Source organism: Streptomyces violaceoruber (assembly GCF_033406955.1).
In the GTDB taxonomy this organism is placed as follows: Bacteria; Actinomycetota; Actinomycetes; order Streptomycetales; family Streptomycetaceae; genus Streptomyces; species Streptomyces violaceoruber.
In genome coordinates this window covers 4,376,160-4,828,086 of record NZ_CP137734.1, presented here as the reverse complement: position 1 = coordinate 4,828,086, position 451,927 = coordinate 4,376,160, and the positions used below count along the sequence as shown (strand labels likewise).

The 451,927-nt window shown below is 72.1% G+C and carries 421 protein-coding genes, 3 tRNA genes, 3 rRNA genes and 9 pseudogenes (2 of these 436 only partly in view); 169 read left to right on the top strand and 267 right to left on the bottom strand.

Annotated elements, in window-relative coordinates; translation table 11 throughout:
* Positions 1–1,884 carry the 3' portion of an ATP-binding SpoIIE family protein phosphatase gene (locus tag R2E43_RS21755; protein ID WP_332056490.1) on the top strand. 210 nt of this gene lie to the left of the window's left edge, so only the last 1,884 of its 2,094 coding nucleotides appear in the window; its start codon lies off the left edge, out of view; it ends in the stop codon at positions 1,882–1,884.
* Between the two features lie 36 nt (positions 1,885–1,920).
* Here the strand turns inward: R2E43_RS21755 and R2E43_RS21750 are convergent, their stop codons facing one another.
* Both R2E43_RS21750 and R2E43_RS21745 read right to left on the bottom strand, forming a co-directional pair.
* Positions 1,921–7,239, bottom strand: a complete 5,319-nt coding sequence (locus tag R2E43_RS21750; protein ID WP_332056489.1) for a DNA repair ATPase — start codon at positions 7,237–7,239, stop codon at positions 1,921–1,923.
* 85 nt (positions 7,240–7,324) lie between these two features.
* Complete coding sequence (locus R2E43_RS21745) at positions 7,325–9,358, bottom strand: flotillin family protein (protein ID WP_030871305.1); 2,034 nt, start codon at positions 9,356–9,358, stop codon at positions 7,325–7,327.
* Positions 9,359–9,971: 613 nt separating this feature from the next.
* Between R2E43_RS21745 and R2E43_RS21740 the strand changes: the two genes are divergently transcribed.
* The 4 genes from R2E43_RS21740 to R2E43_RS21725 all read left to right on the top strand — a co-directional run bounded on the left by R2E43_RS21740 (position 9,972) and on the right by R2E43_RS21725 (position 14,727).
* Entirely contained in the window at positions 9,972–10,703 is a 732-nt protein-coding gene (locus R2E43_RS21740; protein WP_093456369.1) for a hypothetical protein, read from the top strand.
* 6 nt (positions 10,704–10,709) lie between these two features.
* Positions 10,710–12,320, top strand: coding sequence for a hypothetical protein (locus R2E43_RS21735; RefSeq protein WP_319130052.1), 1,611 nt, complete (start codon positions 10,710–10,712; stop codon positions 12,318–12,320).
* Positions 12,317–13,066, top strand: a complete 750-nt coding sequence (locus tag R2E43_RS21730; RefSeq protein ID WP_332056488.1) for a nucleotide-binding protein — start codon at positions 12,317–12,319, stop codon at positions 13,064–13,066. Before R2E43_RS21735 ends, R2E43_RS21730 begins: the two co-directional genes overlap by 4 nt.
* 227 nt (positions 13,067–13,293) lie before the next feature.
* Complete coding sequence (locus R2E43_RS21725; protein WP_003975543.1) at positions 13,294–14,727, top strand: macro domain-containing protein; 1,434 nt, start codon at positions 13,294–13,296, stop codon at positions 14,725–14,727.
* Positions 14,728–14,866: 139 nt separating this feature from the next.
* Here R2E43_RS21725 and R2E43_RS21720 read toward each other — a convergent pair whose 3' ends face one another.
* The 5 genes from R2E43_RS21720 to R2E43_RS21700 form a co-directional block, all read right to left on the bottom strand.
* Positions 14,867–15,376, bottom strand: coding sequence for a hypothetical protein (locus R2E43_RS21720; RefSeq protein WP_210985317.1), 510 nt, complete (start codon positions 15,374–15,376; stop codon positions 14,867–14,869).
* 59 nt (positions 15,377–15,435) lie between these two features.
* The gene (locus R2E43_RS21715) at positions 15,436–15,948 is read right to left on the bottom strand and encodes a RipA family octameric membrane protein (RefSeq protein ID WP_016326503.1); all 513 of its coding nucleotides are present in this window, start codon (positions 15,946–15,948) and stop codon (positions 15,436–15,438) included.
* Positions 15,945–17,291 carry a transferase gene (locus tag R2E43_RS21710; RefSeq protein WP_332056487.1) on the bottom strand — a complete coding sequence of 449 codons (1,347 nt, stop codon included), beginning with the start codon at positions 17,289–17,291 and terminating at the stop codon, positions 15,945–15,947. The genes R2E43_RS21715 and R2E43_RS21710 overlap by 4 nt, the downstream gene beginning before the upstream one ends.
* Before the next feature lie 103 nt (positions 17,292–17,394).
* Positions 17,395–18,063 carry a CE1759 family FMN reductase gene (locus R2E43_RS21705; protein WP_003975539.1) on the bottom strand — a complete coding sequence of 223 codons (669 nt, stop codon included), beginning with the start codon at positions 18,061–18,063 and terminating at the stop codon, positions 17,395–17,397.
* Positions 18,060–19,163: an LLM class flavin-dependent oxidoreductase gene (locus R2E43_RS21700; RefSeq protein WP_003975538.1), complete on the bottom strand. Its 1,104-nt coding sequence runs from the start codon at positions 19,161–19,163 to the stop codon at positions 18,060–18,062. The genes R2E43_RS21705 and R2E43_RS21700 overlap by 4 nt, the downstream gene beginning before the upstream one ends.
* A 95-nt stretch (positions 19,164–19,258) precedes the next feature.
* On the opposite strand from R2E43_RS21700, the gene R2E43_RS21695 reads away from it, so the two are divergent.
* Both R2E43_RS21695 and R2E43_RS21690 read left to right on the top strand, forming a co-directional pair.
* On the top strand, positions 19,259–19,597 hold the full coding sequence (locus R2E43_RS21695) for a YnfA family protein (protein ID WP_030145264.1): 339 nt from the start codon (positions 19,259–19,261) through the stop codon (positions 19,595–19,597).
* Positions 19,598–19,666: 69 nt separating this feature from the next.
* Positions 19,667–20,449 (top strand): SDR family NAD(P)-dependent oxidoreductase, encoded by a 783-nt coding sequence (locus R2E43_RS21690; RefSeq protein ID WP_003975536.1) that lies wholly within the window; start codon positions 19,667–19,669, stop codon positions 20,447–20,449.
* 33 nt (positions 20,450–20,482) lie between these two features.
* Here R2E43_RS21690 and R2E43_RS21685 read toward each other — a convergent pair whose 3' ends face one another.
* Entirely contained in the window at positions 20,483–21,676 is a 1,194-nt protein-coding gene (locus R2E43_RS21685) for an RtcB family protein (protein WP_030871325.1), read from the bottom strand.
* A gap of 204 nt (positions 21,677–21,880) precedes the next feature.
* Here R2E43_RS21685 and R2E43_RS21680 point away from each other — a divergent pair, with 204 nt between their 5' ends.
* The 3 genes from R2E43_RS21680 (at position 21,881) to R2E43_RS21670 (ending at position 25,134) form a co-directional block, all read left to right on the top strand.
* A complete protein-coding gene (locus R2E43_RS21680) occupies positions 21,881–22,759 on the top strand; it encodes a hypothetical protein (RefSeq protein ID WP_030871329.1) in 879 nt (292 codons plus the stop codon).
* 117 nt (positions 22,760–22,876) lie between these two features.
* Positions 22,877–23,743 carry a DUF3558 family protein gene (locus R2E43_RS21675; RefSeq protein WP_319123628.1) on the top strand — a complete coding sequence of 289 codons (867 nt, stop codon included), beginning with the start codon at positions 22,877–22,879 and terminating at the stop codon, positions 23,741–23,743.
* 89 nt (positions 23,744–23,832) lie between these two features.
* Positions 23,833–25,134, top strand: coding sequence for a DUF2637 domain-containing protein (locus R2E43_RS21670; RefSeq protein WP_191849680.1), 1,302 nt, complete (start codon positions 23,833–23,835; stop codon positions 25,132–25,134).
* 252 nt (positions 25,135–25,386) lie between these two features.
* Here R2E43_RS21670 and lysS read toward each other — a convergent pair whose 3' ends face one another.
* Positions 25,387–27,129, bottom strand: a complete 1,743-nt coding sequence (gene lysS, locus R2E43_RS21665; protein WP_332056486.1) for a lysine--tRNA ligase — start codon at positions 27,127–27,129, stop codon at positions 25,387–25,389.
* A 173-nt stretch (positions 27,130–27,302) separates the two neighbouring features.
* Between lysS and argS the strand changes: the two genes are divergently transcribed.
* Together argS and R2E43_RS21655 are read left to right on the top strand one after the other, a co-directional pair.
* Positions 27,303–29,063, top strand: a complete 1,761-nt coding sequence (gene argS / locus R2E43_RS21660) for an arginine--tRNA ligase (protein ID WP_332056485.1) — start codon at positions 27,303–27,305, stop codon at positions 29,061–29,063.
* A gap of 135 nt (positions 29,064–29,198) precedes the next feature.
* A complete protein-coding gene (locus R2E43_RS21655) occupies positions 29,199–30,524 on the top strand; it encodes an acyltransferase family protein (protein ID WP_332056484.1) in 1,326 nt (441 codons plus the stop codon).
* Here the strand turns inward: R2E43_RS21655 and R2E43_RS21650 are convergent.
* The 3 genes from R2E43_RS21650 to R2E43_RS21640 all read right to left on the bottom strand — a co-directional run bounded on the left by R2E43_RS21650 (position 30,457) and on the right by R2E43_RS21640 (position 34,148).
* Positions 30,457–31,671, bottom strand: coding sequence for an aminotransferase-like domain-containing protein (locus R2E43_RS21650; protein WP_011028898.1), 1,215 nt, complete (start codon positions 31,669–31,671; stop codon positions 30,457–30,459). The two genes, R2E43_RS21655 and R2E43_RS21650, sit on opposite strands and share 68 nt — an antisense overlap.
* Positions 31,672–31,762: 91 nt before the next feature.
* Positions 31,763–32,665, bottom strand: coding sequence for an SAM-dependent methyltransferase (locus R2E43_RS21645; protein ID WP_003975528.1), 903 nt, complete (start codon positions 32,663–32,665; stop codon positions 31,763–31,765).
* 103 nt (positions 32,666–32,768) lie between these two features.
* On the bottom strand, positions 32,769–34,148 hold the full coding sequence (locus tag R2E43_RS21640; protein ID WP_332056483.1) for a helix-turn-helix domain-containing protein: 1,380 nt from the start codon (positions 34,146–34,148) through the stop codon (positions 32,769–32,771).
* A 212-nt stretch (positions 34,149–34,360) separates the two neighbouring features.
* Here R2E43_RS21640 and R2E43_RS21635 point away from each other — a divergent pair, with 212 nt between their 5' ends.
* On the top strand, positions 34,361–35,110 hold the full coding sequence (locus R2E43_RS21635; protein WP_030871350.1) for a DUF4232 domain-containing protein: 750 nt from the start codon (positions 34,361–34,363) through the stop codon (positions 35,108–35,110).
* A 58-nt stretch (positions 35,111–35,168) separates the two neighbouring features.
* On the opposite strand, the gene hemB is transcribed toward R2E43_RS21635, so the two are convergent.
* Positions 35,169–36,161 carry a porphobilinogen synthase gene (gene hemB, locus R2E43_RS21630; RefSeq protein WP_003975525.1) on the bottom strand — a complete coding sequence of 331 codons (993 nt, stop codon included), beginning with the start codon at positions 36,159–36,161 and terminating at the stop codon, positions 35,169–35,171.
* Between the two features lie 525 nt (positions 36,162–36,686).
* On the opposite strand from hemB, the gene R2E43_RS21625 reads away from it, so the two are divergent.
* Positions 36,687–37,097 (top strand): SRPBCC family protein, encoded by a 411-nt coding sequence (locus tag R2E43_RS21625; RefSeq protein ID WP_003975524.1) that lies wholly within the window; start codon positions 36,687–36,689, stop codon positions 37,095–37,097.
* Here R2E43_RS21625 and R2E43_RS21620 read toward each other — a convergent pair.
* Positions 37,094–38,011 carry a nitroreductase/quinone reductase family protein gene (locus tag R2E43_RS21620; RefSeq protein WP_003975523.1) on the bottom strand — a complete coding sequence of 306 codons (918 nt, stop codon included), beginning with the start codon at positions 38,009–38,011 and terminating at the stop codon, positions 37,094–37,096. The genes R2E43_RS21625 and R2E43_RS21620 overlap by 4 nt on opposite strands.
* A gap of 288 nt (positions 38,012–38,299) precedes the next feature.
* Positions 38,300–39,256 carry an NAD(P)-dependent alcohol dehydrogenase gene (locus R2E43_RS21615; RefSeq protein ID WP_332056482.1) on the bottom strand — a complete coding sequence of 319 codons (957 nt, stop codon included), beginning with the start codon at positions 39,254–39,256 and terminating at the stop codon, positions 38,300–38,302.
* 129 nt (positions 39,257–39,385) lie between these two features.
* Here R2E43_RS21615 and R2E43_RS21610 point away from each other — a divergent pair, with 129 nt between their 5' ends.
* Entirely contained in the window at positions 39,386–40,078 is a 693-nt protein-coding gene (locus R2E43_RS21610; RefSeq protein WP_003975521.1) for a TetR/AcrR family transcriptional regulator, read from the top strand.
* Between the two features lie 22 nt (positions 40,079–40,100).
* Here the strand turns inward: R2E43_RS21610 and R2E43_RS21605 are convergent, their stop codons facing one another.
* From R2E43_RS21605 to R2E43_RS21580, 6 genes are all read right to left on the bottom strand, one after another.
* Positions 40,101–40,877: an SDR family NAD(P)-dependent oxidoreductase gene (locus R2E43_RS21605; protein ID WP_003975520.1), complete on the bottom strand. Its 777-nt coding sequence runs from the start codon at positions 40,875–40,877 to the stop codon at positions 40,101–40,103.
* Positions 40,878–41,143: 266 nt separating this feature from the next.
* A complete protein-coding gene (locus R2E43_RS21600; RefSeq protein WP_003975519.1) occupies positions 41,144–42,841 on the bottom strand; it encodes a bifunctional uroporphyrinogen-III C-methyltransferase/uroporphyrinogen-III synthase in 1,698 nt (565 codons plus the stop codon).
* The gene (gene hemC, locus R2E43_RS21595; protein ID WP_003975518.1) at positions 42,838–43,797 is read right to left on the bottom strand and encodes a hydroxymethylbilane synthase; all 960 of its coding nucleotides are present in this window, start codon (positions 43,795–43,797) and stop codon (positions 42,838–42,840) included. The genes R2E43_RS21600 and hemC overlap by 4 nt, the downstream gene beginning before the upstream one ends.
* Positions 43,794–45,539, bottom strand: coding sequence for a glutamyl-tRNA reductase (locus R2E43_RS21590; protein WP_003975517.1), 1,746 nt, complete (start codon positions 45,537–45,539; stop codon positions 43,794–43,796). The genes hemC and R2E43_RS21590 overlap by 4 nt, the downstream gene beginning before the upstream one ends.
* Positions 45,536–46,312: a redox-sensing transcriptional repressor Rex gene (locus R2E43_RS21585; protein ID WP_003975516.1), complete on the bottom strand. Its 777-nt coding sequence runs from the start codon at positions 46,310–46,312 to the stop codon at positions 45,536–45,538. The genes R2E43_RS21590 and R2E43_RS21585 overlap by 4 nt, the downstream gene beginning before the upstream one ends.
* A 274-nt stretch (positions 46,313–46,586) precedes the next feature.
* The gene (locus tag R2E43_RS21580; RefSeq protein WP_003975515.1) at positions 46,587–46,883 is read right to left on the bottom strand and encodes a glutaredoxin family protein; all 297 of its coding nucleotides are present in this window, start codon (positions 46,881–46,883) and stop codon (positions 46,587–46,589) included.
* A 153-nt stretch (positions 46,884–47,036) separates the two neighbouring features.
* Between R2E43_RS21580 and R2E43_RS21575 the strand changes: the two genes are divergently transcribed.
* The 3 genes from R2E43_RS21575 to R2E43_RS21565 all read left to right on the top strand — a co-directional run bounded on the left by R2E43_RS21575 (position 47,037) and on the right by R2E43_RS21565 (position 50,606).
* Positions 47,037–47,987, top strand: coding sequence for an HAD family hydrolase (locus R2E43_RS21575; RefSeq protein ID WP_198653107.1), 951 nt, complete (start codon positions 47,037–47,039; stop codon positions 47,985–47,987).
* A gap of 326 nt (positions 47,988–48,313) precedes the next feature.
* Positions 48,314–49,108: an ECF subfamily RNA polymerase sigma factor, BldN family gene (locus tag R2E43_RS21570; protein WP_003975513.1), complete on the top strand. Its 795-nt coding sequence runs from the start codon at positions 48,314–48,316 to the stop codon at positions 49,106–49,108.
* Positions 49,109–49,355: 247 nt separating this feature from the next.
* Positions 49,356–50,606 carry a DUF5667 domain-containing protein gene (locus R2E43_RS21565; RefSeq protein WP_162495181.1) on the top strand — a complete coding sequence of 417 codons (1,251 nt, stop codon included), beginning with the start codon at positions 49,356–49,358 and terminating at the stop codon, positions 50,604–50,606.
* A 57-nt stretch (positions 50,607–50,663) separates the two neighbouring features.
* Here R2E43_RS21565 and R2E43_RS21560 read toward each other — a convergent pair whose 3' ends face one another.
* From R2E43_RS21560 to R2E43_RS21505, 12 genes are all read right to left on the bottom strand, one after another.
* The gene (locus R2E43_RS21560; protein WP_003975511.1) at positions 50,664–51,731 is read right to left on the bottom strand and encodes a lysophospholipid acyltransferase family protein; all 1,068 of its coding nucleotides are present in this window, start codon (positions 51,729–51,731) and stop codon (positions 50,664–50,666) included.
* A 14-nt stretch (positions 51,732–51,745) separates the two neighbouring features.
* On the bottom strand, positions 51,746–52,807 hold the full coding sequence (locus R2E43_RS21555) for an NAD-dependent epimerase/dehydratase family protein (RefSeq protein WP_003975510.1): 1,062 nt from the start codon (positions 52,805–52,807) through the stop codon (positions 51,746–51,748).
* A gap of 189 nt (positions 52,808–52,996) precedes the next feature.
* Positions 52,997–53,095, bottom strand: a complete 99-nt coding sequence (locus R2E43_RS21550; RefSeq protein ID WP_003948845.1) for a 30S ribosomal protein bS22 — start codon at positions 53,093–53,095, stop codon at positions 52,997–52,999.
* A 109-nt stretch (positions 53,096–53,204) separates the two neighbouring features.
* Positions 53,205–53,417: a helix-turn-helix domain-containing protein gene (locus R2E43_RS21545; RefSeq protein ID WP_004984898.1), complete on the bottom strand. Its 213-nt coding sequence runs from the start codon at positions 53,415–53,417 to the stop codon at positions 53,205–53,207.
* Positions 53,418–53,546: 129 nt separating this feature from the next.
* Positions 53,547–54,362, bottom strand: a complete 816-nt coding sequence (locus R2E43_RS21540) for a phosphatase (RefSeq protein ID WP_003975508.1) — start codon at positions 54,360–54,362, stop codon at positions 53,547–53,549.
* A 277-nt stretch (positions 54,363–54,639) separates the two neighbouring features.
* On the bottom strand, positions 54,640–55,812 hold the full coding sequence (locus R2E43_RS21535) for an acetoin utilization protein AcuC (protein WP_332056481.1): 1,173 nt from the start codon (positions 55,810–55,812) through the stop codon (positions 54,640–54,642).
* On the bottom strand, positions 55,763–57,028 hold the full coding sequence (locus tag R2E43_RS21530) for an MFS transporter (RefSeq protein ID WP_136208789.1): 1,266 nt from the start codon (positions 57,026–57,028) through the stop codon (positions 55,763–55,765). Before R2E43_RS21530 ends, R2E43_RS21535 begins: the two co-directional genes overlap by 50 nt.
* Positions 57,029–57,051: 23 nt before the next feature.
* Positions 57,052–57,768 (bottom strand): VC0807 family protein, encoded by a 717-nt coding sequence (locus R2E43_RS21525; protein WP_319123623.1) that lies wholly within the window; start codon positions 57,766–57,768, stop codon positions 57,052–57,054.
* A 76-nt stretch (positions 57,769–57,844) separates the two neighbouring features.
* A complete protein-coding gene (locus tag R2E43_RS21520) occupies positions 57,845–58,492 on the bottom strand; it encodes an HAD family hydrolase (protein WP_003975504.1) in 648 nt (215 codons plus the stop codon).
* 63 nt (positions 58,493–58,555) lie between these two features.
* Positions 58,556–58,672 (bottom strand): 5S ribosomal RNA (rrf, locus tag R2E43_RS21515).
* Positions 58,673–58,756: 84 nt separating this feature from the next.
* Positions 58,757–61,878: ribosomal RNA gene (locus R2E43_RS21510) — 23S ribosomal RNA — on the bottom strand.
* Between the two features lie 280 nt (positions 61,879–62,158).
* Positions 62,159–63,685: ribosomal RNA gene (locus R2E43_RS21505) — 16S ribosomal RNA — on the bottom strand.
* Together the 16S, 23S and 5S rRNA genes form the textbook arrangement of a ribosomal RNA operon.
* A gap of 835 nt (positions 63,686–64,520) precedes the next feature.
* Here R2E43_RS21505 and trpS point away from each other — a divergent pair.
* A complete protein-coding gene (gene trpS / locus R2E43_RS21500; protein WP_003975499.1) occupies positions 64,521–65,531 on the top strand; it encodes a tryptophan--tRNA ligase in 1,011 nt (336 codons plus the stop codon).
* On the opposite strand, the gene R2E43_RS21495 is transcribed toward trpS, so the two are convergent.
* Complete coding sequence (locus R2E43_RS21495) at positions 65,486–66,490, bottom strand: GlxA family transcriptional regulator (protein ID WP_003975498.1); 1,005 nt, start codon at positions 66,488–66,490, stop codon at positions 65,486–65,488. The genes trpS and R2E43_RS21495 overlap by 46 nt on opposite strands.
* 74 nt (positions 66,491–66,564) lie before the next feature.
* Between R2E43_RS21495 and R2E43_RS21490 the strand changes: the two genes are divergently transcribed.
* Positions 66,565–67,146, top strand: coding sequence for a cysteine hydrolase family protein (locus R2E43_RS21490; RefSeq protein ID WP_030873167.1), 582 nt, complete (start codon positions 66,565–66,567; stop codon positions 67,144–67,146).
* A gap of 63 nt (positions 67,147–67,209) precedes the next feature.
* On the opposite strand, the gene proC is transcribed toward R2E43_RS21490, so the two are convergent.
* The 7 genes from proC to R2E43_RS21455 all read right to left on the bottom strand — a co-directional run bounded on the left by proC (position 67,210) and on the right by R2E43_RS21455 (position 73,107).
* Entirely contained in the window at positions 67,210–68,022 is an 813-nt protein-coding gene (gene proC, locus R2E43_RS21485) for a pyrroline-5-carboxylate reductase (protein ID WP_003975496.1), read from the bottom strand.
* A 247-nt stretch (positions 68,023–68,269) separates the two neighbouring features.
* Positions 68,270–69,070 carry an ABC transporter permease gene (locus tag R2E43_RS21480; protein WP_011028918.1) on the bottom strand — a complete coding sequence of 267 codons (801 nt, stop codon included), beginning with the start codon at positions 69,068–69,070 and terminating at the stop codon, positions 68,270–68,272.
* Positions 69,067–69,897 (bottom strand): ABC transporter ATP-binding protein, encoded by an 831-nt coding sequence (locus tag R2E43_RS21475; protein ID WP_332056480.1) that lies wholly within the window; start codon positions 69,895–69,897, stop codon positions 69,067–69,069. The genes R2E43_RS21480 and R2E43_RS21475 overlap by 4 nt, the downstream gene beginning before the upstream one ends.
* Before the next feature lie 113 nt (positions 69,898–70,010).
* Positions 70,011–70,793 (bottom strand): class I SAM-dependent methyltransferase, encoded by a 783-nt coding sequence (locus R2E43_RS21470; RefSeq protein ID WP_136209341.1) that lies wholly within the window; start codon positions 70,791–70,793, stop codon positions 70,011–70,013.
* A 598-nt stretch (positions 70,794–71,391) separates the two neighbouring features.
* Positions 71,392–71,895 (bottom strand): membrane protein, encoded by a 504-nt coding sequence (locus tag R2E43_RS21465; RefSeq protein ID WP_011028921.1) that lies wholly within the window; start codon positions 71,893–71,895, stop codon positions 71,392–71,394.
* Between the two features lie 41 nt (positions 71,896–71,936).
* The gene (locus tag R2E43_RS21460; RefSeq protein WP_332056479.1) at positions 71,937–72,611 is read right to left on the bottom strand and encodes a DUF4232 domain-containing protein; all 675 of its coding nucleotides are present in this window, start codon (positions 72,609–72,611) and stop codon (positions 71,937–71,939) included.
* A 166-nt stretch (positions 72,612–72,777) separates the two neighbouring features.
* Positions 72,778–73,107 carry an SH3 domain-containing protein gene (locus R2E43_RS21455; RefSeq protein WP_016326518.1) on the bottom strand — a complete coding sequence of 110 codons (330 nt, stop codon included), beginning with the start codon at positions 73,105–73,107 and terminating at the stop codon, positions 72,778–72,780.
* A 185-nt stretch (positions 73,108–73,292) separates the two neighbouring features.
* Here R2E43_RS21455 and R2E43_RS21450 point away from each other — a divergent pair, with 185 nt between their 5' ends.
* A complete protein-coding gene (locus R2E43_RS21450) occupies positions 73,293–75,446 on the top strand; it encodes a serine/threonine-protein kinase (RefSeq protein WP_319130324.1) in 2,154 nt (717 codons plus the stop codon).
* Between the two features lie 25 nt (positions 75,447–75,471).
* Here the strand turns inward: R2E43_RS21450 and ilvD are convergent, their stop codons facing one another.
* The 4 genes from ilvD to R2E43_RS21430 all read right to left on the bottom strand — a co-directional run bounded on the left by ilvD (position 75,472) and on the right by R2E43_RS21430 (position 80,056).
* On the bottom strand, positions 75,472–77,325 hold the full coding sequence (ilvD, locus tag R2E43_RS21445; protein ID WP_011028925.1) for a dihydroxy-acid dehydratase: 1,854 nt from the start codon (positions 77,323–77,325) through the stop codon (positions 75,472–75,474).
* Positions 77,326–77,480: 155 nt separating this feature from the next.
* Complete coding sequence (locus R2E43_RS21440) at positions 77,481–78,095, bottom strand: TetR/AcrR family transcriptional regulator (protein WP_003975488.1); 615 nt, start codon at positions 78,093–78,095, stop codon at positions 77,481–77,483.
* Positions 78,092–78,949 (bottom strand): sugar phosphate isomerase/epimerase family protein, encoded by an 858-nt coding sequence (locus R2E43_RS21435; protein ID WP_003975487.1) that lies wholly within the window; start codon positions 78,947–78,949, stop codon positions 78,092–78,094. Before R2E43_RS21435 ends, R2E43_RS21440 begins: the two co-directional genes overlap by 4 nt.
* Positions 78,950–79,126: 177 nt before the next feature.
* On the bottom strand, positions 79,127–80,056 hold the full coding sequence (locus R2E43_RS21430) for a Ppx/GppA phosphatase family protein (protein ID WP_011028926.1): 930 nt from the start codon (positions 80,054–80,056) through the stop codon (positions 79,127–79,129).
* 71 nt (positions 80,057–80,127) lie between these two features.
* Here R2E43_RS21430 and R2E43_RS21425 point away from each other — a divergent pair, with 71 nt between their 5' ends.
* Positions 80,128–80,943 (top strand): hypothetical protein, encoded by an 816-nt coding sequence (locus R2E43_RS21425; protein ID WP_003975485.1) that lies wholly within the window; start codon positions 80,128–80,130, stop codon positions 80,941–80,943.
* A gap of 63 nt (positions 80,944–81,006) precedes the next feature.
* On the opposite strand, the gene R2E43_RS21420 is transcribed toward R2E43_RS21425, so the two are convergent.
* Entirely contained in the window at positions 81,007–82,803 is a 1,797-nt protein-coding gene (locus R2E43_RS21420) for a BACON domain-containing protein (RefSeq protein ID WP_332056478.1), read from the bottom strand.
* A 579-nt stretch (positions 82,804–83,382) separates the two neighbouring features.
* Here R2E43_RS21420 and radA point away from each other — a divergent pair.
* Both radA and disA read left to right on the top strand, forming a co-directional pair.
* The gene (radA, locus tag R2E43_RS21415; RefSeq protein WP_003975483.1) at positions 83,383–84,792 is read left to right on the top strand and encodes a DNA repair protein RadA; all 1,410 of its coding nucleotides are present in this window, start codon (positions 83,383–83,385) and stop codon (positions 84,790–84,792) included.
* Between the two features lie 81 nt (positions 84,793–84,873).
* Complete coding sequence (gene disA / locus R2E43_RS21410; RefSeq protein WP_003975482.1) at positions 84,874–85,998, top strand: DNA integrity scanning diadenylate cyclase DisA; 1,125 nt, start codon at positions 84,874–84,876, stop codon at positions 85,996–85,998.
* A 36-nt stretch (positions 85,999–86,034) separates the two neighbouring features.
* On the opposite strand, the gene R2E43_RS21405 is transcribed toward disA, so the two are convergent.
* Positions 86,035–86,874, bottom strand: a complete 840-nt coding sequence (locus tag R2E43_RS21405) for a hypothetical protein (protein WP_016326520.1) — start codon at positions 86,872–86,874, stop codon at positions 86,035–86,037.
* Between the two features lie 198 nt (positions 86,875–87,072).
* On the opposite strand from R2E43_RS21405, the gene R2E43_RS21400 reads away from it, so the two are divergent.
* The 5 genes from R2E43_RS21400 to cseC all read left to right on the top strand — a co-directional run bounded on the left by R2E43_RS21400 (position 87,073) and on the right by cseC (position 91,897).
* The gene (locus R2E43_RS21400) at positions 87,073–87,999 is read left to right on the top strand and encodes an HhH-GPD family protein (protein ID WP_003975480.1); all 927 of its coding nucleotides are present in this window, start codon (positions 87,073–87,075) and stop codon (positions 87,997–87,999) included.
* A 299-nt stretch (positions 88,000–88,298) separates the two neighbouring features.
* Entirely contained in the window at positions 88,299–88,832 is a 534-nt protein-coding gene (locus R2E43_RS21395) for a SigE family RNA polymerase sigma factor (protein ID WP_003975479.1), read from the top strand.
* Positions 88,820–89,497, top strand: coding sequence for a hypothetical protein (locus tag R2E43_RS21390; RefSeq protein ID WP_003975478.1), 678 nt, complete (start codon positions 88,820–88,822; stop codon positions 89,495–89,497). The genes R2E43_RS21395 and R2E43_RS21390 overlap by 13 nt, the downstream gene beginning before the upstream one ends.
* Before the next feature lie 137 nt (positions 89,498–89,634).
* On the top strand, positions 89,635–90,339 hold the full coding sequence (cseB, locus tag R2E43_RS21385; RefSeq protein WP_003975477.1) for a two-component system response regulator CseB: 705 nt from the start codon (positions 89,635–89,637) through the stop codon (positions 90,337–90,339).
* Between the two features lie 16 nt (positions 90,340–90,355).
* Complete coding sequence (cseC, locus tag R2E43_RS21380) at positions 90,356–91,897, top strand: two-component system sensor histidine kinase CseC (protein WP_136208743.1); 1,542 nt, start codon at positions 90,356–90,358, stop codon at positions 91,895–91,897.
* A gap of 29 nt (positions 91,898–91,926) precedes the next feature.
* On the opposite strand, the gene R2E43_RS21375 is transcribed toward cseC, so the two are convergent.
* Both R2E43_RS21375 and R2E43_RS21370 read right to left on the bottom strand, forming a co-directional pair.
* Positions 91,927–92,760, bottom strand: coding sequence for a phosphotransferase (locus R2E43_RS21375; protein WP_011028933.1), 834 nt, complete (start codon positions 92,758–92,760; stop codon positions 91,927–91,929).
* 91 nt (positions 92,761–92,851) lie between these two features.
* Entirely contained in the window at positions 92,852–93,304 is a 453-nt protein-coding gene (locus R2E43_RS21370) for an Lrp/AsnC family transcriptional regulator (protein WP_003975474.1), read from the bottom strand.
* Positions 93,305–93,422: 118 nt separating this feature from the next.
* Here R2E43_RS21370 and R2E43_RS21365 point away from each other — a divergent pair, with 118 nt between their 5' ends.
* Genes R2E43_RS21365 through R2E43_RS21355 form a run of 3 tightly spaced genes read left to right on the top strand, consistent with a single transcriptional unit; the run spans position 93,423 to position 94,971 of the window.
* Positions 93,423–94,058, top strand: a complete 636-nt coding sequence (locus R2E43_RS21365) for a LysE family translocator (RefSeq protein WP_136208752.1) — start codon at positions 93,423–93,425, stop codon at positions 94,056–94,058.
* 10 nt (positions 94,059–94,068) lie between these two features.
* On the top strand, positions 94,069–94,512 hold the full coding sequence (locus R2E43_RS21360) for a GNAT family N-acetyltransferase (RefSeq protein WP_136208744.1): 444 nt from the start codon (positions 94,069–94,071) through the stop codon (positions 94,510–94,512).
* 6 nt (positions 94,513–94,518) lie between these two features.
* On the top strand, positions 94,519–94,971 hold the full coding sequence (locus tag R2E43_RS21355; protein WP_003975471.1) for a hypothetical protein: 453 nt from the start codon (positions 94,519–94,521) through the stop codon (positions 94,969–94,971).
* 12 nt (positions 94,972–94,983) lie between these two features.
* On the opposite strand, the gene R2E43_RS21350 is transcribed toward R2E43_RS21355, so the two are convergent.
* Both R2E43_RS21350 and R2E43_RS21345 read right to left on the bottom strand, forming a co-directional pair.
* The gene (locus tag R2E43_RS21350) at positions 94,984–95,175 is read right to left on the bottom strand and encodes a DUF397 domain-containing protein (protein ID WP_037666584.1); all 192 of its coding nucleotides are present in this window, start codon (positions 95,173–95,175) and stop codon (positions 94,984–94,986) included.
* On the bottom strand, positions 95,141–95,983 hold the full coding sequence (locus tag R2E43_RS21345; RefSeq protein WP_003975470.1) for a helix-turn-helix domain-containing protein: 843 nt from the start codon (positions 95,981–95,983) through the stop codon (positions 95,141–95,143). Before R2E43_RS21345 ends, R2E43_RS21350 begins: the two co-directional genes overlap by 35 nt.
* Before the next feature lie 96 nt (positions 95,984–96,079).
* Between R2E43_RS21345 and R2E43_RS21340 the strand changes: the two are divergent.
* Positions 96,080–96,418, top strand: a pseudogene (locus R2E43_RS21340) (ATP-binding protein); the annotation flags it as partial.
* A 152-nt stretch (positions 96,419–96,570) separates the two neighbouring features.
* Here R2E43_RS21340 and R2E43_RS21335 read toward each other — a convergent pair.
* The gene (locus tag R2E43_RS21335) at positions 96,571–98,172 is read right to left on the bottom strand and encodes an MDR family MFS transporter (protein ID WP_332056477.1); all 1,602 of its coding nucleotides are present in this window, start codon (positions 98,170–98,172) and stop codon (positions 96,571–96,573) included.
* A 158-nt stretch (positions 98,173–98,330) separates the two neighbouring features.
* On the opposite strand from R2E43_RS21335, the gene R2E43_RS21330 reads away from it, so the two are divergent.
* On the top strand, positions 98,331–98,918 hold the full coding sequence (locus R2E43_RS21330; RefSeq protein WP_003975467.1) for a TetR/AcrR family transcriptional regulator: 588 nt from the start codon (positions 98,331–98,333) through the stop codon (positions 98,916–98,918).
* Positions 98,919–98,951: 33 nt separating this feature from the next.
* On the opposite strand, the gene R2E43_RS21325 is transcribed toward R2E43_RS21330, so the two are convergent.
* Positions 98,952–99,638, bottom strand: coding sequence for a M23 family metallopeptidase (locus R2E43_RS21325; protein WP_011028939.1), 687 nt, complete (start codon positions 99,636–99,638; stop codon positions 98,952–98,954).
* A gap of 398 nt (positions 99,639–100,036) precedes the next feature.
* Between R2E43_RS21325 and R2E43_RS21320 the strand changes: the two genes are divergently transcribed.
* From R2E43_RS21320 to R2E43_RS21305, 4 genes are all read left to right on the top strand, one after another.
* On the top strand, positions 100,037–102,625 hold the full coding sequence (locus tag R2E43_RS21320; RefSeq protein WP_003975465.1) for an NACHT domain-containing protein: 2,589 nt from the start codon (positions 100,037–100,039) through the stop codon (positions 102,623–102,625).
* Between the two features lie 9 nt (positions 102,626–102,634).
* Complete coding sequence (locus R2E43_RS21315; protein WP_003975464.1) at positions 102,635–105,220, top strand: NACHT domain-containing protein; 2,586 nt, start codon at positions 102,635–102,637, stop codon at positions 105,218–105,220.
* A 134-nt stretch (positions 105,221–105,354) separates the two neighbouring features.
* Positions 105,355–106,011, top strand: a complete 657-nt coding sequence (locus tag R2E43_RS21310) for an HAD family acid phosphatase (protein WP_210984391.1) — start codon at positions 105,355–105,357, stop codon at positions 106,009–106,011.
* A gap of 43 nt (positions 106,012–106,054) precedes the next feature.
* On the top strand, positions 106,055–109,087 hold the full coding sequence (locus R2E43_RS21305; RefSeq protein WP_210984392.1) for an NACHT domain-containing protein: 3,033 nt from the start codon (positions 106,055–106,057) through the stop codon (positions 109,085–109,087).
* A gap of 77 nt (positions 109,088–109,164) precedes the next feature.
* On the opposite strand, the gene R2E43_RS21300 is transcribed toward R2E43_RS21305, so the two are convergent.
* Positions 109,165–111,690: an ATP-dependent Clp protease ATP-binding subunit gene (locus R2E43_RS21300; RefSeq protein WP_003975461.1), complete on the bottom strand. Its 2,526-nt coding sequence runs from the start codon at positions 111,688–111,690 to the stop codon at positions 109,165–109,167.
* Between the two features lie 441 nt (positions 111,691–112,131).
* On the opposite strand from R2E43_RS21300, the gene R2E43_RS21295 reads away from it, so the two are divergent.
* Positions 112,132–112,833 (top strand): SCO3374 family protein, encoded by a 702-nt coding sequence (locus R2E43_RS21295; RefSeq protein WP_030873233.1) that lies wholly within the window; start codon positions 112,132–112,134, stop codon positions 112,831–112,833.
* Here R2E43_RS21295 and R2E43_RS21290 read toward each other — a convergent pair whose 3' ends face one another.
* The 10 genes from R2E43_RS21290 to R2E43_RS21245 form a co-directional block, all read right to left on the bottom strand.
* Complete coding sequence (locus R2E43_RS21290) at positions 112,834–113,169, bottom strand: histone-like nucleoid-structuring protein Lsr2 (RefSeq protein ID WP_003975458.1); 336 nt, start codon at positions 113,167–113,169, stop codon at positions 112,834–112,836.
* Between the two features lie 275 nt (positions 113,170–113,444).
* On the bottom strand, positions 113,445–113,954 hold the full coding sequence (locus R2E43_RS21285) for an amino-acid N-acetyltransferase (RefSeq protein WP_003975457.1): 510 nt from the start codon (positions 113,952–113,954) through the stop codon (positions 113,445–113,447).
* Positions 113,955–113,963: 9 nt separating this feature from the next.
* Complete coding sequence (locus R2E43_RS21280) at positions 113,964–114,362, bottom strand: BlaI/MecI/CopY family transcriptional regulator (protein ID WP_093456394.1); 399 nt, start codon at positions 114,360–114,362, stop codon at positions 113,964–113,966.
* Positions 114,363–114,496: 134 nt separating this feature from the next.
* Positions 114,497–114,676: a membrane protein gene (locus R2E43_RS21275; RefSeq protein ID WP_011028944.1), complete on the bottom strand. Its 180-nt coding sequence runs from the start codon at positions 114,674–114,676 to the stop codon at positions 114,497–114,499.
* A gap of 23 nt (positions 114,677–114,699) precedes the next feature.
* Positions 114,700–115,326, bottom strand: a complete 627-nt coding sequence (locus R2E43_RS21270; protein WP_093456395.1) for a hypothetical protein — start codon at positions 115,324–115,326, stop codon at positions 114,700–114,702.
* Between the two features lie 457 nt (positions 115,327–115,783).
* A complete protein-coding gene (locus R2E43_RS21265; protein ID WP_003975453.1) occupies positions 115,784–116,581 on the bottom strand; it encodes a type III pantothenate kinase in 798 nt (265 codons plus the stop codon).
* 5 nt (positions 116,582–116,586) lie between these two features.
* Positions 116,587–117,576, bottom strand: a complete 990-nt coding sequence (nadC, locus tag R2E43_RS21260) for a carboxylating nicotinate-nucleotide diphosphorylase (RefSeq protein ID WP_003975452.1) — start codon at positions 117,574–117,576, stop codon at positions 116,587–116,589.
* Between the two features lie 5 nt (positions 117,577–117,581).
* A complete protein-coding gene (locus R2E43_RS21255) occupies positions 117,582–119,324 on the bottom strand; it encodes an L-aspartate oxidase (protein WP_011028946.1) in 1,743 nt (580 codons plus the stop codon).
* Positions 119,321–120,334 (bottom strand): pantoate--beta-alanine ligase, encoded by a 1,014-nt coding sequence (gene panC / locus R2E43_RS21250; protein ID WP_003975450.1) that lies wholly within the window; start codon positions 120,332–120,334, stop codon positions 119,321–119,323. Before panC ends, R2E43_RS21255 begins: the two co-directional genes overlap by 4 nt.
* Positions 120,331–121,593, bottom strand: a complete 1,263-nt coding sequence (locus tag R2E43_RS21245; RefSeq protein WP_106518719.1) for a DUF2520 domain-containing protein — start codon at positions 121,591–121,593, stop codon at positions 120,331–120,333. The genes panC and R2E43_RS21245 overlap by 4 nt, the downstream gene beginning before the upstream one ends.
* Before the next feature lie 200 nt (positions 121,594–121,793).
* Between R2E43_RS21245 and R2E43_RS21240 the strand changes: the two genes are divergently transcribed.
* On the top strand, positions 121,794–123,005 hold the full coding sequence (locus R2E43_RS21240; RefSeq protein ID WP_332056476.1) for a threonine aldolase family protein: 1,212 nt from the start codon (positions 121,794–121,796) through the stop codon (positions 123,003–123,005).
* A gap of 6 nt (positions 123,006–123,011) precedes the next feature.
* Here the strand turns inward: R2E43_RS21240 and R2E43_RS21235 are convergent, their stop codons facing one another.
* Positions 123,012–123,287: a hypothetical protein gene (locus R2E43_RS21235; protein ID WP_332056475.1), complete on the bottom strand. Its 276-nt coding sequence runs from the start codon at positions 123,285–123,287 to the stop codon at positions 123,012–123,014.
* Positions 123,288–123,445: 158 nt separating this feature from the next.
* Between R2E43_RS21235 and R2E43_RS21230 the strand changes: the two genes are divergently transcribed.
* Positions 123,446–124,552, top strand: a complete 1,107-nt coding sequence (locus tag R2E43_RS21230; RefSeq protein ID WP_011028949.1) for a DUF5937 family protein — start codon at positions 123,446–123,448, stop codon at positions 124,550–124,552.
* Between the two features lie 44 nt (positions 124,553–124,596).
* Here the strand turns inward: R2E43_RS21230 and R2E43_RS21225 are convergent.
* The 3 genes and pseudogenes from R2E43_RS21225 to R2E43_RS21215 form a co-directional block, all read right to left on the bottom strand.
* Positions 124,597–125,246, bottom strand: a pseudogene (locus R2E43_RS21225) (ATP-binding protein).
* 52 nt (positions 125,247–125,298) lie between these two features.
* Positions 125,299–125,973, bottom strand: coding sequence for a response regulator (locus R2E43_RS21220; RefSeq protein ID WP_003975444.1), 675 nt, complete (start codon positions 125,971–125,973; stop codon positions 125,299–125,301).
* A gap of 65 nt (positions 125,974–126,038) precedes the next feature.
* Positions 126,039–127,244, bottom strand: a complete 1,206-nt coding sequence (locus tag R2E43_RS21215) for a sensor histidine kinase (RefSeq protein ID WP_003975443.1) — start codon at positions 127,242–127,244, stop codon at positions 126,039–126,041.
* Positions 127,245–127,362: 118 nt separating this feature from the next.
* Between R2E43_RS21215 and R2E43_RS21210 the strand changes: the two genes are divergently transcribed.
* A complete protein-coding gene (locus tag R2E43_RS21210) occupies positions 127,363–128,451 on the top strand; it encodes an SAM-dependent methyltransferase (protein ID WP_030867741.1) in 1,089 nt (362 codons plus the stop codon).
* On the opposite strand, the gene R2E43_RS21205 is transcribed toward R2E43_RS21210, so the two are convergent.
* Positions 128,416–129,567, bottom strand: coding sequence for an NADH-quinone oxidoreductase subunit D (locus tag R2E43_RS21205; protein WP_030867744.1), 1,152 nt, complete (start codon positions 129,565–129,567; stop codon positions 128,416–128,418). The genes R2E43_RS21210 and R2E43_RS21205 overlap by 36 nt on opposite strands.
* A gap of 31 nt (positions 129,568–129,598) precedes the next feature.
* Between R2E43_RS21205 and R2E43_RS21200 the strand changes: the two genes are divergently transcribed.
* Together R2E43_RS21200 and R2E43_RS21195 are read left to right on the top strand one after the other, a co-directional pair.
* On the top strand, positions 129,599–130,156 hold the full coding sequence (locus tag R2E43_RS21200; protein ID WP_030867748.1) for a PH domain-containing protein: 558 nt from the start codon (positions 129,599–129,601) through the stop codon (positions 130,154–130,156).
* A gap of 383 nt (positions 130,157–130,539) precedes the next feature.
* Positions 130,540–131,871 (top strand): PH domain-containing protein, encoded by a 1,332-nt coding sequence (locus R2E43_RS21195; RefSeq protein ID WP_037667342.1) that lies wholly within the window; start codon positions 130,540–130,542, stop codon positions 131,869–131,871.
* A gap of 29 nt (positions 131,872–131,900) precedes the next feature.
* Here the strand turns inward: R2E43_RS21195 and R2E43_RS21190 are convergent, their stop codons facing one another.
* The gene (locus tag R2E43_RS21190; protein WP_329431554.1) at positions 131,901–133,175 is read right to left on the bottom strand and encodes a hypothetical protein; all 1,275 of its coding nucleotides are present in this window, start codon (positions 133,173–133,175) and stop codon (positions 131,901–131,903) included.
* Positions 133,176–133,311: 136 nt separating this feature from the next.
* A complete protein-coding gene (locus R2E43_RS21185) occupies positions 133,312–134,445 on the bottom strand; it encodes an alpha/beta hydrolase (RefSeq protein WP_003975437.1) in 1,134 nt (377 codons plus the stop codon).
* 162 nt (positions 134,446–134,607) lie between these two features.
* Here R2E43_RS21185 and R2E43_RS21180 point away from each other — a divergent pair, with 162 nt between their 5' ends.
* The 6 genes from R2E43_RS21180 to R2E43_RS21155 all read left to right on the top strand — a co-directional run bounded on the left by R2E43_RS21180 (position 134,608) and on the right by R2E43_RS21155 (position 140,081).
* Complete coding sequence (locus R2E43_RS21180; protein WP_003975436.1) at positions 134,608–136,413, top strand: phosphatidylglycerol lysyltransferase domain-containing protein; 1,806 nt, start codon at positions 134,608–134,610, stop codon at positions 136,411–136,413.
* A gap of 465 nt (positions 136,414–136,878) precedes the next feature.
* Positions 136,879–137,745 (top strand): dihydropteroate synthase, encoded by an 867-nt coding sequence (gene folP, locus R2E43_RS21175; protein ID WP_003975435.1) that lies wholly within the window; start codon positions 136,879–136,881, stop codon positions 137,743–137,745.
* Positions 137,742–138,245 carry a nuclear transport factor 2 family protein gene (locus R2E43_RS21170; protein WP_003975434.1) on the top strand — a complete coding sequence of 168 codons (504 nt, stop codon included), beginning with the start codon at positions 137,742–137,744 and terminating at the stop codon, positions 138,243–138,245. The genes folP and R2E43_RS21170 overlap by 4 nt, the downstream gene beginning before the upstream one ends.
* A 309-nt stretch (positions 138,246–138,554) precedes the next feature.
* Positions 138,555–138,914 (top strand): dihydroneopterin aldolase, encoded by a 360-nt coding sequence (folB, locus tag R2E43_RS21165; RefSeq protein WP_011028954.1) that lies wholly within the window; start codon positions 138,555–138,557, stop codon positions 138,912–138,914.
* Positions 138,911–139,522, top strand: coding sequence for a 2-amino-4-hydroxy-6-hydroxymethyldihydropteridine diphosphokinase (gene folK / locus R2E43_RS21160; protein WP_003975432.1), 612 nt, complete (start codon positions 138,911–138,913; stop codon positions 139,520–139,522). Before folB ends, folK begins: the two co-directional genes overlap by 4 nt.
* Before the next feature lie 70 nt (positions 139,523–139,592).
* Positions 139,593–140,081 (top strand): DUF3180 domain-containing protein, encoded by a 489-nt coding sequence (locus R2E43_RS21155; protein WP_003975431.1) that lies wholly within the window; start codon positions 139,593–139,595, stop codon positions 140,079–140,081.
* Positions 140,082–140,096: 15 nt separating this feature from the next.
* Here the strand turns inward: R2E43_RS21155 and folE are convergent, their stop codons facing one another.
* From folE to dacB, 6 genes are all read right to left on the bottom strand, one after another.
* Complete coding sequence (folE, locus tag R2E43_RS21150) at positions 140,097–140,702, bottom strand: GTP cyclohydrolase I FolE (RefSeq protein ID WP_003975430.1); 606 nt, start codon at positions 140,700–140,702, stop codon at positions 140,097–140,099.
* A 131-nt stretch (positions 140,703–140,833) separates the two neighbouring features.
* Positions 140,834–142,873 carry an ATP-dependent zinc metalloprotease FtsH gene (ftsH, locus tag R2E43_RS21145; protein WP_030867756.1) on the bottom strand — a complete coding sequence of 680 codons (2,040 nt, stop codon included), beginning with the start codon at positions 142,871–142,873 and terminating at the stop codon, positions 140,834–140,836.
* 196 nt (positions 142,874–143,069) lie between these two features.
* A complete protein-coding gene (gene hpt / locus R2E43_RS21140; protein ID WP_007452004.1) occupies positions 143,070–143,630 on the bottom strand; it encodes a hypoxanthine phosphoribosyltransferase in 561 nt (186 codons plus the stop codon).
* 74 nt (positions 143,631–143,704) lie between these two features.
* Positions 143,705–144,763 carry a tRNA lysidine(34) synthetase TilS gene (gene tilS / locus R2E43_RS21135; RefSeq protein ID WP_003975427.1) on the bottom strand — a complete coding sequence of 353 codons (1,059 nt, stop codon included), beginning with the start codon at positions 144,761–144,763 and terminating at the stop codon, positions 143,705–143,707.
* 192 nt (positions 144,764–144,955) lie between these two features.
* Positions 144,956–146,083 (bottom strand): zinc-dependent metalloprotease, encoded by a 1,128-nt coding sequence (locus tag R2E43_RS21130; protein WP_003975426.1) that lies wholly within the window; start codon positions 146,081–146,083, stop codon positions 144,956–144,958.
* 121 nt (positions 146,084–146,204) lie between these two features.
* The gene (gene dacB, locus R2E43_RS21125; protein WP_206309225.1) at positions 146,205–147,806 is read right to left on the bottom strand and encodes a D-alanyl-D-alanine carboxypeptidase/D-alanyl-D-alanine endopeptidase; all 1,602 of its coding nucleotides are present in this window, start codon (positions 147,804–147,806) and stop codon (positions 146,205–146,207) included.
* Positions 147,807–147,885: 79 nt separating this feature from the next.
* On the opposite strand from dacB, the gene R2E43_RS21120 reads away from it, so the two are divergent.
* Positions 147,886–148,377, top strand: coding sequence for an inorganic diphosphatase (locus R2E43_RS21120; protein ID WP_003975424.1), 492 nt, complete (start codon positions 147,886–147,888; stop codon positions 148,375–148,377).
* Between the two features lie 113 nt (positions 148,378–148,490).
* On the top strand, positions 148,491–150,200 hold the full coding sequence (locus R2E43_RS21115) for a threonine/serine exporter family protein (protein ID WP_003975423.1): 1,710 nt from the start codon (positions 148,491–148,493) through the stop codon (positions 150,198–150,200).
* Here R2E43_RS21115 and R2E43_RS21110 read toward each other — a convergent pair.
* The gene (locus R2E43_RS21110; RefSeq protein WP_011028958.1) at positions 150,197–151,108 is read right to left on the bottom strand and encodes a DedA family protein; all 912 of its coding nucleotides are present in this window, start codon (positions 151,106–151,108) and stop codon (positions 150,197–150,199) included. The genes R2E43_RS21115 and R2E43_RS21110 overlap by 4 nt on opposite strands.
* A 135-nt stretch (positions 151,109–151,243) precedes the next feature.
* Here R2E43_RS21110 and R2E43_RS21105 point away from each other — a divergent pair, with 135 nt between their 5' ends.
* Positions 151,244–151,609 carry a YbjQ family protein gene (locus R2E43_RS21105; RefSeq protein WP_003975421.1) on the top strand — a complete coding sequence of 122 codons (366 nt, stop codon included), beginning with the start codon at positions 151,244–151,246 and terminating at the stop codon, positions 151,607–151,609.
* Between the two features lie 46 nt (positions 151,610–151,655).
* On the opposite strand, the gene R2E43_RS21100 is transcribed toward R2E43_RS21105, so the two are convergent.
* Both R2E43_RS21100 and R2E43_RS21095 read right to left on the bottom strand, forming a co-directional pair.
* Complete coding sequence (locus R2E43_RS21100; protein ID WP_003975420.1) at positions 151,656–152,417, bottom strand: MerR family transcriptional regulator; 762 nt, start codon at positions 152,415–152,417, stop codon at positions 151,656–151,658.
* A gap of 109 nt (positions 152,418–152,526) precedes the next feature.
* Entirely contained in the window at positions 152,527–152,973 is a 447-nt protein-coding gene (locus R2E43_RS21095) for a MarR family winged helix-turn-helix transcriptional regulator (protein ID WP_003975419.1), read from the bottom strand.
* Positions 152,974–153,080: 107 nt separating this feature from the next.
* Between R2E43_RS21095 and R2E43_RS21090 the strand changes: the two genes are divergently transcribed.
* Positions 153,081–154,010 carry an alpha/beta hydrolase gene (locus R2E43_RS21090; RefSeq protein ID WP_003975418.1) on the top strand — a complete coding sequence of 310 codons (930 nt, stop codon included), beginning with the start codon at positions 153,081–153,083 and terminating at the stop codon, positions 154,008–154,010.
* A 59-nt stretch (positions 154,011–154,069) separates the two neighbouring features.
* Positions 154,070–155,497 carry a glutamate decarboxylase gene (locus R2E43_RS21085; RefSeq protein ID WP_011028961.1) on the top strand — a complete coding sequence of 476 codons (1,428 nt, stop codon included), beginning with the start codon at positions 154,070–154,072 and terminating at the stop codon, positions 155,495–155,497.
* A gap of 143 nt (positions 155,498–155,640) precedes the next feature.
* Here R2E43_RS21085 and R2E43_RS21080 read toward each other — a convergent pair whose 3' ends face one another.
* The 5 genes from R2E43_RS21080 to R2E43_RS21060 all read right to left on the bottom strand — a co-directional run bounded on the left by R2E43_RS21080 (position 155,641) and on the right by R2E43_RS21060 (position 160,530).
* The gene (locus R2E43_RS21080; RefSeq protein WP_332057126.1) at positions 155,641–156,396 is read right to left on the bottom strand and encodes an ABC transporter permease; all 756 of its coding nucleotides are present in this window, start codon (positions 156,394–156,396) and stop codon (positions 155,641–155,643) included.
* Between the two features lie 23 nt (positions 156,397–156,419).
* A complete protein-coding gene (locus tag R2E43_RS21075; RefSeq protein ID WP_308428304.1) occupies positions 156,420–157,361 on the bottom strand; it encodes an ATP-binding cassette domain-containing protein in 942 nt (313 codons plus the stop codon).
* Positions 157,362–157,454: 93 nt separating this feature from the next.
* Complete coding sequence (locus R2E43_RS21070) at positions 157,455–158,096, bottom strand: PadR family transcriptional regulator (protein ID WP_003975414.1); 642 nt, start codon at positions 158,094–158,096, stop codon at positions 157,455–157,457.
* A 73-nt stretch (positions 158,097–158,169) separates the two neighbouring features.
* Positions 158,170–159,630 (bottom strand): aldehyde dehydrogenase family protein, encoded by a 1,461-nt coding sequence (locus tag R2E43_RS21065; RefSeq protein WP_003975413.1) that lies wholly within the window; start codon positions 159,628–159,630, stop codon positions 158,170–158,172.
* 75 nt (positions 159,631–159,705) lie between these two features.
* Positions 159,706–160,530 carry a helix-turn-helix domain-containing protein gene (locus R2E43_RS21060; protein WP_003975412.1) on the bottom strand — a complete coding sequence of 275 codons (825 nt, stop codon included), beginning with the start codon at positions 160,528–160,530 and terminating at the stop codon, positions 159,706–159,708.
* A gap of 377 nt (positions 160,531–160,907) precedes the next feature.
* Here R2E43_RS21060 and R2E43_RS21055 point away from each other — a divergent pair, with 377 nt between their 5' ends.
* Positions 160,908–161,372 carry an ATP-binding protein gene (locus R2E43_RS21055; protein ID WP_011028967.1) on the top strand — a complete coding sequence of 155 codons (465 nt, stop codon included), beginning with the start codon at positions 160,908–160,910 and terminating at the stop codon, positions 161,370–161,372.
* Between the two features lie 48 nt (positions 161,373–161,420).
* Here the strand turns inward: R2E43_RS21055 and R2E43_RS21050 are convergent, their stop codons facing one another.
* The 5 genes from R2E43_RS21050 to rpmG form a co-directional block, all read right to left on the bottom strand.
* On the bottom strand, positions 161,421–161,672 hold the full coding sequence (locus tag R2E43_RS21050; protein ID WP_011028968.1) for a DUF397 domain-containing protein: 252 nt from the start codon (positions 161,670–161,672) through the stop codon (positions 161,421–161,423).
* A gap of 304 nt (positions 161,673–161,976) precedes the next feature.
* Complete coding sequence (rpsR, locus tag R2E43_RS21045) at positions 161,977–162,216, bottom strand: 30S ribosomal protein S18 (protein WP_332056474.1); 240 nt, start codon at positions 162,214–162,216, stop codon at positions 161,977–161,979.
* A 4-nt stretch (positions 162,217–162,220) separates the two neighbouring features.
* Positions 162,221–163,411, bottom strand: coding sequence for a CobW family GTP-binding protein (locus R2E43_RS21040; RefSeq protein ID WP_106518186.1), 1,191 nt, complete (start codon positions 163,409–163,411; stop codon positions 162,221–162,223).
* The gene (locus R2E43_RS21035) at positions 163,408–163,662 is read right to left on the bottom strand and encodes a type B 50S ribosomal protein L31 (RefSeq protein ID WP_003975406.1); all 255 of its coding nucleotides are present in this window, start codon (positions 163,660–163,662) and stop codon (positions 163,408–163,410) included. The genes R2E43_RS21040 and R2E43_RS21035 overlap by 4 nt, the downstream gene beginning before the upstream one ends.
* A gap of 6 nt (positions 163,663–163,668) precedes the next feature.
* On the bottom strand, positions 163,669–163,833 hold the full coding sequence (gene rpmG / locus R2E43_RS21030; RefSeq protein WP_003975405.1) for a 50S ribosomal protein L33: 165 nt from the start codon (positions 163,831–163,833) through the stop codon (positions 163,669–163,671).
* A gap of 72 nt (positions 163,834–163,905) precedes the next feature.
* Between rpmG and rpmB the strand changes: the two genes are divergently transcribed.
* Both rpmB and rpsN read left to right on the top strand, forming a co-directional pair.
* A complete protein-coding gene (rpmB, locus tag R2E43_RS21025; protein WP_011028971.1) occupies positions 163,906–164,142 on the top strand; it encodes a 50S ribosomal protein L28 in 237 nt (78 codons plus the stop codon).
* Positions 164,142–164,447 (top strand): 30S ribosomal protein S14, encoded by a 306-nt coding sequence (gene rpsN / locus R2E43_RS21020; protein ID WP_332056473.1) that lies wholly within the window; start codon positions 164,142–164,144, stop codon positions 164,445–164,447. Before rpmB ends, rpsN begins: the two co-directional genes overlap by 1 nt.
* Before the next feature lie 33 nt (positions 164,448–164,480).
* On the opposite strand, the gene R2E43_RS21015 is transcribed toward rpsN, so the two are convergent.
* Entirely contained in the window at positions 164,481–164,621 is a 141-nt protein-coding gene (locus tag R2E43_RS21015; protein ID WP_166680948.1) for a hypothetical protein, read from the bottom strand.
* Positions 164,622–164,703: 82 nt separating this feature from the next.
* On the opposite strand from R2E43_RS21015, the gene R2E43_RS21010 reads away from it, so the two are divergent.
* Positions 164,704–165,183, top strand: coding sequence for a hypothetical protein (locus R2E43_RS21010; RefSeq protein WP_408649142.1), 480 nt, complete (start codon positions 164,704–164,706; stop codon positions 165,181–165,183).
* On the opposite strand, the gene R2E43_RS21005 is transcribed toward R2E43_RS21010, so the two are convergent.
* Positions 165,142–166,398 carry a DUF2786 domain-containing protein gene (locus R2E43_RS21005; RefSeq protein WP_093456409.1) on the bottom strand — a complete coding sequence of 419 codons (1,257 nt, stop codon included), beginning with the start codon at positions 166,396–166,398 and terminating at the stop codon, positions 165,142–165,144. The two genes, R2E43_RS21010 and R2E43_RS21005, sit on opposite strands and share 42 nt — an antisense overlap.
* An 86-nt stretch (positions 166,399–166,484) precedes the next feature.
* Between R2E43_RS21005 and R2E43_RS21000 the strand changes: the two genes are divergently transcribed.
* From R2E43_RS21000 to R2E43_RS20950, 11 genes are all read left to right on the top strand, one after another.
* Positions 166,485–167,273, top strand: coding sequence for a Clp protease N-terminal domain-containing protein (locus tag R2E43_RS21000; RefSeq protein WP_016326547.1), 789 nt, complete (start codon positions 166,485–166,487; stop codon positions 167,271–167,273).
* 200 nt (positions 167,274–167,473) lie between these two features.
* Positions 167,474–169,165 (top strand): bifunctional 3'-5' exonuclease/DNA polymerase, encoded by a 1,692-nt coding sequence (locus tag R2E43_RS20995; RefSeq protein WP_030867782.1) that lies wholly within the window; start codon positions 167,474–167,476, stop codon positions 169,163–169,165.
* A gap of 90 nt (positions 169,166–169,255) precedes the next feature.
* Positions 169,256–170,143 (top strand): LysR family transcriptional regulator, encoded by an 888-nt coding sequence (locus tag R2E43_RS20990; RefSeq protein WP_189283103.1) that lies wholly within the window; start codon positions 169,256–169,258, stop codon positions 170,141–170,143.
* Positions 170,144–170,230: 87 nt separating this feature from the next.
* On the top strand, positions 170,231–171,784 hold the full coding sequence (locus R2E43_RS20985; protein ID WP_106518188.1) for an AMP-binding protein: 1,554 nt from the start codon (positions 170,231–170,233) through the stop codon (positions 171,782–171,784).
* 382 nt (positions 171,785–172,166) lie between these two features.
* Positions 172,167–172,517, top strand: a complete 351-nt coding sequence (locus R2E43_RS20980) for a DUF6907 domain-containing protein (protein ID WP_332056471.1) — start codon at positions 172,167–172,169, stop codon at positions 172,515–172,517.
* The gene (locus R2E43_RS20975) at positions 172,514–172,765 is read left to right on the top strand and encodes a hypothetical protein (RefSeq protein WP_332056470.1); all 252 of its coding nucleotides are present in this window, start codon (positions 172,514–172,516) and stop codon (positions 172,763–172,765) included. Before R2E43_RS20980 ends, R2E43_RS20975 begins: the two co-directional genes overlap by 4 nt.
* The gene (locus tag R2E43_RS20970) at positions 172,762–173,118 is read left to right on the top strand and encodes a DUF6907 domain-containing protein (protein ID WP_332056469.1); all 357 of its coding nucleotides are present in this window, start codon (positions 172,762–172,764) and stop codon (positions 173,116–173,118) included. Before R2E43_RS20975 ends, R2E43_RS20970 begins: the two co-directional genes overlap by 4 nt.
* Positions 173,115–173,429: a hypothetical protein gene (locus R2E43_RS20965; RefSeq protein WP_332056468.1), complete on the top strand. Its 315-nt coding sequence runs from the start codon at positions 173,115–173,117 to the stop codon at positions 173,427–173,429. Before R2E43_RS20970 ends, R2E43_RS20965 begins: the two co-directional genes overlap by 4 nt.
* Positions 173,430–173,443: 14 nt before the next feature.
* Positions 173,444–173,797, top strand: coding sequence for a DUF6907 domain-containing protein (locus R2E43_RS20960; RefSeq protein ID WP_332056467.1), 354 nt, complete (start codon positions 173,444–173,446; stop codon positions 173,795–173,797).
* Positions 173,794–174,288 carry an HNH endonuclease gene (locus tag R2E43_RS20955; protein WP_332056466.1) on the top strand — a complete coding sequence of 165 codons (495 nt, stop codon included), beginning with the start codon at positions 173,794–173,796 and terminating at the stop codon, positions 174,286–174,288. The genes R2E43_RS20960 and R2E43_RS20955 overlap by 4 nt, the downstream gene beginning before the upstream one ends.
* On the top strand, positions 174,285–174,623 hold the full coding sequence (locus R2E43_RS20950) for a DeoR family transcriptional regulator (RefSeq protein ID WP_332056465.1): 339 nt from the start codon (positions 174,285–174,287) through the stop codon (positions 174,621–174,623). The genes R2E43_RS20955 and R2E43_RS20950 overlap by 4 nt, the downstream gene beginning before the upstream one ends.
* A gap of 353 nt (positions 174,624–174,976) precedes the next feature.
* On the opposite strand, the gene R2E43_RS20945 is transcribed toward R2E43_RS20950, so the two are convergent.
* A complete protein-coding gene (locus tag R2E43_RS20945; RefSeq protein ID WP_332056464.1) occupies positions 174,977–175,744 on the bottom strand; it encodes a helix-turn-helix domain-containing protein in 768 nt (255 codons plus the stop codon).
* Positions 175,745–175,926: 182 nt separating this feature from the next.
* On the opposite strand from R2E43_RS20945, the gene R2E43_RS20940 reads away from it, so the two are divergent.
* Positions 175,927–176,469, top strand: a complete 543-nt coding sequence (locus R2E43_RS20940; protein WP_332056463.1) for a DUF6415 family natural product biosynthesis protein — start codon at positions 175,927–175,929, stop codon at positions 176,467–176,469.
* A 1,077-nt stretch (positions 176,470–177,546) separates the two neighbouring features.
* Here the strand turns inward: R2E43_RS20940 and R2E43_RS20935 are convergent.
* The 8 genes from R2E43_RS20935 to R2E43_RS20900 all read right to left on the bottom strand — a co-directional run bounded on the left by R2E43_RS20935 (position 177,547) and on the right by R2E43_RS20900 (position 184,976).
* Positions 177,547–178,332, bottom strand: a complete 786-nt coding sequence (locus R2E43_RS20935; protein ID WP_332056462.1) for a hypothetical protein — start codon at positions 178,330–178,332, stop codon at positions 177,547–177,549.
* A 41-nt stretch (positions 178,333–178,373) separates the two neighbouring features.
* Positions 178,374–181,283 (bottom strand): hypothetical protein, encoded by a 2,910-nt coding sequence (locus R2E43_RS20930; RefSeq protein WP_332056461.1) that lies wholly within the window; start codon positions 181,281–181,283, stop codon positions 178,374–178,376.
* A complete protein-coding gene (locus tag R2E43_RS20925; RefSeq protein ID WP_332056460.1) occupies positions 181,276–181,596 on the bottom strand; it encodes a hypothetical protein in 321 nt (106 codons plus the stop codon). Before R2E43_RS20925 ends, R2E43_RS20930 begins: the two co-directional genes overlap by 8 nt.
* An 8-nt stretch (positions 181,597–181,604) precedes the next feature.
* Entirely contained in the window at positions 181,605–181,793 is a 189-nt protein-coding gene (locus R2E43_RS20920) for a hypothetical protein (RefSeq protein ID WP_332056459.1), read from the bottom strand.
* A gap of 9 nt (positions 181,794–181,802) precedes the next feature.
* Positions 181,803–183,626, bottom strand: coding sequence for an ATP-binding protein (locus R2E43_RS20915; protein ID WP_332056458.1), 1,824 nt, complete (start codon positions 183,624–183,626; stop codon positions 181,803–181,805).
* The gene (locus tag R2E43_RS20910; protein ID WP_332056457.1) at positions 183,623–184,510 is read right to left on the bottom strand and encodes a bifunctional DNA primase/polymerase; all 888 of its coding nucleotides are present in this window, start codon (positions 184,508–184,510) and stop codon (positions 183,623–183,625) included. The genes R2E43_RS20915 and R2E43_RS20910 overlap by 4 nt, the downstream gene beginning before the upstream one ends.
* Positions 184,507–184,692 (bottom strand): hypothetical protein, encoded by a 186-nt coding sequence (locus R2E43_RS20905; RefSeq protein ID WP_332056456.1) that lies wholly within the window; start codon positions 184,690–184,692, stop codon positions 184,507–184,509. Before R2E43_RS20905 ends, R2E43_RS20910 begins: the two co-directional genes overlap by 4 nt.
* A gap of 77 nt (positions 184,693–184,769) precedes the next feature.
* Positions 184,770–184,976: a helix-turn-helix domain-containing protein gene (locus R2E43_RS20900; RefSeq protein WP_332056455.1), complete on the bottom strand. Its 207-nt coding sequence runs from the start codon at positions 184,974–184,976 to the stop codon at positions 184,770–184,772.
* Positions 184,977–185,094: 118 nt separating this feature from the next.
* Here R2E43_RS20900 and R2E43_RS20895 point away from each other — a divergent pair, with 118 nt between their 5' ends.
* Positions 185,095–185,625 carry a helix-turn-helix domain-containing protein gene (locus R2E43_RS20895; protein WP_332056454.1) on the top strand — a complete coding sequence of 177 codons (531 nt, stop codon included), beginning with the start codon at positions 185,095–185,097 and terminating at the stop codon, positions 185,623–185,625.
* 34 nt (positions 185,626–185,659) lie between these two features.
* Positions 185,660–186,805 carry a tyrosine-type recombinase/integrase gene (locus R2E43_RS20890; RefSeq protein ID WP_332056453.1) on the top strand — a complete coding sequence of 382 codons (1,146 nt, stop codon included), beginning with the start codon at positions 185,660–185,662 and terminating at the stop codon, positions 186,803–186,805.
* Positions 186,806–186,902: 97 nt separating this feature from the next.
* Here the strand turns inward: R2E43_RS20890 and R2E43_RS20885 are convergent.
* From R2E43_RS20885 to bldG, 11 genes are all read right to left on the bottom strand, one after another.
* A tRNA-Thr gene (locus tag R2E43_RS20885) sits at positions 186,903–186,976 on the bottom strand.
* Positions 186,977–187,084: 108 nt separating this feature from the next.
* Positions 187,085–188,704 carry an alpha/beta hydrolase gene (locus R2E43_RS20880; protein ID WP_106518189.1) on the bottom strand — a complete coding sequence of 540 codons (1,620 nt, stop codon included), beginning with the start codon at positions 188,702–188,704 and terminating at the stop codon, positions 187,085–187,087.
* 112 nt (positions 188,705–188,816) lie between these two features.
* Positions 188,817–190,022, bottom strand: a complete 1,206-nt coding sequence (locus R2E43_RS20875) for a DNA polymerase III subunit delta' (protein WP_003975394.1) — start codon at positions 190,020–190,022, stop codon at positions 188,817–188,819.
* Between the two features lie 139 nt (positions 190,023–190,161).
* Positions 190,162–193,470: a dTMP kinase gene (gene tmk / locus R2E43_RS20870; protein ID WP_332056452.1), complete on the bottom strand. Its 3,309-nt coding sequence runs from the start codon at positions 193,468–193,470 to the stop codon at positions 190,162–190,164.
* A 147-nt stretch (positions 193,471–193,617) separates the two neighbouring features.
* Positions 193,618–196,476, bottom strand: coding sequence for a type I DNA topoisomerase (gene topA / locus R2E43_RS20865; protein ID WP_332056451.1), 2,859 nt, complete (start codon positions 196,474–196,476; stop codon positions 193,618–193,620).
* Positions 196,477–196,745: 269 nt separating this feature from the next.
* Positions 196,746–196,943, bottom strand: coding sequence for a hypothetical protein (locus R2E43_RS20860; protein ID WP_193485159.1), 198 nt, complete (start codon positions 196,941–196,943; stop codon positions 196,746–196,748).
* 220 nt (positions 196,944–197,163) lie between these two features.
* Entirely contained in the window at positions 197,164–198,681 is a 1,518-nt protein-coding gene (locus R2E43_RS20855) for a DUF7059 domain-containing protein (RefSeq protein ID WP_003975390.1), read from the bottom strand.
* A gap of 89 nt (positions 198,682–198,770) precedes the next feature.
* Positions 198,771–199,361 carry a hypothetical protein gene (locus R2E43_RS20850; protein ID WP_003975389.1) on the bottom strand — a complete coding sequence of 197 codons (591 nt, stop codon included), beginning with the start codon at positions 199,359–199,361 and terminating at the stop codon, positions 198,771–198,773.
* A gap of 218 nt (positions 199,362–199,579) precedes the next feature.
* Positions 199,580–201,964, bottom strand: a complete 2,385-nt coding sequence (locus tag R2E43_RS20845; RefSeq protein ID WP_003975388.1) for a sodium-translocating pyrophosphatase — start codon at positions 201,962–201,964, stop codon at positions 199,580–199,582.
* A 337-nt stretch (positions 201,965–202,301) separates the two neighbouring features.
* Positions 202,302–202,733, bottom strand: a complete 432-nt coding sequence (locus tag R2E43_RS20840; protein ID WP_003975387.1) for an ATP-binding protein — start codon at positions 202,731–202,733, stop codon at positions 202,302–202,304.
* A gap of 109 nt (positions 202,734–202,842) precedes the next feature.
* On the bottom strand, positions 202,843–203,184 hold the full coding sequence (gene bldG / locus R2E43_RS20835; protein ID WP_003975386.1) for an anti-sigma factor antagonist BldG: 342 nt from the start codon (positions 203,182–203,184) through the stop codon (positions 202,843–202,845).
* An 82-nt stretch (positions 203,185–203,266) separates the two neighbouring features.
* Here bldG and R2E43_RS20830 point away from each other — a divergent pair, with 82 nt between their 5' ends.
* Positions 203,267–205,741 (top strand): DEAD/DEAH box helicase, encoded by a 2,475-nt coding sequence (locus R2E43_RS20830; RefSeq protein ID WP_332056450.1) that lies wholly within the window; start codon positions 203,267–203,269, stop codon positions 205,739–205,741.
* Here the strand turns inward: R2E43_RS20830 and R2E43_RS20825 are convergent.
* The 7 genes from R2E43_RS20825 to ssd form a co-directional block, all read right to left on the bottom strand.
* Positions 205,686–206,123, bottom strand: coding sequence for an Rv3654c family TadE-like protein (locus R2E43_RS20825; protein WP_161270109.1), 438 nt, complete (start codon positions 206,121–206,123; stop codon positions 205,686–205,688). The two genes, R2E43_RS20830 and R2E43_RS20825, sit on opposite strands and share 56 nt — an antisense overlap.
* A 236-nt stretch (positions 206,124–206,359) precedes the next feature.
* Positions 206,360–206,812 (bottom strand): TadE family type IV pilus minor pilin, encoded by a 453-nt coding sequence (locus R2E43_RS20820; RefSeq protein ID WP_003975384.1) that lies wholly within the window; start codon positions 206,810–206,812, stop codon positions 206,360–206,362.
* Positions 206,813–206,819: 7 nt separating this feature from the next.
* A complete protein-coding gene (locus tag R2E43_RS20815) occupies positions 206,820–207,047 on the bottom strand; it encodes a DUF4244 domain-containing protein (RefSeq protein ID WP_003975383.1) in 228 nt (75 codons plus the stop codon).
* An 80-nt stretch (positions 207,048–207,127) separates the two neighbouring features.
* Positions 207,128–207,931, bottom strand: a complete 804-nt coding sequence (locus R2E43_RS20810; RefSeq protein ID WP_332056449.1) for a type II secretion system F family protein — start codon at positions 207,929–207,931, stop codon at positions 207,128–207,130.
* Positions 207,928–208,863 (bottom strand): type II secretion system F family protein, encoded by a 936-nt coding sequence (locus tag R2E43_RS20805; protein WP_030867821.1) that lies wholly within the window; start codon positions 208,861–208,863, stop codon positions 207,928–207,930. The genes R2E43_RS20810 and R2E43_RS20805 overlap by 4 nt, the downstream gene beginning before the upstream one ends.
* Positions 208,864–208,898: 35 nt before the next feature.
* Positions 208,899–210,071, bottom strand: coding sequence for a TadA family conjugal transfer-associated ATPase (locus R2E43_RS20800; RefSeq protein WP_037897599.1), 1,173 nt, complete (start codon positions 210,069–210,071; stop codon positions 208,899–208,901).
* Between the two features lie 404 nt (positions 210,072–210,475).
* Complete coding sequence (gene ssd / locus R2E43_RS20795; protein WP_003975379.1) at positions 210,476–211,666, bottom strand: septum site-determining protein Ssd; 1,191 nt, start codon at positions 211,664–211,666, stop codon at positions 210,476–210,478.
* A gap of 612 nt (positions 211,667–212,278) precedes the next feature.
* Between ssd and R2E43_RS20790 the strand changes: the two genes are divergently transcribed.
* Positions 212,279–213,136 (top strand): HAD family hydrolase, encoded by an 858-nt coding sequence (locus R2E43_RS20790; protein ID WP_161270110.1) that lies wholly within the window; start codon positions 212,279–212,281, stop codon positions 213,134–213,136.
* 419 nt (positions 213,137–213,555) lie between these two features.
* Here the strand turns inward: R2E43_RS20790 and R2E43_RS20785 are convergent, their stop codons facing one another.
* Positions 213,556–214,380, bottom strand: a complete 825-nt coding sequence (locus R2E43_RS20785) for a Fic family protein (protein WP_003975377.1) — start codon at positions 214,378–214,380, stop codon at positions 213,556–213,558.
* 111 nt (positions 214,381–214,491) lie between these two features.
* Between R2E43_RS20785 and R2E43_RS20780 the strand changes: the two genes are divergently transcribed.
* Complete coding sequence (locus R2E43_RS20780; protein WP_016326561.1) at positions 214,492–215,472, top strand: ATP-binding protein; 981 nt, start codon at positions 214,492–214,494, stop codon at positions 215,470–215,472.
* 51 nt (positions 215,473–215,523) lie between these two features.
* On the opposite strand, the gene R2E43_RS20775 is transcribed toward R2E43_RS20780, so the two are convergent.
* On the bottom strand, positions 215,524–216,819 hold the full coding sequence (locus R2E43_RS20775; protein WP_011029086.1) for a polysaccharide deacetylase family protein: 1,296 nt from the start codon (positions 216,817–216,819) through the stop codon (positions 215,524–215,526).
* Positions 216,820–217,074: 255 nt separating this feature from the next.
* Here R2E43_RS20775 and R2E43_RS20770 point away from each other — a divergent pair, with 255 nt between their 5' ends.
* The 6 genes from R2E43_RS20770 to R2E43_RS20745 all read left to right on the top strand — a co-directional run bounded on the left by R2E43_RS20770 (position 217,075) and on the right by R2E43_RS20745 (position 225,374).
* The gene (locus R2E43_RS20770; RefSeq protein ID WP_332056448.1) at positions 217,075–219,558 is read left to right on the top strand and encodes a SulP family inorganic anion transporter; all 2,484 of its coding nucleotides are present in this window, start codon (positions 217,075–217,077) and stop codon (positions 219,556–219,558) included.
* Between the two features lie 308 nt (positions 219,559–219,866).
* Entirely contained in the window at positions 219,867–221,825 is a 1,959-nt protein-coding gene (gene acs / locus R2E43_RS20765) for an acetate--CoA ligase (protein WP_121710314.1), read from the top strand.
* A 184-nt stretch (positions 221,826–222,009) separates the two neighbouring features.
* A complete protein-coding gene (gene nhaA, locus R2E43_RS20760) occupies positions 222,010–223,434 on the top strand; it encodes a Na+/H+ antiporter NhaA (RefSeq protein WP_332056447.1) in 1,425 nt (474 codons plus the stop codon).
* A 134-nt stretch (positions 223,435–223,568) separates the two neighbouring features.
* Positions 223,569–224,057, top strand: a complete 489-nt coding sequence (locus R2E43_RS20755) for a phage holin family protein (RefSeq protein WP_332056446.1) — start codon at positions 223,569–223,571, stop codon at positions 224,055–224,057.
* The gene (locus R2E43_RS20750) at positions 224,054–225,028 is read left to right on the top strand and encodes an alpha/beta fold hydrolase (RefSeq protein ID WP_106518002.1); all 975 of its coding nucleotides are present in this window, start codon (positions 224,054–224,056) and stop codon (positions 225,026–225,028) included. Before R2E43_RS20755 ends, R2E43_RS20750 begins: the two co-directional genes overlap by 4 nt.
* A gap of 160 nt (positions 225,029–225,188) precedes the next feature.
* On the top strand, positions 225,189–225,374 hold the full coding sequence (locus R2E43_RS20745) for a hypothetical protein (protein WP_078582024.1): 186 nt from the start codon (positions 225,189–225,191) through the stop codon (positions 225,372–225,374).
* Positions 225,375–225,422: 48 nt separating this feature from the next.
* Here the strand turns inward: R2E43_RS20745 and R2E43_RS20740 are convergent, their stop codons facing one another.
* From R2E43_RS20740 to nth, 3 genes are read right to left on the bottom strand one after another with little or no spacing between them, the layout of a single operon-like run.
* Positions 225,423–226,628: a MarP family serine protease gene (locus tag R2E43_RS20740; protein WP_332056445.1), complete on the bottom strand. Its 1,206-nt coding sequence runs from the start codon at positions 226,626–226,628 to the stop codon at positions 225,423–225,425.
* A 45-nt stretch (positions 226,629–226,673) separates the two neighbouring features.
* Positions 226,674–227,417, bottom strand: a complete 744-nt coding sequence (locus tag R2E43_RS20735; RefSeq protein WP_011029090.1) for an NUDIX hydrolase — start codon at positions 227,415–227,417, stop codon at positions 226,674–226,676.
* A 52-nt stretch (positions 227,418–227,469) separates the two neighbouring features.
* Positions 227,470–228,576 (bottom strand): endonuclease III, encoded by a 1,107-nt coding sequence (gene nth, locus R2E43_RS20730; protein WP_332056444.1) that lies wholly within the window; start codon positions 228,574–228,576, stop codon positions 227,470–227,472.
* Between the two features lie 369 nt (positions 228,577–228,945).
* On the opposite strand from nth, the gene R2E43_RS20725 reads away from it, so the two are divergent.
* The gene (locus R2E43_RS20725) at positions 228,946–229,620 is read left to right on the top strand and encodes a Crp/Fnr family transcriptional regulator (RefSeq protein ID WP_003975365.1); all 675 of its coding nucleotides are present in this window, start codon (positions 228,946–228,948) and stop codon (positions 229,618–229,620) included.
* A gap of 84 nt (positions 229,621–229,704) precedes the next feature.
* On the opposite strand, the gene R2E43_RS20720 is transcribed toward R2E43_RS20725, so the two are convergent.
* The 5 genes from R2E43_RS20720 to R2E43_RS20700 form a co-directional block, all read right to left on the bottom strand.
* Complete coding sequence (locus R2E43_RS20720; RefSeq protein ID WP_003975364.1) at positions 229,705–230,547, bottom strand: MBL fold metallo-hydrolase; 843 nt, start codon at positions 230,545–230,547, stop codon at positions 229,705–229,707.
* Positions 230,544–231,482, bottom strand: a complete 939-nt coding sequence (locus tag R2E43_RS20715; protein WP_003975363.1) for an NUDIX hydrolase — start codon at positions 231,480–231,482, stop codon at positions 230,544–230,546. The genes R2E43_RS20720 and R2E43_RS20715 overlap by 4 nt, the downstream gene beginning before the upstream one ends.
* A gap of 58 nt (positions 231,483–231,540) precedes the next feature.
* The gene (locus R2E43_RS20710; RefSeq protein ID WP_011029094.1) at positions 231,541–232,605 is read right to left on the bottom strand and encodes an alpha/beta fold hydrolase; all 1,065 of its coding nucleotides are present in this window, start codon (positions 232,603–232,605) and stop codon (positions 231,541–231,543) included.
* 233 nt (positions 232,606–232,838) lie between these two features.
* The gene (locus R2E43_RS20705) at positions 232,839–233,306 is read right to left on the bottom strand and encodes a RidA family protein (RefSeq protein WP_003975361.1); all 468 of its coding nucleotides are present in this window, start codon (positions 233,304–233,306) and stop codon (positions 232,839–232,841) included.
* Positions 233,303–233,464 (bottom strand): DUF4177 domain-containing protein, encoded by a 162-nt coding sequence (locus tag R2E43_RS20700; protein WP_003975360.1) that lies wholly within the window; start codon positions 233,462–233,464, stop codon positions 233,303–233,305. Before R2E43_RS20700 ends, R2E43_RS20705 begins: the two co-directional genes overlap by 4 nt.
* 152 nt (positions 233,465–233,616) lie before the next feature.
* Here R2E43_RS20700 and R2E43_RS20695 point away from each other — a divergent pair, with 152 nt between their 5' ends.
* Together R2E43_RS20695 and R2E43_RS20690 are read left to right on the top strand one after the other, a co-directional pair.
* Entirely contained in the window at positions 233,617–234,594 is a 978-nt protein-coding gene (locus R2E43_RS20695) for an ArsA-related P-loop ATPase (protein WP_011029095.1), read from the top strand.
* Positions 234,591–236,036 (top strand): ArsA family ATPase, encoded by a 1,446-nt coding sequence (locus tag R2E43_RS20690; protein ID WP_319122602.1) that lies wholly within the window; start codon positions 234,591–234,593, stop codon positions 236,034–236,036. Before R2E43_RS20695 ends, R2E43_RS20690 begins: the two co-directional genes overlap by 4 nt.
* A 14-nt stretch (positions 236,037–236,050) precedes the next feature.
* Here the strand turns inward: R2E43_RS20690 and wblA are convergent, their stop codons facing one another.
* Positions 236,051–236,389 (bottom strand): transcriptional regulator WblA, encoded by a 339-nt coding sequence (gene wblA / locus R2E43_RS20685; RefSeq protein WP_011029097.1) that lies wholly within the window; start codon positions 236,387–236,389, stop codon positions 236,051–236,053.
* Between the two features lie 460 nt (positions 236,390–236,849).
* Between wblA and R2E43_RS20680 the strand changes: the two genes are divergently transcribed.
* On the top strand, positions 236,850–239,114 hold the full coding sequence (locus R2E43_RS20680; protein ID WP_093456421.1) for a transglycosylase domain-containing protein: 2,265 nt from the start codon (positions 236,850–236,852) through the stop codon (positions 239,112–239,114).
* 127 nt (positions 239,115–239,241) lie between these two features.
* Here R2E43_RS20680 and R2E43_RS20675 read toward each other — a convergent pair whose 3' ends face one another.
* Positions 239,242–239,706, bottom strand: coding sequence for a GatB/YqeY domain-containing protein (locus R2E43_RS20675; protein ID WP_003975355.1), 465 nt, complete (start codon positions 239,704–239,706; stop codon positions 239,242–239,244).
* 120 nt (positions 239,707–239,826) lie between these two features.
* Here R2E43_RS20675 and R2E43_RS20670 point away from each other — a divergent pair, with 120 nt between their 5' ends.
* From R2E43_RS20670 to R2E43_RS20655, 4 genes and pseudogenes are all read left to right on the top strand, one after another.
* Entirely contained in the window at positions 239,827–240,756 is a 930-nt protein-coding gene (locus R2E43_RS20670; protein WP_136207541.1) for a metallophosphoesterase, read from the top strand.
* A gap of 122 nt (positions 240,757–240,878) precedes the next feature.
* Positions 240,879–241,673 carry a Pr6Pr family membrane protein gene (locus R2E43_RS20665; RefSeq protein ID WP_332056443.1) on the top strand — a complete coding sequence of 265 codons (795 nt, stop codon included), beginning with the start codon at positions 240,879–240,881 and terminating at the stop codon, positions 241,671–241,673.
* A gap of 67 nt (positions 241,674–241,740) precedes the next feature.
* Positions 241,741–241,814: transfer RNA gene (locus R2E43_RS20660), tRNA-Pro, on the top strand.
* A gap of 182 nt (positions 241,815–241,996) precedes the next feature.
* Positions 241,997–242,695 (top strand): annotated as a pseudogene (locus R2E43_RS20655) (nucleotidyltransferase domain-containing protein).
* Here R2E43_RS20655 and R2E43_RS39120 read toward each other — a convergent pair.
* The 3 genes and pseudogenes from R2E43_RS39120 to R2E43_RS20645 form a co-directional block, all read right to left on the bottom strand.
* A pseudogene (locus R2E43_RS39120) lies at positions 242,695–242,781 on the bottom strand (transposase); the annotation flags it as partial. The pseudogenes R2E43_RS20655 and R2E43_RS39120 overlap by 1 nt on opposite strands.
* Positions 242,781–243,587, bottom strand: a complete 807-nt coding sequence (locus R2E43_RS20650; RefSeq protein ID WP_332056442.1) for a hypothetical protein — start codon at positions 243,585–243,587, stop codon at positions 242,781–242,783. The gene R2E43_RS20650 and the pseudogene R2E43_RS39120, both read right to left, overlap by 1 nt.
* 187 nt (positions 243,588–243,774) lie before the next feature.
* Entirely contained in the window at positions 243,775–244,290 is a 516-nt protein-coding gene (locus R2E43_RS20645; protein ID WP_240804586.1) for a TetR family transcriptional regulator C-terminal domain-containing protein, read from the bottom strand.
* Between the two features lie 111 nt (positions 244,291–244,401).
* On the opposite strand from R2E43_RS20645, the gene R2E43_RS20640 reads away from it, so the two are divergent.
* Positions 244,402–245,442 carry an erythromycin esterase family protein gene (locus R2E43_RS20640; RefSeq protein ID WP_206309185.1) on the top strand — a complete coding sequence of 347 codons (1,041 nt, stop codon included), beginning with the start codon at positions 244,402–244,404 and terminating at the stop codon, positions 245,440–245,442.
* Positions 245,443–245,464: 22 nt separating this feature from the next.
* Here the strand turns inward: R2E43_RS20640 and vanS-Sc are convergent, their stop codons facing one another.
* Positions 245,465–246,559 (bottom strand): VanSc-type vancomycin resistance histidine kinase VanS, encoded by a 1,095-nt coding sequence (vanS-Sc, locus tag R2E43_RS20635; protein WP_332056441.1) that lies wholly within the window; start codon positions 246,557–246,559, stop codon positions 245,465–245,467.
* Positions 246,552–247,247 (bottom strand): VanSc-type vancomycin resistance response regulator transcription factor VanR, encoded by a 696-nt coding sequence (vanR-Sc, locus tag R2E43_RS20630; RefSeq protein ID WP_011029105.1) that lies wholly within the window; start codon positions 247,245–247,247, stop codon positions 246,552–246,554. The genes vanS-Sc and vanR-Sc overlap by 8 nt, the downstream gene beginning before the upstream one ends.
* A 195-nt stretch (positions 247,248–247,442) precedes the next feature.
* Between vanR-Sc and vanJ the strand changes: the two genes are divergently transcribed.
* The 5 genes from vanJ (at position 247,443) to R2E43_RS20605 (ending at position 252,553) form a co-directional block, all read left to right on the top strand.
* Positions 247,443–248,435 carry a teicoplanin resistance protein VanJ gene (gene vanJ / locus R2E43_RS20625; protein WP_332056440.1) on the top strand — a complete coding sequence of 331 codons (993 nt, stop codon included), beginning with the start codon at positions 247,443–247,445 and terminating at the stop codon, positions 248,433–248,435.
* A 160-nt stretch (positions 248,436–248,595) separates the two neighbouring features.
* On the top strand, positions 248,596–249,789 hold the full coding sequence (locus tag R2E43_RS20620; protein WP_332056439.1) for a lipid II:glycine glycyltransferase FemX: 1,194 nt from the start codon (positions 248,596–248,598) through the stop codon (positions 249,787–249,789).
* 94 nt (positions 249,790–249,883) lie between these two features.
* Positions 249,884–250,897 carry a D-lactate dehydrogenase VanH-Sc gene (vanH-Sc, locus tag R2E43_RS20615; RefSeq protein ID WP_011029109.1) on the top strand — a complete coding sequence of 338 codons (1,014 nt, stop codon included), beginning with the start codon at positions 249,884–249,886 and terminating at the stop codon, positions 250,895–250,897.
* Positions 250,898–250,907: 10 nt separating this feature from the next.
* Positions 250,908–251,948, top strand: a complete 1,041-nt coding sequence (vanA-Sc, locus tag R2E43_RS20610; RefSeq protein WP_011029110.1) for a D-alanine--(R)-lactate ligase VanA-Sc — start codon at positions 250,908–250,910, stop codon at positions 251,946–251,948.
* Complete coding sequence (locus R2E43_RS20605; RefSeq protein WP_011029111.1) at positions 251,945–252,553, top strand: D-Ala-D-Ala dipeptidase VanX-Sc; 609 nt, start codon at positions 251,945–251,947, stop codon at positions 252,551–252,553. The genes vanA-Sc and R2E43_RS20605 overlap by 4 nt, the downstream gene beginning before the upstream one ends.
* Positions 252,554–252,602: 49 nt before the next feature.
* Here the strand turns inward: R2E43_RS20605 and R2E43_RS20600 are convergent, their stop codons facing one another.
* The 3 genes from R2E43_RS20600 to R2E43_RS20590 form a co-directional block, all read right to left on the bottom strand.
* Positions 252,603–253,427 (bottom strand): MBL fold metallo-hydrolase, encoded by an 825-nt coding sequence (locus tag R2E43_RS20600; RefSeq protein WP_332056438.1) that lies wholly within the window; start codon positions 253,425–253,427, stop codon positions 252,603–252,605.
* An 11-nt stretch (positions 253,428–253,438) separates the two neighbouring features.
* Positions 253,439–254,308 carry a CPBP family intramembrane glutamic endopeptidase gene (locus R2E43_RS20595; protein ID WP_240804585.1) on the bottom strand — a complete coding sequence of 290 codons (870 nt, stop codon included), beginning with the start codon at positions 254,306–254,308 and terminating at the stop codon, positions 253,439–253,441.
* A 146-nt stretch (positions 254,309–254,454) separates the two neighbouring features.
* Positions 254,455–255,411 carry an alpha/beta hydrolase family protein gene (locus R2E43_RS20590; protein ID WP_136207536.1) on the bottom strand — a complete coding sequence of 319 codons (957 nt, stop codon included), beginning with the start codon at positions 255,409–255,411 and terminating at the stop codon, positions 254,455–254,457.
* A gap of 64 nt (positions 255,412–255,475) precedes the next feature.
* Between R2E43_RS20590 and R2E43_RS20585 the strand changes: the two genes are divergently transcribed.
* Together R2E43_RS20585 and R2E43_RS20580 are read left to right on the top strand one after the other, a co-directional pair.
* Positions 255,476–256,015, top strand: a complete 540-nt coding sequence (locus R2E43_RS20585; protein WP_003975339.1) for a helix-turn-helix domain-containing protein — start codon at positions 255,476–255,478, stop codon at positions 256,013–256,015.
* A gap of 116 nt (positions 256,016–256,131) precedes the next feature.
* Positions 256,132–256,617 (top strand): cation:proton antiporter regulatory subunit, encoded by a 486-nt coding sequence (locus tag R2E43_RS20580; RefSeq protein ID WP_003975338.1) that lies wholly within the window; start codon positions 256,132–256,134, stop codon positions 256,615–256,617.
* A 46-nt stretch (positions 256,618–256,663) separates the two neighbouring features.
* Here R2E43_RS20580 and R2E43_RS20575 read toward each other — a convergent pair whose 3' ends face one another.
* The 3 genes from R2E43_RS20575 to R2E43_RS20565 all read right to left on the bottom strand — a co-directional run bounded on the left by R2E43_RS20575 (position 256,664) and on the right by R2E43_RS20565 (position 260,442).
* Positions 256,664–257,875: a cation:proton antiporter gene (locus R2E43_RS20575; RefSeq protein ID WP_003975337.1), complete on the bottom strand. Its 1,212-nt coding sequence runs from the start codon at positions 257,873–257,875 to the stop codon at positions 256,664–256,666.
* A 533-nt stretch (positions 257,876–258,408) separates the two neighbouring features.
* Positions 258,409–259,953, bottom strand: coding sequence for a potassium/proton antiporter (locus R2E43_RS20570; protein ID WP_003975336.1), 1,545 nt, complete (start codon positions 259,951–259,953; stop codon positions 258,409–258,411).
* Positions 259,954–260,151: 198 nt separating this feature from the next.
* Complete coding sequence (locus tag R2E43_RS20565) at positions 260,152–260,442, bottom strand: DUF3040 domain-containing protein (protein WP_003975335.1); 291 nt, start codon at positions 260,440–260,442, stop codon at positions 260,152–260,154.
* 267 nt (positions 260,443–260,709) lie between these two features.
* Here R2E43_RS20565 and R2E43_RS20560 point away from each other — a divergent pair, with 267 nt between their 5' ends.
* A complete protein-coding gene (locus R2E43_RS20560; RefSeq protein ID WP_011029116.1) occupies positions 260,710–261,006 on the top strand; it encodes a zinc-ribbon domain-containing protein in 297 nt (98 codons plus the stop codon).
* Positions 261,007–261,128: 122 nt separating this feature from the next.
* Complete coding sequence (locus R2E43_RS20555) at positions 261,129–262,211, top strand: PucR family transcriptional regulator (protein WP_003975333.1); 1,083 nt, start codon at positions 261,129–261,131, stop codon at positions 262,209–262,211.
* Positions 262,212–262,325: 114 nt separating this feature from the next.
* Here R2E43_RS20555 and R2E43_RS20550 read toward each other — a convergent pair whose 3' ends face one another.
* Both R2E43_RS20550 and R2E43_RS20545 read right to left on the bottom strand, forming a co-directional pair.
* The gene (locus R2E43_RS20550; protein ID WP_332056437.1) at positions 262,326–263,849 is read right to left on the bottom strand and encodes a flotillin family protein; all 1,524 of its coding nucleotides are present in this window, start codon (positions 263,847–263,849) and stop codon (positions 262,326–262,328) included.
* A 103-nt stretch (positions 263,850–263,952) separates the two neighbouring features.
* Positions 263,953–264,462, bottom strand: a complete 510-nt coding sequence (locus tag R2E43_RS20545) for an NfeD family protein (RefSeq protein WP_003975331.1) — start codon at positions 264,460–264,462, stop codon at positions 263,953–263,955.
* A gap of 233 nt (positions 264,463–264,695) precedes the next feature.
* Between R2E43_RS20545 and R2E43_RS20540 the strand changes: the two genes are divergently transcribed.
* Complete coding sequence (locus tag R2E43_RS20540; RefSeq protein ID WP_332057125.1) at positions 264,696–266,585, top strand: NAD(P)-binding protein; 1,890 nt, start codon at positions 264,696–264,698, stop codon at positions 266,583–266,585.
* 252 nt (positions 266,586–266,837) lie between these two features.
* On the opposite strand, the gene R2E43_RS20535 is transcribed toward R2E43_RS20540, so the two are convergent.
* On the bottom strand, positions 266,838–268,658 hold the full coding sequence (locus tag R2E43_RS20535; RefSeq protein ID WP_332056436.1) for a S9 family peptidase: 1,821 nt from the start codon (positions 268,656–268,658) through the stop codon (positions 266,838–266,840).
* Between the two features lie 132 nt (positions 268,659–268,790).
* Between R2E43_RS20535 and R2E43_RS20530 the strand changes: the two genes are divergently transcribed.
* Positions 268,791–269,618 (top strand): SURF1 family protein, encoded by an 828-nt coding sequence (locus R2E43_RS20530; RefSeq protein WP_173943910.1) that lies wholly within the window; start codon positions 268,791–268,793, stop codon positions 269,616–269,618.
* A 95-nt stretch (positions 269,619–269,713) separates the two neighbouring features.
* On the opposite strand, the gene R2E43_RS20525 is transcribed toward R2E43_RS20530, so the two are convergent.
* The 4 genes from R2E43_RS20525 to R2E43_RS20510 all read right to left on the bottom strand — a co-directional run bounded on the left by R2E43_RS20525 (position 269,714) and on the right by R2E43_RS20510 (position 274,467).
* Complete coding sequence (locus R2E43_RS20525) at positions 269,714–271,048, bottom strand: hypothetical protein (protein ID WP_332056435.1); 1,335 nt, start codon at positions 271,046–271,048, stop codon at positions 269,714–269,716.
* On the bottom strand, positions 271,045–271,617 hold the full coding sequence (locus R2E43_RS20520; RefSeq protein ID WP_003975326.1) for a SigE family RNA polymerase sigma factor: 573 nt from the start codon (positions 271,615–271,617) through the stop codon (positions 271,045–271,047). Before R2E43_RS20520 ends, R2E43_RS20525 begins: the two co-directional genes overlap by 4 nt.
* 484 nt (positions 271,618–272,101) lie before the next feature.
* A complete protein-coding gene (locus tag R2E43_RS20515) occupies positions 272,102–273,190 on the bottom strand; it encodes an aspartate-semialdehyde dehydrogenase (protein ID WP_003975325.1) in 1,089 nt (362 codons plus the stop codon).
* Complete coding sequence (locus R2E43_RS20510; RefSeq protein WP_003975324.1) at positions 273,190–274,467, bottom strand: aspartate kinase; 1,278 nt, start codon at positions 274,465–274,467, stop codon at positions 273,190–273,192. Before R2E43_RS20510 ends, R2E43_RS20515 begins: the two co-directional genes overlap by 1 nt.
* Positions 274,468–274,744: 277 nt before the next feature.
* Here R2E43_RS20510 and R2E43_RS20505 point away from each other — a divergent pair, with 277 nt between their 5' ends.
* Positions 274,745–274,963 carry a LysR substrate-binding domain-containing protein gene (locus R2E43_RS20505; protein ID WP_030867875.1) on the top strand — a complete coding sequence of 73 codons (219 nt, stop codon included), beginning with the start codon at positions 274,745–274,747 and terminating at the stop codon, positions 274,961–274,963.
* 75 nt (positions 274,964–275,038) lie between these two features.
* On the opposite strand, the gene R2E43_RS20500 is transcribed toward R2E43_RS20505, so the two are convergent.
* From R2E43_RS20500 to R2E43_RS20490, 3 genes are all read right to left on the bottom strand, one after another.
* A complete protein-coding gene (locus R2E43_RS20500) occupies positions 275,039–275,698 on the bottom strand; it encodes a DUF5063 domain-containing protein (RefSeq protein WP_003975322.1) in 660 nt (219 codons plus the stop codon).
* On the bottom strand, positions 275,691–276,290 hold the full coding sequence (gene recR / locus R2E43_RS20495; protein WP_003975321.1) for a recombination mediator RecR: 600 nt from the start codon (positions 276,288–276,290) through the stop codon (positions 275,691–275,693). Before recR ends, R2E43_RS20500 begins: the two co-directional genes overlap by 8 nt.
* Before the next feature lie 98 nt (positions 276,291–276,388).
* Entirely contained in the window at positions 276,389–276,736 is a 348-nt protein-coding gene (locus tag R2E43_RS20490) for a YbaB/EbfC family nucleoid-associated protein (protein ID WP_319708020.1), read from the bottom strand.
* A gap of 281 nt (positions 276,737–277,017) precedes the next feature.
* Between R2E43_RS20490 and R2E43_RS20485 the strand changes: the two genes are divergently transcribed.
* Positions 277,018–277,782 (top strand): SLATT domain-containing protein, encoded by a 765-nt coding sequence (locus R2E43_RS20485; RefSeq protein WP_030867879.1) that lies wholly within the window; start codon positions 277,018–277,020, stop codon positions 277,780–277,782.
* Between the two features lie 116 nt (positions 277,783–277,898).
* On the opposite strand, the gene R2E43_RS20480 is transcribed toward R2E43_RS20485, so the two are convergent.
* Positions 277,899–280,130: a serine/threonine-protein kinase gene (locus R2E43_RS20480; RefSeq protein ID WP_332056434.1), complete on the bottom strand. Its 2,232-nt coding sequence runs from the start codon at positions 280,128–280,130 to the stop codon at positions 277,899–277,901.
* Positions 280,131–280,356: 226 nt separating this feature from the next.
* Here R2E43_RS20480 and R2E43_RS20475 point away from each other — a divergent pair, with 226 nt between their 5' ends.
* The 3 genes from R2E43_RS20475 (at position 280,357) to R2E43_RS20465 (ending at position 283,307) form a co-directional block, all read left to right on the top strand.
* A complete protein-coding gene (locus R2E43_RS20475; RefSeq protein WP_003975318.1) occupies positions 280,357–281,712 on the top strand; it encodes an aspartate aminotransferase family protein in 1,356 nt (451 codons plus the stop codon).
* 126 nt (positions 281,713–281,838) lie between these two features.
* On the top strand, positions 281,839–282,540 hold the full coding sequence (locus tag R2E43_RS20470; protein WP_003975316.1) for a GntR family transcriptional regulator: 702 nt from the start codon (positions 281,839–281,841) through the stop codon (positions 282,538–282,540).
* A 116-nt stretch (positions 282,541–282,656) separates the two neighbouring features.
* Entirely contained in the window at positions 282,657–283,307 is a 651-nt protein-coding gene (locus R2E43_RS20465; protein WP_003975315.1) for a hypothetical protein, read from the top strand.
* A gap of 15 nt (positions 283,308–283,322) precedes the next feature.
* On the opposite strand, the gene R2E43_RS20460 is transcribed toward R2E43_RS20465, so the two are convergent.
* The 5 genes from R2E43_RS20460 to R2E43_RS20440 form a co-directional block, all read right to left on the bottom strand.
* Positions 283,323–283,613 (bottom strand): hypothetical protein, encoded by a 291-nt coding sequence (locus tag R2E43_RS20460; RefSeq protein ID WP_003975314.1) that lies wholly within the window; start codon positions 283,611–283,613, stop codon positions 283,323–283,325.
* Between the two features lie 38 nt (positions 283,614–283,651).
* A complete protein-coding gene (locus R2E43_RS20455; protein WP_332056433.1) occupies positions 283,652–284,536 on the bottom strand; it encodes a sigma-70 family RNA polymerase sigma factor in 885 nt (294 codons plus the stop codon).
* 115 nt (positions 284,537–284,651) lie between these two features.
* Positions 284,652–284,852 (bottom strand): hypothetical protein, encoded by a 201-nt coding sequence (locus tag R2E43_RS20450; RefSeq protein WP_003975312.1) that lies wholly within the window; start codon positions 284,850–284,852, stop codon positions 284,652–284,654.
* Positions 284,853–284,928: 76 nt separating this feature from the next.
* On the bottom strand, positions 284,929–285,420 hold the full coding sequence (locus R2E43_RS20445; RefSeq protein WP_003975311.1) for a DUF3515 family protein: 492 nt from the start codon (positions 285,418–285,420) through the stop codon (positions 284,929–284,931).
* A gap of 159 nt (positions 285,421–285,579) precedes the next feature.
* Positions 285,580–286,863: an adenylosuccinate synthase gene (locus R2E43_RS20440; RefSeq protein ID WP_031043006.1), complete on the bottom strand. Its 1,284-nt coding sequence runs from the start codon at positions 286,861–286,863 to the stop codon at positions 285,580–285,582.
* 185 nt (positions 286,864–287,048) lie between these two features.
* Here R2E43_RS20440 and R2E43_RS20435 point away from each other — a divergent pair, with 185 nt between their 5' ends.
* Positions 287,049–287,954, top strand: coding sequence for a diacylglycerol kinase family protein (locus R2E43_RS20435; protein ID WP_332056432.1), 906 nt, complete (start codon positions 287,049–287,051; stop codon positions 287,952–287,954).
* Positions 287,955–288,031: 77 nt separating this feature from the next.
* Positions 288,032–288,460, top strand: coding sequence for a DUF6086 family protein (locus tag R2E43_RS20430; protein WP_030867892.1), 429 nt, complete (start codon positions 288,032–288,034; stop codon positions 288,458–288,460).
* A 12-nt stretch (positions 288,461–288,472) separates the two neighbouring features.
* Here R2E43_RS20430 and R2E43_RS20425 read toward each other — a convergent pair whose 3' ends face one another.
* Positions 288,473–288,982 (bottom strand): GbsR/MarR family transcriptional regulator, encoded by a 510-nt coding sequence (locus R2E43_RS20425; protein ID WP_030867895.1) that lies wholly within the window; start codon positions 288,980–288,982, stop codon positions 288,473–288,475.
* An 88-nt stretch (positions 288,983–289,070) separates the two neighbouring features.
* On the opposite strand from R2E43_RS20425, the gene R2E43_RS20420 reads away from it, so the two are divergent.
* The 4 genes from R2E43_RS20420 to R2E43_RS20405 all read left to right on the top strand — a co-directional run bounded on the left by R2E43_RS20420 (position 289,071) and on the right by R2E43_RS20405 (position 292,598).
* On the top strand, positions 289,071–290,006 hold the full coding sequence (locus R2E43_RS20420; protein WP_011029129.1) for an ABC transporter ATP-binding protein: 936 nt from the start codon (positions 289,071–289,073) through the stop codon (positions 290,004–290,006).
* Positions 290,003–291,622 carry an ABC transporter permease gene (locus tag R2E43_RS20415; protein ID WP_030867909.1) on the top strand — a complete coding sequence of 540 codons (1,620 nt, stop codon included), beginning with the start codon at positions 290,003–290,005 and terminating at the stop codon, positions 291,620–291,622. Before R2E43_RS20420 ends, R2E43_RS20415 begins: the two co-directional genes overlap by 4 nt.
* 130 nt (positions 291,623–291,752) lie before the next feature.
* Positions 291,753–292,217: a cupin domain-containing protein gene (locus R2E43_RS20410; protein WP_003975304.1), complete on the top strand. Its 465-nt coding sequence runs from the start codon at positions 291,753–291,755 to the stop codon at positions 292,215–292,217.
* Between the two features lie 57 nt (positions 292,218–292,274).
* Complete coding sequence (locus tag R2E43_RS20405; protein WP_093456441.1) at positions 292,275–292,598, top strand: hypothetical protein; 324 nt, start codon at positions 292,275–292,277, stop codon at positions 292,596–292,598.
* Here the strand turns inward: R2E43_RS20405 and R2E43_RS20400 are convergent.
* A complete protein-coding gene (locus R2E43_RS20400; protein WP_265695982.1) occupies positions 292,581–293,816 on the bottom strand; it encodes a cytochrome P450 in 1,236 nt (411 codons plus the stop codon). The two genes, R2E43_RS20405 and R2E43_RS20400, sit on opposite strands and share 18 nt — an antisense overlap.
* A gap of 46 nt (positions 293,817–293,862) precedes the next feature.
* On the opposite strand from R2E43_RS20400, the gene R2E43_RS20395 reads away from it, so the two are divergent.
* Positions 293,863–294,381: a hypothetical protein gene (locus tag R2E43_RS20395; RefSeq protein ID WP_240804584.1), complete on the top strand. Its 519-nt coding sequence runs from the start codon at positions 293,863–293,865 to the stop codon at positions 294,379–294,381.
* Between the two features lie 31 nt (positions 294,382–294,412).
* Here R2E43_RS20395 and R2E43_RS20390 read toward each other — a convergent pair whose 3' ends face one another.
* The 20 genes from R2E43_RS20390 to R2E43_RS20295 all read right to left on the bottom strand — a co-directional run bounded on the left by R2E43_RS20390 (position 294,413) and on the right by R2E43_RS20295 (position 315,232).
* Entirely contained in the window at positions 294,413–295,078 is a 666-nt protein-coding gene (locus tag R2E43_RS20390) for a response regulator (protein WP_003975300.1), read from the bottom strand.
* Positions 295,075–296,499: a sensor histidine kinase gene (locus R2E43_RS20385; protein ID WP_329431469.1), complete on the bottom strand. Its 1,425-nt coding sequence runs from the start codon at positions 296,497–296,499 to the stop codon at positions 295,075–295,077. Before R2E43_RS20385 ends, R2E43_RS20390 begins: the two co-directional genes overlap by 4 nt.
* A gap of 13 nt (positions 296,500–296,512) precedes the next feature.
* Positions 296,513–297,199, bottom strand: coding sequence for a response regulator (locus R2E43_RS20380; protein ID WP_003975298.1), 687 nt, complete (start codon positions 297,197–297,199; stop codon positions 296,513–296,515).
* Positions 297,196–298,575 (bottom strand): sensor histidine kinase, encoded by a 1,380-nt coding sequence (locus R2E43_RS20375; RefSeq protein ID WP_329431467.1) that lies wholly within the window; start codon positions 298,573–298,575, stop codon positions 297,196–297,198. The genes R2E43_RS20380 and R2E43_RS20375 overlap by 4 nt, the downstream gene beginning before the upstream one ends.
* Complete coding sequence (locus tag R2E43_RS20370) at positions 298,568–299,842, bottom strand: acyltransferase family protein (RefSeq protein ID WP_193485176.1); 1,275 nt, start codon at positions 299,840–299,842, stop codon at positions 298,568–298,570. Before R2E43_RS20370 ends, R2E43_RS20375 begins: the two co-directional genes overlap by 8 nt.
* A complete protein-coding gene (locus R2E43_RS20365) occupies positions 299,835–300,824 on the bottom strand; it encodes an alpha/beta hydrolase (RefSeq protein WP_193485178.1) in 990 nt (329 codons plus the stop codon). The genes R2E43_RS20370 and R2E43_RS20365 overlap by 8 nt, the downstream gene beginning before the upstream one ends.
* Positions 300,825–300,968: 144 nt before the next feature.
* Positions 300,969–301,874, bottom strand: coding sequence for an alpha/beta hydrolase (locus tag R2E43_RS20360; protein ID WP_193485180.1), 906 nt, complete (start codon positions 301,872–301,874; stop codon positions 300,969–300,971).
* A gap of 196 nt (positions 301,875–302,070) precedes the next feature.
* Positions 302,071–303,303: a kynureninase gene (gene kynU / locus R2E43_RS20355; protein ID WP_332056431.1), complete on the bottom strand. Its 1,233-nt coding sequence runs from the start codon at positions 303,301–303,303 to the stop codon at positions 302,071–302,073.
* On the bottom strand, positions 303,296–304,111 hold the full coding sequence (locus R2E43_RS20350) for a tryptophan 2,3-dioxygenase (protein WP_003975292.1): 816 nt from the start codon (positions 304,109–304,111) through the stop codon (positions 303,296–303,298). Before R2E43_RS20350 ends, kynU begins: the two co-directional genes overlap by 8 nt.
* A gap of 144 nt (positions 304,112–304,255) precedes the next feature.
* Entirely contained in the window at positions 304,256–304,669 is a 414-nt protein-coding gene (locus R2E43_RS20345) for a DUF3151 domain-containing protein (RefSeq protein WP_003975291.1), read from the bottom strand.
* A gap of 297 nt (positions 304,670–304,966) precedes the next feature.
* Complete coding sequence (locus R2E43_RS20340; protein WP_003975290.1) at positions 304,967–306,421, bottom strand: MFS transporter; 1,455 nt, start codon at positions 306,419–306,421, stop codon at positions 304,967–304,969.
* Between the two features lie 70 nt (positions 306,422–306,491).
* Positions 306,492–307,523, bottom strand: coding sequence for a class II fructose-bisphosphate aldolase (fbaA, locus tag R2E43_RS20335; protein ID WP_003975289.1), 1,032 nt, complete (start codon positions 307,521–307,523; stop codon positions 306,492–306,494).
* A gap of 172 nt (positions 307,524–307,695) precedes the next feature.
* Complete coding sequence (gene pyrE, locus R2E43_RS20330; RefSeq protein ID WP_003975288.1) at positions 307,696–308,244, bottom strand: orotate phosphoribosyltransferase; 549 nt, start codon at positions 308,242–308,244, stop codon at positions 307,696–307,698.
* A 10-nt stretch (positions 308,245–308,254) separates the two neighbouring features.
* Complete coding sequence (locus tag R2E43_RS20325) at positions 308,255–309,043, bottom strand: aldose epimerase family protein (protein ID WP_011029144.1); 789 nt, start codon at positions 309,041–309,043, stop codon at positions 308,255–308,257.
* Between the two features lie 68 nt (positions 309,044–309,111).
* Positions 309,112–309,984: an SRPBCC domain-containing protein gene (locus R2E43_RS20320; RefSeq protein ID WP_332056430.1), complete on the bottom strand. Its 873-nt coding sequence runs from the start codon at positions 309,982–309,984 to the stop codon at positions 309,112–309,114.
* A 52-nt stretch (positions 309,985–310,036) separates the two neighbouring features.
* Entirely contained in the window at positions 310,037–310,783 is a 747-nt protein-coding gene (locus R2E43_RS20315) for a response regulator transcription factor (RefSeq protein WP_093456445.1), read from the bottom strand.
* Positions 310,780–311,940: a sensor histidine kinase gene (locus R2E43_RS20310; RefSeq protein WP_003975284.1), complete on the bottom strand. Its 1,161-nt coding sequence runs from the start codon at positions 311,938–311,940 to the stop codon at positions 310,780–310,782. The genes R2E43_RS20315 and R2E43_RS20310 overlap by 4 nt, the downstream gene beginning before the upstream one ends.
* 253 nt (positions 311,941–312,193) lie before the next feature.
* Positions 312,194–313,870 (bottom strand): polyamine aminopropyltransferase, encoded by a 1,677-nt coding sequence (locus tag R2E43_RS20305; RefSeq protein WP_265696003.1) that lies wholly within the window; start codon positions 313,868–313,870, stop codon positions 312,194–312,196.
* A gap of 131 nt (positions 313,871–314,001) precedes the next feature.
* Positions 314,002–314,538 carry a DUF2617 family protein gene (locus R2E43_RS20300; protein ID WP_003975282.1) on the bottom strand — a complete coding sequence of 179 codons (537 nt, stop codon included), beginning with the start codon at positions 314,536–314,538 and terminating at the stop codon, positions 314,002–314,004.
* 400 nt (positions 314,539–314,938) lie between these two features.
* The gene (locus R2E43_RS20295) at positions 314,939–315,232 is read right to left on the bottom strand and encodes a hypothetical protein (protein WP_016326594.1); all 294 of its coding nucleotides are present in this window, start codon (positions 315,230–315,232) and stop codon (positions 314,939–314,941) included.
* Between the two features lie 206 nt (positions 315,233–315,438).
* On the opposite strand from R2E43_RS20295, the gene R2E43_RS20290 reads away from it, so the two are divergent.
* Positions 315,439–316,629, top strand: a complete 1,191-nt coding sequence (locus tag R2E43_RS20290; protein WP_003975280.1) for a pyridoxal phosphate-dependent aminotransferase — start codon at positions 315,439–315,441, stop codon at positions 316,627–316,629.
* A gap of 95 nt (positions 316,630–316,724) precedes the next feature.
* Here the strand turns inward: R2E43_RS20290 and R2E43_RS20285 are convergent, their stop codons facing one another.
* The 4 genes from R2E43_RS20285 to R2E43_RS20270 all read right to left on the bottom strand — a co-directional run bounded on the left by R2E43_RS20285 (position 316,725) and on the right by R2E43_RS20270 (position 322,416).
* Entirely contained in the window at positions 316,725–317,261 is a 537-nt protein-coding gene (locus R2E43_RS20285; RefSeq protein ID WP_003975279.1) for a YbjN domain-containing protein, read from the bottom strand.
* A 125-nt stretch (positions 317,262–317,386) separates the two neighbouring features.
* Positions 317,387–319,030 carry a recombinase family protein gene (locus R2E43_RS20280; protein WP_332056429.1) on the bottom strand — a complete coding sequence of 548 codons (1,644 nt, stop codon included), beginning with the start codon at positions 319,028–319,030 and terminating at the stop codon, positions 317,387–317,389.
* A gap of 169 nt (positions 319,031–319,199) precedes the next feature.
* Positions 319,200–321,797: an ATP-dependent chaperone ClpB gene (gene clpB, locus R2E43_RS20275; RefSeq protein ID WP_106518250.1), complete on the bottom strand. Its 2,598-nt coding sequence runs from the start codon at positions 321,795–321,797 to the stop codon at positions 319,200–319,202.
* Between the two features lie 283 nt (positions 321,798–322,080).
* Positions 322,081–322,416 carry a hypothetical protein gene (locus tag R2E43_RS20270; RefSeq protein WP_332056428.1) on the bottom strand — a complete coding sequence of 112 codons (336 nt, stop codon included), beginning with the start codon at positions 322,414–322,416 and terminating at the stop codon, positions 322,081–322,083.
* 298 nt (positions 322,417–322,714) lie between these two features.
* Here R2E43_RS20270 and R2E43_RS20265 point away from each other — a divergent pair, with 298 nt between their 5' ends.
* Together R2E43_RS20265 and R2E43_RS20260 are read left to right on the top strand one after the other, a co-directional pair.
* Positions 322,715–323,752, top strand: a complete 1,038-nt coding sequence (locus R2E43_RS20265; RefSeq protein ID WP_167541047.1) for a helix-turn-helix domain-containing protein — start codon at positions 322,715–322,717, stop codon at positions 323,750–323,752.
* Positions 323,749–324,732 (top strand): helix-turn-helix transcriptional regulator, encoded by a 984-nt coding sequence (locus tag R2E43_RS20260; RefSeq protein WP_030872051.1) that lies wholly within the window; start codon positions 323,749–323,751, stop codon positions 324,730–324,732. Before R2E43_RS20265 ends, R2E43_RS20260 begins: the two co-directional genes overlap by 4 nt.
* Here R2E43_RS20260 and R2E43_RS20255 read toward each other — a convergent pair.
* The 7 genes from R2E43_RS20255 to R2E43_RS20225 all read right to left on the bottom strand — a co-directional run bounded on the left by R2E43_RS20255 (position 324,695) and on the right by R2E43_RS20225 (position 332,775).
* Positions 324,695–325,732 carry a helix-turn-helix transcriptional regulator gene (locus R2E43_RS20255; RefSeq protein WP_030872048.1) on the bottom strand — a complete coding sequence of 346 codons (1,038 nt, stop codon included), beginning with the start codon at positions 325,730–325,732 and terminating at the stop codon, positions 324,695–324,697. The two genes, R2E43_RS20260 and R2E43_RS20255, sit on opposite strands and share 38 nt — an antisense overlap.
* 156 nt (positions 325,733–325,888) lie before the next feature.
* On the bottom strand, positions 325,889–327,007 hold the full coding sequence (locus R2E43_RS20250; RefSeq protein ID WP_003975272.1) for a sugar ABC transporter substrate-binding protein: 1,119 nt from the start codon (positions 327,005–327,007) through the stop codon (positions 325,889–325,891).
* Positions 327,008–327,210: 203 nt separating this feature from the next.
* The gene (locus R2E43_RS20245; RefSeq protein ID WP_003975271.1) at positions 327,211–327,666 is read right to left on the bottom strand and encodes a heat shock protein transcriptional repressor HspR; all 456 of its coding nucleotides are present in this window, start codon (positions 327,664–327,666) and stop codon (positions 327,211–327,213) included.
* Positions 327,667–327,671: 5 nt separating this feature from the next.
* Positions 327,672–328,871, bottom strand: coding sequence for a molecular chaperone DnaJ (dnaJ, locus tag R2E43_RS20240; protein WP_003975270.1), 1,200 nt, complete (start codon positions 328,869–328,871; stop codon positions 327,672–327,674).
* 42 nt (positions 328,872–328,913) lie between these two features.
* A complete protein-coding gene (grpE, locus tag R2E43_RS20235; protein ID WP_030872039.1) occupies positions 328,914–329,591 on the bottom strand; it encodes a nucleotide exchange factor GrpE in 678 nt (225 codons plus the stop codon).
* Positions 329,588–331,444: a molecular chaperone DnaK gene (dnaK, locus tag R2E43_RS20230; protein WP_003975268.1), complete on the bottom strand. Its 1,857-nt coding sequence runs from the start codon at positions 331,442–331,444 to the stop codon at positions 329,588–329,590. The genes grpE and dnaK overlap by 4 nt, the downstream gene beginning before the upstream one ends.
* A 95-nt stretch (positions 331,445–331,539) precedes the next feature.
* Positions 331,540–332,775, bottom strand: coding sequence for an MraY family glycosyltransferase (locus R2E43_RS20225; RefSeq protein ID WP_332056427.1), 1,236 nt, complete (start codon positions 332,773–332,775; stop codon positions 331,540–331,542).
* A 242-nt stretch (positions 332,776–333,017) separates the two neighbouring features.
* Here R2E43_RS20225 and R2E43_RS20220 point away from each other — a divergent pair, with 242 nt between their 5' ends.
* The 5 genes from R2E43_RS20220 to R2E43_RS20200 all read left to right on the top strand — a co-directional run bounded on the left by R2E43_RS20220 (position 333,018) and on the right by R2E43_RS20200 (position 340,841).
* Entirely contained in the window at positions 333,018–335,300 is a 2,283-nt protein-coding gene (locus R2E43_RS20220) for a (Fe-S)-binding protein (protein WP_011029156.1), read from the top strand.
* A 134-nt stretch (positions 335,301–335,434) separates the two neighbouring features.
* Entirely contained in the window at positions 335,435–336,736 is a 1,302-nt protein-coding gene (locus R2E43_RS20215) for an FG-GAP repeat domain-containing protein (protein ID WP_332056426.1), read from the top strand.
* A gap of 111 nt (positions 336,737–336,847) precedes the next feature.
* Positions 336,848–338,080 (top strand): FG-GAP-like repeat-containing protein, encoded by a 1,233-nt coding sequence (locus R2E43_RS20210; RefSeq protein WP_332056425.1) that lies wholly within the window; start codon positions 336,848–336,850, stop codon positions 338,078–338,080.
* Positions 338,081–338,157: 77 nt separating this feature from the next.
* Positions 338,158–339,210: a Yip1 family protein gene (locus tag R2E43_RS20205; RefSeq protein WP_011029158.1), complete on the top strand. Its 1,053-nt coding sequence runs from the start codon at positions 338,158–338,160 to the stop codon at positions 339,208–339,210.
* Positions 339,211–339,407: 197 nt separating this feature from the next.
* Positions 339,408–340,841, top strand: coding sequence for a recombinase family protein (locus R2E43_RS20200; protein WP_108933645.1), 1,434 nt, complete (start codon positions 339,408–339,410; stop codon positions 340,839–340,841).
* 139 nt (positions 340,842–340,980) lie between these two features.
* Here R2E43_RS20200 and repSA (R2E43_RS20195) read toward each other — a convergent pair whose 3' ends face one another.
* From repSA (R2E43_RS20195) to R2E43_RS20165, 7 genes are all read right to left on the bottom strand, one after another.
* Positions 340,981–342,369, bottom strand: a complete 1,389-nt coding sequence (gene repSA / locus R2E43_RS20195) for a replication initiator protein RepSA (RefSeq protein WP_332056424.1) — start codon at positions 342,367–342,369, stop codon at positions 340,981–340,983.
* Between the two features lie 4 nt (positions 342,370–342,373).
* Entirely contained in the window at positions 342,374–342,553 is a 180-nt protein-coding gene (locus tag R2E43_RS20190) for a hypothetical protein (protein WP_052836762.1), read from the bottom strand.
* Between the two features lie 92 nt (positions 342,554–342,645).
* Complete coding sequence (locus tag R2E43_RS20185; protein ID WP_052836760.1) at positions 342,646–342,942, bottom strand: hypothetical protein; 297 nt, start codon at positions 342,940–342,942, stop codon at positions 342,646–342,648.
* 15 nt (positions 342,943–342,957) lie between these two features.
* Positions 342,958–343,140, bottom strand: a complete 183-nt coding sequence (locus R2E43_RS20180; protein ID WP_052836926.1) for a mobile element transfer protein — start codon at positions 343,138–343,140, stop codon at positions 342,958–342,960.
* 14 nt (positions 343,141–343,154) lie between these two features.
* Positions 343,155–343,814: a DUF2637 domain-containing protein gene (locus R2E43_RS20175; RefSeq protein ID WP_052836758.1), complete on the bottom strand. Its 660-nt coding sequence runs from the start codon at positions 343,812–343,814 to the stop codon at positions 343,155–343,157.
* A gap of 20 nt (positions 343,815–343,834) precedes the next feature.
* Entirely contained in the window at positions 343,835–345,169 is a 1,335-nt protein-coding gene (locus R2E43_RS20170) for an FtsK/SpoIIIE domain-containing protein (RefSeq protein WP_332056423.1), read from the bottom strand.
* Positions 345,170–345,171: 2 nt separating this feature from the next.
* Positions 345,172–345,501, bottom strand: a complete 330-nt coding sequence (locus R2E43_RS20165) for an SCO3933 family regulatory protein (RefSeq protein ID WP_052836754.1) — start codon at positions 345,499–345,501, stop codon at positions 345,172–345,174.
* Positions 345,502–345,658: 157 nt separating this feature from the next.
* On the opposite strand from R2E43_RS20165, the gene R2E43_RS20160 reads away from it, so the two are divergent.
* Both R2E43_RS20160 and R2E43_RS20155 read left to right on the top strand, forming a co-directional pair.
* Complete coding sequence (locus R2E43_RS20160) at positions 345,659–346,453, top strand: GntR family transcriptional regulator (RefSeq protein ID WP_108933648.1); 795 nt, start codon at positions 345,659–345,661, stop codon at positions 346,451–346,453.
* A complete protein-coding gene (locus R2E43_RS20155; protein WP_108933649.1) occupies positions 346,450–347,115 on the top strand; it encodes a YdcF family protein in 666 nt (221 codons plus the stop codon). The genes R2E43_RS20160 and R2E43_RS20155 overlap by 4 nt, the downstream gene beginning before the upstream one ends.
* A gap of 486 nt (positions 347,116–347,601) precedes the next feature.
* On the opposite strand, the gene R2E43_RS20150 is transcribed toward R2E43_RS20155, so the two are convergent.
* Positions 347,602–348,366, bottom strand: coding sequence for a hypothetical protein (locus tag R2E43_RS20150; RefSeq protein WP_159107660.1), 765 nt, complete (start codon positions 348,364–348,366; stop codon positions 347,602–347,604).
* Between the two features lie 70 nt (positions 348,367–348,436).
* Between R2E43_RS20150 and R2E43_RS20145 the strand changes: the two genes are divergently transcribed.
* Positions 348,437–349,525, top strand: a complete 1,089-nt coding sequence (locus R2E43_RS20145; protein WP_332056422.1) for an IS630 family transposase — start codon at positions 348,437–348,439, stop codon at positions 349,523–349,525.
* Here the strand turns inward: R2E43_RS20145 and R2E43_RS20140 are convergent.
* Entirely contained in the window at positions 349,522–350,031 is a 510-nt protein-coding gene (locus R2E43_RS20140; protein ID WP_108933650.1) for a phosphoribosyltransferase, read from the bottom strand. The two genes, R2E43_RS20145 and R2E43_RS20140, sit on opposite strands and share 4 nt — an antisense overlap.
* A 34-nt stretch (positions 350,032–350,065) precedes the next feature.
* On the bottom strand, positions 350,066–350,641 hold the full coding sequence (gene dcd, locus R2E43_RS20135; RefSeq protein ID WP_003975261.1) for a dCTP deaminase: 576 nt from the start codon (positions 350,639–350,641) through the stop codon (positions 350,066–350,068).
* A 509-nt stretch (positions 350,642–351,150) separates the two neighbouring features.
* Between dcd and R2E43_RS20130 the strand changes: the two genes are divergently transcribed.
* Positions 351,151–351,224: transfer RNA gene (locus R2E43_RS20130), tRNA-Gly, on the top strand.
* A 79-nt stretch (positions 351,225–351,303) separates the two neighbouring features.
* Here the strand turns inward: R2E43_RS20130 and R2E43_RS20125 are convergent.
* The 11 genes from R2E43_RS20125 to R2E43_RS20075 form a co-directional block, all read right to left on the bottom strand.
* Positions 351,304–352,470 (bottom strand): tyrosine-type recombinase/integrase, encoded by a 1,167-nt coding sequence (locus tag R2E43_RS20125; protein ID WP_319352283.1) that lies wholly within the window; start codon positions 352,468–352,470, stop codon positions 351,304–351,306.
* A complete protein-coding gene (locus tag R2E43_RS20120; RefSeq protein WP_043371579.1) occupies positions 352,470–352,679 on the bottom strand; it encodes an excisionase family DNA-binding protein in 210 nt (69 codons plus the stop codon). Before R2E43_RS20120 ends, R2E43_RS20125 begins: the two co-directional genes overlap by 1 nt.
* Positions 352,680–352,681: 2 nt before the next feature.
* Complete coding sequence (repSA, locus tag R2E43_RS20115; protein ID WP_319352286.1) at positions 352,682–354,079, bottom strand: replication initiator protein RepSA; 1,398 nt, start codon at positions 354,077–354,079, stop codon at positions 352,682–352,684.
* 89 nt (positions 354,080–354,168) lie between these two features.
* The gene (locus R2E43_RS20110) at positions 354,169–354,489 is read right to left on the bottom strand and encodes a SpdD-like protein (protein WP_332056421.1); all 321 of its coding nucleotides are present in this window, start codon (positions 354,487–354,489) and stop codon (positions 354,169–354,171) included.
* A 12-nt stretch (positions 354,490–354,501) separates the two neighbouring features.
* Positions 354,502–354,657, bottom strand: coding sequence for a DUF4175 domain-containing protein (locus R2E43_RS20105; protein WP_215209544.1), 156 nt, complete (start codon positions 354,655–354,657; stop codon positions 354,502–354,504).
* Positions 354,658–354,669: 12 nt separating this feature from the next.
* Positions 354,670–354,861, bottom strand: a complete 192-nt coding sequence (locus R2E43_RS20100; RefSeq protein ID WP_319352291.1) for a mobile element transfer protein — start codon at positions 354,859–354,861, stop codon at positions 354,670–354,672.
* A gap of 1 nt (position 354,862) precedes the next feature.
* Positions 354,863–355,057: a hypothetical protein gene (locus R2E43_RS20095; protein WP_319352292.1), complete on the bottom strand. Its 195-nt coding sequence runs from the start codon at positions 355,055–355,057 to the stop codon at positions 354,863–354,865.
* A gap of 18 nt (positions 355,058–355,075) precedes the next feature.
* Positions 355,076–355,753, bottom strand: a complete 678-nt coding sequence (locus R2E43_RS20090) for a DUF2637 domain-containing protein (RefSeq protein WP_319352294.1) — start codon at positions 355,751–355,753, stop codon at positions 355,076–355,078.
* Positions 355,754–355,837: 84 nt separating this feature from the next.
* Positions 355,838–357,193, bottom strand: coding sequence for an FtsK/SpoIIIE domain-containing protein (locus tag R2E43_RS20085; RefSeq protein ID WP_319352296.1), 1,356 nt, complete (start codon positions 357,191–357,193; stop codon positions 355,838–355,840).
* A gap of 3 nt (positions 357,194–357,196) precedes the next feature.
* Positions 357,197–357,553, bottom strand: coding sequence for an SCO3933 family regulatory protein (locus tag R2E43_RS20080; RefSeq protein WP_085572269.1), 357 nt, complete (start codon positions 357,551–357,553; stop codon positions 357,197–357,199).
* A gap of 139 nt (positions 357,554–357,692) precedes the next feature.
* On the bottom strand, positions 357,693–358,472 hold the full coding sequence (locus R2E43_RS20075; RefSeq protein ID WP_150151064.1) for a GntR family transcriptional regulator: 780 nt from the start codon (positions 358,470–358,472) through the stop codon (positions 357,693–357,695).
* 18 nt (positions 358,473–358,490) lie between these two features.
* Between R2E43_RS20075 and R2E43_RS20070 the strand changes: the two genes are divergently transcribed.
* Both R2E43_RS20070 and R2E43_RS20065 read left to right on the top strand, forming a co-directional pair.
* Entirely contained in the window at positions 358,491–358,955 is a 465-nt protein-coding gene (locus R2E43_RS20070; RefSeq protein ID WP_319352300.1) for an NUDIX hydrolase, read from the top strand.
* A 473-nt stretch (positions 358,956–359,428) separates the two neighbouring features.
* On the top strand, positions 359,429–361,447 hold the full coding sequence (locus tag R2E43_RS20065) for a hypothetical protein (protein ID WP_332056420.1): 2,019 nt from the start codon (positions 359,429–359,431) through the stop codon (positions 361,445–361,447).
* Positions 361,448–361,501: 54 nt separating this feature from the next.
* Here the strand turns inward: R2E43_RS20065 and R2E43_RS20060 are convergent, their stop codons facing one another.
* The 5 genes and pseudogenes from R2E43_RS20060 to R2E43_RS20040 all read right to left on the bottom strand — a co-directional run bounded on the left by R2E43_RS20060 (position 361,502) and on the right by R2E43_RS20040 (position 364,879).
* Entirely contained in the window at positions 361,502–362,437 is a 936-nt protein-coding gene (locus R2E43_RS20060) for a HindIII family type II restriction endonuclease (protein WP_319352303.1), read from the bottom strand.
* A 384-nt stretch (positions 362,438–362,821) separates the two neighbouring features.
* Positions 362,822–363,127: a hypothetical protein gene (locus R2E43_RS20055; RefSeq protein WP_319352304.1), complete on the bottom strand. Its 306-nt coding sequence runs from the start codon at positions 363,125–363,127 to the stop codon at positions 362,822–362,824.
* Entirely contained in the window at positions 363,124–363,867 is a 744-nt protein-coding gene (locus tag R2E43_RS20050; protein WP_319352306.1) for a GntR family transcriptional regulator, read from the bottom strand. Before R2E43_RS20050 ends, R2E43_RS20055 begins: the two co-directional genes overlap by 4 nt.
* Positions 363,824–364,120 (bottom strand): hypothetical protein, encoded by a 297-nt coding sequence (locus tag R2E43_RS20045; RefSeq protein ID WP_408649114.1) that lies wholly within the window; start codon positions 364,118–364,120, stop codon positions 363,824–363,826. Before R2E43_RS20045 ends, R2E43_RS20050 begins: the two co-directional genes overlap by 44 nt.
* Positions 364,121–364,601: 481 nt before the next feature.
* Positions 364,602–364,879, bottom strand: a pseudogene (locus R2E43_RS20040) (hypothetical protein).
* Between the two features lie 80 nt (positions 364,880–364,959).
* Here R2E43_RS20040 and R2E43_RS20035 point away from each other — a divergent pair.
* The 4 genes from R2E43_RS20035 (at position 364,960) to R2E43_RS20020 (ending at position 370,137) form a co-directional block, all read left to right on the top strand.
* On the top strand, positions 364,960–365,769 hold the full coding sequence (locus tag R2E43_RS20035) for a GntR family transcriptional regulator (RefSeq protein WP_332056419.1): 810 nt from the start codon (positions 364,960–364,962) through the stop codon (positions 365,767–365,769).
* Between the two features lie 606 nt (positions 365,770–366,375).
* On the top strand, positions 366,376–368,103 hold the full coding sequence (locus R2E43_RS20030; protein ID WP_189283156.1) for a SpoIIE family protein phosphatase: 1,728 nt from the start codon (positions 366,376–366,378) through the stop codon (positions 368,101–368,103).
* 395 nt (positions 368,104–368,498) lie between these two features.
* Positions 368,499–368,999, top strand: coding sequence for a DUF5994 family protein (locus tag R2E43_RS20025; protein WP_011029161.1), 501 nt, complete (start codon positions 368,499–368,501; stop codon positions 368,997–368,999).
* A 100-nt stretch (positions 369,000–369,099) separates the two neighbouring features.
* A complete protein-coding gene (locus R2E43_RS20020; RefSeq protein ID WP_332056418.1) occupies positions 369,100–370,137 on the top strand; it encodes a fatty acid desaturase family protein in 1,038 nt (345 codons plus the stop codon).
* On the opposite strand, the gene R2E43_RS20015 is transcribed toward R2E43_RS20020, so the two are convergent.
* On the bottom strand, positions 370,134–370,418 hold the full coding sequence (locus R2E43_RS20015) for a hypothetical protein (RefSeq protein ID WP_016326603.1): 285 nt from the start codon (positions 370,416–370,418) through the stop codon (positions 370,134–370,136). The genes R2E43_RS20020 and R2E43_RS20015 overlap by 4 nt on opposite strands.
* Complete coding sequence (locus tag R2E43_RS20010; protein ID WP_332056417.1) at positions 370,415–371,005, bottom strand: DUF5994 family protein; 591 nt, start codon at positions 371,003–371,005, stop codon at positions 370,415–370,417. Before R2E43_RS20010 ends, R2E43_RS20015 begins: the two co-directional genes overlap by 4 nt.
* A 372-nt stretch (positions 371,006–371,377) precedes the next feature.
* On the opposite strand from R2E43_RS20010, the gene R2E43_RS20005 reads away from it, so the two are divergent.
* Entirely contained in the window at positions 371,378–371,779 is a 402-nt protein-coding gene (locus tag R2E43_RS20005; protein ID WP_003975253.1) for a DUF5994 family protein, read from the top strand.
* Here R2E43_RS20005 and R2E43_RS20000 read toward each other — a convergent pair.
* Positions 371,747–372,280 (bottom strand): DUF5994 family protein, encoded by a 534-nt coding sequence (locus tag R2E43_RS20000; RefSeq protein ID WP_003975252.1) that lies wholly within the window; start codon positions 372,278–372,280, stop codon positions 371,747–371,749. The two genes, R2E43_RS20005 and R2E43_RS20000, sit on opposite strands and share 33 nt — an antisense overlap.
* A gap of 418 nt (positions 372,281–372,698) precedes the next feature.
* Here R2E43_RS20000 and R2E43_RS19995 point away from each other — a divergent pair, with 418 nt between their 5' ends.
* The 7 genes from R2E43_RS19995 to R2E43_RS19965 all read left to right on the top strand — a co-directional run bounded on the left by R2E43_RS19995 (position 372,699) and on the right by R2E43_RS19965 (position 378,365).
* Positions 372,699–373,298, top strand: a complete 600-nt coding sequence (locus tag R2E43_RS19995) for a hypothetical protein (protein ID WP_011029164.1) — start codon at positions 372,699–372,701, stop codon at positions 373,296–373,298.
* Positions 373,299–373,301: 3 nt separating this feature from the next.
* Positions 373,302–374,264: an SRPBCC family protein gene (locus R2E43_RS19990; RefSeq protein ID WP_011029165.1), complete on the top strand. Its 963-nt coding sequence runs from the start codon at positions 373,302–373,304 to the stop codon at positions 374,262–374,264.
* 459 nt (positions 374,265–374,723) lie between these two features.
* Positions 374,724–375,041, top strand: coding sequence for a DUF5994 family protein (locus R2E43_RS19985; protein WP_309242303.1), 318 nt, complete (start codon positions 374,724–374,726; stop codon positions 375,039–375,041).
* A 144-nt stretch (positions 375,042–375,185) separates the two neighbouring features.
* Positions 375,186–375,995 (top strand): alpha/beta fold hydrolase, encoded by an 810-nt coding sequence (locus R2E43_RS19980; RefSeq protein ID WP_003975248.1) that lies wholly within the window; start codon positions 375,186–375,188, stop codon positions 375,993–375,995.
* Complete coding sequence (locus R2E43_RS19975) at positions 375,995–377,263, top strand: PP2C family protein-serine/threonine phosphatase (RefSeq protein ID WP_003975247.1); 1,269 nt, start codon at positions 375,995–375,997, stop codon at positions 377,261–377,263. Before R2E43_RS19980 ends, R2E43_RS19975 begins: the two co-directional genes overlap by 1 nt.
* Complete coding sequence (locus tag R2E43_RS19970) at positions 377,260–377,619, top strand: STAS domain-containing protein (protein ID WP_011029168.1); 360 nt, start codon at positions 377,260–377,262, stop codon at positions 377,617–377,619. The genes R2E43_RS19975 and R2E43_RS19970 overlap by 4 nt, the downstream gene beginning before the upstream one ends.
* A gap of 203 nt (positions 377,620–377,822) precedes the next feature.
* Positions 377,823–378,365, top strand: a complete 543-nt coding sequence (locus tag R2E43_RS19965; RefSeq protein ID WP_106518209.1) for a DUF1707 SHOCT-like domain-containing protein — start codon at positions 377,823–377,825, stop codon at positions 378,363–378,365.
* Between the two features lie 4 nt (positions 378,366–378,369).
* Here the strand turns inward: R2E43_RS19965 and R2E43_RS19960 are convergent, their stop codons facing one another.
* The gene (locus R2E43_RS19960) at positions 378,370–378,744 is read right to left on the bottom strand and encodes a MerR family transcriptional regulator (RefSeq protein ID WP_003975243.1); all 375 of its coding nucleotides are present in this window, start codon (positions 378,742–378,744) and stop codon (positions 378,370–378,372) included.
* 67 nt (positions 378,745–378,811) lie between these two features.
* On the opposite strand from R2E43_RS19960, the gene R2E43_RS19955 reads away from it, so the two are divergent.
* Entirely contained in the window at positions 378,812–379,147 is a 336-nt protein-coding gene (locus tag R2E43_RS19955; protein WP_136209060.1) for an EthD domain-containing protein, read from the top strand.
* A gap of 108 nt (positions 379,148–379,255) precedes the next feature.
* Here R2E43_RS19955 and R2E43_RS19950 read toward each other — a convergent pair whose 3' ends face one another.
* On the bottom strand, positions 379,256–380,611 hold the full coding sequence (locus R2E43_RS19950; RefSeq protein WP_030870597.1) for an NAD(P)-binding domain-containing protein: 1,356 nt from the start codon (positions 380,609–380,611) through the stop codon (positions 379,256–379,258).
* Between the two features lie 332 nt (positions 380,612–380,943).
* Here R2E43_RS19950 and R2E43_RS19945 point away from each other — a divergent pair, with 332 nt between their 5' ends.
* Positions 380,944–381,312: an ArsR/SmtB family transcription factor gene (locus R2E43_RS19945; protein WP_003975241.1), complete on the top strand. Its 369-nt coding sequence runs from the start codon at positions 380,944–380,946 to the stop codon at positions 381,310–381,312.
* 63 nt (positions 381,313–381,375) lie between these two features.
* Here the strand turns inward: R2E43_RS19945 and R2E43_RS19940 are convergent.
* The 3 genes and pseudogenes from R2E43_RS19940 to R2E43_RS19930 form a co-directional block, all read right to left on the bottom strand.
* Positions 381,376–382,475, bottom strand: a pseudogene (locus R2E43_RS19940) (ArsO family NAD(P)H-dependent flavin-containing monooxygenase).
* A 113-nt stretch (positions 382,476–382,588) separates the two neighbouring features.
* The gene (arsB, locus tag R2E43_RS19935; protein ID WP_332056416.1) at positions 382,589–383,698 is read right to left on the bottom strand and encodes an ACR3 family arsenite efflux transporter; all 1,110 of its coding nucleotides are present in this window, start codon (positions 383,696–383,698) and stop codon (positions 382,589–382,591) included.
* Positions 383,695–384,003: an ArsR/SmtB family transcription factor gene (locus tag R2E43_RS19930; RefSeq protein WP_121717174.1), complete on the bottom strand. Its 309-nt coding sequence runs from the start codon at positions 384,001–384,003 to the stop codon at positions 383,695–383,697. Before R2E43_RS19930 ends, arsB begins: the two co-directional genes overlap by 4 nt.
* A 91-nt stretch (positions 384,004–384,094) precedes the next feature.
* On the opposite strand from R2E43_RS19930, the gene R2E43_RS19925 reads away from it, so the two are divergent.
* The 6 genes from R2E43_RS19925 (at position 384,095) to R2E43_RS19900 (ending at position 389,061) form a co-directional block, all read left to right on the top strand.
* Positions 384,095–384,508, top strand: a complete 414-nt coding sequence (locus R2E43_RS19925) for an arsenate reductase ArsC (RefSeq protein ID WP_030870603.1) — start codon at positions 384,095–384,097, stop codon at positions 384,506–384,508.
* Positions 384,509–384,882: 374 nt separating this feature from the next.
* A complete protein-coding gene (locus R2E43_RS19920; RefSeq protein ID WP_030870607.1) occupies positions 384,883–385,530 on the top strand; it encodes a dihydrofolate reductase family protein in 648 nt (215 codons plus the stop codon).
* A 141-nt stretch (positions 385,531–385,671) separates the two neighbouring features.
* Positions 385,672–386,067, top strand: a complete 396-nt coding sequence (locus tag R2E43_RS19915; RefSeq protein WP_193485200.1) for a TOBE domain-containing protein — start codon at positions 385,672–385,674, stop codon at positions 386,065–386,067.
* Between the two features lie 176 nt (positions 386,068–386,243).
* Positions 386,244–387,053: a molybdate ABC transporter substrate-binding protein gene (gene modA, locus R2E43_RS19910; RefSeq protein ID WP_332056415.1), complete on the top strand. Its 810-nt coding sequence runs from the start codon at positions 386,244–386,246 to the stop codon at positions 387,051–387,053.
* Positions 387,050–387,928, top strand: a complete 879-nt coding sequence (locus R2E43_RS19905; RefSeq protein ID WP_003975233.1) for an ABC transporter permease — start codon at positions 387,050–387,052, stop codon at positions 387,926–387,928. The genes modA and R2E43_RS19905 overlap by 4 nt, the downstream gene beginning before the upstream one ends.
* On the top strand, positions 387,925–389,061 hold the full coding sequence (locus tag R2E43_RS19900; RefSeq protein WP_332056414.1) for an ABC transporter ATP-binding protein: 1,137 nt from the start codon (positions 387,925–387,927) through the stop codon (positions 389,059–389,061). Before R2E43_RS19905 ends, R2E43_RS19900 begins: the two co-directional genes overlap by 4 nt.
* Before the next feature lie 34 nt (positions 389,062–389,095).
* On the opposite strand, the gene R2E43_RS19895 is transcribed toward R2E43_RS19900, so the two are convergent.
* From R2E43_RS19895 to R2E43_RS19885, 3 genes are all read right to left on the bottom strand, one after another.
* Entirely contained in the window at positions 389,096–389,665 is a 570-nt protein-coding gene (locus R2E43_RS19895; protein ID WP_189283166.1) for a hypothetical protein, read from the bottom strand.
* Positions 389,666–389,764: 99 nt separating this feature from the next.
* A complete protein-coding gene (locus R2E43_RS19890; RefSeq protein ID WP_189283167.1) occupies positions 389,765–390,385 on the bottom strand; it encodes a hypothetical protein in 621 nt (206 codons plus the stop codon).
* Positions 390,378–390,932, bottom strand: coding sequence for a SigE family RNA polymerase sigma factor (locus tag R2E43_RS19885; RefSeq protein WP_003975229.1), 555 nt, complete (start codon positions 390,930–390,932; stop codon positions 390,378–390,380). The genes R2E43_RS19890 and R2E43_RS19885 overlap by 8 nt, the downstream gene beginning before the upstream one ends.
* Before the next feature lie 167 nt (positions 390,933–391,099).
* On the opposite strand from R2E43_RS19885, the gene R2E43_RS19880 reads away from it, so the two are divergent.
* The 3 genes from R2E43_RS19880 to R2E43_RS19870 all read left to right on the top strand — a co-directional run bounded on the left by R2E43_RS19880 (position 391,100) and on the right by R2E43_RS19870 (position 394,042).
* Positions 391,100–392,731, top strand: a complete 1,632-nt coding sequence (locus R2E43_RS19880) for a PH domain-containing protein (RefSeq protein ID WP_332056413.1) — start codon at positions 391,100–391,102, stop codon at positions 392,729–392,731.
* Positions 392,732–392,799: 68 nt separating this feature from the next.
* Positions 392,800–393,111 carry a hypothetical protein gene (locus tag R2E43_RS19875; protein ID WP_136209263.1) on the top strand — a complete coding sequence of 104 codons (312 nt, stop codon included), beginning with the start codon at positions 392,800–392,802 and terminating at the stop codon, positions 393,109–393,111.
* Between the two features lie 154 nt (positions 393,112–393,265).
* The gene (locus R2E43_RS19870; protein WP_319130398.1) at positions 393,266–394,042 is read left to right on the top strand and encodes a polysaccharide deacetylase family protein; all 777 of its coding nucleotides are present in this window, start codon (positions 393,266–393,268) and stop codon (positions 394,040–394,042) included.
* A 13-nt stretch (positions 394,043–394,055) separates the two neighbouring features.
* On the opposite strand, the pseudogene R2E43_RS19865 reads toward R2E43_RS19870, so the two are convergent.
* From R2E43_RS19865 to R2E43_RS19825, 9 genes and pseudogenes are all read right to left on the bottom strand, one after another.
* A pseudogene (locus R2E43_RS19865) lies at positions 394,056–394,262 on the bottom strand (oxidoreductase); the annotation flags it as partial.
* An 80-nt stretch (positions 394,263–394,342) separates the two neighbouring features.
* Complete coding sequence (locus R2E43_RS19860; RefSeq protein WP_011029184.1) at positions 394,343–395,566, bottom strand: RNA-guided endonuclease InsQ/TnpB family protein; 1,224 nt, start codon at positions 395,564–395,566, stop codon at positions 394,343–394,345.
* Positions 395,567–395,623: 57 nt separating this feature from the next.
* Positions 395,624–396,302: pseudogene (locus R2E43_RS19855) on the bottom strand (sigma-70 family RNA polymerase sigma factor); the annotation flags it as partial.
* Positions 396,303–396,323: 21 nt separating this feature from the next.
* Positions 396,324–397,001 (bottom strand): annotated as a pseudogene (locus R2E43_RS19850) (potassium-transporting ATPase subunit C).
* A 5-nt stretch (positions 397,002–397,006) separates the two neighbouring features.
* Positions 397,007–399,130 carry a potassium-transporting ATPase subunit KdpB gene (gene kdpB / locus R2E43_RS19845; protein WP_011029187.1) on the bottom strand — a complete coding sequence of 708 codons (2,124 nt, stop codon included), beginning with the start codon at positions 399,128–399,130 and terminating at the stop codon, positions 397,007–397,009.
* Positions 399,127–400,791, bottom strand: coding sequence for a potassium-transporting ATPase subunit KdpA (gene kdpA, locus R2E43_RS19840; protein WP_332056412.1), 1,665 nt, complete (start codon positions 400,789–400,791; stop codon positions 399,127–399,129). The genes kdpB and kdpA overlap by 4 nt, the downstream gene beginning before the upstream one ends.
* Positions 400,792–400,798: 7 nt before the next feature.
* The gene (kdpF, locus tag R2E43_RS19835; RefSeq protein ID WP_007451765.1) at positions 400,799–400,888 is read right to left on the bottom strand and encodes a K(+)-transporting ATPase subunit F; all 90 of its coding nucleotides are present in this window, start codon (positions 400,886–400,888) and stop codon (positions 400,799–400,801) included.
* Positions 400,889–401,213: 325 nt separating this feature from the next.
* On the bottom strand, positions 401,214–401,837 hold the full coding sequence (locus tag R2E43_RS19830) for a carbonic anhydrase (protein WP_003975219.1): 624 nt from the start codon (positions 401,835–401,837) through the stop codon (positions 401,214–401,216).
* Positions 401,838–401,901: 64 nt separating this feature from the next.
* Positions 401,902–402,255 (bottom strand): ArsR/SmtB family transcription factor, encoded by a 354-nt coding sequence (locus tag R2E43_RS19825; RefSeq protein WP_003975218.1) that lies wholly within the window; start codon positions 402,253–402,255, stop codon positions 401,902–401,904.
* Between the two features lie 258 nt (positions 402,256–402,513).
* Between R2E43_RS19825 and R2E43_RS19820 the strand changes: the two genes are divergently transcribed.
* On the top strand, positions 402,514–404,007 hold the full coding sequence (locus tag R2E43_RS19820) for a GAF domain-containing SpoIIE family protein phosphatase (RefSeq protein WP_189283172.1): 1,494 nt from the start codon (positions 402,514–402,516) through the stop codon (positions 404,005–404,007).
* Between the two features lie 35 nt (positions 404,008–404,042).
* Here the strand turns inward: R2E43_RS19820 and R2E43_RS19815 are convergent, their stop codons facing one another.
* From R2E43_RS19815 to R2E43_RS19805, 3 genes are all read right to left on the bottom strand, one after another.
* A complete protein-coding gene (locus R2E43_RS19815) occupies positions 404,043–404,468 on the bottom strand; it encodes an ATP-binding protein (protein ID WP_016326622.1) in 426 nt (141 codons plus the stop codon).
* 108 nt (positions 404,469–404,576) lie between these two features.
* Positions 404,577–405,866 (bottom strand): phosphatase PAP2 family protein, encoded by a 1,290-nt coding sequence (locus R2E43_RS19810; RefSeq protein WP_106518222.1) that lies wholly within the window; start codon positions 405,864–405,866, stop codon positions 404,577–404,579.
* A 78-nt stretch (positions 405,867–405,944) separates the two neighbouring features.
* On the bottom strand, positions 405,945–406,565 hold the full coding sequence (locus tag R2E43_RS19805; protein WP_003975214.1) for a VOC family protein: 621 nt from the start codon (positions 406,563–406,565) through the stop codon (positions 405,945–405,947).
* 130 nt (positions 406,566–406,695) lie between these two features.
* Between R2E43_RS19805 and R2E43_RS19800 the strand changes: the two genes are divergently transcribed.
* A complete protein-coding gene (locus R2E43_RS19800) occupies positions 406,696–407,280 on the top strand; it encodes a TerD family protein (RefSeq protein WP_003975213.1) in 585 nt (194 codons plus the stop codon).
* Positions 407,281–407,670: 390 nt separating this feature from the next.
* Here R2E43_RS19800 and R2E43_RS19795 read toward each other — a convergent pair whose 3' ends face one another.
* Positions 407,671–408,402, bottom strand: a complete 732-nt coding sequence (locus R2E43_RS19795) for a hypothetical protein (protein ID WP_011029192.1) — start codon at positions 408,400–408,402, stop codon at positions 407,671–407,673.
* A gap of 107 nt (positions 408,403–408,509) precedes the next feature.
* A complete protein-coding gene (locus R2E43_RS19790; RefSeq protein ID WP_030870650.1) occupies positions 408,510–409,163 on the bottom strand; it encodes a helix-turn-helix domain-containing protein in 654 nt (217 codons plus the stop codon).
* A 356-nt stretch (positions 409,164–409,519) separates the two neighbouring features.
* On the opposite strand from R2E43_RS19790, the gene R2E43_RS19785 reads away from it, so the two are divergent.
* From R2E43_RS19785 to R2E43_RS19770, 4 genes are all read left to right on the top strand, one after another.
* Positions 409,520–410,377: an aldo/keto reductase gene (locus tag R2E43_RS19785; RefSeq protein ID WP_093456483.1), complete on the top strand. Its 858-nt coding sequence runs from the start codon at positions 409,520–409,522 to the stop codon at positions 410,375–410,377.
* A gap of 284 nt (positions 410,378–410,661) precedes the next feature.
* Positions 410,662–410,865 carry a cold-shock protein gene (locus R2E43_RS19780; protein ID WP_003975209.1) on the top strand — a complete coding sequence of 68 codons (204 nt, stop codon included), beginning with the start codon at positions 410,662–410,664 and terminating at the stop codon, positions 410,863–410,865.
* Between the two features lie 275 nt (positions 410,866–411,140).
* The gene (locus R2E43_RS19775) at positions 411,141–412,727 is read left to right on the top strand and encodes a DEAD/DEAH box helicase (protein WP_011029195.1); all 1,587 of its coding nucleotides are present in this window, start codon (positions 411,141–411,143) and stop codon (positions 412,725–412,727) included.
* Positions 412,728–412,814: 87 nt separating this feature from the next.
* Complete coding sequence (locus R2E43_RS19770; protein WP_003975207.1) at positions 412,815–413,144, top strand: SCO5918 family protein; 330 nt, start codon at positions 412,815–412,817, stop codon at positions 413,142–413,144.
* Between the two features lie 7 nt (positions 413,145–413,151).
* Here R2E43_RS19770 and R2E43_RS19765 read toward each other — a convergent pair whose 3' ends face one another.
* Genes R2E43_RS19765 through R2E43_RS19745 form a run of 5 tightly spaced genes read right to left on the bottom strand, consistent with a single transcriptional unit; the run spans position 413,152 to position 415,613 of the window.
* Positions 413,152–413,505, bottom strand: coding sequence for a DUF952 domain-containing protein (locus R2E43_RS19765; protein WP_003975206.1), 354 nt, complete (start codon positions 413,503–413,505; stop codon positions 413,152–413,154).
* Positions 413,505–414,074 carry a hypothetical protein gene (locus tag R2E43_RS19760; protein ID WP_030870657.1) on the bottom strand — a complete coding sequence of 190 codons (570 nt, stop codon included), beginning with the start codon at positions 414,072–414,074 and terminating at the stop codon, positions 413,505–413,507. Before R2E43_RS19760 ends, R2E43_RS19765 begins: the two co-directional genes overlap by 1 nt.
* Complete coding sequence (locus R2E43_RS19755; protein ID WP_003975205.1) at positions 414,058–414,549, bottom strand: RNA polymerase sigma factor; 492 nt, start codon at positions 414,547–414,549, stop codon at positions 414,058–414,060. The genes R2E43_RS19760 and R2E43_RS19755 overlap by 17 nt, the downstream gene beginning before the upstream one ends.
* A 51-nt stretch (positions 414,550–414,600) precedes the next feature.
* Positions 414,601–415,227 carry a class F sortase gene (locus R2E43_RS19750; protein WP_030870660.1) on the bottom strand — a complete coding sequence of 209 codons (627 nt, stop codon included), beginning with the start codon at positions 415,225–415,227 and terminating at the stop codon, positions 414,601–414,603.
* Positions 415,224–415,613 (bottom strand): LPXTG cell wall anchor domain-containing protein, encoded by a 390-nt coding sequence (locus tag R2E43_RS19745; RefSeq protein ID WP_093456486.1) that lies wholly within the window; start codon positions 415,611–415,613, stop codon positions 415,224–415,226. The genes R2E43_RS19750 and R2E43_RS19745 overlap by 4 nt, the downstream gene beginning before the upstream one ends.
* Positions 415,614–415,830: 217 nt before the next feature.
* On the opposite strand from R2E43_RS19745, the gene R2E43_RS19740 reads away from it, so the two are divergent.
* The gene (locus R2E43_RS19740; RefSeq protein ID WP_030870662.1) at positions 415,831–416,835 is read left to right on the top strand and encodes an NAD-dependent epimerase/dehydratase family protein; all 1,005 of its coding nucleotides are present in this window, start codon (positions 415,831–415,833) and stop codon (positions 416,833–416,835) included.
* A gap of 20 nt (positions 416,836–416,855) precedes the next feature.
* Here R2E43_RS19740 and R2E43_RS19735 read toward each other — a convergent pair whose 3' ends face one another.
* The gene (locus R2E43_RS19735; protein WP_011029200.1) at positions 416,856–417,968 is read right to left on the bottom strand and encodes a sensor histidine kinase; all 1,113 of its coding nucleotides are present in this window, start codon (positions 417,966–417,968) and stop codon (positions 416,856–416,858) included.
* Between the two features lie 2 nt (positions 417,969–417,970).
* Complete coding sequence (locus R2E43_RS19730; protein WP_246549912.1) at positions 417,971–418,813, bottom strand: response regulator transcription factor; 843 nt, start codon at positions 418,811–418,813, stop codon at positions 417,971–417,973.
* Positions 418,814–418,927: 114 nt separating this feature from the next.
* Between R2E43_RS19730 and R2E43_RS19725 the strand changes: the two genes are divergently transcribed.
* The 3 genes from R2E43_RS19725 to R2E43_RS19715 are packed head-to-tail and all read left to right on the top strand — an operon-like array spanning position 418,928 to position 421,079.
* Entirely contained in the window at positions 418,928–419,656 is a 729-nt protein-coding gene (locus tag R2E43_RS19725; RefSeq protein ID WP_003975199.1) for a glycosyltransferase family 2 protein, read from the top strand.
* 5 nt (positions 419,657–419,661) lie between these two features.
* Positions 419,662–420,294 (top strand): TIGR04282 family arsenosugar biosynthesis glycosyltransferase, encoded by a 633-nt coding sequence (locus R2E43_RS19720; protein ID WP_332057124.1) that lies wholly within the window; start codon positions 419,662–419,664, stop codon positions 420,292–420,294.
* The gene (locus R2E43_RS19715) at positions 420,291–421,079 is read left to right on the top strand and encodes a class I SAM-dependent methyltransferase (RefSeq protein WP_093456489.1); all 789 of its coding nucleotides are present in this window, start codon (positions 420,291–420,293) and stop codon (positions 421,077–421,079) included. Before R2E43_RS19720 ends, R2E43_RS19715 begins: the two co-directional genes overlap by 4 nt.
* Positions 421,080–421,413: 334 nt before the next feature.
* Here R2E43_RS19715 and R2E43_RS19710 read toward each other — a convergent pair whose 3' ends face one another.
* Entirely contained in the window at positions 421,414–422,652 is a 1,239-nt protein-coding gene (locus R2E43_RS19710; protein ID WP_191849057.1) for a molybdopterin-dependent oxidoreductase, read from the bottom strand.
* 113 nt (positions 422,653–422,765) lie between these two features.
* Between R2E43_RS19710 and R2E43_RS19705 the strand changes: the two genes are divergently transcribed.
* Positions 422,766–424,136, top strand: coding sequence for a glycosyltransferase family 39 protein (locus tag R2E43_RS19705; RefSeq protein WP_030870679.1), 1,371 nt, complete (start codon positions 422,766–422,768; stop codon positions 424,134–424,136).
* An 80-nt stretch (positions 424,137–424,216) separates the two neighbouring features.
* Here R2E43_RS19705 and R2E43_RS19700 read toward each other — a convergent pair whose 3' ends face one another.
* The 3 genes from R2E43_RS19700 to R2E43_RS19690 form a co-directional block, all read right to left on the bottom strand.
* Positions 424,217–424,420: a cold-shock protein gene (locus R2E43_RS19700; RefSeq protein ID WP_003975194.1), complete on the bottom strand. Its 204-nt coding sequence runs from the start codon at positions 424,418–424,420 to the stop codon at positions 424,217–424,219.
* 256 nt (positions 424,421–424,676) lie between these two features.
* Positions 424,677–425,333 carry a hypothetical protein gene (locus R2E43_RS19695; RefSeq protein WP_332056411.1) on the bottom strand — a complete coding sequence of 219 codons (657 nt, stop codon included), beginning with the start codon at positions 425,331–425,333 and terminating at the stop codon, positions 424,677–424,679.
* A 139-nt stretch (positions 425,334–425,472) separates the two neighbouring features.
* On the bottom strand, positions 425,473–426,723 hold the full coding sequence (locus tag R2E43_RS19690; RefSeq protein WP_030870686.1) for a sensor histidine kinase: 1,251 nt from the start codon (positions 426,721–426,723) through the stop codon (positions 425,473–425,475).
* A 201-nt stretch (positions 426,724–426,924) separates the two neighbouring features.
* Between R2E43_RS19690 and R2E43_RS19685 the strand changes: the two genes are divergently transcribed.
* From R2E43_RS19685 to R2E43_RS19675, 3 genes are read left to right on the top strand one after another with little or no spacing between them, the layout of a single operon-like run.
* The gene (locus R2E43_RS19685; RefSeq protein ID WP_011029210.1) at positions 426,925–427,194 is read left to right on the top strand and encodes a hypothetical protein; all 270 of its coding nucleotides are present in this window, start codon (positions 426,925–426,927) and stop codon (positions 427,192–427,194) included.
* Positions 427,191–427,949: an ABC transporter ATP-binding protein gene (locus tag R2E43_RS19680; protein ID WP_003975190.1), complete on the top strand. Its 759-nt coding sequence runs from the start codon at positions 427,191–427,193 to the stop codon at positions 427,947–427,949. The genes R2E43_RS19685 and R2E43_RS19680 overlap by 4 nt, the downstream gene beginning before the upstream one ends.
* Before the next feature lie 2 nt (positions 427,950–427,951).
* Positions 427,952–430,504: an ABC transporter permease gene (locus R2E43_RS19675; protein ID WP_093456492.1), complete on the top strand. Its 2,553-nt coding sequence runs from the start codon at positions 427,952–427,954 to the stop codon at positions 430,502–430,504.
* Between the two features lie 183 nt (positions 430,505–430,687).
* Here the strand turns inward: R2E43_RS19675 and R2E43_RS19670 are convergent, their stop codons facing one another.
* The 11 genes from R2E43_RS19670 to R2E43_RS19620 all read right to left on the bottom strand — a co-directional run bounded on the left by R2E43_RS19670 (position 430,688) and on the right by R2E43_RS19620 (position 445,366).
* Entirely contained in the window at positions 430,688–433,201 is a 2,514-nt protein-coding gene (locus tag R2E43_RS19670) for an ABC transporter permease (protein ID WP_332056410.1), read from the bottom strand.
* Complete coding sequence (locus R2E43_RS19665; RefSeq protein ID WP_003975187.1) at positions 433,198–434,040, bottom strand: ABC transporter ATP-binding protein; 843 nt, start codon at positions 434,038–434,040, stop codon at positions 433,198–433,200. Before R2E43_RS19665 ends, R2E43_RS19670 begins: the two co-directional genes overlap by 4 nt.
* A gap of 160 nt (positions 434,041–434,200) precedes the next feature.
* Positions 434,201–434,875, bottom strand: coding sequence for a response regulator (locus R2E43_RS19660; RefSeq protein WP_003975186.1), 675 nt, complete (start codon positions 434,873–434,875; stop codon positions 434,201–434,203).
* Complete coding sequence (locus R2E43_RS19655; protein WP_030870700.1) at positions 434,872–436,173, bottom strand: sensor histidine kinase; 1,302 nt, start codon at positions 436,171–436,173, stop codon at positions 434,872–434,874. Before R2E43_RS19655 ends, R2E43_RS19660 begins: the two co-directional genes overlap by 4 nt.
* A gap of 81 nt (positions 436,174–436,254) precedes the next feature.
* Positions 436,255–437,307, bottom strand: coding sequence for a fatty acid desaturase family protein (locus tag R2E43_RS19650; RefSeq protein WP_003975184.1), 1,053 nt, complete (start codon positions 437,305–437,307; stop codon positions 436,255–436,257).
* A gap of 74 nt (positions 437,308–437,381) precedes the next feature.
* Positions 437,382–438,593: an acyltransferase family protein gene (locus R2E43_RS19645; protein ID WP_011029217.1), complete on the bottom strand. Its 1,212-nt coding sequence runs from the start codon at positions 438,591–438,593 to the stop codon at positions 437,382–437,384.
* Between the two features lie 8 nt (positions 438,594–438,601).
* On the bottom strand, positions 438,602–439,579 hold the full coding sequence (locus R2E43_RS19640) for an alpha/beta hydrolase (protein WP_003975182.1): 978 nt from the start codon (positions 439,577–439,579) through the stop codon (positions 438,602–438,604).
* Positions 439,580–439,730: 151 nt separating this feature from the next.
* Complete coding sequence (locus R2E43_RS19635) at positions 439,731–440,243, bottom strand: hypothetical protein (protein ID WP_003975181.1); 513 nt, start codon at positions 440,241–440,243, stop codon at positions 439,731–439,733.
* Positions 440,244–440,684: 441 nt separating this feature from the next.
* Positions 440,685–442,760, bottom strand: a complete 2,076-nt coding sequence (locus tag R2E43_RS19630) for a TerD family protein (protein ID WP_403274306.1) — start codon at positions 442,758–442,760, stop codon at positions 440,685–440,687.
* Between the two features lie 204 nt (positions 442,761–442,964).
* Complete coding sequence (locus R2E43_RS19625; RefSeq protein ID WP_003975178.1) at positions 442,965–443,990, bottom strand: hemolysin family protein; 1,026 nt, start codon at positions 443,988–443,990, stop codon at positions 442,965–442,967.
* On the bottom strand, positions 443,987–445,366 hold the full coding sequence (locus R2E43_RS19620) for a hemolysin family protein (RefSeq protein WP_011029220.1): 1,380 nt from the start codon (positions 445,364–445,366) through the stop codon (positions 443,987–443,989). The genes R2E43_RS19625 and R2E43_RS19620 overlap by 4 nt, the downstream gene beginning before the upstream one ends.
* 270 nt (positions 445,367–445,636) lie before the next feature.
* Between R2E43_RS19620 and R2E43_RS19615 the strand changes: the two genes are divergently transcribed.
* The 3 genes from R2E43_RS19615 to R2E43_RS19605 all read left to right on the top strand — a co-directional run bounded on the left by R2E43_RS19615 (position 445,637) and on the right by R2E43_RS19605 (position 447,502).
* Positions 445,637–446,581, top strand: coding sequence for a sporulation protein (locus tag R2E43_RS19615; RefSeq protein WP_003975176.1), 945 nt, complete (start codon positions 445,637–445,639; stop codon positions 446,579–446,581).
* 113 nt (positions 446,582–446,694) lie between these two features.
* Positions 446,695–447,150, top strand: coding sequence for a tellurite resistance TerB family protein (locus R2E43_RS19610; protein WP_003975175.1), 456 nt, complete (start codon positions 446,695–446,697; stop codon positions 447,148–447,150).
* 103 nt (positions 447,151–447,253) lie between these two features.
* Positions 447,254–447,502, top strand: a complete 249-nt coding sequence (locus tag R2E43_RS19605) for a twin-arginine translocase TatA/TatE family subunit (RefSeq protein ID WP_003975174.1) — start codon at positions 447,254–447,256, stop codon at positions 447,500–447,502.
* 12 nt (positions 447,503–447,514) lie between these two features.
* On the opposite strand, the gene R2E43_RS19600 is transcribed toward R2E43_RS19605, so the two are convergent.
* Positions 447,515–448,252, bottom strand: a complete 738-nt coding sequence (locus R2E43_RS19600; protein ID WP_011029222.1) for a TetR/AcrR family transcriptional regulator — start codon at positions 448,250–448,252, stop codon at positions 447,515–447,517.
* Between the two features lie 120 nt (positions 448,253–448,372).
* Here R2E43_RS19600 and R2E43_RS19595 point away from each other — a divergent pair, with 120 nt between their 5' ends.
* Complete coding sequence (locus R2E43_RS19595) at positions 448,373–449,512, top strand: cytochrome P450 family protein (protein WP_332056409.1); 1,140 nt, start codon at positions 448,373–448,375, stop codon at positions 449,510–449,512.
* A 17-nt stretch (positions 449,513–449,529) separates the two neighbouring features.
* Here R2E43_RS19595 and R2E43_RS19590 read toward each other — a convergent pair whose 3' ends face one another.
* On the bottom strand, positions 449,530–451,170 hold the full coding sequence (locus R2E43_RS19590) for a penicillin-binding transpeptidase domain-containing protein (protein ID WP_011029224.1): 1,641 nt from the start codon (positions 451,168–451,170) through the stop codon (positions 449,530–449,532).
* Between the two features lie 17 nt (positions 451,171–451,187).
* On the bottom strand, positions 451,188–451,927 hold the 3' portion of the coding sequence (locus R2E43_RS19585; protein WP_319129200.1) for an alpha/beta hydrolase family esterase. It continues 310 nt past the right edge of the window; 740 of the gene's 1,050 nt are visible here — the last part of the coding sequence; its start codon lies off the right edge, out of view; the stop codon is at positions 451,188–451,190.

Below are 451,927 nucleotides of genomic sequence, written 5' to 3'. Positions count from 1 at the left end.
ATCGACGAGGTCCTGGCGACCGGCGAGGCGCTGCGGGGGCGACTGGTCCGGGGCAGGGCGCCGTCCGGCCCGCACCGCACCCTCGCCGTCGAGGTGTCCCTCTTCCCGCTGCGCGACCTCGGCGACGGCAAGCCCGGTCTGGTGGGCGTGGTCGAGGACGTGACCGAGCGGCAGGCCGCGGCGGACCGGCTCGCCGTGCTCAGCGAGGTGCACGCGACCGTCGGCTCCACGCTGGACGTGCGGACCACCGGCGACGAACTGGTGGCGGCCCTGGTGCCCGCCTTCGCCGACGCGGCCACCGTCGACCTGCTGGACGACGGTGTCGTCGCGGCCGAGCGGGCGGCCGGTCCCCCGCCGACGGAGGTTCCGCTGCGCCGGGTGGCCTTCGCCCCGCCGGCCGCCGAGGTGAGCCGCAAGGAGGGCGACAGCCGTCCGCTCCCCTTCCCCACCCCGTACACGCAGGTCCTCAACGACATGCGGGCCCGGCTGGTCCGCGTCTCGTCCGACGACCCGTGGCTGTCCGCCGACCCGGAGGCCTTCGAGCCGCTGGTCCGGACGGGCGTGCACTCCATGATCGTCGCCCCGCTGCTGGCCCGGGACACCGTGCTCGGGCTGCTGACCCTGTACCGGCACCGGACCGACCCCTTCGAGGAGGCCGACCTGGACGTGGCCCGGCAGGCGGCGTTCACCGCGTCCGTGCACCTGGACAACGCGCACAGCTACCGGCGCGAGCACACCGTGGCGGCCGCCCTCCAGCGGCGGTTGCAGCCCGGCGCGATCCCGCTGCTCTCGGCGGTGGAGACCGCCCACGTGTACCTGCCCGAGAGCGCCGGCGGCGACTGGTTCGACGTCGTCCCCCTCTCCGGCACGCGCGTCGCGCTCGTCGTCGGCGACGTCACCGGCCACGGCATCGAGGCGGCGGCCACGATGGGGCAGCTGCGCCTCGCCGTGCGCACCCTCGCCCTGCGGGACCTGGAGACGGACGAGCTGCTGACCCACCTGGACGAGGTCGCCTCCCAGCTGGCGGACGCCTCCGGTCCGGGTGGCAACACCCCGGTGGCGACCTGCGCGGTCACCGTCTACAACCCCGTCTCCCGGCACTGCACCATGGTCCGCGCGGGACATCCCGCCCCCGTGGTCATCGACCCGGACGGAGTCCCCCGCGCCGTGGACGTCCCGCAGGGGCCGCCGCTCGGGACCGGCGGCGGACACGTCTTCACCCCGGCCGTGCTCGAACTGGCGCCCGGCACCCTGCTGGCCCTGCACACCAACGGCCTCACCCGGGGAAACGGCGACGAGGGCGAGGCCGCCCGGCGCCGTCTGGAACACATCCTCGCCTCCACGACCCGGCCGCTTCAGGAGCTGTGCGACACCGCCGTCTACCACATGGCGCCCTCACGCCACGACGACGCCGTCCTCCTGCTCGCGCGCACCCGCGCCCTGCCGCCGGAGCACGTCGCGGACTGGACGCTGCCCGCCGACGCCTCCGTGGTGGGCACCGCCCGGCGGCTCGTCGACCGGCAGCTCGCCTCCTGGGGTCTCGACGAGGCGGCCTACACCACCGGACTCGTCGTCAGCGAACTCGTCACCAACGCCATCCGCTACGGCAAGGGCCCGGTGCGGCTGCGGCTCATCCGCGACCGGGGCCGGCTGCTGACCGAGGTCACGGACGCCAACAGCGCCAGCCCCCATCTGCGCCGGGCCCGGGAGAACGACGAGGGCGGCAGGGGCCTGTTCATCGTGATGCGGCTCAGCACCCACTGGGGCGTCCGGCACAGCCGGCACGACAAGACCATCTGGTCCGAGCAGCGGCTCGACGCGGGACCGCCGGACACGTCCGGCCTGCTGGACGCCTTCGACGTGACGGACGCGGCGGGGCTGTGAGCGGGACCGTGACCGGGGCCGCGACCGGCCCCGCGCTCACCGCTCCGTTCCGCCGGCCGCGTGCCGCGCGTGCGGGTTGGCCAGGAGGTGGCGGGGGTCGGCGGCGCGGGTGATGGCGGACTCCACGGCGGCGACGCGGTCGGCGAGCAGGCCCAGGGCGGCGACGGCACGGGTGAGCGGGTCGTCGTCCGGACCGCCGAGGGTGCGGGCGCGGACGTGGGCGGTGCGCACCTCGGCCCAGCGGTCGGCCTGCTCGGGGGTGAGCGTGCCGCGCAGTTCGGCGAGCTTGAGGAGGTTGGCCTCGGCCCCGTGGGTCAGGGTCTGCGCCTCGGCGGTGTAGTGGTCGTCGAGGACGGCGGCGCGTTCGGCGTCGTTCATGACGGGGCGGACGCGCTGGGCGATCTTGTTCATGTTGCGGTAGGAGCCCTGGAGCCGGAAGGCGGGTTCGGTACGGGTCTCGTCCGACCGGGCCGCGGAGGCGATGTAGGCGGCGTTGACGGCCAGCACCGTCTCACGGGCGGCCACCAGGTGGCGCAGGACGGACAGGATCCGCTCCAGTTCGGCCGGCGGGTAGGCGTGGTCGAGGCGGTCGGCGCGGGCGGTGGGGTCGTCGGTGGCGAGGCGGACGAGCAGTTCCAGGTCGGCGCGGTCGCGGCCGGCGAGCGGGGCCAGGACCGGGTTGGCGGTGAGCGCGTTCTCCAGGAAGCTGAGCGCGAAGGCCTCCTCCTTGCCGGTGAGGACGTCGCCGAGGTTCCAGACGTCGGCCCGGTTGGCGAGCATGTCGGGGACCTGGAAGCGGGCGCCGGACTCGGTGTAGGGGTTGCCGGCCATGCAGACGGCGAAGCGCTTGCCGCGCAGGTCGTAGGTGCGGGGCGCGCCGTTCCACACACCGTCCACGCGGCGGGTGGCGTCGCACAGCGGGATGAACTTCTGGAGCAGCTCCGGGGAGGTGTGCTGGATGTCGTCCAGGTAGAGCAGCGTGTTGTTCGCGGACGCCAGCGCGAAGTTGATCTTCTCCACCTCCTGGCGTGCGGTGGCGTTCGGGGCGTCGGCCGGGTCGAGCGAGGTGACGCCGTGGCCGAGTGCGGGGCCGCCGACCTTCACCAGCATCAGGCCGAGGCGCTCGGCGACGTACTCGACCAGGGTCGTCTTGCCGTATCCCGGCGGGGAGAGCAGCAGCAGGAGGCCGCCGGTGTCGGTGCGCTTGCCGTCGCCGGTGGCGCCGAGCTGTTTGGCCAGGCTGTCGCCGACGAGCGGCAGGTAGACCTCGTCCACGAGCCGGTTGCGGACGAAGGCGGACATGACGCGCGGCCGGTGGTCGTCCAGGCGCAGGCGGGCCCGCTCGGCGCCCACGAGGGCGGTACGGCGCCGCTGGTAGGCGCGGAACTCGGGGACGTCGTGCGCGGCGAAGCGGGCGGTACGGGCGAGGAACTCGTCGAGGCGCAGCGGCAGCCGGCCTCCGGTGATGCGCGGGTGAGTGCCCAGCAGGCCCTCCGCCGTGGCCGTCGGCGGGACGTCGCCGTCGTAGCGGGGCAGGTCGGGACAGAGCTCGGCGGCCACCGCCTCGGCCAGGTCGCCGGGGGTGAGGCCGGTGCCGCCGGCGGCGGCGTACGAGGAGATCCACGCCTCGGCGAGCTGCCCGCGGGCGGCCAGGTCGTCCAGCGCGGCCAGGTCCTCGTCGTAGGCCGGGGTGCCCACCGTGCGGCGGAACTTCTCCAGCAGCGTGCGGGTACCCGCGCCGAGGACGAAGCCCTCGGGTTCGGTGGTCAGTTCGTGGAAGAGGTACGCGGCGGCCGCGCGGGCATGCTCCGCCCCGGAGCCCGGCGCCCCCGCGGGCGGGCCGGACGTGCCGGTCGCAGAACCGACGGCCCCGGCCGCCCCGGCGAAGCCTTCGGCCGAGCGGGCCGTCCCTCCTGCGGCCCGGGGCACGCCCGCCGCCCGGCCGGCGTCCCCCGCAGCGCCTGAAACGGCCGCCCCCACACCCGAACCGGGCGCCCCCGCGCCGGAACCGGCCGTCCCCGCAGCCGAACCAGCCGCCCCCAAAGGCGCACCGGCCCCGGAAGGCGGACCGGAAGCTCCCGGCAAGGAACCGACGGCCCCGCCGGTCGCAGCCGGCGGCACGCCCGCACGGCCGTCTTCCGCCGGGGCGCCGGCCGCCGCTCCCCCAGGGACAGGGCCGGCACCCGCCACCATCTCCCCCGGCCCCGGCCACGTGCCGACGGCCCCCGCCAGTTCCTCCTCCAGGGCCGCGATCGCGGCGGAGAGGCCGAAGGTGTCGCGGGCGCGGGCCAGGGAGCGGGCGCGCCGGGTCCACGCCTCGCGGGCTCGGGGCGTGGTGCCGTGCGCCCAGAAGAGCTGGGCGGCGGCGCGGGCGGCCGGCTCGTGGACGAGGGTCCCGGCCTTCTCGTACAGGGGCAGCAGCGCCGTCAGGACGAGGGTCGCGTCGTGGTCGTGCACGCCCCGCTCGTACCCCTCGTCGTACGCCTCCTGCGCGGCCTCGCGGACGAGGGCGGGCAGGTCGTCGGCGGCGGCGAGGGCGCTCGCGCCGTGCTGCCGCAGCAGGCGGGCGGCGAGGTGTTCGGCGCGGTAGACGCCGGGGGACTCCGAGGGGAGGGTGCGGTCCCAGTGGGCGCGGGTGGCCGCGAAGTCCGGGTCGGTCACCGGTGAGCGGTAGTCCGTGCCGGTCAGGGCGAAGGCGAGCCCGTCGCCGTCGGGGACCAGGGTGAGGTCCAGGGGCTGGGTGTTGACGGCGAAGCGGTGGGCGCCCAGGCGCAGGGTGCGGCCGTCGTCGGCGTACAGGTCGGTGCGGTCGCGCAGGGCGCGGGAGGCCTCCTGGCGGGCCGACTTGAGGCGCCCGTCCAGTTCCTCCGCGCGGACGCTGTCGCCGAGGGCGCGCAGTTCCTCGGCGGTGCGGCGGACCTTGGCCGGCATGGGGTCGGAGGCGAAGTACGTGCTGACCGCGTCGGCGTCGGCGAGCGTGGCGCAGCGCCGGGTGATCGTCTCCATGATCCGGGCGGCGGAGGCGGCGAGTTGCTCGGCGCGGCGGGCGCGGGTGTCGGAGAGGGCCTGCTTGCGGGCGGCGAGCGCGTCGTAGATCTCGGTCCGCTTGTCGGCGAGTTCGGCGAGGAAGCCGTCGAACTCCGCGAAGCGGGACTCCAGGTCCTCCAGGCGGGCCAGCAGCCGCGCCAGCTGGTCGTCGCAGCGCTCGGGGGTGTCGGCGGCGGCGAGCGCGGCGGTGACGGCCTGGCCGAGCAGGGCCGTCTCGGCGGTGAACTCGGCGCGGCCCTCGCGGTCGAGGAGGGCGCGGCGGCGGGCGTCGAGGGTGGCGCGGGCGCGGTTGACGCCGCCCAGGACGGCGGCGACGCGTTCCAGCAGGGCGGTGCGGACGGTGGCGTCGCCCACGTCGAGTTCGGCGACGACGTCGGTGACCGTGCGCAGCCCGTCGGCGAGTTCGTCGAGCCGGGCCGCGACCGGACCGGCCTCGGCGACGGTGGCGATGGCCTCCGCGTCGGCGACGAGCGCTTCCACGTCCGCGCGCTGGGCGTCGAAGGCGTCCTCGCGGGCGAGGAAGGCCACGGCCCGCCGGCCCAGCTCGGCGAGGGACGCCTCGGCCTCCCCGGCGAGGGCGTCGATGCCGGGGGCGTCGGCGTACCGCATCTCCTTGACGGTCAGCAGGTGCCCGTGGGCGTGCCGCAGCTCGGTCAGGCCCCGTACCCAGGCGGCGGCCTCCTTGGGCGCCTCGCCGCGCAGCCGCCGGACCACCGACGCGATCCGCTCGGCGGCCTCGTCGCGGGCCTCGGCCGCCCGCCGGGTCAGGTCGCGCACCGTCTCGAACTCGGCCAGCACCTGCTCGGCGGTCTCCCGGACCGCGGCCAGCGCGCCGGCCAGGTCGCCCAGGTCCGCCTCGCCCAGCCAGTGGTGGCCGTCGGCCGCGCGCACGCAGGAGGCGGCGAGCGCCCGGTAGCCCTCGGCGGTGGTGATGCCGTCGCCGACCGCCCCGGCGACGGACAGGCAGGCGGAGATGCCGCGCACCAGGTCGGCGTTGCCCACACGGGCCAGCGGTCCGCTCCCGGCGGGCGCGGCGGCGGCGTGGGTGTCGGAGACGTACGGCGAGCGCCACAGCTGCACGGGGTGCACCTGGGCGGGTTCGTCGCCGTCCGCGCGCAGCACGGTGAAGGTGCCGTCCTCCGCCAGGGCCCAGCCCCGGCAGGGCAGCGGGTTCGCGACCTCCTTGCGGATGGTGTTGTACGACAGCAGCAGGCCCCGGCTCTCGCCGCGCGCGTGGAAGGCGTACAGCACGTCCTCGCCGTTGGGCGAGCGCACCTCGCGCTCGAACTCCAGCCCGGCCGCGTCGAGTTCGTACGTCTTGTGGACGCCGGTGGCCAGGCAGTAGCCGCCGGGGAAGACGATGCCCTGGTCGTCGGGCAGGCGGCGGCAGGCGGCGCCGATGCCGTCCAGGCGGACCACCGACTTGGTGAGGGTGTTGAACACCAGGTGCCGGTCGGTGTCCTCCTTGTAGGGCCGGACCCGCAGCAGGATCAGGGCACCCACCCGGGCGTGCGCGATGTCGGCGTCGGCCAGGGACTGGAGGGGTTCGTCTACCGGCTCGGAGTAGACGCCCCCGGCCGTCTCGGTGTCGTCCTCCAGCTTGACGGTGAGGGCGCCGCCGACCGCGCTGACGTGGAACTCGCCGCGCACCGACACGTGCGGATGGCGGCCCAGGACGTGGTCCTCGCGGGTCGCGGCGGTCCACTCGAAGTCGTGGGACGGCGGGAACACGTCGTCGCGTTCGCCCCGCGCGTCCAGGAAGGCCGCCCGCCCGTCCTCGGTGAGTTCCCAGCGCAGGACGCGGATGTCGGCGGCCTTCTCGCCGGTGCGGAAGACGGCCAGCAGCCTGCCGCCGACGGGGCGCAGCCGCAGCAGCCGGGCCTGCCGGTAGTAGCGGTGCAGGTCCGCGAACTCCCGTACGAAGGCCGGGTCGTCGAGCAGGCCCGGCACGGCCGACTCGGGCAGCGGGTTCAGGTCGCGGTCGTACAGCGTGAAGACGTCCGCCACGGCCGCCGTCCCGGTGCGGTGGCCCGGCCGGCCGGTGGAGCCGAGGAGCAGGGCGTCGCCGACGGCGGCGAGGTCGCAGGGCACCCCCGGGTGCTCGGTGCGCAGCCGCTCGGTGGAGGCCAGTTCGAGGCGGGCCGAGCCGAACTCCTCCACCCGGCGGGCGTTGAGGAGTCCGGCGCGGCGGGCGAGGTCGGCGGTCTGCGCGGCGAGTCGGTCGCGCAGCACCTCGTACGCGCCGGCGTCGGCGGTGTCGCCGGTGTCGTGCGTGCCGGTCGCGGCCTTCTCCGGAGCGGTGGCCATGAGCGGTTCGTCCCTTCCTGCAAGCGGGGTGCCGGAACCGTCGACCCCCGTACGGCGGTCCCGGCACCCGGTCGGTGATGGCCGGTCAGACCCTGGCCGTGCCGTTCAGGGCGGTGAGCGGGGTGTCGGCGAGGCCCAGTTCGCCCGCCCGGTCCAGGAGGCGCTGCACCTGCCCGGCGTCCGGGCCGCCCGACTTCATCAGCTTCATCAGCAGCGCCGAGACCGTCAGGTTCTGCACGTCGGCCGTGGAGAACGAGCCGAGCACGCGGGTCAGGTCGTCGGTGAAGCTCGATGAGCCGTCCAGCCAGGGCCCCGCGAGGGCCTGCGCGGTCTCGGAGTGCTTGACGAACCCGTCGACGCCCTTGCCGAGCGCGACCGAGGACATCAGGCGGTCGAAGAAGACCGTGTCGCCGCCGACGATGTCGATGTCGGCGTTCTCCAGGCCGGTGGCGAGCACCGTGGCCTGTGCCTCGGCGACCTGCCGCTGCACGTCGAGCCCGGCCAGCCGGATGTCCTTCTCCGCCTCCAGGCGCAGCCGGTACTCCTCGTGGCCGCGCGAGGCGTCGTCCAGGGCGGCCATCGCCGCGGCCTTCTCGGTGAGCCCGGCGGCCTCCGCCTTCAGCCTGCTGCCGATGGCCTCCGCCTCGGCGAGGGCCTTGGCCCGCGCGCCCTCGGCCTCGGCGCGCATCCGGGCCCCGGTCGCCTCCGCCTCGGCGCGGCCGGCCTTCTCGATGACCTCGGCCTCCTTGTCACGGACCTGGACCGCCGCGAGGCCCGCCGCGGCCGCCTCGGCCTGGATGCCCTCGGCCATCCGCAGCTTGGCCTGCGCCTCCAGGTCGGCGCTCTTCAACCGGGCCTCGGCCATGGTGAGTTCCTCGGCGGCGCGGTGGGTGGCCGCCGCCTCCGCGGCCTCGGCGGCCTTGATGTCCTTGACCAGCCGCTCCTGCGCCTGGGCCTCGGCGGCGATGATCACCGTCTGCCGGTCCCGCTCCGCCTCCTCCACGGCGCGCAGCTTCTTGATGGACTCCTCCTGCTCGGCGACCGTGCGGTCCACGGCGACGCGCTCGCGGATGACCTCGGCGATGTCCCGCCGCTCGGCCTCGACCTCCTTCTCGGCGGCGATCCGGGTCAGCTCGGTCTCCCGCTCGCGGCCGATGGCCTCCAGCATGCGGTCCTTCTCGATGCGCTCGTTCTCCACGGCGATGACCCGCTCGCGGTTCTTCGCGGCGACCGCGACCTCACGGGCCTGGTTCTCGCGCTGCACGCCGAGCTGCTCCTCCGTGCGCAGGAACGCCGCCTGCGCGCGCAGCCGCTCCTCCTCCACCACCCGTGCCGTCTCGGCCTCCTCGCGGGCCCGGGTGGTGTCGATCTCGCGCTTCTGCTTGATCTCGGCGTCCGCCTGCCGGCGCTCCAGCTCCAGAACGGCCTCGCGCGCGTCGACGTTCTGCCGGGTGATCTCCTTCTCCTCGGTGCGCCGCGCCTCATTGGTGCGCACGTGCTCCACGGCCGTCAGCTCGGTGATCTTCCGGATGCCCTGGGCGTCCAGGACGTTGGCCGGGTCGAGCTGGGTCAGCGGCGTCTGCTCCAGGTAGTCGATCGCCGCGTCCTCGAGGTGGTACCCGCTGAGGTCGACGCCGATGACCTCGATGATCCGGTACCGCAGCTCCTCGCGCTTGGTGTAGAGGTCGGTGAAGTCCAGCTGCTTGCCGACGGTCTTCAGCGCCTCGGAGAACTTCGCGTGGAACAGCTCCTGCAACGTGTCCCGGTCGCTGGCGCGGGCCGTGCCGACCGCCTGGGCGACCTTGACGACGTCCTCGGCGGTCTTGTTGACCTTGACGAAGAACGAGATGCGGATGTCCGCGCGGATGTTGTCCCGGCAGATCAGCCCCTCCTTGCCGGCCCGCGTGATCTCGATCGTCTTCACCGAGATGTCCATCACCTCGGCCTTGTGCAGCACGGGCAGCACCACCTGACCCGTGAAGGTCACGTCCACCTTGCGCATCTTCGAGACGATCAGCGCCTTGCCCTGCTCCACCTTGCGGAAGAGCCGCGAGACGCCGAACAGCACAAGGACGACGAGGAGCAGACAGACGAGGGCGAGGACACCGATGACTTCCATGGCATACGTCCTTACGGCATGAGGCGGCTGTCGCGGCGGCCGGACGAGCGCGGCCGGCCGCCGCCGATGTTGGTGGGGTGACGCCCGTGCGGACAGGCGTGGTTCCGGGGGCGAGTCTTCGAACGGACCGCGCCCGCGCCGGGCCCCGGCAGCGGCGGAAGGCGGGTCTCAGACGGCGCGGCGGCCGTGTGCCGCGGCGCCGGCGGCGCGCGGGGCGCGGCCGGGATCGTCGGGACGGGGGCGGAGCCGGTGGAGGGGCCGGACGAACGGACTGTGCGTCGTCTTCGTCGTCATCGTCCGGCCCCCTCCGCGCAGTGCTCCCCGTGCGCCCCATGGTGCGTGACGGTGCCACCTATCCGCATTGCCGGTTTCCGGAAGCGTTCACCAGGGCTTGGGTGCCGGTGAACCGCCCCGGGGCGATCGGCGGGACGAGCAGCGGGACGATCAACGGGCCGGCCATACCGGAAGCCGATCGGAAGCGCATCGGAACCCCGGAAATCTGGTTCCGGAAGCGCCGCCACTGGTCGGATCGGTCGATGCACAAGGCACATCGGCCCACTCGGGGCGCGTGCCGTATCCGCCCGGCCGGATACCGGCGGCAATGAGGTGACAGATGAGCAGTACACGCGTCCCGCCCGGCGCCAGGGGTTCCTACCCCGCACCGGGGCTCGCACTCACGCCCGGCCCCGTACGCAACCAGGCCCTGACCGTGATCGCGGTCCCCTTCGTCCTCATAGTCGTGCTGGCCGTCGTGCTCGCCACGACCGGCCCGGACGACGGAGCACCCGCCACCGACGGGCTCTACGGCAGCGGAGCGCTGCCGGACTGGGGGTCCGGCACGACCGACGACGGCACGACCGACGACGGCACCTCCGGCGACGGCACCGACCCCGACGGCACGTACGGCAACGGCACGTACGAGGACGGCACTTACGGCGACGGCACGTACGACAACGACCCGTACGGCGACGGCACCGCGGACGAGACCCCCACGGACGACACCACGACCGACACCGCGACCGACGACACGGCCACCGAGGACACCACCGCCGACGGCAGCGGGCCGGAGGCGACCGTGACGGCGTACTTCGACGCCATCAACAACCGCGACTTCGCGGCCGCGTGGGAGCTGGGCGGCAAGAACCTCGACCAGGACTACGACTCCTTCGTCGCCGGCTTCGGGACGACGCAGCGGGACGACGTCACCGTGACCGGCACGTCCGGCGACGACGTCTCGGTCACGGTCGTGGCCTGGGAGACCGACGGCACGCAGACGACGTTCGAGGGCACCTACACCGTCAGCGGCGGCGTCATCACCTCGGCCGACATGCGGGAAGGGAACTGAACAGCCATGACCACCCACGCCGCCCCGCCGCCCCCGGACACCACGAGCAACGCCACCCGCCTGCTGTGCGCGGGCACCTACCTCGACCCCCACTACCGCAAGGCCGTCATCCGGGAGCTGCTCACCCACCGCTACCGGGTCGTGGCCCCCTCCTACGGCTACGACGCCGCGCCCGTCCTGGCGCACGCCCTGGCCGCCCACAACCTGCGCCGCAACCAGCTGATCGCCCTCGCCGCGGGCGCGGTCGTCATCGCGCTGCTCATGGCCGCGGGCGTACTGGGCGGCTGGACGGCCGCCCTGTTCGCGTTCTGGCTCGCCTGGGCCACGATGTTCCTGCGCAGGCTCGCCATCCTGCAGACCCTCGCCGAGCACCTCGCACCCCCGGCGGACGACCGCACCGGGTTCGACGGCTCGCACCCGGTCACCTCGCGCCTCACCCCGGAACTCGTCGGCAAGATCAACCGGGAGCAGGCCTCGGACACCGTGTACTACGGCGGCTACAAGCCCTTCATCGGCGCCGGCCACTCGGTCAAACGGTGGGCCAACGCGGAACTGCTGCTCGGCGCCCCGAAGTCCCGGGCCGGCGCGCTCGGCCAGAACCTGCTCAACGGGCACGTCCCCGCCCAGCACGGACCGGCGGACGGCACGAACGGCACGAACGGCACGAACGGCACGGACGGGGGCGGCCGGACGGAACGCAAGCCGATCATCCCGTTCACGGTCGACGACATCACCACCCGGGTCTGCGAGGAGCTGCTGGCGGAACTGCGCGACAAGCCCGCGCCGAGCCACCGCGTCGAACTGCTCTCCGTCGACCGGCGCCGGTTCACCAAGGCGGTGCGCACCGCCGAGGGCAGCGACTCCGTCGCCGTGCTCCTGGACACGCCCGACCCCGGCCACCCCGACCACACCGCCGCACACTGGCGGGAGGACTACGACGCCCGCCGCGAGTACCTGTGCGTCCGCATCGGGGCCTGGCAGCAGGAGCTGGTCACCTCGGTGTTCATCGGCTTCGACATCAAGGGCAGCACCCTGCACACCGAGTTCTACACCTACGTGCTCGGTCCCCTGCCGGAGAGCTTCCACCTCGCAGACCGGCTGCCGGCCGCGATCGACGGCAGGCTCATGTGCCGCATCGCCTGGGACGTGACCCGCAGCGCGCCCGGCGAGCTGCTGCGGCTGATCACCAACCCGCTGCGCGAACGGCTGCCCAGCCGCTTCTCCACCGACACCGTCCGCAAGCTGGTGGGCGAGCCCGCCGACACCAGCGAGTTCCGGCTCGGCCGCTACGCCCTGACCGCGGTGGACTGCGGCGCCCGCACCAGCGTCCGCGAGCTGGCGCCCGACCACGACTTCCACCACTTCTTCCAGGAGTCGGACGCGATCAAGTACATCCAGATCATCGAGCGCCATCTGCTCCAGATCGTGGGCGACTTCCTGCGCGACCACGACGTCGACACCCGGGAGCACGAGGCGAACCAGACCAACATCCTCCAGCAGAACTTCGGCGCCAACAGCACCAACAACTTCGGCGGCAACCAGAGCGTCGGCAACACCAACACCACCCAGACCTTCGGCAACAACTCCGGCGTCACCAGGGAGGCACGGCAGGCATGAGCGGGCAGCAGTTCCACGGCAACAGCTTCGGCCAGGGCAGCACCAACAACTTCGGGGGCAACCAGAGCGCCGGCAACACCGACACCACCCAGACCTTCGGCGACAACTCCCCCGTCCACGCCGCGCCGCCCGCGCCGTCCGCCCCGCCCGCACAGCCGTACGCCGACGGATGGCGGCGCCCGGCCGCCCCGGTGCCGGGGGACGCCGAGCGGGCCCGCAGCGTCTTCGTCGTGCACGGCCGCGACGACCAGGTGCGGCGCGAGATGTACGAGCTGCTGCGCCGGCTCGACCTGCGGCCCAAGGAGTGGGAGGACCTGGTCCGGGCGACCGGCCAGGCCTCCCCCTTCCTCGGCGACGTGGTCGCCGGGGCCCCCTCCCAGGCCCAGGCGGCGCTGGTCCTGCTCACCCCGGACGACGTCGTCACCCTCCACCCCGAGCTGCGCGGCCACAACGAACCCGACCACGAGACCCGGCCGGTGTGCCAGCCGCGCCCCAACGTCCTGATCGAGCTGGGCATGGTGCTGATGGCCTACCCGGAGCGCACGCTGATCGTCGAGGTCGGCGGGGTACGGCCGATCGCCGACATCGCAGGCCGCAACGTCATCCGCTTCGACGGCTCCGACACGGCGCTCGGCAAGGTCGTGGAGCGGCTGAAGCTGGCCGGCTGCACGGTCAACGACACCGGCTCCGACTGGCGCCAGACCTACCCCTTCCGCCATCTGTCGGCCTACCACCGCCGGCCGTAGGCCTCCTGCCACCGCCGGCGCAGTCGTCCGGCGGATCCGGCGCCGCTCGGGGGACCGGCGCAACCGGCCCCCGGGGCACGTCCCGTCACCGCGGTGCGTGCCCCGGGGGCCGGCCCCGCACGAACCGACCGAAACCACAACTCCCCCAAACGGACAATTGATACGCTGCCGACACCTCTCCCGCGACCACCGGTCGGGAGAGTGTGAAGCGAGTGGAGACCACTTGTATGGCGCGTATCCGTGTGAGCGTCCTGGGTCCGGCCAGGCTCGAAGTCGACGGCGTACCCGCCCGGTTGACCCCGTTGACGACACGGCTGCTGGTCCGGCTGGTGGCGGCGGACGGCGAGCCCGTCCCGGTACGCCGGCTGCACCGGGACGTGTGGGCACTCGACGGCGAGCAGCCGCACGCGGCGCAGCGCCACCGCAACGAAGTGCAAAAGCGCGTCCTCGAACTGCGCCGCGCCCTCGACCCCGCGCAGCGCGGTGACGGCGCCCGGGTGCTGCGCACCGAGCAACTGCTGGCCGGCCCGGCGCCCGAGACGGCGTACCGGCTGGTGCTCGCGCCCGGCGAACTGGACTGCGCGGAGTTCACCGACCTGGTCGACTCCGCGCTGCTCGCGGCGCCCGCGTCGGCCGCCGACCGGCTGGCCGCGGCGCTGGCCCTGGTGCGCGGCCGTCCGCTGGCGGAGGCGGGCGACGAGGACTTCGCCCGGCCGCTGGCGCGCCGGCTCACCGCGCTGTACGAGACGGCCCGCCGCCAGCTGATCCGCAGCCGGATGGACCTGGGCCGCCACGACCTCGCGCTGCCGGTCGCGGAACGGATGGCCCGGGAGCGGCCGGACGACCAGGACGTCGCCGAGCTGCTCGGCGCCCTGCGGGCCCGGCTGCGCGAGCGGCACGGACGGGAGCTGCTGCGGCAGCCGTTCCCCGGCGCCGGTGACCTCGTGGTGGTGCGCGGCGACCTGTTCGACCAGGACGACGCCAATCTCGTCGTCGGGTTCACCGACACCTTCGACACCGCCACTGAGCAGGACCTGGTGATCAGCCGGGACAGCGTCCAGGGCCAGCTGGTGGAGCGGCTGTTCGGCGGGGAGCGCAAGCTGCTGGACGACCGGATCCAGGCCGGGCTGAGGGCGTTCCGGCCGGTGCGCACCGAGCGGCCCCAGGACAAGCCGCGCGGCCGGCGGGTGCGCTACCCGCTGGGCACCACCGTCCCGCTGACGGTCGACGGCCGCCGGGTCTTCGCGGTGGCCTACTCCCGGCTCGGCAACGACCTCGTCGCCCGCTCCGGACCGGCCGACCTGCGGGCGAGCCTGGACACCCTGTGGCCGGCCGTCGCCCGGTACGGGATGTACCGGCCGCTCGCGATCCCCCTGATCGGCTCCGGGCTGGCCCGGATCGTGGAGCTGGACCGCACCCGGCTGCTGCTCATGATCGTGGAGAGCTTCGCCGACCACTGCCGCCGTGACCCGGCGACCGCCCCGGAGCTGCGCGTCGTGATCCGCCCGGCCGACCTGGAGCGGACCGACCTGTCGGTGCTCGGCACCTATCTGCGCACCACGCGGCTCCCCGGTGCCGGCGCCGACGTCGGCGCCGGCACCGGGAGTCAGGACACCGGTGCCGGCGCCGGCGACAGCGGTGGGGCGTACGGCCGCCGGTGACGTCGACATGCCCTTACGGCATCAGCGACCCCGCTTCCGGAACCAGCGGCGCACCGCTTCCGAACCGCTTCCGGTTCCGCTTCCGGTTCCGGCGCCGGTTCCGCTTCCGGCGCCGGTCCGCACCGGTCGGCGGCCCTTCCTACCGGGAGTCCGCCCGGCGTGCGGCCCCCGCGGGCCACACGACGTCGACGGGGATCCCCGCCGCCCGGGCCGCGAGCACCAGGTCGGCGGTGCCGCCGCCCCGGCCGCTGGGCGGTTCGCCGTTCCACACGGCCACCAGCCGGTCGGCACGTTCGAGGAGCAGGGCGTTGGCGGCCTCGTACGCCTGCCGGTCGGCCCTCTCGCGGGGCAGTACGACGACCTCGTCGGCGGCCGCGGCGAGGCGGTCGAAGAGGGGGGCGTCGTCGGGCTCGACCGTGCTGCGGCGGTAGTCCCGCGACGGGACGACGACGACCAGGCGACCGCCGACGGCCAGTACGGCTTCGGCGAACAGCGAGTCGGCCCCCCTGGCGATGCAGGAGATCCCGACCAGCGTCTTTCCCGGGCCCGAGTCCCGGTACCGGGCCAGCAGTCCGTCCAGGGCGGCGCGGACCGCGGGGACGCTCTCCTCCGTCAGGTCCATGTGCCCGGTCACCGCGAGGGCCGTCACGCTCTCCCCCTCGGTCGATGGCCTGGTGGCAGGCCCCGGATCCTATCGCGGCCCGTGGCTCACCGGGTGACGAGGGCGAAGAAGCCCGTCACGTAGGAGCCGGCGAAGACGACCGGGACCCACTGCTCGACGTAGGTCAGGGGCAGATACCGGCGCCAGTCCCGGCCCTCGCCCAGCGCGCCCCACTCCCCCCTGCTGTACGCGAACGCCGGCAGCCTCTCCTCGAAGGCGCCGATCACCGCGTACTTGGCGCGGTTGAGCTGTCGGTACGACCGCACCATGACGTACCAGGCGGCGCACTGGACCAGCAGGATGACCAGCCCGGCCAGCAGCAGCGGGACGGACGCGTCGGCCAGTGCGCCGCCCGACACCGCGGCCACCACGGCGACCACCGCGCTGTTGAGCGACAGGAAGAACGTGTTGGTCAGATTCCGCCGGGCACTGACCCGGTCGGCCATCTCCACGCAGAGCTTGTACTGGTCGAGCACCGCCTGCCGGTAGCGGTCGTCGGCCACCGAGTACTCGGCCGGGCCGACCTCCGTGTTCCACAGCGCGTCCCCCATGTCGCTCATGCCTCGCCCCGCCTCCCGTCCGCCCGCCGTTCGAGTTCGAGTTCGGTCAGGCGCACCATGGCGGGCCACATGGCACGGTCCAGAGAGCCCACGAGCGGGTCTTCGAGCGGCGGGGGCCGGCGCAGGGCGACGAACCGCGCCGTCCAGTCCGGCTCGAAGTGGATGATTCCCCGGACCCGGGACGACAAAGCACGGCTGCGCCGGTACGCGGGCAGCACGCCGGGCGCCAGGTCGCCCGCCAGCTCCCGGAACTCGTCGTACGCCTTCTCCTTCATCGGCACGAGCAGCAGCAGCCGCTCGGGAGGCAGGATCCGCATCGCCTCGCGGATCTCCCAGAGCGTCCCCGGTCCCTTCCCCAGCACGATCACGACGAGCGCGGCGCCGCGCATCATGGTGCTCACCGGCCTCTGCCAGTCGTCCGGCGGCAGGTACATCCGCCGGGCACCGGCCCGGGGCACGCGCTCCCCGGGCGCCCCCACCCCGACGAGGGGGCCGGCCCAGGACAGGGCGTCGGCGATGCGCTCCTCCTCGCCCTGGCCGAGGCTGACGGCGGCGGCCGGCCAGGCGCCCGCCAGGGGGACGCGGTGGGGGCGCGAGAGCCGGTGGTCGTCGCGGAAGGAGCGCAGGTAGAGGACGTACTGGCGGCCCGCGAGGTCGTCCGGGGAGGAGACGACCGTGTCGTAGTACTGCACTCCGGTGCGCAGGATCGTGTTGCCCAGGCCGATGAAGAGGACCGCCTGCGCACACAGGGCGGCGACGACCAGGGACGCCCACCACGGGTTGTCGCCGGTCGTCAGCAGGTCCCGCAGGGCGAGAAGGGTGAAGCAGAGGAACAGCGAGCCGAGCCCGGAGACGACCGCGCCGAAGACGCTCGTCATCGCGAACGGGACCCGGCGCGCCCCCGGCCGCCGCTCGCCGAGCGGCTCGGCGGCCCGGAGCAGCCCGTTCTCCTCGCGGTGCCGCCGCAGCGCCGACAAGGTGAGCTGCGCCGCGCGCCGCACCTTCCTGCCGTGCAGGAAGAACTGGAGGCCGAGGAGGAAGAGGACGGCCGCGCTCCCGTGCGGGCCGAGCGAACCGTCCCGCAGGATCAGGTAGTAGGCGAAGGCCTGCGCCAGCACACCCGCCGCGCACAGGCCGGTCCCGGCCGCCAGGTGCCACAGCTCGGGCTTCCTGGTCGTGGCGTACGCGACGGCCACGGCTGCCACGCCGCACAGCACCGCCGCGTACACCGGTCCCCACAGGACGGCCACCAGTACGGACACGGGGAGGGCCGCCGGAAACCACCGGGGCAACGGCTTCTCGGGTAACCGGTCGGGCGACTGTCCCGGCTGGGGTCTGCTCATCCTGGCCACACCGTAGTGAACCGCCGACCGGGCCGGGCGGGAACCCCGCGGCGTCACACGATGCGGTGATACGGCCGGTGCCCGGCCCCCGCCGGCGGCCGCCCTACGGCGCCGGGCTCGGGCCCGGGACGCTCAGCGCGGCGAGCCGCTCCGCGAAGGGCGTGACCTCCTCGAAGGAGTCCCGCTTCGGCAGCGGGCGGCCCGCCGAAGGACCGGACGCCCGCGCGGACCCCGACAGCCCCGACATCAGCGCCGCCAGCTCGGTCGCGGCCCGCTCGATCCGGGCGTCCAGCCCCTCCGCGCCCCAGTCCTCGGAGGCGGCGTACACGCCGGTGGGGACGATCACGGCCTTCAGGTAGGCGAAGAGCGGTCGCAGGGCGTGCTCCAGCACCAGGGAGTGCCGGCCGGTGCCGCCGGTCGCGGCGATCAGCACCGGCTTCCCGGTGAGGGCGTCCTCGTCGGTGACGCTCAGCGCGTCGAAGAACGACTTGAACAGCCCGCTGTACGACGCCGAGAACACCGGCGTGACGACGATCAGTCCGTCGGCCGCCGCGACCTCGGCGAACGCGTCCGCGAGCGCCGGTGCCGGGAAGCCGTTGGTGAAGGTGTGCGCGATCTCCACGGCGAGGTCGCGCAGCTCGATCACCCGGACGTCGGCCGGACCGGGCTCGGGCGCGGTGGCCGCCGGAGCGGCGACCGCGGCCAGCCGGTCGGCGAGCAGCCGCGTGGACGACGGGACGCTCAGCCCCGCGGAGACGACGACGAGCTTCATGCGCGCGCTCCTTCCTCGGTCGGGGCGCCCTTGCGGGAGGCCAGCAGGGACGCGTGGGTCGGCGCGTCCGGCACGTCGGCCGGGCGGTTCTTGGCGAACTCCTCGCGCAGCACCGGGACGACCTCCTCGCCGAGCAGGTCGAGCTGCTCCAGGACGGTCTTCAGGGGCAGCCCGGCGTGGTCCATCAGGAACAGCTGGCGCTGGTAGTCGCCGGCGTAGTCGCGGAAGGCGAGCGTCTTCTCGATCACCTGCTGCGGCGAGCCGACGGTGAGCGGTGTCTGCGCGGTGAAGTCCTCCAGCGACGGCCCGTGCCCGTAGACCGGGGCCTCGTCGAAGTAGGGCCGGAACTCACGGACCGCGTCCTGGCTGTTCTTCCGCATGAACACCTGGCCGCCGAGGCCGACGATCGCCTGCTCGGGCGTGCCGTGCCCGTAGTGGGCGTAGCGGGCCCGGTACAGCTCGATCATGCGCTTGGTGTGGTCGGCGGGCCAGAAGATGTTGTTGTGGAAGAAGCCGTCGCCGTAGTACGCGGCCTGCTCGGCGATCTCCGGGGAGCGGATGGAGCCGTGCCAGACGAAGGGCGCGACGCCGTCCAGCGGACGCGGAGTGGAGGTGAAGCCCTGGAGCGGGGTGCGGAACTTGCCCTCCCAGTTCACCACGTCCTCGCGCCACAGGCGGTGCAGCAGGTTGTAGTTCTCGACGGCGAGGTTGATGCCCTCGCGGATGTCCTTGCCGAACCAGGGGTAGACCGGGCCGGTGTTGCCGCGCCCCATCATCAGGTCCACCCGGCCGTCGGCCAGGTGCTGGAGCATCGCGAAGTCCTCGGCGATCTTCACCGGGTCGTTCGTGGTGATCAGGGTGGTGGAGGTGGAGAGCACCAGCCGCTCGGTGCGGGCCGCGACGTAGCCGAGCATGGTCGTCGGCGACGAGGGCACGAAGGGCGGGTTGTGGTGCTCGCCGGTCGCGAAGACGTCGAGCCCGACCTCCTCCGCCTTGAGCGCGATGGCGACCATCGCCTTGATGCGCTCACGCTCGGTCGGCGTACGGCCCGTGGTCGGGTCGGGCGTGACGTCGCCGACGGTGAAGATGCCGAACTGCATGATCGCTCAACCTCCGCTTTGTTGACTGTTCAACTATACCCGTCCAACGGCGACCCCCGACCCGTTATTCCGCAGGTCCGTGCGAAGCTGCCCGCATGCTCGTGCTCCGCTCCGCCGCCCTCTTCGTCGTCGCCGCCCTGTTCGAGATCGGCGGCGCCTGGCTGGTGTGGCAGGGCGTGCGCGAGCAGCGCGGCTGGCTCTGGGCGGCGGGCGGGGTCCTCGCCCTCGGCGCCTACGGCTTCGTCGCCACCTTCCAGCCCGACGCGCACTTCGGCCGCATCCTCGCCGCGTACGGCGGGATCTTCGTGGCCGGCTCGATCCTGTGGGGCGTGGTCGCCGACGGCTACCGCCCGGACCGCTGGGACATCGCCGGGGCGCTGGTCTGCCTGGCCGGGATGGCCCTGATCATGTGGGCCCCGCGCAACGGCGGCTGACCACGAGGGCCGCCCGGCGCGCTGACTACCCTGGTCGGCGACCCGCACCACCGACCGAGGAGCAGCACCATGGCCACCGCAGCAGCCGCCCCGTCCGCCGCCTCCCGCATCGCCGTCGTGACCGGCGCGAGCAGCGGCATCGGCGCCGCCACGGCGCGGCAGCTCGCCGCGGCCGGGTACCGCGTGGTCCTCACCGCCCGCCGCAAGGACCGCATCGAGGCGCTCGCCGGGGAGATCGAGGCGGCCGGCCACAAGGCGACGGCCTACCCCCTGGACGTCACCGACCGCGAGGCGGTCGACGAGTTCGCGACCGCGTTCAAGACGGTCGGCGTCCTGGTCAACAACGCGGGCGGCGCGCTCGGCGCCGACCCGGTGGCCACCGGCGACCCGGACGACTGGCGCCGCATGTACGAGACGAACGTCATCGGCACCCTCAACCTCACCCAGGCCCTGCTCCCCAAGCTGGAGGCGAGCGGCGACGGCACGGTCGTGGTCGTCTCCTCCACCGCGGGCCTGTCCACCTACGAGGGCGGCGCGGGCTACGTCGCCGCCAAGCACGGCGAGCACGTCCTCGCCGAGACCCTGCGCCTGGAGATCGTCGGCCGCCCGGTCCGCGTCGTCGAGATCGCGCCCGGCATGGTCAAGACCGACGAGTTCGCCCTGACCCGCTTCGCCGGCGACCAGGACAAGGCGGCCAAGGTCTACCAGGGCGTCGCCGCCCCCCTGACCGCCGACGACGTCGCCGACACCATCACCTGGGCGGTCACCCGCCCCGCCCACGTCAACATCGACCTCCTGGTCGTCCGCCCCCGCGCCCAGGCCTCGAACACGAAGGTGCACCGGGAGGCGTAGACCCGCCCCCGGTGCACCTGGCGCGTCCGGGCGTCAGCCCTTCACGCAGACGACCTGCTTCAGCTTCGCCACGACCTCCACCAGGTCGCGCTGCTGGTCGATGACCTGGTCGATCGGCTTGTAGGCGCCCGGGATCTCGTCCACGACGCCGGAGTCCTTGCGGCACTCCACACCCCGCGTCTGCTCCTCCAGGTCCTTGGTGGAGAAGCGGCGCTTGGCGGCGTTCCGGCTCATCCGCCGACCGGCGCCGTGGGAGGCGGAGTTGAAGGACTTGGCGTTGCCGAGTCCCTTCACGATGTACGAACCCGTGCCCATGGAACCGGGGATGATCCCGAAGTCCCCGGAACCCGCGCGGATCGCGCCCTTGCGGGTCACCAGCAGGTCCATCCCGTCGTATCGCTCCTCGGCCACGTAGTTGTGGTGGGCGCTGATCTCCTGCTCGAAGACCGGCTTGGCCTTCTTGAACTCCTTGCGGACCACGTCCTTGAGGAGCGCCATCATGAGCGTGCGGTTGTACTTCGCGTACTCCTGCGCCCAGAACAGGTCGTTGCGGTACGCGGCCATCTGCGGAGTGTCCGCGACGAACACCGCGAGGTCGCGGTCGACCAGACCCTGGTTGTGCGGGAGCTTCTGGGCGACGCCGATGTGATGCTCGGCCAGTTCCTTGCCGATGTTGCGGGAACCGGAGTGCAGCATCAGCCAGACAGAACCGGTCGTATCCGTGCACACTTCGACGAAATGATTTCCGCCTCCGAGCGTACCCATCTGCTTTCCGGCCCGTTCGTGACGGAACTTGACCGCTTCGGCGACTCCGTCGAACCGCCCCCAGAAGTCGTCCCAGCCGCCCGTCGCCAGCCCGTGGAAGCGCCCCGGCTCCAGCGGGCTGTCGTGCATCCCCCGCCCCACCGGAATCGCCTGCTCGATCTTCGAGCGCAGCCGGGACAGGTCCCCGGGCAGGTCGTTCGCCGTCAGGGAGGTCTTCACCGCCGACATGCCGCAGCCGATGTCGACGCCCACCGCGGCCGGGCACACCGCGCCGCGCATCGCGATCACGGAGCCGACCGTCGCGCCCTTGCCGTAGTGCACGTCCGGCATGACCGCGAGGCCCTTGATCCACGGCAGGGTCGCGACGTTGCGCAGCTGCTGGAGCGCACCCTCCTCGACCGTCGCCGGGTCGGCCCACATCCGGATCGGCACCTTCGCGCCCGGCATCTCCACGTACGACATATCGTCCTCATTCCCCCGGAAAACAAGCAGAAGTCTCGAAGCGCAAAACCGGCGCCAAGGGCAGCCAAAGGGACGGCTGACCGGCGTTCACGGCGGCGCGTGCGATACACATTGTCTCCAGGGGACGCCCCCGCGCGGCAAGCGAATAACCAGCGGGGACACTGGAGTACCGACCACAGCCACACCGGCGAGAGGAGCCGCACCGTGCAGCGGAAGGCCTACGTACCGGGCGTCGCCGCCCTCCTGGCGGCGTTGCTGGCCGGCTGCACCGGCGGTTCGGGCGGCGGCGCCACGGCGGACGACTCGAACCCGGGTCAGCCCGGGGTCGCGACCGAGGCGGCCGAGCCCGGCAAGTACCGCACCCTTCCGGAGCCGTGCGCCGTGGTCGGCCACAAGGCGCTGGACACCCTTCTGCCCGGCATCGAGGAGATCGCCGACGAGGAGCAGCGCGCGCGGGCGTACTCCGGCGAGCCGACGCTCGCGTACGACACGGACCGCAAGGTCGGCTGCCGCTGGAAGGTGGAGTCGGCCGAGGCCACGGACCATCTCTTCGTGGACTTCGAGCGGGTGGTGTCGTACGACGGCTCCGTGAGCGACGCGGGCGAGGCCGAGGAACTGTTCGCGCAGCAGGTGGAGGCGGCCGACCTGCCCGAGCCGGTGGTTTCGGAGTCCGGGTCCGCCGCCTCGGACTCCCCGTCCGGCAGCCCCTCCTCGTCCTCCGGAAAGTCCGGGGAGCCCGGGGAGTCCGGCGAACCGGCCGGCGGCGCGGGCGGGACGCCCTCGTCCTCGGCCTCCGCCCCCTCGTCCTCCCCCTCCTCCTCGTCGACCGCGTCCCCCGCCGAGGTCCAGCCCCGGCTCCTGGACGACCTGGGTGACGAGGCGTTCGTGGACGACGCGCTCAGCAGCTCCGGCTCGACGGCGAAGCGGCGCACCGTGACTGTGGCGTTCCGCACGTCGAACGTCATGGTGACCATCGAGTACGCGGAGCAGTCGGCGACGCTCGGAGTCGTCCCGGACAGCGAGGAAATGCAGGACATGGCGCGGAATCTGGCTTCCCAGCTGGCGGATTCACTGGGCGGCTGAGTCCCGCCGGGGCTCCCCCGCGCCCGCGCGCGCTGCCGCCGAAGCGGGGCCGCACGATTTCCTCACCGCGTACGGTGGCCCCTCGGACCCGTTCCGAACGCAGGAACCACGAGTGCCATGAGTGAAGGAACCATGCAGCTACGAGCCCAGCGTGACCAGCGAGACCCGCAAGCGAAGCGAGCGAAGCGACTCACCCGCGTCCTTGTCGGCGCGGCCGCCGTACCCGTGATGCTGGTGGCAGCCGGCTGCTCCTCGGACTCCGGCTCCGACGACGGCAAGGACAAGGCCGCGGAGGAGTCCGCCGCGTCGAAGTCCGCGAGCCCGTCCCCGACGGTGAAGGCCGCGGCGTACGGGAAGCTTCCGGAGCCGTGCTCGGTGGTGTCGAAGAAGACGCTGGACGACCTGGTGCCCAAGGCCGACTCCGGCAAGGAGGGTTCCTCCAACGACACCGCGATGCGGGCCGGTTGCTCCTGGGACAGCCTCGATGACAACGGCGTGAAGGGTTCTCAGTTCCGCTGGCTGAGCGTGTCGATGCTGCGCTTCGAGTCGGACGTGACGCGCGGCGAGGGCGAGAAGCTGGCGCACGACTACTACCTGAAGCAGCTGAAGGACGCGCAGGCCGCGGAGGGCGCGAAGAGCCTCAAGACCGCGCCGGTGAGCCGCACGGGCAACGAGGCCTCCGTGGTGAGCTACGACCTGAAGAAGAAGGAAGGCACCTTCAAGCAGCAGACGGTCGTGGCACGGGTCGAGAACGTCGTCGTGACCCTCGACTTCAACGGCGCGGGCCTGGCGGGCGACAAGACCCCGGACGCCGGCGACCTGGTGAAGGACGCGCAGAAGGCGGCCAAGGAGGCCGTGGCCGCGGTGATGAAGGCCAACGACACCTCGGCCGGCGGCACGCCGAGCGGCACGCCGCAGGGCTCCGGGTCCCCCTCGAAGCCGGCGTCCGAGACGTCCTCGAAGGCCCCTTCGAAGTCGAGCTGACGGCCCTCTTCGACCTACCGGCCACCCGTCCCCCGCACACATGTGCCACTCTGTTGCGCGCAACAACACGCAATGGGAGGGGAGTACGGGTGGCCGCGCCACTTCAGCTGACCCGGACGCATCGCGTCCTCATCGGCCTGGTCGTCTTCGGTGCCGTCATCATCGCCGGGATCGGCTTCGCGGGTTCGTACGCGGCAGTGCGGGAACTGGCCCTGAAGAAGGGGTTCGGGAATTTCTCGTACGTCTTCCCGATCGGCATCGACGCGGGCATCTGTGTGCTGCTCGCCCTGGACCTGCTGCTGACCTGGATCCGCATCCCCTTCCCGCTGCTGCGGCAGACGGCGTGGCTGCTGACGGCGGCGACGATCGCGTTCAACGGCGCCGCGGCCTGGCCCGATCCGCTGGGCGTGGGCATGCACGGCGTGATCCCGATCCTGTTCGTGGTGTCGGTGGAGGCCGCCCGGCACGCGATCGGCCGGATCGCCGACATCACCGCCGACAAGCACATGGAGGGCGTGCGCCTCACCCGGTGGCTGCTGTCGCCGGTGCCGACCTTCCTGCTGTGGCGGCGCATGAAGCTGTGGGAGCTGCGCTCCTACGAGCAGGTCATCAAGCTGGAGCAGGAGCGGCTGGTCTACCGGGCCCGGCTGCGGTCCCGCTTCGGCCGCGCCTGGCGCCGCAAGGCGCCCGTGGAGTCCCTGATGCCGCTGCGGCTGGCCCGCTACGGCGTCCCGCTGGCGCAGACCGGCCCCGCCGGGCTGGCGGCGGCGGGCATCGAACCGGCCCTGCTCCCGCCGGTGCCGCGGCAGCTCCAGGAGACGGACCCGCAGGCTCCCGCGGGCGAGCAGCGCGCCGAGCTGGTCAAGGGCCCCGAGGCGGACCGGCCCCGGCCCGCGGAGCCCTCCGGGCCCGAGGGGCCGTCGCCGCAGGGCGCCGGGGAGGAGGACGGCCCGGAGCAGAGCCCCTGGTTCAACACCCGCCAGGTCGCCTACCAGGGCGGTTACGACCCCAGCTACGACCCGGGCGAGCAGTACGCCCAGTGGTACGAGGAGCAGCAGCAGGCCGACGAGTACCGGGACCAGTACGAGGAGGAGCCCCCGCTGCTGGAGCCCTCGCCGGAGGAGACGGGCAGCTTCCCGATACCGGTCGTGCCGGGCCGCACCCGTGAGCTGGGCGAGGGTGCCGGTCCGGCCGAGCCGGCACCGACCGAGGAGGACTACTACACGGTCTTCCGGAAGTCGATCGACGGCAGCTACCCCACGGTCGCCCAGTTCCGGGGCGACGTGGAGGCGACCTTCGGGGTGCCGCTGGCTCCGCGTGAGGCCGATCGCATGGTGAAGGCGTTCAGCGAGCGCCACATGCGGGAGCTCCAGGAAGAGCACATCGCCTAGGTGTCGTTTGGATCAGGCCGGCCGCGGCCGACGGTGCCTTGTGGCCGATCCGAGCGGGGTCTGGCGCGTGCAGCTGCAAGGCGGAGGAGGGCGACAGGACGGAACCCTGGCAACCGACGACAACGCCGCAGATGTGCGTGCCGGACCTCGCGCCCCCGGCAAGATCCAAACGACACCCCCTAGGACCGCGAGTACGGCGAAGGGGGCGCCCGGTGTTCGCCGGGCGCCCCCTTCGCCGTGGTACCGCCGGTCCTACTCGCCGAGCAGGGTCCGCACCCGGTCCTGCCCCACCGCGAGCAGCAGCGTGGGCAGGCGCGGGCCGGTGTCGCGGCCGACGAGCAGGTGGTAGAGCAGCGCGAAGAACGTCCGCTGGGCGGTCTTGATCTCCGGCGGCAGCTCCTTGGGCGTGGCGTCGGCCGGGAAGCCCGCCTGGACCTTCGGGACGCCGTAGACGTGGTGGGTGAGCCCGTCCAGGGACCAGTGGTCGGCCAGCCCGTCGAGCAGTAGCCGCAGGGACTGCCGGCTCGGCTCGTCGAGGGACTTGAGCAGCTCGGCGTCGGGCTCCTGGCGCACGATGGTGCGCTGGTCGGCGGGGACGTGGGTGTTGATCCACGCCTCGGCCTTGTCGTAGCGCGGCCGGGCCTCGTCCAGCGACGCGATCGGGTTCGCCGGGTCCAGCTCGCCCAGGATGCGCAGCGCCTGGTCCTCGTGCCCGGCGGTGATGTCGGCCACGGAGGCGAGCGTGCGGTAGGGCAGCGGCCTGGGCGTGCGCGGCAGCTCACCGGCGGCGGTGCCGACGGCGCGCGCGTGGGCGGCGGCGTCGGCGGGGAGGGCCGAGCCGTCGGCAGCCTTGGCGTCGAGGCGGTCCCACTCGTCGTAGAGCCGCTGGATCTCCTGGTCGAAGGCGATCTTGAAGGACTGGTTGGGGCGGCGGCGGGCGTACAGCCAGCGCAGCAGCTGCGGCTCCATGATCTTCAGGGCGTCGGCCGGGGTGGGCACGCCGCCCTTGGACGAGGACATCTTGGCCATGCCGCTGATGCCGACGAAGGCGTACATCGGGCCGATCGGCTGCTCGCCGCCGAAGATGCCGACGATCTGCCCGCCGACCTGGAACGACGACCCGGGCGAGGAGTGGTCCACGCCGCTGGGCTCGAAGACGACGCCCTCGTAGGCCCAGCGCATGGGCCAGTCGACCTTCCAGACCAGCTTGCCGCGGTTGAACTCGCTCAGCCGCACGGTCTCGGAGAAACCGCAGGCGGTGCAGGCGTAGGTCAGCTCGGTCGAGTCGTCGTCGTAGGCGGTGACCGTGGTCAGGTCCTTCTCGCAGTTGCCGCAGTACGGCTTGTACGGGAAGTACCCGGCGGAGCCGGAGCTGCCGTCGTCCTCGGCGGCGGCGCCGGAGCCCTCGGCGGCCTCCAGCTCGGCCTCGTCGAGAGGCTTCTGCGACTTCTTCGCGGGCGCCTTCTTGGTGCGGTACTGGTCGAGGATGGCGTCGATGTCCCGACGGTGCTTCATGGCGTGCAGGATCTGCTCGCGGTAGACGCCGGAGGTGTACTGCGCGGTCTGGCTGATCCCGTCGAACTCGACGCCCATCTCGGCGAGCGAGTCGACCATCGCGGCCTTGAAGTGCTCCGCCCAGTTGGGGTGGGGGGAGCCCTTGGGGGCCGGGACGGAGGTGAGCGGCTTGCCGATGTGCTCGGCCCAGCTCTCGTCCACGCCGGGGACGCCGGCCGGGACCTTGCGGTAGCGGTCGTAGTCGTCCCAGGAGATCAGGTGCCGCACCTCGTGTCCCCGGCGGCGCACCTCGTCGGCGACCAGGTGCGGGGTCATGACCTCGCGCAGGTTGCCCAGGTGGATGGGGCCGGAGGGGGAGAGTCCGGAGGCGACGACGACACCTGGTTTGCCCGGGGCACGGCGCTCCGACTCGGCGATGACCTCGTCCGCGAAACGGGAGACCCAGTCGGTGGTCTCTGTGCTCTGAGCCACGATCGGCACGTCCTCTTTCCTGAAACTTCCCCGGAACCGCTCCGGGAACAGCCGGTACGGTCGCACGGCTGACCGCCCCATTCTCCCAGCCCGGCCCGCATCCGCGAAAACCGCTTTTCACCGCGTGGGATACTCGGTTTCTGTACCACTTCCAGGAACCCGAGCAGAACGGCAGCCACTCCATGGCCTCGGTCACGTCCCTCAGCGACTCCGTCCAGCAGCACCTCGCGTCCGCCCTCACGGCCACCCGGCCGGAGGCCGCCGGCGCGGACCCGCTGCTGCGACGAAGCGACCGGGCGGACTACCAGGCCAACGGCATCCTCGCGCTGGCCAAGAAGACGAAGGCCAACCCGCGGGAGCTGGCGGCCGAGGTCGTCGCGCGGATCACCACCGGTGACGAGCTGATCGAGGACGTCGAGGTCTCCGGCCCCGGCTTCCTCAACATCACCGTCGCCGACCGGGCGATCACCGCGAACCTGGCCGCGCGGCTCGCGGACGGCGAGCGCCTCGGCGTGCCGCTGAAGCAGGACGCGGGCACCACCGTCGTCGACTACGCCCAGCCGAACGTGGCGAAGGAGATGCACGTCGGCCACCTGCGTTCCGCGGTCATCGGCGACGCCCTGCGCTCCATGCTCGACTTCACCGGCGAGAAGACGATCGGCCGGCACCACATCGGCGACTGGGGCACCCAGTTCGGCATGCTCATCCAGTACCTGTTCGAGCACCCCGGCGAGCTGGCCCCGGCCGGGGACGTCGACGGCGAGCAGGCCATGTCGAACCTGAACCGGGTGTACAAGGCGTCGCGCGCGGTCTTCGACACGGACGAGGAGTTCAAGGAGCGGGCCCGGCGGCGGGTCGTCGCCCTCCAGTCCGGCGACAAGGAGACCCTCGAGCTGTGGCAGCAGTTCGTGGACGAGTCGAAGGTCTACTTCTACTCCGTCTTCGAGAAGCTCGACATGGAGATCCGCGACGACGAGATCGTCGGCGAGTCCGCGTACAACGACGGCATGCCCGAGACCGCCCGCCTGCTGGAGGAGACGGGCGTCGCGGTGCGCTCCGAGGGCGCGCTCGTGGTGTTCTTCGACGAGATCCGCGGCAAGGACGACCAGCCGGTGCCGCTGATCGTGCAGAAGGCCGACGGCGGCTTCGGCTACGCGGCCTCCGACCTGACCGCGATCCGCAACCGGGTCCAGGACCTGCACGCCACCACGCTGCTGTACGTCGTCGACGTACGCCAGTCCCTGCACTTCAGGATGGTCTTCGAGACGGCCCGCCGGGCCGGCTGGCTCGGCGACGAGGTCACCGCGCACAACATGGGCTACGGCACGGTGCTCGGCGCGGACGGCAAGCCCTTCAAGACGCGTGCGGGCGAGACCGTGCGCCTCGAGGACCTGCTGGACGAGGCGGTGCAGCGGGCCGCCGAGGTCGTCCGGGAGAAGGCGCGGGACCTCACCGAGGACGAGATCCAGGAGCGGGCGGCGCAGGTCGGCATCGGCGCCGTGAAGTACGCGGACCTGTCGACGTCGCCGAACCGCGACTACAAGTTCGACCTGGACCAGATGGTCTCGCTCAACGGCGACACCAGCGTCTACCTCCAGTACGCCTACGCCCGTATCCAGTCCATCCTGCGCAAGGCCGGCGAGGTCCGTGCCGCCGCCCACCCGGAGCTGGCGCTGCACGAGGCGGAGCGCGCGCTGGGCCTGCACCTGGACGCGTTCGGCACCACGGTCTTCGAGGCGGCCGCGGAGTACGCCCCGCACAAGCTGGCCGCGTACCTGTACCAGCTGGCGTCGCTGTACACGACGTTCTACGACAAGTGCCCCGTCCTGAAGGCCGAGACGCCGGAGCAGGTGGAGAACCGCCTCTTCCTGTGCGACCTCACGGCCCGTACTCTGCACCGGGGCATGGCCCTGCTGGGCATCCGGACGCCCGAGCGGCTCTGACGCCGCGCGTCGGGCGTACGATCTGCGGCCCGTCCTCTCCCCGCGAGGGAGGGGGCGGGCCGCATCGCGTACTGTGTCCCGTCGTCCGCATGCGGAGGGCGATATTCCGGTGTCCGACACCGACGGGAGAGCTTGGTGCGAATAGGAAAGGCGTCCGCCGGGAGCAAGCCGGCGGACGCGCCTCGAGGGAGCGTCGGCCGGCAGGCACCCCGCGGCCGGATCGGCACCCTGGACGGGCTGAGACTCTGTGCGGCCCTCATGGTCGTCCTCTACCACTACGTCGCCTTCGGCGGGGGCTGGGAAGGCTCCCAGGCACAGCTGTTCCCGGTGCTCTTCCGGCCGTCGGCCTACGGGTGGCTCGGTGTCGAGCTGTTCTTCATGATCAGCGGCTTCGTCATCTGCATGAGTTCGTGGGGGCGCAGCGTCTCCCACTTCTTCACCTCGCGCGTGATCCGGCTCTTCCCCGCCTACTGGCTGGCCATCGCCGTCACCACCGCCGTCGTGTTCTTCATGCCGGGCGGCATCACCCCGCTGCCCTGGCGCGACCTCCTGGTCAACCTGACCATGCTGCAACGGCCCATGGGGGTCGACGAGGTCGAGGGCGTGTACTGGACCCTCTGGGCGGAGATGCGCTTCTACCTGCTCTTCGCGCTGGTCGTGTGGCGGGGTGTGACGTACCGGCGCGTGGTCGTCTTCTGCTGCGTGTGGGCGACCGCCGCGGTGGTGGCGAAGCGGGGCGAGGCCAATCCGATCAGCGATCTGGTGATGGCGCAGGACTGCTGGTTCTTCATCGCCGGGCTGGCCTTCTACCTCATGTACCGCTTCGGGCAGAACCTGCTGCTGTGGGGCATGATCGCCTTCTGCTTCGCGATGGGCAATTACACGGCGATGGCGACCTGGCGGGCGACGCTGGACAACGTCGGAGACAACGTCCCCGGCTGGGGCGTGGCGGTCGTGCTCACGGTCTTCTTCGTGACGATGGCGGGCGTGGCCCTGGGCTGGTTCCGCCGGGTCGACTGGCGCTGGCTGCCCACCGCCGGGGCGCTCACCTATCCCCTGTACCTCCTGCACGAGTCCATCGGCTGGGAGGTGTTCCACCGCTACCAGTACACCGTCAACCAGTGGGTCCTGGTCGGCGGGACGCTGGCGGGGGTCCTGGTGCTCTCCTACCTGGTGCACCGGTTGGTGGAGAAGCCCATGTCCAAGCGCCTCAAGACCGGCCTGACCAAGGCCTTCGACCAGATCCGGGCCGAGGGGGCCACGCATCACGAGCGGCCCCCGACGCCCGTCGGGCCGGTGCGTCCGGAGCCCGGTCCGCCGGGCTCGGGACCGCCGGGCTCGGCACCGCTGCCACAAGGATCCGGACCTGACCTGGATTCCCCGACCCGGACACTCAGGCTGCCCGCAGCCCCTCCCCCAGCCTCCGCAGCCCCTCCGCGATCTCGTCCGGTGTCTGGGTGACGAAGCAGAGCCGCAGCGTGGCGCGGTCGGGCTCGCCGGCGTGGAAGGGGGCTCCGGGGACGTACGCCACGTCGTGCCGGACCACCTCGGGGAGCAGGGCGGTGGTGTCGTACCCCTGCGGCAGCCGCGCCCACAGGAACATGCCGCCCTCGGGACGGGTCCACACCGACCCGGCCGGGAGGGCGTCCGCGAGGCCCGCGAGCATGGCGTCCCGGCGCTCGCCGTAGACGGCGGCGACGCGGGCGACGTGGGCGTCCAGGTCACGGTCGGCCAGGTAGCGGGCGGCGGCGAGCTGGTTGACGGTCGGGGTGTGCAGGTCGGCGGCCTGCTTGGCGACCGCGCAGGCCCGGCGCAGCTCGGCGGGTGCCCGCAGCCAGCCCAGGCGCAGGCCGGGCGCCATGACCTTGGAGAAGGAGCCCAGCAGCACGGTCCGGTCCCGGGCGCCCTCGTAGGAGGCGATCCACGGCACCCGCTCGCCCTCGAAGCGCAGTTCGCCGTACGGGTCGTCCTCGACGATCCACAGGCCGCACCGCCCGGCGACCTCGGCGACGGCGGCGCGGCGGGCGGCGGGCACGGTGCGGCCGGTGGGGTTGGAGAAGGTGGGGACCGTGTAGAGCAGCTTGGGCCGCTCGCGCACCACCAGCTCCTCCAGCGCCCCGGGGTCTATCCCGTGCTCGTCCCCGGGCACGGCCACCACCCGGGCGCCCGCGAAGCCGAAGGCCTGGAGCGCGGCCAGGTAGCAGGGGCGTTCGACGAGGACGGTGTCGCCGGGTTCGAGCAGGGCGGTGGCGAGGAGCGAGAGTGCCTGCTGCGAGCCGGTGGTGACGAGGATGTCGTCGGCGTCGGTGGCCAGCCCGCGGGCCGAGGTGCGGGCGGCGAGGGCGGCCCGCAGGGCGGGTTCGCCCTCGGTCGTGGAGTACTGCAAAGCCCGCGCGGGCGTCTCGGCGAGGACGTCCCGGTACGCGGCGGCGATGCCCTCCGCGTCGAAGAGTTCGGGGGCCGGCAGCCCGCCCGCGAAGTTGATCACCTCGGGGCGGGCGGTGACGGCGAGGATGTCCCGTACGGGCGAACCGCCGATCGACCGGGCCCGCGCGGCGAGCGGCGGCAGGGAAGCGGTGGCGGCGGGCACGTTCTCAGTCACGGTCATGTGCGCAGCGTAAGGAAATAGGTGCCGCCTACAGGAGACTTTCCGCGATCCGGACACCCGTACGACTGGTGACCGCGCGGCCGCCGCACCGTCAGCCCTTGGCGCCCAGCCCGCCGTACACGTTGATGTCCGCGTCCGTGACGTCGTTGATGTCCCGGTAGCGGACCTTCTCGATGTCGTCCAGGCCGGCCAGGTACGACTCCTCCGGCTGCTCCGGCACCGGTGCCGCGTGGTCGGGCCGCCAGTGGTGCACCGGGACGACCCCGGGCTCGGCGAGCTCGAGACCGGCCTCGGTGAAGAAGCGCTCGACGTCCTTGCGGGAGCGCAGCACGAAGGTGAAACCCCGCTCCGTGTACGTCCGCTGGACGGCGCGGATGTTCTCCGGGTTGAGGTCCTCCGTGAGGTGGCTGAGGACGAGCCGGCTGCCGGCGGGCAGCGCGTCCATCAGCTCGCGGACGATCGGGTACGCCTCCTCGTCCTCGACGAAGTGCAGAATGGCGACGAGGCACAGGGCCACCGGCTGGTCGAAGTCGAGGGTCGCCGCGGCCTGTTCGAGGATCTGCGCCGGGCTCTTCAGGTCCGCGTCGATGTAGTCCGTACGCCCCTCGGGACCGCTGGTGAGCAGGGCGCGGGCGTGGGCCAGCACGACCGGGTCGTTGTCGACGTAGACGACCCTCGACTCGGGGGCGATGCGCTGGGCGATCTGGTGCACGTTCTCGGCGGTGGGCAGCCCGGTGCCGATGTCGAGGAACTGCCGGATGCCGTCCTCGCGGGCGAGCGCGGTCACCGCGCGCCGCAGGAAGTCGCGGTTGTGCCGTACGTCGAGGTAGCCGCGCGGGTTGGCGGCGAGCCCGGCGGCCGCGGCGGCGAGGTCGGCGGGGTAGTGGTCCTTGCCGCCCAGGAAGACGTCGTAGACCCGGGCCGGGTGCGCCTTGCTGCTGTCGATCCTCCTCCGCAGCTCCGCGGGGTCCTGGCTGAGCGCGTCACCGGGCATGGGCGTCCCACCTTTCGGATGTCGCCTGAGGAAGCGAACCGGTTAGATGGTCAACAACCTATCCCCCGGGCGGACTTGCCGCCGCCCCGCCGTGGCCGCCGCGTCAGCCGCCCTCGACCGGCTCCCAGTGGTCGCTGCCGAGGGGGTACGCGTAGTAGGAGTCGTCCCGGGAGGCGCTGGTGCGGAACGGCTTGCCGTGGTCGTCGACGCGTGTCATGCCGTGCCGGCCGCCGCTGGACCACTCCAGCTCCAGGTACCAGCTGACGTCCTGGCCACTGGTGTGCGCGGTGGCGTGGAAGACCTCCGTGTCGGACTCGGTGACGCTGTACGGAAAGTCCCGCTGGCCCCCGATCGGCACCGCCGTCGGTGTGCCCAGGTCGAGCGAGACGTCGAAGGACGCGGTGTCCACCTGGCCGCCGCAGCCGTTGCCCATCACGTACTGGTTCCAGTCCAGCGCCGGACCGCTGCTCACCACACGGACGTGCAGGTCCTCCAGGACCACCGTCTCCGGGCCGGTGCCCTGCACGGTGAGGACGACCTCCTGCCGGTTCGCGGAGACCGCCTTGAGGGGGGCGGCCCAGCCGACGGCGCCCTGCTGCGGCGGCGGCTTCGGCACGTTCTTCGGGCTGCGGTCGACCAGGAAGGCGTGGTCGCAGGGCACCTCCCAGTAGTACGGGGTGGTCGACACGGTGAGCGGGGGCCCGGCGGGTGCCCGGCGGCTCGGCGCGGCGGTGGCCGGACGGGACGGCGAGGCCGAGGAGGTCCCGGACACCGAGGCGGAGGCGGACGGGGCGGACGTGGACGCGCTCGGGCTCGGGCTCGTCGACCCCGGCCCGGTCGCAGTCCCGGACACCGACGCGGAGGTCTGCGCGACGGCCCCGGCCGGACCGTGCCGGCCGTCGTCGTCCGGGCTCGCCACGAGGTTGGCCACGAGCGCCACCGCGGCGCTGACGGCGACGACGCCGGTCGCGGCGTAGAGCGCGGCGCGCGGCACCCGGCGGCGGGCCGGACCGGAGGCGTCACGGGCGGGCGGGACGCTGCCCGGTGCGGGAGTGGCGTCCGGGGTGACCGGTACCGGGGTGGCCATTACGGGGGTAGCCGGTACAGGGGTGGTGTCCGGAACGGGCGGCGCTGCCGATGGTGCCCGGGCCGACGCGGTGCTGTCCGCGGCCGCGCCCTCGGCGCCCTCGGCGGTCTCGCCCCCGTCGCTCCCCTCCGCCCCCTCGGCCTCGTCCTTCTTCACGCCGCGCAGCGCGTCCGCGCGGATCCAGCGGCGGTGCAGTTCGAGCAGTTCGTCGGGTGTCGCCCGGCACACCCGGGCGAGGCGTTCGACGGGCGCGAACTCGACCGGAACCACCTCTCCGCTGACGTACCGGTGCAGGGTCGAGCCGCTCATGTGCAGCCGCTTGCCGAGTGCCCCGTAACTGAGCCCGGACCGCTCCTTCAGCTCCCGAAGCAGCGCCGCGAAGTCGTCCCCCGCCACCGTTCCTCCCTCTCCTCGCATCCCCGTACCGCATCCCAGAGGGACATCGTTCCCGCAGGTCAAGGCGTTCCTGGCGTCCCATTGTCCCGCATGATCGCCCACCGCTGGCGGCTGGGACGAACCCGGCCGCAGGCTGTGGTCATCAAAGCAGCCGCTCCCGGAGAACGGTCGACCGGCTCGCCTCAACTCCCCACTTACGAAGGAGAACTTCCATGTCCGCACGCCGCATCACCCGTACCCGCCTGTTCGCCGCCACCACGGTCGCGCTGGCCGCGCTCTCCCTCACGGCCTGCGAGGGCGACGAACTCACGGGCTCCCCGGCACCCGACTCCACCGCCTCCGCGTCGGCGGACGGGAACAGCGTCCAGCCGGCGGGCAGCGCGAAGGGTGTCGAGGGATCGACGGGCTCGAACGAATCCACCGGCTCCACCGGCTCGAACGGATCCACCGCCTCGAACGGCTCCGCCGGCAACGACAAGGCATCGGGCTCCGGCTCCGGCTCGGCCTCCGGTTCCAGCACCGGCGCCGGAGCCGACAAGGACTCCGACTCGGGCGTCCCCGGCGAGTGCTCCGCCTCCGACGTACGGATCACCGCGGCGAACGCCCCCCGCCCGATCAATCACCTGCTGCTGACCGCCACCAACACCGGCTCGAAGACGTGCGCGCTGCCGCAGTACCCGGCGACGCGGTTCGGCGAGGCCCAGGCCGTGCCGCCGGTCGCGAAGTCCAGCAAGCCGCAGTCGCTGACGACGCTGGCCCCGGGAGAGTCGGGCTACGCGGGCGTGCGCCTGTCGTCCGGCGACGGCAGCGGCGAGAACGGCTACGACGCGAACACCCTCACCATCCCGTTCGAGGACGGCTCCATCGCCACGGTCAAGCTGCCCTCCGGCGGCGTGTACGTCGACACCGCGCTGATGGTCACCTACTGGCAGACCGACGCTTCGAACGCGCTCGAGTACTGAAGGGGCCCGCGCCCCGGCGCGCCCCGCACCCCTTGCGTGAAGGGCCGGCACCGGTCGCTCAGCGCAGTGTGCGAGCGACCTCGGTCGCCCAGTACGTCAGGATGTTGCGCGCGCCCGCCCGCTTGATCCCGGTGAGGCTCTCCAGGATGGCCCGGTCGCGGTCGATCCAGCCCTTCTCGGCGGCGGCCTCGATCATCGAGTACTCGCCGGAGATCTGGTAGGCGGCGACGGGCACGTCCGAGGCCTCGGCGACCTTGGCGAGGATGTCGAGGTAGGGACCGGCCGGCTTGACCATCACCATGTCGGCCCCCTCCTCCAGGTCCAGCGCCAGCTCCCGCAGCGACTCCCGCGCGTTGGCGGAGTCCTGCTGGTAGGTCTTGCGGTCGCCCTTGAGCGAGGACCCGACGGCCTCGCGGAAGGGCCCGTAGAAGGCGGAGGCGTACTTGGCGGTGTACGCGAGGATCGCCACGTCCTCCCGCCCGATCTGGTCGAGGGCATCACGGATGACGCCGATCTGCCCGTCCATCATCCCGCTGGGCCCGACGACATGGGCGCCCGCGTCGGCCTGGACCTGCGCCATCTCGGCGTACCGCTCGAGCGTGGCGTCGTTGTCGACCCGCCCCTGGCCGTCCAGCACCCCGCAGTGCCCGTGATCGGTGAACTCGTCCAGACAGAGGTCGGACATGACAAGCAGCTCGTCCCCGACCTCGGCCCGCACGTCCCGCAGCGCGACCTGCAGAATCCCGTCCGGATCGGTCCCGGCGGTCCCCGCGGCGTCCTTCTTCCCGTCCTCCGGCACCCCGAAGATCATGATCCCGGAGACCCCGGCCTCGACCGCCTCCGCGGCCGCCTTCTTCAGCGTGTCCCGGGTGTGCTGCACGACACCGGGCATCGCCGCGATCGGCACCGGCTCGCTCACGCCCTCGCGGACGAAGGCCGGAAGGATGAAGTCGGCGGGGTGCAGCCGGGTCTCGGCGACCATCCGACGCATCACGGGGGTGGTCCGCAGCCGCCGGGGCCGGGCGCCGGGAAAGGATCCGTACGTCGTCATACCACCTACGCTACGCCCGCCCCACCCGTGCCTTTGCCGACGGGAAGTCGGCCCGGAGCGGTCCGGGCAACGCGGGGGGGGGGCCGCCCAGAAGTGCCCTCTTCGGTGGTGACCGGGCAAGCCGACCCGCTCAGGGCCGCCGCCGCTGGTCGGCCGGCCGTACGGCGTCGGCACGGCACACCCCCACACGCCGCGAGGTGCCTCCGGGCGGGCTCCAGCCGACGCCGACCACAGCCGGCGTCGAGCCGGGCCGGCGCCGCCCTTCCCTCGGCGAGGACGCCGCGCACCTCACCCGCGGGGGCGTCCTTGGCACGGTCGTAGGCGTCCAGCGCGAGTGAGTGGTCCGCCACCTCCGGGTACGCCACCCCCGGCAGGCTCGCGTCGAAGAGGTGGGCTCCGAGCAGCGCGCCGAACTCGGTGATCGCCTGTTCCTCCCGCGCGGCCGAGCCGAGGGGCCGACCGGCGGAACGGGCGCGTCCGATTCGTTCAAGAGACCGGGGCCGACGGCCCGTTACCGTCACTGCCATGAACAGCACCGGCAGGGCTTCACGCCACCTCGGCATCCACATCGACCGCACGGTCACCGACGTCTACGCGTACGCCTCGGACCCGGCCAACCTGCCCGCGTGGGCCCACGGCCTCGGCGGGACGATCGAGAGGGTCGCGGACGCATGGATCGCGGACTCCTCACCCCTCGGCCGGGTCAAGGTCACCTTCGTCCCCCGCAACGACCTGGGCGTACTCGACCACCACGTCACGCTCCCCTCCGGGGAGACCGTCTACAACCCGGTCCGCGTCATCGCCGACGGCACGGCGAGCGAGGTGGTGTTCACCCTCCGCCGGCAGCCGGGGACGACCGACGCGGACTTCGAGCGCGACGCGGGCATGGTGGCCGCCGACCTGGCCCGGCTCAAGGAGTTGCTGGAGTCCGCCTAACGTGCGGTCGGGGGCCCGGCCGAGGGCGCGACCGGCGGCCAGGGCACGTCGGCCAGCAGCGGAAGCAGCACCTCCTCCTCGTGGTCGAGGTGCGCGTTCAGCTCCGCGGACATCGCCGCGAGTTCGCGCCGGAAGCGCCCCGGCTCGGCTACGGAGACGCCCGCGAGCAGTGCCGCCAGTTCTCCCTGGACGCGGGCGACCGTGCGGTGCTCCTCGGCGAGCCGGTCGAAGACGGGGGCCAGTCGGGGGTGGTGCCGGGCCGTTCCGGGAAACAGGTGCCCGTCCTCGCTGTCGTGATGGAACTCCAGCACCTGGCAGAACGCCAGACACCGCTGCCGGATCTGCAGCCCGAGACTCGGCGGCGCACCGGCCGCCCCCGGGGCCGCGAAGTGTGCCTCGACCTCGGCCCGCACCTGCCTCAACTGCCCCCGCAGCCAGGTGTGCACCTCCACCAGCTTGTCGGCGAGAGTGCGGACCTCACGGGGCCGCCCCACCCACTCCTCGGGCTCGGCCTGCTCCAGCACCACGACCGGCAGCGGCCTGCTGGTGCCGGCCTGGTAGTCGCCGTACCCGGGCGCCTCCCGTACGACGTGCGCGAACAGCTCCTCGCGCCGCTCCCCCTCGGCGGGCACCGCGAGCGCCTCGAAACCCGCCGCGCCCACCTCCACCCGGACCAGGGGATGGGCGAGCAGGTTGTAGTACCAGCCGGGGTGCCGCGGGCCACCGAGGTTGGACCCGACCACGAGCAGGGACTCCCCGTGGCGGACGTAACCGAGCGGTGTGGTCCGCGAGGCCCCCGACCGGGCGCCGGTGGTGGTCAGCAGAAGCAGATCCCCGCCTTCGAAGGGGCCGCCGACCTTCCCCTCGTTGGCGCGGAACTCGTCGATGACGGACTGGTGGAACGACGTGGGCATACGGTTCTGTGTCTCCAGGACGGCAGGCCACGGCAACGGCAACGACACGTGCCGCGGCGTGCGGGGAACGAAGGGCAAGCACGAGACCGACGCGCGGAAGCGCTGCGTCGGACGACTCGGAATCAGGGCGCGGAGTATGAACGCATCACGTACCCCCTGCATGAAGGGCGCTCGCCCGGTCGCCGGCCGGCCCACTGCTCTTTGACCGGCGCCACGCGGCACCACCCTCATTACACGCACCGGCCCGCCACCTGTCAACGCGGGCCCGTCTGCCGCCGGTTGCCGGACCTACCGCACCCGTACGACGTGCTTGCCCCGAACGCCCCCGGCCGCCAGGGCCCGTTGGGCGTCGGCGACGCCGTCGAGCGGGTGGACGGTGTCGACGACGGGGACGATGTCACCGTGCTCGGCGAGCCGGGCGGCCTCGGCGAGCAGCGCGCTGTCGGGATTGCCGCTGAAGAAGCGGATGCGCCCCTTTCCGTGGACGGCGGAACCGAGCACGGTACCGAGCCACGCGAGCGGCCGGTCGAGGTCGGGGGCGACGGCGACCATGCGCCCGCCCGGCGCCAGCAACCGCCGCACCCGGGCCTGCTCGGTGCCGACGGTGTCGAGGACGACGTCGAAGCGGCCGAGCGCGGACAGCGCGGTCGTCCGGTGGTCCAGTGCCTCCTCGGCGCCCAGCCCCCGCACGAAGTCGAGGTTCCGCCCGCCCGCGAGCGCGACGACACGCGCCCCGAGCACCCTTCCCACCTGCACGGCGACACTGCCCACACCGCCGCTCCCGCCCCGGACGAGCAGTCGCTCACCGGGCTGGAGAGCGGCCTTGTCGCGCAGCGCGGTCAGCGCCGTGGTCGCGCCCGCGAGCAGCGAGACGGCCTCCTCCGGCGTGAGGTTGTCGGGTGCGGGCGCGATCCGCCGGGGGCTGACGGCGACGTACTCGGCCATGCTGCCGGTACGGCGCCCCAGCAGCCCCCACACCCGCCGGCCCTCCCGGACCCCGCGCACCGAGGCCCCGACCCCGGCCACCTCCCCCGCGAAGTCGATGCCGCACCCCTTGGGAAAGGCCCGGCCGGTCACCAGACGCACCTTGCCCGTCCGGTCGTGCAGGTCGCCGCCGTTGACCCCGGCGGCGCACACCCGCACCAGCACCTCGTCGGGTCCGATGGCCGGCACCGGCCGCCGTCCGACGTACAGCACCTCGGGAGGCCCGTAGCGGTCGAAGAGAACCGACTTCATCTCACCCATGTCTCGCACCCATGTCTCGTGACCCACGTCGCGTTCGGGACGTGCGGAGGCGAAGCCCGCATCCGCTGCTAACCTCACGCTAGACACGTAAGCGGACGATGCCCTCCACTTAACCCGGAAGTGAGAAACATGCCTGACCAGCCCTCTCACAACCCCGCGGAGCACACCACCGGGGAGGCTCCGGCGCCGGACGCGCTGCGGGCCGATGCCCGCCGCAACCGCGAACGCGTCCTGGAGGCCGCGCGCGAGGTCTTCTCCGCCCGGGGCGTCGACGCCCCGATGAGCGCGGTCGCCCGCCGGGCGGGCGTCGGCGTGGCCACCCTCTACCGCCGCTTCCCCACCCGCTCGTCCCTCGTGGCCGCGGCCTTCGACGACCAGCTCACCGTGTGCGCGGCCGCGTTCGACGAGGCCCTGGCCGACCCCGACCCGGGACACGGCCTGTACACGCTCCTGCGGAAGGTGTGCACCACGCTGGTCACCGACCGCGGCTTCGAGACGGTGTTCATGGCCGGTTTCCCGGCGTCCCTGGACTACGACCGGGAACGCGCCTGCGCCGAGGAGCGCCTGGCCCACCTGGTCCGGCGCGCCCGCGACGCGGGCCGGCTCCGCGAGGACTTCTCCCCCGCCGACATCCCCCTGCTCCTCCTGGCCGTGAGCGGCCTGGCCTCCCAGCCCCCCGAGACCGCCGTCCCCGCCGCCCACCGCCTCCTGACCTACCTCTTCCAGTCCTTCCAGGCCGACCCGCCGCCCCGCCCGGCCCCCCTGCCGCCCGCCCCGACGCTGGACCTGAGCGGGCTGCACCGGCCGGCGGAGCGCCCGTGACGGGTACGCCCCTCGCCCTCGGCTACTCGGGGAAGGGACCGCGGACCGAGACCCCGCCGTCCAGGACGATCTGCTGGCCGGTGACGTAGCGCGACTCGTCCGAGGCCAGGTAGACGGCCGCGGCAGCCATCTCCTCCGACGTGCCGTAGCGGCCCGCCGGTATCTCCGGAACCCATGCGTCGGAGGGGCCGGCGTTGACGGCGGTACTGATCGCCCCGCCCGCGACGACGTTCATCCGGATGCCGTCGGCCGCGTACTCGGCCGCGACGGTCCGCGCCAGGCTGTGCAGGCCGGCCTTGGCGGCGCCGTAACCGGCCTGCATCGGCGCGGCCATGAACCCGGTGACCGAGCCGATGCCGACGATGTTCCCGCCGGTGCCCTGTTCCAGGAACAGCCGCAGCACGCGTCGCACCGCGCGAGCCACATAGCGCAGGTTCAGTTCGTAGACGGTGTCCCAGTCGGCGTCGGCCATCTCGTGCAGTCTGACCGCGGGTACGAAGGCCACCTGCCCGCCGACCACCGTGATCAGGACGTCGAGCCCGCCGAGCCGGTCGGCCGCGCCGACGATCACGTCTTCGAGTTGCTCGCGGGAACGGACGTCGCCGCTCAGCGCGTGGGCGACGTGTCCGGCCGCCAGCAACTCGTCCGCCGCCTCGGTCGCCCGTGCGGCATCCACGTCGGCCACCGCCACCGCCGCCCCCGCGGCCGCACAGGAACGGACGATGCTCCGGCCGATCCCTGCCCCGCCACCCCCGATCACCAGAGTCCGCTTGCCGTCGAGCCTGCCCAACCCGGTCATGCACCCTCCACCGTCGTCAAGTCGCCCAAGGCTAAGCGCAACCGCCCCGTACTGGAGCGCGAAGCCCTTGCCCGTGTTCTCCGCCCCCGCGCGCGTACGGTTCCCGGCGGACGTCCGCGCTGCGGATCCAGGGTGGGACGCTCGCCGGTACGACGCGGCCGGTACGACGCGGCCGAGCGAACGCCGTCCGGGGCAACGCGGTCCGGGGCAACGACGACGGGGCGCCCGCAAAGGACGCCCCGCATCGGCTCACGTGGAGGACCACCTCAGGTCGACGACCGCCGTCTCCGCGACCCCGGCCGCCGTTCGCTCGGCCGCGTCACCGGATCCCCCGCCTCCAGGGCCGCCGCCCGGCGCCGCAGGCCGAAGTCGGCCAGGGCCTCCGCCAGCTTGGTGACGGACGGCTCGGGGGACATCACGTCGACGCGCAGCCCGTGTTCCTCGGCCGTCTTGGCCGTCGCCGGGCCGATGCAGGCGATCACCGTGACGTTGTGCGGCTTGCCCGCGATGCCGACGAGGTTGCGGACCGTGGAGGACGACGTGAAGAGCACCGCGTCGAAGCCGCCGCCCTTGATGGCCTCCCGGGTCGTGGCCGGCGGCGGCGAGGCGCGCACCGTGCGGTAGGCGGTGACGTCGTCGACCTCCCAGCCCAGCTCGATCAGCCCGGCGACCAGGGTCTCCGTGGCGATGTCGGCGCGGGGCAGGAAGACACGGTCGATCGGGTCGAAGACCGGGTCGTAGGGCGGCCAGTCCTCCAGGAGACCGGCGGCCGACTGCTCGCCGCTCGGGACCAGGTCCGGCTTGACGCCGAAGGCGATCAGCGCGTTGGCCGTCTGCTCGCCCACCGCCGCGACCTTGATGCCCGCGAAGGCGCGGGCGTCCAGCCCGTACTCCTCGAACTTCTCACGGACCGCCTTGACCGCGTTGACCGACGTGAACGCGATCCACTCGTAGCGGCCCGTCACCAGGCCCTTGACCGCCCGCTCCATCTGCTGCGGGGTGCGCGGCGGCTCCACCGCGATGGTCGGAACCTCGCTCGGGACGGCCCCGTAGGACCGCAGCTGGTCGGAGAGCGAAGCCGCCTGCTCCTTCGTGCGCGGGACGAGGACCTTCCAGCCGAACAGCGGCTTGGACTCGAACCACGACAGCTGGTCGCGCCGGGCGGCGGAGCTGCGCTCGCCGACCACGGCTATCACCGGGCGGCCGCCGTCCGGGGACGGCAGCACCTTCGCCTGCTTCAGCGTCTGCGCGACCGTGCCCAGCGTCGCCGTCCAGGTGCGCTGCCGCGTGGTCGTACCGGCGATGGTCACCGTCAGCGGGGTGTCCGGCTTGCGGCCGGCCGAGACCAGCTCACCGGCCGCCGCGGCCACCGAGTCGAGCGTCGTCGACACCACCACCGTGCCGTCGGAGGCGCCCACCTCGGTCCAGCAGCGGTCCGAGGCCGTACGGGCGTCCACGAAGCGCACGTCCGCGCCCTCCGCGTCCCGCAGCGGCACACCGGCGTACGCGGGCACGCCGACGGCGTTCGCAATGCCCGGGACGACCTCGAAGGGCACCCCGGCCGCGGCGCACGCCAGCATCTCCTCGGCGGCGTACGCGTCGAGCCCGGGATCCCCGGTCACCGCACGCACGACCCGCCTGCCGCCCCGCGCGGCCTCCATGACAAGATGTGCGGCATCCCGCACAGCGGGGGCGCCGAAGGTCGTTGACGCACCGTCAACTACCGTCAGCTGGGGCGCGCCTGTGCCCGGATCCGACGGATCGGCATCCGTGTGCACTTCCGACACGCCCTGCTTCGCGTGCGTGCGTACGACGTCGAGCACCTCGTGCTCGGCGACGAGGACGTCCGCGTGCGCCAGCGCCTCGACGGCGCGCAGAGTCAGCAGTCCCGGATCTCCGGGTCCGGCACCGAGGAAGGTGACGTGCCCGTGTTCAGGACCGGCGGGAAGGGTGGTGGGGCTCACTGTGCTCGCTCCCCCATCAGACCGGCCGCGCCCTGGGCGAGCATCTCGGCGGCGAGTTCGCCGCCGAGCGCCAGCGCCGCCTCGTGCGTCTCGGGCACGGGACCGGTGGTGGACAGCTGCACCAGCGTCGAGCCGTCGGTCGTGCCGACGACGCCGCGCAGGCGCATTTCCTTGACAGTCTGCCCGTCGGCCAGAAGGTCGGCCAGCGCCCCCACGGGTGCGCTGCAGCCGGCCTCCAGGGCGGCGAGCAGTGACCGCTCGGCCGTTACGGCGGCCCGCGTGAACGGGTCGTCGAGCTCGGCGAGCGCGGCGATCAGCGAGGCGTTGTCCGCCGCGCACTCGACCGCCAGTGCCCCCTGGCCGGGGGCCGGCAAAACCGTGTCGACCGACAGGAAGTCGGTCACCTCGTCGATGCGCCCCACCCGGTTCAGCCCGGCGGCGGCCAGCACGACCGCGTCCAGCTCACCGCTGCGGACGTATCCGATGCGCGTGTCCACGTTGCCCCGGATCGGGACGGTCTCGATCTCCATCCCGTGGGTGCGGGCGTACGCGTTCAGCTGCGCCATGCGGCGCGGCGCGCCCGTGCCGACGCGCGCCCCGCGCGGGAGGTCGGTCAGCTTGCGCGCGTCCCGGGCGACGACCACGTCCCGCGGGTCCTCGCGCTCCGGGATCGCGGCCACGACCAGGCCCTCGTGCTGCGCGGTGGGGAGGTCCTTGAGCGAGTGAACCGCGAAGTCCACCTCACCCCGCAGCAGCGCGTCGCGCAGCGCGGCGACGAACACCCCCGTGCCGCCGATCTGCGCCAGGTGCTCCCGCGACGTGTCCCCGTACGTGGTGATCTCGACCAGCTCAACGGGCCGACCGGTCACCTGGCTCACGGCGTCCGCCACCTGCCCGGACTGGGCCATGGCGAGCTTGCTCCGCCTGGTCCCCAGCCTCAGTGCCTTCTCAGTCATGCCGGCCCTCGGTTCTTCTCAGTGCTGTTCTCGGCGCGGGAGACGGAGGCCACCGTCTCCTGGTCGAGGTCGAACAGGGTGCGCAGCGCGTCCGCGTACCCGGCACCGCCGGGTTCGGCGGCGAGCTGCTTGACCCGCACCGTCGGCGCGTGCAGCAGCTTGTCGACCACACGCTTGACGGTCTGGGTGATCTCGGCCCGGTGCTTGTCGTCGAGCCCCGGCAGCCGCCCTTCCAGGCGGGCGATCTCGCCGGCCACGACGTCCGCGGCCATGCTGCGCAGCGCGACCACGGTGGGCGTGATGTGCGCGGCGCGCTGGGCGGCGCCGAAGGCCGCGACCTCGTCGGCGACGATCCGGCGGACCATGTCGACGTCGGCGGCCATCGGTGCGTCGGCCGAGGCGTCGGCGAGCGACTCGATGTCCACCAGGCGGACCCCGGCCAGCCGGTGCACGGCGGCGTCGACGTCCCGCGGCATCGCGAGGTCGAGCAGGAAGAGCACGGGCTGCGGGCGGGGCGCCTCGGCGACGGGCTCCGGGCGGCGGCGCTCGGGGATGCGGCCGACGCGGGTCGCCGTCGCGGCGAGCGCGCCGATCAGCTCGGCGTCCGCCTCCGGACCGCTCCGGCCCGCCTCGCGCGTCCGGTCCACCGCCGTACCGCCCGCGGCCCACGCCCCGTGCTGCTCCAGCGTCGCCGCGTCCATGCCGGCCACGGCGGCCTCGCCCATGACGGAGAAGCCGGAGGGGACGGAGGACACGGAGGAGAGGTCCAGGGGGCAGTTCTCGTCGGTGGCGCTCCCGGCACCCGGCAGTGGCGTTTCGCCGGCTTCCCGTACGGCGGTCTCCCGTACGGCGGTGTCCTCGACGGCGGGTGCGCCGGTACGGCCCTCCACCGCCGCCGCCACGGAGTCGGCCGTGAGGACGAGACCGGTCGCGCCCGTACAGGAAACGGCCACGTCGGCACGTGTCAGCTCGCCCGGCACCGCGTCCATCGGTACCGCGCGGGCCAGCACGTCCGTGTCGTCGCCCTCGGAAAGACGTTGTCCATATTGCTCTTCGAGCAGGAGCGCGAGGCGCTCGGCGCGCTCGAAGGTGCGGTTGGCGACCACGATCTCGGCGACCCCGGCCCGCGCCAGCGTGGCGGCGGCCAGCGAGGACATCGAACCGGCGCCGATGACCAGCGCCTTCTTGCCCCGCGCCCACTGCTCGACGTCGGCCCCCGCGGACAGCTGCTCCAGGCCGAAGGTGACCAGGGACTGCCCGGCCCGGTCGATGCCGGTCTCGGAGTGGGCGCGCTTGCCGACCCGCAGCGCCTGCTGGAACAGGTCGTTCAGGAGCCGTCCGGCGGTGTGCAGGTCCTGGGCGCGGGCCAGGGAGTCCTTTATCTGGCCGAGGATCTGCCCCTCGCCGACCACCATCGAGTCCAGCCCGCAGGCCACCGAGAACAGGTGGTGGACGGCCCGGTCCTCGTAGTGCACGTAGAGGTAGGGGGTCAGCTCCTCCAGGCCGACGCCGCTGTGCTGGGCGAGCAGCGTGGACAGCTCGGCGACACCGGCGTGGAACTTGTCCACGTCGGCGTACAGCTCGATGCGGTTGCAGGTGGCCAGGACCGCGGCCTCGGCGGCCGGTTCGGCGGCGACCGTGTCCTGGAGCAGCTTGAGCTGCGCGTCCGCGTTCAGCGAGGCCCGCTCGAGCACGCTGACGGGGGCGCTGCGGTGGCTCAGCCCGACGACGAGGAGGCTCATGCCGGCATCACGGCGGGTACGTCCCCGTCGGGTCCCTGGTCGGCGGAGCCGGTGGAGCGCTGCTGCTTGCGGGCGGCGACGGGCGGTGCGGCGCCGTCGGCCGCGGCCTCCTCGCCCGCCTTGCGCTGCTCGTGGAAGGCGAGGATCTGCAGCTCGATGGAGAGGTCGACCTTGCGCACGTCGACGCCCTCGGGGACGTTCAGCACGGTCGGCGCGAAGTTCAGGATGGAGGTGACACCGGCGGCCACGAGGCGGTCGCAGACCTGCTGGGCGGCGCCGGCGGGGGTCGCGATCACACCGATCGAGACACCGTCGTCCTGGATGATCTTCTCCAGCTCGTCGGTGTGCTGCACCGGGATGCCGGCGACGGGCTTTCCGGCCATTCCCGGATCGGCGTCGATGAGCGCGGCGACGCGGAACCCGCGGGAGGCGAAACCACCGTAGTTGGCGAGCGCGGCACCGAGGTTGCCGATACCGACGATCACAACCGGCCAGTCCTGGGTGAGGCCGAGTTCGCGCGAGATCTGGTAGACGAGATACTCGACGTCGTAGCCGACACCGCGGGTCCCGTAGGAGCCGAGGTAGGAGAAGTCCTTGCGCAGCTTCGCGGAGTTGACCCCCGCGGCGGCCGCCAGCTCCTCGGAGGAGACCGTGGGCACCGAGCGCTCGGACAGCGCGGTCAGTGCGCGGAGGTACAGCGGAAGCCTGGCGACGGTGGCCTCGGGAATCCCTCGGCTGCGGGTCGCCGGTCGGTGTGCTCGGCCAGTTGCCACGGTGCTCCTGCGGGTAGAGCGGGGCTGTAGGCGGTCATACGTCCCTACATGACCGCCCCGTCGAATGCAGGCTATGTCTTTGTGAACGCGTGCACAAAGATGGTGTCCGATTTGCCCGGCCAACGTGACCGGGGTCACGCGCCCCCGGCGCACGGAACGGGAACCGGCACATACGTACTCTCGTTCCTCACTCATCGGGGGCAAAGCCGTACACGCTCCTCACGATCAACGCCCCCGAGACCTGGTCGCCATCGATCCTAAGCGACCATACGGACTACTTGTACTGATCGGTCAGTACCTTGCGCAGCCGTTCCTCGTTCACACGCCAGAAGGTGTGCTGCCGCCCGTCGACCAGCACGACCGGAATCTGCTCCCAGTACTGGTCGTGGAGTTGGCGGTCCTCGGTGATGTCCTTCCCCTCCCAGGGGACGCCGAGTTCCGCGCAGACCTTCTCGACGACGAGCTGTGCGTCATCACACAGATGACAGCCGGGTTTGCGAATGAGGGTGACGAGATGGTTCTCGGAGTGCTCAGGGGGCTGCGTGGGCTTCCGGCGGAAGAGGGGACTCATGCCGGCCATTCTCGCGCGCGCCGGCGCGAGCGCGGGTGGGACCGCGGGCGAGCCCTCGCAGCACGGCCGCTTAACGGCACCGCCGCCCGGAGTTCACAGCCTGCGAACCCGTCGGCTCCGAAGCATCCGAACAAGCTGGCTATGCTCACTGGCATGGCCGCTCTTCGATGGCTCACTCCCCGTAGGCGCTCCGCCACGGCGCGGAGCGTGTTGGCAGGCGAGGCCTCGGCGGAGGCAGCCCGCAAGTCCGCGGAAGCCGCCGAGACCGCCGGGACCTCCCAGGAAACCACCCCCGGCTCCGGAGTCGCCGAACCGGAGTTCCCGGTCCACGGCGACGACCGCGCGGCCGCGTTCTTCGACCTCGACAACACCGTCATGCAGGGCGCCGCGATCTTCCACTTCGGCCGGGGCCTGTACAAGCGGAAGTTCTTCGAGACCCGCGACCTCGCCCGCTTCGCCTGGCAGCAGGCCTGGTTCCGGCTGGCCGGGTTCGAGGACCCGGAGCACATGCAGGACGCCCGCGACTCCGCGCTCTCCATCGTCAAGGGCCACCGCGTCTCCGAACTGAAGTCGATCGGCGAGGAGATCTACGACGAGTACATGGCCGAGCGGATCTGGCCCGGCACCCGCGCCCTCGCGCAGGCCCACCTGGACGCCGGACAGAAGGTCTGGCTGGTGACGGCCGCCCCGGTGGAGATCGCCCAGGTGATCGCCCGCCGCCTCGGCCTGACCGGCGCGCTCGGCACGGTGGCCGAGTCGATCGGCGGCGTCTACACGGGCAAGCTGGTCGGCGAGCCGCTGCACGGCCCCGCGAAGGCCGAGGCGGTCCGGGCGCTGGCCACGGCCGAGGCCCTGGACCTGTCCCGCTGCGCCGCCTACAGCGACTCGCACAACGACATCCCGATGCTGTCGCTGGTCGGACATCCGTACGCCATCAACCCGGACTCCAAGCTGCGCAAGCACGCCCGCGAGCTGGAGTGGCGACTGCGCGACTACCGCACCGGGCGCAAGGCCGCGAAGGTCGGCATCCCCGCGGCCGCGGGCGTCGGGGCGGTGGCGGGCGGCACCGTGGCGGCCATCGCGCTGCACCGCCGCCGCCGTTGACCCGGCCGTTGACCCAGTCGTTGACCCAATCGGGATGACGTACCCCCGGGACGGGCTCTCCAGTCCCCTGAACTCACATCGGCCACAACACGCTCTGTAGTCACCAGGAATCCGAACCGTTCCGGTCACCAAGCGATCATTCTGGCGCATCTGATCGAGCGTCAATCGGGCACAGAAGCGACGTAATCGATGATTTGAGCAACTGGGCGTAGCAGTGCCTGCACGAAGCGTTATTCTCCTCAGACGCATTCCGGTACCCCACCTTCGCTACGACGGGTGAATGGTTCCGTACTGCACGTGATGGAAGCTCTGCCTCTGGGAGTCCCGTGTACCCACACGTCGGGGTTGACGCCTCGGGCCTGGCTACGCTGCGCGCAACGGTCAAATCAGCGCAAGACCTGTTGCGCGGCTTCGTCCCCACCGCGTATGCCGTCCCCGCCCTCGCCGCGGCCGCCGTGCCCGCCGGTCCGTGCTACGCACTGGCCGAAGGAAGCGCCGTCGTCGGCAGACGAGCGCGGTCGTCCTCGTCCGGGGCCGCCGCCACCACCCACCGCCGCCCGGCGGCGGACAGCGACAGCGCCCGCATGATGGAGCTGGTCGAGCGGGCCCAGGCCGGCGAGGCCGACGCCTTCGGCCGGCTCTACGACCAGTACAGCGACACCGTGTACCGCTACATCTACTACCGGGTGGGAGGCAAGGCCACCGCCGAGGACCTCACCAGCGAGACCTTTCTGCGGGCGCTCAGGCGCATCGGCACCTTCACCTACCAGGGCCGCGACTTCGGCGCCTGGCTCGTGACGATCGCCCGCAACCTGGTCGCCGACCACTTCAAGTCCAGCCGCTTCCGCCTCGAGGTCACCACCGGCGAGATGCTCGACGCCAACGAGGTCGAGCGCTCCCCCGAGGACTCCGTCCTCGAGTCCCTCTCCAACGCCGCCCTGCTGGACGCCGTACGACGGCTCAACCCACAGCAGCAGGAGTGCGTGACCCTGCGCTTCCTCCAGGGCCTCTCGGTCGCCGAGACCGCCCGGGTCATGGGCAAGAACGAGGGCGCCATCAAAACGCTCCAGTACCGGGCCGTGCGCACCCTCGCCCGGCTGCTCCCCGACGACGCCCGCTGAGAGACGCCACAGCGGCGCTCACCCTTCGTGTTCCTCAAGTCACCACTGGTGAAAGACCGTTGACTCCGCCGCCCGATCATCAGCCGTCCGTAACCCAAGTGCCGCGCCGCTCGTTGTGCGGGATGCAGGCTCCCTGTGGTCACTCCCTGGCCGACTCCGATCACCCGATCGGATGGTTCCGACCGGGGCGTGCAACCCTCAGGACCCCCTGGGGAGTCGACCGTGATGACGAGAGGAGGTGCCGCCAGTGATCGCGAACGTATCGGCACACCGGCGGGCGAACGCCTTCGCCCAGGCCCTGGAGGAGCAGTCGGACCCCGGGGCGGCGGCCGAGCAGTCCGGAGGGCCGGCGACCGCCGGGGCCACCGCGGAACCGACCGAGCAGGGTCGCCTGGTGACCCTCGCCCATGGTCTGGAGACGCTGCCCCGGCCCGAGCTGGACCCCGAGGTCAAGGTCGTCCAGCGGGCCCAGCTCGTGGCCGCCTTCGAGGCCATGCTGCAGGAGGGCACCGCGAGCGGCGGGGCGACGGACACGTCGGTACCGGAGCAGCGCCGGGCGCGCGGCACCCATCGGGCGGCGCCGCTGAGCAGGTTCCGGCCCCGCTCGCGGCTGGCCAAGGGCCTCACCGCGGGCGGACTGAGCGTGAGCGTGGCCGCCGGTGCCTTCGGCGGAGTCGCCGCCGCCAGTTCGGACGCTCTGCCCGGCGATTCGCTCTACGGCCTCAAGCGCGGCATAGAGGACTTCCGCCTCGGCCTCGCCGACGGCAACGACGAGCGGGGCCGGGCCTACCTGGACCTCGCCTCGACCCGGCTCAGCGAGGCCCGTCGGCTGATGGAGCGCGGCCGCAGCGGCCCCCTCGACCACGAGTCGCTCGGTGAGGTCCGCCGCGCCCTGTCCGGCATGCGGCACGACGCCTCCGAGGGCCACCGCCTGCTCAGCGCGGCCTACGCCCACGACCCCGGCTCGCTGGCCCCCATGCAGGCCCTCTCCGCCTTCTCCCAGTCCCACCGGGAGACCTGGGGAGCGCTGCGCGAGCGGCTGCCCGTGCAACTCGGGGACGTCAGTGAGCAGGTGTCGTCGGTGTTCGACGCCATAGACGACGACGTGGCCCCGCTGCAGTCCATGCTGCCGCAGCCGCCGGCCCAGGACGAGGGCGGCGGGGACGCCGGGCTGCCGGGCGGTTCCGGCTCGACGACCACCGGCACCCCCGGCTCCGGTCACTCCTCGGCGCCCCGCACCGGCGACGAGGGCACGTCCGAGCGCGGCCGCTCGCAGTCCGACCGGCCCAGCGAGTCCGCCGACTCCGGCGACGAGAGCGACGGCCTGCTCGGCGGTGGCACCGGCGGCCTGCTCGACCCGCCGAAGGACGACAGCGGCACCGCCTCCCCCTCCACGGGCGGCGGCAACACCCCGCCCACGCAGCCGGACGTCACCCTCCCGCCCCTCCTCCCGGGTCTCCTGCCCGGCCTGGGCATCGAGGCGGAGGACGCGGACTGAGCCCGGTGGGGCGCCCCGGCACCAGGGGCGCCCCGGCACCAGGGGCGCCCCACCGCCTCAGAAGAACACCGACCTCCGCTGCACCAGCAGCTTGTAGAGCGTGTGCTGGATCTGCTCTCTCACCTGGTCGGTCAGGTTGAACATCAGCACCGGGTCCTCGGCCGCCTCCGGCGCGTAGCCGTCCGTCGGGATCGGCTCACCGAACTGGATCGTCCACTTCGTCGGCAACGGCACCGCGCCCAGCGGCCCCAGCCACGGGAAGGTCGGCGTGAGCGGGAAGTACGGGAAGCCCAGCAGCCGCGCCAGCGTCTTGGAGTTGCCGATCATCGGGTAGATCTCCTCCGCCCCGACGATCGAGCACGGAACGATCGGCGCCCCCTGCCGCAGCGCCGTGGACACGAAGCCGCCCCGCCCGAACCGCTGGAGCTTGTAGCGCTCGCCGAACGGCTTGCCGATGCCCTTGAAGCCCTCCGGCATCACCCCGACCAGCTCGCCCTGCGCCAACAGCCGTTCCGCGTCCTCCGCGCAGGCCAGGGTGTGGCCCAGCTTCCGCGCCAGCTCGTTGACCACCGGCAGCACGAACACCAGGTCCGCCGCCAGCAGCCGCAGGTGCCGGTCGGCCGGATGGTGGTCGTGCACGGCGACCTGCATCATCAGCCCGTCCAGCGGCAGCGTCCCGGAGTGGTTGGCGACGATCAGCGCACCGCCCTCGGCCGGGATGTTCTCCACGCCCTTCACCTCGACCCGGAAGTACTTCTCGTACACCGGCCGCAGCAGGGACATCAGCACCTGGTCGGTCAGCTCGGCGTCGTAGCCGAAGTCGTCGACCTCGTAGTCGCCGGTGAGCCGGCGGCGCAGGAAGGACAGTCCGGCCGCGAGGCGCCGCTCCAGGCCCTCGTCCCGGTCGCCGCCGTCGCCGACCGCCGACCGTGGTTCGGGTGACTCGTCCGGCCCGGGTGCCGGGTCCTGCGCGGCGGCTCCCCGTACGGGCAGCGGCTGCACGTCGCCCACCGGCCCCTCACCCGCCGGCGCCGACTCGGCCGGGCCGCCCCTGCGCCGGCTCCCCGCGCCGCGGCTTCCCCGCGACCGGTCGTCGTCGAACGGAATGACCTTGGCGTCCGCCATCGTTGCTGCGCTCCTCAGTTGGCGCTCTGCGTCGGGAGATGACCGCTGCCCCGCAGGGACAGCTCCGCGATCCGGTCGACGGCCCCCGCGAGGGCCTCGGGCGGCAGCAGCCCGGCGCCGCGCCCGTGGGCGAAGTCCGCGAACGCCCCGGCCGTCGAGTACTTCGGCCTGAATCCCAGCGTCTCGCGCATCTGCGTGGTGTCCACCACCCGACCGTGGGTGAGCAGCCGGATCTGCTCGGGGGAGAAGTCCGTCATCCCCAGCGTACGCACGAGCGAACCCGCCCAGGTGACCGCCGGCAGCAGCAACGGCACCGTGGGGCGGCCGAGCCGCCGCGAGCACTGCGAGAGCAGCAGCACACCGTCCCCGGCGATGTTGAAGGTTCCGCTGTTCAGCGTCCCCCGCCGCGGCTCGTCCGCGCAGACCCGCAGCACCTCGATCACGTCGTCCTCGTGCACGAACTGCAGCCGCGGGTCGTAGCCGAACACGGTGGGCAGCACCGGCAGTCCGAAGTACGAGGCGAGCGGCGTGTCCGCGGCCGGGCCGAGGATGTTGGCGAACCGCAGCACCGTCACCGACACGTCCGGCCGCCGGCGCGCGAAGCCCCGCACGTACCCCTCGACCTCGACCGCGTCCTTGGCGAAGCCGCCGCTGGGCAGGGACTTGGGCGCGGTGGTCTCGACGCAGACGGCCGGGTCGCGCGGCGCGGACCCGTAGACGTTCGTACTGGACTTCACCACCAGCCGCCGCACCGTCGGCGACTTCTGGCAGGCGCCGAGCAGCTGCATCGTGCCGATGACGTTGGTCTCCTTCACCGAGGCGCGACTGCCGCTGCCCAGCGGCGTGCCCGTCACGTCCAGGTGGACGACCGTGTCCGCACGTGTCTGGGCCAGCACGCGCCCGATGGCCGACTGCCGGATGTCCGCCTGGACGAACTCGGCGCCGCCCAGATGGTGCTCGGGCGCGACGGCGTCGACGCCGATCACCCGCTCCACACCGGGATCCCGCTGGACGCGCCGGACGAACCGGCCGCCCAGCTGCCGGGCCACTCCGGTCACGAGCACGACCTTGCCCAAGATCAGCGCCTTCCTTCCGCCTGCACCGTAGCCTGCCGCGTTCCCCGCTTGCGGGCCAACTTAGCCGGTAGGTGTTGCGCCGTGATGACCGCCGGACGCGGCACGTGACGAAAAATGGCGGCCGAACGACTGTGGCCCCCCACCGAATACGGTGGGGGGCCACAGACCACGCCGACGGCGCAGCGTCGCTTACTTCTTGTTGCGACGCTGAACGCGCGTGCGCTTCAGCAGCTTGCGGTGCTTCTTCTTGGCCATCCGCTTGCGCCGCTTCTTGATAACAGAGCCCACGACTATCCTCGCTCACTTCTCATCACTCGGTTGGTGAGCGCCATGGGCCCACACGACCTACGAGGGGCCAGCCTACCGGTCCGAGCGCTGAGGGTGTAATCGAGGGCCGTCAGGCCGTTTCCACCCCCACGTAGCTCTCGCGGAGGTACTCGTGAACCGCTTGCTCCGGGACGCGGAACGACCGTCCGACCCGGATCGCGGGCAGATGACCGCTGTGCACCAACCGGTACACGGTCATCTTGGACACGCGCATCACCGAGGCGACCTCCGCCACGGTAAGGAACTGAACCTCGTTCAGAGGCCTCTCGCCAGCTGCAGCCATGACACACCTGAACCTTCCGCACTCGACGGCCACCGGCTTCCCCTTCCGGTGACTCTTCGTCGCTGCGTGCTCACTCCCCAATGTAGGGGCGGGTGATGCGAATGGGGAAGAGGTGCACCCATCGCTTCCCTACCGTGACAGACACGCTCGATTGAGTACGTAGCGGGTAAGCGGCCGGTAGTACTCGGACCGCACGGCGTCATCGAGTGGAACGGCGACGGACACGGACCCCTCGGCCTCTCCCACGAAGAGCGCGGGATCGTCCGTATCGGCCGGCCCGATCGCCTCGAACCCCAGCTGACCTGCCCCGCAGACCCACCCGTGGTCCCCGATCACCAACTCGGGCAGCGGCCCGCCACCCTCGGCCGCGGCGGCCAGCGCGGTCCGAACCGGCAGCGGCGAGTGCGTGTGCGCGCCGGGCTCACCACCGGCGCGACCGGCACCGTGCTCCCGCACCAACGCGACTCCACGGACGTAGTCGAGGGTGTACGTGCGTAGACCGAACCGGGTCGTTATGTCGACAGAGCGACCCTGCGCCGGGGTGAGGACAGTACATCCCGCCGCCGACAGCGCCTCGGCCAAGGCGACGTAGAAGCCGAGCAGCCGGTGCGGGTGCCCGGTGCCGAGCAGCACCGGGGCCCGGCGTCCGGCGGCCGCCGCGAGCCGCCCGGCGAAGGCGTCCAGCGCCGCGAGGGTCCGGTCCGGGTCGATGACGTCCTGGCCCGAGACATCGCGCGGATCGGCCGAAACACCGCACCTCTCCGCCATCAGCCCGAGCAGCTCCCGCGGCCCCCAGTCCCGCTCCGGATCGATCCCGATCAGCACCCGGGGGTCCCGAGCGGCGAACAGCCGGTAACTCCGCAGACTCACCTCCCGAGAGGTCGCCACCACCCCGGCCAGCCGAACATCAAGAAGATGAGCCCGAAGAGCTCCGCGGGTCAGCACCCCTCCGATGCTGCCGGGTCGCCCGGCGAGCGGGGCAGGAAACGAAAGAATCTACGCACGGTCGGCGTAACCACTGAGCTGCGGGCAGTCGCAGCCGCCCCGCAGCCGCCCATAGCTGCGGGCAGTCGTGCCGCTGGGGCGGCACGGGTGGGCGGTGGGGGTACCTCCCAGGCCGTTCAGGCACTGGGGGAGGCACCCCGTAAGCGCCGGGCTGCGCACCCACCCCCGCCCAGCACCAACGCCGGGCAACCGGGAACCCGCCCCCGAGAAACCACCCCTACGCCAACAACCCCCGCAACGGAAACACCGCCCGCCGAGCCGCCCGCACCGCCTGGTCCAACCGATCCGCAGGGTCGTACCCCGCCTCCCACGAGGCGTACGACACCGGCCACCGCCCATCGGTCATCCGCATCGGCCCCAGCTGCCGCGTCCGCGCGTACACCTCCTGCCGCCACCCCTCCGAAATCACCGTCTCCGGCTCCACCGGCCGCCCCGCCGCGACCCCCACCAGATGCGCCCACGACCGCGGCACCACCTCCACCACGGCGTACCCGCCACCCCCGAGAGCCACCCACCGCCCCCCGGCGTACTCGTGCGCCAGCTCGTGGCACGCCACCTGCACCGCCCGCTGCGCGTCCAGCGACACCGCCAGATGCGCCAGCGGATCCTCGAAGTGCGTGTCGGCACCGTGCTGGGTCACCAGCACCTGCGGCCGAAAGTCCGCCAGGACCTCCGGCACCACCGCGTGGAACGCCCGCAGCCACCCCGCGTCCCCGGTCCCCGCCGGCAGCGCGACGTTCACGGCCGACCCCTCGGCGCAGTCCGCCCCCGTCTCCTCCGGCCACCCGGTCTGCGGGAACAGCGTCGCCGGATGCTCGTGCAGCGACACCGTCAGCACCCGCGGGTCCTCCCAGAACGCCGCCTGCACCCCGTCCCCGTGGTGCACGTCGACGTCCACGTACGCGACCCGCTCGGCACCCAGCTCCAGCAGCCGCGCGATCGCCAGCGCCGCGTCGTTGTACACGCAGAACCCGGACGCCGCGCCCGGCATCGCGTGGTGCAGCCCGCCCGCGAAGTTCACCGCGTGCAGCGCGTCCCCGCGCCACACCGCCTCCGCCGCCCCCACCGACTGCCCGGCGATCAGCGCGGACACCTCGTGCATCCCGGCGAAGGCCGGGTCGTCGACCGTCCCGAGCCCGTACGAACCGTCCGCCGACCGTGGATCCGCCGACGCCGCCCGCACCGCGTCGATGTAGTCCTCCCGGTGGACGAGCCGCAGCGTCGACTCCCCGGCCGGCCGCGCCGCGACGACCTCCACCTCCCGGTCGAGCCCGAGGGCACCGACCAGACTGCGCGTCAGGGCGAGCCGGACCGGGTCCATCGGATGCTCGGGACCGAAGTCATAGCCCGTTACTGCCTCGTCCCACATCAGCTGTGCGCGGCCGCTCATGCCCGCCACCGTATCGGTCCGGTTGCCCCTCGAACGACCGGGCGTACACGACCGTCACCAGCACCAACACCATCGGCACGAGCATCGCCCCGCGATAGCTCCAGGCGTCCCCGAGCGCACCCACCAACGGCGAACCGATCAGGAAACCGACGTAGTTGAACACGTTGAGCCGCGCCACCGCCGCGTCGGAAGCCCCCGGGCGACCGTCCTTCTCCGCCGCCAGCCGCCCCGCCGCCGCGAACGTCTGCGGCACCAGCACACACAGCCCGAGACCCAGCAGGGTGAAGCCCAGCATCCCCACCCAGGCCCCCGGCGCCGAGGCCACCACGGCGAAACCGCCCGCCGCGACGACCGCCCCGCCCCGCACCACCGCCACGGCCCCGAACCGACGCACCCCGAAGTCCCCGAGGGCCCGCCCCACCAGCGTGGTCACCATGTAGACGTTGTACGGCACGGTGGCCAGTTGCTCCGAACTCCCCAGCACGTCCTGGAGGTACTTCGCGCTCCAGTTGGAAACGGTCGAGTCCCCGATGTACGCGAACGTCATGACCAGGCACAGCGGCAGCAGCACCTTGAAGCCGACACCCGCACCGACGCCGCCCGTGCCCTCACCGGCGCCCGTGCCCTCACCGGCGCCCGCGCCCTCCGCACCCTCACGGCCCCCGTCGACGTACCACCGGCTCCCGACCAGCGCGGCCGGCAACAGCAGCACCACCACCGGCAGATACGACACCCACAACGCCAGGTCCCAGTGCGCCCCCGCCCAGGCCAGCGAGGCCCCCAGAATCCCGCCCAGGCTGTACGCGGCGTGGAACCCGAGCATGATGCTGCGCCCGTACGCCCGTTGCAGGCTCACACCGAGCATGTTCATCGACGCGTCCAGCGCGCCCACGGCCAGCCCGAAGACGGCCAGGGCGACGGCCAGCACCGCCACCCGGTCCCCCGCCCCGACGCCGAGCAGCGCCAGCAGCACCACCGGCTGGGACCAGCGCAGCAGCCGGCTCGGCCGCACCCGCCGCACCAGGCGCTCGCTCACCACACTCCCGACCCCGGCCAGGATCGGCACGGCGGCGAGGAAGACGGGCAGCAGCGCGTCGGAGACGCCGTACCGGTCCTGGATGGCCGGGATACGCGTCACCAGCAGGGCGAAGGCGACACCCTGGGCGAAGAAGCCGAACGCGAGCGAGGCCCTGCCGCGCCGCAGCACATCAGTCATGGCGGCGAGCGTAGGGCCCCGGCTTACCCGTGGGTAGATCCAACCAAAGATGAATTCTTCTCAGCTTCCAGGACCGCGTCGAACGCGTCGGCCGAGTCGTCCGTGGTGACGGCGGCCCCGATCATGTGGACCATGGGCCCCGCCCCCAGCGCACCACTCACCACGAACGCGACCAGCATCGTCACGATCATGACGACCGTCCCGAGCCACACCATCGTGTCGACGGGCAACGCGTAGACCCCCACGATCCGCACCCCGCACTCCCCGACGAACGCGACGCCCCACACCGCCGAGAACCGCAGCTCCGCCCGCCTGAACGCCGGCGACTCCCGCCGCAGCCGTCCCCAGGCAGCCTCCCGGCCCGCGTCCCCCTTCACCAGCCACGGCTTCAGCGTCGCCGTCATCATCGGCCGCCCCAGCGCCACCGACCCCAGCAGCGCGAACCCGACCAGGCTGGTGACCGCGCTGTCCTTGGCCAGCATCAGCCGGGCGTCCCCCGTCCCGAAGCCGATCAGCAGCCCGGCCAGGTTGGCCAGCAGGATGAGCAGCGGCAGCACGTTCACCTCCCGCTGCCTCAGCACCCCCCAGCCGGTCCGCAGCACGGGCCCGGCACTGCTCCAGCCGAGCGCCGCGACCGCGCTCATCCCGAACGCGCCCTTCAGCAGGTAGTACGACCCGACGGGCACGCCCACGTCCAGGAGGAGCGACACCACGGTCCGAGACTTACGAGGCTTGGTCATGCACTCAGCTTCGCGGCCGGGCAGGGTCCCGCAGTAGAAACAACCGTCCGGATCCGCACATGACAAATGTCAGGCCTCAGCCGCGCAACAGGTCGGCCAACTCCCCCATGTCCCCGAAGAGCCGAGTGGCTCCGTCGAGCTTCTCGGCGGGCGTCATCGCGGTGAACCCGTACACGTCCATCCCGGCCGCGACGGCGGCCCGCACACCCAGCGGACTGTCCTCGACCACGACACACCGCTCCGGCGCCACGCCCATCCGCGCGGCCGCGTGCAGGAACAGGTCCGGCGCCGGCTTCCCACGCCCCACGTCCTGGGAACTGAAGATCCGCTCGTCGTCGAACCACCGGTCGAGCCCGGCCGTGCGATGCCCCGTCCGAATCCGCTCGTGACTCCCGGAGGAGGCCACGCAGTACGCCACCCCGTCCGCGGCGAGCTTCTCCAGCACATCGACGGCACCGGGAACGGGTTCCAGCTCCCGCTCGAACGCGGCGAACACCCGCCCGTGGAAGACGTCGTCGAAGTCCGAGGGCAGTCGCCGCCCCGTCCGCTCCAGCACGAGGTCGTGCACGCGGTGCATGGCACCACCCATGTAGTCCCGCAACGAGTCCTCGTAGGACGTCGGGTGCCCCAGCTCGGTGAGATAGCCGGCCAGCAGCCGGTTGGAGATCGGCTCGCTGTCGACGAGAACACCGTCGTTGTCGAAGATAACCAAGTCGTAGCGCATACGAAGACCCTAAACGCAGAAAACCCCGCACCGTTCCCGGTGCGGGGTCTCCCAGCAATAATTGTTCGGCGGCGTCCTACTCTCCCACAGGGTCCCCCCTGCAGTACCATCGGCGCTGTAAGGCTTAGCTTCCGGGTTCGAAATGTAACCGGGCGTTTCCCCTACGCTATGACCACCGAAACACTATGAAACACTCAACCGCACCATGTGTGACACATGGGGTTGTTCGTGGTTTCAGAACCAACACAGTGGACGCGAGCAACTGAGGACAAGCCCTCGGCCTATTAGTACCGGTCACCTCCACACCTCACGGTGCTTCCAGATCCGGCCTATCAACCCAGTCGTCTACTGGGAGCCTTAACCCCTCAAGGGGGTGGGAGTCCTCATCTCGAAGCAGGCTTCCCGCTTAGATGCTTTCAGCGGTTATCCCTCCCGAACGTAGCCAACCAGCCATGCCCTTGGCAGGACAACTGGCACACCAGAGGTTCGTCCGTCCCGGTCCTCTCGTACTAGGGACAGCCCTTCTCAAGACTCCTACGCGCACAGCGGATAGGGACCGAACTGTCTCACGACGTTCTAAACCCAGCTCGCGTACCGCTTTAATGGGCGAACAGCCCAACCCTTGGGACCGACTCCAGCCCCAGGATGCGACGAGCCGACATCGAGGTGCCAAACCATCCCGTCGATATGGACTCTTGGGGAAGATCAGCCTGTTATCCCCGGGGTACCTTTTATCCGTTGAGCGACGGCGCTTCCACAAGCCACCGCCGGATCACTAGTCCCGACTTTCGTCCCTGCTCGACCCGTCGGTCTCACAGTCAAGCTCCCTTGTGCACTTACACTCAACACCTGATTGCCAACCAGGCTGAGGGAACCTTTGGGCGCCTCCGTTACTCTTTAGGAGGCAACCGCCCCAGTTAAACTACCCATCAGACACTGTCCCTGATCCGGATCACGGACCCAGGTTAGACATCCAGCACGACCAGACTGGTATTTCAACGACGACTCCACCCACACTGGCGTGCGAGCTTCAAAGTCTCCCAGCTATCCTACACAAGCCGAACCGAACACCAATATCAAACTGTAGTAAAGGTCCCGGGGTCTTTCCGTCCTGCTGCGCGAAACGAGCATCTTTACTCGTAGTGCAATTTCACCGGGCCTATGGTTGAGACAGTCGAGAAGTCGTTACGCCATTCGTGCAGGTCGGAACTTACCCGACAAGGAATTTCGCTACCTTAGGATGGTTATAGTTACCACCGCCGTTTACTGGCGCTTAAGTTCTCAGCTTCGCCACACCGAAATGTGACTAACCGGTCCCCTTAACGTTCCAGCACCGGGCAGGCGTCAGTCCGTATACATCGCCTTACGGCTTCGCACGGACCTGTGTTTTTAGTAAACAGTCGCTTCTCGCTGGTCTCTGCGGCCACCCCCAGCTCAGAGTGCAAAACTCGTCACCAGGTGTGGCCCCCCTTCTCCCGAAGTTACGGGGGCATTTTGCCGAGTTCCTTAACCATAGTTCACCCGAACGCCTCGGTATTCTCTACCTGACCACCTGAGTCGGTTTAGGGTACGGGCCGCCATGAAACTCGCTAGAGGCTTTTCTCGACAGCATAGGATCATCCACTTCACCACAATCGGCTCGGCATCAGGTCTCAGCCACAAGGTGTGCGGATTTACCTACACACCGGCCTACACCCTTACCCCGGGACAACCACCGCCCGGGATGGACTACCTTCCTGCGTCACCCCATCACTCACCTACTAACCGCTTGGTTCGGCGGCTCCACCACTCCCCTCAACTCCGAAGAGATCAGGGCGGCTTCACGGCCTTAGCATCACGATGCTCGATGTTTGACGCTTCACAGCGGGTACCGGAATATCAACCGGTTATCCATCGACTACGCCTGTCGGCCTCGCCTTAGGTCCCGACTTACCCTGGGCAGATCAGCTTGACCCAGGAACCCTTAGTCAATCGGCGCAAACGTTTCTCACGTTTGTATCGCTACTCATGCCTGCATTCTCACTCGTGAACCGTCCACAACTCGCTTCCGCGGCTGCTTCACCCGGCACACGACGCTCCCCTACCCATCACAGCCGGCGTTGGCCGTATTGCTGCAATGACACGACTTCGGCGGTACGCTTGAGCCCCGCTACATTGTCGGCGCGGAATCACTAGACCAGTGAGCTATTACGCACTCTTTCAAGGGTGGCTGCTTCTAAGCCAACCTCCTGGTTGTCTGTGCGACTCCACATCCTTTCCCACTTAGCGTACGCTTAGGGGCCTTAGTCGATGCTCTGGGCTGTTTCCCTCTCGACCATGGAGCTTATCCCCCACAGTCTCACTGCCGCGCTCTCACTTACCGGCATTCGGAGTTTGGCTAAGGTCAGTAACCCGGTAGGGCCCATCGCCTATCCAGTGCTCTACCTCCGGCAAGAAACACACGACGCTGCACCTAAATGCATTTCGGGGAGAACCAGCTATCACGGAGTTTGATTGGCCTTTCACCCCTAACCACAGGTCATCCCCCAGGTTTTCAACCCTGGTGGGTTCGGTCCTCCACGACCTCTTACAGCCGCTTCAACCTGCCCATGGCTAGATCACTCCGCTTCGGGTCTTGAGCGTGCTACTAAAAACGCCCTATTCGGACTCGCTTTCGCTACGGCTTCCCCACCCGGGTTAACCTCGCAACACACCGCAAACTCGCAGGCTCATTCTTCAAAAGGCACGCAGTCACGAGGATGGAGCAAGCTCCATCCCGACGCTCCCACGGCTTGTAGGCACACGGTTTCAGGTACTATTTCACTCCGCTCCCGCGGTACTTTTCACCATTCCCTCACGGTACTATCCGCTATCGGTCACCAGGGAATATTTAGGCTTAGCGGGTGGTCCCGCCAGATTCACACGGGATTTCTCGGGCCCCGTGCTACTTGGGTGTCTCTCAAACGAGCCGTTGACGTTTCGACTACGGGGGTCTTACCCTCTACGCCGGACCTTTCGCATGTCCTTCGCCTACATCAACGGTTTCTGACTCGTCTCACGGCCGGCAGACCGTAAAAGAGAGATCCCACAACCCCGCACACGCAACCCCTGCCGGGTCTCACACGTATACGGTTTGGCCTCATCCGGTTTCGCTCGCCACTACTCCCGGAATCACGGTTGTTTTCTCTTCCTGCGGGTACTGAGATGTTTCACTTCCCCGCGTTCCCTCCACACTGCCTATGTGTTCAGCAGCGGGTGACAGCCCATGACGACTGCCGGGTTTCCCCATTCGGACACCCCCGGATCAAAGCCTGGTTGACGACTCCCCGGGGCCTATCGTGGCCTCCCACGTCCTTCATCGGTTCCTGGTGCCAAGGCATCCACCGTGCGCCCTTAAAAACTTGGCCACAGATGCTCGCGTCCACTGTGCAGTTCTCAAACAACGACCAACCACCCGTCACAACCCACTCACGCGGATTTTTACCGGGGCCGGCAACTGAAGGCGACCTCACGGCCGTACCCTCAGATACCCAACAGCGTGCCCGACACCCTTGCCTTCCCTTACTCGTGTTCCACGCCGAAGCAGTACTGACGAGAAGATCAGGATCAAGTGTGCCGAGTAGTCAACGTTCCACCCATGAGCAACCGTGCAGGACATTTGCCTGCAGTCGGCTATGTGCTCCTTAGAAAGGAGGTGATCCAGCCGCACCTTCCGGTACGGCTACCTTGTTACGACTTCGTCCCAATCGCCAGTCCCACCTTCGACAGCTCCCTCCCACAAGGGGTTGGGCCACCGGCTTCGGGTGTTACCGACTTTCGTGACGTGACGGGCGGTGTGTACAAGGCCCGGGAACGTATTCACCGCAGCAATGCTGATCTGCGATTACTAGCGACTCCGACTTCATGGGGTCGAGTTGCAGACCCCAATCCGAACTGAGACCGGCTTTTTGAGATTCGCTCCACCTTGCGGTATCGCAGCTCATTGTACCGGCCATTGTAGCACGTGTGCAGCCCAAGACATAAGGGGCATGATGACTTGACGTCGTCCCCACCTTCCTCCGAGTTGACCCCGGCGGTCTCCCGTGAGTCCCCAACACCCCGAAGGGCTTGCTGGCAACACGGGACAAGGGTTGCGCTCGTTGCGGGACTTAACCCAACATCTCACGACACGAGCTGACGACAGCCATGCACCACCTGTACACCGACCACAAGGGGGGCACCATCTCTGATGCTTTCCGGTGTATGTCAAGCCTTGGTAAGGTTCTTCGCGTTGCGTCGAATTAAGCCACATGCTCCGCCGCTTGTGCGGGCCCCCGTCAATTCCTTTGAGTTTTAGCCTTGCGGCCGTACTCCCCAGGCGGGGCACTTAATGCGTTAGCTGCGGCACGGACAACGTGGAATGTTGCCCACACCTAGTGCCCACCGTTTACGGCGTGGACTACCAGGGTATCTAATCCTGTTCGCTCCCCACGCTTTCGCTCCTCAGCGTCAGTATCGGCCCAGAGATCCGCCTTCGCCACCGGTGTTCCTCCTGATATCTGCGCATTTCACCGCTACACCAGGAATTCCGATCTCCCCTACCGAACTCTAGCCTGCCCGTATCGACTGCAGACCCGGGGTTAAGCCCCGGGCTTTCACAACCGACGTGACAAGCCGCCTACGAGCTCTTTACGCCCAATAATTCCGGACAACGCTTGCGCCCTACGTATTACCGCGGCTGCTGGCACGTAGTTAGCCGGCGCTTCTTCTGCAGGTACCGTCACTTTCGCTTCTTCCCTGCTGAAAGAGGTTTACAACCCGAAGGCCGTCATCCCTCACGCGGCGTCGCTGCATCAGGCTTTCGCCCATTGTGCAATATTCCCCACTGCTGCCTCCCGTAGGAGTCTGGGCCGTGTCTCAGTCCCAGTGTGGCCGGTCGCCCTCTCAGGCCGGCTACCCGTCGTCGCCTTGGTGAGCCATTACCTCACCAACAAGCTGATAGGCCGCGGGCTCATCCTTCACCGCCGGAGCTTTCGAACCTCGCAGATGCCTGCGAGGGTCAGTATCCGGTATTAGACCCCGTTTCCAGGGCTTGTCCCAGAGTGAAGGGCAGATTGCCCACGTGTTACTCACCCGTTCGCCACTAATCCCCACCGAAGTGGTTCATCGTTCGACTTGCATGTGTTAAGCACGCCGCCAGCGTTCGTCCTGAGCCAGGATCAAACTCTCCGTGAATGTTTACCCGTAATCGGGTGACACCACGAGAGCGGAACAGTCGGAGGAATAATCCGACCGTTCACAGCGTCCTCGCTGTTGTGTTACTTCAAAGGAACCTCAACCCGAACGGAGATCCGATCAGGTCGGGGTATCAACATATCTGGCGTTGACTTTTGGCACGCTGTTGAGTTCTCAAGGAACGGACGCTTCCTTTGTACTCACCCTCTCGGGCTTTCCTCCGGGCGCTTCCCTTCGGTCTTGCGTTTCCGACTCTATCAGATCTTTCCGATCCGATTTCCTCGGTGCTTTCCAGGTTCCCGCTTTCGCGTTTCCCTTTCCGGCGGTTCCGACTCTATCAGATCCTTTCGGGCCCTGATTCCCCGTCAGAAGGGGTTGTCTCCGCGGCTGTTGGGCCGTTTCAACGAGGTGAGACTCTAGCGGACTCCCGGCTCCCGAGCTAATCGGGGGCCGCGTTCTTTCGAACGTGGATTCCTCATTCCGTTAATACACGCACCGTCAGAACGACGACGCCGACAACGCGACTCTCGTCGAAGAGTGGTGAGTACTTGCGGAATCGCTGTCCGGGGACCGACCGGGGTCGGCGCTCACGTCGGACAACTCGGAGAACACTAGGAGGGTGGGAGGGCCGTGTCAAATCCCGGGTCGTACGGCCTCCAGGGGCGTACTGTGGGGTGCGTGATGACGCGTACGTGTACCCAGCTCTGGCGGGCCGCCTGACGGCGGCCGTACACACGTATGCACTCGACGGCCGCCGCTTCGGCGGCCGTTCTCGTATCTCCCTCCAGGAGGGGCGGCCGGCGGGTGGCGGCGGCCCTGACCAGGAGGTGGAGAGATGACACGGGTCTTCAGTGGGGTCAAGCCGACCGGGCACCTGACGCTGGGGAACTACCTGGGCGCCATGCGGCGGTGGGCCGCGGTGGACCAGCACCGGTCCGACGCGCTGTTCTGCGTCGTCGACCTGCACGCGCTGACCGTGGACCACGATCCGGCGCGGGTGCGCAGACTCAGCCGGCAGGCGGCGTCGCTGTTGCTGGCGGCGGGGCTGGATCCCGAGCTGTGCACCGTGTTCGTGCAGAGTCACGTGGACGAGCACGCCCGGCTGTCGTACGTACTGGAGTGCGTGGCGACCGACGGGGAGATGCGGCGGATGATCCAGTACAAGGAGAAGGCCGCGCGGGAACGGGTCCGCGGCGGGAGTGTGCGGCTGTCCCTGCTCACGTATCCCGTGCTGATGGCGGCCGACATCCTGGCCTACGGGACGGACGAGGTGCCGGTCGGGGAGGACCAGACGCAGCATGTCGAGCTGGCGCGGGATCTCGCGGTGCGGTTCAACCAGCGCTACGGGCACACGTTCGTGGTGCCGCGGGCGACCAGTCCGGCGGTGGCGGCTCGGGTGATGAATCTGCAGGAGCCCGCGTCGAAGATGGGGAAGAGCGACGACACCGGGCCGGGGATCGTCTATCTGCTGGACGAGCCGGACGTGGTGCGGAAGAAGGTCATGCGGGCCGTGACCGACAGCGGACGTGACGTGGTGTACGACCCGGAGGAGCGGGCCGGGCTCGCCAACCTGCTGGAGATTCTCGCCGCCTGCACGGATGGGGAGCCCGCGGAGCTGGCCGGCGGGTACGACTCGTACGGCGCGCTGAAGAAGGACACCGCGGAGGCGGTCGTCGAGATGCTGCGGCCCGTGCGGGAGCGGCACATGGAGCTGTCCGCCGATCCCGGGTACGTGGACGGTGTGCTCCGGGAGGGGGCCGAGAAGGCCCGGGCGATGGCACGGCCGACCGTGGACGATGCCTACCGCGCGATCGGGCTGCTGCCCCCGGTGAACGCGGCCCGGTAGGCGCGGGGGCTGGTGGCGAGGCGTGCTGCGAAGTGCTGGCGCATCATGACCTCGCTGCCGAACCCGGCCCGGCGGGCGACCTCGGGCATGGGCAGGTCGGTGCGTTCGAGGAGCTTCTGGGCCGCGGCGATGCGCTGGTCCAGGAGCCAGCGCAGCGGCGTGGTGCCGGTGGCCGCCGCGAAGTGGCGGGCGAAGGAGCGCGGGGACATGCCGGCACGGGCGGCCAGGTCGGCGACCGTGAGGGGCTCGTCAAGGTGGCGCAGGGCGTGTTCGCGGACGCCGGCGAGGGCGTCGGCGTCGCGGTCCGCGTGGTGGGTGGGGTGCTCGATGAACTGGGCCTGGGTCCCGGTGCGGAAGGGTGCGGTGACCATCGAGCGGGCGATGGTGGCGGCGGCTTCGGCGCCGTGGGCCAGGCGGACCAGGTGCAGGCAGAGGTCGATGCCGGCCGCGGTGCCGGCGGCGGTCCAGATGTTGTCGTCCTCGATGAAGAGGGCGTCCGGGACGACCGTGACCCGGGGGTGACGGGTCCGCAGGAGGTCGAGCAGGCGCCAGTGCGTGATGGCGCGGCGGCCGTCGAGCAGCCCGGCCTGGGCGAGGGTGAAGGCGCCTCCGCACAGGGCGGCGACGGTGGTGCCGCGGTCGTGGGCGCGGCGGAGGGCGGCGAGGACCGGGGCGGGGGCCGGGGTGAGGTGGTCGTCGAGGCCGGGGACGACGACGAGGTCGGCTTCCGCGAGCCAGTCGAGGGGACGGTCGGGGTGGAGGGCGAGGCCGCCGCGCATCGGGACGGCGGTGGTGCCGTCGGCGGCGACGCGGCGCAGGTCGAAGGCGGGGGCGCCGCGGTCGGTGCGGTCGGTGCCCCAGACCTCGGTGATGACGGCGACGTCGAAGGCCCGGATGCCGGGGAAGGCGACGAGGGCTACGCGGTAGGGCGCCGCCGCACTTGCTGCTGCTCCTGCCATGGCTGGCAGTAAACCATCGATCGCCGACTTCCGGACCTCTGGGGCGGGGCGGGTCCGGGCGGCACGATCGGGGCATGGACATCGCTGAGAACGCAGCACTGGTGGTCGTGGACGTGCAGAAGGGCTTCGAGGAGGTCGACTTCTGGGGTACGCGCAACAACCCGGCGGCGGACGACAACATCGCCGCGCTCATCGACGCGTGGCAGTCGGCCGGGCGGCCGGTCGTCTTCGTGCGGCACGACTCGGTGCAGGCCGGGTCGCCGTTGCGGGAGGGGTACGAGGGCAACGGGTTCAAGGAGTACGTGGAGCAGCGGCGCGGGAAGGGGGGCGGGGCCGAGCTGCTGGTCACGAAGAGCGTGAACTCGGCGTTCCTCGGCGCGCCGGACCTGGGCGCCTGGCTGCGGGCGGCGGGGATCGGGCAGCTCGTGCTGGCCGGCATCCAGACGAACATGTGCGTCGAGACGACGGCGCGGATGGGCGGGAACCTCGGGTACGAGGTGGTGGTCCCGTTGGACGCGACGTACACCTTCGGCCTGGAGGGGCCCTTCGGCTGGCGGCAGAGCGCGGACGAGCTGGCGCGGGCGTCGGCGGTGTCGCTGCACGGGGGCGGGTTCGCCCGGGTGGTGACGACGGAGGAGGTTCTGGCCGGGGGCTGACCGGGTGCCGCCGACGCGTGTTGACCGGTGTGCGGTGGGCCCCCGCAGGGGCCGCCGCGGTGGTCAGTCCTTGGTGCCGGTGGCCAGTTCGCGGCTGCGGTCGCGGGCTGCTTCCAGGGCGGCGATGAGGGCGGCGCGGACGCCGTGGTTCTCCAGTTCGCGGATGGCGTTGATGGTGGTGCCGGCGGGGGACGTGACGTTCTCGCGCAGCTTGACGGGGTGTTCGCCGCTGTCGCGGAGCATCTTCGCCGCGCCGATCGCCGACTGCACGATCAGGTCGTGGGCCTTGTCGCGGGGCAGACCGAGGAGGATGCCGGCGTCGGTCATGGCCTCGACCAGGTAGAAGAAGTACGCCGGTCCCGACCCGGAGAGGGCGGTGCAGGCGTCCTGCTGGGACTCGGGGACGCGGAGGGTCTTGCCGACGGCGCCGAAGATCTCCTCGGTGTGGGTCAGGTGGGCCGCGGTCGCGTGGGTGCCGGCCGAGATGACGGACATGGCCTCGTCGACGAGAGCCGGGGTGTTCGTCATGACGCGGACGACCGGGGTGCCGGGCGCGAGGCGCTCCTCGAAGAAGGAGGTGGGGACGCCCGCCGCGCCGCTGATGACCAGGCGGTCGGCCGGGACGTGCGGGGCGAGTTCGTCGAGGAGGGTGCCCATGTCCTGGGGCTTGACCGTGAGGATCAGGGTGTCGGCGGCCTTGGCGGCCTCGGCGTTGGTGACGGGGGTGACTCCGTGGCGGGCGCGGAGTTCGTCGGCCCGTTCCCGGCGGCGGGCGGTGACCAGGAGGTCGGCGGGGGCCCAGCCGGCTCCGATCATGCCGCTGAGCAGGGCTTCGCCGATCTTGCCGGTGCCGAGGACTGCGACTTTCTGGGTCATGGGTTCGGTGCCCTCCGGGGTGTGCGCGTGGTCCGGGGTCATCCTCGCACTGCGGGTGCGGGTGGGGGTTGCGCGTCCAGTCCGCGGGATGCGGCTTGCGGGATGCGGATGGGTGGTGCGGATGGGTGGTGCGGTTCAGGTTTTCGCCCCCGCCGCCCCTTCCCATTCCCGTCCCTGGGGGCTGCCGCCCCCAGACCCCTGCTTTCGGCCCTGAACGGGCCTCGTCCTCAAGCGCCGGACGGGCTGACTATGCCGTCCGGCGTTTCAGGGTTGCCGCGCCCAGAGCGAGGACCAGCAGGGCGCAGCCGGCGACGATCAGGGCGTCGCGGACGAAGGTGGCGGTCATGTCGGTGTGGCGCAGGACCTCGTTCATGCCGTCGACGGCGTAGGACATGGGCAGGACGTCGGAGACGGCCTCCAGGGCGGGGTGCATGTTGTCGCGCGGGGTGAAGAGGCCGCAGAGGAGGAGCTGGGGGAAGATCACCGCCGGCATGAACTGGACCGCCTGGAATTCCGAGGCCGCGAAGGCCGAGACGAAGAGGCCGAGTGCGGTGCCCAGGAGGGCGTCGAGCAGGGCGACCAGGAGGAGGAGCCAGGGGCTGCCCGTCACGTCCAGGCCCAGGAACCAGACCGCCAGGCCGGTGGCGAGGGCCGACTGGACGATGGCGAGGGCACCGAAGGCGAGGGCGTATCCCGCGATGAGGTCGCCTTTGCCGAGGGGCATGGCGAGGAGGCGTTCGAGGGTGCCCGAGGTGCGTTCGCGCAGCGTCGCGATGGAGGTGACCAGGAACATCGTGATCAGCGGGAAGATGCCGAGGAGCGAGGCGCCGATGTTGTCGAAGGTGCGCGGGCTGCCGTCGAAGACGTAGCGCAGCAGGAAGAGCATCACGCAGGGGATCAGCATCAGGAGCGCGATGGTGCGGGGGTCGTGGCTCAGCTGGCGCAGGACGCGGGTGGCCGTGGCCGTGGTGCGGGCGAGGCTCAGGGGGCGGGTGGGGGCCGGGGTGAGGGCGGGTGCGGGGGGCGCGGGGGCCGTGGGCGTGGTCATCGGGTCGTCTCCTTCGTGCGGGCCGCCGCCTTGTCCTTCGCCTCGTCGACCAGGTGGAGGAAGGCTTCCTCGACCGTCTCGGAGCCGGTACGGGTGCGCAGGGCGTCGGGGGTGTCGTCGGCGAGGACCTCGCCCTCGCGCATCAGGAGCAGCCGGTGACAGCGCTCGGCCTCGTCCATCACGTGGGAGGAGACGAGGAGGGTGGCGCCGCGGTCGGCGGCGATGGAGTGGAAGAGGGTCCACAGGTCGCGGCGGAGTACCGGGTCGAGGCCGACCGTCGGTTCGTCGAGGACGAGGAGTTCGGGGGCGCCCAGGAGGGCCACGGCGAGGGAGACCCGGCTGCGCTGGCCGCCGGAGAGGTTGCCGGCCAGGGCGTCGGCGTGGGCGGTGAGGTCGACGTCGGCGATGACCCGGGTGACGTCGTCGTGGCGGTGGTCGGATGCCGCCCGGCCGGGGTCGAGGATCTCGGCGAAGTAGTCCAGGTTCTGGCGGACGGTCAGATCGTCGAAGACGGAGGGGGCCTGGGTGACGTAGCCGATACGGGTGCGCAGGGCCGGGTGGCCGGCCGGGCGGCCGAGGACGTCCAGGGTGCCGGTGACCTTGGCCTGGGTGCCGACGATCGCCCGCATCAGCGTCGACTTGCCGCAGCCGGAGGGGCCGAGGAGACCGGTGATCCGACCGCGCGGAACGGTGAAGCCGAGGCCTCGCAGGACGGTGCGGGGGCCGCGGACGACTGTGAGGTCTTCGGCGTGGACGGCGGGCGGGGCGGGGTCGCCGCCTTGCCCTTCGGGGGGTGGGGAGGAGTGCTCCATCGGGTAATTCATCATGTGATGAATACTCCTCCTGGGCGCTCACGGCGTCAAGCACGGCGGGCAGCGGGCCACTGGCCGCCACCGGCCAGTGGTCACCAGGGCGGCGCGCTGCCACGCCGTCAGGGCCGTCAGGTCGTCGAGGTCGGGGCGAGGAGGAGGTGGACGTCGTACGTCTCCTCGACCAGGCCGTCCGGGAAGACGGCCAGCAGGTGTCGGCGCTCCTCGGCGAAGAAGGCCGTGGCGCGTTCCTCGGTGTCGGTCAGGAAGACCGAGTGGCTGCCGAGGTTGGCCAGGTGGGTGTCGAGGGGGACGCGACGGCTCCAGCGGATCTCGTGGTGGACGAAGTCCAGGTTCCCGGTGGGGTCGGCGAAGCGGGCGTCGAAGTTGCGTTTCTCGGCGGAGAGGTTCAGGCCGGCGAAGTGCCGGTCGATGCGCCGCCCCGAGTCCGCGATCCAGGGCACGTCGTGGGCGTCGGTGTTCCACCACAGCGCCAGCGCGCCGCCCGGCCGCAGCACGCGCAGCGCCTCCGGGACGGCCAGGGTGGGGTCGGTCCAGTGCCAGGACTGGGCGTAGGTGAGCAGGTCGGCGCCGTGGTCGGCGAGGGGCAGGGCGTTGCCGTTGCCGCGCACCACGGGGACGCCGGGGAGGGTCCGGCGGAACTCGGCCGCCATGCCGGCGCCGGGTTCGACGGCGATCACGTCTGCGCCGCGCTCGTGCAGGCGGGCGGTGGCGAGACCCGTACCGGCGCCGACGTCCACGACGCGGGAGCCCTTGAGGGGACGGCCGGTCAGCTCCTCCAGCGCGTCGAAGAGGGCGGGCGGGTAGGAGGGGCGGTTGGCGGCGTACTGGGCCGCGGCCGCGTTGAAGGAATGGGCCCGGGCGCTGTGGTTGGCCTGCGGAGGTGTCGTCATGCGGCCATGGTGGCCCGGTGGATCGGCGGGGCGAAGGGGTTTACGGGAGGCCCGCGGGAGGGGGGCCTCCGGGCCTCTGTCCGGTCTGCCGCTCAGTCGGTCCGTCGGTCGGCCGGTCGGCCGGTCCGTCGGTCCGTCGGTCCGCCGGTCCGTCGGTCGCTCGACCGATAGGGCTCGCGGGCCGCTACTTCCGGCGGCGCCGGTTTACGGGGAGCCACGGGGGCCGCGGAGAGGAGGGGCCCTCCGGACCCTCGATCCGCGCCCCGGCCACTCGGCCGGTCGGCCGGTCAGCCGGTCAGCCGGACGGTCGTTCGACCGTTCGGGCCCGCGAGCCGCTGCTTCCGCCGGCGCCGATTTACGGGGGGCTGCGGGAGAGGGCTCCCGGCTCTGGATCCGCGTCGACCACTCGGCCGGTCAGCCGGTCGGAGCCGGACCGTCGGCAGGCCGGACCGTCGGTCGCTCGGCTCGGTCGGGCCGGTCGGCCCGATGGCCGCTCGACCGCTCGGTCAGTCGACCGCTCGGTCTGTCGGCCGGTCGGCCTGATGGCCGAGCGGACCGATGGCCGGGCGGACCGATGGCCGGGCGGGACCGTGGGGCGTTACTTTCGGCGGCGCTTCTTCATTGGGTTGCCCGAGCGGCGGGTGGTGCGCTTCTCGTAGTCCTCGCGGGCCCTGTCGTACTCGGCGCGGTGCAGTTTCTCGCCCGGTGCCTCGGTGAAGGTGCGGAAGAAATAGGCGAGGAGGGAGCCGACGAAGCCGATGGCGAGCAGGCCACGCATGGAGGCCTGGCGGTCGGGGTCGGGGCGGCTGGTGAAGCCGGACCAGGTGTGGCGGAAGGCCAGGGCGCTGCAGATCGCGAACATCACGATCATCAGCAGCGAGACGAAGCTGCCGATGTCGGCGATCTGAAGGCCCTGGTAGGCGACGCGGAGCACGAAGCAGGCGGCGGCCGCCACGGCGAGCGAGCCCACGGCGAGGCCCGCCCGGCGGGCGGCGTAGCCGTCGTCGTGGTTCACCCAGGTCGTGCCGTAGAACCGGAGGGGTTCGGGGCGGGGACCCGCCTGGGTGTCCGGGATGCCGTTCTTGCCGTTCTCTGCGCTCACGCGTCGATTATGGCCCGTGCCTTCCCGGGCGTGCGGTGCGGTCAGCCGCCCTGGCCGGCGCTGCCGAGCGGGCCGACCCGCACCGGGGTGCCGGAGCCGTCCGTGACGGGCAGCGAGGCGCCGCCCGGCCAGTCGAGGGTGACCGACTTCGTCTCGTCGGGCGGGGTCACCACCAGACCGGTGATGCGGACGCCCGAGCCGCCCGAGTCGTTGACCGGGTAGGTGATGCCGAAGGTCACCGTCTCCCCGTCCTTGAGGACGACCCTGGGGGCCGGGTCGCCCGTGCGCTCGGCGGACACGGTGCCCGAGTTCGTCTTGAGGTCGACGCCCGCGTAGCCCGCGAGGGAGCAGTCCCGGCCGCCGCCGTTCTTCAGGTCGACCGCGACGGTCCCCTCCGTGTCGCCGCCGACGGTGGCGTCGGCCGCCGTGATCTCCAGCTCGTCGGTGCTGCACTTGGCGGCCTTGCCCTCCTCGCCGGCGCCGCCGGTGCCGCCCGAGCCCTCCGTCCCCTCGGTGCCACCGGTGCCGCCGGTCCCGTTGGAGGACTCCGCGGAGTCCGAGCCCGCCGAACCCGAGCCGCCGTCCGAGGAGGCCGCGGTGGAGGCGGCCGGCGGTGCGGTGCTCTGGCCCGCGGCGTCGTCGTCGTTCTGGCAGGCCGTGAGCGAGAGACCGGCGGCGAGGGCCATGGCGGCGATGGTCAGCTTGCGAACGCGCATCGTTGTCTACCTCAGGATCGGTTGGCGTGCCGGTCCGCCCGTACCCATCGGTGCGAGCGGCGCTTCTGATCACCAAGAGCCGCTCGGCCCGGCACACCGTTCCCCCCGGCAACCTCCTAGTACGTCCTCAAGACATCCCTGTTACAAGGTCGGCAGCGTCACGGCGTCAGCAGCGCGGGGCCACCCAACCGTCGCTGCCGGTGAGGATGTACGCGTCGGAGACGTACTGACCGCCGCCGATGTTGTCCCAGATGTTCGAGGTGCCGTAGGGGCCGGAGACCCACTGCCCCGTGCGCTGGCAGTTGATCGTGACCCTGGAGCCCTCGGCCAGGACCCGCACCGTGGAGTAGTTGGTGCCCGGGCCGCTGCGCACGTTCAGGCGGTAGCCCGGCGCGACCGGGTAGGAGCGCAGGGCCGCCGCCGCGACGACTCCCTCGCCCCCTGTCTTTTCGCCCTCTTCCCCGCCGCCGATGTTCTGGACCTGGTCGACAGACATGAAGAAACTCCCCCCGTTGAACACCCCGCGACTTTCGCGGGGCACCGTTGATACCCCAAGAACAAACCATGAAACACCAGTTCGCAACGCGCACGCGCGAGTCGGCAGGCCGCCTCTGTCCCGTACGCCCCATCGACTAGGCTCCGAGCATCGCTCGCGCGAACGAACAGCACGGGGGTGGTTCCATGGCGCCGCAGCGGGATGCCGGAGCGGACGCGGAAGCGGAACTTCCGGAGTACGCCGGCCACTACCGGCTGGAGTCCCGCCTCGGCTCGGGCGGCATGGGCGTCGTGCACCTGGCCCGCAGCACCTCCGGGATGCGCGTCGCGGTCAAGGTCGTACACGCGACGTATGCCAGGGACCCCGAGTTCAGAGGGCGTTTCCGGCAGGAGGTGGCGGCGGCCCGGCGGGTGAGCGGGGCCTTCACGGCACCGGTCGTGGACGCCGATCCGGAGGCCGGACGGCCCTGGATGGCGACGCTGTTCATCCCCGGTCCGACGCTCTCGGAGCAGGTGAAGCGGAACGGGCCGATGGACGAGCCCCAGCTGCGGCGGCTGATGGCCGGACTCGCCGAGGCGCTGCGCGACATCCACCGGGTCGGCGTCGTGCACCGGGACCTCAAACCGAGCAACGTCCTGCTCGCCGAGGACGGTCCGAAGGTCATCGACTTCGGCATCTCCCGGCCCAAGGACAGCGAACTGCGCACCGAGACGGGGAAGTTGATCGGTACGCCGCCGTACATGGCGCCCGAGCAGTTCCGGCGGCCCCGGGAGGTGGGGCCCGCGGCCGACGTCTTCACCCTCGGTTCGCTGATGGTGCACGCGGCGACCGGGCGGGGGCCCTTCGACTCCGACAGCCCTTATGTCGTCGCGTACCAGGTCGTGCACGACGAGCCCGACCTGACCGGCGTTCCGGACTCGCTGGCGCCGCTGGTGCTGCGGTGCCTCGCCAAGGAGCCGGAGGACCGGCCGACTCCGGACGAGTTGATGCGGGAGCTGCGGTCGGTCGCGGCGGCCTACGACACACAGGTGTTCATACCGGCACCGCGGACGGAGCGGGCCGAGACCCCGGCGGAGGCCGGTGCGGAACCTGCGCCGCGGGCTTCCGTCGAGCTGTCCGAGCGGTCCGAGCCGTCCGAGCGGTCCGGGCGGGTCCTGCGGCGGCTCGGGAAGCGGTCGGCACTCGTCGCCGGGGCGGTGGGGCTCGCCGTGGTCGGGAGCCTCGTCGCCGTGCAGGCGTTCGGCGGTTCCGAGCCCGCGGGCACGCCCACCGCGCAGAGCGCGCCGGGCGGTTTCGGGGCGTGGGAGGCGGTGCCCGCGGCGCAGGGCGGCGGGATGCCGCAGTGCTCGTACGCGGCGCGGCGGCTGCTGTGCGCCCGTCCCGGCGTGGTCTTCGCCCTCGATCCGGCCGACGGGAGCACGCTGTGGCGGCACCCCGTCGAGGAGACCGTGCGCAGCGAACCGCCGGTCGTGTCGGGCGGGCTCGTGCAGCCCGAGGTCGGCCTCCTGGGCCCGCTGGAGGCGCTCGACCCCGCGACGGGCGAGCCGGAGTGGCAGGAGGACATGCCCGCGTACGACGGACTGCGCACCGTCGGCGACATGCTGCTGCTCACCCGCGCCGACGGGATGGTCACCGGCGTGGACAGCTCCTCGGGGCGGACGCGGTGGACGCACCGGATCCCCGGGCAGGCGGTGCCGTACTTCACCTCGTTCGCCGGGGAGCGGCATCCGGCGGCGTACGCGACGAGCCAGAGCGCGGACGGGCGCCGGACCCACGTCACCGCGGTGGACCCGGCCGGCGGGGACGTGCGCTGGGACACGGAGCTGGCGGGGGCGCTGACGCCCGTGGGGACGGCGGACGGTTCCGTGTTCCTCGTCGTCGAGGGGGCGACCTACGGCGACGTCACGGCCGTGGTCCGCTACACGCCCGCCACCGGGGCGACCCGGCGGGTGAAGCTGCCGATCCCGGTCGAGCAGGCGTCGGCGTCGGCGGGCGTGCGCGGGGACACCGTGTACCTCATGGGCGCGGGCGGGTCACTGGTCGCCGTCGACATGGCGGCGGAGAAGCAGGCCTGGCGGCTGGAGACGGGCGTGAGCCGGGGCTCGGCGCCGGTCTCCGACGGGCGGCACGTGTACGTCACCGCGCCCGACGGGCGGCTCCTCGGCGTCGACGCGCGCAAGGGCAAGCTCCTCGGGCAGACCCGGCCCCGGCTCGGCGCCGACTCCGACACGGTGCCCGCGTCACTGCCCGCGCCGCTGCTCGCGGGCGGGCACGTGTACGCGGGGGCGCCCGACGGGACCGTGTTCGGGGTGGCGGGGCGGGACCCGGGAGGCTGGTAACCCGCCCCGGGTCCCCCGGTGGGTCTCAGCCCAGCTTGCTGACGTCGCGGACCGCGCCCTTGTCGGCGCTGGTGGCCATCGCGGCGTACGCCTTGAGGGCCGCGGAGACCTTGCGGTCGCGGTTCTTCGGGGCGTACACGCCGTTCAGGGCCTGCTCGCGTCGGGTCAGCTCGGCGTCGTCCACGAGCAGCTCGATGGAGCGGTTCGGGATGTCGATGCGGATGCGGTCGCCGTCCTCGACCAGGGCGATGGTGCCGCCGGCCGCCGCCTCCGGCGAGGCGTGGCCGATGGACAGGCCCGAGGTGCCACCCGAGAAGCGGCCGTCGGTGACCAGGGCGCAGGCCTTTCCGAGGCCGCGGCCCTTCAGGTACGAGGTCGGGTAGAGCATCTCCTGCATGCCGGGGCCGCCCTTGGGGCCCTCGTAGCGGATGACGACGACGTCGCCCTCCTTGACCTGCTGGGTGAGGATCTTCTGGACGGCCTCCTCCTGCGACTCGCAGACGACCGCCGGGCCCTCGAAGGTCCAGATGGACTCGTCGACGCCGGCCGTCTTGACGACGCAGCCGTCGACGGCGAGGTTGCCGCGCAGGACCGCGAGGCCGCCGTCCTTGGAGTAGGCGTGCTCGACGGAGCGGATGCAGCCGCCCTCGGCGTCCTCGTCCAGGGTGTCCCAGCGCTCGGACTGGGAGAAGGCCTCGGCGGAGCGGACGCAGCCGGGGGCCGCGTGCCACAGCTCGACCGCCTCCTTGGAGGGGGAGCCGCCGCGCACGTCCCAGGTCTTCAGCCAGTCGGCCAGGGACGGGCTGTGGACGGAGTGGACGTCCTCGTTGAGCAGGCCGCCGCGGTGCAGTTCGCCGAGGAGGGCGGGGATGCCGCCGGCGCGGTGCACGTCCTCCATGTAGTACGTGCGGTCCTTGGCCACGTTGGGCGCGACCTTGGCCAGGCAGGGGACGCTGCGCGAGAGGGCGTCCATCTCGGCGAGGCCGTAGGAGACCTCGGCCTCCTGGGCGGCGGCCAGCAGGTGCAGGATCGTGTTGGTGGAGCCGCCCATCGCGATGTCCAGCGCCATGGCGTTGCCGAAGGCGGCGGGGGTGGCGATGTTGCGCGGCAGGACCGAGTCGTCGTCCTGCTCGTAGTAGCGGCGGGTCAGGTCGAGCACCGTGCGGGCGGCGTTCTCGTAGAGCGTCTTGCGGGCGGTGTGGGTGGCCAGGACCGAGCCGTTGCCGGGCAGGGAGAGGCCGATGGCCTCGGTCAGGCAGTTCATCGAGTTGGCGGTGAACATGCCGGAACAGGAGCCGCAGGTCGGGCAGGCGTTCTCCTCGATGCGGAGGATGTCCGCGTCGGAGATCTTGTCGTTGACCGCCTCCGACATCGCGTCGACCAGGTCGAGGGTGCGGACCGTGCCGTCGACCAGGGTGGCGCGGCCGGACTCCATGGGTCCGCCGGAGACGAAGACCGTGGGGATGTTCAGGCGGAGCGCCGCGTTGAGCATGCCCGGGGTGATCTTGTCGCAGTTGGAGATGCAGATCAGGGCGTCGGCGCAGTGCGCCTCGACCATGTACTCCACGCTGTCCGCGATCAGGTCGCGGGAGGGGAGGCTGTAGAGCATGCCGCCGTGGCCCATGGCGATGCCGTCGTCCACGGCGATCGTGTTGAACTCGCGCGGGATGCCGCCGGCCGCGGTGACCGCCTCGCTGACGATGCGGCCGACGGGGGCCAGGTGCGTGTGGCCCGGCACGAACTCCGTGAAGCTGTTGGCGACGGCGATGATCGGCTTCCGCCCGATGTCCGCGCCGGGTACACCGGAGGCACGCATAAGGGCGCGGGCGCCCGCCATGTTGCGGCCGTGGGTGACTGTGCGGGACCTCAGTTCGGGCATCGTCGCTCGCTCCTTCGGAGAGTTATGACTGCCGTCGAGCGTACGCCGGTCATCCAGGGGTCGGGACAGGGTGTCCGGAATGCGGGACGCGCGTCTCGTCGTACGCCGTCGGCGGGTGGCGTCGGGGATGGCGTCAGGCGTGCCTCATGCGTGCCTCAGGGGCCGGTGAGGTGGCCCTGGACGACCGGGGCCAGGCGGGCGACGATCTGCTCCGGGTCGGCCGAGGCCAGCGGTTCCACCTTGATCACGTAGCGGAGCATCGCGCACCCCACCAGCTGCGCCGCCGCCAGTTCGACGCGCAGTTCCGCGTCCGGCAGGTGCAGCTGGGCGGCGACCCGGCGCAGCACCTGGGTGGCGATCAGCCGGCGGAAGACGGTGGCGGCGGTCTCGTTGTTCACGGCGGAGCGGACGATGGCCAGCAGCGGCGTCCGGCTGGCCGGGTTCTCCCAGAGGCCGAGGATGAAGCGGGTGAGCCGCTCGCCGACCTCGTCGAGGGGGGCGTCGCCGATCGCGTCGGGGGCCCGCAGGGCCGGTGCGAAGGCGACCTCGATGGCCGCCTCGAAGACCTGCTCCTTGGTGCCGAAGTAGTGGTGGACCAGCGCGGGGTCCACGCCTGCCGCCTTGGCGATGCCGCGCACGGAGGTCTTCTCGTAGCCGCGCTCGGAGAACTCCTCGCGGGCGGTGGTGAGGATGCGGTCGCGGGTGTCCCCGGACTCCGTACCGGGCGGGCGGCCGCGGCGCCGGGTGGTCCCGCCGGCGTCGCCGTTCACCGGCGGTCCGTCCGCGTCGCCGGGCCGCCCGGCACCGGGGACACGGTCTGCGCCAGGTGCAGGCGGGTGAAGGCCAGTGCCTCGGCGAGATCGGCCTCGCGTTCGGCGCCGGACATCGCGCGCCTGGTGTTGACCTCGATGACGACGTGGCCGTCGAAGCCGGTGTGCGCGAGGCGCTCCAGCACCTCGGCGCAGGGCTGGTTGCCGCGGCCGGGGACGAGGTGCTCGTCCTTGGCGGAGCCCTTGCCGTCGGCCAGATGGACGTGGCCGAGGCGGTCGCTCATGCGGTCGATCATGTCGAGGGTGTCGGTGCGGGAGGTCGCGGCGTGGCTGAGGTCGATCGTGAAGTGCCGGTAGTCGTCCTTCGTCACGTCCCAGTCGGGGGCGTAGGCCTGCATCTCGCGGTCGCGGTAGCGCCAGGGGTACATGTTCTCGACGGCGAAGCGGACGTCCGTCTCGTCGGCCATCCGCCAGATGCCGTCGACGAAGTCGCGCGCGTACTGGCGCTGCCAGCGGAACGGGGGGTGCACGACGACGGTGGACGCGCCGAGCTTCTCGGCGGCGGCGCGGGCGCGCTGGAGCTTGACCCAGGGGTCGGTGGACCAGACGCGCTGGGTGATGAGGAGACACGGTGCGTGCACGGCGAGTATCGGCATGCGGTGGTAGTCGCTGAGCCTGCGCAGCGCCTCGATGTCCTGGCTGACCGGGTCCGTCCAGACCATCACCTCCACGCCGTCGTAACCGAGGCGGGCGGCGATCTCGAAGGCCGTCGCCGTCGACTCCGGGTAGACGGAAGCCGTCGACAGGGCGACCTTCGTGTCCTGGATGCGGACGGCGTCGCTTGGTTTTGCCACGGGGGTCAGGTTACGGGGTGGGGTCGGGTGGGTGCGGGGTGCCCGTTCGGCGTTGTGGTGAGTGCCATAGGTGGGGCCCGGGGGGCGAGGCGAGAGTCGGGGGGGCGAGGCGGGCGCGGGGCGGGGGCGGGGCGAGGCGAGGCGGGCGCGGGGTGCGTGGTGGTTGCTCGCCCGTCCTTACTGGCCCATGTGATCCAGCCTGCGCAGGATCACGCCCTCCCGGAGCGCCCACGGGCAGATCTCCAGGCTCTCCACGCGGAAGAGGTCCATCGCGCCCTCGGCCACCAGGGCGCCGGCCAGGAGCTGGTGCGCGCGGCCCTCGGAGACGCCGGGGAGCTCGGCGCGCTCGGTGCTGGTCATGGCGGCCAGGCGGGGCACCCAGGCCTCCAGCGAGGCACGCTTCAGCTCGCGCTGGACGTAGAGGCCCTCGGCGGAGCGGGCGGCGCCGGTGATACGGGCCAGCTGCCGGAAGGTCTTCGAGGTGGCGACCACGTGGTCGGGGGCGCCGAGGCGGCTGAACTCGCCGACCGTCCGGGCGATCTCCGTACGGACGTGGCGGCGCAGCGCCCTGACGTCGTCCGGGTGGGGCGGGTCGTCGGGCAGCCGGGCCGCGGTCAGCCGGCCCGCGCCGAGCGGCAGCGACACGGCGGCGTCCGGTTCCTCGTCCATGCCGTACGCGATCTCCAGGGAGCCGCCGCCGATGTCGAGGACCAGCAGCCTGCCCGCGGACCAGCCGAACCAGCGGCGGGCGGCGAGGAAGGTGAGCCGGGCCTCCTCGGCGCCGGTGAGGACGGTCAGCTCGACGCCGGTCTCGGCGCGCACGCGCGCGAGGACGTCGTCGGCGTTGCTGGCCTCGCGCACGGCCGAGGTGGCGAACGGCAGGAGGTCCTCGACGCCCTTGTCCTCGGCCGCCTGGAGCGCCTCCCGGACGACCGCGGCCAGCTGGTCGACACCGTCGGGGCCGATCGCCCCGTCCTCGTCGAGGAGCTGGGCGAGGCGCAGTTCCACCTTGTGCGAGTGGGCGGGCAGCGGGCGGGCTCCGGGGTGCGCGTCCACCACCAGCAGATGCACCGTGTTCGAACCCACGTCGAGGACACCGAGTCTCATGTACGGAACGCTACTGCCAGCGGCGGTCGCGGTGGTGCCGTCCTCGCGCTCGGGCGACTTACCCTGGAGCCGTGCCAAAGACGAAAAAGGCGAAGGACGAAAAGTCGGCCAAGAAGGACAAGAAGCACATCGCGGGCGACGAGAAGGGACTCGACTTCGCGCGCGCGTGGGTGGAGTTCCCGGATCCGGCGGACGACGAGCAGGTCTTCCGGTGCGATCTGACCTGGCTGACCTCCCGCTGGAACTGCATCTTCGGCAGCGGCTGCCAGGGCATCCAGGCGGGCCGCGCGGACGACGGGTGCTGCTCGCTGGGCGCGCACTTCTCCGACGAGGACGACGAGAAGCGGGTCGCCGGGCACGTGGCGCGGCTCACGCCGGACATCTGGCAGCACCACGCCGAGGGCACGCGGAACGGCTGGACCTCCGAGGACGACGAGGGCTCCCGGCAGACCCGGCCCTTCCAGGGCTCGTGCATCTTCCAGAACCGGCCCGGGTTCGCGGGCGGTGCGGGGTGCTCGCTGCACATCCTGGCGCTCAAGGAGGGCCGGGAGCCGCTGGAGACCAAGCCGGACGTGTGCTGGCAGCTGCCGGTCCGGCGGACGTACGAGTGGATCGACCGGCCCGACGACACGCGCGTGCTGCAGGTGTCGATCGGTGAGTACGACCGGAGGGGGTGGGGTCCCGGCGGGCACGACCTGCACTGGTGGTGCACGTCGGCGACCTCGGCGCACGGCGCGGGCGACCCGGTGTACGTCTCCTACCGGCCGGAGCTGGTCGAGCTGATGGGCAAGGCGGGGTACGACCGGCTGGTCGAGCTGTGCGAGGAGCGGCTGGCCTCGCAGCTGCCGTTGCTGGCACCGCATCCGGCGGACCCCGCCGGCCGCTGAGACCGGCGGCCCTGGCCGGCCGCCCTGACCGGCGGCCCTGGCCGGGGCCCGTTCCGTGCCGGTCTACGAGTCCGACGGGCTCGGGGCGCCGCTGTCGCTGTTGCCCGGTGGTGGGGACGAGCCGTTCGTGCCGCCGGTCGGGGACGGTTCGTTCGTCGTCGGGTCCGGGTCGGGCGGCGTCGGCGACGGGTCGCCGGGGGGCGTGGGGTCGGGCGGCTGCGACGTGGACGGTGACGGGTCCGGGCCCGGGTCCGGGTCACCGCCCGGGTGGGACGGGGACGACGTGTCGTCCGGCGGGCCGGGGCGCGGGCCCGGGCGGGACGGGGCGGGCGCGGTGCCGTAGCCCTCGATCGCCACGACGGCGCCGGCGGGCGAGACGGCCACCCGTGCGCTCCACCGGCCGGACGGCTCGCGCAGGTGGTCGACGTACACCCTGACCGTCACCGCCTCGCCGGGGCGCAGGGTCCCCGAGGACTGGCTCAGGTAGAGCCAGGAGGCGCCGACGGACGCGGACCAGTGCACCGGGGCGTCGCCGGTCGCGGTCAGGGTGACCAGCGTGGTGTCGCCGTCGTGGCCCGCCGTCACCTCCAGGTGGCCGGCTGCCTTCCCACTGGCTCCGGAGACGCCGACGACCTCCACGGAGACGTCGGCCCCGCCCTTCTCGCCGAAGCCGGTGCCCGGGGTGGTGCTCGCGTTGCCGGCGTTCTCGTACCCGTAGGCGCCGCCCGCCGACTCGCCGTCCGTGGCGTCCGGGTCCTGCGCCTCGCTGGCGCTGGCCGAGCGGCCCTCCTCGCCCTCGACGACGGGGGTTCCCCGGTAGGCCGCCCACAGGGCGAGCACCGGGGCGGCGACGACGGTGGCGACGACGGTGGTGGTGACGGCACGGGCCCGCAGACGGTCCCGCCGGGCCGCGCGATCCTTGGGGTCCATGGGGAAGCCGCGCCGGTCGAAGCGGGGGGCGGCGCTTCGCGCGCGCGAGGTGTGGGCCAGGGCGACGTGCAGCGCGGTGCGGGGGGCCTCCAGGACGGGCAGCTCGGCGGGGGTGACGCTGGTGCCGGGCCAGCGGCCGGGGATCGCGCGCTCGGCGGTCCGGCGGCAGCGCGGGCAGTCGTCGACGTGCCGGACCAGTTCGCGGCGCAGGGCGGTGCTGAGGACGTACCGGTTGTCGCCGGTGAGGCGGGCGACGCCGGCGCAGGTGCCGGTCTCCACGACGGCCAGGGCGGCTCGGGTGCGTTCCACCTCGCAGGCGGCCGAGGCGAGCAGTTCCCTGGTGGCGGCGAGGTCCGTGCCGAGGACGGCGGCGACCTCGTGGGGGGCGAGGTGGTGGCGCACGGCGAGTTCGAGGGCCTCGCGCTGCTCGGGGGTGGTGCCGGCGGCCTCCGGCCAGGCGAGGAGGGCGAGTTCGCTGCGGTGCCGCTGGTGGGTCTCGTCGTTGGTGGGGGTGGTGGGCGCGGTCGGCGTGGTTTGCGCCGTTTGTCTGGTGGCGGGTGCCGGGCGGCCCGCCGCGTGGGTGCTCGGACGTTTCTGCTTGGCCTCGGCCAGCTTGCGCAGGCAGGCCCAGCGGGCCAGCGCGTACAGCCAGGACCTGCGGTCGGCCGCGGGGGCGGGGCCGCGGTGGCCGCGGCGCTCGGCGATGGCGAGGACGTCGCCGAGGGCGGCGGTCGCGGCGTCGTGGTCGCAGAGCACGGACAGGCAGTACGTGAACAGGCCGTCCAGATACGCGTCGTATGCGGCGTAACGCGCGGGTGGGCGCTGCGCCGGCGGCTGCGCCAGGGCCCTCGCCGCGGTGCGGTCACGCGCTTCCCGGTGCGCCCGGTGTGCGCCGGTCGTGCGGGTCGTGGTTTCCGGACTGCTCCTCATCACTCGGCGACCGTAGGGGGCTATGGGTGGCGCGAACTGGCGCGTTGGGCACTTTTAATCCGTACGGGTGAAACGATCCCTCATAAGGGGACAGGAAGCTGTTCTTCCGTGGCGGGGGCGGGGCCGGAGTCGTCCGTTCGGGGTGCCTGCGGCGGCCTGTGCGGGTTCGGTGGGGGTGCGCGTTGCGCGGCTTGTCCGGTGGGTGGGTCGGGGGCGCGCCGGGGGGTGTCCGTCCTCGGAACGGCGCGGAATCGGTCACTTGAAAAGGCTCGGGGCGTTGACGCGCCAACCGCTGCGGGCGGACACCCCCCGACACGCCCCCTCCTCGCCGTACGCGGCTCCCCCCGCCCACGCCCCGCGTCCCGCTCCTCGCCGTACGCGGCTCCCCCGCCCCAGCTGCGGGCAGTCGTGCCGCTGGGGCGGCACGGGTGGGCGCAGCGGCACCCCGTTACGCCGGGCCGCGCTTCCCCTCGCGCCCACACCCGCCCCGGGCACCGGGTGCGACGCCGGGTCCCGTCCCGGGACGCCGGAGAACGGACCGCGGGGTCGGCTGTCAGTGGGGGCGGTTACGGTTCGTGCATGGCTGCCCGTACGAAGTCCGCCAAGGAACGGCCGTCCTACCGCTGCACCGAGTGCGGCTGGCAGACGGCCAAGTGGCTCGGCCGCTGCCCCGAATGCCAGGCCTGGGGCACGGTCGAGGAGTACGGCGCGCCCGCCGTGCGTACGACCACCCCGGGGCGCGTGACCACGTCCGCGGTGCCGATCGGGCAGGTCGACGGGCGCCAGGCGACCGCCCGTTCCACCGGCGTGCCCGAGCTGGACCGGGTGCTGGGGGGCGGGCTGGTGCCCGGGGCCGTGGTGCTGGTCGCCGGTGAGCCGGGCGTCGGGAAGTCCACGTTGCTGCTGGACGTCGCGGCCAAGTCGGCGAGCGACGAGCACCGGACGTTGTACGTCACCGGTGAGGAGTCGGCCAGCCAGGTGCGGCTGCGGGCCGACCGGATCCATGCCATCGACGACCATCTGTATCTCGCCGCCGAGACGGATCTCGCGGCGGTGCTCGGGCACCTCGACGCAGTCAAGCCGTCGCTGTTGATCCTGGACTCCGTGCAGACCGTCGCCTCGCCCGAGATCGACGGCGCGCCGGGCGGCATGGCTCAGGTGCGGGAGGTGGCGGGGGCGCTGATCCGGGCCTCCAAGGAACGCGGCATGTCCACGCTCCTGGTGGGCCATGTCACCAAGGACGGGGCCATCGCGGGCCCGCGGCTGCTGGAGCACCTCGTGGACGTCGTGCTGCATTTCGAGGGCGACCGGCATGCGCGGCTGAGGCTGGTGCGGGGTGTGAAGAACCGGTACGGGACGACCGATGAGGTCGGTTGCTTCGAGTTGCACGACGAAGGGATCACGGGGCTTGCCGATCCCAGTGGACTGTTTCTCACCCGGCGGGCCGAGCCGGTGCCCGGGACCTGTCTGACCGTCACCCTGGAAGGGCGCCGGCCGCTGGTCGCCGAGGTGCAGGCGCTGACCGTGGACTCGCAGATCCCGTCGCCTCGGCGGACGACTTCGGGGCTCGAGACCTCGCGGGTGTCGATGATGCTGGCCGTGCTGGAGCAGCGCGGGCGCATCAGTGCGCTGGGGAAGAGGGACATCTACAGCGCGACGGTGGGCGGGGTGAAGCTCTCCGAGCCGGCCGCCGACCTCGCCATCGCCCTGGCGTTGGCGAGTGCGGCCAGTGACACCCCGCTGCCCAAGAACCTCGTCGCGATCGGCGAAGTCGGGCTCGCGGGAGAGGTGAGACGGGTCACGGGGGTGCAGCGCAGGCTCTCCGAAGCGCATCGGCTGGGCTTCACGCACGCCCTGGTCCCGGCCGATCCGGGCCGGGTCCCCGACGGCATGAAGGTCCTGGAAGTCGCGGACATGGGGGACGCCCTGCGGGTGCTTCCGCGCTCGCGTCGGCGAGAGGCCACACGGGAGGAGGAGGACCGCCGGTAGACTTTGCCCTGGTCTCGCCCGTCCGTACGACCGAGTGTGCGACACGGGAGCGCCAGAAGAACCTGCGACCGGAGGAGTGCAGTGGCAGCCAACGACCGGGCAGCAGCTCCCGGAAAGTCCGGTGGGAGTGCCGGTGCCGATGGCCTGATGCGCGCCTCACTGAGCGCCGTGGCGCCCGGCACCTCCCTGCGCGACGGCCTGGAGCGGGTCCTGCGCGGCAACACCGGCGGTCTGATCGTGCTGGGTTCCGACAAGACCGTCGAGTCGATGTGCACGGGCGGTTTCGTGCTGGACGTCGAGTTCACCGCGACCCGGCTGCGCGAGCTGTGCAAGCTCGACGGCGGCATCGTGCTCTCCTCGGACCTGTCGAAGATCCTGCGGGCGGGGGTGCAGCTCCTCCCCGATCCGACCATTCCGACGGAGGAGACCGGCACGCGGCACCGGACGGCCGACCGAGTCAGCAAGCAGGTCGGGTTCCCCGTCGTGTCGGTCTCGCAGTCGATGCGGCTGATCGCCCTGTACGTGGACGGGCAGCGGCGGGTGCTGGAGGATTCGGCCGCGATTCTGTCGCGGGCCAATCAGGCGCTGGCGACCCTGGAGCGGTACAAGCTGCGCCTCGACGAGGTCGCGGGCACGCTGTCGGCCCTGGAGATCGAGGACCTGGTGACGGTGCGGGACGTCTCGGCGGTCGCGCAGCGGCTGGAGATGGTGCGCCGGATCGCCACCGAGATCGCCGAGTACGTGGTGGAGCTGGGGACGGACGGGCGGCTGCTGGCGCTGCAGTTGGACGAGTTGATCGCCGGTGTGGAGCCGGAGCGCGAGCTGGTCGTGCGGGACTACGTGCCCGAGCCGACCGCCAAGCGGTCCCGTACGGTCGACGAGGCGCTCGCCGAGCTGGACAAGCTCAGCCATGCCGAGCTGTTGGAGCTGTCCACGGTGGCGCGGGCCCTGGGGTACACCGGTTCGCCCGAGACGCTGGACTCCGCGGTGTCGCCGCGCGGGTTCCGGCTGCTGGCCAAGGTGCCGCGGCTGCCGGGCGCGATCATCGACCGGCTGGTGGAGCACTTCGGCGGCCTGCAGAAGCTGCTCGCGGCGAGTGTGGACGACCTCCAGACGGTGGACGGTGTCGGCGAGGCGCGGGCGCGCAGCGTGCGGGAGGGGCTGTCGCGGCTGGCGGAGTCGTCGATCCTGGAGCGTTACGTCTGACGCGTGGCGGACCCGGGGCGGCGGCCGCGCCTCGGGTCAGTCGTTCTTGAGGACGAACGACGTCTGGACCTTCTCGAAGCCCGCCGCCTTGGCCTCCACCAGGTAGGTGCCCGCCTTGGCCGAACCCGCCGGCGGCGTACCGCACTCGGGAGCGCTCGGCTTGCGGTCCCACTTCACGGTGTACGTGATGCCGCTGCCGGCGGTCACCCGGTAGCGCAGGCTGCCCGCGCCCTCGACGCAGTCGTCGGAGGCCCAGTAGGCGTCGTCGCCGCTGGCCGGGGTGATGGTGAACACCGCGTGCTTCGGGCCGAGATCGACCTCGCAGTCGCCGCCGGACGTGTTCCGCGCGGTCAGTTCGAACGCGGGGGTCTGTCCGGGCGAGTAGCTGTTGCGGACGCTGCGCAGGCTGAACTTCACCGCGCCGGGCGTGCAGTTGGGCAGGCTCGACCCGGCCGGCAGCGCGTCGTCCGCGCCGACGCCGGTCACCGCGCCGCCCCCGCCGCCTCCGGCGCTTCCCGACCCGGCCGATCCGCCGCCGGACTCACCGCCGCCGGACCCGGAACCGTTCCCGGCGCTACCGCCGCCGGAACCCGACCCGGAACCCGAGCCGTTGGAGTCGCCGCTCCCCGACTCGTCGCGTCCGCCCGGCGCCTGGCTGATCGCCGGGCCGGACCCCGAGGGACCCGGAGTGATCGACGGTGCCGGGTTCTTGCCGTTGGCCCCGTCCTCGCGGCCCTTGCCGCCGTCCCCGCCGCCGGAGACCACGATCCACGTGATCAATAGCGCCAACAGGGCGAAAAGAGACAGCAGTACGGCCCTCCGTCGCCAGTAGATGGTGGAGGGAAGCGGCCCGACCGGATTGCGCAGAGATCCCACGGCGCAAACTGTACGAGAGATCGGCGCGTTCCCTTGTCCCACCCGCCGTTTGGGCCCGCAACTTTTACGGATCATCATTCCGGAGACCGTTCCGGAGCCCCTGCCGACGGGACACGGAGGGGCCCGACGACGTCCGCGACGGTCTCCGGGTGGCGGTGTTCCCGTGCGGCGGTCCTCCCGTGGCAGGATCGGAGGGACATGACTGCGCCCACGAAGCCCTCGCCAGGCGGACCCTCCGACCCCGCCGCGTCCGGTGTGCCGCTGCACGCCCCCGTCATCGACTGGTTCGACGAGCACGCCCGCGATCTGCCGTGGCGGCGCCCCGAGGCCGGCGCCTGGGGTGTGATGGTCAGCGAGTTCATGCTCCAGCAGACGCCGGTCAGCCGTGTCCAGCCCGTCTACGAGCAGTGGCTGGCCCGCTGGCCGCGCCCCGCCGACCTCGCCGCGGAGGCGCCCGGCGAGGCCGTGCGCGCCTGGGGGCGGCTCGGCTACCCGCGCCGGGCCCTGCGCCTGCACGGCGCCGCGGCGGCCATAACGGAACGGCACGGCGGCGACGTACCCGCCGACCACGCCCAGCTGCTGGCGCTGCCCGGCATCGGCGAGTACACGGCCGCGGCGGTCGCCTCCTTCGCGTACGGCCAGCGGCACGCCGTGCTGGACACCAACGTCCGCCGGGTCCTCGCCCGCGCGGTCACCGGTGTGCAGTACCCGCCGAACGCCACCACCGCCGCCGAGCGGAAGCTGGCGCGGGCGCTGCTGCCCGAGGAGCAGGAGAGGGCCGCCCGCTGGGCCGCCGCCTCGATGGAGCTGGGTGCGCTGGTCTGCACGGCGAAGAAGGAGTCGTGCCACCGCTGCCCGATCGCGGCCCAGTGCGCCTGGCGCCTGGCCGGCAAGCCCGCCCACGACGGACCGCCGCGGCGCGGCCAGACGTACGCGGGCACCGACCGGCAGGTGCGCGGGCGGCTGCTCGCGGTGCTGCGGGACGCGGCCGGGCCGGTGCCGCAGGCAGCCCTCGACCAGGTGTGGCAGGAGCCGGTCCAGCGTGCCCGCGCCCTGGACGGCCTGGTGGCCGACGGTCTGGTGGAGCCGCTGGCGGACGGTCTGTACCGGCTGCCGCTGAGCTGACGCACAGTCGCCTGCCTCTGTGACGGTTCCCGCGGCGTCACCGTGTTCTCTGTGACCGCCCCCGTGACGGACAAATCGCCTCAAGTCGGTATCAAGTGGGCTGTCGATTCACCCGGTTCCTCCTTCCGTTACACAACCGACGGACAGCCGAGGGTTTGCCGCAGGCTGCATCGCACAGCGCCGTGACAACGCTTCCCTACCTTCGTTTGTGTGCCCCCCGGGCACAGCACGACTACGGACCACAGGCAGTGGGCCGGCGGTGACCACCGTCGGAGTACGGGGATCGGAAGGCGGTTGACATGGGCGAGGTGCTCGAGTTCGAGGAGTACGTCCGCACCCGGCAGGACGCGCTGCTGCGCAGCGCCAGGCGCCTGGTCCCCGACCCCGTCGACGCCCAGGACCTGTTGCAGACCGCGCTGGCGCGGACGTACGGGCGCTGGGAGACCATCGAGGACAAGCGGCTCGCGGACGCCTACCTGCGCCGGGTGATGATCAACACCCGGACCGAGTGGTGGCGGGCGCGGAAGCTGGAGGAGGTGCCGACCGAGCAGCTCCCCGAGTCCCCCATGGACGACGCCACCGAGCAGCACGCGGACCGCGCCCTGCTGATGGACGTCCTGAAGGTGCTCGCCCCGAAGCAGCGCAGCGTCGTCGTGCTGCGACACTGGGAGCAGATGTCGACGGAGGAGACCGCCGCCGCCCTCGGAATGTCGGCGGGAACGGTCAAGAGCACGCTGCACCGGGCGCTCGCCCGGCTCCGCGAGGAGCTGGTCGCCCGCGATCTGGACGCACGGGCGCTGGAGCGTGAGGAGCGGGAGCGTTGCGCGGCCTGACCGACGGTCGGACACCCGGGGGGACCCGGAGAACCACGCAGGCGGCGAGTACGGCGGTGGCCGTGTTCGTCGCCCTCGGCGTTTCCCTGGCCGGCTGCGGGACCGGGGGTACCGGCGCCCGGGACGAGGGGCCGGCCCACGCGGACGCGGTGGGCGGCGCGGGCTCCGCGTCCCCCGCCCCCGCGGCGAAGGCGTCCCCCTCCAAGGCCCCCGACCGCGTCGACGCGGTGCGGCTCGTCAAGGCCGATCCCAAGGTGTCCCCCGAGGTCAAGCGTGAGCTGAAGCCCTGTGTCGCCGACGAGTACCCGATCGACGTGTCGTACGGGAAGGTGACGGACGGCTCGGCGGACGACGTCGTCGTCAACGTGCTGACGTGCGGTGACGCGGTGGGTGTGGGCAGTTACGTGTACCGCGAGGAGGACGGCGCGTACCAGAATGTGTTCAAGGCCGAGGAGCCTCCGGTCTACGCGGAGATCGACCGCGGGGACCTGGTGGTGACCAAGCAGGTGTACGACAAGGGCGACCCGGTGTCGAGTCCGTCCGGCGAGAACGTGATCACGTACCGCTGGGCGTCGGACCGGTTCACCGAGGAGTACCGCACCCACAACGACTACAGCAAGGCCGCGGGCAACGCGCCCACCCCGGCGCCGGAGCCGGACAGCTGAACCGCCGGCCGCCCCGACCGGCGTGAACCGACCGGCGTGAACCGACCGGACCGCTCGCACCGATGACCCAGTGAGCGCGGTACGCGTACCGGCGGCCCGTTCGACCCGACCACACCCTGAGGACTGAGAGCACCGGGATGGCAGATCAGACCCACGTCCTGTTCGTCGAGGACGACGATGTCATCCGCGAGGCCACCCAGCTCGCCCTCGAGCGGGACGGCTTCGCGGTCACCGCGATGCCCGACGGACTCTCCGGCCTGGAGTCCTTCCGGGCCGACCGTCCCGACATCGCCCTCCTCGACGTCATGCTTCCCGGCCTCGACGGCGTCAGCCTGTGCCGGCGGATCCGGGACGAGTCCACGGTGCCGGTGATCATGCTGTCGGCGCGGGCGGACTCCATCGACGTCGTCCTGGGCCTGGAGGCGGGCGCCGACGACTACGTCACCAAGCCGTTCGACGGGGCCGTGCTGGTCGCCCGGATCCGCGCGGTGCTGCGGCGCTTCGGGCATGCCGGGGGCGGCGACCGGACGGAGGGCGCCGGTGCGGCGGAGACCGGGGGCGTGCTCACCTTCGGCGACCTGGAGGTGGACACGGACGGCATGGAGGTGCGGCGGGCCGGTCGGCCGGTGGGGCTCACGCCGACCGAGATGCGGCTGCTGCTGGAGTTCTCCTCCGCGCCGGGCACCGTCCTCTCGCGCGACAAGCTGTTGGAACGGGTGTGGGACTACGGCTGGGGCGGGGACACCCGGGTCGTCGACGTGCACGTGCAGCGGCTGCGCACCAAGATCGGCCAGGACCGGATCGAGACGGTCCGCGGTTTCGGCTACAAGTTGAAGGCCTGAGCGGGGATACAGGGATATGCGGGGGTTCTTCCGACAACGCCGGAGCGTCTCGCCGCCGGGTCACCCGTACGACCGCACGGGGCCGGGCGAGCACGCGGGGTCCGGCGAGCACGCGGGACCGGGCGCGCGTACGGGACCGGGCGGGCGTCCGCGGGTCCTCGGTGTGCGCGGGCTGCGTGCCCGCGGTATCCGCACCGGGCTGCGCTGGAAGCTGAGCGCGGCCATCGCGCTGGTCGGCGCGCTGGTGGCCATCGCGCTGAGCCTGGTCGTGCACAATGCAGCCCGGGTGTCGATGCTCGACAACGCCCGTGACCTCGCCGACGACCGGGTCCTGATCGCCCAGCGCAACTACGAGCTGTCCGGGCGGCAGAACTTCCCCAACGCCCAGATCGACGACCCGGCCCTGCCGCCGGAGCTGCGCCGCAAGATCGACGCGGGACGGCGGGCCACCTACGTCTCCGAGCGGCCGGACGGTGTGACGGACATCTGGGCGGCCGTGCCGCTCAAGGACGGGCACGTGATGTCCCTGCACTCCGGTTTCACCGACCGCAGCGCCGACATCCTCAGCGACCTGGACCAGGCCCTGGTCATCGGTTCCATCGCGGTGGTCCTCGGCGGCAGCGCGCTGGGCGTGCTCATCGGCGGCCAGCTCTCGCGCCGGCTGCGCGAGGCCGCCGCCGCCGCGAACCGGGTCGCGAGCGGTGAGGCGGACGTCCGGGTGCGGGACGCCATCGGCGGCGTCGTGCGGGACGAGACGGACGACGTCGCGCGCGCCGTGGACGCGATGGCGGACGCCTTGCAGCAGCGCATCGAGGCCGAGCGCCGGGTCACCGCGGACATCGCGCACGAGCTGCGCACCCCGGTCACCGGTCTGCTCACGGCCGCCGAGCTGCTGCCGCCGGGCCGGCCTACCGAGCTGGTCCTCGACCGGGCGAAGGCGATGCGCACGCTCGTCGAGGACGTCCTTGAGGTGGCCCGGCTCGACGGGGCCTCGGAGCGGGCCGAGTTGCAGGACATCATGCTGGGCGACTTCGTGTCCCGGCGGGTCGCCGCCAAGGACCCCACCGTCGAGGTGCGGGTGATCCACGAGTCGGAGGTCACCACCGACCCGCGCCGCCTGGAACGCGTGCTGTTCAACCTGCTCGCCAATGCCGCCCGGCACGGCCGTTCCCCCGTCGAGGTCAGCGTCGAGGGCCGGGTGATCCGGGTCCGCGACCACGGGCCGGGCTTCCCGGAGGACCTGCTGGCCGAGGGCCCGAGCCGGTTCCGCACCGGCAGCACGGACCGGGCCGGCCGCGGACACGGCCTCGGCCTGACCATCGCGGCCGGTCAGGCCCGCGTCCTGGGCGCCCGCCTCACCTTCCGCAACGTACGCCCGGCCGGTGCCCCCGCGCACATACCGGCCGAGGGGGCGGTCGCCGTCCTGTGGCTCCCGGAACACGCGCCGACCAACACGGGGAGCTACCCGATGCTGCCGGACCGGTCGAAGAGCGGGGCGTCGTCGTCGGCCCGGGACATGTCCCGGGAGGCCTCCCAGGGGATGTCCCGGAAGCCGTGACGCCGGGCTCGGCGCTCAGGTCTCAGGTCTCAGATCCGGTCGAGCGCGGCTCGCACCCGGTCGAGCCCTTCCGCCCGCCAGTGCTCACGGTCGGGCATCTGGTCGTCCCGGCGCCAGCGCCAGGCGGCGAACAGCGCCCAGTTCAGCGCGCGGCACCGGTGCGTCAGGGCCTGGTCGGCGCCCGCGTAGTGCTCCGCCGCCTCCTCGGGCCCATGGGCGAGGTCGAACTCGACCGGCCCGCGGCAGCAGGTGGCGAGGTCGACGAAGAGCGGGCCTTGGCGCGTGTTCAGGAGGTTTCCCGGGTGCGGCTCGCCGTGCAGCAGTTGGTCGCGTGCCGGGTCGGCGCCGATCTCGGCGCTCAGGCCACTGAGTGCGTCGCGGAGGAAACCCCGGTCGGACTCGGACAGCTCGGGTGACCGCTCCCGGTCGTCCACGCCTGTCAGCGCCACGGCCACTCGGTCGCTGAAGTGCGGTGCGTCCACGTCGATCCGGCGCAGGGCGGCGTGGTGCCGCATGAGCGCGTCCGCGTAGTCGGCCGGCGCGATCTCCGGTCCCACCGGCGGGTAGTAGGTCCAGAGCGAGACGGCGAAGGTGTCGCGCACCTGGACCCTGGGGTCGGTCCGGGGGTCGAGCCGGCCCACCGGAGCGCCGGCGTCGGTGAGCCGGTGAGCTACCTCCACTTCGAAGGCGGAGTCGGACAGATGCCCCGGGGGCGCGACCCTGGCCAGAACGTCACAGGGCAGCAGGCGCAGTACGACGCGGTCCGAGTTGTGGACGACGACCACCTCGTCGGCCCGGAGGCCCTGCTCCGAAGCGGCGGTCCGGCCGGCCTCGACTGCGCGGCGGAGTTCCGCTGGCTCCACACCGTCCTCCTTCGTGGGGTCGGTGCTCATGATTGCGGCGCGAGCGGTGCCGGTCGAGAGGTTTTCGCTCCCGGCGGCCGGACGCCGGAGGTCACAGGGGCAGCGGCCGGGCCTCGACCAGGTTGGCCATGACGAGGGTGGAGCTGAGGCGCTGGACGCCGGGGAGGGAGGCGAGGCGTTCGTCGTAGAGCCGCCGGTACGCCTCCAGGTCGCGGGTGACGACGCGCAGCAGGTAGTCGGGGTCGCCGAACAGCCGCTGGGCCTGGAGGACGTGCGGGATCTCGGTCACGGCCGCCTCGAAGGCGGCCACGGTTTGGCGGTCCTCGTACCGCATGGTGACGAAGACCAGCGCCTCGAAGCCCAGGCCGAGGGCGGGGGCGTTCAGTGCGGCGTGGTAGCCGGTGATCGCGCCGGAGCGTTCCAGCGCGCGCAGGCGCCGGTGGCAGGGGGAGACGCTGAGGCGGACCCGTTCGGCGAGTTCGGTCAGGGTCAGCCGGCCGTCCTTCTGCAGCTCCGCAAGAATCTGCCGGTCCACGTCGTCCATGGGGAAGATCTTTCCACGGGGGAGGCTCGGCGGGGGAAAAGTTGGAAGCACCTTTCGGGCGATCTTTCCTAATCTGCCTCAGGAGAGCCGGAAGAAGTGTGAGGTGGAGACGGTGGAGATGGCCGGCATCGGGGCCTTCTGGTCGGTGTCCTTCCTGCTGGTGCTGGTCCCGGGGGCGGACTGGGCCTACGCGATCACGGCGGGACTGCGCCACCGGTCGGTGCTGCCCGCCGTCGGCGGCATGCTGAGCGGATACGTCCTGCTGACCGCCGTGGTCGCCGCGGGCCTGGCGACCGCGGTCGCCGGTTCACCGACGGTGCTGACCGCGCTGACGGCCGCCGGGGCGGCCTATCTGATCTGGCTCGGCGCCACGACCCTGGCCCGCCCCGCGGTACCCCGGGCCGAGGAGGGCGACCAGGGAGGCGGCTCCGGCTCGTGGGTGGGCCGTGCGGCCAGAGGGGCGGGCATCAGCGGCCTCAACCCCAAGGCGCTGCTGCTGTTCCTCGCCCTGCTGCCGCAGTTCGCCGCCCGGGACGCGGACTGGCCCTTCGCCGCGCAGATCGTCGCCCTCGGCCTGGTGCACACGGCCAACTGCGCCGTGGTCTACACGGGCGTCGGCGCCACGGCACGCCGGATCCTGGGCGCCCGCCCGGCCGTCGCCACGGCGGTGTCCCGCTGCTCGGGGGCGGCGATGATCCTGGTCGGCGCCCTGCTGCTGGTGGAGCGGCTGCTCGCCCAGGGGCCGACACATTAGTCTGACGATCATGGCGGACTGGGGAGTGCGACCGGCTTCGGCGGGGGACGTCGAGGCGGTGGCCGAGCTGCGCGCCCTGGTGCTGCGGGCGGATCTGGAGCGGCTCGGGCGGTACGACGCGCGGCGGGTACGGCAGCGGCTGCGGGACGGGTTCGCGCCGGCCCACACCCGGGTGATCGAGGTGGACGGCGCGTTCGCCGGGTGCGTGGCGCTGCGGCCGGCCGAGGACGCCCACTGGCTGGAGCACTTCTATCTGGACCCGAGGGTGCAGGGCGGCGGCATCGGTACGGCCGTGCTGCGCGAACTGCTGGAACGGTGCGACCGCGGGGGCACGGTGGTCCGGCTGAACGTGCTGCGGGGCAGTCCCGCCCGGCGGCTCTACGAACGGCACGGATTCGCCGTGACAAGCGAGGATCCGGTGGACGTGTTCATGGTGCGGGCGCCCGTAGTCTGAGGCGCCATGGGCATACGCATCGAGGCAGAGGTCAGTTTCCCGGCCAACAACGAGGTGGAGCGGGTGCTGGGGATGGCCGAGACGGTCGGTGAGCCGGTCACGGTCACGTTCGCGTGGGAGGGAGGGCGGCCCCTGCTGCACGGGGTGCTGGTGCCCGCGGCGACGCTGGCGCTCTGGGAGCACTGGGCACCCACCGCCTACCCGGCGGGCGACCGGGCGGAGGGGCCCGAGCTGGCGCACCCCGAGGAGTTCGGCCCCTTCACGCTCTTTCGCCGTCGCGTCGGCGGACGTACGGCGGTGGCCCGCGACGGCTCGGTGGTGGCGGAGCTGCTCGACCCGGCCGAGGCGCACTGGCTGGAGGATAAGGCCCGCAATGTCCGCCAGGGCTTCATGGACCCGAAGCAGAAGGCTGCGTTCGAGGAGTTCCTCGCTCGGCAGGCAGCACGGGGTGAGCAGTAACCGGCGGTGCGCCTACCGAAGGCCGTCGAGGAAGGACTGCCAGGCATCGGCCCCGACGGTGACAACCGGTCCGGACGGGTTCTTGCTGTCCCGGACGGGGACGACGCCGACGGGGCCGTGCCCGGCAACCTCCACGCAGTCACCGCCGTTGGGCCCGCTGTAACTGGACTTACGCCACTGGGTCTCGCTCGGTCCGGTCTGCATAGCGTTCCTCCATTACGCGGGCGATCAGCGCCGCCGAGTCCTTCACGGAGAGGGCGTCCGCTTGCAAGTGAGCGTAATTGAGGCTGGCCTCTTTGATGGTCTCCGGGTTGGCCGTCATGTGGCCGGACATCATGTCCTCGGTATAGAAGACGTCCGGGTGGTCCTCGAAGCGCAGGATGTTGAAGGCCCCGGCCAGACCCGGGTGTTCACCACTGGTCAGCGGCAGCACCTGAATGCACATCCAGCGATGGTTGGTGAACTCCAACAGATGGGCCAGTTGGCGCCACATCACGTCGTCGCCACCGATGGGCCGGTGCAGCACAGCCTCGTCCAGAATCACCAAGGCCACGGGGGGCTTCTCCCAGGCGAGGATGCGCTGGCGTTCCATTCGAGCGGCGAGCAAGCTGTCGAGCTGCCCTGGCTTGCCGGTGGCGAGTACCGCCCGCGCGTACTCCTCCGTCTGCAGCAGCCCGTAGACCAACTGCGCCTGGTACGTCGAGATGTACGCCGCCTTCGCCTCCATCTCCGCGTACGGCTGGAACCACGTGGGGAGTTGGCTGCGCAGCACCAGGCCGATCAGCCGGGAGAACAGGCCGTCCGTGCCCAGTGCCGCGTCCACCCGCTCGGAGAAGTCCCGCGTCGGGACCTTCTTCGTGGTCTCGATCTGGCCGACCAGGGAGCCGGTGCAGAAGATGATGTCGCCGAGCTGGCCCTGTTTGAGGCCGTGGGCCTCGCGTTGGCGGCGCAGCTCCCAGCCGTAGTAGTCGAGCGGGGACGCGGTCGGGTCGAGGGACTGGATGTTGGCCACTGCGGCACCTCGCTGCGGGACTACGGGACGGCAACACCTCTCGGCGTTCGTTTCTGTGTGTAGTCGAGCGTACGCACCGCGTCGCAGTGTTGTGGCGTGAATCACGTAACCGGTCCGCAGGCGGCGGACGTCGAGAGCCAGTACCACGCCGAGTTCGCCCTGGGCGCGCACTCGGCCCGCCATCTGCGCCGCGTGCTGCGGCTGTACCTCGTCCGCTCGGGCCTGCCCGAGGTGGCCGGCGCCGCCGAGCTGGCGCTCACGGAGCTGGTCGCCAACGTCGTACGGCACGTGCCCGGACGGCGTGGCCGCGTGTGCTTCCTGCTGCGGCCGGGCGGGGTGCGGGTGGAGGTCGCCGACGGGTGCCCGAAGCTGCCGGTCCCGGCCGCCGGGGACGCGCTGGGCGAGGGCGGGCGGGGGCTCGTGATCGTCGCGGCGGTGACCGACCGGTGGGGTGTCACGCCGTACCCGGACGGGCGGGGCAAGACGGTGTGGTTCGAGTGCGTCGGCGCGGCGGACGAAGAAGGCCCCCGGGTGGTCGGAACCGTCCGGGGGCCTGGTCGGGAGGAAGGCGGCGGGCCGCCGCGAGGTCAGACGGCCTCGGTCACCGGGGCCTTCGCCGTGGCCGGGTCGCCGTCACCGTCTGCCGGGGCGTCGGCCGCCTTGGGGCCCGCGCCCTTGAGCGGGACCTCCTTCACGAAGAACGACGCGACCAGCGCGAGGACGGCCACCGCGGAGCCCAGCAGGAACGCGGTGTGGGTGCCGGCGGACACCGCGTGCTGGTAGGCGTCGCGGATCGCCGCCGGCAGCGCGTTCAGCGCGTCCGCCGTCAGCGTCGCCGACTGCTCCGTCGCCTTGGCGCCCGAGCCCGCGGCCCGCTCGGCCATGACGTCCTGGACGCGGTTGTTGAACAGCGCGCCCATGATCGCGACGCCGAAGGAGGAGCCGAGGGTGCGGAAGAGGTTGGTGGAGGAGGACGCGACGCCCATGTCCTTCATCTCCACGCTGTTCTGCGCCACCAGCATGGTGATCTGCATCAGGCAGCCCATGCCGAGACCGACGACGGCCATGTACAGGCCGGAGGTGAAGCGGGTGGTGTCGGTGTCCATGGTCGACAGCAGGTACAGGCCGACCGTCATCAGCGCGCCGCCCGCCACCGGGAAGATCTTGTAACGGCCGGTGCTGGTGGTGACGCGACCGGCGACCATCGACGTGACGAGCATCGCGCCCAGCATGGGCAGGAGCAGCAGCCCGGAGTTGGTGGCGGACGCGCCCTGCACCGACTGCTGGTACAGCGGCAGGAAGAGGGTGGCGCCGAACATCACGAAGCCGACGATGAAGCCGATGACGGACATCAGCGTGAAGTTGCGGCTGCGGAAGATGTGCAGCGGCAGGATCGGCTCGGCGGCCCTGGTCTGCCAGAACACGAACCCGACCAGCGCGGCGACGCCGATGCCGATCAGCTCCATGATCCGCGCGGAGGTCCAGGCGTACTCGGTGCCGCCCCAGGTGGTGACGAGCACGATGGCGGTGATGCCGATGGTCAGCAGTGCGGCGCCCAGGTAGTCGATCCGGGCCTCGCTGCGCTTCTTCGGCAGGTGCAGTACGGCGCTGATGGCGATCAGCGCGATCACGCCGAGCGGAATGTTGATGTAGAAGGACCAGCGCCAGCCCCAGTGGTCGGTGATGGTGCCGCCGACCAGCGGTCCGCCGATCATCGAGAGCGCCATGACACCGGCGATCATGCCCTGGTACTTGCCGCGCTCCCTGGGCGGTATCAGGTCGCCGATGATGGCCATGACGCCGACCATCAGACCGCCGGCGCCCAGGCCCTGGACCGCGCGGAAGCCGATGAGCTGGCCCATGTCCTGGGCCATGCCGCTGAGCGCCGAGCCGGCCAGGAAGATCACGATCGACGTCATGAAGACGCCCTTGCGCCCGTACATGTCGCCGAGCTTGCCCCACAGCGGGGTGGAGGCCGCGGTGGCCAGGGTGTAGGCGGTGACGACCCAGGAGAGGTGCTCCAGGCCGCCCAGCTCGCCCACGATCGTGGGCATCGCGGTGCCGATGATCATGTTGTCGAGCATCGCGAGCATCATCGCGATCATGAGGGCGAGCAGGACGACCCGCACGCTCCTCGGCTGCTTGCCGGCGCCGGCTCCACCGGTCGCCGCCTCCGTTTTCTCGGCCATCTCTCCTACTCCCCCAGCTACCGCTGTGCCACTGCCACTTACTTGCCGCCCGGCAAGTTGTCTACACTGGGAAAGGTAGGCGCGTAACTAGCCGGGCGTCAAGTAAGTTTTTCGGAAAGTGCGCGGGGCAGGAGGTGCGTAGGAGGATGGGCGGCACGATGAACGGCACCAAGCAGCAGCGACGCCGCGGGGACACCCGCCAGCGCATCCAGGACGTGGCGCTCGGGCTCTTCGCGGAGCAGGGGTACGAGAAGACTTCCCTGCGCGAGATCGCCGAGAGCCTGGACGTCACCAAGGCCGCGCTCTACTACCACTTCAAGACGAAGGAAGAGATCCTCGTCAGCATCTTCGAGGACCTCTCCCGGCCGCTGGAGGACCTGATCGAGTGGGGGCGCGAGCAGCCGCACACCCTGGAGACGAAGCAGGAGATCATCCGGCGCTACAGCGAGGCGCTGGCCGGCGCGGCGCCGCTGTTCCGCTTCATGCAGGAGAACCAGGCCACGGTGCGTGACCTGCGGATCGGCGAGCTGTTCAAGCACCGGATGTTCGGCCTGCGCGACATCCTCATGGACCCCGAGGCGGACCTGGTCGACCAGGTCCGCTGCATCAGCGCACTGTTCACGCTGCACGCCGGGATGTTCGTGCTCCGGGACCTCGAAGGCGACCCCGAGGAACAGCGCGCTGCCGTTCTCGAGGTCGCCACCGATCTGATCACCCAGGCCCACCGGGGAGCCGCGGGCGCGTAGGGGGCGCCGTCACAGCACCCCCGGGCCCGTCCGTCAGACGGTCACGCCCTTGCCGCGCAGGAAGGCGACCGGGTCCACGGCCGAGCCGTAGTTCGGGGTGGTCCGGATCTCGAAGTGCAGGTGCGGACCGCTGGAGTTGCCGGTGTTGCCGGACTTGGCGATCGACTGGCCGGTCTTCACGATCTGGCCGATCTTCACGTTGATCCTGGACAGGTGCGCGTACTGGGAGTACGTGCCGTTGCCGTGCTTGATGACGATGGCGTTGCCGTAGGCGGGGCCGTCGCCGGCGCCGTTGCCGCCGGCCTTGACCACGGTGCCGCCGTGGGCGGCGACGACGTTGGTGCCGATCGGCACGGCGAAGTCCTGGCCGCTGTGCTTGTGCGCCCACATGCCGCCGTTCTGGGCGAAGCTGGCGCTCAGCTCGTACTTCTTGACCGGGTCGACCCAGGAGGCGGCCTTCTTCTTGGTGGCCGTCTTCTTGGCGGTGGTGCTCTTCTTGGCGCTCGCGGCGGCCTTCTCGGCCTTCGCCGCCTTGGCCTGCGCCGCGGCCTGGGCCTCTACGGCGCTCGCGGCGGCGGTGGTGCTGGAGGCCGCCGTGGTGCCGGTGGCGGCCGCGACCCCGGCTCCCAGTGCGACCGAGGCTCCGAGGCCTGCGGCCATCACCGCGGCGCGGGTGCGGATGGTCGTACGGGAAGAACGGGACGTGACACGCGGAAACATTCGAACCTCATGGGGACGGGTGCAGAGGAATGCCCACCGGCGGGACGCACAAGGCGCTCACCGGGCGGGCTCAACCTTGGTAACCCGGCGACCCCGAACCGCACAAAGGTGTGACCTACGACCCTATTTAGTACTTCAGAGTGAAACTTCATGACTCACACCAGAGCGGCCATTTTGGACAAAACCAGCTCAGAGCCCCGGATAGCCCCCCAGCCGATGCTCCGGTATGTCCGTTTTCGTAGTTCTTGCGGCGGCCACTATTCCCCGTAGTACACGGCAATCGGCCTGTGCGGCACATCACCGGCGGCCATGATCGAGGAGCCGGTGAATGTGACGGGGGCTACTCCCGTCCCGGTTAACCCGCCCCCCGCACAAGGGCGTTCACCTAGGCTCGGAGCATGGTCGACGTCACAGCACTCGGGGCCCGTGTCGCGTCCAGCGCGGTCGTACCGCTCGTCCGCCGGCTCTTCGTCCGGGACGGGCCGGGAGCGGGGCTCGTGGACCGGCCGGTGCGGATATCGGCGCTGGTGTCCTTCCGGGGCGAGAAGCGGAACGTCACGCCCGAGGACGTCGACAAGATCGCCGGAGAGCTGGTCCGCAGGGCGCTGACCTCGGCCGGACCCGGCGAGGAGCCCGTGGACGCCGCGGAGGCGGCGGCCGTCAAGGACGCCCTGGCCCGCACACTCGCCCGGCTCGGCGAGATCACCGTCGAGGACTACGAGGCCGTCGGGCTCGGCCCCGAGCGCTTCGCCCGCGAGCTGCGCGCCGGCGTGCCCCTGGCCCCGTACGGGCTCGGCGAGGGCGGCACGCTGCTGTACGAGCGGCTGCTGCACACCGCCTCGCTGCACATCCTGAACTTCCTCACCCAGCGCTCCACCTACGTCGCCCGCCAGCAGACCGTCCAGACGCAGCAGCTGGCCCGGCTGGTCCGGGCCGTCGACGTCCTGCTGGAACGGCTGCCGTCCCAGTCGGCCGAGGACGCCGGGTTCGAGGAGCGCTACGCGGACCACGTCGCCGCCCGGTACGGCACGCTCACCATCTACGGGCTGGACGCCGGGACCCGGGAGTGGCCGCTGGACACGGCGTACCTGAGCCTGGAGGCGACGCGGCCGCGGGCCGGGCGGGACGGGCGCCGGGACCCGGAGTACGCGGCCGTGGCCGCCGAGCAGGTGCTTGCCGGTCACGACCAGGTGTTCCTGCGCGGTGTCGCCGGGTCGGGCAAGACGACGCTCGTGCAGTGGCTCGCGGTCACGGCGGCCGGCCGGGTCTACGACCACGGGCTGACCCACCTCATCGGGCGGGTGCCGTTCGTGCTGCCGATGCGCCGGATCGTGCGGCCCGGCGCCGAGCTGCCCGTTCCCGGCGACTTCCTGCGCGCGGTCGGCTGCCCCGTCGCCGGGGAGCAGCCGCCGGGGTGGGTGGAGCGCGTGCTGCGGGCCCGGCGCGGGGTGCTGCTGGTCGACGGCATCGACGAGATCGCCCAGGACCGCCGTGCCGCCGCCCGGCGCTGGCTGCGCGAGCTGGTGCGGGCCTTCCCCGGGAACCTGTGGCTGGTCACCTCGCGGCCCTCGGCGGTGCCGGAGGCGTGGCTGGCCGCCGAGGGCTTCAGTGAACTCGTCCTCGCCCCCATGGGCCGCGACGGCGTCGCCACCTTCGTGCGGCGCTGGCACCGGGCGGCCGAGGTGGCCGAGTCCGTCGGCGAGTCCCTGCTCGCCTCCGTGCGGAGCACCTCCGAGCTGAACGGGCTGGCCACCAATCCGCTCATGTGCGGCATGCTGTGCGCCCTGCACCGGGACCGGCGGGGTTTCCTGCCCCAGGACCGCAGGTCGCTCTACGAGGCCGCCCTGACCATGCTCCTGGAACGCCGGGACCGGGAACGGGAGCTGCACGGCTCCGACGGGGTGCGCCTCGCGTATGCCACGCAGGTGCAGCTGCTGCAGAAGCTGGCGTGGTGGCTGATCCGCAACAGCCGGCAGGAGATGGACCGGGACGAGGCGCTCGGGATCGTGGACCGGGCGCTGCCCGCGCTGAACCTGGCCGACGCCGGTGGGGAGGAGGTCTACCGCGCACTGCTGCTGCGCTCCGGGCTGCTGCGCGAGCCCGCCGAGGGCCGGGTGGACTTCCTGCACCGCACCTTCCAGGACTACCTGGGGGCCCGGCTCGCCGTGCAGGAGATGGACTTCGACCTGCTGGTCAACCACGCCCACCTGGACGAGTGGGACGACGTGATCCTGCTCGCCCTCGCCCATGCCCGACCGAAGGAGGCGGAGCAGATGCTGCGCCGGCTGACGGAGCTGGGAACCCCGCGCGGGACCCTGCTGGCGGCGGCCGGGCTGCGGTACGCGGCCGAGGTGGCGCCGACGGTGCGGGGGCGGGTGGAGGACGGGCTGGCCACCCATGTTCCGCCGACCACCTTCGAGGCGGCGCGGGAAGTGGCGCGGGCCGGTGGCGATCTGGTGCTGGGACTGCTGCCCGGCCCTGAGGACGGCATCGACGACAGCACCGCGGCCAGAGTGGTGCACACGGCGGTCAGCGTGGGCAGCGAGGCGGCACTGCAGTTCCTGTCCCGGTTCCGGGAACACACCGGCGCCGACGTGCAGGAGTTCCTCGCCACGTCCTGGAACCGCTTCGACCGGGAACAGTACGCCAGAGAGATCCTCGCGCACCTGCCCCGGCAGAGGGCCGTCGAGGTGGCCACGACGGACGACCTCCACGTGCTCCGCTCGCTCGGCGGCTGGGGGCACATATTCGTCCGCGGCGCGTACCGGGTGGACGACCTGACGGAGCTGGTCGTCCCCGAGCGCCTCACCCACCTGACGCTCGAGGCCCCACACCCCGTCGAGGGACTCGCCTGGCTCACGGCCTTCCCCCGTCTGCGAACGGTGTCGGTGCTCGCGGACCTCGACGAGGCCGTGGCCCGGCAGGTGCCGGACGGTGTGGAGCTCCAGGGCCCGTTCGCCTCTTTGTCCTCCCAACCCCAGGGGTAACCCACCTTCATGGATGCCGTCGTCCGTACGCCCTCCCGTCTCGCCGCCCCCCTCGTCCACCGGCTCTTCCGCGACCCCGCCCGCCCACCGGTGTTCTCCGAACCGGTCCCCGGCCTCGTCTCCTGGCGCGGCGCCAGGGCCACGGCCACCCCGGACGAGGTCCACCGCACCGCCGCCGACCTGGTGCACCTCGCCGCCGAGCGGCATGCCGCGCCCACCGCCGAACTGGCCCCGGTCGTGGACGTCCTGGCCCGCACCCTGCTCGCCATCGCCGAGGTCGACGTCACCGACGCCGACGCCGTACGGCTGGGTCCGCAGGACTACGCGCGGCGGCTGCGGGGCGCGGTGCAGGGCGCCGACCGGGAGCTGTCGCCGGACGCGGCCTGGTTCCACGACGCGCTGCTGGTGTCGGTGTGCCTGCACGTCCTGCACCACCTGGTGCGGCGCTCCGCCTACCTCCAGCGGCAACTGCCGGGGCGGGCCAGCCGGATCGCCCAGCTGGTCGACCTGGGCGACGCGGAGGCGGCGGCCCGGCATGCCGAACGGCCGGAGGAAGACGTGGCGTTCGAGGCCGAGTACGCCGAGTGGGTGGCCCGGCGGCACGGCTGGCTGACCATCGTCGGCGTCGACTTCCCCAACGCTCCCGACCGTTGGCCGCTGGAGGAGACCTACCTGAGCCTGGAGGCGGAGGAGCGCAGCGGCGGGGTGGGCGGCACCGAGGACGAGCAGCGCACGGTGCTGCTCGCGGACCGCGCCCTGGAGGACCACGACCGGGTACTGCTGCGCGGCGGGGCGGGCTCGGGCAAGACGACGCTGGTGCAGTGGCTGGCCGTGGCCGCCGCCCGGGAGGGCTCCCGGGTCCCGTTCGTGCTGCCCGTGCGGCGTTTCGCCCGCGAGGGCTTCCCGGCCCCGGACGACTTCCTGCACGCGGTCCGGCACCCGCTCGCCGACCGGGCTCCGGAGGGGTGGGTGGTGCGCACCCTGCTCGCGGGCCGGGCGCTGCTGCTGGTCGACGGCATCGACGAGGCGCCGGAGAAGACCCGCGGCGAGCTGCGCGACCGGCTCCGCCGGCTGCTGCGCGTCTTCTCCGGCAACGGCTGCCTGGTCACCTCCCGGCCCTCCGCCGTCTCGGAAGGCTGGCTGTCGGGCGGCGGGCTGGCCGAGGAGGACTTCGTCGAGCTGTCGCTGGCGCCCATGTCCCGGGACCGGGTGACCCGGTTCATCCGGGACTGGCACTCGGCGGCCCGCCTCGACGAGCAGAGCCGCTCCCCCGGGCCGCGGGAACGCGAGCGGGAGCGCAGCACGCTGGACGAGTACGAGCAGCGGCTGCTGCACTCCGTACGGATCTACCGCGAACTGCGCCAGCTCGCCACCAACCCCCTGATGTGCGGCCTGATATGCGCCCTCAACCGGGACCGGGCGGGCTCCCTGCCCAGCGGCCGCAAGGAGCTGTACGACGCCGCCCTGGAGATGCTGCTCCAGCGCCGCGACCCCGAACGGGACGTGCTGTACGCCGACGACGTTCGGCTCCAGCAGAGCACCAGGGAACGGCTGTTGCAGAAGCTGGCCCACGCCATGCTGGAGGAGGACGCCTCCGAGCTGACCCGGGAGCGGGCGGTCGGCATCCTGGACGCCGCGCTGCCCGCGATGCCCGCCGCCCGCGCGCAGGGCGACGGTGCGAAGATCTTCCGGCATCTGCTGCACCGCACGGGCCTGCTGCGCGAACGGTCGGGCGAGTCGGTCGACTTCGTCCACCGCACCTTCCAGGACTACCTGGCCGCCAAGGAGATCGTGGCCCGCGGCCGCTTCCCCACGCTGGTGGACCACGCCCACCAGTCCGAGTGGGAGGAGGTCATCCGCATGGCCGCCGCCCACGCCCGCCCCGAGGAGTGCGCCGAGTTCCTGGAACGCCTGCTGGCGCCCGCGCCGGCACTGCGCCGCCCGCAGATCAACCACCGCAGACTGATGGCCGCCGCCTGCCTGGACCACGTCACCGAACTCGACCCGGCCGTCCAGCGGCTCGTCCACGACCGCACGAAGAACCTGGTGCGCCCGACGACGGAGCTGGCCGCCCGGGGGCTCGGCTGGGTCGGCCCCATCGTCCTGGAGCTGCTGCCCGACCCGGGCCAGGTCCCGGACGACCGGCAGGCCCTGCTGCTCGCCTGCACCGCGACCCGCGTCCAGGACGACGCCGCCATCGACTACCTGGTCCGGCTGCGCTCCCGGGCCGCGCTGCCGGTGCGCACCGAACTGGCCCGGGGCTGGCGGCACTTCGACACCGAGCGCTACGCCCAGGAGATCATCGCTCACCTGGACCCGGACGGCCTCTACTTCCCGGTCGCCGACACCGCCGAACTGGCGGCGCTGCGCGAACTCGGCGGGCGGCCGCGCATCCAGGTGGCCGGGGTGATGCGGGCCGAGGAGCTGCTGGCGGGACTGCTGCCCGACCAGCTGACCCACCTGTGGCTCAACGCGGAGCTGCCCGACACGGACGTCTCCTGGCTCTCCGGCTTCCCCCGGCTGCGGGTACTGCGGGTCAATCCCCGGCTGCCGCGGGTGCGGAACGTGCCGGACGGGGTGGAGATCACGGCGTAGGCGCGGGCCGGAGAGCCGACTACTGCTCAGTAACCCAATCGTTGCCGTCCGGCCACTTGCTGGGGCAAGCATGCACGCGACAACTTTGCCGTCAGGCATCCGCGCAGGCAGGCATGAGAGGACCCCACCCCCCCATGACCGTTCAGACCGGACAGACCAGACAGACCCGGTCCCGCACCTGGACCCGGGTCACCGGCACGGCCGCCGTGGTCGCGGCGGCGCTCACCGCGACCGTCACGCCGTCCGTCGCCGCCCCGGCCGAGTCCCCGCCCGCGTCGGTGACGGCGGCCGCCGCCGACGTCGGCTACGACACCTGGCAGCGGGACTGCCGGGCCGTCATGGACGCGGCGCTGCCGTACCTGAAGGAGCGGATCGCCGGCTCCGCCCCCGGCGAGAAGCAGGCCGTCGTCCTGGACATCGACAACACCTCCCTGGAGACGGACTTCGGCTTCAGCTATCCCCAGCCCGCCAACCGGCCGGTCCTGGAGGTCGCCGAGTACGCCCAGGAGCACGGCGTCGCCCTGTTCTTCGTGACCGCCCGCCCCGGCATCATCGAGGCGCCCACCGAGTGGAACCTCGCCCACGCCGGGTACGAGTCCTCGGGGCTGTACGTCCGCGGCTTCCTGGACCTGTTCAAGGACGTCGCCGAGTACAAGACCGAACAGCGCGCCGAGATCGAGTCGAACGGCTACACGATCATCGCGAACATCGGCAACAGCGCCAGCGACCTGTCGGGGGGCCACGCCGAGAAGACGTTCAAGCTCCCGGACTACGACGGCCAGTTGTCCTGACGGTCGTTATGCTCCCCTCGTCGACCGACCACGGGGGTGGCGCATGGAACCGGCGGTGCTCGGCGGGAAGCTGGCGTCCAGTCTGGTCGCCCCGCTGGTGAAGAAGCTGTTCGTGACGGGCGGCCCCGGCGCCGGACTGGTCGACCGACCGGTCCGGCTGGACCGTCTGGTGTCCTTCCGGGGCGAGCGGCGCTCGCTGGGCGAGAGGGAGGTACGGGGGCTCGCCGGGAAGCTGATCGGAGCGGCCCTGGACTCTCCCGGCGAGCCGCCCTTCCCGCGCGACGAGACCGAGGCCGTGGCCGACGCCCTGGCCGCGCGGCTCCTCGCCCTCGGCGACCTGGACATGGACGACGTCCAGGCGGTGCGCCTTGGACACGGTGAGCTGGCCGCCCGGCTGCGGCGGCAGGCGGCCGGTTCCGGAGACGGGCTCTCCACCGACGCCCGCTACTTCCTCGACTCGGCGACCGAGTGGGCCTGCCTGCACGTCCTGGAGTTCTTCACCCGGCGCTCCACCTTCGTGGCACGGACGCTGGTGGAGCAGACCCGCGGCCAGGCCGAGCTGATCGCGAAGGTCGACGAGCTGATCAGCCGCGTACCCAGGCCGGACGCCCGGGACACGGCGTTCGAGCGCCGGTACCGGTCGTACGTCGCCGAACAGCACAACCGCATCACCATCTACGGCATCGACCTGCGCGACTCGCCCGACCGATGGCCGTTGGAGGTTGCCTACCTGAGCCTGGAGGCGACCGCGGAGGAGGAACGGACCGCGGCGCTCCCGGGTGAGTACACCGACCCCGAGCGCACCGTCCGCCTCGCCGCCGAGGACGCCCTGCGCACCCGCGACCGGGTACTGCTGCGCGGCGACGCGGGCTCCGGCAAGACGACGCTGGTGCAGTGGCTGGCGGTAACCGCCGCGCGGGACGGGGACCGGGTCCCGTACGTCCTGCCGCTGCGCACACTGACCCGGGCGGGGGCGCTGCCCTCCCCCGCGGCCTTCCTCACCGCCGTGGGCTGCCCGCTCACCCCTCCGGAAGGCTGGGCCGAACGGGTGCTGAACGCCGGCCGCGGCCTGGTCCTCGTCGACGGCCTGGACGAGATCCCCGCCGCCGACCGGAACCGCACCCGCGACTGGCTCCTCGGCCTAGTCCGCGCCTTCCCCGGCAACCGCTGGCTGCTCACCTCCCGCCCCACCGCCGTACGCCCCGACTGGCTGGCCGCCGAGGGATTCCGGGAACTTGCCCTCACCCCGATGCGCCAGGACGACGTCGCGACCTTCGTACGGCGCTGGCACGCGGCCGCCGAGGCACCCGAGTTCGAGGTCCGGCTGCTGGACTCCCTGCGCACCAAGCGCGACCTGGCCCGGCTCGCCACCAACCCCCTGATGTGCGGTCTGATCTGCGCCCTGCACCGGGAACGCCGGGGCTACCTCCCCACGGGCCGCAAGGAGCTGTACGACGCCGCCCTCACCATGCTGCTGGCCCGCCGGGACCGGGAGCGTGGCATGGACGCGGTGGAGCTGGGCGAGGAGGCCCAGCTGGAGCTGCTCCAGCGGCTGGCGTACGCGCTGGTGCTGAGCGGGCGCACGGAGATGTCGGTGGAGACCGCCGAGGGCATCGTGGAGCGCGCCCTGCCGTCGGTGGCCTCGGCGGCGGGGCAGGGCGACGCGGCGACGGTCCTGCGGGCGCTGGTCCTGCGCAGCGGGCTCCTCCGGCGGCCCGACGAGGGGTCACTGGACTTCGTCCACCGCACCTTCCAGGACTACCTGGGCGCACGGTACGCGGTCGAGGAGGGCCACCTCGACGTCATCGCGGGGCGCGCGGGCGACAGCCAGTGGGAGGACGTCGTCCGCATGGCGGTGGCCCACGCCCGTCCCGGGGAACGGGCGATGCTCCTGCGGCGGCTGCTGGCGGAGGACACGCCCCGGCTGACGCTGCTCGCCCTGGCGTGCCTGGAACACGCGACGGCCCTGGATCCGGCCGTGCGCGCGGAGGTGGAGGCGCGGGCGGGGGCGCTGATTCCGCCGGGGTCCACGGAGGAAGCGAAGGCCCTGGCGGAGGCGGGACCGCTGGTGCTGGAGCTGCTGCCGGGGCCCGAGGGGTTGACGGACGCACAGGCGCACGGGGTCGCGGTCGCCGCCTCCCTGCTGGCCGTGCACGAGCCGACCGGGGCCCTGGCCGTACTGCGCCGGTACCGGGAGCACCCCTCGCTCGATGTGCGGCGGCAGCTGGTGGGGACGTGGGACCGGTTCGAGGCGCGGGCGTACGCGACGGAGGTGCTGGACCACCTGGACCGGACGGCCCTGTTCCTGACGTGCCGGACCAAGGCCCAGCGCGAGGCGCTCCCCGTGATGGGACCGTGGACCCACCTCACGTTCCTCGGCGCACACCGGACGACCGAGATCATCGACTGTGTGGCTGAGCCGGGGGCGGTCGAGGAGCTACAGCTCGTCAACAACTCCGAGGTGACCGAACTGGGTGCCCTGTCGGCCTTCACGTCCCTGCGGCTCCTGCTGATCGACTGCGAGCCGGTCCGGGACCTGGGACCGCTCACGAGTCTGCCGCTCACGGCTCTCCTGATCAACCGGGCCGCCGGTCTCACCGGCCTCTCGGACCTGTCCTCGGTCACCCATCTGACGGTGGCGCGACGGCTCCCCGGCACGCGGCTGACGGCTTCCCTCCCCGCGGCCGCACCCTTGCAGTACCTCTACCTCGGCGACGACGCCATCGCCGGTACCGGTCTTCGGGGTCTTTCCCACTGGGAGACTCTTCAGGCCCTGTACCTGTCCCCGGCCACGCCGCTCACCGCCGAGGACTGGGCGGAGATCCGGCGACTGCCGCAGCTCGCTCTCCTCTACCTGCACGGCTCCCTCTTCCCCGACAGCATCGAGGCGATGCCCACGCTGCCGGGCGTCGACGGCCTCGGCCTCATAGCCCTGGACGGGGGTCAGGACATCTCGGTCCTCGCGCCGCGTCTCCCCGACGTGCGGACAGTCACCCTCCAGGCCGCCCCCGGCGCCTCACTCGACGGCGCCCGTCTCACCGCCCTCTTCCCCGACGCCGACGTGACCCTGGAGTGAGGGACGTGGGCATGACGAAAGGGGCTGCCCTGGACCGAGGTCCGGAACAGCCCCTTTCTCGACTCAGCCCCGGAGGACTAGGCCTCCTTGCTCAGGTTGGGCCCCGCGCCGCCCGCCGCCTGCTCGATCGGCGGGACGTCGGGGAGGGTCGACTTCTCCTCACCCCGGAAGGTGAAGGTCGCCGCGTCGCCCTCGCCCTCGGTGTCCACGACCACGATGTGACCGGGACGCAGCTCGCCGAAGAGGATCTTCTCCGACAGCGAGTCCTCGACCTCGCGCTGGATCGTGCGGCGCAGCGGACGCGCGCCCAGCACCGGGTCGTAGCCCCGCTTGGACAGCAGCTCCTTGGCGGACTGGGAGAGCTCGATGCCCATGTCCCGGTCCTTGAGGCGCTCGTCGACCTTCTGGATCATCAGGTCGACGATCTGCAGGATGTCGTCCTGGCTGAGCTGCGGGAAGACGACCACGTCGTCGACACGGTTGAGGAACTCGGGCCGGAAGTGCTGCTTCAGCTCGTCCTGGACCTTGTTCTTCATGCGCTCGTAGTTGGACTTCGTGTCGCCCGCGGCGGCGAAGCCGAGGTTGAAGCCCTTGGAGATGTCCCGGGTGCCGAGGTTGGTCGTCATGATGATGACCGTGTTCTTGAAGTCCACGACCCGGCCCTGGGAGTCGGTCAGGCGACCGTCCTCCAGGATCTGGAGAAGGCTGTTGAAGATGTCCGGGTGGGCCTTCTCGACCTCGTCGAAGAGGACGACCGAGAACGGCTTGCGGCGGACCTTCTCCGTCAGCTGGCCGCCCTCCTCGTAGCCCACGTAGCCGGGGGGCGAACCGAAGAGGCGCGAGACCGTGTGCTTCTCGCTGAACTCCGACATGTCGAGGGAGATCAGCGCGTCCTCGTCACCGAAGAGGAACTCGGCGAGTGCCTTGGACAGCTCGGTCTTACCGACACCGGACGGGCCGGCGAAGATGAACGAGCCACCGGGACGCTTCGGGTCCTTCAGGCCGGCACGGGTACGGCGGATCGCCTTGGAGAGCGCCTTGACGGCGTCCTTCTGGCCGATGACCCGCTTGTGGAGCTCGTCCTCCATGCGCAGCAGGCGGGACGACTCCTCCTCCGTGAGCTTGAAGACCGGGATGCCGGTCGCCGTGGCGAGGACCTCGGCGATCAGCTCGCCGTCCACCTCCGCGACGACGTCCATGTCGCCGGCCTTCCACTCCTTCTCCCGCTTGGCCTTGGCGGCCAGGAGCTGCTTCTCCTTGTCGCGGAGGGAAGCGGCCTTCTCGAAGTCCTGCGAGTCGATCGCGGACTCCTTGTCGCGGCGGACGCCGGCGATCTTCTCGTCGAACTCGCGGAGGTCCGGCGGCGCGGTCATCCGGCGGATGCGCATCCGGGATCCGGCCTCGTCGATCAGGTCGATCGCCTTGTCCGGCAGGAAGCGGTCCGAGATGTAGCGGTCGGCGAGCGTCGCCGCCTGGACCAGGGCCTCGTCCGTGATGGAGACGCGGTGGTGGGCCTCGTAGCGGTCGCGCAGGCCCTTGAGGATCTCGATCGTGTGCGGCAGCGACGGCTCCGCGACCTGGATCGGCTGGAAGCGGCGCTCGAGGGCCGCGTCCTTCTCCAGGTGCTTGCGGTACTCGTCCAGCGTGGTCGCACCGATGGTCTGGAGCTCACCGCGGGCCAGCATCGGCTTGAGGATCGACGCGGCGTCGATGGCGCCCTCGGCGGCACCGGCACCGACCAGCGTGTGCAGCTCGTCGATGAACAGGATGATGTCGCCGCGGGTGCGGATCTCCTTGAGCACCTTCTTCAGGCGCTCCTCGAAGTCACCGCGGTAGCGGGAGCCGGCGACCAGGGCGCCGAGGTCCAGGGTGTAGAGGTGCTTGTCCTTGAGGGTCTCGGGCACCTCGCCCTTGACGATGGCCTGCGCGAGGCCCTCGACGACGGCGGTCTTGCCGACGCCGGGCTCACCGATCAGCACCGGGTTGTTCTTCGTACGGCGGGACAGCACCTGCATGACCCGCTCGATCTCCTTCTCGCGCCCGATGACCGGGTCGAGCTTGGATTCGCGAGCGGCCTGGGTGAGGTTCCGGCCGAACTGGTCGAGGACCAGGGACGTGGAGGGGGTGCCCTCCGCAGGACCGCCGGCGGTGGCGGTCTCCTTGCCCTGGTAACCGGAGAGCAGCTGGATGACCTGCTGCCGCACCCGGTTCAGATCTGCGCCCAGCTTGACCAGGACCTGGGCGGCGACGCCCTCGCCCTCGCGGATCAGGCCGAGCAGGATGTGCTCCGTGCCGATGTAGTTGTGGCCCAGCTGGAGGGCCTCGCGGAGCGACAGCTCCAGAACCTTCTTGGCACGGGGGGTGAAGGGGATGTGGCCGGACGGGGCCTGCTGGCCCTGGCCGATGATCTCCTCCACCTGCTGGCGGACCGCCTCGAGCGAAATCCCGAGGCTCTCAAGGGCCTTGGCGGCGACACCCTCACCCTCGTGGATCAGGCCCAGGAGGATGTGCTCGGTGCCGATGTAGTTGTGGTTGAGCATCCGGGCTTCTTCCTGAGCCAGGACGACAACCCGCCGCGCGCGGTCGGTGAACCTCTCGAACATCGTTAATCGCTCCTCAGAGCGGTCAGGCAGTGGGGGGAACTTCCCCTCCCTGTCCTTCCGCAGCTTAGTCCCGCAAGCGGGGACCGCTCATTCCAACTGCCGACACCGTCGATGGCCTCCTGACCCCTGACGCCGACATCTGCCACAACCCGATGGTGCGAGACGATGTTCCCGCAGGCCAGGCACTTACCCCACTCGCCAGTACGCCGATGGCGAACGCGAGACGGCCCGATCTGCATGTCGCCCCCTCCCACTAGGGATGTCTTACCCGCGGGGACTGACACTCCATGCCGCGCGCACCGGTTCCCTCCGCTACGGGCGAACAACCTTGCGCCTCCCCGCACCCCCGCACGCCCCCTCTTGACGCCTCGTTCCCATACTCTGTGCACTCTCGTCACCACCCAGCGTAACCCGAGCGCTCTTTCGACTGTTGCACTTGGCATGGTTGGCGCCTCGCACTCGGTCCCCCTCGCTCCGGCGTCCCCCGTCGTGCCGTCGCCCCGCCGGCCCACCGGGAACGGCGGCTCGGCCCGGGAGCGGACACGGTGGTGGTACGAGAGCGTGCTCGGGTGGCCGACGGCGCCCGGGGAGCCGGTGCGGCTGCGCACGGGAATCCGCTTCGACGTCCTGGACGTGCCGGCCGCCGCGGGGTACGCGACGCTGGAGCGGCTCGGGTGGTCCGGCCGGGGCCCGCAGGGGTTCCCGGTGGCCGTCCGGGGCGAGCGGATGCTGCTGCTCGTGGCGGCGGGCGGCGCGGAGGAGCTGCCCGGGCTGCTGGAGTGGCTGGAGTGGGGCTCGCTCGCGCTCGACCTGACGGCGGTCGGAGCGGACGGCCTCGTGGAGGCGCCCCTTGCCCCGGTCGTCCCGGAGCCCCGCCCGGCCGGGCCGCCGCCGCGTCCCCCGGAGCGCGACGGCGTACGGGGGGCCGCCGTCTGGCTGCGACCCCCGGAGCCGGGGTGCGAGGCGGAGTCCTCGCTGCCGGCGCTGTCGGCCCTCGGCGGCGCCGGAACCGCCCTGGATCTCGTCCGGCTGGTCCGCACACTGGCCACGCAGTGCCACCGGGTCCGGCTCACCGCCGACCGCTCGCCTCGGGCGCGGCCGAAGACGCGGCCGATGGCGCCGCCGGTGGCGGGGGTCGGGTGATCAGCCGTTGGCCTGCTCGTACGCCTCGCGGACCTTTGCGGGGACGCGGCCGCGGTCGTTGACGTCCCAGCCGTTCTCCTTGGCCCAGGCGCGGATCGCCGCGGTGTCCTGGCTGCCCCCGGAAGCGGCGCGCGCCTTGCCGCGGCCGCCCGAGGCGCGGCCCCCGGTACGACGGCCACCCTTCAGGTACGGATCGAGAAGACCGCGGAGCTTGTCCGCGTTGGCGGTGGTGAGGTCGATCTCGTAGGTCTTGCCGTCCAGTGCGAACGTCACGGTCTCGTCTGCCTCGCCGCCGTCGAGGTCGTCGACAAGAAGGACCTGAACCTTCTGTGCCACCGGATTTCCTTTCATCGATAACTTGAGGGCCGGGGGTCCGTCGGCGTCCGCCGTATCGCCGTCCCTTGTTATATGCAGTACTGCAGTACGCCGGAAAGCAAACCGCTTTTGCCGGAAAAACACAAACCCCCGGCAGAGACCGGTAGCTCGACTCCGGGCCGGAAACATGCGCGTTTCGGACATAGGGAACCCATGAAGGGCCACGTCGGTGAAATAAACCTCGAACGGCTCGCGAAGGGCTGCCCCTGGCGCGGATGCCTAGCGTCGGGCGGCGATCACAGATGCAGAAGCATCCGGCTGTTGCCCAAGGTGTTCGGTTTCACTCGTTCGAGCCCCAGGAACTCCGCAACGCCCTCGTCATAGGAACGCAGCAGCTCCGCGTACACATCGGTGTCGACCGGCGTCTCCCCGATCTCCACGAAGCCGTGCTTGCCGAAGAAGTCCACTTCGAAGGTCAGGCAGAAAACGCGGCGAACACCGAGCCAGCGTGCCGTGTCCAGCAACTTCTCCAGCACCTTGTGGCCGACGCCCGCGCCCTTCAGACCGGGCTTCACCGCGAGAGTCCGCACTTCCGCGAGGTCTTCCCACATCACGTGCAGCGCGCCGCAGCCGACCACCTCGGCGTTGTCGTCCCGTTCCGCGACCCAGAACTCCTGGATGCTCTCGTAAAGCGTCACCATCGCTTTGTCGAGCAGGATACGGTCACGGACGTACGCGTCGAGCAGCCGGCGTACGTCCGGGACATCCCTGGTGCGGGCCCGCCGGACGCTGATGGCATTTGACATGTGGGGACGCTATCGCCCGCCGCCGTCCGCTACCGCGCCGGGTCCCGGCGCGGGGGTTTCCGGTCCCTGCACGATGCGGATGGCGTCTGCGAGCGCCTGGCGCTGTTCCTCGCTCATCATGCCGAAGAAGGCGACGAGGGCGGCGGCGGGGTTGTCGCTCTGGGACCAGGCGTCGTTCATGAGGGCGGCGGCGTAGGCGGCGCGAGTGGAGACCGCCTCATATCGATAGGCCCGGCCTTCGGACTCGCGGCGCACCCAGCCCTTCTGATGGAGATTGTCCAAAACGGTCATCACGGTGGTGTACGCGATGGACCGTTCCTGTTGCAGGTCTTCCAGGACTTCTCGAACGGTCACGGGGCGGTTCCACTTCCACACCCTCGTCATGACCGCGTCTTCGAGTTCTCCCAATGGGCGAGGCACGCTTCGAACGATAGTGGGAGATCGGAGCGAACGCGTGCCGGACGTGCGCCTTCGCCGGAAAACGGGCACAAAAGGGGCGTACGGCTCCTCGGAAGAGGGAGCCGTACGCGGTCCGCCAGGGGTCAGGCCTCGGGGTGGGGGGACTGCTGTCGGGCGCCCTCCGCCCGTGCGAGGGCGGCGTCGACGACCGCGTCCTCCTTGGCCTTGTTGGCGCCGCCCTGGGTCTTCACGATCACCCGGATCAAGCCGATGAAGAAGACGGCCATGACGGCCGGGGGCAGGAGCGCGGAGACGTAGTCCATGGGACCAGGGTAGCCAGGCGCCGTCAGCCGGCGGCCAGGTGGTGCCGGGAGTCCGGGGCGGGCGGGGCCGGCGGGGCCGGCTTGCGGGGCGGGAAGACCTCGCCGGGGGTGGGGACGGGGCGCTTGGGGGTCGCGGGGGCGGGCGCGGGCGCGGGGCGGGGGGACGGTTTCGCGGCGGGCTTCTGCGGGGGCTCCTTGCCGGACTGCCGACCGCCGGGGACGGCGTGGAGGCGGGTGCGGGCGGCGGGGAGGGTGACGGTGGGCGCGGTGGGCGCGGTGGGCGTCTCGGGGGCGCAGCGGGCCAGGAGGGCGGCTGCGGCGGGGGTGCCGCGCAGGGCGCCCAGGGCGGCCAGGTCGTCCGCGTCGGGGCGGTGGCCGGCGCCCAGCGCCTCGTCCAGGAGCGCGAGGTAGCCGGTGGCGGTGCCGGGGAGGGCGGCGCGGTACCGGGCCAGGTCGGCCAGCAGGAAGGCGCGCAGCCTGGCGCCCTCCCGCATCGCCTCGTCGAGCGAGTCTGCGAGGTGGAGGCAGTCCTGGGCCTCCTGGGCCGAGACCGGGCTGGGGTTCAGGGCGAGGGCGAGGGCTCGCCGGAGCACGCGAAGCTCCTGAGCACCGAACGCCATGCCGCCGCGGGGTCCGTAGGGCGTGGGCATGCGGCGACGATACGCGCTAATCAGACAAACCCCGCATAGGGTGCGCGGGTGTGGCGCACGCCCCCACCCGGATGCGGGTGCCTGCGGCGGCCTGTGCGGGTGCGGTGGGGGTGCGCGTAGCGCCGTTTGTCCGGTGGGTGGGTCGGGGTCGCGCCGGGGGGTGTCCGTCCTCGGAACGGCGCGGAATCGGTCACTTGAAAAGGCTCGGGGCGTTGACGCGCCAACCGCTGCGGGCGGACACCCCCCGACACGCCCCCTCCTCGCCGTACGCGGCTCTCCCCCGCCCACGCTCCGCGTCCCGCTCATCGCCGTACGCGGCTGACCGCCCGTCCCCGCCCCGGCTGCGGGCCGCCGCCGCTGCGGGCAGTCGTGCCGCTGGGGCGGCACGGGTGGGCGCAGCGGCACCCCGCAACGCCGGGCCGCGTCCCCCTCGCGCCCGCACCCACCCCGGGGGCGCCTACATGCGCGACACGTTGCGCTCGTACACCAGGCGCAGACCCATCAGCGTCAGCCACGGCTCGTGCTCGTCGATGACCGAGGACTCGCCCAGGACCATCGGCGCCAGCCCGCCCGTCGCGATGACCGTCACGTCGTCCGGGTCGTCGGCCAGCTCCCGCGCCATGCGGTTGACGACGCCGTCGACCTGGCCGGCGAAGCCGTACACGATGCCGGACTGCATCGCCTCGACCGTGTTCTTGCCGATCACGCTGCGGGGGCGCGCCACCTCGATCTTGCGGAGCTGGGCGCCCTTGACGCCCAGCGCCTCGACCGAGATCTCGATGCCGGGGGCGATGACGCCGCCGATGTACTCCCCGCGCGCGCTGACCGCGTCGAACGTCGTCGCCGTGCCGAAGTCCACGACGATCGCCGGGCCGCCGTAGAGCTCCACGGCCGCTACCGCGTTGATGATGCGGTCGGCGCCGACCTCCTTGGGGTGGTCGGTGAGGATCGGGACGCCGGTCTTGACGCCCGGTTCGACGAGGACCGCGGGGACGTCGCCGTAGTAGCGGCGGGTGACCTCGCGCAGTTCGTGGAGGACGGAGGGGACCGTCGCGCAGATGGCGATGCCGTCGATGCCGTCGCCCAGTTCGTCGCCGAGGAGGGGATGCATGCCCATGAGGCCCTGGAGGAGCACCGCCAGTTCGTCGGCCGTGCGGCGCGAGTCCGTGGAGATGCGCCAGTGCTCGACGATGTCCTCGCCGTCGAAGAGGCCGAGGACGGTGTGCGTGTTGCCTACGTCGATCGTCAGCAGCATGGCGTCTACTCCGCCGCTCGCAGGTCCAGGCCGATGTCCAGGATCGGGGAGCTGTGGGTGAGGGCGCCCACGGCCAGGTAGTCGACGCCCGTGGCCGCGTACGCCTTGGCGTTGGTGAGGGTCAGGCGGCCCGAGGCCTCCAGGGCGGCCCGGCCGGCGACCAGGGCGACCGCTTCCTCGCACTCGTCCGGGGTGAAGTTGTCCAGGAGGATCAGGTCGGCGCCCGCGTCCACCACCTCGCGCAGCTGGTGCAGGGTGTCGACCTCGACCTCGATGGGCACCTCGGGGAAGCTCTCGCGCACGGCGTTGAAGGCCTCGGCGACGCCGCCCGCGGCGACCACGTGGTTGTCCTTGACCAGGGCCGCGTCCGAGAGGGACATGCGGTGGTTGACGCCGCCGCCGCAGCGGACCGCGAACTTCTCCAGGCCGCGCAGGCCCGGCGTCGTCTTGCGGGTGTCGCGGACCTTGGCCTTCGTGCCGTCCAGGGCGTCCGCCCACGCGCGCGTGGCCGACGCGATGCCCGACATCCGGCACAGGAGGTTCAGCGCGCTGCGTTCGGCGGTCAGGATGTCGCGGGTGCGGGTGGTGACGGAGAGGAGCTTCTGGCCCTCCGCCACGCGGTCGCCGTCCTCGACGTGGCGCTCCACCTCGAACTCGTCGGTGCAGACGACCGACAGCACCGCCTCGGCGACCCTGAGGCCCGCCACGACGCCCGCCTCGCGGGCGGTGAAGTCGGCCGTGGCCACGGCGTCCTCGGGGATGGTCGCCACCGTCGTCACGTCCACGCCGCCGGCCAGGTCCTCCTGGATGGCGACGTTCGCGATGTCCTCGACCTCGACGGGGTCGAGGCCGGAGTCCAGCAGGAGTGCCGCGAGGGCCGGGTCGAGGCCGCACTCCATGAACGCTTCTTCTTCGGTCTCCGCGCCGCAGGCGCAGCCGTCGCCGCAGCCTCCGCCGGAGGCGAGGGGGAGTTCGGTGGGGTCGGAGGGGTTCACTGCTGTCACTGCTCCTGGGGACGGTGCGTCGGCTGGGCGCCGTGGACGGTCGGGGGGAATTCTGGCGTGTCCGTGGTGTGCACGGCGAGCGTGCGATCGGGGTTCAGCCGTACGACGACGTGGCGGCGCCACGTGGTGTCGTCGCGGTCCGCGTGGTCCTCGCGCCAGTGGCAGCCGCGGGTCTCCTCGCGCCGTGCCGCCGCGGCGACCAGGACGCGGGCCACGCACAGGAGGTTGGTGGCCTCCCAGGTGTCGACACCGGGTTCGGAGGTCTTGCCGTGCTCGTGCAGGGCCTCGCGGGCCTCGGCGTGGAGGCCGTGCAGCCGGTCGGCCGCGCGCGCGAGGGAGTCCGCCGAGCGCAGGACCCCGGCGCCCTCCGTCATGATCCGCTGGATGGTGAGGCGCGCCTCGGGAGGGAGGAGGGGGTGTCGCGGGTGTTGCGAGTGGTCCGGGTGCGGGAGGGGGGCCGGTACGCGCGCGTGCAGGGTGCCGGCCGTGTGGGCGGCCGCTATGTCGGCCGCGATGCGTTCGGCGTAGACCAGGCCCTCGAGGAGGGAGTTGGAGGCCAGGCGGTTGGCGCCGTGCACGCCCGTGCAGGCGACCTCTCCGCAGGCGTACAGGCCGGGGACCGTCGTACGGCCGTGGGCGTCGGTGCGGACGCCGCCCGAGGCGTAGTGGGCGGCCGGGGCGACCGGGACCGGTTCGGTGACCGGGTCGATGCCGTGGGCGCGGCAGGCGGCCAGGATCGTGGGGAAGCGGTGCTCCCACATCGTCCTGCCGAAGTGGCGGGCGTCCAGGTACATGTGGTCGGCGCCGTGCTCCTGCATGCGGCGCGTGATGGCCTTCGCGACGATGTCCCGCGGGGCCAGTTCCGCCAGTTCGTGCCGGCCCTGCATGAAGCGCACGCCGTCCGCGTCGACCAGGTGGGCGCCCTCGCCGCGTACCGCCTCGGAGACCAGGGGCTGCTGGCCCTCGGCGTCCGAGCCCAGGAAGAGGACGGTGGGGTGGAACTGGACGAACTCGAGATCGCTCACCTCGGCGCCGGCGCGCAGGGCGAGGGCCACTCCGTCGCCCGTGGAGACGGAGGGGTTCGTCGTCGCCGAGAAGACCTGGCCCATGCCGCCGGTGGCGAGGACGACCGCGGGGGCGTGGACCGCCCCGACACCGTCGTGCTGGCCCTCGCCCATGACGTGCAGGGTGACGCCCGCGGTACGGCCCTCGGCGTCCGTGAGGAGGTCCAGGACGAGGGCGTTCTCCACCGTGCGCAGCCCTCGCGCGCGTACCGCCTCGACCAGGGCGCGGGAGATCTCGGCGCCCGTGGCGTCGCCGCCCGCGTGGGCGATGCGGCGGCGGTGGTGGCCGCCCTCCCGGGTGAGGGCCAGGCCGCCCTCGGTGGACTCGTCGAAGTGCGCGCCGGTCGCGATGAGCCGGCGTACGGCGTCGGGGCCCTCGGTGACCAGGATGCGGACCGCATCCTGGTCGCACAGGCCGGCGCCGGCGACCAGGGTGTCGTCCAGGTGCTGCTCGGGGGTGTCGCCCTCGCCGAGGGCCGCGGCGACGCCGCCCTGGGCCCAGCGGGTGGAGCCGTCGTCCAGGCGGGCCTTGGTGACGACGACGGTCCGCAGACCGGCGGACTCGCAGCGCAGGGCCGCGGTGAGGCCCGCGACGCCGGAGCCGACGACCACCACGTCCGCGGCGATGGCCCAGCCGGGCGCGGGGGCGTGCAGTCGTATGCCTGTGCTGGTCACGAGGCGGCTCCGAGGGGTCCGAAGGTGAGGTGGACGTTGTCGATCAGGCGGGTCGCGCCGACCCGGGCGGCGACGGCGAGGACGGCCTCGCCGGTGTGGTCGTCGCCGATCTCGGTGAAGTCGGACGGGTCGACCAGGGCGAGGTAGTCCAGCTCCAGGGGCGGGGTGGCGCGGGCGGCGTCGTCCAGCACCAGGCGGGCGGCGTCCCGGACGGCCGTGGCGCTGCCGGGGGCGGAGGTGGCGACGGCGTGGGCGTCGGCCGCCGCGCGGGACTCGCCCAGGGCGCTGAGCGCCTCGGCGCGGGCCTGGGTGGCGGGCACCTCGCGGGCCCTCGCGCACAGCGCCTCCTGCGCGGCGTGCCGGTCCAGCCCCGCGAAGAGGGCCTGCGAGAGCGCGAGGGCGGTGCGGCGTTCCGCCGTCGAGAGGTAGCGGTTGCGGCTGGACAGGGCGAGGCCGTCCTCCTCGCGCACGGTGGGGACGCCGACGATCTCCACGCCGAAGTTCAGGTCGCGGACCATGCGGCGGATCAGCGCGAGCTGCTGGGCGTCCTTCTGGCCGTAGAGGGCGAGGTCGGGGCGGGTGAGGTGGAGCAGCTTGGCGACGACGGTGAGCATGCCGTCGAAGTGGCCGGGGCGTGAGGCGCCCTCCAGGCGTCCGCCCATCGGGCCCGCGGTGACGCGCACCTGGGGTTCGCCGCCCGGGTAGACCTCGTCGACGGCGGGGGCGAAGACGGCGTCGGCGCCCGCCCGTCCGGCGATCTCCAGGTCGGCGTCCAGGGTGCGCGGATAGCGGTCGAGGTCCTCGCCGGCGCCGAACTGGAGCGGGTTCACGAAGACCGTGACGACGACCTCGCCGTCCGGTCCGGCGATGTCGCGCGCCGTGCGGATCAGGGTGGCGTGGCCCTCGTGCAGGGCGCCCATGGTCATCACCACGGCGCGGCGACCGCGCCGCACACGCGCGTGCAGCTCGCCGGCGGTGCGCAGGAGGACGGGAGGGGTGGGGGTCGTCATCGCGCGCCTCCGTCGTCGGTGCCGGTGGGACCGGTCGGGCCGGCCGGGCGTTCAGGTCCGGTGGGGCCGTCGGGGCCGTCGGGGTCCGGGGTGCCTTCCGGGGCGGGGGCGCCCTCGGAGCCCGCGTCGGCGTCGGCGTCGGGTGTGCGTTTCCGGCGGTGGGGTCCGTCCTTGGCCGGGCCGTCCGTGGCCGCGCCTCGCGCGGCGTCGGTGGGGCCGTCGGGGCCGGTGCTGCCGTCAGGGGCCGGGACGTCCTCCGGGCCAGGGGCGCCCTCGGGGTCGGTCCTGGCATCGGGGGTGCGGTCCGGGCCGGCGGGGGCGTCCGCGGCCGGGGCTCCGGTGGGGCTCGTGCCTGGGGCGTTCTCGGCGAGTACGCCGAGCAGGTCCTCGGCGAGTTCGGGCTTCAGCAGGCCGTGGTCCAGGGCGCGGTCGGCGGTCGCGCGGGCCATCGCCAGGTAGCCGGCGACTGCCTGGGGGGCGTGTTCGCGCAGCTCCACGATGTGCGCGGCGACCGTGCCCGCGTCGCCGCGCGCGACGGGGCCGGTGAGGGCCGCGTCGCCGGAGCGCAGCGCGTTGTCGAGGGAGGCGCCGAGCAGCGGGCCGAGCATCCGGTCGGGGGCCGTCACGCCGGCCGTGCGCAGCAGCTCCATGGACTGGGCGACGAGGGTGATCAGGTGGTTGGAGCCCAGCGCCAGCGCCGCGTGGTACAGCGGGCGCCGGTCCTCGGCGATCCACTCCGGCTCGCCGCCCATCTCGATGACCAGGGCCTCGGCGGCCAGCCGCAGCTCCTCGGGCGCGGTGACGCCGAAGGAGCAGCCCGCCAGGCGCTGGACGTCCACCGGGGTGCCGGTGAAGGTCATCGCCGGGTGCAGGGCCAGCGGCAGGGCACCGGCGCGCAGCGCGGGGTCCAGGACCCTGGCTCCGTACCGCCCGGAGGTGTGCACCAGCAGCTGGCCCGGACGCACCGCCCCCGTCTCGGCGAGCCCGGTCACCAGGCCGGGCAGGGCGTCGTCGGGGACGGTCAGCAGGACCAGCTCGGCGTGCTGGAGGACCTCCGCGGGCGTCATGAGCGGCACGTCGGGGAGGAGGGCGGCGGCACGCCTTCTGGAGGCGTCGGAGACCCCGGAGACGGCCACCGGGCGGTGCCCGGCGAGCTGGAGGGACGCGGCCAGCGCGGGGCCCACCCGTCCGGCGCCGACGACGCCTACGGTGAGCCGCGCGGGGCGGTCCTTGGGGTCTGCCTGTGGGGTTGTGTTCACGCGACGGCGGCCTTCCCGTTCCAGTCCGCTCGGGGTACCGGACGATTTCTCGTCATGTTAACGCGATCGGTCCGGGCGGCGTCCCGTTGTCCACAGGCTGTGGGTTTCCGTGCGGCGCCGGAGCACACACCACGCGCGCGTGTCGGAACGTGTGCGGAAACCGGGTGCCCGGCGCACGGTCCGCGCGACATGATCCCTGCATGAGCGACACGGCAGAACAGGAAGAGCGGGCGGCACCGGCCGGACCGGAAGCGCCGCCGGCCCAGGACGAGCCGGCGGAGCAGCGCGACGGGCGCAGCCGGGAGCGGCGCGTGGCCGCCCTCCGCGGCGCGCGGCGCGTACTCGCCCGCCCCGGCTTCGTCACGACCCTGCGCGAGCGCATCGCCCTGCTCGACGGGGCCGAGGAGCTGTACGACCTCGACGACACCTCCGACATGTACGGCAACGGCGTCGTCGAGGCCCTGGAGGAGAGGACCGCCGCCCTGCTCGGCACGGAGGCCGCCGCCTTCTTCCCGACCGGGACCATGGCCCAGCAGGTGGCCCTGCGCTGCTGGGCGGGCCGCACCGGCAACCCGGTCGTCGCCCTGCACGGTCTCGGCCATCCCGAGCAGCACGAGCGCAACGCCTTCAGCCGGGTCGGCGGCCTGCACCCGGTACGGCTGACCGACGCGCCCAGGCCGCCGACCGCCGACGAGGTGCGCGGCTTCGAGGAGCCGTTCGGGGCGCTGATGCTGGAACTGCCGCTCAGGGAGGCCGGATACCTGCTGCCCACCTGGGAGGAGCTCACCGAGGTCGTCGAGGCCGCCCGGGAGCGCGACGCGGTGGTCCATTTCGACGGGGCCCGGCTGTGGGAGTGCACCGTCCACTTCGGCCGCCCCCTGGCCGAGATCGCGGGCCTGGCGGACAGCGTGTACGTCTCGTTCTACAAGTCCCTCAAGGGCTACGGCGGCGGCGCCCTGGCCGGTCCCCGGACGCTGGTCGAGGAGGCGAAGGCCTGGCGGCACCGGTACGGCGGCCAGGTGTTCCAGCAGTTCCCCACGGCGCTGTCCGCCCTGGCAGGCCTGGAGCGCGAGCTGCCCCGACTGCCCTCGTACGTGGCCCACGCGCGCGTGGTGGCGGCCGCGCTGCGCGCGTCACTCGCGGCGGCGGGACTGCCGTGGGCGCGGGTACACCCCGCGGTGCCGCACACGCACGAGTTCCAGGTCTGGCTGCCCTGCGACCCCGACGCGGCGAGTGAGGCCGCGCTCCGGCAGGCCGAGGAGACCGGGACGATGCTGTTCTCCCAGCCCTGGGACGCGGGCGGCCCCGGGATCGCCCTCACCGAGGTCTCGGTGGGCGAGTCGGGACTGGAGTGGACGGCCGACGACGTGCGGGCGGCGGTCGCCGACTTCGCCGCCCGGCTGACGGCGTGACGGCCGTCAGCGGGACCCCGCCTCCCGCTGACGGCCGGACCGGCCGGCCGGGAGCCACCCGGCCGGCCGGCCCAGGGCGCGCGGCCACCGGGACCACCACCGGCGCAGGGCCCGCCGTACCCGGCCCCGCGCGGGACGGCCGGCGAGCACGGCCTGGAACCGGCGGCGGTCGTGCCACTCGCGGACGACCCGCCGGTCGTGGGTGCCGGGCGCGGGCGGCCCGGGTTCACCGAGCTGCCGGGCCCGGTAGGTGTCGAGGAGGTACTGCTGCGTGATGCTCATGGCGGATCGCCCTCTCAGGGAGACGTAGCGGTGGGTACGGGCTCCGCGGCTGCCCCGGTGACCCCAGACTGCGCCGGTCCCCGTCCCGCGGTCGCGTCGATTGACGGCGGCGGTCAATCGGCGGCGGCGTTGTCGGTGGCGGCGTGCACCATGGGGGCATGAGCGTGCGCATCGACATCACGGGGCTGCGGCCGGAGCGGGTCGCCGTCGTGCCCTCTCCGCTGGCCGAGCTGGGTATGGCGCTGCACGCGCTGTCCGAGCCGGGGCACCACCCCGGGCTCCAGGGCTGGGTGACGGGCGTGACCGCCCGGCTCGACTCGCACCTGGCGGACCGGATGTGCGAGGCCGACTTCCTGTGGCGGACGACCTTCTCGGACCTGTTCATGCCGTTCGCCGGGGTGCCGGGCCGCAGCACCCTGCCCGGCGCCACCCTCGCCGACGACCTGGACCTGCTCGACAAGCTGTCCGACGAGCAGTTCGTCGACGCGGCCCTGGAGTTCACCTGCGCGCTGCCGTACAGCACCGGCGGGGTCTCGGCGCTCGACGACGCCGAGGTGCGCCGGCGCGCGCTGGACCTGGCCGCCGCGCGGGGACCGCAGCAGCTGCGCTTCAGCGAGCGGCTGCTGGCCGATCCGCCGCGGATCCGGGACTGGCTGCGGCAGTTCGCCCGGGACTGCGACGAGGCGTTCTTCGCCGAGGCCTGGTCCCGGCTGCGCCACCAGCTCGCGGCCGACGCCCGCCGCAAGACGGACCTGCTGCGCCACAAGGGCCTCGCCGAGGCCCTGGCCGCCGTGTCCCCGGCGGTGACCCTGGACGAGGGCGCCGCCCGGATCACCGTCGACAAGCTGGGCGACGGCCGTTCCGCGACGGCGGACGGCGGCCTGCTGCTGGTCCCGACGAGCCTGGGCTGGCCGCACCTGATGGTCCTGCACCGGCACGACTGGCAGCCGGTGCTGCACTACCCGGTCGGCTCCCCCGAGCTGGCCTCACCGCCCTCGGTCGAGCAGCTCACGATGCGGATGACGGCGCTGTCCCACCCCGTCCGGATGCGGATCTGCCGGTACCTGGCCCGCAGCGCGTACACCACGGGCGAGCTGGCCCAGGTGCACGGCATGACGGCGCCCGAGATATCCCGGCACCTGGGTGTGCTGAAGAAGGCCGGACTGGTCACCACCCGCCGCCGCGGCCGGTACGTCCTGCACCAGCTGGACGTCACGGTGGTGGCCCGGCTGGGCAGCGACTTCCTGGAGGGGATACTGCGCTAGCGCCCCCGCCCCCGGCATCGCGAAGGGGGGGGCGGGACGGCCGGTCAGTCGACCCGGATGTGCCGGATCCCGACCCCCGCCTGCCGCATGCGGGTGCGCAGGGCGCCCTCGTTGTTCGGCTTCAGGGTGAGCCCCGCGAGGACGGCGATCCGGTCGGCGGTCTTCGGGACGGTCGTGTGGTCCGTCCACAGGTGCTCGGCGAACTCCGGCTCGGCCAGCCGCTCCAGGCAGTGGTCGAGCTGTCGCACGGCCCAGCTCTCCCGGCGCGGCCCGCTCCCCTGCCCCGCCTTCCCCGTCACGTACCGCAGGGCGTGCCCGGGCCCGCGCTCGCGCAGCCGCCGCAGGACGGTCTCGCGTGCGGCGAGGAGACTGAAGTGGTGGACGTCGTGGCCGAGTTCGCGCAGCCTGCCGACGGTCTCGGCGAAGTACCCGGGGTCGGTGACGGTCATGGGCGCGATCACCACGCCGTCGTGCCGGGTGAGGGCCAGGTCCAGCACCTCCACGACACCCTGCCGCCAGGAGACCAGGTCCTGGAAGTCCTCCCGCAGCTCGGGCGGCAGCATGCGGCGCAGCCCGAAGCCCGCGTGCTCCGGGTCGCAGACGACGCTGCCGGGGAGTCTGCGCCGTATCTCGTGCGCGGGCAGCGACTGGATGGATTGCCGCCCCCGAAGGGGCCGTTGATCCACAGGAGCATGCGCAGACCCTACCGACGAGCGGCCCGACGCGGAGCCCTCCGCACAGTCCCGTCAGCCCTGTCCGCCGCCGGCCCGCACCAGCCCGGTCTCGTAGGCGAGGACCACCACCTGCACCCGGTCGCGCAGGCCCAGCTTGGTCAGGATGCGGCCCACATGGGTCTTCACGGTCGCCTCGGACAGCACGAGCCGCGCCGCGATCTCGCCGTTGGACATGCCCTGCGCCACCAGCACCATCACCTCGCGCTCCCGCTCGGTGAGCCGCTGGAGCTCCTTCTGCCGGGGTTCCTGCCCGGTGGCGGGCAGCATCGGCGCGAACCGGTCCAGGAGCCGCCGGGTGGTGGAGGGGGCCACCACCGCGTCGCCGCTGTGCACGGAGCGGATCGCGGCGAGCAGCTCGCCGGGCGGCACGTCCTTGAGCATGAAGCCGGAGGCCCCCGCCTTCAGCGCCGAGAACGCGTACTCGTCGAGGTCGAAGGTGGTCAGGATCAGCACCTTCGGCGCGTTCGGGTCCACGCAGATCCGGCTGGTGGTCTCCACGCCGTCGAGCTTGGGCATGCGGACGTCCATCAGGACGACGTCCACGGCGGTCGAGCGCAGCACCTGGAGCGCCTCGACGCCGTCGCCCGCCTCCGCGACGACCTCCATGTCCGGCTGGGCCGCCAGCACCATCCGGAACCCGGTGCGCAGCAGCACCTGGTCGTCGACGAGCATCACGCGGATCGCCATCGGGGCCTCTTCTTCCTTCTCTTCCTTACAGGTGTCAATGCGGTACGTGCGTGAGGGCGCGGTGGTCAGGGCGCGGGTTTCAGCGGCAGCAGCGCACTGATGCGGAATCCTCCGCCCGGACGCGGGCCCGCGTCCAGGGTTCCGCCGACCATGCCGATCCGCTCGCGCATGCCGATCAGCCCGTGGCCCTGGCCGTCGAAGCCGCCCTCCTCGTACAGCTCGTGCGGGGCGCCCTTGCCGTCGTCCTCGATGAGCAGCCCGAGCCCGTCGTCGAAGTAGACCAGGCGCACGCTCGCGCCCGCGTTCTCGCCGCCGTGCTTGCGCGTGTTGGTCAGCGCCTCCTGCACGATGCGGTACGCGGTCAGCTCCACGCCGCTGGGCAGTTGCCGGGGGGTGCCCTCGATCTTGAAGTCGACCGGCAGCCCGGAGGTGCGGCACTGCTCGACGAGGTCCTCGATCTGCTCGACGTCGGGCTGCGGCACGTACTCCCCGGCCTCCTTGTGCTCGCCGGTGCGCAGCACGCCCAGCAGGCGGCGCATCTCCGCGAGCGCCTGCCGGCCGGTGGAGGAGATGGTCTCCAGGGCCTTCTTCGCCTGGTCGGGCGCCGCGTCCAGGACGTAGGCGGCGCCGTCGGCCTGCACCACCATGACGGAGACGTTGTGCGCGACGACGTCGTGCAGCTCGCGCGCGATCCGGGCGCGCTCGGCGGCGACCGCGACCTTGGCCTGTGCCTCGCGCTCCTTCTCCAGCCGGGTCGCGCGCTCCTCCAGCTGCGCGAAGTAGGCGCGCCGGGTGCGGATGGAGTCGCCGAGCACCCAGGCGAGGGCGAAGGGGACCGCCTGGAAGACCGTCACGGCGATGGTGGTGCCCATGCCCAGCTCGCTGTCGGACCAGCGCAGCTGAGCCAGGGGCGCCGCGCACAGGCCGGTGGCCAGCGCGGTCCGCGAGGCCCAGCGGGCGCCGGTCGCGGCCACGGTGTAGATGATCACCAGGAAGGCGAAGTCGGCGGGCATCGTCGAGACGTCGAAGGCCAACTGCCCCAGGCCGAGCACGACGGCGAGCAGCAGCATCCGCTCCGGCGCCCGCTGGCGCAGCGCGATCACCACGCTGAGCAGCACCACGAAGGGGACGATCAGCGCCACGTTGTCCGTCCCGTCCGCCCTGGTCCCCGGGGTCGCCGCGGAGACCAGGGAGACTCCGAGCACGACGAAGGCCCAGAACGAGTCGACACCGGTCGGGTGTCGGCGGAGGAAGTCGTAGAGGCGCTGCACGTAACCCAGCGTAGGGAAGCGGAATAGGTGCAGGGGTCAACCGGAGGGCCGATCCGCATCGCCCGCGCATACTCCGCAAGGTGGAGGGACCGCTCTCCTGTACCCCTAGCCTGGGCTTGTGACACCAGGAACGGCAGGGTTCAGAGGGGCTCCCGAGGCGCACGGGACATGGCGGGGCTGGCGGGAGGCCACGCAGGAGGCGCTCTACGGACCGGAGGGCTTCTACCGCGCGGGACCCGAGGGCCCGGCCGGGCACTTCCGTACGTCCGTGCACGCGTCGCCGCTGTTCGCGGGGGCCGTGGCGCGACTGCTGTGCCGGGTCGACGAGGCGTTGGGCCGGCCCGCGGTGCTGGACTTCGTGGACATGGCGGCCGGCCGGGGCGAGCTGGTCGCCGGGGTGCTGGCGGCCCTGCCCGCCGACGTGGTCGCCCGCACGCGCGCGTACGCCGTCGAGGTCGCCGCCCGCCCGGAAGGGCTCGACCGGCGGGTCCAGTGGCTCGCCCGGCCGCCGGACGGCGTCACGGGGCTGCTCTTCGCCAACGAGTGGCTGGACAACGTGCCGGTGGACGTGGCGGAGGTGGACGCCGAGGGCGTGGCTCGGCGGGTGCTCGTACGGGGCGACGGGGCCGAGCGGCTCGGCGAGCCGGTGGCCGGGGCGGAGGCCGAGTGGCTGGCCCGGTGGTGGCCGATGCCCGCCGAGGAGGGGCGGCGCGCGGAGATCGGGCTCCCCCGCGACGAGGCCTGGGCGTCGGCCGTGGCGGCGCTGGACGCCGGGCTGACGGTGGCCGCCGACTACGCACACAGCGCGTCCGCCCGCCCGCCGTTCGGGACGCTCACGGGCTTCCGCGAGGGGCGGGAGACGGAGCCGGTGCCGGACGGGTCGTGCGACATCACCGCACACGTGGCACTGGACGCGTGCGCGGCCGCCCACACCGCGAGGTGCACTCCGGAGTACGCGCCCCCGAATGCGCTCACACGCCCCCAGCGCGAGATCCTGCGCGCGCTCGGTGTCACCGGCGCACGCCCCCCGCTCGCGCTGGCCTCCACCGACCCGGCGGCGTACGTGCGCGCCCTCGCGAGCGCCTCCCAGGGCGCCGAGCTGACCGCGCGCGGCGGCCTGGGCGATTTCCGGTGGCTGCTCCAGCCGGTGGGGCCGGTCGACGCCGAGGCGCTACTTGTCGATGTCGCCGACCACGAAGAACAGTGACCCCAGGATCGCCACCATGTCCGCGACCAGCGTCCCGGGCAGCAGCTCGGCGAGCGCCTGGATGTTGTTGTACGACGCCGAGCGCAGCTTCAGCCGGTACGGGGTCTTCTCGCCCTTGCTGACCAGGTAGTACCCGTTGATGCCGAGCGGGTTCTCGGTCCAGGCGTAGGTGTGGCCCTCGGGCGCCTTCAGCACCTTCGGGAGCCGCTGGTTCACCGGTCCCGGCGCCAGCTCCGCCAGGCGGTCCAGGCAGGCGTCGGCGAGGTCGAGGGCGTTGTGCGTCTGCGCCAGGAGGCACTCGAAGCGGGCCAGGCAGTCCCCGTCGGTCCGGGTGACGACCTTCAGCGTGTCCTGGAGTTCCCCGTAGGCGAGGTACGGCTCGTCGCGACGCAGGTCGAAGTCGACGCCGGAGGCGCGCGCGATGGGCCCACTGACGCCGTAGGCGTGCACGGCCTCGGCGGACAGGGCGCCCACGCCCCGCGTACGCCCCCGGAAGATCTCGTTGCCGAGCACCAGGTCGTCGAAGACGTCCATGCGCGAGCGGACGGCGGCGACGGCGCCACGCGCGCGTGTGGTCCAGCCCGCCGGGAGGTCCTCCTTGAGACCGCCGACGCGGTTGAACATGTAGTGCATGCGCCCGCCGGAGACCTCCTCCATCACGTTCTGGAGGACCTCCCGCTCCCGGAAGGCGTAGAAGACCGGGGTGATGCCGCCCAGCTCCAGCGGATACGACCCGAGGAACATCAGGTGGTTCAGCACCCGGTTCAGCTCGGCGAGCAGCGTCCGCGTCCACACCGCGCGCGTGGGGACCTCCATGCCGAGCATCCGCTCGACGGCGAGGACGACGCCCAGCTCGTTGGAGAACGCCGACAGCCAGTCGTGGCGGTTGGCGAGCATGATGATCTGACGGTAGTCACGGGCCTCGAACAGCTTCTCCGCGCCGCGGTGCATGTAGCCGATCACCGGCTCCGCGCTCGTGATGCGCTCGCCGTCCAGAACCAGCTTGAGCCGCAGCACGCCGTGGGTGGACGGGTGCTGGGGCCCGATGTTGAGCACCATGTCGGTGCTCTCCGCGGCACCGCCGATTCCGACCGTGGTCTCCGTCGTAGGAGTCATGAACACAGTCTCCCCTACGTACGCTGGCCCCATGGAGACGGGGAGCCCGGACGACGCGGGCACGACGGGGACGGCACGAGCGGCCGGGCGGGCGGCTCCGGCGGGCCCGTCGGCCGCACCGCGGGACGAACCGGTGTGGACCGGCCTGCCGCCGGGGCTGCTGCATCTGCGCCGCCTGTTGCTGGTGGTGTGGCTGGGCCTGCTGACAGTCGCCGCCGTTGTGCTGCCCGCCCTGTTCCTCGACCCTCTCTGGGCCGCCCTGGCCCTCCTGCCGCTGGCCCTGACGGCCTGGGGCTGGGTGATGCTGGGGCGCAACTGGCGCTCCTGGAGGTACGCCGAGCGCGCCGACGACCTGCTGATCAGCCGGGGTGTGCTGTGGCGGGAGGAGACCGTCGTCCCGTACGGGCGCATGCAGCTGGTCGAGGTGACCTCCGGGCCCGTAGAGCGCCACTTCGGCCTGGCCAGCGTGCAGCTGCACACGGCCGCCGCCGCGACCGACGCGACCATCCCCGGCCTCGACCCGGCCGAGGCGGAACGCCTCCGCGACCGCCTCACCGAGCTGGGCGAGGCCCGATCGGCGGGCCTGTGACCGGGCCCGGGACCGGGAGGGGCGCACCCGAGGGCGGTACGGCCGGGCGCGCGGACGGTCCGGCGGAGTACCGGGGTGAGCCCGGCCCGACGGCCCTCGACCGAACCAGGAACGACCCCCCGCGGAAGCGGAGACTCGACCCCGCCGAGCCCTCGGACCACACCGCAGCCCCCGCACCCGAGACCCCCAACACCGCCGGGACCCCGGCGAACAGCGCGAGCGAACCCGGCCTGGCCGACCCCGACCGACACGAGGACAGCCCTCCGGGGACGGCGAGTCACGACGACACCGCCAAGCCCTCGGACCACGCCGCGGCCCCCGCGCCCGAAGCCACCGGCCCAGACCGCGACGGCCCCGGCACGGGCACGGGCACCGACGGAACACTGGCCAAGGGGGACGCCGCGAGCCGCGGCCAGGGCGGCGAGGTCGTGGAGCGGCGCCTGCACCCCGTCACGCCCCTGCGGCGGGCGTGGGCACCGGTCGCGGTGCTCGTCGGGTGGGCCGTGCACGATCCCGACCAGGCGCAGCGCCAGCTGACCCGGCTGACCACGACCCACCTGCTGATCGGCCTCGCCGTACTGATCCCGGCCGCCGCCCTGTACGGCTTCCTCACCTGGTGGTTCACCCACTACGCGGTGACGGACACCGAGCTGCGGATCCGCACCGGCCTGCTCTTCCGGCGCACCGCGCACATCCGCCTCGAACGCATCCAGGCGATCGACGTCACCCAGCCCCTGCTGGCCCGGGTCGCGGGGGTCGCCAAGCTCAAGCTCGACGTCATAGGAACCGGCAAGAAGGACGAGCTGGCCTTCCTCGGCGCCGACGAGGCGCGGGCGCTGCGGGCCGAGCTGCTCGCGCGCGCGGCGGGCTTCGCGCCCGAGACCGCGCACGAGGTCGGCGAGGCCCCCGCGCGGCAGCTGCTGCGGGTGCCTCCCGGCGTCCTCGCCGTCTCCCTCCTGCTGACCGGCGCGACCTGGGGCACCCTGCTCGCCGCCGCCGTCGTACCGACGCTGCTGTGGCTGGCCACCCACAACCTGTGGACGGTGCTGGCGACCGCCCTGCCACTGGTGGGCGCCGCGGGCGCGAGCAGCGCCGGCCGGTTCGTCGGGGAGTACGACTGGACGGTGGCCGAGTCCCCGGACGGGCTCCGCATCGACCACGGCCTGCTCGACCGCGCCCACGAGACGGTGCCGCCGGGCCGGGTGCAGACCGTGCGCCTCGTGGAACCGCTGCTGTGGCGGCGCCGCCGCTGGGTACGGGTCGAGCTGGACGTGGCCGGGTCGTCCAACTCGGTCCTGCTGCCGGTCGCCCCCCGGGAGATCGCCGAGTCGGTCGTCGCGCGCGTACTGCCGGGGGTGAGCGTGCCGCCCGGACCGGAGCTGACGCGCCCGCCGCGCCGGGCCGCACGCTGCCGACCGCTGTGGTGGCGCGGCCACGGGCTCGCCGTCACCGACGCGGTCTTCGCCGCCCGGTACGGCCTGCTGCGCCGCAGCCTGGCGCTCGTGCCGCACGCCAAGGTCCAGAGCGTCCGCCTGACGCAGGGCCCCTGGCGGCGCGCCCTGCGGCTGGCCGACGTCCATGTGGACACGGGGGCGAACAAGACCGTGACCGCCCGCCTGCGCGACGCCGACGAGGCCGCGGAGCTGCTGCGGAGCCAGGCGGAACGGTCCAGGACCGGCCGCCGGGACGCCCCGCCGGACCGCTGGATGGCCTGAGGCCGAGCCCGCGGCCGGGGGACCGCGGGTCAGGAGACCGCGCTGCGCAGCCCCTGTACGTCGATCTGCTCGGTCTCGTCGTGAGCCGTCAGGTCGATCACCTGGCCCACGCCCCGGGACTCCTCGCCGGCCGGCTTGAAGGAGACCTCGGCCTCGGCCTTGTGCAGGGCGAGCGCCTCCTGGCCGACCACGTCGGCGAGGTCCTCGTTCTGGACGGTCTCCAGAGCGGCGTCGGACGCGCCCGCCGCGTTGTCGGCGGGCTTGGTGCCGAAGAAGTCGAAACCGCCCTCGACCACCGGACGCCGCGCCGGGGCCGCCGGTACGACGGCCACCGCGGTCGGCACGGTGAAGTGCCCGTCGGCCCGCCGGGTGGGCTGCGTGGACTGGGTGGGCTGCGCGGGCCGCTCGTCGGACGTCGTGGTCGGGGAGGCGGCGGCGGTGCGCTCATGGCCGTCGGCCGCCTCGGGCTGCCCCTGCGCCTCCTCCTCCGGCCCCGCCTCGGTCGCGGGCGCGCCCTCGCCGCCGCCGTCCCCGTCGTCGTCACCGCCGGAGCCGTCCGGGGCCTCGGAAGCCGCAGCCCGGTCGCCACCGTCCGGGTCGGCGGGCGCGTCGCCGCCGAAGCGGGCCAGGGCCGCGTTGGCGCGCAGGAACAGCCGGGAACCCTCGGGTGAGAAGACCGCGGGAACGGAGCCCTCCTCGGCCGCCGCGTCCCCCTCGCCGGACACCCCCTCGGCCGCACCATCCACGCCGGGCGTTTCCTCCCCCCGCGCCTCCTGCTCCCGCGCCTCCTGCACCGGCGTCTCCGCTGCCGGGGCGGTGCGGGCCGCCGGCAGCGCGGGTGCCTGCGGCACGGCCTCTATCTCCAGCAGCCGGCGGCCCTCCAGCGCGCTGGCGCGCTCGGTCTCCGCCGTGGCGTAGCGCCGCAGCAGCGAGGCGTGCTCGTTGCGCAGCCCCGCCAGCTCGGTGCGCTTGGCCCGCAGCCGGTGCTCCAGCTTCTGCCGCAGCTCGCGCGACTCCTCCAGGTCGGACTCCAGTTCGGCGACCCGTTCCTCGAAGCGCCACTCGTCGCTCGCACGCGCGCGGGTGAGGTCGGCGACCTGCCGGCCCGCCTGCGCGTCCCAGTGCCGCATGACGACCGCGCCGACCACGGCCGTCACCGCGGCGGCCGCGGCCAGCACACGAAGGATCATGGCCTCGCTGAACAACCATGGTCCGAGGGCGCAGACGACCGAAACGCCTGCGATCGCCGACGGAGGAAGCAGCCTGTGCAGAGGCGGGGAATGGCGGTGACGTCCACGTGGCATGGCCAGAAACTTACCGCGCGTAGGCGAATCTTGGCGCCCCGCCCCGTAAAAACACGGCCATCTCCGACGTGTTCACAGGGAACGGGGAATCCACATCGCCGACGACGGACGAATTACCCCCGGATTCCAAGATCATTCAAGCGTCCCGCCCGCCATCCAGCCGCTCATCGAGCCACCGCAGGGTCGCGGGAATCTCCCGCCGCCAGGTATTGAAGTTGTGCCCGCCGCTTTCCAGGATGATCGACGAGATCCGGGTCGGCCTCTTGCCCTTCACCAGATCAATGAACTTCAGCGTGTCCTTGTAGTTCGTCTCGCCGGTTCTGCTGCTGGTGACGAGCAGCGAAGTGTCGGGCGCGGGCGCGTTCTTGAGACACCACCACAGACTGGCCCGCTTCTCGAGCCCTTCGTCCCCCTGGAAGAGATCACCCGTGGTGGGGTCGTTCGGCGCGTCGTAGTACGGCGACAGCCCGGCCCCGGCGGCGTACACCTCCGGATGGTGCGCGGCGAGTTTCAGGGCGCAGTAGCCGCCGGTCGAGTTGCCGACGACGCCCCAGCTCCGCGGCCCCTTGGCCACCCGGTAGTGGGTACTGACCGCCTGGGGCAGGTCCTTCGCGAAGAACGTCTCCGTCTGCGGCCCGCCCGGTACGTCCACGCACTCCGTGTCGCGCGGCGGCGCCACCGTGGGCCGCAGCATCACCAGGATCATCGGCCGCATCCGACCGGCCTTCGCCAGCTCCAGTGCCGTACGCGGGTAGTGGAGTTTCTCCACCAGCGCTTCCGCCGTCCCCGGATAACCGGTCAGGACGACGGCCGCGGGAAACGTACGGCCACGGTGCCGCGTCTGAAAGTACTCCGGCGGCAAATACACATACGCCGGTGACGCGATCCGGGACGTACGCCCGACGACCCGTATCTCCTCCACTCGCCCCGAGACGTCCGGCCGCGCCCCGCCCGCCGGCGCCACCCGCCGGTCCCCGACGACCCGCAGCGGCCCGCCGCCCGCACCGGCCGAGTGGTCCACGACCACGCCCTGCCCGTCCTCCCGGCCGAACAGGTCGGCCCAACTGCCGTAGAACCCGAAGGACTGATTGGCGACCAGTCCCACCGCGGCGAAGACCGCCACCTGGGTGGCGAGCAGCAGACCGGCCCTCCCCAGAACGGCCCGCACACTCCGCCCGGCCAGCCGCGGCCACCACCACACCGTCCCGGCGAACAGCAGCACGCCGGCCACCACCGCCAGCGCCAGCACCTTGTTGCTCGTGAGACCCATGCCTTGCTACCCGCCCGCGCTATCCGTTGATCAGGGGAGTGAACCTCTCCCTCCGAGACACCGTCCTAGAGGGCGCAATGTCGCCGGATGCCCGGAACGGGCCCGGGATCCACGATCTCTCGCAGAACCACAGGTGCGATGTCTGTCAGGACAGATGAGGAAATGTCGGGCGAGGTTCCGACGAGGCCCACCCGCATACGCCGCGCACTGCGCGGCCCCCGCCCGGACCGGATCCCCCTCCTCGTCGGCCGCGCCTGCGTGCTCGTCGGCCTGCTGGACATCGCGGCCGGCTCCTTCCCGCGCTTCCGCCACAGCCGGATGCACGCACTCGCCGAGGTCCTGCCCGGCGCCTTCGGCCCCTTCGCCGCCGCCCTCTCGCTCAGCGCGGGCGTCCTGCTCCTCCTGCTGGCCCACGGCCTCAAGCGCCGCAAACGCCGGGCCTGGCGGGCGGCGGCGGCCCTGCTCCCGCTGGGCGCCGTCGCGCAGTTCACGTACCGCCACTCCCTCCTCGGCGTACTGATCTCCGTGGCCCTGCTGTTCCCCCTCCTGCGCCACCGCGACGAGTTCGCCGCCCTCCCCGACCCCCGCAGCCGCTGGCGGGCACTGGCCAACTTCGTCCTCATGAGCGCCGGTTCCGTCCTGCTCGGCCTGCTCGTCGTCAACGCCCACCCGCACCGCATGCTCGGCGACCCCAGCCTGGCCGACCGCATCACCCACGTCCTCTACGGCCTGTTCGGCGTCGAGGGCCCGGTGGACTACCGCGGCAACACCTCCTGGACGGTCGCGTTCTCCCTCGGCGCCCTCGGCCTCCTGACCGCCGTCACCACGATCTACCTGGCCTTCCGCCCCGAACACCCCGCGGCCCGCCTCACCGAGGACGACGAGTCCCGCCTGCGCGCCCTCCTCGCCCGGCACGGCGGCCGCGACTCCCTCGGCCACTTCGCGCTGCGCCGCGACAAGGCGGTCGTCTTCTCCCCCAGCGGCAAGGCCGCCGTCACCTACCGGGTCGTCTCCGGCGTGATGCTGGCCAGCGGCGACCCGATCGGCGACGTCGAGGCCTGGCCGGGCGCCATCGAACGCTTCATGGACGAGGCCCGCGCCCACTCCTGGACCCCGGCCGTCATGGGCTGCTCGGAGACCGGCGGCGAGGTCTGGACCCGCGAGACGGGCCTCGACGCCCTCGAACTGGGCGACGAGGCGGTGGTGGACGTAGCGGATTTCTCCCTCGCCGGCCGCGCGATGCGCAACGTGCGCCAGATGGTCAAGCGCATCGAGCGCGCCGGTTACGAGACCCGGGTACGGCGCGTGGCTGACCTCTCCGACGCCGAACTGGACCGGGTGCGGCGCGCCGCCGACGCCTGGCGCGGCACGGACACCGAGCGCGGCTTCTCCATGGCCCTGGGCCGCGTCGGCGACCCGGCCGACGGCGACTGCCTGATAGCGACAGCCCACAAGCAGGACACGGAACCCGGCGAGTACGGCGACCTGAAGGCGGTCCTGCACTTCGTGCCGTGGGGCACGGACGGCGCGTCCCTGGACCTCATGCGGCGCGACCGCGCGGCCGACCCCGGCATGAACGAACTCCTGATCGTGGCCGCGCTCCAGGCCGCCCCGAAACTGGGCATCGCCCGGGTGTCCCTGAACTTCGCGATGTTCCGCGCGGCACTCGCACGGGGCGAGAAGATCGGCGCGGGCCCCGTCCTCCGCGCGTGGCGCGGCCTGCTGGTCTTCCTCTCCCGCTGGTTCCAGATCGAGTCCCTGTACAAGTTCAACGCGAAGTTCCGCCCGCGTTGGGAGCCGCGTTTCGTCGTCTACCGCCGCTCGGCCGACCTCCCGCGCATCGGCTTCGCCGCGATGCAGGCGGAGGGGTTCGTCACGATCCCCCTCCCCCGCTTCCTCCAGCGCCGGACGCCCTCGCGCCGCCCCTGCGCCCACGGCGTACCGGAGCGCGAGGCGCGGGCGGCGTGACGACGCCGGTCCGTTGCGGGGTGGATCGCGCGGCCCGGCGTTACCGGTGCCCCCGGGGTGGGTGCGGGCGCGAGGGGGACGCGGCCCGGCGTTGCGGGGTGCCGCTGCGCCCACCCGTGCCGCCCCAGCGGCACGACTGCCCGCAGCGGCGGCGGCCCGCAGCCGGGGCGGGGACGGGCGGTCAGCCGCGTACGGCGATGAGCGGGACGCGGAGCGTGGGCGGGGGAGAGCCGCGTACGGCGAGGAGGGGGCGTGTCGGGGGGTGTCCGCCCGCAGCGGTTGGCGCGTCAACGCCCCGAGCCTTTTCAAGTGACCGATTCCGCGCCGTTCCGAGGACGGACACCCCCCGGCGCGACCCCGACCCACCCACCGGACAAACAGCGCAACGCGCACCCCCACCGAACCCGCACAGGCCGCCGCAGGCACCCCGCGCACCCCCCACAGCCCACCGCCTACGCTGAACACATGAGCAAGCAGACCGGCCGCCGCCGACGCCATCTCGCGGGACTGACCGCATGGGACCGCTGCGCGGTCATGGGAGTCGTCAACGTAACCCCCGACTCCTTCTCCGACGGCGGCCGCTTCTTCGACACCACGGCGGCCATCAAACACGGCCTGGACCTGGTCGCCCAGGGCGCCGACCTCGTGGACGTCGGCGGCGAGTCCACCCGCCCCGGCGCCACCCGCGTCGACGAGGACGAGGAACTCAGGCGCGTCGTCCCGGTCGTGCGCGGCCTCGCCTCCGAGGGCGTGACGGTCTCCGTCGACACCATGCGCGCCTCCGTCGCCGGCCAGGCCCTCGCCGCCGGCGCCACCCTGGTCAACGACGTCAGCGGCGGCCTCGCCGACCCCCGGATGATCCCGGTCGTCGCCGACACGGGCGCCCCCTTCGTCGTCATGCACTGGCGCGGCCTCCTGAAGGACGGCAACGTCAAAGGCACCTACGCCGACGTCGTGACAGAGGTCGTCGACGAACTCCACGCACGCGTGGACGCCGTCCTCGACGGCGGCATCGCCCCCGACCGCGTGATCGTCGACCCCGGCCTCGGCTTCTCCAAGGACGCCGAGCACGACCTCGTCCTCCTCGCCCACCTCGACCGCCTCCTCACCCTCGGCCACCCCCTCCTCGTCGCCGCCTCCCGCAAACGCTTCCTCGGCCGCGTCCTCGCCGGCCCGGACGCCGCCCCGCCCCCCGCGCGCGAGCGCGACGCGGCCACCGCCGCGGTCTCCGCGCTCGCCGCGCAGGCCGGCGCGTGGGCGGTCCGCGTCCACGAGGTCCGCGCCACGGCCGACGCCGTCCGCGTCGCCCGCGCCGTCGAAGGAGCCCGGTGAACGCGCCGCACCTCGACGTAGAACAGGTCGAGGCCGCTAACACCGCCTTCTACGAGGCCCTGGAGGAGGGCGACTTCGAGAAGGTCTCCGAGTTCTGGCTCACCCCCTCCGACCTGGGCGTCGACGAGTCGTACCACGACCCGGCCGACGCCGGCGTGGTCTCCTGCGTCCACCCGGGCTGGCCGGTGCTCACCGGCCGCGGCGAGGTCCTGCGCTCCTACGCCCTGATCATGGCGAACACGGACTACATCCAGTTCTTCCTCACCGACGTGCACGTCTCCGTCACCGGCGACACGGCCCTGGTCACCTGCACCGAGAACATCCTCAGCGGCGGCCCCGCCCCCGACGGCGGCGAGGAGCTCGGCCCGCTCGTCGGCCAGCTCGTCGTCGCCACCAACACCTTCCGGCGCACACCGGCCGGCTGGAAGCTCTGGTCCCACCACGCCTCCCCCGTACTCGCGGAAACCGAGGACGAGGACGGCGAGGACACACCCCCCTGACCCGCCCGACGGCCACCGGCACCCGGGACAGGGACCCGGGGCCCGCCACCGGGGACCGGGGACTGGGGACCGGGGACCCGGAACCGGGAAGTGGTTGGAATCACGGACCGGCGGGTAGGGGCGGCTACCAGCCCGTGATCCACCGGGACCGCCAGGGAGAACGCACGGTGAAGACCTGCCCCCTCCCCACCCAGCCCCGCCCCCCGCGGCCCGGCACTGTCGGTGCACGCGGGTAGATTCGACTGGGGCCGCCGTACCACCCGCACGTGGTACGACCGGCCGAGACCGACGACTGCAGGAGTGATTCGCGTGGATCGTGTCGCGCTGCGCGGCCTGAAGGCCCGCGGGCACCACGGTGTGTTCCCCAAGGAGCGCGAGGACGGCCAGACCTTCCTCGTGGACATCGTCCTTGGCCTGGACACCCGCCCGGCCGCGGCCGACGACGACCTGGCGAAGACAGTGCACTACGGCATCGTGGCCGAGGAGGTCGTGGCCGTCGTCGAGGGCGAGCCGGTCAACCTCGTCGAGACCCTCGCCGAGCGCATCGCCCAGGTCTGTCTGAAGCACGAAGGGGTCGAGGAGGTCGAGGTCTGCGTCCACAAGCCGGACGCGCCGATCACCGTCCCCTTCGACGACGTGACCGTCACCATCATCCGGAGCCGTGTATGAGCGCCCCCTTCGCCCAGGGTCCGAGCGACCCGACCGTACAGCCCGTGCCCGCCTCCGTCATCGAGCAGGTCGACGCCGCGGACACCACCCTGTCCAACCCCAAGCGCGCGGTGGTCGCCCTCGGAGCCAACCTCGGCAACCGCCTGGAGACCCTCCAGGGCGCGATCGACGCCCTGGAGGACACCCCCGGCGTCCGGGTCAAAGGCGTCTCGCCGGTCTACGAGACGGAGCCGTGGGGCGTCGCCCCCGACAGCCAGCCCTCGTACTTCAACGCGGTCGTGATCCTCAAGACGACCCTGCCCCCCTCCTCGCTCCTGGAGCGGGCGCACGCGGTCGAGGAGGCCTTCCACCGGGTCCGCGACGAGCGCTGGGGCCCGCGCACCCTGGACGTCGACATCGTCGCCTACGCCGAGGTCGTCTCCGACGACCCGCACCTCACCCTCCCCCACCCGCGCGCCCACGAACGCGCCTTCGTGCTGGCCCCCTGGCTGGACGTCGACCCGGAGGCCGCCCTGCCCGGCCGGGGCAGGGTCGCCGACCTCCTGGCCGCCGTCACCCGCGACGGCGTCGCGCCCCGCGCCGACCTGGAACTCCAGCTGCCCGAGTAGTCGTTAAGGTCGACGAGGACGACGAGGCCGGGACAACCGCGCCGGGGAGCCGAAGGGACACCGGAACACCGTGAAAGAGCTGCGCATCAGGGTGCTGGCCGGCGTCTTCGTCGTCGCCGGAATCCTGTCCTGGGCCGGCGCCCGCCTGTGGAACTCGGTGGGTACGCTGCCGAGCGTCCCCCTGGCCGCCCCCGTCGTCCTCGCCCTGATCGCGGTGATCCTGCTGGCCACGGCGCTCTCGATCCGCGCCCGCCTCAGGGCCCAGCGGGACCGCGTCCCCGACGCCAAGGGCGTCGACCCGATGATGGCGGCCCGCGCCGTCGTCTTCGGCCAGGCCAGCGCCCTGGTGGCCGCCCTCGTCGCCGGCATGTACGGCGGCACGGGCGTCTTCCTGCTGGAGTACCTCGACATCCCGGCCCGCCGTGACCAGGCCATCTACGCGGGCGCCTCGGTCGTCGCGGGCATCGCCGTGATAGCGGCCGCCCTCTTCATGGAACGGGTGTGCAGACTCCCGGAAGACGAGGACGACGACCACCCGGGCGCCGCCTCAGCGGCCTGACCCGCCCCCGCGGACTCAGCGAGCCATGATCAGGCTCATGGCCTCGTTGCGCGTGGCGACATCCCGCAGCTGACCCCGCACGGCCGAGGTGAGGGTCTTCGCCCCGGGCTTGCGGATGCCCCGCATGGACATGCACATGTGCTCGCACTCGACCACGACGATCACCCCGCGCGGTTCCAGGATCTCCATCAGGGAGTCCGCGATCTGCGTGGTGAGACGTTCCTGCACCTGCGGGCGGCGCGCGTAGACGTCCACGAGCCGGGCCAGCTTCGACAGACCGGTGATCTTCCCGCTGGTGGACGGGATGTAGCCGACGTGCGCCACCCCGCGGAACGGCACCAGATGATGCTCACAGGTGGAGAACACCTCGATGTCCTTCACCAGGACCATCTCGTCGTGCCCGAGGTCGAACGTCGTCGTCAGCACGTCCTCCGGCTCCTGCCACAGGCCGGCGAATATCTCCCTGTACGCCCGTGCCACGCGCGCCGGAGTCTCCCTGAGGCCCTCGCGGTCCGGGTCCTCGCCGACCGCGATCAGCAGTTCCCGTACGGCGTTCTCGGCACGCTTCTCGTCGAACTCGCCGATCTGGCCCTCGCCGTCCAGCGTCACGGGGTCGGTCATGTGATGCCTCGTTCCTGATCCGTCCTGCGACGGCATACGAAAATGCCGCACCCCCCAAGGCTAGAACCTGGGGGGTGCGGCATACATTCCGGGCCTGGTCGGGCCGCCGGGGCGGTCCGAGGCGGCCGGGGTCAGCTCTCCGGGCGGTCCTCCGGTGCTCGCTCCGGTGCCGGAGCGGGCTCCACCGTGGTGCTCTTGGCGGTGGAGATCGCCGCCGTCGCGCCGTTCGCCCCGTTCGTCAGTGCCAGCTCCTTGGGGGAGAGCACCGGCGGACGCGTCGAGGGCGTACGGCGGGAGGAACCGGTCCAGGCGGGCCGGGCCGGGCGCTTGACGATCTGGGAGAAGACCTCGGCGATCTCCTCCTTGCCCAGCGTCTCCTTCTCCAGCAGCGCGAGGACGAGGTTGTCGAGGACGTCGCGGTTCTCGACCAGGATCTCCCAGGCCTCGTTGTGCGCCGTCTCGATGAGCTTCTTGACCTCCTCGTCGACCAGCGCGGCGACCTCTTCCGAGTAGTCGCGCTGGTGCGCCATCTCACGTCCGAGGAACGGCTCGCTGTTGTCGCCGCCGAACTTGATGGCGCCGAGGCGCTCGGTCATGCCGTACTGGGTGACCATCGCCCGGGCCAGGCCGGTGGCCTTCTCGATGTCGTTGGCCGCGCCCGTCGTCGGGTCGTGGAAGACGAGCTCCTCGGCCGCGCGGCCGCCCAGCATGTAGGCGAGCTGGTCGAGCATCTCGTTGCGCGTGGTCGAGTACTTGTCCTCGTCCGGGAGCACCATCGTGTAGCCGAGGGCGCGGCCTCTGGACAGGATGGTGATCTTGTGGACCGGGTCGGAGTTCGGTGAGGCCGCCGCGACCAGGGCGTGACCGCCCTCGTGGTACGCGGTGATCTTCTTCTCCTTGTCCGACATGATCCGGGTCCGCTTCTGCGGGCCCGCGACCACGCGGTCGATCGCCTCGTCCAGCATGTGGTTGTCGATCAGCTTCTGGTCGCTGCGGGCCGTCAGCAGGGCGGCCTCGTTCAGCACGTTGGCCAGATCGGCACCGGTCATGCCGGGCGTACGGCGGGCGACGGCCGACAGGTCGACGTCGGGCGCGACCGGCTTGCCCTTCTGGTGGACCTTGAGGATCTCCAGACGGCCCTGCATGTCCGGGCGGTCGACGGCGATCTGCCGGTCGAAGCGGCCGGGACGCAGCAGCGCCGGGTCGAGGATGTCGGGCCGGTTCGTCGCGGCGATGAGGATCACGCCGCCCTTGACGTCGAAGCCGTCCATCTCGACGAGCAGCTGGTTCAGGGTCTGCTCGCGCTCGTCGTGACCGCCGCCGAGGCCGGCGCCGCGGTGGCGGCCGACCGCGTCGATCTCGTCGACGAAGACGATGGCCGGGGCGTTCGCCTTGGCCTGCTCGAACAGGTCACGCACTCGGGAGGCACCGACACCGACGAACATCTCGACGAAGTCGGAACCGGAGATCGAGTAGAACGGCACGCCCGCCTCGCCCGCGACGGCACGCGCGAGCAGGGTCTTGCCGGTACCGGGCGGGCCGTACAGCAGCACGCCCTTGGGGATCTTGGCGCCGACGGCCTGGAACTTGGCCGGCTCCTGGAGGAACTCCTTGATCTCGTGGAGTTCCTCGACGGCCTCGTCGGACCCGGCGACGTCGGAGAACGTCGTCTTGGGGGTGTCCTTGGTGATGAGCTTCGCCTTGGACTTCCCGAAGTTCATGACCCGGGAGCCGCCGCCCTGCATCTGATTCATCAGGAACAGGAAGACGACCACGATCAGGACGAACGGGAGCAGGGAGAGCAGGATCCCGACGAACGGGTTCTGCTTCGACGGCGACACCGTGTAGCCGTCGGGGATCTGCTTGTCCTGGTACTTGTTCTGAAGTGTGTTGGCGAGGGTCACGCCCTGGTCGCCGATGTAGCTCGCCTGGATCTTCGAGCTGCCCTCGACCTTCTGGCCGTCCTTGAGCTGGACCTTGATGGTCTGCTCGTCACCGGTGGTCAGCTTGGCCGACTCGACCCTGTTGTCGTTGATCGCCTGGACGACCTGGCCCGTGTCGACCGTCTTGTAGCCACCGGACGAGCCCACGACCTGCATCAACACGACCACGGCAAGGACGGCCAGCACGATCCACATGATTGGCCCACGGAAGTATCGCTTCACGTCCATCCACACGGAGCGGTGTCGCCCCGTCCCTCCTGCCATAGTGAGTTTGATAAGACAGTTCTTCTGACGGTACCCCAGCGTGGCGGCCCTCAGCCGCACGGGCGGGCCGACGTCCCGTCTGCATCCTCCAACGGCGCGGGGGCCCGAGGGGTTCCCGGGTGACCCGCACAAACACCGTGAAGCCCGTTACGGGGCAGCGTCAGCCGCCGTACACGTGGGGCGCGAGCGTACCGACGAACGGGAGGTTGCGGTACTTCTCGGCGTAGTCGAGGCCGTAGCCGACGACGAACTCGTTGGGGATGTCGAAGCCGACCCACTCCACGTCGATGGCGACCTTCGCGGCGTCGGGCTTGCGCAGCAGCGTGCACACCTTGAGGGAGGCGGGCTCGCGCGAGCCGAGGTTGGAGATCAGCCAGGACAGGGTCAGGCCGGAGTCGATGATGTCCTCGACGATCAGGACGTGGCGGCCCTTGATGTCGGTGTCGAGGTCCTTGAGGATCCGCACCACACCGGAGGACTGGGTGCCCGCGCCGTACGAGGACACCGCCATCCAGTCCATCGTGACGGGGGTGGACAGCGTGCGCGCCAGGTCGGCCATGACCATCACGGCGCCCTTGAGGACGCCGACGATGAGCAGGTCCTTGCCCGCGTACTCCGCGTCGATCTTCGCGGCCAGCTCGGCCAGCTTCGCGTCGATCTCTTCCTTGGTGATGAGTACCTTCTCGAGGTCGGCACCCATGTCGTTCGCGTCCACCCGCATCACTTTCGGTCGTCCCACCGGCCATTCCGGAGCGCCCCGTCGATCCGTGTGCGGATCGGTGGGAGGGTCCGGATTCAGCCTTGCCGAATCACCAGTCTGCCACCCTGCCGCCGGGCGACGACTTTGCCGGGGAGGTTGATGGCCCCCTGACCGCGCCAGCCGGTGATCAGCCGGTCGACTTCCTCGATGTGGCGGGCGAACAGTGCACCGCCCGGGGCACCGGCCTCCAGGGCGGCGCGGCGCAGGATGCGGCGGCGTACGGCGGGCGGCAGGGCGTACAGCTTGGCGCACTCCAGTCCGCCGGTGGCGTCGCGGACGCCGGCCTCCGCCTGGCGGGCCCAGGTGTCGAGGGCGTCGGCGTCGTCCCGGGAGAGCTGGGCCGTACGGGCGAGGGCCTCGACGACGCCCTTGCCGAGCGCCTTCTCCAGGGCGGGCAGGCCCTCGTGGCGCAGCCGGGAGCGGGTGTAGGCGGGGTCGGCGTTGTGGGGGTCGTCCCACACGGGGAGGGACTGGACCATGCAGGCCTTGCGGGCGGTCTGGCGGTCGACCTGGAGGAAGGGGCGCCGGTAACGGCCGCCGGCCCCCGAGACCGCGGCCATGCCCGACAGGGAGCGGATGCCGGAGCCGCGGGCGAGGCCCAGCAGGACGGTCTCGGCCTGGTCGTCGCGGGTGTGGCCGAGCAGGACGGCGGCGGCGCCGTGGCGGGCGGCGGCGGCGTCGAGGGCGGCGTAGCGTGCGTCGCGGGCGGCGGCTTCCGGGCCGCCGGCGCGGCCGACGGTCACGGCGGTGGCCTCCACGGGGTCGAGGCCCAGTTCGCGCAGGCGCAGGACGACCTCTTCGGCACGCAGGTCGGAGCCGCTCTGGAGGCCGTGGTCGACGGTGACACCGCCGGCCCGGACGCCGAGCCGGGGGGCCTCGAAGGCGAGGGCGGAGGCGAGCGCCATGGAGTCGGCACCGCCGGAGCACGCCACGAGCACGAGCGGTGCCGTGGGGAGTCCGGGCGCACGCTCAGGCGTACGTTCGACGGCCGTCGCGGCGGGGACGCCGGCCGGGGTGTTCAGTTCGGTGAGGATGTCGTGGAGGACGCGGCGGACCGCCAGGCGTATCGCCGCGACCGCAGGATGGGGACCCATGTCCGGTGCCCTTCATGAAGTTGTCGGGGGTGAGCCCGAGGTTCGGTCACGCAGAGTGTGTAGATGGTGACAGAAACGGGCCGTTCCCTGAGCATCGCACGCCTGCCGAAGGCTCACGGTCCCTCGGACGGGTGATTGAAGGGTCGTTCGCCTGCCGTCGGCCGGAATCGTTTCACGCCCCGCCCGCGCGGCTCACGCCTCCGGCTTGCGGTGCACCCGCGCGATCCAGTCCGCCGGTTTGGCGATCTCCGACTTGGTGGGGAGCGTGTTGGGCGAGGTCCAGACGCGGTTGAAGCCGTCCATGCCGCACTCCTCGACGACGGCCCGTACGAACCGTTCGCCGTCCCGGTACTGGCGGAGCTTGGCGTCCAGGCCGAGCAGCTTGCGCAGCGCCATGTCGAGGCGGGAGGCGCCCTTGGCGCGGCGCTGCTGGAACTTCTCCCGGATCTCCCCGACGCTCGGCACGACCGCCGGTCCCACGCCGTCCATCACGAAGTCGGCGTGCCCCTCCAGGAGGGACATCACGGCGGTGAGGCGGCCGAGAACCTCCCGTTGGGCCGGGGTCTGCACCAGCTCCACGAGCGAGCGGCCGCCGTCGTCCTCCTCCGCCTCGGGACGGCCCCCGGCCAGCGACTGGGCGGCCTCGCGGACCCGTTCGAGGACGGTCATCGGGTCCACGTCGGTCTCGGCCAGGAACGACTGGATTTCGCCCTCCAGGTGGTCGCGCAGCCAGGGCACGGCGGTGAACTGCGTGCGGTGCGTCTCCTCGTGCAGGGTCACCCACAGGCGGAAGTCGTGCGGCTCGACGTCGAGTTCGCGTTCGACGTGGACGATGTTCGGGGCGACCAGGAGCAGCCGGCCGCCGCCGTTCGCGCCGGCGGGCAGTTCCCGGGTGGCCGGGGCGAACGTCTCGTACTGGCCGAGGACGCGGGAGGACAGGAACGACAGCAGCATGCCCAGCTCCACGCCGGTGACCTTGCCGCCGACGGCGCCGAGGACCGCGTTGCCCGCGCCGCCGCCGCGCCGCTCCTGCATCTTCTCGAGCAGGGGCTTGAGCAGCTCCCGGAACCCGGCGACGTTGGCCCGGACCCAGCCGGGCCGGTCGACCACCAGGAGGGGGGTGTCGTGGGTCTCCTCGGTGCCCATCCGGGTGAAGCCGCGGACGTGCTCCTCCGAGGACTTGGCATGGCGGCGGAGCTCGGCGACGACGGCCCTGGCCTCGTCGCGGCTCACCTCGGGGCCCGGCCGTACGAGCCGGGTCGCGGTCGCCACCGCGAGGTTCCAGTCGACCATGCCGGAATTTGCGCCGATGCTCGTCATGCGTCAACGGTACGGGAGCGCCGCCGCTGGGGGGCAGTTGTGCGGCGGGGCGGCTGCCGGGGTGGATCACGCGGCCCGGCGTCGGCGGGGTGCCGCCGCGCCCGCCCACGACTGCCCGCGGCTACGGGGTCTCGGAGGCCAGGGTCGTCGCCGCCCCGTCCAGAGCCGACTGCGCCGCCCAGGCGTCCGTCGTGTCGTTGGCCAGGAAGGCGAAGCCGAGGAGGCGGCCGTCGGGGGTGGTCACCGTGCCGGCGAGGGTGTTCACGCCCGTGAGGGTGCCGGTCTTGGCCCGGACGAGGCCCGCTGCGCCGTCCGTGTAACGGCCGGCCAGGGTTCCGGTGAAGTGGGCGACGGGCAGGCCGGTGAGGACCGGGCGCAGCTGCGGGCGGGCCGGGTCGGCCGCCTCGGCCAGCAGCGCGGTGAGCAGGTCGGGGCTGATCAGGTCGGTGCGGTCCAGGCCGCTTCCGTCGTGGAACCGCGCGCCGCCCACCGGCAGGCCGAGCTGTTTCAGGCGGGCCGTGACGGCGGCGCCCGCCCCGTCGAAGTCGGCGGGCTTGCCGGTCGCCACGGCGGTGTGGCGGGCCAGGGCCTCGGCGAGGTCGTTGTCGCTGTTGGTCAGCATCCGCTCGACCAGGGCCGACAGCGGGGGCGAGGAGACCGTGGCGAGGGTGTCGGCGCGGCCGGTGGCCTTGGACGGGCCGGGGGCCGACGCGGTGACGCCGTGCTGCTTCAGGAGGCCGGCGAAGGTGCGGGCGGCGTCGGCGGCCGGGTCGGGCACGCGGGGGGCGGGGCCGCTGGTGGAGTCGTCGGTACGGCCCTCGTCGGCCATCAGGGCGGTGACGCGGGCGAGGTTCTCGTTGACTCCGATCGGGTGCATTTCCGTACCGGCGTAGAGCGTCGTGTCGTACGACAGCGTCACCTCGCGCACGCCCCGCTTCTTCAGGGCGGCGGCGGTCTTCCCGGCGAGGGTGCGCAGGCTGGCCAGGCCCCGGGCGTCCTCGCGCGCGGTGAGGGTGGGGTCGCCGCCGCCGACCAGGACGACCTCGCCGGTGTCGGCCTCCAGGGCGGTGCGGGTGGTGAGGCGGTGGTCGGGGCCGAGGGCGGTGAGGGCGGCGACCGCCGTGGCGATCTTGGTGGTGGAGGCCGGGGTGAGCGGGGCGTCGGGGCCGAGGCCGTACAGGCGCTTGCCGGTGGTGAGGTCGACGACGGCCGCCGCACGGCGCCCGCCGAGCCCGGGGGCGTCCTTGAGCAGGGGGTCGAGGAGGTCCGCGAGGTCCTGGTCGCCGGGTGCCGCCTTGATGCCACCGGGGGCGGAGGTGCCGTCGAGACCGGCCAGTACGGCCCCGGCGCTGGGCGCGGGGCGGGGCGAACCGGACGACGTACCGGAGGCCCCGGATCCACGGCCGTGATCTGTGCCACCCGGGCGCCCGAGGGCGACGGCCCGGTCCCGCTCGGCCGTACGCTGACCCGTGGAGTCCCAGGGACCGGCGACGGTCACCACCCCGGCGGCCAGTGCCAGCCCGGCGGTGGCGGCACCGGCGGTGTACTGCCAGGTCTTCGGCCTCGTGATCCGGGCGAGCCGCGGCGCCGTGGCCCGTGCCAACCGTGCGACCCGCGGTCCGGCGGCCCGGACGAAGCGGGACACACGGGGACGTACGGCATCCGCGGCCCGCGCGACACGCGGTCGCGCGGTCCGCCAAGGCCTCAGCTCTGGCACTGTCACCAGCCCCTTTCGCGATCACACACCTGCGTGAGGGACACTTAACCACCAGAACTATGTGCTGATCATGGAGGAGCGTCCGGTGGAGTTCGACGTCACGATCGAGATCCCGAAGGGTTCGCGGAACAAGTACGAGGTGGACCACGAGACCGGTCGTATCCGCCTGGACCGCCGCCTGTTCACCTCGACCGCCTACCCGACCGACTACGGCTTCGTCGAGAACACCCTCGGCGAGGACGGCGACCCGCTGGACGCGCTGGTCATCCTGGACGAGCCGACCTTCCCGGGCTGCCTCATCCGCTGCCGCGCGATCGGCATGTTCCGGATGACGGACGAGGCCGGCGGCGACGACAAGCTGCTGTGCGTGCCGTCGACCGACCCGCGCGTGGAGCACCTGCGTGACATCCACCACGTGTCGGAGTTCGACCGCCTGGAGATCCAGCACTTCTTCGAGGTCTACAAGGACCTGGAGCCCGGCAAGTCCGTCGAGGGCGCCGACTGGGTGGGCCGCACCGAGGCCGAGGCCGAGATCGAGCGGTCCTACAAGCGCTTCAAGGACCAGGGCGGCCACTGATCAGGCGCCTCTCCCGTAACGGGCCGCACGCACACGCGTGCGGCCCGTTCGTGTTTGAGTGACCATACTGAGGTCAACAGGAGGGTGTGTCGGTACCAGGGAGCGTTGCGCAGGTGACGGAGGCGGAGGAGCCCAAACCACAGTCGGACGAGGCCCGCAGTGCCTTCCGGCAGCCCAGCGGGATCGCGGCGTCGATCGACGGCGAGTCGTCGACGACGTCCGAGTTCGAGATCCCGCAGGGGTTCGCCGTCCCGCGGCACGCCGGCACCGAGTCCGAGACGACCTCGGAGTTCTCGCTCCCCGACGGCCTGGAGGTGCCGCAGGCTCCGCCCGCGGACACCGAGGGCTCGGCGTTCACCATGCCGAGCACGCACAGCGCGTGGACCGCCCCGACCGCCTTCACCCCGGCGAGCGGCTTCCCGGCGGTGAGCCTGACGGACGTGCCCTGGCAGGACCGGATGCGCGCCATGCTGCGCATGCCGGTGGCCGAGCGGCCCGCGCCGGAGCCCTCGCAGAAGCACGACGACGAGACCGGCCCCGCCGTGCCGCGCGTGTTGGACCTGACGCTGCGTATCGGGGAGCTGCTGCTGGCGGGTGGTGAGGGCGCCGAGGACGTGGAGGCGGCCATGTTCGCCGTCTGCCGGTCCTACGGCCTGGACCGCTGCGAGCCGAACGTCACCTTCACCCTGCTGTCGATCTCCTACCAGCCGTCCCTGGTCGAGGACCCGGTGACGGCGTCGCGGACGGTGCGCCGCCGCGGCACCGACTACACGCGGCTCGCGGCCGTCTTCCACCTGGTGGACGACCTCAGCGACCCCGACACGAACATCTCCCTGGAGGAGGCCTACCGGCGTCTCGCGGAGATCCGCCGCAACCGCCACCCGTACCCCACCTGGGTGCTGACGGTGGCCAGCGGTCTGCTCGCGGGCGGGGCCTCGCTGCTCGTCGGTGGCGGGCTGACTGTGTTCTTCGCGGCGATGTTCGGCTCGATGCTCGGCGACCGGCTGGCGTGGCTGTGCGCCGGGCGCGGGCTGCCGGAGTTCTACCAGTTCGCGGTGGCCGCGATGCCGCCCGCCGCGATGGGTGTCGTGCTGACGGTGACGCACGTCGACGTGAAGGCGTCCGCGGTCATCACCGGTGGGCTGTTCGCGCTGCTGCCCGGGCGGGCGCTGGTCGCGGGGGTGCAGGACGGTCTGACCGGCTTCTACATCACCGCCGCGGCCCGTCTGCTGGAGGTCATGTACTTCTTCGTCAGCATCGTCGCCGGGGTGCTGGTGGTGCTGTACTTCGGGGTCCAGCTGGGCGCCGAGCTCAACCCGGACGCCAAGCTCGGCACCGGTGACGAACCGTTCGTGCAGATCTTCGCCTCGATGCTGCTGTCGCTGGCCTTCGCGATCCTGCTCCAGCAGGAACGGGCCACCGTCCTCGCGGTGACCCTGAACGGCGGCATCGCCTGGTGCGTGTACGGCGCCATGAACTACGCCGGCGACATCTCTCCGGTGGCCTCCACGGCCGCCGCGGCGGGGCTCGTGGGCCTGTTCGGGCAGCTGATGTCCAGGTACCGGTTCGCGTCGGCCCTGCCGTACACGACGGCGGCGATCGGGCCGCTGCTGCCCGGTTCGGCGACGTACTTCGGTCTGCTGGGGATCGCGCAGGGCGAGGTCGACTCGGGGCTGCTGTCGCTGTCCAACGCGGTGGCGCTGGCGATGGCCATCGCGATCGGGGTGAACCTGGGCGGGGAGATCTCCCGGCTGTTCCTGAAGGTGCCCGGCGCCGCGAGTGCGGCGGGACGCCGGGCGGCCAAGCGGACGCGAGGGTTCTAGCGGCCCTGGTTGTACGGGTACTGGTCGCCGTACTGCTGGGGCTGGTCGCCGTAGCCCTGCGGGTACTGCTGAGCGTAGGGCTGCTGCGGGGGCTGCTGACCGCCGTAGGGCTGGTTGCCGTAGGACTGGTTGCCGTAGCCCGGGTCGTACTGCTGGTCGTGCTGCTGCTGCGGCTGGTCGTACGGGTCGACCCGGCGGAGCTGGGTGGTCGCGTCGTCCATGACCGGGTACGGGGGCTGGGGCTGGTGCTGCTGGGCGGCCGGCGGGGTCGGTCCGGCCGCGGCGGCGCGCTGCTTCTTCTTGCGCTCGCGCAGGTACTCGATGGCGATCGGGACGACCGAGACCAGGATGATCAGGACGAGGATGCCCTCGACGTGGGCCCGGATGAACTCGATCTGGCCGAGCCAGTAGCCCGCGAGGGTGACGCCGGTGCCCCAGGCGACGCCGCCGATGACGTTGTACGTGAGGAAGGTGCGGTACTTCATGCGGCCGGCGCCCGCCACGATGGGGGCGAAGGTGCGCACGATGGGCACGAAGCGGGCCAGGACGATCGCCTTGGGGCCGTACTTCTCCATGAACTCGTGCGCCTTCTCCAGATTCTCCTGTTTGAAGAGCTTGGAGTTGGGGCGGCTGAAGAGCTTCGGGCCGAAGAACTTGCCGATCATGTAGCCGACTTGGTCGCCGAGGACGGCGGCGGCCACGATCAGGGTGCACACCAGCCACAGCGGCTGGCTGATGTACTCGCCCTGGGCGACGAACAGGCCCGCGGTGAACAGCAGCGAGTCGCCGGGCAGGAACGCGAAGAGTCCCGACTCGGCGAAGACGATGAGCAGGATGCCGGGCAGACTGAACGTCTCGATCAGATAGTCCGGGCTGATCCACTCGGGACCGAGCGCAAGGGTGGTCACGGGATTGTGGCTCCTGCTGCTGGGGGGAGGCGGGCTGGACCTGGCTGCCCAAACGTACAACGCAGCCGCGGTGCCCCAGGTTCCACGGGGCGTCTTGGGGTGCACTGTGACGTTCCCCGGGGAAACCTGAGAACCATGGGTATTGAAGAATACGGCGGCGGCCAGGGCCCGCAGCCCGACGTGCTCGTCGTGACCACCAACGATCTGCCGGGCCACCGGGTGCAGGAGGTGCTCGGGGAGGTCTTCGGGCTGACCGTGCGCTCCCGGCACCTGGGGAGCCAGATCGGTGCCGGTCTGAAGTCGCTGGTCGGCGGTGAGCTGCGCGGTCTCACCAAGACGCTGGTCGAGACCCGCAACCAGGCGATGGAGCGGCTGGTCGAGCAGGCACGCGCGCGCGGGGCCAACGCGGTGCTGTCCTTCCGTTTCGACGTGACGGAGGCGGCGGACGTGGGCACCGAGGTGTGCGCGTACGGGACGGCGGTGGTCGTGGCCCGGGAGTGAGCCGTGGGGGTGAGACCGGGCGGGAGACCCGGGCCACGACCACCGCTCAGGGGGTGTGCCGGACGGCGTTGGCGAGGATCGCGTCGCGCATGTAGGCGGCGAGGCCCGGCTTGGCGGCGTCGATGTTTCGCGTGAAACGTTCGTCGGACACGTACATCTCGCCCAGGCAGGTGTGCATCTCGTACCCGCAGTCGTAGTGGTTGCGGGCGATGCCCTGCCGGTGGTCCTCGGCGGCGTCCATGGCCCCCTCGGAGTCGGCGGGCTCACCCGCGTCCATCAGGGCGACGAAGCGCCGGGTGAGCTCGTCGGCCTCGTCCTGGATGCGCTGCCAGTCCTCCTTGGTGTACGAGGCGGTCTTCTCCTTGGACTGGCGGTAGGCGTCGGTGTTCCCCCAGCGTTCCCGGACCTCCTCCTCGTACTGGTCGGGGTCGAAGTCGCCGAAGACCTCGAACTTCTCCTCCGGGGTGAGGTTGATTCCCATGCTGCGTGCCTCCATGGCCTGCTCCACGGCCGCCGCCATCTTCTGCAGTTTCCCGATCCGGGCGGACAGCAGCTCGTGCTGGCGGCGCAGGTGCGCGCGCGGGTCCGCGGCCGGGTCGTCGAGCAGGGCGGCGACCTCGTCGAGCGGGAAGCCCAGCTCCCGGTAGAACAGGATCTGCTGCAGCCGGTCGAGGTCGGCGTCGCTGTAGCGCCGGTGGCCCGCGTGGCTGCGCTCGCTCGGTACGAGCAGGCCGATGTCGTCGTAGTGGTGCAGCGTGCGCACCGTCACTCCGGCGAAGCCGGCCACCTGTCCCACGGAGTAGCTCACTTCCGCTCCCTTCTCTGACGCCGTCCACGCTGCCTCCTCACGTGACGTGAGGTGCAAGCCCGGACGTTCCGCGTGCCACGCCGTGAGCCGCCGCGTGCCGTCGGCTCCCTCAGCCCGGGCGGCCGTGGGAGCCCGCCTCGAGATGCGCACGCAGGACGGCCAAGGCCGAGGCGATGCGATGCAGATCGTCGGGAGGAACCACCTCGGTCAGCGAGGCGAGGGCGCTCTCGACCACCGGGCGGCAAGCCGCCAACCGCCGATCGCCCTCGGAGGTCAGGCGGAGCACGGACGAGCGGCGGTCCTGGGGGTTCACTGCCCGCACGCACCAGCCCGCGGCGACCAGCCGGTCGACCGCCTTGCTGACGGCCCCCACGGTGATCGCCAGTTCGCCGACGATGTCGAGCACACGGCACCCCGGCACGCGGTCGATGATCTCCAGAAACTCGAACTGCCCCAGACTCACCCCCTGTTCGTCCCGCAGCCGGGAGCTCACCGCGTTGTAGAGCCGGGTCTCGACGCGGACCAGATCGACGAAGGCCGGGGTGACGTGGCTCACAAAACCTCCAGTAGATTCCTGGGAATCATATTCCTTGGAATACGGTTGGCCCGAACAGATGGATTCCCAGGAATCCATTCTCGCACGCCGACCCATGGAGGCCCCGTATGTCCCGACACCAGCGCGACGCCCTGGACGCCTTGCTCCGTTCCGCCCCTCGCGCCGAGACGCCGCCCACTCCCGAAGAGCAGCGCGAGGGTTTCGCCGCGGCCCTCACCCGTCCCGCTCCGGACGGGGTGGTCAGCCGCAGGACCGTCCTGGGCGGGCGGCCGGCCCTGGAGCTGGACCCGGACACCGCCTCCGGCCCCGGCCGGCTGCTCTACCTGCACGGCGGCGGCTACCTCGCCGGCTCACCCGACACCCACGCGGGGCTGGCAGGCGAGCTGGCCCGCCGCGCCGGGCTGCGCGCGGTGTCGGTGGACTACCGGCTGGCGCCCGAGCACCCCTTCCCCGCGGCCGTCGACGACGGGCTCGCCGCCTATCGCGAGCTGCTGTCGACGGGTACCGACCCGCAAGACCTCGTCCTGGCCGGTGACTCCGCAGGCGGCGGTCTGGGCATCGCCACACTGCTCGCGGCCAGGGAAGCGGGGCTGCCGCAGCCGGCCGCCGTGGCCCTCTTCTCCCCTTGGGTCGACCTCACCCTCACCGGAGGGAGCATCCGTTCCAAGGAGGGCGCCGACCCCATCTTCACCGAGGCCGACGTGCGCGCGTACGCCGATCTCTACGTCGGCGCTGGGGACCGCGCGGCCCCCCTGGCCAGCCCGGTCTTCGCCGACCTCGCCGGGCTGCCCCCGCTGCTCGTGCAGGCCGGCGCGAACGAGGTGCTGCTCGACGACGCGGTCCGGCTGGCCGGCCGTGCGGGCGCCGACGACGTCGAGGTCACGCTCGAAGTCGGCCCCGGTCTCCCCCACGTCTACCAGCTCCACTACGGCCGCCTTGAGGAGGCGGACGCCGCACTCGACCGCGCCGCCCGCTTCCTCACCGCCCACCTCGGCGCGGGGCACCCGGACGCCGGCCGTCTCGCACCGGTCCGCTGACGGTCCGGTCGGTCCCGTCCCGGATGCGGGGTCCGGGGCCCCGGCCTACCGTCGGTCGCATGTCACTGCACCAGGGCCCGCGCCCGTCCCGCGACAGCGATCGTGACCGGCGCCGGCTCGCCGTGAACCCCTTCCACGCGGCGGCGAACCCGCTCGGCGGCATGACCGAGGCCCCGCCCGCCCACCGGCTGCCCGACTCCCCGCTGCCACCGGAGAGCGCGTACCGCCTGGTCCACGACGAGCTGATGCTGGACGGCAACGCGCGGCTGAACCTGGCCACCTTCGTCACCACCTGGATGGAGCCGCAGGCCGGGGTGCTGATGAGTGAGTGCCGTGACAAGAACATGATCGACAAGGACGAGTACCCGCGCACCGCCGAACTGGAGCGGCGTTGCGTGGCCATGCTCGCCGACCTGTGGCACGCGCCCGACCCGTCGACCGCGGTGGGCTGCTCGACGACCGGGTCGAGCGAGGCGTGCATGCTGGCCGGGATGGCGCTGAAGCGGCGCTGGGCACTGCGCAACGCCGACCGGTACCCGGCGAAGGACGTGCGGCCCAATCTGGTGATGGGCGTCAACGTCCAGGTCTGCTGGGACAAGTTCTGCAACTTCTGGGAGGTGGAGGCCCGGCAGGTCCCGATGGAGGGCGACCGCTTCCACCTGGACCCGCAGGCCGCCGCCGAGCTGTGCGACGAGAACACGATCGGGGTCGTCGGCATCCTGGGCTCCACCTTCGACGGCTCCTACGAACCGGTCGCCGACCTGTGCGCGGCCCTGGACGCCCTCCAGGAGCGGACCGGACTCGACGTCCCGGTGCACGTCGACGGGGCCTCGGGCGCCATGGTCGCGCCCTTCCTGGACGAGGACCTGGTGTGGGACTTCCGGCTGCCCCGGGTCGCCTCGATCAACACCTCGGGGCACAAGTACGGGCTGGTCTACCCCGGGGTCGGCTGGGCGCTGTGGCGGGACGCGGAGGCCCTTCCCGAGGAACTGGTCTTCCGGGTCAACTACCTGGGCGGCGACATGCCGACCTTCGCGCTGAACTTCTCCCGGCCGGGCGCGCAGGTCGTCGCGCAGTACTACAACTTCCTGCGGCTTGGCCGTGAGGGCTACCGGGCCGTGCAGCAGTCCGCGCGGGACATCGCGGGCTCGCTCGCGGAACGGGTGGCGGCACTCGGCGACTTCCGGCTGCTGACGCGCGGCGACCAGTTGCCCGTGTTCGCCTTCACGACGGCCGACGACGTGACGGCGTACGACGTCTTCGACGTGTCCCGGCGGCTGCGGGAGGGCGGCTGGCTGGTGCCGGCGTACACCTTCCCGCCGCACCGCGAGGACCTCTCCGTGCTGCGGGTGGTGTGCCGCAACGGCTTCTCGGCCGACATGGCCGACCTGCTGCTCGCGGACCTGGAGCGCCTGCTCCCGGAACTGCGGCGCCAGCCGGGCCCGCTGACCCGCGACAAGGGGGCGGCGACGGGGTTCCATCACTGACGGCTCCGCCGACGGGTTCAGGAGGGCCTTCACCGCAGGCCGCCGGCGGCCGGTCCTCGAACCGCATCAGCGTGATCGCGGAGAGCAGAGGTGCCCGTCTCCTCGCGCATGCGGACGGCGGGGCCGCTGACGGCCCCGCGCGCTCACCGGCTGAGCCGCGCGAACCTCCCCACCGCCAGCGGGAAGAACACCGCGAGCAGCGCCAGCGGCCAGGCGACGGCGGCCCAGAGGTGGCCGGACTCGCCGCCGGGGCCGCCGAAGAGGTCGCGGACGGCCGTGGCGGTCTGGGACATCGGGTTCCACTCGACGACGGTGCCCAGCCAGCCGGGCATGGAGTCGGGGGTGGCGAAGGCGTTGGACAGGAAGCCGACCGGCCACACCAGGATCTGCACCGCCTGCACCAGCTCGGGTTTCCCGGCCACCAGGGCCAGGAAGATGCCGATCCACAGCATGGCGAAGCGGAAGAGCAGGAGCAGACCGACCGCGCCGAGGAAGGCGCCGGGACCGCCGTGGGCCCGCCAGCCGAGCGCGTACCCGACGCCGATCAGCGCGGTGAGGCCGAGCGCCGACTGGAGCATGTCGGCGGCGGAACGGCCCACCAGGACCGCGCCGTTGGTCATCGGCAGCGAGCGGAAGCGGTCGACGACGCCCTTGTTGAGGTCCTGGGTGACGGCGATCATGGTGCCCTCCAGGCCGAAGGCCATGGTGAGCGCCAGCATGCCGGGGACCAGGTAGTCGACGTACTCGCCGCGCACGCCCCGGCCGCCGCCCACCAGGTAGCCGAACATCAGCAGCAGCATGACCGGGAAGACCAGGCTCACGACGACCGTCACCGGCTGCCGTCCCCAGCGGGCCAGCTCGCGGCGGGTCATGGTCCAGGAGTCGGTCAGGGCGTACATCGCCGGGCTCGTGCTTCCCGTGCTCACGCGGCCTCCTTCGTGCGGTCGGTGAGGTGCAGGAACACCTCGTCCAGGGTCGGCCGGCGCAGCGCCACGTCCTCGGCCTCGATCCCGGCCTCCTCCAACGCCCGTACGACGCCGGAGAGCGCGGCCATGCGGTCGGTGACGGGGGCGCTGAGCAGCCGGCGGTCGGGGTCCACGCGGACGCCGGTGAGCGGCAGCAGGGCCACCGCGGCGCCCAGGTGGCCGGCGTGGCGCAGGACGACGTCGACGCGGTCGCCGCCGGTGGCGGCCTTGAGTTCGTCCGCCGTGCCGTCGGCGACGACGCGCCCGGCGTCGACGACCGAGATGCGGTCGGCGAGCTGGTCGGCCTCCTCCAGGTACTGGGTGGTGAGCAGGACCGTCGTACCGGCGCCGACCAGGGAGCGGACCGAGTCCCACACCTCGGCGCGGCCGCGCGGGTCCAGGCCGGTGGTCGGCTCGTCCAGGAAGAGCACCTCGGGTTCGGTGATGAGGGACGCGGCCAGGTCCAGGCGGCGGCGCATGCCCCCGCTGTAGGCGCCGACCGGCTTGCGGCCGGTGTCGGAGAGGCCGAAGCGCACGAGCAGTTCGTCGGCACGCGCGCGTGCCCCCCGGGCGCCCAGGTGGTGCAGGCGGCCGAACATCTCCAGGTTCTGCCGGCCGCCCAGCTCCTCGTCGAGCGCCGCGTGCTGGCCGAGCAGGCCGATGCGCAGCCGCACCGCGTACGCCTCCGCGACGACGTCGTGCCCCGCCACCTCGACGCGGCCGGCGTCGGGCCGCAGCAGGGAGGACAGGATCCGGACCAGGGTCGTCTTGCCCGCTCCGTTCGGACCCAGCACGCCGTGCACCGTGCCGCGCGTGACCGTGAGGTCGAGTCCGTCCAACGCGCTCTTGCTGCCGTACTCCTTGCGTGCTCCTTCGACGGTGATCGCCGCGTCGGCCACTGTCACTCCCCGCTTCCCCTTCGAGAGACAAGCTAGCCAAATTTGACTACTAGCTCAGAACATAACCCCCGCCCTCCCGTTGGTCAAACTTGATTAGCGAGCGTCCCCGTAATGCGGCCGCCCCGCGGCGAAGGGGTTCTCCTCCCCCTCCGCCAGCACACCGACGAACGGCTCGCCCTCACCGGCGAAGGTGTACGCGCCGCCCCGGACGCGTTCGATGAGGCCGCGGGTCCACTCGGCACCGGAGTCGGCCGAGTGGACCCAGTAGTTCATGATCTCGCCGATGTGCCCGTACTGGCCGGGCCCCTCCGCGGGCATGTAGTACTCGGTGACGGAGGCACGCCACTGCTCGATCTTGCGCACCCGCTCCTCCAGCAGGGCGAGGGCCTCCTCGCGCGGCAGGTCGACCATGAAGCCGAGCGCCGCGGTGAGCACGTCCGGCCGCTGGTCGTAGGCGGTGAGGTAGGCGCGGAGCAGGGAGAGGTACTCCTCGGTGCCCTGCCCGGTGATCTCGTACTCCACCCGCGGCGGCCCGCCCGCCGTGGACGGCGCGATCTCGTGCGCGAGGAGCAGTCCCTGTTTCGCCATCTGCTTCAGCGCGTGGTAGATCGAGCCGGGCTTGGCGTTGGACCACTCGTGCGCGCCCCAGTACTCCAGGTCGTTGCGCACCTGGTAGCCGTGGGCCCGCCCGTGCTGGCGGACGGCGCCGAGCACGAGGAGACGGATCGCTGACATGGGGTCCAGCCTAGATCCGGCGCCGGGGCCCGCCCGCCGGGACCCTCGAGAACCTCTAGATCCTCTAGAACCTCTAGAAGGGGAAGCCGCTCCGTCCGTGCTGCACGGAGATCCACTTCTGCGTGGTGAAGGCGTCCAGCATGGTGTCGCCGTTGAGGCGGCCGAGGCCGGAGTGCTTCTCGCCGCCGAAGGGCACGATCGGCTCGTCGTGCACGGTCCCGTCGTTCACGTGGAACATGCCGGTGTCGATCTGCTTGGCGAAGTTGACGCCGCGCTCGACGTCCCCGGTGTGCACGGCGCCGCTCAGCCCGTACGGCGTGTCGTTGACGAGGCGCACGGCCTCCTCCTCCCCGTCGAAGGGGACGAGGAAGGCGACCGGGCCGAAGACCTCCTGCCGGAGCAGCGCCGAGTCGGCGGGCAGGCCGGTCAGGACCGACGGCTCGACGAGGTTGTCGGTGACCGAGCCGCGCACCAGGGCGGTGGCGCCCTCGGCGAGCGCCTGCTCGACCACGCCGGAGAGCGCGTCGGCCTGCGAGGAGTTGATCACCGGGCCGATGACGGTCGACGGGTCGCGCGGGTCGCCGACCTTGAGGCCCGACACCTTGGCGACGAACTTCTCGGTGAACTCGTCGGCCACCGCGCGGTCGACCAGCACGCGGTTGGCGGCCATGCAGACCTGGCCCTGGTGGACGAAGCGGCTGAAGACCGCGGCGTCGACCGCGTAGTCGACGTCGGCGTCGTCGAGCACCACCAGCGCGCTGTTGCCGCCCAGTTCGAGGACCGAGCGCTTGAAGTTCGCGGCGCAGGCCGTGGCCACGTGGCGGCCGACCTTGTCGGAGCCGGTGAAGGAGATCACCTTGGGGACCGGGTGCTCGATGAACGCGTCGCCGATCTCCGCGATGTCGGTGACCACCACGTTGAGCAGGCCGCCCGGCAGCCCGGCGTCCTCCAGGATCTTCGCGACCAGCGTGCCGCCCACGATCGGGGTGTTCTGGTGCGGCTTGAGGACGACGGCGTTGCCCAGGGCGAGGGCCGGGGCGACCGACTTCAGGGAGAGCAGGAAGGGGAAGTTGAAGGGGCTGATGACGCCCACGACGCCGACCGGCACCCGGTAGACGCGGTTCTCCTTGCCGTCGACGGGCGAGGGGATGATCCGGCCCTCGGGCGCGAGTGCCAGGTGGACCGCCTCGCGCAGGAACTCCTTGGCGAGGTGCAGTTCGAAGGCGGCCTTCAGGCGGGTGCCGCCCAACTCGGCGACGATCGCCTCGCCGATCTCCGCCTCGCGCTCCTCCACCAGGCGCAGCGCCTTCTCGAACACCGCGCGGCGCGCGTAGGGGTTCGTCGCGGCCCACTGCCGCTGCGCCCGCTCGGCGGCCCGGTAGGCGGCATCGACCTCGTCGACGGTGGCTATCGTGATCGAGGCGAGCTTCTCGTTGTCGTACGGGTTGAAGTCGATGATGTCCCAGGAGCCGGTGCCGGGACGCCACTCACCGTCGATGTACTGCTGGGCGAGGTCGGTGAAGTACGACGACATGTGTTCCCTCAATCCCCTTAGCTGCCGCAGCCGCCGCGAGCGAGCCGCCTGATTGGGCGTCATCGTACTGGCGTTTCAGGAGAGTTGAAGGAGTCCCCGCAGAAGGTCCCGGCTCTCGTCCGGCCCCGGGCTGTCCTGCTGGAGTTCCTTCAGCGCCGTCTCGTACTGGGTGACGTCCTCCTGCTTGTCCAGGTACAGCGCGCTGGTGAGCTGCTCCAGGTAGACGACGTCCGAGAGGTCGGACTCGGGGAAGCTGAGGAGCGTGAACGCGCCACTCTCACCGGAGTGACCGCCGAAGCCGAACGGCATGACCTGAAGGCGCACATTGGGGCGTTCGGACACCTCGATCAGGTGCTGGAGCTGGCCGCGCATCACCTCGCGGTCGCCGTACGGGCGGCGCAGGGCGGCCTCGTCGAGCACGATGTGGAACTCGGGGGCGTTCTCCGCGACCAGGTGCTTCTGCCGCTCCAGGCGCAGCGCCACCCGCCGCTCGACGTCCGCCTCGCCGGCGCCCTTCATGCCGCGCCGGACGACCGCGCGGGCGTACTCCTCGGTCTGCAGCAGGCCGTGCACGAACTGCACCTCGTAGGCCCGGATCAGCGAGGCGGCGCCCTCCAGCCCCACGTAGGTGGGGAACCAGCTGGGCAGCACGTCCGAGTAACTGTGCCACCAGCCCGCGACATTGGCCTCCTTGGCCAGGGAGAGCAGGGAGGCGCGCTCCTGCTCGTCCGTGATGCCGTACAGCGTCAGCAGGTCCTCGACGTCCCTCGTCTTGAAGCTCACCCGGCCCAGCTCCATCCGGCTGATCTTCGACTCCGAGGCGCGGATCGAGTAGCCCGCGGCCTCGCGCGTGATCCCCCGCGTCTCACGCAGTCGCCTGAGTTGTGATCCGAGCAGCATGCGCCGCACCACCGATCCGGGCTCTCCCGCGCTCACGTTCGCCAGCCTCCCCAACCGTCTTCAGGGGCCGCAGTCTGCCACTAAAACACTCCGAGCAGTACTCGTCCGGTTACGGAAACGGAATCGAGCCAAAGGAAATGCACAGGATCATGCACGCGGTGGGCCAGAACCGGCCGTCGCGGGCGATGAAGGGGAGGCGAAGATGACGGAAAAATTGGCCAACAAGCGGTACGGGCAGGTCCATTTCGGTCACGTGCACGTGCATCTGCCCTTGCATCTGCGGTACGCATCCGAAACCATGGTCCCGCACCACCGCGCCGCATCGCTACGACCGCGAATTCCCGGGAGTGCCTCGCATGGGGACGAATGGATCGACCATGCTCGAGCCGTTACGGCAGGGCCTTCCGCCACTCGACCCCGCGGCAGTGTCCAACGCCGCCTCCTGCGCCCTGCCGCCCCGGTACGAAGCGGTGCGCGAGGCCCGGAGGTTCACCCGCAGGACGCTCGACGGCTGGGACACCGGCGACCGCTTCGACGACGTCTGCCTCGTGGTCTCGGAACTCGTCACCAACGCCCTGCGCCACGCGCTGCCCGCGGACACCCCGCGCCACGACGAGCAGCACGGCCCGGTACGGCTGCACCTGATGCGCTGGACCGAGCGGCTGGTGTGCGCGGTGCGCGACCCCAGCCACGACAGCCCGGTGGCCCGTGAGACGGACGACTTCTCGGCGGAGTCGGGCCGGGGCCTGTTCCTCGTCGACTCCTTCAGCGACAGCTGGGGCTGGCACCCGCTGGCCGGGACGCTCAACGGCAAGGTGGTCTGGGCACTGTTCCGGATATAGCCGGGCTTCGGCTCCAGACCGCTCCGGACCGCTCCGGACCGCTCCGGGTCAGCTCGCGATCAGGTGGTCGAACTCGCCGTCCTTGACGCCCAGCAGCATGGCCTCGATCTCGGCGCGCGTGTAGACGAGCGCGGGACCGTCGGGGAAGCGGGAGTTGCGTACCGCCACCGCGCCGTCGGGCAGGCGCGCGAACTCCACGCACGATCCCTGCGAGTTGCTGCGCCGACTCTTCTGCCAGGCCGCATCGTGCAGCTGCGTGGCGGCCATGCCGTTGTACACGTCGTACACGTCGTGGTCCACAGGTCGCTCCCCGGTGTGCACTGGCTGATGTGGCCATTGATGCAGTGGTCAACTGATCCGGATCATAACCCCGTTCACGTGCAGATGCATGAGCAAATGCACGTGCACGCGCGGTGTTCCTGCGGTTACAGCTTTGACGACCGCTTTACCGAGCCCTGCCCACTACGACGCCGGGGCCCGAGAAGTCGTTCCCGCATGTGCCCCCGAATTCGAAGAATATGCAACAACATGCGACAACACCGGGGCCCGAACGGTACAGGCGTGCCCCGGTGTTGTCGCTGGTGCGTGAGGTACGGCGGGCGCGTCAGCGCGTGCCGTACGGCAGCAGCGCCATCTCGCGCGCGTTCTTGATCGTCCTGGCCAGCTGCCGCTGCTGCTGGGACGTCACCCGGGTGACGCGGCGGCTGCGGATCTTGCCGCGGTCGGAGACGAACTTCCGCAGCAGCTCGGTGTCCTTGTAGTCGACGTACGTCACTCCGTCCCGGTCCAGCGGGTTGGGACGCTGCCGGGCGGGTGTGCGGTCGGCCTTGCGGGGTCGGGGCATGGGGTCAGACCTCCAGGAGGGTGTCGAAGGCGGGCGGCAGCAGGTCCCAGGCGGCCTGCCCCGCGGCGTACTCGGCGTCGGTCAGCAGGCAGGACTCCAGGAGCCGTTCCAGACCGTCGCGGTCAAGGCCGGGGGAGGTGAAGACCAGGTGCTGGCAGCGGTCGCCGTGCTCGGGGTGCCAGTCCAGCGCGGCGGCGGCGCGGCGCACGGGCGGCACCAGCTCCCACGCGGCGTCGGGGAGCGAGGCGAGCCACGGCCCCGCGCTCTCCACGCACAGGGCACCGCCCGCGGCGTCCCAGTGCAGCAGCGTGTCCCCCTTGCCGGCCAGCCAGAACCGCCCCCGGCTGCGGGCCGCGGCGCAGGTCAGGTCCTCGAGCGCCGCGTACAGCCGCTCCGGATGGAAGGGGCGGCGGCGGTGCCAGACCAGGGTGGCGACGCCGTGCGCGTCGGCCTCGGCGGGCAGCAGCGCGCAGGCCGGGTGCTGGGCCGCCGCCGCGGCCTCCACGTCGAACCCGGCGAGGGCGGCCCGCGCCAGCTCCGGACCCGCCGGCGGTGTGCCCGCCGGGTTCCCGTGGCCGATCGGGACCCGGCGGGCGGTCGGGTGCAGCTGGGCCAACAGCTCGCGGTCCTCGTCGTCGGCCTCCGGCGAGCCGGGGAGGGGCTCGGCGAGTGCGAGGACGGAGGCGTACTCCAGCTGCCGCGCGAAGGTGTCGGCGACGGTGCGCTGGTCGGTGGCCGCGGCGGCCAGACCGCCCTCGGCCAGGTCGTCGCCGTTGCCGAGGTAGGGCAGCACCAGCGCGGGATCGACGGCGGTGACCACACCGGCGACGGTGAAGCCGCCCGCCGTCACCACCTCCGCCATCGCCTTGGGCTCGACGGAGTCCCACAGCTCGACGACCGCCAGCGGGGTGCCCCCGGCTTCCGCGAGCCGGACCAGCTCGGGCACGAGGTCCTCGCGCAGCGCGCAGCACGCGCAGTCGTTGACCAGGGGCGCCTCGCCGGCGGCGAGAATGCCGGTGGCGTCCCGGACGGTCCGTACCACCGTGCCCGCGGCGGCCGTCGCCAGGTCGTGGTGGAGGACGACGCTGCCGGGCACGTCGGCGAGCAGCCGGGCCACGGCCGCCCTGCGCGCGTCGGCGTGCAGCCCGCCGACGATCACCACCGGCGGTTCGGGGAAGCGGCCCGGCTCGCTCATGCCCCGTCCTGCTTCCCGTACCGGCGCTCGAAGCGCTCCACGCGTCCGGCGGTGTCCAGGACACGGGCGGTGCCGGTGTAGAAGGGGTGGCTGACGTGGGAGACCTCGACGTCGACGACCGGGTAGGTCCGGCCGTCCTCCCACTCGACCGTGCGCTCACTGGTCATGGTCGAACGGGTGAGGAAGGCGTAGTCCGCCGCACGGTCCCGGAAGACGACCGGGCGGTACTCGGGGTGGATTCCCTTGCGCATGGCCTCTCAGCGCTCCTCTCGGAAGTCGACGTGGCGGCCGGCCGCCGGGTCGTACTTGCGCAGGACCAGCCGGTCGGGGTCGTTGCGGCGGTTCTTGCGGGTGACGTAGGTGTAGCCGGTCCCGGCGGTGGACCGGAGCTTGATGACCGGACGGAGTTCGTTGCGTGCCATGCTGCTATCTTACTGAAAATGAATTCCATTAACAGCTAGGACCCGTCCGGTCCGGAGGAGAGGTACGTCACCGTGTCCGCCCACTGCATGCTGACCGGGGCCCGGCCCGGCTTCGGCAACCGCATCTCCCACTCCCACCGGCGCACTTCGCGCCGCTTCGACCCCAACATCCAGACCAAGCGCTACTGGCTGCCGAGCGAGAACCGGCACGTGCGGCTGCGGCTGAGCACGAAGGGGATCAGGACGGTCGACTCCATCGGCGTCGAGGCGGCCGTGGCGCGCATCCGTGCCCGCGGGGTGAGGATCTGATGGCGAAGAAGAGCAAGATCGCGAAGAACGAGCAGCGCCGGGAGATCGTCGCGCGGTACGCGGCACGCCGGGCCGAGCTGAAGGAGGTCCTCCGCCGGCCCTCGTCGACGGAGGCCGAACGGCTCGCCGCCCAGCGGGAACTGCGCAGGCAGCCGCGCGACGCGAGCCCCACGCGGGTGCGCAACCGCGATCAGATCGACGGGCGCCCGCGCGGATACGTCCGGGTCTTCGGACTCTCCCGGGTCAATCTGCGCGAGCAGGCGCACGCCGGGCATCTTCCCGGGGTCCGCAAGTCGTCCTGGTAGCTTGCGGCTGTTCGGGGCCGAACGGCCGTCCGGCTACAGCTTGGAGCTTCCGGTGACGTGGGTGACTGCGGGGAACACGGCGAGCACGGAGAACACGGCGAGCGCGGAGAGCACGTCGGGTGCGTGGCGTACGGGGGTTGCAGCGGGTACGGCGTCGGCGACGGCGCCGGGCACGGATGTCCGGTCCGGCGGGGTCGCGTTCCGGCGGTCACGGCGGACGCGGCGGTCCGTGCGGGTCGCGGCGCTGAGCCTCGGGCTGGTGGGGGGGCTGGCCCTGACCGCGTGCACCGACGGCGGTGACTCCGACGGCGGCGGTTCGGGTGAGGGATCGGGTGGCGACAAGTCCTCGGCGGCGCCCGGCGCGTCCGCGAGCACGGACCCGGGCGGCGACGCGGGCGGATCGCCGTCCGCCGGTGCCGCGGGCGAGCTGGAGGGCAGCTGGCTGGCGACCACCGACGGCCAGGCGGTCGCCCTGATGGTCACCGGTGACAAGGCGGCCCTGTTCGCGACCGGCGGGACCGTGTGCAGCGGTACGACGGAGGAGACCTCCGGCACCCGGACGATCCGCCTCAAGTGCGCCGACGGCAGCGCCGACCGCGCGACCGGCAAGGTCGGCGCGGTCGGCGCCACCTCGCTCACGGTGGCCTGGGAGGGCGCGCTGGGCAAGGAGACGTACACCAGGTCGGAGGGCGGCTCACTGCCGCCGGGACTGCCGACCGCCGGCATCGGATCCTGAGCGCGGCTCAGGTCGCCGCGTCCGCTCCAGCGGCCGTTGGCGGCCGACCCGGGCGGCGTCGGCCGCGCGGGTGCCCTCCGTCCAGCCGGCCGCGTCCGCGGCGCCGCGCAGACGGGTGGTGGTGGTCTGCGGGAACATGCGCTCCATCCGGTCGGTGACCGCGGCCTCGCGGGAGGCGAGCACCGGCAGGAGGTCCGCGTCCGCGGGCCCCGACGCCCCCGTCGTGGCCGCTTCCGTCGCCGCTTCCGTGGCCGCTCGCGTGGCTGCCTGCGCCGCGGCCCGCAGCCTGGTGCCCGCGCGGTGGGCGTAGGCGGCGAGGAACGACTGCCGGAAGGTCTTGGTGCGCTTGCGCCCGCCGGCCCGCTGACCGGCCTCCGCCTTCGTCATCGCGGCCTCGGCCTGCACCAGCAGGGAGGTGTAGAGGAGTTCGACCGCCTCCAGGTCGGCCTCGAAACCGACGACTGTGGAGAAGCCGAAGGGCTCGTTCCACACGGCCCCGCAGTGGTTGGCGTCCGCCACCGCGTCCAGCAGCACGGCCTTGGCCTGCTCGTAGGGCGGCTCCACCCCGATCCGGCAGGCCCCCGGCGTGTCGGGCGAGGACGCGTGGCCGTGCGCCTGCGCGGCCAGCAGTGCCTCGTCGACGCTGTGCCGTGCCATCAGCTCCTGCGCCTTCGCGCTCAGCGCCTCCGCCTCCTCCGGGTACCCGGTCGCCTCCGCCTTGGCGAGCAGCGCGCGGATGCGGGCGAGGGCACGGGACTCCGGCCGGTTCCCCCGGCCCCCGCGCGGGCCCTCCCCCGCCTCCAGCGGCTCCAGACCGGGCAGCCGCAGCAGCAGGCGGTACAGCTCCAGTACGGCGGTGGCGTGCGAGAAGCGGTCGGTGCGGGGCGGCGCCGCCCCGTCCCCGCCCGGCAGGTCGTCGAGCTGCGCGGCCCAGCGCGGACCGCGCGCACGGTCGTCGGGCGCCTGGGCGAGGATCAGCGCGGCCACCAGCCGTACGTGGACATCGTCCAGTTCGCGGCGCACGATCCGTACGAGGTCGGCGGGCTGCCAGCCGCGCCGCCAGGCCGTGGCCACGAACTCCCGACCGCGCCGGGCCAGTTCCGCGTCCGCCGCCGGATCGGCCGCGAGCAGCGAGGCCGCGGTGTCGAGGGCGTCGTCGGCGGTGTCGTACAGGGCGGTCTCGAAGGCACGGTCGACGGTGCGGGGCGTACTCACCCGGCGATGGTGCCACGACTCCGGGGACACACATCGACTGTCAACCATCGGTTGACAGCCCAGAGGGCGCAACCTACGGTTGACACATGACGACGAACCCGAGCATCACGTCATCCGTACGCCTCGACGAACTCATCACCGCGATCAAGAAGGTGCATCCGGAGCCGTTGGAACAGCTCCAGGACGCCGTCATCGCCGGCGAGCACCTCGGCGAGGTGGCCGACCACCTCATCGGCCACTTCGTGGACCAGGCCCGACGTTCGGGCGCGTCCTGGACCGACATCGGCAAGAGCATGGGGGTCACCCGCCAGGCGGCGCAGAAGCGCTTCGTGACCAAGGAATCGGCCGACCTGGACGCCGGCCAGGGCTTCAGCCGCTACACGCCCCGCGCGCGCAACGTCGTGATGACCGCCCACAACGCGGCCAAGACCGCCGGCAACGCCGAGGGCCTGCCCGAACACCTCGTCCTCGGCCTGGTCACCGAGCGCGAGAGCCTCTCCGCCAAGGCGATCGCCGCGCAGGGCGTGACCCTGGACGCGATCCACGAGGCGGCGACCGCGGCGCTCCCGCCGGCCGCCGCGGAGGTCCCGGAGCTGGTGCCCTACGGCCCCGCGGCCAAGAAGGTCCTCGAACTCACCTTCCGCGAGGCCCTGCGCCTCGGCCACAACTACATCGGCACGGAGCACATCCTGCTCGCCCTGCTGGAGCACGAGCACGGCGAGGGCGTGCTGAGCGGGCTCGGGCTCGACAAGGAGGCGACCGAGCGGTACGTCGTCGACGCGGTGGCGGAGTTCATCCACCTCACCGAGAAGGCCGAGAAGGCGGGGGCGAGCGGGGAAGGCGGGGCGGCCGGAGAGGCTGCCGGAGAGGCCTGAGCCACCGGGCGGCGGCCGTGGACGGCGGCCCTGGGCGGCAGCCGTGGACGGCGCCCTGGGCGGCGGTCGTGGGCGGCAGCCGTGAGCAACGGCCATGGCCGACGGCCGTGCGCAACGGTCGTGCGCAACGGTCGTGGCCGACGGCATGGCCGACGGCATGGCCGACGGCCGTTGTCAGTCCCGCCTGCGACACTCGCGACATGGCCGAGAGGTGGGCGCTCGCGGTGGCCGAGGGCGGTGGCGTGGAGGTCGCCCCCCTCGGCCCCGACGGGCTGCCCACCGGGCCCGTGCGGCGGGAGCCCGGTCTCGCCGAGGCCGTCCGGGCCAGGCCGGACGTCGCGCGCTGGGTGTGGCGGTCCACCGCCGAGACCGCGCCACGCCTGCTCGCCGCGGGGGTGCGGGTGGAGCGGTGCTACGACGTGGAGGCCGCCGAGACCCTCCTGCTCGGCCACGAGGGGCGGTACGGGGAGCCCCGCTCGGCCGCGGCCGCCCTGGCCCGGCTGCGCGGCGGCCCCGTACCGCCCGACCCGCCGCAGCGCTCCGCCGAGCCCGGCGCGCAGTCCTCGCTGTTCGAGCCCCAGGCCGTCCACCTTCCCCTGTCCGACCTGCTCGCCGTCTACGCCGAGCAGCAGCGCCGGCACGACCGCTCGGCCCTGCCCGACCGGCTGCGGCTGCTGACGGCGGCCGAGTCGGCGGGGATGCTGGTGGCCGCCGAGATGAACCGCGCGGGGCTGCCCTGGCGGGCCGACGTCCACCGCGAGGTCCTGCACGACCTGCTGGGCGAGCGGTATGCGGGCGGGGGCGAGCCGCGCCGTCTGGCCGAGCTGGCGGAGGAGGTGTCGGCGGCGTTCGGCCGCCGGGTGCGGCCCGATCTGCCCGCGGACGTGGTCAAGGCGTTCGGGCAGGCGGGCGTGAAGGTCGGCTCCACCCGCCGGTGGGAGCTGGAGTCGCTGGACCACCCGGCCGTGAAACCGCTGATCGAGTACAAGAAGCTGTACCGGATCTGGGTCGCCCACGGCTGGTCCTGGCTCCAGGACTGGGTGCGCGACGGCCGCTTCCGCCCCGAGTTCCTGGCCGGCGGCACCGTGACCGGACGCTGGGTGACCAACGGCGGGGGCGGGCTGCAGATCCCCAAGGTGATCCGGCGGGCCGTCGTCGCCGACCCGGGCTGGCGGCTGGTCGTCGCCGACGCCGACCAGATGGAGCCGCGCGTGCTCGCGGCGATCTCCCGCGACCCCGGCCTGATGGAGGTGGCCGGCCGGGAGACCGACCTCTACCAGTCCGTCTCCGACCGCGCCTTCTCCGGCGACCGCGACCAGGCCAAGCTCGCCGTGCTCGGAGCGGTCTACGGCCAGACGTCCGGCGACGGCCTGAAGAACCTCGCCGCGCTCAGACGCCGCTTCCCCAGGGCTGTGGCGTACGTCGACGACGCGGCGCGCGCGGGCGAGGAGGGCCGGCTCGTGCGCACCTGGCTGGGGCGCACCTGCCCGCCCGCGGCCGGCGCGGCCGACGGCACCGAGGAGGCGGGCCTGCCGCAGGACGAGGCCGCCGACGCCGGGGACCGCGCCCAGGAGTGGGTGCCGGGGTACGCCTCCACCAACGCCCGCGCGCGGGGCCGCTTCGCCCGCAACTTCGTCGTCCAGGGCAGCGCCGCCGACTGGGCCCTGCTCCTGCTCGCGGCCCTGCGGCAGACCTGCGCGGACATGGCGGCCGAGCTGGTCTTCTTCCAGCACGACGAGGTGATCGTGCACTGTCCCGAGGAGGAGGCCGCCACCGTCGTCGCGGCGATCCGGGACGCGGCGGAGCTGGCGGGGCGGCTGACGTTCGGTGCGACCCCGGTGCGGTTCCCGTTCACGACGGCGGTGGTGGAGTGCTACGCGGACGCGAAGTGAGCGCAGGGGGCGCGCCGTCGAGGCCGGACACCCCGGACGCGGTGGCGGTGCCCCGCCCCGCCCGGTACTGCTCCGGACGAGACTACCGACATGGATCTGCTGTCTCTTCGCTACTTCCAGTCCGTCGCACGTCACCAGCACATCAGCCGGGCCGCGGAGGAACTGCGGGTGGCCCAGCCGTCGGTGAGCCGGACCATCATCCGGCTGGAGTCGGAACTCGGCACTCCGCTCTTCGACCGCAGGGGCCGCCGCATTCGTCTCAACGAGCACGGTGCCGCCTTCCTGGTCCGGGTCGAGCGGGCGCTGGCGGAGCTCGAGGACGCCCGGCGGGAGGTGGCCGACGCCGGTCGCGGCGGTCCCGGCCGGGTCGCGGTCGCCGCCGAGACCCTGCTCCAGCTGGCCGGGGTGCTGTCCGCGTTCCGCGAGCTCCGGCCGGGAGTGGGGGTGCGTCTCTTCCAGGCCCCGGTGGATTCGATGCGGCGGCATCTGCGTTCGGGCGAGGTGGACTTCGCCCTCGCCTCCCAGCCGCTGACCGGCCCCGAGGTGTGCTCTGCCGAACTGGCCCGCGAGGAGGTACTGCTGGCCGTACCGGTCGGGCATCGACTGGCCGGCCGGGAGCGGGTCGCGGTGGCCGAGCTGGCCGACGAGGACTTCGTCAGCACCCGCCCCGGCCACTGGCAACGGGCCCTGCTGGAGCGGCTCTTCGCCCGTGAGGGGCTGGCACCGCGCGTGGTCTGCGAAGGCGACGAGGCGGCGGCCACTCCCGAACTCGTCGGGGCCGGTGTGGGCATCGGCCTGATGCCGGCCGTCGCACGCCGCGTCCTCGGCGAGGACTGCCCGGTCGGCTGGCTGCGGCTGGACGCCCCGGACTGCCACCGGACGCTGACCCTGGTGTGGCGCCGGGACGCCTATCTCTCCCCCGCAGCCCTGGACTTCCGCCGGCTGGCCGGGGAACGGCTCATGCCCGACGCGTCATGAGTACATGGCGAAGCCGGTCGTGGACGGCATGAGAAACCCGCCCCTAACGTCGAAGGCAGCCACGGACGCGACCAGGGAAGGCGGACGATGAGCCGACAACACGGCACCACGCAGACGCGTTTCAGCACCTACACGGAGGCGCTCCTCGACGTCCTGTCCGCCGCACCGTCCCGGCCGGTCCTGACGACCGCCGATGGATCGGTGATCAGCGCGGGGGCGTTGCGGGAGCAGGTCTGCCGGCTCGGCGGGGAACTGGAGCGGCGCGGCGTGGGCAGGGGCGACACGGTCGGCCTGCTCACCGGCAACAGCGCCGACGGCCTTGCCGCCCGCTACGCCGCCAACCTCACCGGTGCACGGGTGGTCATGCTCTACGAGGGCATGAGCACGTCGGTCATGGCCCGCATCCTGGCGAGCGTGGACGGCGCCCTTCTGCTGGTGGACGACCTGCGGCACGACGTGGCACGGGAGCTGCTGCCGCTGCCCGGTGTTCCTCCGGTGCTGTCCCTGGGCCCGAGCGACTTCGCCGAGGACGTACTGGCCGCGGCCGCCCGGCATCCGACGCGCGCGATGCGTCCGACGCGCGCTCCGGTGGGTCCGGACGACGACTGGCGCATCGGCTACACCGGCGGGACCACGGGGATTCCCAAGGGCATCCGGATGAGCCACGGCTCCTACCGAAGGAGCCTCGAACGCAGGCTCACCGGCGCCGGCGACCCGCCCCGCTTCCTGGCCTGCACCTCCCTCGCCCATCTCGCCGGGATCTTCGCCGACACGGCCCTCCTGGAGGGCGGATCGGTCGTCCTGCGGCACGACTTCGAGCCGGGGGACGTGCTGGCCACGGTCGAGCGCGAGCGCATCACGCACACCTGGTTGCTGCCGCCCCTGCTGTACCGGCTGCTGGACCACCCGGACCTGTCCGCCACCGACCTCTCCAGCCTGAGCCGCGTCACCTACGGCGGCACCACCGCCGCACCGACCAGGCTGCGGCAGGCGGCCGGACTCCTGGGCCCCGTGCTGTACGGCCTGTACGGTCAGGCCGAGGCTCAGCTCATCTCGGAAACGGGCCCCGACGAGCAGGAGCTGACCGGCCGCGAGGGCCACCCGACGGTCGGCCGGGCCGTACCCGGCGTCGAGATCCTCGTACAGGACACCGACGGCACGCCCATGAAGCCCGGGACGCCCGGCGAGGTACTGGTGCGCTCGCCCTACGCGATGCACGGCTACTGGAAGCAGCCCGAACTGACCCGTGAGGTACTGCGCGACGGCTGGGTGCACACCGGGGACGTCGGCTACCTCGACGAGAACGGCTATCTCTACGTCGTGGACCGGATCAAGGAGATGATCGTGGTCGTCGGCGGCCACGTCTATCCGGCGGAGCTGGAGGCCCTGCTGCTGAACCACCCCTCCGTCGCCCAGTGCACGGTCTTCGGCAGCCGGGACGAGGAATCGGTGGAGCACGTCCACGCCGCCGTGGTGCCCGTGCGCGGACACACGCCGTCACTCGAGGAGATCCGCGCCTTCGTCACCGCCCGCAAGGGGCACCTCTACGCCCCCGAGACCGTGCACCTGGTCCCCGCCATCCCCCTGACCGCGGTCGGCAAACCGGACAAGCGGCGACTGCGGTCCCTGCTGCCGGGCTGACCCGGCCTCCCCGGACACAAAAGAAGACCAGGCCGGACAACATCCGACCTGGCCCTCACTGGAGCCGCCTTCGGGATTCGAACCCGAGACCTACGCATTACGAGGTCTTTAAGGGCACCCCTCCGACCGGGCGAACTAGACAACCAGTGGGCTTGACCTGCGAAAATACGTCCCGGACTCTCCCGCGCTATCCGCGACTATCCCACTGTCGCATGTACGGCATGTGTACTGCGCGCTCGTCAATCACTCCGCATCTGCGTTGCTTTTCGACTCAATCGGCCCTACATTGGAGTCACGCCAGCCGCACATGCGGCGGCCCCGGGCGGTGTCCTACCACCGACCACGGGGCCTAGGCATCGACCCTCCGTGAAGGGACCGATCCATGCGCAACACCGTACAGTCCGCGCTCTCTGAGGCGCAGACAACGCCTGTCTACAGCCACACCATGGGCTGGTACGCCGCCGAACCGATCGAGACGGCTACGCAGGACATCGACGCCGATGACCCCACCGACGCGCCGTTCCTCGCCGCCCAGCTCGTCGCGCAGCCCTGGGAGGGGCAGGCGTTCGGCTTCTTCCCCCGCATCTGGGTCAGCTACGGCGCGTCCATCGGAGAGCTGCGGCCGGACCAGGCCCGGGAGCTCGCGCGGGACATGCACGCCTTCGCCGACCGTCTGGCCTCGCTGGGCGACATCGCCGACGCGCTGGCCTCGGACGGAGGCCAGGACCGATGAGCCACGTCGCAATGTCCATCCCGTCCGCCGAACACCGCGCCATGACCGCTCTGCGCGCCTGGTGCTGGCAGCGGGGGCTCCTCCTCGAATTCGTCTCGCCGCCGATGGCGACGGCCTACGGCATCGACGTCACGGCGCCCGTCGTCGCGCGCCTGGACGGCGTCTCCTCGCTGTTCGTCCCCGCGCAGTGGCTCGCGTCCAGGGTCGTTGCCGCTCTCGGCGTCGAGTCCTCGCGGCGGGCCGCGTGAGCGCCGCACGCACCGCGACGGTGCAGACCACCGACCAGGGGCCCGTGACCCTCACGGAGCCGTCCTGGTGCGTCGGCCACGCCGACCACCGGCCCGTTCACCGCGAGGACATCGTGCACCGCGGCCCTGACGCCGTCCTGGCGTTCCGCGGCCGGTACATCACTGAGGCGGCCAGGGTGCAGCAGCCGTTCGCCCCGGTGCCGGCCGACCGCACTCCGCGCGTCTCGGTGTCCACCGTCGGTCTCGCCTTGGACGGCGTGGGCCTGTACGAGCTGGCCGCCGCCCTGGACGCCTACGCCGACCAGTTGCGCGGCCTCGCCGACGCCCTCGCCGAGGGAGGTACGGACCGATGAGCCACACGATGCCGAGCGGCCGTGCGCCGTTCGACTTCTCCCGCTGGGCATTCCTCAGCGCCCCGCTCGTCGACGTCCTCGCCGCCTGCAGGGTGCGGCTCGTCGAGCAGCTGCTCATGCCCCACCCGCACATGACGGCCTGCATCGCCTTCGGTGCCGGCGGCGCCGAGGTGCACGTGCCCGCGGACCAGGACCCGATGGAGCGGCAGCTCCACGTGCGTGGCCTGCTCGCCCGCTGGAACGGCATCGACGTCGCCGACTGGCCGATGCCGGTGCTGTTCGCCCCCGAGACGACGGGCGGTGCCGCGTGAGCGCCGGGCGCACCGTGACGGTCCGAACCCTGGACCACGGGGACGTAACGCTGCCGGAACCGTCCTGGTGCCTCGGACGGCACGACCAGGACGTCTACCGGTCGGACATCTGGCACGAGGGCGAGGAGGTCCCGCTCCTCGTGACGACGCCGTGCCACGGCCGGGTGCCGCTGCTGCGGGCGACGGTCGTGCAGAAGCCGTTCGCGACGGACACGGCGGTGCGTCTGGCGGTCGGCATCGACGGCGAGGCGCACGAGCTGTCCTCGCGCGAGGTGCGCGGCCTGGCCGGTGAACTCGTGTCGCTGGGCCGCGGCCTCGGATGGCTCGCCGACCGCGTCGCAGCGTTCGAGGCGGGTGATGCGTCATGATGCGCGTCCTGATGCGGCAGGCGCCGCAGGACGCTCGGGACGCGTGGGGGCCGTCCGCCGTCCTTGGCGTCCTCAGCGTCCTGGCGGGCGTCCTGCCCGTCCTCGGCAGCGTCCCGACCGCCGCAGATGCGACACCTGATGCGCCGTTGATGCGACTTGATGCGCCGCAGGTAGACACGGTGCGACAGTCGCCGACGCGTCTCGTGCGGAAGCACAATCCTGGCCAGCGGGCGCGGGCAGGATGGCGGGAGACACGCCTGTACCTCGCCGAGCGGGACGGCCGGCGCTGCTTCTACTGCCGCAGCCAGTTTGACGGTCTCAAGGGCGCCACCATCGACCACTACATCCCGAAGAGCGTGTGGGCGTGCAACCTGCCCGCGAACCTCGTGCTGGCGTGCCAGCGCTGCAACACCCGCAAGAACAACCGGCTGACGTGGTCCATGGCCGCGGTCCTGCTCGCGCACGCCGACCGGTGGGAGGTGGCAGCGTGAGCGCCGTTGAGACGCGGCTGCGACAGCGTCGCGCGAGGGTGCGACAGCTGCAGACGCAGGGCCGCAGCCTGCGCGACATCGCAGCCGAGGTCGGCGTCAGCAAGGACACGGTGCGCCGGGACCTTGCCGCGCTGGAGACGCCGGCCGACGAGGACAGCGAGCAGCAGATGCTCCTCGCCGTCGACGGGCAGCTGCGTCGGGACCTCAACCTGCTCGCCGCCTCCTACCGGCTGACACGCGAGGACGTGGCCCGCCTGGTGCTGCACGAGGCAGCCGAGGAAATCCGCCGCACGATCGCGGCCCGCGTCGCCGCGACGGGCAGCGCCCTGCCGTAGGACACAACCACGCACGACGGCCCCGGACCGCAGTCCGGGGCCGTCGTCGTGTTCAGAGGAGGGAGGCTCCCTCAGTGACCGGCCGGTGGGGGCAGTGACTTTCCACTGGTCACCTCACTGGCCGGGGTCACTGCCGCTGGCCTGCGAGAACGGCGATTTCAGTGAGGCAGTGAGGTGGTCACCGCGGGTGCCTTCGGGCGGTCATGCAGGCCGGTCGGCGGGCAGGCCGGTGCCTCACTCACTGCCGCTGGCTGGAGCGTTTCCCGGTTGCGTGCATACCGCACCCAACCACTCCCCTCCCCCACCGTCGCCCCTCTTCCGTAGGGCATCGGTGCTGGTCAGCGTGCTGGCCGCTACTGCGGCGGCTGGCTGTACCGCTCCAGCGTCGCCTTGGCCGTCGACGTGTCCATGAGCCTCAGCTCCCACGGGCCGGTGTTCACGTCGAACTCCTTGCCGAAGCCGACCCACTTCCCGGCCATGCGCCGGCCGGTGGGCTCCACGAGCAGCTGCACCGCGCCGAAGTAGCGGGCGCCCCGGTAGTAGCCGTCCCCGGCCGTCTGCTCCGTCCAGGTGCCCGTGACCGTGTTCCCGTCCAGCTGCAGATCGAGGGTGAGCGGACTGTCCGGGTTGAGGGACGCCCCGGGCAGGCTGCGGGCGTTGAGCCGGTTGCCGTGCTGCAGCAGCACGACGTAGTGCTTCCCGGTGAACGTCTCCCCGCGGCCCGACGAGTAGAACTCGTAGGTGGACAGCCAGACGCCTGAGTAGTTCCCGCGGGCCGGGGTCGGCTGCACCGAGGGCCCGCTGCTCGCGGTCGGGATGCCGACGGGCGAGTCCTCCAGGTCGTGGCCGCCCTCGCCGTCGTCGGAGACGCGGGCGAGCGGCACCGGAGCCGCGAAGCCGAGCGTCTCAATGGGCATGCCCGTCACGACCTCCAGGGCCCGCGCGTACACCGGCCGTGGGGCGGCCGTGGCGCCGCTCTCCCAGCGCTGCACGAGCCGCTTCGAAGCGTCGTTGCGCTGCCCGGCCCGCAGGCCCGCGTCGCGGATCGCGCGGGCGAACTCGTCCTGTGACATGAGCAGCCCCATGCGGACCGCCCGAAGGGTGCTGTTCGGCGTCGTCATGTGATCGACGGTAGCCCTCTGACACCGACAATGACACCGGATTGACGCCCCGAGTGTCGCCGGTATGACGCCCCGTCCGTCGTCGCGCAGCGTCACAGCATCCGGACAGCGTGTACCGCGACAAGCCCCGGCGACCGCGCGAACGGCCCCGGGGCACGGCCACCGCTTCAGGGAGCGACGACATGGCGCAACGTACCGCGCAGCCGAGAGCCGCGGCAGGCTCCTGCCCGCCCGACGTCACCGTGATGCGGGAGACCGTGCGGCTCCTGCTCGCCCCCGACGCTGCCGCACCGCCTCCCGCCGAACTGGACGCCCTCACGGCCGTGCTGCGCGGGCACCTGGCCGTCCTCGCCCCCGACGTCGCCGCGCTCGCCGCCCGGCTCCCCGAAGACGACGTGCCCCGGTACTGCGCACTCGCCTGCGTCGGCGAGGCCGGCGGGAAGCTCCGGGCCGGACCGGGCACCGGGCAGGACGCCGCCCTGCGGTACGCGCACAAGCTCGCCCGGTCCCTCGCCGCGCTCTGCGACCACTACGTCAGCCTCACGCCGCCGTGCGACGAGCCGGACCCGGACACCGCGTACCGGCGGCTCCTCGAGCACGGGGCCGCCTGCGCGTCCTGCCGGGCCGTCGACGAGACGGGCCGCAACGCCGGCGTCTCCTGCGGGACGCGCGACCACCTGCACGACGCCTACCGGAAGGCCAGGAGCGCCGCCTGCACGGCGTGAGCACACCGTGCTGCAGGCCGGGTTCGGCAGGCGAGCCGGTATCGCCTCCGGCCGAAACCGGTTTCGCCCCCGATGTCGGGGCTGGCCTGCGCAGTTTCGGGTTTCGTAGGCCCAGGCCGGACCCCCTCTACCCCCTCTACTCCGCAGGCTGGAGGGCACTACCCGCCCCGCTACCGGGGTAGAGGGGCCCCTCTACGGAGGGCGCTCCACTGACTGACGTCAGGCGAGCCGTGACACCCATCCCCCTAGGCGGGAGCGGGTGTCACGCAGCCTGACATCGGGCATGACGGCCCCGGCACCGTCGGGTCCTGACACCCCAGGGTGATCGGCGGCGCCCGCGCACCGCACGGACCGTACCCAGCCTCGCCGTAGGGGGGGTCTGTGGCAGCGAGCCAGCGTGCTCGGGGCAGGCCCGCGTCCGGCCACCGCAGGGACGGGCACGGCGGGCCGCAGCGCCGGCGGCAGCTGGACCGTTGAGACCGCCCGTCACTGCGTGTAGCCTCGGCAGGCCGCCGCCCTGGAGGCCGCAGGGCCGCTCCCAGCGTGAACCGGGCGACGTCTAGGGCTAGTTCTCCGAGGCCAGGGGCGGTATCGTCGGCGCCGAGCTTGACAAGCTCGACCGTGATCGCGCCACTCGGGCGCCAGTGATCACTTCCCTTCACGCAGGGTGACGTAACGCAGCGTAACCATCGCTAAATGGGTCGAACTCGGTTCGCGTGAAGTGATCTTGAATCGAAGCCGCGCAAAAAAACGGGCGACAAGGGCTTTTGGGTCGCCCGGGCAGACGCCGGACTTTGGACCCACTCTCCCCCTGTTGATCATGATCGGAGCCGCGCCGACGAGCGTTCGCGAGCGTTGTTCACGCTGCGTTCGCAGCGCTCAGCGACGCTGTGTCACCAGGCCCGCGGCTCCGGTGTGGGCCGTGCCCGCGGGCGACGGGGCTACGGTCCTCTCCCATGGCGGCCCCTCCGAGACGGGTGGCATCGGGTCGGCGTCCGCCACACTGGTGCCGGTGCGGGCATGCCGAAGGGCTGGCCGCTACCGTGCGGCCAGCCCTCCAGCGTTACGCCTGGTCCCTCAGCCCCAGGGGTGCAGGGCCGGGACGGGGTCGGGCCCGGCGGTCACCGACTCGGTGAGTCGCGTGCGGGCGAGGCTGTCGACGCGGTGCTGGCTCTCCAGGGCTTCGAGGAGGTCGCTGACGGCCGACGCCATCTCCTGCACGTCCTCGTGGCGGAAGGCGGGGGGCGTGGTGCTCGGGACTGCCCAGACTGAGCGGAGGCTGGCGACGCGGTTCGCGAGGTAGACGCGGGTCTGCCGGCAGCTGGGCCCGCCACTGCCCCACTTGGTGTCGGCAAGCCGCAGGAGTTCGCTGGCCGCGTTGGCCAGGTCGCGCAGGCCGCGGTCGGCCTGGCTGGGGAGGAACCCGCCGTAGGGCACCTTGCGGGCCAGGGTGACCGCGCGACGGGCCTGGGCGAGGGGGCCGTTGACCGGGCGGCTGACGGCCGTCGGCGCCCCGCTCCGGGTGGGCGTGGGGTTGATGTGGGTGGCTTCGAGCTGGCGCATGCGGGCCCTGAGCTGGGTGACGTTCATGGGGGTGCTCCTGTTCGGGGTAGTGCGGCGGGTGGGTGTTGTGGTGGTGCGGGCGCCCCAGGACATGCCGCGGTCGTTCTCGTGGGTGCCGGTGTGGCCCTTGGGCCGGGTGCAGGGGACCTGTGAGCGGGCGTCGCGGAGAGCGGCGGGGCGGTCGAAGACGGCACCGCATGCTCCGGCGGGCACGTGTTGGTCGCGCTGGTCGCCGGGGGCGGCGTACTCGCGGGCACCGCGGTTGCCGAAGGTGCCTCGCCCTGCTCGGTTCTCGGTCATGTGGTGGTTCCGTTCTGTGAGTGCTGGTCGGGTGGGGTGGTCTACCGGGGCCGGCCGACGCGCATGCGGGCCTCTTCCTGCCGCTGCAGCAGCCGCAGGTCCTGGAGGTCGATGACGGACTTGCGGACGTTGTAGGTGTAGTTGTTCGTCACGCTGGGCTGGTCAACGCGGCCCCGGCCGGCCCCCTCGGCTGGCCTGCCCGGTGTCACTGCGGCCCGGCCCGAGGGCGCGACGAGAGCAGCCAGCGCTGACGCGTCCAGCTGCCGGTCGTTGAGCGCGTCGAAGACCGCCTGGCCGTACTCGTCGACGGCCGACGCCCGCACCATGTACTCACCGGTCGACCCCCAGAGCAGCATGCTGTCCGAGGTCGGTGTCCCCGGCCCGTACAGACGTCCTCCGCTGGGGAAGCCTGGGATGGGCCCGCCCTGCGCCCGCCGGATCAGGCCGCCCCCGGCGTAGCCCAGCTCGGCCGCGTTCTTCGCTGCCTGGTTGGAGCCGCCCGCAGCCTGAACCTGCTTGAAGATCGTCATGCGAATCGTCGTGATCGTGGTGGTCGCGTTGTTCCCGTCCAGCTCACGCAGCGCCTTGTCGACGGCGCCGATGTTGCCGAGCGCCGACTTGTTCGCCGTGAACACCTCGGTGCGCCCGTCAGGCAGCCGCCTCGTCTTGAGCCCGACCGCTTCCAGGGCTCGGATCGCCGCGGCGTTCAGGGTGTCCACGGTGACCGTGTGACTGTTCGGCGTCCGGTCGATCTCGGTCTGGACAGCGACCAGGCCCTCGATCGCCTCCTGCTTCTCCAGCTCCACCGTGGTCCGGATGCTGTCCGGCGTGCCGAGCAGCGTGCTGACGTACTCGCGGGCCTCGGCGTCGGTCATGCCGGTCTGCGAGGCCAGCTCCACCATCTTCGCCCGGAGCTGCTCCGACTTCGCCGTCATCGACCCCAGCGACTCGCCGGCCGCCAGCCCGGACGCAAGCATCTCGTCGTGCGCCTTCGCCGCCGCCGACATGGCCTGGCCGTTCTCGCGGCCCTTCTCCGAGTTCAGATCGAGCGTCGCCCCGTTCTCCTTGAAGCTCTCGGTGAGCGCGTCGATGCTGGCCTCGAACCCGATCTGCGCGTCATACGCCGACCGGTTGGCGTCGTTGAGGGCGAGGATGCTCTGCCGCAGTCCGTCGGCGCTCTGCTTCTGCGCGTCGAGCTGGGCCTGCACTTCGAGGGCCTGGTCCCCGAAGATGCCCATGCTGTCGGCGGCCAGCCGCTGCTCGAAAGCCTGCGCGGCGAGGGCTTCCCGGTAGTTGTCCAGGGAGCCGGTGAACTTCTCCACCTGCTCGGGGCTCATGCCCTCCTTCATCGCCTCCAGCGCCGCCGCCGCCTGCTCGGCCTTGCCGCCGCTGACCAGATCGGCCAGGCCCTCGTCGATGGCATCGACGCTCTTGGTGAACGTCTCGGTGGCGTCGCCGGCATCCAGGAGACCGTTGGTGATGTCGGCGCCCCAGTTGTTGACGCTCTCGGCCACGCTGGGATCGATGACCTTCTGGATCTGCTCGCGCAGCTTCCCGAAGTCGTCGCCGAACTGGCTGGCCACGTAGCCGGTGGCCTTGCCTGTGCGTCCGAGTTCGCCGAGGGAGGTGGTGAGCTTGTCGACGTCCAGCGACGCCGGTTCGCCGATGTCGGACAGCTCGGTGAGGGCAAGGACGAGGAGGCCGATCCCGGTCCCCGCGACGGCCAGCTTGGCGGTGCGGGACAGGGTACCGATCGCGGCAGCGGTTCCGGCGAGCACACCGGGTGCACCGCTCGCTGCGACGCGCATCGCACCGACCTGCGTGGCGATCGCGGCGATCCCCGCACTGGCCGCCGCACCGCCGGCCGCCGCCAGGCGCACGGCCTTGATGGCGATGGCCAGCTGCAGGATCGTGGCGATCGCGTCGGGCGGTACCGCGCTCACGATGTCGGACAACACGTTGACCACGTCCAGCATGCCGACGCCGACGTCGGCCCCGGCTTCGAGGACGTTGAGCAGGGCGTCGCCCACGTTCTCCAGCGTGTCCCACACGACCGGGCCCTGCTCCTGTGCCCAGTCGAAGAACTCGGCTACGCCACCACCGTTGAACTCGCCAGCGTCCAGCTTGGCCAGGAACAGAGCCAGCTTGTCGATGCCGTTGTCGAGGGTGTCGTTCGCGAAGTTGGTGAACCGCTGGTTCATCGCGTCGAACCCGGGCGTACTGATACCGCCGGCCACCATGGTGATGAGCCGGTCGAACTGGCTGCTCGCCCCCTTCACGAGCCCTGTCGTCTTCGGGAGTAGCGCGTTGGTGACGCCGACGCCCTTGATGAACGGGCCCATCACGTCGCCGGACAGGCTGTCCGACCACTCCTGGGAGGAGTCCTTGAGCAGGCCGACCGCAACCGCGGCCTCCCGGGTGGCGGGCGGCAGCCCGGCCAGTTGCCGCTCGTACTCCAGGGCGGCGGCTCCGGCCTCGGCGCTGCCCGAGCCGGAGGTGCGCAGCGCATCCTCGTACTTCGCCTGCGCGTCCGCAGCCTCGCCGATCTTCCCGATCTGCGGCCCGAGGGCGAGAGCGTAGGCGCCGGCCGCCACGGCAACCGCCCCGAACTGGGCAGCGACGGCGGCGGCCGACGACGCCAGCCCAGCGGCGGCCGGGATCGCGGCGGGCAGCAGGCTGATCAGGTTCGCTCGGAGGGACTCGCCGACCTTGTCGGTCTCGTCGCGGAGGCGGCCGAAGGCGTCGCGGGTGCCCTCGGTGGTGGACAGGAGACGGCGCTGCGCCTCGTCCACGGTGAGCAGGCGACCCTGAAAGTCGCGCAGGTTGCCGTCGGCGTCCTGGGTGATCCCGGACAGCCGGAGCCGGAGCCGGTCGGCGCTGTCGCCGGTGCCGTTGAGGACGCGCGACAGTTCGTCGCGGCCCGTGAGGGTGAAGGTGAGGCGCTCAGCCACGGGGCCCCCCTTCCTCCAGGAGCGCGGCCGTGCCGACGGCGCGCGACGCCCACAGCTCGGCCGCCGTCGTCTGCCGGGCGGCGGCCAGGTCGTGCAGCAGCACGCCGACCAGGTGGACGAGGACCGGCACGCACGCGGTCGCCCGGAACAGGGCGTCGCCGTAGGCGGCCCGCAGCACGGGGTCGGTGCGCCGCTGGTCGGGTGCGGTCGGCGCGTGTAGTCCGGCGGTGATCAGGGCGGCCACCCGGCGGACTGCGTCGCTGTCGAGGGCGACGCCTGCCGGTGGCTCGTTGGGTGTACGGGTGTTCTCCATGTTGTCTCCTAGGCCGCCGGGTTGGCGGCCGGTCGGGGGTCGGCGCGGTGGGCCCAGACGAGTTCGCACGCCGTGTCGCGGCACTCCAGGAGGTCGCGCTGCTCGCCCCGGACAGTGGCCGTGCCGACCCGGCGGACAGGCCGCGGGCCGCGGCAGGACGGGCAGTGCGCCCGGATCGGGGTCGGGGTCGTCGGCATGCGCGTCTCCTAGGCCGCGTCGCGGCAGTCGAGGCAGAGGGGGGAGCCGAGCGCGTTCCACTGCATGCGGCCGCAGTCGGCGCACGGCGTCTTGGGATGGGCGTCAGGCGAGAGTGGGTGCATTCCAGCGGTCCCAGCGGTCCCAGCGGTCCCCCGTGAGGGTCCGCGCAGGTCAGAGGCGATGCGCTGGGGGGACGCTGTCGTCGGGGCAGCGTCCCCCCGAGCGGTCCCAGCGTCCCCCCGAGCGGACGGGGGACCGCTAGCGTCCCCCCTGTAGCGTCCCCCTTGTTCCTGCACGTCAGCGTGGGTTTCGGAGGTGTTGGGGGACGCTGGGGACGCTGTTTCGTACCTTCTCTCCGCTGACGCTGTCAGCGTGTACAGCCGCTGCTTCTTCGGCTTCGGCCCGCGCTTGCTGTCGTCGACCTCAATCCCGATCGTCCTCAGCGCCGGGGCGAGGCGCTTGAGCTGCCCGCCTGCCCGCGTCGGGTCCTTCGGCCACTTCTTCGGCAGCCGGTCCGGAGTGACCACACGCTCCAGCAGCTCCGAAGCCGTGAGGGTGAGCCCGTCCGCACCCGCTCGGTCGACAAGCGCGACGACGGCCTGGGCGAACGGCTCACCTTCGAGGACGTCGGCGACCGCGTCCCGGGCCGTTGCCTTGTAGCTCTCCAGGGTGTTCCAGCCCTGGACCTTGTCGACGGCGGCGAGGACTCGGGCGAAGTCGGCCATGCGGGGCCGTTCTTCCAGCTGCACGTCGGGCAGGACGCGGAGGACTTCGGCGAGCAGGTCGAAGAGGGAGGCGAGGATGCCGGGGTGAGCGTCGGCGTAGGCCGCGTCCAACTCGGCTTCCTCGCGGCGCCGGCGGTCCGGGATCGTGTGGAGTTCGATGGTCAGCAGCCGCTCGGCGAGGTCCCCGGCGAGCGCTCCGGCGTCGATCGTCGTCATGGCGAGAACGCGGCGGAACTCAAGGACGACGACGTCATCGTCGGTGTACAGGGCGCGGTCGACGATGCCGTCACCGGTGACCGCCCGGCACAGTGCATCGGACAGCCAGTCGGCGATGATCGACACGTTGTCGAGGCAGAGTGCCCACGAGTTGAAGGCCTGCGTGGCCCACGACTTGATGTCCCGGGGCGCGGTCCGCTTCGGTGCGCCGGACGGGTCGACGATTCCGATGACCATCTTCGCGGAGTACGACTTGCCGGTGCCCTGCTCGCCCCGGAAGGTGAGGATGGGGTGCGGCAGGTCGGGGATGAACGCGGCGACGAGCCAGCCGACGAGGAGGCGGAACCCCTCGTCGTCGGTGTTGAGCATGCCGCGGAGGTTGGCCAGGCCGTCGCCGTCGCGGACTGGCGCGGGCAGCGGTTTCATGGCGCCGGAGCGGCGGAACAGGACCGGGGAGCGCGCGGCTCGCTCCCAGCCATCGGGGCCGATGACGACGCACCGACCGTCGGCGTCCGCCAGGTCGACGACGATCCGGGCGCCGTCACGGGCCACGCGAACGTGCGGAACGCGCGGGTCAGCGTCCTGCGCGACACCTTCCAGTACGGTCATGGCGTCGGCGAGGGCCGACTGGGAGGGCACCGAACCGTTGTTGCTGTCGGTGAAGATGCGGGCCAGCTGCGAACGCAGGCCGGCCTTTCCGCGCAGGGGGAGGGCGATGTTCGCGCCGTCCTGTTTCACGCCGTAGGGGCGGCCGTCCTCCGACATGAACAGGTCGTATCGCTCGCGTGCGAGGGCGACGAGCTGTGAGGCCTGCGAGGGGCCACGGCCCTTCTCCACCTCAACGCCCGCACCTTCGACGATCTCGCGGGCCTGGTCCTTGCTGGTCGTCACTTCGCGGCTCCCAGTACGTCGCCGCGGGCCGACCGAACGGTGGCCTCGGCTTCCCTGTCGGGCAGGCCGACCACGGCGGCGGCCTGCATGAGTGCGTTCTCTGCCGAGTCCGCGTCGAGACGGCCGGCCGCCGCATGCTCGAACGCCTTGCACGCGGCCCAGAACAGACGGTCGTTCCGCTGTCCCTGCCCGGAGTCAAGGACGAACGTGACCAGGCCGACGAGCAGCTGCCCGCCACTGGCCGCCCGCCCGCTCCGAGCTGTGACCGGACGTCGCGCGGGCCGGTCCTTCCCAGCGGTCATGAGCTGCAGCAGCTTGTCGGGCACCGGCTGCACGCTGACGTTGTCCGGGTCGGAGGCGAGGGTGTACAACCCGCGGGTGCTGCGGGAGCCCGGGCCGACGAGATACCCGCCAGACCCGCGGACGTCGACGCCACGGGCCATGTGCCCCGCGCGGTTCGGGACCTTGACCCCGGCCGGGCCCGTCCACCACGCGTGGTAGCCGCCGGACGGAGTGGCGATGATGACCGTGCGAGGCAGGGTGATGCGATGCTGCGCAGCCAGCTTGCGCAGCTCCCACACACCATCGATGCCGTTCTTCCGGTCGAGGTCAAGGCCGATCAGGTGCCACGGCGGCCGACCGCAGGCGATGCCGTAGCCGGTGGCGTGACGGACCATGTTGAACATGGCTCGGATGCGGTCGGGGTCGGCGCTGGCATCGTGGATGCCGTGCCCGAGCTGGCCGCACTCGCCCCGGCACCCGTGCCCAGCCTGGTGCGGCGAACGGATGGCGGGCAGCTTGCGCACGGACAGCGGGATGACCTCGAAGCCGAGCATCTCGGCGGCCTGCAGCGCTCCGTTGAGCGCGTCGTTCCAGTCGCTCACGACCGCCCCCGTCCCGGGCGAGGGAGGGCCAGCCGCGCGGCGACCTCCCAGAGCTGCCAGCCACGCTCGAAGAGCAGGCGCCGCGCTTCGGCCCGCAGCTCCCACGACGAGAGCCCGTAGGTGCCGCAGGTCAGTGGCTTGCGCTGTGGGTCGGCGTAGCACGGCATCGTTGGCTGTGCCACGATGGCGGCAGCCTCGCCCGCAGCGAGCTTCTTCTGAGACCCGCCAGTTTGCCCCTGGCGGGTCTCGTCGTTTCCGTTCATGCCGCGTTGCCTCCGACGGTCACCGACTGCGCGGACAGCCACGCTTCGATGCGGCTGCGCCTGTACCTGATGCGCCCGCCGCGGCCGGGGCTGGTCTTGATGTAGTCGGGGCCGGTACCGCTCCAACGCCAGTTCGCAAGCGTCTGCGGGGAGAACCCGTACTCCGTCTGCACCTGCCTCGGTGTGAGCAGATCGCTGGTCACTTCGCACCTCGTTTGAGTTGCTTTCCGATTCGAACGACCCGATAGTAGAGCCATGAGCAGGACAGTAGCAGACAGCGCGGGAATGTTGACGACTCGCTTGTGTCGTAAAGTGACTCGCATGAGCGACGAGACCCGACCGAAAACGCAGATCACCGACCTGGCGGGGCGCAACGTGGCCGCCAACGTCCGACGCATCCGAGAAGCGCACGGGTGGTCCACCTACGACCTCGCGCGAAAGCTCAAAGAGGCTGGCCGGCCGATCAGCCCGTCGGCCGTGGCCAAGGTGGAGAGGGAAGAACGGCGCGTAGACGCCGGCGACTTGGTTGCCCTGTCCGTCGTCCTCAACGTGAACCCGTCGGCGCTGCTGCTGCCACGGGACGACTCACCGACCACGATCGTGGACCTCATGCCGGGCAAGCACACAGACGGCGGCGAGGTGCGCATGACCGCCTCGCGGCTCTGGGAGTGGGCCGACGGAGAGGTACAGCTATTCAGCGCCCCGAAGGCTGAAGACGACTTCCAGGCGCAGCGAGAGTTCATCCAGAACGCCAGGCCGCCCCGACGTGGGCTGCGCGAGATGGAGGCGCTGCTCAGGCAGTACCGCTTGAAGGACGAGGAGGGACACACAGATGGCCCGAGTGTGGATTGAGGACCGGGCGAACCACGCCGACTACCGGGAGGCGATGGAGCGCTGGCAGGCAGCGAAGCGCGAGGGCAGTAAGCGGCAGGCGCCCGGCCGGTGGCGGGTCCGCTGGTACGGGCCCGACGGAAAGCCGAAGGCGAAGACCTTCGGGAAGCTGCCGCGGGCCGAGGCGGAGAAGGACGCGATCACCGCGCGACTCGACAAGGGCTCTTACCGTGACCCGAGGTCGGGGAAGACGGCCGTGCGAATCGTCGCTGAGGAGTGGTACGAGTCGAAACGCAAGATCGGCCGGACCACGAAGCGGGACTACCGCGATCTGCTCGACAACTACGTGATCCCGAAGTGGGGGGATTGGCAGGTCGCGGCCGTCCAGTGGGAGGACGTGAACACGTGGCTCACCGAGCTGGAGACGAAGCCGGGAAAGTCCGGCCGCACGCTGGGCGCGGCCCGCATCATCAAGGCCTACCGGGTGCTGGCGATGGTGATGAAACACGCCGTGTTCTCCAAGCGTGCAGCCGTCAGCCCGTGCCACGACCACGAGCTGCCTCGGCCGGACGACGAGGACGAGCACGTCTACCTCACCTACGACCAGCTGGAGCGGCTCGCCCTGGCGGCCGGCGAGTATCGGCTGCTGATCCTCACCCTGGGGTACTGCGGGATCCGCTGGGCGGAGGCGTCCGCGGTGAAAGCGGGCCGGTTGTCGGTGCCGAAGCGGCGCATCCGGATCGTGCAGAACTACACCGACGTCTCCGGCGTGCTCGCGCTGGGGCCAGTGAAGAACCACGAGAAGCGCTCTGTGCCGCTCCCCCGGTCGTTTGCCGACGAGCTGGGCACGCTCGCCCAAGGCAAGCTGTCTGACGGGCTGCTGTTCACGGCGCCGGAGGGCGGGCCGCTCAGGTACGCCAACTTCCGCTCGCGGGTGTTCGATCCCGCGGTGAAGGAGGCGGGGCTGTCCGGACTGGGCATCACGCCGCACAAGCTGCGGCACACGGCCGCGTCCCTGGCGATCGCGGCCGGCGCGGACGTGAAGGTCGTTCAGCTGATGCTCGGGCACAAGGATGCGTCGATGACGCTGAACATCTACGGGCACCTGTTCCCGGATCGGCTGGACGAGGTCGCGGATGCGCTCGACGCCGGACGGAAGGTCGCACTGGCGCTTGCGGATGCGTCGCTCACCGACGCCTAGTGATCAAACCAGCGTGTACTAAATGCGTACAGGCCCCCTCCAGCGATCTTGGAGGGGGCCTGTCGCGTACCGCCGTTGACCAGCGGGTTTATCTCTGAGCCGCCTTCGGGATTCGAACCCGAGACCTACGCATTACGAGTGCGTTGCTCTGGCCATCTGAGCTAAGGCGGCGCGCTGTGCACCCATGGTGCGATCAGCAACGTCGGCAAGTCTACACAGTTTCCCGGGGTGCTCCGAACCCGCCCCGGAGGCGTGGGTCCCGGGGCGGGCAGGCGGGGGTTACGAGCAGCGCTTGCCGTCCTCCGGGGCGGTGCCGGTCAGCAGGTACGTGTTGATCGCGGAGTCGATGCAGGAGCTGCCGCGGCCGTACGCGGTGTGGCCGTCTCCCTCGTAGGTGAGGAGGTGGCCGGAGGTGAGCTGGTCGGAGAGGGCCTCGGCCCAGCGGTAGGGGGTGGCCGGGTCGCGGGTGGTGCCGACCACGACGATCGGGGTGGCGCCGGCCGCCTCGATGCGGTGCGGCTCCCCCGTGGGCTTCACCGGCCAGTACGCGCAGTTCAGGGAGGACCAGGCGAGGCCCTCGCCGAAGACCGGGGACGCCTTCTCGAAGTCGGGGAGGGCGTCGCGCACCTCGTCCGGGGAGGAGAAGGCGGCGGGGAGGTCGAGGCAGTTCACGGCGGCGTTGGCGAACATCAGGTTGCTGTAGCCGCCGTCGGCCTCGCGCTCGTAGTAGCTGTCGGAGAGGATCAGCAGGCCCGCACCGTCCTTCTCCTTGATCGCCGAGGTGAGGGACTCGCGCAGCTGCTGCCAGGCGCCCTCGTCGTACATCGCGGCGATCACGCCGGTGGTGGCGAGGGATTCGGTGAGCTTGCGGCCGTCGGCGTCGCCGGCGGGCAGGGGCTTCGCGTCCAGGTCGTCGAAGAAGGACTTGAGGTTCTTGCCGACCTGGTCGGGGGTGGTGTCCTTGTCGCCGAGGGGGCAGTCCGGCTGCTTCACGCAGTCCTTCGCGAAGGACTGGAACGCCGTCTCGAAGCCCTCCGTCTGCTCCAGGTTCAGGCGGCGGGCGGGCAGCGAGGGGTCCATCGCGCCGTCCAGGACCAGGCGGCCCGTCCGGTCGGGGAACAGACCGGCGTAGGTCGCGCCCAGGAAGGTGCCGTACGACGCTCCCACGTACGTCAGCTTCTCGTCGCCCAGCACCGCGCGCAGGACGTCCATGTCGCGTGCCGCCTCGACCGTGGAGACGTGGCGCAGCAGCTTCGGCGCCTCCGCCCCGCAGCCCTCGGCGAACTCCTTGTAGGCGTCGACCAGCTCGTCCGTCTCGCCCGCGTCGTCCGGGGTGACGTCGGTGCGCGTGTACGCGTCCATCTCGCGCCCGTCCAGGCACTCGACGGGTTCACTGCGGGCCACGCCCCGGGGGTCGACCGCCACCATGTCGTACTGGGCGCGGACCTTCGCCGGGTAGCCGATGCCCGCGTACTGCTGGAGGTAGCCGATCGCCGAGCCGCCCGGTCCGCCCGGGTTGACCAGCAGCGAGCCGAGGCGCTTGCCCGGCCCCGTGGCCTTCTTGCGGGCCACCGCGAGCCGGACGTCGCCGTCGGCGGGCTTGGCGTAGTCGAGCGGGGCCTTCATGGTGGCGCACTGGAAGCCCGGGACGCCGCAGTCGCGCCAGCCGAGCTTCTGCTCGTAGTACGGCGACAGCTCGGCGGGCGTGGCCTTCGGCAGGGGGGTCAGGGTCGCCGTGGCCGCCTCCGTCGCGCCGGCCGCCTTGGCCGCGGGGGATCCGGCGGACGTCGACGCGCCCCCGGCCGAGCAGGCGGTGGCGAGCAGCGCGGCGGTGAGCAGCGTGGCCCGGAAACGGGTGCCGCCGGTGCGGGTCCTGCGGTGAGTGCGCCTTGTGTCCATTCAGCGAGCGTAACTCTCCGCGACGAAGCAGTTGCGGTGCGTGGTGCGCGTGCCCCGTACGTGTTACGGCGTCAACCGGTCATGACTCCGGCGCGGGCCCGGGCTCGCGGGCTCAGCCCGATCTGAGGGCCATCGTCATCGCCTCCACCGCCAGCAGCGGGGGCACATTGCGGTCCAGAGCCTCTCCGCAGGCGGCGACCGCCTCGATCCGGCGCAGCGTGGACTCGGGGGTGCTGCCGCGGGCGAGCCGCTCCAGGGCGTCCTCCGCGTCGGCGTTGGCGATGGCCACGCGGGAACCGAGCTGGAGCGCGAGGACGTCGCGGTAGAAACCGGTCAGCTCGCTGAGGGCGAGGTCGAGGCTGTTGCGCTGGGTGCGCGCCTTGCGGCGTTTCTGGTCGGCCTCCAGGTCCTTGATCACGCCGGCCGTGCCGCGCGGGAGCCGGCCGCCCTGGGCGGCGCCGAGTGCGGCCTTCAGCTCCTCGGTCTCCTTGGCGTCCATCTCCTCGGCGAGCTGCTTGGCGTCCTCCGCCGCGGCGTCGACCAGCTCCTGGGCCGCCCTGAGGGCGCCACCGACGTCCTCCACCCGCAGCGGCAGCTTCAGCACGGCGGCCCGGCGGTCCCGGGCGGCCTTGTCGGTGGCCAGGCGGCGGGCGCGGTCGATGTGGCCCTGGGTGGCGCGGGCCGCCGCGGCGGCGACGTCCGGTTCGATGCCCTCGCGCCGTACGAGCATGTCGGCGACGGCCTCGACGGACGGCGTGCGCAGGTTCAGGTGGCGGCAGCGGGAGCGGATCGTGGGCAGGACGTCCTCGACGGAGGGGGCGCACAGCAGCCACACGGTCCGCGGCGCCGGTTCCTCCACGGCCTTCAGGACGGCGTTGGCCGACTTCTCGTTCAGCCGCTCGGCCTCCTCGACGAGGATGATCTGCCAGCGGCCGTTCGCGGGTGAGGTGAACGACTTGCGGACGGTGTCCCGCATGTCCTGGGCGCGGATCTCGGCGCCCATGGCGACCACGGTGCTGACGTCCGCGTGGGTGCCGACCAGTGCGGTGTGGCAGCCGTCGCAGAAGCCGCAGCCGGGGACCCCGCCGAGGGCACGGTCGGGGCTCACGCACTGCAGCGCGGCGGCGAACGCCCGGGCCGTCCGGGCCACGCCGGAGCCGGGCGGACCGGTGAACAGCCAGGCGTGCGTCATGCTCGTCGACTGCGGCAGCGGGCCCGCGGTCGCGGCGGCGGTGACGAAGGCGTCGGCGTCCCGGGCTGCGGCGGCGAGCGGCTCGCACACCTTCTCCTGCCCGACGAGGTCGTCCCACACGGTCATGGGTCACGCCGTCCTTTCCTCACACCGAGCCCTTACACAGAGCCGTCACACCGAGCCGTGACACCGAGCCGCCGCGTTGATCCGCGGCGCGCCCTCCATTGTGCGGGGCGGCACTGACAACGCGGCGGCCTCGGTGCTCTCAGCGTCGTCCCCGGCCCCTGCCCCGGCCGCCGCGGCCCTCGTCGTCCCGGCCGCCCTCGTCCTCGTCGTGCGGCCCGAGCAGCTCGTCCGCCAGCGTCGGCAGGTCGTCCAGCGGGGTCTCCTCGGCCCAGTCCGAGCGGCGCCGGCGGGACGGCGGTGCCTGGTCGGGGTCGATCTGGGGCAGCTCCCGCGTGCGGTCCTGGGCCTCCTCGGCGGGGCTCTCCTCCCGGAAGTAGCCCGGCGGGACCCGGTCGGCGGGGTCGTCCCCGCGCACGGGCGGCAGGACGGCCGTCTCGTCGGCGGCTCCCGGCGGCGTCACGGGCGGCAGGACCGCCGTCTCGTCGGCGTCCCGCGGCTGCACCGCCGGAAGCACCGCCGTCTCGTCCGCCGCGCCGGACGGCACCGGCGGCTTGGGCAGTTCGGTCGTCACCTCGGACTCGGACTCGCCGGACGCCCGGCCGCCGTCGCCGCGAGCACCCCGGCCGTCGGTGCCGCCCTCGGCGTCGTCGGTACGGTCGTCGTCGGGCGTGTCCCGCACCGGCCGCAGGACCGCCGTGTCCTCCACCGGCCCGCCGGAGGCGTTGGTCGGGGTCACGATCGGGGTCGGCACGGTCGCCGCGTCGGTGGGGGCCGAGGCGGCCGGCTTCGGACGGGGGGCGTCCGCCGCCGCGGGGGCCGCCGACTTGGGACCGGCCGCGGCCGCGGCCGCGGCCTCCTCCGCCGCCCGGCGCGCCTCCTCGGCGCGCAGCAGGGCCTCCTCGGCCTTGCGCTGCTTCTCCAGGCGCCGGGCCTCGGCCTCGGCCCGCAGCCGCTCCTCCTCCTCGGCCTGCTTGCGGCGCCGCTCCTGCTCGGCCCGCAGCCGTGCCTCCTCCTCGGCGCGCGCCTTCTCCTCGGCCAGGAGCCGGGCCCGCTCCTCCTCGGCCTTGCGGCGCGCTTCCTCGGCCCGCTGCCTGGCCTCCTCGGCCTGCCGCTCGGCCTCGCGCCGCTGCGCCTCCTCCAGCTCGCGGCGCTTGCGCTCCTCCTCCTCGGCGCGCACCCGCGCCTCTTCTTCGAGGCGCTCGCGCTCCAGGCGCTCCTCCTCGGCCTTGCGGGCCGCCTCTTCCTCGGCCTTGCGGCGGGCTTCCTCCTCCGCCTTGCGGCGCGCCTCCTCCCGGGCCTTGATCTCGGCCTCGGACAGCGGCAGCACCTGGTCCAGCCGGTGGCGTACGACGGTGGTGACGGCCTCCGGCTCCTGACCGGCGTCCACGACGAGGTAGCGCCCGGGGTCGGCGGCGGCCAGGGTGAGGAACCCGGAGCGCACGCGCGCGTGGAACTCGGCGGGCTCCGACTCGAGACGGTCCGGTGCCTCGGTGAACCGCTCGCGGGCGGCCTCCGGCGCCACGTCCAGCAGGACGGTCAGGTGCGGTACGAGCCCGTTGGTGGCCCAGCGGTTGATGCGGGCGATCTCGGTCGGCGACAGGTCGCGTCCTGCGCCCTGGTAGGCGACCGAGGAGTCGATGTAGCGGTCGGAGACGACCACGGCGCCGCGCTCCAGGGCGGGCCGCACCACGGTGTCGACGTGCTCCGCGCGGTCGGCGGCGTACAGCAGGGCCTCCGCGCGGTGCGACAGTCCGGCGCTGGAGACGTCCAGCAGGATGGAGCGCAGGCGCTTGCCGACCGGGGTCGCGCCGGGCTCTCGGGTGAGCACGACCTCGTGCCCCTTGCCGCGGATCCACTCGGCGAGGGCCTCGGCCTGGGTGGACTTTCCGGCGCCGTCGCCGCCCTCCAGGGCGATGAAGAAGCCTGTCGCAGCCGACGTCGGCACCGGGTCGTCGCCGCCGAGCAGCGCGTCCCGCAGGTCGTGGCGCAGCGGCACGCCGGAGCGGTCGTCGACCTTGGCGAGTACCAGCGCGGCCAGCGGCAGCAGCAGGGCGCCGAGCAGCATCAGGACGAACGCGGCGCCACCGTGGGCGAAGACGAACCTGCCGTTCTCCAGCCGGTGCGGTCCGATCGCCGCGGCCAGCACGGGCCCGACGACCGCGCCGAGCGCCACGCAGACCCGGACGACGGCGTGCAGGTGCTCGGTGGTCCGGGCCCGGCGGTGGTCCTCGGTCTCCTGGTCGAGCAGCGCGTGCCCGGTGTTCGCGGCCACGCCCGCGCCGACGCCGGACAGCGCGAGGAGCAGCAGCACGGTGGTGTCGTCCGGGACGAGACCGGCGGCCAGCAGGGTGACGCCGACGAAGGCGATCGCCAGGGCGAGCAGCCGCCGGCGGGACAGGGAGGGCAGCAGGGCGGGGGCGGTGCGGATGCCGACGACGACGCCGCCGGTCAGCGCGCCCGCCGTCAGCCCGTACAGCACGGGGCCGCCGCCCAGGTCCTTGGCGTGCAGCACGGCCACGGCGACCGTGGCGGCCACCACCGCGGCGACCGCGGCGCAGGCGCACACCAGCAGCGGAAGCGCTCCGGTGCGGCCCTTGTCGACGCCGCCGCCGCTCCTGGGGCGGCGCAGGCCCTCCAGCGGCGACCGCGCGCGCGGGGTGCGCATCGCGGGCAGCTCCAGGATGCTCACCACGGACAGGGACGCGGCGAACAGCCCGGCCGCGACGTACGAGCCGAGTGCCGCCTGGTGCTCGGCGAACCAGTCGACGCCGGCGCCCAGAAGGTTGTTCAGGAGCCCCGCGACGACCAGTACGGCGGCCGCGAGGGGGATCGCCACGAAGCTCGTGCGCAGCGACAGGCGGCGCAGCGCGTCCATGTGGTCCGGCAGCGGCCGTACCGTGGCGCCCTCCAGGGGCGGGGCGGGCAGCAGCGCGGGGGCCGCGCTCTCCCGGCACACCGTCCAGAAGCGCTCGGCGACCCCGGTGACGAAGGCGGTCACCAGGAGGTAGGCGAGCGCGTCGTCGGGCATCCAGTCGATCCACAGGGGCGCGACGATCAGCAGGGCGGCCCGCAGCCCGTCGGCGCCGACCATGGTCCAGCGCCGGTCGAGCGGGCCGTCCTGCGAGGTGAGGGAGGTCAGGGGCCCGAGCAGGACGGCGCCGAAGAGCAGCGTCGCCAGGATGCGGACGCCGAAAACGGTCGCCACTGCGAACGCCACGCCGCGGTAGCCCCCGCCGAAGGAGCCCGCGCCGATCGCGGCCTGGACCGTGAGGAGGACCAGCACCAGCAGGGCGAGGATGTCGCCGACACCCCCCACGAGCTGTGCGCTCCACAAACGCCTCAGCTGCGGGCGGCGCAGCAGGGCGCGGACGGCGCGCTCGCGGGAGTCCGCGACCAGGGCGTCGTCCGGGGCGGGGTGAGGGGCCGTTGGCTGCTCGGCTCGCGTCATGCGTTCAGCCTATCGGTCGCCGCCGACAGTCCGGTGCGCCCGGCCGAACGTACGCACGCCCCGACACCGAAATGATGCCGGGGCGTTCGTTTTGCGAAGAGCGCGCGCGTGGAGACGTGCGGAGGAGCGGGCGGGTCTGAGCCGGGCTCAGTCCTCCGACGTCTTCGACGCGGTCGCCTTCTTCGCCGCCGTCTTGGCGGTCGTCTTCTTCGCGGTGCTCTTGGCGGCGGTCTTCTTGGCCGCCATGGTCTTCGCGGCGGCCGTCTTCTTGGTCGCCGCCGCCTTCTTGGCCGGGGCCTTCTTGGCGGCCGTCTTCTTCACGGCCTTCTTCGCCGTCTTCTTGGCGGGCCCCTTGGCACGCTTCTCGGCGAGCAGCTCGTAGCCCCGCTCGGGGGTGATCTCCTCGACGCTGTCGTCGGAGCGCAGGGTCGCGTTGGTCTCGCCGTCGGTGACGTACGGGCCGAAGCGGCCGTCCTTCACCACGACCGGCTTCTCGCTGACCGGGTCGGTGCCCAGCTCCTTCAGCGGCGGCTTGGCCGCGGCCCGGCCACGCTGCTTGGGCTGGGCGTAGATCGCCAGCGCCTCCTCCAGCGTGATCTCGAAGAGCTGATCCTCGGTCTGGAGGGACCGCGAGTCCGTGCCCTTCTTCAGGTACGGGCCGTAGCGGCCGTTCTGCGCGGTGATCTCCACGCCCTCCGCGTCGGCGCCGACGACCCGCGGCAGCGACATGAGCTTCAGGGCGTCGTCGAGGGTCACCGTGTCCAGCGACATCGACTTGAACAGCGAGGCGGTGCGCGGCTTCACGGCGTTCTTGCCGGTCTTCGGGGTGCCCTCGGGGAGCACCTCGGTGACGTACGGGCCGTAGCGGCCGTCCTTGGCGACGATGGCGTGGCCGGTGGCCGGGTCGGTGCCCAGCTCGAAGTCGCCGCTCGGCTTGGCGAGCAGTTCCTCCGCCAGTTCCACGGACAGCTCGTCGGGCGCCAGGTCCTCGGGGACGTCGGCGCGCTGGTGGTTCTCGGCGTCCTTCTCGCCGCGCTCGACGTAGGGGCCGTAGCGGCCGACGCGCAGCTTGATGTCGTTGCCGACGGGGAAGGACGACACCTCGCGCGCGTCGATCGCGCCGAGGTCGGTCACCAGCTCCTTCAGGCCGCCGAGGTGGTCGCCGTCCCCGTTGCCCGCGTCGGCCGCGCCGCCGCCGCCCGTGCCGTCGCCCTCGCCGAAGTAGAAGCGGCGCAGCCACGGCACCGACTGGGCCTCGCCGCGGGCGATGCGGTCGAGGTCGTCCTCCATCCTGGCGGTGAAGTCGTAGTCGACGAGCCGCCCGAAGTGCTTCTCCAGGAGGTTGACCACGGCGAAGGAGAGGAAGGACGGGACGAGGGCCGTGCCCTTCTTGAAGACGTAGCCGCGGTCCAGGATGGTGCCGATGATCGACGCGTACGTCGACGGGCGGCCGATCTCGCGCTCTTCCAGCTCCTTGACCAGCGACGCCTCGGTGTAGCGGGCCGGGGGCTTGGTGGCGTGGCCGTCGACCGTGATCTCCTCGGCCGTCAGCGCGTCGCCCTCGGCGACCTGCGGCAGGCGCCGCTCGCGGTCGTCCAGCTCGGCGTTCGGGTCGTCGGCACCCTCGACGTAGGCCTTGAGGAAGCCGTGGAAGGTGATGGTCTTGCCGGAGGCGCTGAACTCGACGTCCCGGCCGTCGGAGGCGGCGCCGCCGATCTTCACGGTGATGCTGTTGCCGGTCGCGTCCTTCATCTGGGAGGCGACGGTCCGCTTCCAGATCAGCTCGTACAGCTTGAACTGGTCGCCGGTCAGGCCGGTCTCGGCGGGCGTGCGGAAGCGGTCGCCGGAGGGGCGGATCGCCTCGTGCGCCTCCTGCGCGTTCTTGACCTTGCCGGCGTACGTGCGCGGCTGGGGCGGCAGGTAGTCGGCGCCGTACAGCTGCGTCACCTGGGCGCGGGCGGCGGAGACCGCCGTGTCGCTCAGGGTCGTGGAGTCCGTACGCATGTAGGTGATGTAGCCGTTCTCGTACAGCTTCTGGGCGACCTGCATGGTCGACTTCGCACCGAAGCCGAGCTTGCGCGAGGCCTCCTGCTGAAGCGTCGTCGTACGGAACGGGGCGTACGGCGAGCGGCGGTACGGCTTGGACTCGACGGAGCGGACGGCGAAGCGCGTGTTCTCCAGGGCGGCGGCGAGCGCGCGGGCGTTCGCCTCGTCGAGGTGGAGGGTGTTCGCGCTCTTGAGCTGCCCCAGGGAGTCGAAGTCGCGGCCCTGGGCGACCCGCCGCCCGTCGACCGTCTGGAGGCGGGCGACCAGCGACGAAGGGTCGGAGGCGTCTCCCGCGCGGCCCGTCGCAAAGGTGCCGGTGAGGTCCCAGTACTCGGCGGAGCGGAAGGCGATGCGCTCGCGTTCCCGCTCGACGACGAGGCGGGTGGCGACGGACTGGACGCGGCCGGCCGACAGGCGCGGCATGACCTTCTTCCACAGGACCGGCGAGACCTCGTAGCCGTAGAGGCGGTCGAGGATGCGGCGGGTCTCCTGGGCGTCGACGAGCTTCTGGTTCAGCTCGCGCGGGTTGGCGACGGCGGCGCGGATCGCGTCCTTGGTGATCTCGTGGAACACCATGCGCTTGACCGGGATCTTCGGCTTGAGGACTTCCTGGAGGTGCCAGGCGATGGCCTCGCCCTCGCGGTCCTCATCGGTGGCGAGGAAGAGTTCGTCGGACTCCTTCAGGAGGTCCTTGAGCTTCTTGACCTGGGACTTCTTGTCCGCGTTGACCACATAGATCGGCTGGAAGTCGTGTTCGACGTCCACACCGAGGCGGCGGACCTCGCCGGTGTACTTCTCCGGCACCTCCGCCGCGCCGCTGGGAAGGTCGCGGATGTGCCCGACGCTCGCCTCGACGACGTAGCCAGGGCCGAGATAGCCCTTGATCGTCTTCGCCTTGGCGGGCGACTCGACGATGACGAGTCGTCGGCCGCCCTTCGCGGTCTCGCTGGTCGGGGACAACTTCGCTCTTCTCTCCGGTCGACGCTGGGCCTCCCCAGGCCGTGGTCCCGGGGTCGGGTCGTTCTGTGTTTCGATCGTGACGCTGCGGAGTGTGACGGTACCTCCCGCCCCCGTGTCAAACGGGAAAAGCCCGCAACGGCCACTCGAACGGTAACCCGACGAACCCCGTTCCTGCCGCCCGGAGTGCTGACCCGCTCCGACACGGGTATCCGGAGTGCGATCCCCCGGTTACTCGGGCGGCGCCCCGGCCGGGGTGCGCAACCGGCTCCTCACACCTGGGTCAGGCACCAGGCCCCGAGGCCCAGCGCGACCACGGCGGCGACGCTCGCGACGGTCGCCGATGCGACGGGGCTCACACCGAGCGCGACGGGCCGGCCGTGCCGCACCCGCGTCGTGGTCCACACCAGCAGACCGGCCCCGAACAGGGCGAACACCACTCCCGCGAAGATCGCCGACCCGCTCTCCATGGTCCCCGTGCCCCTTTTCTCCAGCCCGCGCGTGTCCAGCCTCCGGGAGGCTGTCACGCACGGGCGGCGGGCAGGCGAACCCGAGGTGAACGGGGAGCCGACGGATCCGCCGGGTGCCGTCGCGCGGGGCCGGCCCCCGTACACCGGGTGGGGCGGGCGACGCGGACGAACACGGGAAAAGAAATGGGTGCGCGCACCCACGCCCGGTGGCCGGGCCGCCCTACGCCGGTTCGAGGAAGCCCTGCTCCACCAGCAGACGGATCTGCGCGGGCGTGCGGTCGCGCAGGGCCACCGGGTCCTCGCCGACCAGCTGCGCGATGGCGTCCAGGATGCGGCCCGCGCTCATGGTGCCGTCGCAGACGCCCGCAAAACCGGCGCCGACGGTGTCGACCCGGGTGGCCCGGCGCATCCCGCGGTTCTGGCGCAGGACGACGTGCTCCGGGTCCTCGGCGCCGGGCAGTCCGACCTGTTCCTGGACGACCTCGCCGGACAGCGTGAAGTGCGCCTCCAGCAGGGCCGCGTCGTCGTGGGAGCGCAGGTAGTCGACGCGGTCGAAGTGGGCGCGCACGGTCTCGCCGAGCGGCTGCTCGACCGGGTGCGGCCACTCCTCGGCGACGACCGAGGGGTCCGCGGCCCCGGTCCGGCGCAGCGTGATCCAGCCGAAGCCGACGGCCTTGACCTTGCGCGCCTCGAACTCGTCCAGCCAGGCGTCGTACCGCGCCTGGTAGTCGGCGGGATCACCGCGGTGGTCGCCCGCGTCCCGCAGCCACAGCTCGGCGTACTGGGTGACGTCCTGCACCTCGCGCTGGACGATCCAGGCGTCGCAGCCGTGCGGCACCCAGGAGCGCAGCCGGTCCGTCCACTCCTCCCCCTCCACGTGCTGCCAGTTGGCGAGGAAGTGCGCGAACCCGCCCTCGTTCAGGCGCTCCCCCGTCTGCTGAACGAGCGAGCGGCACAGATCGTCCCCGCCCATCCCGCCGTCGCGGTAGGTGAGTCGGGCACCGGGCGAGATCACGAACGGCGGGTTGGAGACGATCAGGTCGTACGTCTCGTCGTCGGCGACCGGCTCGTAGAGGGAGCCCTCGCGCAGGTCGGCGGCCGGAGCGCCGGACAGCGCCAGGGTGAGCGCGGTGATGTGCAGCGCGCGCGGATTGACGTCGGTGGCCGTCACACGTGTGGCGTGCGCGGCGGCGTGCAGCGCCTGGATGCCGGAGCCGGTGCCGAGGTCGAGGGCGGCGGAGACGGGCGTACGGACGGTGAGGCCGGCCAGGGTCGTGGAGGCGCCGCCCACGCCGAGGACGACGCCCTCGGCGTGGTTGCCGATGCCGCCGGCGCCGCCGACCGCGCAGCCGAGGTCGGAGACGACGAACCAGTCCTCGCCACCGGGCCCGCCGTAGGGCCGTACGTCCACGGTGGCCGTCACCTCGTCGTCGCCCGCGTGGTCGAGCCAGCCGCTCTCCAGGCAGGCGTCGACGGGCAGGACGTCCGCCACGCGCGCGTGGGGGACGGGTTGCTGGAGCAGGAACAGCCGGACGAGCAGTTCCAGCGGCGTGTCGCCGCGGGTCGCCCGGAGCGCGGGCACGGTCTCGCTGCGCGACAGCGCCGCGTAGGCGGGGGCGCCGAGCAGCTCCAGCAGTCCGTCGGCGGTGAAGGACGCCCCGAGCAAGGCGTCCCGCAGCCGGGTGGCGACGTCGGGGCGGTCGGCGGAGGGCAGGGGGGACAGGCTGGCGTTACTCACACCCCCATTGTGGCCCTGCGGTCCACACCCCGCCCCGCGTCCGCGTGGGGAGACCGGGCCCGCGTCCGCGTGTGGGGAGACCGGCCCGGTCAGCCCTCTGCGGCCGACGGGGTCACCGAGGCCGACTTGCAACTGGGCTGCTTGGCCATCGCCTGGCCGACGTCGCCCTCCTCCAGGGTCTTCAGCGCGTTGCTGCCGCTCTTGCTGAGCTTGTTCAGCTCGGTGGCGATGTCCTTGAGGCCGTCGGCGAACTTGGCCTGGTCCTTGGTGTCGAGCTCCTCCACCTGCTTGCGCAGGGAGGCGTACGAGGCGGAGAGGCCGTTCAGCTCGGTGACCGCGTCCTTCTGCTTCTTCTCGCCGTCGTCGACGTCCGGGGGGCCGGCCTTCTGGACGGTGGCGCCCATCGCCTTGTAGGCGTCGGACATGTCCTGGAACGCCTTGGCGTCGGTCTTCTGGACCTCGGCGGGAGTGCTGTTGTCCGAGGTCTCCTTCTGGATGGCCGCGTTGGCCGCCTCGATCTTCTTGGCCTGCGGCTGCACCCCCTCGCAGACGTCCTTGGCCCAGGAGTCCAGCTTCTCGTTGTCGTCGCTGCTGCTGCATCCCGTCAGCGCCAGTACCAGTACCGCACCGCCGGACAGTGCGGCCGCGAGCTTCTTGTTCACCGGATTGGTCCCTTCCATGGCTCTCGGCCCCGGAACATACACGCCGGATGGGGGACATCCACCGGACGAACATCCGTTATGACGGTATTGAAGCCATTTGCACCAAGAGAGAGAAGGCTCACGGTGAGACGGCGCGCGCGGGCGCGAAACGGGCGGACGACGCGTCAACACGCGCCGTCCGCCCGTCCCTTGAGCGAGGTCCGGACCGAATCCGTGCGGTGGTCCGGAGGGCGGGGCTACGAAACCACGGCCGGATCGGCCGACTTGGGTTCCGGGTCGGCGTCGTCCTCGTCGCCCATGGCGATCCCGCGCCGCTTGGACACGTAGACGGCCGCCGCGATGACGGCGAACGCGACGACCGCGATCAGCACCCGCACGACCACGCTCTTGTCGGCTCCGTAGGAGAACTTGATGACCGCCGGCGCGATGAGCAGCGCCACCAGGTTCATGACCTTCAGCAGCGGGTTGATCGCCGGACCCGCGGTGTCCTTGAACGGGTCGCCTACCGTGTCGCCGATCACGGTGGCGGCATGGGCCTCGCTGCCCTTGCCGCCGTGGTGGCCGTCCTCGACGAGTTTCTTGGCGTTGTCCCAGGAACCACCGGAGTTGGCGAGGAACACCGCCATCAGCGTCCCGGCGCCGATCGCGCCCGCCAGGAACGCGCCGAGCGCGCCGACGCCGAGCGTGAACCCGATGAAGATGGGCGCCATCACGGCGAGCAGTCCGGGCGTGGCGAGCTCCCGCAGGGCGTCCCTGGTGCAGATGTCGACGACCTTGCCGTACTCGGGTTTCTCGCTGTAGTCCATGATTCCGGGCCGTTCCCGGAACTGCCGCCGCACCTCGTAGACCACCGCGCCCGCCGACCGCGACACCGCGTTGATCGCCAGCCCCGAGAAGAGGAAGACGACCGCCGCACCGGCGATGAGCCCGACGAGGTTGTTGGGCTGTGAGATGTCCATCATCAAAGTCATCGGCGCGCCCTCGCCGCTGAGTTTCTCGCCCACGTCCGCCGCGCCGGTGGTGATGGCGTCGCGGTACGACCCGAAGAGGGCCGCGGCGGCCAGTACGGCGGTGGCGATGGCGATGCCCTTGGTGATGGCCTTGGTGGTGTTGCCGACGGCGTCCAGGTCGGTGAGCACCTGGGCGCCGGCGCCCTCGACGTCGCCGGACATCTCGGCGATGCCCTGCGCGTTGTCGGAGACCGGCCCGAAGGTGTCCATGGCGACGATCACACCGACCGTGGTGAGCAGACCGGTGCCGGCCAGCGCCACCGCGAACAGCGCCAGCATGATCGACGTACCGCCGAGCAGGAAGGCCCCGTAGACGCCGAGGCCGATCAACAGGGCGGTGTAGACGGCGGATTCGAGACCGAGCGAGATCCCGGCGAGGACGACGGTGGCGGGCCCGGTGAGCGAGGACTTGCCGATGTCCTTGACCGGGCGCCTGGTGGTCTCGGTGAAGTATCCGGTGAGCTGCTGGATCAGGGCGGCGAGCACGATGCCGATCGCGACGGCGACCAGCGCGAGGATCCGCGGGTCGCCGCTCTTGCCCGCGATCGCCGCGTCGGTGACACCGTCGAGGTCGGCGTACTTGCCCGGCAGGTAGACGAAGACGGCGACCGCCACCAGCACCAGCGAGATCACCGCGGAGATGAAGAAGCCCCGGTTGATCGCGCTCATGCCGCTGCGGTCGGAGCGCCGGGGCGCCACCGCGAAGATGCCGACCATGGCCGTGAGCACGCCGATCGCCGGGACCAGCAGCGGGAACGCCAGCCCGGAGTCGCCGAACGCCACCTTGCCGAGGATCAGCGCGGCCACCAGGGTGACGGCGTACGACTCGAAGAGGTCGGCCGCCATGCCCGCGCAGTCGCCGACGTTGTCGCCCACGTTGTCGGCGATGGTCGCGGCGTTGCGCGGATCGTCCTCCGGGATGCCCTGTTCGACCTTGCCGACCAGGTCGGCGCCGACGTCGGCGGCCTTGGTGAAGATGCCGCCGCCGACGCGCATGAACATCGCGATCAGCGCGGCACCGAGGCCGAAGCCCTCCAGGACCTTCGGCGCGTCGGCCGCGTACACCAGCACCACGCAGCAGGCGCCCAGCAGGCCCAGGCCCACCGTGAACATGCCGACGACGCCGCCCGTGCGAAACGCGATCTTCGTCGCTTTGTGCGAGACGAGAGCGAGATCCTTTTCCGGTTCGCCGGGGGCCGGTGTCGCTTCCCGGGCCGCCGCGGCGACGCGCACATTGCTGCGCACGGCGAGCCACATGCCGATATAGCCGGTGGCCGCCGAGAAGGCCGCGCCGATCAGGAAGAAGATCGAACGTCCGGCACGTTGATTCCAGTCGTCCGCGGGCAGCAGCATGAGCAGGAAGAACACGACGACGGCGAATACGCCGAGCGTGCGCAACTGCCGGGCCAGGTACGCGTTCGCGCCTTCCTGGACGGCCGCCGCGATCTTCTTCATGCTGTCGGTTCCCTCGCCCGCCGCGAGCACCTGGCGCACCAGGACACCCGCGAGCACCAGCGCTGCCAGCGCGACGACCGCGATGACCGCGACCAGCGCGCGGTTTCCGTCGGTCAGCACGGCAGCCGCGAGATGAGAGGTAGGAAGCTCCGCCATTCGTCCTCCTTGACGCTTGGGCTGAGCTCAAGATGTGGACGGGATTGTAGGTACCGGAAGCCGATCAAAACAGTGCACGACAAAAGGAATTACCCTGTCAACCACAAGGGCACCGGAAGTAGTAATGGCCCTCCGGCATTAATTCCGTGATCCGCTCGATGATCCGTTTCACGAACAGCTTGGTGATCAATTTCCCATGCCATTGATCGTGAATGAATTCACTTAACGTCCGCACGGCACCAATGTATGTCCGCCCATGGCAAAGGGCCCCACCAGGTGGGGCCCTCCGGGTGACACATGGGTGAATGCGGGGGTCGGGCGGGGGTGACGCGGGGGGTCAGATCGGTGGCAGCACCGCCGACGCGGTGGGCCAGGTCATGCGGATCAGTCCGCCGTCCTCGCCCGCCGAGACCTCCACGTCGTCCACGAGTCCGCTGATCACCGCGAGGCCCATCTCGTCCTCCTCGGCCTCCAGCTCGTCGACGGCGTCCCCCGAGGTCTTGACCCCGGGGACCGCGTGCGGCGCCTCGTCACCGACCTCGATGGAGAACTGCTTCTCCTCCTCGATCAGCGACACCTTGACCGGCGCCGTGATGCCGACGTGCTGATGCAGGCCCACGGCCCGGGTACAGGCCTCGCCGACGGCGAGCCTGACCTCGTCGAGGACGGCCTCGTCCACTCCGGCCCTGCGCGCCACCGCGGCCGCCACCAGACGGGCGGTACGGACGTGCTCGGGCAGCGCGCTGAAACGGAGTTCGACGGTGGCCATGCATCCCCCTCGGAACTGCGGGCGTGCTTTCGAGGGTCCGGGCTGCCGCCAGCCCGGACCCCCCTTGTTCTACTTGCGTCCCGGGCCCCGAGAGGCCCGGAACCGGTCGTCAGTCGGTGGCCGCCACCGCTTCCTCGACCGAGGTGTGAATGGGGAACACCTTGGTGAGGCCGGTGATACGGAAGATCTTGAGAATGCGCTCCTGGTTGCAGACCAGCCGCAGCGAGCCCTCATGGGCACGCACCCGCTTCAGTCCACCCACCAGCACGCCGAGCCCTGTGGAGTCGAGGAAGTCCACGCCCTCCATGTCGACGACGAGGTGGAAACTCCCGTCGTTCACGAGCTCGACCAGCTGCTCACGCAGCTTGGGCGCGGTGTATACGTCAATTTCGCCACCGACCTCGACGACCGTACGATCGCCGACGGTACGGGTCGACAGGGACAGGTCCACGGATCCTCCAGCACCTTGCTATCGAGCGGTCGTCCCTCGGGACACCTCGGCTTGAAGCCCCCAGGACGGTTCGCCAGCCGCGATGGCATTCAATCACTTACCGGCAGGCGTGCACGACGCCTTGGTCCCATTGTCCGTCACGCCAGTGACAGACTCGGTGCCGATGGCCAAGAATCACCGACCCGATCGATCCCCGGCGGAGCCCGGCTCCCGGCCGGAACCGGGCATGCTCCTGGACCGGCTCGCCGCGGGACCGAGCCGGGCTGCGCGCATCACTCATACGGAGCACTTGCCCCCGCGTGCGGGCCGTCATGCCGTCTGGCCGGACCGGATTCGGCCGGAGGTCCTGGCCGCGGTACGGGCCGCGGGCATCGAACATCCCTGGGCCCACCAGGCACGCGTGGCCGAGCACGCCCTGGACGGCGACTCGGTGGTCGTCGCCACCGGCACCGCGTCGGGCAAGTCCCTGGCCTATCTGGTGCCGGTCCTGTCGGCCCTCGTGGACGGCTCCGAGGCGCCCAACGGACGCGGCGCCACGACCCTCTACCTGGCCCCCACCAAGGCGCTGGCGGCCGACCAGTGCCGGTCGGTGAAAGAACTTTCACAACCTCTCGGAACCTCCGTGCGGGCCGCGGTCTACGACGGCGACACTCCGTTCGAGGAACGCGAGTGGATCCGCCAGTACGGAACGTACGTCCTGACCAATCCGGACATGCTGCACCGCGGCATCCTGCCCTCCCACCCCCGCTGGTCGTCGTTCCTGAAGGCACTGAAGTACGTCGTGATCGACGAGTGCCACACCTACCGGGGCGTCTTCGGCTCCCACGTCGCCCAGGTGCTGCGCAGACTGCGCAGACTGTGTGCGCGCTACGGCGCGTCGCCGGTGTTCCTGCTCGCCTCCGCCACCGCCGCCGAGCCCTCGGTGGCGGCCCGCCGGCTCACCGGGCTCCCGGTGATCGAGGTCGCCGACGACGCGTCACCCCGCGGTGAACTGGTGTTCGCTCTGTGGGAACCGCCGCTGACCGAACTGGAGGGCGAGAAGGGCGCACCGGTCCGCCGGACGGCCACCGCGGAAGCCGCCGACCTGCTCACCGACCTCACGGTGCAGGGCATGCGCTCGATCACCTTCGTCCGCTCCCGGCGTGGCGCGGAGCTGATCTCGGTGATCGCCCAGGAGCGTCTGGCCGAGGTCGACCGCTCCCTGGCCGGGCGGGTGGCGGCGTACCGGGGCGGTTACCTCCCCGAGGAGCGCCGTGCCCTGGAACGCGCCCTGCACTCCGGCGACCTCCTCGGCCTCGCGGCGACGAACGCCCTCGAACTCGGCCTCGACATCTCCGGTCTGGACGCCGTGGTGATCGCCGGGTACCCGGGCACACGGGCCTCGCTGTGGCAGCAGGCGGGCCGGGCAGGGCGGGCCGGGCAGGGGGCGCTGGCCGTGCTGGTGGCCCGTGACGACCCGCTGGACACCTTCCTCGTCCACCACCCGGAGGCCCTCTTCGACCAGCCGGTGGAGTCCACCGTCCTCGACCCGGACAACCCGTACGTCCTCGCCCCCCACCTGTGTGCGGCAGCGGCGGAACTTCCCCTGACCGAGGAGGACCTGAAGCTCTTCGGTCCCGCCTGCGAGGAACTGCTGCCCCAACTGGAGGCGGCGAAGCTGCTGCGCCGCCGGACCCGGGCCTGGCACTGGACCCGCCGCGAGCGGGCCGCCGACCTGACGGACATCCGGGGCGAGGGCGGACGTCCGGTCCAGGTCGTCGAGGATGGCACGGGCAGGCTGCTGGGCACCGTGGACGCCGGTGCCGCCCACACGACCGTCCACGAGGGCGCCGTGCACCTCCACCAGGGGCGCACGTACCTCGTCCGCTCCCTGGACCTGGAGGACTCCGTCGCGCTGGTCGAGCAGGCCACCCCCGCCTACTCGACGGTGGCCCGCGACACCACGGCGATCTCGGTGCTGGAGACCGACATCGAGGTCCCCTGGGGCGACGGGCGCCTCTGCTACGGCTCCGTCGAGGTCACCAACCAGGTGGTCTCCTTCCTGCGCCGGCGCCTGATCACCGGCGAGGTCCTGGGCGAGACGAAGCTCGACCTCCCTCCTCGTACGCTGCGCACCCGCGCGGTGTGGTGGACCGTCACCGAGGACCAGTTGGACGCGGCCCGGATCAACCCGGAGATCCTCGGCGGGGCCCTGCACGCCGCCGAGCACGCCTCGATCGGCATGCTGCCCCTGTTCGCGACCTGCGACCGCTGGGACATCGGCGGCGTGTCGGTCCCCCTGCACCCGGACACGCTGCTGCCGACGGTCTTCGTGTACGACGGCCACCCCGGCGGCGCGGGCTTCGCCGAGCGGGCCTTCCACACGGCCCGCGACTGGCTGACCGCAACCCGCGAGGCCATCGCCTCCTGCGAGTGCGACGCGGGCTGTCCGTCCTGCATCCAGTCCCCCAAGTGCGGCAACGGCAACGATCCGCTGCACAAGCGGGGCGCGGTACGACTCCTCACGGTGCTGCTGCGGGGGGCGGCGGAGGCGGGGCCGGCGCAGCAGGCGGGGTAGGCGGGAGGGACCGCGCAGAGGGCAGGGGTGGTGCGGGCGCGGGCGTTTCGAGCGGGGCGGGGCCCGCCCTCGCCCTAACCTCCGCCGTGAACGGCCCGCTGCCCGACGCCGCCGTCACGTCCGAGATCTGCCCGGTGAGCACGCAGCGCACCAACCGCACCTCCTGCGCCCGCGCGACCCGCCCCGCCCTCTCGCACGCCGCGGTGGCGCCCTGCGCCCAGTCGTCCGCCGCGGCGAGCGCCGCCAGATCGGCGCCGCCCGCCGCGCGGTGCCGGGCCACGACGGCCTGCCCCAGGGCCAGCACGATGCCGAACACGAAACACAGAACGGCGATGGCGGCCACGCTCCACACGGTCGCCGACCCCCGGTCGGAGGCGTTCATGGCCCGACTCCCACCGGCGCCGTCCCTCACGGCACCGCCCTCACCGGTTGCGTCCCCCGGGGGTCGGCCTCCACCGGTTGCGGCCCTCACGGCCCGGCCTCCACCGGTTCGGTCCTTCACGGCTCGACCCCCACCGGTTCGGCCCCTCACGGCCCGGCCCCCACCGGTTGCGGCCCTCGCGGATCGACCCCCACCGGTTCGGCCCCTCACGGATCGACCCCCACCAGTTCGGTCCCTCACGGATCGACCCCCACCGGTTCCGCCGCCGTCGGCCCAGTGCCCACCGTCTGCTCCGCCGAAGCCACGGCCTCCTCCCGTACTTCGAAGGGCAGTCCGTGCAGAGCCGGTGGCTCGGCCACCACGACGACACGGACCAGGCCCGCCTCCCGGTGCACCGTGACCCGTGCTCCTCGTGGTGCCGCCGCACGGGCGAGCTCCACCACCGCATCCTCCGGGTCCTGTCGTGCCGCCGCACGGGCCCCCGCCCGGGCCGCGTCCACGCACTGGATCTGAGCGGCCACCACGAGCAGCCCCCACACGAGCGCCATCGCGAACACCACCAGCACGGGAAGCACCACGGCAGCCTCCGCCGTCACGAATCCGCTGTCCGGCCCGGTGCCCGCCCCGGCGGCCGGAGCTTCGCGCAGACGGCGTCCGGACGCACCGCGGACCCGGGTCCCGTCTCTCACCGCCCTTTCACATCCGCGCATCGAGAGCCCCCTTCACGATGCCCTGCAACTCCGCACTGACCGTGCCGCTCGTGACGACCTTGTACAGAACCACGGCGAAGGCCACCGCCGCGACGATCCCCATCGCGTACTCGGAGGTGACCATTCCCGCGTCCCGCCGCGCGGCCCGCCGTCGCACCGCCCCGAGTACTCCGCCCACCAGGGCACCCAGCCGTTCCCGCACCATCTGATACATCGCAACCCCCGTAAGGTTCGATTCCGTTGCCCGCTTGCTCATCCGTAGCTCGACTGCTGCTCGTCCGACGCCCCGATCCGTCAGCCACCGCCTCCCCCGCGACCCAGCACCCCGCCGGCCAGTCCGATGACCACCGGCAGTACGCCCACCGCGATGAACGCGGGCAGAAAGCACAGCCCCACCGGCGCGGTGACCATGACGGCCGCTCGACGGGCCCGGACCGTCGTGGTGCGGGCCCAGTCGGCACGGGCCTGGGCGGCCAGGCGGGCGACCGGGCCCGCCGCGGGCAGGCCGGACACCTCGGCCCGCTCCAGCAGCCGCGCCAGCGGCACGGCCCCCGGGACGGCGGCCAACCCCCGCCAGGCACCTGCCGGTTCGCCGCCGAGGCGCACCTCCGCGGCACCGCGCCCCAGCGCGTCCCCGACCGGTCCGCCCAGGGCCTCGCCGACCGCCCGCGCCGCCGCCACCGGACTCGCGCCCGCCGCGATGCAGGCCGCCAGCAGATCGGCCGCCAAAGGCAGTTGGCGAGCGGCTTGCGCGGCAGCAACCTGCGCCGCCTCCGTGCCCGCGGCCGAACGCCTGGCACTCCAACGCCACAGTGCGGCCGCGCCCACCAGCCCCACCAGGACCCCGACCGCACCGCCGACCAGGGCCCAGCCGGCGCCCACCGTGCCGGCCAGCGGCAGCCACGGGCGCAGGGTGCTCAGCGCTTCGGCGCGTCGCCCGGCGGAGCGGACCGGCGCCGACTGCGGTGCCAGTAGGCCCCTGAGGCGCCTGCGCAGCGCCCGGCCCCGCCGCGCGGTTCCAAGACCGCGCGCCAGTCGGCCGGCGACCAGCACCATCGCCACCACGGCCCCCAGCCTGTGGACAAAGTCGCCGTTCACGAAGTCGCCTCCGCTCCGCGCACGATCCGCGTCACCCACCACACGCCCAGGCTCTCCAGAGCCCCGCCGGCCAGCAGACAGCCCACCCCGGCACCGGTGTGCAGCAGCACGTGCAGGGGGTCGGACCCGAGGGCGACGCCGAGCAGCAGGCCCAGGACCGGAAGGCCGGCGAGCATCACGGCGGTGGCCCGGGCGCCGGCCAGTTGGGCGCGCAGGTCCGAGCGCTGGTCCCGCTCGGCACGCAGCGCGCCCTCCAGCCGGTCGAGACCGGCCGCGAGCCCCGCGCCCTGGTCGACCGCGACTCGCCAGCACGCCGCGAGACCGCGCAGTCCCTCGGCGCCGGGCTGCCCGGCCGCCAACGCCAGCGCGCCGGGGACGTCCCCGCCGAACCGGGCCGCCGCGAGCACCGCCGCCTGCGCCTCACCGAGCCCGGCGGAGTCCTGTGCGGCGCACAGGAGCGCCTCGCCCGGTTGCCGCCCCGCCCGCACCTCCCCGGCGAGCGTCCCGCACAGGGCGATCACCGCGTCCTGCCTGCGCTCCTTGGCCCGCCGCTCCCGACCGGCCAGCCGCACGCGCCGCAGTACCGGCACTCCGGCCGCCCCCGCGACGGCCGGCAGCACCGAGGTGCCCAGGATCGCCAGCACCAGCCCGGCGGCCAGCGACCACCACTCGGGCCTCAGGCGGCCCCTGAGACGCCGCAACTCCTCCGTCGTCCGACCCGCCGCAGGCAGCCCGGCGGCGCACGCCCCACCAGGCCTGTCAGACCCACCAGAACCGTCAGTCCCACTCGGCCCACCGGGCGCGAGCGTCCGGCCTTCGGCGAGGACCGTCCGCGCTCGCCGTACGCCTGAGTGCCACCCTCCTGCCAGCCAGACGGCCGCGCCCAGGCACACCAGGACCACGCCCGTCGACAGCTCGCCCGTCCCCGGCATGCCCGTCACCGGAGTGCCGGCCACCGTCATGCTCATCACCTCCCCGCCTCCCGTCCGACCGCCTGCTCTTCGACCCCCGCACCGCGCAACAGCTCCCGCAGCCGCTGCCAGCCGCGTTCGGCCACGAACGCCTCCGTCCCCCATCGCAGCGCCGGCACTGTCCGCACCAGCCCCGAGGGGTCCCGCTCCAGTACGTGCACCTCGGCGATCCGGCGCCGTCCCGCGCGGTCGCGGACCAGGTGGAGGACGACCGAGAGGGCCGCCGCGAGCTGACTGTGCAGAGCCGCGCGGTTCAGGCCCGCGGTCGTGCCGAGCGCCTCCAGCCGCGCCGGTACGTCGGCGGCGGCATTGGCGTGCACCGTTCCGCACCCGCCCTCGTGGCCCGTGTTCAACGCGGCGAGCAGATGGACCACTTCGGGACCCCGCACCTCACCCACGACCAGCCGGTCCGGCCGCATGCGCAGCGCCTGGCGCACCAGGTCCTCCAGGGTGACCAGACCGGCGCCCTCCTGATTGGCCGGTCTCGTCTCCAGACGGACGACGTGCGGATGGTCGGGTCGCAGTTCCGCCGAGTCCTCGGCCAGCACGATGCGCTCGTCCGGTCCGACCAGACCGAGCAGGGCGCTGAGCAGCGTCGTCTTGCCACTGCCGGTACCGCCGCTGACGAGGAAGGACAGCCGGGCCCGCAGCAGGGCGCGCAGCACGCGGTCACCGCCGGGCGGCACGGTGCCCGCCGCAGCCAACTCGCGGAGGGTGAAGGCGCGCGGCCGTACCACTCGCAGCGCGAGGCAGGTGCAGTCGACGGCGACCGGTGGCAGCACCGCGTGCAGCCGGGTGCCGTCGGGCAGCCTGGCGTCCACCCAGGGCCGGGCGTCGTCGAGCCGTCGCCCAGCGACGGTCGCGAGGCGCTGCGCGAGCCGCCGCACCGCCGCCGCGTCGGGGAAGGAGACCGGTGCCAGCTCCAGGCCGCCGCCCCGGTCCACCCAGACCCGGTCCGGTGCGGAGACCAGCACGTCGGTCACCGAGGGGTCGGCGAGCAGCGGCTCGAGTGGTCCGCTGCCGACCAGTTCCGACCTGAGCTGTTCGGCGGCACCGAGGATCTCGGCGTCCCCGAGCACCCGCCCCTGCTCCCGAAGTGCCTGCGCCACTCGCGCGGGCGTCGGCTCCGCCCCGCTCTCGGCGAGCCACCGCCGCACACCGTCGAGCATGCCGGGCGCGGCGCCGAGGCCGTTCTGTGCGACCGGCGCCGGAGACCGCAGAGAGCCCTGCGCCTGCGTCCGTGCCGGCGCGGGCCCGGGAGCCGGTCCCGTCAGCCCAGCGGGCGCCGAGCCCAGCCATGTCGTGGTCGCCGAGCCCCCCGATGCTCCGGAGTCCCGGCGCCCAGCACCATCGGCAGGCGACAACGATCCCGTAGGCGTCCTGGCGGGCTGACGGATCACCCAGCCCGGCGCCACCCGCGTGTCCAGTCCGTCGTGGGTCCCCTGGGCCCCGAGCGACCGGCCTCCCGTCCCCGCTCCCCCAGCCGCCCCCGCAATCCCGCCCTGCGCTCCCGCCGCCACCTCGTCCATCCCGACCCGCCTTCCACCGCTCACCACCGACCCGGTCACGCCCCTCACGAACCGCTCCCGCCCCGCCCGTCCGTCTCCGCCAGCGCCCGCTCCCAGAACCCACGGCAGAAGCGCGCCAGCGGGCCGCGGGCGGGTGTGCCCGGGGGGCGTCTGCTCTCCGTGGCCCGCAGCAGGCCGGACTCCACCGGCACCTCGCCGGCCAGGGGAAGGTCGAGCAACCGGGCCACCTCACGGTCGTCGAGTCCGGAGCCGTAGGGTCCGCGCACCACGACCCGAAGGTCGCGCAGCACCATGCCCACCGCCGCCGCCACCCGGCCCGCCGCCGCGACGGCCCGCAGCTCGGCGGGGACGACGAGGAGCCCGATGTCGAGTTGCGCGAGGACCTCGGCGACCCCGTCGTCGATCCGGCGAGGCAGGTCGACGACGACCGTGCCGCCCCTTCGCCGGGCCGCCGCGAGCACCGCTCGAACGGCCTGCGGCGGTACCGCGACGCAGTCGCCCCGGTCCCAGCTCAGCACCCGCAGCGAATGCAACTGGGGCAGCGACTCCTCCAGTGCACCGCCGCCGACCCGCCCTCGCGATGCCGCGAACGCCGGCCACCTCAGCCCCTCGGCCGTCTCACCGCCGAGCAGGACGTCGAGGCCGCCGCCCAGGGGATCGGCGTCCACCAGGAGACTGCGCAACCCCTCCCGCGCGGAGGTGACGGCGAGCGCGCAGGCCAGTGTGGACGCTCCGGCGCCGCCCCGGCCGCCGATGACGCCGACGGTGAGGGCCGGACGGCCGACGCCCTCGGCGACGTCGGCGATGCGGTCGACCAGCCACTGTTCACCGTCGGGCAGCATCAGGACGTGGTCGGCGCCGATCTCGACGGCCCGCTGCCAGATCCCCGAGTCGTCCTGATCGCGGCCCACGAGGACCACTCCCCGTCTCCGCACCGCTCCCCGCACCCGCCGCGCCGCGTCGTCCCCGACGAGGACCAGGGGCGCGGTCTCCCATCCGGTCCGCCTCCCGGCCGCCGCGGGTGCGGGAGACGCCGAGGAAGCCACCGCCGTCAGTGCCGAAGGCGCCGAAGGAGGCGTCACGGGCACCGAGTGGTGCACCTCCGGCGTGGCGCCCGCGGCCGCGCACAGGCGCAGCAGGTCGTCGAGGAGCTCCGTGTCCTCGGTGACGATCAGGGGTCCACCCTGTCGCCCTCCGGCGGCGGACGGCGGGTCGTGCGTGATCGTTCCAGTCATGGTCTTTCCCCCTTCGGCGCGGCTACCGCAGGCGCGCCCCGTGTCTCGTGGTCTCTCGCGCAGCCGCCGCGGCCCCGCGATTTGCGGCCGCGTGAAGAACCGGAAAGCGGTCCCCGCACGAGCGGCCCACATCACGCGTCCGGCAAACAGATCCGGCCAAGGAACTCGGCACGGCCCGGACGCATGGGAATCACGGTGCAGCGATCCGGGAAATCGTGTGGATCTTGGTCAAAAACTGTGGACAACTCGATGGTTGTGAATATCGACTCACTCGAACCGGTGACCCTCCTCCGGTTCCGCTCCACCCCGCGTGCGAATGCCGCAGAGCAGTCCGGTCGCTACGCTGTGTAGCGGACCGTGGTCGCGACAACGCCTGGGCCCCGCGCCGCAACGGCACGGGGCCCAGATCGTAAGAAGTGCGGAAAACCCACCCGGACATGCGACGACCCCCGCCGGGGGGGAGAGCGGGGGTCGTCTCCACGGCCGACTCGGGGGGGGGAGGAGTCGGACCGGGTTAGCACGGTCGCGAACGATCCGTGACTTCCATGGTGTACCCGAGAGCCCTCTCAGGCAAACCCACGCGCCACAGCTTACGCCGAATGGGCTGCGCCTATGCTCAGGGTTGTGGAAAACCACCCCTCGCCCCACTCCGCGTCTCACTCCATGCCCCGCACGGCGGCCTTCTTTGACCTGGACAAGACGGTCATTGCGAAGTCGAGCACGCTCACGTTCAGCAAGTCGTTCTACCAAGGCGGGCTGATCAACCGCAGGGCCGTGCTGCGTACCGCATATGCCCAGTTCGTGTTCCTCGCCGGCGGCGCCGACCACGACCAGATGGAGCGGATGCGCGAGTACCTCTCCGCACTGTGCCGCGGGTGGAACGTCCAGCTGGTCAAGGAACTCGTCGCCGAGACCCTGCACGACCTGATCGACCCGATCATCTACGACGAGGCGGCCTCCCTGATCGAGGAGCACCACACCGCCGGTCGCGACGTCGTGATCGTCTCGACCTCGGGCGCCGAGGTGGTCGAGCCGATCGGCGAGCTGCTCGGCGCCGACCGGGTGGTGGCGACCCGCATGATCGTCGGTGAGGACGGCTGCTTCACCGGAGAGGTGGAGTACTACGCGTACGGCCCGACCAAGGCGGAGGCGATCCGGGAGCTGGCCGGGTCCGAGGGGTACGACCTGTCCCGCTGCTACGCCTACAGCGACTCGGCGACCGACCTGCCGATGCTGGAGGCCGTCGGCCACCCGCACGCGGTCAACCCGGACCGGGCGCTGCGCCGGGAAGCCCTCGCGCGCGAGTGGCCGATTCTCGATTTCCATCGCCCGGTGCGGCTCAAGCAGCGGATCGGTGGATTCTCCGTGCCCCCGCGTCCCGCCCTCGTCGCGGCCGCCGCGATAGGCGCCGCGGCGGCGACCGCGGGTCTCGTCTGGTACGCGAGCCGACGACGGTCCCCGGCGGCCTGACCGGCGCCCTCGGGCCGATCGGTCGTCGGTTCGCCCCGTCGGCCGGATCAGCGCTTTCACCCGCGTATGACCGCAAAAGTAAAGAAGTGCGGCGAGCACTTCCGCTTACTCGGGACCGGTAGTACAAAGGACTCAACGGCCCGCGAGACCAAGGACATCCGAAAGGATCACCTTAAACACGCATATGGCCCAACGGACCGAGCATGGACACCGGGCACCCACGCGACGTCGACCCGTCGATTACGGGCCAGCCGCACCAGGTCACGGGCGAAGTTCCCGGCCTGATGGGCACATATCGAGGACGCTTGGTAACCGGGTGGTCATGCCAGCGGCGGTACGAGCATTCGTACCGCCGCATTCCTGTGGCGTCTGCCCCGGCCCCTGTCCGGCGAACAAGCGCGGACAGGCGCGCACGGGCCCTACGCCGCCCCGCGCTGGAGCGCCTCGCACACCGCCGTCGACTCGCGGGCACCGAGGGCGACCGCCTTGCCGCAATGGGCGATCCAGGCGGCCATGCCCTCCGGGGTTCCGGAGACATAGCCGTCGAGCGCCGCCAGGTAGGCCGCGCGCCCCAGCTCCGCGTGACCGACCTCGGCCGGGCACACCGACTTGGGGTCCAGTCCGCTGCCGACCAGGACGATGCGCTCCGCCGCGCGCGCGACCAGGCCGTTGTCGGAGGTGAAGGGGCGCAGCGCCAGCAGTTCCCCGTGCACCACCGCAGCCGTCACCAGCGCCGGTGCGGAACCGCCGGCCGCGACCAGCGCGGCCAGCCCGTCCAGGCGGCCGTGCGCCTCCTGGGCGTCGGGCAGCGGCAGCTCGACGAGCGGTTCGTCCACCGGCTCGCCGTTCTGGCGGGGCCGCCCCACCTGGTCGGCGTTGTCCGCGGCCGCCACCAGGTGCAGCCGGGCCAGCACGCGCAGCGGCGACTGTCGCCAGATGGACAGCAGCTGCCCCGCCTCGGCGGTCAGCCGCAACGCGGCGCCCACCGCGCGGGCCTCGACGTCGCCACTGAAGTCGCTCCGCCGGCGCACCTCCTCCAGGGCCCAGTCCGCCCCGGACAGTGCCGCCGAACCCCGGGCGCCGCGCAGTGCCGCCTCGGAGGTGATCTCGTTGCTGCGGCGCCGCATGATCCGGTGGCCGTAGACACGGTCCACGGCCTTGCGTACGGACTCCACGGACTCGGCCACACCGGGCAGGGCGCCCAGGGCCGCGAGCGGATCGGCGTTCGCGCCTGTCGTACTCATGAGTAAGACCCTACGCAACCCGGCGCCGTGCCCCACGAACGAGTGGTCTTCTTCACCCCCGGCCCGCCTCCCGTGCCACGTACAGCTATCGAGCCACTACTCTTGGTGAACATGAAAATTGCTTTCGTCGGGAAGGGCGGCAGCGGCAAGACCACCCTGTCCTCCCTGTTCGTCCGCCACCTCGCCGCCACCGGCGCGCCCGTCGTCGCGATCGACGCCGACATCAACCAGCACCTGGGGGCAGCGCTGGGCCTCGACGACGCGGAGGCGGCCGGGCTGCCCGCGATGGGCGAGCACCTTTCGCTGATCAAGGACCACCTGCGCGGCACCAACCCGCGCATCGCCTCCACCGAGAAAATGATCAAAACGACGCCGCCCGGCGAGGGCTCGCGCCTGCTGCGCGTGCGCGAGGACAACCCGGTCTACGACGCCTGCGCCCGGCCGGTGGAACTCGACGGCGGGACCGTCCGTTTGATGGTCACCGGGCCTTTCACGGACGCCGACCTGGGGGTCGCCTGCTACCACTCCAAGACCGGAGCCGTGGAGCTGTGCCTGAACCACCTGGTCGACGCGCGTGACGAGTACGTCGTGGTGGACATGACCGCCGGCTCCGACTCGTTCGCCTCCGGCATGTTCACCCGTTTCGACATCACGTTCCTCGTCGCCGAGCCGACCCGCAAGGGGGTCTCCGTCTACCGCCAGTACAAGGAGTACGCCCGCGACTTCGGCGTCACCCTGAAGGTCGTCGGCAACAAGGTGCAGGGGCAGGACGACCTCGACTTCCTGCACGACGAGGTGGGGGACGACCTGCTGGTCACCGTCGGGCACTCGGACTGGGTGCGCGCCATGGAGAAGGGCCGCCCGCCACGGTTCGAGCTCCTGGAGGAGACCAACAGCCGGGCGCTGCGCACGCTGCGCACGGCCGTCGACGCGACGTACGAGCTGCGGGACTGGGCGCGTTACACCCAGCAGATGGTCCACTTCCATCTGAAGAACGCCCACAGCTGGGGCAACGAGCGCACCGGGGACGACCTGGCGGCGCAGGTCGACCCCGGTTTCGTCCTCGGCGAGGAGGTCGCCACCCTCGCGTGACCCGCCGGCCCCCGCGACCTCGTACGCCTCGGAGCGGCCGGCGGCCGGGCCCTACTGCTTGGCGGCCGGCGCCCCGGGCACACCCTTGGGCGCCGGTGCGGGCGCGGCCGACAGGAAGGACGCCCAGCCCTTCTTCGGAGTCTCACCGACGCCGAGGGTGCGCAGCTTCTTCAGGACCTTGGGGTCCTGGGCGTCCAGCCAGTCCGCGAGCTGCCGGAAGGAGACGCAGCGCACCTCCTCCTTGGTGCACACCGTCTCGACGACCTCCTCCACGGCGCGCATGTAGGTGCCGCCGTTCCAGGACTCGAAGTGGTTGCCGATGATCAGCGGCGCGCGGTTCCCGTCGTAGGCCCGCTCGAAGCCCTTCAGCAGGCTGTCACGCATCTGGTCGCCCCAGAACTCGCGCTTGGCGGGGTCGCCCTGGGTGGCGGTGCCCGACTGGTTGACCATGTAGTTGTAGTCCATGGTGAGCTGCTCGTAGGAGTGGCCGGGGAACGGCACGAGCTGCATCGACAGGTCCCACAGGCCCTCCTTCTTCGACGGCCAGACCTGGTTGTTCACCCCGCTGCTGTCGTAGCGGAAGCCCATCTGGCTCGCCGCCTTCATGAAGTTCTTCTGGCCCTCCAGGCACGGAGTGCGGGCGCCGATCAACTCCTTCTCGTAGTCGAAGGGCAGGGGCGCCGCGTTCTTCATCCCGGTGTTGGTCTTCCAGGTCTTCACGAACTGCTTGGCCTGGCTGATCTCCTCCTTCCACTCCTCGACGGACCACTCGCCGACCCCACCGCCGGCGCCGCAGAAGTGCCCGTTGAAGTGGGTGCCGATCTCGTTGCCCTCCTGCCACGCCAGCCGCAGCTGCTTGACGGTGTCGGCGATGCCCTGTTCGTCGTTGAAGCCGATGTCGGAGCGGCCCGGGGAGTGCTGGGGCGGGTTGTACAGGTCCCGCTTCTCGGTCGGCAGCATGTACACGCCGCTCAGGAAGTACGTCATGGTGGCGTTGTTCTCCTTGGCCACTTCGCGGAAGTGCGAGAACAACTTCTGGCTGTCCTCACCCGCGCCGTCCCACGAGAACACCACGAACTGCGGGGGCTTCTGACCGGGCTTGAGACGTTCGGGCCGGGGCAGGTGCGGCTGAGCCCCGGTGTACGCGGTGGAACCGTCACCGATCAGCCGGACCGCGTTCTTGGGCGCCGGTGCCGCCTTCCCCTTCTCTTTTCCCGGGCCTTGGGTCCCTTCGCCGGAACCGGTGCCGTTGTCGATCGCGCAACCGGCCAGCGACGCGGCGCAGACCGCGGCGACCACGGCGCGCGCGGCCGTCTTGCGGGAGGCCATCCTGCGAGTGGCGGCCATGTCCGCCCACCTTCTTCCTTCTCTCGGGCCAACGCCGACTAGGCGATGTCGGGTGCTGAGCCGGGCCGTGCCGTCAGCGCCGTCAAGGTGACACGGAAATGAGAAGGAATTAGTACGACAAGCCGATGAAATAACTGCTCCACCCGAATGCGCGGGGCGTTACTCCGTTCGCGCTAAAAACCTATGCCTCTTCTTTACTCTGAATTACTCTCTATTTACTCGCTGTAATCGAACGGATACTCAGGAGACGGGAACATGTCAGCCTGCGTCCCCGCCCGCGCCGATTCGGCCCGGACCAAGCACGTCCACCCACCCCACAGCCCGCCGCCCCACGGCCCCCGGCGCTTCCGCGTCGCGGGTGCCGACGTCTCGGCCGCGATCGCGGTCTTCCTGATCGCCCTCCCCCTCTCCCTGGGCATCGCCCTCGCCACCGGCGCCCCCCTCCAGGCCGGCCTCGTCGCCGCCGCCGTGGGCGGGATCGTCGCCGGACGGATCGGCGGCTGCCCACTCCAGGTCAGCGGCCCCGCCGCCGGGCTCACCGTGGTCACCGCCGACCTCATCCAGCACTACGGGTGGCGTACGACCTGCGCCATCACCGTCTTCGCCGGGATCGCCCAGCTGGGGCTGGGCTGCCTGCGCGTGGCACGCTCGGCGCTCGCCGTGAGCCCCGCCATCGTGCACGGCATGCTCGCCGGCATCGGCGTCACCATCGCCGTCGCCCAGCTGCACATCGTCCTCGGCGGCACCCCCCAGAGCTCCGTGCCCGACAACCTGGTCGCGCTGCCCGCCCAGTTGGCGAACCTCCACCCGGCGGACCTGGCCGTGAGCGTGCTGACCCTCACCCTGCTGCTGCTCTGGCCCCGCATCCCCGGCCGGGCGGGCCAGGCCCTGGGCAAGCTGCCCGCCGCCCTGATCGCCGTCGCGGGTGCCACCGCGGTCGCCGCCCTTACCGGGCTTCGCCTGCCCAAGGTCGACCTGCCGTCCTGGAGCAGCCACGCCCTGGCCTCGCTGCCCGACGGCCCGGTACTGGGTCTCGTCGCCGCTGTCCTCACCACCACGCTGGTGTGCAGCGTGCAGTCCCTGCTCGGCGCGGTCGCCGTCGACAAACTGGTCGCCGCCCGACCCTCCCTGACCGGCCGCGTCAAGCGCTCCGACCTCGACCGGGAACTGCTCGGTCAGGGAGCCGCCAACATCGTCTCCGGGTCGCTCGGCGGACTGCCCATCGCCGGTGTGGCCGTGCGCAGTTCCGCGAACGTGGCGGCGGGCGCCGTCAGCCGGAACTCCACGATGCTGCACGGCGTTCTCGTAGTGATCGCCGCACTGCTGATGGTCCCGGCCCTGGAGCTCATCCCGCTCGCCTCGCTCGCCGCCCTGGTCATGGCCGTCGGCCTCAAGATGGTGTCGCTGAACCACATCCGTACGGTGACCCGCCACCGTGAGGTGCTGGTCTACGCGGTCACCACCTGCGGCGTGGTGTTCCTCGGCGTCCTGGAGGGCGTCGCACTGGGCATCGCCGTCGCCGTCGGCGTCGCCCTGCACCGGCTCACCCGCACCCGGATCACTCATGACGAGACGGAGGGAGTCCATCACGTCCATGTACGCGGCCAGTTGACCTTCCTCGCCGTGCCGCGGCTCAGCCGGGTCCTGCACCAGGTGCCCCACGGAGCGGACGCCGTCGTCGAGCTGGACGGGTCGTTCATGGACCACGCGGCGTACGAGACGCTGCAGGACTGGCAGAAGACGCACACCGCGCAGGGCGGCTCCGTCGACATCACCGGCCGCCGGCCCGGCACCCGGATCTCCGAACCGGCCGAGGAGGACGGCTGCCGCTGCCGTCCTTGGACGCCCTGGCGCAACCACCAGTGCGAACGCCCGCCGACGGCCCCACCACGCGGCACGGCCGGGCGGTCGGCCACCGACGGATCCCCGGCCGGGAACCTCGGCACCGCGACCGGCCCGAACACACCCGGCACGAGAGACGCAACAGGCGCAACAGGCGGGTCCGGCGCCCCCGACGGGCCCACCGGACACGAACTCGCCCGTGGCATCAGCGCGTTCCACCGCAACACCGGCCCACTGATGCGCCGTGAGCTGGCCCGGCTGGCCCGGGAGGGACAGCAGCCCTCCCAGCTCTTCCTGACCTGCGCAGACTCGCGGGTGGTCACATCGATGATCACCTCCAGCGGTCCCGGCGATCTGTTCGTGGTGCGCAACGTCGGCAACTTCGTACCGCTGCCCGGCGAGGAGAGCGGCGACGACTCGGTGGCCGCGGCGATCGAGTACGCCGTGGACGTACTGAAGGTGCGCTCCATCACGGTGTGCGGGCACTCCGGGTGCGGGGCGATGCAGGCACTGCTCGCCGCCGAACCCGGTGGTGCGCACACGCCCCTCCAGCGGTGGCTGCGGCACGGGCTGCCCAGCCTGGAGCGCGCCCTGCCGGACGTAGACGTGGACGTGGACTTGAACGAGCAGGAGCAGAAGCGTGGGGCCGGTCGCGCCCGCCCCCGGCTGGCCGGACGCGGGGCCGCCGACACGGCCGAGCGGCTGTGCCTGGCCAACGTGGTCCAGCAGTTGGAGCACCTGCGCGCCCACGACTCGGTGGCCCGGGCGCTGGGCGCCGGAGACCTGGAGCTGCACGGCATGTACTTCCACGTGGGCGAGGCCCAGTCGTACCTGCTGTCCGAGGACGCGGAAGGCAGCGTGTTCGAGCTGGTGCGGGAGACGAACCTGACCGCCTGACCGCCCGGCAGGACCGTCCGAGCGGTCCCGGGAGCCGCGGCGCGGGCGGGTGTGAGCGGCGTTACACACCCTGAACCCCGCGCCGTCGGCGTCCGTGGGTACGGGTGACCACGGACCACAGAGCCACGGACGAGACACAGCAGGCAGGCGGCGACCAGAACAGGTCTAAACCATTTGCCCGTCGACCCTTGTCATCGGCCCCCCGGGTCTGATGAGCTGTGGCCTGGGACACAACGGACAACCCTGAGAAAGGGAGATGTCGTGAGCAACGAATCCTTGGCCAACCTGCTCAGGGAGGAGATGGGACGATGAGCGAGACTTCTTCCCTCTCCAACCTGCTCAAGGAAGAACGCAGGTTCGCACCCCCCGCCGACCTGGCCGCGAACGCCAACGTCACGGCGGAGGCGTACGAACAGGCCAAGGCTGACAGGCTCGGTTTCTGGGCCGAGCAGGCCCGCCGGCTGACCTGGGCGAAGGAGCCGACCGAGACGCTCGACTGGTCGAACCCGCCGTTCGCCAAGTGGTTCAAGGACGGCACGCTGAACGTCGCCTACAACTGCGTGGACCGCCACGTGGAGGCCGGCAACGGCGACCGCGTCGCCATCCACTTCGAGGGCGAGTCCGGCGACAGCCGCGCCCTCACCTACGCCCAGCTCAAGGACGAGGTCTCCAAGGCCGCCAACGCCCTGCTGGAGCTGGGCGTGCAGAAGGGCGACCGGGTCGCCATCTACATGCCGATGATCCCCGAGACCGCGATCGCGATGCTGGCCTGCGCCCGCATCGGCGCCGCGCACTCGGTCGTCTTCGGCGGCTTCTCCTCGGACGCGCTGGCCACCCGCATCCAGGACGCCGACGCCCGCGTCGTCATCACCGCCGACGGCGGCTACCGGCGCGGCAAGCCGTCCGCGCTCAAGCCGGCCGTCGACGAGGCCGTCGAGCGCGCGGGGATCGTCGAGCACGTGCTCGTCGTCCGCCGCACCGGCCAGGACGTCGCCTGGGACGACTCCCGGGACAAGTGGTGGCACGAGACCGTCGACGGGCAGTCCGCCGAGCACACGCCCGAGGCGTTCGACGCCGAGCACCCGCTGTTCATCCTGTACACGTCCGGCACGACGGGGAAGCCCAAGGGCATCCTGCACACCTCCGGCGGCTACCTCACACAGACGGCGTACACCCACTGGGCGGTCTTCGACCTCAAGCCGGAGACCGACGTCTTCTGGTGCACCGCCGACGTCGGCTGGGTCACCGGACACTCGTACATCGTCTACGGCCCGCTCGCCAACGGCGCCACCCAGGTCATGTACGAGGGCACCCCGGACACCCCGCACCAGGGCCGCTTCTGGGAGATCGTGCAGAAGTACGGCGTGACGATTCTGTACACGGCGCCCACCGCGATCCGGACGTTCATGAAGTGGGGCGACGACATCCCCGCGAAGTTCGACCTGTCCTCCCTGCGCGTCCTCGGCTCGGTCGGCGAGCCGATCAACCCCGAGGCGTGGATCTGGTACCGCAAGAACATCGGCGCGGACGCCACCCCGGTGGTCGACACCTGGTGGCAGACCGAGACCGGCGCGATGATGATCACCCCGCTGCCGGGCGTCACCCACGCCAAGCCGGGCTCCGCCCAGCGCCCGCTGCCCGGCATCTCCGCCACCGTCGTCGACGACGAGGCCAACGAGGTGCCGAACGGCGGAGGCGGCTACCTGGTGCTCACCGAGCCGTGGCCGTCGATGCTGCGCACCATCTGGGGCGACGACCAGCGGTTCATCGACACCTACTGGTCGCGTTTCGAGGGCAAGTACTTCGCGGGCGACGGCGCCAAGAAGGACGACGACGGCGACATCTGGCTGCTCGGCCGCGTCGACGACGTGATGCTCGTCTCCGGCCACAACATCTCCACCACCGAGGTGGAGTCGGCCCTCGTCTCCCACCCCTCGGTCGCCGAGGCGGCCGTGGTCGGCGCGACGGACGAGACGACCGGGCAGGCCATCGTGGCCTTCGTGATCCTGCGCGGCACCACCGCGGAGAGCGAGGACCTGGTCGCCGAGCTGCGCAACCACGTCGGTGCCACGCTCGGACCGATCGCCAAGCCCAAGCGGATCCTGCCGGTCTCGGAGCTGCCGAAGACCCGCTCCGGCAAGATCATGCGGCGCCTGCTGCGAGACGTCGCGGAGAACCGCCAGGTCGGCGACGTCACGACGCTGGCGGACTCGACGGTCATGGACCTCATCCAGACGAAGCTCCCGGCCGCCCCGAGCGAGGACTGAGCCTGCCACAGGCACACCGAGAGGCACCCGGAGCCGGACGCGCGCCGGGTGCCCTCGCCCTGTGCGGCACCCGGAGCCCGGGTAAGCTGGACGGAACGTAAGCGAATCATCAAGATCCTCATGGTGCGCCGGGAAGTCTGGTCGGCATGTGTTCCGTGCTGCCCACCGACCGGAGGTTTTCCTCGTGACCGCGCCCCGCACCCCCCGCAAAGCCTTCGGACGGCTGTCCTTGCCGGAGCGCACCTACCTCACGGACGCGCTGCGCACCGAGACCGTCGGCGGCGTCCTGCTGCTCGTCGCCGCGATCGCCGCCCTGGTGTGGGCGAACATACCGGCGCTGCACGACAGCTACGAGAGCGTCAGCCACTTCCACTTCGGTCCCGCGGCCCTCGGTCTGAACCTGTCGGTCGCACACTGGGCCGCCGACGGGCTCCTGGCGATCTTCTTCTTCGTCGCCGGCATCGAACTCAAACGCGAACTGGTCGCCGGTGAGCTGAAGGACCCCAAGGCCGCCGCGCTCCCGGTGGTGGCGGCGCTGTGCGGCATGGTCGCACCGGCTCTCGTCTACACCGTCACCAGCACCGCGGGCGGCGGCTCCCTGTCCGGCTGGGCCGTACCGACCGCCACCGACATCGCCTTCGCGCTCGCCGTACTCGCCGTCATCGGCACGTCGCTGCCGAGCGCGCTGCGCGCCTTCCTGCTGACGCTCGCCGTCGTCGACGACCTGTTCGCCATCCTGATCATCGCGGTCTTCTTCACCGAGACCCTGAACTTCGCCGCGCTGGGCGGCGCGGTCGTCGGCCTCGCGGTCTTCTGGCTGCTGCTGCGCAAGGGGGTGCGCGGCTGGTACGTGTACGTCCCGCTCGGCCTGGTGATCTGGGCCCTCATGTACAACAGCGGCGTCCACGCCACCATCGCCGGCGTCGCGATGGGCCTGATGCTGCGCTGCCACCGGCGCGAGGGCGAGGACCACTCCCCCGGCGAGCACATCGAACACCTGGTGCGCCCGCTGTCGGCGGGCCTGGCCGTGCCGCTGTTCGCGCTGTTCAGCGCGGGTGTGGCCATCACCGGCGGGGCGCTGGCCGACGTGTTCACCAAGCCGGAGACCCTCGGTGTCGTACTCGGGCTCGTCGTCGGCAAGACGCTGGGCATCTTCGGCGGCACCTGGCTGACCTCGCGCTTCACCAGGGCTTCGCTCAGCGATGACCTCCAGTGGGCCGACGTGTTCGCGGTGGCGACCCTGGCCGGTATCGGGTTCACCGTCTCGCTGCTGATCGGCGAGCTGGCCTTCGAGAACGACGCGACGATGACGAGCGAGGTCAAGGCCGCCGTCCTGACCGGCTCGCTGATCGCGGCGGCCCTGGCCACGGTGCTGCTGAAGATACGGAACGCGAAGTACCGGGGGATGGTCGCGGAGGAGGAGCGCGACGACGACCTCAGCGGTGTCCCCGACATCTACGAGGAGGACGACCCCGCGTACCACCTGCGGGTGGCCGCCATCTACGAGAAGAAGGCCGCCGAGCACCGCCGGATCGCCGAGGAGATGGAGTCGGCGCGGCTTGCCGAAGTGGCGGGCGGGGCAGGCGATGAGGGCGACGGTCCGGCATGATCTGACGAGACGGTACAAGAGACGGGGCCGTACGCAGTCGAGCGGACACGGGCCGGGCCGGACACGGCCGGGCCGAGGACGACGCGACGCCACGGAACCGTACGCAGAAGAGCCAGCAGAAGAGGGAGACCGCGATGAGCGCACCCGACGGCAGCCCGGTCGGCACCGAACGCAGCATCGGCCAGCTGTTCGCCTCGGCGACCACCGAAATGTCGGCGCTCGTGCACGACGAGATCGCGCTGGCGAAGGCGCAGCTGAAGCAGGACGTCAAGCGCGGGGCGACGAGCGGCGGCGCGTTCTCCGCCGCGGGCCTGCTCCTGCTCTTCTCCCTGCCGATGCTGAGCTTCGCGCTGGCCTACGGCATCCGGACCTGGAGCGGCTGGAACATGGCCGTCTGCTTCCTGCTGTCCTTCGCCGCGAACGTGCTGGTCGCGGGCCTCCTCGCGCTCATCGGCATCGTCTTCGCGAAGAAGGCCAAGAAGGGCCGCGGCCCGCAGAAGGTCGCCGCCTCGGTGAAGCAGTCGGCGGGCTTGCTCCAGAACGCCAAGCCGCACCCCCGCCCGGAACTGCCCGCGGACCGGTCCCCCGAAGCGATCGAGGCTGTGGCACGCTCGTCCTCATGACGGGCTCCAGCACATCTCCGGGGCAATCCCCCTCGCCGCAGCACCCCAACCCCACCTCGGTCGTGCGCCTCGGCATCCCGGGCGGACCCGAGGTGACCCACCGGGACGTCGCGGCCAACGGCGCCCGCTTCCACATCGCCGAGCTGGGCGACGGGCCGCTGGTGCTGCTGCTGCACGGCTTCCCGCAGTTCTGGTGGACCTGGCGGCACCAGCTGGTGGCGCTCGCCGACGCCGGCTTCCGCGCGGTCGCCATGGACCTGCGCGGCGTCGGCGGCAGCGACCGCACCCCGCGCGGTTACGACCCCGCGGGCCTCGCCCTCGACATCACCGGCGTGATCCGCTCCCTCGGCGAGCCGGACGCCGCGCTGGTCGGTCACGACCTCGGCGGCTACCTGGCCTGGACGGCCGCCGCGATGCGGCCCAAGCTCGTACGACGGCTCGCGGTGTCCTCGATGCCGCACCCCAGGCGCTGGCGCTCGGCCATGCTCGGGGACGTCCGCCAGAGCCGGGCGGGCTCCTACATCTGGGGTTTCCAGCGGCCCTGGGTGCCGGAGCGTCAACTGACCGCGGACGACGGCGCGCTGGTCGGCCGGCTGCTCCACGACTGGTCCGGGCCACGGCTGCTCGACGACGACGCGGTGACGGCGTACCGGCGCGCCATGTGCATCCCCTCCACGGCGCACTGCTCGGTCGAGCCGTACCGCTGGCTGGTGCGCTCCCTGGCCCGTCCGGACGGCATCCAGTTCTACCGCCGGATGAAGCGGCCGGTGCGCGTGCCGACCCTGCACCTGCACGGCTCCCTGGACCCCGTGATGCGGACCCGGAGCGCGGCGGGGTCGGGGCAGTACGTCGAAGCGCCGTACCGCTGGCGGCTGTTCGACGGGCTCGGGCACTTCCCGCACGAAGAGGATCCGGTCGCCTTCTCGACCGAACTGATCAACTGGCTGAAGGATCCCGAACCCGATCGATGACGGTTCGACGGCCGTTGGGTCAGCGTTCGGTCACCGAACGGAAGCACCCGGTATCCGAACCGGAACGCTTGTCCTATGAACGGCCACTTGCCCGGCGCATAGGCCAATTGGGGGCGCCGGGAACGGTTATCGACCTTGGGGCGGGGGCACACGTCCGGGTATGGGCTGGACGCACGACTACAGTGACGTAGCACGCGACGGCCGCTCCACGAGCGGCGTGAGCAGCACCCACCGACGCGGCGGCACCCCGCAACTCGCGGGTGCGGACCTTCGGGTGGGTATTCCGCGCATCCTGCGCCGCAGGGCCCGCTGGGTCTCCGTACGCCTGCGCCATCCACGGACCTGAGACACACCGCACCGGCGCCCCCGTGCACGGGCCTGCCCGGACGCGGGGCTAGAGCGCGCAGCTGTCGCTGTCCACCTGCTGGCTGGCGGTGCGGCCCTTGCCGATGTCCTCGCGGATCTCGTCCGCGGTGAGCGCGTAACCGGTGTCGGGGTCGTCCAGGGACTTGGCGAAGACCACGCCGTACACCTCGCCCTCCGGCGTCAGCAGCGGGCCACCGGAGTTGCCCTGACGGACGGTCGCGTACAGCGAGTAGACGTCCCGGCGGACGGTGTCGCGGTGGTAGATGTCCGGTCCGTTGGCCGTGATGCGCCCGCGGACCCGCGCGGCACGGACGTCGTACGCCCCGTTCTCCGGGAAGCCCGCGACGATCGCGTCGTCGTCGCCCCGCGCGTCCTCGTCCTCGTCGGTGAACCGCAGCGCGGGCGCGTCCAGTTCCGGCACGTCCAGTACGGCGATGTCGCGCCGCCAGTCGTAGAGGACGACCGTCGCGTCGTACTTCCGGCCCTCGCCGCCTATCTGCACCGTGGGCTCGTCGACGCCGCCCACGACATGCGCGTTGGTCATGACCCGGCGGTCGGCGAAGACGAACCCGGTGCCCTCGAGGACCTTGCCGCAGTCGGGGGCGGTGCCCATGACCTTGACGATGGAGCGCTTGGCGGTGACGGCGACCCGGCTGTTCACCAGCGCGGGGTCGGGCGGCGGCGTGTCGAGGACCGGCTCGTTGGAGAACGGGCTGAAGACCTGCGGGAAGCCGTTCTCCGCGAGGACCGAGGTGAAGCTGTCGAACCAGGTGTCGGCCTGCGCGGGCAGCACCTCCTGCACCCCCGCCAGCACCGTGGACTGCCGCACCTCCTTGCCGACCGTCGGCATCGTGGTCCGGGCGAGGGCGGAGCCGAGCAGCCAGGCGACCAGGAGCATGGCCACGACGTTGACCAGGGCGCCGCCGGTGGCGTCCAGGGCGCGGGCCGGGGACCACGTGATGAAGCGGCGCAGCTTGTTGCCCAGATGGGTCGTCAGTGCCTGGCCGACGGAGGCGCACACGATGACGATGACGACCGCGACGACGGCGGCGGTCTGACTCACCTCCGCGTTGTCCGTCAGCGCGTCCCAGATCACCGGCAGCAGATAGACGGCGACGAGACCGCCGCCGAGGAAGCCGATCACCGACAGGATGCCGACGACGAAGCCCTGCCGGAAGCCGACGATCGCGAACCAGACGGCGGCCAGCAGCAACAGGATGTCCAGCACGTTCACTGATTCAGGCCTCGCCTTGTCGTCTGCGGTACGCAGGCCACCCTGTCATGCGCGCCAGTCCAGCGGGACCTGCTTCTCCCGGTCCCAGGGCCGCTCCCAGCCCGCGAAGTGCAGCAGCCGGTCGATGATGCCGGCGGTGAAGCCCCACACGAGTGCCGATTCGACCAGGAATGCCGGACCTCGGTGACCGCTGGGATGGATGGTCGTCACCCTGTTGGCGGGATCCGTGAGATCGGCCACGGGGACCGTGAAGACGCGTGCGGTCTCGGCCGGGTCCACGACACCGACCGGGGTGGGTTCGCGCCACCAGGCCAGCACCGGGGAGACGACGAAACCGCTCACCGGGATGTAGAGCTTGGGCAGCACCCCGAAGAGCTGGACGCCCGCCGGGTCGAGTCCGGTCTCCTCCTCCGCCTCACGCAGGGCGGCCCGCAACGGGCCGTCACCGCGCGGATCACCGTCCTCGGGATCGAGGGCGCCGCCCGGGAAGGCGGGCTGGCCGGGGTGGGAGCGCAGCGAGCCGGCCCGCTCCATGAGCAGCAGCTCCGGGCCCCGGCCGGCCTCCTCGCCGCCCTCGCCCGCGCGCGTGCCGTCGCCGAAGAGGATCAGGACGGCGGACTGGCGGCCGGCGCCGTCCGCCGGCGGCAGGAAGCGGCTCAGCTGGGTCGGCCGGATGGTCTCGACGGCCCGCACCACCGGGTCCAGCCAGCCCGGCAGACCCTCCTTGCTGAGCATCGCGCCCCGAGTGCGGTCCCTCGCGGGACCCTGAGTGTCACTCGCCCGTGTCATCTCCACCCCCGTCCTGCAGAGTCCAACGCCCCGAGCTCCCGAGATCGTTCCGTCACCCGGCCCCCAGCGGCGGCGCCGGCTTCCCGCCCGCGTCCAGGTAGGCCTGCGGGGGCTTCAGCCGCTGCCCCGGGAAGCCGCCCTTCTCGTACTTCAGCAGCTTCTTCGCCTTCTCCGGGTCCGTCTCGCCCTCGCCGTACGCCGGGCACAGCGGGGCGATGGGGCAGGCGCCGCAGGCCGGCTTGCGGGCGTGGCAGATGCGGCGGCCGTGCCAGATGACGTGGTGGGAGAGGTCGGTCCAGTCGCTCTTCGGGAAGAGCGCACCGACGGCGGCCTCGATCTTGTCCGGGTCGGTCTCCTCGGTCCACCGCCAGCGGCGCACCAGGCGCTGGAAGTGCGTGTCCACGGTGATGCCGGGGCGGCCGAAGGCGTTGCCGAGCACGACGAAGGCGGTCTTGCGGCCGACGCCGGGCAGCTTGACGAGGTCTTCGAGGCGCCCGGGGACCTCGCCGCCGAAGTCCTCCGTGAGCGCCTTGGACAGCCCTATGACCGACTTGGTCTTGGCCCGGAAGAAGCCGGTCGGACGCAGGATCTCCTCGACCTCCTCGGGGACGGCGGCGGCCAGGTCCTCGGGGGTCGGGTACTTGGCGAAGAGGGCGGGCGTCGTCTGGTTGACCCTGAGGTCGGTGGTCTGGGCGGACAGCACCGTGGCCACGACCAGCTGGAACGGGTTCTCGAAGTCCAGCTCCGGGTGGGCGTACGGGTAGACCTCGGCGAGCTCGCGGTTGATACGGCGGGCGCGGCGCACCAGCGCGGTGCGCGACTCGCCGCGCGGCGGCTTGGGGGCGACGGTCTTCGCCGGGGCGACGCCCTTGACGGCGGCGGTGGCCTTCTTCGGGGCGATGGCCGGCTTCTTGGCAGGCGCCTGCCTCTTGAGGGGCGGGACCTGCTTCGCGGCGGCCGACTTGGCGCCCGTCTTGCCGGCGGTCTTCCCGGCCGCGGTCTTCCTGGCCGCCGCCGTCTTCTTCGCCGCCGTCTCCTTCGCCGCCGTCTCCTTCGCCTCGGTCTCCTTGGCCGCCGTCTTCTTCACGGCGCTCTTCTTCGCGTCGGACTTCCTACTCGCGTTCGCGGCGGTCTTCTTACTCGCGGCGCTCTTCTCCACGGCACCCTTCTCCGCAGTCACCCTCTTGGCAGGCACTGCCTTCTTTGTCGCTTTCGCCGTTTTCCTACCGCCATCGGGACCCTGTTCGCCCACAGCGGAATCGTGACGTGCACTCACCCGCGCAGCCCCCTCGGCCTGTGCTCTCACCGGCGATTTGGACACCCGGCCAGCCTACGACCCGGCACGGACATCCGCCCCGGACCTCGAAGACCGGCGCCCAATTGGACCCCTGCCGCGTACCCCGGGACATCAGTGCGGCATCCTTGTGACAGATCACACTGTTTGGACTGTCCGGCAAAATGGGCACCACGGACCCCTGGTACACCGGGGGAACAAGATCCTCTGAGCCGGTCGACAAGGAGAGAACTCGTGGACGACGTTCTGCGGCGCAACCCGCTCTTCGCGGCGCTCGACGACGAGCAATCCGCGGAGCTCCGCGCCTCCATGAGTGAGGTGACCCTCGCCCGCGGCGACACCCTGTTCCACGAGGGGGACCCCGGAGACCGCCTCTACGTGGTCACGGAAGGCAAGGTCAAGCTCCACCGCACGTCCCCCGACGGGCGCGAGAACATGCTGGCCGTCGTCGGCCCCAGCGAGCTGATCGGCGAGCTGTCGCTCTTCGACCCGGGCCCGCGCACGGCGACCGGCACCGCGCTGACCGAGGTCAAGCTGCTCGCCCTCGGCCACGGCGACCTCCAGCCCTGGCTGAACGTCCGCCCCGAGGTGGCCACCGCGCTGCTGCGCGCCGTCGCGCGCCGCCTGCGCAAGACCAACGACGCCATGTCGGACCTGGTCTTCTCGGACGTTCCCGGCCGTGTCGCCCGCGCCCTGCTCGACCTCTCCCGCCGCTTCGGCGTGCAGTCGGAGGAGGGCATCCACGTGGTGCACGACCTGACGCAGGAGGAGCTGGCCCAGCTGGTCGGCGCGTCCCGCGAGACGGTCAACAAGGCGCTGGCGGACTTCGCCCAGCGCGGCTGGCTCCGCCTGGAGGCCCGCGCGGTGATCCTCCTGGACGTGGAGCGACTGGCCAAGCGCTCCCGCTGACCCCCTGGGGTCTCCCCGGGTTGCAGGGACATCTCTGGGGCCCGGGGTGTCCCTGGACGCCTGGGTGTCCCTGCGACCTAGGCCCTACTCGGGCAGCTGGACGATCCCGTGTTCGCCCAGGTACTCCAGCTGCGCCCGCACCGACAGCTCCGCCGCCGGCCACAGGGAGCGGTCGACGTCCGCGTACACGTGGGCGACGACCTCGCCCGGCGTGCGGTGGCCGTCCTCCACCGCCGTCTCGACCTGGGCGAGCCGGTGGGCCCGATGGGCGAGGTAGTACTCCACGGCACCCTGGGCGTCCTCGAGGACGGGCCCGTGCCCCGGAAGCACCGTGTGCACCCCGTCGTCGGCCGTGAGCGACCTGAGCCTGCGCAGCGAGTCCAGGTAGTCGCCGAGACGGCCGTCCGGGTGGGCCACCACCGTCGTGCCGCGGCCCAGGACGGTGTCGCCCGTCAGGACGGCCCGGTCGGCCGGGAGGTGGAAGCACAGGGAGTCCGCCGTGTGCCCCGGGGTCGCCACGACCCTCAGCTCCAGGCCGCCGACCCCGATCACGTCACCGGCCGCCAGGCCCTCGTCGCCCAGCCGCAGCGCCGGGTCCAGTGCCCGTACGTTCGTGCGGGTCAGCTCGGCGAAGCGCGCGGCGCCCTCCGCGTGGTCCGGGTGACCGTGCGTCAGCAGCGTCAGCGCGACCCGCTTGCCGGCCCGCTCGGCCGTGTCGACGACGTGCCGCAGGTGGACGTCGTCCAGCGGGCCCGGGTCGACGACGACGGCCAGGTCGGAGTCGGGCTCGGCGAGGATCCAGGTGTTCGTGCCGTCCAGGGTCATCGCGGAGGCGTTGGGCGCGAGAACGTTCACCGCGCGCGCGGTGGCCGGTCCCGACAGGACGCCGCCGCGCGGCTGTCCGGGCAGTGCTGCTGCGTCCGTCATGCGGGGGCTCCCCCGGTCGGGTCGGTGGGCGTCGCCGGTGCCGTGCTCGGGACGTGCTTGGTGAACTCCTCGTGCCCCGGCCAGGACAGGACGATCTCGCCGTCGACGATCCGTGCCCGCGCCAGCACGGGCGTCATGTCGCGGCCGGGCGCCGACGCCAGCGCCTCGGCCGCCGAGGCGCACCCGGCGAGTCCGCGCAGGGTCGCGACGGTGGGCGGCATCATCAGCAGCTCGCCCTTGTCGTACCCGGCGGTCGCGTCGGCCGGTGTGATCCACACCGTGCGGTCGGCCTCGGTGGAGGCGTTGCGGGTGCGCTGCCCCGCGGGGAGCGCGGCCACGAAGAACCAGGTGTCGTAGCGCCGGGACTCGAACTCCGGGGTGATCCAGCGCGCCCACGCCCCCAGCAGGTCGGACCGCAGGACCAGGCCCCGGCGGTCCAGGAACTCCGCGAAGGACAGCTCACGGTCGACCAGGGCGGCCCGGTCGGCCTCCCAGTCCGCGCCCGTCGTGTCGCCGACCACCGAGTCACCGGTCGGACCCGCGAGCAGGACGCCGGTCTCCTCGTACGTCTCGCGTACGGCCGCGCAGACGATCGCCTGGGCGCCCGCCTCGTCCACGCCCAGCCGGTCCGCCCACCACGCGCGCGTGGGGCCCGCCCAGCCGACGGCGCGGTCGTCGTCGCGCGGGTCGACCCCGCCGCCCGGATAGGCGTACGCGCCGCCGGCGAACGCCATGGAGGTACGGCGGCGCAGCATGTGGACGGCGGGACCGGCCCCGGCCCCGGTGGACTCGGTGCCGCTACCGGTGTCCTTGAGGAGCATGACGGTGGCCGCGCGCTTCGGGGTGACCGGGGTGAGGGTGCCGGCCGCCAGCGCGCGGATGCGGTCCGGCCACTCCGGTGGGTACCACTGACCATTCGCCTGACCATTCGCCATGGCCGGAGGCTATCCGGTGACGGGCGGATGTTCGAGTGGCGCCGGGGCCCGGTGGGCGTCAGGAGGGCAGGCCGGTCAGCCACTCGGTGAGCAGCCGGTTCGTCTCCTCGGGGCGCTCCTGCTGGAGCCAGTGGCCGCAGCCGTCGAGAAGGTGCGAGGCGCTCAGCCCGGGCAGGGTGACCGGATACGCCTCGATCGCGTCGGACAGCCAGGTGGTGGAGGCGTCCAGCGCGCCGCCGAGGAACAGGGACGGCTGGGTGATCGGGGCGCCCTCGTGCGCGGCCAGGTCGGCCCAGTCGCGGTCCATGTTGCGGTAGCGGTTCAGGGCGCCGGTCAGGCCGGTGCGCTCGAACTCCCCGGCGTAGACGTCCAGGTCCTCCTCGGTCAGCCAGGAGGGCAGCCGCCCGGCGGACGGGAACCGGTCGCGCATCCGGCCGCCGGGGGCGACGAAGTGCGGGTCGGGATCCTGGGGGCCGGGCATGGTGCCGGCGGACAGGGCGGCGTAGAGGCCGGCGAGCCAGCCGCGTACGTCGGGCTCGATCTCGGCTTCGGCGCGGCCGGGCTCCTGGAAGTAGGAGACGTAGAACTCCTGCCCGGCGAAGGGCCCGGCCGGGTCGCTCATACCGGCGAAGGCCTCGCTGGGCCGCGGTCCGCCCGGCGGCGTGTACGGCACGCTCAGCAGGCCCACCGCGCGGAACACGTCCGGCCGCAGCAGCGCGGAGTGGGCGGCGATGTTCGCGCCCCAGTCGTGGCCGACGACCACGGCGGAGCTTTCTCCCAGCGCCTCCACCACGGCGACGTTGTCCGCCACCAGGTCCAGCATCCGGTACGCCTCGACGGCGTCCGGCCGCGAGGAGCGCCCGTAGCCGCGTACGTCGAGGGCGACGGCGCGGAACCCGGCGGCGGCCAGTGCGGGCAGCTGGTGGCGCCAGGAGTACCAGGACTCGGGGAAGCCGTGCACGAGCAGGACCAGCGGCCCGCTGCCCTGCTCCACCAGGTGGATCCGGCCGGCGGGTGAGGGCACCAGCCGGTGCACGGGCCGGCCGGCGGCCTGTCCGGGCCTGCCGTCCTGCCGGGTGTCTCGTTCGCCGGTCTGCTGGTCGGTCACGGGCGGCTGCGGCATGGCTCCTCCTGGCGCATTCGGTCGGTACGGCCCCGGTCGGGACCGGGAGGGCCGGCCTGGGCCGGCTCCCGCTCCGTACGGGGCACCGGGACCGATCCTGCGGGGGCGGTGCGGCGGGCGCGAGGTTTGTTGCCGACCTGGCAACGCGCGCGCCGCACCCGGCGTCGGTTCTCCCCGCTGCGTCGGTGTACGGCGGGAAGTCCGCTCCGTCGGCCTACCGGACGCCCGGCCCGCTACGGCTGGACGAGCTCCACCTGGATCTCGACCTCCACCGGCGCGTCCAGCGGCAGGACCGCCACGCCGACCGCGCTGCGGGCGTGCACGCCCTTGTCGCCCAGGACCTCGCCGAGGAGTTCGCTGGCGCCGTTGATCACACCGGGCTGGCCGGTGAAGTCGGCGGCGGACGCGACGAAGCCGACGACCTTGACGACACGCGCGACGCGGTCGAGGTCACCGGCGACGGACTTCACGGCGGCCAGGGCGTTCAGCGCGCAGGTGCGGGCCAGTTCCTTCGCCTCGTCCGGAGTGACCTCGGCACCGACCTTGCCGGTGACCGGGAGCTTGCCCCCCAGCATCGGCAGCTGGCCGGACGTGTAGACGTACGGGCCCGACTGCACGGCCGGCTGGTATGCGGCCAGCGGCGGGACGACCTCGGGCAGCGTCAGACCGAGCTCGGCGAGCTTCGCCTCGACGGCGCTCACGCCTGCTTCTCCCGCTTCAGGTAGGCGACGAGCTGCTCGGGGTTGTTCGGCCCGGGCACGACCTGGACGAGCTCCCAGCCGTCCTCGCCCCAGGTGTCCAGAATCTGCTTCGTGGCATGGACGAGCAGCGGCACGGTTGCGTATTCCCACTTGGTCATGCGGCCGACTCTAGCCGCTGTCCGGGGCACCTCCGCAGCCGCTGTCCGGGGGCCGTCCGCGGCCGCCGGCCGGCCCCCGCGGGCGCCGGCCGGGGCCACGTTGTCCACAGCCACCGGCGTACTCCGCGCGCGGACTGGTTACGCTCGAATACGTGAGCAGGCTCCAGGTCGTCAGCGGCAAGGGCGGTACCGGCAAGACCACGGTGGCCGCGGCCCTCGCGCTGGCCCTGGCCACCGAGGGGAAGCGCGCGCTTCTCGTCGAGGTCGAGGGCCGCCAGGGCATCGCGCAGCTCTTCGAAACGGAGGCGCTGCCTTATGAGGAGCGGAAGATCGCCGTCGCTCCCGGGGGCGGGGAGGTGTACGCCCTCGCCATCGACGCCGAACTGGCCCTTCTGGACTATCTCCAGATGTTCTACAAGCTCGGCAGCGCCGGACGGGCCCTGAAGAAGCTCGGCGCGATCGACTTCGCGACCACCATCGCGCCGGGGGTCAGGGACGTCCTGCTGACCGGCAAGGCGTGCGAGGCGGTCCGGCGCAAGGACAAGCAGGGGCGGTTCGTGTACGACTACGTCGTCATGGACGCCCCGCCGACCGGCCGCATCACGCGCTTCCTCAACGTCAACGACGAGGTGGCGGGGCTCGCGAAGGTCGGCCCCATACACAATCAGGCGCAGGCCGTGATGCGGGTGCTGAAGTCGCGGGAGACCGCGGTGCACCTGGTGACGCTGCTGGAGGAGATGCCGGTCCAGGAGACCGTGGACGGCATCGCCGAGCTGCGGACGGCACGGCTCCCGGTGGGCCGGGTCGTGGTGAACATGGTCCGGCCCCAGGTCCTGGACGCCGCCGGCCTGGAGCTCGTACGGGAGACACCGCGTACGGCGCTGGCCCGGTCCCTGTCCGGGGCGGGACTCGGCGGGGCACGGCGGGGCGGGCACGCCGAGCGGCTGGTGGACCCGCTCCTCGCCCAGGCCGGCGAGTACGCCGAGCGGTACGCGCTGGAGCAGGAGCAGCGGGCGGTCCTCGGCGAGCTGGGCCTGCCGACGCACGAACTGCCGCTGCTCGCGGAGGGCATGGACCTGGCGGGCCTGTACGAGCTGGCCACCGAGCTGCGGAAGCAGGGGATCGCATGAGTCCGGACGACCCGGCCCGCCACCAGAAGGGCAGCCCGGCCGGCCACCAGAAGGGCGACCGGGCCCGCCACCAGGAGGGCGCGCGCCGCCTGACCCCCGCGCGCGTGCTCGACGTCGACGCCCTGCTGGAGGACCCGCACAACCGCATCGTGGTGTGCTGCGGTTCGGGCGGGGTCGGCAAGACGACCACGGCCGCGGCCCTGGGCCTGCGGGCGGCCGAGCGCGGCCGCAAGGTGGTCGTCCTCACCATCGACCCGGCCCGGCGGCTGGCGCAGTCCATGGGCATCGACTCGCTCGACAACACCCCGCGCCGGGTGAAGGGCGTCGACGACTCGGCGGGCGGCGAGCTGCACGCCATGATGCTCGACATGAAGCGGACCTTCGACGAGATCGTCGAGTCCCACGCGGATCCCGAACGGGCGGCGGCGATCCTGGGCAACCCCTTCTACCAGTCGCTCTCGGCGGGCTTCGCGGGCACGCAGGAGTACATGGCGATGGAGAAGCTGGGGCAGCTGCGGTCGAGGGACGAGTGGGACCTCATCGTCGTCGACACGCCGCCGTCCCGCTCGGCGCTGGACTTCCTGGACGCCCCCAAGCGTCTCGGTTCCTTCCTGGACGGCAAGCTGATCCGCGTCCTGCTGGCCCCGGCGAAGGTCGGCGGCCGGGCCGGGATGAAGTTCCTGAACGTCGGCATGTCGATGATGACCGGCGTCCTGGGGAAGGTGCTGGGCGGGCAGTTCCTCAAGGACGTGCAGACCTTCGTGGCCGCGATGGACTCGATGTTCGGCGGCTTCCGGACGCGCGCGGACGCGACGTACAAGCTGCTCCAGGCGCCCGGGACGGCGTTCCTGGTGGTCGCGGCCCCGGAGCGGGACGCCCTGCGCGAGGCCGCGTACTTCGTTCAGCGGCTGGCGGCCGAGGACATGCCGCTGGCCGGTCTGGTGCTCAACCGGGTCCACGGCAGCGGCGCCGACCGCCTGTCGGCCGAGCGGGCACTCGCCGCCGCGGAAAATCTTGAGGATCCCCGCATTGTGGATCAGGACGGCGGGAAAGCTGGACTTCGTACCTCTTCCGGCAACTCTCCCGACACGTACGGCAGTTCAGGACCGGCCGACTCCGAACCCGGCGACTCGGCCCCCGACACCTCACCCGGGGCCTCCGCCGCCTCTCCCGAGGCTTCCGACACCTCACCCGAGGTTTCCGACACGGCGGAGCGGTCGGTCGACGCGCTCGCCGCTGCCCTGCTGCGGCTGCACGCGGAGCGCATGCACCTGCTCGCCCGCGAGCAGCGCACGCGTGACCGCTTCACCGCGCGTCATCCCGAGGTCGCGGTCACCGAGGTGGCCGCGCTGCCCGGCGACGTGCACGACCTCGCGGGCCTGCGGGACATCGGGGCACGCCTGGCCACCGGCCGACCCGAGCTGCCCGAGCCGGGCGCCTGATCCGGCCTCGGGGCTCAGCCCACGGCCGCGTAGTTCTCGTACACCTCGTCGTCGTCGAGGGGGACGATGCCGACCCCTCGTTCGTACTCCGTCCGCGCCGTCTCGAGGAGCCGGCGCCAAGAGGTCACGGTGGGCCGCCTGCGCAGCAGCGCGCGGCGTTCCCGCTCCGTCATGCCTCCCCACACGCCGAACTCGACACGGTTGTCGAGCGCGTCGGCCAGGCACTCGGTCCGCACCGGACATCCGGTGCACACCGCCTTGGCCCTGTTCTGCGCTGCTCCCTGAACGAACAGTTCGTCCGGATCGGTAGTGCGGCAGGCGGCCTGCGCACTCCAGTCGGTTACCCAGCCCATACCGGCGCCGTCCTCTCCCGAATCGAGGCTCCCCCACGGCGGCAGCGGCATATTCACCGCCGCCAGTTGAGGACGTTACGGAAGGTGGGCACAGCGCAACACCCCCTTCGGGCCCAATCTTGAATGGCCCGAACGGACTATGGGTAAGCGGCAGATCACCCGGGGGAGTGAGCTGGCGACATGCGCGACGATCCCGACATTCAGGTCATCTCTGTTGCGCCACAACGGACGCCGATTGACACACGAGGCGGATTCGGACACGTACCCCACACGCCGTGGCACGCGCCGGTACACACCAACGCGCCCCCCAGCGGGGCCCCTCGGAAAAAAATCGAGCGGATCCGGAACGATTCGGGGTCGCCGGACGTATTGATACGTGGCCTCACTGCTGTGACAGTTGAGTGCAGCTTAGGCCAAGGCATATACGCGTGTCCGGCGAATGAGAACGTAGGCTGCCTCCATGCCAAAGAAGCGCTCGGGCGGTGGTCTGTCGCCAACGCAGCAGGCCGCCAAGTTCCTCGGTGTCAGTGTGCTCGCGGGAGCAGTGCTGGCCGGCATCGCGTTGCCCGCCGTGGGCGCGCTGGGGCTGGCCGCCAAGGGGTCGGTGGAGAGCTTCGACGCCCTCCCGGCCAACTTGAAGACTCCCCCGCTGAGCCAGCGCACCGCCATCCTCGACGCCGAGGGCGGCACCATCGCCACGGTCTACTCGCGCGACCGCACGGTGGTCGACCTCAAGGACATCTCGCCGTACATGCAGAAGGCGATCGTCGCGATCGAGGACTCGCGCTTCTACGAGCACGGCGCGGTCGACCTGAAGGGCGTCCTGCGCGCCCTCAACAAGAACGCGCGCAGCGGCGGGGTCTCCGAGGGCGCCTCCACGCTCACCCAGCAGTACGTCAAGAACGTCTTCGTGGAGGAGGCTGGCGACGACCCGACGAAGGTCGCCCAGGCCACCCAGCAGACCATCGGCCGCAAGATCCAGGAGCTGAAGCTCGCGATCCAGGTCGAGGAGGAGCTGGGCAAGAAGAAGATCCTCGAGAACTACCTGAACATCACGTTCTTCGGCCAGCAGGCCTACGGGGTCGAGGCCGCCTCGCAGCGCTACTTCTCCAAGCACGCCAAGGACCTCACCGTCCAGGAGGCCGCCCTCCTGGCCGGCATCGTCCAGTCGCCGAGCCGGTACGACCCGGTCAACGACGAGGCGGAGGCCACCAAGCGGCGCAACGTCGTCCTGACACGCATGGCCCAGGTCGGCGACATCTCCCCGGCCCAGGCCGAGAAGGCGAAGAAGGCACCGCTGGGGCTGAAGGTCAGCAAGCCGAAGAACGGCTGCATCACGGCCGTGAACGACGCGAGCTTCTTCTGCGACTACGTGCGCGAGGTCTTCCTGAGCGAACCGGTCTTCGGCAAGACCCGCAAGGACCGGGCCAAGGTCTGGAACCAGGGCGGCCTGACCATCCGCACGACGCTCGACCCGCAGGCCCAGGAGTCGGTGCACCAGTCCCTCAAGGACCACGTCAACAAGTCGGACTCGGTCGCCGCGGCCAGCACCCTGGTCGAACCCGGCACCGGCCGGATCGTCGCCATGGGCCAGTCGAAGCCGTACGGCTACGGCAAGAACGAGACCGAGATCAACTACTCGGTCGACCACGCGGTCGGCGGCTCCAACTACGGCTTCCCGACGGGTTCGACGTTCAAGCCGTTCCTGGCGGCCGCGGCCCTGGAGGAGAACGTACCGGCGACGAAGGAGTACTCGTCGCCGTACGACATGGACTACCCGAGCCCCATCCAGACCTGTGACAAGCCCTGGATCAACGACTCGGGCTACCGCCTCGAGAACGAGAACGAGTCGGAGGTCGGCCCGTACCGGCTGAAGGAGGCGATGGCCAAGTCGGTCAACACCTACTTCGTCCAGATGCTCGCCGACATCGGTCTGTGCCCGGTCGCGTCCATGGCGGACAAGCTCCACGTCCACCAGGGCAACGGGGACAAGCTGCCGCAGAACCCCTCGGCCCTCGCCCTCGGCTCGGTCGGTATGTCCCCGCTGACGATGGCGAGCGCCTACGCGACCTTCGCCTCGCGCGGCATGTACTGCACGCCGGTCGCGATCGAGTCGATCACCCAGAAGGTCGGCAACAAGCAGAAGTCGCTCGAGGTGCCGAAGTCGACGTGCTCGCGCGCCATGACGGAGAAGACCGCGGACAGCGTGAACACCCTGCTGCAGGGCGTGGTCGACTCCGGTACCGGTAAGGCGGCCGGTCTGAGCGACCGCGCCAACGCCGGCAAGACGGGTACGACCGACGAGCGCAAGAACGCCTGGTTCGTCGGCTACACGCCGAACATGTCGGGCGCCGTCTGGGTCGGCAGCGCCAGCCAGGAGGTCGAGATGAAGGACATCACGATCGGCGGCGTCTACCACCCCCTCGTCTTCGGTGGCGCGGTCCCGGGCCCGATCTGGAAGGACGCCATGACCGGCGCCCTGTCGGGCAAGGACTCCCCCTCGTTCAACCTCGTCGACATCCCGGACGGCGACAAGAACAAGGACAAGAACAAGGACAAGGACAAGGGCCGCGACGAGGACAAGCCCGACGACGGCAACAACGGCGACGACGACGGCTTCATCGCCGGCCTGACCAACGGCGGCACCGGCGACGGCGGCGGGGACGGCGGCTTCCCGGGCAACCTGATCCAGGGCCCGGGCAACGGCCCCGGCGGACGACGCTGACCCGTTCCCTTCACCGGTGAGGGCCCTCCCCGCGACTGCGGAGAGGGCCCTCACCCGTGTTGCCGGCGTCACGGCGTGACCGGCTTTGGCCGCGTCGTAAGCGTCGTAAGGACGACGCCGCGACGGCTCAGCCGGCCAGGAGCTTCTTGACCGCGGCGGCGACCCGGCCGCCCTCGGCCTGCCCGGCCACCTTCGGGTTCACGATCTTCATCACGGCGCCCATGGCCCGCGGTCCCTCGGCGCCGGCCGCCTTCGCCTCCTGCACGGCCTGCGCGACGATCGCGTTCAGCTCGTCGTCGGAAAGCTGCTTCGGCAGGTAGGCGGCGAGCACCTCGCCCTCCGCCTTCTCCCGCTCGGCCTGCTCGGCGCGGCCGCCCTGTGCGAAGGCCTCGGCGGCCTCGCGGCGCTTCTTCGCCTCGCGGATGATCACCTTCTGCACCTCGTCGTCGGAGAGCTCGCGCTTCTCCTTCCCCGCGACCTCCTCCTTGGTGATCGCGGCCAGCGTCAGCCGGAGCGTGGAGGAGCGGAGCTCGTCGCGCTCCTTGATCGAGGAGTTGAGGTCGTCGTGCAGCTTCGCCTTGAGCGTGGTCATGGACCTGATTGTCGCAGGTACGCGAGGAACGGCGCCCGCCGATTTCCGCGCCCACGGTGACGGCGACCGCGGCCGGCCTCCCGGCGCCGCTTCCCCCTCCGCTTCTGACACGATGGACGTATGCGCGCGCGATACGGAGTACCCCTGGGAGTCACGGCGGTTGGCGCCGCCGGTCTGGTCTACGCGGCGGGGATCGAGCCCCGCTCCTTCCGCCTCCGACGGGTGACGGTCCCCGTCCTCCCGTCCGGGATGCGTCCCCTGCGGATGCTCCAGGTCTCCGACATCCACATGGTCGGCGGTCAGCGCAAGAAGCAGCGCTGGCTGCGGTCGCTGGCCGGGCTGCGTCCCGACTTCGTGATCAACACCGGCGACAACCTGTCCGACCCGGAGGGGGTCCCCGAGGTCCTGGACGCCCTCGGCCCCCTGATGGAATTCCCGGGCGCCTACGTCTTCGGCTCCAACGACTACTACGGGCCGCGGCCCCGCAACCCCGCCCGGTACCTGCTCGAGAAGGTCCAGGGCCGCCACGGCCTCAACGGCAACCCGCCCGTCGTCGGTGCCATCCACAACCCGTGGGAGGACCTGCGTGACGGTTTCGACGCCGCGGGCTGGCAGAACCTGACGAACACCCGCGGCACGCTCAAGATCGAGGGCGTGTCGGTCGAGCTGACGGGACTGGACGACCCGCACATCAAGCGGGACCGGTACACCGAGGTGTCCGGCGGCCCGTCCCCCACGGCCGACTTCTCGATGGGCGTGGTCCACGCGCCGTACCTGCGCGTCCTGGACGCCTACACGGCGGACGGCTACCCCCTGATCCTGGCCGGCCACACCCACGGCGGCCAGCTGTGCATCCCCTTCTACGGTGCCCTGGTCACCAACTGCGACCTGGACACCGACCGCGTGAAGGGCCTGTCCACGCACACGTCCGACGGTCACACGGCCCATCTCCACGTCTCGGCCGGCTGCGGCGCGAACCGCTACACCCCGTTCCGCTTCGCCTGCCCACCGGAGGCGACGCTGCTGACGCTGGTGGGCCGGGAGAGCTGACCGACCCCCGGGGGGGGAGGCTGCGGCCGAATCCAGACGGTCGCCGGGGCAACCGGGCAACCGGGTAACCCACACGGCCCACCCACATAGCCCACTATGTCTGGTCTGTCTACGTTGAGGCCATGACAGCCCCGATACCCAGGGACATCCCGGACCTCCCCCCGATCCCGGGCCACGTCGTCCTGCCGCCCACCGTCGTACCGGCACGGGCCGTACTGATCCCGGCCCGCCGTCGCCCGGTCGCCGCCTTCCGCGGCCTGATCGCCCTGCTGGCCCTGACCGGCGTGGCGATCGAACTGCTCGCCGCCGACATCCCGCCCACGACGGCCCTGAGCCACTTCACGATCCAGAGCGGCATCCTGCTTGCACTGGTCATGCTCGCCTCTGCCCGGTGCGCCTGGTCCGCCCACCACCCACTGCCGGGCGCCCTCACGGGCGCGGCCCTCTTCTACGTCATCGCCGCCGCCCTGGTCCACCACGTGCTCCTGGCCCACGCATCGAGCCCGTTCGCCACGCCCGACGGCACCGGCACGGGCATCGGCACCGGCACCGGCACCGGCACCGGCACCGGCACCGCATGGCAGACCGCCGCGACCCACATCCTCCACACGGCGGTACCGGTGGCCGCGGCCCTGGACTGGCTCCTCCTCACCCCCGCCGGCCGCCTGCACCTGCGCCAGGCGCCCGCATGGCTCCTGTACCCCCTCGCCTACCTGGCCTTCACCCTGGCCCGCGGCGAGCTGCTCCTCCCCGACGCCCAGGACCGCTACCTCTACCCCTTCCTCGACGTCGCCCAGCACGGCTACAAGATCGTCCTCGGCAACGCCCTCCTCGTCGGCCTCGCCCTCTACGCCCTGGCCGTACTCCTCGTGGCCCTGGACCACATCCGCCCGGACCCGGTCCGCCGCCCCCGATAAACCGGATTTCGTCTCCGGCCACCGGTGGGCTAAAGTAAACGACGTCGCCGCGACGAGCAGCGACAATCGGGGTGTGGCGCAGCTTGGTAGCGCGCTTCGTTCGGGACGAAGAGGTCGTGGGTTCAAATCCCGCCACCCCGACAGAGAAGTACCAGGTCAGGGGCCTGATCCGCTTAGCGGGTCGGGCCCCTGAGTGGTTCCGGGGGCAGGGGACACTCTGCACGTGGCTGGGGTGTCTCCCACTCACCTTCACCGCGGCAGGTCGGACGGTGAAAGCGCGTGCGCACGGCGGAACCGGTGCTGATAGTTGGCCCAGGGATGCGATGGATGCCGCACGCGCCGTCGTAGAGGAACAGCGCCCCGAAGCGCGCACCGCGTTCCTGGGCGGCGGTGTCGCGACAGGCCGCCGCACGGCGACGTCGGACCTCGACGTGGTGGTGTGCTGCTCCCCGGAACCCCAGCGCCCTACCGCGAGAGCCTCCAGTACGCCGGCCGACCGGTGGAGATGTCCGTGCACACCGAAGCGACGTGGCACGCCTACATCGAACGGGAACTGCCCACGCGCAGGTCGCCGCTGCTGTGGATGTGTGCCGACGGGCTGCTGCTCTTCGACACCGACGGGCTCGGAGCGCGCCTCGCCGCACAGGCCCGGACACTGACCGACGCAGGGCCACCCCCGGCGTCGGCGGAAGAGATCGACCCCCGCCGCGACGCGATCACCGACACCCTCGACGACCCCGCGGGACGCGACGACCCACGCGAGCGGCTGTTCATCGCGACCTAACTGGTACGTCGGACCGGCGAACCGGCGCCGGCGGTTTCCGGATCCTGGGGGCGGCGGTGGGAAGTGGCTGGCGCACCGCCTCGAAACAACCCTGCCGGGGCTCAGCACACGCCTCCACCACGGCCTGCGGGAGGTGCTGGACGGAAGGGCGGAGCCTCTCGTGACCGTCGTCGACGAGGTGCTCGGGCAGGTCGGCGACCGGTTGTGGGTCGGCTACAAGCGCGCTGGAGTTTCCTGACGGGCGTTCACCGACTCGATCGCGTTCGTCGCGCAGACGGTCCTGTGGATCCGGGTGTCGAACCGTAAGAAGGGGGTGAACTTCTCTAGTTCGACCGCTTGAGCGGAGGGAGGTCGGCGCACAGGGCGGAGGGGAAAGCGGGCTCGATGCCGTGCACATCGGTGCATCCGGCCTTCGTGCTGCGGGCGATCGGTTGCCAGCCCGACTTCTCGGCCCGGAAGAACCAGCGGTCAGCGAGACTCGCTCCGCAGCCGGGACCGGCGCCCTCCGGGCAGGCCGGGCCCATGCGCGAGGAGACGTCGAACACCAGCCACTTCCCGTCGCAGTGCTCATCGCCGCGGGAGGTGTGGTTCGGCACGTCGAGAGCCATCACCGCCTGGTCGTAGGAGGCGGAGGTACAGCCGGTGGGCGCGGGGTGGCAGCCGAGTTCGCCGCACAGGCGCAGGTGGGGCGGGTCGGCGCCGTCCGCCGTGAACGCCGTGAAGTTGTCCACGGACAGTACCCGGTGGCCGAGCGGGGACGGCAGTCGCACCTTCGCCGTCGCCGTCGCGGTCGCACGGCAGTCGGAGCGCGGGGAGCCGCCCGTCAGGGCGGAGTACGTCACCTGCACCCACACGGTGCGATCCGAGGTGTCGGTGACGACCGCCTTCACGTCGCGCACACACGTCTTCCCGCGGCCGGGAACCTCGGCGTCGACGCTGAGCGAGCGGCGGTCGTCGGCGAGCCGGGCGGCGGTCACCCTGATCGGCGCGAATGTCTGCCACCGCTCGGACTCCGTCGGCGTCGTCGCAGCGCCGTCGGAACCGGCGTGAAGCGTCCCGCACGCGCCGAGCAGCAGCGCGCCCACAGCACTCAGCAGAACCACCGTGACCAGCGATCCTGTACGTCGCATGTACTCCGCCCCCCGACGATTGCGGTCCACGGTGACTATAGAGCGATGCGCGCATGCCGGGCCGCGCGGCAGACGCCGTTCTCGGCACAGCGCCGGAGAGGCCTGAGCCGGTCGCCCCTTGCAGCAGTCCAGTACCAGCCCCTCCAGGCGCCCGGCGAGCGCGGCGCGGAATGACATCGTCCGGCCGTTAGACCTCCGAGCGGACGAGGTGTGCGAGGGCTCGTAGGCCGGAGACGACCTCGGGGGCTCGGGGGGTCTGAACGGGGTCGGTGAGCCATTGGGTCATCAGGCCGGTGAAGAGGGCCAGTTGGGTCGAACCCAGGCTGCGGGCGGTCGCGTCGTCGATGTCGTCCTCGGAGGTGCCGCGCAGGAGGGCGGCGAGACCTCGGCGGCCCTGGGCCTGGCCGGTGGCGAGGTAGCGGCGCAGGTCGTCGGAGTGTTCGGCCTGCACGAGGGCTTCGAGGGTGGCGAGCCAGAGCGTGCGGTCCTCGGTGAACGACCCGATGACCGCTGCCCACAGGGCCTCGTAATGCTCGGCTGCGCTCGCGCCTTCGGAGCCGTACGCGGACAGGGTGCGGCCGAGCCGGGTACCCCATTCGTCGATCGCCTCGATGAGGGCTGAGGTCAGCAGCGCCTCGCGGGAGCCGAAGTGGTTACCGATCGCGGCCATGCTCATGCCCGAGGCGGCGGCGATGTCGCGCACGGTGATCCGCGCCCAGCCCTTTTCCTCCAGGCAGCGCCCGGCTCCAGAGAGCAGCTGGCCATCACGCGGGGCTTCACCACGTTCGTCCTGGAGGCGAGTTGGAGCACCGGGTTGCGTCTGGACACCTACCTGACCCGCGGTCTCGGTGACCCGGAGCAGATCATGCGTGAGGAGTTCCAGGGCCAGTACGTCTTCTGGAACACCGACGAGTACCTGGATCTCATCCGGTGGATGCGGCACTACAACGTCAGCCACCCCGGCCGGCCGACGCTCCGTTTCGTCGGCAACGACCTCGGCTATCCCGGGCCCGAAGCCTTCGACCAGGTCACCTCGTACGTCACCGCGCACCGGCCCGGTGTCGCCGAGCGGATCGCCACCCTGTACGCCGGGCTACGGCCTGCCCGGAGCGCGTCGGCCGGTGCCTGGATGGGGCAGCAGCTGGCCAAGGACCTCGCGTCCCGCCGGGCCGAGGCCGCCCGTGCGGAGCGCGCCCTCACCCTCCTGTGCGCGTCGGGGCGGCCGCGGGGCTCCGCAGGCCGGGCCTACAACTGGGCCGTCCAGAACGCCACCGCCGTCGCCCAGAGCTTCACCGGGTATGCCTTTCCCGACGAGGAGTTCCCGGAGCGGATGCGCTACCGGGACCAGGCCATGGCCGACAACACCGCCTGGTGGCTGGCCCACACGAACGGCAGGATCCTGCTCGCCTCCAACAATGGCCACGTCGCCTACACCAGCGACAACCCGCAGGAGTTTCCCGAACCGGTTGGCGCGTTCCTGCGCAAGAAGCTCGGCAGGAAGTACGTGAGCGTCGGCCTGACCTTCAGCGAGGGCAGCCTCAACGCCCTGCCCGACTTCACCGCTGGGCAGCCGCAGAAGTATGCCGTGGACCCCGCCCCGGCCGGGCACAACGAGCACACCCTGGACCAGGTTCGCCATCGCGACTTCGCCCTGGACCTGCGCACCGCCCCGCCCGCGGCCCGGGCCTGGCTCGACACCGCCCGCCCCACCCGTTCCTACGGCCTGTACTGGTCCGACCAGGATCCAGAGACCGCCCTGGGCCGCTCCTACGACATAGTCATCCATCTGCACCGCGTCGAGGCGGCCCGCCTCTGGGCGTTCACAAGCGTCAAGGACGGTCAGAGCTACCGCTGAGCCGATGGGCGGGCCCTGGCGCTCACCTGCCGGTGTGCGGAGCGGCCGCGGGCAGCTCCACCGTGACGCGGAGGCCCCCGCTGTGGCGTGGGGTGAGGGTGAGGGTGCCGTCATGGGCCTGGGTGATGGTGTTGACGATGGCCAGGCCCAGGCCGACGCCGGGGTGGTCGGTGTGTATGCGTTCGGTGCCACGCTGGAAGGGTTCGGTGAGGGTCGAGGCCTGGTGGGGGCTGATCAGGTCGCCGGTGTTCTCGACGACGAGCCGCGTGGTGCGGGGGCCGGCGGCGGTGTGGATCCAGACTCTGCCCCGGCCGGGGAGGTTGTGGACGATCGCGTTGTGGACGAGGTTCGTGGTCAGTTGGAGGAGGAGGGCCGGTGACCCGAGGGCGAGGGTTACGTGGCCCCTGGTCTCGAGGGTGACACCGTGCTTCTCCGCGAAGGGGAGGAGGGTCTCGGTGGCTTCCTCCGCGAGGAGGGACATGTCGACCTGTTCCCGGGTGAAGGAGCGCTGGCCGGCGCGGCTGAGCAGGAGCAGGGCCTCGGTGAGGTCGATCGCCCTGGTGTTCACGGCGTGGAGTCGGTCGATGATCTCGCCGGGGTCCTGGTGCGGGTCGGTGCGGGCCACGTCGAGGATGGCCTTCGAGACGGCCAGCGGGGTGCGCAGCTCGTGCGAGGCGTTGGCCGCGAAGCGCCGCTGTTCGGCCACGTGGGCTTCGAGGCGGGCGAGCATCTCGTCGAAGGCATCGGCGAGTTCTCGGTACTCGTCCCTGCGGCCCGGCAGCTGGATGCGGTGGGAGAGGGATCCGGTCGCCGCCGTGCGGGTGGCCTCGGTGATGCGGTCCAGGGGGGCGAGCATGCGTCCGGCGAGGAACCAGCCGCCCACGAGGCCGAACACCAGGAGGAACGCCATGACCCAGGCTGCCGTGGGGGCGAAACTGCGAAGGAAGACTGTGCCCGGAGTCGCTCTCACCGCCCCCCGTTCGTTGGTGAGCAACCAGCCCTGGTCCAGGAGGAACACTCCCACGGCCACGAGCAGCAGGACGCCCGCGAGTGTCAGGAATCCCGCGTAACTGAGGGTGAGCTTGAGGCGGACGCTCAGACCGGGGCGCCTATCCACCGTCGCCGCCCGCCTGCTCGCTGACGGGTGCCGTGTCGATGCGGTAGCCGACGCCCGGCACGGTGGCGATGATCCCCGGTTCGCCCAGTCGCTTGCGCAGGGCCGAGACGGTGATGCGGACGGCGTTGGTGAACGGATCGGCGTTCTCGTCCCACGCGCGTTCCAGGAGCTCCTCGGCGCTGACGACACCGCCCTCGGCGGCCACCAGGACTTCGAGCACGGCGAACTGCTTCCTGGTCAACGCGACGTAGCGGCCGCCCCGGTAGACCTCCCTGCGGAACGGGTCGAGGCGCAGGCCGGCGATCTCCCGCACCGGAGGCCTGCTGTGGGCGCGCCTGCGGTCGAGTGCCCGGAGCCTGAGTGCGAGCTCCTGCAGTTCGAACGGCTTGGTCAGGTAGTCGTCGGCGCCGAGCCCGAAGCCGGACGCCTTGTCGTCGAGGCGGTCGGCCGCGGTGAGCATGAGGATCGGCATGCCGCTGCCGGAGGCGACGATGCGTTCGGCGATCTCGTCACCGGAGGGGCCTGGGATGTCGCGGTCGAGGACGGCGATGTCGTAGGCGTTGACACTCAGCAGCTCCAACGCGGTGTCGCCGTCGCCAGCGATGTCGGCGGCGATGGCCTCCAGGCGCAGGCCGTCGCGGATCGCCTCCGCCAGGTAGGGCTCGTCCTCGACAATCAGCACACGCATGGTGTCGAGATTACGAGTCGCCACATATCGTCGGCATATCGAAAACCGCATACGTGCCGGCAACACGCTGCCGCGTTCACTGGGCGTATGCGTCAGACCTCACCACCAGCGCCGCCAACGCCACCAGCGCCACCAGCGCCAGCGCCAGCGCCGGCCGCACCGGCGCCGGCACCGGCTCGGAGACGGCTGTCACGGGTGGTGCTCCGCAGCGCCGCCCGGCCGGAGCTCTGGAAGCGTGCGCCGGTACTCACGGTGTCGGCGCTGTTGCTGGGCCTCGTGATGATGCTGCACGCGCAGATTCCGAACCGGTTCGGGTCCGTCGGCAGCCTGGTCGAGACCTTCCTGCCGTGGTTCGGTCTGTTCGTCCCCGTGCTGGCCGCCGGAGCGCTGTGGCGCCGCTCCGCCGCCGCGGTGACCGCGCTGGTGCTGCCGGTCACGGTGTGGCTGAGCCTCTTCGGCGGGCTGCTCGGCGACAAGTCAGGCGCGGGCGGCGAATTCACCATGGCCTCCCACAACGTCGGCGCCGAGAACCCGGACCCGGCCGGCACCGCCCGCGACCTGGCTGCCTCCGGAGTGGACGTACTGGCGCTGGAGGAGATCACCGCACAGGACCGGGAGGTGTATGAGAAGGGGCTGGCCAGGGAGTATCCGTACCACACGGTGCAGGGCACGGTCGGGTTGTGGAGCAAGCTGCCGCTGTCGGGCACGCGGCCGGTCGACATCGCAACGGAATACGGGCCGCTGGCGGACACCAAACCGGCCGACGTCACGATGGCCGGCAACCGAGCGCTGCGCACCACGGTGGCCACGGAAAAGGGCCCGCTGGTGGTGTACGTGGCCCACCTGGGCTCCGTACGGCTCAATCCCCGGGCGGGGTTCTGGACGGACTCCCGCGACCGGAACGCGTGGGCGCTCGGCGAGGCCCTCGCCGCCGACCGCAGTGAGCGGATCGCGCTGCTCGGCGACCTGAACGGCACCGTGGACGACCGCGCGTTGGCGGGCATCACCTCGCAGCTGCACTCGGTCCAGGAGGCGGCCGGGAACGGGTTCGGCTTCACCTGGCCGGCGAAGTTCCCGGTGGCGCGGATCGACCAGATACTGGTGCGCGGCGTGGAGCCGACCGGTTCTTGGACGCTGCCCGCCACCGGCAGCGACCACCTGCCCGTGGCGGCGGGGGTCAGCTGGTGAGCCCGACGGGCAGGGTGCGGTCGGTTCGGTCCGACCCAGCCCTGCCCGACCCAGCTCTGCCCGACCCGGCCCGACCTGGCCCGGCCCGGCCCGGAAAATATCGTCGGCGTATCGAAAACCGCATACGCGTCGGCAACGTCCCGCCGCCTTGACTGGGGGCATGGCCTACAGCGAACCAGTACGAACAACGGCCCCGACGCGGCCGACCGTCCGGCCGATCAGCGCCGCCGAGCACCTGGCGTTCGTGCGGGCGCAGCGCTCGGTCAGCTTCCTGCAGACCCCTGCCTGGGGGCGCGTCAAGACAGAGTGGCGCAGCGAGTCCCTGGGCTGGTTCGACAGCGGGCGGCTGGTCGGTGCCGGGCTCGTCCTGCACCGGCCGGTGCCACGGCTCGAGCGCTTCACGCTGGCCTATCTGCCCGAGGGACCGGTCATCGACTGGACCGGCGACATCGACGCGTGGCTCGATCCGCTGGCCGCGTATCTCAAGGCACTCGGTGCGTTCGCGGTACGGCTCGGTCCGCCGGTGTGCACGGACGTGTGGAGCGCGGACGAGATCAAGGAGGGCATCGCCGATCCGGGCACGCGGCGGCTCACCGGACTGCCCACCCGGTGGACCGACCCGGTCGGCGCCCACGTGACGAACCGGCTCAGGGACGCCGGCTGGCTGCCGCAGAGCCCGGAGGACGGCTTCGGGGTCGGACATCCGCAGTTCAAGTACGAGGTCCCACTGGCCGGAAGAACCGAGGACGACCTGCTCAAGGGCATGAACCAGCTCTGGCGGCGCAACATACGCAAGGCGGCCAAGGAGGGCGTCGAGGTGACGCTCGGGGATGCCACGCCCGGGTATGCCGCAGCAGGGGAGGCGGCGGTCGCGGACGACGTGAAGGCGTTCCACGACCTCTACGTCCACACCGCCGAGCGGGACCGCTTCACGCCCCGTCCACTGCGCTACTTCGCGACCATGTTCGCCGTGCTCGGTGCCGAGGACCCCGAGCGGATCAAGCTCTATCTGGCCCGTCACCGGGGCGACCTGGTCGCCGCCACCGTCATGGTCCGGGTCGGCACCCACGCGGTGTACGCCTACGGCGCCTCGTCCACCGGGAAGCGCGAAGTGCGTGGCTCCAACGCCTGCCAGTGGGCGATGATCCGCGACGCGCTCGCCGCCGACTGCGACGTCTACGACCTGCGCGGCATCACTCCGACCCTCGACGCGGACGACCCGCACGTCGGACTGATCAAGTTCAAGGTCGGCACCGGCGGTCGGGCCGTGCGATATGTGGGCGAGTGGGACCTGCCGCTGCGGCCGCTGGTGTACCGGACCTTCGACCTCTATATGAAGCGACGTGGTCGATGAGCCGCCACCCACGACATTACTGATAGGTAATATATCGTCAGGATATCGAAAAGCGCATACGGGACGGCAACACCGAGGCGCCTTGAATAGAGGCATGACCTTCTCCTCGACCTCCTCGGCCCCTCCACCGTCACCGCTCCTCCCGGCAACGAGAATCACGGTTTACGGCTGCGGGCGGGACGAGGCCGCCTTGTTCCGCCGGACGGCACCCCGTTTCGGCGTCGAGGCGACTCTCACGGAGGCCGCCGTATCCGAAGAGAACGCCGAGATGGCGGCCGGAAACCAATGCATCAGCATTGACCACAAGACCCCGGTCACACCTGCCACTCTCCGCGCTCTCCACCGGGCCGGCGTGACGTACATATCCACCCGGAGTATCGGTTACAACCACATCGATGTGACATACGCGGCCGGCGTGGGGATATCCGTCGAGAACGTCACCTACTCCCCCGCCGGCGTGGCCGACTACACCCTGATGCTCATGCTGATGGCGGTGCGCAACGCGAAATCCACCGTCCGCCGCGCGGAGCTGCACGACTACCGGCTGAACGAGATACGCGGTAAGGAGCTGCGCGACCTGACCGTCGGAGTGATCGGGACGGGGCGTATCGGTGCGGCGGTCGTGGACAGGCTGCGGGGTTTTGGCTCCCGGGTACTGGCCTACGGAAAACGGCCCACCATCGCGGCAGATTACGTCTCTCTCGACGAGTTGCTGCGGTCGAGCGACATCGTGTCGCTGCACGTACCGCTGACCCCGGACACGCATCACCTTCTCGATCAAAGCCGTATCCGGCGGATGAAAAGTGGCGCTTTCGTCATCAACACCGGACGCGGCCCGCTCATCGACACCGAAGCGCTGGTACCGGCGTTGGAGAGCGGCAGGTTGAGCGGTGCGGCGCTGGATGTCATCGAGGGCGAGGAAGGGATCTTCTACGCCGACTGCAGAAACAGAACCATCGAAAGCACGTGGCTCCCGCGGCTGCAGAAAATGCCGAACGTACTCATCAGCCCGCACACCGCCTATTACACCGACCACGCCCTGATGGACACGGTCGAGAACTCCATCATCAACTGCCTTAATTTCGGAAGCAGGAAACAGCATGGCTGAGTCGGACAAGTTGGCCAGGTTGAAGGTCGGCATCGTATTCGGGGGCTCTTCCGAAGAACACGCCGTTTCCGTCAAGTCCGCCCAGGAGGTCGCACGCAACCTCGACACCGAGAAGTACCAGCCGTTCTTCGTGGGGATCACGAAGGACGGCGCCTGGAGACTCTGCGACGGGCCAGGCCAGGACTGGGAGAACGGCGACTGCCGTCCGGTCGTGCTGTCACCGGACCGGAGCGTGCACGGGCTGCTCGTCCTGGAGCAGGGGCAGTACCGGTCGGTCCGCCTGGACGTCGTCCTTCCCGTCCTGCACGGCACCCTCGGTGAGGACGGTGCGACGCAGGGGCTGCTGGAGCTCTCCGGCATTCCGTACGTGGGCTGCGACGTCCAGAGCTCCGCCCTGTGCATGGACAAATCCCTTGCGTACGTCGTCGCCAGGAGCGCGGGGATCGCCACGCCGGATTTCTGGACCGTGACAGGAGACGAGACCATCGATCCCGGCCGGCTCACGTATCCCGTCTTCGTGAAGCCGGCCCGTTCGGGGTCGTCCTTCGGCGTCAGCAAGGTGTGCCGCCCGGAAGACCTGGCGACCGCGGTGGAGTCCGCCCGGCGGTACGACACGAAGGTGCTGATCGAAGCGGCCGTCGTCGGCAGCGAGGTCGGCTGCGCCATCCTGGGGAACGACCCCGACCTGATCGTGGGCGAGGTGGACCGCATCGCGCTCTCCCACGGATTCTTCCGGATCCACCAGGAGGAGCAGCCCGAGAACGGCTCGGAGAACTCGACGCCGGTCGTTCCCGCCGACATCCCGACGGAGAAGCGGTCGCTCGTCCAGGAGACCGCGAAGGCCGTGTACCGAGCCCTGGGATGCCGGGGGCTGTCCCGCGTGGACATGTTCCTCAAGGAGGACGGGGAAGTCGTCCTCAACGAGGTCAACACCCTGCCCGGCATGACCTCGTACAGCCGTTATCCGAGGATGATGGCGGCCGCGGGGCTGCCACTGTCCGAGGTGATCGACCGGACGCTGTCCCTGGCGTTGACGGGGAAGCTCCGATGACCGGGGACTTCGCCTTCGTGGACGAGCTGGTGTCCGGAATCCGGTGGGACGCCAAGTACGCCACCTGGGACAACTTCACCGGCAAACCCGTGGACGGATACCTGGCGAACCGGATCGTCGGCACCAAGGCCCTGTGCGCGGCTCTGGGAAGGGCGCAAGAACGGGCCGAAGACCTCGGCTTCGGGCTGCTCCTGTGGGACGGCTACCGCCCGCAGCGCGCCGTGGACTGCTTCCTCCGCTGGTCACAACAGCCGGAGGACGGCCGGACGAAGGCCCGGCACTACCCGAACATCGGCAGGGCCGAGATGTTCGACAGGGGGTACGTGGCCGCCAGGTCGGGCCACAGCCGAGGTGCCACCGTCGACTTGACGCTGTACCACCTGACCACCGGTGAACTCGCGGCCATGGGCGGCGGCCACGACCTCATGGACCCGATATCGCATCACGACGCCCGAGACGTCCCGCGGGCCGAGGCGGCGAACCGACGGCATCTGCGCTCGATCATGGCCGCCTGCGGTTTCGCCTCATACGCCTGCGAGTGGTGGCACTACACGCTGAAGGAGGAGCCGCACCCGGACACCTACTTCGACTTTCCCATCGCGTAGGCGTGCAGCCGAGCAGCCGAGCAGCCGGGCCGAGCAAGCGGGGCCACGCTCACGCCACCACGAAGGTGCGGCCGGGCGCCGCGTACTCCACCGGGCCTTGGTAGCGCGCCGCCGCCCGGTCGAGAGCGGCCGACGGCTCCAGGAACGGGCCGAGGTGGGTGACGACCAGGCGGTGCGCGCCGGCGGTGGCGGCGGTCGTGCCCGCCTCCTCCGGGGTGTGGTGCACCGCCTCGGTACCGGCCGGCGGTGCCTGCGCGGAGTCCGCCTCGCACAGCAGCACCGTGCAGTCGTCGGCGAGCTGGGTGAGCGCCTCGCACGGGGCGCTGTCCCCGGAGTAGGCGAGACGTGCACCGTCCTCGGTCTCGACGCGGACCCCGAAGGCGGGCATCCCGTGCGACACGGCGCGGCTGGTCAGTGTGAGGCCACCGATGCGGGCGCGGTGTCGGTCGTGGAGTTCGACGACCCGGAAGGCGTCCTCGACCGGGCTCCGCGCCGGGCCGTTGGTGAGGAAGTCGGCAAGCCGGTCGGCGATGCCGGGCGGTGCCAGCAGGGGGACGGGGGCGGCGAGTTCGACCTCCGCGTACAGCAGGCCGTAGTACGCGGTCAGCAGGTCGGCGCAGTGGTCCGCGTGCAGGTGGGAGATCCAGATGCCGTCGAGCTGGTCCAGGCGTATGTGCTCGCGCAGCGCGCCGAGCGTCCCGCTTCCGGCATCCATCCACAGTCGGGTGACCCCACCCCCACCGCCACCGCCACCGCCACCGCCACCGCCACCGCCACCGCCACCGCCTTCGACGAGGTACCCCGAGCAGGGATTCCCTGCCCGGGGGTACGGGCTCGCGCTGCCGAGGACCGTGAAGCGGAGATCGCCCTTCATGGTCGCGGAGTCTACGAGCGCTGCCGTCCTGTGCGGTGGGTGAGCAGGAGGGCCGTCACCGTCAGGGCCTGGATGCCGAGGATCATGGCCTGCACCTCGGGCTCCTCCACGGCGAGCAGGATCATCGTCGCGTTGACGGCGAAGTGCACGGCGATCGAGGCGGCGATGCCGGCGCGCTCGTAGGCGGCGGTGACCAGCATGGCCATCGGGATGTTGCTGACGACGAACAGGACACCGCTCGGGGTGGCGAGGCCCAGGTCGTGCTGGACGGTGCCGTCGATGAAGAAGAGCGGGAGGTGCCACACGGCCCAGGTGACGCCCAGGACCAGGCAGACCTGGAGGGTGCCGAGCTTCTCGCGCAGCCGCGGGTAGGCAGTGCCCCGCCAGCCGGGCTCCTCGGACAGCGGGCCGCTGACCAGCATGCCGACGAGGAACGCGGCGGGCCCGCCGAAGTCCTCGACGGCGTCCTTGGCCACGTCCAGGCTCAGTTCGGGGCCGCCCGCACGGCTCGCCAGCAGGGCGGCGGCCAGCACGGTCGCCGAGCCCAGTACCAGCAGCAGTACGGCCTTGAGCAGGAGTGCCGCCCGGAAGGGGACCACATGCTCCGGGACGGGTTCGCCGCGTCGGCGGCGGCGCACACGGATGACGAGGGCGCCTATCAGGGGGCCGAAGGCGCCGAGCATGTAGGGGGCGTTGGCGGCTTCGTTCGTCTCCGTGCCGCCCAGCGCGATCGCCGTACCCCAGGAGAGCCAGCTCACGGCGAAGGCGATGACCATGAAGAGGGTCAGGTCGGCGCGGTAGTTGCGGCCGGGGGCCGGTGCGACGGGGTGGGCGGATGCGCCGAGTGTGGTGCCGTGCGACGCCGTACGTGAAGTGGGCATGCCAAACCTTCGGTTGTCCGTCGTAATAGAGGTCACGGTCGCGGTATCAGAGGCCGCGGTGAGGGATGTCGTGGGCGATGTGTGTCGTGGGCGATGTGTGTCGTGGGCGATGTGTGTCGTGCGCGCCCGACGTTGTTCCGTTGCGGTCAGGAGCGGGTCGTGCGCCGTTCCTCCGCAAGGGCCCCCGAGGGCTCGCGCAGGCGGGCCTGGAGCCAGGTCGCGACGAGGGCGAGGAGTTCCGGGTCGACCGGCTCACGCAGGAGGCGACGGTAGGAACGGAGCGTGGGCCGACCCGTGTCGCGGCGCAGTACGTGGGTCAGGTCGGGGACGCGGTGGATCTCGGTGTGGCCGCCGGGCACCAGGCACCGGATCTCGTCCAGGTCGGCGGGAGGAACCTGGACGTCCTTGTCGCCGGTGACGGCGAGCACGGGGACCGCGGCCGGGACGGCGGCGAGGTCGTCACGGGTGTCGTGGACGAGCATCTCGCGCATCCAGCGGGCGTTGACCCGGAGACCGGCGATGCGCGCCACGTCGGTGCGGGTGCGCTTGACGCGGGCCAGGACGCGCTCGCCCAGAGCGCCCAGTGGGCGGCGCAGGAGGCGGACCGGGGCGGGCATGCCCCCGAAGACCGACGCCGCCTGCCAGCGGAAGGCCGCCTCGCCCCCGCGGGCGAACCCGGCCAGCAGTACCACCGCCGCCACCTCCTGCCGGGCGGCGAGGGTCATCGCGTGGAGGGCGCCTTCGCTGTGGCCGACGACGCCGACGGCGTCGGGGCGTATGTCCGGGTGGGCGGCCAGGGCGCGCAGGGCGGCGCTCGCGTCGCGGCGGTTGTCGGTGAAGCCGCTCTCCTCCCAGACGCCGGGCGTGGACCCCGCGCCGCGCCGGTCGTAGCGCAGCGCGGCGACGCCCGCCGCGGCCAGGGCGTCGGCCAGCGGGCGCCCGAGGTTCAGCGGCAGCCTGGGTGTGTTGCCCTCGCGGTCCAGGGGGCCCGAACCGTGCAGCAGGAGGACGGCGGGGTGCGGTCCGGGACCGGCGGGAAGGCTCAGAGTGCCGGCCAGCGAGGTCCCGTCGTCCGCGGTGACCGTCAGGTCGGTTTCGGGCAAGGCTCCGCCTCTCTCGATTGCTCTCAACTACGAGAACGTTATCAGATGTGAGAACATGAGTCTCATGGCTACCTCGAATCTCCTCCTCCACCCGGTCCGCATGCGCATCCTCCAAACCCTGGTCGGTGCCGGTGAACTGACCACGGCTCAGCTGCGCGAGCGGCTCCCCGACGTCTCGCCCGCGTCCATGTACCGGCACATGGCCACGCTCACCGAGGCCGGTGTCCTGGAGGTGAGCCAGGAGAAGCGCGTGCGCGGCACGGTCGAGCGCAGCTACCGGGTCCGCCAGGACGAGGCCCTCGTCGACGAGGACGCCCGCGCCGCCATGACCAAGGACGACCACCGGCAGGCCTTCACCGTCTTCACCGGCGCCCTCATGGCCGACTTCGACCGCTACCTCTCCCGCGACGACACCGAACCCGTCCGCGAAGGCGTCCTCTACCGGCAGGGCGCGGTCTGGCTGACGGACGAGGAATTCACCGACCTCGTCGCGGAGCTGGAGGCCGTGGTCGCCCGTCGCACCGGGCGCAGACCGGACGACGGCCGCGTCCGCCACCTCATCAGTCTCGTCGTCATGCCGGACAAGGAGGGCGGCACGGCGTAAGGGAGGCGTATGGGAGTGGCACGGGATGGTGGCGCCCGGCCGGGCAGGATCTAGGGTGTCCCGGATTGCCGGAAGGACTGGCCCGGAGACTGGCCCGGAGAGACAGGGAGGCGGCCGTGGGTGCTGCGCGTACGAGCTGGACACCGTTGCCGGGGACGGGCGTGCGCTACGACCTGGTCACCCGTGAGCGGCGCCGGCTGTCGGTGGTGGCCGAGCAGGGCGGGGCACGGACGCTGAGCGCGTACCGCAGAGACGATCCGGACGACGCCACGCTCTCGCTGCGGCTGGACGCGGAGGAGGCGGCCGCGGTCGTCGACGCGCTCAGGCCCGCCCAGCACAGCCCGAGTCTGCTGTCGACGGCCGAGCTGGGGCTGGTCGCGGAGCGGATCGGGCTGTCGGCGGCGTCGCACTGGCACGGGCGCCTGCTGGGCGACACCCGCACCCGTACCGAGACCGGCGTGTCCGTGGTCGCGGTGCTGCGGCGGGCCGAGGCGCTCCCGTCCCCGGGGCCGGACTTCAGGCTGGCCGACGGCGACACGCTGATCGTGATCGGTACCCGGGAGGGCGTCGACGCGGCCGCGGAGATCCTCGGGCGGGAGTGAGCCCGGCCCCTCGCGTCGGTGCGCGGACCGCCGCCCCGACCGGCCCTCACGCGTTGGCGTGCGTCGACTCCGCGGGAGTGGTCGCGGTGGCCGGCGCGGCCTTGCGGGGGCCGCGGGTGAGGCGGCGGGCGAGGGGCTCGGTGAACCGGGCCGTGAGCGGACCGATGACGACGAGGATGAGGACGTACGCCGTCGCCAGCGGGCCGATGCGGGGCTCGACCCCCACCGCGAGCCCGGCGATGACGATCGAGAACTCGCCGCGTGCCACCAGCGTGCCGCCCGCCCGCCAGCGGCCCGCGCCGCGCAGGCCGGCGCGGTGGGCTGCGTACCAGCCGGTGGCGACCTTGGTGAGAGCGGTGACGGCGGCGAGGAGCAGGGCCGGGACCAGGACCGGCGGGATGTCGGCCGGATTGGTGGACAGGCCGAAGAAGACGAAGAAGACGGCGGCGAACAGGTCGCGCAGCGGGGTGAGGAGGCTGCTGGCGCCCTCGGCGACCTCGCCGGACAGCGCGATACCGACGAGGAACGCGCCGACCGCCGCGGAGACCTGGAGTTCCTGGGCGAGGCCCGCCACGACGAGGGTCAGGCCGAGGACCACCAGCAGGAGCGTTTCCGCGCTGTCGGAGGAGACCGCGCGGCTGATCAGCCGCCCGTGGCGCAGCGCGAGGTAGAGGACGGCGCCGACGGTGCCCAGGGAGATCAGCAGGGTGACGGCGCCGCCGGCCAGGCTGACGCCGGCGAGCAGGGCCGTGAGGATCGGCAGGTAGACGGCCATGGCGAGGTCCTCGATGACGAGGACGCCGAGGACGACGGGGGTCTCGCGGTTGCCCAGCCGGCCCAGGTCGCCGAGGACCTTGGCGATCACGCCGGAGGACGAGATCCAGGTGACGCCCGCGAGTGCGACGGCGGCCACCGGGCCCCAGCCCAGGACCAGTGCCGCCACGGCGCCGGGTACGGCGTTCAGCACGAAGTCGACCGCGCCGGAGGGGTACTGCGTCTTGAGGTTGGTGACCAGTTCGGAGGCGCTGTACTCAAGGCCGAGCAGGAGCAGGAGCAGGATGACGCCGATCTCCGCGCCCGTGGCGGTGAACTCCTCGCTGGCCTGCATCGGCAGCATGCCGCCGTGGCCGAAGGCGAGGCCGGCCAGGAGGTAGAGGGGGATGGGCGAGAAACCCACGCGGCCGGCGATGCGGCCGAGGAGGCCCAGGGCGAGGATGATCGCTCCGAGTTCGATGAGCACGGCGGTGGTGTTGTGCACGGGCGTCTGTCCTCCGGGGGGTCGGTGGCGGCGGGCGTGCGGGACTGCGGGGCGGGGGCGGGGTGCGGGTGCGTGGGTGCTGGCCGGGCAGGTGCCCTGCCCGGCGTTGCCGGGGGGAGGTGCCTCCCCCAGTGCCTGAACGGTCTGGGAGGTACCTCCACCGCCCACCCGTCCCGCCTCCGCGGCACGACTGCCCGCGGCGGCGGCGTTGCGGCTGCCCGCGGCTACGGCGCGGGCGGCAGGCGGCGGCCCGTGGCTGCGGAAACGGTGGGCAGCTGCCCTAGTCGGCTGAGGTGTTGCCGGCCGCAGTCGCGGCGCGGAGGTGCGTCAGGATTCGGGGACGCTGTCTCGGGCCGTGTTGTCGATGCGCGTGGGGTTCACCGGGTCGGCGGGGCTGACGGTCGGGGCGGCTCGGTGCGTCTGGTGCATCCGGCTTGCCCCCGTCTCCTCGAACTGCCGTACCGTCTGGGTGAACTGAGAGCCCGTCCGCACGACGGAGCATCACGGCTCGGTAAAGAAGTTTACCGCATCACTTATTGCGCATTGTGATGCTTTTCGGGGTGCATGGGGAGCAAGGGCTCGGACTCCGGAGTGCCGTGCTCGCCCAGCCAGCGGGCCAGTTTGCCGCGGCGGCCGACGGCGCGCAGCCGGCGTTCCGCCGCCTCCCGGACCTGGGGTGTGGTGATGAGGAGCAGTTCGTCGCCGGCGCGCAGCACGGTGTCGCGGTCGGGGACGAGACTGGCGCCGTCGCGGACGACCAGGGTGACGGCCGTCGGATGCGGCAGCCGCAGTTCGAAGACGGTGACGCCGTGCAGCCGCGAACCCGGCGGGACGGACACGGTGAGCAGGTCGGCGTCCAGGAGGTCGAGCGGCGCCGTCTCGACCTGGATCTCGCGCAGCGCGTCCGGACGGGTCACCCCCGTCCACCGCGCCACGGCGGGCAGTGTGGGCCCCTGGAGCAGGGTGAAGAGGACGACGAGCACGAACACGATGTTCAGGGCGTCGCGCGCACCGGTCACCCCCGCCACGACGGGGAAGGTCGTGAGCACGATGGGGACCGCGCCGCGCAGACCGGCCCAGGAGATGAAGACCTGCTCGCGCCAGGGCACCCGGAACGGCAGCAGGCAGAGCAGGACCGACACCGGCCGGGCGAGCAGCAGCAGGACCAGGCCCACGACCAGGGCCGGGAGGATCGCGGACGGCAGTTCGCTCGGGTCGACGAGCAGGCCGAGCATGACGAACAGCCCGATCTGGGCCAGCCACCCGACGCCCTCGGAGAAGGAGCGGGTGGCCGCGCGGTGGGGCAGCTTGGCGTTGCCGAGGACGAGCCCGGAGAGGTAGGCGGCGATGATGCCGCTGGCGCCCAGCGCTCCGGCGGCGGCGAAGGCGACGACGCCGAAACCGACGGTGGCCAGCGGGTACAGGCCGGTCGCGGGCAGGGCGATGTGCCGCAGCGCGGCGACGCCCAGGCGGCCGGTCACCACGCCCAGGACGCCGCCGACCACGAGCTGGAAGAGGAGGTTGCCCACGACGGGGAGCGGGCCCGGCAGATCGGAGGTGGTGGAGAAGAGCAGGACCAGGATGATGGTGGGCGCGTCGTTGAAGCCTGACTCGGCCTCCACCAGCACGCTCACCTTGCGCGGCAGCGGCAGGGCGCGCAGTACGGCGAAGACGGCGGCGGCGTCGGTGGAGGAGACGATCGCACCGATCAGCAGGGCCAGCCGCCAGTCGATCCCCAGCAGCCAGTGCGCGCCCGCGGCGGTCACCACCACGGAGACCACCACGCCCACCGTGGCGAGCACTCCGGCCGGAGCGAGCAGCTTCCGGACGTCGCTCCACCGGGTGGTCAGCCCGCCCTCGACCAGGATGAGCGCCAGGGCGGCGGCACCCAGTGCCTGGGCCAGCTGGGCGTCGTCGAAGCGCAGGCCGAGCCCGTCCTCGCCCGCGACGAGCCCCACGCACAGGAACAGCAGCAGGCTGGGCAGGCCGATGCGGTGGGCGGCGCGGGCCGCGGCGATGCTGGCCAGCAGGACCGTGCCGCCGATCAGCAGCATCACGTACAGCTCGGACAGGGTCATCGGACGCGCTCCGGACCGTACGCGCCGGCGTGCGCAGCCCCGTATGCGCCGGCATGCGCAGCCCCGCACGCGCACATGCCCACCGCCCCGCACGCGCACATGCCCACCGCCCCGCACGCGCCCGTCTCCGCCGCCCCGCACGCACACGTGCCCACCGTCCCGCACGCGCCCGCGGCCGCCGCCCCGTGCCCGCCGGGGTCAGGACCCGGACGGCGGGCACCGGGTGCCGCGCTCGCGCCGGTGCGGGTCGAAGAGTTCCCCGGCGACGCCGGCGAAGACCAGCCCGGCGGCGATGAGCAGCCCGTGGGCCAGGAACATGCCGGCGGCCAGCGCGCCCAGGGCGGCGGCGAGCAGCAGCCAGGCCCGGTGGTACCGGTACTCGCGCGGGCGGCGGGGACGGCCGTCGGCGAAGGCCCGGGCGAACTGGGGATCCTCGCGGTGCAGGCGGGACTCGATCTCGTCGAGCCGACGGTCTTCGGGTACGGGCATGGGGTCCTCCTCCCGACGCGGGGCCCTGAACGGGCGACGCGGTCAGCGGGGCGGGCCATGTGCTCTCCTTGCGGGACGGGGCATCGCGATCACACCAGGACGTAGCGGCCGGGTAAGGGGGGGTGGGTTCCAGACTCGCCCGCGCGGGCCCGTCCGGGCCATCCGGGGCGGCACCCAAATGCGGCGGCGTGCGACGTGTAGGCGCGGCCGGGGGAAGATCTGAGTGTCCTGCGCGCCCGCGGGGGGCCGACCGGGAAGGACCTGCCCATGATCATTTTTGGCACCAAGGGATACCTCTACCAGCTCGCGATACTGACCCTGGTGTGCGGCCGGTGCGGCAATCCCGCCGCGCACACGCTCAGGAAGCGCGTCACGAAGTTCACCCTGTTCTTCGTGCCGCTGTTCCCCTTCTCGACGAAGTACGCGACCCAGTGCACCTTCTGCGGCGCCGAGCAGCAGGTGACCAGGGAGCAGGCCGAGCAGCTCCAGGCGCAGGAGGCCGGTGGCCAGGCGTACGGGCCGTCCGGTCAGCAGCCGTACCAGCAGCCGTACCAGCGGCCCTAGCGAGGGCCGGCGGAGGTTAGCCGCTGCCCCCTGCCTTCCGCGTTGCCGGTTTCCGGCAGCGTTGACTACCCTCACGTTGCCGGACACCGCGCACCGGGCGTGAACGGCAGGGGAGGCGCGGGGTGACGGACCTGCAGACGGAGCAGTGGGAGACGTACCTGGCCGGGTACGCCGAGATCCTGGCGGGCGTCGCCGACACGGGGCGCCGGCTGACCCGCGACGAGCTGGAGGAGCGCAGGCTCTTCGGAGAGCAGGCCGCGGAGGCCGGTCACAGCCTGCGCAGTCTCGTCCGGCTGCACCTGGACGCCACGCGCACGTCCTGGCCCGGCCGCGGCGCGACGGTCTCCGGCGCCGACGCCACGGGCACCGTGCTGGCCGCCGTCGCCCAGGCCGTGGACGCCTTCGCGGAGGGCTACGAACGCGCCCAGCGGCTCGCCGTACGCCAGGAGGAGGCCGCGCGGCGGGAGTTCATCGACGACCTGCTCTACGGGCGCAGCGACCTCGGCCGCCTCGCCGAACGGGCCGAGCGCTTCGGGCTCGTCCTCTCCCACGCCCACGCCGTCGCGGTGGCCCAGGGGCCCGAGGCGTACGACGACACCGCCCCGGTCACTCGGGTCGTGGAGAGCGCGCTCATCTCCCGCTTCGGTGACCGGCGCGTCCTGATAACCACCAAGAACGGGCAGTTGATCTGCATCGCGCCCGGCGACCAGGACGAGGTCCTCACCTTCTTCGCCAAGCAGGCCTACGCCGCCACGGACGGCAACCGGGTGGCCGTCGGGCGGCCGCAAAGCGGCGCGGGCGGCGTCGTGCACAGCTACGAGGAGGCGCTCACCACCCTCGAACTCGCCGACCGGCTGGGCCTGGAGGAGCCCGTGGTGCGTGCCGCGGACATGCTGGTCTACCCGGTCCTGGCCCGGGACCGGCAGGCGATGGCCGACCTGGTGCTGAGCGTGCTGGGTCCGCTGCGCGAGGCCCGCGGCGGTGCCGAGCCGCTGCTGCGGACCCTGGAGGTGTACTTCGACGCCGGCTGCACCGCGGCCGAGGCCGCCCGGCGGCTCACGCTCAGCGTGCGGGCGCTCACCTACCGGCTGGACCGCATCCACCAGCTGACCGGGGCGAACGCCTCCGACCCGGTCCACCGCTACACGCTGCAGACCGCGGTCATCGGAGCCCGGCTGCTGGGGTGGCCCGCCCAGGAGATCTAGCCCCGCGGGCCCTCCCGGCACGGGCCCTGCCGGCACGGGCCCTGCCGGCACGGGCCCTGCCGGCACGGGCCCTGCCGGCACGGGCTCTCCCGGCAACCGATCGACGCGGGGGCGTCAGTCCGTGATCTCCACCTTGCCGTTCTCGGTGGTGGCCCGGCCTGCCTCGCCCTTGGCGGTGATGCCCTCCTTGGCCGTGAGGCCCTCCTTGGCCGTGAGGCCCTCCTTGGCCGTGAGGCCCTCCTTGGCCGTGAGGCCCTTCAGCAGAGACGCCAGGTCGACGCCCGTGGTCGAGCCCAGCAGTTCCATGCCCTGCGCCACGTTGTCGGCGACCGTGCGGGTGAGCCGGCTCGCGCCGTCCGTGGAGATGACCGTCATCTTGTCCACGGCCGCCAGCGGCTCGGACGCCTTCGCCACCACCTGCGGCAGCACCTCGACCAGCATCTGCAGCACCGCGGCGTCGCCGTACCGGTCGAAGGCGTCGGCCTTCTTCTCCATCGCCTCGGCCTCGGCCGCGCCCTTGGCACCGATCGCGGCGGCCTCGGCGTCGCCCTCCAGCCGTACGGCGTCCGCCAGGGCGCTGCGCCGCTGCTTCTCGCCCTCACCGGTGAGGCGGGCCCGCTCGGCCTCCGCCTGGGCCGCGGCGATACCGGCGGCGCGCTCGGCCTCGGCCTGCTTCACCCGCGCCACCCGGCGGGCCTCCGCCTCCTGCTCGGCGGCGTACCGCTGCGCGTCGGCGGGCTTGCGCACCTCGGTGTCCAGTTGGCGGTCCTTCAGCGCGGCCTGCCGCTCGGCGACCTTCTCCTGCTCGGCGAGGATGTCCTGCTGCCGGGCCGCCTCCGCGAGGGGACCCGAGGCGTTGGCGCGGGCCTCGGCCTGATCGGTCTCGGCCTTGATCTCGGCCTGCTTCAGGTAGAGGGTCCGCTGTGCGACCGCGATCTCCTCCTCCGCCTTCAGCCGCGCCTGCTCGGCCGCCCGCCGGGCGACCGCCTCCGCGATGTCGGCCTCCTGCTTCGCGCGTGCCGCTTCGGGGCGGCCGAGGTCCTCCAGGTAGGAACCCTCGGTGGTGATGTCCTGGATCTGGAAGGCGTCGAGCACCAGGCCCTGCCCGGACAGGCTCGCCTCCGCCTCCTCGGCGACCTGGCCGGCGAAGGCGGCCCGGTCCCGGATGACGTCCTCCACGGACATCCGGCCGACGATCGCGCGCAGCGCGCCGGACAGCACTTCCTGGGTGAAGCCGACGATGCCGTCCTGCTGCATCAGGAACCGCTGCGCCGCGGCCCGGATCGCGTCCTCCGTGCCGCCGACCTTGACGATCGCGACGCCTTCGAGGTTGGCCTTCACCCCGCGCAGCGTCACCGCGCCGCGCACGGCGACCGGGATGTGCCGGGAGGAGAGGTCGAGCGTGAACCGCTGCTGCACGAACGGCACGACGAACACGCCGCCGCCCACCACGACCTTCTGGCCGCTGTTGTCGGTGAACACACGGCCCGTCTCCGGATCGGTGGACCTCTTGCCGCGCCGCCCGGTGACGATGAACGCCTCGCTCGGGCCGGCCACCTTGTAGCGGCTGACCACCACCAGGGCGAGCAGCACCAGGAGTACGACGACTCCCACCACCGCGATGACGACAGGACTCATGACAACGCCCCCGAATCACACAGAGAGAAGAGAACAGAGAGAACAGAGCGAACAGAGAACGAGTGAAGGCAGGGAAGGCAGGGAAGGCAGGAAGGCGCGGACCTCAGCGGTCGACCGGGCGCACCACCACCGACGTCCCCGTCGGCACCGCCTCGACCCACACCTCGGCGCCCCGCGCCAGCGGCACCGTGCTGCGCGCCGCGCACTTCAGCGGCTGCCCGGCGAGCCGGAGCAGGACCTCGCCGTAGCCGTCCGCCGGGATGGCGGTCACGACCTTGCCGGACGTGCCGAGGAGGTCGTCGGTACGAGGCGTGACGGCGGTCTGGTCACGCATCAGGGCGCGGCCGAACCGGTACGTCAGCCAGCCGGCCCCCACTCCGGCGACCGCGCCGATGCCCGCGGCGCCCGCGGGGCCGGTCCAGCCGCTGCCGAGGGCGATGGCGCCACCGAAGCCGGTCATCGCCACGAACCCGGCGACGACCGGCAGCGACAGCCACCCCTCCAGGACGCCGTCCAGCACTCCGTCGAAGACGCCTTCCAGCAGTCCGTCGAAGACCAGCGACAGGGCGAGCAGCACGACCCCCGTGATCCCCAGCCCGAGAAACCAGGCCATGCGTGCCGCCCCCCTCCCGCCCGTCGCTGAGCTTCGGTGAAACGAATCGTCACACGCGGCGCGACAGGACGTCATTGCCGACTTCCGGCAATCTTTACGCGTCTTTAATGCCGCCCTCGATCTCTTCGGACGCTCCTGGAACCGCACCCGTTGCCTGTACTGTCCTTCCCCAAATGGGGACTCATACGGGGAGCGTTCCGAACCAGGTTCCGCAGGGCGACGGGTACGCGCACATGGTGGTGTGCGGCGACGACGGGCTGGCCCACCGGCTGGCCGCCGAACTGCGCGGCGTCTACCGCGAGCAGGTCACCCTCGTCGTCCCGCCCGCCGGGCGCCGGGTGCGCCAGCCGGTGGTCGGGCGGGCCCGCGCGGCCTCGGCGGCGCTGCTGGACATGGTCAACGCGGCGGTCAACCGGACGGGCAACGGCGATCCGGGCGGCGCCGACCGCGAACTGGACGCCACCGAGCCGACCGAGGACGTACTCGCGGACGCCGGTGTCGAACGGGCCACCGCGCTGGCCCTCGTGTACGACGACGACGAGACCAACATCCGGGCCGCCCTGACCGCCCGCCGGCTCAACCCCCGGCTGCGGCTGGTCCTGCGGCTGTACAACCGGCGCCTGGGCCAGCACATCGAGGAACTCCTCGACCAGAGCGCGACCTTGGCGACGGGCGACGGTGCCGGGACCGGGGCCGGGGCCGGGGCCGGGGCCGGGTCCACGACCGTCCTGTCCGACGCCGACACCGCCGCGCCCGCGCTGGCGGCCACCGCCCTCGTCGGCACCAGCAAGGTCGTCGAGACGGACGGCCTGCTGCTGCGCGCGGTCGAACGCAATCCGCCCCGCCCCGGCGAGGTGGCCGACCCGGGGCTGTGCACCCTGGCGCTGCTGTCCGCGACGAGCAACGACCCGGCCGGTGCGGACGGTTCGGAGGACAGCGGCGAGCAAGGGCCGCAACTGCTGCCCGACGCGGCGGCGGTGGAGGCGGCCACCGGGCGCGGGACCGTGGCCCTGGAGCAGGTGTCGTACTCGGGGCCGCCGCTGCCCGCCGGGCGGGCCGGCGTGCCCGCCTTCGGCGAACTGTTCTCACGGCGGCTGCGGTGGTCGCTGGCCGGCCTGGCGGCCTGCGTGGTCGCCCTCGCCGTGGCACTGATGCTGGTCACCGGCGACCATCCCCTGCACGCCACGTACGTGACGCTGCTCGACCTGTTCTCCATCAACGAACCCGCGCACAACAAGGACACCGGCCGTCAGATCCTCCAGCTCCTCTCCGGGTTCGTCGGACTGCTGCTGCTGCCCGTCCTGCTGGCCGCCGTGCTGGAGGCCCTCGGAACCTTTCGCAGCGCGTCGGCACTGCGGAAGCCGCCGCGCGGGCTCGGCGGGCATGTCGTCCTGCTGGGTCTCGGCAAGATCGGCACCCGCGTCCTGACCCGGCTGCGGGAGATGGACATCCCCGTGGTGTGCGTCGAGGCGGACCCCGAGGCGCGCGGCATGGCGACCGCGCGGCGGCTGCGGGTGCCGGTGGTGCTCGGGGACGTCACCCAGGAGGGCGTCCTGGAGGCCGCGAAGATCCACCGGGCGCACTCCCTGCTCGCCCTGACCAGCGTGGACACGACCAACCTGGAGGCGGTGCTGTACGCGCGGTCCGTACGGTCGCGGCTGCGGGTGGTGCTGCGCCTGTACGACGACGACTTCGCGACCGCCGTGTACCGCACCCTGCGGGCCGCCCACCCGGGCGCGCTCACCCGCAGCCGGAGCGTGACGCACCTGGCGGCGCCGTCCTTCGCCGGGGCGATGATGGGCCGCCAGATCCTCGGGGCGATCCCCGTCGAGCGGCGGGTGCTGCTGTTCGCGGCGGTGGAGGTGGCGGGGCACCCCCAGCTGGAGGGGAAGACGGTCGGGGAGGCGTTCCGGGCGGGGGCGTGGCGGGTGCTGGCGCTCGAGGTCTCCGACGGTGGGCGGGCGGAGGGCGGTGCGCCGGAGCGGGCGCGGGAGTCGCGGTTGGTGTGGGAGCTGCCCGACACGTATGTCCTGCGGGGCTCGGACCGGGTGGTGCTGGCGGCGACGCGGAGGGGGCTGGCGGAGTTGCTGGGGCGGCGGGCCCGGCGTGGGGCGGACGTGTAGGGGCGCCGCCCCTACGACCCCGCCAGGGGGCGCCGCCCCCTGGACCCCCGGCCTATGCCCACCCACCACCCGACTCGGTCGGCCAAGAGGCCACCCCCGGGAGCCCGACTCGGTCGGCCAAGAAGCCACCCCCGGGAAGCACCGCTCGGTCGGCCAAGAAGCCACCCCCCGGGAAGCACAGCTCGGTCGGCCAAGAAGCCACTCCCCGGGGCCGGCTCGGGGGGTCGGGAAGGCGCCGGCCCCGGAGAGGCGCTACGGCTTCGGGAGGTTTCTGCTCGCGAAGTCCAGCTCCAGGCGTACCTGCTTGATGCGTTCGTCGACGACCAGGGAGCCGTGGCCCGCGTCGTAGCGGTAGACCTCGTGGACGGCGCCCCTGGCCTCCAGGCGCTCGACGTAGTTCTCGACCTGGCGGATCGGGCAGCGCGGGTCGTTGACGCCCGCCGAGATGTACACCGGGGCCTTGACCTCGTCGACGTAGGTCAGCGGGGAGGAGGCCTCGAAGCGCTCGGGGACCTCCTCGGGGGTGCCGCCCAGCAGGGTGCGGTCGAGTGCCTTGAGGCCCTCCATCTCGTCGTGGTACGCGGTGACGTAGTCGGCGACCGGCACGGCCGCGATGCCCAGCGTCCACGCCTCGGGCTGGGTGCCGATGCCGAGGAGGGTGAGGTAGCCGCCCCAGGAGCCGCCGGTGAGGATCAGGCGCTCGGGGTCCGCGAGGCCCGAGGCGACCGCCCATTCCCGCACCGCCGCGATGTCCTCCAGCTCGATGAGGCCCACCCGGTGCTTGAGGGCGTCGGTCCACGCGCGGCCGTAACCGGTGGAGCCCCGGTAGTTGACCCGGACCACCGCGTACCCGTGGTCGACCCAGGCGGCCGGGCCCGCGGCGAAGGAGTCGCTGTCGTGCCAGGTCGGGCCGCCGTGGATGTCGAAGACCGTCGGGAGCGGACCGGCCGCCCCGGCCGGCTTCTGGACCAGGGCGTGGATGCGGCCTCCCGGCCCCTCCACCCACACGTCCTCCACCGGGACCGAGCGGGGCGACTTCAGGCCGGGCGGGTCCAGGACGACGCGGCCGGTGGTGGAGCGGACGGCCGACGGCTCGGCGGCCGAGGACCACAGGTACTCCACGCTGCCGTCGGGGCGGGCCGTGGCTCCCGAGACGGTGCCGGCGGGGGTGTCGATGTCCGTCAGGCCGCGCTCGGCGAAGTCGTACCGGAACAGCTCGCTGCGGGCCTCGAAGCCGTGCACGATCAGCAGGCCGGAGCCGTCCGGATACCACTCGGCGCTGACGTCACCGGGCAGCTCCAGGGCGAGGTCGGTCTGCTCGCCCGTCGCCACGTCCCACACCAGGGGCTCCCAGCGGCCCCGGCGCTGGTGGCCGATGAGCAGCCGGGTGTCGCCGTCGACCGGCGCGAAGCCCAGGACCTCCAGGCCCAGCTCCTCCTCGCCGCCCCTGGTGTCGTCCAGCTCGGCGACCGTGCTGCCGTCGGGGCGCAGGACGCGCAGCGCCGAGTGCATGGCGTCGCCGTGCTCGGTGTGCTCGATCGCGATCAGGGAGCCGTCGTGGGAGAGGTCGCCGACGCCCGCGGACTCGCGGTGCCGGTAGATCTCCGCCGGGGCGCCGCCGTCCCCGCGCGCGAGGTGGATCGTCGTACCGTCCTCGTCGGTGGAGCGGCCGATCACCGCCGTGCGGCCGTCCCGGCCGAGGGCGAGGCCCGCCGGGTAGGAGGGGTCGAGGCCCGGCACGGCCTCCTCGTCCGGCCCGCCCGCGAAGGGCTGGCGGCGCCAGACGCCGAACTCGTCGCCGTCCTTGTCGTCGAACCACCAGATCCAGTCGCCGTCCGGCGCGAGCACGCCGTCCGTCGTGCCGTTGGGCCGGTCCGTGACCTGGCGCTGCTCCCCGCTCGACCGGTCCCAGGCATACAGCTCGTACGTCCCCGTCGCGTTCGAGACGAACAGGGAGCGGTCCGGGGCGTCCTCGGCCCAGTCGGGCAGCGACACCCTCGGCGCCCGGAACCGCTTCTCCCAGTCGGGCACCTGCTCGCCCTGCGTCTGCCGCAACCCGTTGCTCTCAGTCATGGCCCCATACTGCCCCGACCCGGCGGCAACGCGCAGAAAGGATCCCCAGCCTGTGGACAACCTCCTCAGTCCGTCACGTTTTCCACAGCCCCGCGGCCGGGTGGTCCGGGCGCGCACCGTACCGTGGAGGGCGTGTACCGGTTTCTGCTGACGCCCCGATGGTGGGGGATCAACGTCTTCGTCGTCCTGGCCATCCCCTTCTGCATCTTCATGGGTTCCTGGCAGCTCGGCCGTTTCGAGGACCGGGTGCAGGACCACGAGACCGCCTCCACACAGCAGGAGTCGGCCGCCCGGGAGGCCGCGCGCCCGCTGACCGAGCTGCTGCCCGTGGACAAGGCGACGGTCGGCAGGCAGACCACCGTCACCGGCCGGTACGACGATCAGCTGCTGGTCCCGGAGCGGAAGCTCGACGACCGGGAGGGCTTCTACGTCCTCACGCTGCTGCGCACCGACGGCGGTGAGGCCCTGCCGGTCGTGCGGGGCTGGCTCCCGGGCGAACCCGACCCGGCCAGGGCCCCGGCCCCGCCCACCGGCGAGGTCACCGTCACCGGGGCGCTCCAGGCCGCCGAGTCCCCCGGCGCGGGCGGCGTCAGCGGGCGCTCCGGGTGGCCCGACGGGCAGACCGGCGCGATCAGCGCGGCGACGCTGCTGAACCTCGTGCCCTACGACGTGTACGACGCCTGGGTCACGCTGAACGAGGGCGACTCGGGGATGCGGGCCGTGCCCGTGAGCGCGCCGCAGAACACGGGCCTCGACCTGAAGGCCTTCCAGAACCTCGGCTACACCGCCGAGTGGTTCGCGTTCGTCGGCTTCGTGATCTTCATGTGGTTCCGGCTGCTGCGCCGCGAGGTCGAACTCGCCCGGGACGCCGAGCTGGGCCTGGTCGCGGAGGACGGGAAGGACGGGGAGGACACGGAGGACGAGGACGCCGGAAGGGCCAGGGCGGGGCTCGTCTCCTGACCCACGGGCCTGGCCCACGGGCCTGACCCACGGAGGCTGGCCCACGGGGACCTGCCCCCGCGCGGCCTGCCCCACGCGGCCTGCCCCCGCAGGGGCTATGCTCCCGAGCCCGAGTCCGCCAGCAGGCCGGTCCAGTAGACGGTCCCCGCGCACGCGTTGGACACCGTGGCCGTCGCCGATCCGGAACCGCCCTCCGGCGTGTACGTCACCGACACGCTGCCCTCGGCCGGACCGTCCTCGGTGATCAGCTGGGTCGTGGGCCCGGCCTCGCCACCGCCCGCGGAGGTGCCGCCCGCGGCGGTCGTGTCCGCGGTGGGCGAGGGATCGGGCGAGGGCCCGCCGCTGCCGCCTCCCGTGGTGCCGCCGGTGGTGGGACAGGTCTCCGAGGGCACCCAGGCGAACTGCACCTCGTACGCGGCGCCCGGCGCCAGGGCCAGCGAGGCGGTCTCCAGCGACGGGTCGGGCAGTCCGGCCGCGGCGTCCCCGGCGGCGTGCCGGGCGGTGCCGATCCTGGTGGCCTCGGCGGCGCCCAGCGAAGCGGTGACCACGGTGCCGGGGCCGGTGACGGTACAGCCGTCCGAGGAGACGTTGGTGACGCGGAAGGAGCCGTAGACCACGCCCGTGGAGTCGGGCTCGGCACTGCTCGCCACGGCCGGGCCGAGGGACCCCGGCGCGCACGCGGGGACGTCGGCGGGGCTGCTGGCGCTGGGAACGCCCGAGGGGGGCGCGCCCGTCGCGGCGCCGGGCTCCTTGCCGCCGGGTGTCTCCTTGGGGTCGGCCTTGTCCCGGTCCTCGGGCGTGTCCCCGGTGCTGGCGACGCCGCTCTGCCCGCCGGCCGGGTCCTTGCCCTGGGAGGCGCCGCCCTGGGCCTGTGAGGCGTTGCCCGCGACGGACGGGTCGGCACCCGCGCCGGTGGCGTTGGAGACGTGTACGAGGGCCGGGACCGCCGTGCCGAGGAAGAGGGCGGCGGCCGCCGCGCCGACGAGTGCCTGGCGCTTGCGGGCCCGCCGGGCGGGCACCGCGCGCCGCAGGTGCTCCAGGGTGCCGTCGCTCGGCTCCATCTCCCGGACCGCCCGTTGCATCATCGCGCGCAGGGCGGCCTCGTCGGTGGCCGGCCCGTCGGCCCCGGGAGCGTCGGGGCCCTGCGCGGCGGGGCCGTGGTTCACAGTTCCCTTCCCAGCGTGCGTGTCGTGCGTGTCGTGCATGTCGTGCGTGTCGTGCGGGTGCTTCCGCTGTTCCCGCCCGGCCGGTCCGGCGGGCGCGCCGTGCCCGTCGCGGGCGTCCGGTCCTGCGTCATCCCCGTCACCGGCGTCGGAACCCGGGCCGTGCCCGTCGAAGGGGCCCGCCCCCGGGTCATGCCCGTCACGGGCGTCGGAACCCGGATCGTGCCCGTCGCGGGCGTCCGGTCGCGCGTCGTTGCCGTCGCTCATGCGGGAGCCTCCATGGCCACCCTGAGCGCCGCGATCCCGCGCGAGCCGTAGGCCTTGACCGAGCCCAGGGATATGCCGAGCGTCTCGGCGACCTGAGCCTCCGTCATGTCGGCGAAGTAGCGCAGGACCAGCACCTCGCGCTGCCGGCGCTGGAGCCCCTTCATCGCCTTGATCAGGGAGTCGCGCTCCAGCTGGTCGTACGCCCCCTCCTCCGCACTCGCCATGTCCGGCATGGGCTTGGAGAGGAGCTTGAGGCCGAGGATGCGGCGGCGCAGCGCCGAGCGCGAGAGGTTGACGACGGTCTGCCGCAGGTACGCCAGGGTCTTCTCCGGGTCGCGGACGCGTTTGCGCGCCGAGTGCACCCGGATGAAGGCCTCCTGGACGACGTCCTCGCAGGAGGCAGTGTCGTCGAGGAGGAGGGCGGCGAGACCGAGCAGCGAGCGGTAGTGCGCCCGGTAGGTCTCGGTGAGGTGGTCGACGGTGGTGCCCGCCGCCGCGTCCTCGGCGCCGTCGCGCTGGTTCGTTATGCGGGCCGGCCGCGCTGCGGGCATCGGCGCGATCACCGGCATGCCACCGGCCGGACCGGCCACACGGGGACGGACGGACCGGACGGGAGGGCGCAGCGCCGCGCCCCGCGTGCCTGCGGTGAAATCGAGAACCTCTGCCACGCCAGTTGGACACGTCCACCCCCGTGAGGGTTGTACGTGCCGGGCGTCACGTTCCCGTGTCCGTCGGGCAGCCGCCCGGGCGGCCACCCGGCTGACGGTGCGTCATAGGCCCTCATCGTCCGCTCTTCCCCTGTGTTCCATGTGAACGGGCGTCCCCACGCCCGCCCTCGGCGTCCCCGCGCCGAACCACGCCCCGTGCCACGAATGGGTGACCGCAAAGACGCTCCCCGCCACTCGCACGGTTGCGGAGGGCGGGGAGGAAATCCTCTGACGGAGCGGGTGTCCGGTACAAGTAGTCCGGACCAACTTCCGGATCACATCTCGTCCATGGATCCTACAAACGAAACCCACGGCCGCCGGGCCTTTTCGCCTCTCTGATCCCGGTTCAGCCGAACTCGGCCGCCACCAACTCCGCGATCTGCGCGGTGTTGAGCGCGGCGCCCTTGCGCAGATTGTCCCCGCAGACGAAGAGTTCGAGCGCGGTCGGGTCGTCCAGGGCCCGGCGCACCCGGCCGACCCAGGTCGGGTCGGTGCCGACCGCGTCGGCGGGCGTCGGGAACTCCCCCGCGGCCGGGTTGTCGAACAGGACGACGCCGGGAGCGGTGGCCAGGATCTCCCGGGCCCCCTGGACACTGACCTCGCCCTCGAAGCGGGCGTGCACGGTCAGGGAGTGCGTGGTGACGACGGGCACCCGTACGCACGTCACCGCGACCGGGAGGTTCGGCAGCCCGAGGATCTTGCGGGACTCGTCCCGCACCTTCATCTCCTCCGACGACCAGCCGTCCTCCCGCAGCGATCCGGCCCACGGTACGACGTTCAGCGCCACCGGCTCCGGGAACGGCCCGGTGTCGTCGCCGACGGCCCGCCGCACGTCACCGGGGTGCGTCCCCAGCTCGGTGCCGGCCACCAGCGACAGCTGCCGGCGCAGCGTGTCCACGCCGTCCCGCCCGGCCCCGCTGACCGCCTGGTACGAGGAGACGACCAGCTCGCGCAGCCCGAACTCGGCGTGCAGCGCGCCCAGCGCCACGATCATGGACAGCGTCGTGCAGTTCGGGTTGGCGACGATCCCGCGCGGCCGCATCCGCACCGCGTGCGGATTGACCTCGGGCACGACCAGCGGCACGTCCGGGTCCATCCGGAAGGCGCCGGAGTTGTCGACCACCACCGCGCCCTTGGCGGCGGCGAGCGGCGCCCACTGGGCGGCGACCTCGTCGGGCACGTCGAACATGGCGACGTCGACCCCGTCGAAGGCCTCTTCGCTCAGCGCGACGACCTCGACCTCCTCCCCCCGCACGGCCAGCTTGCGGCCGGCCGAGCGCGGGGAGGCGATCAGGCGGATGTCGCCCCAGACGTCCGCGTGCTGGGACAGGATCTGGAGCATGACCGAGCCGACGGCACCGGTCGCGCCCACGACGGCGAGCGTGGGCCGGCCGGTACGGCCGCCGTCCCGGCCGGTGTCTTGCCTGGCGGACATCAGCGCCCGGTGCCCCCGTAGACCACGGCCTCGTCACTGTCGGAGTCGAGCCCGAAGGCGGTGTGCACGGCGCGCACGGCCTCGTTCACGTCGTCCTTGCGGGTGACGACCGAGATGCGGATCTCGGAGGTCGAGATCAGCTCGATGTTCACCCCGGCGTCGGAGAGCGCGGTGAAGAAGTCGGCGGTGACGCCCGGGTTGCTCTTCATACCGGCGCCGACCAGCGAGATCTTGCCGATCTGGTCGTCGTAGCGCAGCGAGTCGAAGCCGATGCCCGGGCGGTTCTTCTCCAGCGCGTCGATGGCCTTGCGGCCCTCGCTCTTGGGGAGCGTGAACGAGATGTCCGTCAGGCCCGTGGAGGCGGCGGACACGTTCTGCACGACCATGTCGATGTTGACCTGGGCGTCGGCGATGGCGCGGAAGATCGCGGCCGCCTCGCCCGGCTTGTCGGGCACCCCGACGACCGTGACCTTGGCCTCGGAGGTGTCGTGCGCGACTCCGGAGATGAGGGCCTGCTCCACGTGCTTTTCCCCTTGCTTGATCGGCTCGCTGCTGACCCACGTGCCCTGCAGTCCGCTGAAGCTGGACCGCACGTGAATCGGGATGTTGTACCGGCGGGCGTACTCCACGCAACGGTGGAGCAGCACCTTGGAGCCGGAGGCAGCGAGCTCCAGCATGTCCTCGAAGGAGATCCAGTCGATCTTCTTCGCCTTCGGCACCACGCGCGGGTCGGCGGTGAACACGCCGTCGACGTCGGTGTAGATCTCGCAGACGTCCGCGTCGAGCGCGGCGGCGAGGGCGACGGCCGTGGTGTCGGACCCGCCGCGGCCCAGCGTGGTGATGTCCTTGCTGTCCTGGCTGACGCCCTGGAAGCCGGCCACGATGGCCACGTTGCCCTCGTCGACCGAGGTGCGGATGCGACCCGGTGTGACGTCGATGATCCGGGCCTTGTTGTGGACCGAGTCGGTGATGACTCCGGCCTGGCTGCCGGTGAACGACTGGGCCTCGTGCCCCAGGTTTTTGATCGCCATGGCCAGCAGCGCCATGGAGATACGCTCCCCGGCGGTCAGCAGCATGTCGAGTTCACGCCCGGCAGGGATCGGGGAAACCTGCTCGGCGAGATCGATCAGCTCGTCCGTCGTGTCGCCCATCGCGGAAACGACGGCGACCACCTGGTTGCCGTTCTTCTTCGCTTCCACGATCCGCTTGGCGACGCGCTTGATGCCCTCGGCATCGGCTACGGAGGAGCCTCCGTACTTCTGCACGACAAGGCCCACGTGCGCTCCTCGCTCAATCCGTCTCTTTCCGCACGTACGTATATGTACTGCGGTCGGCTCATTTTACCGAGCGTCCGGGTTTCACCCCTGCGGTATCGCATGGTGAGACTCCGGACCGCCCGCTGTTCGGGGTGGCTCATGCCCAGGGGGACGCGGGTCACTCGGGAAAGTGCGGTGTGTCACACGTTCACAAGTGGCTTCCCGCCACGTGGAAGACCGGGTTGGTGGAACGCACAACCCTTGCGGCCCCTGGTGAGTCCGACCCCCGGGGCGTGCGGTGCGCCTCACCCGTGGCGTCGCCTTCGAAGTGACGAACACGCAGTTCCTGGCCCGGCTGGTCGGACGGGGCCTCGGCGTGGCGATGCTGCCCTCCGCCCACGTGCCCCGGCTCGGCGGCGTGACCACGATCCAGGTCACCGACGCACCGGCCCGCGTCGAGTACGCCGTCTGGCCCCTGGCAGCCGCACGCCCGCGGCGACCGCGTTCCTCCGCCTGATCGGTGTCCTGGATGCCTCGGCCGCCCCGGTCATCCCGGGTGCCCCGGGTTCCTCGGAACCCCCCGAGTGCGCCGCTACTTGACCGGCCGCAGGCCCAGCGGCGCCGCGATCTCCCGGACCATGACCCGGCCGGCCTCCGACTCCAGGGTCTCTTCGCCCAGTTCCTGGTCGGTGTCGAGGCCGTCCAGCTCCTCCAGGGGCTGGTTCAGGCGGACGTGGGCGACGACCGACTGGAGGGCGCGCAGGGTCGCGGAGGCGGTGGAGCCCCAGTTGGAGAAGTAGGAGAACTGCCACCACCACAGGGCCTCCGTGGTGCGGCCGGCCTTGTAGTGGACCATGCCGTGGCGGAGATCGGTGATGACGTCGGTGAGGTCGTCGGAGATGCGCGCCGGGACCGGGGCCTTGCGCGGCTCGTAGGGGTCGAAGACCTCGGAGTAGACGTCGACCGGGTCGAGGATGCGGGCCAGGTTCTCGCGGATCTCGTCCACGTCGAGTTCCGGGCCCGGGTCGGGCTCGTAGCGCTCGTCCGGGACGATGTCCTCGTGGGCGCCCAGCCGGCCGCCGGCCAGCATCAGCTGGGAGACCTCCAGGAGGAGGAAGGGGACGGCCGAGTCGGGTTCGTCGCCCTTGGCCACCTCGGTGACGGCCACCAGGAAGCTCTCGATCTGGTCGGCGATCTGGACCGCGAAGTCGTCCGGGTTCTGGTCGGTCGCGTGCAGCGTGGCGTCAGACATCTAGGAGTCGTCTCCCCTCGAAGGCGCGGCCGAGGGTCACCTCGTCCGCGTATTCCAGGTCTCCGCCCACCGGGAGGCCGCTGGCCAGGCGGGTGACCTTGAGGCCCATGGGCTTGATCATGCGGGCGAGGTACGTGGCCGTGGCCTCGCCCTCCAGATTCGGGTCCGTGGCCAGGATCAGCTCCGTGACCGAGCCGTCCGCCAGGCGGGCCAGCAGCTCACGGATGCGCAGATCGTCCGGGCCGACCCCGTCGATCGGGCTGATCGCGCCGCCGAGCACGTGGTAGCGCCCGCGGAACTCGCGGGTGCGCTCGATGGCGACGACGTCCTTCGGCTCCTCCACCACGCAGATGACGGACGGGTCGCGCCGGGTGTCGCGGCAGATGTTGCACTGCTCCTCCTGCGCGACGTTCCCGCAGGTCGCGCAGAAGCGGACCTTGGCCTTCACTTCCATGAGGGCCTGGGCGAGCCGCCGTACGTCGACCGGCTCCGCCTGGAGGATGTGGAAGGCGATCCGCTGCGCGCTCTTGGGACCGACGCCGGGCAGCCGCCCGAGTTCGTCGATGAGGTCCTGGACCACGCCTTCGTACAACGGACTGCCGTCCTTCCTGAGGTTCGTGCACTACGTACGGTAGATGGCTTCGGCCGGTCCGAGAAAGGCGAACCGGGAAAACCGGGGCCCGGGGAGACTCAGAACGGCAGGCCGGGGATGCCGCTGCCGCCACCGCCCATGCCCTGGGCGAGCGGGCCGAGCTTCTGCTGCTGGAGGTTCTGCGCGTTCTCGTTGGCCGCCTGGACGGCGGCGACGACCAGGTCGGCGAGGGTCTCGGTGTCCTCCGGGTCCACCGCCTTCGGGTCGATGACGAGGCCGCGCAGCTCGCCGGAGCCGGTGACCGTGGCCTTCACCAGGCCGCCGCCCGCCTGGCCCTCGACCTCGGTCCGCGCCAGTTCCTCCTGGGCCTTCGCCAGGTCCTGCTGCATCTTCTGGGCCTGCTGGAGCAGCTGCTGCATGTTGGGCTGGCCACCACCGGGGATCACGTTCAGCTCCCATCGCGTCCGGTCACTACCGTTTTGCCGTTCGGCACGAGCCTACGTGGTCCGGGCGGCCCTCGCCCCAGCACTCTTTCGAGTGATGCCCTGGTAGCCCTATACCTGATCAACGCCCTCTTCCGGGCGGAAAAGCGACGGAACCCGGCCCTTCGCCACCCATTGGGCGGTAGGAAGGGTTCCGGCGCGGGGTTCCGGCGTACGAGTCCTCACGGACGGCGAGCGGTAGGCGAGCGGTACGGCGAGCAGTGGCGAGCAGTAGGGAGTGCCGGGTGGGTCAGCCGGAGATGCAGCCCGAGGGGCCGCCGCAGCGCGGACGGGACGGCGAGGGCGGGGCGGCCGGGACGCGGCCGGGCGACCTGACCGGGCGGACGTTTCCCCTCGGGGACTGGGCACTGCCCGCCGAGCGGCTGGACGAGCTGTACCGGTGGGTGGAGCGGGGCGCGCTGGACACGGCGGCCTGGTATCTCGCGGACCGGGTGTGGAAGCGGCGCGGTGCCGTACTGCTGCGGGGCGGGGCCGCGGTGGGTGCGGCGGCCGGGGCGGCGCTGCCGCTGCTCGACCTGTCGGGTGCGGTGGGCGGGGTCGCGCCCTGGGGGTATCTGGCGCTGCTGTGGGCGGTGGCGTGTGTGGCGGGCGACCGGTACTTCGGGGTGACGTCCGGCTGGATGCGGGACGTGGCCACGGCGCAGGCGGTGCAGCGGCGGCTCCAGGCGCTCCAGTTCGACTGGGCGTCGGAGAGCGTGCGGGAGGTGCTGGGCCCGGCGGACGGGACGGCGAGCGAGGCGGCGGAGCGGTGCCTGCTGGTGCTGCGGCGGTTCTCGGAGGACGTGACGGAGCTGGTGCGGGCGGAGACGGCGGACTGGATGGTGTGCTTCCGTCCGGGTCCGGGACCGCTGGGACCGCACGCCGCGGCGGCGGCCGACGGGCCCCGCCCGGACGGCGCGGGCACGGGCGCCACCGGCCGGTTCCCGCTCCCCCCGCAGAACGGCACCCGTCCGAACATGCCCCGCCAGCGTCCGCCGGAGCCCCGCTGACCCGAAGCGGCGCGCGCCACGTCCGTCGCGTCCGCCACGTCCGTCGCGTCCGCCCGTCCGCCGCGTCCGCCCGTCCGCCGCGTCCGCCCGTCCGCCGCGTCCGCCCGTCCGTCGCGTCAGTACCCCTGTGCGCGGGTGTAGAGCAGGGACTCGCCGGTGTCGTCGCTGGTGCGTTCCAGGCTGCCGTCCGGCAGCAGGGTGACGGTGCTGGGGCCGCCCGGGGCGCAGCTGCTGGCCGGACCGGTCCTGACCGCGGACGGGCCGAGCCGCAGCGGACCGCCGGAGCCCGGCTCGGCCGTGAGGGCGGCCTCGAACACGCAGTGGTACGTGCCGGTGTCCGTCGGCCCGTCCGCCACGAGGGTCAGCACCGTGTCGCCGACCTCGCCCGGCACGATGCTCAGCGTGCGGGGGTGTGTCCCGGAGGCGTTGTCGATGCTGGTCGACCAGTCGCCCAGGTATCCGGTCGGAACCGTGCCCTCGTCGGCGGCCGGACCGGTCGACGGCGACCGGCCCCCCGTCGCACCGGACGAACCGGAGGCGCCCGTACCCGGGTCCTGCGGCGCACCGGTGGACCGCGTGGGCGTCGGGTCGCCGCCCGCCCGGCCGTCGTCGTCCCCGCGCATCAGGGCGTAGACCGAGCCGCCCGCGCCCAGCGCGACGACCAGGGCGACGACGATCAGCAGCGCGGTGGAGCGGCCGTTGCGGACGGGCTCGTGCGGCGGTCCGTACGGGGGTGGGGGTCCCTGGGGCGGGGTCGGGCCGAGGCCGCCCCCGCCGTCGTACGGGTGCTGGTGTCCGGGCTGCGACGCGTGCCAGGCCGGGGCCGGGTCGTACCCCGGGGCCGGTGGCTGGGCGTGGCCGTGGGCTCCGGGCGGGGGCGTGGCCGGGTGCCGGCCCGCGACCTGGGTGGGGAGGTGGTTCAGCGGGGCGCCGCCGCCGCTGCCCGGCTCACGCGGAGGAGGCGGCCCGCCGGACGCCGGGTCGGCGCCCTGGGCAGCACCCTCGCCGCCGGACCCGCCACCGCGGGCCCCACCGCCGCCCGGCCATGCGCCACCGGGGCCCACGCCGCCGGGGTCAGCGCCATCAGGCCCCACACCGCCGGAGCCAGCACCACCAGGCCCCACACCGCCGGGACCAGCACCACCAGGCCCCACACCGCCGGAGCCAACACCACCAGGCCCCACACCGCCCGGGCCAACACCGCCAGGCCCCACACCGCCCGGGCCAGCACCACCAGGCCCCACACCGCCGCGCCCCCCGCCGCCAGGCCCCGCGCTCCCAGGCGCCACACCGCCGTGTCCCGCGCCCTCAGGCCGCACCCCGGCAGCCGGAGCCGACGCGCCGTCGGGCAGCGCGTCGCCGGGCGTCGCCGCGGCCGCTCCGGGTGTGCGGGAAGGGTCCGGGCCGCCCGCGGGGTGTGCCGGGTCTTCGGGGTTCTCCGTGTCCAGCAGTTGCACCGCGTGGCGGCCGAGCTGGGCCACCAGCGCGCTGGGCAGCCACGGGTCGCGGGATCGGCCGCCGGTGACCGTGTCCTGCGCGCCCGTGCGCTCCAGGACGTCGGCGAGGGCCGGCCGCGCCGCGGGGTCCTTCCGCAGGCAGTCGCGCACGAGGTCGGCGATGCCCTCGGGCACGCCCTCCAGGTCGGGCTCCTCCTGCGCGATGCGGAACATCAGGGCGTGCGCACCGCTGTTCGCGGAGCCGAAGGGCAGCTTGCCGGTGGCGGCGTAGGCGAGGACCGAGCCGAGGCAGAAGACGTCGCAGGCGGGTGTGACCCGGTCGCCGCGCACCTGCTCGGGCGCCATGAAGCCGGGCGAGCCGACGAGCGCGCCGGTGCGGGTGAGGCCGCCGTCGGCCACCGTCTGGAGGGCGCGGGCGATGCCGAAGTCGATGACGCGGGGGCCGTCGATGGTGACCAGGACGTTGGACGGCTTGAGGTCGCGGTGGACGATCCCGGCGGCGTGGATGTCCTGGAGCGCGTGCGCCAGACCGGCGCCCAGGGTGCGCACCGAGCGTTCCGGCAGCGCGCCGTGGTCGTGCCCGACGACCTGCTGGAGGCTGGGCCCGGCGACGTACCCGGTGGCCACCCACGGCACGGCGGCCTCGGTGTCGGCGTCCAGTACGGGCGCCGTCCAGTGCCCGCCGACCCGGCGCGCGGACTCGACCTCGTGCCGGAAGCGCTCGCGGAACTCCTCCAGCGCGGCCAGTTCCTCGCGCACCAGCTTCACGGCGACCGTGCGCCCGCGGTCCGACCGGGCCAGGTAGACGTGGCCCATGCCGCCCGTGCCCAACCGGCCCAAGAGCCGGTAGACCCCGATGTGCTGCGGGTCCCCGTCCCCCAGTCTCCGCATGCCGCGCCGCCTTCCCCCCGAACATGAGCAACAGGCCGAGGATAGTGCGGGGCGGCCCCGCGGTAGGTCGCCGCTCGTCCACGGTTCCGTAACGGAGGGGCCCCGCGCGCCCGCGCCGCGTCGGCAGCGCGTCGGTCGCCGCGTCGACAACCTGTCGCGGAAAGCCCCCGACCGCAGACAGGACGCCGATTCCGTTTCCGCATCGCGGACATCTACCCTCGGCCGCATGACCCCTCAGCCCTCCCCCCAGGCCGGCGCCGCCGTGAAGGCCGCGGACCGCGCGCACGTCTTCCACTCCTGGTCAGCGCAAGAGCTGATCGACCCGCTCGCCGTCGCCGGCGCCGAGGGGTCGTACTTCTGGGACTACGAAGGCAAGCGCTACCTCGACTTCTCCAGCGGACTCGTCTACACCAACATCGGCTACCAGCACCCCAAGGTCGTCGCCGCGATCCAGGAGCAGGCGGCGCGGATGACGACGTTCGCGCCCGCGTTCGCCGTCGAGGCGCGCTCGGAGGCGGCCCGGCTGATCGCCGAGCGGACGCCCGGTGACCTGGACAAGATCTTCTTCACCAACGGCGGCGCCGACGCCGTCGAGCACGCCCTGCGCATGGCCCGGCTGCACACCGGCCGCCCCAAGGTGCTCTCCGCCTACCGCTCGTACCACGGCGGCACCCAGCAGGCGGTCAACGTCACCGGTGACCCGCGCCGCTGGGCCTCCGACAGCGGCACGGCCGGGGTCGTGCACTTCTGGGCGCCGTTCCTGTACCGCTCGCGCTTCTACGCCGAGACCGAGGAGCAGGAGTGCGCGCGGGCGCTGGAGCATCTGGAGACGACGATCGCCTTCGAGGGCCCGGGGACGATCGCCGCGATCGTGCTGGAGACGATCCCGGGCACGGCGGGGATCATGATGCCGCCGGCCGGCTACCTGGCCGGGGTGCGCGAGATCTGCGACAAGTACGGCATCGTCTTCGTGCTCGACGAGGTCATGGCCGGTTTCGGCCGCACCGGCACCTGGTTCGCCGCCGACCTGTACGACGTCGTGCCCGACCTGATGACCTTCGCCAAGGGCGTGAACTCGGGCTATGTGCCCCTCGGCGGCGTCGCGATCTCCGCCGAGATCGCCGCGACCTTCGCCGAGCGGCCCTACCCCGGCGGGCTGACGTACTCCGGGCACCCGCTGGCCTGCGCCGCCGCCGTCGCCACGATCAACGTGATGGCGGAGGAGGGCGTCGTCGAGCACGCGGCGCGACTCGGCGCCGAGGTCGTCGAGCCGGCGTTGCGGGAGCTGGCCGAGCGCCACCCGAGCGTGGGCGAGGTGCGCGGGACCGGCATGTTCTGGGCGCTGGAGCTGGTGCGGAACCGGGAGACCCGGGAGCCGCTGGTGCCGTACAACGCGACCGGGCAGGCGGCCACGCCCATGTCCGCGTTCGCCGCCTCCGCCAAGGCGCACGGCCTGTGGCCGTTCGTGAACATGAACCGGACCCACGTGGTCCCGCCGTGCAACGTCTCCGAGGCGGAGCTGAAGGAGGGCCTGGCGGCCCTGGACACGGCACTGTCCGTGGCGGACGAGTACACGGAGTAAGCGGGACGGGGGCAGGGGACCGAGCGCGTAGGGTGGCGTGCTCGTACGCGGTAGACATGTGTACGAGCACGCCCCTGGGCGGCGCCCCCGGGCGACGCCCCGAACGCGACGAGGAGACGCCCGCCCATGCCCGGTCCCAGCGGTACCGGTGCCGTCACGCGCAGCACCCTGCGGCAGCAGATCGCCGACGCGCTCCGTGACGAGGTGCTGGCCGGCCGGCTCCAGCCGGGGCAGGAGTTCACGGTCAAGGAGATCGCCGAGCAGTACGGCGTGTCCGCGACGCCGGTGCGCGAGGCCCTGGTCGACCTGTCCGCGCAGGGGCTCCTGGACGCCGACCACCACCGCGGCTTCCGCGTCCACGAGTACTCCGTCGACGACTTCCGCGGCATGATCGAGGCCCGCAGTCTCGTGACCGACGGCATGTTCCTCTCGCTGGCCGCCGACCTGCCGGGCGGACCGGACCCGGCCGATCCGCGCATCGCCGCCGCCCTCGCCGGGGTCCGCCGGCGCGGCGAGGAGGCCCAGCGCGCCGCCGCGGCCGGGGACCTGACCGTCCTGATCGGCTACGACCTGCGCTACTGGCGCGAGCTGGCCACCCTCTTCGGCAACCCCTACCTCTGCGACTTCCTGCACCGGCTGCGCGTGCAGAGCTGGGTGTGCACCGTGCAGCACCTGCGCCGGCTCAGCGAGCTGCGCGGCGCGTTGTGGTCCGGGCACACCGCGCTGGTCGACGCCCTGGCCCGGCGCGACGTCCCGGGCGCGCGTGCGCTCGTCGACGCGTACAACAGCCACTCGCTCGCCCTGATCGAGGGGCTCGCCGGCGAATGACCAACGCCGGACGTGTCGTGGCCCGGCCCCAGATGGGTATGGGTTCTGCACGCGACGCGCCCCGGCGCACACCGACTACGCTGCCCTGACCGCCGTGCTGTGTGAGGAGCCCTCTTTTGGCCTGTGACCTGTGGCTGGTACCGCTCGTCGACGTCTTGTGCCACACGCCGGACAACCCGTTCGCCGAGGAACTCGCGCAATACGACAAGGTGCTGGCCGAGGCCGGGCTGCCGCCGGTGCCGGTGTACCAGTACATGCCGGGGCTCTCCGGCGAGGTCGCGCCGGTGGCCGGCTTCGACTACGACGCGCTGCACTTCCTGCGCCGGGCGCACCTCCTCCAGGTGTGCGGCCTCCCGGTGACCCCGGTGGACGAACTCGGGGGCGACTACGAGCAGTTGCTGGAGATGTTCGAGTCGACGGCCCAGCAGTCCCACCTGGTCTGGCACTACGACCACGCGGGCGCCTACGTGCCGGTCGACTTCCCGCACCCGCTCTCCAGTGACGAACTCCTGGCGGGTGGCGGCCCCTTGGGCTCCTCGCACACCCTGCTGCGGGAACTGGAGGCCGTCGCCCCGGCCCTCGGCATCGACCCGGCCAACCCCCCGGCCCCGCCGCAGCCGCCGCTCGCCCCGACGGAGCTGGAGGAGCCGGCGGTGCCCGCGCCGCACGACTCCAGCCCGTTCGCCCGGGAGCGCCATGTGTGGCTGGGCCTGCACGCGGCGGCGACACGGAGCCTGGCCCAGGGGTCGATGATCGTCTTCAGCTGATCCGCCGAAGGGCCGTCAGCCCAGCTGGGAGAGGCCCTTCGCCAGGTCGTCGCCGTTCATGATCGGGCAGAGGTCGACCTCGGCGTTCAGCTCCATGAGGAACGGTTCTCCGATCGGCGGCATCTGCGAGCTGTCCTGCATGTCGAAGACCAGCAGGGCGGTCCGCCGTCCGTCGATCGTGCCGAAGTAGGCGGCCTCCGGCCCGATGCGGTCGACGGTCTCCTTGATCAGGGCCTCCATCCTGCCGCTGCGGATCACCTCGTTCGACTTCTCGGTGTCCAGCGTCGCCTTGAGCAGCACGCGCATCGCACTCACCTTCTTCTGCCGACGCGACGTGTATGAACTCAGCCTATGCCCGTGATGTCCAGTTCGTTCAGGCGAGCGGGTTCCGCGATCACGTCGATGCCGGTGATGCGGCCGTCGGCGGCGAAGTCGAAGCGGAGCACGACGCGCAGCCTGCCGTTCTCGGCCATCGCCATGCCCACCATGCCGTCGACCAGGACGACGGCGGCGGACCTGGCCCGGGCCATCGAGGCCATCGCGCCCCTGGCCACCTGCTCCATGCCGCTGACGGTGACGGGTTCGGGCGTCGGGACGACCGCAGCGTCCGCACTCAGGACGACGTCCGGGTGCAGCAGGGCCACCAGCGCGTCGAAGTCGCCGCCGCGGGTGGCCGCCAGGTAGGCGTCGACGGCGCGGCGCCTGCGGGGCAGGTCGGCTTCGGGCGCGGGGACGCCCCGGACCCGGCGGCGGGCGCGGCTGGCCAGCTGGCGGGTGGCGGCGGGGGTCTTGTCGAGCATCGCGGCGATGTCGTCGAAGGGCACGTCGAACATGTCGTGCAGGACGAACGCGAGCCGCTCGGCGGGGCCGAGGGTGTCCAGGACGATCAGCAGCGCGATCCCGACCTCGTCGGCGAGCTGCACCTCCTCGGCCGGATCCGCGGCGGTGCCGGTGGCGGCCGGTTGCCTGCGGGCCGCGTCGTCCAGCGGTTCCTCGCGCCGGGTGTCGCGGGCCCGGAGCAGGTTGAGACAGACCCGGGCCACGACCGTGGTGAGCCAGCCCGAGGGGTTGCCCACCTCGGAGGTGTCCGCCCGGTCGGCCCGCAGCCACGCCTCCTGGAGGGCGTCGTCCGCCTCACCGAGCGAGCCGAGGATCCGGTACGCGACCGCCCGCAGCCGGGGCCGGTCCAGCTCGAACTGCCGGGCCATGTCGTCGGATCGTGCGGGCACCGTACGGCTTCCTTCCGCCTCCGGGCGCCCTCGGGGGCGCGTCGCCCCAGTGAACCATCCCGGCGTGCCCGGGTCCGCGGCGGTCTCACCGCACCGGGTCTCGGCACACCACGTCTCACCGCACCAGGACGATGCCCGGCGGCCACAGCACCCCGGTGGCCAGCAGCAGTGAGGGTCCCAGGTGGACGGGGCACACCCGCAGCGGCGCCCGCAGGTGCCGGGCGACCTCGAAGCGGACCGGGTCCCCGCAGTCCTCGGGGCCGTTCTCGCCGCCGTACGGGCCCTGGCAGGAAGCGGCGCTGTAGCGGTCGGTCATGTCTGCGATCCGACACCACCGGGCACGCGGACGCCCGGCGAAGAGGGCCGAACGAAGGGGCGCGGGGAACGGACGGCTACAGGACGGTGGCGGCGTCGTCGAGGCCGATGCACTTGCGTTCCTGCGGGATCCACTTCACGGCGGGATCCAGCGCGGCGAGGATGCCGCCCACCTCCTCGCGCGGACCGGAGTACGTGAACTCCACGGCCGGTGAGCGGCCGTACGTCCGCAGGACGCTCACGCCGTCGCGCTTGAGCCGTGCCTCGTCCAGGACCCAGTCGACGCCGTCCGCGGTGACGCAGAGGTTGACGTTGGGCTGGAGCTCCTCGGCGCCGCAGCGGAACACCGCCTTCTGGCCGCCCCAGGACGCGACCCCGTCCCCCAGGGCCCAGTCGCGCGAGGCGCCGGGTATGTCGTCCGGGAGGCGGGAGACGATCTCGTCGCACTTGGGGTCGCCGGCGTGCGGCGCGGCGGAGACCCGGTGGCCGTCGACGTAGAAGGCCCCGCCGGTCACGACGACGACGGCCGCGGCCAGCCAGATCCACGTCCGGGTGGTGGGCTTCCGCATGTCCGCTCGCTCCGTGCTGTCCGTGCTGTCCGTGGTGACCGCGGCCGTGGTGACCGTGGTGTCCCGGCCCCTGCTGGTCCGGCCAGCGTATCCGCCGCCCCGACGCCGGCGGCCGGGGCCCCGTGCGGGGTCCCGGCCGCCGTGGTGCGTGCGCCGTGCCTACAGGAACGAGTTGATCTCGATCGTCTCGTCCCGGCCCGGGCCGACGCCGATCGCGGAGATCGGGGCGCCGGACATCTCCTCCAGCGCCCTGACGTACGCCTGGGCGTTCTTCGGCAGGTCGGAGAAGGACTTCGCCTTGGTGATGTCCTCGCTCCAGCCGGGCAGCGTCTCGTAGACCGGCTTCGCGTGGTGGAAGTCGGACTGCGAGTACGGCAGCTCCTCGACGCGCTTGCCGTCGATCTCGTAGGCCACGCAGACCGGGATCTGCTCCCAGCCGGTGAGGACGTCGAGCTTGGTGAGGAAGAAGTCGGTGAGGCCGTTGACGCGGGTGGCGTAGCGGGCGATCACCGCGTCGAACCAGCCGCAGCGCCGGTCGCGGCCGGTGGTGACGCCGCGCTCGCCGCCGATGCGGCGCAGGGCCTCGCCGTCCTCGTCGAACAGCTCGGTCGGGAACGGTCCGGCGCCGACGCGGGTCGTGTACGCCTTGAGGATGCCGATGACCCGGCTGATCTTCGTCGGGCCCACGCCGGCGCCGGTGCAGGCGCCGCCCGCGGTCGGGTTCGACGAGGTGACGAAGGGGTACGTGCCGTGGTCGATGTCCAGGAGGGTGCCCTGGCCGCCCTCGAAGAGGACCACCTTGTCGTCGTCGAGGGCCTGGTTGAGGACCAGGACGGTGTCGGCGACGTACGGGGCGAGCTTGTCGGCGTAGCCCAGCAGCTCCTCGACGACCTGGCCGGTGGCGATGGCGCGGCGGTTGTAGAGCTTGGTGAGCATCTGGTTCTTGACGTCGAGCGCCGCCTCGACCTTCTGGGTGAGGATCGACTCGTCGTAGAGGTCCTGCACCCGGATGCCCACGCGGTTGATCTTGTCGGCGTAGGTCGGGCCGATGCCGCGCCCGGTGGTGCCGATCTTGCGCTTGCCGAGGAAGCGTTCCGTCACCTTGTCGACGGTGACGTTGTACGGCGTGATGATGTGAGCGTTGCCGCTGATCAGGAGCTTGGACGTGTCGACGCCGCGCTCGTTCAGCCCGCTCAGCTCGGAGAACAGGACCGACGGGTCGACGACGACGCCGTTTCCGATGACCGGCGTGCAGCCGGGGGAGAGAATCCCGGAAGGGAGCAGGTGCAGGGCGTACTTCTGGTCGCCCACGACTACCGTGTGGCCGGCGTTGTTGCCGCCCTGGTAGCGCACCACATAGTCGACGGAGCCACCGAGCAGGTCCGTCGCCTTTCCCTTGCCTTCGTCACCCCACTGAGCACCGAGCAGCACAAGTGCGGGCACGCGCGTACACCCCTTCCGGGCGGGGCATGTCCATGGTCGAGGGCGTATGCGACGGGTTTCCGCCACGTACACCGCGACCGTCGTTGGCCGCCAACCGTCGGACCGGGTGCCCCGGAATAGACGAAGCCCCTGGCGCAACAGCGCAAGGGGCTCTTGCACAAAGATGCTACCCGAGGAAGCGAGGCATGGCCGAGGTGGCGACTTCCGCGAGCTCTTCCGCGAACTCTTCCGCGAGGTCCGTTTCGCTTCTGGTGGTCGTCGATCCGGTCGCCCGACGGATGGACGGGGAGTCCGTCCGGATCGCGAAAGACGTGCTCAGCGCGGGCGCGTCGCACACGAAGGTGTGTCTGCCGGACGACCCGGAGGAGTTCGCGCGGGCACTCGGGCGGCGCGGTTCGCGGCGCCCGGTGGTGATCGGCGACGACAGTGCGCTGCTGCGGGCCGTGGCCCTGCTGCACCGGCGGCGGGAGCTGGCGGGCTGCGCGCTGTCCGTGGTTCCGGTGGGGTCGGCGCTCGGCCTCGCCCGGTCCCTGGGGCTGCCGACGGGGGCGGTGGCGGCGGCGCGGGCCGTGCTCGACGGCGCGGAGCGACGCCTGGACCTGCTCGTCGACGACAGCGACGGGGTGGTGCTGGGGACGGTGGGGATTCCGCCCGTTCCCGCGCCGGTACCGGTGCGGGCGGAGGCGGGCTCCGGTCCGCAGGGGGCGGCGTCGGTCCGTCCCTGGCTGCGGACCTGCCAGTCGCTCGTACGGACGCTGGCCTCCTCGCGTACGGCCCGGACCGCCGTGGCGCCGGGGACGCCCGGTCCGGCCCGGCTGCGGGTGGAGGTCGACGGGGTGACGCTGGTGGACCTGGACCAGCCGGTCGAGGGGGTGTCGGTGACGCCGGGCGCGGCGGGGGTGGCCGTGGTGGAGGTGCGGCCCCTGTCGGTGGGCGCGCAGGCGTCGCCGCTGACGGCGAGCGGACGGACGGTGACCGTGTCGGGGGCGCACTTCCGCTACCGGGCCGACGCGGTGGTGTCCGGGCCGGTCGGGACCCGGACGTGGGTGGCGCGCGAGGGGGCGTGGGGGCTGACGCTGCCGGCGGAATGACGGTGCGCCGGGCAAAACGGCGTGCACGGAGCCGGAGCCGGTGCCTAAGCTCCCGGTCGGATGATCAGGGGGCATGCGTGAGCCAGTACTTCGACGTGGGCGACGAGACGCTGTGGAATCCGTCCAACGGGGCGGCGCGGCTGTTCCTGCGGCAGGTGGCCGTGTACGAGGCCGAGCTGGGCGTCCCGTCCGGCGTCGGCGAGATGGTCAACGACGAGTGCCAGATCGATCCCGGCGCCTACGGCAGGTTCGTGAACACCCTGGTGGCATGGCACCACGGCACCCACCACCGGATCATCCACACCCTCTCCCGCGGCTTCGTCGCCACCGCGCTGGCCCTCGCGAACCGGGCGGGGGCCGAGGTGCGCTTCCCGGAGGCCGGTGCGGACGGCGGACTGGAGGGGCGCGCCGACGTGCAGGTACCGGTGCCCGCACGCCCGCGTCCGGAGTGGGAGGAGCACCTGCGCGAGCAGGCCGAGGCCGTCGAACGCGCCATGCCCCGCTGAGCCGCCTCCGCGTCAGCCGGTGCCGAAGGTCTTCTCCCGGTGCACCCGCCAGCGTTCCATCATCGCCGCGATCTCCTCGTCGACGAACTCGAAGAAGGCGAGGGTCTCGGCCATGCGCCGGCCCGCCGGGGTGTCGGCGCCGAGGCTGGTGACTCCGTCGCGCAGCGCGTTCTCCCAGCGTTTGAGGATGGCCTCGCGGTTGGTGAGCGCCTCGTACCACTGGTTGCTGTGCACCCGGTAGCGCTCCCGGCGCGAGCCGGGTTCGCGCTCGCGCGAGACCATGTGCTGCTGCGAGAGGTAGCGCACGGCGCCGGAGACGGCGGCGGGGCTGACCCGCAGGCCCTCGCCGAGTTCCGCGGAGGTCAGCGAGCCCGAGTCGGAGGCCAGCAGGGCGGCGAAGACCCGGGCGGGCATGCGCTGCATCCCGGCCTCGACGAGCTGGGCCGCGAAGCCCTCCACGAACTTCGACACCGCCTCGGGGTCGCGCCCCGGCCCCGCCGCTCCCGCTGCTTCCTTCGTCATCCGTCGATCATCTCTCACCCTGCGTCGCTCATCATCCTGACGGTTCCTTAACTTCACAAGTTTCTGAAAATAGCGTACTTTCCGAAACATGACGAAGGCAATCAGCGTCTCCGGACTCCACAAGTCGTTCGGACGCACGCATGCTCTGGACGGCCTCGACCTGGAGGTCGAGACCGGCGAGGTCCACGGATTCCTCGGACCCAACGGAGCCGGCAAGTCCACCACCATCCGGGTCCTGCTCGGCCTGCTGCGCGCCGACGCCGGCGCCGCGCAGGTGCTCGGGCGCGACCCGTGGGCGGACGCGGTCGAGGCGCACCGGCGGATCGCGTACGTCCCCGGTGACGTGACGCTGTGGCGCAACCTCTCCGGCGGCGAGGTCATCGACCTCTACGGCAGGCTGCGCGGCGGACTCGACACCCGGCGGCGCGCGGAGCTGGTCGAGCGGTTCGAACTCGACCCGACCAAGAAGGGCCGCACGTACTCCAAGGGCAACCGCCAGAAGGTGGCCCTGGTGGCCGCCTTCGCCTCGGACGTGGACCTGCTGATCCTCGACGAACCCACCTCCGGACTCGACCCGCTGATGGAGGAGGTCTTCCAGCGCTGCGTGGAGGAGGAGCGCGAGCGCGGCCGGACGGTGCTGCTCTCCTCCCACATCCTCAGCGAGGTCGAGGAGCTGTGCGACCGGGTCAGCATCATCCGCAAGGGACGGACCGTCGAGAGCGGCTCGCTCGCCGACCTGCGCCACCTGACCCGGACCAGCGTCACCGCCGAACTCGCGGGCGCCCCGAACGGTCTCACCCGCCTGCCCGGCGTGCACGGCCTCGACGTCCGGGGCCACCGGGTCCGGCTCCAGGTCGACACCGACAAGCTGGACGCCGTCCTCAGGTCGCTGAGCGAGACGGGCGTGCGGTCGCTGACGTCGACGCCGCCGACGCTGGAGGAGCTGTTCCTGCGGCACTACCAGGCCGGGGACGCGGAGACCGGTGCGGACGCCGGGGTCGGCGGGGAGGTGACGGCGCGATGACCGCCACCGCCGAAACCGCCGCCGGCGCCTTCGCGGCCCGGCCCGGGGGCTCGCGCCAACTGGCCGGCACCGGCACGCTGCTGCGCTTCGCCCTGCGCCGCGACCGCGTACTGATCCCCGTCTGGGTCGCGGTGAACGCGCTCATGGTGCTGTCCATGCCGGGCACCATCAAGGGCCTGTACGGCACCGCCGCCGAACGCGCCGACCTGATGCGGCAGATGGAGACCAACGCCTCGCTGCGCGCCCTGGTCGGCCCGCTCTTCGACGACAGCCTCGGCGCGCTCACCGCCTGGCGGGTCGGCCTGTACGCCGGTGCGCTCGCCGCCGTGATGAGCCTGCTGATCGTCGTACGGCACACCCGGGACGAGGAGGAGAGCGGACGGCAGGAGGTCGTCGCCTCCGGAATGGTCGGCCGCCGGGCCCCGCTCACGGCGGCGCTGCTGGCGGCGGCGGTCGCCAACGCCGTACTGGCCCTTCTCGTCTTCGCCGGGCTGGCCGGGCAGGGGACGGCCGGTGCGCTGGCCCTCGGACTCGGGATCGCGGGCGTCGGGATGCTCTTCGCGACCATGGCGGCGATCGTCGCCCAGCTCACCGAGAGCGCGCGGCTGGCCCGGGGGCTGACGGCGGCGGTCCTGGGCGGGGCCTTCGTACTGCGTGCGGCGGGCGACTCGGCGACGGACGACGGCTCCTCGGTCCTGACCTGGGTGTCGCCGCTCGGCTGGCTGGAGAACGTGCGGTCCTTCGCGGACGAGCGATGGTGGGCGCTGCTGCTGATCGCGGGCGCGACGGTGACGCAGGGGGCCGTGGCCTACGGGCTGGCCGGACGCCGGGACCTCGGCATGAGCTTCCTGCCGACCCGGCCCGGACCGGCCGCCGGGCGCCTGCGTACGGCCGGTGCGCTGGCCTGGCGCCTTCAGCGGGGCAGCGTCCTCGGCTGGAGCATCGGCTTCTTCGCCGCCGGGGTCGTCTACGGCGGGATGACGGAGGGCGCGGCCGATCTGGTCGGCGACAACGAACAGGCCCGCGAGATCATCGAGCGGATGGGCGGGCAGGCCGGGCTGACCGACGCGTTCGTGTCGGCGATGGTCGGCATGCTCGGGCTGATCGCCGCGCTCTACGTGGTGGCGTCGGTGCTGCGGCTCGGCGGCGAGGAGACGTCCGGGCGCGCGGAACCGGTGCTGGCGGGCGCGGTGGGCCGGCTGCGGTGGGCCGCGGGCCACCTGGTGATCGCCTTCGGCGGCGCGGCGCTCATCATGCTGCTCGCCGGGCTCGGCTTCGCCGCCGGGTACGGGCAGGACTTCGGGGCGATCCTGGGCGCGTGCCTGGTGCAGCTGCCGGCGGTGTGGGTGATCGGCGGGGCGGCGGTGCTGCTGCACGGTCTGCTGCCCCGGGCGGCGGTGGCCGCGTGGGCCGTCGCGGGCGCGGTGCTGCTGCTCGGGTGGGTCGGACCGGCGCTGGACGTGCCGCAGACCGTCCTGGACGTGTCCCCGTTCGGACACCTGCCGAAGCTGCCGGGCGGGGAGATGAACTGGTCGCCGGTGCTGGTGCTGGTGCTGATCGCCGGGGCGCTGGTGGGGGCGGGGCTCGTCGGGCTGCGGCGGCGGGACCTGACGTGACGTCCGGCGGAAGGGGTGGCCCGGGCGGCGGAATCCGGACAGATCGCGGCGGACCGCGGCGACCCCTTGCGGGGAGGCGACGCAACGGAAATAGTTGAACGATAAACCACAGCGGAAGGGGAGCACCCCCATGAGCGTCGCGCTCGTACGCAACCCCGGCGAAGGCACCCACTACCCGTACTACGACAGCGTCCAGGAGCAGGTCGTCTCGCACACCGAGACCCAGGGAGTCGTCAGCGTCGCGCGGCTGACCATGCGCCGCGCGGACGCACCGCCCCTGCACGTGCACAGCCGCGAGGACGAGAGCTGGGTGGTGCTGTCCGGGCGGGTCCGCTTCTGGGTCGGTTCGGCCTCACTCGACGCGTGCGAGGTCCACGACGCCGGGCCCGGCTCCTACGTCTTCGGCCCCCGGTCGGTCCCCCACACCTTCCAGCCGCTCACCACCACGGCGGAGGTGCTGGTCATCAACAACCCGGGGGCGATCGAGGGGTACTTCCGCTCGGTCGGGCCCGCCGGGGCGCGGCACGACCTGGACCACGTGGACGGACTCGCCCGCTACGGCGTGGCCCTCCTGGACGAGCCGCCCCACGCGTAGGGCGTGGCCGCGCCCCCGCGGTGAAACCGGCGCGGGCGCGACGGCGTCCTCGTGGGCATGAAGCGAGACGCGGTGACGGGTGGCGGGTGCCTGGTGTCGGCGGCGGGCGTCGTGGGCGCCGTATGGCTGTGGGGGGCCTCGGACCGCACGCAGCGGCACCTCGGCAACGAGTTCGAGAACAACGGGCAGGACTTCGGCGCCGCCCTCACCGAGCTGCCGTTCGTCTTCCTTGCCGGGGCCGTCGTGCCCGCCGTGGTGTGGGGGCTCGGGGCCTGGCTGCTGCTGGGACGGCGCCGGCGCCCCGAGTCCTCCGGGTCCCCCGAGTCCTCCGAGTCCCCTGAGTCCCCTGAGTCCTCGGGGGTCTCAGAGTTCCACGCGTAGCTCCGTCAGGCCGCGCATCACGAAGTTCGGCCTGCGTTCCGGTTCCGCCGCCAGGCGCAGGCCCGGCGCCCGCTTCAGCAGGGACGTCATGGACGCCGCGAGTTCGATGCGGGCCAGCGGGGCGCCGATGCAGTAGTGGATGCCGGCGCTGAAGGAGATGTGCGGGTTGTCGCGGCGGGTGAGGTCGAGGCGTTCCGGGTCGGTGAAGACCGCCGGGTCGTGGTTGGCCGAGCCGAACAGCATCGCCACCTCCGCGCCGCGCGGGAGGGTCGTGCCGTCGATCTCGATCTCGTCCAGGACCCAGCGTTCGAAGAGCTGGAGCGGGGTGTCGTAGCGCATCAGCTCCTCCACGGCCGACGGGACGAGGGAGTGGTCGGCGCGCAGGGCGGCCAGCTGGTCGGGGTGGCGGAAGAGCGCCAGCCAGCCGTTGGTGGTGGCGTTCACCGTGGCCTCGTGACCGGCGTTCAGGAGCAGGACGCAGGTCGAGATCATCTCCTGCTCGGTGAGGCGGTCGTCCTCGTCGTGGGCCGCGATCAGACCGGAGATCAGGTCGTCGCCGGGCTCCTTGCGGCGGGCCGCGATCAGCGCGCGCAGGTAGTCCGAGAAGTCGAGCGAGGCCCGGACCGCCTTCGCCGCCGTCTCCTCGGACGGGTTCAGCTCGTACATCCCGCAGATCTCCGCCGACCAGGGGCGCAGCGGGGCCCGGTCGGACTCCGGGATGCCCAGCATCTCGGCGATCACGGCGACCGGCAGCGGCTCGGCCACGTCGGTGAGCAGATCGCCGCCGCCCGCCGCCACCAGCCGGCCCACCAGGTCGTCCGCCAGGCCGTGCACGTACGGCTTCAGCCGCTCCACGGTGCGCGGCGTGAACGCCTTCGACACCAGGCGCCGGATACGGGTGTGGTCCGGCGGCTCCAGGTCGAGCATGCCGTGGTCGTTGAGCGTGTGGAAGGGCTCCTGCTCCGGCGGGGGCGGCGTGCGGCCGAAGTCCTCGTGCGTGAAACGGTGCTGGTAGGTCCGGCCGAGGCGGCGGTCGCGCAGCAGCGCGGAGACGTCCGCGTGGTGCGGGACCAGCCACTGGTCGCTCGGCTCGTAGTAGAGCACGCGCCCCCGGGCCCGCAGCTCGGCGAAGGCGGGGTAGGGGTCGGCGACGAAGGCGGGGTCCCACGGGTCGAACGCGGGACCGGACACATGGGGACCATCGGTTGCAGCCGTCATGGACGGACGATAGATCGCCGGCCCGGCCGGTGCATACACTCCGCTGATGCATGCCAAATGGGTGGGGGCCGCCTTGGCGGCGGGACTGGCACTGTGGTTCGGGTGGGGACTGGCCGGGTCGGTGACGGTGGGATGCGCGCCGCATCCGAGGGGAGGCTGCGGTGTCCCGGAGGGCGGCGGCAAGTACTTCGCCGCGCTGATGATCGCGCCCGTCCCGCTCGTCGTCCCGTTCAAGGCCGGCTTCCACCGCAGGGACTGGCGTCCGGCTCTGGGCTACTCGGCCGGCGCGGTCGCGGGAGCCGTGGTCGCCCTGGCCATGGGGACCTCCCTCGGTCACTGGATCGTGGCGCTCGCTCTCGTGTCGTCCGCGGCGCTCGTCCCGTGGTGCGCGCGGTGGAACAATGACGCGGTGCGCGAATCGAGGCAGCGCGAGCGCGCACAGCGGCAGCGTGAGGAGCGGCTGGCACGGGCACGGGCCCGTAGGAGCGGGCGGCGACGCGAACGGCGCCGGCGCCGGAGGGAGCTGCGGCAGCAACAGCAACAGCAACCGGACAGCGGCCGGTGACCGGTGACCGGCCGCGGCATCGCCCCCGCGGTCAGCCCGGCGTCACCAGCCGCGCCTCGTAGGCGAAGACCGCCGCCTGGGTGCGGTCGCGCAGGCCCAGCTTCACCAGGATGCGGCTGACGTGGGTCTTGATCGTCGACTCGGCGACCACCAGGCGCTCGGCGATCTCCCCGTTGGACAGGCCCTGCGCGATCAGGACCAGCACCTCCGTCTCGCGATCGGTCAGGTCGCCGTAGGCCGCCTGCGCCGAGGGCATCAGCCGCGGGGTCTCGGAGAGCTTGGAGAACTCGGTGATCAGACGCTTGGTGATCGAGGGGGCGAGGAGGGCTTCCCCGGCCGCCACCACCCGGACACCGTCCGCGAGCTGGCGGGCCGAGGCGTCCTTGAGGAGGAAGCCGGAGGCGCCCGCGCGCAGTGCCTGGTACACGTACTCGTCGAGGTCGAAGGTGGTGAGGACCAGCACCTTGGACGTGCTGTCCGCCGCGACGATCTCCCGCGTCGCCTCGATGCCGTTCAGCTCGGGCATGCGGATGTCCATCAGGACGACGTCCGGGGACAGCTCGCGGACCTTCGCCACCGCTTCCCGGCCGTTGACCGCCTCGCCGGCGACCTCGATGTCCGGCATCGCGTTCAGCAGGACCGAGAAGCCCTCGCGCACCATCATCTGGTCGTCGGCGATCAGTACGCGGATCGTCATGCTTCACCTTCGGTCTGCACGGTGACCGGCAGGAAGACCGCCACCTCGTACCCGCCGTCGTCCGTCGGACCCGCCGTCATCTCGCCGTTCAGCATCGAGACGCGCTCCCGCATGCCGGTGATGCCGTGCCCGGCGCCGGGCGACGCCTTGACCAGGGTGTTCGGCGGGACGGCGGTGTTGACCACGCGCAGGCCCAGACCGCCCAGGACGTAGGAGACCTCGACGCGGGCCGTCGCGCCCGGCGCATGGCGCAGGCTGTTGCTCAGCGCCTCCTGCACGATCCGGTACGCCGACAGCTCCACCCCGGGCGGCAGCTCCCGCACCGCGCCGGTCACCGCCTTGTCCACGGCCAGGCCCGCCTCGCGGACGTTGGCGAGCAGGGCGTCCAGGTCGGCGAGTGTCGGCTGCGGGGCGTCCGGGGCCTCGTAGTCCTCGGCGCGGACGACGCCCAGGACGCGGCGCAGCTCGGTGAGGGCCGCCACCGCGTTCTCCCGGATGGTGGCGAAGGCCCGCTCCAGCTCCTCCGGCGGATTCTCCACCCGGTAGGGCGCGGCCTCCGCCTGGATGGCGACCACCGACATGTGGTGGGCGACCACGTCGTGCAGCTCACGGGCGATGGTGGTGCGCTCCTCGAGCAGGGTGCGGCGGGAGCGTTCGTGCGCCGTGACCGTCTGCTGGGCGGTCACCTCCCTGCGGGCGGTCTGCCGTATGTGCCAGAGACAGACCACGAGCAGGGCGAACGCGGACGTCACCATCATGGGACCGCTGTTCGTGTAGTAGTACGACCCGCCGAAGAAGGCGTCCGCGACGAAGCCGTACACGCAGGTCAGGACCCACATCCAGACAGCGGTGCGGGGCCGGGTGCGCAGCGCCACGACGATCAGCACCGCGAGGTGGCAGAGGAACGCGCCCGGCATCCAGGGCCAGTCCCACCCGGCGCCGTTGATGAGCGCGACCAGCGGGGTCACGGCGAGGGACAGCCAGAACGCGCCGATCGGCCGCACCAGCGTGGCGAGCACCGGGACGGCGCACAGGAGGCCGCTCAGCAGGGCCGGCACGTCGCCGCCGGGCAGGTCGCCCGAGACCGCGCCGACGACGAAGGTGAGGAACGCGATCGCCCCGACCACCGCGTGCGGGAGGTACTGCGCGTCCGGGCGCAGCCGGCCGGGCAGCCGGCGGACGAACGCGCCGTCCGTGTGGCGGGGCGGCAGGACTCGGTAGGCGAAGGGGTCGTGGAACAGGTCCTGGCGCAGTCCTCGCAGGGAGGTCCGCACCAGCCGGTACTCCTGGCTGCGGGTCCCGCCCTCGTGCTGCTGGTGCGTCGTCTCGGTCACGCTCACACGGTAGGCCGACCGGGAGTGGCCGGTCGTCCCCGTGCAGACGGGTTCTCCGGCGTCCGTCTCAAGTACTACGGGGGCCACCGCGCGTCGCTCCTCAGTAGCCCGCGGGGCGCACCAGGCCCGACTCGTACGCGAACACCGCCGCCTGTGTGCGGTCCCTGAGGCCCAGCTTGACCAGGATCCTGCCGACGTGGGTCTTCACCGTCTGCTCGGCGACCACCAGGCGCTGGGCGATCTCCGCGTTCGACAGGCCCTGCGCGATCAGGGCGAGCACCTCCGTCTCCCGCTCGGTCAGCTCGCCGACGCGGGCCTTCAGCGGGGCGCGCGGGCGGTCGTCCAGCCGGGAGAACTCCGCGATCAGCCGCCGCGTGATCCCCGGTGCGAGCAGGGCGTCACCGGCGGCCACCACCCTGACGGCCTCGGCGAGCTGGTCGGCGGAGGCGTCCTTCAGCAGGAACCCGGAGGCCCCCGCCCGCAGTGCCTCGTACACGTACTCGTCGAGGTCGAAGGTGGTCAGCACCAGCACCCGGATCTCCGGGGTGGCCGTGGTGATCCGCCGGGTGGCCTCGATGCCGCCCAGCTCGGGCATCCGGATGTCCATCAGGACGACCTCCGGGGCCAGCTCGGCGACCTTGGCCACGGCGTCCAGGCCGTCCACCGCCTGCCCGATCACCTCGATGTCGGGCTGGGTGTTGAGCAGCACGGTGAAACCCTGCCGGACCATCTGCTGGTCGTCGGCGATCAGCACGCGGATCACGCGGCCGTCGCTGCTGGTCGTCATCGGGTGTCGTCCTCGGTGGAAGGGTCAGGGGAAGGTGCGGTGGACAGGCCGGGGCCGTCGGCCGGCAGGAACGCCGCCACCTGGTAGCCGCCGTCCGGCATCGGGTGGGCCGTCAGCGTGCCGTCGAGCATCGCCACCCGCTCCCGCATGCCGAGCAGGCCGTGCCCGGCCCCCTGCGAGGGCGCCGGGGCGCGCTGCGGGCGGGTGTTGGTGACCTCCACGCGCAGCCCGGTCGGAAGGTGGACGAGGCGGACCCGGGCACTCGCGCCCGGCGCGTGCCGCAGCACGTTGCTGAGCGCCTCCTGCACGATCCGGTACGCCGACAGCTCCACGCCGGGCGGCAGCGGTCGGCGTGTCCCGCCCGTATCGGTGGTCACGGACAGCCCGGCGGCCCGGGTGTTCTCCACCAGCGCGTCGAGCCGGTCGAGCGTCGGCTGCGGGGCGTGCGGCGTGGCTCCGTCGCCCGCCGCGGGGGCCACCGGCAGGTCCGGGTGCTCGGAGCGCAGCACGCCCAGCACCCGGCGCAGCTCGGTGAGCGCCTCCAGGGCGTTCTGCCGGATGCCGGCGAGGTTCTCCTTGAGTTCGTCCGACGGGTTCTCCACGAGGAGGGGCGCGACCTGGGCCTGGATGGAGATCACCGACATGTGGTGGGCGACCACGTCGTGCAGCTCGCGCGCGATGCGGCCGCGCTCCTCCAGCAGGGTGCGCCGGGCCCGCTCCTCGGCGGTGAGCGTGGTCTGCTCGGCCAGCTGGTTGCGTGCTTCACGGCGGCCTCGCAGGGCGATGCCGAGGACGACGACGACCGTGAACAGGATGGCGGCGAGCTGGCCGGTCGGCAGGTAGTTCGGCGCGCCCATCACGCCCTGCACCAGGTAGGTGGTGAGCGCGGTCAGGGCCAGCGCCTCCAGGGACACGCGCGTACGCACCCGCAGGGCGAGCAGCAGCATCACGAACAGGTGCCCGATGAGCCCGGCGGCCGTCCACGGCCAGGTGAACTCGTAGCCGCCCGGGACCATCTCGGCCCGCACGGCGAAGGCCCCGACCAGCATGCCCGCCATCGACAGCCACCACGCCGCGACCGGTCGCCACAGCGCGAGCGCCATCGCGCCCGCCTGGACGATGGCGATGAGGAAGGCGAACCCCGGTTCGATCCCGCCGTTGTCCCCGAGTTGGGCGGCGTCCCCGAGCAGCACGCCGAATGTGGCGAGGAGGACGACGCCGTGCGGGACCCAGCGCAGCCACACCGACGGCGGCAGTGGATCGGCCCGCCACGTCCACAGGTCGTCGTGGAGCACGCGCAGCATGCGCTCGGCCCGGGTCCGGGACCGGGCCCACTGCCGCTTCCCCCATCGCGTCACGGGCTCCACCCTAGACATGGCGTGCACCTGCCGTGGTCGCCGGGCGCCGCGGGCGGTGCGCGCGCACGACCCGGGTACGGCGCCGTCCTGGGCCGTGCTGTTCGCAGGAGCGGAAGGTGGCCCAGCAGCCGGCCAGGACCAGCGCGAACACCGGGAGCCAGGCGATCCGGGCCGCGACCCAGTCCAGGCCGTCGGGACGCGTGTGCAGGCCGGGCAGACGGCCCGCCAGGAGCCCGGTGGCCGTGGTCGCCATCAGGGCCGTCTGGTGCCAGAGGAAGATCGTCATCGCGGAGAGGTTGGCCAGCGCGATCGCCGCCCAGGCCACGGGACGCCGCATCGCACGGCGCAGCCGCTCGCGCAGCAGCAAGGCGAGCCCGCACTGGGCCAGGCCGAAGGTGACGGCGGCCAGGGTCGGCGGGTCGAGGTTCGACACGGACGCGCCGGGGACGCCGACCATCGACGCCGGGTAGCCCGCCCAGGCGACGAGCGCCGCGGTCGCCGCCGTGCCGCCGGTCAGCAGGATCCAGCCCGATCGGCGGCGGTCCAGCTCACCGCGGGACCAGGCGGCGCCCAGGGTGTAGGGGACCAGCCAGCCGGCGGCGAGGTTGACCCAGCCGAGCCAGGACGGGGCGCCGAGACCGAAGCGCAGCAGGTCGATGTGGAGGACGACGACCAGCGGCCACAGCGGATGCAGCCGGGTCACCAGCGGCGTCGCCGCGGTCAGCGCGGCGAAGACCAGCAGGAACCACATCGGGGACAGCGCCAGCTTCACCAGCGTGTGCACGGTCACGAAGTCCGCGCCCGTGCACAGGAGCAGCGCCGCCGTCACCGTCCACAGGGCGAGGACCGCCAGGACCGGCCGGAAGAGCCGGGACAGCCGGGCGGTCAGCCAGCGGCCGTAGGACTCGCCCCGGGCCCGGGCCGACGCGTATCCGCGGGTGGCGACATGGCCGCCGACCAGGAAGAACACGGCGAGGGTCTGGAAGGCCCAGGAGACCGGCGCCAGCCAGGGCATCTCCCCCAGCGGGCTGGCCGCGTGCAGGCTGGTGCCGTCGGCGACCAGGGCCGTCACCAGCCAGTGCCCCAGGACCACACCGAGGATGGCGAAGGCGCGCAGGGCGTCCACGGCCCGGTCCCGGCCCGCCGGGGTGGCCGCGTCGACACGGGCGGCGGCCCCGCGCAGGGCGCCGCGCGCGAGCGACGGTGTGCCGGTCGGGGTCGCAGTCGGGGTCGAGGCCGCAGTCGGGGCCGGGGCCGGGGCCGGGGCCGGGTCAAGGTCAGGCATGGGTCACCTCCGTGGTCTCGCCCAGGGCGATCCGGGCCAGGTTCGTCAGGGAGCGGGAGCCGGGGTCGAAGTAGTCGCTGTGGCCGCCGTCCCCGGCGTCGAAGACCCGGGCGCCGAAGGCCGGGGAGACCGGGTCCGTGCCGAAGCCGACGGTGGTGCCGAAGAGGTCGGCGCTGACGTGCGGAACGTGCTCCACCCAGTCCTCGGCGCCCCGCCCCGCCCAGATCCGGGCCTCGGAGTGCAGACCGGCGGCGGTGTCGGCGCCGGTGCCGGGGCTGCCGACCAGGGCGATGTCGGCCACCTCCAGGCCGTCGGCGGCGCGGGCGCAGACCACCGAGCCGTAGGAGTGGCACAGGAGGGCGAGGCGGGTGCCGGGGCCGGTGATCCGGCGCAGGTCGCCGACCAGGGCGCGCAGCTCGGGGGCGGCCCGGTCGGCGCGGTCGGTGGTGGCGACGGTGGTGCTGACGGTGCCCGGCGTCTCGTAGCCAAGCCAGGCCACGACGGCGGTGCGGGTCCCCGCGGGAGCCTCGGCGACGAGCTGCCGGTGCAGGGCCAGGGCGGTGGCGCGGAAGCGGCCGTAGGTGTCGAGGCCGGTGTCGGAGCCGGGGACCAGGACGGCGACGCGGTCGGCCCGCGCCAGGTCGCCGAAGACCTCGGTGGCCAGTCCGGCGCCCCGGCCGTCGAAGGCGAGGAGGCGGCGGGACCGGTCGGCCATCGCGCGGTCCGCCGCCGCGCGGTGGCGGTCGCCGTGGTCGGCGGCCATCCGGGAGGCCTCGGCCGCGTTGGCCCGGTTGGCGGCGTACGCCTTCTCCAGCGTCGCGGCCGTCGGGGCCGCGAGCGCGGCGGGCGGCGGGGCGGGGATCTCGGGCCGCGCGGCCCCGGAGAGGGGAAGCGCCACGGCACCGGCGATGAGGGCGGCACAACCGGCGCGGCGCCATCCACTCACCCGCCGCCGCCAACGTACCGTCGTCCCGGGCCCCATGGCCGCCCCCCTCCAGTACGCCCGCCCACCGGGCGCGTCTGGAAGGGAAGTTATGGACCGGGCCGGGTAACCCGCGTCCCGCCAGGGAACTCACCTGCGGGGTAGCTCTCAGGTACTACGGGTACGACGACACCCGCGGCCCGCTCACCAGGCCAACTGCGCGATCTCCTCCGCAACCACCGCACACGCGTCCGCCGCCGGGTCGATCAGCGGGTAGTGGCCGACGTCCTCCAGCAAGGTCACCCCCACCACCTCCCCGGCCTTGGCCGCCGCGTCCGCGTACGCCTCGGCGACCGCCTGCGGGACGTCCACGTCGGCGCGGCCCTGCACGAGGGTCGTCGCGATCCCCGTGGGCAGCAGCAGGGCGGGGTCCGCGTACGGGCGGCGCCCGGCGAACAGCTCGCCGTCGCCCAGCAGTTGCCGCGCCGCGCCACCGCACACGCCGAGCCGGTCGGCGACCTCGAAGTCGGCGATCGGCGCGAGCGCGACCACGCCGCGCAGGGGCGCCGGGCGGTCGGTCAGCCACGGGGCGTCCGCGGGCAGCAGGTGCCGGGCGGCCGCCCACAGGGCGAGGTGGCCGCCGGCGGAGTGGCCGGTGAGCACCACGCGCCGCGCGTCCGCCCGCGGCAGGTGCTGCCGGACCAGCTCGGGGAGGGCGTCCAGTGCGGCGGCCACGTCGTCGAACGTGTCGGGCCAGCGTCCCGCGACGGGATCACCACCCGCCCCCTCCGCATCGGGCCCCTCCGCACCGCGCCGGTACTCCACACTGGCCACGGCGAAGCCCCGGCGGGCCAGGAAGCCGGCGAACGGGCTGATGTGCCGCCGGTCGTACGGGGCCCGCCACGAGCCCCCGTGCAGGACCACCACGACGGGAGCGGCCTCGTCCGGGCCCGCCCCGCCGCGCGGCAGGTAGAAGTCGATCACCTGGTCGGGGTGGTCGCCGTAACCGGCGGTGCTGTCGGGTTCGACCGCCGGGTGGGAGAGGGCCGATTTCTCCTCCGCCGCGTCCCTCGCGGCAGCGGTGCCCGGTTCTGCGGCGGCGTCCGGCATGGTCAACCTCTCAGCGACGGAACGGTGTTGGCGGACCGGAGGAAGAAAAGAATCGGCCGTTGGCGGGACGTTATCAGGCCGGTGACGTGCGCGGACACGGGGATGTGACGCTGGGTGAGGGCCGGAACGACGCGTCCGGCCCCGCCCGGCGACGCGGGGCCGGGGCCGGCGCCCCGGCCCCGGCCCCGGCCGCGACTCAGCCGGCCAGTGTCCGGGCCAGCACCCGCGCCGCCCGCTCCACGTCCGCGAAGCCGACGTACAGCGGGGTGAAGCCGAAGCGCAGCACGTCGGGGGCGCGGTAGTCGCCGACCACCCCGCGCTCGATCAGCCGCTTCATCACCTCGCCCGCGTCGTCGCAGCGCAGCGCGACCTGGCTGCCGCGCTCGGCGTGCGCCGCCGGGGTCACGGACTCCACGCGGCCGTCCGGGACGTACGCCCCGACACAGCGCAGGAAGAAGTCCGTCAGCGCCAGCGACTTGGCCCGCACCGCCGCCACCGAGACCGCGTCCTCGTCCCACACGTCCAGCGCCGCGTCCAGGGCGAGCAGGGAGAGGATGTCCGGCGTGCCGACCCGCCCGCGCACCGCTCCGGAGGCCGGGGCGTAGGCGGGCCGCATGCCGAACGGCTCGGCGTGCGAGTTCCAGCCCGGCAGCGGGGAGTCGAAGCGGGGCTGGAGGTCACGGCGCACGTACAGGTACGCGGGCGAGCCGGGGCCGCCGTTGAGGTACTTGTAGGTGCAGCCGACCGCCAGGTCGACGCCGTGCTCGTCGAGCCCGACCGGCAGCGCGCCCGCGCTGTGGCACAGGTCCCAGACCGCGTACGCCCCCGCCGCGTGCACCGCGGCCGTGAGTCCGGGCAGGTCGTGCAGCCGGCCCGAGCGGTAGTCGACGTGGTTGAGCAGCACCGCGGCGGTGCGGTCGCCCAGGGCGCCGGGGACCTCGGCCGGGGCCACGGGCCGCAGGGCACAGCCCGTCATCCGGGCCGCCGACTCGGCGATGTACCCGTCCGTGGGGAAGGTGGTGGCGTCGATCAGGATCTCGTCCCGGACCGGACCGGTCCGCGCACCGCCACGACCGTCCTCCTGCGCCATGCGCACCGCGGCGACCAGCGTCTTGAAGACGTTGACGCTGGTCGAGTCGCCGACCACGACCTGTCCGGCGGCCGCGCCGACCAGCGGGGCGATCCGGTCGCCGATCCGCTCGGGCGCGGTCCACCAGCCGCTCTCCTCCCAGGACCGGATGCGCAGCTCGCCCCACTGCCGTCGTACGACGTCCGCCACGCGCGCGGGGACGTGCGCGGGCAGGGCGCCCAGCGAGTTGCCGTCGAGGTAGGTCACGTCGTCGAGGACGAAACGCTCGCGCACCGCCGCCAGCCCGTCGGCGGCGTCCAGCTGCTCCGCCTCGCCCGCGAGGCTCGTCGGCTCAGACATACGACCGCGCCGTCCACAGCTCGGGGAACACGTTGTTGCGGGCCCGCTTCTCCAGCCAGGCCACCCCGGCGGAGCCGCCCGTGCCGGTCTTGGAGCCCATCGCGCGGCGGGTGGCGACCAGGTGGTCGTTGCGCCAGCGCCACACCAGCTCGGCGACGTCGGTGAGGGCCTCGCCGAGGCGGGCCAGCTCGCCGTTCTGGTCGCCGGAGTAGACGGCCGTCCAGGCGGCCTCCACCTCGGGCGCGGCCTCGTACTTCTGTGTGACGTCGCGCTGGAGCACGGCGTCCGGGATGTCGTACCCGCGCCGGGCGAGCAGCCGGACCACCTCGTCGTACAGGCTCGGCTCGTGCAGCGCCTTCTCCAGTTCCGCGTGGACGCGCGGGGCGCCGCGGTGCGGGACGAGCATGGACGCGGACTTGTCGCCGAGCAGGAACTCCAGGCGGCGGTACATCGCCGACTGGAAGCCGGAGCCCTCGCCGAGGGCGGACCGGTAGGAGTTGAACTGGGCGGGCGTGAGGCCCGCGAGCGGCGTCCAGGAGGCGTTCAGCGCCTCCAGCTCCCGCACCGAACGCTTGAGCGCGTCGGTCGCCACCGGGATCCGGTCCTCGCGCAGGGCGCGGGCGGCGGTCTCCCATTCGTGGACGATGACGGTGAACCACAGCTCCATGACCTGGGTCGTGACCAGGAAGACCATCTCTCCGGGATCGTCCGAGAGGGTGTGCTGGAGGTGGGTGAGCACGTCCGCCTTGACGTAGTCCTCGTACGGCGTGCTGCCCTCGAAGTCGAGATTCGGGGCGTCGTGGGACATCGCTGTCTCCTGATGTGCACGGGTAGCGGTCCGCCCTGCCGTTACCGGCACGGGGCCCCGGTCCCCAACGGCATCCTCCGCAATCGTCGCAGGAAACCGCAAGGCCCGCCCGCGCACGGCGGACGGGCCCGGGGTGTGCCTGGTTCAGCCCAGCACCTCGGCGGCCTCCGGCGAGGAGTCCTTCAGGAACTGGCTGCAGCGCTCGTACTCCTCCTTCTCGCCGATCGCCTGGGCGGCGCGGGCGAGGGCGTGCAGGGCGCGCAGGAAGCCGCGGTTCGGCTCGTGCTCCCAGGGCACCGGGCCGTGTCCCTTCCAGCCGCTGCGGCGCAGGGAGTCGAGGCCGCGGTGGTAGCCCGTACGGGCGTACGCGTACGACTCCACGACGCTGCCCCGCTCGAACGCCTCGTCGGCCAGGCGGGCCCAGGCGAGCGAGGACGTCGGGTACTTCGCGGCGACGTCGGCGGGGGAGGTGCCGCCCGCCAGCAGCTCGCGCGGCCCCGGGTCGTCGGGGAGGTGGGTCGGGGGCGGTCCCCCGAGGAGGTTCTCGTGAATGGCCATGGGACAAGTCTGCGGCATCGCCGGGGGCGGCCGGACGGGGCTGTCGGTGGGAGGGGGTGCGTTGTCGGCCGCGGGTGCGCTGTGGCTGGGCGCGCAGTTCCCCGCGACCGGCCGCGGGTGCGTCGTGGCTGGGCGCGCAGTTCCCCGCGACCGGTCGCGGGGACGGCCGCGGGTGCGTCGTGGCTGGGCGCGCAGTTCCCCGCGCCCCTTGAGGGCGTGACCCGGGCGTCGGACCGAAGCGGGACCCCGCGGCCCGTGCCGTGCGCGGTTCCCCGCGCCCCTTGAGGGCGGGGGCGGCTAGGGAGTGCGCTCCCCCTCCAGCGGGGGTGTCAGGACCGAGCCGTGGGTGCGGCACTCGGGGCGGGGGCAGTCGGGGGCCGGGCGGCGCACCGTGGTGAAGGCGATGAGGGAGCCCGCTACCAGGACACCCGCGCAGATCAGCATGGCCGGGCGGAACGCGTCGTCGAACGCGTCGGCCGACCGGTAGGCCTCCTCCCCCATGCCGGTGAGCAGGGGCAGCGCGGCCACCGCGACGAGCCCCGCCGCACGGGCCGCCGCGTTGTTGATGCCGCTGGCCAGACCGGCGCGCGCGGTGTCCACGGCGGCCAGCACGCTCGCCGTCAGCGGGGCGACCAGCGTGACCATGCCGAGGCCGAGCACCAGCAGGGCGGGCAGCACGTCGGCGAGGTACGAGGCGCCGGGGCCGACCCGCAGCATCAGCACCATCCCGGCGGCGCAGAGCAGCGGGCCTACGGTGAGCTGGAGGCGCGGGCCGAGGCGCTCGGCGAGTTCGCCGGAGCGGGCCGAGAGCAGCAGCATCAGGACGGTGGTCGGCAGCAGGGCCGTACCGGCCGCCAGCGCGGACCAGCCGACGACGACCTGGAGTTGCAGCGCGGCGAGGAAGAAGAAGCCGCCGAAGGCCGCGTACACGCACAGCGTGACCAGGTTGACCGCCGAGAACTGGCGGGAGGAGAAGACGTCCAGCGGCATCATCGGGTCCTTGCCGCGCCGCTCGACGAGGACGAAGGCCACGGCGGCCACCGCCCCGGCCACCGCGCTGAGCGCCACCGCCCAGGACGCCGTACGGGCCTCGATCAGCGCGTAGGTGAGCAGCGCGAGGGCCGCCGCGCACAGGGCGGCGCCGAGGACGTCGAAGCGGGTGTGGGCGCGCTCGTCCGAGGACTCGGGGACGTGCCGCAGTGCGATCGGGGCGCACAGCAGCGCCAGCGGGACGTTGAGGAGGAAGACCCAGCGCCAGCCGGCCCCGTCCACCAGCCAGCCCCCGAGGAACGGCCCGACCGCCGCGCCGACGCCCCCGAACCCCGACCACAGACCCACCGCACGGCCCCGGTCGTCGGCGTGGAAGGAGGCCTGGATCAGGGCGAGGGAGCCGGGGGTGAGCAGCGCCCCGCCGACGCCCTGGAGGGCGCGGGCGGCGATCAGCACACCGGCGTTCGGCGCGAGCCCGCACAGCAGGGAGGCGGCGGCGAACCACAGCACGCCCAGGACGAAGATCCGGCGGCGGCCGAACCGGTCCCCGAGCGCCCCGCCGAGGAGGATCAGGCCGGCCAGCGTGACCATGTACGCGTTGACGGTCCACTGGAGGGCGGCCAGGTCCGCGCCGAGGTCGCGCCCGATGTGGGGCAGCGCGACGTTGACGACGGTCGAGTCCAGCAGCGCCATGCTGGAGCCGAGGACGGTGGTCAGCAGGATCCACTTGCCCTGCGGTGAGGACAGCCGGACGTCGGGCATGCCCCCAGGTATACAGCGAGCCCGGCGCGAAGGGCGCCGGGCTCGTGCGTACGGTCGTGTCGACCGGGTGTTACTTGATCTTCTGGCCCGCCGAGCGCAGGTGGCCGCAGGCCTCCACGACGCGCGCGGCCATGCCGGCCTCGGCCAGCTTGCCCCAGGTGCGCGGGTCGTACGTCTTCTTGTTGCCGACCTCGCCGTCGACCTTGAGGACGCCGTCGTAGTTGCGGAACATGTGGTCGACGACCGGACGCGTGAAGGCGTACTGGGTGTCCGTGTCGATGTTCATCTTGACCACGCCGTTCTCCAGGGCGGTCGCGATCTCCTCGGCGGTGGAGCCGGAGCCGCCGTGGAAGACGAAGTCGAACGGCTTGCTGCCGGCCGGCTGGCCGTACTTCGACGCGATGCCCTCGTTCAGCTCCTTGAGCAGCTCGGGGCGGAGCACGACGTTGCCCGGCTTGTAGACGCCGTGCACGTTGCCGAAGGACGCGGCGAGCAGGTAGCGGCCCTTCTCGCCCAGGCCCAGGGCCTCGACGGTGCGGACCGCGTCGTCGACCGTGGTGTACAGGGAGTCGTTGATCTCGTGGGAGACGCCGTCCTCCTCGCCGCCGGTCGGGGTGATCTCGACCTCGAGGATGATCTTGGCGGCGCGGGCGCGCGCCAGCAGCTCCTCGGCGATGGAGAGGTTGTCGGCCAGGGTCTCGGCCGAGCCGTCCCACATGTGCGACTGGAACAGCGGGTTGCGGCCGGCCTTGACGCGCTCCTCGGAGACGGCGATCAGCGGGCGTACGTACCCGTCGAGCTTGTCCTTGGGGCAGTGGTCCGTGTGCAGGGCGACGGTGACGTCGTACTTCTCGGCGACGATGTGCGCGAACTCGGCGAGGGCGACGGCGCCGGTCACCATGTCCTTGTTGTGCTGGCCGCCCAGGAACTCGGCGCCGCCGGTGGAGATCTGGACGATGCCGTCGCTCTCCGCCTCCGCGAAGCCGCGCAGGGCGGCGTGCAGCGTCTGGGAAGAGGTCACGTTGATGGCGGGGTAGGCGAACTTTCCTGCCTTCGCCCGGTCCAGCATCTCGTTGTAGACCTCGGGAGTTGCGATGGGCATCTGTCCGCTCCTTGTATGTGCGGGTGGGCGTGTTGTTGCTTATGGCCCTGACCTAGGACTGGGGGGCGACGTCATCGTCGGCCCCATCCTTCCAGACGGAACGGGAATCCCCGAGTGGACCCCGGCCCCGTCTCGGCCCCTGGTCCCCCAGGTTCCCCCGGTACCCCTGGTGTCAGTCCAGGCCCAGCTCGTCCTTGCCGTACGCGTACAGGTACGGCACCCCCGCGCCGTCCTGGATCTTCTCGCCGGCCCCGGTCGCCCGGTCGACGATCGTCGCCACGGCGACCACCTCGGCGCCGGCCTCGCGCACGGCCTCGACGGCGGTGAGCGGGGAGCCGCCGGTGGTGGAGGTGTCCTCGACGACCACGACGCGGCGGCCCTTGATCTCCGGGCCCTCGACGCGGCGCTGCAGCCCGTGCGCCTTGGCGGCCTTGCGGACGACGAACGCGTCCAGCCTGCGGCCGCGCGCGGCGGCGGCGTGCAGCATGCTCGCGGCGACCGGGTCGGCGCCCATGGTGAGCCCGCCCACCGCGTCGAACTCCAGGTCGGCGGTGAGGTCCAGCAGCACCTGGCCGACCAGCGGCGCGGCCTCGCCGTCGAGGGTGATGCGGCGCAGGTCGACGTAGTAGTCGGCCTCCAGCCCCGAGGAGAGGGTGACCTTGCCGTGCACCACGGCCTTGTCCTTGATCTGCTGCAGCAGCTCGCCGCGTACGTCCGTCATGTACGCCAGCTTAAGGGCGGCGCCAGGACCAGGTGGTCGTCGCCTCCAGCGGCTCCAGGGGTGTGACCAGGCGGGGGAGGGTGTTCAGGCCGTTGGGCGGGCCGGTCTGCGGCTCCACGCAGACGGCGGCCTCCTGCTCGTCGTACACCACGGCCCACTGCTCCCGGCTGGTCACCTTCAGCTCCAGCAGCCCCGGCCAGGTCAGCGTGACGTCGACGCCGTCGGGCATGCCGAAGCAGTCGTCCCAGGGGCCGGGCTTCGGCTCGACGCGGTTGCCGGTGGGGAGGTGGTCGTCGCCGCGCTCCTCCTGCCAGGCGGGGTCGAAGGCGATCTCCACACCGGTGCCGTCGAGGGTCCGGTTGAACCAGGGGTGCCAGCCGATCTGCGCCGGGAAGGACGACTCGTACGTCTCCACGGACATCGACAGCGTGAGCCGGTCCTCGGCGAGCGCGACCACCTGGGTGACGCGGCCGGGGTAGGGCCAGGGGTCGACGAGGTCGTACGTGATGACGGCCTCGTCGGCGGTGACCCGCGCGGTGCGCCAGGCGGCGTCGCGGGCGGTGCCGTGGATGGCGTGCGGCGGGGAGTTCAGCGGCATCTGGTGGACCACGGCGCCGTCGCTGAAGCGGCCGTCGCGGATGCGTCCGCACCAGGGGACCATCGGGAAGCAGCCGTAGCGCTCGCCCTGGCGGAGCAGCTCCGTGCCGCCGACGCGGAGTCCGCCGATCCGGCCGCCGTTGCCCGGCAGCACGGTCGCCTCCGCGTCGCCCGCGGTCAGCGTGATGGGTTCGTTACTCACGCCACGACCCTACTGGGGCGATCAAGGGCGCCCCACCCGGCGGGTGCTCCGCGGCGGTCCGGCGGTGGTCAGCGGCGCTTGCGCAGTGCGCGGCCCACCACGATCGCCGACGCCACGACCAGCGCCGCCGCGGGGGCGGCCCAGCGCAGGGGGGCGCCGACCGCGCTCGGCTGGGGCGCGGGCACGGGGGCGTACCGGCCGCGCGGCGGGGCGTGGTCCACTTCCTCGGCGCTGCGGCCGATCATCGTGCGGCGCGCGTGCGCGGCCTCGGCGGGGGGCGGGACGGCCGGCTCGTCGTCCGTGCGCCCGCCGCGGTCCGCGTCCCCTTCCGCCTCCGCCTTCTCGTCCGCGTGCGCGTCTGCGTCTGCGCCTGCGCCTGCGCCTGTGTCCTCGTCCGCGTCGCCGTCGCTGTCGCTGTCGCTGTCCGCGAGGGAGGACGGGGGGACCTCGGTGTCGAAGACGGAGGCGGGGCGCGGTTCGGGTTGCGGGCTCGGCTCCGGCTCCGGCGCGGGGGGCGCCTGCGCCGCTGTGCCCAGGTTCTCCGCGAACCGGGCCAGCAGCCGGTTCGCGGCCGACGCCACCGAGTCCGGCGGCAGCTCCGCGACCCGCCCGTCCGCGGTGGCCGTCCCGGTGAAGGTGAGGGTGGCGCCGCCCTCGGCGTCGTCCGCGCGCAGCGTCAGCGCGAGCGCGACCGCGCCGGTGCCGCGCGACTCGGTGGCGTCGCCCTCGACGGCGTAGGTGCCGTCCCCGCGCGCGGACAGGCGCAGGGAGCCGCGGTAGGTGATGGAGTGACTGCCGATGCGCACCTTCAGCCGGCCCGCGACGGGCTCGGCCCCGGCGTCCTGCTGGAGCCCCGGAACCGCCCGGGCGACCCGGACGGGGTCGGCCAGCACGTCCCTGAGCCGCTCGGCCGGAACCGGAACGAACACCTCATGCTCCATGTCACGGCACCCTACCCAGCGGCGGCCCGGCGCACCCCCCGTCGGCACAAAGTCACCCGGCGCCCGCGCCCCCCGGCGTCACCAGTCCCGTCTCGTACGCCACGACCACCGCCTGGGCCCTGCTGGTCAGGCCCAGCTTGCTCATGGTGCGGTTGAGGTGGGTCTTCACGGTGGCCTCGCTGATGAACAGCCGGTCGGCGGCCTCGGCGTTGCTCAGTCCGCGGCCGACCAGTTGCAGGACCTCGGCCTCGCGGCCGGTCAGCGTCGTCAGCGCGGGCGGCGGCGGACCGGCGTCCGGCGGATCCGCCCGCCCCGTGTCCGTCATCCGCGTGAACGCCTCCACCAGGCGCCGGGTGACCGCGGGGGCGAACAGCGCGTCGCCGCCGTGCACCGCGGTGACCGCGGCCAGCAGCCGTTCGGGGCCCGCGTCCTTGAGCAGGAAGCCGGACGCGCCGGCCCGCAGGGCGCCGTACACGTACTCGTCGAGGTCGAAGGTGGTCAGGACGAGGATGCGGGGCGCCGGGTCCACCGCCTGGGCGAGGATCCGCTCGGTGGCCTGGATACCGGTGAGGCCGGGCATGCGGATGTCCATCAGGACCACGTCCGGCCGGGTCCGGGCGGCCAGCACCACCGCCTCGGCGCCGTCGGACGCCTCGCCGACGACCTCCATGCCGGGGGCGGCGCGCAGCAGCGTGGCGAGGCCGGTGCGGACGAGGTACTGGTCGTCGACGACCAGCAGGCGGATCGGCCCGGCGGCGTCGTGGTGCGGCCCGTCCGTCGGGCGGTCTGCGTCGGTCATTCCCGCACGGAGTCTCCCCGGCGTGCGACTTGTACCGGCGTCGGAAGGGTCAGGCGCACGCCGAATCCACCCTCGCTGCGCGGGCCGACGGCGATCGTCCCGCCGTAGAGCTTGGCCCTCTCCCGCATCCCGATCAAGCCGTGGCCGCCCCCTTCGGCAGGTGTGACCGGATCCGGTCCCCCGGCCGGTCCGCCGTCGGTCACCGAGACGGTCACCTCGCCCGCACGGTAGGCGAGTTCGACGGCGGCGTCCGCGCCGGGCGCGTGCTTGAGCACGTTGGTGAGGGCCTCCTGCACCACCCGGTAGACGCACAGCTGAACGCCTGGCGGCAGGGGCCGCGGGGTGCCGGTGACACGCAGCCGAACGCCCACGCCGCCGGTGCGCACCCGGGTGACCATCTCGTCGAGCTGGTCGAGGCCGGGAGCGGGGGCGCCGTCCGCGCCCTGCACGCCGTCGGCGCGCAACAGGCCGAGCATGCGGCGCAGTTCGGCCAGTGCCTCGCCGCTGGCGCCCTCGATGGTGTCCAGGGCGTCGCGTGCGGTGCGGGCGTCGGACCGGAAGACGAAGCGGGCCAGTCCGGCCTGGACGTTGATGACGGCGATGTGGTGGGCGACCACGTCGTGCAGTTCGCGGGCGATCCGCACACGCTCCTCGGCGACCTCGCGGCGGGCCCGGTCGGCCTGTTCGGCCCGCAGCCGCAGCGTCAGCTCGCCGGTCCGGCGGGCCACGTACCCGAACCGCCACAGCACCAGCGGGAAGCCCACGGCCTGCCCCGCCACCGAGGCCATGGCCCCGGAGTCGCTGCGCAGCCCGGCGTAGATCCACACCCCGGCGAGCAGGGCGGCGCAGGCGGCGGCGGTGCGGGTGGGGCGCTGGGCGGCGACGGTGTAGACGGCGAGCATGGGGCCGAAGGAGCCGACGACGGGCCAGTAGTCGAGCGTGATGTAGAGCGCCCAGCAGGCGTGCACGGCGAGGCAGACGGTGACGGGGGCGCGGGTGCGCAGGACGAGCGGGAGGGTGAGCAGGGCGACGAGCGTCCAGGCGAGCGGGTCGAGCGCGGGCCACCCCTGGGCGACGGCCTCGGTGCCGAGCAGGACGGCCACGGTCGTCAGCGCCGCGGCGATCAGGCCGTCGGCCGCCAGGGGGTGCAGGCGCATTCCCGCAGCGTAGGTCCGCCGCCCGGCGTCGGCGTCATCCTTCTGCCGTACCGCGGAAGTTGCAGGAACCGGGCGACTACCGCGCTGGGTTGGCTCCGGTCTCCACCCACCGCCGGATTCCGCTGCGCGCGGGGCGGCCGTAGATTCCCGGTGCGAGCGATCCACAGGGGGGTGTGGCGGTCCGTCCCGGGGGGAGGGTCGGACCGCCGCACGGGGACGCGGTGGATCACCCTCGCGGCGCCCGCGGGCGCGCTCAGAACCGCGGATGCACGAGCGTGGAGGGCGGCAGCCCCGCCATCCGGGTGCGGGCCGCCTCGCGGACGCCCCGGGCCAGGGAGTCCGGGGTCAGGCTGTGCGGGCGGGGTGCCGCCGGGTCCAGGCGCGGGGCGGGGGCCGTGCGCGCGGCCAGCAGGAAGCCCCAGCCGCGGGGCGCGGGAGGGCCCGCGGCCGCGCGGCGGGGGCCGGGCACGGAGCCGGGGCCAGGGCCGGGGCCGGGGCCGGTGTCGCGGGCGCCGACGCGGTAGGCGACGGCGGGCAGGCCCGCCGCGCGGAGGGTGGCGTCCACGGTCCAGAAGGCGCGGGGACGGGCGTCGACCGGGCCCGCGTGGACCGCCAGCCGCCCGTCGGGCGCGAGCACCCGCCCCAGCAGTCCGTAGAACTCCTGGGAGTACAGCTTCGTGCTGGCCGTGACGCCCGGGTCGGGCAGGTCCGAGATCACCACGTCGTACGTCGCGGAGGGCGTCGCGCGCAGCCGGTGGAAGGCGTCGCCCGAGAGGACTCGGACGCGCGCGTCGCCGTAGGCGTGCTCGTTGAGGGTGGACAGTCCGGGGTCGTGCCGGGCCAGCCGGGCCAGGCCGGGGTCGGCTTCGAGGACGTCGACGCGGCGCACGCCGGGGTGGCGCAGCACCTCCCGCGCGGCCAGGCCGTCGCCGCCGCCGAGGATCAGCACGCGCGCGTGCGGGCCGCCCATGGCGGGGCGCACCAGCGCCTCGTGGTAGCTCCGCTCGTCGCTGCCGCGCACCCGCAGCCGCCCGTCGAGGAACAGGTCGAGGGGCCGGCCGTCGGCGTCGCCGGTGAGGACGACCTCCTGCACGCCGGTCCGGACGGCCACGCGCACGTCCTGGCCGTACACGGCGTGCCGGGCCGCGCGTTCGAAGTCGTCGGCGAGGACGGTCGCCGTGGCGAGGAGGGCGAGGACGACCGCGTTGGCGGTCAGCAGCAGCCAGCGCGCCCGCCGGGTCAGGTCGCGCCGGAACAGTCCGAGGACCAGGGCGGCGCCGACGACCGCGTTGACGGTGCCGGTGAGCAGCGCGCCGGTGAGCTGGCCGAGGAAGGGCAGCAGGACGAACGGGAAGGCGAGGCCGCCGACGAGCGCGCCGACGTAGTCCGCGGCGAACAGGTCGGCGACGGCACCGCCCGGGTCCTGCCTGCGCACCCGCTGGATCAGCTCCATGAGCAGCGGCACCTCGGCGCCGATCAGCACGCCGATGGCGAGCGAGAAGGCGACCAGCAGGATGCGCGGGCCGTCGGCCCACAGGCCGCCCCAGCCGCCGGTCCAGGCGAAGACCGCGTACAGCAGCATGGCGCTGGAGCCGCCGACCAGGGCGAGCGCGGCCTCCAGCGCGCCGAAGCCGGCCGCCGCCAGGCCGCGCAGCCGTTTGGCGGCGAGCGAGCCGAGACCCATGGCGAAGACCATGACGGACAGGACGACGGACGCCTGGGTGACCGAGTCGCCGATCAGGTACGAGGCGAGCGCGACGAGTTCGAGTTCGTACACGAGCCCGCAGGCCGCGCACACGAACACGCCCGCCAGCACCAGGAACCGCCCGACGGCCGGCCGGACGGGCAGCCGCGCGGGCGCTTCCGGGCCGCAGGGGCCGCCCCAGGACGGCGGAGAGCCGGGCGGGGCGGGCGCGTGCGGTTCGATCACGCAGTGACGTTACGTCACTCCAGCACTGCGCTTCGTCACCCACACGTGTGAAACTCAGGGCCTGTCGTGCACCACAGGTTTATTCGGTTCCATTCGGTGCCCGGTCGCTCGCACCCGCCGGTGCCGCCCGCTCACACCGCGGACGGCCTGAGCCGGGCCGTCGGCACCCGCACGCCCACTCGCGTCCGGGTCGCCACCAACTGGCCGTCCTGCGGATAGGCGTGCCAGGTCCGCCAGTGCACCTGCCCCTCGTGCCGCTGGGCCAGCAGCGCGGTGAAGGCGTGCGGACTGCCCGGGAAGACACCGGCCAGGCCGTGCGGGTGGTCGGAGACCAGGGCCAGCAGTTCCTGGGCGCGGCCGGCGAAGGAGCCCGGCGTCAGCACCTCGACGCGGGCGGCGAACTCGTACTCCCAGTCGCCCACCCGTTTGGCGACGCCCAGCGGGAGGGGGGTACTGCTGCCGGGGATGCACGCCACCGTCTCCGAGCAGCTGCCCCGCTCCTCCTCGAGCAGGACTTGGTGGGAGGCGCCGAGCAACCTCAACTGAAGTCTGGCGTCCGTCAGTTCGACGTCCAGACAGGCGAGCGCGGGCAGCGGCTCGCGGCCCAGGGCCCAGGCCAGGTCGGCGGCGCGAGTGTCGGTGTAGGCGGTATTCAGGGTCGTGAGCATGGATCGGCTCCGCAAGCACACAAGGAGAGGAAGGTGTGGGGCCTGCACATCCGTGGCACTGCCGGGGATGCGGCCCGCTCAGCCCAGTCGGCCGGTCAGGAGGGGGGTCAACAGGTCGTCCGAGGAGCTGCGTTGATGAGGGAGAGCGAATCATGAACGATGGCGCCACCACAGCGTTTTTACCCAACTTCGTGACGTTTCCATCCCTCAGGGGGCTCCACAGCTCAACTGTTCAACCCGAGCGCACACCCCGCCCGTACGGAGTGCGCCGGGCGTGCGAGCGCCCACCGGGAGGATGGCCCGGCGGGCGCTCGTGGTGGGGACGCGGGGCCCGGCCCCAGGAGCGGGCCCCGTAGAAGGGATGCGGTTCCCCCTGACCGAAAGGCTCAGCTGCCCCGTGTCAGCCGCCGCCTCCGCCGCATCCGCCGCCCCCTCCCCCGCAGGACGACCCGCCTCCGCAGGACGAGCCGCCACCGCAGGAGTGGCCCGAGTGGTGACCGTCGGAGGACGAACCGCCCCCGTCGCCCGCCCACCAGCTGTTGGTGCCGCCGCCGCTGTCGCCGCCCCCGCCGGTGCTCGACCGGCGCGGCCCCCGCCCGGCCCCGGTCCGGGCCGCACCCGAGGTGCGCCGGCCCGCCACGAGTCCCCTGATCACCAGGGCTGCGATCACGAACAGGATGATGCCTGTAACCACGGCTCCACCCTCCTTCCGTTCCCGGGCCCGCGCCCGGAAGTCCCCCGAAGCAGTCCCCCGTCGGACGCCTCGCCGCGTGTCGGTTGCCTGTCGCCTGCCTGTGGATCCCGCCGTGAAGCTCACCGGCGTGCACGGGAGATGCCCCTCGCCGCCACGCCCCAAAGCAGAGTTGAGGAAGTCCAGAGCTTCGGCGCAGGATGACCGGCATGACCTCGATGAGCTCCAGCGCCCGCCCCCTCCTGAACCGCCGGCTCGCGGAGTTCGGGACGACGATCTTCGCCGAGATGTCCGCCCTGGCGGTGCGGACCGGGGCGATCAACCTCGGCCAGGGCTTCCCCGACACCGACGGCCCCGAGGAGGTCCGGGAGGCCGCGGTGCGGGCACTGCGCGACGGGCGCGGCAACCAGTACCCCCCGGGCCCGGGCGTCCCCGAGCTGCGCGCCGCCGTCGCCGGCCACCAGCAGCGCCGCTACGGCCTGTCCTACGACCCCGACACCGAGGTCCTGGTCACCGCCGGCGCCACGGAGGCCATCGCGGCCGCCCTGCTGGCCCTGCTGGAGCCCGGCGACGAGGTCGTCGCGCTGGAGCCGTACTACGACTCGTACGCGGCCTGCATCGCGATGGCGGGCGGCACCCGCGTGCCGGTGACCCTGCGGCCGCACGAGGGCACGTTCCGTCTGGACCTGGACGAGCTGCGCGACGCGGTCACCGACCGCACCCGCCTGCTGCTGCTGAACACCCCGCACAACCCGACGGGCACGGTCCTCACCCGCGACGAGCTGGCCGCGATCGCCGAGCTGGCGGTGGAGCGCGACCTGCTGGTGGTGACCGACGAGGTCTACGAGCACCTGGTCTTCGGCACCGCCGAGCACATCCCCCTGGCGTCCTTCCCGGGGATGCGGGAGCGCACGGTGACCATCGGGTCGGCCGGCAAGACGTTCTCGTTCACCGGCTGGAAGGTCGGCTGGGTCACCGCCGCGCCCGCCCTGCTCACGGCGGTCCGCTCGGCCAAGCAGTACCTGACGTACGTGGCCTCGGGGCCCTTCCAGTACGCCGTCGCCGAGGCGCTCGCGCTGCCGGAGTCGTACTTCGCCGCCTACCGGCAGGACATGGAGGCGAAGCGGGACCTGCTGGCCGCGGGCCTGGCCGAGGCGGGCTTCGGCGTGTACCGCCCCGCCGGGACGTACTTCGTCACCACCGACATCCGCCCGCTCGGCGAGCGCGACGGCTTCGCCTTCTGCCGCTCCCTGCCCGAGCGCGCGGGCGTCGTCGCCGTCCCCAACGCGGTCTTCTACGACCACCGGGAGGAGGGCGCGCCCTTCGTGCGGTTCGCGTTCTGCAAGCGGCTGCCGGTGCTGGAGGAGGCGGTGGGGCGGCTCAAGACGCTCTCGGCGTGAGCCGGACACTCTCGGCGTGAGCCGTGGGAAGTGAGAGAGCCCGGCCCCCGCGGCAGCGGGGGCCGGGCTCTCCGGAGTGGTGCCGCAAGGGCGGACTACTCGCCGTCCTCGTCGGTCGGCTTCTCCGACTCGTTGACGTCCTGCTCCAGGCCGAGCTGCTCCACGAGCCACCGGTCGAACTCGATCGCGGCCCGCACCCAGCTGACCGTCGAGGAGACGAAGTGCTCCAGGCTGACGCCCATGCCGATCAGCATCTGCGCCTCGCCGATCAGGCGGACCGTGCCGTCGTCGTGGGTGTGGGAGTACACCTTGGGCCACAGGGTGCGCCGGTTCCAGTCGTCGACCGACTCGAGCAGCTGCGGCTTCTCGTCGATCTGGTGGGACCGGTCGTAGAACGTCCGCACCGAGAAGACCTGCTGGTCACCCTCGCCACGGAACATGAAATACGTACGGAACTGCTCCCACGGCGCCGCGAGGTCGCCCTCGTCGTCGACGACGTACTTCAGCTCCATCTGTTCGAGGAGCTGCTTCACAAGATCCTGATCCGGGACGACGGGGCCCGCCGGTCCTTGGGGCTGCGGCTCGGGCTGCTTGCCCCCGAAGTTCGGAATCGAAGACGGGTCGATAGACATTCTGGGACACTCCTGCGGTCGTCTGGCTCGTCCGGCCATAGCTGAGGCCAGACGTACGACCCACCCTCTCTCGCCTGGGCCGTGCCCGGCAACCTGCCTGGCCGGGCGTCGGCCGCGTGGCCGGATCAGCGCGAGTACCAGAACCCCGGTCCCATCCCCTTGGTCCGCCGCAGATCGGTGAAATATCGACGGGCCTCCTCCTCGAGAGGGCCGATCCCGACGACCTCCACAGCCTCTTTCGAAAGACTCACGCCGCTCACCCGTCGCTGTGAGGCGGAGGGAAGGTACATGTGTACGCTTCCCGACTTGTGCGTTCCTTCGCAGAAGAAGCGAACACCGGCCTTGGCGAGGAGCGCTGCCCGGCTCTCCCAGTCCTTGACCGCACGCCACTGTTCTCGGTAGGCCGCACCAGTGGGCTCCTCCTTCCACCGAGCATGGACCACCGGCTCAGCTTCCAGCCTCGTGATCGTCCTCGCATGCTCGTCCATCTGCCGGGTGAGAACAGCAACGGCAGCCGGTGCGGTTGCCGTCCCGATGGCGACGGTGAGATTGGCAAGGGCGCTGCGCAGTTCGGCGATGGCCGCAGTGTGGTCCCGACCCGGTACATAGGTGCGCTTCATTTCGGTCCGGTCTCCGGCCTGGTCCAAAAAGTCCCGCTCCACGACTGCACAGAGACTTTCGGCCCGCCACGTCGAGGGAGCCTCACAGCGATTCATTTCGGAGACGGACCGACACTGGTAGTACGTCAGGACCGCCGTCGTGCCATCAGCCAGATGGTTCTTCTGGTGCCGAACGTACATAGGCCGACCGCACATGCAGAAGACCACACCGAGCAGCGGAGTCCGCCAGCGCTTACCAGGTCCGGATTCCGCCGTGCGCTGCTCGGTGAGAACCACTTCCTGCAGCTCTGCGAACTCTTCGGACGTGAGAACGGGTTCGGCCCAGACCACGGGTTGTCCCTCGGCGTCCAGGACAGGTTCGGAACGATGCATCATCACACCCATCAGGGCGGGTGACCTGAGGATGTTGCGCAGTGGCGTCACGGACCAGCGGGTCCCCTTCTCCGGCCTGTGTTCCTGTTCCGGCAGATCCTTGTTCTGTTCCCTGCGCTGGTGATCGCGGGCGCTTGGCACACCTCGAAGGTTCCAGTCCCTCGCCACGGCGTAGACGGTGCCTTCGCCATGCACAAGACGGTCGTAGGCTTCACGCACAAGCCGAGAGGTACAGGGATCGACCGTCAGACGCTTGCGGCGTTCTCCCAGGTGGGAAAAGACCTCGGCGCGATAGCCGAACGGCCAGACACCACCGTTCCACAGCCTGTTCTCCCGGAAGAACTGCGTACGGTCGAGTTGCTTGGCCTGCACTGCTTTGCGGTACTTGGCCGCCTGCGCCGCCTTGATACCCGCGAGCATCCGTCCGTCTTCGGATTGGATGTCGAACGTCGGATCGTCGAGTACCTCGACATCCTTCCCGTTCTTCAGGATCCAGTCGACGAAGTGCCACCAGTGCATGTCGTCCCGCGTAATGCGGTCCTGCTCGGTGACCATGAGCACGTCCCATTCGTGCACCAGCGGCTCTGCGAGCCATCTCCTCAGAATGGGACGCTGGTCGAGATGGACAGCCCCGGAGACGGTGGCGTCGACGACACGTCCCACCTCCCTGTAGGTGCCCTGTCGTATCGCGCGCGTAAGGGCCTCGTCCTGTCTCGTGAGCGCTGAGGACGCCTCGGTGTCGCGGCTGATGCGCTGAACGGCCAGAACTCGCTTCATATCGATATCCCTCCCATTCGACACAACGAGCACACCGGCACATCAGATACGTCAAACCCTCATTATCGACTCGAAGTTCACCGTGAAAACCACATCGCGGCGCCCGCACCACGACCATCGCGGTCCTGGAGCGAGTGCTCCAGGACCGCGGTGGGAAGGGCCTTGCGCTCTACAGCGTCTTGCCGCTCGCCGGCCCCACGATCAGCTCGTCGCCGAAGCGGTCCACGCGGACCGTGTCGCCGTCCTTGATCTCGCCGGAGAGGATCTCCCGGGCGAGCCGGTCGCCGATCGCGGTCTGCACGAGGCGGCGCAGCGGGCGGGCGCCGTAGGCCGGATCGTTGCCCTCCTCGGCCAGCCAGGCGAGGGCCTCGTCGGTGACCTCCAGGGTGAGGCGGCGTTCGGCGAGCCGCCGGGCCAGGCCGTTGATCTGGAGCCGTGCGATCCGGCTCAGCTCCTCCTGGCTGAGGGCCGAGAAGACCACCAGGTCGTCGAGCCGGTTGAGGAACTCCGGCTTGAAGGAGGACCGGACCACCTCCAGGACCTGCTGCTTCTTCTCCGCCTCGCCGGTCGTCGGGTCGACCAGGTACTGGCTGCCCAGGTTGGAGGTGAGCACCAGGATGGTGTTGCGGAAGTCGACGGTGCGGCCCTGGCCGTCGGTGAGCCGGCCGTCGTCCAGCACCTGGAGCAGGATGTCGAAGACCTCGGGGTGCGCCTTCTCCACCTCGTCGAGCAGTACGACGGTGTACGGCCGCCGCCGCACGGCCTCGGTGAGCTGGCCGCCCTCCTCGTAGCCGACGTACCCGGGCGGGGCGCCGACCAGCCGGGCCACGCTGTGCTTCTCGCTGTACTCCGACATGTCGATGCGGACCATGGCCCGCTCGTCGTCGAAGAGGAAGTCGGCGAGCGCCTTGGCCAGCTCGGTCTTGCCGACGCCGGTGGGGCCGAGGAAGAGGAAGGAACCCGTCGGGCGGTCCGGGTCGGCGATCCCGGCCCGGCTGCGCCGTACGGCGTCGGAGACGGCCCGCACGGCCTGGGTCTGGCCGATGAGCCGCTTGCCCAGCTCGTCCTCCATGCGCAGCAGCTTCTGCGTCTCCCCTTCGAGCAGGCGCCCGGCGGGGATGCCGGTCCAGGAGGCGACGACGTCGGCGATGTCGTCGGCGCCGACCTCCTCCTTGACCATGGTGTCCCGGGCGACCTCTTCCTCGGCCTCGGAGGCGGCCTCCAGGTCCCGTTCCAGGTCCGGGATCTCGCCGTAGAGCAGCTTGCTGGCGGTGTCGAAGTCGCCGTCGCGCTGGGCGCGCTCGGCCTGCCCGCGCAGTTCGTCGAGCTTCTCCTTCAGCTCGCCGACCCGGTTGAGGGACTGCTTCTCCTTCTCCCAGCGGGCGGTGAGGCCGCGCAGCTCCTCCTCCTTGTCGGCGAGGTCGCGCCGCAGCCGCTCCAGGCGCTCCAGGGAGGCGGCGTCGGTCTCCTTGCCGATCGCCAGCTCCTCCATCTTCAGCCGGTCGACGGAGCGCTGGAGTTCGTCGATCTCGACGGGAGAGGAGTCGATCTCCATGCGCAGCCGGGAGGCGGCCTCGTCGACCAGGTCGATGGCCTTGTCGGGCAGGAAGCGCGAGGTGATGTACCGGTCGGAGAGGCTCGCGGCGGCCACCAGCGCGCTGTCCGCGATCTGCACCTTGTGGTGGGCCTCGTAGCGTCCCTTGAGTCCGCGCAGGATGGCGATGGAGTCCTCGACGGTCGGCTCGGCGACCAGCACCTGCTGGAAGCGCCGCTCCAGGGCGGGGTCCTTCTCGATCCGCTCCCGGTACTCGTCGAGGGTGGTGGCGCCCACCATGCGCAGCTCGCCGCGCGCGAGCATGGGCTTGAGCATGTTCCCGGCGTCCATGGCGGAGTCCCCGCCGGCGCCGGCGCCCACGACGGTGTGCAGCTCGTCGATGAAGGTGACGACCTGCCCGTCGGAGTCCTTGATCTCGGCGAGCACGGTCTTCAGCCGCTCCTCGAACTCGCCGCGGTACTTGGCCCCGGCGACCATGGCGCCGAGGTCCAGCGCGACCAGCCGCTTGTCCTTCAGCGACTCGGGCACGTCCCCCTTGACGATCCGCTGGGCGAGCCCTTCGACGACGGCGGTCTTGCCGACGCCGGGCTCGCCGATGAGGACGGGGTTGTTCTTGGTCCGCCGGCTGAGCACCTGGACCACCCGCCGGATCTCCTGGTCCCGTCCGATGACGGGGTCGAGCTTCCCGTCCCGGGCTGCGGCGGTGAGGTCGGTACCGAACTTCTCCAGGGCCTTGTACTGGCCCTCGGGGTCGGCGGTGGTCACGCGACGCCCTCCCCTCGCCTTGCGGAAGGCCTCCTGCAGCTTCTTCGCACTGGCTCCCTGCCCCTCCAGTACCTCTCCGGCCGCGCCGCCCTTCGCGGCGATGCCGAGGAGCAGGTGCTCGGTGGAGAGGTACTCGTCCCCGAGTTCCTTGGCGCGTGCCTGGGCGTCGGCGACCACGGCGAGCATCTCACGGCTGGGTTGCGGGGGTGCGACGGTGGACCCGGTCACGCTGGGCAGCCCGGCGATGATGCGCTCGGCGCCGGTGCGCACGGCGGCGAGGTCGGCCTCGACGGCGGCGAGCAGGTCGGTGATGTTCTCGTTGTCCTGCCCCTGAAGCAGGGCGAGGAGCAGGTGGGCGGGGGTGAGGTCGGCGTTTCCCTCGGTCACGGCCCGGTTGCTGGCCGCGTTGATCGCGTCCCGGCTCCGGTTGGTCAGCTCGGCGTCCACGTTCTGGCTCTCCTCCTCGCGTAGTGCTGACTCGTCCAGCGTACACAAAGTTGAGTCAGGGCCACTCAAGGAGTCGGGCACACTTCTCCGCCGAGGAGGGACGGCCGGGCAGCGGGGCGGGAGACGGGAGGCGGTACACGAGTACCTTTTCGGCCAGCCCTGGAACCGGCTGGTTTCGCGATATGTCCGCACATGCGACAGCGGCGTCACCGTGTTCAGGTCACGGTGACGCCGCTGCCGGGGGGAAGCACCTGAGCGATTGTGTTACGACGGGGGAATCGCGTCAGGCACTGCGGGGGGTGGCCGAGATGGTCCTCACTTCGGGGATCTCCGGCTGCTCGAGCCGGTGGTCCCGCTGGTCCAGGTTCACAAAGATCATTCCGTACCGGATGGCACACCGGACGGGCTGCGGCGCCCCCCGAGGCCGCCGCAGACACCGGTACGCACGCACGTCGCCGTCCTCGTCCAGCGTGACGACGACCGGCTCGCCGAAGACGGTCACCATCAGGGAGTCACCGGCGTGCGGGATCGCGGTGACCAGGTCGATGAAGCGCCAGCCGGAGCGGTAGGCGGTGGCCATTTCACGCCGGAAGGAGCGGTCATCAGGTGGAGTAGTCATGTCACGACCAGATGGTGTCACTCGTAGTTGCTTCGGCGTTCGCACCGACGGACGCAGCGGGCACCTCCGCCACTGACTCCACACTGCCCACTCGCTCGTCGCCCTGCGCTGTACCGAGGCCATTCAGAGCTCCGAAGGCCACGACGGCGGAGAAGGCGGCGACAAGCACCGAGCGAAGCAATCTCTTAGACATAGTCGGCTTCGTCCTCACTTGAAGGTCCCCTCATTCCCCCGTCGGATAAGACGATGGCTCATATAGGCACGTCATGGCCACACAATCGGTGCATCATGTTCCTGCATGTTCAGGACCCTGGGGGGTGGAGATTTGACAACGAATCGGACCAACGAGACACATCCCCATTCCATCACTGAACTGTGTAGGGAGGGCGGGCGCCTCTACGCGAACGCCCTGCGTACTGGATATATAACGCGCGCCGACGCGGAGCCCGCTCCGTGCCTGATGGAGTTGGCCCTCCTGCATCCCGATCCCGACGACGCCAACCGGCTGCGTCCCGTGCCCCCCGCGGTCGCTCTGGCGCAGCGACTCAATCCGATCGAACGGGAGATCTCGCAGCGCAGGCGGACGTCCATCGAGCTGGCCGAAACCTTCGAGCCGTTCATGGCCCTCAGTGCGCAAGGCACGTCTTCCACGCATTCGATCACCGTGCTGGAAGGCCTCGACCGCATCAACACCGCTCTCGACCTGGCCACGAACCAGTGCACGAACGAGGTGCTGAGCATCCAGCCCAGCGCCCGTCACCCGGAGCGGCGAGTCATCGAAGGGCTGGAGCGCGACAAGACCCTGACCGAGCGCGGGGTGCGGATCCGGACGCTTTACCAGCACACGGCGCGTTACAGTCCCGAGCGGCTGGCCTACGTGGACCGCTTCTCCACCGGCAAGGCCGAGTACCGCACCATCGACGAACTGGTGGAACGCCTGATCATCTGCGACGAGACCGTGGCGTTCATCCCGGTCCGTGACGACCGGCAGGTGGCCCTGGAGATCCGTCACCCGGGACTCGTCGGCTACCTGATCAAGGTGTTCGAGTTCATCTGGAGCCGAGCGGTCCCGCTCACCGCCGGCGCCCCCTACGAGACCGCCCCCGACGGCATCACCGACATCCAGCACTCCATAGCCAAGCTCCTGGTGGAGGGCCACGTCGACGAGGCCATCGCCCGCCGCCTGGGCATGAACGTACGCACCTGCCGGGCGCACATAGCCAAACTGGCCACCGCCCTGGGGAGCGGCAGCCGCGCCCAACTCGGATACCTCATAGCCCAGTCTGGGATTCTCGAACAGGGGAACCGGAACCTGGGAGGGGAAAACAACGCATGACGGGCGGGACGCACCAGCACTGCGGTGACGAACTGTGCGAGACAGGTCTCGATCTCTACTCCCGTGCGCTGCGTGAGGGCCACCTGAGCAGTGGTGAGGTGTCCGTCGCGCCGTGCCTCGTCGACCTCGGGCTCCTGCACCCCGCCATCGACGACCTGGACCGGCTGGAGCCCGTCCCACCGACCGTCGCGCTGCAGCGACTGCTCCGGTCCTCGGAGGACCGCATCGCCGACGAGAGACGGCGCGGGCAGCGGATGGCCGACGTCTTCGAGCCCCTCATGCGCCTGGGCCGCCGGGGTCTCCGCACCGAGGACACCCCGACCCTCCGCATCCTCAGCAGCAAGGAGCGCACCGGCCAGGCCATCGAGGAAGCCATGGCCGAGGGCAGGAAGGAACTCCTCGCGATCCAGCCGCACGACGCGCACGTCACCAAGCGCCCCGACATCCTCGAAGGGGCCATGAAGCGGGACCAGGACTTCCTCGATCGCGGTGCCCGCGTACGGGCGTTGTACCAGCACACCACCCGCCACGCCCCCTACACCCGCGCCCGCTACGAGCAGCTGACCGGAGACGTGGAGGCCCGCACGCTGGACGAGGTGACCGAGCGGCTCATCGTCGTCGACCGCACCGTCGCCTTCATCCCCGCCAGCGCCGACCGCTCACTCGCCCTCGAAGTCCGCCACCCCGCCCTCATCGCCTACTTCGTCAACACCTTCGACCGCCTCTGGCACCTCGCCACCCCCATGCACCCCCAAGCCGTCCACCAGCCCACCCTCAACGGCGTCACCCCCCGCCAACGCGCCATAGCCGCCCTCCTCGTCGAAGGCCACACCGACTCCGACATCGCCGACCGCCTCGGCATGAACGTCCGCACCGCCCGCGTCCACATCGCCAAACTCGCCGCCACCCTCGGCAGCGAGAGCCGCGCTCAGCTCGGCTACCTCATCGGGCAGTCGGGGATTCTCGACCAGGAAGCATGACGGGGGACGGAGCGCCGCGCGGAGAGCCGTCCAGGCCGGCCTGGGCTATGCGGACGCCCAACTGCGTGCGGCTGGCCGCGCCCAGGGTCTCCGAGAGCCGGGCGATGTGCGCACGGGCCGTACGGACGCTGATGCCGAGGCGTTCCGCGATCACGGCGTCCTGGTGCCCCTCCGCCAGGAGCGCCGCGATGGACTGCTCGCGGTGGGAGATGCCCTCGATGCCGGTGTCGGGAAGCGGGGCGGTCAGCGGGATGGCGAGGCGCCAGAGGCGTTCGAAGACCGTGACCAGGTAGGAGATCAGGGCCGGGTGGCGCAGCTCCAGGGCCATCGTGCGGTCGGTGTTGGCGGGGATGAAGGCGACGGTGCGGTCGAAGAGGATGAGCCGGTCGATGACCTCGTCCAGGGTGCGTGCCTCCACCGCGTCGCCCATCAGCTCCAGGTAGTTGAGCAGGCCCTGGCCGTGCCGGGCCACGTGCGTGTACAGGTCCCGCATCCGCACCCCGCGTCCGCGCAGCGCCAGCGCCCGGTGCAGGCCCTCGGACAGCTCGTGTTCGCGCCGGATGCCGCCGGGCTGGACGGTGAGCACCTCCGTCGTACAGGCCTGCGTCGCCTCGTCCATCGCGGCCTGGATGCGGGACAGCCCGTCGAGGACCCGGATCGCCGTGCTCTCCGTGCCGGCCGGGGTCTGGAGCAGCCGGCCGAGGTCCGCGTACCACTCGAAGGCCTCCACGGCCGAGCCCACCCGCCGCTGACTGGCGCTGACCTCGTCGTGGACTCCGCGCAGCAGCCGCGTCATCACCTCCTGCGGGGAGGTCGGCACCAGCCAGTCCATGTCGTCGGGGTCGGGGTGCAGCAGGGCGAGTTCCAGGAGGCAGGGCACCGGCTCGGCGTCCCGGCGCGGGACCCGGCCGCGCCGGACCGCCCGGGAGTACACGCGGTCCCCGGCCGCGCACAGCCGGTCGGCCCCGTGCGGGTGCTCCTGAGCCCCGTGCCCGGCCATCGCCCATCCCACCCCCGGTTCCGGCTCCTCCGCAGCGCAACTATGCGCGGCCGGGACCGGCTCCGCAACAAGGCTCCGCGGCGGACGGAGGCCGAAAAGAGCGGGTTGCGGGCGGAACGCCCGGTCACCGTGGAACCGGGCGGACACGCGTGCTGCCTACTTCAGACCGAGCTCCGCGCACGCGTCCTCGTACTTGGCGGTGCAGATGTCGGTGACCTTGTAGAAGCCCTCCGCGACGACCGTCTCCTCGATGTTGGCCTTGGTGAGGGCGACGACGGGGACGAGCTGGGCGGGGATGCCCTTGTGGGTGGGGCTGTCGACCTTGTCGCGGGCGAGCGCGTCGAACTGGATGTCCCGGCCCTGGACCCGCGCCACGGCCATCTCCGCGGCGTTCTCGGCCTCCTGCGGGTAGGACTTGTACACGCTCATGTACTGCTCGCCGGTGACGATCCGCTGGACCGCCGCGAGTTCCGCGTCCTGGCCGGTGATCGGCGGCAGGTCGGTGACGCCCGCGTCCTCCAGGGCCTTGATGACGCCGCCCGCCATGCCGTCGTTGGCGGAGTAGACGCCCGCGATCTTCTTCTTGCCGATCTTCTCGATCGCCTCGGTCATGTTCGCCTCGGCGTTCTCCGGCTTCCAGTCCTTGGTGTCGAAGGACTGGGCGATCGTCACCTTGCCGTTCAGCTCCGACAGCGCGCCCGCCTTGAACTGCTTGGCGTTGGGGTCGGTGGACGAGCCGTTCATCATGACGATCTTCGCGGAGCTCTCCGGGTCGCCGCCGAGCGCCTCGATGAGCGAGCGGCCCTGGACCTCGCCGACCAGCTCGTTGTCGAAGGAGATGTAGGCGTCGATCGGGCCCTCGGCCAGCCGGTCGTAGGCGATGACGGGGATGCCGGCGTCCTTGGCCTTCTGCACGCCGTCCGCGATGGCGTGCGCGTCGACCGCGTCCAGCACGATCACGTCGACCTTGTCCTCGATCATCTGCTGCATCTGGTCGGCCTGCTTGGTGGCGCTGGCCTCGGCGTTGGCGTACTTGACGATGCCCTCGTCACGCGTCAGCTCGCCGACCTTCTTCTTGAAGAAGGGGTAGTCGAACTGCTCGTAGCGCGTGTTCTCCTTCTCCGGCAGCAGCAGTCCGACCAGGAGGTCGTTGCCCTTGGTGGGGCTGGCGTCGTCGCTGCTCTCCGACGCGCCCAGCATGCCGCAGGAGGCCAGCGAGAAGGTCATCAGGGACGCGGCCACGGATATGGCGATTCGACGGGCACGGCTGCTCACTGCGCTAGACCTTCCGACACACGGGCGTAGTTGCTCTCCAGGTGACCCAGGTGACCCCGGTGAAGAGAGCCAACGCTGTCTTCACCAAATCGTCAAGAAGTACTAGACCAATGAGACAGCACCGTTGTGAATCGGCCCCGGAGGACGCGGTGGTCCTCCGGGGCCGGTGCTGCCGTTTCCCTTGTGCCGACTGCCGGTCCGGCTCAGTCCGAGGACTGGCCGCGGCGGCTCGGCCGCCAGACCACCAAGGCGCTGGTCTGCTGTACCTCTTGGTAAGGGACCAGGTCACGGCGGTACGACGCGTGCACCGCGGCCTCGCGCTGGCGCATCGCCGTGGCCGCGCCGTCGAGCGCGGCGGCCAGCTCGGCCGCGCGGGCCTGGAGCTCGGCGACCTGGTTCTCCAGTTCGATGATGCGCTTGATTCCGGCCAGGTTGATGCCCTCGTCCTGCGACAACTGCTGGACCTGCCGGAGCAGTTCGATGTCGCGGGCCGAGTAGCGCCGGCCGCGGCCGGCCGTGCGGTCGGGGGAGACCAGGCCTAGGCGGTCGTACTGGCGCAGCGTCTGCGGGTGCAGGCCGGAGAGCTGGGCCGCCACCGAGATGACGTAGACCGGGGTGTCCTCGGTCAGTTCGTACGGGTTGCGTCGCCGACCGTCCATTCCCGTCAAGCTCCCTTCGCGGCCTGGAACAACTCCGCCCGCGGATCCTCGTCCGCGGTCGCCTCGCGATACGCCTGAAGCGCGTCACGAGCCTTCCCCGTCAGATCCTTCGGAACACTCACCTCCACGGTGACCAGAAGGTCGCCGCGGGTGCCGTCCTTGCGGACCGCGCCCTTGCCCCGGGCCCGCATGGTGCGGCCGTTGGGCGTGCCCGCCGGCAGCTTCAGCGTGACGGACGGACCGCCCAGGGTCGGGACGCGGACCTCGCCGCCGAGGGCCGCCTCGGCGTAGGTGACCGGGACGGTGACGGTGAGGTTGTCGCCCCGGCGGCCGAAGACGGGGTGCTCCTTGACGTGCACGACCACGTACAGGTCGCCCGCCGGACCGCCCCGCTCGCCCGGCGTGCCCTTGCCGCGCAGCCGGATGCGCTGTCCGTCCGAGACCCCGGCGGGGATACGGACCTGCATCGTCCGCGAGGACTTGGCGCGTCCGGAGCCCTTGCAGACCTCGCAGGGGTCCTCGGCGATCAGGCCGCGGCCCTTGCAGTCCGGGCACGGGTCGGTGAGGGAGAAGCCGCCGCCCGAGCCCCGGGCGACCTGGCCGGTGCCGACGCAGGTCGGGCACACGCGCGGTGTGCCGTTCTTGTCGCCGGTGCCCGAACAGGCCTTGCAGGGCGCCTGCGAGGACATCCGGAGCGGCACGGTCGCGCCCTCGATGGCCTCGGTGAAGCTCAGGGTGACCTCGGACTCGATGTCCTGCCCGCGCCGCGGCTGCGTGCGCGTGCCGGTGCCCGGTCCGCCGCCGGTGCGGTTGAACAGGCCGCCGAAGACGTCCCCGAGGCCGCCGCCGAAGCCGCCGGCGCCGCCCTGGCCTCCCCCGCCCTGGGCGCCGCCTCCGAAGAGGTCGCCCAGGTCGAAGTTGAAGGTGCCGCCGCCGCCCGCGCCCGGCCCCGGGCGGAATCCGCCGTTGCCGAAGAGGGCGCGGGCCTCGTCGTACTCCTTGCGCTTCTTGGGGTCACCGAGGATGTCGTTGGCCTCGGAGATCTCCTTGAAGCGCTCCTCCGCCTTGACGTTTCCCTTGTTGGCGTCCGGGTGGTTCTCGCGGGCGAGCTTCCGGTACGCCTTCTTGATCTCGGCCTCGGTGGCGTCCTTGGGGACGCCGAGAACCTTGTAGTAGTCCTTCTCGATGAAGTCCTTCGTGCTCATCCCCGACGTCCCTCCTCTCGCGCCCTACGCGTCACTTCGAGCTCAGCCCTCGTCCGGGCCACCGCTCTCCTTGGTCCCGGCGTCGTCCTCCGCGCCGGAGGCGTCCTGCGCCTCGGCGGCGTCCTCGGCCGGCTTGACCGTCTGGGCGCCCGGCTGCGGCTCGGCGACCGCCACCCGCGCGGGGCGGATGGTGCGTTCGCCGATCCGGTACCCCGGCTGCAGGATCGCCACGCAGGTCGTCTCGGTGACGTCCGGTGCGTAGGAGTGCATCAGGGCCTCGTGGATCGTCGGGTCGAAGGGCTCGCCCTCCTTGCCGAACTGCTGGAGGCCCAGCTTGGCGACCGTGGTCTCCAGCGACTCCGCGACGGACTTGAAGCCGCCGACCAGTTCGCCGTGCTCCCGGGCGCGCCCGACGTCGTCGAGCACGGGAAGCAGCTCGGACAGGAGGTTCGCGACGGCGACCTCCTTGACCGCGACGCGGTCCCGCTCCACCCGGCGGCGGTAGTTCTGGTACTCGGCCTGGAGCCGCTGGAGGTCCGCGGTGCGCTCGTTCAGCGCGGTGCGCACCTGGTCCAGCTGGGCCACCAGGCCCGCGTTCTCGCTCGCGTCCCCGGCCGGGGCCGCCCCCTCTTCGGAGGCGGCCTGCGGCTCGGCGTCGTCAGGGGTGGCGCCGGAGGGGACGTCGGGCTTCTCCTCGAAACCCGGGGTCTCCTCCGTCACGCGGCACCGTCCTTGCGCTCGTCGTCCACGATCTCGGCGTCGACGACGTCGTCGTCGGCACCCTTGCCCTCGGCACCGGCGTCGGCGCCCGGGGCCTCGCCGCCGGCGGCCTGCGCGGCCTGGGCGTCGGCGTACATGGCCTGGCCCAGCTTCTGCGAGACGGCGGCGACCTTCTCCGTGGCGGTGCGGATCTCGGCGGTGTCCTCGCCCTTGAGCTTCTCCTTCAGCTCGGCGACGGCGGACTCCACCTCGGTCTTGACCTCACCGGGGACCTTGTCCTCGTTGTCCTTGAGGAACTTCTCCGTCTGGTAGACGAGCTGCTCGCCCTGGTTGCGGGACTCGGCGGCCTCGCGGCGGGCGTGGTCCTCCTCCGCGTACTTCTCGGCCTCCTGGCGCATCCGGTCGACCTCGTCCTTCGGCAGCGAGGAGCCGCCGGTGACGGTCATCTTCTGCTCCTTGCCCGTGCCCAGGTCCTTCGCGGTCACGTGCATGATGCCGTTGGCGTCGATGTCGAAGGCGACCTCGATCTGCGGGACGCCGCGGGGCGCCGGCGGCAGACCGGTCAGCTCGAACATCCCGAGCTTCTTGTTGTACGCCGCGATCTCGCGCTCGCCCTGGTAGACCTGGATCTGCACGGAGGGCTGGTTGTCCTCGGCGGTGGTGAAGATCTCCGAGCGCTTGGTCGGGATCGTCGTGTTCCGCTCGATCAGCTTGGTCATGATGCCGCCCTTGGTCTCGATGCCGAGGGACAGCGGGGTGACGTCGAGCAGCAGGACGTCCTTGACCTCGCCCTTGAGGACACCGGCCTGCAGGGCGGCGCCGATGGCGACGACCTCGTCCGGGTTGACGCCCTTGTTGGCGTCCTTGCCGCCGGTCAGCTCCTTGACCAGCTCGGCGACGGCGGGCATACGGGTGGAGCCGCCGACGAGGACGACGTGGTCGATCTCGGACAGCTGGATGCCGGCGTCCTTGATGACGTTGTGGAACGGCGTCTTGCAGCGCTCCAGCAGGTCGGAGGTCAGCTGCTGGAACTGGGCGCGGGTGAGCTTCTCGTCCAGGTGCAGCGGGCCCTCGGCGGAGGCCGTGATGTAGGGGAGGTTGATCGTGGTCTCGGTGGACGAGGACAGCTCGATCTTGGCCTTCTCGGCCGCCTCGCGCAGGCGCTGGAGCGCCATCTTGTCCTTGGCCAGGTCCACGCCGTGGCCGGACTGGAACTGCTTGACCAGGTAGTCGACGACGCGCTGGTCCCAGTCGTCACCACCGAGGTTGTTGTCACCGTTGGTGGCCTTCACCTCGACGACGCCGTCGCCGATCTCCAGCAGCGAGACGTCGAACGTACCGCCACCGAGGTCGAAGACCAGGATGACCTGCTCGTCCTTGTCGAGGCCGTACGCCAGCGCGGCGGCGGTCGGCTCGTTGACGATGCGCAGGACGTTGAGGCCCGCGATCTCACCGGCCTCCTTGGTGGCCTGGCGCTCGGCGTCGTTGAAGTACGCCGGGACGGTGATGACCGCGTCGGTCACCTTCTCGCCCAGGTAGGACTCGGCGTCCCGCTTCAGCTTCTGCAGCACGAAGGCGCTGATCTGCTGCGGGTTGAAGTCCTTGCCGTCCAGGTTGACCTTCCAGTCGGTGCCCATGTGGCGCTTGACCGAGCGGATGGTCCTGTCGACGTTCGTGACCGCCTGGCGCTTGGCCACCTCGCCGACGAGCACCTCGCCGTTCTTGGCGAAGGCGACGACGGACGGCGTGGTCCTGGCGCCCTCGGCGTTGGTGATGACGGTGGGCTCGCCGCCCTCCAGAACGCTGACGACGGAGTTAGTCGTGCCCAGGTCGATGCCGACCGCACGTGCCATGGTGAATAACCTCCAGCTGACTTGAGTGGAACAGGCTCAAGTGTGCATGACGCCCGGCGATGGGTCAACAGAGGTGAGTCGAGCGGACTCAACTCTTATCCGTTCCTTACACGCAACGGCGCCCCGACCTGCACGTTCTCGGTGCTCGTGGCCTGACGAACCGGAAAAATCGCCGCCCGGAAGGACGCACCGCCCGCGACTCCGGTTGCCCCGCGAGACGCCTGGGACACCCCGGCCCGCGCCCTCCGCACCACGGTCCGCGCCCGCCGCACCACGGCCCACGCCCGCGCACCCCGCCCGGCCCGGCGGACCGGAGCCCGCACCCCCGCGCCCCGCCGGAGCCGGGCCGGCCCGTACACCCGGACCCGCAGCAGCCCCAGTACCCCGGCGGCCGCCCCGCCCGCCACCCACAGTGCCGCCTGCCCGCCCACCCGTCCGGTGTGCGTGAGCACGCCGACGACCACCGCGCACAGGGCGGCCCCGCCGAGGACCACCACCGCGCCCTGCGCGGTGAGCCCGAGCCGCCGCAGCCGGTGCGCGAGGTGGTCGGGCCCGCCGCGCGACAGGGGTCGACCGGCCAGCCGGCGGGAGAGGAGGACCAGCACCGCGTCGGCCACCGGCACGGCGGTCAGCGCGCACAGCACCCCCGCACCGCCGACGGGCCCGTACCCCGTCCGGGCGAGCACGGCGGCCCCGGTGAGCAGGAAGCCGGTGAAGAGCGACCCGCAGGCGCCGAGCGCGATCCGCGCGGGATGCCAGTTGTGCAGCAGGAACCCGGCGAGCGCGGCGGCCAGCACGAGCAGCAGCACCGCGGGCCCGTCCATCAGCTCCACCGCGGCACACGCGCCGACGCCGAAGGCGGTCACGACACCCACCGTGCCGGCCACCCCGTCGGCATGGTCGAGCCCCCGGAAGGCGCCGGTGACCAGCGCCACCCAGCCCACGGCGAGCGCCCCGGCCACCGGCCCCGTCTCGCCGTACGGCACCACGCAGGCCGCCGCCACGGCCGTACCGGCCAGGAGCCACCGCCGCCGCAGCCGCCACACGTCGGCCGCCAGGCCCAGCGCGCCGACGACGGTGGCGGCCGCCAGCAGCCGTCCGGCCGCCGGGCCGAGCGGCACGACGCCGGCCCGGTCCCCGGCCCACGCCACCACGGCGGTGACCAGGACGACGGCCACCCCGCCGAGCAGCGGGACGGGCCGCCGGCGTCGCCGGTCGACGACGGCCAGACGCAGGGCGGGCGCCCGCAGCAGTGCGGCGAGGACGGCGGTGAGGAGGAAGGAGGCGGTGACGGTGACGGTGGCGGCGGCGATCCCGTAGAGCACGGGCATAAGCTATGCCGAATATCATGCTTTGCGACGAATCGCACCATCGGACCGGCGTGGCGCCGACGGGCGCCGACGGGGCACCGGTCCGGACGGACCCGCCGGGGTCAGGGTTGCCTCAGCGACGCAGATCACCGCACGTCCGACTACAGTGCGGCGGAGGATGGGGGTACTCTCAGACGAACTGAATAAGTTACCGCTTAGTAATACCGCCCCCTCGTAACCTCGCAGGCCCGAGGAGCCCCCAAATGCAACTCGCCGCGATCATCGTGTCGCTGGTCCTGATCGTGGTCGGCGTCGCACTGTTCGGCCGCGCCGTCCTGCAGATCGTCAACTACATGCGGCTGGGCCAGCCGGTGCCGGCCGGAACGCGGACCAACGACCCCGTGGACCGCACCGTCACCGTGGTCAGGGAGTTCCTCGGCCACACCCGGATGAACCGCTGGGGCATCGTCGGTGTGGCGCACTGGTTCGTCGCGGTGGGCTTCTTCTCCCTGCTGCTGACCATCGTCAACGCCGTCGGCCAGCTCTTCCAGGCCGACTGGATCCTGCCGGTCATCGGCGACTGGGCGCCGTACAACGTCTTCGTCGAGTTCATCGGCACGATGACGGTGCTCGGCATCCTGGTCCTGATCGTGATCCGGCAGCTGTCCCACCCGCGCAAGCCGGGCCGCAAGTCCCGCTTCGCCGGCTCCAACTTCGGCCAGGCGTACTTCGTCGAGGCCGTCATCCTCATCGTCGGCGTCTGCATCTTCATGCTGCACGCGCTGGAGGGCGCCCTCCACCACGTGGACGGCTACGAGGCGTCGTTCTTCGTCTCGTACCCGGTCGTCTCCGCGCTCCGGGACGCGGACCTCGGCACCCTCCAGAACCTCGTCTACTTCTTCGCCGCGCTGAAGATCGCGACCTCCTTCATCTGGATGATCACGGTCGCCCTGAAGACCGACATGGGCGTGGCCTGGCACCGCTTCCTGGCCTTCCCGAACATCTGGTTCAAGCGCGACGCGAAGGGCGGCACCGCGCTCGGCGCGCTGCTCCCGATGACCTCGGGCGGCAAGCCGATCGACTTCACCGACCCCGGCGACGACGACGTCTTCGGCGTCTCCCAGGTCGAGCAGTTCTCCTGGAAGGGCCTGCTGGACTTCTCCACCTGCACCGAGTGCGGCCGCTGCCAGTCGCAGTGCCCCGCCTGGAACACCGGCAAGCCGCTCTCCCCCAAGCTCCTGATCATGTCCCTGCGCGACCACGCGCACGCCAAGGCCCCCTACCTGCTGGCCGGCGGCGGCAAGACGATGGAGGGCGAGGAGAAGGCGTCCGCGGAGCAGCTGGCGGGCGTGCCCGCGGCCGCGCTGGCGGAGGCCGAGCGCCCGCTGATCGGCACGCTGGAGGAGAACGGCGTCATCGACCCCGACGTCCTGTGGTCCTGCACCACCTGCGGCGCCTGCGTCGAGCAGTGCCCGGTCGACATCGAGCACGTCGACCACATCGTCGACATGCGCCGCTACCAGGTCATGATCGAGTCGGCGTTCCCGTCCGAGGCGGGCACGATGCTCAAGAACCTGGAGAAGAAGGGCAACCCCTGGGGCCTGGCGAAGAAGCAGCGCCTGGAGTGGCTCAAGGAGCTGGACTTCGAGGTCCCGGTCGTCGGCAAGGACATCGAGGACCTCACCGAGGTCGAGTACCTGTACTGGGTCGGCTGCGCCGGCGCCCTGGAGGACCGCGCCAAGAAGACCACCAAGGCCTTCGCCGAGCTGCTGCACATCGCGGGCGTCAAGTTCGCGATCATGGGCGGCGACGAGAAGTGCACCGGCGACTCCGCCCGCCGCCTCGGCAACGAGCCCCTGTTCCAGGAGCTCGGCATGGAGAACGTCATGTCCCTCAACGCCGCCTTCGGCGAGGAGATGGACGAGGACGGCAAGGTGGTGCCCGAGTCGGCGAAGCCCAAGTCGGCCAAGAAGATCGTCGCCACCTGCCCGCACTGCCTCAACACCCTCGGCAACGAGTACCCGCAGCTCGGCGGCGACTACGAGGTCGTCCACCACACCCAGCTGCTCCAGCACCTGGTCGACGAGGGCAAGCTGGTCCCGGTCACCCCGGTCGAGGGCATCATCACCTACCACGACCCCTGCTACCTGGGCCGCCACAACAAGATCTACACCCCGCCGCGCGAGATCATCGCCGCCGTCCCGGGCGTCCGGAACGAGGAGATGCACCGCCACAAGGAGCGCGGCTTCTGCTGCGGCGCCGGCGGCGCGCGGATGTGGATGGAGGAGCGGATCGGCAAGCGCATCAACAACGAGCGCGTCGACGAGGCCCTGTCCGTCAACCCCGACATCGTCTCCACCGCCTGCCCCTTCTGCCTCGTCATGCTGACGGACTCCGTCAACGGCAAGAAGAACGACGGCAAGGCCAAGGAGTCCATCCAGGTCGTCGACGTCGCCCAGCTCCTGCTGGACTCCGTCAAGACCCCGGCCGACCCCACCGGCGAGCCGGAGCCGGAGAGCGAGCCGACGCCCGAGCCGGTGAAGTAGCCGCCGCTCACCCGCTCGACCGACACCCCCGGGTTCCGTCCGAACCCGGGGGTGTCGCCGTATGTCGAACGCGTGCATGATTACCCGGTCGTTGTCGGTGCTGGTGGTACGGGTTGATACGGACGAGGTGAACGGTGCGGCGCCTGCGAAGAAGCACCCTGACGGGCACGGCCGCCGTCGGCTGCCTGCTGCTGCTCGCCGCCTGCGGCCACGGTCCGGCGCCCGCGGCCGAGGACGCCGCGGCGTCCACACCCGTACGCGCCGCCCAGGCCCCCGCCCTGCTCCCCGTCCCGCACGGCAAGGGCAGCGAGGTCCCCGACGACTTCAACGGCGACGGCCACCGCGACCTCGTCCTCGACACCCTGGTCACGGCCGAGACCCACACGGACGACGCGGGCATCGGCATCGTCTACGGCTCTCCCCGCGGACTGGTGCCCGGAGCCCGGCAGCTGCTCACGCCGAAGAAGTACGCGGCCCCGACCGAGGGCCAGTTGCCGGCCGTCTTCGAGGCGGAGGCGAGCTGCGACCTCGACGGCGACGGCTTCACCGACCTGGTGGTCACCACCGACCCGCCCTACGACGGCCAGGGCCGCCCGCCGGTCCCGCTCCAGCTCCTCTTCGGCTCCCCGTCGGGGCCGACCGGCCGCGCGGTCCCGCTGACCATCCCGGACAAGGCCCGCTACGGCAATGACTGGCCCGAGCGCCCGGTGTGCGGCGACTTCGACGGCGACGGCGCCCAGGACCTGGTCGTCCACGCCTCCGCCGGCCGCCTCAGTCACCTGCGCGGCCCCTTCACCCGCGAGGGCGCCCCGCGCCGGGCCGGCGCGGCCATCCCGTCCCCCGGCGAGGCGCCGGCCGGTCCCGCCGCCGACGTGAACCGCGACGGGTACGACGACCTCGTCGTCCGCGTCTCCGCGGGCCCCGGCAAGGCGGCCCTCGTCCTGGGCGGTCCCGACGGCCCGGCCCGCACCGGGGTCACCCTCCCCGCCGGCATCGACATCGCCCTGGGCGCCTTCGGCAGGGGCAAGGCGCTGGACGCGGCGGTGGGCACCGCGGAGGGCACCGCGCTGCGCTTCGACCTCCCCACCGCGGCCCGCGGCACCCTCGGCACGCCGGGCTCGATGCTCGACGCCGCCGACTTCGACGGCGACGGCCTGAGCGAGCTGGTCTCCAGCGGCTCCGGAATACGGGTGTACCCCGGCCGCGGGACGGGCCCCACGACGCGGGGCGCGGTCACGGTACGGCCCGCGTCGACCGGCACGACCCGGGTGCTGACGGCCGGCGACTTCGACGGCGACGGCCTGGCGGACCTGGTGCTGCGCACGTCCCGGGGCGACACGAAGGACTCCGTCGAGGTCCACCGGGGCTCGGCGAAGGACCTGGTCACGGCGCGGGCCGCGGTCACGTTCTCGACGGCGCAGTTCCTGACCTCGTAGCCGGTCGGACACCGGCCGTCCCAGCGGTCCCGGGCCGGTAGCGGGGACGGGGCACGGCCCGGCCCGGCCCGGCTAGGGTTCCTCCGCGTCACAGGGGAGGGAAACAACACCATGACGAACCGATACACCCGGGCCGTCTCCGCGCTCGCCGGCCTCGTACTGGCCGGCTCCGCACTGGCCGTCGTGAACGCCGCTCCGGCCGCCGCGGGCGTCGAGGACTGCCCGAAGGGCTACTTCTGCGGCTGGGCGGGCGAAGACGCCGACGGCAGGATGTGGAAGACGAACAAGAACGTCGCGGACCTGGGCGGCTGGGCCGACGACATCCACTCCTACATCAACCGCAAGGACGCGGACGCCTGCCTGTACGGCGAGCGGAACTACGACAAGTCGAGCTACCTCTGGGCCGAGGAACGTCCCCGCGGCGAGGAACTGGTCTACTACGGGGGAATCACCAGCCTGATCCGCTCGATCAGGTTCGTCCAGGACCCGCACGAGTGCAACGTCCGCGACTACCCGTCCTGGGCCGCCTCGCCCACCTCCGCCACCCCGGACTTCGGCGACATGGACGGCGACAACCGGCCCGACGTGGTCAGCCGCGACCGGGCGGGACGCCTGTGGTTCAGCCCCGGCAGCGGCTACGCGGGCCGGATCATCGGCACCGGCGGCTGGAACACGATGAGCGCCCTGACCCGGCACGGCGACTTCAGCCGCGACGGCCACGAGGACCTCATCGCCCGGGAGACCGCCACCGGCAAGCTCTGGCTCTACCCCGGCACCGGCACCGGCCGCCTCGCCGCCCGCGAACTGATCGGCACCAGGGGCTGGAACGGCATGCGCAACATCACCGCCTTCGGCGACCTCACCAAAGACGGCCGCTCCGATCTGATCGCCACCGAGAAGTCCACCGGCAAGCTGTACCTCTACCCGGGTACCTCCACCGGCACCCTCGGCTCCCACAAGCTCATCGGTGCCCGCGGCTGGAACAGCATGAACGCCCCCGTCGGCATGGGCGACACCAACGGCGACGGCCGCCCCGACCTCTACGCCCGCGAGGCCGCCACCGGCAAGCTCTGGCTCTACCCCGGCACCTCCACCGGCACCCTCGGCTCCCGCAAGCTCATCGGCACCGGCGGCTGGAACACCATGGCGCACCTCGTCGCCGTCGGCGACTTCAACGGCACCAACACCCCCGACCTCCTCGCCGTCACCAACGACGCCTACACGGGGGACGGTTCGTCGTACAGCGCCGGATGGCAGCTCACCTACTCGGGCCGCGGCGACGGCGGCCTCGCAGCCGGGTGGCCCGTGCGGGACGGCTGGTGGGGCTTCACCGCCTTCTGCTGACGGCGCCACCGCCCCCACCGGGGCCGTACGCCCCCCGTACGGCCCCTAAGGGACGTCCCGGTCAACCCCCGTAAGGGATGTCACAGCTCGGCCGCAAAGGACCCCCCGAACGGCCGGGCCCCGCACGTCACTCTCCGGGACCAGGTACGTTCGAAGGCGTGGCTGGATTCAGGATCGGACGCGGCCGGGACAACGGCGCTCCAAACGCGCGACCGCAACGCCCCCCGTACGGACAGCAGGCGCCCCAGGGACCCCCGTACGGCGGCCCGGCGACGCCTCAGCAGCCGTACCCGCAGCCGCCGTACGGAGGTGGCGCCCCCGGACCGGGCCGGGCCCCGGGCGGGTCGCCCTGGCCGCAGGCACCCGGCGGCGGGCACGGCGGCGGACCTGTCGGCGGGCACGGTGAGCCGGAGTACTTCGGCGACGGCGGCTACGGACAGGGCGGCCCCGGCGGTCACCCCCAGCAGGCCCCGTACGACCCGTACGCGGCCAACAACCCGGGCCACACCCAGGCGTTCACGGTCGACGACCCCTACAACCAGGGCGACACCTACCGCGCCGGCTCCGCCCCGGCCCCCGGCCCGGTCGGCCCCCGCCTGCACTGGAAGGACCTCCTGAAGGGCGTGATCCTCGCGCCCAACCAGACCTTCCTCCAGATGCGGGACTACGCGATGTGGGCCCCGGCGCTCATCGTGACGTTCCTCTACGGCCTGCTCGCGGTCTTCGGCTTCGACGGCGCCCGCGAGGAGGCGATCAACGCCACCCTCTCGAACGCCATCCCGATCGTCCTGACCACGGCGGTCGCGCTGGTGCTGAGCGCCTTCGTCCTGGGCGTGGTCACCCACACCCTGGCCCGCCAGCTCGGCGGCGACGGCGCCTGGCAGCCGACGGTCGGCCTCTCCATGCTGATCATGTCCCTCACGGACGCCCCGCGCCTGGTCGTCGCGATGTTCGCCGGCGGTGACGCGCCCTTCGTCCAGATCCTCGGCTGGGCCACCTGGGTCGCGGCCGGCGCCCTCCTCACCCTGATGGTCGGCCGCTCCCACGACCTGCCCTGGCCGAAGGCGCTCGGCGCCTCCGCCATCCAGCTGATCGCCCTGCTGTCGATCGTGAAGCTGGGCACGTTCTAGTCGCCGACATGGCGAAGGGCCCCGGCGGGTACGTTCCGCCGGGGCCCTTCGCGTCGCCGCTGTCCGTCGGCCCGTCCGGTCAGGCGTCGAGCACCTGTCCCTGCCGCCGTACGACGGGCGGCTGAACGCTCCAGGCTGACTTGACTCGATGACGGTAGTAGTCTGGCCCCGCTCAGGAGGCAGGGGGAGGGCCGACCGTGGCACGCAAGGTAGGGGTCTACACCCGGATTTCTCGGGACGACGAGGGCGAGTCTCTGGGTGTCGCCAGGCAGCAGCAGGACTGCGAACGCCTCGCGGATCTCCGGTCGTGGCAGGTCGTGAAGACCTACGAGGACAACGACGTATCGGCGTTCAAGCGCAACGTCGTGCGCGACGAGTTCGAGCTGATGCTGAGAGACCTCCGCGCCGGCCTCATCGACGGAATCGTGGCCTACGACCTGGACCGCCTAGCCCGACAGCCGCGGGACCTGGAACGCCTCATCGAGATCTTCGACGAGCGGCCCCGCCTGGAGTTCGCCACCGTCACGAACGACATCAACCTTGGCTCTCCGGACGGCCGCACCATGGCCCGCATCATGGTCGCGTTCGCCAACAAGTCGTCGCACGATGCGTCACGCCGGATCAAGCGCAAGCACCTAGAGCTGGCCCAACAGGGCAAGGACAGCGGCGGGCCAGCGCCGTACGGCTGGAGCAAGGACGACCGCACCAAGGTCGACCCGAAGGCCGCCGAGGCCATCCGCGAGGCGCAGCGCGAAGTCCTCGCCGGCGTCCGCATCGGAACCATCCGGACCCGGTGGCAGCAACAGGGCTTGGGCAACCCGCGCGCAGGCACCAAGCGCATGGCCCACCACCACGTCGAGCAGATCCTGACCAACCCCAGACTGGTCGGCTACCGCACGTACCACGGTGAAATCCTGGTCGGCGAAGACGGCGAACCGGTCAAGGGCAACTGGGAGCAGATCAACAGCCTGGAAGAGTGGGAAGCCGTCTGCGCGGCCGTCGCCGAGCGGAAGCAGAAGCATCCCGGCAAGTCCCTCGCCCGTAAGTACCTGCTCTCGGGCATTGCCCGGTGCGGACTGTGCAAGACGAAGATCCGAGGACAGATCAACAACCGCTGGCAGCCAGGCTCGAAGGCCGCGAAATACACGTACCAGTGCTCCGTAGTGAACGGCGGATGCGGCAAGGTCGGACGGGTTGGAGAGCCCGTCGACAGGCTCATAGTCCAACTCGCACTCGAAGAACAGCGCGCGCGAGCAGAAGTAACCGCCGTCCCGGTCGATCAGCGGTGGCCGCGCGAGGACGAGTTGCAGCAGGTCTCCCAAGACATCACCCAACTCGTGGATGCCGAACGCTCGAAACAGATCACGGTGGCCACCCTCTTGCAGCTCTTGCCGGCCAAAGAGCGGCTGCGCGACGAACTTAAACTGGAGCGGGCCCGCTTCTACAAGGAGCAGAAGCAGGCCGAGGCCAAAGGCGACGCGGCGAACCTGACCGTCGAGGAGTTCTTTGCGCTGCCGGTGGAGCGCCAGCAGGAGATCGTGTTGCACAGCCTCTCAGCCGTGATCATTCACCCGGCCGGACGAGGACGCCGGAAGTTCGACCCGAGCCTGATCGAACCCGTCTGGCGGTGACGATCAGGCCCGCCCCTGCAACACGAGGGCACGGCGTACCCACTCTTCATCACGCTCAGGAGCACGGCGAAGATGCATCCGCAGCCACTCGTCAGTGCTCATGACCTCACGCTGAGCCGTCGCCTTACGGGACTCCGGGCTACTGGTCTGACTCATCAAGGGCACCTCCTGCCAGTTCTTCGCGGGCGGTTTCGCGGTTGTGCTGGATCTCGCGGCGGATGTTGGCGGCGAGCCAGGATTCGCCGGGGGTGTGCCCGTGGCCGGCGTAGGTCCAGTGGGCGAGGGTGAGCGTGGTGGCGTCCTCGTCGTCGGGGTCGGGCAGACCGAGGGCGGCGCGTTGCTGGGCTGCCCGGTAATCGGCGCGGGTCTGGCGCAGTTCGCCGAGGGTGGTCGAGTAGCGCCGGGACTTCGTGGAGAAGTGGCCGCGGAAGCCGAGCATGTGGGCCCAGTCGCGGAGCTTGCGGTCCGGGTAGAGCGCGTGCAGGTCGAGGCATGCGGCGATGAGCCGTGCGGGGTGGTCGGGCACGCCGAGCAGGACGAGGGCGTCTTTGCTGCCGATGCGGCGGTCTACGGTGCCGGTGGTCTCGGCTGCCTTCGTGGCGTACTTGGCGACGTAGGAGGCCACGGCTTGTTCGGTGATGTCCTCGCCGTCGCCGAAGGCCCGGATGGGGCGCACGTCGAGCTGCGTGCCCCACTTGAGAGTGCGGGCAGGCTGGTCCCCGGCCGGGGGCACGTCGACTTCCACGCGGGCGGCGGCGCCGTGGATCGCGTCGGTAAGAAGGTCGAGGGTGGCCCACGCGGGCGGGGTGTCGTCCGGGCCGTCGGGTCCGTCGAAGCGGATCACGGCGTGGAAGTGCACGGCGCCGCGCTTCTGGTACTCGGCCACCTTGCCGAAGGACACCCGCGACTGTTCCTTGGCGGCTTTCTGGGTGAGCCCGGCGCGCTTGGCGATCTCTCGGCGAAGGTAGATCGTGAAGTAGCGCCACAGCTCGGAGGCGTGGTTGTTCCAGAGCACAGCCCCGGCGTAGTCGTACGTGTCGGGGTCGAGCGGGGTGCCCAGTTCCGGGGCGTCCTCTGCGTGGCGGACACCGCAGCGGCAGGGCCGGCTTCCGGGGCGATTGTGGACCGGGCCGAACGACGGGGCGGTCAGGGTGGCGAACACCCGCGGGTGGTCCCGGATCGTTTCGGGGGTGCCCTTGGCGGGGTCGCCGACGAGGCCCGCGCGGATGAGGTGGTAGGTGTCGCCGGCGTAGGTCCAGGCGCAGGCCGGGCAGCGGGAGGCCCGCCGGTTGCCGCAGGCGAGGCGGAGCCGTCCGCCGGGTTCGGTGTCGGTCGAGTAGGAGTGCAACACCTTGCCGGTGGTGGCGTCGCGGGTGTCGGTCGAGCCGGTCAGGTGGATGGGGTCGGAGCAGCCGCCGGTGCGGCGGATCTGGTCCTGGATGCGGTCGAAGCCGGTGGACCCGGCCAACCTCAGCACGTCGGCGAGGGTGGCCGGGTCCAGGCCCGCCATGGTGGCGGTGTCGGTCACGTGGTCACCGCCCGATGCGGTACAGGGCGGCGGGGGCGGTGCGTCCGGCGCCCTTACAGGCCGGGCAGGCGATCCGGAGGGTGGCGCGGGAGCCGTCGGCGTGGCGGGTGCCGGTGGTGATGGCGACCATGGCGAAGCCGTCGCAGTCGCGGCAGACGCGCGTGTTCTGGGCGGGCTGGGGCATGATGAGGCTTCCCTTTCGGGTCCATTGGGGCCTGGAAGTGGTGGCCGTCCGGGGCGGCGGATCTTTGGCGAGAGAGGCCGCCCCGGAGGGCGTTACTTGCTGCGGAGGGTCTTGCGCTTGGACGTGCGGTTGATCGTGTAGCCGAGTCCGCCGGTGGCCGACAGGACCGCAACGGCGGCGCCGGCGAGGACCTGAACGACGAAGGCGATGACCAGCAGCACCACGACCGATCCCGCGAGGACGACCAGCGTGAGGACGATCGGGCCCTTGTACGAACGCGGCGCCTCTTGGACGATCACGACGCGTCGCATGTCGGTGCCGGGCGGGATCTGCCGGTAGAGGTCGGCGGGGATGTGGCCGGCGCGGATCTGGTCTTCGGGCAGCTGCATGGCTCGGTCCTCCTTTCAGGCGCAGCGGTGGGTGCGGGCGGCGAGTTCGGCGGCCGACCGGTCACCGTATTCGTTGGAGAATCCGCACTTCGGCGCGGTGCAGGCGGCGGTGTGCCGGGTTTGGCCCCGGCCGTTGTTGAACGAGGCCACTCGGACCGGGCCAACGCGGATGACGTCGTAGAAGCGGTTCGGGCGCACGCAGGTCATTCCCTTCAGGCGAGTTGGGCAACGATGGCGCCGGCGAGGTCTTCCGGGATGCCGAGGCGATCGCGCAATGTGGCCGTGTCGATGTCGGCTCCGGTGCGGGTGCGGTGTTCGGTGGCGACCTTTCGGGCGTGGTCGACCAGCGCAGGCGGGACCGCGGGAGTCGAGGCCGGGGCCTGCGGCAGGGCCGGGGCAGGCTCCGGTGTCGGGATCTCCGGGACCGGAGCAGGCGTCTGGGTCGGTTCGGGAGCCGCGGGTCGGTCGACGACCGGTACGGGCCGAGGCTCGGGCGCCGGGGCCGGTGCATGGTCGGTCGGGGTGTGGGCCAGCAGGGTGCCGCCGAGGAACGCCAGCGCGGGCCAACCGGCCACGAGGATGCGCAGCCAGGCCGGAACATGGTCCAGGTCGAGGAGCCCGGCGGTCGCGATGTTCGCGCCGAGAGAGGCGACCAGGGCAACCAGGAACCAGAACCAAGCCAGCTTCGAGCGCTCAGTGCGTAGCCGACGCCACACGGCGACCAAGAGCAGGTCGACGGAGACGGGATAGGCCCATGCCTTCCACCCGGTCTGGCCAGCCGCTTCGGCGAGGTCGTGCAGGTGGGCGAAGGACAGAGCCCCGGCAATTACGGCCTGGATGAGTACGGCGTCGATGCGGATCGAGCGGATCACGGCTCTTCACCTCCCTCCGGTCAGGGCTGCGGGGACACCAGCGGCGGAACGGTGGGCATCGGCGGCATCTGCCGGGCCGGGGGCCGGAACGGGGCCAGGAACGGCAGCTCCGGAGTGAGATGCGCGAACTCCCGGCACACGGCCGCCGCATCGGCCGGCGAAGTCTCCGGGGTGCGGATGCGGGACCAGCCACCGGAGGTGTCACCGGCCACCGCGACACCGGGACGATCGGCCCGGATCGAGGTCGCCGCCATCACCGCATCCGGAGCGATGTCACCCAAGCCCATTTCAGCGGTCTGCTTGTCGTTGACCCGGTGGACCACACGCCCGGTGAGCTGGGCACGCAGCGCGGTGGCACCCTTGCCGAGGTCGGAGCCGAAGCGCTGCCCGCAGACCTCCAGGTAGATGCCGACCGCACGGGCCATCTGACCCAGCCGCACCAGTTGCATGACCGTCCGGTCCCGCGCTGCCTCATCTTTCTTCGAGGTGACGAAGAACAGCTCTGCCACCTCATCGATCAGGACGACCAGCGGCACCGGCCGCAGCTTCGCGGGCAGGTCCCACACGTCCGAGACCCCGTGCAGGGCGAGGAGATCGAAACGCTCGCCCATCTCCAGGACCAGCGCGTCTATCAGCCGTCCCGCCATGTCCGGGTCGGTGGCCAGAGCCGACAGGCGGGGCGCGTACCGGCTGTGCTCGACGCCGCGCTTGCAGTCGATGCCGATCAACCCGACCGGGAGCTGTGCCAGGCCCTTGACCAGATTGCGCTGGTAGACGGACTTCCCGGACAGCGTGGCCCCGAGGGTCAGCGCCATCGGAACCGCGCGGTAGTCCCGCTCGAAGACCGTGCCGTCCTCCCGCAACGCCACCGGAACCCGCAGCCCGCGGGGCTGTGCGGAGCGCGGAAGATGGACCCGGCGCAGCACGTCGTAGCCCGTCATCCGCAGCTCTACGAAGCCGGGCTTGGTCTCCGCGACGGTGACCGACTGGACGCCGAAGGCGTGGCGCAGCCGTTCCGAGGAGGTGGCCACGTCGGCGGGCTCCAGGCCGGCCGGGAGGCGCAGCGTGATGCGCAGCCCGGTCGAGGTGGGCCGGACCCGACGGACCTTCGGCGGCACCGGCCGCACCTCACGGCGGGACAGGTTGCGCGTCATGAAGGCCCGCAGCCCGGACGGTTGCACGGTCAGCCCGCACACGTCCATCGTGGACCGGTAGGACCAGGTGAACCGGCCCCACGTCAGCGGCAGACCCACCGTCGACCAGTACAGGCGCGGCGCCCGGTGCTTCGCGTAGCTGACACCACCGGCACCCGCCAGGGCCCCCGTAGCCTCGATCAACAGCGTCAGGTCAGCCATGGTCAGGCCGCCGAGGTGATCGCGACCGCGCGGAACGAGATCCCGTGCCGCTTCTGGCCGTTGAACTCGTTCTCCCAGTCACGGGCCTTGAGGCCGACCACCCGGACCGGCATGCCCGGGGCCAGACCCTCGGGGTAGCCCGTCTCCGGGATAGTGACCTGGTAGAGGTTGCCCTCCCCCTCGTCCGAGACCAGCAGGCCCACGGTGGACAGTCCCGCACCGGTGTCCCGGTCGACGGCCCGCTCTCCGGTCTTCTTGTTGGCCATCTTCGGTTCCGGCGCGGTCGCGACGAACACCACGGCGGTGGAGAGGTCGATCTTGAAGGACGGCATGAGAACTCCTTGTTCGACGACAGAGCAGCCCAATAGAGAGCTGCACATCCCCGCTGTCCTAGGACTGCGAGCGACAAGAGAAATAGTGCCCCGCAGTCCTAGGACTGTCAACAGTCCTAGGACTATGTTTCACTGGACCTCGTAGAGAGGGGTCGTGATGGCGCCGAAGTGGCGGGAGCTGGCGGACAAGCTGGCTGAGCAGATCAAGGGGGGCGACTACGCCCCGGGCCAGCAGTTGCCGCACATCAGGGAACTGGTCGAGGCTGGCGAAGGCTCCAAGGCGACCGTTCACGCCGCCTACAAGGCGCTGGAAGCCGAGGGCCTGGTCACCTCGTCACGAGGTCACGGCACGGTTGTCCGGCAGCAAGTCCCGCTCAAGCGACTCGGTATCGCCAGGTACGACAAGGCGAAGTGGCGGGACGGCGACGAGGTGGCGTTCATCGCGGACCGTGTGGCTTCGGGGCGGCCGTACCGCCGCAACGAACAGACTCAGACGGTCAGCCTCGTTGAAGCGCCGGCGGAGGTGGCAGCCGCACACAGCCTGCCGGTGGGCGCCCCGGTCTACGCCCGCGCACGGCTTGTAAAGGAAGGCGACCAGCCGACGCACACTCTGACCAGCTACTACCGGCCCGAGCATGTCGAGGGCACGCGCATCGTTGACCCGACACCGGGACCCGCCGGTCGGGGTGGTGGCTTCCGTGTGCTGTACGACGCGGGCTACGAGATCGATCACATGCAGGAGAGGATCTTCGCCCGCGCCCCGAAGGCCGACGAAGTGAGTCTTCTGCAGCTGCCGCCTGGGGAACCGGTCGTCGAGCTGCACCGCACCACCTACACGGCGGACGGCACCGTGGTGGAGTTCGCCATCGGTGTGCATGCTGCGTCACGCTTCGCGTGGGAGTACGACTTCAAGGTGCCAGACTCAGCGAAGGACAGGGAAGACCAGCCGTGATCTCGACGCAGAACTGGGCCGACACACGACGTCTGTGGGACTACCACCAGATGGGCCATACGCCCCGGCCTTGTTCTGTCGCGATCGGACTCGGCAGTCACGACCTGGGCGTCGCCGACACGGCGGCCGAGCTGTACGAACGTGGCATGGCTCCGCTGATCGTATTCACGGGCGCCACCAGCCCCACGACGCGAGAGCGCATGCCGCGGGGCGAGGCGGTCCACTACCGGGAGCGGGCTCTTGAGCTTGGCGTCCCCAGCTCAGCCGTTTTGGTGGAGCCGCGGGCACGGAACACGGGGGACAACATCCGCTTCTCGCGGGAGCTGTTGAAGGAGGCCGACGTTGACGTGTCCTCGGTCTTGCTGATCAGCAAGCCGTACGAGGAGCGTCGGGCGTACGCGACGGCGCGCAAGCTGTGGCCCGAAGTTGAGATCGTTAGCGCGTCCAGCCCGATGACGCTGAGCGAGTACGTCGACTCCATCGGCGATGCCCGCATGGTCATCGACATGCTCGTTGGCGCACTACAGCGTCTGTTGGTCTACCCGGAAGAGGGCTACCTGATCAGCCAGCCCGTACCGGCCGACGTGATCGAGGCGTACGAGCGCCTTTGCCAAGCCGGATTCACGAGCCGACTCCTGACCATCGACGCAGCCTCGTCCTGACCAGACAACAGGGTGAGCTGTTACAGGTTTCTCTACCTCATCAAGCCCCGGCTGCGCTCCGCTCCGCCGGGCGCGCTTCCCGGCTCCGCTCCGGGCGCCGCTCCTGCCTTCGGCCCGCTCCGCCCGCGCTGCGCCGACGCGCGCCCACAGGTGGATAGGGCCGGAAGCCATGAGTCGATCACCGCATAGAGCGGCCCTCGGTCAAAGACGATGCCTCCGGCGGGGGATCGGCCGGCACCGGGATGGAGGGGGCGCCGTTGCCGACCGCGGGCCCGTAGGGGTGCGCGTGGGGTGCTCCCATCCCGTCCACCGTCGACCCAGGCAGAGCCGAGCAGACGCGGCCCAGGGCGTCCAGGTCGTTCGTACAGTGGCGCGCTCCACCTGGACGCCCTGAACCACGCCCGCTCCACGGTGTGTGGGTCGACGGCGGACGGGATGGGAGCTAGGGAAGGTGGTGGGTAATGGTGTGATATCGAATATCCGACTTCACCAATACCTAGCAAGCCCCGACGTTTCCCCAGCTCCATCTTGTGAATCATTGTGGGCAATTACGCCAAAAATGACAGCTACAACGATCGCCAGCAGTGCGATAGCAGCCGTCACTATTTCATTTGCAGTGAAACGCCAATACGATGATGCAAGTTCATCTTGAGTAAGAAATATCTCAACCTTAAGAATGCGCCTGAGGACACTACCAATGGCAAACCCGCAAGCCAGTCCAGCCAAAACAATCAGGACCGTCAGCGGCAAGGAATCAAAAAGGGCAGTGAAGATGAGAGCAAAAGACACCCCCCAGGCCGCGAAAATCCATCTGGGCGAATACCAGAAACCCCACTTGCGAGGGCGGGCTTCCTCAAACAGGGGACGGAGCACCGCAGTCTGCGCGTTCACCCAACTCGGATCGCCCGAAATATGACAAGCGACCCAGCCATCAGATTTGATAGCCAGACGGGCTATGCGTCGCGGCCCCGGTCCGCGATTGTGACCAATATCGCTGGCAAAGATAACAAGGTTGTCGAGAACCTCAACATTTCCTGGCTCGGTGGACTCTGCCAGCGCCTGAGCGAGACCGTCAAGAGAGTTTGACTTGTAAGTCGTGATGGCTCGCTCAGTCGAAAAATCGACCTTCGCCTCAGCGGGTAGTCCTGATCGCAGCGCCCGCACCCATTTTTCGATGGTTCTTCGATGCAGCTTGCATCCCCGAACTGTGATGTTCGAGCTTGCTTCTACCGTCACATCTGGAGCAGTCACGCTTCCCCCCGACTTTGGCGATCCCTAGTGTCCTGAGTCGTTAGTTCGTTTGCGGTTGTAGGGTGGGGCGGTGCCTGGTCCGAAGCCGCTGCCGCTGGAGTTGTCCGATCACGAACGCAGGGTGCTGCGGGGCTGGTTGCGCAGGCAGACTGCGTCGCAGGCACTGGTTCTGCGGTCGAGGATCGTGCTGGCGTGTGCGGGGGGCCTGTCGAACGCACGGGTCGCGGATGACCTGGGTGTCTCGCGGGAGACGGTGCGCAAGTGGCGGTCCCGGTTCGTCGCGGACCGGCTGGAGGGCCTGGTGGACCGGCCGCGTTCGGGGGCGCCGCGGAAGATCACGGACGAGCAGGTCGAAGCCCTGGTCGCCAGGACGCTCGGCCAGACGCCGCCGACGGGTGATTCGCACTGGTCGACGCGTTCGATGGCCGAGGCGGAGGGTATGTCGCAGTCGGCCGTCTCGCGGATCTGGCGGGCCTTCGGCCTCAAGCCCCACATCGTTCAGACGTGGAAGCTGTCGACCGATCCGCAGTTCGTGACCAAGGTCCGCGACGTGGTCGGCATCTACCTGTCGCCGCCGGAGAACGCGCTGGTCCTGGCGGTGGACGAGAAGTCGCAGATACAGGCCCTGGACCGGACCCAGCCGGTGCTGCCGATGGCGCCGACCGTGCCGGCGAGGATGACCCATGACTACGTCCGGCACGGCACGACCAGCCTGTTCGCCGCCCTGGACATCGTCTCCGGCTCGGTCATAGCCCAGCACTACCGCCGCCACCGCCACCAGGAGTTCCTCCGCTTCCTGAAGGTCATCGACGCAGCCGTCCCCAAGGACCTCGAACTCCACCTGGTCCTGGACAACTACGCCACCCACAAGACCGAACCGGTCAAGAAGTGGCTGCTGCGGCACCCCCGCTTCCACCTGCACTTCACCCCTACCTCGGCGTCCTGGCTCAACCTCGTCGAGCGCTGGTTCGCCGAGCTGACCTCCCGCAAACTCCGCCGCTCGGCCCACCGCAGCGTCGTCGAACTCGAACGGGACATCCGCGGCTGGATCAACGAGTGGAACAAGAACCCCAGACCGTTCATCTGGACGAAGAACGCCGACGACATCCTCGACACACTCGCCGCATACTGCACACGAATTAACGACTCAGGACACTAGAGAGCTTCCTTGTTGACCCTGGCCGGTGAACCAGACTTATGTACTGGAGGCAAGACACTCCACGGGAAGTTGATCCAGTCATCGGTCCGCTTCCACACGTACTCGCACTGGACGAGGGAGTGCGACTTCTCATAGATCACCGCGCTGCGGACCTCGGCGACCGTGTCGAGGCAGAAGTCGCGCACCAGCTTGAGCGTCTTGCCGGTGTCGGCGACGTCGTCGGTGATCAGGACCTTCTTGTCGGAGAAGTCGATGACGTTCGGGACCGGGGCGAGCATGACGGGCATGTCGAGCGTGGTCCCGACCCCGGTGTAGAACTCCACGTTCACGAGGTGGATGTTCTTGCAGTCCAGCGCGTACGCCAGCCCACCGGCGACGAAGACGCCCCCGCGGGCGATGGACAGCACTATGTCCGGCTCGTACCCGTCGTCGGCGACGGCCTGCGCCAGCTCGCGCACGGCGACGCCGAACTGCTCGTAGGTCAGATTCTCCCGAACATCACTCATGCGCGCGTCCTGCTCATCCTGCTCATCACGGGGTTCATACCTGGGTCCGATGGAAATTGAGGAAGGACCGGGAGGCGGTCGGCCCCCGCTGGCCCTGGTAGCGGGACCCGTAGCGCTCGCTCCCGTACGGGTGCTCGGCCGGCGAGGTGAGCCGGAACAGGCACAGCTGCCCGATCTTCATCCCCGGCCACAGCTTGATCGGCAGGGTCGCGAGATTGCTCAGCTCCAGCGTCACGTGCCCGGAGAACCCCGGGTCGATGAACCCGGCGGTGGAGTGCGTGACCAGCCCGAGCCGCCCGAGCGAACTCTTCCCCTCCAGTCGCGAGGCGAGATCGTCCGGCAGCGAGACGACCTCGTACGTACTGGCCAGCACGAACTCGCCGGGGTGCAGGATGAACGGCTCGTCGCCCTCGGGCTCCACGAGCCGGGTCAGATCCACCTGCTCGACGGAGGGGTCGATGTGCGGGTACCGGTGATTCTCGAACACCCGGAAGTAGCGGTCGAGACGCACGTCGATGCTCGACGGCTGCACCATGGAGTCGTCGAACGGATCGATCCGCACCCGCCCGTTGTCGATCTCGGCCCGGATGTCCTTGTCTGAGAGAAGCACGCACCGAGGATACGCAAGACGCGCGGAGCAGCGACAACCGCCGCCGCACCGCGCGCCCGAACCCGCTCTGCGTCCGTGCTACCGCCTCTCCGCACCCACGGGCACGGCACTCCGCAGCCGCGCACACCGCGGACATCGGACGAGCCGACCGGGGCCGAGTCGATCGGCCTGCTGCATCGGGAACGAGGTGGCGGTGAACACGTGCCCATCGGCACAGCGGACGACGGTGCGCTCCATCAAGTCCTTCAAGTCCCTTCCCCAAGAGCCGCGTCTGGCTTACTACCCTGACGACAAAAGCCACAGTACGGGATGAAAGAGGCGACTCTCCAGGCGGCACTCCGCCCTCACGCACACCCTCTGCGAGGCCCCCACGGTACGCCCCAACTCCGAGCCGCCGCAGCCGCGTCCCGACCCCGGAACGACCACCGGCTCCACGGCGCGAACACCGGGAGCCGGGCATGGGGTAGAGTGAGCGAGCGTCCAGGCACCGACCACGGTCGGCGGCTTACGCGGGTGTAGTTTAATGGTAGAACATCAGCTTCCCAAGCTGAGAGCGCGAGTTCGATTCTCGTCACCCGCTCCACGCAAAACCCCCAGGCCAGAGGCCCGGGGGTTCTTTGTTGTCCAGACCGGTGAGCGGGTGCCGCACCACAACCGCACCATTAGCCCGCCGACGACTCCTCCTTGTGGTGCGCACGGTCGTCGTTGTGGTGCTTCGCACGTTCGGCGCGTACGAGATCGTCCAGCCCCGCGGCGACCTCCCGCTGCCGGTCCTCGTCGGAGTGCTGGTAGATCAGCGCCGCCTTCTCGGAGGACTGGCCGGCGCGCACCATCGTGTCCCGGAGAGTGGCGCCCGAACGGGTCGACAGGGTGTGCCCGGTGTGGCGGAGGTCGTAGAAGCGGAAGCCGTCCGGGAGACCGGCGACCTCACGGGCCCGCCGCCACTTCCGCCCGAAGGTCGTACGCCGGAAGGCCGCGCCCTTCTCACCCACGAAGACCAACCCGTCCGGGCCCTTCTCGGCGAACCAGTCGAGGTGCCGCTTCACCTCCTTCCGGAGGAAGGGCGGGAGGACGACCACACGGGCACCCGCGTCGGACTTGGTCGGGCCGGGGGCCCGCTTGCCGTTGGTCCGCTCCGGCTCGGCGACCCGCACGCGGATCACGAAACTGTCGACGTCGACGTCCCGACGGCGGAGGCCGGCCAGCTCCTCCGGCCGCATCGGACCGTAGGCGCCGAGGTAGACCATGAGCCGCCAGCGGATGCCGATCGCGTCGGCGAGCGCGTCGACCTGGGCGACGGTGGCGATGCGCCGTTCCGCCGCCGACTCCTTGCCCGCCCCCTTGATCCGGCACGGGTTGCGCGTGATCAGGTCGTCGTCGACGGCCGTCTCGAGGATGCCCTTGAGGAGGCGGTACGCCTTGGCAACGGTGGTCTTGGCCTTGGTGGCGCGGAGCCGTTCGGCGCGCCACTCACGCACGCGCGGAGCCGTGATCTCGTCCAGGTCGAGCCCGGCGAACGCCGGAAGGATGTGCAGGCGGAGCAGGTGCCGGTACAGATCCTCGGTCCGAACGGCCAACTCCCGCTCCTCGACCCACTTCTCGGCGTAGACACCGAAGTTGACGGCCCCGGCGTCGGGAGCGCGCCAGTCCCCGCGGCTGAGGTCCGCCTCGACCTGGGACAGCCAGATCTCGGCGTCCTTCTTGGTCGCGAAGGTCTCGTCCGCACGGATGCGCTCACCGTCGGGCCCGAGGTACGACGCCGTCCAGCGGCCGGACCGGTACTGCCGCACCGCACCGAAGCGCCGGCGCTTGCCCTTCTTGTTGGCCATCAGGCAGCCCTCCGCAGTCCGGCGCGACGGAGCCTCACCGGTTCCACGGTGTGGGCGGCGAGGTAGTCGTGAACGGCGCTCTCGGGGATGCGGACGTGCCGGCCGACCTTCACGTACCGGATGCGCCGCTCCTCGATGAGCCGCCGCGCGAAGCGGACGCCCGTGCCGAGGCGTTCGGCGACCTGGTCCACGGTGAGGAGTCGCTCCATGGTCACCACTCCCCCTCGTCCCCGGCTTGGTCGCGTAGTGCTTCGCGGGCGGTCTCACGGTTGAGCCGGATGTCCCGGGCGACGGTGGCGGCGAGGGCGGATTCACCGGGGGTGTGGCCGTGTCCGGCGTACTGCCAGTCCGCCAGGACGAGGACGGTCTCCGGCTCGCGGTCGTCCAGGCCGAGGGCCCCGGCGTCCTGTGCGGCGCGGTAGTCGGCGCGTGCCTGGCGGAGTGCGCCGAGGGTGGTGGAGTAGTGGCGGGACTTCGAGGAGAAGTGGCCGCGGAAGCCGAGCATGTGAGCCCAGGCCCACAGCCGCCGGTCCGGATACAGCGGGTCGAGGTCGCGGCAGGCGATGATGAGGCGGCGGGTGTGGTCGGGCACGCCGTGGCGGTCGAGCTCGGAGATCTCCCCGATACGGCGGTCGAGGGTGCCGGTGCTCTCCGCGGCCTTGGTGGAGTACTTGGCGACGTACGAGGCGACGGCCTGTTCGGTGATGTCGGAGCCGTCCCCGAACGCCTTCACCGGCCGGACGTCGAGCTGTGTGCCCCAGCGGAACGACCGGGCCGGCTGGTCCCCGGCAGCCGGGACCGAGACCGACGTGTAGGAGTGCGCCGCAGCCGCGTTGATCGCGTCGGCGAGGACACCGACCGTGGCCCACGCAGGCGGCGGTGTTCCAGGACCCTCCGGCCCGTCGAGCCGGATCACCGCATGGAAGTGCAGGGCACCCCGCTTCTGGAACTCGGCGACCTTGCCGTACGAGAGGCGGAGGTGATCGGCGAGTTCCCGGCGGGGAAGGCCACCGCGGGCGGCGAGTTCGCGGCGGAGCCGGGTGGTGAAGCGCTGCCAGATCTGCCCGGCGTGGTTGTTGAAGAGGACGGCGCCTGCATAGTCGTACGTCGCCGGGTCGAGGGCGGTGCCCAGTTCGGGTGCGTCGGGAGCGTGGCGGGTGCCGCAGCGGCAGACGCCGTGATCGGGCCGGTTGTGGACCGGGCCGAACGAGGGCGCGGTGAGCGTGGCGAAGACGCGCGGGTGATCCCGGACGGTGGCGGGAATGTCGCGGCGATCGTCACCGGCGAGGCCGGCGCGGATGAGGTGATAGGTGTCGCCCGCGTAGGTCCAGGCGCAGGCCGGGCAACGGGAGGCGCGGCGGTTGCCGCAGGCGAGACGGAGGCGTCCGCCGGGTTCATCAGCGGTGGTGTAGTGGTGCAGGGTCTCGCCGCTGGTCTTGTCCTTGTGGAGGGTCCAGCCGGTGAGGTGGATGGGGTCGGAGCAGCCGCCGGTACGGCGGATCTGGTCTTCCCATCGGGTGTAGTCGTCGGCCGAGGCCACCCGCAGCAAATCGCCGAGGACGACCGGGTCGAGCAGAGGCTCAGGCGCGAGTGAGGCGCGATGCGCCATGCTGGGTGCTTCCTTCCGGTTGAGAGATCGGACAGGGACGGCTCCCGGGCGGCGGATGCTTGGCGGTATCGAGGCCGCCCGGGGGCCGGTCAGCGACGCTTGGCGTCGGCGTTGACGAGCGAGCGGATCACCAGGGCGCAGACGGCGACCGAGGCGCCCGTGATGGCGACGGCCAGGAGCATGGAGACCAGGACGGCGCCGACGACCAGGACGACGGCCGTGCCGCTGCCGACGAGGGCGAGCGCGGTGCCGGGGGTGAGCTGGACCGTGGGCCGGGACGGAACCGGGGCCGGGGCGACGGGGGCCGGCGGGGACGGGGTTCCCGGGATGATCGTGGTCGGCTCGACGACGTCAGGCGGGATGACCCGGCCGGTGGGCTGGGGCATGGTCGGGAGCTTGGGCCGGAACATGAGCGGATCTCCTTACTTGACGGCGGTGTCGATGACCGGGGCAAGCACGCTGTCGGCGAGGAGGAAGCCGCCGAGGAGGAGCACGGCGATCAGCCACCAGGGCGGGCGGACGAGTTTGACGCCGAGCCAGCCGACGACGATCAGGGCGAGCCAGAGCGGGACGTCCATGGCGGTGGCCTCCTAGCGGACCTTGCAGCGGTGGGTACGGGCGGCGAGCTGGGCGGCGGAGCGGTTGGTGTAGTCGGCGGACCAGCCGCAGCCGTCCGAGCTGCACACGGCGGCGTGCTTGGTGGTGCCGTGACGGTCGCGGTGGGTGCCGATCTGCACGGGGCCGATGCGCATCACGGAGTGGAAGAAGTCGCGGGCGGGCATGTCAGTCGGTCTCCGTTCGGGTCAGGTTCGGGTCGGGGTAGGCGGCGCGGATCGCGGCGGCGGTGGCCGGGTCGGCGGTGAGGCGGGCGGCCTCCTCGGCGAGCAGGTGGGCGAGGAAGGGCCAGCCCGCGGCGGCCATCTCGCGGGCGGCGTCGAGGTGGTCGGCGGCGGTCAGGTCGGCCGGGTCGGCGAGCACGAGGTGTCTCCCTTCAGGTCAGGCGAGCTGGGCGGCGATGGCGTCGGCCAGGTGCGGCGGGACGCCGAGGCGGGCGCGCAGGGTGTCGGTGTCGATCCGGGCACCGGTCCGCTCCTCGTGGTCGGCGGCGACCTTGCGGGCGTGGTCCACCAGCGCGGCCGGGACCGGAACGGCCGGCGGTGCCGGAGCGGAGTGGACGGGCGGGAGGGACGGGGCAGCGTCGGCGGAGTCGACCGGGGCCGGCTCCGGCTCAGCAGCGGGGGCCGGTTCGGGTTCCACCTCGGGCACGGGGTCCGGCACCGGCGCAGGATCCGGCGAAACCGAGGTGTGGCCCGCGGACGAGTGGGCGAGGAGAGTGCCGCCCATGAAGGCCAGGGCGGGCCAGGCGGCGACCAGGATGCGCAGCCAGGCCGGAACGTCGTCCAGGTCGAGAAGCCCGGCGGTGGCGACGTTCGCGCCGAGCGAGGCGACCAGGGCGATCAGGAACCAGCACCAGGCCAGCCGGGACGGCCCGTCCGTGCGCAGCCGTCGCCAGGCGGCGACCAGGAGCAGGTCTACGGAGACCGGATAGGCCCAGGCCTTCCAACCGTCCTGTCCAGCGGCGGAGGCGAGGTCGTGGAGGTGGGCGAAGGACAGTGCCCCGGCGATGACGGCCTGAACGAGCACGGCGTCCACGCGGAGGGCGGGGCGGGTCATGACGGCTCCTCCTGTGATCAGGCATGGCGGGGGTAGGGACACGGCGCGAAGGACGGTCGCGCCGACCGTGGGGTGCGGGAGAGGTCAGGCGGTGGCGGGGGCCGTCTTGGACAGCGGCACACGGGCCGAGGGCACGGGGGCGACCGCGGGCCGGAAGGCCGCCAGGGCGGGAAGATCCGGGGTGCGGTCGGCGTACTTGTTGCAGGTGTTCACGGCTTGCCGAAGTGAGGTGTGCGGGGCGCGGATGCGGTGCCAACCGCCGGTGGAGTCCCCGGCGATGGCGAGCCCGCGGGTCTCGGCGGGGATCTGGATCGCGGCCAGGACAGCATCCGGGGCGATATCCCCGAAGGCCATGTTCGCCGAGGTTTCGTCGTTGACGCGGTGGGCGGTGCGGCCGGTGAGCTGGGCGCGGAGCATCGTGATGCCCTTGCCGAGTTCGGAGCCGAAACGCTGCCCGCAGATCTCCAGATAGATGCCGGCCGCACGGCCGAGCTGGGCGAGGCGCACCAGAGCGGTGATGATCCGGTCCCGCCGCTTCTCCTCCTCCTTGCTGGCGAAGAGGGCGAGTTCGGCGACCTCATCGACCAGGACCACGACCGGCACCGGCCGCAGGTCTTCGGGCAGGTCCCAGATGTCGGCGGCGATCTCCGCATCCCGCACGGCAACACTGACACGCTGCTCGGCCCGGATGAGCTGATACACGTCCCCCATGTGGGAGACCAGCGCCTCCAGGAGCTCCAGCGCGGTGTCAGGGTTGTCGGCGATCGCGGAGAACCGGCGCGCCAGCGGGAACAGCTCGACACCCTGCTTGCAGTCGATGCCGACCAAGGCGACGTGCTGCGGGGCGAGGCCGGCGACGAGGTTGCGCTGATAGACCGACTTGCCGGACTCCGTCGCACCGAGAGTCAGACCGTGCGGGACGGCCCGGTAGTCGCGGTAGTGGACCGAGCCGTCCTCCCGTAGTGCGACCGGGACCCGCATCGGACGGGTGTCGGCCTTAGCAGGCATCTGCACCCGCTTGAGCACGTCGTAGCCGGTCATCCGGATCTCAACCACACCCGAGCGCAGCTCACGGGAGGTGACGCCGTACATCCCGAAGGAGTGGCGCAGCCGGTCCGAGGCGGCGGCGACGTCGAAGGCATCTTGTCCTGGCCGGAGTTTGAGCCGCAGGATCAGGCCGGTGCGGGTGGGACGCAGCCGCAGAATGCGCGGTGCGCGGGACTCCGGCACCGGGCGGTTGGTCATCCGAGCCAGCGTCAGACGCCAGCGCGAGGGCGGGACCGTCAGGCCGCAAGCGTCCATGACCGAGCCGTACCGGACCAGGACCCGCAGGACAGCGAGGGTGACCCCGAAGGTCAGCCAGTACCAGGCGGGGCGCCGCCACCGCAGGAGACCCGCAGCGGCGACGACCACCAGCAGTAAGACCGTGGGCCACGTCATGGCTCAGGCCGCCTTCGAGGCCGAGTCGATGTCGACCAGCGAGGTGACGGCGACCGCGCGGAAGGCGATCCCGTGCCGCTTCTGGCCGTTGAACTCGTTCTCCCACGGCCGGGCGACCAGGCCGGTGAGCGCGACCGGGGTACCCATGGCCAGCTCACCGGAGAAACCGGTCTCCGGGACGGTGATGGACAGGATCTCCACCTCGTCGTTGGCCGCGAACATCACGTCGACCGTCATCAGCTTGACGCCGGTCTCCATGTCGGTGGCGATCTCACCGGTACGGCGGTCACGGACCTTGGGCTGTGGGGCCTTGGCGACCATCACGGTGGCACCGGACGTCTCCACGGGAATCTGACGCACAGCAGATCACTCCTCTATAGATGTCCAACTCCGCCACTCATGTACATGAGTGATGGGAAGAAGAGTGCCTGACTCCTATACATGAGTCAACCCGCCGCGGCTAAGAAGTCACGACGGGTCGCAAGGAGTTGAGCAGGCGTCAGTCAGCGGCAGGGATCCGGTATTCGAAAACGAACTGGTCAGCAGCCATGAGCGTGTCGCAGACCTCGACCACGAGCCCCGCAGTCGTGCGAGCTTCACGGATCAGGTGAACCACCGGCGCACCGGGGCTGAGCGCCAGCTCGGACGCCTCCACCTTGGAGGCCGGCCGCGCTTGCAGCGTCTCGACGAACTCGGCGAACTCGTGCCCGTGGTCTTCGAGTCGGGCGTAGATGCCACCGCCGCCGGGGTTCTCGGCGAACAGCTCCGGGATCTCCTTGACGACGTCCCACGGGAGGTACGAGGAGGCGGTCTCGACCGGGGTGCCGTTGCGGAAGTAGAGACGCCGACGCGCGAGCACTTGAGTGCCGGCGGGAACACCGAGCCGTCGGGCAGCGTCCTCGGGAGCTTCCATGGGACCGATGTAGAGAACGCTCACCTTGGCGGTGGCGCCGGACTGCGCGGACTCCGCGAGGTACGCGGCCTTACCGCCCTGCCGATGGGACCGCCGGAAGCGATCCGAGGAGCGGTGCCGCACCGGCGGACGATCCTTCACGATCGAACCCTTGCCGTGCCGAGTCTCGACAAGCCCACTCGCCCGCACCTCGACCATGGCCTTACGGATCGTGCCGCCGGACACGCCGTAGCGCTCCACCAGCTCCGATTCACTCGGCACCATGTCGCCGGGCTTGAGCACACCGGCCCGGATCTGCCGCACGATCTCATCGGCGATCTGCACGTACCGAGGCCCCGACCTGCCCCCCTCTACCGCAGTTCCCATAGCCGTTCTCCGCCTCCTATGCTCCTGTACATGAGTCAATCACAGGAAGCAACGCCCTCACCCCTGCACTCCGTATCCGTCGCCGGAGTAGTGGTGCGCGAGGACGGGCGCCTCCTGGCCATCCGTCGAGCCGACAACGGCACATGGGAACTCCCCGGCGGCGTGCTCGAACTCGACGAGACTCCCGAGGCCGGCGTAGCCCGCGAGGTCCTGGAGGAGACCGGCATCCACGTCGAGGTGGACGAACTCACCGGCGTCTACAAGAACACGACCCGCGGCATCGTGGCCCTGGTCTTCCGCTGCAAACCCTCCGGCGGAACCGAGCGCACATCGAGCGAGTCGACGGCCGTCTCCTGGCTTACACCCGACGAGGTCAGCGAGCGCATGGCCGAGGTCTACGCGATCAGGCTCTTGGACGCCTTGGACGGCAACGGCCCCCACGTACGGAGCCACGACGGCAAGCACCTCATCCCAGCGGGATAAGACTTTCCCTACTTCATCAAGACCCGCGCACGGCGCGGGCGCGCGCCGCCTCTGCGGCGCGGCCTGCCTCCTGTCTTCGCCCCGGCTGGCCGCGCCCGGCGGCGCGCTCGGCGGCTGCGGGCATCAAGTGGGAGACACCCTCTGCAGCTGAGGCCGGTCGCTCCACGGCTTTAGGCAGCCACCATGGGGCGAGCCTCTAAGATCATGGCCCCAACGTCGTGCTTTATCGGGCAGGTCCAGAGACTGCCCGACGCGCCATCAGCTTACGGGGCCATGATCACTCGCCCCATGGCAGCTCCAGCCCAAAGCCGCTCCGCGCCCTCGCTGGCATGCTCTCCCCGCTGGGACGCTGCCACCAGCCCCACTAGCACAGCCACTTCGGTATGGTCCTGTGGACCACGATGCCGTCGAGCTCCACAGAGCACACGGAAATATGGGACACTGGGTTAATTAAAATCATCTAAGGAGAATCAGTGCCGGAGATCCAGAAGCGTCCGATTGAACAGTATCTCGATGTCGCATCCATCTCCGAAGCGGGCACCTCCGAAAGGTACCAGCGCGCCTCTTCTCCCCACACTGTCTTCACTTGGTGGGCTCGCCGCCCGTTCTCTACGGCAGCAGACCTAATTTCCGCTTCCCTCGACCCAACTAAAACAGCAGAAGAATCAAAGGTTCTTGACCCGTTCGTAGGTGGCGCCACGTTCCCGCTTGCAGGTACGCGCCTGGGCGTCAAGATGTACGGGATGGAAAACAACGAGCTCGCCTATTTCACAGCGAAGGCACTCCTCGATTTCAGTAGGTCCGCCGGCCGACAGCTTCGGCATCTATTGATGCTGGAGGGAAGGAAAGTACTGGATCAACTGAAATCCGAGACCGGCGATCTTTACCCTTCCCGTAACGCCGACAACATCATCTGCTACTTCTGGAGCCGTTCCGCTACGTGCACTAGCTGTGGTAACGAGATGCCCCTTCAAAAGCGACCCTGGCTTTCCAAAAAGGCAGGTAAGCAACGCGCCATCGTACAGCATCCAGACTTTGACACTAAGTCATTCGATATCCATGTTGTCGAATCGACATCCGATGCAGTAACCGACCACTCGGTCTGGATCGGGAGAAACTCTCTACGTTGCCTGTTTTGTGGACATGAGTACGACAGGAAGCAAACGGCCGAGTTGGTTCGGACGGCTTCGACCGACAAACTTACGGCAGTTGCAAAGCTCGACAAGCGAAAGCATTTTCTTCCCGCGACGAATCCGCATGAACATATCACTGATGCCGTCGCGGAGCGTATGATCAAGGAAGACTGCGCCGCACTCGGCCTTCAACTTCCTGACGTCAAAATTCCGGCCTGGTCAGGTATCACGAATCCCACCGTGTACGGCCACGACACTATTACTTCCCTATTCACAGAGAGACAACTTGCGGTTACCACTCGCCTGTGCAGGATTCTGAGTGAGCGGCAGAAGACCTGGGAAGAGAAGTATGGCGAGCCCCAAGCAAAAGCGATCGCTGCTTTCCTTTCCGGTCTAATTGATCAGCTAGCTGACTGGAATTCTCGGCTGTGTATGTGGATTTCACAGAATGAGCAGGTGGGACGCGGTCTCTCTGGTCCGGGAATGCCTATGCTATGGGACTTCGTTGAGATTGACCCACTCTTGCGCGGGCCAGCGAATCTCTACGGAAAACTTGAGCGAATCGCCGCTGGCGTAGACCAAATTCCGATGCCAGCGGACCATGAGGAAAGGATTACCCGCGGCGACTCCCGCTCAATGGCCTACCCAGACGCCTTCTTCGACGCTATCGTCACTGACCCGCCGTACTACGACAATCTCTACTACAGCATCCTCGCCGACTGCATCTACTCCTTCAAAAGGATGGCGTTGATCGGTAGCTTCCCTGAAATTTTCAGCGAGCCCAGAACTGACTCGACTAGGGAGCTGACCGCAGCTCCTCGACGTCAGGGAAGTCCCACAGAAGCCTGGACATACTTCAGTACCGGGATGGCGCAAGTCTTGCGAGAGGCTCGGCGGGTCATCAAGCGAGACGGCGTGATTACCGTTTGCTACGCTCACAGTTCTATTAGCGGTTGGTCATCACTAATTGCGGCTTACGTGCGGGCCGGGCTAAAGATCACCCAATTGTGGCCCATGACAATCGAACGAACCCACCGACCGCGTTCGATGAAGTCAGCCGCGATCAACACTTCCCTCGTCTTGGTTGCCAGGCCTCATGAAGCAGCAAGCGCGATGAGCCTGACACAAGATGCACCCAGTACTGACGCGCTAATCAAAGCAGCTCTGGATCGTGCGGCTGCATTCGACTGGCCAGATGACGTGGCAGCAACTCTAGCTTTCGTCTCCGCCATCGAGGCCCGGCTCAGTCAATTTACAGACGAGATGCTGAGCCAGCAAGATTCGGTAAACGCCGCATGCCGCGAGATTGCCGATCGAATTTATGAGAGCATCCCGGAATTCAGCTTTTCATCACGCTGATCCACGTTGTCTCCTTCGGTTGGCGCGTGTCGAAGGAGACAACCCATTAGCTATCTATTGCTCCCGGTCTTCCATCTCGTTCACAAGAGCCCTGGTTTTAGCCACCCGCGCTCGAATGGTTCGCATTTTGCTGTCGATTTTGAGTGCCTCTACAGCGATATCAACGAGCTCTCCGCGATCCATAGCCGCAACGTCATTTTTCACTTGATCGAAGTAGGCGAGCTCTGCCTCCGCATTAAGCAGAAGGCCTTCGAAGTACTCTCTCCTCGCCTCCGTCCAGTTCACCTGGTCCCACGACAGAGCCTGACGCAATGCGCTGTCCAGCGAGCTCCAATATTGCGGAGCACTAAGGGTAACTGATTCATGTTCAACGCTGCGCATCCAAATATCCTCAAGCCGAGACGGCCCTGACTCGGAGGCGATCATCAGGGCGAGATGCGAGTAAGAGAGTAGCGTCACTTGATATCTGCCAGCCTCCACATAAAGGCGACTTTGCCCTTCTGGGTAGCCAGCAATAGGGGCGACCAGAATTGCGTAATCAGCACCCTTCCGCCACTTACTCAGCGCTTCAATCTTGTAGTCTTTAGGATTGAGTGCTGTTCGAGAAAGCCTGAACGCCTTAGCATCCGCCACTAGAGAGTGCGCGGGCGATCCCCCTTCTGCCACCACGTCCGCCGAGTTAGACCTTTCTTGAGAGACCTCGGCTTGATACCCAATCCGCCGGAGAGACTCGGCAACGATTGAATCCATCGCCTTGGCATATAGCTTTTCCTCCCTGGAGTCGTGGCTGTATCGCTCCGGAATGCACCCGGCCCTCACCAGCAGAGAAAAGAACTCGCCATCATCCGCACCCTGGATGATTTTGTCTAGTTCGATAGCTGCCCGATCGAACAAAAGTCCCTTTCTGACAAGTCGATCGACAACTGCATCTATCGAGAAGTGCATATTGACCTCGATCCCCACCCGGCTGAGCGCCATGAACGTCAACATTTTGGACGATCATGCTAGCGGGGCTCTTCGCCGCATGTGACGGGTCAGCTGATTCGTATGAAGCCATCCACGTGGACAGAATGGTTCTTAAGGCTTGCAAGTAGGGCAAATATTCACTAGAGCGCCTCAGTGCTCCAGGGTGCCGTCAGCTGGCCGGCGCCGGATCGGCAGAGTCATTGAAGATCTACCCGATGCCCAAGGGCGTTCCGTTGACATCAACGACTACGGACAGCGCCACGTGCGGCCCCTGCGGACGCGTTGGTCCGCGACCACGTCGGGACGAGATCGAACTCCTAATGCGGTGGTTACACGGCAGCACCGCCGACGGCAAAAGCCCACGGCATCCGAACTGGTCGGGACCGTGGGCTTCGTCAGGCCTGCTGGTCAGCAGGAAGAGTGATCAGTACACCGGCTGTCCAAGCGGTGGCCTCTGCTGGTCGCCACGCGGAGCGTGTCCCTCAAGGCTCCGGTCAGGTTCTTCGCCAGGAGCCGCATGTCGTCCGGGGCCGTGTCGGTGGCGAGCATGTCGATCGCTTGGTCCAGTAGTGCGGTTGCCGTGCCGAGTTGTACTGACTCGATGTTGTCGGCCAGGCGGGACATGTAGCCGCCGCTGTCATCGGTGCTGAGAAAGCACGGCTTGCCGTCGGGCCCCGTCCAGGGGAGGAGCCGCAGTTCGTTTGACGTCGTCATGTTCTCGTCGGCCTCTCGTCGATCACGTAGTGAGTGGTGAACACCGCGTCGGCCCGGTCCCCCGGCAGCACCAGGAGGGCCGCCTCAACCACACGTCCAGCGGTGTCGGCCGTCTGGCGTGTGACGACGAGGACTGCCAGGGCAGAGCTGATCCGGAGGGTGGACGCCTCCTCCGGTGTCGGGAGGCGAACGCTGATCTCCTCCCGGACCTCAGCCGGCGGCGGGCGGAGTTCCCTCAGTCGCGTCACCACCGCCTCGTATGGGAGTGGCTCGCGGAGCACGGCGGCCGGCGCCAGGTCGCAGGGGACGTAGATGCGAGCCAGGCTGTGAGGTTTCTCGTCCTCATGGCCGAGACAGAGGATTTCGATCAAAGGACTGCCGGTCGGCATCTTCAGTAGGGTCGCGAGATACCCGCGGGCCCGCACCTTGGTGGTGTGGACGGTGACGTTCAGGGATGCAAGATCCGTGCTGTGCGCGTCCGGGGTCCGCCTCCCGCCGACGTACGTGATCCTGTGGAGCGGACGGCGGACGAAGTTCCCCTTGCCGTGGGTCTTCTCGATGAGGCCTTCCGCCTGGAGTACGGCGAGGGCATTCCGCAGCGTCGGTGTGCTGACCATATACTGCGCGGCCAAATGCGCCTCAGAAGGCAAGCGTTCGCCAGGCTTGAGCCGACCGGTGACGATCCGCTCCCGGAGGTCATCGGCGATGGCGTCGCGACGCGAGGGCACGGGCGGGATCACCGCCTCTCACTCGCACGAGCCGCAGGGCGATGAGCCGGGTCCCCGTGTGGATGGTCAGCAACTCACCCGAGTCGAACACGAGTCGTTTGGCCCCGCCGGGCAGTTGAAAGAGGTCGGTCACCCGGCACTGCTGGCCCCCGACCTGAATGACGTCGCCGAGCTGCACACTGGCCGAGGTGATCTCGACGGGGGAGAGCACCGCGCCGCTGAGTGCCGACCCTCTCACCGTGCCGCCCTTGTCGGTGCCGGGCACTTGGCGATGGTGTGGCACGAGCAGGCGCAGGTTTCATAGATCACTGGCACGTCGACCGGTGCGGTGAGCGGGGACGACTCCGCGCAGGCGTTATGTGTGCCGATGCGGCAGGAGGTTGACCGGTAGGAGTCGGGCCCCGGTTGGGTGGTGTGGGGCTGTTGGCGGGACGGCATCAGCGGTCACCCGCCGAGGCGTGCCAAGGACCGGCGAGGGGAGCGCGGCTCACGGCCGCCGAGCGGTGCCGTGCTCGCGCCTCACTGGCCAGGACGTACGGGCGGACGAGCGCCGTCTCCTCCCCCACGAGAACGCCCGTGTGCTCGCGGTGCCGACGCAGGAACAGCACTGCGCCGTAAGCGATTTCCGGGGACATAGCCACCGGCCGCGCAGGTGTTTCGGAGCGGCGGTGCCGGCCCTTGTGAAGGTACCGCTCCCTGAGGTGCGAGGCGGTACGGCGGATACGATTGAGCACGGTGTTCAGCCCCTATCGCTGATGACCCGGTCCCCCGACATCGCCCGTCGCGGGGACCGTTTGCGTACGACCGCCCAGAGGGTGCGGTCGTTCGAACTGGTGGCGAGGAGGCCGAAGCGGTCGGCATCGGCCACCGCTTCCAGGACCTCCCGCCATGACTCGTCGGAGAGTGGTTCCGGCACCTCCGCCTCGATGGCCGTGCAGTCGTCGCGCTCCTCCACGCGCGTGGCGAGCCCGACGGCCGATAACCGGGCTGCGATGGCCTCCGCGCGCACCGTGGAAGCAGGCACAGGGCAGCCCTCCGGTTAACGGCGATCACGTTGAGTGAAGCTAGTTAACTAGATTAGAGCTAGTGGACTAGATTTTCCATATGTCTGAGCAGCCGCCCTATCTCCGCATCGCCGACGAGCTTCGGCGGCGGATCGCGGAGCACGAGTGGGAGCCGGGGGACCGGCTTCCCTCCCGCGCCCAGATCGGCCAGGAGTACGGCGTCGGCGACAACGTGGTGCGCCGGGCGCAGGAGTTGCTGATCTCCCAAGGTGTGCTGGAAGGCCGCGCCGGTTCCGGCACCTACGTCGCCGAGCCACGGCAGCGCGTGCGGGTGGTCAGGTCATCGGCGCGTGAGCAGCCCAGCGGCTCACCGTTCCGCGCGGACATGAAGGCCGTGGGCAGGCAAGGCGACTGGGAGAGCCGGACCGAGGCCAAGGTGCCGGCACCGGCGGAGGTCGCGGCGCGTCTCGGTATCGCAGAGGGTGAGCTGTGCGTGCGGACGGCGTACGAGTTCCTCGCCGACGGCAGGCCGGTACAGCTGTCGACGAGCTGGGAGCCGTACGACCTCACCGTCGGCACGCTCGTCGTCCTCCCCGAGGGCGGGCCGCACGCCGGGGCAGGAGTCGTGAACCGCATGGCGGAGATCGGCATCAACGTCAGCCACGCCGTGGAGCAGCCAGAGCCCCGGCAGGCAACCGCCGAGGAGGCCTCACTCCTGGGCGTCCAGAAGGGCGCTCTCGTCACGCACATCCGGCGGACGTACTACAGCGACCAGGGACGGCCCGTGGAGACCGCGGACATCGTCGTGCCCGCCGCACTCTGCGAGATCGTCTACGAGATCCCGATCAGTCGCCAGCCGCGCACCACAAGCGCACCAGACCGAGCGGGAAACAGCGGGGAACCACGGTGAAAGCCGCCGAGGCCGACGAGGCGGCAACCGTACCGTTCGCGCAGGTCAGCGGCCGATCCGGCCGCGAATGATCGCAGCTTCCCAAGCTGAGAGCGCGAGTTCGATTCTCGTCACCCGCTCCATGCGAAACCCCCAGGTCATTGGCTTGGGGGTTGTTTGTTTTGTTTGTTGTCTAGTCCAATTCCGGAGTGCCGTGCCCGCCGCGTGCCCTGGCCCGCGCTTGCGGGTCCGTCCAGCGAGACGCGTTCTCTGTGACCTGCACCGCTCGACGAGTGGGTGGGGGCGAAGCCGCTCTCGCAAGCGGGGAGTTTGCATCGGGCCAGCGATGCCTCGTCCACGGGCACCGCAAGCACCTTCCCAAGGGGTGCTTAGGGCAGAAGGACGCAGCCACGTTGCCTTCCACGACCGCGGCGAGGCGGGCAGTGGCAGATGGCCAGGCCCGGGAGACGCGGCGTCCGGACAGACGGCGGAATGACGACTGCCCCTGGTCCGGACCTGGCCGGGCCCGTGGACCGTGCCCGCGCGGTGTGCGCCGACTGCCCCGATGCCGTGCGAGCGGGGCCGCGTCGGAGCACCATCGACGGGAAGGCAGCCTCTGGAGGGTCCGTGCGGGATGCGGTGGGTGATGACGTGGGGGCGTGGCCGGTGGGCGAGCCGGGTTTCTGGCGTCGGGTCGTCGAGCGGCTGGGCACGGCGGTGCTGGTGCTGGACACAGCCGGACGGGTGATCGCCGCGAACCCGGCGACCGAGCGGCTGCTGGGCCGCACGACCGCGGCGATGCGGGGCGCCGACGCACACGATCTGCTGCACCGGGACGCGGACGGCAACAAGGTGCCGCGTGACCGGTGCCCACTGCTCCACGCGCTGGCCGAGGGGAAGGGTGCGCAAGGGGAGGGCGGCACATATCTGCGGGCCGACGGGCGCCTGCTGGCCGTCACTTGGTCCGCGTCCCCCTTGATGGAGGACGGCTCCGTCAAGGGCATGGCACTGCTGTTCACGGACGCCACCGGGGACCGCCGCATCCACCGGGAGCGAACGGCACGCACGCGCGCCCTGGAGGACCTCAACGAGCGGCTGTCGCTGGTCGCGGAGATCACGGACGTCCTGGGGCAGACCCTGGAGACCGACGAGGCGCTGGCCCGCCTGGTGCGCCTGCTCGTGCCCCGTCTGGCCGACTGGGCGGCGGTGGACCTGCGGACCGGTTCCGGCGAGGTCCACCGGGTGGCGGTGACCGGTCCGGAGGGATGGGACGCCGGATTCCAGGGCCGGCGCGCACCCGCCCCGGGAGAGGCCGGTGAGGGGGAGGACTCGCCGCTGGGGCGGGCGCTGACCGGGGGTGAATCCGTACTCCAGGAGCGGGTGGCCGCCGTCACCCCGGCCGCCGGACATCCTCCTCTGGCGGCTCTCCACAGTGGCTTCCTGGCGGCGGTGGGCGCGAGCTCCGCCGTCACGGTGCCGCTCGGCGCCCGGGACCGGATCACCGGGGCGCTCACGGTGGTGCGCACCGACCCGGCGCACCCCTTCGACGAAGACGACCTGGCGGCAGTGAGTGACGTCGGCCGCCGGGTCGGCGTGGTCATCGACAACACCCGCCGCTACGGCCGTCAGCGTGCCGTCGCCGAGGCCATGCAGCGCAACCTGCTCGCCCCGCTGCCGCGGCACGGCCCCCTCCGGCTGGCCGCCCGCTATCAGCCCGCGCCTGTGGGCTCGCAGGTCGGTGGGGACTGGTACGACGCCTTCATCCTGAAGGACGGCGCGCTCGCCCTGGTCATCGGTGACGTCGTCGGCCACGACCTGACCGCGGCGGCCGGGATGGCCCAACTGCACGGCATCCTGCGTTCACTGGCCTGGGACCACACGGGACCGCCCGGCGCCGTCGTCGACCGCCTCGACGCCGCCATGCCGGTCATCACCACCGTCCCGCTGGCCACCCTGATCCTCGCCCGCGTCGAGGGCGACCCGGACACGGGACCGTGGACGCTCCGCTGGACCAGCGCGGGGCACCCGCCTCCGCTGCTCCTCTCCCCGGACGGCACCGCGTGCTACCTGGAAGCCGGCCAGGGACTGCTCCTCGGCACCGGGCCCGTCGGCGGCGCGGGCCGACCGGACGCCACGCATCCCCTGGAGCCCGGCTCCACCCTGCTGCTGTACACGGACGGGCTCGTCGAAACTCCGGGCAGCGACCTCGACACGGGCCTGGAGGAGCTGCGCCGGCACGCCCTCGCGCTCGTCCACGAACCGCTGGACAGGCTGTGCGAAGACGTGCTCGCCCACCTGCCGCCCGGCAGCAGCGACGACGTGGCCCTGCTCGCCCTGCGCGTACCGCCGCCATGAGACGTGGTGGCCGTCGGTCCGGGCCGGTGCCGCAGAGGCGCCCGCCGCTGCCACGGCACTGATGACCGGCTGTCACGCCGCCTTTACGCACCGGGGAGTAGGCTGACGAGACCGAGGGCATCAGGCACGCCGGTGGCGGACCGGCTCCACCCAGGTATCCGCCGGCGTTCGTCGCGCGGGAGGTCTCCCCCTCCGCCCCGCATGCGCCCGCCGACTCCCCTCCCGCGAACTCGCTGCGGTCGTCGGCGCTTTCCTCCGGCAAGAGCGGCCAGGCACGACCTCCAGCACCCGGATCCCATCGGCCACGTCCGGCGCTGCCCGCCAGGGCACGCGAACCGTCGGCCGCCGTGCCCTGTCGAACAGGCGGGCAACCCACCTCGTCAGAGAGAACCCACGTGATCACCGCACTGCCCACCCCGCCCCTGCCCCTCCCCCTCGTCCGCCTGCGTCTCGCGCCGCACGGCGCGCTGCCGCGTCGGATCGACGGAGTGTGGTGGCCACACTCCCGCGACCTTCTGACCCAGCTCCCGAAGATGCTCGCCGCGCTGCCGAGCGCGTGGGGCGACATCACCGGCGTCACCGTGGACGCCGCGGCCTGGTCGGCGGCACCAGGGCGCATGTTCGTCGCCACCCAGGTCGTACGTCTGCACAAGGCTCCCGCGTCGCCGCACGCCCCGGACCGGGTTGTCCTGCTCTCCCCCGGACTCGGCCGCCGGGACCTTCAGGTGATCCCGCCGGATGCGACGGAGGAAGCGGCCGCTCTCCTCATGGCCGCCGCTCTGGACGACCGGCGGCCCGGCGCCGACGGAGCCCGGCCTCCGACCCCGACGGCGGCGGCAGGTCCGCACGGCCGTGTGGGTCCCGCCGGGCGGGGAACCCGCGCCCCTCGGTGGTAGGAGCCGCCGCGGGCACGTCCGTGTACGCACCCGCTCCCCGTGCCCGACTCGGCCTGGGGACGCCCCGAGTCATCCGCCCGCTTCTCAGAGAGACGTCCTCATGACCATGGCCACCAACGCGACACGTTCCGACACCCCCGGCAGCGACTTCGCCCGGCTGTCGAAGAAGGTCGCGGATGCCGGACTGCTGGGGCGCCGCCCCGGCTACTACACGTTACGGATCACCGCGGTGACGGGGCTCTACGCCGCCGGATGGGCCGCGTTCGTCCTCGTCGGCGCCTCCTGGTGGACACTGGCGATCGCCGCGTTCCTGGCCGTCATGTACGGACAAGTCGCTCTGGTCGCGCATGACATGGCCCATCGTCAGGTGTTCCGTCGCCGTCGGGCCAGCGAGCTGTCCGGACGGATCGCCGGCGCGTCGATCGGCATGAGTTACGGCTGGTGGCAGGACAAGCACACCCGTCACCATGCCAACCCCAACACCGAGGACCTCGACCCCGACATCGGCCCCGACCTGCTCGTCTGGTCCCCGGACCAGGCCCGTGCCGCCACCGGACTGCCCCGCCTCCTCGGCCGCTGGCAGGCGTTCCTGTTCTTTCCCCTGCTCACGCTGGAGGGCTTCAATCTGCACGTTGCGAGCGGCAGGGCCATGGCCAACCGTCGGCTCAAACGCCGGGCACTGGACGGCGCTCTGCTCCTCGCGCACTGCGCCGTCTACCTGACCGCCCTGTTCTGGGTCCTGCCGCCCGGCATGGCGATCGCCTTCCTCGCCGTCCACCAGTGCCTGTTCGGCGTCTACCTCGGTTCGGCCTTCGCCCCCAACCACAAGGGGATGCCGATCCTGACGGCCGACGACCGCCCCGACTTCCTCCGCCGCCAGGTGCTCACCTCACGCAACGTCAACGGCGGCCTGTTCACCGACTTGGCGCTCGGCGGCCTGAACCACCAGATCGAGCACCATCTGTTCCCGAGCATGCCCAGCCCCAACCTGCGCAAGGCCCGCGCCATCGTCCGGCGGTACTGCCGGGACCTTGGCGTGGACTACGCGGAGACGGGCCTGGTCGCCTCCTACCGGCTGGCGCTCACCAGCCTCCACGACGCCGGCGCCCCGCTCCGACGGACCCGCGTCCGCGCCTAGCGCGCCGATACGCCGTGGGTACGGCGCCGAGGGCGCAGCCGTCCGCGTCCGCCGCCCCCACGGCCCCGGCGTTCGTCGGCGTCGTTCGCGGCGGAGGGCCGTCGGCGTACGGCTGGCCCTTCGTCGGTCTTCCGGTCGGGCGCGACGACACCGCCACGGCCGTAGTGGAAGGCGGCGCCCCTGTCTCCGTGCTGAGAGTTCAGCCGGTGGATGAGGAACGCGCCTGACGCGATCACCGCCAGCAGCACGATCACGGTCACCAGGATGTCCACGGTCCTCACGCCCTCTCCGGCAGGTCCGCCGACGCCTCGGTGACCGCCCGGTCCCACGCGGGAAGGACTGGAGCACCGGTTCCGTGTCCCCCTTCGGACTCCCACACCGCTTCCCCGGTGCGGTCGGACTCGGCGGTCACCGCCAGACGCGCGGCCTCCGCCACCAGGCTGCTCGCGGAGGAGGTCCGGCGCGGGTCACTGGCCGCCGCCATCAGCCACATGGCCGCGGCCGGATCCGTCCGCGGGGGAACGACCAGCAGGTTCCAGCGACCCACGTGGTAGCAGAGCAACAGGAGTTCGTGCTCGTCCTGCTCGAAGCGGAACCAGCCCACCTTCACCACGTGCCCGGCGGCAGGCACCTTGCGCGGGACGACCGGCCACTGGGCGGGATTCACCGTGACCCGCGTGATCCGCCCCCACAGCGGATCGAGAACAGAGGTCAGGGCAGGCAGTTCGGCGGTGAGATCACGCGAACGTGGCCACCAGGCTCCGTCCAGCAGGGCGGGTGCGGAACCGGCGGGAGCGAGTGACAGACGCACAGAAGACGCGGGACGCCGGTCTTGGGACGTCATCGGAGGGGAGACGGTCGCAGTCATCACGCGAACCCTGACCCGGGCGGGCCTGAGCCGACCCGGCGTATTCGATCACCGAGAACGGCACAGGCGCGTATGTCCGTACACGGAGTGTCCCCGGTTCCTTCAGGCTACTCTTCGCGGCGCCCGAGCGTGCCGTACGCCGAGGGTCGTCATGACATCCCGGGAGGCCCCCAGGCACACGACCCGGGGGGCGCACCCGGTCCGGTCGTGCTGGAGTCCAGCCGATGAGGCCGATGCCTCTTGTCCGGGCGCATCGAGGAGTAGCCTGAGACGTCGAGGGCCTTCGCGCACCGGCGCCGCCGGTCCCGTCCTCGATCACCCACCACCGGGCGCTCCGTCGGTCGACGCAGGCCCGCAGTCAGGCTTTTCGTCATGACCTTGAACACCATTCCGCTCCGTCCGCACACGGCACCGTTCCGGCCACGTGCCGCGCGCCTCGTCCTCGGATCCGCCAGCCGTTTCGGCCGTCCGGACGGCGCCTGGTGGCCACGGACCCGCGACCTGGCACGGGAACTCGGCGAACTCGCCGACGTGATCGATCCGCTGTGGGGCCGACTCACCCACGTGGCCGTCAATCCCCGCCACTGGCAGCCTGTCCCGCGCCGTGGGGTCGTCGTCAATGGTCACGAGGTGGCGGTCGACCGTTTCGCCGAGGTGCTCAACCCGCACAGGATCCTGCTGCAGTCCTACACCGCCGGCCGTTGGGATCTCCTCGTGGTGCCGCCCCCGACGAGCGCCTCGTCAGCGGCCCGGCTCATGGCGGCCGTGGCGTGAAACAGCGTGGGGGGCGTGCGCCGACCCCACGCCTTCCGTACCGGTGTCGATGAGGATCTGTTCCGCCGGCGTCTGACTGCCGGCGCGCACGGCCGCGGCCATGGCGGCGCGCGCCGCGTCGAGCGCGGTGTGCGGCGGAATCACAAGTAGCGAGAAGAGATCGGTGCCGCCCCGGGTGATGAGCACGGTGTCGTCTCCGACCGGGAAGGAGTCGATGTGGACGACGCGGCCGTCGATCGTCATCCGCGTCGGCAGTCCGTCCCAGGCGTCCCTGTCCAGGCCGACACGTGTGACCGGCCCGAGGTACTTGGACAGCGCGGACACGAGGCTGGGAAGTTCGCCGGTGATGTCGCGGGAGCGGGGCCACCACGCCCCATCGAGCGCACCCTTCCGGTCATGGGTTGTCTGAAGCCGCACCACCGCGCTTCCCGGTCGTGGAACGGCCTGGTGCACGGCGTCGGGCAGGAGCCTGGTCACCCGCGGGGGATCGGGGTCGGACATCGCACTCGCCTGTCTCCCAGGGAACGGCAAACGGAAAGCCTCCCGGCACCACGGTACTCCTCGGCCGACGACGGCCGGCACGCCACGATCACCCCCTCGCCCGCCTGCGAGCCGTGTCGACAACGTGACGACGCACTGCCGTGCCCGGCGCGCGCGCTGACCCGCGACAGCGTCTCCCCCGCACCGGGCACCGCTGCGGGGGACACCTCCGGGCTGGACGGACGGCTGCGGTGTTCGCCGGGGCCGGGCCCCTTACCGGGGCCTCCGGGGAGATGCGAACGGGCGGATGTGGGAGGAAGGTGGAGAGGGGGTCGCAGCCGCCCAGCCGGGGCGCAGGGGGTGGGGAACTCGTAAGCCTGGCGGCAGGGTCGCATGCGACCTGAGCAGCACGATTCGCTGACCGTACTTGAGGTCACTCATGGAAACCGAGACGCAAGCCACGCTCGCCGCCGCCCTCGCCGCCGGATACGCGTTGGGTCGCACCAAGAAGGGCAAAGTAGCCATCGGGGCCGCCTCCGTACTCGCCGGGCAAGGGCTGCTGAGCCCCAAGGAGCTGCTCAACCGAGCGCTGCGCAAGGCATACGGAAGTCCGCAGGCCGCGCAATTGCTGGAGCAGATGCGTGGGGAACTCATGGGAGCCGCTCGATCCGCCCTGTCCGCGACTGCCGATCGCCGTCTGGCAGCGCTGGCCGCCTCGTTGCAGCAGCGCACCGACTCTCTCGTGAGCCGCCCGGGCGACGAGGCCGAGGAATCCTCCGAGGGCACGGAACCGGACGACGAGGAGGAAGAAGGCGACGAGGAAAAGGAGCGGGAAGAAGCGACTGGAGAAGGAGAAGGGGAGGAACCCCAGGTGTCGCCCCGTCGGAGCCGGGCGAAGAAGAGCCCGGCGAAGAGGTCCGCACCCCGGACCGCTCCGGCGAAGAAGGTTGCCGCCGGGAGGAAGGCCGCCGGATCCGCGCCCGCGAAGAAGAACGGCGCCTCCGGCAAGGCATCCACCCGTGGCAGCCGTAGGAGGTAGGTCATGGCCAAGACGGAAGAGAAGGCTGCCGCCCACGCCGGCGCTTCCGGCATGGACCAGCTCAAGGAGCAGTTGTCCGCCTTCGCTGCGGCGCAGGGCCAGCGTCTGGTGGACAGGGCCGGTGACAAGATCAGCGATCTCGCGCAGGGCCTGGGAGACGTGGGCGACGGCAACAGCACCTTGCTCAACGTCGGCAAACGCGTACTCGGCGAAGGGGAGTCGCCGGTCAAGGCGTTCCTCGGCGAGAAGGCGGGGGACGTGAAGGACAAGGTGGCCGACACCGTGAAGGGCGCCTTCGGCGGCGGCGGTGGCAAGGCGGGGAGCGTGAAGGTCACGAACATCGTCGAGGTCGTCGACGTCGGCAAGCCCCTGCGCACCGTGTACGACCGCTGGACCCAGCTGGAGGAGTTCAGCTCCTTCACCAAGGGTGTCCAGAGCGTCTCGCAGTCGGACGAGATCGAGAGCGACTGGAAGGCCAAGATCGCTTTCTCCAACCGCAGTTGGAAGGCCACCGTTCAGGAGCAGGTGCCCGATGAGCGCATCGTCTGGAACTCCGAAGGCGGCAAGGGCACCACGCGTGGGGCCGTCAGCTTCCACGAGCTGACTCCGGATCTCACCCGGGTCGTCGCCGTGGTCGAGTACTACCCGTCCGGCTTCTTCGAGAAGACCGGCAACATCTGGCGCGCACAGGGCCGCCGCCTGCGTCTCGATCTCAAGCACTTCCTGCGGTACGTCACCCTCTCCGACGACGAGGACCTGGAGGGCTGGCGCGGCGAGATCCGCGACGGCGAGGTGGTCCGATCGCACGAAGAGGGCCTTGAGGACGACGAGGGGGAGGACGAGGAGCCCGAAGAAGGCGACGCGGACGACGCCGACGCCCAGTACGAGGACGAGGACGAGGAAGACGGAGAGGAGGAGGACGGAGAGGAGGAAGAAGACGCGGACGACGAGGAGCAAGGCCGGTAGGCGGGCCGCACGGCGAGGGCGTGCCGACGGAACCCGGTGGGGCCGGGCGCGGGGGGGGGGGGGGGAAGGTCGGACCGCTCAGGGACATGGTGTGCAACCCGTCTCCGGACGTCCGCCCAGCGCTGCTCACCGGGGACGACACCGGCAGCGGAGGGCGGTATGCGAAGGCCTCCGGTGCCCTCGGGCCGCTCCGGCCGGCAGCCACGTCCCCTCTACGGGTGCGATGCGTGCGGTGATCGGGAGTGATCCTCCGGGCGGGACCCGGAGGATCACCCCGGGGCTCGGTTCCGAACCCGGCTGGCGGGTGTCCGCAACCAAGCACATCACTCTGCCGGCAGGGCAGGAAATCTTCGATGATGTTTCGGCACCCCCCCAGGAGAACCGACCGCGACCGCCGCGCTCGGCGACGGTGCGCCGACCGGAGTACGTTGGGAGGCCGAGGGGGTCTCGAGCAGGCGGGTGAGCACATTGGCTGGTCCCCCGAGTCCGGTGCGTGTCCTGGCGGACGGCGGTCACGACTCGGCGACGCCCTCTTCGCGTTCCGGGTCAGTTCCGCTGCGGCCGTTCACGACGTACCTGTGCGACGGCGCGTGGTGGCCGCGTCGCGGGATTCTCGCCGCCGAGTCGCCCGCCCTGATCAGTGGGCTCACCGAGCGCCTCGGGCCGGTCCCCCGGATCGTCCCGGACCGGGCGGCCGGACCCCCCTGCGAGACGGCGCGGGCGGCGATGACCGGGGCGGTGCGTACCGATGACCCGGGCAGGTCCGGCAGATCCTGAGGGACGCCGGCACGGATCCAGGTCTTCCGTCCCGGCCGACGGACTGCGGACGAGGCCGGCTCGACACCGGGACCGTCCACCCGCCTGGCCGACGCGTGCGGACACGCACCGATGACTGACTCGACGCCTTGGAGGACGTACCGCATGGACGTGCGCGACAGGAACCACGTGACAGTGACCGGACGGGCCGACGGGCCGGTGGTGATGCTGGCGCACGGTTTCGGGTGTGACCAGAACCTGTGGCGTTTGGTCACACCGATACTCGAACGCGATTTCACCGTTGTCCTCTTCGATCACGTGGGCTCCGGAAACTCGAACCTGTCGGCGTGGGACCCGGAGCGCTACGGCTCACTCGACGGTTACGTCGACGACGTCCTGGAGCTGTGCCGGGAGCTGGCGCTGGGGCCCGTCACGTTCGTGGGACATTCGGTGAGCGCGATGATGGGCGTGCTGGCCGCCGTACGAGAGCCCGAGGCGTTCGCCGGGTTGGTGCTGCTCGCACCCTCGCCGTGCTTCGTCGACGACCCGGACACCGGCTACCGGGGTGGTTTCAGTGCCGCGGACATCGAGGAGCTGCTCGATTCCCTGGACGCGAACTATCTGGGCTGGTCGGGGGCGATGGCACCGGTGATCATGGGGAACCCCGAGCGGCCGGAACTGGGCGAGGAACTGACCAACAGCTTCTGCCGCACCGACCCGGACATCGCGCGCGTCTTCGCCCGGGTGACGTTCCTGTCCGACAACCGCGCCGACCTCGCCCCGGTGCGGGTGCCGACGCTGGTCGCACAGTGCTCCAGCGACGCGATCGCCCCACGGGAGGTGGGCGCGTTCGTCCACGCGCAGATACCGGCGAGCCGCTTGGTGACGCTGAACGCGACCGGGCACTGCCCCCAGCTCTCCGCACCGCAGGAGACCGCCGCGGCCATAGCCGCGTTCGCGGGTGGTGCGGATTGATGCGCGGGGCCGGTGACCAGGGCGAGAACCGTGGACGCGGGGAGGTTCAGGGACCTCTCGACGAGCAGGCTCGGTTCGCTGCGCTGCTGGAGGACAGCGCCGAGGACCTGTACGAGCATGCGCCCTGCGGCTACCTTTCCACGCTGCCGGACGGACGGATCGTGAGGATCAACACCACTCTGCTGGACTGGCTGGGATACGAGCGCGGGGACCTGGTGGGACGCAGACACTTCTCCGACCTGCTGACCGTGGGCGGCCGGCTCTACCACGAAACGCACTTCGCCCCGCTCCTGCGCATGCAGGGCGAGGTCAAGGGCATCGCCCTCGACCTGAAGGCCGCGGACGGCTCCCGTCTGCCCGTGATGGTCACCTCAACGGTGAAAAACGGCGACGACGGGCAGCCACTGCTGATCCGCACCACCGTCCTCGACGCCCGCGATCGACGCGCCTACGAGAGGGAACTACTGCGCGCACGCAAGGAGGCCGACCTCGAACGGGACCGCCTCAAGGACCTGAACGCCACCCTGCAGAAGACCCTGCTGCCACCGGAGCTGGTGAACGTCCCCGGCCTGGAAGTCTCCGCGCACTACCACGTCGCGTCCGCCGACGAGGTCGGCGGCGACTTCTACGACCTCTTCCCCCTCGCGGCCGGCACCTGGGGGCTGTTCCTGGGCGACGTGTGCGGCAAGGGCGCCGCCGCGGCGGCCGTCACCTCCCTGGCCCGCTACACGCTGCGCGCCGCCGCCGTCTACGACTCCGACCCCGCCGCCGTACTCGCCAACCTCAACACCGTCCTCAACCACGAGTACAACGGCACCGACCCCCGCTTCTGCACCGTCGTCTTCGGCCTCCTCACCCCCGACGAAGACCGAGGCGGTTTCCACATCACCCTGGCCAGCGGTGGTCACCCCCCGGCCATACTGATGCGCTCCGACGGCACCGCCGTCTTCCTGCACACCCCCGGCGGTCAGCTCATCGGCGTGCTCGCCGACGCCCACATCGCCACCACCAGCGTCCACCTCGCGCCCGGTGACACCCTGCTCCTGCACACCGACGGCCTCACCGAGGCCCACACCGCGGCCACCGGTGGGGAACGCTACGGTGACGACGCCCTCCTCGACTTCTGCCACGACCTGGCCCCCACCACCGCCTCCGGGGTCATCGACGCGATCCGCGACCTGCTCGACACCTTCGGCGCCGGTGTGGACGACGACACCGCCGTCCTCGCCATCCACGTGCTCCGACCCCCAAGTGAAGAGCGGAAATGAGCAAGTACCTGACCGTCCGCGTTCGCACCGGCACCGCCGGAGCGGTCATCGAACTGACCGGAGAACTGGACCATCACACCGCTGCCGACGTCCGGGACACGCTGCCGGGACTCGGGCTTCAGCCGGGCCAGCAACTCGTCCTGGACCTCGCGGGTCTCACGTTCCTCGACTCGACCGGCCTCACCGTCCTGATCGCCGCCCGCAACCACGCCCTGGCCACCGACGCGACGATCGCACTGGCCGCGGTCCCCGACCGCGTCAGCCGCATCATCCGAGTCCTCGGCCTCAACCAGTTCTTCCCGACCCATCCGACTGCCCAGGACGCGGACACCGCCTGGCAGAGCGAACAACGCTGACCGGCACCGGTCCGCCCTTCCGGGCCGCGTGCCAACGGCCCGGCCCGCCGAACCGACCCGTCGGACCCGCCGAATCCACCCGGGCGGCGTGGCGGAAGCCGATTCTCGTCACCCGCTCCACGAAGGGGGCCCGGGTCACCGGCCGGGGCCCTACTTGTCGTCTCTCAGGGTTCACCTCGCCGACGCGGCAGTACGGTGAACCCGTGACCTCCTTACCGGAAGAATCGCCGTCGCTGATCGGCGAAGACGACCGCGAGGCAGCCGTGCGACGCCTGCGGGAGGCGTACGCGGAAGGACTCATCGCGCACGAGGTGCTGGACGGGCATCTTCACCGAGTGCTCAGCGCACGGACGCAGAGCGAACTCGCGTCCGTCGTGGTCTCGCTCCCGGCGGAGCAACCGGGGAGCACGGCCACGATCGCCGCCGCCGGGGGACGGATCAAGCGGCACGGTGCGTGGCGGGTGCCTCGTGTGCTCAAGGTCGAGTCGGCGTATGGAAGGGTGCGCCTGGACCTGTCCCGGGCGGTCATCGAGCACCCGGTCGTCGACATCGAGCTGCGACTGGGAACCGGCGGGGCCGGAATCACCGTGCCTCGTGACGCGGTGGTCGACGTCGAGGGCTTGAGCACGGGCTGGAAGGACCTGCGCTACAAGGTCCCGCGGCGTTCCCGCCCGGGCGGGCCGACGATCCGGATCTCCGGGGCCATGGGATACGGACGCTTGAAGATCCGCCACGCCCGGCGTTGAACGTTCACACCTCGCCGTCCGCCGACCGTGTCAGGTAGGCGTGGTTGTCCTCGATGAGGTGGTCCAGCGCGTCTCTGGCGGCGACGAGGCCGTCGATGTCCTCGGACAGCCGGGCTCGCTCGCGGCCCATGATCTCCAGTGCCTGCCGCGCCCTGCCCTCGCTCGGCTCGGACATGCAGGGCACCATCTCGACGAGGGTGCCGCTGGACACGCCCGCCGCCAGGAACGCCTGCACCAGGCGCACCCGCTGGACGTGCTCCTCCTCGTAGTGACGCTGTCCGCTGGGCGAGCGGGAGCTGACGAGCAGGCCCTGCTCCTCGTAGTAGCGCAGCGATCGGCGGCTGGCTCCCGTCCGGGCGGACAGTTCACCGATCCGCATGCCGGACTCCTCTCCTGCCGATGACTCACTTGCCCCTCACATCGATGTGAGCTTTTACGTTACCTCCATGCTGAAGCTCATCTTCATGATCAACCGCGCCGAGGGCATGTCCTACGAGCGTTTCGTCGACCACCACCGGAACCGGCACGCGCCGCTGTTCACCTCCATCCCGGAGGCGGAGCGCTACGTGCGCAAGTACGCCGTGTCGCACCCGGTCCCCGCCGAGAACTACCCGCCCCGGGCCTATGACGGCCTCACGGAGATCTGGTTCGAGGACTGGGCGGACCACGACGCCTTCTTCGCCTCCGCCAACTACCGGACGCTGGTCAACCCCGACGAAGCGCGCTTCATCGACATGGGCTCCGTGGCCGTGATGGTCACCGAGGAGAAGGCGGTCATCTGACGGTGTGCGGACCCCTGGGTCGCGCCGCCCGAGGGCGGGCAACGCCTGCGCGGCGGTGCCGAGGCGGTCGGGGTGGTGCCGGCCCACCCGCGCGCCTGGCCCGCCTTCTCAGCAGCCGCCGGGGGAGGCGGGGGTGCCGATGCCGATCTGCAGCGTGGCCGGGGCCGCGCAGCAGCCGCCGCCCTCGTCGCTCCGTGCGGCGTCGGGCTCGTCGAACAGGCCCGCGCCGCCGCACACGCCGGTCTCCGGCAGGGTCAGCTCCACACGCTCGGCGGCCTCGTGGTCGCCGGCCAGGGCGGCGGTGACGGAGCGGACCTGCTCGTAGCCGGTCATGGCGAGGAAGGTCGGCGCTCGGCCGTAGGACTTCATGCCGACCAGGTAGACGTCCTGCTCCGGGTGGGACAGCTCCCGCACGCCGTGCGGGTAGACCGTGCCGCAGGAGTGGACGTTCGGGTCGATCAGCGGGGCCAGCGCGGTCGGGGCCTGGAGGCGTTCGTCGAGGCCGAGGCGGAGCTCGGAGAGGAAGGTGAGGTCGGGGCGGAAGCCGGTCAGGACGACGACCTCGTCGACCGCGTCCAGGCGGCGGCCGTCCTCGGCGACCAGGACCAGCCGGTCGCCGTCCCGCTCGACCGCTTCCGTACGGAACCCGGTGACGGCGCTCGCGTGCCCCTGCTCCACCGCCGCCCTGGCACGCAGGCCGAGGGCGCCGCGGGCCGGGAGCTGGTCGGCCTCGCCGCCGCCGTACGTGGCGTCGCCGATGCCCCGGCGCAGGATCCAGACCGCGTGCGTGTCCGCCTCTTCCCCGGCCAGGTCGGCAAGGAGGGCGAGGGCGGTGAAGGCGGAGGCGCCGGATCCGACGACCGCCGTGCGCTTGCCGGCGTACCGGGCCCGTACGGCCGGGTCCTTCAGGTCGGGGACGCGATAGGCGACGTGGTCCGAGGCGGACTTCTCACCGAGGGCGGGGATGCCGTTCGCACCCATCGGGCCCGGTACGGACCAGGTTCCGGAGGCGTCGATGACGGCGCGGGCGGCGATCCGCTCCTCGCCGCCGTCCGCCGTCTCGATGTGCACGGTGAACGGCTGCTCCTCGCGGCCGGAGTCGACGATCCGGTCCCGGCCGGCGCGGGCCACGCCGGTGACGGTGGCTCCGTAGCGGACCTGGTCGCCGAGGACGTCGGCGAGCGGCTGGAGGTACCGCTCGGCCCAGTCGCCGCCGGTCGGGTACGTCGCCCCGTCGGGGCGGAGCCAGCCGGTGGGGGCGAGCAGCTTCTCGGCGGCGGGGTCGGTGACCTCGGCCCAGGGCGAGAACAGCCGGACGTGCGCCCAGTCCCGTACGGCCGTCGCGGCCGACGCTCCGGCCTCCAGCACCAGCGGCTCGATGCCCCGCTCCACGAGGTGTGCGGCGGCGGCCAGGCCGACCGGGCCGGCTCCGACGACCACGACGGGCAGGTTCTGCTTCTCCATGGCGGTGCTTCCTTCGGTTCGTTGCTCGGGTGGCCGGAGTCGGAGCGGTGGACGGCTCGGCGGAGGGGTGCGTGCGATGCCGACGCGAGCTGCCTCAGCTCCTTGTTTTGATATTTGTCGATGACTTGTGGCGTCAGCATGGCACCTGGTTCGATGGACGTCAAGATAGACATTCATCGAAGCCAGGAGCCCGTGAGCCATGGAGTACGTCGACGACACGACGGTCGGGGGTGGCCGTCCGCTTCGTCCGGCAGCGCCCACCGGGGCCGGCCGCCTGCCTTCGCGCCCACTGAGCCCGGACACCCTGGTTCGACGTGTGTCAACATAGACGTATGTCGAACGTCAAGGCGCTGCCGCTCCTGGAACCCGAGGCCCCCGACGCCGCGGTGGTGCCGTGCTGCCCGCCGTTGAGCGAGCGCCCCCTCACCGCCGAGGAGGCCGAGCGGACGGCGCGCATGTTCAAGGCGCTCGGGGACCCGGTACGGCTGCGTCTCTTCTCATCCGTCGCCTCGCACGAGGGCGGCGAGGCCTGCGTGTGCGACATCTCCGACGTCGGCGTCTCCCAGCCGACCGTCTCCCACCACCTGAAGAAGCTCAAGGAAGCCGGCCTGCTGACCTCCGAGCGGCGCGGCACCTGGGTCTACTACCGGGTCGAGCCGTCGGTGCTGGCGGCGATGGGGCAACTGCTGACCGTCCGGTAGCCCGCCCCGGCCGGGCCTGTCGTCATCCCCGTGTCCGCGCCCTTGCGGCCGATCGCACGCGGATCACCTTGACGCGTTGAGGAGTTCGGCGACAGCGCGGGCCGCGTCGCGGGCCGGACGCCCGACGCCGATGAGGGTGGCGGAGGCGGGGCCGGTCCAGTCGCCGTAGCCGAGGAGGTGCAGGCGTGGCTCGTCCGCGGCCTGCGTGCCCACCGTGGCGATGTGCCCGCGCCGGCCGCGCAGGCCGAGGGGCGCCAGGTGCGAGAGGGCCGGGCGGAAGCCGGTGCACCAGATGACCGCGTCGACCGGCGCCCGCGTGCCGTCGGCCCAGACGGCACCGTCGCGGTCCAGGCGCTCGAACATCGGGGACGCCTTGAGCCGCCCGGCGTCCCGGGCCTCGCGCACCGGCGGTACGGCGACGATGTCGCCCAGCGATGCGACGCCTGCGGTGTCGGCGCGGCCGGCGTCGAGGGCGCGATGGGGGTCCCCCCGCTCGAGCGAAGCCGAGAGTGGGGGAGGGCGGTGGCCGCGTCGAAGAGGGCACGGCCGTCGATGTCGTCGGCGAGGTAGCGGGGCGGGCGCCGGGTCACCCAGGTCAGCTCGGTGTCGTACGCGAGGTCGGCGGCGATCTGGGCGCCCGAGTTGCCGCCCCCGACGACGATCACGCGCCGGCCCGCGAAGTCCTGCGGTCCGCGGTAGGAGACGGTGTGCAGTTGACGGCCCGCGAAGTCGCCGCGGCCCGGGACGGCGGGGAGGAAGGGACGCCACCAGGTGCCGGTCGCGCTGATCACCGCGCGGGCGTGCCAGGTGCCGGAGTCGGTCTCGACCCTCAGCAGCCGTCCCTCGTCGTGTACGCCGGTGACCTGGACCGGCCGCCGCACGGGGAGGCCGTACCGCTTCTCGTAGTCGCTCAGGTACGCCACCACGTGCCCGGCCTCCGGGTACTCCTCGCCCGGCTGCGCCGGCATGAGGCGGCCGGGGAAGGAGGAGAAGGCGGCGGGGGAGAACAGGTGGAGCGAGTCCCAGGCGTGCCGCCAGGCCCCGCCCGGGGTGGCCCGGGCGTCGAGGACGACGAAGTCCAGGCCCTGGCGGCGCAGGTGGTAGCCGGCGGCGAGCCCCGCCTGGCCGCCGCCGATCACCACCACGTCGGTGTGCTGTGTCATGCCACCCGTGCCACGCCTGCCGCCTGCACCTCCGGGGCCGTCCGCACCTCCCGCGCCGTCCGCACCTCCCGCGCCGCCGCCGTGCCCGTGATGCGCCGGACCGTGCGGGTGCATCAGTGGCCCCTGCCCTCAGTGGCCGGCGCGGACGGGGTGAACTTCCTGCGCCAGGCCAGGGACACGTAGACCAGGCCGATCAGGACGGGCACCTCGATGAGCGGTCCCACGACGCCGGACAGGGCCTGGCCGGAGGTGACGCCGAAGGTGGCGATGGCGACGGCGATGGCCAGCTCGAAGTTGTTGCCGGCGGCGGTGAAGGCGAGGGTGGCCGTGCGGTCGTAGGCGAGGCCGATCGCCTTGCCCAGCAGGAAGGTCCCGGCCCACATCACGGCGAAGTACACCAGCAGCGGCAGTGCGATGCGGGCGACGTCGAAGGGCTGCGAGGTGATGGTCCTGCCCTGGAGGGCGAAGAGGATGACGATCGTGAAGAGGAGGCCGTAGAGCGCCCAGGGCCCGATCTTCGGCAGGAACCGGGACTCGTACCTCTCGCGGCCGAGCCGCTTCTCGCCGATGCGACGGGTGAGGAAGCCGGCCAGCAGCGGGACGCCGAGGAAGATGACGACGTTCAGGGCGATCTTCCATATGGAGATGTCCAGGTGCTCGCCGTCGCCCAGGCCGAGCCAGCCGGGCAGCAGGTCGAGGTAGAACCAGCCGAGCAGGCCGAACGCCAGCACCTGGAAGACCGAGTTCAGCGCGACCAGGACGGCGGCGGCCTCGCGGTCTCCGCAGGCGAGGTCGTTCCAGATGATGACCATGGCGATGCAGCGGGCCAGGCCGACGATGATCAGGCCGGTGCGGTACTCGGGCAGGTCGGGCAGGAAGATCCACGCGAGCGCGAACATCACCGCCGGGCCGACGATCCAGTTGATCACCAGCGACGAGGCCATGAGCCTGCGGTCGCCGGTGACGGCGTCGAGCTTGTCGTAGCGGACCTTGGCCAGGACCGGATACATCATCACCAGCAGGCCGACGGCGATCGGCAGGGAGATGCCGCCGATCTCGACCTTGGCGAGGGCGTCGTCGAGGCCCGGGACGGCCCGCCCCAGGCCGAGCCCGACGGCCATGGCGATGAGGATCCAGACGGCGAGGAAGCGGTCGAGCGTCGACAGTTTCGCGACGACGGAGGGCTCCTCCGCGGTCGTCGCGGGGGCTTCGGTGCGGGTCACGGACAGGCCCTCTTGTTCTCGGCGGCGGTACGGGCGGACTCGGCCAGGCCGGCGAACCGGCCGGCGAGCGAGGCGATGACGTCCGGGCAGAGCTTGTAGTACGTGTAGCGGCCGCACGGCTCGGTCTCGACGACGCCGGCCTCGCGCAGCACTCTCAGGTGGTTGGAGAGGTTGGTCTGCCGGGCGCCGGTCTCCTCCACGAGGTGGGTGGTGCACAGGGTCTCCCGTGCGAGCAGGGTCACGATCCGCAGCCTGAGCGGGTCCGCCAGCACCCGGATCAGGTCAGTGTCGACTGACGTCATCATGCGCTGATACTGTCACATCAGTGGCGGCTGACACCATCGGGTGCTGACGTCATGCGCGCCTGATGCCGTCGCGAGACAGAGAGACCTCCTGATGCCCGACAAGCCTTCCGTGCTCTTCGTCTGCGTCCACAACGCCGGCCGCTCGCAGATGGCCGCCGCGTGGCTGACCCACCTGGCCGGGGACCGCGTCGAGGTCCGTTCCGCCGGCTCGAACCCGGGCGAGAACGTCAACCCCGCCGCCGTCGAGGCGATGCGCGAGGTCGGCATCGACATCTCCGCCGAGGTGCCGAAGATGCTGACCGTGGACGCGGTCAAGGAGTCCGACGTCTGCATCACCATGGGCTGCGGCGACACCTGCCCGGTCTTCCCCGGCAAGCGGTACCTGGACTGGCAGCTGGCGGACCCGGCCGGCCAGGGCGTCGCGGCCGTCCGCCCGATCCGCGACGAGATCAGGGTGCTGGTCGAGGGCCTGATCAAGGAGATCGCGCCGCGGCCGCAGTCCTGAGCGCGGCCACGGACGTCCGCAACGTCGTCATCATCGGCTCGGGCCCGGCGGGCTGCACCGCGGCCCTCCACCCCGCCCGCGCCCGGCTCCGGCCGCTCGTCCTCGGCGGAGCCAGGTACCGACGGCCGCCTTCGTCGGCGGTGCGCCCGCCACGACGACCGAGGTCGGAAACCCTGCCGGCTTCCCGCACGGATTCGCTGCTGTGCGGGAAGGCCGGGCCGGCGTCACGTTCGGCGGATGAAGCCCGGAAACCCGGGGGGTCCGTGGCGCCTTCCGGAAGTACTCGCGCGCCGCTGTCGATCCCGTCGCGTCCCGTTCGACATCTTGATGTGGGACGCATCGCCAGGAACCCACAGGACCTGATGAGGGAACGCATGGATCAGCTACTGCGCGTACAGAACTTCACCGTCTCGCGCGACGGCGTCGCCGCCGGCGAGGACCAGAGCCTGGAGCGGCCCTTCGGCCACGACGTCGATCCGGGGCAGCTCTTCGCCTGGGCCGGTGCCACGGCGAACTGGCCCAACCGCACCGAGCCGGGCGGCACCCGGGGCCTCGACGACTACTTCACCCGGGACTTCAGCCACCACATCGGCGCCGAGATCATGGGCCGCAACAAGTTCGGGCCCCAGCGCGGCCCGTGGCAGGACCACGAGTGGCAGGGCTGGTGGGGTGACGAGCCGCCGTTCCGGACGCCGGTGTTCGTCCTGACCCACCACGCGCGTCCGTCGTTCACGCTCTCCGACACCACGTTCCACTTCGTGGACGGTGATCCCGCCACCGTGCTCGCGCAGGCGCGGGAGGCCGCACGGGGCAAGGACGTCCGGCTCGGCGGCGGTGTGACCACCGTCCGGGAGTTCCTCGACGCCGGCCTCGTCGACACCCTGCACGTGGCCGTCGCGCCGGTGACGCTCGGGTCCGGGCTGCGCCTCTGGGACTCGCCCGAGCAACTGCTGGACCGCTACCACATGGAGGTCGTGCCCAGCCCGAGCGGCGTCACGCACCACCTCTTCTGGCGTCGGTGACAAGAGGGGTACGCCCGGTCCGGAGGCGAGTCGGCGCGGCGTCTCGACGCGCCGGCCGCCGCCCGGGCCCGGAACGCCGTGGACGCGTCACCGTCCCGGGACGGTGACGGCCCCTCCCGCCGCTGATCTATCTTGGCGGCCATGCAGGCATACACGATCGGCCAGGCGGCCCGGCTGCTCGGCGTGAGCCCGGACACCGCGCGGCGGTGGGCGGACGCGGGCCGGGTGGCGACCCATCGCGACGAGGCCGGGAAGCGGCTCATCGACGGGAAGGACCTGGCCGCCTTCTCCGTGGAACTCGCGCAGAGCGGGAGCGGTGAGGAGGACGCCTCCTGGACCTCGGTGCGCAACGCCTTCCCCGGCATCGTCACCGCGATCAAGCTCGGTGACGTGGCGGCCCAGGTGGAAATCCAGGCCGGTCCGCACCGGCTGGTCTCACTGCTGACCCGGGAGGCCGTGGAGGAGCTGGGGCTGGAGGTCGGGGTGGAGGCCACCGCCCGCGTGAAGTCGACGAACGTGCACGTCGACCGGGCCTGAGCCGGCCGGACAGCGCGCCGTACGAACGCACATGCCAGGCGAAGAGATCGATGCTCCCGCTCATGCGAAGCACCAGAAGACTTTCGGCTTGCATCTGCGGCAGTATGCTCGGCGTGTGTTCTGTCCCTGACCTTCGCCCTGCCCTTCGGGCCCCGACCTTCGGGAGTGGACTCGTGATGAACCGTTCCGCGCGCCGGATCCGCCGGACGCTTCAGGTGACCGGCGCGGGTGCCGCCGCGCTGGTGGCCCTGAGTGCCTGCTCGTCGTCGGACTCCGGCGCGGCCTCGTCGGGCGGCGGTTCGGACGGGCTGTCCGGGACCGTGAACGTCTTCGCCGCGGCCTCGCTGACGGAGAGCTTCACCGAGTTGGGCGAGGAGTTCGAGAAGCGGCACCCGGGCACCGAGGTCGTCTTCAACTTCGGCGGCAGCGACTCGCTCGCCGCGGGCATCACCAGCGGGGCACCGGCCGACGTGTTCGCCTCCGCCAGCCCCAGGACCATGAAGGCCGTCACGGACGCGGATGCCGCCGCCGGGACGCCGGTCGCCTTCGTCCGCAACCGGCTGGAGATCGCCACCCTGCCCGGCAACCCGGACCGGGTCGCCTCCCTCAAGGACCTCACCGGATCGGACCTCAAGGTCGTCCTGTGCGACAGGACGGTGCCGTGCGGAGCCGCCGCCCAGAAGGCGCTCACCGCCGCCGGTCTGAAGCTCACCCCGGCCTCCTACGAGGAGGACGTGAAGTCGGCGCTCAACAAGGTGGTCCTCAAGGAGGCCGACGCCGCGGTCGTCTACCGGACGGATGTGAAGGCGGCCGGTGACAAGGTGGCGGGCGTGGAGTTCCCCGAGTCGGCGAAGGCCGTCAACGACTACCCGATCACCTTGCTCAAGGACGCCCCCAACGCGGACGTCGGCCAGGCGTTCATCGAGCTGGTGCGGTCCGCCGCGGGGCAGAAAGTCCTGACCGCGGCCGGGTTCACGGCGCCGTGACCACTCCGCACCGGACCGGTGCCTCGGCCGGCCCCCGCGCGGGCGGGTCGCGCACGGGTGGGTCGCGCGCGGGCGGGTCGCGGCGCCGCCAGGTCCAAGGCGGTGCTCCGCTGCCGCTGCTCGTGCCCGCGCTGATCGGCCTGGCGTTCCTGGTGCTCCCCCTCGTCGCCCTGCTGATCAGGGCCCCCTGGGCGAGCATGCCCGAGCTGCTGACCAGCACCGAGGTGTGGCAGGCGCTGCGCCTGTCGCTGATCTGCGCCACGGCGGCGACCGTGGTGAGCATGGTGATCGGCGTACCGCTGGCCTGGCTGCTGGCCCGAGTGGAGTTCCCGGGACGCGGTCTCGTCCGGGCCCTGGTGACGCTGCCGCTGGTGCTGCCGCCGGTGGTGGGCGGTGTCGCCCTGCTCATGGCACTGGGCCGCAACGGCGTCGTCGGGCAGTGGCTGGACTCCTGGTTCGGGATCACGCTGCCGTTCACCACCACCGGCGTGATCCTCGCGGAGGCGTTCGTGGCGATGCCGTTCCTCGTCATCAGCGTCGAGGGCACCCTGCGCGCCGCCGACCCCCGCTACGAGGAGGCGGCCACCACCCTCGGCGCCTCCCGCTTCACCGCGTTCCGGCGGGTCACGCTGCCGCTGATCGCGCCCGGGATCGCCGCCGGTGCCGTGCTGGCCTGGGCGCGGGCACTCGGCGAGTTCGGGGCGACGATCACCTTCGCCGGGAACTTCCCCGGCCGCACCCAGACCATGCCGCTGGCGGTCTACCTCGCCCTGCAGAGCGACCCGGAGGCGGCCGTCGCCCTCAGCCTGGTACTGCTGGCCGTGTCCGTCGCCGTACTCGCCGGACTGCGCGACCGCTGGATGACCGCCTCATGACCGACACCGAGAAGAACACCGGGAAGAACACCGGTAGGAACACCGGGAAGAACACCGCGCGGGCGAGCACGGCCGCCGGGGACCGGGCTGTCGACGGAGGGCTCGACGCGCGGCTCGTCGTCGAGCGGGGCGGCTTCCGACTCGACGTGGCCCTGACCGCGGCCCCCGGCGACGTCGTCGCGCTGCTGGGCCCGAACGGCGCCGGGAAGACCACCGCCCTGCGCGCCCTCGCCGGTCTCGTCCCGCTCTCGGACGGTCATCTGCGGCTCGACGGCGCGGAGTTGGACCGTACGCCGCCGGAGTCCCGGCCGGTCGGGGTCGTCTTCCAGGACTACCTGCTCTTCCCGCACCTGACCGCGCTCGACAACGTGGCCTTCGGGCCGCGCTGCCGGGGCGCGACCAAGGCGCAGGCCCGGACGCAGGCCGCCGCCTGGCTGGAGCGCCTGGGTCTCGCCGGGCACGCCGCCGCCAAACCGCGCCGGCTCTCCGGCGGCCAGGCCCAGCGCGTCGCCCTCGCCCGCGCCCTGGCCACCCGCCCCCGGCTGCTGCTCCTCGACGAACCGCTCGCGGCCCTCGACGCCCGCACCCGCCTCGACGTCCGCGCGCAACTCCGCCGCCATCTGGCCGACTTCGAGGCCGTCGCCGTGCTGGTCACGCACGACCCGCTGGACGCCATGGTCCTCGCCGACCACCTCGTCGTCGTCGAGGACGGCCACGTCGTCCAGGAGGGCACCCCCTCCCACACCGCCCGCCGTCCGCGCACGGACTACATCGCCCACCTGGTCGGGCTCAACCTCTACCGGGGCCGCGCCGAGGGCCACACGGTACGGCTCGAGGGCGGGCCCGCGATCACGACCACCGAGGAGCTGACCGGGCCGGCCTTCGTCGCCTTCCCGCCCAGCGCCGTCACCCTGCACCGGGAGCGTCCCACCGGCTCCAGCGCCCGCAACGTCTGGCGCTGCGAAGTGGCCGGTCTGGAGACCCACGGCGACCAGATCCGCGCCGACCTCACCGGTGACCTCCCCCTCGCCGCCGACCTGACCACGCTCGCCGCCGCCGAACTGGACCTGCACCCCGGCGCCACCGTCTGGGCCGCGGTGAAGGCCACGCAGACCCACGCCTACCGCGACTGACGCGTGGGCGCCGCCGACAGGCGGCGCCCGGCCGTCAGGGGGTGTACAGCGACTGCACCCTGGTGACTCGGCCCTGGCCGTCGAAGCTCAGGTCGTAGCCGAGGAGCGCACGGTCCGAGGAGGGCCGGGCCGTCAGGCGGCTGACGAACTCGTCCTGGGCGTACGCGGCGGGGTGCTTCGCGTCGCCGAGCGGGACCGACAGGAGCACCTGGGCGTCCTCGGTCATGCTCACCTCGGTGTAGGGCCCCTCGCCCGGGACGATCACCCATGCCTCGAACTGGGGGTGGGGCTTCTTCTCGGCGGGCCGCACCGACAGGTAGGTCCGTCCGTCGCCGGTCCGGGCGTCGTCGATCTGCACGAACTGCTTGGTGCCCGCCCAGCGGGCCGCGGTGGCGCTCGCCGCGGTGGCGCTCGGCGAGGTGCTCGGGGCGGTCCCGTCCGGCGACGGGGCAGGCGCCTCCGAGGTCACGGACGCGGTGGCGGCGGCCGCGGCCTGTCCGTCGTCCGGTCCGCCGCAGCCGGTCAGGGCCAGCAGGCCGACGGTGAGGGCGGTGAGGGCGGTGAGGCAGCGGACGGTGGTGGTCCGGCGGTGTGCGACGCGCATGATGAAGTCCCCCCAAGGACGTGGTGCGTTCTGGATACGCACTCTCTACGCGCCGGCCCACCCGTCGGGTTGCATCCTGATGCGGGTTTTCCCGCGGGATCAGTCGCCGAGCCAGTACGCCTCCCGCAGCGAGTGCACGCGGCCCTCGCCGTCGTAGTCGATCGCGAAGGCCCACTTCCGCCCGGCGGCCAGCCGGTCCAGCAGCTCGTCCAGTCGCAGGTCCGCCGGGTTCCCGCCGGACAGCCGCCGTGCTTCGACCGGCGTCCCCCGCGGCAGGGTCAGCGTGTGCACCTCGCCCGTGGGCGTCGCCCCGCCCCGCACGGTGCGCAGCGGCTCGACGGTGACCCGCACCGTGTCGCCCTCCGCCACCGCGTCGTACACGTAGGCCAGTTCCTCGGCGTACTCCACTCCCGGAGCGGGCACCGGCGGCACGAAGGGCGAAGCGGCCGCCGTCGGGAGGACGGCGGGCGGCTCGGGGTCCCGGGCGGCCCGGACCAGCGACAGGCCGCCCAGGGCCACCGCCGCGGCCAGCAGCGCGCCGCCGGACGCCAGTGCGGCCCGCCTGCGGCGCAGGCGCTGCTCGCCGCGCGCCCGGATCCGCTCCGGGGCCGGCGGCGCCGCGTGCCGGCGGCCCGACTCGGCGAGGTCCGCCAGGGACTCCTCCAGTCCGGGCAGCGGTCCTGGCCCCGCTCCTGGGCCCGGTCCTGGCCTGTCAGCCATGTCGCACCTCCGGCAGGCGACTCGTCCGCGGATCCAGCTCGGTGTCGGACAGGAGCCGGGCAAGCGCCGCCCGGCCCCGGCTCAGCTGCGCCTTGACCGTACCGACCGGACTGCCGACCTCGGCGGCCACCTGCTCGACCGTCAGGTCGCACAGGTGGTGGAGCACCACGGCCCGTCGCTGCGCCTCGGGTATTTGCCGCAGCGCCTGGACCAGCAGCACGTGGTGCGGTTCCGGGGGCGGAACGGGGGCCGGCGGTCCCTGGCGCCGGGCGAAGGCGAGCGCGGTGCGCACCTTCCGCCACCGACTGACCGCCAGCCGCCAGGCCACCGTGCGCACCCACGCCTCGGGGGCACCGTTCAGATCCAGCTCCGTCCGCCGTTCCCAGGCCCGTGCGAAGGCCTCCTGGACCACGTCCTGTGCCTCGGCGAGGTCGCCCGTCATCGCGTACAGGTGACCGATGAGCCGGCCGACGCTCTCGGCGTAGAAGGCGTCGAACTCGTGCGTGTCCGCACCCCGGCCGGTGCGCGGTTCGTCTGGTGGTCGCATGTCTCCCCCGTCAGGCTGCACGGTGCCATCCGGCCGCCTTCCGCCACAAGGAGCCCGCGTCGTCGGCGCCGGTCCGTCCGCGCACCGGCCCCCGGCAGCCTGGCGGGCCGGAACACTGCCGGAAGCCGTACAGGCGGGGGCGTCGCGGCCGGTGGCACCATGCGCGCATGACCGTCGGCCAGGAAGTGAGCGTCCGCTCCCCGCGCAGGCGGCCCCTGTGGGTGTGCGTCGGGGTGGGCGCGGCCGGGGCCGTCCTGGCCGCGGGGCGCCTGGTGTACTCGGGTGCGTTCGCGGACTGGTGGGTGGGCGGCGGGCTGCTGGCCGCTCTGGTCGGCGTCGCATTCCTCCACGGGGTCACCCTCGAGGTGGGCGCCGACGCGTACGGCGTGCGCTACGGCTCGCTGCTGCGCCGTCACCGGAGCATGCCGTGGGACGACATCGCCGACCTGCGCGTCCACATCCAGTACGGGCGGCACGGGGAGGAGTACTTCCGCGTCGGTGTGCTGCTGCGCGACGGGCGGACGCGGCGGCTGCCGCTGCCGGTGTCCGGATCCCGGGACGACCGGCCGGACTTCGACGCGACGCTGGACGCGCTGCGCGCCCTGCACCGTCGGCACGGAAACCCCGAGTCGGACCATCTCGCCGTCATCTCCAGGCGGACCGCGGGGCGGGGCGCCGCCGGGCCGCTGTTCCTGTGCCTGCTGCTGCTCGCGGGGGCCGGGCTGGCCGCGTGGTTCGTCCCGGTCACGGGGGCTGCGAAGGAGGCGTGGGACTCGGCGGTCCCGTGCGCCGCCGGGGCGGCGTCCGCGGAGCGCGGCGCGTGCCTCACCACCCGGCCGGCCGTGATCGCGCGGACCGAGGTGGGCCGGGCGAAGCAGCCCAGCCGGCTCTACTTCACCGACGGCCGGCCGGTGGACCGGCTCACGGTCTCGCGGGAGGGCGCCCAGGGGTTCCGGGCCGGTGACCGCGTCGAACTCACTCTGTGGCGCGGTCAGGTGAGGGTGGTGGCGGCGGAACACCACGTGTGGCGCGAGCACTTCACCAGCGCCGGTTCGGTGGCCGTTCTCGCCGCCGGGCTCGCCCTCGCGGCCGGGTATCCGGGTGCCCGGGTGCTGGTGCACCGGCGCGGGCGCCGGCTTCCCGACGACGAGGTGCTGCCGTCGGCGCTGCCGTTCGCGGGCGTTCTGGTCGTCACCGCGCTGTGGCTGCTGCCGTTCTGCTACGTCCACCCCATGGGCCCGCCGGCTTCCCCCGGGCCCCTCGCCTGGGCGGCCGCGGGCTCCCTGATCACCTTGGGCCTCCTCGTCCTGGCGTGGCGCGCGACCCGGATCCGCCCGCCGCGGGCCGCCACGAAGGCCCCGTCGACCGGGACGGCCGGGGCGACCGGAGCCGTGCCCCGGGAGGCCGCCGGCGACGTGTTCCTCACCGCCCGCTTCCTGGAGAGCACCGACTACAACCCGAACCACTTCGGCACCCATGTCGTGCTCGGCGACGGCCCGCCCGCCGTCGTCCCCCACCCCGGGCCGGGGCGGTTCGCGGCGAGGCCCGTCCCCGCGCACCGGCTCACCGTCAAGGGCGTACGGCGTCCGCGCGGCGGCGACGGCGACGGCGTGCCCCGCGGCTGGCACGTGGCCGAACTCGACGACGCGGGCGAGCCGGTCCGCCTCGCGGCGGCCCCGGCCGACCTGACCCGCATCCTGCACGCCCTGGGCGCGGCGGGAGCCGCCACGGACACCGGGGCGGCGGGACTGCCCGGACTTCCGCCCGAAAGGGGCCCGCGATCACCTCTGTTCGACTGAGCACGGCGGACTGGTGGCTCATCGCCTTCGGCGCCACCGTCGTCTACACGGCCGCGATGTACTGGTGCATGCCGACGTCCAAGGCCCGGCTGCGCATGTTCGCCGCCCCGCTGGCCGGCTGGCTGTTCCTGCTGCCCGACGCCACGGTGAAGGGCTACTCCGTCCCGCACACCCTCTACGTCTACAGCGGTGTCCTGCTCACGTTCGTCGTCGTGCTGGCGCCGATCGCCAGGAAGGTCGCGGCCGACATCCGGGAACAGGAGGAGAAGCCCTGGGACAAGGTCCCCCTCAACACCTTCTCCCTGTACTGGATGATCGGGTCGGGCACGGCTTGCACAGGAGCCGGGGCCTGTTTCTGGGAGTACCTCGCCCACGGGTGAGCCGTAGCCCCGCCGAGTTGTCCGCGAACTCCCCCGGGATTGTCCGTGATCGGTAACGGAGGGATCCCGCGGCGGGTTTCTCCCGTCCTGTCATGTGGTCCCCGACGCGACGGGGACCGGCGGCGAGCAACTACGCGAAGGCGGGGCGGCGGACATGGCGCGGCACGGTGGTGGACGGGGCTGGTACGGCAAGGTGGTCGGGGCGGCGCTCGGTGTGACGATGCTCGCCGTCGGCGCCTCGGTGTGGACCGCGCAGGCCGACTCCGTCGGCGGCGGCCCGACGCCGCGGGCGTCCGCGTCGGCCACGCCGGGCGGCGAGGCCAAGCCCGTCGACATCGGCATCGCGCACGCCTCGGACGCGGGGCCGAACGGCGTGAACATCACCATCGACGACGGCCCCGACCCCGCCTGGACGCCTCAAGTGCTCGACCTGCTGGAGGAGTACGGCGTGAAGGCCACCTTCTGCATGACGGGCCTTCAGGCCGAGGCCCACCCGGACCTCGTGAAGGACGTCGTCGCGGCCGGGCACCGGCTGTGCGACCACACGGTGTCGCACGACACCGCCATGGACAAGAAGTCCGAGGCCTACCAGGCCAAGGAGATCCTCGACGCCGAGCGCATGATCATCGAGGCGTCCGGGGGCGTGCGTCCGGTGTACTACCGGGCCCCCGGCGGGGCGTTCACCCCCTACAGCCGCAAGCTCGCCGCCTCCCACGGCATGCGCCCGCTGGGCTGGAACGTGGACACCAAGGACTTCGAGCGGCCGGGCTCGGACGCCATCGTCGCCACCGTCAAGCGGGAGCTGTCCAACGGCCCGACCATCCTCTTCCACGACGCCGGGGGCGACCGCACCCAGACCGTCGAAGCCCTGCGGCAGGTCCTGCCCTGGCTGAAGGAGCAGGGCCGCACCTTCGGGTTCCCGGTGCGCTGAGCACGGCGGTCACTCAGACCGTCGGGGCGGGCTCCGGGACGTGGGCCACGACCGGACGGCGCCGGGTCGGCATGCCCAGGGTCGGGTTGGCGACGCCCCAGGCCGCGGACTTGCAGACGAGTTCCTTGTAGAGGGCGGCGATCCGTCCGGTCAGCGCCCCGCGCACGGCCCGGTCGTCGGCGGTCACGTACTGGATCAGGCCCTGACCGCGGCCCAGCGAGCGAGATGCACTGGTTGAATTGACTAGCTCCTCGGGCTGAAGCCCGAGGATTCTGGCCTTCCCGGCAGAGTTCCGTGCCGCTACGCGGCACGGGGTTCGGTCGGGAGTCCGTGGCTTCCTGTTTCTTCGCGCTGTGCCGGGATTGCTCCCGGTCTTACCGGCGCTCCGCAGGCCGATGCCGCCAGTCCGGCGGCCTGTTTCACGTTGATCGCAGCGTTGTGGTCCCGGTCGTGGACGGTGCCGCAGGCGGTGCAGGTCCATTCCCGGACCTGCAAGGGCTTGGGCCCGTCCTTCACCCCGCAGGTGGAGCAGGTCTGGGAGGTCGGTTCGAACCGGCCGATCACGACCAGGGTGCGGCCGTACCGCTCAGCCTTGTACTTGAGCATGCCGACGAAGGAGGACCATCCCGCGTCGTGCACGGACTTGGCCAGCCGGGTCCGGGCCAGTCCCGCCACCGACAGGTCTTCCACGGCGATCCCTTGGTTCTCGGAGATCAGCCGCGTGGAGAGCTGGTGGTGGAACTCGCGGCGCGCGTCGGCGACCTTGGCGTGGGCGCGGGCAACCTTGAGGCGGGCCCTATCGCGGTTCTTCGATCCCATCTGTTTGCGGGACAGCTCCTGCTGGGCCTTCTTCAGCTTCTTCTCCGCGCGCCGCAGGAACCGCGGAGAGCCGATCTTCGTGCCGTCGGACAGGACCGCGAAGTGAGTGAGGCCGAGATCGATACCGACGGTGCGGTCGGCGTCGGGCATCCGAACCCGGTCGGCAGCAGGGTCGGTGTCGACGACGAAGGAGGCGAAATACCTGCCTGCCGCGTCCTTGATCACGGTGACGGACGTGGGGATGGTGGGCAGGGTGCGGGACCACTTCACCTTCACCGCACCGATCTTCGGCAGGTTCAGCCTGCCACTGTCGGTGATGCTCCAGCGGGCGTTGGCGGTGAACCGGATGGACTGCCGGGCATCCTTACGGGACTTGTAGCGGGGCGGGCCGACCCGGGGGCCCTTGCGGGTGCCTTTCAGGGAGGCGAAGAAGTTGCGGTACGCGGTCTCGGCGTCGCGAAGGGACTGCTGGAGCACTACTGCGGACACCTCACCCAGCCAGGACCGCTCGGCTGTCCGCTTCGCCTCGGTGATCAGCTTCCGGGACAGTCCGGCGGCCGTCTGAAAGGGCCGGCCGGCCTTGCGGGCGTCCTCACGGGCACGGACCACGTCGTTGAACACGACCCGGGCGCACCCGAACGCCCTCGCCAACGCGAGACGCTGACCGGCGTCCGGGTACACCCGAAACGCGTACCGAAGCTGCATGCGAAGATCGTACGAAGAGGCCGCCCCATGCGTAACCGGTACACTCGTTCCCATAATCGCCACGGCGCGGGCGCCCTCGAACGCCTTGGCGCGGGCCGGGACCTTCCCGCCGCCGTCGCCGATCGACACGGCGTCCTCGGTGAGCAGCCGGACCAGCGGTTCGGTCCGGCCGCTGGTGGCCGCCGCGAGGAACTCCTCCACGATCCGCCGGGCCGCGGCCGCGTCGACCTCGGTACGGGCCCTGCCCCGCGCGACGCGCTTCCTGGCCCGGTGCAGGGTCTGCTGGCTGGCGTCCTCCGTGATGTCGAGGATCGCGGCGATCTCCCGGTGCGGGTAGCCGAAGGCCTCACGCAGGACGCACACCGCCCGCTCGCCCGGTGCGAGCCGCTCCAGCAGGGCGAGGACCGCCAGCGAGACCGACTCGCGCTGCTCGGCCGTCTCCGCGGGACCGAGCATCGGGTCCCCGGCGAGCAGCGGCTCGGGCAGCCACTGGCCCACGTAGGTCTCCCGGCGGGCGCGGGCCGAGGTGAGCTGGTTGAGGCACAGGTTGGTGAGCACCTTCGTCAGCCAGGCCTCGGGAACCTCGACGCGTGCGACGTCGCCGCCTGCCAGCGCAGGAACGTCTCCTGCACGGCGCCTCCGCCTCGCTCGCCGAGCCGAGGAGGCGGTAGGCGATGGCCTCCAGACGGTGCCTGGAGGCCTCGAACCGTTCCACGTCGCTCACGGTCAGGGCCATGGCCCGGATTGTAGCCACGGCTCAGTGCCCGGCCCCCGGTGCCACCAGTTCCCCGAGCGCGATGTTGAGTTCGAGGACGTTCACCCGCGGTTCGCCGATGAAGCCGAGGGTGCGGGGGGTGGTGTGCTCGTCGACGAGCTCCTGGACGCGCTCGGCGGGCAGGCCGTTCTTCGCGGCGACCCGGTGCACCTGGAGGTCGGCGTACCGCGGGGAGATGTCCGGGTCCAGGCCGGAGCCGGAGGAGGTGACGGCGTCCGCGGGCACGTCCTCGGGCCGCACGGGGTGTCCGGGCACGGAGTTGTCCTTGACGACGGCGGCCTTGGCGTCCTTCACCCACTGGACGAGTTCCGGGTTGTCGGCGGAGCGGTTGGTGGCCCCGGACAGGATCAGCTCTTACCGGGTGTTGACGCTGTTGGTGCCGAGGCCGTTGGCGGGGCGGCCCTGGAACCATTTCAGGTCCGGCTCCGGAGTCTCCTGGCCCTCCTTCAGCGGCAGGTTGTAGGACTGGCCGATCAGGGAGGATCCGACGACCTTCCCGTCCGCCTTGATCTCGGAGCCGTTCGCCTTCCCGGGGAACAGCCCCTGGGCGACGCCGGTGACGACGAGCGGGTAGACGATGCCGGTGACCACGGTCAGGACGAGCAGGGCGCGCAGGCCCGCCGTGAACAGCCGGGCGGCGTTGGTGAGGGAGGTGTTCATGTCGGTCAGCCGATCCCGGGAATGAGCGAGACGATCAGGTCGATGAGCTTGATGCCGATGAACGGGGCGACCAGCCCGCCCAGCCCGTAGACGCCGAGGTTGCGGCGCAGCATCCGGTCGGCGCTCGTGGGCCGGTAGCGCACGCCCTTCAGCGCGAGCGGCACCAGCACGAGGATGATCAGCGCGTTGAAGACCACCGCGGACAGGATCGCGGAGTCCGGGGAGGACAGACCCATGATGTTGAGCTTGTCCAGGCCCGGGTAGACGGCCGCGAAGAGCGCCGGGATGATCGCGAAGTACTTGGCGACGTCGTTGGCGATGGAGAACGTCGTGAGCGCCCCGCGCGTGATCAGGAGCTGCTTGCCGATCTCGACGATCTCGATCAGCTTGGTGGGGTTGGAGTCGAGGTCGACCATGTTGCCGGCCTCCTTGGCGGCCGACGTGCCGGTGTTCATCGCCACGCCGACGTCCGCCTGGGCCAGTGCGGGGGCGTCGTTGGTGCCGTCGCCGGTCATCGCGACCAGTTTGCCGCCGGCCTGCTCGCGCTTGATGAGGGCCATCTTGTCCTCGGGCGTGGCCTCGGCGAGGTAGTCGTCGACGCCCGCCTCGTCGGCGATCGCCTTGGCCGTCAGCGGGTTGTCGCCCGTGATCATGACGGTCCTGATGCCCATGCGGCGCAGCTCGTCGAACCGCTCGCGCATGCCCTGCTTGACGACGTCCTTGAGGTGGACGACACCGAGGACGCGGGCGCCGCGCTCGTCCTCGACGGCGACGAGCAGCGGTGTGCCGCCCGCCGCGGAGATGCGCTCGACGGCCGTGTCCGCGTCCTCGGTCCCCGAGCCGCCGCGCTCCCGGACCCAGGCGACGACGGATCCCGCCGCGCCCTTGCGGACCTTGCGGCCGTCGGCGTCCACGCCGGACATGCGGGTCTGGGCGGTGAACCCGATCCATTCGGCGCCGACGAGTTCGCCCTGGTGGCGCTCGCGCAGGCCGTACTTCTCCTTGGCGAGGACGACGATCGAGCGGCCCTCGGGTGTCTCGTCGGCGAGCGAGGAGAGCTGGGCGGCGTCGGCGAGTTCGGCCTCCGTCACACCGCGTACCGGCACGAACTCGGCCGCCTGCCGGTTGCCCAGCGTGATGGTGCCGGTCTTGTCGAGGAGCAGTGTGGAGACGTCGCCGGCGGCCTCGACCGCGCGGCCCGACATCGCCAGCACGTTGCGCTGCACCAGGCGGTCCATGCCCGCGATGCCGATCGCGGAGAGCAGGGCGCCGATCGTGGTCGGGATGAGGCAGACCAGCAGGGCCACCAGCACGATCATGTCCAGGTGGGTGCCCGCGTAGTCGGCGAACGGCGGGAGGGTGGCACAGGCCAGCAGGAAGACGACGGTCAGCGAGGCCAGCAGGATGTTCAGCGCGATCTCGTTCGGCGTCTTCTGCCTGGCCGCTCCCTCGACCAGGTTGATCATCCGGTCGATGAAGGTCTCGCCCGGCTTCGTGGTGATCCTGACGACGATGCGGTCGGAGAGCACCTTGGTCCCGCCGGTGACCGCGGACCGGTCGCCGCCGGACTCGCGGATGACGGGCGCCGACTCGCCGGTGATCGCCGACTCGTCGACCGAGGCGACACCCTCGACGACGTCCCCGTCGCCGGGGATGACGTCCCCGGCCTCGCAGACGACCAGGTCGCCGACCGTGAGGCCGGTGCCGGGGACCGTGGTGCCGTCGGCCCGGCGGGCGACGGTGTCGGTCTTGGCCCTGCGCAGGGTGTCGGCCTGGGCCTTGCCGCGGCCCTCGGCTACCGCCTCCGCCAGGTTGGCGAAGAGCACGGTCAGCCAGAGCCAGGCGCTGATCGTCCAGCCGAACCAGTCGCCGGGCTCCGTGACGGAGAAGGCCGTGGTCAGCACGGAGCCGACGAGCACGACGAACATGACGGGCGACTTCGCCATCACCCGCGGGTCGAGCTTGCGGAACGCGTCGGGCAGCGACTTGACCAGCTGCTTCGGTTCGAAGAGGCCCGCGCCGACGCGGCCCTGACCGGGCTGCTGCCCGGAGGGTGCGTCGTCGTGCGGCGCCCGGGCCGGGGTGGTTGTGGACATCGCGTCCTCGTGCTTCTGCGTGTCGGTGTTCATGCCGCCAGCCCTTCGGCGAGCGGGCCCAGGGCGAGGGCCGGGAAGTAGGTCAGACCGGTGATGATCAGGACGGCGCCGGCCAGCAGGCCGGCGAAGAGCGGCTTCTCGGTGCGCAGCGTGCCCGCGGTGGCCGGAACCGGCTGCTGCCGGGCCAGCGAGCCCGCGAGGGCCAGGACGAACACCATCGGCACGAACCGGCCCAGCAGCATGGCGAGGCCGAGGGTGCTGTTGAACCACTGGGTGTCGGCGTTCAGGCCGGCGAAGGCCGAGCCGTTGTTGTTCGAGGCGGAGGTGTAGGCGTACAGGATCTCGGAGAAGCCGTGCGCCCCGCTGTTGGTCATCGAGTCGCCCGGGGTGGGCAGGGCCATCGCTGCGGCCGTGAACACCAGGACCAGGGCCGGGGTGATCAGGATGTAGCAGGCGGCGAACTTGATCTCGCGGGTGCCGATCTTCTTGCCCAGGTACTCCGGGGTGCGGCCGACCATGAGCCCCGCGATGAACACCGCGACGACCGCCATGACCAGCATGCCGTAGAGCCCGGACCCGACCCCGCCGGGCGCGATCTCGCCCAGCATCATGCCGAGCATGGTGATGCCGCCGCCGAGGCCGGTGTAGGAGGAGTGGAAGGAGTCCACCGCGCCGGTCGAGGTCAGGGTGGTGGTCACCGCGAAGAGCGACGAGCCGCCGATCCCGAAGCGCAGCTCCTTGCCCTCCATCGCCCCGCCGGCCGCCTGCAACGCGGGACCGTGGTGGGCGAACTCGGTCCACATCATCAGGGCGACGAAGCCGGCCCAGATGGCGGCCATCGTCCCGAGGATCGCGTAGCCCTGGCGCACCGAGCCGGTCATGATGCCGAAGGTCCGGGTCAGCGCGACCGGGATCAGCAGGATCAGGAAGATCTCGAACAGGTTGGTGAACGGCGTCGGGTTCTCGAAGGGGTGGGCGGAGTTGGCGTTGAAGTAGCCGCCGCCGTTGGTGCCCAGCTCCTTGATCACCTCCTGCGAGGCGACCGCACCCCCGTTCCACTCCTGGGTGCCGCCCATGAACTGGCCGACCTCGTGGATGCCCGAGAAGTTCTGGATGACCCCGCAGGCCACCAGGATCACCGCGCCGACCGCGGCGATCGGCACCAGGACACGGACGACCCCGCGGACCAGGTCGGCCCAGAAGTTGCCCAGTTCTCCGGTGCGGGACCGCGCGAAGCCGCGTACGAGAGCGACGGCGACGGCGATGCCGACGGCCGCCGAGACGAAGTTCTGCACGGCCAGACCGGCGGTCTGCACGACGTGGCCCATGGCCTGCTCGCCGTAGTACGACTGCCAGTTGGTGTTGGCGACGAAGGACGCGGCGGTGTTGAAGGCCTGGTCCGGGTCGATGGAGGCGAAACCGAGCGAGCCGGGCAGCACGCCCTGGAGCCGCTGGAGCAGGTAGAGGAAGAGGACCCCGGCGAGCGAGAAGGCGAGGACCCCGCGCAGGTACGCGGGCCAGCGCATCTCCGTGTCCGGGTCCGCGCCGATGCCCTTGTAGATCCACTTCTCGACCCGCAGGTGCCTGGGCGAGGAGTAGACCCGGGCCATGTGGTTGCCGAGGGGGACGTGGGCGAGCGCCAGCGCGGCCGTGAGCGCGAGCAGTTGGAGCACGCCGGCGAGGACGGGGCTCATGCGGTGCTCAGAACCTCTCCGGGTGGATCAGGGCGAGGACGAGGTAACCGAGCAGGGCGACGGCCACGATCAGGCCGACGACGTTCTCCGCGGTCACAGCTTCGTCACCCCCTTGGCGACAAGGGCCACGAACGCGAACACCGCGATCATGGTGAGGACGAAGGCCACGTCGGCCATCGCTGGCTCCTAGTGAGGTTCGGAAAAGAAGCTGACAACGAGATGAGAGCTTCCTTCCGACCGTTTTCGGCCGCCGTTGATGGCTTCCATACGGCGGCGCGAACGCCTTTGACACGTCTCTGACGCCCTACGTGAACGGCCGGTACGCGGCGATCGGCCGGAACCGGCCCGGCATCACAGCGCCACGATGGCACCGCAGCGACACCCGCCACGATGGCACCGCAGCGACACCGTGCGCCGGACGGCTACTCCGGCAGCCCGTGGGCCGCCACCCGCTTCACCGTCCCCCCGGCCAGCCGGTAGGACAGACCGACGACCGCGCACCGGCCGGCGGCCACCTCGTTCGCCAGCAGCGCCGAGCGGCTCACCAGCCCGTCGACGCTGCGGCGGATGTGCTCGTCCACGAACTGGTCGATCTCGGTACGGCCCAGGGCGCGCGCGGCGAGCACGCTCGGGATCACCCGTTCCACCACGTCCCCGAGGTAACCGGCCGGTGCCGCGCCGCCGCGCTCGGCCTCGGCGGCCGCGGTGACCGCGCCGCAGGAGTCGTGCCCGAGCACCACCACGAGCGGTGCGCCCAGCACGTTGACGCCGTACTCGACGCTGCCCAGCACCTCCGCACCGGCCACATGGCCGGCCGTCCGCACCACGAACAGGTCGCCCAGTCCCCGGTCGAAGATGATCTCGGCCGCCAGCCGCGAGTCCGAGCAGCCGAAGAGCACCGCGAACGGATGCTGGCGCGGGGCCAGCTCCGACCGGCGGTCGGCGTCCTGGTTGGGGTGCAGACGGTCACCGCTCACGAAGCGGGCGTTGCCCTGCAACAGCGCCGCGTAGGCCTCGGCAGGGGAGGAAGGGCTCAGATCAGGCATGGGGGCACGGTACTGGCCCGATCGCGGAAGGGCGGGCACGCCGAGCGCCGGTTCGAGCGCGGCGCTACGCCCCCTCGGTCCCCGGCTCGGACTGTCCGGCCCGGAGGTCCGCGAGCAGTTCGGCCTGTCCGGCGAGCACGCCGGACAGGATGCCGCGCGCGACCCTGAGCAGCTCGGCGACCTGCGGGCTGGTCAGGGAGTAGTACACGGTGGATCCCTCCTTGCGGGACACCACCAGGTTCGCCCGGCGCAACACCGCGAGCTGCTGGGACAGATGGGCCGGCTCGATCCCCACCTCGGGGAGCATCTCCGCCACCGCGTGCTCGCGCTCGCTCAGCAGTTCCAGGACGCGGATGCGCGCCGGGTGGCCGAGCGTCTTGAAGAACTCGGCCTTCAACTGGTACAGCGGCGTGCTCATCGTGCCTTCGCCCTCCTCGCGCCGCGGCGGCGCGGCCCGGTCGGCCCGCCCGGGGCGCGTCGCGCCCGTCCCGTCCTCATCAGCATGCCGCCCATCCTCGCCCGAGCCACCCGCCAGGCCGAATCCACCGGGACGAACCCGGTCGCACCGGGGCGGTGCCGGGTTACTCCGACCGGCTGTGGACGGGCGGCACGCCCCGGACCGACGGGCGAGGGTGGGCGGAAGGCGAACCGCACGGCGGGAGGCGAGGCACGCGTGATGGCGGAGGAACGGCGGCACTCGCCGGGCGAGCCGGCCTCGGCCGACGTGGATTTCTCCGGGGGCTCCGCGGCGGACTCCGGCGCGGAGCTCCCGGAGGGATCCGGCGCGGGTCCCGCGCAGGGCTCGGGGGAGGGGCCCGCAGCCGCCCCGGGCCGCGGCGGTGACGACGAGCCGTACGCCTCGCTCCTCGACCTGCCGCTCAGCTCCGACCTGAACCGGATCGGCGAGCAGCTGCACGCCCTGGCCCGCGCCCAGCGGACCCTCCAGGAGCTGCTCCAGGCGGTCGTGAACATCACCGGCGAGCTGGAGCTGCCCGCGGTGCTGCGCCGCATCGTGCGCACCGCGATGGACCTGGTGGGCGCCCGTTACGGGGCCATGGGCGTCCTCGACCAGGAGGGCAGGCTCCTGGAGGAGTTCATCCCGCTGGGGCTCACCACGAAGGAGCTGGCCGACCTGGAGGGGGTGGAGCTGCCGCGGGGCAGGGGCCTGCTGGGGCACCTGATCCACCACCCCGAGCCGCTGCGGGTCAAGGACATCTCGCGCCACCCGGAATCGGCGGGCTTCCCGCCCGGACATCCGCCGATGCGCAGCCTGCTCGGGGTGGCGATCAGTGTGCGCGGCCGGATCTACGGCAACCTCTACCTCTCCGAACGCAAGGACGGGCAGCCCTTCGACCGGCACGACGAGGGCGTGATCCGCGCCCTGGCCGGCACGGCGGGCGTGGCGATCGAGAACGCCCGCCTCTACCAGCAGGTGCAGAACAGCAGCGAGCAGTTCCAGCGGCTGCTGCTGCCCCGCCTGCCCGACCTGCGGCCCTTCACCGCGGGCGCGGCCTACCGCCCGGCGAGCGCGCCCGCCGCCGTGGGCGGCGACTGGTACGACGCCATGCTGCTGCCCGGCGGGGCCTGCGCGGCGGTGATCGGCGACGTCGTGGGGCACGACCTGCGGGCCGCGGCCGACATGTCCCAGATCCGCAACATGCTGCGCGCCCTGTACTACGACCCCGGCGCCGCGCCCAGCACCTCCCTCGCCCGGCTCGACCGGATCATGAACGCGGCCCTGGACGAGGCCCCGGTCGCCACCGCGCTCCTCGCGCGGCTGGAGCCCGCCGACGGCACGTGGCAGCTGCGGTGGTCCAGCGCGGGACACCCGCCGCCGCTCGTGCTGCTGCCCGACGGGCGGGTCCGCTACCTGGACATGGAGCCCGGACTCCCCCTCGGCGTGGCGCCCGACCTGCCGCGGCCCGACCACTGCCGGCCCCTGCCGGTGGACAGCACCGTCATCCTGTTCACCGACGGCCTCGTGGAGGTCCCCGGCCAGCCGCTGGACCGGGGCCTGGACGCCCTGGCCGTGACCGCCTCCCGGCTGGTGGGGCTGGCGCCCGAGGACCTGTGCCATGCCCTGGTCGCCCACCGGCCCGGCAACGGCCACGACGACAAGGCGGTCATCGCCCTGCGCACCCCGCCCCTGACGAGCTACGGCTCCTCGTGAGCGCGGCCGGTGCGCGCCTCACCCGGGTCCGCGGCTCACAGCGGGAGCGTGACCCAGATGCTCTTGCCCCGGCCGTCGCCGTCGCCCCGGACCACCGCGGTGCCGCCCAGGGTGCCGGTGAGTTCCATGACGGTCGCCAGGCCCCCGGTCCGGCCGGTGGTCCGCGCGCCGTGCAGCCGCGGCTGGTGCGGGTGCCGGTCGTGCACGGCGAAGGCCAGGCAGTCGTCTCCGGCCGCGTATGTGACGGTCACCTGCTCGCTCGGCGGCGACGCGTGGCGGACGCTGTTGGTGACCAGCTCGCTGAGGATCAGCAGGGCGGGTGCGACGGCGGGGTGGCCCGGGTTCACGCCCCACTCGGCGAGGGCCTGCTCGGCCGTCTCCCGGGCCAGCCGGACCGCCGGGGGCGCCGCGGGCAGGGTGAGCACGTGCCGGTGGGGCATGGGCTGGAGCAGGGTGCTCATCGCGTCTCCACAGGGGAAACCGGTCCGCGGCTGCCCGCGGACCCGGGGCCCCAGCATCCAACGACTTGCGAACTTTCGCAATTCGGCAGGCGTGCGGCCCCGGCGCGCTCAGGCCGCCTCGAGCCGTGGTTCCGGGAGCGCCGGCGGCGCCGCGGTCACCGGTTCCCAGCCCTTCGTGGTCCGTACGTAGCCGTGGATCACCGAGGCCATGGCCAGCAGCAGGAGCGGTCCGAAGACCCACGGGTGCCGGGCCATCTCCAGCGACAGGTAGCGCGTCGAGGCCAGGATCGCGGTGAACACCAGCGCCCCGTGGGCGACCAGCAGGCTTCCCGACCGGTCCCAGCCGCGGTCCAGGGAACGCAGCCCCGCCTCGACCGTGACCGCGAACACGACGCCGGCGATGAGGTCGATGGCGTAGTGGTAGCCGAACCCCAGCGTGGCGGAGAGCGTGGCGACGAGCCAGAACGCTCCCGCCCAGCGCAGGACGCGCGGGCCCTTCCGGGAGTGGATGAAGATCACGGTGGCCCACGCCGTGTGCAGGCTGGGCATGCAGTTGCGGGGGGTGACCCCGTCGTACGTGAACGCGTGGGGCGGGCCGACCGGCGGGAGCGTGTGGGGCCACAGGTCGGCGATCGCCCACTCCGCGCCGCCGGTGCCGAAGGCGCCCGTGCCGTAGGCGAAGACCGGTCCGACGACCGGGAAGATCATGTAGATGGCCGGCCCGAGCAGGCCGATCAGCAGGAAGGTGCGCACCAGGTGGTGGCGCGGGAACCGGCGCTCGGCCGCCACCCCGCGCAGCTGGTACAGCGCGACCACGACCGCGGCCACCGCGAGCTGGACGTAGACCCAGTCCAGTATGTGCTCACCGACCGCGCCCGTGGCCTCGACGGCCCGTCCCACCAGCCACGACGGGTTGCCCAGCGCGTGGTCGGCGGTCGCCACGTACGGGTCGAGGACGTCCGGGCGGGTCTTCGACGTGATCAGCAGCCAGGCGTCGCCGGTCTTGCGCCCGGCCACCAGCAGCAGGCCGAGCCCGACGCCCTTCAGCAGGAGGATCCGTTCGGGGCCGGTGCGCCGGGTCAGGGCGAGGACCCCGCAGCCCAGGACCACCCACAGCGCGCCGTTGCCGAAGGAGTGGCTGCCGGACGCGGTGGCGTCCGCCGCCCACCGCACCAGGGCGACGGTGAGGTCGACGCCGACCGCGACGGCCGCCGCGACCAGCCGCTGCCGCCAGGTGAGGACCACCATCGTCAGCGCCAGCCCGGCGTAGAGCAGGGGCCCCGAGGCGGGAGCGAACACCAACTCCTTGGCCTGGTTGGTCATCGGCCCCGGCAGGCCGTAGCGGCGCGCGGCGATCTCCAGCGCGACGAGGAACGCGAGGGTCGCCGCACCCGCCACGGCCCAGAGTCTCGCCCGCGTCCCGGCCCTGGGTATTCGCGGTGTTTCCCGTGAAGACATGCACAGGAAACTAGCCCATCAGTGGCTGAGCTCCGGCTGCCAGGCGAAGCCGTCCGGGTCGGCGAACGGGCGGGTGCCGCCGGAGACGACGAGCCGGTGGGAGCCGGTGCCGTCGGCGGAGACGCCCGCGACCTTGGCGAGGGCCCGGCGCTTGTAGAGGGAGAGCTTGACGGTGCCCGGGCCGGTGGCGAACTCGACGTACTTCCCGCCGAAGCTCTTGCCCACGGTGAGGCCCTGCTCGACGTAGAACCGCTTGGTGGCCTTGACGTCCTCGACGCCCAGGAGCAGCACGATCTCGTCGACGTCGCGGGTGACCGGGGCGGTGTCCTTCTTCGCCGAGGTCGCGATCTGCCAGACCGTGCCGTCCGGTGCCCGCACGACGCCGCCGTAGCCCCACAGCGACTTCGCGGCGGGCTTGAGGACGGTGGCGCCGGCGTCGACGGCGGCGGTGAACAGGGCGTCGACGTTGCCGGGCTGGGCGACGACGAGCGACAGGGTGAAGCCGCGGAACCCGCTCGTCGGGTCGTCCGAGGCGCGGAGCCGCACCCGCGATCCGTCGAGCCCGAAGGCATCGGCGTAGAAGCGGGCGGCGGCCTCGGTGTCGGCCACCTCGAGGGTGACGGAGTCGATGGAGTTCATGTCCTAGACGTTATGGGCGGGCCGGTCCGCGGTGCTTCTCGAAAACTGACCGGCTGCCCCGCCCTGCCGGAACGTTCCGGCGCCAGGCAGACTCTGCGGCACAGGCACGACCACGGAGGATGACGTACACATGATCACGCTCACCAAGGAAGGCGGCCCCGCGGACCTGGACGGAGTGACCCACCTGTCCATCGGCGTCTCCTGGGACCCCACCGCCGGCAGCAGCGGCGGCGTGCTCGGCAAGCTGCGGCGCAAGACCGGCACCGACCTCGACCTGATCGCCGTCGCGATGCAGGGCGGCGACCCGGTGCGCCTCGCCGGGCTCGACTCGCTCGATCCGATGGGCAACGGCTCGCTGCTGCACAGCGGCGACAACCAGACCGGTCACGGCGACGGTGACGACGAGACGGTGACCGTCGAGTTCGCGCGGCTCCCGAGCGCCATCACCTCGATCGTGTTCGTCGCCGCCGCGTACAAGAAGGGCAGCTCCTTCCAGAAGGCGCGCAACATCAGCTTCAAGGTCTACGACGCGACCGGGGGCAGCTCGGAGCAGGTCGCCGACATCTGGCCCAGCCTGCTCAGCCAGGACAACGGCTGCGCCGTGGCCAAGGCGGTGCGGGTCGGCGGCACCTGGAAGCTGGAGGTCGTCAACGAGACGGGCAAGATCAAGCAGGGCGACGAGCACGCCCTGATGCGCTTCGCCGTCAGCAAGTAGTACGGCGGTACGGCCCGACGACGGCGCTGTGGCCCGACGGCGGCGGTACGGCCCGACAGCGGCGCTGTGGCCCGACAGCGGCGCCACGGCCCGACGACGGCGCTGTGGCCCGACGACGGCGGTACGGCCCGACAGCGGCGCTGTGGCCCGACAGCGGCGCTGTGGCCCGACAGCGGCGCCACGGCCCGACGACGGCGCTGTGGCCCGACGACGGCGGTACGGCCCGACAGCGGCGCTGTGACCCGACAGCGGCGCTGTGACCCGACGGCGGCGCCACGGCCCGACAGCGGCGCTGTGACCCGGCAGCGGCGCCACGGCCCGGCAGCGGCGCTGTGACCCGGCAGCGGCGCTACGGCCCGGCAGCGGGCGCCCGGCCGTCGGCGCCGGTCCTCACGCGCCGCCGGACCAGGCGTCCGGCCGGGGGGTCAGGACCGCCTCGGCCACCTCGGAGGCCGAGGCCATGACGTCGGCCGCGAACCGGCGCCGGCCGACGCCGAGCCGGCGTAGCCCCGCGCCGTGGTCGGCGGCGACCACCACGGTGGCGGCGAGCAGGAGCAGCCGCCACAGGACCATCACGGGGCGGCGCGTCACCGCGGGGAGTTCGGCCAGCGAGTGGTGCAGCCGCTCGCAGTGGAAGGGCACGTGGCGCCGCTCGTCGGCCAGGATCCGGCCCGCCACCTCCGAGGTCAGCGCGTCGTCGGTGCCGTCCCTGAGGGCCCGGTAGTAGCGCAGCGCCACGACCTCGGCGATCATCAGCACCAGCAGCTCGGTGCGCAGGCCCAGCAGCCGCCGCAGCCGTACGAAGACGGTGTCGCTCCAGTGGCCGCTCAGCGCCGGCCTGTCCCCGGCGGCCAGCAGCCGGGCCAGCAGCCGGGCGTGGTTCTGCTCCTCGGCGACGAAGAGCCGCACCGCCCGCGCGTAGTCGGCGTCGCCCGCCTCCTCGGCCTTGGCGACGAGGTTCGCGCCGTCACCGTCCTCGCCGACCTGGAAGCGCTGGATGCCCGCCCACACCGCCCGGTGCAGTACGGCGCCCCGCTCCCAGTCCGGGTCGCCCTGCGCCGCCCTGCGCTCCCGCTCGTCCTCGAACCGCCGTGTCCACGTGGCGAACCCGTCCGTACCCACTGCGCCGCCCCTCTCCGGGACACGGCCGGGCGTGCCCTGAAAGGGGACGACGCTGCCGGCCGCCGATCCGTTCCCCGCGGACCGTCCGGCCGTCCGGCCTCGCGCCGTCAGCCGCTCAGTCCCAGTTCGCCCGCGCGCACGCCCGCCTGGAACCGCGACCCGGCGTCGAGGGCGTCGAGCAGCCCGGCGACCCGGCGCCGGTAGGTGCGCAGCGACATGCCCAGCTCCCGTGCGGCGGCCTCGTCCGTGGCACCCGAGCCCAGTGCCCGCAGCACCGTCCGGCTGCCGGCGTCGAGGTGCGGCTGGTCGCCCCGCAGGAAGGACGCGAGGTCGGTGGCCGCCTCCCAGGCGGCCTCGAACAGGGCGTGCACGCCGCCGACCAGGGTGGGCGCACCGGTCACGGTGTACGCGCGGCCGCCGGGCGCGTCCGCACCGGCGAGGATCGCCCAGCGCCGGTCGATGATGATCGTCTCGTGCGGCAGGGCACCGGCGGCGATCCGCACCCGGGCACCCCGGGCGGCCAGCTCGGCCAGGTGCGCACGGCCGCCCTCGTCGGCCAGCGCGGCCGGGCTGAGCAGCTTGCGGACGTGTGTGGCACCGCTGTCCCGCACCCGCGCCCGGGCGACCCGCCGGGCGGCGGGGCGGGGCCAGGTGTCGAGGTCGCGGGCGGCGCAGACGAACTCCTCCCGGACCGAGGAGAAGAGATGCCCGGCACGGGCCAGCAACTCCGTATCACCGTGCACCGTCATGCTCTCTGCCATCGGGGCCATACGGCCATTGTGCCGCCTGCGCCTCCACCGGCCGGGGTCTCGGCGCGTGCCGCACCCGCACGGGCCCACGGCGCCGCCGTCGGCGCCCTGGCGGCCCTCGGCGGCGGCCGCCGCCGTCATGACGGCCACCGCCCCGTGCGGGCCATCCGCTCCGTGGAAGCCACCGCCTTCGCAATGCTCCCCGGCGCCGAAGCCTCTGTCGGCGGTCCGACGGGTCGACGGGCCGCCGGGCCGCCGGGCCGCCGGGCCGTCGCGTCGGTGTGGTGACGACCGGGCCGCGGGGCGGTGGCTGGCAGCAAGCTGCCAAGGGCTCGTGGGGCGGGGGGCGTGCCGCGCAGGGTGAGGGCATGAGCAACGACTTCCGCCTCGGTGGCGACCTTCCGATCGGGCGGCTCGGCTTCGGAGCCATGCGCCTGCCCACCAACAGCTTCCACGGCCCGGCCCGCGACCCGGAGACCGGCCGCGCCGTGCTGCGCCGTGCCGTGGAACTCGGCATCGACCACATCGACACCGCCGCCTTCTACACCAGTGACGACGGCTCCGTCCGGGCCAACGACCTGATCCGCGAGGCCCTGCACCCCTACCCGGACGGCCTGGTGATCGCCACCAAGGTCGGCCCGCTGCGCACCCCGAACGGCGGCCTGGAGGCGACCACCGATCCGGGCGCACTGCGGGCACTGGTCGAGGAGAACCTGGCGGGCCTCGGGGTCGACCGCCTCGACCTGGTGTACCTCCGCATCGGCGGCATCGAGCCGCCGCCGCACGGCGAGTCCGTCGCCGCCCGCTTCGAGGCGCTGGCCGCGCTGCGCGAGGAGGGCCTGATCCGGCACCTGGGCCTCAGCCACGTGGACGCCGGGCACCTCGCCGAGGCGCGGGCGATCGCACCCGTCGCGGCCGTCCAGAACCACTTCCACCCTGACCGGCGCGACGACACGGAGGTGCTGGCCCGCTGCGAGGAGGCCGGCATCGCCTACGTGCCGTACTTCCCGCTGGGCGGCGGCCTGGCCGACATCGGCGGGGGCCGCGTCGCCGAGGTCGCGGACCGGCACGGCGCCACGGTCCCGCAGATCGCCCTGGCCCGGCTGCTCGCCTCCTCGCCCGTCACCCTGGCCATCCCCGGCACGGGCTCCGTGGCCCACCTGGAGGAGAACACCGCCGCCGGGTCGATCGTCCTGACCGCCGAGGACCTCGCCGACCTCCGCTGACCCCGCCCGCGCGGACGTGTCCTTTGTCTCGGTGCGGGGGTTCGCGCGCCATGGACCGGCGCTGTCCGCCAGGTCGGCGGGGAGGACCCGGCGGCCGTCCCGGGAATATTCCCCCGGCGGCCGATCGGGCCAAGATTATCGCCGGCACCCGGTCGATCACGGCGTGCTACTGTCGGACGAAGTTGCAGTTGTGGTTGCCTGAAGGTTTTTTCCGACGGGGTGATCATCGCGGCGACCGGAGTGCACACAGGGTGAACTCCGAGCACCGTACCGAAGGAGAAAACATGGCTTCCGGCACCGTGAAGTGGTTCAACGCCGAAAAGGGCTTCGGCTTCATCGAGCAGGACGGCGGCGGTCCCGACGTCTTCGCCCACTACTCGAACATCAACGCGCAGGGCTTCCGCGAGCTGCTCGAGGGTCAGAAGGTGACCTTCGACATCGCGCAGGGCCAGAAGGGCCCGACGGCCGAGAACATCACCCCGGCCTGACGCTCACGCACACCGCGCAGCTGGGGCCCGCACCTAGGGGTGCGGGCCCCAGCTCGCCGCGTTTCCGGGCGCACGCCGCCCCGCGGGGGCCACGGATTTCCCCCCGCGCATTCGACTTACCCGCGTTCCCCGCGTTCCCCCGCATTCACCAATTCTCCCGGTCCGCTCGGCCCCACACGCCGAAATCGACCGGTCCGGCTCGTTCTTGCGATTCCCTGCGCCGCTCGTCCGCTGCGGGTCTCCCTTGTTACGTGCCGTATCAAGGAAGGTTCCCCATGAACCGCGCACGCACCAACGACCGCCGGCGCGCCGGCGACGGCCCCCGTCGCTCCCGTTCGGCCGGCCGCCCCCAGAACTCCGGCCGCCGCCCGGCCGCCGCGCCCCAGGGCGGCGAGTTCGCCCTGCCCAAGACCATCACCCCGGCGCTGCCCGCCGTCGAGACCTTCGCCGAACTGGACCTGCCGGCCCGCATGCTGGCCGCGCTCGGCGACCAGGGCGTGACCGAGCCGTTCCCGATCCAGGCGGCGACCCTGCCGAACTCCCTGGCCGGACGCGACGTGCTCGGCCGCGGCCGCACCGGTTCTGGCAAGACGCTCGCCTTCGGCCTGGCCCTGCTGGCCCGCACGGCGGGCAAGCGCGCCGAGCCGCGGCGTCCGCTCGCCCTGGTCCTCGTCCCCACCCGTGAGCTGGCCCAGCAGGTCACCGACGCGCTCACCCCGTACGCCCGCGCCGTGGGCCTCAGGTCGGCCACCGTGGTCGGCGGCATGTCCATCGGCCGGCAGGCCGGCGCGCTGCGCTCCGGCGCGGAGGTCGTCGTGGCGACGCCCGGACGGCTCAAGGACCTCATCGACCGCGGCGACTGCGCCCTCGGCGACGTCACCATCACGGTCCTGGACGAGGCCGACCAGATGACCGACATGGGCTTCATGCCGCAGGTCACCGCCCTGCTCGACCAGGTCGCGGCGGACGGGCAGCGGATGCTGTTCTCGGCCACCCTGGACCGCAACGTCGACAAGCTGGTCCGCCGCTACCTGACCGACCCGGTGGTCCACTCCGTCGACCCGTCGGCCGGTGCCGTCACCACGATGGAGCACCACGTCCTGCACGTGCAGGACGAGGACAAGCAGCGCGCGACCATCGAGATCGCGGCGCGCGACGGCCGGGTCATCATGTTCCTGGACACCAAGCACCGGGTGGACCGGCTGGTGAAGCACCTGCTGAAGAGCGGGGTGCGCGCCGCCGGCCTGCACGGCGGCAAGTCCCAGCCGCAGCGCACCCGCACCCTCGCCCAGTTCAAGGACGGGCAGGTGACGGCGCTGGTGGCGACCAACGTCGCGGCCCGCGGCATCCACGTCGACAACCTCGACCTGGTCGTCAACGTGGACCCGCCCGGCGACCACAAGGACTACCTGCACCGGGGCGGCCGCACGGCCCGGGCCGGCGAGTCCGGCAGCGTCGTCACCCTGGTGACGCCGGACCAGCGGCGCGAGATGACCCGGCTGATGTCCCTGGCCGGGATCACCCCGCAGGTCACCCCGGTCCGCTCGGGCGAGGCGGAGCTGGCGCGCATCACCGGTGCGCAGACCCCCTCGGGCGTTCCCGTCGTCATCACCGCACCGGTCGTGGAGCGCCCCCGGCGCGCCGCCGCCGGCGCGGGGTCCCCGTCCCGCGGCCGCCGCGGCCGTTCCGCGCAGGGCCGCAGCGGCGGGCAGGGCACCGGTACCCAGGCCCGCACCGGCGCCGCGCAGTCCCGCACCGCGGGCCAGTCCCGCACCGCCGCCCAGGGGCGGCCCACCGGCGAGTCCCCGCGCCGCAGGCCGCGCCGCCAGTCCACCGGCGGTTCGACCGGCTCGGCGGCCTGACACCCCTAGGACACCCGCCCCGGGTTCGGACGCGGTCCGGATCCGGATCCTGACCCCACCCGCCCCATTCCGCTCGTTGGAGGCATCATGCGCTGTGTCATCGCCCGGTATCCGTTCGACCTCACCAAGAGCGGGGTGCTGGACTCGATGAAGGGCGTCACGCCCGAACCCGTCACCGGTGAGTCCGTGACCATCGGCCGCCGCCGGTACCCCGTCAAGCAGGTGGGCGAGGTCGTCACCCGGCAGGACCGGCGCGACTTCAGCGGCGGCGAGGTGACCCGGGCCATGGCCCGCCTCGGCTTCACCTGCCACCCCGCCCCCGGGGCCGAGCCCGCGTCCCCGGCGCCCGCCGCCACGCCGGTCGAGGCGGCGTCCGCGCTGCTGGGCGGCACCGTCGGCACCCCCCAGGAACTCTGAGGCCGGATCAGAACAGGCCCGTCGCCCGGCCCTCGTCGTCCCAGCGGACCTCCAGCACGCGCTGGACGGCCGCGCGGTCGACGGGGCCGAAGACGTGCGGGAACAGGGTGCCCCCGGCGACCCCGGGCGGCGGGGCGGGTTCGGCCGCCTCCCACACGCACCTCGCGGTGAGCCGGTCCTCGTCCAGGAGCAGGGCCACCAGTGGCCGGGGCGCGCCGCGGTAGAAGGCGTTGACGACGGCGAGCGTGGTCTCCTCGTCGGGCGAGCAGTGGACGAACCCGTCCCGCGTGAGGGAGTCGGGCGCGTACGGCCGGCCCCGGCCGGCGTTCCACTCGGCCAGCGGTACCACGTGGTAGATCATCACCCCGTTGTAGCAGCCGTGCCGTCCGTCACGGCCGGGCCGCCCTGCTCCGCGGGGCCGTGCGCCGAGGGCGTGGGTACCACGGTGCCGGGCGCGTTCGTCGGCGCCTGCCGGACGGGCGGGTCGCTCGGCTCGGCCGACGGCTCGGACGACGGCGTCGACGGCGACGGCTCCGAGGGCGACGGCGTGGCGCCGGGCGGCGCGGATTCCCCGGTCGGCAGTGCGGGGCCGGTGTCGGGCGCCCGGGTGGATTCGCTCGGCGGCGCCGGGCTCGGGGTGGCCTCCGGCGTGGGGGCGGCCGGGGCCGGGGCCAGGGGCGGCGTCGGGCGCGCCGGCGGGGCGGGGGCCGCCAGGTTCAGCGGCAGCGCGATCAGGGCGGCGGCGGCAGCGGTCGCGGCGGCACCGGCGGCGGCGCGCAGCAGGCGCCGCCGGGACGCGGCCCGGCGGATCGCCTCGTAGCGGCCCGGCGGCGGGCCCAGGAAGTCGGCGCCCGGACGCAGCACGACCAGCAGCGGATCGTCGCGGTCGGAACCGGGCTCGTCCATCTCGTCCTCAAGGCGTGTGGTCAAGGCTTCTCCTCAGATGGACGCGGAGCAGTTCGCGGGCCGCGTGCAGGTCGGCCTTGACGGTTCCCTCCTTGCGTCCGGTCAGCACGGACACCTCCCGGATCGGCATGTCGGCGTAGTAGTGGAGCAGGATCGGCACCCGCAGCCGCTCCGGCAGCGACTGTACGAGCAGCCGCACCGAGGGGTCGGCCTGTTCCGGGTGCGGGCGCACGGCGACCTCCGCGGTGACCCGGCGCACCGCCCGGCGCTCGCGCTCCAGCTTGCGCCAGTGGTCGCGGACGAGGTTGGCGGCGGTGACGTAGAGGAAGCCGCGGGGCTCCTCCACGGACGTCCAGCGGGCCCAGAGCCGGGTGAACGCCTCGGAGGCGATCTCGTGGGCCGTCTCGTCGTCGTCGACGAGCCGGCGGCACCAGCCGGCGAGGCGCGGATACAGGGCGGCGAACAGCTCGGACGCCGCCCTGTCACGGGACCGTTTCAACGCTCTCCATGGTCGTGAGGGTATGCGGTGCGGTGCGCACCGGGACCTGTTCTAGCGGCCCTTGGTGGCGCTCAGTTCGGCGAAGACGATCACGTTGTCCCGGTACTCCTGGCCGTCGCGCGGACCGCCGCAGGTGATGAGCCGCAACTCCGGCCCCGCCACGTCCCCGTAGACGTCGTCCGTCGGGAAGTCGGCCTTCGCCACCGTCCGTACGGCGGTGACCGTGAACTCGGCGGTGGTGCCGTTCTCCAGGCGGGCCTCGATCCGCTCGCCGCGGCGCAGCCCCGCGAGGTGCCGGAAGACCCCGTCGCCGTACCGGCCCACCGTGACGTGGCCCAGGAGGACCGAAGGGCCCACCTGACCCGGCGTCGGCGAGTGCCGGTACCAGCCGGCGCGGTCGTCGTCCGTGACGGGCGGGACCTCCACCGTGCCGTCCGCGGCGAGACCGAGGCCCATCACCGGGGTGTCGACCCCGATGGCGGGGATGCGCAGCCCCACCGGCACGGAACGCGCCAGGGGCCGCACCGGCTCGGCGGGGGTCCGCGCGGGCGGTGCCGCGGCCGTCGCGGGCGGCGGCCGGTCGGGTGCCGTGCCGCCGTCCCCCTGGCCGCCGCCGCAGCCCACGAGCAGCGCGGCCAGCGCGGCGGTCGCGAGGACCCGGCCGGGGCGCGGGATCATGCGCCGGTCGCCGCCGCCCGTCGACGGCGTACGACGAAGAGGACCGCGCCGCCCGCGAGGAGCACCCCGCCGGCACTCGCGCCGACCACGGACGCGTCGGTCCCGGCCGGGTCCGAGGGCCCCGCGACCCCGGTGTCGGCCGCGCCCTCCGGTACGACGGAGACCTGGCCGTCGGCCGGCGCGGGGGTCGGCGCCTCGGTCGGCTCGGCGGCGGGGGCGCTGACGGACGGCACGGGGGTCGCGTCGGCCGGTCCGGTGCCGGGGCTCGGGGCGCTCTCGGCGGGGGCGGCGGGCGCCGGGGTGGGGTCGTCGGCGAACGCGGTTCCGGTGCTAGCCAGTACGGCGGTGCAGGCCAGGGCCACGGCGGTGAGGATGGTTCGGCGCATCGGGTCGCTCTCTCTCGTCGTCGGCGCGGCGGCGCGTGGGCACCGGCGCACCGCGGGGGGTGATGCGGGTCGGACGGAGAGACGAGGCGGGGACCGGCCGGGTTGTAAAGGAATGGCAAAGTCGCCTCGGGTCCGCGACCGCCCCGCTTCTTACGGACCCGTGACGTGCGGGACGGCACACCCGGCCCGGCGCCTGCCCGGGCCTAGCGTGTCGGACATGCGCGTACTGGTCACCGGCAGCGCCGGTTTCATCGGGTCCCATGTCGTCGAGGCCCTGCGGGAGCACGGGCACGAGCCCGTGGGCTACGACGTCCGCGAGGACCCCGGCGCCGACGTGCGCGATCCGGCGGCCCTGGCGCGAGCACTCGCCGGGGTGGACGCCGTGTGCCACCAGGCGGCGATGGTCGGCCTCGGCAACGGGTTCGCCGACGCGGCGGAGTACGTCTCCCGCAACGATCTCGGCACCGCCGTCCTGCTCGCCGCGACGGCCGGGGCGGGCGTGCGGCGGCTGGTGCTCGCCGGGTCGATGGTCGTCTACGGGGAGGGCCGTTACACGTGCGCGCGGCACGGCGTGGTGCGGCCGGGACCGCGCGCCGTCGCCGACCTGGACGCGGGCCGGTTCGAGCCCACCTGCCCCCGGTGCGGCGCGGACCTGGCCCCGGGCCTGGTCGGCGAGGACGCCCCGGCCGACCCGCGCAACGTGTACGCCACGACCAAGCTGGCCCAGGAGCACCTGGCCGCCGCCTGGGCCCGGACGACCGGCGCGACGGCGGTGTCACTGCGCTACCACAACGTGTACGGCCCCCGGATGCCCCGCGACACCCCGTACGCCGGTGTCGCCTCCTTCTTCCGCTCCGCGCTGGCCCGCGGCGAGGCGCCGCGCGTCTTCGAGGACGGCCGCCAGCGCCGGGACTTCGTGCACGTGCGGGACGTGGCCGCCGCGAACGTCGCCGCACTGGAGTCCGCCCGGCCGCCGGAGGGCGCCCTCAGCGCCTACAACACCGGCAGCGGTGAGCCGCACACCGTGGGTGAGATGGCCGTCGCCCTGTCCGCCGCGCACGGCGGCCCCGAGCCCGTCGTCACCGGCGAGTACCGCCTCGGCGACGTCCGGCACATCACCGCGGACTCCGCGCGCCTGCGGACCGACCTGGGCTGGCGGCCCCGGGTCGGATTCGCGGAGGGCATGCGGGAGTTCGCCCGGGACGGGCTGCGCGGGGACTGACCCGGGGTCCGGCCCGGGGCTCAGGCCCCCGCCGGCGGCAGGATCACCTCGAAGCGGCAGCCGCCGGGGATGTTGCGGACCGTGGCCCGGCCCCGGTGGGCCTCGACGATGCCGCGGACGATGGCGAGGCCCAGGCCGGCCCCGGCCGGGGGCGTACGGGCGTGGGTGCCGCGCCAGCCGGTGTCGAAGACCCGCGGCAGGTCCTCCTCGGGGATGCCGCCGCAGCCGTCGGTGACGGAGACCACCACCCCGTCGGCGGACCGCTCGGCGGCGACCGCGACCGTGCCGTCGGCCGGGGTGCGGCGGATCGCGTTGACCAGCAGGTTGCCCAGGACCCGGCTCATCTCCTTGCCGTCCACCTCGACCGGTACCGCCGCCACCGCGTCGCCGACCAGCCGTACGCCGTGCCGGCGCGCGAGCGGGTCCGCGCCCGCGAGGGCGTCGCCGATCAGGTCGTAGAGCGAGATCCGGGCCGGGGCGAGGACGAGCGTGCCGGCGTGGATGCGGGAGAGTTCGAAGAGGTCGCCCACCATGTCGTTGAGGCGCTCCACCTCGGCGCGGATCTGCCGCAGGTAGCGGTCGGGGTCGGCGGCGACCCCGTCCTCCAGCGCCTCGGACATGGCGCGCAGCCCGGCCAGCGGGGTGCGCAGGTCGTGCGAGATCCAGGCGACCAGCTCGCGCCGGGAGGCCTCCAGGGCGCGCTCCCGCTCGCGGGACTCGGCGAGCCGGGCGCTGGTGGCCGCCAGTTCGCGGCTGAGCGCGTCCAGTTCGGCGGTCGCCGGGGTGCTGGGGGCGGCGTAGTCCCCGTCGTCGCCGAACGACCGTGCCGCGGCCGCCAGTTCGCGGCTGCGGGCGACCACCCAGCGGCCCAGCAGCAGCGCGGTGGCCAGGGAGACGACGGCCGCCATCGCCACGACGGTCGTGACGACGGACAGGTCGTGCGGGGACAGGAACATCGCCCAGGCGACGGCCAGCGTGCCCGCGAGCATCGCGAGGACGGCGACCGCGGCCACCACGGCGAGCGACGCGGTCAGCGAGCGCCGCCGGATCAGCCGCAGCACGGCCGCGCCCACCAGACCGGCGGCGGCGGCGCCCGCGAAGGCGTAGAGGGCGATGAGGAAGGTGGCGTGCACGGTCAGTCCGCCTCCCGGCCCGCGGGGTCGAAGCGGTAGCCCACGCCCCACACCGTCTGGATCAGCCGGGGCCGGGCCGGATCGTCCTCGACCTTGCCGCGCAGCCGCCGGACGTGGACGGTGACGGTGGACAGGTCCCCGAAGTCCCAGCCCCACACCTCACGCATCAGCTCCTCCCGGGCGAACGCCCGTCCCGGATGCCGCAGGAAGAAGACGAGCAGGTCGAACTCGCGCAGGGTCAGGGCCAGTTCGGTGCCGTCCTTGGTGGCCCTGCGGGCGGCCGGGTCGGCGGTCAGACCGGCCGCGGACGGCGGGCGCGGCGCCGGGGCGGGCCGGGTGCGGCGCAGGACGGACTCCACCCGCAGCACCAGCTCCCGCGGGCTGAACGGCTTGGTCACGTAGTCGTCGGCGCCGACCTCCAGCCCGAGGACGCGGTCGTCCTCGTCGCCCCGGGCGGTCAGCATGATGACCGGCACCGGCCCCTGGCCGCGCAGCCGACGGCACACCTCCAGCCCGTCCATGCCGGGCAGCATCAGGTCGAGCACCACCAGGTCGGGACGGTGCCCGGCGGCCCGCGCGAGCGCCTCCGGCCCGTCACCGGCCCGGTCGACACGGTAACCGGCCCGGTCGAGGTACCCGGCCACGACCTCGGCGACGGTGGGATCGTCGTCCACGACGAGGATCCGGGCGGGGTCGGCCGCGGGGCCGACGGCGGGGGCGGCCGTCGGTTCGAGCACCGGGACGGTCGCAGGCCCGGTCGCGAGGGCGGTCGCGGCTTCGGCGGCCGGAACGGCCGGAACGGCCGACGGGGCCGGTGGGGCGGGCTCGGAGCGCTGCTGCTGCATGGGTCCAGCCTCGCACCGTGTCCCCGTCGGCGTGTCCGTCGCGGACGGCCGGGCCGCCGACGTCCGTGTTTCGTAAGGAGTGGAAGCCCGATTCGTCCGGTTCCGGTTCGTAGGGTGAACGCCGTGACCACCTCGCCCGCTCCGGACGTCGACGTCGTACTCCCCTGCCTGAACGAGGCCGGAGCCCTCCCCTGGGTCCTGGCCCGCATCCCGGCCGGCTGGCGTGCGCTCGTCGTCGACAACGGCTCCACCGACGGCTCGGCGGACCTCGCCCGCTCGCTCGGCGCCACGGTCGTGACCGAGCCGCGCCGCGGTTTCGGCGCCGCCTGCCACGCCGGGCTGACCGCCGCGACCGCCGACGTCGTCTGCTTCTGCGACTGCGACGCCTCCCTCGACCCGGGCCTGCTGACGCCCTTCGTCCGCGAGATCCGCGCCGGGACCTCCGACCTGGTCCTCGGCCGCCGGCGGCCGCAGGCCAGGGGCGCGTGGCCGGTGCACGCCCGCGCCGGCAACCTCGCCCTGGCCCGGATGCTGCGCCGCCGCACCGGCCTGCGGCTGCACGACCTCGGCCCGCTGCGCGCCGCCCGCCGCGAACGGCTCCTCGCCCTCGGCCTCACCGACCGGCGCAGCGGCTACCCGCTCCAGATGGTCGTCCGCGCCGCCGACGCGGGCTGGCGGATCGCCGAGCACGACGTCCCGTACCTGCCCCGCACCGGCGCCTCGAAGGTGACCGGGACCTGGCGCGGCACCTGGCACGCGGTGCGGGACATGCGCCGCGTGCTGGGCGAGCCGCCCGGCCGGCCGGTGCCGAGTGACGCGGCCCGCGAAGGGAACTCACGGTGAGCATGGTGAACACCCTCCTCGTCATCGCCAAGGAGCCGCGCCCCGGCCGGGTCAAGACCCGGCTCACCCCGCCCTTCACGCCCGTCGAGGCGGCCGCGCTGGCCGAGGCGGCCCTCGCCGACAGCCTGGCCGCCGTCGCCGCGACGCCCGCGCGGCGCCGGGTGCTGGTGCTCGACGGCGCCCCCGGCCCCTGGCTGCCGCCGGGCTTCGACGTCGTACCGCAGTGCGCGGGCGGTCTCGACGCACGCCTCGCGGACGCGTTCGCCGGCTGCACGGGGCCCGCCCTGCTGATCGGGATGGACACCCCGCAGGTGACGCCCGGCCTCCTCGACGTGGACTTCCACGACTGCGACGCGTACTTCGGCCCGGCCGAGGACGGCGGCTTCTGGGCGCTGGGCCTGGCCCGGCCCGAACCCGCGCTGCTGCGGGGCGTGCCCATGTCGACGCCGGTGACCGGGGCCGTGCAGCGCGAGCGGCTGCTGGCGGCGGGACTGCGGGTACGGGACCTGCCGCCGCTGCGCGACGTCGACACCGCCGCCGACGCCCGCGCCGTCGCCGCCCTGGCCCCGGACGGCCGGTTCGCCGCCCGGCTGGCGGCCTGCGCACCGGCCGCCGACCGGCGGCGGGTGAGCCGGTGAAGGGCGCCGCGCGACTGGCCCCCGGCAGGCCGTCCCCCGCCCCCGCCTGGGAGACCTCCGACCCCTACGCCGCCGCGCTGCGCTCGGGCCACGGTCCGCTGTACCTGCGCCGCACCGACGGCTGGCTGCTGCCGCTGGAGGTGGAGCGCTGGTGCGCGCGGGCCGACGCCGTCGACCTGGACGTCCTCGACCGGTGCGAGGGCGCCGTGCTCGACGTGGGCTGCGGCCCCGGCCGGCTGGTGGCCGAGCTCGCCGCCCGGGGCCGCACCGTCCTCGGCATCGACGTCAGCGAGGCCGCCGTGAGCCGCACCGTGGGGCTCGGCGGACAGTCGCTGCGGCGCTCCGTGTTCGAGCCGCTGCCCGGCGAGGGACGCTGGGACACCGTGCTCCTCATGGACGGCAACGTCGGCATCGGCGGCGATCCCCGCGCCCTGCTCGGCCGCGTCGCCGCCCTGCTCGCGCCCGGCGGCCTGCTGATCGCCGAGACGGCCCCGGTCGACGTCGACGAACGCCTGCACGTGCAGCTCGTCGACGTCACCGACGGCCGGCCGGCGTCCGGCAGCCCCTTCCCCTGGGCGCGGATCGGCACCCGCGCCCTGCTCCGCCGCGCGGGCGCCGCCGGCTGGCGGACCGCCGGTCAGTGGGGCTCGGGGGAGCGCCGCTTCGTCGCGCTGCGCAGCAGCCGCAGGGCGAGCAGCAGCGCCGAGCCGCCGAACAGCGCCGCCGTGATCAGCAGCCAGCGGCCGAGGAAGCCCTCCGCCGACAGCCCGGTGACCCCCGCGTAGCGCGCGTCGACCCGGCCGCCGATCAGCGGGAACCACACGAGCAGGAGCAGCCCGGAGAAGGCCGCGGGAAACCGGACGTACGAGGTCCACTCACGGTGGCGGACCGCGCCGAGACCGCCCGTGACCGCCCGGTCCAGCAGCGCGTACAGCGGCAGCAGCACCAGGTCGTGCAGGAGCGCCGCGCCCACGAACCAGAGGACCACGCCGAGCCAGTCGCCGGCGAGCAGCCGCACGCCCGCGTAGCCCGCGAGCGCGAAGGAGCAGGCCAGCAGGAGGATCTGGAAGGGGCTGCCGAGGGGCGGCGGACCGGGCCGCGACGGCCTGCGCAGGAGGTTCATCCCAGGTCTCCGAACGTCATCCGGGCCACCCACTTGGTGTTCAGCACGCCGGGCGCGGCGGGCACGATGATCCGGGCCGGGTGGCCGTGGTCCGGACTCAGCTCCTCGCCGTTGACGTACAGGGCGAGCAGGGAGCGCGGGTCGGCCACCTGGTTGGCGCGCAGGGCTCCGCTGCGGAAGGCGCCGCGCCGCTGGAGGGACTCGACGAACACGTCCGGCGGATCGTCCTCGTGGCCCACGCGGGCGGCGAGGTCCCGCAGCCGTACGCCGCGCCACCACTGGTCGGACGTCGACCAGCCCTCGACGCAGGCGATGGGCAGGGCCACGCTGTGCTGCTCCATGGCGAGCAGCTCGGCCCGGCTGAACCGGACCGTCCCCGAGCGCCCGGTGACGACGAGCCGCCAGGTGTCCTCGCCCGTCTCGGCCGGGTCGATGCCCACGTGGGCGGCCGTCTTGTTGATCTGGAACCCGTTCGGGCCTTCGCCCGGTTCGGGCCCGCCGTGCGGGGAGAGCACGGCGGTGGCCCGCAGCGGCCCGTCGAAGCTGCGCCCCGCGTTCGTGGCGAACATCAGCAGCGAGCCGCCCCCGACGAACCACAGGGCCCCGCGCCGCGAGACGGTGGGCGCGGCCGGGCGCGGGGAGACCAGGTCGTCGCGCTCCTCGCGCATCGCCCGCAGGTTGCGCAGCGCGATCGGCGTCTTCAGCACGGCATGCGCGACGAACGCGGCGAAGAAGACCCAGGCACCGTAGAAGTGCAGCGGGTAGAAGGAGCCGGGAAACAGGTAGTCCAGCTGGATGTTGAGCACCCCGGTGACGAACTCGAACAGCGCGCCCCCGACCAGCAGCAGCAGCGAGATCCGCTCCAGCGCGTGGGCGAGCGAGCGGACCGGCGGCAGCGTGAACAGCCTCGGCACCACCGACCACAGCTTGGCCAGCAGCACCGGGATCAGGACCAGCCCGAGAGTGACGTGCACGCCCTGTGTGAGCCGGTACAGCCAGGGCGGGTCGGTCGGCCAGGCGAAGAGGTAGAAGCCGAGGATCCCCTTGTCCGGGGTCTTGTCGTTGACCGGGTCCAGACCGGGGTTGTAGGCGGCGTAGGACACCAGCCCCGTCACGAACAGCACCGTGATGCCGACGAGCAGGACGAGGCCGAGCACCGAGGTGAACCAGGGCCCGCGCAGCGGGCTGCGCCAGAAACCCGGCGAGGAGGGAAGCCGTGGGGCGAGGTCGCGCATGTCCCGACCGTAGGCCGCGAGGGGCCCCCGGGACGGTCCGCGACCCATGACGAAACGCTGACGTCCGCCGTGCGCACCGCCCGTCGCGCGGTCCTCCGTCCTACGGTGCCGGTGTGACCCGCCCCCGCTCCGCCTCCCCCGACCTGTACGCCGCCGCGGCGGCCGCGCTCCTCGTGGCGGCCGCCGTCCTGGTCGGCCGGTACGTGTACACCTATGACGACCTGATCGTGGGCTGGCCGCCCCTGCTGGGCCGCTGGGACCCGCACCTGGGCCCCGGCACCCCGGCGGCCGTCCTGGTGGCGGCGGGGGTGGCGGCGTACGGCCCGGCCGTCGCCGCCCGGCTGCCGTGGCGCGCCCTGCTCCCCGCGGCCTGGGGCACGGCGCTGGCGTGGACCTGGTCGCTGGCCCTGATCGACGGATGGGAACGCGGCGTCGCCGGACGGCTCACCACGAGCCAGGAGTACCTCTCGGTCGTCGACCGCTGGCACGACGTCCCGGCGACCCTGCGCGACTTCAACGGCCACATCCTGCTCCACTCCCCCGACAACTGGCCCGCCCACGTCGCCGGTCACCCGCCCGGGGCCACGCTCACCTACGTACTGCTGGACCGGATCGGGCTCGGCGGCGGGGGCTGGGCCGGAGCCCTGACCATCACCGTGGGCGCGACGGCCTGCGTGGCGGTGCTGGTCGCGGTGCGGGCCCTGACCGGCGAGCGGCTCGCCCGGCGGGCGGCGCCCTTCCTGGCCCTGGCACCGGCCGCGGTGTGGATGGGCACGTCCGCCGACGGCTACTTCGCGGCGGTCGCCGCGTGGGCGGTGGCGCTGCTCGCCCTCGCGGTCACCCGGCGCTCACCGGGGTGGGCGGCCGGCTCGGGACTGCTGTTCGGGCTGACCTGCTACCTCTCGTACGGCCTGACGCTGTTCGCGGTGATCGCGGCGGCGGTGCTCGTGCTCGGCCGGCGCGGGGTGCGGGCGCGGCCGGTGCTGCTCGCGGCGCTCCTGGCGGGGGCGGCGGTGGTGCCGGTGGCGTTCACGGCGGCCGGGTTCGACTGGTGGGAGGCGTACCGCCTGCTGGTCACCCGCTACTACGAGGGCGCGGCCGGCGTCCGCCCCTACGCGTACTGGGTGTGGGCCAACCTCGCCTGCACGGTGCTCATCACGGGCCTGGCCACGGTGGCGGGACTGCGGCGGGCCGGGGGCGTACTGCTCCGGCGGCGGGCCGGGGACGTGCGGACGGGCGGGGAGCGGGCGGACGGCGAGCGGGCCGGGGAGGTCCGGCTGGCGTTCCTCGTGGCCGCCGGGCTGCTCGCCCTGCTGGCCGCCGACCTGTCCGGCATGAGCAAGGCGGAGACGGAACGCATCTGGCTCCCCTTCGCCCTGTGGCTCCTCGCGGCCTGCGCGTTCCTCACCCGGCCGCGCGGCTGGCTGACGGCGCAGGCGGTACTGGCGCTGCTCGTGAACCACCTGGTGGCGACCGGCTGGTGAATACACGCGAAGGGCCCGCACCGTGCGGTGCGGGCCCTCGACACGTACTGCGCGACTACCGCGCGGCGTACTGCGTGGTGTTACGCGGGAACGATGTTCTCCGCCTGCGGGCCCTTCTGGCCCTGCGTGACGTCGAAGTTCACCCGCTGGCCCTCCTGGAGCTCGCGGAAGCCCTGGGTGGCGATGTTCGAGTAGTGGGCGAAGACGTCGGCGCCGCCGCCGTCCTGCGCGATGAAACCGAAGCCCTTTTCGGCGTTGAACCACTTCACGGTACCGGAAGCCATGCTTTTTTCTCCTAGGCAGTGTTGAAGGCCCGCACTGTGCGAGCCCCCCATCGCCGCGATGATCACCTGCCCGGAAACCCGGTAACACAAATGGCAACCACAACTGCAACTGATGTCCAGCCTAGCACGAAATGAATCAACAACCCGGGTGAGAAATCGCCGACAGAGACCGGTGATTTTCGCGGCGTAATGTATTCCCGTCCTGAGCGAATATATGTTTCAACGGGGGTCGGTTTTCTCCTCACGGCGGTGTCGCTCAGGGCCCGAGGACCAGGACGCCGTACGGGCCGAGCACGGACGACTGGAGGGTGTCGCCCTCCGCGTAGCGCCAGCCCCAGGAGCGCAGCGCCCGTACGGTCGCGCCGTCGGCGCGGTCCACCAGCGTGACGCCGAGGGCGGCGTCGTGTTCGGCGAGCAGGCGGGCCTGGAGGCGGCGGGCGAGGTTCCAGGCCCGGTCGTGGTGCTCCCGGCGCACCCGGGCCGGGACGACGATCCCGGAGACCAGGAAGAGCCGGCCCGACGCGGCGACGGGCAGCACGCTCCCGGTCAGGTACCGCTCCAGGCCACGGACGCCGGGCGGGTCGCCGCCGGGCACCGGGTAGCCGTAGGCGCAGCCGGTCAGAACGGTGGTCTCCGCGATCAGCAGGCCGAAGCCCGGACGCCGTACGTCGGCGGTCAGCCGGCGCAGGAAGGCGCCGCGGGCCACGTTCCACGCCCGGGGCCCGCCGCCGGAGGTCTGCGCGTACAGGTTGCCCAGCTCGGCGAACCGGTCCTCGATCTGACGCCGGGTCAGCGGCCGCAGCCGTTCCCCGGCCTGCGGCGAGGAGCGCTGTGCCGGGCCCGGCCGGCGGGTGCCGGCGGGGCGCCCGTGAGGCTCTGTGGTCGCCGGCCGCACCGGCACGTGCACTGTCATGAGGCGAGTCCTGCCCCGGGCTCGGGCGGGTCCGGCCCGGTGTCGTCGATCGCCGGGAGCGGCACCGGTGTCGGGGCCGGTGCGCGGCGTCCCCCGGTTCCTCCACGGTACTCCCGGCCCCCGGCCCCGTCCCGGTGGGTCACCGCCCGCAGGGCAGGTCCACGTCCAGGACGGTGGGGCCGCCGGGCGGGCTGGTCAGGCGGAGGGTGCCGTCCAGCGCCGCGACGCGGCGGCGGATGCCGGTCAGGCCCGAGCCGGCGTCCTCGTCGGCACCGCCCCGGCCGTCGTCCTCGACCAGCAGGCGCAGCCGGCCCCCGCGGGCCCGGGCCGTGACCGAGGCGCGGGCGGCGCCGCTGTGCTTCGCGATGTTGGTGAGCGCCTCGGCCACCACGAAGTACGCCGTCGCCTCGACCGACGCCGCGCACCGCTCGGGCACGTCGGCCTCGACGCGGCACGGCACCCCGCAGTCCGCCGCGAGGCCCGACAGCGCGCCCGCGAGGCCGCGGTCGGCCAGGACCGGCGGCAGGATGCCCCGCGCCACCTGGCGCAGCTCCGCCAGGGCCTGCTCGGCGGCGGACTGCGCCCGCTCCAGCAGTTCGTCGGCGCCCGCCGGGTCCCGCGCCGCCATCCGGCGCGCCGCGCCCAGCAGCACCGTCACCGACACCAGCCGGTTCTGCGCGCCGTCGTGCAGAGACCGTTCGATCCGGCGCAGTTCGGTGGCGTGCGCGTCCAGGGCCGCGGCCCGGGTCGCGGTCAGTTCGGCCACCCGCAGGGACAGGTCCGTGCCCGGTCCGGCCACCAGCAGGCGCCGGGCCGGGGCGGCCTGGAGCCGTGCCATGCCCGGGCCGAGGCCCAGCACGATCGCGGTCCAGCCCACGCCCAGCAGCGTCGCCGCGAGCGCGTCCGGCCAGCCGTGGGCGGTGCCGATGCCGATGGACGTGGTCGTCGCCTCCCCGGGGCTCAGCCGCCACCACAGCGGGAAGGTGGTGTCCCGGACGGCGCACAGCGGCAGCAGCAGGCCGAGCAGGCCGAGCAGGAAACCCAGGGTGGCGTGCCGGACCAGCCAGCCCAGCTCGCGCCGGGTGGTGGGGTCGGCCAGGGCGAGCCGCAGCCGGGTGGGCGGCGGATCGGGCGGGACGATCTCGATGCCCCGGGCGGACAGCCGTGCGCGTTCCCGGCGGGCCAGCGCGTGCAGGGCGCGCAGGGCGGCGGGGGCGAGCAGCAGCCCCACCCCGGCCGGCGCGGTCACGGCGGCCACCGCCAGCAGCACCAGCACGCCCAGTGCCTGGAACGCCGTACCGAGCCCGCCGACGAGCTGCCCCGTCGCGGCACGGGCGGCGCGCAGGGTCCGTACGGCGGTCTCCCGCACGGACGCGACCGGGACCGTCATCCGTCTGCCTCCCTCCGGGCCGTACGCACCTGCGGCGTAGCGTGCCCGACCCTATGCCGCCGGACGGGCCCTCGGCGGGTGCGGAGCCGGAAAGTACAGCCTGCTGTACCCCGGACCGGGCGGCCCACGGGATCGGCCGCGGGGGGTCCCGCTCCCTAGCGTCGGAGGCGACCGAGAGCGACACCGACGGAGGCCGCAGCCATGACGCACCAGGACCACCAGGACCCCTACCGCCTGGGCACACCCCAGGCCGCCCCCGCCCCGGGGCACGGCGACGGCGACGGCCCGGACGCCGTCTCCCGCGGGGACGTCGTGCGCGCGCTGCTGTGGGCCGTCGTGGTGCTCAGCGCGGTCGCCAACATGGCCCTCTCCTTCACCGGTGCCGCCGCCCCGCTGCACCTGGCCAGCGGCGTGGTCACCGTCCTCGCCGCCGGCGCCCTCGTCGTACGCCGCCTGCGGGGGCGGCGATGAGCACCGCCGTCCCGGCCGCCACCGTCACCGGGCGCCGGGCGCCCGCCATCGCGCTGGACCGGGTCGCCCGGACCTACCCGGGCGGTGTCCGCGCCCTCGACGACGTGTCGCTGACCGTGGAACACGGCACGTTCCTCGCGGTGATGGGGCCCTCCGGGTCCGGCAAGAGCACCCTGATGCACTGCGCGGCCGGGCTGGACTCCCCCACCTCCGGCAGCGTCCGCATCGACGGGCGGGAGATCTCCGGCCTGAACGAGACCCGCCGCACCGAACTGCGCCGCGAACGCGTCGGGTTCGTGTTCCAGGCGTACAACCTCATTCCCTCGCTCAGCGTCGAGGACAACATCACGCTGCCGCTGCGCCTGGCGGGACGGCGCCCGGACCGGGAGTGGCTGCGCGCGCTGACCGAGCGGGTGGGTCTTGCCGACCGGCTGTCGCACCGCCCGGCCGAGCTGTCCGGCGGTCAGCAGCAACGGGCCGCCGTCGTGCGGGCGCTGGCGGCGAAACCGGCCGTCGTCTTCGCGGACGAGCCGACCGGCGCGCTGGACCTGCGCAGCGCCCACCAGGTGCTCGGCCTGCTGCGCGCCCTCGTCGACGACCTGGGCCAGACGGTGGTCATGGTCACCCACGACCCGGCCGCCGCGGCCCGCGCCCACCGGGCGCTGGTGATGGCCGACGGCCGGGTGGTCGAGGCCCTGGAGCGGCCGACGGCCCCGCAACTGGCCGAGCGTCTCGTCGCGTTGGGAGAGCGGTAGGCATGCTGCACCTCGCCCTGCGGATGGCCGCGCACCGGATCACCGCACTGCTCGCCGTGGCGTGCGCGGTGCTGGGCGGCGCGGCCCTGCTCACCACCACCGGCGTGCTCGCCGAGTCCGGGCTGCGTTCGCAGCTGCCGCCCGGGCGGCTCGGCGGCGCGGACGTCGTGGTCGCCGCCGACCAGGAGTTCCACCCGAGCGGGGACCTGCCGATCGCACTGCCCGAACGGGCCACCGTCCCGGCCGGGCTCGTCGACCGGCTGGCCGCCCTGCCCGGCGTCACCGCGGCCGTCGGCGACATCGGCTTCCCGGCGGCGCTCCTCGACGGGCGCGGACGGCCCGTCCCCGCCGCGCAGGACCCGGTGACGGCGGGGCACGGCTGGTCCTCGACGCGGCTGCTGGCCGGCGCACGGGTCGAGGGACGGGCGCCGTCCGGTGCGAAGGGGGTCGCCGTGGACGCGGCGGCCGCCGACGCGGCGGGCCTCGAGGTGGGCGACCGGGTCCGGGTCGTGGCCAACGGCCGCCCCGCCGTGGCCTACCGGATCTCCGCGCTGGTCGACGCCCCGGGCGCGGGCGGCGGCGTCTGGTTCGCGGACCGGACGGCCGCCGCGCTGGCCGGGCGCGGCACCGGGGGCGAAGGCCCGCGCGCGGGGACCGTCGACCTGATCGGCCTGCGGACCGCCGACGGTGCCGGCGGGCGGGTGGCCGACGCCGTCCGCGAGGAGGTCGCGGGCACGGGTCTTCGGGTGACCACCGGCGCGGACCGGGGCGAGGCGGTGGCGCCGGGGGTGGGTTCGGCGCGCTCGCTGCTGATCCTGCTCGCCGGTTCGCTCGGCGGGATCGTGCTGCTGATCACCGGGTTCGTCGTCGCGGGCGCGCTGGGCGTGACCATCGCCGGGCAGCGCCGCGACCTGGCGCTGATGCGGGCGGTCGGCGCGACGCCGAGGCAGATCCGGCGGCTGGCCGCCGGGCAGTCGACGGTCGTCGCGGCCCTCGCCCTGGTGCCGGGCGTGGCGGCCGGCTACCTGCTGGCGGACCGCTTCCGGGAACTGCTCGCCGACCGCGACGTACTCCCGGACGAACTCCCCCTCACCGTCAGCCCGTTGCCCGCCCTCGCCACCGTGCTCCTGATCACGGCGGCCGTGCGGCTCTCCGCCCGGTGCGCGTCCTGGCGCACCTCGCGGATGCCGGCCACCGAGGCGGTCGCCGAGTCGCGCAGCGAGCCGCGCACCCCGTCGCGGGCCCGGACCGGGGCCGGGCTGCTGCTGATCCTCGGTGCCTCGGCGCTCTCGGTGGTGCCGCTGCTGTCCCGGACGGTCCTCGGCGCCTCGGTCACCTCCATCGCGGGCATCCTCGCCGCGATCGGGCTGGCGCTGTGCGGCCCGGCGCTGGTCAGGAGCGCGGGTGAGGCCGCCGTACGGCGGCTGCGGCCCGGGGTGGCGGCGCCGACGTGGCTGGCGCTGTCCAACGTACGGGCCTACGCGCTGCGGCTGTCCGGTGTGGTCAGCCCGCTGGCCATGGGCATCGTCTTCGTCCTGACGTACACGCTCACCCAGACCACGGTGCTGGCCGCCACCTCCGACGACACCCGCACCGGCACCCTCGCCCAGTACGAGCTGACGGCACCGGCGCTGGGCGGACTGCCCGACGGCACCCTGTCCGCCGTGCGGGACGTGCCCGGCGTACGGGCCGCCGCGCCGGCCGGGACGACCACGGTGGTGTGGGAGTACGAGGAGCTGGGCGAGCCCGCGGCCGAGTCGGCCCCGGCGATGATCCTGGCGCCGGACGCCCGGGACGTCGTGGACCTCGGTGTGACGGACGGCGGCCTGGACCGGCTGACCGGGGCGACGGTCGCCGTCAGCGCCGAGGCCGCCCGCACCCGGGACGCCGGGCTCGGGAAGCGGGTGCCTCTGGTGCTCGGCGACGGGGCGCGGGTCGAGGCCCGGGTCGTCGCCGTGTACGACCGGGGGCTGGGCTTCGGCCCGGTCGTCCTCTCCCGCCAACTGGCCGCCGGGCACACCACGGCCGGCCTGGACCAGCGGGTCCTGGTCCGCACCGACGGCACGTCCCGGGCCGGGACGGGCCTGGCCGCGCTGGCCGCCGGCCGCCCCGGCCTCGCCGTCGCGGGCACCGCCGCGGACGCCACGGGGGCGGACGCGCCGCCCGAGGTGTGGATCAACCTGGCGGTGGTCGTGGTGCTCCTCGGCTATCTGCTGCTGAGCATCGCCAACAAGCTGGTCGCCGCCACCGCCCAGCGCCGGACGGAGATCGCCGCGCTGCGCCTGGTCGGCACGACGCCCCGGCAGATCCGCGCGATGATGCGGCGCGAGGCCACGGTGATCGCCGCCGCGGCCCTCGTCACCGGCCTCCTGCTGTCCGCCGTCCCCCTGGCCCTCCTCGGCCAGGGCCTCCTCGGCCGTCCCTGGCCGGCGGGCCCCGCCTGGCTCCTCCCTGCGGTCGCGGCGACGGTGGCGCTGACGTCGTACCTCACGACCGAACTCCCCACCCGCCACGCCCTGCGCACACCTCCGGCGGACGGGCTGCGGGCGGGGTGACCCGATGACCGGGCGGGGGCTCGCCGGCAGACATCCGTCAGCACGGCGGCGCGTCTTCCGACCGGCAGGGGCGCCTCCCCCGGCCGGTCGGAAGACGCGCGACCCGCCATGGCCCGGACGCCTGCCGGCGGGCCCTCGGGAGGAGGTGCTTCCCGGGGGCCCGTCCGCCGGGCGGCCGAGGTGTCAGGCACCCCGGTCGCGCAGGGCCGCGCGGGCCGGGAGGGTGACGGCGGCCAGGCCGAGGGCTGCCGCGGTCGCCGCGAAGGCGGCGTACAGCAGCGGCGGGACGTGCGGGAACTCGCCGGTCAGGCCGCGCATCATCGGGGTCAGCGTGATCATGGCGATGGCGGTGCCCACGGCCACGCCCGCCGCCGACACCAGCAGGCTCTCCCAGCCCAGCATGCGCAGCACCTGGCGCCGGGTGGAGCCGACGAGGCGGAGGGTGTTCAGTTCCCGGCGGCGGTCGAGGACCGTCATCACCAGGGTGTTGACCGCGGCGACGGCGGCGAAACCGCCCAGGACGGCGGCCATCATGTAGTTGGCCCAGGCGCCGAACTCGCGGTCCACGTTCTGCGCGAGCGCGTAGCCGGAGGCGTCGGTGACCTCGCCGAGGGGGGCGAGCGGCTCGGCGTCGCCGCCGCTGACCAGCAGGGTGTCGGCGAAGGCGGACGTGACGTGCCCGTCCAGGGAGGCGCGGTCCATGGTCACCGCCGGCAGGCCCAGGCCGCGGCCGTAGACGGCGACGACTTCCGGGGCGGCCTTCGTGCCGTCGGGGAGGTAGAGCGGCAGCTTGTCGCCGAGGCCGGTGTCCGTGGCGGTGGCGAGGGTCCTGTCGATGGCGATGCGCCCCTCGCCCACGCGGTCCAGGCTGCCCTCGCGCACGTCCAGGTCCTGCACCTTCGCGAGTTCGGCGCCGGAGCCCGAGATGCCCTGGGTCGCCGTCCCCTGCAACGAGGTCTCGCCGCCGCCCCGGACGGGCACCAGCACCTGCGTGTCCAGCAGGCTCACGGCCGCGTCGACGCCGGGCGCCCGGGCGGCCCGGTCGGCGGCGTCGGCGGGCAGGCCGGCCGGGGCGGTGACGACGTGGTCCGCCGTGATGCCGTCGCGGAGCTGCTCCGAGGCGACGTGGCTCTCGCTCGTGTGCATGAAGACCAGCGTCGAGGCGAAGGCCATCGCCAGCACGATCGGGGTGATCGCCGAGGCCAGCCGGCGCGCGTTGGTACGGGAGTTGGCGGCGGCCAGCGACGCGGAGGCGTCACCGCCGCGCAGCAGCAGGCCGAAGAGGGCCGCGCACACCCGGGCCAGGATCGGGCCGAGCAGCGCGACGGCCAGCATGAAGAGCATGACCACGCCGAGGGAGGCGTTGGCCGCGTCGGAACCGGCGGCGGAGGCCGCCACACCGGCGAGCGCCGAGCCGCCGCCGACCGCGGCGAGACCGAGGACGGTACGGACGACACCCGGCCGCAGCCGCTCCACCGAGGCCTCGGCGAGCGCCTGGCCCGGCTTGATCTTCGCGGGCCTGCGCCCGGCCGCCAGGCCGGCGCCCAGCGCCGTGAGCAGCCCGACGCCGACGGCGGCCAGCAGCGGGAACCCCGAGACGTGCAGTTCGACCGCCTCGGGAACCGCCCCGCGGTCCTGCATCTGCCCGAACCACCAGTGCGCGAGCCCGATGCCCGGCAGGCAGCCGAGCAGCCCGGCGAGCGGGGCGACCAGGAGCGCCTCGGCGGCGACCGCGCGCCGGATCTGCCGCGGGGTGGCGCCGACGGCGCGCAGCAGCGCGAACTCGCGGGTGCGCTGGCCGACGGAGAGGGCGACCGTGCCGGCCGCGGTGAAGACCGCGACCAGGGTGGCGATGCCGCCGAAGGAGCCGCCGATCGCGAACAGCGTCTCCTTGCCGTACGCCAGCCCGTGGTCCTCGGCCTCGCCGCGGTCGTCCCCGGTGAGCGTCTGCGCGCCGGTGCCGGTGAGGGCCTGCTCGACGGCGGCGGCGAGGGCGTCCGTGTCGGCCCCGTCCTTCGCCGTCACGGCGATGGCGTCGGCCTGGCCGGGGTGCCCGGCCAGCACGGGCGCCTCGGCGTCGGCGAACCAGGCCGTGGCCCCGCCGCCCGCCCCCTCGCCGACGGTGTCCCCGTCACCGGCCTCGGCCAGCCCGGACACCCGGAATCCGGCGCGGCCGCCGGCCGTCTCCAGCACGACGGTGTCGCCGACGCCCGCCTTCGCGGTACGGGCCGCGTCCGCGCCGAGCACGACCTCGCCCGCGTGCGGTGCGGCGCCCTTCGACAGCGCGGTGCCGGTGAAGGCGTGCGAGCCCCAGCCGTGGCCGGTGAGCGCGCCCGGCGAGTCCTCGCCGTGCACCGGGAAGGTGAAGTCCGGTACGGCGGTGGCCGCGCCCGGCACCCCGGCGGCCTTCGCCGCGAGCCCCGCGTCCACGCGGGCGGTGTCGGGCAGCGGGTACACGGTCTCCTCGGGGCCGTCGACGGTGTCGGCGACGACGCGCGCGGACTGGTCGGCCGCCACGACGACCGGCGCGTTCGCGTACCGCTCGGCCGGCACCGAGGCGCGGATGCTGGTCTCCAGCAGGACACCGCAGGCCGCGACGATCAGCGCCGACATCAGCAGCGCGACGAACGTGCCCGCGAACGAGGCGGGCTTGAAGCGTACGGCCGCGCGGGCCAGGCCGTTGGGCTTGAGACTCATGCCGCCACCCCCGCCGCGGCCGTAGCCCGCGCCCGGCCGGTGAGCGCGGTCATCCGCGCCGCGATCTGCTCCGCCGAACCCCGCTCCAGGTGGTCGGCGAAGGCCCCGTCGGCGAGGAACAGCACCCGGTCGGCCCAGGCGGCCGCGGCCGGGTCGTGGGTGACCATGACGACGGTGGCGCCGAGGCCGTCCACCGCCTGCCGGAGCAGGCCGAGGACCTCGGCCGCGGTGCCGGTGTCGAGGGCGCCGGTGGGCTCGTCGGCGAAGATCACGTCGGGGGCGGTGACCAGGGCGCGGGCGACGGCCACCCGCTGCTGCTGGCCGCCGGACAGCTCGCCGGGCCGGCGCCGCGCCTTGTCGGCGAGCCCGACCTGCGCGAGTACGTCGGCCGCCCGGCGGTGGTCCTGGCGCTGCCCGGCCAGGCGCATGGGCAGCAGGACGTTCTGCTCCACGGTCAGCGACGGCAGCAGGTTGAACGCCTGGAAGACGAAGCCGAGGCGGCTGCGGCGCAGCTCGGTCAGCTCGTTCTCGTTCATGCCCGTGATCTCCGTGCCGCCGAGGCGCACCGATCCCGCCGACGGCCGGTCGAGCCCGGCGGCGCACTGCAGGAAGGTGGACTTGCCGGACCCGGACGGGCCCATGACGGCGGTGAAGGTGCCGCGCGGCAGGGCGAGGTCGATGCCCGCGAGGGCGTGCACGGTGCCCGCGCCGCGGCCGTACCGCCGCTGGACCCCGCGCAGCTCGACGGCGAGCCCGGGCGTGGCGGCCGGAACCTCGGGGCGGTGGTCCACCCCCGCCCGGTCGTCCGCCTTCTGCCGCTTGCCCTTGCGTAGCCTCATGGTGCCGTCTCCTCGTCGATGCGCTCGTGCGTCCTGGTGACGAGGTGAAGAGTGCGGCGGCGGCTCGGCGCCGGGCGTCATACCGGGGAGCCAATGTGGAGGTGCTACCCCGGTAGGGGGCGAAGGAGGGTGGCCGGGCCGCGGGACCGGCCGGGCGGGACTACTCTCCCGGGGCCACCAGCCCCGACTCGTAGGCGAAGACCACCGCCTGCGCGCGGTCGCGCAGGTCGAGCTTGGTGAGGACGCGGCTGACGTGCGTCTTGACCGTCTGCTCGGCCAGCACCAGGGTCCGGGCGATCTCCGTGTTCGACTGGCCGCGGGCGACCAGGGTGAGGACCTCGGTCTCGCGTTCCGTCAGCCCCTTGAGCCGCAGCGCGGGCTTGCCCCGTGACGCGGGGCGCTGCTGGGCGAAGTCCGCGATGAGGCGGCGGGTGACGGAGGGGGCGAGCAGCGCGTCGCCCGAGGCCACCACGCGGACCGCCGCGATGAGGTCGGCCGGCGGCGCGTCCTTCAGCAGGAAGCCGCTGGCGCCCGCCCGCAGCGCCTCGTACACGTAGTCGTCGACGTCGAACGTGGTGAGCATCAGCACCCGCGGCCGGTGGGTCACCCCGGGCGGCGGCGACAGCAGCCGGCGCGCGGCCTCCAGCCCGTCCATCTCGGGCATCCGCACGTCCATGAGTACGACGTCCGGATGCGTACGCCGGCTCAGCTCGACGCCCTGCGCGCCGTCGGGGGCCTCGCCCACCACGTCGATGTCGCTCTGGGCGGCCAGCAGCGCGGCGAAGCCGGCCCGCACCATGGCCTGGTCGTCGACGATGATGACGCGCGTCGTCACGTGATGTCCTCTTCCGTCAGGGGGAGTTGTGCGGCGACCCGGAAGCCGCCGTCGGGCAGCGGCCCCACGTCGAGGGTGCCGCCGACGAGCCTTACCCGCTCGCGCATGCCGACCAGGCCGTGCCCGGTGCCGCCCACTTCGAGCGGCCCGGCGGGCGGCTCGGGCGGCGGCTCGTTGACGACCAGGACGGTGAGCCGCTCCCCGCCCGGCCCCTCGCGCTGCCCGTCGCGCTGCCCGTCGGTCTGCCCGTCGGTCTGCCCGTCGCCCGGCCCGCCGGCGGGCCGCGCGACCGACAGCGACACGTGCGTCGCCGCTCCCGGCGCGTGCCGTACGACGTTCGCGAGGGCCTCCTGGACGATCCGGTACGCGGAGAGGCCCACCGCCTCCGGCACCTCGGCGTCGCAGGGGGTGAAGTCCACCGGCCCGACCGTCCGCGCCGTCGCCTCCACCAACTGCCCGATCTGCGCGAGGCCCGGCTGGGGCACGAGTTCGCCGTGCGCCTCCTCGTTGCGCAGCACGCCGAGAAGGCGTCGCATCTCGCCGAGCGACTCCCGCGCGGTCGCCGCGATGGACGTGAACTCCTCCCGCACGTCCGGCGGCAGCGCCGCGAGGCGGTACTCCGCGGTGTCCGCCTGCACCGTGATGACGGACATGTGGTGCGCCACCACGTCGTGCAGCTCGCGTGCGATGCGGGCGCGCTCCTCCAGCAGCGTGCGCCGGCCCCGCTCGGCCTCGCTGATCGTCTCCTGCTCGGCCAGCCTGCGCTGCACCTCGTACCGCTCGCGCAGCGCGCCGCCCAGCAGGAGCGCGACGCCCCCGAGGATGGTGAGCAACAGGTCCTTGGCGCCGGTGCCGTGGGGCGCGGCGAAGCCCAGGCCGACGTTGGCGCCCGCCGTCGCCAGCCACACCAGCAGCAGCGTCCGGCGCCGCTCGCGCAGGCCCAGCGCGAGGCAGAGGCCGACGTACCCGACGATCTCCATGGGCGGGAACGGCCACAGCAGCCGCTCCTGGAAGTCGACGGTGAGCAGGGCGAGCGCACCGGCCACGTCCGCGACGAAGACCACGTACCAGGCCTGCAACGGCCGTACGACGGCGAGCAGCAGCGGGGCGGCCTGTGCGACGGCCAGCGCGCTCGCGAGGCCGCCGTTCAGCCCGTAGTCGGCGGTGAGGACCACGATGGTGGTGGGCAGCAGGGCGACGCACAGCACGAACGCCACGGCCCACGGCAGCAGCCGCACCCATCGCCGCGACGCCCCCGCGAGCAGCGCGCGCGGACGTTCCGCCTCCACTGGGATCATGGGCACCAGCCTAGGTGCCCGGTGTGCGCCGCGACGGCGCCGGAAGAGACGGCGTCGGGAGGGGCGCACGGCGTCGGCTCCTCAGATGTCGGCACGCAGCGGTTCTCCCACCTCGTGCATGTGGCGCAGGGCCTGCCGGTAGGAGTCGACGAGGCCGGTCTCCGCGTAGGGGATGCCGAGGTCGCGGCAGTGGGCCTTGACGGCGGCCTGGGCGAGCCCGAGGTGCGGGCGGGGCATGCTGGGGAACAGGTGGTGCTCGATCTGGTAGTTGAGGCCGCCGAGGAACCAGTCGGTGAGGAAGCCGCCCCTGACGTTGCGGGAGGTGAGGACCTGGCGCCGCAGGTGCCCCCACTTCTCCGCCTCGGAGTCCGGGTCGGGCATGTCCATCCCCTTGTGGTTGGGCGCGAAGGCCATGCCCAGGTGCAGCCCGAACAGGGCCTGGTGGAGCGCGGCGAAGACGAGGGCGTGCGCGAGCGGCATGGTCGCCAGGAGCAGGGTGACGTACCCGGCGGCGTGGGCGACCAGGAGCGCGCCCTCCACCAGGCGCGCACGGCCCCGCTGGCGCCGCAGGTGCTGGAAGCCGTGCAGCTTCAGGGCGAGGCCCTCCAGGAGGGTGAGCGGGAAGAACAGCCACGCCTGGTGCCGGGTGAGCCGGCCGCGGAATCCCGTGCGCGTGGCGGCCTGCCCGCTGGTGAACACGAGGACGTCGGCGGCGACGTCGGGGTCCTTGTCGATGTGGTTCGGGTTGGCGTGATGGCGGTTGTGCTTGTCGTTCCACCACGCGTAACTCATGCCGAGCAGCAGATTGCCGTGGACCAGTCCGATGCGGCGGTTCACGGCGCGGCTGCCGCTGATCTGGGCGTGGCCCGCGTCGTGGCCGATGAACGCCGTCCGGGCACACAGGACGGCGAGGACCGGCGCGAGCGCGAGCACCCACCAGGAGTCGCCGAGCAGCGCCATGCCGGTGCCGACGGCGGCGAGACCGAGCGCGTTGACCGCTATGGTGCGCGCGTACCAGCCGGTGCGCCGTTCGAGCAGTTGCTGCTCCCTGACGTCGCGCAGCAGCGGTGTGAACTCACTGCCTTCGCGTGATCCGCCGGTGTCGGGCGGGAGCGTTTCGCGGGGCAGGGGCATGAGGGCTCCTTGATGGTGTGGTCGGGGACGGCGCGGCCGGGCCGGGTCGGTCCGGGCCGCTGGGAGTTGGCGGCTCACGCCGCCAGGGCGAAGTAGCCGAAGCCCGCCGCCAGCACCGCCGCCGCCGCGCGCCGGGCCGTGCCGGTGCGGTCCCACGGGGACTCCAGCGGGCGGGCGAACCTCGCGACGGCCGCGAGCAGCCCCGCGAAGAGCGGCATCCAGGCCAGCCGGGCCAGGACCCAGCCGCCCGTGTCGGGTGCGGCGGTCAGCCCGGGGATCTCACCGAAGTACGAGCCGGGGACTGCGGCGGCGAGCATCGCCGTCTGGTGCCAGCACAGGATCGTCATCGCCGACAGGTTGACGATCACCACCGGCGCCCACAGGGCGGGCCGCCGCAGCAGCCGGGCCAGCCGGTCGCGCAGCAGGATCGCCGCGCCGGACTGGGCGGCGGCGAGCGCGAGGACCAGCAGGGACGGCGGGTGGGAGTTGGTCCGGGCCTCGCCGGGCACGCCCACCATCGACATCGGGTAGTGGAAGGCGAGCAGCAGCACGGCGAACAGCGCCGTACCGCCCGCCAGCAGCAGCCACGCCCCGCGCCGGCCGATCCGCCGGTCCGCCCAGGACACGCCCAGTTGGTAGGCGAACATCCAGCCCGGCAGCAGATTGAGCAGACTCAGCCAGGACGGCATCGCGTCCGCGAAGGGCCCGTACCGCAGGAGGTCGACCACCGCGACGGCTCCGATCAACGGCACCGCGGCCCGGGCGCCCAGGCGTTCGGACGCGCGGACGCAGTACGGCGTGAGGGCCGTGATCACGGCGTAGACGCCGACGAACCACAACGGCTGGACGACCAGCGTGGCGGCGGTGTGCAGCGTGTCGCCCGGCACACCGAGGCCGTAGTGCAGGACAGGAAGGAGCAGCGCCCATACGGCCGTGACGCCGAGGACCGGGCGCCCCAGCCGCCTGAGCCGCCCGGCCGTCCACTCCCGGACCGATCCCTTGCGACGCCGGTAGGAGAGGACCGAGGAGTAGCCGCCGACGAGGAAGAAGATGCCCAGCATCTGGAGGACCCAGCTCGCCGGGGCCAGGGCGCCGAACGTGGCCAGCGGGCTGGCGTTGTGCAGCCCGCCGCCGTCGAGGGTGAACCCGCCGACCAGCCAGTGACCGGTGGGCACGGCCAGCAGCGCCAGCGCGCGCAGGCCGTCGACGGCGCGGTCGCGGTGGGCCGGGGTCCGCTCGTCGACCCGGGCGCCGAGCCGGGCGAGCTTGGCGAGCAGCCTCCTCACGAGCCCTCTCACGGGCGCTCTCCGTCCGCGATCGCCGCGAACGCGGCCAGGGTGGAGGTGCCGGGCGTGAAGTACTCGTCGTGTGCCGGGACGTCGTCGGCGGGCAGGACGGTCGCGCCGAAGCCGGGCGAGGTGGGGTCGGCGCCGTGGCCGAGGCCCAGGAACTCGACGTTGGGCACGCGGTCGATCCAGTCGTCCGGGGACTTCGCCGCCCAGACGTGGGCGTCGGTGCCGAGGGCTCCGACGTCGTCGGCGCGCATGCCGGGCGAGCCCATGACGACGATGTCCCGGGCGTCGGTGTCGTCGGCGGCGAGGCCGCAGACCACCGAGCCGTAGCTGTGGCAGAAGAGGGAGGGATCGGGGAGACCGGCCGCGTCCAGCCCCTCGGTGAGGCGGGCCAGCCGCTCGGCCCCCGCCTCGGCGAGCCGGCCCGTCGCCAGGTCGGGTCCGATGCCGGAGGGCGTCGTGTACCCGGCCCAGGCGATGACGGCCGTGTCGTCGCCCGCCGCCGCCTGGAGGTCGGCGGCCCGCTGCGCCGTACGGTCGAAGGTCTCGGCGTCGATGTCCGAGCCCGGGACGATCACCGAGACGTGGGCGGCGTTCTCCAGGTCGCCCGCGACCCGCGCGATCGTTCCGCGCCCGCGCGGGTCGTACGCCAGCACCCGGTCCCCCGCGGGCGCGTTGGCCTCGTAACGGAGGTGCACGGGGACGCCGTCGAGGTTGCCCACCACGGCGGGGTGGTCCTCGGCGAGTCTGTGCCGCTGGACGTCGCTCAGACCGGCGAAGAAGGCCGCCACCTCGGCCGGGGTGGCCGTGCCGGGGTCCGGCAGCTCCCTGCCCAGGGAGTCGTCCGCCAGCCAGGCGGCGGTGCCGGGGAGCGGGCCGCCGGGCACGCTCGCACTGCTCGCCGACGCCCAGCCGGCCGTGCCGCCGACCAGCAGCGTGGTCAGTACGGCGGTGGTCAGGACCCTCCTGAAGCGACCCATCGGTCCGCCTCCTCCGTCTCGTCGTGACGCTGACGGAGGGAAGGTAGGAAGCCGGTACGAGCCGGGACGTCACTCCGGAGAGCCAAGCCCGGAGTGATACCCCGGTAGGGGGTCGGTCACGGGCCGGCCGCGTCGGTGACCGGCCCGCCCGTCAGACGGTGGCCGCCGTCCACTCCCGCAGCAGCGCCAGGCGCTGGTCCTTGGCGGGGGCGACGTCTTCGGGCTCGTCCCGGCGCCAGCGGAGCAGTTCGCCGACGGTGGTGGTGCCGTCGGCGAGGCGGGCGAGGAGGGCGCGGGAGAGGTCGTACTCGTCGGGCGTGTGGATACCGCCGGTGACGGCGGCCAGGACGCTCGCCTCGACCGTGCCGTCGCCCTCCGTCTCCACCAGCACCGTGAAGAGCGGCGGCTGTTCGCCGTCGCCGGTGATCAGCACGACGACCGAGTCGAACGCCATGGACGCCAGCCGCCGCCCGGCCGACCGCACGGCCACGTCCCGCACGTCCAGCCCCCGCACCTCGTCCCACCCCCAGGACCGGCCGCCCTGCCCGGTCCCCAGGATCTCCACCCCGCCCTCGGTCAGCCGCACACCGGGCCCCGCACCGGCGGGCTTCGCCCCCAGATACACACACCCCTCAGTGATCCAGAACAGGCCGACCATGGCCATGGGCGTCTCCTCCGACGGTACGGATGTCGTTGTCGCTGTCGTGGGGGGAGACGAACACGGTCATGCCGAGGTTCCCGGGTCAGACCCGACACTCGGTGGCGCGGAGCTCCATCCACTCGACTCCCGCAACGGCGAAGCGGAACCCGGAGTTCGCCGAAGCGACCCCGTCGGACTCACCATTCGTTCCCGGGGCACCCAGCGCCCAGGGCGTGGCGATCCGGAGGACGCCGAGGAGCGCGGCCTCCGGGCCGTCCGGTTCGAGGGCGACATCAGGCACAGTTCGGTCCCCACGACGGTCATTGGCGCGTGCATGGCTACGCCACGGGATCGCCTCGAACATGCGGCAAGCGTCCCGCACCGGACCGGAGCCCACCGGTGCCCCCCTGCATCGGGTCCGGCCCGGCCGTTCGCACGGCCGGGGCTCTCGCCGTCGTTCGGTGATCAGGTCGCCGCGGCGTGTTCCGCCGAGGGCGTCGGTCGTGGAGCCGACCGGTCCAGGGAAGTGACGACGGAGGCGTGGAACCGCTGCACGGCGTCGTCGACGCTCCGGATGAAGCCCGACTCCGTATTGCCGCGGGAGTTGCCCATGCCCTTGAAGAGGGAGAGCCGGAAGCCGGTGATCTGGGCTCCGTTCTTCGGGAGCATGTCCGCGGGCTCCGGGCGCAGCCGCTCCAGAGTGCCCCGCGGTCCTCCCGCTTCGCCTTCGACAAGGGTTTCCACATGCAGGTCGGCCGGTGCCTCGGCGAGCCGTCTGATGAGGCGCTTCGACCAGGTCAGGGGGTACCCCTGCTCGGGTGCCGGGATGTCGAAGGACGTGCGCAGCTTCCCGGTCCGCAGGTCGGCGGTGATCGCCAGTACGCCCGGGGTGCCTTCGATGCGCAGTTCGGCGTGCAGTCTGCCGTCCGTGCACAGGCGGTCCGCCATGTCCGCCCGCCGGGCCCCGGGATCGGCTCCGCGCTTGGCGCGCCGTACGGGGAGCACCTTGTGCCCGAGTTCGCCGCCGAGTCCCAGGCAGACCTGCCTGATGAGACGCTCCCAGCTCTCGACCACCTCCAGCAGGCGCGGATCGCCCTGGCACAGGGTCTCGTCGTCGATGCCGCGGCGAACGGGCACCCAGGCCGCGCCCATGTTCTGAAAGCCGTGGCAGCCGGAGTTCTCGTGCTGGAGATAGTGGAGAAGCTCCTGAAGCAGCCAGGCGTGTGCGGCGTTGCCCACACCCTCGTGCCGCAGCAGCATCTGTGCCTGGTGGGCCACCTCGGCCCAGGACAGGTGCCACAGGGCCACCTTGTGCTTGCGCCGGCCGTCGATCTTGACGTCGACGAGCGGGCTGCCCTCCAGCGCGACGTCGTTCGAGAGCGTGATGACGGCCTCGTAGCCGCGTCTGGCGGCGATGTCCGCGTACGCCTGCACCTGTTCGGGCTTGAGTGCGTTGCCGTTGGTCTTGGTCTCGACCAGCGCCGTCCACAACTTGCCGGCCCGCTCCACCCGGATGACACCGTCCGGGCGGCGCGGGGTGTCGCCGTGCGGCAACGAAACCTCGGTGAAGGTCTCCATGCGGCCGGCCGGAGCACCGAAGGCGGCGGTGAGCCTCCTGCCGAACTCCGGCACCTGCGCCATCACCGAAAGCAGCACCGAGGTGGCACGTGTCTCGCGGTCCCGGTCGCTCTTGAGCGCCGACACCGGGAAGAGCCTTGCCTCCTTCCAGGAGTCGTTCTCCGCGAGGGACTTCTTCACCACCTTGGGCAGGGTGACCTTCTTCTTGGCGGTGCGCGGGCGTACGGCGGTCTTCTTCGACTGCGCGTCCTCCTCCGACCGCCGGGGAGCGGGGACCGCTTCCAACGGCGCGGACGGCACCTGCTCGGCCGTCGCCGTGGGTGAGGATTCCGGCTCCGGGGAGCGGGGCAGCTGCTCCGCGGTGGCAGCCGCGGGCCGGACGACGTCCTCCGCCTCGTCGTCCGGCTGCTCGACCTCGTCGGACGCGTCGTCGTCGATGTCCACGCCGAAGTCGGTCGCAAGCCCGGCCAGGCCGTTGTCGTAGCCCTGGCCGACGGCCCGGAACTTCCACTCCTCACCGCGGCGGTACAACTCGCCGAAGATGAAGGCGCTCACCGACCCGGCGTCATCGATCGCGAACCGCAGCAGGCCGTCGCCGGTCCCGTCGGCCAAGGTCACCCGAAGGTCGTCCAACTCTCCGAAACGAGCGCCCCCGTACCGGCTCGCCGCGACGACCGCCCGCTCCACGTCCGGCGGAATCGCCGTCAGGTCGAAGACGATACGGTCCTCGCTGCCCTCCCCCGTGGGAGCCTTGCCCAGGAGCTGCACACTGCCGTCGGCGGCAACCGCGTTGTTGTAGAAGTAGAAGTCGGCGTCGCTGCGCACCTTCCCCTGGCCGCCCAGGAGCAGGACGGACACGTCCGCATCGCCCTCGCCGGTCGGACTGGCCCATCCCAGGCTCACGATCACCGAGCCGACGCTGTCACTCAGAGACGACAGGGCGATGTTGGACCCCTTGACCATTTCGTACACAGAACCCCCCAAGCACTTGCGTTCGAGCGCGGACGGACTCCCCTAGCCCGTCCGCCGTGTCGCGCTGTGACTCACAGCACACTCAGCGCACGGCGGCACTCTAATGCGTGGTGGGGGCAATCGGGGGCCAAGCGCACAAGGCGCCTGGAAGGGAACGGAACGCGGCCGACCGGGGGGGCGATCGGCCGCGTCGTGTTACGACGCCACCGGCGTCGTCGGGCCCACCAGTTCCGTCAGGACGTCCTCCATCGTGACGAAGCCCAGGACCGAGCCCGTCTCGCCGGTGACGGCGGCCAGGTGACTGTCCTCGGTGCGCAGGGCGGTGAGGGTGTCGTCCAGGGGGGTGTCGATGCGGACGCGGGTGACGCGGTGCAGGGCCGTGCGCGGGAAGGGGCTCTCGCGGTCGGTCAGGCCCAGGGTGTCCTTGATGTGCAGGTAGCCGAGGACCGTGCCGCCGGGGCCGGTGACCGGGAAGCGGGAGTAGCCCGCGTCGGCGGCCATGCGTTCCAGCTGGGCCGGGGTGACCGTGTGCGGGACGGTGCGCATCTTCTGGGCCGGGACCAGGATCTCGCCGACCGGCCGGGTGCCCAGCTCCAGCGCGTCGCGCAGGCGCTCGCCGTCGGCCGGGGTGAGTAGTCCGGCCTCGCTGGCGTCGACCACCATGCGGGCCAGCTGGTCGTCGGTGAAGACGGCCTCGACCTCGTCCTTCGGCTCCACCCGCAGCAGCTTGAGGAGCGTGTTGGCGAAGGCGTTGATGCCGAAGACGACCGGCTTCAGGGCCCGGGTGAGGGCGACCAGCGGCGGGCCGAGGAGCAGCGCGGTGGTCGCCGGGGCGGCCAGCGCGATGTTCTTCGGGATCATCTCGCCGATCAGCATGTGGAGATACGTCGCCAGGGTGAGGGCGATGGCGAAGGCCACCGGGTGGACCAGCGCGTGCGGCATGTGGACCGCCTCGAACACCGGCTCCATCAGGTGCGCGATGGCCGGCTCCGCGACCGCGCCGAGCACCAGGGAGGAGACGGTGATGCCGAGCTGGGCCGTGGCCATCATCTGGGAGATGTGCTGCAGGCCCCACAGGGTCATCCGGGCGCGCTTGTCGCCCGTCTTCGCGCGCGGCTCGATCTGGCTGCGGCGCACCGAGATCATGGCGAACTCGGCGCCCACGAAGAACGCGTTGGTCAGCAGCGTCAGCGCGCCGACGAAGAGCTGTACGACGGTCATCGGGCCAGCTCCCGCTCGTCCCGTGCCGACCGGTCGCCGACCGGCTGCCGCGCGTAGGCCGACCGGGCGTCGTCCGGCACGGGGGCCGTGACGCGGAGGCGGTCGGCGCGGTGGTGGTCGACGTCGAGGACGTCGATGCGCCAGCCGTCCAGGGCGACCACGTCACCCTTGGCGGGGATGCGTGTCAGGTGGGTGGCGACCAGGCCGGCCAGGGTCTCGTACGGTCCCTCCGGCGCGGTCAGGCCGATGCGCTCCAGGTGGTCCAGGCGCAGCGAGCCGTCGGCCTCCCAGGCCGCGCGGCCGTCGGGGTCCGCGGGGGCGGGCAGCAGGTCCGGTATCTCGACCGGGTCGTGCTCGTCGCGCACCTCGCCGACGACCTCCTCGACGATGTCCTCGACGGTCGCCACGCCCGCCGTGCCGCCGTACTCGTCGATGACGACGGCCATGGTGCGGCTGGCGCGCATGCGCTCCAGGAGGCGGTCGGCGGGCAGGCTGTCCGGCACCAGGAGCGGCGCGGTGGCCAGCTCGGTGACGGGGGTGGCCCGGCGCTTCTCCGGCTCCAGGGCCAGCACGTCGCGGATGTGGACGGTGCCGACGACCTCGTCCAGGCTGTCCCGGTAGACCGGGAAGCGGGACAGGCCGGTGGCGTGCGAGAGGTTCGCGGCGTCGGCGGCGGTGGCGTGGGCCTCCAGGGCCTTGACGTCCACGCGCGGCGTCATGACGTTCTCCGCGGTCAGCTCGCTCAGGTGCAGCGTACGGACGAACAGCTCGGCCGAGTCCGCCTCCAGGGCGCCCTCCGCGGCCGAGTGCTGGGCGAGGGCGACCAGCTCCTCGGCGCTGCGGACGGACGCCAGCTCCTCGGCCGGTTCCAGGCCGAAGCGGCGCACGAACCGGTTCGCCGTGTTGTTCAGGTGCCGGATGAAGGGGCCGAAGGCGGTGGTGAAGCCGCGCTGCGGGCCCGCGACGACCTTCGCGACGGCCAGCGGGCGGGAGATCGCCCAGTTCTTGGGGACCAGCTCGCCGACGACCATCAGGACGACGGTGGAGAGCACCACGCCGAGCAGGGTCGCCACCGTCGAGGCGGCGCCGCCCAGGCCCATCGCCGTCAGCGGGCCGCGCAGCAGCACCGCGATCGACGGCTCGGCCAGCATGCCGATGACCAGCGAGGTCACCGTGATGCCGAGCTGGGCGCCGGACAGCTGGAGGGTCAGGGAGCGTACGGCCCGCAGGGCGCCGTCCGCGCCGCGCTCACCGGACTCGGCGGCACGCTCCAGGTCGGAGCGCTCGACGGTGGTGAGGGAGAACTCGGCCGCGACGAAGAGCGCGCAGGCCAGGGTGAGGAGGAGGGCCAGCAGGAGCAGCAGGACCTCGGTCACCGTGCCACCCCGCTTCCCTCACGCGCATACGGGGGCACTGGCGGGCCGGCCGTGGCACGGCCGGTACTGGGAGGCTCCATTACGGAACGGGACTCCTTAACGGGGTCAGTGGGCGCCGCTACCAGCCGGGCGCCCGAGGGTTCTCCCTCATGGTAAAGGACGAGCAAAAAGATCGGGAGTCCTGAGACCCCTATGCTTCTACTCGCCTGTAGAGAACAGCCGGCCGGTTCCGGTTGTTCCCCGCACGAACGCGAAGGAGAGAACGCCTCGATGGTGTTCAAGCGGCTGCTCGGTTCCCTCGGCGTGGGCGGGCCCACGGTGGACACGACGCTCGCCCCGGGCGCCGCCCGGCCGGGAGGCACCCTGTCGGGCCGGGTCCGCCTCGTCGGCGGCACCGTCGGCCACGACGTCGAGCACGTCGCGCTGGAGCTGGTGGCCCGCGTGGAGACCGGGGACGGCGAGCACGGTGACGGCGAGGGCGTCGTCGTCTTCGGCCGGCACACCGTGGGCGGGCCCTTCCGGCTCGCGGCGGGCGAGGAGACGAGCATCCCGTTCACGGTGACGCTGCCCTGGGAGACCCCGGCCACCGAGCTGTACGGGCGGCAGCTGGGCGTCGTGCTCGGCGTGCGCACCGAGCTGGCGGTCGCCGGGGTCCGGGACAGCGGGGACCTGGACCCGTTCGCCGTGGCGCCGCTCCCGGCGCAGGAGGCCGTCCTGGAGGCCCTCGGCCGGCTCGGCTGCGGCTTCCGCTCCGCCGGCCTGGAGTACGGCCGCATCGGCGGCACCGGGCAGCAGCTGCCCTTCCACCAGGAGATCGAACTGACCCCGCCCCCGCGCTACGCCCACCAGGCCGACGAGATCGAGCTGACCTTCCTGGCCGTACCCGGCGCCCTCGAGGTGGTGCTGGAGGCGGACAAGCGGGGCGGCCCGCTCTCCGACGGCCACGGCGGCCACGACGCGCTCAGCCGCTTCACCGTCCCGCACGAGGGCCCCGCCGGACCGCGGGACTGGACCGCCCTCGTCGACGGCTGGATGCGGGAGCTGGTCGAGCACCGGGCGTCGTACGGCTCCCACGCGGTGTTCGGCCACGACGCCGGGGTCGGTGCGCCCGTCATGGCCGGGGCCGCGGGGATCGCCGGGGGAATGGTGGCGGCCGAAGTCGTCGACGAGGCGGGGGACTTCTTCGAGGGCGACTCCGGCGACGGGGAAGGCTGATAGCTTCTACAGTGCTGTAGAGGCTCGGGCCGGTCCCGGTCTCCCCGACCAGCCCGACCACCCCTTCCCGTCACATCCCTTCCCGTCCGACCGGTACGGAGTACGGAGTTCTCATGGCCCTGTGGGACCGCTTCAAGGAGTCCGCGTCGCAGATGCAGACGCAGCTCGTGGCGAAGAAGAACGACCTCAAGAGCGGCGCCTTCCGCGACGCGAGCATGGCGATGTGCGCGCTGGTCGCCGCGGCCGACGGCACCGTCGACGCCTCGGAGCGGCAGCGGGTCGCCCAGCTGATCTCGACCAACGAGGTGCTGCAGAACTTCCCCGCCGACGACCTGCGCCGCCGCTTCGAGGAGAACCTGGACAAGCTGACCGCCGACTTCGCCTTCGGCAAGGTCGGCATCCTCCAGGAGATCGCCAAGGCGAAGAAGAAGCCCGCCGAGGCACGGGCCGTGGTCCAGATCGGCATCGTGATCGGCGGCGCCGACGGTGACTTCGACAAGGACGAGCGCGCCGTGGTCCGCGAGGCGTGCTACGCGCTCGACCTGCCGCCGCACGAGTTCGACCTCTGAGAGCCATCGGGCCCCGCGGGCGCCGGGCCCGCCGGCCGTGCCGTAGATTCCGTGTGCGGGCCCGTGCCGCGGGCCCGCGACCGTACGTCCCCAGGAGAGCGCCGTGTTCGGACTCAGCGAGCTCGCGATCATTCTCGTCGTCGTCGCGGCCGTCCTGGCCGTCAAGAAGCTCCCCGAGCTGACCCGCTCGGCGGGCAAGTCGGCCCGCATCCTCAAGTCCGAGGCCCGCGCGGCCAGGGACGCGGACGAACCGGGGACGCCGCGCGTCATCCCGGGGGAGACGGTCGGGCGCGAGGACACCGGCACCGGTAACGACACCGGCACCGGCACGGGTACCGGCCCCCGGGGCTGAGCCCGGTCCGTCTCACGCGCGGGGCTCGCGGTCCCCGGCGCGGGTGCGGTGCGGGCCCAGTTCGCGCAGGACCTCGCCGAGTTCGGCGGCGGTGAGCGCGGGCGCGGGCAGGGACGCGGCGGCCGGTGCGGCGCGCAGGCCGCCCAGGAACAGGGCGAGGGGACGGCGCCAGGCGTCCGGCGCGGTTTCGGCCGCGGGCGCGGACGCGGCGGCCGCCGTGGCCGCGGTCGCCGCCGTCAGTGCCGGGACGGCACGGCCGAGCGCCGCGAGCCCGAACAGGACGTCCTCGGTGGTGACGTCGGCGCGGACGGTGCCCTCGTCGCGCAGACGGGTCAGCAGCGTGTCCACGGTCCGGCGGTTGTGCTCGTGCACGGCCTCCAGGCTGTCGACGCCCCGCAGGTGCGTGGTCATGAGGTCGTTGGAGCCCCGGTCCGCGGCCAGGGCGCCGAAGACCACCTCCAGATAGCCGGTGAGCCCGGCCCACGCGTCCGGCGCCTTCCTGGCCCGCTCCCCGGCGTCCATCGTGCCGGTCAGCGAGTCCCGGAACACGGCGTCCACCAGGGCGGCTCGGGTGGGGAAGTGGCGGTAGAGCGTCGCGTTGCCGACCCCCGCCCGGCGCGCGATCACGTCCAGCGCCGCGTCCAGCCCCTGCTCGGTGAACACCTCGTGGGCCGCCTCCAGCAGAAGCTCCCGGTTGCGCCGCGCGTCGCGTCGCTGCCGGGGCGCTCCGTCGCGTGCGCCGACGGTCATCCTCGCCCTCCGGGTCGTACGAACCGGGGAGTGCTCCCCGTGCTCCGAACGCCGATGCTATCGTCGACCGAGGAAATGGGGAGTACTCCCCGGTTAACTGTCTCTCTCACCGGAGGTCCCATGACCGCGCCCACCTATGAGGAACTGGCCGCCCTGCGGGCCGTGGGCGCCGTGCACCGGGTGTTCGTGCCGGGCAGCGGGGAGAGCCGGCTGGTGGTGACGCGCGACGCGGCACGGACCGCCCTCACCGACCCGCGGCTGCGCAACGACATCCGGCACTCCGCTTCCTGGGACAGCGACGGCGGGCACGCCATCGGCCACAACATGCTCCAGAGCGACCCGCCGCAGCACACCCGTCTGCGCCGGCTGGTCGCCGGACACTTCACGCCGGGACGGACCGCCGCCCTGCGCCCGCGCGTCGAGCGCATCGCGCACGGCCTGCTGGACGCGCTGCCGCCGGCGGGCACGGCCGACCTGGTCGCCCGGTACGCGCTGCCGCTGCCGGTCACGGTGATCTGCGAGCTGCTGGGCGTCCCGGAGAGCGACCGCGGAACCTTCCACACCTGGTCGAACGAGCTGGTCATGCCCACTTCGCCCGAGGCGGCCGGGTCGGCGGCGACCGCGCTGACCGGCTACCTCACCGAGCTGACCGACGCCAAGCGCCGCACCCCGGACGGCACGCTGCTCGGCGATCTGGTCGCCGCCGCCGACAGCGGCGAACTCACCCCCGGCGAACTGCTCGGCATGGCCTTCCTGATCCTGGTCGCGGGGCACGAGACGACCGTCAACCTGATCTCCGCCACCGTGCACGGCCTGCTCACCCACCCCGGCCAGCTCGCCCGACTGCGCGCCGAGCCGGAGCTGACCGAGGCCGCCGTGGAGGAGTCGCTGCGGTACCACTCGCCCGTTCATGCCTCCGCGTTCCGTTTCGCGGCCGAGCCGTTGGAGCTGGCGGGCACCGCGATCGCGGCGGGCGACCCGGTGCTCGTCTCCCTCGCCGCCGCCTCCCGCGACCCGGCGCACTTCCCCGACCCCGACCGCTTCGACATCGGCCGCCGCCCGCGGGGCCACCTCGGCTTCGGCCACGGCCCGCACCACTGCCTGGGCGCCCCGCTGGCCCGCGTCGAGGCCGCCGTCGCCGTACGCCTGCTGCTCGACCGGCATCCCGCGCTCGCGCTCGCCGCCGACCCGGCGACGCTCACCTGGCGCACCAGCACCCTGCTGCGGGGGCTGGTGGAACTGCCGGTGCGGCTCGGCTGATCCCGCTCAGTGGGGGCTCAGGCAGGGTCCTCCGGAACGGCCGACAGCAGGCTGTGCACGATCGGCCCCGCCGAGCCGCCGCCGGTGACGCCCTCCTCGACGACCACGGCGACGGCGACGTTGCCCCGGTGGGCGACGAGCCAGCCGTTGTTGTCCTGGTCGTCGGAGACCTCGGCGGTGCCGGTCTTGGCGCCGATCTCACCCGGCAGGTCGGCCAGGACGCGCGCGGTCCCTTCGGTGACGGTGGCCCGCATCAGCCCGCGCAACTGGCTGACGACCTCGTCGGGCAGCGGCTCGGTGCGGGTCTCGTCCTCGTTGCCCGCGGTGACGGACGGCTGGTGGAACTCTCCGGAGACCGCGGTGGCCGTCACCGACGCCATGATCAGGGGGTTGGCCTGGACCCGGCCCTGCCCGATCATCGACGCCGCCTTCTCCGTCTCGTCCTTGGGCTCCGGCACCGAGCCGTCGTACGTCGGGATGCCGATGTGCCACTCCTGGCCGACCCCGAAGTAGGTGCGGGCGACCTTCCCCAGCTCCCCGTCGTCGAGCTTGCCGCGCAGGCCGATGAAGGCGGTGTTGCAGGACTCGGTGAAGTCCTTGCGGAAGGTGGCGCCGGGGTGTTCGGAGGTCTCCACGTTGTGGAACTCCTTGCCGACCGTCAGGTACTTGGGGCAGTCCACGACGTCGTCGGGCGCGACCGCGTCCTTGAGCAGCAGGGCGCTGCTGGTGACGATCTTCCAGGTGGAGCCGGGCGCGTAGGTGCCGGAGGCGGCCCGGTTGAAGCCCGAGGAGGGCGAGTTGGCGAGGGCGAGCACCTCGCCGTTGTCGACGCGCAGGGCGACGAGGGAGGCGTTCTTGCCGTCGGCCTTCCCGAGGGCCTTCTCGGCGGCCGCCTGCCAGCCGGCGTCCAGGGTGGTGCGCACGGGCCGGTCCGCCGTCGCCGGGTCGGGCTCCTTGCCGAAGGACGCCTCGGTGCGCACGGTCTCGCCGCTGGCCCGGTCCACCAGCTCGACCGCGCCGCGCGGACCGCCGCCGCCCGCGTCACCGGCGAGCCGGCCCAAAAGCGGGGACAGGGACGGGTACTCGGCGCCCACGAGCGAGACCCCCGCGCGGTCCGTGACCTTGGGCGGGGCGCTCTCCTCGCGCTCCAGGCGGAACTTCTCCGTCTCGCTCAGCCGCGGATGCACCAGCGACAGCCGCCAGTCCACCTTCCAGCCGCCGCCGTCCTGCTCGCGCAGCGGCAGCTCCGACTCGTACGTCCAGGTGCCCAGGCCGGTGACCGGCATCCGGGCGGTGAAGGGGATGCCGAGGGTGCCGTCCTCGCCCTCCTTCACGCCGTCGGCCGCCGCCGTCAGCTTCGGTTTCTCGATGTCGAGTCCCGCGGTGAAGCTCTGCAGCACCTCCTGCGCCTTGCCGGGCTCGGTGGTGCGTGCGGCCGCGCTCGGCAGCCGCCCGGCGGCCCAGTCGGCGAGGAAGGCGCGCGCCTGCTCCGTCGCGGCGGGGTCGGGTCCGTCGTCGCCGCGCGCGAAGGGGCCGAACCCGGCGGCGTACGAGCCGCCCGCGGCGATCGCGAGGACGACGCCCACGGCGGCGACGGCCCGCACGCCGTTGCGGGGCCTGCGGCGGCGGGGAGAGGTGAAGGGGGGAGCGTCGGGCATGGGAAGGTCCTTGTCGGTCAGCGGCCGGGGCCGGTGAGGAAGTCGAGGATCGTGTCGGTGGCGTCGAGGGCCCTGCTGACGGGGCCGAACCCCTCGGGCGGCGGGACCGTCGAGCCCGGCCAGGTGTGACCGGCGTCGTCGACGACGAGGAGCTGCACGGTGCCGTCGGGCCGCCGGGAGCCGCCGGAAGCCTCCTTCCCGAGCCGCCACACCGTCCGTTCGTAGCCCTTCTGCTGCCGCGTGACCGGCTCGCCCGCGCCCCCGGCCGCCGCGAACGCCGCCGCACTGTCCCGCGCCGACCGGGTCGGCAGGATCGGCTCCTTTGGGTCCGGCGGCGGGGAGGGGAGACCCGCGAGGGGCCGTACGGGGTCGTCGGCGCCGTAGACGACCATGACCGGGACGGGCCCGGTCGGCTCCACCGCGGCGTCGCCCGTGGGGAGCTGGCCGGAGACCGAGGCGGCACCCGCCAGCAGCGCGGGGCGTTCGGCGGCCATGCGCAGGGCCATCGAGCCGCCGTTGGAGAACCCGGCGACGTAGACCTGACCGGGGTCGGCCCGCTCGGTGCGGACCAGGTGCTTGATCAGCGCCTCGGTGAACCGCACGTCCAGGCCGGGGTCCGGGCGCTGCTTCGTCGCCCGTGTGCCCGCGCCCCAGCCGCGGCCGAGGCCCTCGGGAAAGGCGACGAGCATGCCGCGCGCGGTGGCGGCCCGCTCCAGCCGGGTCTTCGCCCGCAGTTCGGCGGCGTCGGCGCCGCGGC

Bases quoted from the DNA above. Each gene is read 5' to 3' on its own strand.
- R2E43_RS21745 (WP_030871305.1), bottom strand. From the start codon at position 9,358: ATGGAAGTCATCGGTGTCCTCGCCCTCGTCTGTCTGCTCCTCGTCGTC.
- R2E43_RS21275 (WP_011028944.1), bottom strand. From the start codon at position 114,676: ATGGACTACGTCTCCGCGCTCCTGCCCCCGGCCGTCATGGCCGTCTTC.
- R2E43_RS19685 (WP_011029210.1), top strand. From the start codon at position 426,925: ATGACGCACCAGGACCACCAGGACCCCTACCGCCTGGGCACACCCCAG.
- R2E43_RS20830 (WP_332056450.1), top strand. From the start codon at position 203,267: ATGGCATTCAATCACTTACCGGCAGGCGTGCACGACGCCTTGGTCCCA.
- rpsN (WP_332056473.1), top strand. From the start codon at position 164,142: ATGGCGAAGAAGAGCAAGATCGCGAAGAACGAGCAGCGCCGGGAGATC.
- R2E43_RS19635 (WP_003975181.1), bottom strand. From the start codon at position 440,243: ATGGCCATGGTCGGCCTGTTCTGGATCACTGAGGGGTGTGTGTATCTG.
- R2E43_RS20840 (WP_003975387.1), bottom strand. From the start codon at position 202,733: ATGGCCACCGTCGAACTCCGTTTCAGCGCGCTGCCCGAGCACGTCCGT.
- R2E43_RS19860 (WP_011029184.1), bottom strand. From the start codon at position 395,566: ATGCAGCTTCGGTACGCGTTTCGGGTGTACCCGGACGCCGGTCAGCGT.
- R2E43_RS20515 (WP_003975325.1), bottom strand. From the start codon at position 273,190: ATGTCCGCCAGGCAAGACACCGGCCGGGACGGCGGCCGTACCGGCCGG.
- R2E43_RS20890 (WP_332056453.1), top strand. From the start codon at position 185,660: ATGGAGCGCTGGCAGGCAGCGAAGCGCGAGGGCAGTAAGCGGCAGGCG.
- R2E43_RS19805 (WP_003975214.1), bottom strand. From the start codon at position 406,565: ATGAACTCCATCGACTCCGTCACCCTCGAGGTGGCCGACACCGAGGCC.
- R2E43_RS20780 (WP_016326561.1), top strand. From the start codon at position 214,492: ATGAAAATTGCTTTCGTCGGGAAGGGCGGCAGCGGCAAGACCACCCTG.
- kdpB (WP_011029187.1), bottom strand. From the start codon at position 399,130: ATGAACACCGACACGCAGAAGCACGAGGACGCGATGTCCACAACCACC.
- R2E43_RS21315 (WP_003975464.1), top strand. From the start codon at position 102,635: ATGGATGCCGTCGTCCGTACGCCCTCCCGTCTCGCCGCCCCCCTCGTC.
- R2E43_RS19740 (WP_030870662.1), top strand. From the start codon at position 415,831: ATGCGCGTACTGGTCACCGGCAGCGCCGGTTTCATCGGGTCCCATGTC.
- R2E43_RS20280 (WP_332056429.1), bottom strand. From the start codon at position 319,030: ATGAAGCGAGTTCTGGCCGTTCAGCGCATCAGCCGCGACACCGAGGCG.
- R2E43_RS21080 (WP_332057126.1), bottom strand. From the start codon at position 156,396: ATGTACGCCCTGACCGACTCCTGGACCATGACCCGCCGCGAGCTGGCC.
- R2E43_RS19815 (WP_016326622.1), bottom strand. From the start codon at position 404,468: ATGAGCACCCTGCTCCAGCCCATGCCCCACCGGCACGTGCTCACCCTG.
- R2E43_RS20110 (WP_332056421.1), bottom strand. From the start codon at position 354,489: ATGTTCCGGCCCAAGCTCCCGACCATGCCCCAGCCCACCGGCCGGGTC.
- R2E43_RS19700 (WP_003975194.1), bottom strand. From the start codon at position 424,420: ATGGCTTCCGGTACCGTGAAGTGGTTCAACGCCGAAAAGGGCTTCGGT.
- kynU (WP_332056431.1), bottom strand. From the start codon at position 303,303: ATGTCTGAGCCGACGAGCCTCGCGGGCGAGGCGGAGCAGCTGGACGCC.
- R2E43_RS20475 (WP_003975318.1), top strand. From the start codon at position 280,357: ATGACCCCTCAGCCCTCCCCCCAGGCCGGCGCCGCCGTGAAGGCCGCG.
- R2E43_RS21270 (WP_093456395.1), bottom strand. From the start codon at position 115,326: ATGCCCACGCCCTACGGACCCCGCGGCGGCATGGCGTTCGGTGCTCAG.
- proC (WP_003975496.1), bottom strand. From the start codon at position 68,022: ATGACCCAGAAAGTCGCAGTCCTCGGCACCGGCAAGATCGGCGAAGCC.
- ftsH (WP_030867756.1), bottom strand. From the start codon at position 142,873: ATGGACGTGAAGCGATACTTCCGTGGGCCAATCATGTGGATCGTGCTG.
- R2E43_RS20350 (WP_003975292.1), bottom strand. From the start codon at position 304,111: ATGTCCCACGACGCCCCGAATCTCGACTTCGAGGGCAGCACGCCGTAC.
- tilS (WP_003975427.1), bottom strand. From the start codon at position 144,763: ATGGGTCCCCATCCTGCGGTCGCGGCGATACGCCTGGCGGTCCGCCGC.
- trpS (WP_003975499.1), top strand. From the start codon at position 64,521: ATGACACGGGTCTTCAGTGGGGTCAAGCCGACCGGGCACCTGACGCTG.
- R2E43_RS21605 (WP_003975520.1), bottom strand. From the start codon at position 40,877: ATGACCGGGTTGGGCAGGCTCGACGGCAAGCGGACTCTGGTGATCGGG.
- R2E43_RS21060 (WP_003975412.1), bottom strand. From the start codon at position 160,530: ATGCTGCTCGGATCACAACTCAGGCGACTGCGTGAGACGCGGGGGATC.
- R2E43_RS20675 (WP_003975355.1), bottom strand. From the start codon at position 239,706: ATGACCACGCTCAAGGCGAAGCTGCACGACGACCTCAACTCCTCGATC.
- R2E43_RS21620 (WP_003975523.1), bottom strand. From the start codon at position 38,011: ATGCCCACGTCGTTCCACCAGTCCGTCATCGACGAGTTCCGCGCCAAC.
- R2E43_RS21740 (WP_093456369.1), top strand. From the start codon at position 9,972: ATGAGCAGTACACGCGTCCCGCCCGGCGCCAGGGGTTCCTACCCCGCA.
- R2E43_RS21575 (WP_198653107.1), top strand. From the start codon at position 47,037: ATGGCCGCTCTTCGATGGCTCACTCCCCGTAGGCGCTCCGCCACGGCG.
- R2E43_RS19730 (WP_246549912.1), bottom strand. From the start codon at position 418,813: ATGCAGCAGCAGCGCTCCGAGCCCGCCCCACCGGCCCCGTCGGCCGTT.
- R2E43_RS19615 (WP_003975176.1), top strand. From the start codon at position 445,637: ATGGTGTTCAAGCGGCTGCTCGGTTCCCTCGGCGTGGGCGGGCCCACG.
- R2E43_RS20290 (WP_003975280.1), top strand. From the start codon at position 315,439: ATGACCTCGATGAGCTCCAGCGCCCGCCCCCTCCTGAACCGCCGGCTC.
- R2E43_RS21450 (WP_319130324.1), top strand. From the start codon at position 73,293: ATGGCGCCGCAGCGGGATGCCGGAGCGGACGCGGAAGCGGAACTTCCG.
- R2E43_RS20010 (WP_332056417.1), bottom strand. From the start codon at position 371,005: ATGACTGCGACCGTCTCCCCTCCGATGACGTCCCAAGACCGGCGTCCC.
- R2E43_RS19925 (WP_030870603.1), top strand. From the start codon at position 384,095: ATGCCCGACAAGCCTTCCGTGCTCTTCGTCTGCGTCCACAACGCCGGC.
- R2E43_RS20270 (WP_332056428.1), bottom strand. From the start codon at position 322,416: ATGACTACTCCACCTGATGACCGCTCCTTCCGGCGTGAAATGGCCACC.
- R2E43_RS20160 (WP_108933648.1), top strand. From the start codon at position 345,659: ATGGCGCCGAAGTGGCGGGAGCTGGCGGACAAGCTGGCTGAGCAGATC.
- R2E43_RS20745 (WP_078582024.1), top strand. From the start codon at position 225,189: ATGGGCTGGACGCACGACTACAGTGACGTAGCACGCGACGGCCGCTCC.
- rpsR (WP_332056474.1), bottom strand. From the start codon at position 162,216: ATGCCCCGACCCCGCAAGGCCGACCGCACACCCGCCCGGCAGCGTCCC.
- R2E43_RS20710 (WP_011029094.1), bottom strand. From the start codon at position 232,605: ATGCCGCAGCCGCCCGTGACCGACCAGCAGACCGGCGAACGAGACACC.
- R2E43_RS20850 (WP_003975389.1), bottom strand. From the start codon at position 199,361: ATGGAAGGGACCAATCCGGTGAACAAGAAGCTCGCGGCCGCACTGTCC.
- R2E43_RS19600 (WP_011029222.1), bottom strand. From the start codon at position 448,252: ATGACCGTCGGCGCACGCGACGGAGCGCCCCGGCAGCGACGCGACGCG.
- R2E43_RS21535 (WP_332056481.1), bottom strand. From the start codon at position 55,812: ATGAGCGGCCGCGCACAGCTGATGTGGGACGAGGCAGTAACGGGCTAT.
- R2E43_RS20400 (WP_265695982.1), bottom strand. From the start codon at position 293,816: ATGACGGCTGCAACCGATGGTCCCCATGTGTCCGGTCCCGCGTTCGAC.
- panC (WP_003975450.1), bottom strand. From the start codon at position 120,334: ATGACGACCCCCACCCCTCCCGTCCTCCTGCGCACCGCCGGCGAGCTG.
- R2E43_RS21285 (WP_003975457.1), bottom strand. From the start codon at position 113,954: ATGTCAAATGCCATCAGCGTCCGGCGGGCCCGCACCAGGGATGTCCCG.
- R2E43_RS20315 (WP_093456445.1), bottom strand. From the start codon at position 310,783: ATGACCGACGCAGACCGCCCGACGGACGGGCCGCACCACGACGCCGCC.
- dnaJ (WP_003975270.1), bottom strand. From the start codon at position 328,871: ATGAGCACGAAGGACTTCATCGAGAAGGACTACTACAAGGTTCTCGGC.
- R2E43_RS21040 (WP_106518186.1), bottom strand. From the start codon at position 163,411: ATGAGCGAGCCGGGCCGCTTCCCCGAACCGCCGGTGGTGATCGTCGGC.
- R2E43_RS21715 (WP_016326503.1), bottom strand. From the start codon at position 15,948: ATGAGCGACATGGGGGACGCGCTGTGGAACACGGAGGTCGGCCCGGCC.
- R2E43_RS19915 (WP_193485200.1), top strand. From the start codon at position 385,672: ATGCAGGCATACACGATCGGCCAGGCGGCCCGGCTGCTCGGCGTGAGC.
- R2E43_RS20360 (WP_193485180.1), bottom strand. From the start codon at position 301,874: ATGCCGGACGCCGCCGCAGAACCGGGCACCGCTGCCGCGAGGGACGCG.
- R2E43_RS21650 (WP_011028898.1), bottom strand. From the start codon at position 31,671: ATGACCGTGACTGAGAACGTGCCCGCCGCCACCGCTTCCCTGCCGCCG.
- vanH-Sc (WP_011029109.1), top strand. From the start codon at position 249,884: ATGACCTTCTCCTCGACCTCCTCGGCCCCTCCACCGTCACCGCTCCTC.
- R2E43_RS20320 (WP_332056430.1), bottom strand. From the start codon at position 309,984: ATGGAGCATGAGGTGTTCGTTCCGGTTCCGGCCGAGCGGCTCAGGGAC.
- R2E43_RS20185 (WP_052836760.1), bottom strand. From the start codon at position 342,942: ATGCAGCTGCCCGAAGACCAGATCCGCGCCGGCCACATCCCCGCCGAC.
- R2E43_RS20925 (WP_332056460.1), bottom strand. From the start codon at position 181,596: ATGGAGAACACCCGTACACCCAACGAGCCACCGGCAGGCGTCGCCCTC.
- R2E43_RS20570 (WP_003975336.1), bottom strand. From the start codon at position 259,953: ATGACCCTGTCCGAGCTGTACGTGATGCTGCTGATCGGCGGCACGGTC.
- R2E43_RS21645 (WP_003975528.1), bottom strand. From the start codon at position 32,665: ATGCCCGGTGACGCGCTCAGCCAGGACCCCGCGGAGCTGCGGAGGAGG.
- R2E43_RS20435 (WP_332056432.1), top strand. From the start codon at position 287,049: ATGGCCGAGGTGGCGACTTCCGCGAGCTCTTCCGCGAACTCTTCCGCG.
- hpt (WP_007452004.1), bottom strand. From the start codon at position 143,630: ATGCGGGTGGACGCGAACGACATGGGTGCCGACCTCGAGAAGGTACTC.
- R2E43_RS19980 (WP_003975248.1), top strand. From the start codon at position 375,186: ATGGACGTGCGCGACAGGAACCACGTGACAGTGACCGGACGGGCCGAC.
- R2E43_RS19945 (WP_003975241.1), top strand. From the start codon at position 380,944: ATGTCGAACGTCAAGGCGCTGCCGCTCCTGGAACCCGAGGCCCCCGAC.
- R2E43_RS21420 (WP_332056478.1), bottom strand. From the start codon at position 82,803: ATGAGGAGCAGTCCGGAAACCACGACCCGCACGACCGGCGCACACCGG.
- radA (WP_003975483.1), top strand. From the start codon at position 83,383: ATGGCTGCCCGTACGAAGTCCGCCAAGGAACGGCCGTCCTACCGCTGC.
- R2E43_RS21180 (WP_003975436.1), top strand. From the start codon at position 134,608: ATGTCGGGCGAGGTTCCGACGAGGCCCACCCGCATACGCCGCGCACTG.
- R2E43_RS20860 (WP_193485159.1), bottom strand. From the start codon at position 196,943: ATGGAGAGCGGGTCGGCGATCTTCGCGGGAGTGGTGTTCGCCCTGTTC.
- R2E43_RS20875 (WP_003975394.1), bottom strand. From the start codon at position 190,022: ATGACCGTGTGGGACGACCTCGTCGGGCAGGAGAAGGTGTGCGAGCCG.
- R2E43_RS21330 (WP_003975467.1), top strand. From the start codon at position 98,331: ATGAACGGCACCAAGCAGCAGCGACGCCGCGGGGACACCCGCCAGCGC.
- R2E43_RS19960 (WP_003975243.1), bottom strand. From the start codon at position 378,744: ATGCGGATCGGTGAACTGTCCGCCCGGACGGGAGCCAGCCGCCGATCG.
- pyrE (WP_003975288.1), bottom strand. From the start codon at position 308,244: ATGACGGACGTACGCGGCGAGCTGCTGCAGCAGATCAAGGACAAGGCC.
- R2E43_RS20410 (WP_003975304.1), top strand. From the start codon at position 291,753: ATGAGCGTCGCGCTCGTACGCAACCCCGGCGAAGGCACCCACTACCCG.
- R2E43_RS20210 (WP_332056425.1), top strand. From the start codon at position 336,848: ATGACGAACCGATACACCCGGGCCGTCTCCGCGCTCGCCGGCCTCGTA.
- R2E43_RS20460 (WP_003975314.1), bottom strand. From the start codon at position 283,613: ATGCGCGTGCTGCTCAAGGCGACGCTGGACACCGAGAAGTCGAACGAG.
- R2E43_RS20060 (WP_319352303.1), bottom strand. From the start codon at position 362,437: ATGTTGACGTTCATGGCGCTCAGCCGGGTGGGGATCGAGGTCAATATG.
- R2E43_RS20940 (WP_332056463.1), top strand. From the start codon at position 175,927: ATGGCGCAACGTACCGCGCAGCCGAGAGCCGCGGCAGGCTCCTGCCCG.
- R2E43_RS19595 (WP_332056409.1), top strand. From the start codon at position 448,373: ATGACCGCGCCCACCTATGAGGAACTGGCCGCCCTGCGGGCCGTGGGC.
- R2E43_RS19975 (WP_003975247.1), top strand. From the start codon at position 375,995: ATGCGCGGGGCCGGTGACCAGGGCGAGAACCGTGGACGCGGGGAGGTT.
- R2E43_RS19590 (WP_011029224.1), bottom strand. From the start codon at position 451,170: ATGCCCGACGCTCCCCCCTTCACCTCTCCCCGCCGCCGCAGGCCCCGC.
- R2E43_RS20105 (WP_215209544.1), bottom strand. From the start codon at position 354,657: ATGGACGTCCCGCTCTGGCTCGCCCTGATCGTCGTCGGCTGGCTCGGC.
- R2E43_RS19820 (WP_189283172.1), top strand. From the start codon at position 402,514: ATGGCGGAGGAACGGCGGCACTCGCCGGGCGAGCCGGCCTCGGCCGAC.
- R2E43_RS20975 (WP_332056470.1), top strand. From the start codon at position 172,514: ATGAGCCACGTCGCAATGTCCATCCCGTCCGCCGAACACCGCGCCATG.
- R2E43_RS20165 (WP_052836754.1), bottom strand. From the start codon at position 345,501: ATGCCGTCCTTCAAGATCGACCTCTCCACCGCCGTGGTGTTCGTCGCG.
- R2E43_RS20750 (WP_106518002.1), top strand. From the start codon at position 224,054: ATGACGGGCTCCAGCACATCTCCGGGGCAATCCCCCTCGCCGCAGCAC.
- R2E43_RS20990 (WP_189283103.1), top strand. From the start codon at position 169,256: ATGGATCTGCTGTCTCTTCGCTACTTCCAGTCCGTCGCACGTCACCAG.
- R2E43_RS20395 (WP_240804584.1), top strand. From the start codon at position 293,863: ATGCATGCCAAATGGGTGGGGGCCGCCTTGGCGGCGGGACTGGCACTG.
- R2E43_RS20585 (WP_003975339.1), top strand. From the start codon at position 255,476: ATGGCTACCTCGAATCTCCTCCTCCACCCGGTCCGCATGCGCATCCTC.
- R2E43_RS19950 (WP_030870597.1), bottom strand. From the start codon at position 380,611: ATGGAGAAGCAGAACCTGCCCGTCGTGGTCGTCGGAGCCGGCCCGGTC.
- R2E43_RS21580 (WP_003975515.1), bottom strand. From the start codon at position 46,883: ATGAGTCCCCTCTTCCGCCGGAAGCCCACGCAGCCCCCTGAGCACTCC.
- R2E43_RS19625 (WP_003975178.1), bottom strand. From the start codon at position 443,990: ATGACCGTCGTACAGCTCTTCGTCGGCGCGCTGACGCTGCTGACCAAC.
- R2E43_RS21055 (WP_011028967.1), top strand. From the start codon at position 160,908: ATGCTCGAGCCGTTACGGCAGGGCCTTCCGCCACTCGACCCCGCGGCA.
- R2E43_RS21625 (WP_003975524.1), top strand. From the start codon at position 36,687: ATGAACAGCACCGGCAGGGCTTCACGCCACCTCGGCATCCACATCGAC.
- R2E43_RS19650 (WP_003975184.1), bottom strand. From the start codon at position 437,307: ATGCCCCTGCCCCGCGAAACGCTCCCGCCCGACACCGGCGGATCACGC.
- R2E43_RS20980 (WP_332056471.1), top strand. From the start codon at position 172,167: ATGCGCAACACCGTACAGTCCGCGCTCTCTGAGGCGCAGACAACGCCT.
- R2E43_RS20935 (WP_332056462.1), bottom strand. From the start codon at position 178,332: ATGACCGAGAACCGAGCAGGGCGAGGCACCTTCGGCAACCGCGGTGCC.
- R2E43_RS20650 (WP_332056442.1), bottom strand. From the start codon at position 243,587: ATGCGACGTACAGGATCGCTGGTCACGGTGGTTCTGCTGAGTGCTGTG.
- R2E43_RS20255 (WP_030872048.1), bottom strand. From the start codon at position 325,732: ATGGCCGGGCACGGGGCTCAGGAGCACCCGCACGGGGCCGACCGGCTG.
- R2E43_RS20720 (WP_003975364.1), bottom strand. From the start codon at position 230,547: ATGACGGACGCAGCAGCACTGCCCGGACAGCCGCGCGGCGGCGTCCTG.
- R2E43_RS20735 (WP_011029090.1), bottom strand. From the start codon at position 227,417: ATGACACGGGCGAGTGACACTCAGGGTCCCGCGAGGGACCGCACTCGG.
- R2E43_RS21300 (WP_003975461.1), bottom strand. From the start codon at position 111,690: ATGTTCGAGAGGTTCACCGACCGCGCGCGGCGGGTTGTCGTCCTGGCT.
- R2E43_RS21730 (WP_332056488.1), top strand. From the start codon at position 12,317: ATGAGCGGGCAGCAGTTCCACGGCAACAGCTTCGGCCAGGGCAGCACC.
- R2E43_RS20690 (WP_319122602.1), top strand. From the start codon at position 234,591: ATGAGTCCGGACGACCCGGCCCGCCACCAGAAGGGCAGCCCGGCCGGC.
- R2E43_RS21735 (WP_319130052.1), top strand. From the start codon at position 10,710: ATGACCACCCACGCCGCCCCGCCGCCCCCGGACACCACGAGCAACGCC.
- R2E43_RS20755 (WP_332056446.1), top strand. From the start codon at position 223,569: ATGAGCGCACCCGACGGCAGCCCGGTCGGCACCGAACGCAGCATCGGC.
- R2E43_RS21130 (WP_003975426.1), bottom strand. From the start codon at position 146,083: ATGACGAGCATCGGCGCAAATTCCGGCATGGTCGACTGGAACCTCGCG.
- R2E43_RS19800 (WP_003975213.1), top strand. From the start codon at position 406,696: ATGATCACGCTCACCAAGGAAGGCGGCCCCGCGGACCTGGACGGAGTG.
- R2E43_RS20560 (WP_011029116.1), top strand. From the start codon at position 260,710: ATGATCATTTTTGGCACCAAGGGATACCTCTACCAGCTCGCGATACTG.
- R2E43_RS20600 (WP_332056438.1), bottom strand. From the start codon at position 253,427: ATGAAGGGCGATCTCCGCTTCACGGTCCTCGGCAGCGCGAGCCCGTAC.
- R2E43_RS19870 (WP_319130398.1), top strand. From the start codon at position 393,266: ATGGCGCGGCACGGTGGTGGACGGGGCTGGTACGGCAAGGTGGTCGGG.
- R2E43_RS20965 (WP_332056468.1), top strand. From the start codon at position 173,115: ATGAGCCACACGATGCCGAGCGGCCGTGCGCCGTTCGACTTCTCCCGC.
- R2E43_RS21470 (WP_136209341.1), bottom strand. From the start codon at position 70,793: ATGACGACACCTCCGCAGGCCAACCACAGCGCCCGGGCCCATTCCTTC.
- folP (WP_003975435.1), top strand. From the start codon at position 136,879: ATGAGCAAGCAGACCGGCCGCCGCCGACGCCATCTCGCGGGACTGACC.
- R2E43_RS19885 (WP_003975229.1), bottom strand. From the start codon at position 390,932: ATGCGACCACCAGACGAACCGCGCACCGGCCGGGGTGCGGACACGCAC.
- R2E43_RS20260 (WP_030872051.1), top strand. From the start codon at position 323,749: ATGACGGGCGGGACGCACCAGCACTGCGGTGACGAACTGTGCGAGACA.
- R2E43_RS21090 (WP_003975418.1), top strand. From the start codon at position 153,081: ATGTCCCGACACCAGCGCGACGCCCTGGACGCCTTGCTCCGTTCCGCC.
- dnaK (WP_003975268.1), bottom strand. From the start codon at position 331,444: ATGGCACGTGCGGTCGGCATCGACCTGGGCACGACTAACTCCGTCGTC.
- R2E43_RS19670 (WP_332056410.1), bottom strand. From the start codon at position 433,201: ATGAGTCTCAAGCCCAACGGCCTGGCCCGCGCGGCCGTACGCTTCAAG.
- R2E43_RS19825 (WP_003975218.1), bottom strand. From the start codon at position 402,255: ATGAGCACGCCGCTGTACCAGTTGAAGGCCGAGTTCTTCAAGACGCTC.
- R2E43_RS20620 (WP_332056439.1), top strand. From the start codon at position 248,596: ATGGCCTACAGCGAACCAGTACGAACAACGGCCCCGACGCGGCCGACC.
- R2E43_RS21430 (WP_011028926.1), bottom strand. From the start codon at position 80,056: ATGAGACTCGGTGTCCTCGACGTGGGTTCGAACACGGTGCATCTGCTG.
- R2E43_RS21725 (WP_003975543.1), top strand. From the start codon at position 13,294: ATGGCGCGTATCCGTGTGAGCGTCCTGGGTCCGGCCAGGCTCGAAGTC.
- R2E43_RS20715 (WP_003975363.1), bottom strand. From the start codon at position 231,482: ATGGCGAATGGTCAGGCGAATGGTCAGTGGTACCCACCGGAGTGGCCG.
- repSA (WP_319352286.1), bottom strand. From the start codon at position 354,079: ATGGCGCATCGCGCCTCACTCGCGCCTGAGCCTCTGCTCGACCCGGTC.
- R2E43_RS21685 (WP_030871325.1), bottom strand. From the start codon at position 21,676: ATGTCGTACGTGGAGATGCCGGGCGCGAAGGTGCCGATCCGGATGTGG.
- R2E43_RS20345 (WP_003975291.1), bottom strand. From the start codon at position 304,669: ATGGCCATTCACGAGAACCTCCTCGGGGGACCGCCCCCGACCCACCTC.
- R2E43_RS20805 (WP_030867821.1), bottom strand. From the start codon at position 208,863: ATGCCGGGGACGGGCGAGCTGTCGACGGGCGTGGTCCTGGTGTGCCTG.
- R2E43_RS19630 (WP_403274306.1), bottom strand. From the start codon at position 442,760: ATGGTCAAGGGGTCCAACATCGCCCTGTCGTCTCTGAGTGACAGCGTC.
- R2E43_RS19990 (WP_011029165.1), top strand. From the start codon at position 373,302: ATGGCCAAGACGGAAGAGAAGGCTGCCGCCCACGCCGGCGCTTCCGGC.
- R2E43_RS20405 (WP_093456441.1), top strand. From the start codon at position 292,275: ATGAAGCGAGACGCGGTGACGGGTGGCGGGTGCCTGGTGTCGGCGGCG.
- R2E43_RS20055 (WP_319352304.1), bottom strand. From the start codon at position 363,127: ATGACGACGTCAAACGAACTGCGGCTCCTCCCCTGGACGGGGCCCGAC.
- R2E43_RS20895 (WP_332056454.1), top strand. From the start codon at position 185,095: ATGAGCGACGAGACCCGACCGAAAACGCAGATCACCGACCTGGCGGGG.
- R2E43_RS20520 (WP_003975326.1), bottom strand. From the start codon at position 271,617: ATGCCGGTGATCGCGCCGATGCCCGCAGCGCGGCCGGCCCGCATAACG.
- R2E43_RS21370 (WP_003975474.1), bottom strand. From the start codon at position 93,304: ATGGACGACGTGGACCGGCAGATTCTTGCGGAGCTGCAGAAGGACGGC.
- R2E43_RS21070 (WP_003975414.1), bottom strand. From the start codon at position 158,096: ATGTCAGCGATCCGTCTCCTCGTGCTCGGCGCCGTCCGCCAGCACGGG.
- R2E43_RS21695 (WP_030145264.1), top strand. From the start codon at position 19,259: ATGCTCGTGCTCCGCTCCGCCGCCCTCTTCGTCGTCGCCGCCCTGTTC.
- R2E43_RS19680 (WP_003975190.1), top strand. From the start codon at position 427,191: ATGAGCACCGCCGTCCCGGCCGCCACCGTCACCGGGCGCCGGGCGCCC.
- rpmG (WP_003975405.1), bottom strand. From the start codon at position 163,833: ATGGCACGCAACGAACTCCGTCCGGTCATCAAGCTCCGGTCCACCGCC.
- R2E43_RS21310 (WP_210984391.1), top strand. From the start codon at position 105,355: ATGACCGTTCAGACCGGACAGACCAGACAGACCCGGTCCCGCACCTGG.
- R2E43_RS19970 (WP_011029168.1), top strand. From the start codon at position 377,260: ATGAGCAAGTACCTGACCGTCCGCGTTCGCACCGGCACCGCCGGAGCG.
- cseB (WP_003975477.1), top strand. From the start codon at position 89,635: ATGGCAGATCAGACCCACGTCCTGTTCGTCGAGGACGACGATGTCATC.
- R2E43_RS20420 (WP_011029129.1), top strand. From the start codon at position 289,071: ATGACGAAGGCAATCAGCGTCTCCGGACTCCACAAGTCGTTCGGACGC.
- R2E43_RS21365 (WP_136208752.1), top strand. From the start codon at position 93,423: ATGGCCGGCATCGGGGCCTTCTGGTCGGTGTCCTTCCTGCTGGTGCTG.
- R2E43_RS21705 (WP_003975539.1), bottom strand. From the start codon at position 18,063: ATGAAGCTCGTCGTCGTCTCCGCGGGGCTGAGCGTCCCGTCGTCCACG.
- R2E43_RS20300 (WP_003975282.1), bottom strand. From the start codon at position 314,538: ATGCTCACGACCCTGAATACCGCCTACACCGACACTCGCGCCGCCGAC.
- R2E43_RS21265 (WP_003975453.1), bottom strand. From the start codon at position 116,581: ATGCTGCTGACGATCGACGTAGGCAACACGCACACCGTCCTCGGCCTC.
- R2E43_RS19900 (WP_332056414.1), top strand. From the start codon at position 387,925: ATGACCGACACCGAGAAGAACACCGGGAAGAACACCGGTAGGAACACC.
- R2E43_RS20020 (WP_332056418.1), top strand. From the start codon at position 369,100: ATGACCATGGCCACCAACGCGACACGTTCCGACACCCCCGGCAGCGAC.
- R2E43_RS20680 (WP_093456421.1), top strand. From the start codon at position 236,850: ATGCCAAAGAAGCGCTCGGGCGGTGGTCTGTCGCCAACGCAGCAGGCC.
- R2E43_RS20700 (WP_003975360.1), bottom strand. From the start codon at position 233,464: ATGACCAAGTGGGAATACGCAACCGTGCCGCTGCTCGTCCATGCCACG.
- R2E43_RS19890 (WP_189283167.1), bottom strand. From the start codon at position 390,385: ATGGCTGACAGGCCAGGACCGGGCCCAGGAGCGGGGCCAGGACCGCTG.
- R2E43_RS20070 (WP_319352300.1), top strand. From the start codon at position 358,491: ATGCTCCTGTACATGAGTCAATCACAGGAAGCAACGCCCTCACCCCTG.
- R2E43_RS20785 (WP_003975377.1), bottom strand. From the start codon at position 214,380: ATGAGTACGACAGGCGCGAACGCCGATCCGCTCGCGGCCCTGGGCGCC.
- R2E43_RS21220 (WP_003975444.1), bottom strand. From the start codon at position 125,973: ATGGCGATCCGCGTGATGCTCGTCGACGACCAGGTGCTGCTGCGCACC.
- R2E43_RS19640 (WP_003975182.1), bottom strand. From the start codon at position 439,579: ATGGGTCGCTTCAGGAGGGTCCTGACCACCGCCGTACTGACCACGCTG.
- R2E43_RS20310 (WP_003975284.1), bottom strand. From the start codon at position 311,940: ATGCGCCTGCACCCCCTGGCGGCCGACGGCCTGATCGCCGCGGCGCTG.
- modA (WP_332056415.1), top strand. From the start codon at position 386,244: ATGAACCGTTCCGCGCGCCGGATCCGCCGGACGCTTCAGGTGACCGGC.
- R2E43_RS19955 (WP_136209060.1), top strand. From the start codon at position 378,812: ATGCTGAAGCTCATCTTCATGATCAACCGCGCCGAGGGCATGTCCTAC.
- R2E43_RS21360 (WP_136208744.1), top strand. From the start codon at position 94,069: ATGGCGGACTGGGGAGTGCGACCGGCTTCGGCGGGGGACGTCGAGGCG.
- R2E43_RS21325 (WP_011028939.1), bottom strand. From the start codon at position 99,638: ATGTTTCCGCGTGTCACGTCCCGTTCTTCCCGTACGACCATCCGCACC.
- cseC (WP_136208743.1), top strand. From the start codon at position 90,356: ATGCGGGGGTTCTTCCGACAACGCCGGAGCGTCTCGCCGCCGGGTCAC.
- R2E43_RS20595 (WP_240804585.1), bottom strand. From the start codon at position 254,308: ATGCCCACTTCACGTACGGCGTCGCACGGCACCACACTCGGCGCATCC.
- R2E43_RS19770 (WP_003975207.1), top strand. From the start codon at position 412,815: ATGCGCTGTGTCATCGCCCGGTATCCGTTCGACCTCACCAAGAGCGGG.
- R2E43_RS20005 (WP_003975253.1), top strand. From the start codon at position 371,378: ATGACCTTGAACACCATTCCGCTCCGTCCGCACACGGCACCGTTCCGG.
- R2E43_RS20190 (WP_052836762.1), bottom strand. From the start codon at position 342,553: ATGCCCCAGCCCGCCCAGAACACGCGCGTCTGCCGCGACTGCGACGGC.
- R2E43_RS21395 (WP_003975479.1), top strand. From the start codon at position 88,299: ATGGGCGAGGTGCTCGAGTTCGAGGAGTACGTCCGCACCCGGCAGGAC.
- hemB (WP_003975525.1), bottom strand. From the start codon at position 36,161: ATGACGACGTACGGATCCTTTCCCGGCGCCCGGCCCCGGCGGCTGCGG.
- R2E43_RS20035 (WP_332056419.1), top strand. From the start codon at position 364,960: ATGTCTGAGCAGCCGCCCTATCTCCGCATCGCCGACGAGCTTCGGCGG.
- R2E43_RS21750 (WP_332056489.1), bottom strand. From the start codon at position 7,239: ATGGCCACCGCTCCGGAGAAGGCCGCGACCGGCACGCACGACACCGGC.
- R2E43_RS21035 (WP_003975406.1), bottom strand. From the start codon at position 163,662: ATGCGCAAGGGAATCCACCCCGAGTACCGCCCGGTCGTCTTCCGGGAC.
- R2E43_RS20375 (WP_329431467.1), bottom strand. From the start codon at position 298,575: ATGTCTAGGGTGGAGCCCGTGACGCGATGGGGGAAGCGGCAGTGGGCC.
- R2E43_RS20265 (WP_167541047.1), top strand. From the start codon at position 322,715: ATGTTCAGGACCCTGGGGGGTGGAGATTTGACAACGAATCGGACCAAC.
- vanR-Sc (WP_011029105.1), bottom strand. From the start codon at position 247,247: ATGCGTGTGCTGATTGTCGAGGACGAGCCCTACCTGGCGGAGGCGATC.
- R2E43_RS21520 (WP_003975504.1), bottom strand. From the start codon at position 58,492: ATGCGCTACGACTTGGTTATCTTCGACAACGACGGTGTTCTCGTCGAC.
- R2E43_RS20445 (WP_003975311.1), bottom strand. From the start codon at position 285,420: ATGCGGAAGCCCACCACCCGGACGTGGATCTGGCTGGCCGCGGCCGTC.
- ssd (WP_003975379.1), bottom strand. From the start codon at position 211,666: ATGACTGGAACGATCACGCACGACCCGCCGTCCGCCGCCGGAGGGCGA.
- R2E43_RS19610 (WP_003975175.1), top strand. From the start codon at position 446,695: ATGGCCCTGTGGGACCGCTTCAAGGAGTCCGCGTCGCAGATGCAGACG.
- R2E43_RS21525 (WP_319123623.1), bottom strand. From the start codon at position 57,768: ATGACCAAGCCTCGTAAGTCTCGGACCGTGGTGTCGCTCCTCCTGGAC.
- R2E43_RS20665 (WP_332056443.1), top strand. From the start codon at position 240,879: ATGACAGCCCCGATACCCAGGGACATCCCGGACCTCCCCCCGATCCCG.
- R2E43_RS20815 (WP_003975383.1), bottom strand. From the start codon at position 207,047: ATGTATCAGATGGTGCGGGAACGGCTGGGTGCCCTGGTGGGCGGAGTA.
- R2E43_RS21000 (WP_016326547.1), top strand. From the start codon at position 166,485: ATGACGACGAACCCGAGCATCACGTCATCCGTACGCCTCGACGAACTC.
- R2E43_RS21530 (WP_136208789.1), bottom strand. From the start codon at position 57,028: ATGACTGATGTGCTGCGGCGCGGCAGGGCCTCGCTCGCGTTCGGCTTC.
- R2E43_RS20285 (WP_003975279.1), bottom strand. From the start codon at position 317,261: ATGTCTATCGACCCGTCTTCGATTCCGAACTTCGGGGGCAAGCAGCCC.
- R2E43_RS20945 (WP_332056464.1), bottom strand. From the start codon at position 175,744: ATGACGACGCCGAACAGCACCCTTCGGGCGGTCCGCATGGGGCTGCTC.
- R2E43_RS19745 (WP_093456486.1), bottom strand. From the start codon at position 415,613: ATGCGCCGAACCATCCTCACCGCCGTGGCCCTGGCCTGCACCGCCGTA.
- fbaA (WP_003975289.1), bottom strand. From the start codon at position 307,523: ATGCCCATCGCAACTCCCGAGGTCTACAACGAGATGCTGGACCGGGCG.
- R2E43_RS21475 (WP_332056480.1), bottom strand. From the start codon at position 69,897: ATGATGAATTACCCGATGGAGCACTCCTCCCCACCCCCCGAAGGGCAA.
- acs (WP_121710314.1), top strand. From the start codon at position 219,867: ATGAGCGAGACTTCTTCCCTCTCCAACCTGCTCAAGGAAGAACGCAGG.
- R2E43_RS19710 (WP_191849057.1), bottom strand. From the start codon at position 422,652: ATGCGCGACCTCGCCCCACGGCTTCCCTCCTCGCCGGGTTTCTGGCGC.
- R2E43_RS19875 (WP_136209263.1), top strand. From the start codon at position 392,800: ATGCCGACGTCCAAGGCCCGGCTGCGCATGTTCGCCGCCCCGCTGGCC.
- R2E43_RS20800 (WP_037897599.1), bottom strand. From the start codon at position 210,071: ATGCTCGACGGTGTGCGGCGGTGGCTCGCCGAGAGCGGGGCGGAGCCG.
- R2E43_RS19790 (WP_030870650.1), bottom strand. From the start codon at position 409,163: ATGGCAGAGAGCATGACGGTGCACGGTGATACGGAGTTGCTGGCCCGT.
- R2E43_RS20205 (WP_011029158.1), top strand. From the start codon at position 338,158: ATGTCACAGCTCGGCCGCAAAGGACCCCCCGAACGGCCGGGCCCCGCA.
- R2E43_RS20525 (WP_332056435.1), bottom strand. From the start codon at position 271,048: ATGAGCGACGGCAACGACGCGCGACCGGACGCCCGCGACGGGCACGAT.
- hemC (WP_003975518.1), bottom strand. From the start codon at position 43,797: ATGACTGAGAAGGCACTGAGGCTGGGGACCAGGCGGAGCAAGCTCGCC.
- R2E43_RS20245 (WP_003975271.1), bottom strand. From the start codon at position 327,666: ATGGACGGTCGGCGACGCAACCCGTACGAACTGACCGAGGACACCCCG.
- wblA (WP_011029097.1), bottom strand. From the start codon at position 236,389: ATGGGCTGGGTAACCGACTGGAGTGCGCAGGCCGCCTGCCGCACTACC.
- R2E43_RS21545 (WP_004984898.1), bottom strand. From the start codon at position 53,417: ATGGCTGCAGCTGGCGAGAGGCCTCTGAACGAGGTTCAGTTCCTTACC.
- R2E43_RS21710 (WP_332056487.1), bottom strand. From the start codon at position 17,291: ATGAGCAGACCCCAGCCGGGACAGTCGCCCGACCGGTTACCCGAGAAG.
- R2E43_RS19655 (WP_030870700.1), bottom strand. From the start codon at position 436,173: ATGATCCCAGTGGAGGCGGAACGTCCGCGCGCGCTGCTCGCGGGGGCG.
- R2E43_RS19995 (WP_011029164.1), top strand. From the start codon at position 372,699: ATGGAAACCGAGACGCAAGCCACGCTCGCCGCCGCCCTCGCCGCCGGA.
- R2E43_RS19765 (WP_003975206.1), bottom strand. From the start codon at position 413,505: ATGATCTACCACGTGGTACCGCTGGCCGAGTGGAACGCCGGCCGGGGC.
- R2E43_RS20075 (WP_150151064.1), bottom strand. From the start codon at position 358,472: ATGGGAACTGCGGTAGAGGGGGGCAGGTCGGGGCCTCGGTACGTGCAG.
- R2E43_RS19830 (WP_003975219.1), bottom strand. From the start codon at position 401,837: ATGCCTGATCTGAGCCCTTCCTCCCCTGCCGAGGCCTACGCGGCGCTG.
- R2E43_RS19665 (WP_003975187.1), bottom strand. From the start codon at position 434,040: ATGAGGCTACGCAAGGGCAAGCGGCAGAAGGCGGACGACCGGGCGGGG.
- R2E43_RS20825 (WP_161270109.1), bottom strand. From the start codon at position 206,123: ATGAACGCCTCCGACCGGGGGTCGGCGACCGTGTGGAGCGTGGCCGCC.
- R2E43_RS20120 (WP_043371579.1), bottom strand. From the start codon at position 352,679: ATGGAGCGACTCCTCACCGTGGACCAGGTCGCCGAACGCCTCGGCACG.
- R2E43_RS20125 (WP_319352283.1), bottom strand. From the start codon at position 352,470: ATGGCCAACAAGAAGGGCAAGCGCCGGCGCTTCGGTGCGGTGCGGCAG.
- R2E43_RS21480 (WP_011028918.1), bottom strand. From the start codon at position 69,070: ATGACCACGCCCACGGCCCCCGCGCCCCCCGCACCCGCCCTCACCCCG.
- R2E43_RS21590 (WP_003975517.1), bottom strand. From the start codon at position 45,539: ATGAGCCTCCTCGTCGTCGGGCTGAGCCACCGCAGCGCCCCCGTCAGC.
- R2E43_RS20995 (WP_030867782.1), top strand. From the start codon at position 167,474: ATGGCCGAGAGGTGGGCGCTCGCGGTGGCCGAGGGCGGTGGCGTGGAG.
- R2E43_RS21560 (WP_003975511.1), bottom strand. From the start codon at position 51,731: ATGGCGGACGCCAAGGTCATTCCGTTCGACGACGACCGGTCGCGGGGA.
- R2E43_RS20550 (WP_332056437.1), bottom strand. From the start codon at position 263,849: ATGAGTCCTGTCGTCATCGCGGTGGTGGGAGTCGTCGTACTCCTGGTG.
- R2E43_RS20415 (WP_030867909.1), top strand. From the start codon at position 290,003: ATGACCGCCACCGCCGAAACCGCCGCCGGCGCCTTCGCGGCCCGGCCC.
- R2E43_RS21305 (WP_210984392.1), top strand. From the start codon at position 106,055: ATGGAACCGGCGGTGCTCGGCGGGAAGCTGGCGTCCAGTCTGGTCGCC.
- tmk (WP_332056452.1), bottom strand. From the start codon at position 193,470: ATGACGCGAGCCGAGCAGCCAACGGCCCCTCACCCCGCCCCGGACGAC.
- R2E43_RS20770 (WP_332056448.1), top strand. From the start codon at position 217,075: ATGTCAGCCTGCGTCCCCGCCCGCGCCGATTCGGCCCGGACCAAGCAC.
- R2E43_RS20535 (WP_332056436.1), bottom strand. From the start codon at position 268,658: ATGACTGAGAGCAACGGGTTGCGGCAGACGCAGGGCGAGCAGGTGCCC.
- R2E43_RS20605 (WP_011029111.1), top strand. From the start codon at position 251,945: ATGACCGGGGACTTCGCCTTCGTGGACGAGCTGGTGTCCGGAATCCGG.
- R2E43_RS20790 (WP_161270110.1), top strand. From the start codon at position 212,279: ATGCTCAGGGTTGTGGAAAACCACCCCTCGCCCCACTCCGCGTCTCAC.
- R2E43_RS21635 (WP_030871350.1), top strand. From the start codon at position 34,361: ATGTCCGCACGCCGCATCACCCGTACCCGCCTGTTCGCCGCCACCACG.
- R2E43_RS21455 (WP_016326518.1), bottom strand. From the start codon at position 73,107: ATGTCTGTCGACCAGGTCCAGAACATCGGCGGCGGGGAAGAGGGCGAA.
- R2E43_RS20880 (WP_106518189.1), bottom strand. From the start codon at position 188,704: ATGGACACAAGGCGCACTCACCGCAGGACCCGCACCGGCGGCACCCGT.
- R2E43_RS19780 (WP_003975209.1), top strand. From the start codon at position 410,662: ATGGCTTCCGGCACCGTGAAGTGGTTCAACGCCGAAAAGGGCTTCGGC.
- R2E43_RS20140 (WP_108933650.1), bottom strand. From the start codon at position 350,031: ATGAGTGATGTTCGGGAGAATCTGACCTACGAGCAGTTCGGCGTCGCC.
- R2E43_RS19695 (WP_332056411.1), bottom strand. From the start codon at position 425,333: ATGACAGTGCACGTGCCGGTGCGGCCGGCGACCACAGAGCCTCACGGG.
- R2E43_RS21230 (WP_011028949.1), top strand. From the start codon at position 123,446: ATGAGCGTGCGCATCGACATCACGGGGCTGCGGCCGGAGCGGGTCGCC.
- R2E43_RS21085 (WP_011028961.1), top strand. From the start codon at position 154,070: ATGTCACTGCACCAGGGCCCGCGCCCGTCCCGCGACAGCGATCGTGAC.
- R2E43_RS21610 (WP_003975521.1), top strand. From the start codon at position 39,386: ATGCCTGACCAGCCCTCTCACAACCCCGCGGAGCACACCACCGGGGAG.
- R2E43_RS20565 (WP_003975335.1), bottom strand. From the start codon at position 260,442: ATGCCCGTACCCGAAGACCGTCGGCTCGACGAGATCGAGTCCCGCCTG.
- R2E43_RS20370 (WP_193485176.1), bottom strand. From the start codon at position 299,842: ATGCCTGACCTTGACCCGGCCCCGGCCCCGGCCCCGGCCCCGACTGCG.
- R2E43_RS20225 (WP_332056427.1), bottom strand. From the start codon at position 332,775: ATGCCCGTGCTCTACGGGATCGCCGCCGCCACCGTCACCGTCACCGCC.
- R2E43_RS20000 (WP_003975252.1), bottom strand. From the start codon at position 372,280: ATGTCCGACCCCGATCCCCCGCGGGTGACCAGGCTCCTGCCCGACGCC.
- R2E43_RS20470 (WP_003975316.1), top strand. From the start codon at position 281,839: ATGCCCGGTCCCAGCGGTACCGGTGCCGTCACGCGCAGCACCCTGCGG.
- R2E43_RS19775 (WP_011029195.1), top strand. From the start codon at position 411,141: ATGAACCGCGCACGCACCAACGACCGCCGGCGCGCCGGCGACGGCCCC.
- R2E43_RS21615 (WP_332056482.1), bottom strand. From the start codon at position 39,256: ATGGGTGAGATGAAGTCGGTTCTCTTCGACCGCTACGGGCCTCCCGAG.
- R2E43_RS20390 (WP_003975300.1), bottom strand. From the start codon at position 295,078: ATGACGATCCGCGTACTGATCGCCGACGACCAGATGATGGTGCGCGAG.
- R2E43_RS20955 (WP_332056466.1), top strand. From the start codon at position 173,794: ATGATGCGCGTCCTGATGCGGCAGGCGCCGCAGGACGCTCGGGACGCG.
- R2E43_RS20540 (WP_332057125.1), top strand. From the start codon at position 264,696: ATGGTGGTGTGCGGCGACGACGGGCTGGCCCACCGGCTGGCCGCCGAA.
- kdpA (WP_332056412.1), bottom strand. From the start codon at position 400,791: ATGAGCCCCGTCCTCGCCGGCGTGCTCCAACTGCTCGCGCTCACGGCC.
- R2E43_RS20100 (WP_319352291.1), bottom strand. From the start codon at position 354,861: ATGCCCGCCCGCGACTTCTTCCACTCCGTGATGCGCATCGGCCCCGTG.
- R2E43_RS20480 (WP_332056434.1), bottom strand. From the start codon at position 280,130: ATGCGGAGACTGGGGGACGGGGACCCGCAGCACATCGGGGTCTACCGG.
- R2E43_RS20340 (WP_003975290.1), bottom strand. From the start codon at position 306,421: ATGCCCGACGTCCGGCTGTCCTCACCGCAGGGCAAGTGGATCCTGCTG.
- R2E43_RS21675 (WP_319123628.1), top strand. From the start codon at position 22,877: ATGAGTGAAGGAACCATGCAGCTACGAGCCCAGCGTGACCAGCGAGAC.
- R2E43_RS21335 (WP_332056477.1), bottom strand. From the start codon at position 98,172: ATGGCCGAGAAAACGGAGGCGGCGACCGGTGGAGCCGGCGCCGGCAAG.
- folE (WP_003975430.1), bottom strand. From the start codon at position 140,702: ATGACCGACCCCGTGACGCTGGACGGCGAGGGCCAGATCGGCGAGTTC.
- R2E43_RS21400 (WP_003975480.1), top strand. From the start codon at position 87,073: ATGACTGCGCCCACGAAGCCCTCGCCAGGCGGACCCTCCGACCCCGCC.
- R2E43_RS19930 (WP_121717174.1), bottom strand. From the start codon at position 384,003: ATGATGACGTCAGTCGACACTGACCTGATCCGGGTGCTGGCGGACCCG.
- R2E43_RS21240 (WP_332056476.1), top strand. From the start codon at position 121,794: ATGAGCGACACGGCAGAACAGGAAGAGCGGGCGGCACCGGCCGGACCG.
- R2E43_RS21235 (WP_332056475.1), bottom strand. From the start codon at position 123,287: ATGAGCATCACGCAGCAGTACCTCCTCGACACCTACCGGGCCCGGCAG.
- R2E43_RS20170 (WP_332056423.1), bottom strand. From the start codon at position 345,169: ATGGCTGACCTGACGCTGTTGATCGAGGCTACGGGGGCCCTGGCGGGT.
- R2E43_RS20920 (WP_332056459.1), bottom strand. From the start codon at position 181,793: ATGCCGACGACCCCGACCCCGATCCGGGCGCACTGCCCGTCCTGCCGC.
- R2E43_RS20985 (WP_106518188.1), top strand. From the start codon at position 170,231: ATGAGCCGACAACACGGCACCACGCAGACGCGTTTCAGCACCTACACG.
- R2E43_RS19880 (WP_332056413.1), top strand. From the start codon at position 391,100: ATGACCGTCGGCCAGGAAGTGAGCGTCCGCTCCCCGCGCAGGCGGCCC.
- R2E43_RS21065 (WP_003975413.1), bottom strand. From the start codon at position 159,630: ATGTCGTCGTACTTCACCGACCTCGCCCAGCAGTACATCGACGGTGAG.
- R2E43_RS19785 (WP_093456483.1), top strand. From the start codon at position 409,520: ATGAGCAACGACTTCCGCCTCGGTGGCGACCTTCCGATCGGGCGGCTC.
- folK (WP_003975432.1), top strand. From the start codon at position 138,911: ATGAGCGCCCCCTTCGCCCAGGGTCCGAGCGACCCGACCGTACAGCCC.
- R2E43_RS21460 (WP_332056479.1), bottom strand. From the start codon at position 72,611: ATGCGCGTTCGCAAGCTGACCATCGCCGCCATGGCCCTCGCCGCCGGT.
- R2E43_RS19690 (WP_030870686.1), bottom strand. From the start codon at position 426,723: ATGACGGTCCCGGTCGCGTCCGTGCGGGAGACCGCCGTACGGACCCTG.
- R2E43_RS20090 (WP_319352294.1), bottom strand. From the start codon at position 355,753: ATGACCCGCCCCGCCCTCCGCGTGGACGCCGTGCTCGTTCAGGCCGTC.
- R2E43_RS21495 (WP_003975498.1), bottom strand. From the start codon at position 66,490: ATGGCAGGAGCAGCAGCAAGTGCGGCGGCGCCCTACCGCGTAGCCCTC.
- R2E43_RS20500 (WP_003975322.1), bottom strand. From the start codon at position 275,698: ATGTCTGACGCCACGCTGCACGCGACCGACCAGAACCCGGACGACTTC.
- R2E43_RS19920 (WP_030870607.1), top strand. From the start codon at position 384,883: ATGGATCAGCTACTGCGCGTACAGAACTTCACCGTCTCGCGCGACGGC.
- R2E43_RS21690 (WP_003975536.1), top strand. From the start codon at position 19,667: ATGGCCACCGCAGCAGCCGCCCCGTCCGCCGCCTCCCGCATCGCCGTC.
- R2E43_RS21200 (WP_030867748.1), top strand. From the start codon at position 129,599: ATGGAGACGGGGAGCCCGGACGACGCGGGCACGACGGGGACGGCACGA.
- R2E43_RS21320 (WP_003975465.1), top strand. From the start codon at position 100,037: ATGGTCGACGTCACAGCACTCGGGGCCCGTGTCGCGTCCAGCGCGGTC.
- R2E43_RS21355 (WP_003975471.1), top strand. From the start codon at position 94,519: ATGGGCATACGCATCGAGGCAGAGGTCAGTTTCCCGGCCAACAACGAG.
- argS (WP_332056485.1), top strand. From the start codon at position 27,303: ATGGCCTCGGTCACGTCCCTCAGCGACTCCGTCCAGCAGCACCTCGCG.
- R2E43_RS21350 (WP_037666584.1), bottom strand. From the start codon at position 95,175: ATGCAGACCGGACCGAGCGAGACCCAGTGGCGTAAGTCCAGTTACAGC.
- R2E43_RS21105 (WP_003975421.1), top strand. From the start codon at position 151,244: ATGGGTATTGAAGAATACGGCGGCGGCCAGGGCCCGCAGCCCGACGTG.
- R2E43_RS19675 (WP_093456492.1), top strand. From the start codon at position 427,952: ATGCTGCACCTCGCCCTGCGGATGGCCGCGCACCGGATCACCGCACTG.
- R2E43_RS20845 (WP_003975388.1), bottom strand. From the start codon at position 201,964: ATGGCGGAGCTTCCTACCTCTCATCTCGCGGCTGCCGTGCTGACCGAC.
- R2E43_RS19750 (WP_030870660.1), bottom strand. From the start codon at position 415,227: ATGATCCCGCGCCCCGGCCGGGTCCTCGCGACCGCCGCGCTGGCCGCG.
- R2E43_RS21490 (WP_030873167.1), top strand. From the start codon at position 66,565: ATGGACATCGCTGAGAACGCAGCACTGGTGGTCGTGGACGTGCAGAAG.
- R2E43_RS21700 (WP_003975538.1), bottom strand. From the start codon at position 19,163: ATGCAGTTCGGCATCTTCACCGTCGGCGACGTCACGCCCGACCCGACC.
- R2E43_RS20365 (WP_193485178.1), bottom strand. From the start codon at position 300,824: ATGGGGCCCGGGACGACGGTACGTTGGCGGCGGCGGGTGAGTGGATGG.
- ilvD (WP_011028925.1), bottom strand. From the start codon at position 77,325: ATGCCCGAACTGAGGTCCCGCACAGTCACCCACGGCCGCAACATGGCG.
- R2E43_RS21185 (WP_003975437.1), bottom strand. From the start codon at position 134,445: ATGGGTCTCACGAGCAACAAGGTGCTGGCGCTGGCGGTGGTGGCCGGC.
- R2E43_RS21190 (WP_329431554.1), bottom strand. From the start codon at position 133,175: ATGCCACGTGGACGTCACCGCCATTCCCCGCCTCTGCACAGGCTGCTT.
- R2E43_RS20425 (WP_030867895.1), bottom strand. From the start codon at position 288,982: ATGACGAAGGAAGCAGCGGGAGCGGCGGGGCCGGGGCGCGACCCCGAG.
- R2E43_RS20220 (WP_011029156.1), top strand. From the start codon at position 333,018: ATGCAACTCGCCGCGATCATCGTGTCGCTGGTCCTGATCGTGGTCGGC.
- R2E43_RS20450 (WP_003975312.1), bottom strand. From the start codon at position 284,852: ATGACCGACCGCTACAGCGCCGCTTCCTGCCAGGGCCCGTACGGCGGC.
- R2E43_RS21205 (WP_030867744.1), bottom strand. From the start codon at position 129,567: ATGACTCCTACGACGGAGACCACGGTCGGAATCGGCGGTGCCGCGGAG.
- R2E43_RS20670 (WP_136207541.1), top strand. From the start codon at position 239,827: ATGCGCGCGCGATACGGAGTACCCCTGGGAGTCACGGCGGTTGGCGCC.
- R2E43_RS20545 (WP_003975331.1), bottom strand. From the start codon at position 264,462: ATGGCCTGGTTTCTCGGGCTGGGGATCACGGGGGTCGTGCTGCTCGCC.
- R2E43_RS20380 (WP_003975298.1), bottom strand. From the start codon at position 297,199: ATGACGACCAGCAGCGACGGCCGCGTGATCCGCGTGCTGATCGCCGAC.
- R2E43_RS21295 (WP_030873233.1), top strand. From the start codon at position 112,132: ATGGTTGGCGCCTCGCACTCGGTCCCCCTCGCTCCGGCGTCCCCCGTC.
- R2E43_RS20085 (WP_319352296.1), bottom strand. From the start codon at position 357,193: ATGACGTGGCCCACGGTCTTACTGCTGGTGGTCGTCGCCGCTGCGGGT.
- R2E43_RS19895 (WP_189283166.1), bottom strand. From the start codon at position 389,665: ATGCGCGTCGCACACCGCCGGACCACCACCGTCCGCTGCCTCACCGCC.
- R2E43_RS20775 (WP_011029086.1), bottom strand. From the start codon at position 216,819: ATGGCCGCCACTCGCAGGATGGCCTCCCGCAAGACGGCCGCGCGCGCC.